378 protein-coding genes, 6 pseudogenes and 1 riboswitch (2 of these 385 running past the window's edge) are annotated in these 461,373 nt (G+C 47.3%); of the genes and pseudogenes, 204 read left to right on the top strand and 180 right to left on the bottom strand.

What is annotated here, in order from left to right; all coding sequences use genetic code 11:
• Window positions 1–148: the end of an RluA family pseudouridine synthase gene (locus F0316_RS17445; protein WP_114813095.1), read on the top strand. It extends 1,532 nt beyond the left edge of the window; 148 of the gene's 1,680 nt are visible here — the last part of the coding sequence; its start codon lies beyond the left edge, outside the window; the stop codon is at window positions 146–148.
• A gap of 41 nt (window positions 149–189) precedes the next feature.
• Here the strand turns inward: F0316_RS17445 and F0316_RS17440 are convergent.
• Window positions 190–1,969 (bottom strand): annotated as a pseudogene (locus tag F0316_RS17440) (SulP family inorganic anion transporter).
• 189 nt (window positions 1,970–2,158) lie between these two features.
• On the opposite strand from F0316_RS17440, the gene F0316_RS17435 reads away from it, so the two are divergent.
• The 3 genes from F0316_RS17435 to F0316_RS17425 all read left to right on the top strand — a co-directional run bounded on the left by F0316_RS17435 (window position 2,159) and on the right by F0316_RS17425 (window position 4,912).
• Window positions 2,159–2,809 carry an HAD family hydrolase gene (locus tag F0316_RS17435; protein ID WP_001010777.1) on the top strand — a complete coding sequence of 217 codons (651 nt, stop codon included), beginning with the start codon at window positions 2,159–2,161 and terminating at the stop codon, window positions 2,807–2,809.
• Window positions 2,810–2,984: 175 nt separating this feature from the next.
• Complete coding sequence (locus F0316_RS17430; protein ID WP_149560763.1) at window positions 2,985–4,541, top strand: EAL domain-containing protein; 1,557 nt, start codon at window positions 2,985–2,987, stop codon at window positions 4,539–4,541.
• 14 nt (window positions 4,542–4,555) lie between these two features.
• Entirely contained in the window at window positions 4,556–4,912 is a 357-nt protein-coding gene (locus tag F0316_RS17425) for a rhodanese-like domain-containing protein (protein WP_001249605.1), read from the top strand.
• Between the two features lie 36 nt (window positions 4,913–4,948).
• Here the strand turns inward: F0316_RS17425 and F0316_RS17420 are convergent, their stop codons facing one another.
• Both F0316_RS17420 and pncB read right to left on the bottom strand, forming a co-directional pair.
• Window positions 4,949–5,989 (bottom strand): oxidoreductase, encoded by a 1,041-nt coding sequence (locus F0316_RS17420; protein ID WP_142740459.1) that lies wholly within the window; start codon window positions 5,987–5,989, stop codon window positions 4,949–4,951.
• A 30-nt stretch (window positions 5,990–6,019) separates the two neighbouring features.
• Complete coding sequence (pncB, locus tag F0316_RS17415) at window positions 6,020–7,327, bottom strand: nicotinate phosphoribosyltransferase (protein ID WP_148524487.1); 1,308 nt, start codon at window positions 7,325–7,327, stop codon at window positions 6,020–6,022.
• Window positions 7,328–7,725: 398 nt separating this feature from the next.
• Between pncB and F0316_RS17405 the strand changes: the two genes are divergently transcribed.
• A complete protein-coding gene (locus tag F0316_RS17405; RefSeq protein WP_000637375.1) occupies window positions 7,726–8,442 on the top strand; it encodes an NUDIX hydrolase in 717 nt (238 codons plus the stop codon).
• 12 nt (window positions 8,443–8,454) lie between these two features.
• On the opposite strand, the gene F0316_RS17400 is transcribed toward F0316_RS17405, so the two are convergent.
• The 3 genes from F0316_RS17400 to F0316_RS17390 all read right to left on the bottom strand — a co-directional run bounded on the left by F0316_RS17400 (window position 8,455) and on the right by F0316_RS17390 (window position 11,065).
• Window positions 8,455–9,699, bottom strand: coding sequence for a zinc-dependent metalloprotease family protein (locus F0316_RS17400; RefSeq protein WP_142740458.1), 1,245 nt, complete (start codon window positions 9,697–9,699; stop codon window positions 8,455–8,457).
• 42 nt (window positions 9,700–9,741) lie between these two features.
• Window positions 9,742–10,431 carry a hypothetical protein gene (locus tag F0316_RS17395; RefSeq protein WP_164366052.1) on the bottom strand — a complete coding sequence of 230 codons (690 nt, stop codon included), beginning with the start codon at window positions 10,429–10,431 and terminating at the stop codon, window positions 9,742–9,744.
• Between the two features lie 277 nt (window positions 10,432–10,708).
• Window positions 10,709–11,065 (bottom strand): winged helix-turn-helix transcriptional regulator, encoded by a 357-nt coding sequence (locus F0316_RS17390; RefSeq protein ID WP_000382999.1) that lies wholly within the window; start codon window positions 11,063–11,065, stop codon window positions 10,709–10,711.
• Window positions 11,066–11,433: 368 nt separating this feature from the next.
• On the opposite strand from F0316_RS17390, the gene F0316_RS17385 reads away from it, so the two are divergent.
• Window positions 11,434–11,748, top strand: a complete 315-nt coding sequence (locus F0316_RS17385) for a hypothetical protein (RefSeq protein ID WP_149560762.1) — start codon at window positions 11,434–11,436, stop codon at window positions 11,746–11,748.
• A gap of 164 nt (window positions 11,749–11,912) precedes the next feature.
• Window positions 11,913–12,542, top strand: a complete 630-nt coding sequence (locus F0316_RS17380; RefSeq protein WP_000706538.1) for an esterase/lipase family protein — start codon at window positions 11,913–11,915, stop codon at window positions 12,540–12,542.
• 170 nt (window positions 12,543–12,712) lie between these two features.
• Here F0316_RS17380 and F0316_RS17375 read toward each other — a convergent pair whose 3' ends face one another.
• Both F0316_RS17375 and F0316_RS17370 read right to left on the bottom strand, forming a co-directional pair.
• Entirely contained in the window at window positions 12,713–13,009 is a 297-nt protein-coding gene (locus F0316_RS17375) for a DUF134 domain-containing protein (RefSeq protein ID WP_001891137.1), read from the bottom strand.
• A gap of 131 nt (window positions 13,010–13,140) precedes the next feature.
• Window positions 13,141–14,232 carry a YdcF family protein gene (locus tag F0316_RS17370; protein WP_149560761.1) on the bottom strand — a complete coding sequence of 364 codons (1,092 nt, stop codon included), beginning with the start codon at window positions 14,230–14,232 and terminating at the stop codon, window positions 13,141–13,143.
• Between the two features lie 297 nt (window positions 14,233–14,529).
• Between F0316_RS17370 and F0316_RS17365 the strand changes: the two genes are divergently transcribed.
• Together F0316_RS17365 and F0316_RS17360 are read left to right on the top strand one after the other, a co-directional pair.
• Window positions 14,530–15,423, top strand: a complete 894-nt coding sequence (locus F0316_RS17365) for a DMT family transporter (RefSeq protein ID WP_000060643.1) — start codon at window positions 14,530–14,532, stop codon at window positions 15,421–15,423.
• Between the two features lie 264 nt (window positions 15,424–15,687).
• Window positions 15,688–16,989 (top strand): dicarboxylate/amino acid:cation symporter, encoded by a 1,302-nt coding sequence (locus tag F0316_RS17360; protein WP_001093087.1) that lies wholly within the window; start codon window positions 15,688–15,690, stop codon window positions 16,987–16,989.
• A gap of 128 nt (window positions 16,990–17,117) precedes the next feature.
• Here the strand turns inward: F0316_RS17360 and F0316_RS20325 are convergent, their stop codons facing one another.
• The 3 genes from F0316_RS20325 to F0316_RS17345 all read right to left on the bottom strand — a co-directional run bounded on the left by F0316_RS20325 (window position 17,118) and on the right by F0316_RS17345 (window position 19,039).
• Complete coding sequence (locus F0316_RS20325; RefSeq protein WP_001058399.1) at window positions 17,118–17,252, bottom strand: hypothetical protein; 135 nt, start codon at window positions 17,250–17,252, stop codon at window positions 17,118–17,120.
• 103 nt (window positions 17,253–17,355) lie between these two features.
• Window positions 17,356–17,706 carry a hypothetical protein gene (locus F0316_RS17350; protein ID WP_001187740.1) on the bottom strand — a complete coding sequence of 117 codons (351 nt, stop codon included), beginning with the start codon at window positions 17,704–17,706 and terminating at the stop codon, window positions 17,356–17,358.
• 130 nt (window positions 17,707–17,836) lie between these two features.
• Window positions 17,837–19,039 (bottom strand): MFS transporter, encoded by a 1,203-nt coding sequence (locus F0316_RS17345; protein WP_000414464.1) that lies wholly within the window; start codon window positions 19,037–19,039, stop codon window positions 17,837–17,839.
• A gap of 178 nt (window positions 19,040–19,217) precedes the next feature.
• On the opposite strand from F0316_RS17345, the gene soxR reads away from it, so the two are divergent.
• Window positions 19,218–19,664, top strand: coding sequence for a redox-sensitive transcriptional activator SoxR (gene soxR, locus F0316_RS17340; protein WP_149560760.1), 447 nt, complete (start codon window positions 19,218–19,220; stop codon window positions 19,662–19,664).
• Window positions 19,665–19,705: 41 nt separating this feature from the next.
• Here soxR and F0316_RS17335 read toward each other — a convergent pair whose 3' ends face one another.
• A complete protein-coding gene (locus F0316_RS17335; RefSeq protein WP_057568084.1) occupies window positions 19,706–20,917 on the bottom strand; it encodes a multidrug effflux MFS transporter in 1,212 nt (403 codons plus the stop codon).
• Window positions 20,918–21,006: 89 nt separating this feature from the next.
• On the opposite strand from F0316_RS17335, the gene F0316_RS17330 reads away from it, so the two are divergent.
• Together F0316_RS17330 and F0316_RS17325 are read left to right on the top strand one after the other, a co-directional pair.
• Window positions 21,007–21,894, top strand: a complete 888-nt coding sequence (locus F0316_RS17330; protein WP_000383982.1) for a LysR family transcriptional regulator — start codon at window positions 21,007–21,009, stop codon at window positions 21,892–21,894.
• Window positions 21,895–22,117: 223 nt separating this feature from the next.
• Window positions 22,118–23,941: a sensor domain-containing phosphodiesterase gene (locus F0316_RS17325; RefSeq protein ID WP_000169386.1), complete on the top strand. Its 1,824-nt coding sequence runs from the start codon at window positions 22,118–22,120 to the stop codon at window positions 23,939–23,941.
• 120 nt (window positions 23,942–24,061) lie between these two features.
• On the opposite strand, the gene shyA is transcribed toward F0316_RS17325, so the two are convergent.
• Window positions 24,062–25,312 (bottom strand): peptidoglycan DD-metalloendopeptidase ShyA, encoded by a 1,251-nt coding sequence (shyA, locus tag F0316_RS17320; RefSeq protein ID WP_001227341.1) that lies wholly within the window; start codon window positions 25,310–25,312, stop codon window positions 24,062–24,064.
• 233 nt (window positions 25,313–25,545) lie between these two features.
• The gene (locus F0316_RS17310) at window positions 25,546–25,845 is read right to left on the bottom strand and encodes an isoamylase early set domain-containing protein (RefSeq protein ID WP_000608713.1); all 300 of its coding nucleotides are present in this window, start codon (window positions 25,843–25,845) and stop codon (window positions 25,546–25,548) included.
• 337 nt (window positions 25,846–26,182) lie between these two features.
• On the opposite strand from F0316_RS17310, the gene F0316_RS17305 reads away from it, so the two are divergent.
• The 4 genes from F0316_RS17305 (at window position 26,183) to F0316_RS17285 (ending at window position 31,511) form a co-directional block, all read left to right on the top strand.
• Window positions 26,183–27,844 carry a SulP family inorganic anion transporter gene (locus tag F0316_RS17305; protein ID WP_094391949.1) on the top strand — a complete coding sequence of 554 codons (1,662 nt, stop codon included), beginning with the start codon at window positions 26,183–26,185 and terminating at the stop codon, window positions 27,842–27,844.
• A 435-nt stretch (window positions 27,845–28,279) separates the two neighbouring features.
• Complete coding sequence (locus F0316_RS17300; protein ID WP_001153651.1) at window positions 28,280–29,656, top strand: YjiH family protein; 1,377 nt, start codon at window positions 28,280–28,282, stop codon at window positions 29,654–29,656.
• Window positions 29,657–29,946: 290 nt separating this feature from the next.
• Window positions 29,947–30,414 (top strand): molybdopterin-dependent oxidoreductase, encoded by a 468-nt coding sequence (locus tag F0316_RS17290; RefSeq protein ID WP_001885151.1) that lies wholly within the window; start codon window positions 29,947–29,949, stop codon window positions 30,412–30,414.
• Window positions 30,411–31,511 carry a GGDEF domain-containing protein gene (locus tag F0316_RS17285; RefSeq protein ID WP_001097201.1) on the top strand — a complete coding sequence of 367 codons (1,101 nt, stop codon included), beginning with the start codon at window positions 30,411–30,413 and terminating at the stop codon, window positions 31,509–31,511. The genes F0316_RS17290 and F0316_RS17285 overlap by 4 nt, the downstream gene beginning before the upstream one ends.
• Before the next feature lie 46 nt (window positions 31,512–31,557).
• Here F0316_RS17285 and pstB read toward each other — a convergent pair whose 3' ends face one another.
• The 4 genes from pstB to F0316_RS17265 form a co-directional block, all read right to left on the bottom strand.
• Window positions 31,558–32,313 (bottom strand): phosphate ABC transporter ATP-binding protein PstB, encoded by a 756-nt coding sequence (gene pstB, locus F0316_RS17280; protein WP_000858875.1) that lies wholly within the window; start codon window positions 32,311–32,313, stop codon window positions 31,558–31,560.
• Between the two features lie 28 nt (window positions 32,314–32,341).
• The gene (gene pstA / locus F0316_RS17275; RefSeq protein ID WP_032472106.1) at window positions 32,342–33,205 is read right to left on the bottom strand and encodes a phosphate ABC transporter permease PstA; all 864 of its coding nucleotides are present in this window, start codon (window positions 33,203–33,205) and stop codon (window positions 32,342–32,344) included.
• 5 nt (window positions 33,206–33,210) lie between these two features.
• Window positions 33,211–34,131 (bottom strand): phosphate ABC transporter permease subunit PstC, encoded by a 921-nt coding sequence (gene pstC / locus F0316_RS17270; RefSeq protein WP_000150748.1) that lies wholly within the window; start codon window positions 34,129–34,131, stop codon window positions 33,211–33,213.
• A gap of 78 nt (window positions 34,132–34,209) precedes the next feature.
• Window positions 34,210–35,031: a phosphate ABC transporter substrate-binding protein gene (locus F0316_RS17265; protein ID WP_000754393.1), complete on the bottom strand. Its 822-nt coding sequence runs from the start codon at window positions 35,029–35,031 to the stop codon at window positions 34,210–34,212.
• Window positions 35,032–35,401: 370 nt separating this feature from the next.
• Between F0316_RS17265 and F0316_RS17260 the strand changes: the two genes are divergently transcribed.
• On the top strand, window positions 35,402–37,045 hold the full coding sequence (locus F0316_RS17260) for a methyl-accepting chemotaxis protein (protein ID WP_001249510.1): 1,644 nt from the start codon (window positions 35,402–35,404) through the stop codon (window positions 37,043–37,045).
• Between the two features lie 133 nt (window positions 37,046–37,178).
• Here the strand turns inward: F0316_RS17260 and F0316_RS17255 are convergent, their stop codons facing one another.
• The 6 genes from F0316_RS17255 to F0316_RS17230 form a co-directional block, all read right to left on the bottom strand.
• On the bottom strand, window positions 37,179–37,739 hold the full coding sequence (locus F0316_RS17255) for an Lcl C-terminal domain-containing protein (protein ID WP_000855103.1): 561 nt from the start codon (window positions 37,737–37,739) through the stop codon (window positions 37,179–37,181).
• On the bottom strand, window positions 37,736–39,178 hold the full coding sequence (locus tag F0316_RS17250; protein ID WP_149560759.1) for an Lcl C-terminal domain-containing protein: 1,443 nt from the start codon (window positions 39,176–39,178) through the stop codon (window positions 37,736–37,738). The genes F0316_RS17255 and F0316_RS17250 overlap by 4 nt, the downstream gene beginning before the upstream one ends.
• Window positions 39,175–41,481 (bottom strand): proprotein convertase P-domain-containing protein, encoded by a 2,307-nt coding sequence (locus tag F0316_RS17245; protein ID WP_149560758.1) that lies wholly within the window; start codon window positions 41,479–41,481, stop codon window positions 39,175–39,177. The genes F0316_RS17250 and F0316_RS17245 overlap by 4 nt, the downstream gene beginning before the upstream one ends.
• A 9-nt stretch (window positions 41,482–41,490) precedes the next feature.
• Window positions 41,491–43,632: a TonB-dependent hemoglobin/transferrin/lactoferrin family receptor gene (locus F0316_RS17240; RefSeq protein ID WP_149560757.1), complete on the bottom strand. Its 2,142-nt coding sequence runs from the start codon at window positions 43,630–43,632 to the stop codon at window positions 41,491–41,493.
• Window positions 43,632–45,629, bottom strand: a complete 1,998-nt coding sequence (locus F0316_RS17235; protein WP_149560756.1) for a prolyl oligopeptidase family serine peptidase — start codon at window positions 45,627–45,629, stop codon at window positions 43,632–43,634. The genes F0316_RS17240 and F0316_RS17235 overlap by 1 nt, the downstream gene beginning before the upstream one ends.
• 214 nt (window positions 45,630–45,843) lie before the next feature.
• Entirely contained in the window at window positions 45,844–47,190 is a 1,347-nt protein-coding gene (locus F0316_RS17230; protein WP_172527505.1) for a DEAD/DEAH box helicase, read from the bottom strand.
• 540 nt (window positions 47,191–47,730) lie between these two features.
• On the opposite strand from F0316_RS17230, the gene F0316_RS17225 reads away from it, so the two are divergent.
• Window positions 47,731–47,979, top strand: coding sequence for an Lpp/OprI family alanine-zipper lipoprotein (locus tag F0316_RS17225; RefSeq protein ID WP_001038496.1), 249 nt, complete (start codon window positions 47,731–47,733; stop codon window positions 47,977–47,979).
• A gap of 85 nt (window positions 47,980–48,064) precedes the next feature.
• Here F0316_RS17225 and F0316_RS17220 read toward each other — a convergent pair whose 3' ends face one another.
• Genes F0316_RS17220 through F0316_RS17205 form a run of 4 tightly spaced genes read right to left on the bottom strand, consistent with a single transcriptional unit; the run spans window position 48,065 to window position 52,153 of the window.
• The gene (locus F0316_RS17220; protein ID WP_000270236.1) at window positions 48,065–48,985 is read right to left on the bottom strand and encodes a L,D-transpeptidase family protein; all 921 of its coding nucleotides are present in this window, start codon (window positions 48,983–48,985) and stop codon (window positions 48,065–48,067) included.
• Between the two features lie 8 nt (window positions 48,986–48,993).
• Window positions 48,994–50,403 carry a deoxyribodipyrimidine photo-lyase gene (gene phrB / locus F0316_RS17215; RefSeq protein ID WP_149560755.1) on the bottom strand — a complete coding sequence of 470 codons (1,410 nt, stop codon included), beginning with the start codon at window positions 50,401–50,403 and terminating at the stop codon, window positions 48,994–48,996.
• A 9-nt stretch (window positions 50,404–50,412) separates the two neighbouring features.
• Window positions 50,413–51,210: a MerR family transcriptional regulator gene (locus F0316_RS17210; RefSeq protein WP_000226968.1), complete on the bottom strand. Its 798-nt coding sequence runs from the start codon at window positions 51,208–51,210 to the stop codon at window positions 50,413–50,415.
• Window positions 51,200–52,153: a YbgA family protein gene (locus F0316_RS17205; RefSeq protein ID WP_001195140.1), complete on the bottom strand. Its 954-nt coding sequence runs from the start codon at window positions 52,151–52,153 to the stop codon at window positions 51,200–51,202. The genes F0316_RS17210 and F0316_RS17205 overlap by 11 nt, the downstream gene beginning before the upstream one ends.
• 321 nt (window positions 52,154–52,474) lie before the next feature.
• Between F0316_RS17205 and deoD the strand changes: the two genes are divergently transcribed.
• The 6 genes from deoD (at window position 52,475) to F0316_RS17170 (ending at window position 59,576) form a co-directional block, all read left to right on the top strand.
• The gene (gene deoD, locus F0316_RS17195) at window positions 52,475–53,185 is read left to right on the top strand and encodes a purine-nucleoside phosphorylase (RefSeq protein ID WP_000224891.1); all 711 of its coding nucleotides are present in this window, start codon (window positions 52,475–52,477) and stop codon (window positions 53,183–53,185) included.
• Between the two features lie 64 nt (window positions 53,186–53,249).
• A complete protein-coding gene (locus F0316_RS17190) occupies window positions 53,250–54,719 on the top strand; it encodes a hypothetical protein (RefSeq protein WP_001132381.1) in 1,470 nt (489 codons plus the stop codon).
• Window positions 54,720–54,873: 154 nt separating this feature from the next.
• Complete coding sequence (locus F0316_RS17185) at window positions 54,874–56,361, top strand: tetratricopeptide repeat protein (RefSeq protein ID WP_032469378.1); 1,488 nt, start codon at window positions 54,874–54,876, stop codon at window positions 56,359–56,361.
• Window positions 56,342–57,922 (top strand): GGDEF domain-containing protein, encoded by a 1,581-nt coding sequence (locus F0316_RS17180; protein WP_032469811.1) that lies wholly within the window; start codon window positions 56,342–56,344, stop codon window positions 57,920–57,922. Before F0316_RS17185 ends, F0316_RS17180 begins: the two co-directional genes overlap by 20 nt.
• A gap of 134 nt (window positions 57,923–58,056) precedes the next feature.
• Window positions 58,057–58,446 (top strand): DUF3302 domain-containing protein, encoded by a 390-nt coding sequence (locus tag F0316_RS17175; protein ID WP_000478181.1) that lies wholly within the window; start codon window positions 58,057–58,059, stop codon window positions 58,444–58,446.
• On the top strand, window positions 58,446–59,576 hold the full coding sequence (locus F0316_RS17170) for an HlyD family secretion protein (protein ID WP_000364997.1): 1,131 nt from the start codon (window positions 58,446–58,448) through the stop codon (window positions 59,574–59,576). The genes F0316_RS17175 and F0316_RS17170 overlap by 1 nt, the downstream gene beginning before the upstream one ends.
• A gap of 186 nt (window positions 59,577–59,762) precedes the next feature.
• Here the strand turns inward: F0316_RS17170 and F0316_RS17165 are convergent, their stop codons facing one another.
• Window positions 59,763–62,882, bottom strand: coding sequence for a S41 family peptidase (locus tag F0316_RS17165; protein WP_235189056.1), 3,120 nt, complete (start codon window positions 62,880–62,882; stop codon window positions 59,763–59,765).
• 367 nt (window positions 62,883–63,249) lie between these two features.
• A complete protein-coding gene (locus tag F0316_RS17160; protein WP_000024344.1) occupies window positions 63,250–63,534 on the bottom strand; it encodes a GNAT family N-acetyltransferase in 285 nt (94 codons plus the stop codon).
• A gap of 131 nt (window positions 63,535–63,665) precedes the next feature.
• Between F0316_RS17160 and F0316_RS17155 the strand changes: the two genes are divergently transcribed.
• Window positions 63,666–64,424: a PilZ domain-containing protein gene (locus F0316_RS17155; RefSeq protein WP_001088586.1), complete on the top strand. Its 759-nt coding sequence runs from the start codon at window positions 63,666–63,668 to the stop codon at window positions 64,422–64,424.
• Between the two features lie 78 nt (window positions 64,425–64,502).
• Here F0316_RS17155 and gltS read toward each other — a convergent pair whose 3' ends face one another.
• A complete protein-coding gene (gene gltS, locus F0316_RS17150; RefSeq protein ID WP_001071807.1) occupies window positions 64,503–65,729 on the bottom strand; it encodes a sodium/glutamate symporter in 1,227 nt (408 codons plus the stop codon).
• A 553-nt stretch (window positions 65,730–66,282) separates the two neighbouring features.
• Between gltS and F0316_RS17145 the strand changes: the two genes are divergently transcribed.
• The 6 genes from F0316_RS17145 (at window position 66,283) to F0316_RS17120 (ending at window position 72,449) form a co-directional block, all read left to right on the top strand.
• Window positions 66,283–67,194: a DUF368 domain-containing protein gene (locus F0316_RS17145; RefSeq protein WP_001108568.1), complete on the top strand. Its 912-nt coding sequence runs from the start codon at window positions 66,283–66,285 to the stop codon at window positions 67,192–67,194.
• A gap of 201 nt (window positions 67,195–67,395) precedes the next feature.
• On the top strand, window positions 67,396–67,815 hold the full coding sequence (locus F0316_RS17140) for a hypothetical protein (protein WP_000992656.1): 420 nt from the start codon (window positions 67,396–67,398) through the stop codon (window positions 67,813–67,815).
• A complete protein-coding gene (locus tag F0316_RS17135; protein ID WP_000042305.1) occupies window positions 67,812–68,393 on the top strand; it encodes an SCO family protein in 582 nt (193 codons plus the stop codon). Before F0316_RS17140 ends, F0316_RS17135 begins: the two co-directional genes overlap by 4 nt.
• 13 nt (window positions 68,394–68,406) lie before the next feature.
• Window positions 68,407–68,859 (top strand): copper chaperone PCu(A)C, encoded by a 453-nt coding sequence (locus F0316_RS17130; protein WP_000774104.1) that lies wholly within the window; start codon window positions 68,407–68,409, stop codon window positions 68,857–68,859.
• Window positions 68,860–69,200: 341 nt separating this feature from the next.
• Complete coding sequence (gene sstT / locus F0316_RS17125; RefSeq protein WP_046126309.1) at window positions 69,201–70,418, top strand: serine/threonine transporter SstT; 1,218 nt, start codon at window positions 69,201–69,203, stop codon at window positions 70,416–70,418.
• 246 nt (window positions 70,419–70,664) lie between these two features.
• A complete protein-coding gene (locus F0316_RS17120) occupies window positions 70,665–72,449 on the top strand; it encodes a M28 family metallopeptidase (protein ID WP_149560754.1) in 1,785 nt (594 codons plus the stop codon).
• A gap of 57 nt (window positions 72,450–72,506) precedes the next feature.
• Here the strand turns inward: F0316_RS17120 and F0316_RS17115 are convergent, their stop codons facing one another.
• Window positions 72,507–73,259, bottom strand: a complete 753-nt coding sequence (locus F0316_RS17115; RefSeq protein WP_000647550.1) for a phosphatase PAP2 family protein — start codon at window positions 73,257–73,259, stop codon at window positions 72,507–72,509.
• A 229-nt stretch (window positions 73,260–73,488) separates the two neighbouring features.
• Between F0316_RS17115 and F0316_RS17110 the strand changes: the two genes are divergently transcribed.
• A complete protein-coding gene (locus F0316_RS17110) occupies window positions 73,489–74,319 on the top strand; it encodes an HDOD domain-containing protein (RefSeq protein WP_000240501.1) in 831 nt (276 codons plus the stop codon).
• Between the two features lie 59 nt (window positions 74,320–74,378).
• Here the strand turns inward: F0316_RS17110 and F0316_RS17105 are convergent, their stop codons facing one another.
• Complete coding sequence (locus tag F0316_RS17105) at window positions 74,379–76,253, bottom strand: PhoX family protein (protein ID WP_000265857.1); 1,875 nt, start codon at window positions 76,251–76,253, stop codon at window positions 74,379–74,381.
• Between the two features lie 408 nt (window positions 76,254–76,661).
• On the opposite strand from F0316_RS17105, the gene F0316_RS17100 reads away from it, so the two are divergent.
• Together F0316_RS17100 and F0316_RS17095 are read left to right on the top strand one after the other, a co-directional pair.
• Window positions 76,662–77,222, top strand: coding sequence for a hypothetical protein (locus F0316_RS17100; protein ID WP_000549603.1), 561 nt, complete (start codon window positions 76,662–76,664; stop codon window positions 77,220–77,222).
• Window positions 77,223–77,319: 97 nt separating this feature from the next.
• Window positions 77,320–78,885, top strand: a complete 1,566-nt coding sequence (locus F0316_RS17095; protein ID WP_000777296.1) for a methyl-accepting chemotaxis protein — start codon at window positions 77,320–77,322, stop codon at window positions 78,883–78,885.
• Between the two features lie 120 nt (window positions 78,886–79,005).
• Here F0316_RS17095 and F0316_RS17090 read toward each other — a convergent pair whose 3' ends face one another.
• The 3 genes from F0316_RS17090 to F0316_RS17075 all read right to left on the bottom strand — a co-directional run bounded on the left by F0316_RS17090 (window position 79,006) and on the right by F0316_RS17075 (window position 83,506).
• The gene (locus F0316_RS17090; protein WP_001915231.1) at window positions 79,006–79,842 is read right to left on the bottom strand and encodes an arginase family protein; all 837 of its coding nucleotides are present in this window, start codon (window positions 79,840–79,842) and stop codon (window positions 79,006–79,008) included.
• Window positions 79,843–79,848: 6 nt separating this feature from the next.
• Window positions 79,849–80,583, bottom strand: coding sequence for an IclR family transcriptional regulator (locus tag F0316_RS17085; protein WP_001006058.1), 735 nt, complete (start codon window positions 80,581–80,583; stop codon window positions 79,849–79,851).
• Window positions 80,584–80,959: 376 nt separating this feature from the next.
• Entirely contained in the window at window positions 80,960–83,506 is a 2,547-nt protein-coding gene (locus F0316_RS17075; RefSeq protein ID WP_001894571.1) for a glycosyl hydrolase family 18 protein, read from the bottom strand.
• Between the two features lie 431 nt (window positions 83,507–83,937).
• On the opposite strand from F0316_RS17075, the gene F0316_RS17070 reads away from it, so the two are divergent.
• The gene (locus F0316_RS17070; protein WP_000803889.1) at window positions 83,938–84,573 is read left to right on the top strand and encodes a DUF2057 domain-containing protein; all 636 of its coding nucleotides are present in this window, start codon (window positions 83,938–83,940) and stop codon (window positions 84,571–84,573) included.
• Between the two features lie 95 nt (window positions 84,574–84,668).
• Here the strand turns inward: F0316_RS17070 and F0316_RS17065 are convergent, their stop codons facing one another.
• On the bottom strand, window positions 84,669–86,057 hold the full coding sequence (locus tag F0316_RS17065) for an SLC13 family permease (RefSeq protein ID WP_001081270.1): 1,389 nt from the start codon (window positions 86,055–86,057) through the stop codon (window positions 84,669–84,671).
• 313 nt (window positions 86,058–86,370) lie between these two features.
• On the opposite strand from F0316_RS17065, the gene F0316_RS17060 reads away from it, so the two are divergent.
• Entirely contained in the window at window positions 86,371–87,327 is a 957-nt protein-coding gene (locus F0316_RS17060) for an AEC family transporter (RefSeq protein WP_172626079.1), read from the top strand.
• A gap of 130 nt (window positions 87,328–87,457) precedes the next feature.
• Window positions 87,458–88,483, top strand: coding sequence for an acyltransferase (locus tag F0316_RS17055; protein ID WP_001132624.1), 1,026 nt, complete (start codon window positions 87,458–87,460; stop codon window positions 88,481–88,483).
• Window positions 88,484–88,655: 172 nt separating this feature from the next.
• Here the strand turns inward: F0316_RS17055 and F0316_RS17050 are convergent, their stop codons facing one another.
• The 9 genes from F0316_RS17050 to F0316_RS17005 form a co-directional block, all read right to left on the bottom strand.
• Window positions 88,656–89,057 carry an MAPEG family protein gene (locus tag F0316_RS17050; RefSeq protein WP_000258882.1) on the bottom strand — a complete coding sequence of 134 codons (402 nt, stop codon included), beginning with the start codon at window positions 89,055–89,057 and terminating at the stop codon, window positions 88,656–88,658.
• Between the two features lie 59 nt (window positions 89,058–89,116).
• Window positions 89,117–90,220, bottom strand: coding sequence for a hypothetical protein (locus F0316_RS17045; protein ID WP_000806146.1), 1,104 nt, complete (start codon window positions 90,218–90,220; stop codon window positions 89,117–89,119).
• Window positions 90,204–93,878 carry a LysM peptidoglycan-binding domain-containing protein gene (locus F0316_RS17040; RefSeq protein WP_002052927.1) on the bottom strand — a complete coding sequence of 1,225 codons (3,675 nt, stop codon included), beginning with the start codon at window positions 93,876–93,878 and terminating at the stop codon, window positions 90,204–90,206. Before F0316_RS17040 ends, F0316_RS17045 begins: the two co-directional genes overlap by 17 nt.
• A gap of 2 nt (window positions 93,879–93,880) precedes the next feature.
• On the bottom strand, window positions 93,881–94,408 hold the full coding sequence (locus tag F0316_RS17035; protein ID WP_000083098.1) for a DUF4123 domain-containing protein: 528 nt from the start codon (window positions 94,406–94,408) through the stop codon (window positions 93,881–93,883).
• Entirely contained in the window at window positions 94,405–96,501 is a 2,097-nt protein-coding gene (locus F0316_RS17030) for a type VI secretion system Vgr family protein (RefSeq protein ID WP_149560752.1), read from the bottom strand. The genes F0316_RS17035 and F0316_RS17030 overlap by 4 nt, the downstream gene beginning before the upstream one ends.
• Before the next feature lie 127 nt (window positions 96,502–96,628).
• Window positions 96,629–97,147 carry a type VI secretion system effector Hcp-2 gene (hcp-2, locus tag F0316_RS17025; RefSeq protein WP_001142930.1) on the bottom strand — a complete coding sequence of 173 codons (519 nt, stop codon included), beginning with the start codon at window positions 97,145–97,147 and terminating at the stop codon, window positions 96,629–96,631.
• 394 nt (window positions 97,148–97,541) lie between these two features.
• A complete protein-coding gene (glgB, locus tag F0316_RS17015; RefSeq protein WP_149560751.1) occupies window positions 97,542–99,731 on the bottom strand; it encodes a 1,4-alpha-glucan branching protein GlgB in 2,190 nt (729 codons plus the stop codon).
• Between the two features lie 205 nt (window positions 99,732–99,936).
• Entirely contained in the window at window positions 99,937–102,117 is a 2,181-nt protein-coding gene (gene malQ, locus F0316_RS17010) for a 4-alpha-glucanotransferase (protein WP_001070801.1), read from the bottom strand.
• Between the two features lie 85 nt (window positions 102,118–102,202).
• Window positions 102,203–104,656 carry a glycogen/starch/alpha-glucan phosphorylase gene (locus F0316_RS17005; protein ID WP_041051620.1) on the bottom strand — a complete coding sequence of 818 codons (2,454 nt, stop codon included), beginning with the start codon at window positions 104,654–104,656 and terminating at the stop codon, window positions 102,203–102,205.
• Between the two features lie 576 nt (window positions 104,657–105,232).
• Here F0316_RS17005 and malT point away from each other — a divergent pair.
• Window positions 105,233–107,941: an HTH-type transcriptional regulator MalT gene (gene malT / locus F0316_RS17000; protein WP_172626078.1), complete on the top strand. Its 2,709-nt coding sequence runs from the start codon at window positions 105,233–105,235 to the stop codon at window positions 107,939–107,941.
• 65 nt (window positions 107,942–108,006) lie between these two features.
• Here the strand turns inward: malT and F0316_RS16995 are convergent, their stop codons facing one another.
• Window positions 108,007–108,363, bottom strand: coding sequence for a YibL family ribosome-associated protein (locus F0316_RS16995; protein WP_001050216.1), 357 nt, complete (start codon window positions 108,361–108,363; stop codon window positions 108,007–108,009).
• A 278-nt stretch (window positions 108,364–108,641) separates the two neighbouring features.
• On the opposite strand from F0316_RS16995, the gene F0316_RS16985 reads away from it, so the two are divergent.
• Complete coding sequence (locus F0316_RS16985; RefSeq protein ID WP_000059787.1) at window positions 108,642–110,303, top strand: methyl-accepting chemotaxis protein; 1,662 nt, start codon at window positions 108,642–108,644, stop codon at window positions 110,301–110,303.
• 103 nt (window positions 110,304–110,406) lie between these two features.
• Here F0316_RS16985 and F0316_RS16980 read toward each other — a convergent pair whose 3' ends face one another.
• From F0316_RS16980 to F0316_RS16965, 4 genes are all read right to left on the bottom strand, one after another.
• Window positions 110,407–111,282 (bottom strand): NAD(P)-dependent oxidoreductase, encoded by an 876-nt coding sequence (locus F0316_RS16980; RefSeq protein WP_001266194.1) that lies wholly within the window; start codon window positions 111,280–111,282, stop codon window positions 110,407–110,409.
• 114 nt (window positions 111,283–111,396) lie between these two features.
• On the bottom strand, window positions 111,397–112,116 hold the full coding sequence (locus F0316_RS16975; RefSeq protein WP_000533705.1) for a YebC/PmpR family DNA-binding transcriptional regulator: 720 nt from the start codon (window positions 112,114–112,116) through the stop codon (window positions 111,397–111,399).
• An 87-nt stretch (window positions 112,117–112,203) separates the two neighbouring features.
• On the bottom strand, window positions 112,204–112,413 hold the full coding sequence (locus tag F0316_RS16970) for a DUF3283 family protein (protein WP_000009502.1): 210 nt from the start codon (window positions 112,411–112,413) through the stop codon (window positions 112,204–112,206).
• A 162-nt stretch (window positions 112,414–112,575) separates the two neighbouring features.
• A complete protein-coding gene (locus F0316_RS16965) occupies window positions 112,576–112,773 on the bottom strand; it encodes a PA3496 family putative envelope integrity protein (protein ID WP_000026548.1) in 198 nt (65 codons plus the stop codon).
• A gap of 362 nt (window positions 112,774–113,135) precedes the next feature.
• Between F0316_RS16965 and F0316_RS16960 the strand changes: the two genes are divergently transcribed.
• Complete coding sequence (locus F0316_RS16960; RefSeq protein WP_172626077.1) at window positions 113,136–113,597, top strand: transcriptional regulator; 462 nt, start codon at window positions 113,136–113,138, stop codon at window positions 113,595–113,597.
• Window positions 113,598–113,816: 219 nt separating this feature from the next.
• Here the strand turns inward: F0316_RS16960 and F0316_RS16955 are convergent, their stop codons facing one another.
• On the bottom strand, window positions 113,817–115,793 hold the full coding sequence (locus F0316_RS16955) for a replication initiator protein RctB domain-containing protein (RefSeq protein WP_000093519.1): 1,977 nt from the start codon (window positions 115,791–115,793) through the stop codon (window positions 113,817–113,819).
• Between the two features lie 1,234 nt (window positions 115,794–117,027).
• On the opposite strand from F0316_RS16955, the gene F0316_RS16945 reads away from it, so the two are divergent.
• Window positions 117,028–118,245 (top strand): AAA family ATPase, encoded by a 1,218-nt coding sequence (locus tag F0316_RS16945; RefSeq protein ID WP_000817997.1) that lies wholly within the window; start codon window positions 117,028–117,030, stop codon window positions 118,243–118,245.
• A 7-nt stretch (window positions 118,246–118,252) separates the two neighbouring features.
• Entirely contained in the window at window positions 118,253–119,224 is a 972-nt protein-coding gene (locus F0316_RS16940) for a ParB/RepB/Spo0J family partition protein (protein ID WP_000985779.1), read from the top strand.
• A 59-nt stretch (window positions 119,225–119,283) separates the two neighbouring features.
• On the opposite strand, the gene F0316_RS16935 is transcribed toward F0316_RS16940, so the two are convergent.
• Entirely contained in the window at window positions 119,284–120,315 is a 1,032-nt protein-coding gene (locus tag F0316_RS16935) for an ABC transporter substrate-binding protein (RefSeq protein WP_000846694.1), read from the bottom strand.
• Window positions 120,316–120,535: 220 nt separating this feature from the next.
• Between F0316_RS16935 and F0316_RS16930 the strand changes: the two genes are divergently transcribed.
• The 8 genes from F0316_RS16930 (at window position 120,536) to F0316_RS16895 (ending at window position 129,153) form a co-directional block, all read left to right on the top strand.
• Window positions 120,536–122,584 carry a GNAT family N-acetyltransferase gene (locus F0316_RS16930; protein WP_162813643.1) on the top strand — a complete coding sequence of 683 codons (2,049 nt, stop codon included), beginning with the start codon at window positions 120,536–120,538 and terminating at the stop codon, window positions 122,582–122,584.
• Between the two features lie 173 nt (window positions 122,585–122,757).
• Complete coding sequence (locus F0316_RS16925) at window positions 122,758–123,360, top strand: thermostable hemolysin (protein WP_000803565.1); 603 nt, start codon at window positions 122,758–122,760, stop codon at window positions 123,358–123,360.
• A gap of 10 nt (window positions 123,361–123,370) precedes the next feature.
• Window positions 123,371–124,894 (top strand): AMP-dependent synthetase/ligase, encoded by a 1,524-nt coding sequence (locus F0316_RS16920; protein ID WP_114808403.1) that lies wholly within the window; start codon window positions 123,371–123,373, stop codon window positions 124,892–124,894.
• A 42-nt stretch (window positions 124,895–124,936) separates the two neighbouring features.
• A complete protein-coding gene (locus tag F0316_RS16915; protein WP_000145530.1) occupies window positions 124,937–125,620 on the top strand; it encodes a TenA family transcriptional regulator in 684 nt (227 codons plus the stop codon).
• A gap of 9 nt (window positions 125,621–125,629) precedes the next feature.
• On the top strand, window positions 125,630–126,427 hold the full coding sequence (locus F0316_RS16910) for an SDR family oxidoreductase (protein WP_000351200.1): 798 nt from the start codon (window positions 125,630–125,632) through the stop codon (window positions 126,425–126,427).
• Between the two features lie 27 nt (window positions 126,428–126,454).
• A complete protein-coding gene (locus F0316_RS16905; protein ID WP_001024366.1) occupies window positions 126,455–127,087 on the top strand; it encodes a tetratricopeptide repeat protein in 633 nt (210 codons plus the stop codon).
• Window positions 127,088–127,091: 4 nt separating this feature from the next.
• On the top strand, window positions 127,092–127,748 hold the full coding sequence (locus F0316_RS16900) for a response regulator (protein ID WP_001238035.1): 657 nt from the start codon (window positions 127,092–127,094) through the stop codon (window positions 127,746–127,748).
• A gap of 61 nt (window positions 127,749–127,809) precedes the next feature.
• Window positions 127,810–129,153 carry a sensor histidine kinase gene (locus F0316_RS16895; RefSeq protein WP_033927842.1) on the top strand — a complete coding sequence of 448 codons (1,344 nt, stop codon included), beginning with the start codon at window positions 127,810–127,812 and terminating at the stop codon, window positions 129,151–129,153.
• Between the two features lie 151 nt (window positions 129,154–129,304).
• Here the strand turns inward: F0316_RS16895 and F0316_RS16890 are convergent, their stop codons facing one another.
• From F0316_RS16890 to F0316_RS16870, 5 genes are all read right to left on the bottom strand, one after another.
• The gene (locus F0316_RS16890) at window positions 129,305–130,948 is read right to left on the bottom strand and encodes a phosphoethanolamine transferase (RefSeq protein WP_033837717.1); all 1,644 of its coding nucleotides are present in this window, start codon (window positions 130,946–130,948) and stop codon (window positions 129,305–129,307) included.
• Between the two features lie 267 nt (window positions 130,949–131,215).
• Complete coding sequence (locus F0316_RS16885) at window positions 131,216–132,598, bottom strand: ABC transporter ATP-binding protein (RefSeq protein WP_172626076.1); 1,383 nt, start codon at window positions 132,596–132,598, stop codon at window positions 131,216–131,218.
• The gene (locus tag F0316_RS16880; protein WP_000766243.1) at window positions 132,595–133,386 is read right to left on the bottom strand and encodes an ABC transporter permease; all 792 of its coding nucleotides are present in this window, start codon (window positions 133,384–133,386) and stop codon (window positions 132,595–132,597) included. Before F0316_RS16880 ends, F0316_RS16885 begins: the two co-directional genes overlap by 4 nt.
• Before the next feature lies 1 nt (window position 133,387).
• Window positions 133,388–134,344 carry an ABC transporter permease gene (locus tag F0316_RS16875; protein WP_000161528.1) on the bottom strand — a complete coding sequence of 319 codons (957 nt, stop codon included), beginning with the start codon at window positions 134,342–134,344 and terminating at the stop codon, window positions 133,388–133,390.
• Window positions 134,337–135,869: an ABC transporter substrate-binding protein gene (locus F0316_RS16870; RefSeq protein ID WP_000746573.1), complete on the bottom strand. Its 1,533-nt coding sequence runs from the start codon at window positions 135,867–135,869 to the stop codon at window positions 134,337–134,339. The genes F0316_RS16875 and F0316_RS16870 overlap by 8 nt, the downstream gene beginning before the upstream one ends.
• Window positions 135,870–136,138: 269 nt before the next feature.
• On the opposite strand from F0316_RS16870, the gene F0316_RS16865 reads away from it, so the two are divergent.
• The 13 genes from F0316_RS16865 (at window position 136,139) to F0316_RS16805 (ending at window position 149,719) form a co-directional block, all read left to right on the top strand.
• A complete protein-coding gene (locus F0316_RS16865; protein ID WP_000906369.1) occupies window positions 136,139–136,408 on the top strand; it encodes an STAS domain-containing protein in 270 nt (89 codons plus the stop codon).
• Window positions 136,409–136,418: 10 nt separating this feature from the next.
• A complete protein-coding gene (locus F0316_RS16860) occupies window positions 136,419–136,778 on the top strand; it encodes a response regulator (protein WP_001151341.1) in 360 nt (119 codons plus the stop codon).
• A gap of 47 nt (window positions 136,779–136,825) precedes the next feature.
• Complete coding sequence (locus F0316_RS16855; protein ID WP_149560747.1) at window positions 136,826–138,988, top strand: chemotaxis protein CheA; 2,163 nt, start codon at window positions 136,826–136,828, stop codon at window positions 138,986–138,988.
• Window positions 138,989–138,996: 8 nt separating this feature from the next.
• Window positions 138,997–139,524 carry a chemotaxis protein CheW gene (locus F0316_RS16850; protein WP_001083360.1) on the top strand — a complete coding sequence of 176 codons (528 nt, stop codon included), beginning with the start codon at window positions 138,997–138,999 and terminating at the stop codon, window positions 139,522–139,524.
• Window positions 139,521–139,982, top strand: a complete 462-nt coding sequence (locus F0316_RS16845) for a chemotaxis protein CheW (protein WP_000983692.1) — start codon at window positions 139,521–139,523, stop codon at window positions 139,980–139,982. Before F0316_RS16850 ends, F0316_RS16845 begins: the two co-directional genes overlap by 4 nt.
• A 13-nt stretch (window positions 139,983–139,995) precedes the next feature.
• A complete protein-coding gene (locus tag F0316_RS16840; RefSeq protein WP_142726575.1) occupies window positions 139,996–142,032 on the top strand; it encodes a methyl-accepting chemotaxis protein in 2,037 nt (678 codons plus the stop codon).
• A 14-nt stretch (window positions 142,033–142,046) separates the two neighbouring features.
• Entirely contained in the window at window positions 142,047–142,877 is an 831-nt protein-coding gene (locus tag F0316_RS16835) for a CheR family methyltransferase (protein WP_000881719.1), read from the top strand.
• Entirely contained in the window at window positions 142,864–143,517 is a 654-nt protein-coding gene (gene cheD / locus F0316_RS16830; protein WP_001284062.1) for a chemoreceptor glutamine deamidase CheD, read from the top strand. The genes F0316_RS16835 and cheD overlap by 14 nt, the downstream gene beginning before the upstream one ends.
• The gene (locus tag F0316_RS16825; protein WP_119788230.1) at window positions 143,514–144,554 is read left to right on the top strand and encodes a protein-glutamate methylesterase/protein-glutamine glutaminase; all 1,041 of its coding nucleotides are present in this window, start codon (window positions 143,514–143,516) and stop codon (window positions 144,552–144,554) included. The genes cheD and F0316_RS16825 overlap by 4 nt, the downstream gene beginning before the upstream one ends.
• Before the next feature lie 42 nt (window positions 144,555–144,596).
• Window positions 144,597–145,751: a methyl-accepting chemotaxis protein gene (locus F0316_RS16820; RefSeq protein WP_001891101.1), complete on the top strand. Its 1,155-nt coding sequence runs from the start codon at window positions 144,597–144,599 to the stop codon at window positions 145,749–145,751.
• Window positions 145,752–145,760: 9 nt separating this feature from the next.
• Window positions 145,761–146,060, top strand: coding sequence for an STAS domain-containing protein (locus F0316_RS16815; protein ID WP_000110728.1), 300 nt, complete (start codon window positions 145,761–145,763; stop codon window positions 146,058–146,060).
• Between the two features lie 32 nt (window positions 146,061–146,092).
• Complete coding sequence (locus tag F0316_RS16810; RefSeq protein ID WP_000634467.1) at window positions 146,093–147,790, top strand: ATP-binding SpoIIE family protein phosphatase; 1,698 nt, start codon at window positions 146,093–146,095, stop codon at window positions 147,788–147,790.
• A 258-nt stretch (window positions 147,791–148,048) separates the two neighbouring features.
• Complete coding sequence (locus tag F0316_RS16805) at window positions 148,049–149,719, top strand: DUF342 domain-containing protein (protein ID WP_149560746.1); 1,671 nt, start codon at window positions 148,049–148,051, stop codon at window positions 149,717–149,719.
• 134 nt (window positions 149,720–149,853) lie between these two features.
• Here F0316_RS16805 and F0316_RS16800 read toward each other — a convergent pair whose 3' ends face one another.
• The 4 genes from F0316_RS16800 to F0316_RS16785 are packed head-to-tail and all read right to left on the bottom strand — an operon-like array spanning window position 149,854 to window position 155,961.
• Window positions 149,854–151,968 (bottom strand): type I secretion system permease/ATPase, encoded by a 2,115-nt coding sequence (locus tag F0316_RS16800; RefSeq protein ID WP_001154355.1) that lies wholly within the window; start codon window positions 151,966–151,968, stop codon window positions 149,854–149,856.
• Window positions 151,969–151,982: 14 nt separating this feature from the next.
• A complete protein-coding gene (locus tag F0316_RS16795; RefSeq protein WP_000177439.1) occupies window positions 151,983–153,893 on the bottom strand; it encodes a bifunctional diguanylate cyclase/phosphodiesterase in 1,911 nt (636 codons plus the stop codon).
• Window positions 153,894–153,898: 5 nt separating this feature from the next.
• Entirely contained in the window at window positions 153,899–154,561 is a 663-nt protein-coding gene (locus F0316_RS16790; RefSeq protein ID WP_000832895.1) for a transglutaminase-like cysteine peptidase, read from the bottom strand.
• An 8-nt stretch (window positions 154,562–154,569) separates the two neighbouring features.
• Complete coding sequence (locus tag F0316_RS16785) at window positions 154,570–155,961, bottom strand: HlyD family type I secretion periplasmic adaptor subunit (protein ID WP_000071265.1); 1,392 nt, start codon at window positions 155,959–155,961, stop codon at window positions 154,570–154,572.
• A gap of 223 nt (window positions 155,962–156,184) precedes the next feature.
• On the opposite strand from F0316_RS16785, the gene pdxH reads away from it, so the two are divergent.
• On the top strand, window positions 156,185–156,820 hold the full coding sequence (pdxH, locus tag F0316_RS16780; protein WP_000365909.1) for a pyridoxamine 5'-phosphate oxidase: 636 nt from the start codon (window positions 156,185–156,187) through the stop codon (window positions 156,818–156,820).
• Between the two features lie 28 nt (window positions 156,821–156,848).
• On the opposite strand, the gene F0316_RS16775 is transcribed toward pdxH, so the two are convergent.
• The 3 genes from F0316_RS16775 to F0316_RS16765 all read right to left on the bottom strand — a co-directional run bounded on the left by F0316_RS16775 (window position 156,849) and on the right by F0316_RS16765 (window position 160,992).
• On the bottom strand, window positions 156,849–157,589 hold the full coding sequence (locus F0316_RS16775; RefSeq protein WP_001132600.1) for a helix-turn-helix transcriptional regulator: 741 nt from the start codon (window positions 157,587–157,589) through the stop codon (window positions 156,849–156,851).
• Window positions 157,590–157,908: 319 nt separating this feature from the next.
• The gene (locus F0316_RS16770; protein ID WP_001882860.1) at window positions 157,909–159,726 is read right to left on the bottom strand and encodes an SUMF1/EgtB/PvdO family nonheme iron enzyme; all 1,818 of its coding nucleotides are present in this window, start codon (window positions 159,724–159,726) and stop codon (window positions 157,909–157,911) included.
• 159 nt (window positions 159,727–159,885) lie between these two features.
• The gene (locus F0316_RS16765) at window positions 159,886–160,992 is read right to left on the bottom strand and encodes a PEGA domain-containing protein (RefSeq protein ID WP_000596058.1); all 1,107 of its coding nucleotides are present in this window, start codon (window positions 160,990–160,992) and stop codon (window positions 159,886–159,888) included.
• 391 nt (window positions 160,993–161,383) lie between these two features.
• On the opposite strand from F0316_RS16765, the gene F0316_RS16760 reads away from it, so the two are divergent.
• The 11 genes from F0316_RS16760 to potE all read left to right on the top strand — a co-directional run bounded on the left by F0316_RS16760 (window position 161,384) and on the right by potE (window position 177,477).
• Window positions 161,384–162,247, top strand: coding sequence for an AraC family transcriptional regulator (locus F0316_RS16760; RefSeq protein WP_149560745.1), 864 nt, complete (start codon window positions 161,384–161,386; stop codon window positions 162,245–162,247).
• Window positions 162,248–162,584: 337 nt separating this feature from the next.
• Window positions 162,585–165,704 carry a bifunctional proline dehydrogenase/L-glutamate gamma-semialdehyde dehydrogenase PutA gene (gene putA, locus F0316_RS16755; RefSeq protein WP_149560744.1) on the top strand — a complete coding sequence of 1,040 codons (3,120 nt, stop codon included), beginning with the start codon at window positions 162,585–162,587 and terminating at the stop codon, window positions 165,702–165,704.
• Window positions 165,705–165,725: 21 nt separating this feature from the next.
• Window positions 165,726–166,424: a 1-pyrroline-5-carboxylate dehydrogenase gene (locus F0316_RS16750; protein ID WP_149560743.1), complete on the top strand. Its 699-nt coding sequence runs from the start codon at window positions 165,726–165,728 to the stop codon at window positions 166,422–166,424.
• Between the two features lie 72 nt (window positions 166,425–166,496).
• On the top strand, window positions 166,497–167,987 hold the full coding sequence (putP, locus tag F0316_RS16745) for a sodium/proline symporter PutP (protein WP_149560742.1): 1,491 nt from the start codon (window positions 166,497–166,499) through the stop codon (window positions 167,985–167,987).
• 183 nt (window positions 167,988–168,170) lie between these two features.
• Window positions 168,171–168,392, top strand: coding sequence for a hypothetical protein (locus F0316_RS16740; protein ID WP_001123610.1), 222 nt, complete (start codon window positions 168,171–168,173; stop codon window positions 168,390–168,392).
• 368 nt (window positions 168,393–168,760) lie between these two features.
• Window positions 168,761–170,650: a methyl-accepting chemotaxis protein gene (locus tag F0316_RS16735; RefSeq protein WP_032474545.1), complete on the top strand. Its 1,890-nt coding sequence runs from the start codon at window positions 168,761–168,763 to the stop codon at window positions 170,648–170,650.
• Window positions 170,651–170,847: 197 nt separating this feature from the next.
• The gene (locus tag F0316_RS16730) at window positions 170,848–171,330 is read left to right on the top strand and encodes an Lrp/AsnC family transcriptional regulator (protein WP_000050915.1); all 483 of its coding nucleotides are present in this window, start codon (window positions 170,848–170,850) and stop codon (window positions 171,328–171,330) included.
• 174 nt (window positions 171,331–171,504) lie between these two features.
• Window positions 171,505–172,947 (top strand): coniferyl aldehyde dehydrogenase, encoded by a 1,443-nt coding sequence (locus tag F0316_RS16725; RefSeq protein ID WP_000250430.1) that lies wholly within the window; start codon window positions 171,505–171,507, stop codon window positions 172,945–172,947.
• 526 nt (window positions 172,948–173,473) lie between these two features.
• Window positions 173,474–173,590, top strand: a complete 117-nt coding sequence (gene speFL / locus F0316_RS16720) for a leader peptide SpeFL (RefSeq protein WP_001893294.1) — start codon at window positions 173,474–173,476, stop codon at window positions 173,588–173,590.
• Window positions 173,591–173,927: 337 nt separating this feature from the next.
• On the top strand, window positions 173,928–176,090 hold the full coding sequence (gene speF / locus F0316_RS16715; protein WP_149560741.1) for an ornithine decarboxylase SpeF: 2,163 nt from the start codon (window positions 173,928–173,930) through the stop codon (window positions 176,088–176,090).
• A gap of 67 nt (window positions 176,091–176,157) precedes the next feature.
• Entirely contained in the window at window positions 176,158–177,477 is a 1,320-nt protein-coding gene (gene potE / locus F0316_RS16710; protein ID WP_000045946.1) for a putrescine-ornithine antiporter, read from the top strand.
• A 5-nt stretch (window positions 177,478–177,482) separates the two neighbouring features.
• Here potE and F0316_RS20385 read toward each other — a convergent pair.
• Window positions 177,483–177,628 (bottom strand): annotated as a pseudogene (locus tag F0316_RS20385) (histidine kinase).
• Window positions 177,629–177,681: 53 nt separating this feature from the next.
• A riboswitch (FMN riboswitch) is annotated at window positions 177,682–177,820 on the top strand.
• Window positions 177,821–177,934: 114 nt separating this feature from the next.
• Here F0316_RS20385 and ribB point away from each other — a divergent pair.
• Entirely contained in the window at window positions 177,935–178,591 is a 657-nt protein-coding gene (gene ribB, locus F0316_RS16705) for a 3,4-dihydroxy-2-butanone-4-phosphate synthase (protein WP_001076651.1), read from the top strand.
• A gap of 64 nt (window positions 178,592–178,655) precedes the next feature.
• On the opposite strand, the gene trmY is transcribed toward ribB, so the two are convergent.
• Window positions 178,656–179,261, bottom strand: a complete 606-nt coding sequence (trmY, locus tag F0316_RS16700; protein WP_172626075.1) for a tRNA (pseudouridine(54)-N(1))-methyltransferase TrmY — start codon at window positions 179,259–179,261, stop codon at window positions 178,656–178,658.
• 335 nt (window positions 179,262–179,596) lie between these two features.
• Here trmY and trpS point away from each other — a divergent pair, with 335 nt between their 5' ends.
• The gene (gene trpS / locus F0316_RS16690) at window positions 179,597–180,619 is read left to right on the top strand and encodes a tryptophan--tRNA ligase (protein WP_033930293.1); all 1,023 of its coding nucleotides are present in this window, start codon (window positions 179,597–179,599) and stop codon (window positions 180,617–180,619) included.
• Window positions 180,620–180,789: 170 nt separating this feature from the next.
• Here the strand turns inward: trpS and F0316_RS16685 are convergent, their stop codons facing one another.
• A complete protein-coding gene (locus F0316_RS16685; RefSeq protein WP_095467236.1) occupies window positions 180,790–181,692 on the bottom strand; it encodes a LysR family transcriptional regulator in 903 nt (300 codons plus the stop codon).
• A gap of 146 nt (window positions 181,693–181,838) precedes the next feature.
• Here F0316_RS16685 and F0316_RS16680 point away from each other — a divergent pair, with 146 nt between their 5' ends.
• Together F0316_RS16680 and F0316_RS16675 are read left to right on the top strand one after the other, a co-directional pair.
• Window positions 181,839–182,558: an SDR family oxidoreductase gene (locus tag F0316_RS16680; protein ID WP_000839400.1), complete on the top strand. Its 720-nt coding sequence runs from the start codon at window positions 181,839–181,841 to the stop codon at window positions 182,556–182,558.
• A gap of 392 nt (window positions 182,559–182,950) precedes the next feature.
• On the top strand, window positions 182,951–185,263 hold the full coding sequence (locus tag F0316_RS16675) for a methyl-accepting chemotaxis protein (protein ID WP_000684937.1): 2,313 nt from the start codon (window positions 182,951–182,953) through the stop codon (window positions 185,261–185,263).
• 42 nt (window positions 185,264–185,305) lie between these two features.
• Here F0316_RS16675 and F0316_RS16670 read toward each other — a convergent pair whose 3' ends face one another.
• Complete coding sequence (locus F0316_RS16670; protein ID WP_000375514.1) at window positions 185,306–186,196, bottom strand: LysR family transcriptional regulator; 891 nt, start codon at window positions 186,194–186,196, stop codon at window positions 185,306–185,308.
• 132 nt (window positions 186,197–186,328) lie between these two features.
• Between F0316_RS16670 and F0316_RS16665 the strand changes: the two genes are divergently transcribed.
• Entirely contained in the window at window positions 186,329–186,967 is a 639-nt protein-coding gene (locus F0316_RS16665) for an NAD(P)-dependent oxidoreductase (protein ID WP_000861284.1), read from the top strand.
• A 74-nt stretch (window positions 186,968–187,041) separates the two neighbouring features.
• Here F0316_RS16665 and F0316_RS16660 read toward each other — a convergent pair whose 3' ends face one another.
• Window positions 187,042–187,983, bottom strand: a complete 942-nt coding sequence (locus F0316_RS16660) for a GlxA family transcriptional regulator (RefSeq protein WP_032474551.1) — start codon at window positions 187,981–187,983, stop codon at window positions 187,042–187,044.
• 101 nt (window positions 187,984–188,084) lie between these two features.
• On the opposite strand from F0316_RS16660, the gene F0316_RS16655 reads away from it, so the two are divergent.
• Entirely contained in the window at window positions 188,085–188,621 is a 537-nt protein-coding gene (locus tag F0316_RS16655) for a cysteine hydrolase family protein (protein ID WP_002045520.1), read from the top strand.
• 47 nt (window positions 188,622–188,668) lie between these two features.
• On the top strand, window positions 188,669–189,064 hold the full coding sequence (locus F0316_RS16650; protein ID WP_095467234.1) for a rhodanese-like domain-containing protein: 396 nt from the start codon (window positions 188,669–188,671) through the stop codon (window positions 189,062–189,064).
• A 72-nt stretch (window positions 189,065–189,136) separates the two neighbouring features.
• Here F0316_RS16650 and F0316_RS16645 read toward each other — a convergent pair whose 3' ends face one another.
• Complete coding sequence (locus tag F0316_RS16645) at window positions 189,137–189,616, bottom strand: MarR family winged helix-turn-helix transcriptional regulator (RefSeq protein ID WP_032469534.1); 480 nt, start codon at window positions 189,614–189,616, stop codon at window positions 189,137–189,139.
• Window positions 189,617–189,764: 148 nt separating this feature from the next.
• Here F0316_RS16645 and F0316_RS16640 point away from each other — a divergent pair, with 148 nt between their 5' ends.
• From F0316_RS16640 to F0316_RS16630, 3 genes are all read left to right on the top strand, one after another.
• Window positions 189,765–190,670, top strand: a complete 906-nt coding sequence (locus F0316_RS16640; RefSeq protein WP_142726583.1) for an EamA family transporter — start codon at window positions 189,765–189,767, stop codon at window positions 190,668–190,670.
• Window positions 190,671–190,837: 167 nt separating this feature from the next.
• Window positions 190,838–191,560 carry a sulfite exporter TauE/SafE family protein gene (locus F0316_RS16635; RefSeq protein ID WP_095456479.1) on the top strand — a complete coding sequence of 241 codons (723 nt, stop codon included), beginning with the start codon at window positions 190,838–190,840 and terminating at the stop codon, window positions 191,558–191,560.
• Window positions 191,561–191,635: 75 nt separating this feature from the next.
• Window positions 191,636–192,067 carry a YccF domain-containing protein gene (locus F0316_RS16630; RefSeq protein ID WP_000946562.1) on the top strand — a complete coding sequence of 144 codons (432 nt, stop codon included), beginning with the start codon at window positions 191,636–191,638 and terminating at the stop codon, window positions 192,065–192,067.
• Here F0316_RS16630 and F0316_RS16625 read toward each other — a convergent pair.
• Window positions 192,064–192,930, bottom strand: a complete 867-nt coding sequence (locus F0316_RS16625) for a glycerol kinase (protein WP_172626074.1) — start codon at window positions 192,928–192,930, stop codon at window positions 192,064–192,066. The two genes, F0316_RS16630 and F0316_RS16625, sit on opposite strands and share 4 nt — an antisense overlap.
• Before the next feature lie 214 nt (window positions 192,931–193,144).
• Between F0316_RS16625 and F0316_RS16620 the strand changes: the two genes are divergently transcribed.
• Entirely contained in the window at window positions 193,145–193,999 is an 855-nt protein-coding gene (locus F0316_RS16620; RefSeq protein WP_162811936.1) for a Vmh family MBL fold metallo-hydrolase, read from the top strand.
• Between the two features lie 101 nt (window positions 194,000–194,100).
• On the opposite strand, the pseudogene F0316_RS16615 reads toward F0316_RS16620, so the two are convergent.
• From F0316_RS16615 to F0316_RS16575, 9 genes and pseudogenes are all read right to left on the bottom strand, one after another.
• Window positions 194,101–195,041: pseudogene (locus F0316_RS16615) on the bottom strand (Gfo/Idh/MocA family protein).
• Window positions 195,042–195,156: 115 nt separating this feature from the next.
• Window positions 195,157–195,687, bottom strand: coding sequence for an MltR family transcriptional regulator (locus F0316_RS16610; protein WP_000818298.1), 531 nt, complete (start codon window positions 195,685–195,687; stop codon window positions 195,157–195,159).
• A gap of 99 nt (window positions 195,688–195,786) precedes the next feature.
• Window positions 195,787–196,941, bottom strand: coding sequence for a mannitol-1-phosphate 5-dehydrogenase (locus F0316_RS16605; RefSeq protein ID WP_000739122.1), 1,155 nt, complete (start codon window positions 196,939–196,941; stop codon window positions 195,787–195,789).
• Window positions 196,942–197,041: 100 nt separating this feature from the next.
• Window positions 197,042–198,991 (bottom strand): PTS mannitol transporter subunit IICBA, encoded by a 1,950-nt coding sequence (locus F0316_RS16600; protein WP_088127436.1) that lies wholly within the window; start codon window positions 198,989–198,991, stop codon window positions 197,042–197,044.
• 547 nt (window positions 198,992–199,538) lie between these two features.
• Window positions 199,539–201,242 carry a phospho-sugar mutase gene (locus F0316_RS16595; protein WP_149560738.1) on the bottom strand — a complete coding sequence of 568 codons (1,704 nt, stop codon included), beginning with the start codon at window positions 201,240–201,242 and terminating at the stop codon, window positions 199,539–199,541.
• Window positions 201,243–201,354: 112 nt separating this feature from the next.
• Window positions 201,355–202,251 (bottom strand): amino acid ABC transporter permease, encoded by an 897-nt coding sequence (locus F0316_RS16590; RefSeq protein WP_149560737.1) that lies wholly within the window; start codon window positions 202,249–202,251, stop codon window positions 201,355–201,357.
• The gene (locus F0316_RS16585; RefSeq protein ID WP_149560736.1) at window positions 202,252–203,088 is read right to left on the bottom strand and encodes a transporter substrate-binding domain-containing protein; all 837 of its coding nucleotides are present in this window, start codon (window positions 203,086–203,088) and stop codon (window positions 202,252–202,254) included.
• 35 nt (window positions 203,089–203,123) lie between these two features.
• Window positions 203,124–203,921 carry an amino acid ABC transporter permease gene (locus F0316_RS16580; RefSeq protein ID WP_172626073.1) on the bottom strand — a complete coding sequence of 266 codons (798 nt, stop codon included), beginning with the start codon at window positions 203,919–203,921 and terminating at the stop codon, window positions 203,124–203,126.
• Complete coding sequence (locus F0316_RS16575; protein ID WP_172626099.1) at window positions 203,921–204,634, bottom strand: amino acid ABC transporter ATP-binding protein; 714 nt, start codon at window positions 204,632–204,634, stop codon at window positions 203,921–203,923. The genes F0316_RS16580 and F0316_RS16575 overlap by 1 nt, the downstream gene beginning before the upstream one ends.
• A 307-nt stretch (window positions 204,635–204,941) precedes the next feature.
• On the opposite strand from F0316_RS16575, the gene aroG reads away from it, so the two are divergent.
• Window positions 204,942–205,994, top strand: coding sequence for a 3-deoxy-7-phosphoheptulonate synthase AroG (gene aroG / locus F0316_RS16570; protein WP_149560733.1), 1,053 nt, complete (start codon window positions 204,942–204,944; stop codon window positions 205,992–205,994).
• Window positions 205,995–206,088: 94 nt separating this feature from the next.
• On the opposite strand, the gene F0316_RS16565 is transcribed toward aroG, so the two are convergent.
• The gene (locus tag F0316_RS16565) at window positions 206,089–206,337 is read right to left on the bottom strand and encodes a DUF3297 family protein (RefSeq protein WP_001000416.1); all 249 of its coding nucleotides are present in this window, start codon (window positions 206,335–206,337) and stop codon (window positions 206,089–206,091) included.
• A 203-nt stretch (window positions 206,338–206,540) separates the two neighbouring features.
• Between F0316_RS16565 and F0316_RS16560 the strand changes: the two genes are divergently transcribed.
• The 3 genes from F0316_RS16560 to F0316_RS16550 all read left to right on the top strand — a co-directional run bounded on the left by F0316_RS16560 (window position 206,541) and on the right by F0316_RS16550 (window position 210,580).
• On the top strand, window positions 206,541–208,520 hold the full coding sequence (locus F0316_RS16560) for a HAMP domain-containing methyl-accepting chemotaxis protein (protein WP_002045498.1): 1,980 nt from the start codon (window positions 206,541–206,543) through the stop codon (window positions 208,518–208,520).
• 8 nt (window positions 208,521–208,528) lie between these two features.
• Window positions 208,529–209,905 carry an ABC transporter substrate-binding protein gene (locus F0316_RS16555; protein WP_149560732.1) on the top strand — a complete coding sequence of 459 codons (1,377 nt, stop codon included), beginning with the start codon at window positions 208,529–208,531 and terminating at the stop codon, window positions 209,903–209,905.
• Window positions 209,906–210,226: 321 nt separating this feature from the next.
• Window positions 210,227–210,580: a hypothetical protein gene (locus F0316_RS16550; protein WP_001893521.1), complete on the top strand. Its 354-nt coding sequence runs from the start codon at window positions 210,227–210,229 to the stop codon at window positions 210,578–210,580.
• Window positions 210,581–210,693: 113 nt separating this feature from the next.
• On the opposite strand, the gene F0316_RS16545 is transcribed toward F0316_RS16550, so the two are convergent.
• From F0316_RS16545 to glgX, 3 genes are all read right to left on the bottom strand, one after another.
• Complete coding sequence (locus tag F0316_RS16545; protein WP_095476956.1) at window positions 210,694–212,325, bottom strand: methyl-accepting chemotaxis protein; 1,632 nt, start codon at window positions 212,323–212,325, stop codon at window positions 210,694–210,696.
• A gap of 460 nt (window positions 212,326–212,785) precedes the next feature.
• Window positions 212,786–213,037, bottom strand: a complete 252-nt coding sequence (locus tag F0316_RS16540; protein ID WP_001068179.1) for a DUF2999 family protein — start codon at window positions 213,035–213,037, stop codon at window positions 212,786–212,788.
• Window positions 213,038–213,171: 134 nt separating this feature from the next.
• Window positions 213,172–215,142, bottom strand: a complete 1,971-nt coding sequence (gene glgX, locus F0316_RS16535) for a glycogen debranching protein GlgX (RefSeq protein ID WP_095476957.1) — start codon at window positions 215,140–215,142, stop codon at window positions 213,172–213,174.
• 431 nt (window positions 215,143–215,573) lie between these two features.
• Between glgX and lamB the strand changes: the two genes are divergently transcribed.
• From lamB to F0316_RS16520, 3 genes are all read left to right on the top strand, one after another.
• Window positions 215,574–216,758 carry a maltoporin LamB gene (gene lamB, locus F0316_RS16530; protein WP_172626072.1) on the top strand — a complete coding sequence of 395 codons (1,185 nt, stop codon included), beginning with the start codon at window positions 215,574–215,576 and terminating at the stop codon, window positions 216,756–216,758.
• A 204-nt stretch (window positions 216,759–216,962) separates the two neighbouring features.
• Window positions 216,963–217,799: a MalM family protein gene (locus tag F0316_RS16525; protein WP_000244230.1), complete on the top strand. Its 837-nt coding sequence runs from the start codon at window positions 216,963–216,965 to the stop codon at window positions 217,797–217,799.
• Window positions 217,800–217,951: 152 nt separating this feature from the next.
• Complete coding sequence (locus F0316_RS16520; RefSeq protein ID WP_149560730.1) at window positions 217,952–219,109, top strand: tetratricopeptide repeat protein; 1,158 nt, start codon at window positions 217,952–217,954, stop codon at window positions 219,107–219,109.
• A gap of 130 nt (window positions 219,110–219,239) precedes the next feature.
• On the opposite strand, the gene nagB is transcribed toward F0316_RS16520, so the two are convergent.
• Entirely contained in the window at window positions 219,240–220,040 is an 801-nt protein-coding gene (gene nagB, locus F0316_RS16515) for a glucosamine-6-phosphate deaminase (RefSeq protein ID WP_001237050.1), read from the bottom strand.
• Between the two features lie 363 nt (window positions 220,041–220,403).
• Here nagB and F0316_RS16510 point away from each other — a divergent pair, with 363 nt between their 5' ends.
• Complete coding sequence (locus F0316_RS16510) at window positions 220,404–220,655, top strand: DUF3081 domain-containing protein (RefSeq protein WP_000787145.1); 252 nt, start codon at window positions 220,404–220,406, stop codon at window positions 220,653–220,655.
• 144 nt (window positions 220,656–220,799) lie between these two features.
• Here the strand turns inward: F0316_RS16510 and F0316_RS16505 are convergent, their stop codons facing one another.
• Both F0316_RS16505 and F0316_RS16500 read right to left on the bottom strand, forming a co-directional pair.
• A complete protein-coding gene (locus F0316_RS16505; RefSeq protein WP_149560729.1) occupies window positions 220,800–222,791 on the bottom strand; it encodes a flavohemoglobin expression-modulating QEGLA motif protein in 1,992 nt (663 codons plus the stop codon).
• 78 nt (window positions 222,792–222,869) lie between these two features.
• Window positions 222,870–223,229: a DUF413 domain-containing protein gene (locus tag F0316_RS16500; protein WP_001882815.1), complete on the bottom strand. Its 360-nt coding sequence runs from the start codon at window positions 223,227–223,229 to the stop codon at window positions 222,870–222,872.
• Window positions 223,230–223,379: 150 nt separating this feature from the next.
• On the opposite strand from F0316_RS16500, the gene F0316_RS16495 reads away from it, so the two are divergent.
• Entirely contained in the window at window positions 223,380–224,264 is an 885-nt protein-coding gene (locus tag F0316_RS16495; protein WP_000382702.1) for a LysR family transcriptional regulator, read from the top strand.
• Between the two features lie 91 nt (window positions 224,265–224,355).
• Here F0316_RS16495 and F0316_RS16490 read toward each other — a convergent pair whose 3' ends face one another.
• The gene (locus tag F0316_RS16490) at window positions 224,356–224,799 is read right to left on the bottom strand and encodes a DoxX family protein (RefSeq protein WP_001094294.1); all 444 of its coding nucleotides are present in this window, start codon (window positions 224,797–224,799) and stop codon (window positions 224,356–224,358) included.
• A 258-nt stretch (window positions 224,800–225,057) separates the two neighbouring features.
• On the opposite strand from F0316_RS16490, the gene F0316_RS16485 reads away from it, so the two are divergent.
• The 3 genes from F0316_RS16485 to F0316_RS16475 are packed head-to-tail and all read left to right on the top strand — an operon-like array spanning window position 225,058 to window position 227,301.
• Entirely contained in the window at window positions 225,058–226,416 is a 1,359-nt protein-coding gene (locus F0316_RS16485; protein ID WP_032474305.1) for a DNA-3-methyladenine glycosylase 2 family protein, read from the top strand.
• Between the two features lie 38 nt (window positions 226,417–226,454).
• Window positions 226,455–226,889, top strand: coding sequence for a methylated-DNA--[protein]-cysteine S-methyltransferase (locus tag F0316_RS16480; protein WP_000174821.1), 435 nt, complete (start codon window positions 226,455–226,457; stop codon window positions 226,887–226,889).
• Window positions 226,890–226,899: 10 nt separating this feature from the next.
• Complete coding sequence (locus tag F0316_RS16475; protein ID WP_001099816.1) at window positions 226,900–227,301, top strand: hypothetical protein; 402 nt, start codon at window positions 226,900–226,902, stop codon at window positions 227,299–227,301.
• A 61-nt stretch (window positions 227,302–227,362) separates the two neighbouring features.
• Here the strand turns inward: F0316_RS16475 and F0316_RS16470 are convergent, their stop codons facing one another.
• The gene (locus F0316_RS16470) at window positions 227,363–228,769 is read right to left on the bottom strand and encodes a DASS family sodium-coupled anion symporter (RefSeq protein WP_000493039.1); all 1,407 of its coding nucleotides are present in this window, start codon (window positions 228,767–228,769) and stop codon (window positions 227,363–227,365) included.
• 270 nt (window positions 228,770–229,039) lie between these two features.
• Here F0316_RS16470 and F0316_RS16465 point away from each other — a divergent pair, with 270 nt between their 5' ends.
• Window positions 229,040–230,602 (top strand): ATP-binding protein, encoded by a 1,563-nt coding sequence (locus F0316_RS16465; protein ID WP_149560728.1) that lies wholly within the window; start codon window positions 229,040–229,042, stop codon window positions 230,600–230,602.
• A gap of 2 nt (window positions 230,603–230,604) precedes the next feature.
• On the top strand, window positions 230,605–231,282 hold the full coding sequence (locus tag F0316_RS16460) for a response regulator (protein WP_149560727.1): 678 nt from the start codon (window positions 230,605–230,607) through the stop codon (window positions 231,280–231,282).
• Here F0316_RS16460 and nhaD read toward each other — a convergent pair.
• A complete protein-coding gene (gene nhaD, locus F0316_RS16455; RefSeq protein ID WP_000147715.1) occupies window positions 231,279–232,712 on the bottom strand; it encodes a sodium:proton antiporter NhaD in 1,434 nt (477 codons plus the stop codon). The genes F0316_RS16460 and nhaD overlap by 4 nt on opposite strands.
• A 392-nt stretch (window positions 232,713–233,104) precedes the next feature.
• Between nhaD and F0316_RS16450 the strand changes: the two genes are divergently transcribed.
• Window positions 233,105–233,836, top strand: a complete 732-nt coding sequence (locus tag F0316_RS16450; RefSeq protein ID WP_000083618.1) for a nucleoside recognition domain-containing protein — start codon at window positions 233,105–233,107, stop codon at window positions 233,834–233,836.
• Window positions 233,833–234,300 carry a YjiG family protein gene (locus tag F0316_RS16445; RefSeq protein ID WP_000073204.1) on the top strand — a complete coding sequence of 156 codons (468 nt, stop codon included), beginning with the start codon at window positions 233,833–233,835 and terminating at the stop codon, window positions 234,298–234,300. Before F0316_RS16450 ends, F0316_RS16445 begins: the two co-directional genes overlap by 4 nt.
• Before the next feature lie 213 nt (window positions 234,301–234,513).
• Here the strand turns inward: F0316_RS16445 and F0316_RS16440 are convergent, their stop codons facing one another.
• The 4 genes from F0316_RS16440 to F0316_RS16425 form a co-directional block, all read right to left on the bottom strand.
• Window positions 234,514–235,131 carry a glutaredoxin domain-containing protein gene (locus tag F0316_RS16440; RefSeq protein WP_000211008.1) on the bottom strand — a complete coding sequence of 206 codons (618 nt, stop codon included), beginning with the start codon at window positions 235,129–235,131 and terminating at the stop codon, window positions 234,514–234,516.
• Window positions 235,132–235,178: 47 nt separating this feature from the next.
• The gene (locus F0316_RS16435) at window positions 235,179–236,036 is read right to left on the bottom strand and encodes a DMT family transporter (protein ID WP_002045483.1); all 858 of its coding nucleotides are present in this window, start codon (window positions 236,034–236,036) and stop codon (window positions 235,179–235,181) included.
• Between the two features lie 199 nt (window positions 236,037–236,235).
• Window positions 236,236–237,231, bottom strand: coding sequence for an anion-selective porin (locus F0316_RS16430; protein ID WP_149560726.1), 996 nt, complete (start codon window positions 237,229–237,231; stop codon window positions 236,236–236,238).
• A gap of 255 nt (window positions 237,232–237,486) precedes the next feature.
• Complete coding sequence (locus tag F0316_RS16425) at window positions 237,487–237,909, bottom strand: organic hydroperoxide resistance protein (RefSeq protein WP_000104644.1); 423 nt, start codon at window positions 237,907–237,909, stop codon at window positions 237,487–237,489.
• 111 nt (window positions 237,910–238,020) lie between these two features.
• Here F0316_RS16425 and F0316_RS16420 point away from each other — a divergent pair, with 111 nt between their 5' ends.
• A complete protein-coding gene (locus tag F0316_RS16420; RefSeq protein ID WP_000098098.1) occupies window positions 238,021–238,479 on the top strand; it encodes a MarR family winged helix-turn-helix transcriptional regulator in 459 nt (152 codons plus the stop codon).
• Window positions 238,480–238,594: 115 nt separating this feature from the next.
• Window positions 238,595–239,209, top strand: coding sequence for a fumarylacetoacetate hydrolase family protein (locus tag F0316_RS16415; protein WP_000018313.1), 615 nt, complete (start codon window positions 238,595–238,597; stop codon window positions 239,207–239,209).
• Between the two features lie 50 nt (window positions 239,210–239,259).
• Here the strand turns inward: F0316_RS16415 and F0316_RS16410 are convergent, their stop codons facing one another.
• From F0316_RS16410 to F0316_RS16400, 3 genes are all read right to left on the bottom strand, one after another.
• Window positions 239,260–239,577, bottom strand: coding sequence for an AzlD domain-containing protein (locus F0316_RS16410; protein WP_000605633.1), 318 nt, complete (start codon window positions 239,575–239,577; stop codon window positions 239,260–239,262).
• Window positions 239,574–240,293 carry an AzlC family ABC transporter permease gene (locus F0316_RS16405; RefSeq protein ID WP_027694673.1) on the bottom strand — a complete coding sequence of 240 codons (720 nt, stop codon included), beginning with the start codon at window positions 240,291–240,293 and terminating at the stop codon, window positions 239,574–239,576. Before F0316_RS16405 ends, F0316_RS16410 begins: the two co-directional genes overlap by 4 nt.
• 151 nt (window positions 240,294–240,444) lie before the next feature.
• The gene (locus F0316_RS16400; RefSeq protein WP_172626071.1) at window positions 240,445–241,275 is read right to left on the bottom strand and encodes an AraC family transcriptional regulator; all 831 of its coding nucleotides are present in this window, start codon (window positions 241,273–241,275) and stop codon (window positions 240,445–240,447) included.
• Between the two features lie 203 nt (window positions 241,276–241,478).
• Here F0316_RS16400 and F0316_RS16395 point away from each other — a divergent pair, with 203 nt between their 5' ends.
• A complete protein-coding gene (locus F0316_RS16395; protein WP_059260712.1) occupies window positions 241,479–242,108 on the top strand; it encodes a LysE family translocator in 630 nt (209 codons plus the stop codon).
• A gap of 71 nt (window positions 242,109–242,179) precedes the next feature.
• On the opposite strand, the gene F0316_RS16390 is transcribed toward F0316_RS16395, so the two are convergent.
• Window positions 242,180–242,755 (bottom strand): TetR/AcrR family transcriptional regulator, encoded by a 576-nt coding sequence (locus F0316_RS16390; protein WP_001261552.1) that lies wholly within the window; start codon window positions 242,753–242,755, stop codon window positions 242,180–242,182.
• Between the two features lie 149 nt (window positions 242,756–242,904).
• On the opposite strand from F0316_RS16390, the gene F0316_RS16385 reads away from it, so the two are divergent.
• Complete coding sequence (locus F0316_RS16385) at window positions 242,905–243,948, top strand: alkene reductase (protein ID WP_000129736.1); 1,044 nt, start codon at window positions 242,905–242,907, stop codon at window positions 243,946–243,948.
• Between the two features lie 87 nt (window positions 243,949–244,035).
• Here the strand turns inward: F0316_RS16385 and F0316_RS16380 are convergent, their stop codons facing one another.
• Both F0316_RS16380 and vcaM read right to left on the bottom strand, forming a co-directional pair.
• Window positions 244,036–244,740, bottom strand: coding sequence for a DUF445 family protein (locus F0316_RS16380; protein WP_019829967.1), 705 nt, complete (start codon window positions 244,738–244,740; stop codon window positions 244,036–244,038).
• A 151-nt stretch (window positions 244,741–244,891) separates the two neighbouring features.
• The gene (gene vcaM / locus F0316_RS16375) at window positions 244,892–246,751 is read right to left on the bottom strand and encodes a multidrug efflux ABC transporter VcaM (RefSeq protein WP_000475358.1); all 1,860 of its coding nucleotides are present in this window, start codon (window positions 246,749–246,751) and stop codon (window positions 244,892–244,894) included.
• Between the two features lie 371 nt (window positions 246,752–247,122).
• On the opposite strand from vcaM, the gene ctlX reads away from it, so the two are divergent.
• Window positions 247,123–248,091 carry a citrulline utilization hydrolase CtlX gene (ctlX, locus tag F0316_RS16370; RefSeq protein WP_162796405.1) on the top strand — a complete coding sequence of 323 codons (969 nt, stop codon included), beginning with the start codon at window positions 247,123–247,125 and terminating at the stop codon, window positions 248,089–248,091.
• An 85-nt stretch (window positions 248,092–248,176) separates the two neighbouring features.
• Here ctlX and F0316_RS20030 read toward each other — a convergent pair.
• Window positions 248,177–248,394: pseudogene (locus tag F0316_RS20030) on the bottom strand (hypothetical protein); the annotation flags it as partial.
• 253 nt (window positions 248,395–248,647) lie between these two features.
• Here F0316_RS20030 and F0316_RS16360 point away from each other — a divergent pair.
• From F0316_RS16360 to F0316_RS16350, 3 genes are all read left to right on the top strand, one after another.
• Entirely contained in the window at window positions 248,648–249,109 is a 462-nt protein-coding gene (locus F0316_RS16360; RefSeq protein ID WP_001207963.1) for a carboxymuconolactone decarboxylase family protein, read from the top strand.
• Between the two features lie 40 nt (window positions 249,110–249,149).
• Entirely contained in the window at window positions 249,150–249,872 is a 723-nt protein-coding gene (locus F0316_RS16355) for an AraC family transcriptional regulator (RefSeq protein WP_000531273.1), read from the top strand.
• Window positions 249,873–250,244: 372 nt separating this feature from the next.
• Window positions 250,245–251,465, top strand: coding sequence for a DEAD/DEAH box helicase (locus F0316_RS16350; RefSeq protein WP_172626070.1), 1,221 nt, complete (start codon window positions 250,245–250,247; stop codon window positions 251,463–251,465).
• Window positions 251,466–251,543: 78 nt separating this feature from the next.
• Here the strand turns inward: F0316_RS16350 and F0316_RS16345 are convergent, their stop codons facing one another.
• The 3 genes from F0316_RS16345 to ppsA all read right to left on the bottom strand — a co-directional run bounded on the left by F0316_RS16345 (window position 251,544) and on the right by ppsA (window position 257,347).
• Window positions 251,544–252,872 (bottom strand): MATE family efflux transporter, encoded by a 1,329-nt coding sequence (locus F0316_RS16345; protein WP_001195076.1) that lies wholly within the window; start codon window positions 252,870–252,872, stop codon window positions 251,544–251,546.
• A 363-nt stretch (window positions 252,873–253,235) separates the two neighbouring features.
• A complete protein-coding gene (locus F0316_RS16340) occupies window positions 253,236–254,792 on the bottom strand; it encodes a methyl-accepting chemotaxis protein (RefSeq protein WP_032474085.1) in 1,557 nt (518 codons plus the stop codon).
• Between the two features lie 182 nt (window positions 254,793–254,974).
• Entirely contained in the window at window positions 254,975–257,347 is a 2,373-nt protein-coding gene (gene ppsA / locus F0316_RS16335; RefSeq protein WP_172626069.1) for a phosphoenolpyruvate synthase, read from the bottom strand.
• Window positions 257,348–257,520: 173 nt separating this feature from the next.
• Here ppsA and ppsR point away from each other — a divergent pair, with 173 nt between their 5' ends.
• Window positions 257,521–258,354, top strand: coding sequence for a posphoenolpyruvate synthetase regulatory kinase/phosphorylase PpsR (gene ppsR, locus F0316_RS16330; RefSeq protein WP_001177872.1), 834 nt, complete (start codon window positions 257,521–257,523; stop codon window positions 258,352–258,354).
• 83 nt (window positions 258,355–258,437) lie between these two features.
• Here the strand turns inward: ppsR and F0316_RS16325 are convergent, their stop codons facing one another.
• From F0316_RS16325 to F0316_RS16315, 3 genes are all read right to left on the bottom strand, one after another.
• The gene (locus F0316_RS16325; RefSeq protein WP_149560722.1) at window positions 258,438–261,314 is read right to left on the bottom strand and encodes an FAD-binding and (Fe-S)-binding domain-containing protein; all 2,877 of its coding nucleotides are present in this window, start codon (window positions 261,312–261,314) and stop codon (window positions 258,438–258,440) included.
• Between the two features lie 97 nt (window positions 261,315–261,411).
• Window positions 261,412–262,548 (bottom strand): FMN-dependent L-lactate dehydrogenase LldD, encoded by a 1,137-nt coding sequence (gene lldD, locus F0316_RS16320; RefSeq protein WP_000587015.1) that lies wholly within the window; start codon window positions 262,546–262,548, stop codon window positions 261,412–261,414.
• 121 nt (window positions 262,549–262,669) lie between these two features.
• Window positions 262,670–264,364, bottom strand: coding sequence for an L-lactate permease (locus tag F0316_RS16315; RefSeq protein ID WP_172626068.1), 1,695 nt, complete (start codon window positions 264,362–264,364; stop codon window positions 262,670–262,672).
• Here F0316_RS16315 and F0316_RS19905 point away from each other — a divergent pair.
• The 5 genes from F0316_RS19905 (at window position 264,324) to F0316_RS16295 (ending at window position 268,795) form a co-directional block, all read left to right on the top strand.
• A complete protein-coding gene (locus tag F0316_RS19905; RefSeq protein ID WP_001897441.1) occupies window positions 264,324–264,470 on the top strand; it encodes a hypothetical protein in 147 nt (48 codons plus the stop codon). The two genes, F0316_RS16315 and F0316_RS19905, sit on opposite strands and share 41 nt — an antisense overlap.
• Window positions 264,471–264,569: 99 nt before the next feature.
• On the top strand, window positions 264,570–265,469 hold the full coding sequence (locus F0316_RS16310) for a LysR family transcriptional regulator (protein ID WP_001200834.1): 900 nt from the start codon (window positions 264,570–264,572) through the stop codon (window positions 265,467–265,469).
• Window positions 265,470–265,622: 153 nt separating this feature from the next.
• Window positions 265,623–266,366 (top strand): substrate-binding periplasmic protein, encoded by a 744-nt coding sequence (locus F0316_RS16305; RefSeq protein ID WP_001215767.1) that lies wholly within the window; start codon window positions 265,623–265,625, stop codon window positions 266,364–266,366.
• Window positions 266,367–266,496: 130 nt separating this feature from the next.
• Window positions 266,497–268,044, top strand: coding sequence for a methyl-accepting chemotaxis protein (locus F0316_RS20345; protein WP_172626067.1), 1,548 nt, complete (start codon window positions 266,497–266,499; stop codon window positions 268,042–268,044).
• Between the two features lie 19 nt (window positions 268,045–268,063).
• Window positions 268,064–268,795, top strand: coding sequence for a transporter substrate-binding domain-containing protein (locus tag F0316_RS16295; protein WP_000978021.1), 732 nt, complete (start codon window positions 268,064–268,066; stop codon window positions 268,793–268,795).
• A 166-nt stretch (window positions 268,796–268,961) separates the two neighbouring features.
• On the opposite strand, the gene F0316_RS16290 is transcribed toward F0316_RS16295, so the two are convergent.
• On the bottom strand, window positions 268,962–270,581 hold the full coding sequence (locus F0316_RS16290) for an ABC transporter ATP-binding protein (RefSeq protein ID WP_149560720.1): 1,620 nt from the start codon (window positions 270,579–270,581) through the stop codon (window positions 268,962–268,964).
• Between the two features lie 28 nt (window positions 270,582–270,609).
• Window positions 270,610–271,104: a hypothetical protein gene (locus F0316_RS16285; protein ID WP_000422922.1), complete on the bottom strand. Its 495-nt coding sequence runs from the start codon at window positions 271,102–271,104 to the stop codon at window positions 270,610–270,612.
• A 203-nt stretch (window positions 271,105–271,307) separates the two neighbouring features.
• On the opposite strand from F0316_RS16285, the gene F0316_RS16280 reads away from it, so the two are divergent.
• From F0316_RS16280 to F0316_RS16265, 3 genes are all read left to right on the top strand, one after another.
• A complete protein-coding gene (locus F0316_RS16280; RefSeq protein ID WP_001007391.1) occupies window positions 271,308–273,668 on the top strand; it encodes a Lon protease family protein in 2,361 nt (786 codons plus the stop codon).
• A 271-nt stretch (window positions 273,669–273,939) separates the two neighbouring features.
• Entirely contained in the window at window positions 273,940–275,568 is a 1,629-nt protein-coding gene (locus F0316_RS16275; RefSeq protein WP_172626066.1) for a methyl-accepting chemotaxis protein, read from the top strand.
• Between the two features lie 289 nt (window positions 275,569–275,857).
• A complete protein-coding gene (locus F0316_RS16265) occupies window positions 275,858–277,135 on the top strand; it encodes an MDR family MFS transporter (RefSeq protein ID WP_000520332.1) in 1,278 nt (425 codons plus the stop codon).
• Between the two features lie 8 nt (window positions 277,136–277,143).
• On the opposite strand, the gene F0316_RS16260 is transcribed toward F0316_RS16265, so the two are convergent.
• Window positions 277,144–277,584 (bottom strand): DUF2850 domain-containing protein, encoded by a 441-nt coding sequence (locus tag F0316_RS16260; protein ID WP_000032253.1) that lies wholly within the window; start codon window positions 277,582–277,584, stop codon window positions 277,144–277,146.
• A gap of 538 nt (window positions 277,585–278,122) precedes the next feature.
• Here F0316_RS16260 and ppnP point away from each other — a divergent pair.
• A complete protein-coding gene (gene ppnP, locus F0316_RS16255; protein WP_000588948.1) occupies window positions 278,123–278,410 on the top strand; it encodes a pyrimidine/purine nucleoside phosphorylase in 288 nt (95 codons plus the stop codon).
• A gap of 137 nt (window positions 278,411–278,547) precedes the next feature.
• Here the strand turns inward: ppnP and F0316_RS16250 are convergent, their stop codons facing one another.
• Entirely contained in the window at window positions 278,548–279,396 is an 849-nt protein-coding gene (locus F0316_RS16250; RefSeq protein WP_000159152.1) for a pirin family protein, read from the bottom strand.
• Between the two features lie 174 nt (window positions 279,397–279,570).
• On the opposite strand from F0316_RS16250, the gene F0316_RS16245 reads away from it, so the two are divergent.
• Window positions 279,571–279,867 carry a hypothetical protein gene (locus tag F0316_RS16245; protein ID WP_000508773.1) on the top strand — a complete coding sequence of 99 codons (297 nt, stop codon included), beginning with the start codon at window positions 279,571–279,573 and terminating at the stop codon, window positions 279,865–279,867.
• A 2-nt stretch (window positions 279,868–279,869) separates the two neighbouring features.
• On the opposite strand, the gene F0316_RS16240 is transcribed toward F0316_RS16245, so the two are convergent.
• Both F0316_RS16240 and F0316_RS16235 read right to left on the bottom strand, forming a co-directional pair.
• Window positions 279,870–281,045: a GGDEF domain-containing protein gene (locus F0316_RS16240; protein WP_000376711.1), complete on the bottom strand. Its 1,176-nt coding sequence runs from the start codon at window positions 281,043–281,045 to the stop codon at window positions 279,870–279,872.
• A gap of 166 nt (window positions 281,046–281,211) precedes the next feature.
• Entirely contained in the window at window positions 281,212–282,117 is a 906-nt protein-coding gene (locus F0316_RS16235) for a LysR substrate-binding domain-containing protein (RefSeq protein WP_149560718.1), read from the bottom strand.
• A 100-nt stretch (window positions 282,118–282,217) separates the two neighbouring features.
• Between F0316_RS16235 and F0316_RS16230 the strand changes: the two genes are divergently transcribed.
• Window positions 282,218–283,141: a DMT family transporter gene (locus F0316_RS16230; protein ID WP_001886666.1), complete on the top strand. Its 924-nt coding sequence runs from the start codon at window positions 282,218–282,220 to the stop codon at window positions 283,139–283,141.
• Window positions 283,142–283,165: 24 nt separating this feature from the next.
• Here F0316_RS16230 and F0316_RS16225 read toward each other — a convergent pair whose 3' ends face one another.
• Window positions 283,166–284,374, bottom strand: a complete 1,209-nt coding sequence (locus tag F0316_RS16225; RefSeq protein WP_114724662.1) for a DUF3541 domain-containing protein — start codon at window positions 284,372–284,374, stop codon at window positions 283,166–283,168.
• A 289-nt stretch (window positions 284,375–284,663) separates the two neighbouring features.
• Window positions 284,664–285,272, bottom strand: a complete 609-nt coding sequence (locus F0316_RS16220) for an alpha-ketoglutarate-dependent dioxygenase AlkB family protein (protein ID WP_149560717.1) — start codon at window positions 285,270–285,272, stop codon at window positions 284,664–284,666.
• 341 nt (window positions 285,273–285,613) lie between these two features.
• On the opposite strand from F0316_RS16220, the gene F0316_RS16215 reads away from it, so the two are divergent.
• Entirely contained in the window at window positions 285,614–286,987 is a 1,374-nt protein-coding gene (locus F0316_RS16215) for a diguanylate cyclase (protein WP_000524738.1), read from the top strand.
• 278 nt (window positions 286,988–287,265) lie between these two features.
• Here F0316_RS16215 and F0316_RS16210 read toward each other — a convergent pair whose 3' ends face one another.
• Window positions 287,266–288,699, bottom strand: coding sequence for a DUF3612 domain-containing protein (locus F0316_RS16210; RefSeq protein WP_000389855.1), 1,434 nt, complete (start codon window positions 288,697–288,699; stop codon window positions 287,266–287,268).
• Between the two features lie 232 nt (window positions 288,700–288,931).
• On the opposite strand from F0316_RS16210, the gene F0316_RS16205 reads away from it, so the two are divergent.
• Window positions 288,932–289,510, top strand: coding sequence for an aldolase/citrate lyase/malate synthase family protein (locus F0316_RS16205; RefSeq protein WP_001056770.1), 579 nt, complete (start codon window positions 288,932–288,934; stop codon window positions 289,508–289,510).
• A 119-nt stretch (window positions 289,511–289,629) separates the two neighbouring features.
• Here the strand turns inward: F0316_RS16205 and vdcA are convergent, their stop codons facing one another.
• Window positions 289,630–290,646 carry a diguanylate cyclase VdcA gene (vdcA, locus tag F0316_RS16200; RefSeq protein ID WP_000206011.1) on the bottom strand — a complete coding sequence of 339 codons (1,017 nt, stop codon included), beginning with the start codon at window positions 290,644–290,646 and terminating at the stop codon, window positions 289,630–289,632.
• A 171-nt stretch (window positions 290,647–290,817) separates the two neighbouring features.
• On the opposite strand from vdcA, the gene F0316_RS16195 reads away from it, so the two are divergent.
• On the top strand, window positions 290,818–291,345 hold the full coding sequence (locus F0316_RS16195) for a MarR family winged helix-turn-helix transcriptional regulator (RefSeq protein ID WP_000378730.1): 528 nt from the start codon (window positions 290,818–290,820) through the stop codon (window positions 291,343–291,345).
• 75 nt (window positions 291,346–291,420) lie between these two features.
• On the opposite strand, the gene F0316_RS16190 is transcribed toward F0316_RS16195, so the two are convergent.
• Window positions 291,421–292,341: a chemotaxis protein gene (locus tag F0316_RS16190; protein WP_001151681.1), complete on the bottom strand. Its 921-nt coding sequence runs from the start codon at window positions 292,339–292,341 to the stop codon at window positions 291,421–291,423.
• A gap of 174 nt (window positions 292,342–292,515) precedes the next feature.
• On the opposite strand from F0316_RS16190, the gene ppiC reads away from it, so the two are divergent.
• Together ppiC and vpsT are read left to right on the top strand one after the other, a co-directional pair.
• Window positions 292,516–292,794 carry a peptidylprolyl isomerase PpiC gene (gene ppiC / locus F0316_RS16185; RefSeq protein ID WP_000124506.1) on the top strand — a complete coding sequence of 93 codons (279 nt, stop codon included), beginning with the start codon at window positions 292,516–292,518 and terminating at the stop codon, window positions 292,792–292,794.
• A 576-nt stretch (window positions 292,795–293,370) separates the two neighbouring features.
• Window positions 293,371–294,045: a LuxR family transcriptional regulator VpsT gene (gene vpsT, locus F0316_RS16180; protein WP_000651013.1), complete on the top strand. Its 675-nt coding sequence runs from the start codon at window positions 293,371–293,373 to the stop codon at window positions 294,043–294,045.
• A gap of 173 nt (window positions 294,046–294,218) precedes the next feature.
• On the opposite strand, the gene F0316_RS16175 is transcribed toward vpsT, so the two are convergent.
• On the bottom strand, window positions 294,219–294,539 hold the full coding sequence (locus F0316_RS16175) for a heavy metal-binding domain-containing protein (RefSeq protein WP_000637491.1): 321 nt from the start codon (window positions 294,537–294,539) through the stop codon (window positions 294,219–294,221).
• Window positions 294,540–294,754: 215 nt separating this feature from the next.
• Between F0316_RS16175 and F0316_RS16170 the strand changes: the two genes are divergently transcribed.
• Window positions 294,755–295,363, top strand: coding sequence for a 2OG-Fe(II) oxygenase (locus tag F0316_RS16170; protein WP_001162322.1), 609 nt, complete (start codon window positions 294,755–294,757; stop codon window positions 295,361–295,363).
• 137 nt (window positions 295,364–295,500) lie between these two features.
• On the opposite strand, the gene F0316_RS16165 is transcribed toward F0316_RS16170, so the two are convergent.
• The 3 genes from F0316_RS16165 to malK form a co-directional block, all read right to left on the bottom strand.
• The gene (locus F0316_RS16165; protein ID WP_000253074.1) at window positions 295,501–295,746 is read right to left on the bottom strand and encodes a Rho-binding antiterminator; all 246 of its coding nucleotides are present in this window, start codon (window positions 295,744–295,746) and stop codon (window positions 295,501–295,503) included.
• 4 nt (window positions 295,747–295,750) lie between these two features.
• On the bottom strand, window positions 295,751–296,272 hold the full coding sequence (gene speG, locus F0316_RS16160) for a spermidine N1-acetyltransferase (RefSeq protein WP_001088091.1): 522 nt from the start codon (window positions 296,270–296,272) through the stop codon (window positions 295,751–295,753).
• Window positions 296,273–296,494: 222 nt separating this feature from the next.
• A complete protein-coding gene (gene malK / locus F0316_RS16155) occupies window positions 296,495–297,616 on the bottom strand; it encodes a maltose/maltodextrin ABC transporter ATP-binding protein MalK (RefSeq protein WP_000179244.1) in 1,122 nt (373 codons plus the stop codon).
• A 672-nt stretch (window positions 297,617–298,288) separates the two neighbouring features.
• On the opposite strand from malK, the gene malE reads away from it, so the two are divergent.
• The 3 genes from malE to malG all read left to right on the top strand — a co-directional run bounded on the left by malE (window position 298,289) and on the right by malG (window position 302,021).
• Window positions 298,289–299,470 carry a maltose/maltodextrin ABC transporter substrate-binding protein MalE gene (gene malE, locus F0316_RS16150; protein ID WP_000786217.1) on the top strand — a complete coding sequence of 394 codons (1,182 nt, stop codon included), beginning with the start codon at window positions 298,289–298,291 and terminating at the stop codon, window positions 299,468–299,470.
• A gap of 74 nt (window positions 299,471–299,544) precedes the next feature.
• Window positions 299,545–301,119 (top strand): maltose ABC transporter permease MalF, encoded by a 1,575-nt coding sequence (gene malF / locus F0316_RS16145; protein WP_001904951.1) that lies wholly within the window; start codon window positions 299,545–299,547, stop codon window positions 301,117–301,119.
• 11 nt (window positions 301,120–301,130) lie between these two features.
• The gene (gene malG / locus F0316_RS16140) at window positions 301,131–302,021 is read left to right on the top strand and encodes a maltose ABC transporter permease MalG (protein ID WP_001252027.1); all 891 of its coding nucleotides are present in this window, start codon (window positions 301,131–301,133) and stop codon (window positions 302,019–302,021) included.
• A 322-nt stretch (window positions 302,022–302,343) separates the two neighbouring features.
• On the opposite strand, the gene F0316_RS16135 is transcribed toward malG, so the two are convergent.
• From F0316_RS16135 to F0316_RS16115, 5 genes are all read right to left on the bottom strand, one after another.
• Window positions 302,344–302,595 carry a hypothetical protein gene (locus tag F0316_RS16135; RefSeq protein WP_001018760.1) on the bottom strand — a complete coding sequence of 84 codons (252 nt, stop codon included), beginning with the start codon at window positions 302,593–302,595 and terminating at the stop codon, window positions 302,344–302,346.
• Window positions 302,596–302,705: 110 nt separating this feature from the next.
• A complete protein-coding gene (locus tag F0316_RS16130) occupies window positions 302,706–303,194 on the bottom strand; it encodes an acyl-CoA thioesterase (RefSeq protein WP_000094384.1) in 489 nt (162 codons plus the stop codon).
• Window positions 303,195–303,357: 163 nt separating this feature from the next.
• The gene (locus tag F0316_RS16125; protein ID WP_000648858.1) at window positions 303,358–304,119 is read right to left on the bottom strand and encodes a DeoR/GlpR family transcriptional regulator; all 762 of its coding nucleotides are present in this window, start codon (window positions 304,117–304,119) and stop codon (window positions 303,358–303,360) included.
• Window positions 304,120–304,270: 151 nt separating this feature from the next.
• Complete coding sequence (locus F0316_RS16120; protein WP_001891050.1) at window positions 304,271–305,236, bottom strand: diguanylate cyclase; 966 nt, start codon at window positions 305,234–305,236, stop codon at window positions 304,271–304,273.
• Between the two features lie 118 nt (window positions 305,237–305,354).
• Window positions 305,355–306,254, bottom strand: a complete 900-nt coding sequence (locus tag F0316_RS16115) for a DMT family transporter (protein ID WP_000639733.1) — start codon at window positions 306,252–306,254, stop codon at window positions 305,355–305,357.
• 99 nt (window positions 306,255–306,353) lie between these two features.
• On the opposite strand from F0316_RS16115, the gene F0316_RS16110 reads away from it, so the two are divergent.
• A complete protein-coding gene (locus F0316_RS16110) occupies window positions 306,354–307,145 on the top strand; it encodes an AraC family transcriptional regulator (RefSeq protein WP_000747481.1) in 792 nt (263 codons plus the stop codon).
• On the opposite strand, the gene F0316_RS16105 is transcribed toward F0316_RS16110, so the two are convergent.
• The 3 genes from F0316_RS16105 to cspE all read right to left on the bottom strand — a co-directional run bounded on the left by F0316_RS16105 (window position 307,134) and on the right by cspE (window position 309,421).
• Window positions 307,134–308,069 carry a M14 family metallopeptidase gene (locus tag F0316_RS16105; RefSeq protein WP_162797566.1) on the bottom strand — a complete coding sequence of 312 codons (936 nt, stop codon included), beginning with the start codon at window positions 308,067–308,069 and terminating at the stop codon, window positions 307,134–307,136. The two genes, F0316_RS16110 and F0316_RS16105, sit on opposite strands and share 12 nt — an antisense overlap.
• A 214-nt stretch (window positions 308,070–308,283) precedes the next feature.
• The gene (locus F0316_RS16100; RefSeq protein ID WP_000024171.1) at window positions 308,284–308,556 is read right to left on the bottom strand and encodes a hypothetical protein; all 273 of its coding nucleotides are present in this window, start codon (window positions 308,554–308,556) and stop codon (window positions 308,284–308,286) included.
• A gap of 652 nt (window positions 308,557–309,208) precedes the next feature.
• The gene (gene cspE / locus F0316_RS16090; RefSeq protein ID WP_000105005.1) at window positions 309,209–309,421 is read right to left on the bottom strand and encodes a transcription antiterminator/RNA stability regulator CspE; all 213 of its coding nucleotides are present in this window, start codon (window positions 309,419–309,421) and stop codon (window positions 309,209–309,211) included.
• A gap of 348 nt (window positions 309,422–309,769) precedes the next feature.
• Here cspE and F0316_RS16085 point away from each other — a divergent pair, with 348 nt between their 5' ends.
• The 3 genes from F0316_RS16085 (at window position 309,770) to rlmC (ending at window position 313,441) form a co-directional block, all read left to right on the top strand.
• The gene (locus tag F0316_RS16085) at window positions 309,770–311,152 is read left to right on the top strand and encodes a 3'3'-cGAMP-specific phosphodiesterase (protein WP_142737466.1); all 1,383 of its coding nucleotides are present in this window, start codon (window positions 309,770–309,772) and stop codon (window positions 311,150–311,152) included.
• 112 nt (window positions 311,153–311,264) lie between these two features.
• Window positions 311,265–312,200: a DUF808 domain-containing protein gene (locus tag F0316_RS16080; protein WP_000896545.1), complete on the top strand. Its 936-nt coding sequence runs from the start codon at window positions 311,265–311,267 to the stop codon at window positions 312,198–312,200.
• A 113-nt stretch (window positions 312,201–312,313) separates the two neighbouring features.
• The gene (gene rlmC / locus F0316_RS16075; RefSeq protein WP_114708297.1) at window positions 312,314–313,441 is read left to right on the top strand and encodes a 23S rRNA (uracil(747)-C(5))-methyltransferase RlmC; all 1,128 of its coding nucleotides are present in this window, start codon (window positions 312,314–312,316) and stop codon (window positions 313,439–313,441) included.
• A gap of 71 nt (window positions 313,442–313,512) precedes the next feature.
• On the opposite strand, the gene F0316_RS16070 is transcribed toward rlmC, so the two are convergent.
• Together F0316_RS16070 and F0316_RS16065 are read right to left on the bottom strand one after the other, a co-directional pair.
• The gene (locus F0316_RS16070) at window positions 313,513–314,022 is read right to left on the bottom strand and encodes a hypothetical protein (RefSeq protein ID WP_101412139.1); all 510 of its coding nucleotides are present in this window, start codon (window positions 314,020–314,022) and stop codon (window positions 313,513–313,515) included.
• The gene (locus F0316_RS16065; RefSeq protein ID WP_000188220.1) at window positions 314,019–314,369 is read right to left on the bottom strand and encodes a DUF805 domain-containing protein; all 351 of its coding nucleotides are present in this window, start codon (window positions 314,367–314,369) and stop codon (window positions 314,019–314,021) included. Before F0316_RS16065 ends, F0316_RS16070 begins: the two co-directional genes overlap by 4 nt.
• Window positions 314,370–314,533: 164 nt before the next feature.
• Here F0316_RS16065 and F0316_RS16060 point away from each other — a divergent pair, with 164 nt between their 5' ends.
• Entirely contained in the window at window positions 314,534–315,577 is a 1,044-nt protein-coding gene (locus F0316_RS16060) for a helix-turn-helix domain-containing protein (protein WP_149560715.1), read from the top strand.
• A gap of 63 nt (window positions 315,578–315,640) precedes the next feature.
• Here F0316_RS16060 and pyrC read toward each other — a convergent pair whose 3' ends face one another.
• Window positions 315,641–316,669 (bottom strand): dihydroorotase, encoded by a 1,029-nt coding sequence (gene pyrC / locus F0316_RS16055; protein WP_046121879.1) that lies wholly within the window; start codon window positions 316,667–316,669, stop codon window positions 315,641–315,643.
• A 562-nt stretch (window positions 316,670–317,231) separates the two neighbouring features.
• Here pyrC and F0316_RS16050 point away from each other — a divergent pair.
• Complete coding sequence (locus tag F0316_RS16050) at window positions 317,232–319,049, top strand: hybrid-cluster NAD(P)-dependent oxidoreductase (RefSeq protein ID WP_114733271.1); 1,818 nt, start codon at window positions 317,232–317,234, stop codon at window positions 319,047–319,049.
• A gap of 62 nt (window positions 319,050–319,111) precedes the next feature.
• Here F0316_RS16050 and mlp37 read toward each other — a convergent pair whose 3' ends face one another.
• A complete protein-coding gene (mlp37, locus tag F0316_RS16045) occupies window positions 319,112–320,986 on the bottom strand; it encodes a methyl-accepting chemotaxis protein Mlp37 (protein WP_000672482.1) in 1,875 nt (624 codons plus the stop codon).
• Window positions 320,987–321,132: 146 nt separating this feature from the next.
• The gene (locus F0316_RS16040; RefSeq protein ID WP_142625901.1) at window positions 321,133–321,741 is read right to left on the bottom strand and encodes an AraC family transcriptional regulator; all 609 of its coding nucleotides are present in this window, start codon (window positions 321,739–321,741) and stop codon (window positions 321,133–321,135) included.
• Between the two features lie 177 nt (window positions 321,742–321,918).
• Here F0316_RS16040 and F0316_RS16035 point away from each other — a divergent pair, with 177 nt between their 5' ends.
• The gene (locus tag F0316_RS16035) at window positions 321,919–323,025 is read left to right on the top strand and encodes a 1-acyl-sn-glycerol-3-phosphate acyltransferase (RefSeq protein ID WP_000204879.1); all 1,107 of its coding nucleotides are present in this window, start codon (window positions 321,919–321,921) and stop codon (window positions 323,023–323,025) included.
• Between the two features lie 60 nt (window positions 323,026–323,085).
• Here F0316_RS16035 and F0316_RS16030 read toward each other — a convergent pair whose 3' ends face one another.
• Both F0316_RS16030 and F0316_RS16025 read right to left on the bottom strand, forming a co-directional pair.
• Window positions 323,086–323,685 carry a leucine-rich repeat domain-containing protein gene (locus F0316_RS16030; RefSeq protein WP_000979558.1) on the bottom strand — a complete coding sequence of 200 codons (600 nt, stop codon included), beginning with the start codon at window positions 323,683–323,685 and terminating at the stop codon, window positions 323,086–323,088.
• Window positions 323,686–324,013: 328 nt separating this feature from the next.
• Window positions 324,014–324,316: a YfcZ/YiiS family protein gene (locus F0316_RS16025; RefSeq protein WP_000070925.1), complete on the bottom strand. Its 303-nt coding sequence runs from the start codon at window positions 324,314–324,316 to the stop codon at window positions 324,014–324,016.
• A gap of 522 nt (window positions 324,317–324,838) precedes the next feature.
• On the opposite strand from F0316_RS16025, the gene F0316_RS16020 reads away from it, so the two are divergent.
• Window positions 324,839–325,300 carry a TetR family transcriptional regulator gene (locus F0316_RS16020; RefSeq protein WP_001126285.1) on the top strand — a complete coding sequence of 154 codons (462 nt, stop codon included), beginning with the start codon at window positions 324,839–324,841 and terminating at the stop codon, window positions 325,298–325,300.
• 133 nt (window positions 325,301–325,433) lie between these two features.
• Here the strand turns inward: F0316_RS16020 and F0316_RS16015 are convergent, their stop codons facing one another.
• Genes F0316_RS16015 through F0316_RS15990 form a run of 6 tightly spaced genes read right to left on the bottom strand, consistent with a single transcriptional unit; the run spans window position 325,434 to window position 329,933 of the window.
• A complete protein-coding gene (locus F0316_RS16015) occupies window positions 325,434–326,213 on the bottom strand; it encodes a heme ABC transporter ATP-binding protein (protein WP_149560714.1) in 780 nt (259 codons plus the stop codon).
• Window positions 326,213–327,244, bottom strand: a complete 1,032-nt coding sequence (locus tag F0316_RS16010) for a FecCD family ABC transporter permease (RefSeq protein ID WP_001891039.1) — start codon at window positions 327,242–327,244, stop codon at window positions 326,213–326,215. The genes F0316_RS16015 and F0316_RS16010 overlap by 1 nt, the downstream gene beginning before the upstream one ends.
• An 11-nt stretch (window positions 327,245–327,255) precedes the next feature.
• Window positions 327,256–328,089, bottom strand: a complete 834-nt coding sequence (locus tag F0316_RS16005) for a heme/hemin ABC transporter substrate-binding protein (protein ID WP_000705466.1) — start codon at window positions 328,087–328,089, stop codon at window positions 327,256–327,258.
• A 10-nt stretch (window positions 328,090–328,099) separates the two neighbouring features.
• Window positions 328,100–328,516 (bottom strand): ExbD/TolR family protein, encoded by a 417-nt coding sequence (locus F0316_RS16000; protein ID WP_000597686.1) that lies wholly within the window; start codon window positions 328,514–328,516, stop codon window positions 328,100–328,102.
• On the bottom strand, window positions 328,513–329,199 hold the full coding sequence (locus F0316_RS15995) for a MotA/TolQ/ExbB proton channel family protein (RefSeq protein ID WP_000445085.1): 687 nt from the start codon (window positions 329,197–329,199) through the stop codon (window positions 328,513–328,515). Before F0316_RS15995 ends, F0316_RS16000 begins: the two co-directional genes overlap by 4 nt.
• Window positions 329,199–329,933 carry an energy transducer TonB gene (locus F0316_RS15990; protein WP_001052686.1) on the bottom strand — a complete coding sequence of 245 codons (735 nt, stop codon included), beginning with the start codon at window positions 329,931–329,933 and terminating at the stop codon, window positions 329,199–329,201. Before F0316_RS15990 ends, F0316_RS15995 begins: the two co-directional genes overlap by 1 nt.
• 277 nt (window positions 329,934–330,210) lie before the next feature.
• Between F0316_RS15990 and hutW the strand changes: the two genes are divergently transcribed.
• The 6 genes from hutW (at window position 330,211) to F0316_RS15960 (ending at window position 337,020) form a co-directional block, all read left to right on the top strand.
• Window positions 330,211–331,572 (top strand): heme anaerobic degradation radical SAM methyltransferase ChuW/HutW, encoded by a 1,362-nt coding sequence (gene hutW / locus F0316_RS15985; RefSeq protein WP_172626065.1) that lies wholly within the window; start codon window positions 330,211–330,213, stop codon window positions 331,570–331,572.
• A gap of 23 nt (window positions 331,573–331,595) precedes the next feature.
• On the top strand, window positions 331,596–332,099 hold the full coding sequence (gene hutX / locus F0316_RS15980; RefSeq protein WP_000445093.1) for a heme utilization cystosolic carrier protein HutX: 504 nt from the start codon (window positions 331,596–331,598) through the stop codon (window positions 332,097–332,099).
• 24 nt (window positions 332,100–332,123) lie between these two features.
• Window positions 332,124–332,654, top strand: coding sequence for a heme utilization protein HutZ (hutZ, locus tag F0316_RS15975; protein WP_000372763.1), 531 nt, complete (start codon window positions 332,124–332,126; stop codon window positions 332,652–332,654).
• 306 nt (window positions 332,655–332,960) lie between these two features.
• A complete protein-coding gene (locus F0316_RS15970) occupies window positions 332,961–334,697 on the top strand; it encodes a methyl-accepting chemotaxis protein (protein ID WP_000700947.1) in 1,737 nt (578 codons plus the stop codon).
• A 217-nt stretch (window positions 334,698–334,914) separates the two neighbouring features.
• Entirely contained in the window at window positions 334,915–336,048 is a 1,134-nt protein-coding gene (locus F0316_RS15965; RefSeq protein WP_149560712.1) for a glycerate kinase, read from the top strand.
• A gap of 135 nt (window positions 336,049–336,183) precedes the next feature.
• On the top strand, window positions 336,184–337,020 hold the full coding sequence (locus F0316_RS15960; RefSeq protein WP_149560711.1) for a DUF6279 family lipoprotein: 837 nt from the start codon (window positions 336,184–336,186) through the stop codon (window positions 337,018–337,020).
• Window positions 337,021–337,053: 33 nt separating this feature from the next.
• Here F0316_RS15960 and F0316_RS15955 read toward each other — a convergent pair whose 3' ends face one another.
• The 7 genes from F0316_RS15955 to F0316_RS15925 form a co-directional block, all read right to left on the bottom strand.
• Window positions 337,054–337,620 (bottom strand): DsbA family protein, encoded by a 567-nt coding sequence (locus F0316_RS15955; RefSeq protein ID WP_002045386.1) that lies wholly within the window; start codon window positions 337,618–337,620, stop codon window positions 337,054–337,056.
• Window positions 337,621–337,676: 56 nt separating this feature from the next.
• Complete coding sequence (locus F0316_RS15950; protein ID WP_144396477.1) at window positions 337,677–338,540, bottom strand: MBL fold metallo-hydrolase; 864 nt, start codon at window positions 338,538–338,540, stop codon at window positions 337,677–337,679.
• Window positions 338,541–338,857: 317 nt separating this feature from the next.
• The gene (locus F0316_RS15945) at window positions 338,858–338,995 is read right to left on the bottom strand and encodes a hypothetical protein (RefSeq protein WP_000154542.1); all 138 of its coding nucleotides are present in this window, start codon (window positions 338,993–338,995) and stop codon (window positions 338,858–338,860) included.
• Window positions 338,996–339,150: 155 nt separating this feature from the next.
• Entirely contained in the window at window positions 339,151–340,599 is a 1,449-nt protein-coding gene (gene gnd / locus F0316_RS15940) for a decarboxylating NADP(+)-dependent phosphogluconate dehydrogenase (protein WP_000675469.1), read from the bottom strand.
• A 13-nt stretch (window positions 340,600–340,612) separates the two neighbouring features.
• Complete coding sequence (gene pgl / locus F0316_RS15935; RefSeq protein ID WP_000607056.1) at window positions 340,613–341,329, bottom strand: 6-phosphogluconolactonase; 717 nt, start codon at window positions 341,327–341,329, stop codon at window positions 340,613–340,615.
• Window positions 341,326–342,828 carry a glucose-6-phosphate dehydrogenase gene (zwf, locus tag F0316_RS15930; protein WP_172626064.1) on the bottom strand — a complete coding sequence of 501 codons (1,503 nt, stop codon included), beginning with the start codon at window positions 342,826–342,828 and terminating at the stop codon, window positions 341,326–341,328. The genes pgl and zwf overlap by 4 nt, the downstream gene beginning before the upstream one ends.
• Window positions 342,829–343,174: 346 nt before the next feature.
• Complete coding sequence (locus tag F0316_RS15925; RefSeq protein ID WP_172626063.1) at window positions 343,175–346,063, bottom strand: HD domain-containing phosphohydrolase; 2,889 nt, start codon at window positions 346,061–346,063, stop codon at window positions 343,175–343,177.
• Window positions 346,064–346,287: 224 nt separating this feature from the next.
• Here F0316_RS15925 and F0316_RS15920 point away from each other — a divergent pair, with 224 nt between their 5' ends.
• From F0316_RS15920 to F0316_RS15905, 4 genes are all read left to right on the top strand, one after another.
• Window positions 346,288–347,034 (top strand): phosphatase, encoded by a 747-nt coding sequence (locus F0316_RS15920; protein WP_149560709.1) that lies wholly within the window; start codon window positions 346,288–346,290, stop codon window positions 347,032–347,034.
• Between the two features lie 76 nt (window positions 347,035–347,110).
• Window positions 347,111–347,494 (top strand): cytochrome b562, encoded by a 384-nt coding sequence (locus F0316_RS15915; RefSeq protein ID WP_000751795.1) that lies wholly within the window; start codon window positions 347,111–347,113, stop codon window positions 347,492–347,494.
• A gap of 156 nt (window positions 347,495–347,650) precedes the next feature.
• On the top strand, window positions 347,651–347,998 hold the full coding sequence (locus F0316_RS15910; RefSeq protein ID WP_001069628.1) for a hypothetical protein: 348 nt from the start codon (window positions 347,651–347,653) through the stop codon (window positions 347,996–347,998).
• 111 nt (window positions 347,999–348,109) lie between these two features.
• Window positions 348,110–349,522, top strand: a complete 1,413-nt coding sequence (locus F0316_RS15905; RefSeq protein WP_149560708.1) for a PepSY-associated TM helix domain-containing protein — start codon at window positions 348,110–348,112, stop codon at window positions 349,520–349,522.
• A 50-nt stretch (window positions 349,523–349,572) separates the two neighbouring features.
• On the opposite strand, the gene gloA2 is transcribed toward F0316_RS15905, so the two are convergent.
• From gloA2 to F0316_RS15890, 3 genes are all read right to left on the bottom strand, one after another.
• On the bottom strand, window positions 349,573–349,956 hold the full coding sequence (gene gloA2 / locus F0316_RS15900) for an SMU1112c/YaeR family gloxylase I-like metalloprotein (protein ID WP_149560707.1): 384 nt from the start codon (window positions 349,954–349,956) through the stop codon (window positions 349,573–349,575).
• On the bottom strand, window positions 349,950–350,888 hold the full coding sequence (locus F0316_RS15895; RefSeq protein WP_149560706.1) for a LysR family transcriptional regulator: 939 nt from the start codon (window positions 350,886–350,888) through the stop codon (window positions 349,950–349,952). Before F0316_RS15895 ends, gloA2 begins: the two co-directional genes overlap by 7 nt.
• A 146-nt stretch (window positions 350,889–351,034) precedes the next feature.
• Window positions 351,035–352,303 carry an O-acetylhomoserine aminocarboxypropyltransferase/cysteine synthase family protein gene (locus tag F0316_RS15890; RefSeq protein WP_032472579.1) on the bottom strand — a complete coding sequence of 423 codons (1,269 nt, stop codon included), beginning with the start codon at window positions 352,301–352,303 and terminating at the stop codon, window positions 351,035–351,037.
• A 439-nt stretch (window positions 352,304–352,742) separates the two neighbouring features.
• On the opposite strand from F0316_RS15890, the gene F0316_RS15885 reads away from it, so the two are divergent.
• The 6 genes from F0316_RS15885 (at window position 352,743) to herA (ending at window position 360,597) form a co-directional block, all read left to right on the top strand.
• Window positions 352,743–353,936, top strand: a complete 1,194-nt coding sequence (locus F0316_RS15885; protein ID WP_000092856.1) for a glycine C-acetyltransferase — start codon at window positions 352,743–352,745, stop codon at window positions 353,934–353,936.
• 2 nt (window positions 353,937–353,938) lie between these two features.
• On the top strand, window positions 353,939–354,970 hold the full coding sequence (gene tdh / locus F0316_RS15880) for an L-threonine 3-dehydrogenase (RefSeq protein ID WP_000692622.1): 1,032 nt from the start codon (window positions 353,939–353,941) through the stop codon (window positions 354,968–354,970).
• Between the two features lie 400 nt (window positions 354,971–355,370).
• Window positions 355,371–356,441: a hypothetical protein gene (locus tag F0316_RS15875; protein ID WP_149560705.1), complete on the top strand. Its 1,071-nt coding sequence runs from the start codon at window positions 355,371–355,373 to the stop codon at window positions 356,439–356,441.
• Window position 356,442: 1 nt separating this feature from the next.
• Window positions 356,443–356,973, top strand: coding sequence for a hypothetical protein (locus F0316_RS15870; RefSeq protein WP_149560704.1), 531 nt, complete (start codon window positions 356,443–356,445; stop codon window positions 356,971–356,973).
• Window positions 356,974–357,499: 526 nt separating this feature from the next.
• Window positions 357,500–358,765, top strand: a complete 1,266-nt coding sequence (locus tag F0316_RS15865; protein WP_149560703.1) for an SIR2 family anti-phage-associated protein — start codon at window positions 357,500–357,502, stop codon at window positions 358,763–358,765.
• Window positions 358,762–360,597 (top strand): anti-phage-associated helicase HerA, encoded by a 1,836-nt coding sequence (gene herA, locus F0316_RS15860; protein ID WP_149560702.1) that lies wholly within the window; start codon window positions 358,762–358,764, stop codon window positions 360,595–360,597. The genes F0316_RS15865 and herA overlap by 4 nt, the downstream gene beginning before the upstream one ends.
• 194 nt (window positions 360,598–360,791) lie before the next feature.
• Here the strand turns inward: herA and F0316_RS15855 are convergent, their stop codons facing one another.
• The 4 genes from F0316_RS15855 to F0316_RS15840 form a co-directional block, all read right to left on the bottom strand.
• Window positions 360,792–362,015 (bottom strand): site-specific integrase, encoded by a 1,224-nt coding sequence (locus tag F0316_RS15855; RefSeq protein WP_113599606.1) that lies wholly within the window; start codon window positions 362,013–362,015, stop codon window positions 360,792–360,794.
• Window positions 361,997–362,179, bottom strand: a complete 183-nt coding sequence (locus F0316_RS15850) for a hypothetical protein (protein ID WP_000083583.1) — start codon at window positions 362,177–362,179, stop codon at window positions 361,997–361,999. Before F0316_RS15850 ends, F0316_RS15855 begins: the two co-directional genes overlap by 19 nt.
• A gap of 5 nt (window positions 362,180–362,184) precedes the next feature.
• A complete protein-coding gene (locus F0316_RS15845) occupies window positions 362,185–362,448 on the bottom strand; it encodes a hypothetical protein (RefSeq protein ID WP_113599605.1) in 264 nt (87 codons plus the stop codon).
• Between the two features lie 251 nt (window positions 362,449–362,699).
• A complete protein-coding gene (locus F0316_RS15840) occupies window positions 362,700–363,413 on the bottom strand; it encodes a S24 family peptidase (RefSeq protein WP_000196481.1) in 714 nt (237 codons plus the stop codon).
• Between the two features lie 75 nt (window positions 363,414–363,488).
• Here F0316_RS15840 and F0316_RS15835 point away from each other — a divergent pair, with 75 nt between their 5' ends.
• The 10 genes from F0316_RS15835 (at window position 363,489) to F0316_RS15790 (ending at window position 375,732) form a co-directional block, all read left to right on the top strand.
• Window positions 363,489–363,683 carry a Cro/CI family transcriptional regulator gene (locus F0316_RS15835; protein WP_000844441.1) on the top strand — a complete coding sequence of 65 codons (195 nt, stop codon included), beginning with the start codon at window positions 363,489–363,491 and terminating at the stop codon, window positions 363,681–363,683.
• Between the two features lie 287 nt (window positions 363,684–363,970).
• Window positions 363,971–364,135: a hypothetical protein gene (locus tag F0316_RS19895; RefSeq protein WP_000532438.1), complete on the top strand. Its 165-nt coding sequence runs from the start codon at window positions 363,971–363,973 to the stop codon at window positions 364,133–364,135.
• A 168-nt stretch (window positions 364,136–364,303) separates the two neighbouring features.
• A complete protein-coding gene (locus F0316_RS15825; RefSeq protein WP_149560701.1) occupies window positions 364,304–365,272 on the top strand; it encodes a helix-turn-helix domain-containing protein in 969 nt (322 codons plus the stop codon).
• 63 nt (window positions 365,273–365,335) lie between these two features.
• A complete protein-coding gene (locus F0316_RS15820; protein WP_149560700.1) occupies window positions 365,336–366,154 on the top strand; it encodes a TIGR02642 family protein in 819 nt (272 codons plus the stop codon).
• A 113-nt stretch (window positions 366,155–366,267) separates the two neighbouring features.
• Window positions 366,268–367,113 carry a hypothetical protein gene (locus F0316_RS15815; protein WP_149560699.1) on the top strand — a complete coding sequence of 282 codons (846 nt, stop codon included), beginning with the start codon at window positions 366,268–366,270 and terminating at the stop codon, window positions 367,111–367,113.
• Window positions 367,106–368,803 carry a terminase gene (locus tag F0316_RS15810; RefSeq protein WP_149560698.1) on the top strand — a complete coding sequence of 566 codons (1,698 nt, stop codon included), beginning with the start codon at window positions 367,106–367,108 and terminating at the stop codon, window positions 368,801–368,803. The genes F0316_RS15815 and F0316_RS15810 overlap by 8 nt, the downstream gene beginning before the upstream one ends.
• Window positions 368,800–370,887, top strand: coding sequence for a portal protein (locus F0316_RS15805; protein ID WP_149560697.1), 2,088 nt, complete (start codon window positions 368,800–368,802; stop codon window positions 370,885–370,887). Before F0316_RS15810 ends, F0316_RS15805 begins: the two co-directional genes overlap by 4 nt.
• Before the next feature lie 160 nt (window positions 370,888–371,047).
• Complete coding sequence (locus F0316_RS15800) at window positions 371,048–371,455, top strand: LexA family protein (RefSeq protein ID WP_000864710.1); 408 nt, start codon at window positions 371,048–371,050, stop codon at window positions 371,453–371,455.
• Window positions 371,455–372,711 carry a Y-family DNA polymerase gene (locus F0316_RS15795; protein WP_149560696.1) on the top strand — a complete coding sequence of 419 codons (1,257 nt, stop codon included), beginning with the start codon at window positions 371,455–371,457 and terminating at the stop codon, window positions 372,709–372,711. The genes F0316_RS15800 and F0316_RS15795 overlap by 1 nt, the downstream gene beginning before the upstream one ends.
• Before the next feature lie 306 nt (window positions 372,712–373,017).
• Window positions 373,018–375,732 (top strand): sigma-54-dependent transcriptional regulator, encoded by a 2,715-nt coding sequence (locus F0316_RS15790; RefSeq protein ID WP_149560695.1) that lies wholly within the window; start codon window positions 373,018–373,020, stop codon window positions 375,730–375,732.
• A 150-nt stretch (window positions 375,733–375,882) separates the two neighbouring features.
• Here the strand turns inward: F0316_RS15790 and F0316_RS15785 are convergent, their stop codons facing one another.
• The 4 genes from F0316_RS15785 to F0316_RS15770 all read right to left on the bottom strand — a co-directional run bounded on the left by F0316_RS15785 (window position 375,883) and on the right by F0316_RS15770 (window position 379,401).
• Complete coding sequence (locus tag F0316_RS15785) at window positions 375,883–377,310, bottom strand: glycoside hydrolase family 1 protein (protein ID WP_149560694.1); 1,428 nt, start codon at window positions 377,308–377,310, stop codon at window positions 375,883–375,885.
• Window positions 377,307–378,611, bottom strand: coding sequence for a PTS sugar transporter subunit IIC (locus F0316_RS15780; protein ID WP_149560693.1), 1,305 nt, complete (start codon window positions 378,609–378,611; stop codon window positions 377,307–377,309). Before F0316_RS15780 ends, F0316_RS15785 begins: the two co-directional genes overlap by 4 nt.
• A gap of 108 nt (window positions 378,612–378,719) precedes the next feature.
• On the bottom strand, window positions 378,720–379,025 hold the full coding sequence (locus F0316_RS15775) for a PTS sugar transporter subunit IIB (RefSeq protein WP_017047834.1): 306 nt from the start codon (window positions 379,023–379,025) through the stop codon (window positions 378,720–378,722).
• A gap of 1 nt (window position 379,026) precedes the next feature.
• Window positions 379,027–379,401 carry a PTS lactose/cellobiose transporter subunit IIA gene (locus tag F0316_RS15770; protein ID WP_026028058.1) on the bottom strand — a complete coding sequence of 125 codons (375 nt, stop codon included), beginning with the start codon at window positions 379,399–379,401 and terminating at the stop codon, window positions 379,027–379,029.
• 595 nt (window positions 379,402–379,996) lie between these two features.
• Here F0316_RS15770 and F0316_RS15765 point away from each other — a divergent pair.
• From F0316_RS15765 to F0316_RS15670, 22 genes are all read left to right on the top strand, one after another.
• Window positions 379,997–380,308, top strand: a complete 312-nt coding sequence (locus F0316_RS15765) for a phage holin family protein (protein WP_001128531.1) — start codon at window positions 379,997–379,999, stop codon at window positions 380,306–380,308.
• Between the two features lie 69 nt (window positions 380,309–380,377).
• Window positions 380,378–380,896 (top strand): glycoside hydrolase family 108 protein, encoded by a 519-nt coding sequence (locus tag F0316_RS15760; protein ID WP_149560692.1) that lies wholly within the window; start codon window positions 380,378–380,380, stop codon window positions 380,894–380,896.
• A 9-nt stretch (window positions 380,897–380,905) separates the two neighbouring features.
• On the top strand, window positions 380,906–381,064 hold the full coding sequence (locus tag F0316_RS19890; RefSeq protein WP_000359320.1) for a hypothetical protein: 159 nt from the start codon (window positions 380,906–380,908) through the stop codon (window positions 381,062–381,064).
• Window positions 381,065–381,068: 4 nt separating this feature from the next.
• The gene (locus tag F0316_RS19885; RefSeq protein WP_001007095.1) at window positions 381,069–381,245 is read left to right on the top strand and encodes a hypothetical protein; all 177 of its coding nucleotides are present in this window, start codon (window positions 381,069–381,071) and stop codon (window positions 381,243–381,245) included.
• Window positions 381,246–381,339: 94 nt separating this feature from the next.
• Entirely contained in the window at window positions 381,340–381,561 is a 222-nt protein-coding gene (locus F0316_RS15755) for a hypothetical protein (RefSeq protein ID WP_001915113.1), read from the top strand.
• A gap of 2 nt (window positions 381,562–381,563) precedes the next feature.
• Entirely contained in the window at window positions 381,564–382,142 is a 579-nt protein-coding gene (locus tag F0316_RS15750; protein ID WP_000228309.1) for a hypothetical protein, read from the top strand.
• 11 nt (window positions 382,143–382,153) lie between these two features.
• Window positions 382,154–382,414, top strand: coding sequence for a hypothetical protein (locus tag F0316_RS15745; RefSeq protein WP_001995215.1), 261 nt, complete (start codon window positions 382,154–382,156; stop codon window positions 382,412–382,414).
• 117 nt (window positions 382,415–382,531) lie between these two features.
• Window positions 382,532–383,536 carry an ATPase gene (locus tag F0316_RS15740; protein ID WP_142577038.1) on the top strand — a complete coding sequence of 335 codons (1,005 nt, stop codon included), beginning with the start codon at window positions 382,532–382,534 and terminating at the stop codon, window positions 383,534–383,536.
• 62 nt (window positions 383,537–383,598) lie between these two features.
• Window positions 383,599–384,804, top strand: coding sequence for a phage capsid family protein (locus F0316_RS15735; RefSeq protein ID WP_000207893.1), 1,206 nt, complete (start codon window positions 383,599–383,601; stop codon window positions 384,802–384,804).
• 14 nt (window positions 384,805–384,818) lie between these two features.
• On the top strand, window positions 384,819–385,199 hold the full coding sequence (locus F0316_RS15730) for a hypothetical protein (protein ID WP_142993510.1): 381 nt from the start codon (window positions 384,819–384,821) through the stop codon (window positions 385,197–385,199).
• 57 nt (window positions 385,200–385,256) lie between these two features.
• A complete protein-coding gene (locus F0316_RS15725) occupies window positions 385,257–385,721 on the top strand; it encodes a hypothetical protein (protein WP_149560691.1) in 465 nt (154 codons plus the stop codon).
• A gap of 2 nt (window positions 385,722–385,723) precedes the next feature.
• Window positions 385,724–386,323 carry a hypothetical protein gene (locus tag F0316_RS15720; protein WP_149560690.1) on the top strand — a complete coding sequence of 200 codons (600 nt, stop codon included), beginning with the start codon at window positions 385,724–385,726 and terminating at the stop codon, window positions 386,321–386,323.
• Window positions 386,323–386,952 carry a phage adaptor protein gene (locus F0316_RS15715; RefSeq protein WP_149560689.1) on the top strand — a complete coding sequence of 210 codons (630 nt, stop codon included), beginning with the start codon at window positions 386,323–386,325 and terminating at the stop codon, window positions 386,950–386,952. Before F0316_RS15720 ends, F0316_RS15715 begins: the two co-directional genes overlap by 1 nt.
• A complete protein-coding gene (locus F0316_RS15710) occupies window positions 386,952–389,471 on the top strand; it encodes a right-handed parallel beta-helix repeat-containing protein (RefSeq protein ID WP_233447435.1) in 2,520 nt (839 codons plus the stop codon). Before F0316_RS15715 ends, F0316_RS15710 begins: the two co-directional genes overlap by 1 nt.
• A 71-nt stretch (window positions 389,472–389,542) precedes the next feature.
• Entirely contained in the window at window positions 389,543–391,150 is a 1,608-nt protein-coding gene (locus F0316_RS15705) for a hypothetical protein (RefSeq protein WP_149560688.1), read from the top strand.
• Window positions 391,150–393,126 carry a phage tail tip fiber protein gene (locus F0316_RS15700; RefSeq protein ID WP_149560687.1) on the top strand — a complete coding sequence of 659 codons (1,977 nt, stop codon included), beginning with the start codon at window positions 391,150–391,152 and terminating at the stop codon, window positions 393,124–393,126. The genes F0316_RS15705 and F0316_RS15700 overlap by 1 nt, the downstream gene beginning before the upstream one ends.
• A gap of 4 nt (window positions 393,127–393,130) precedes the next feature.
• Window positions 393,131–393,493: a hypothetical protein gene (locus F0316_RS15695; protein WP_148517858.1), complete on the top strand. Its 363-nt coding sequence runs from the start codon at window positions 393,131–393,133 to the stop codon at window positions 393,491–393,493.
• Between the two features lie 40 nt (window positions 393,494–393,533).
• Window positions 393,534–393,875 carry a hypothetical protein gene (locus tag F0316_RS15690; protein WP_149560871.1) on the top strand — a complete coding sequence of 114 codons (342 nt, stop codon included), beginning with the start codon at window positions 393,534–393,536 and terminating at the stop codon, window positions 393,873–393,875.
• Window positions 393,875–394,525 (top strand): hypothetical protein, encoded by a 651-nt coding sequence (locus F0316_RS15685; protein ID WP_149560686.1) that lies wholly within the window; start codon window positions 393,875–393,877, stop codon window positions 394,523–394,525. Before F0316_RS15690 ends, F0316_RS15685 begins: the two co-directional genes overlap by 1 nt.
• Window positions 394,526–394,528: 3 nt before the next feature.
• The gene (locus F0316_RS15680; RefSeq protein WP_149560685.1) at window positions 394,529–394,906 is read left to right on the top strand and encodes a hypothetical protein; all 378 of its coding nucleotides are present in this window, start codon (window positions 394,529–394,531) and stop codon (window positions 394,904–394,906) included.
• A gap of 2 nt (window positions 394,907–394,908) precedes the next feature.
• On the top strand, window positions 394,909–395,169 hold the full coding sequence (locus F0316_RS15675; RefSeq protein WP_000331793.1) for a hypothetical protein: 261 nt from the start codon (window positions 394,909–394,911) through the stop codon (window positions 395,167–395,169).
• On the top strand, window positions 395,169–396,569 hold the full coding sequence (locus F0316_RS15670; protein ID WP_149560684.1) for an ATPase: 1,401 nt from the start codon (window positions 395,169–395,171) through the stop codon (window positions 396,567–396,569). Before F0316_RS15675 ends, F0316_RS15670 begins: the two co-directional genes overlap by 1 nt.
• Window positions 396,570–396,890: 321 nt before the next feature.
• Here the strand turns inward: F0316_RS15670 and F0316_RS15665 are convergent, their stop codons facing one another.
• The 6 genes from F0316_RS15665 to F0316_RS15640 all read right to left on the bottom strand — a co-directional run bounded on the left by F0316_RS15665 (window position 396,891) and on the right by F0316_RS15640 (window position 403,560).
• A complete protein-coding gene (locus F0316_RS15665) occupies window positions 396,891–397,538 on the bottom strand; it encodes a pirin family protein (protein WP_172626062.1) in 648 nt (215 codons plus the stop codon).
• Between the two features lie 200 nt (window positions 397,539–397,738).
• Entirely contained in the window at window positions 397,739–397,882 is a 144-nt protein-coding gene (locus F0316_RS20380; RefSeq protein WP_407047562.1) for a hypothetical protein, read from the bottom strand.
• Between the two features lie 620 nt (window positions 397,883–398,502).
• On the bottom strand, window positions 398,503–399,228 hold the full coding sequence (locus F0316_RS15655) for an SDR family NAD(P)-dependent oxidoreductase (protein ID WP_216364827.1): 726 nt from the start codon (window positions 399,226–399,228) through the stop codon (window positions 398,503–398,505).
• 82 nt (window positions 399,229–399,310) lie between these two features.
• Window positions 399,311–400,078, bottom strand: coding sequence for an isochorismatase family protein (locus F0316_RS15650; RefSeq protein ID WP_149560680.1), 768 nt, complete (start codon window positions 400,076–400,078; stop codon window positions 399,311–399,313).
• 724 nt (window positions 400,079–400,802) lie between these two features.
• Window positions 400,803–401,741 carry a LysR substrate-binding domain-containing protein gene (locus tag F0316_RS15645; protein ID WP_149560679.1) on the bottom strand — a complete coding sequence of 313 codons (939 nt, stop codon included), beginning with the start codon at window positions 401,739–401,741 and terminating at the stop codon, window positions 400,803–400,805.
• Between the two features lie 733 nt (window positions 401,742–402,474).
• Window positions 402,475–403,560 (bottom strand): M23 family metallopeptidase, encoded by a 1,086-nt coding sequence (locus tag F0316_RS15640; protein WP_149560678.1) that lies wholly within the window; start codon window positions 403,558–403,560, stop codon window positions 402,475–402,477.
• A gap of 376 nt (window positions 403,561–403,936) precedes the next feature.
• On the opposite strand from F0316_RS15640, the gene F0316_RS15635 reads away from it, so the two are divergent.
• From F0316_RS15635 to F0316_RS15625, 3 genes and pseudogenes are all read left to right on the top strand, one after another.
• Window positions 403,937–416,647, top strand: coding sequence for a PLxRFG domain-containing protein (locus F0316_RS15635; RefSeq protein ID WP_149560677.1), 12,711 nt, complete (start codon window positions 403,937–403,939; stop codon window positions 416,645–416,647).
• A 281-nt stretch (window positions 416,648–416,928) separates the two neighbouring features.
• The gene (locus F0316_RS15630) at window positions 416,929–417,156 is read left to right on the top strand and encodes a hypothetical protein (RefSeq protein ID WP_002022671.1); all 228 of its coding nucleotides are present in this window, start codon (window positions 416,929–416,931) and stop codon (window positions 417,154–417,156) included.
• A 160-nt stretch (window positions 417,157–417,316) separates the two neighbouring features.
• Window positions 417,317–417,478: pseudogene (locus tag F0316_RS15625) on the top strand (L-threonine 3-dehydrogenase); the annotation flags it as partial.
• A 211-nt stretch (window positions 417,479–417,689) separates the two neighbouring features.
• Here F0316_RS15625 and F0316_RS15620 read toward each other — a convergent pair.
• The 3 genes from F0316_RS15620 to dsdC form a co-directional block, all read right to left on the bottom strand.
• A complete protein-coding gene (locus tag F0316_RS15620; RefSeq protein WP_149560676.1) occupies window positions 417,690–419,555 on the bottom strand; it encodes an amidohydrolase in 1,866 nt (621 codons plus the stop codon).
• Window positions 419,556–420,072: 517 nt separating this feature from the next.
• Complete coding sequence (locus tag F0316_RS15615; protein ID WP_123162101.1) at window positions 420,073–421,149, bottom strand: linear amide C-N hydrolase; 1,077 nt, start codon at window positions 421,147–421,149, stop codon at window positions 420,073–420,075.
• A 299-nt stretch (window positions 421,150–421,448) separates the two neighbouring features.
• The gene (gene dsdC / locus F0316_RS15610; RefSeq protein WP_001886719.1) at window positions 421,449–422,393 is read right to left on the bottom strand and encodes a DNA-binding transcriptional regulator DsdC; all 945 of its coding nucleotides are present in this window, start codon (window positions 422,391–422,393) and stop codon (window positions 421,449–421,451) included.
• A 207-nt stretch (window positions 422,394–422,600) separates the two neighbouring features.
• Here dsdC and F0316_RS15605 point away from each other — a divergent pair, with 207 nt between their 5' ends.
• The gene (locus F0316_RS15605; RefSeq protein ID WP_149560675.1) at window positions 422,601–423,926 is read left to right on the top strand and encodes a D-serine ammonia-lyase; all 1,326 of its coding nucleotides are present in this window, start codon (window positions 422,601–422,603) and stop codon (window positions 423,924–423,926) included.
• Window positions 423,927–424,142: 216 nt separating this feature from the next.
• Here the strand turns inward: F0316_RS15605 and F0316_RS15600 are convergent, their stop codons facing one another.
• A complete protein-coding gene (locus F0316_RS15600) occupies window positions 424,143–424,346 on the bottom strand; it encodes a hypothetical protein (RefSeq protein WP_000792246.1) in 204 nt (67 codons plus the stop codon).
• 808 nt (window positions 424,347–425,154) lie between these two features.
• Here F0316_RS15600 and F0316_RS15595 point away from each other — a divergent pair.
• Both F0316_RS15595 and rnr read left to right on the top strand, forming a co-directional pair.
• Window positions 425,155–425,367: a cold-shock protein gene (locus F0316_RS15595; RefSeq protein ID WP_000066811.1), complete on the top strand. Its 213-nt coding sequence runs from the start codon at window positions 425,155–425,157 to the stop codon at window positions 425,365–425,367.
• A gap of 306 nt (window positions 425,368–425,673) precedes the next feature.
• On the top strand, window positions 425,674–427,890 hold the full coding sequence (gene rnr, locus F0316_RS15590) for a ribonuclease R (protein ID WP_001964617.1): 2,217 nt from the start codon (window positions 425,674–425,676) through the stop codon (window positions 427,888–427,890).
• A gap of 96 nt (window positions 427,891–427,986) precedes the next feature.
• Here rnr and pbpG read toward each other — a convergent pair whose 3' ends face one another.
• Together pbpG and F0316_RS15580 are read right to left on the bottom strand one after the other, a co-directional pair.
• Window positions 427,987–428,937, bottom strand: coding sequence for a D-alanyl-D-alanine endopeptidase (pbpG, locus tag F0316_RS15585; RefSeq protein WP_000689270.1), 951 nt, complete (start codon window positions 428,935–428,937; stop codon window positions 427,987–427,989).
• A 475-nt stretch (window positions 428,938–429,412) separates the two neighbouring features.
• Window positions 429,413–429,649 (bottom strand): hypothetical protein, encoded by a 237-nt coding sequence (locus F0316_RS15580; protein WP_000380451.1) that lies wholly within the window; start codon window positions 429,647–429,649, stop codon window positions 429,413–429,415.
• 240 nt (window positions 429,650–429,889) lie between these two features.
• On the opposite strand from F0316_RS15580, the gene ompW reads away from it, so the two are divergent.
• On the top strand, window positions 429,890–430,543 hold the full coding sequence (gene ompW, locus F0316_RS15575) for an outer membrane protein OmpW (protein ID WP_000814593.1): 654 nt from the start codon (window positions 429,890–429,892) through the stop codon (window positions 430,541–430,543).
• A 195-nt stretch (window positions 430,544–430,738) separates the two neighbouring features.
• On the opposite strand, the gene F0316_RS15570 is transcribed toward ompW, so the two are convergent.
• A complete protein-coding gene (locus F0316_RS15570; protein WP_172626061.1) occupies window positions 430,739–430,948 on the bottom strand; it encodes a hypothetical protein in 210 nt (69 codons plus the stop codon).
• Between the two features lie 15 nt (window positions 430,949–430,963).
• On the opposite strand from F0316_RS15570, the gene hapA reads away from it, so the two are divergent.
• Complete coding sequence (gene hapA / locus F0316_RS15565; protein WP_142740896.1) at window positions 430,964–432,793, top strand: hemagglutinin/proteinase HapA; 1,830 nt, start codon at window positions 430,964–430,966, stop codon at window positions 432,791–432,793.
• An 80-nt stretch (window positions 432,794–432,873) separates the two neighbouring features.
• Here the strand turns inward: hapA and F0316_RS15560 are convergent, their stop codons facing one another.
• The 5 genes and pseudogenes from F0316_RS15560 to F0316_RS15540 all read right to left on the bottom strand — a co-directional run bounded on the left by F0316_RS15560 (window position 432,874) and on the right by F0316_RS15540 (window position 440,887).
• A complete protein-coding gene (locus F0316_RS15560) occupies window positions 432,874–434,154 on the bottom strand; it encodes a methyl-accepting chemotaxis protein (RefSeq protein ID WP_000478322.1) in 1,281 nt (426 codons plus the stop codon).
• 478 nt (window positions 434,155–434,632) lie between these two features.
• The gene (locus tag F0316_RS15555) at window positions 434,633–437,026 is read right to left on the bottom strand and encodes a VolA/Pla-1 family phospholipase (RefSeq protein WP_123162107.1); all 2,394 of its coding nucleotides are present in this window, start codon (window positions 437,024–437,026) and stop codon (window positions 434,633–434,635) included.
• A 15-nt stretch (window positions 437,027–437,041) separates the two neighbouring features.
• Window positions 437,042–438,280, bottom strand: coding sequence for an outer membrane protein transport protein (locus tag F0316_RS15550; RefSeq protein WP_000966057.1), 1,239 nt, complete (start codon window positions 438,278–438,280; stop codon window positions 437,042–437,044).
• A 359-nt stretch (window positions 438,281–438,639) separates the two neighbouring features.
• A pseudogene (locus tag F0316_RS15545) lies at window positions 438,640–438,825 on the bottom strand (hypothetical protein).
• The gene (locus tag F0316_RS15540) at window positions 438,815–440,887 is read right to left on the bottom strand and encodes an alpha-amylase (RefSeq protein ID WP_149560673.1); all 2,073 of its coding nucleotides are present in this window, start codon (window positions 440,885–440,887) and stop codon (window positions 438,815–438,817) included. The pseudogene F0316_RS15545 and the gene F0316_RS15540 overlap by 11 nt, the downstream one beginning before the upstream one ends.
• Before the next feature lie 291 nt (window positions 440,888–441,178).
• On the opposite strand from F0316_RS15540, the gene F0316_RS15535 reads away from it, so the two are divergent.
• The 9 genes from F0316_RS15535 to F0316_RS15490 form a co-directional block, all read left to right on the top strand.
• Entirely contained in the window at window positions 441,179–442,102 is a 924-nt protein-coding gene (locus F0316_RS15535) for an aldo/keto reductase (RefSeq protein ID WP_001187215.1), read from the top strand.
• 312 nt (window positions 442,103–442,414) lie between these two features.
• On the top strand, window positions 442,415–443,086 hold the full coding sequence (locus tag F0316_RS15525) for a hypothetical protein (protein WP_142740900.1): 672 nt from the start codon (window positions 442,415–442,417) through the stop codon (window positions 443,084–443,086).
• Window positions 443,087–443,094: 8 nt separating this feature from the next.
• The gene (locus F0316_RS15520; RefSeq protein ID WP_142740901.1) at window positions 443,095–443,778 is read left to right on the top strand and encodes an ABC transporter ATP-binding protein; all 684 of its coding nucleotides are present in this window, start codon (window positions 443,095–443,097) and stop codon (window positions 443,776–443,778) included.
• Window positions 443,766–445,025 (top strand): ABC transporter permease, encoded by a 1,260-nt coding sequence (locus F0316_RS15515; RefSeq protein ID WP_033928074.1) that lies wholly within the window; start codon window positions 443,766–443,768, stop codon window positions 445,023–445,025. The genes F0316_RS15520 and F0316_RS15515 overlap by 13 nt, the downstream gene beginning before the upstream one ends.
• Window positions 445,018–445,761 (top strand): outer membrane lipoprotein-sorting protein, encoded by a 744-nt coding sequence (locus F0316_RS15510; RefSeq protein WP_000475400.1) that lies wholly within the window; start codon window positions 445,018–445,020, stop codon window positions 445,759–445,761. The genes F0316_RS15515 and F0316_RS15510 overlap by 8 nt, the downstream gene beginning before the upstream one ends.
• 4 nt (window positions 445,762–445,765) lie before the next feature.
• Window positions 445,766–447,010, top strand: a complete 1,245-nt coding sequence (locus tag F0316_RS15505; RefSeq protein WP_002052403.1) for a hypothetical protein — start codon at window positions 445,766–445,768, stop codon at window positions 447,008–447,010.
• Complete coding sequence (locus F0316_RS15500) at window positions 447,011–448,090, top strand: sensor histidine kinase (RefSeq protein WP_000970565.1); 1,080 nt, start codon at window positions 447,011–447,013, stop codon at window positions 448,088–448,090.
• A gap of 159 nt (window positions 448,091–448,249) precedes the next feature.
• Window positions 448,250–449,035 carry a LytR/AlgR family response regulator transcription factor gene (locus tag F0316_RS15495; protein WP_000981879.1) on the top strand — a complete coding sequence of 262 codons (786 nt, stop codon included), beginning with the start codon at window positions 448,250–448,252 and terminating at the stop codon, window positions 449,033–449,035.
• Between the two features lie 300 nt (window positions 449,036–449,335).
• Window positions 449,336–461,373, top strand: the 5' portion of a protein-coding gene (locus tag F0316_RS15490) for a retention module-containing protein (RefSeq protein WP_149560870.1). It continues 346 nt past the right edge of the window; only the first 12,038 of its 12,384 coding nucleotides appear in the window; it begins with the start codon at window positions 449,336–449,338; its stop codon lies beyond the right edge, outside the window.

Raw genomic sequence — 461,373 nt, 5'->3', positions numbered from 1 at the left:
CCATCATCTTGGCTTAAATGCGCCGATTGTCGGTGACGATTTGTATGGCCTGCAAGACAAACGTTTGTTTTTGCATGCCGAACAACTGAGTTTTGCTCATCCCTACACTAAGCAGCCCATGACTTTCCAAGTCGATGCGGATTTTTAACCGAAAAAGAAAAGGGGCTCAACTTGAGCCCCTAACCATTCTTAAGCCACTTCGGTCGTGGTTGGTTTTAGCAACACGCTGATATCTGGTTCCTTCTGCACCACAGGGACATGGCCTTCTTCCATCGCACTTAGGTAACAACCACTCAGTTTGATGGCTAAATACATATCGGCACGCAGCACGATTCCCCCTTCAGCGGTATTGATCCCGGTGAGATCACACCAATGGCGTAAACTGCGCTTACGCCCCGCCAGAATGAGACGGATACCGCGTTTTTTTCAGGATGCCATGTAAGTCCGCCAGCATCGCCATCACACTCAGATCTAAGTGGGTAAAACTGGCCACGGCATCAATGATCACACAACCCACTTGGGCGCCTTCACGCTCCGTCTGATCGAGAATACGCCGCTTAAAATAAGGCGCGTTAAAATAGGTCAGCGGTGAATTGAAACGGAAAATCACCATGCCGGGGATCGGTTTTGCTTTCTCTGAACCATCGAGTGTGCGCAGCGTTCCTTCCTCATCCAATCCCATCATTTGATCAGTGGGGCGCATCACCAATTTGAGAAATTGGAATAAACCCAGCAGTACCGCCAAGGTGATCCCTGGGATCACCCCAATCACTAACACTGCGATGAAGGTGATGAGTGCGAGGTAAAACGCATCTTTATCGCGCTTTCTTAAATTCCAAACACCTTTTAAATCGAGCAGAGACAATGAGGCGATGATCAGTACAACGCCCAAAGCCGCGACAGGGATAAATTGCAAAGGCTGATAAGCAAAAACCGCCACCAGCGCAATAAACAAGGCTGCAATGACCGAAACCAGTTGCGATTTACCACCATTGGCGTCATTGACTGCGGTACGAGAATCGGCACCACTGATCGCAAAGCCTTGCGAAAAGGCGGCTGCGACATTCGCGACACCAAGCGCTCGGAACTCTTTATCCGCATCAATATCGTAGCCATTTTTAGCCGCAAAGCTGCGAGCGGTGAGCATCATACTCACAAAGCTCACCATCGCTAAGTTGAGCGCAGGCATAACGAGTTCACGGCTGATCCCTAAATCAAAAGCCGGAGCTTGGAACTCAGGTAAACCGCCTTGGATAACCCCCACCACTTGTACGCCCACACTTTCAAGATTCAGTGCCCACACCAGCAAGGCCGCGACCATGATTGCAAACATCGCCGCAGGCCATCTCGGCTGCCAGCGCTTGATCACTAAGTAAATCGCTAAAGTGAGCGCACTCAAACCCAAGGTTTGCCAATGCAAGGAGTACAGCAGCTCTGGCGCTTCAACAATCCGTTCGAGCAGATAACGTTTTTCATACTTGAGCCCCAATACTTTGGCAAACTGACCAACAATAATCGTCAGCGCCACCCCATTAAGCAGACCTAACAAAATCGGCCTTGAGAGAAAATCGGCGAAAATGCCCAGTTTGAGCCGACTCGCCAATATGCACCAAAAACCGGTCATGGCGGTCATGGTCATCACCAGCTGCCAGTGCTTGGTGGTATCTCCGGCGGCAAGAGGAGTCACCACGGCCGCAATCACCGCGCAAGTGGCGGCATCTGGCCCCACAATCAATTGGCGTGAGGTGCCCATCAGCGCATAGACCAACATAGGCAAAACACACGAATAAAGTCCGACAATAGCAGGCACGCCGGTTAATTGCGCATAAGCGATCGCTACAGGCAGCGCTACAGCCACAACAGAAAAGGCTGCTCGCACATCATCGGTTAACCATCCCCGTTGATAATCTTTAAATTGGTAGAGTCCGGGGAACCACTGCCTTATCCACACTGCTTTCACTTCATTCACCTGCTGACACTAAATTGTCATTGTTTTGCAACATAGTTTAGCGGAAATTGCCGCAACTCTCTCGCTAATTTACTGATCTAAAATACCCTTATCTACTGATCCAACCACTACAGTTCTCAGTTTTGGGTTCTCTTGCATCAGGAAAGTATGGGACAATAGCCGCTCACTTTTTTGTGGTAGGTGGGAACGATGAACTTTCAAGCCGCTATTTTTGATATGGATGGTCTACTACTCGATACCGAACGGGTCTGTATGCGAGTGTTTCAAGAAGCGTGTACCGCTTGTGGATTGCCTTTTCGGCAAGAGGTCTATCTCTCGGTGATTGGCTGTAATGCCAAAACCATTAATGGCATTTTGAGCCAAGCTTACGGTGAAGATTTGCCAAGGTTACATAACGAGTGGCGGCAGCGTTATAACGCCGTGGTCATGCATGAAGCCATACCACATAAAGATGGGGTGATCGCACTTCTTGAGTGGCTGAAAGCCCGTTCAATCCCAGTAGCTGTCGCGACCTCTACCCAAAAAGAAGTGGCACTTATCAAGTTGCAGTTGGCTGGTTTAGATCACTATTTTGCGAACATCACCACGGGCTGTGAAGTGACTCAGGGTAAACCTCATCCAGAGATCTATTTACTCGCGGCAGAGCGCTTAGGTGTCGAACCTCAGCAGTGCCTTGCGTTTGAAGACTCGAATAATGGCATCAAAGCCGCTATGGCAGCGCAAATGCACGCTTTCCAGATCCCTGATTTAGTCAAACCGAGCCCCGAGGTGATCGCTCTTGGTCATCCTATTTGCACTAGCCTAAATGAAGTCATTGATCTGCTATCCCCCAATCACTAGGAGCTACTGTGGCAGGCGGCAAGTGAGTGACCCATTTATCAGGCACACATTTGCACAGCCTTCGGCCTTCAGTGAGAGCCAAGGACGGCTTTCATAAACAAAATCTATCAATGCATTGCTTTGCATTTCATTGTGTTACATAGTTTGGACTTATTTGCCACGCTGACGCTCTACAATGGCTAAGGAAAAGACTGTGATTTCAAAAGCACCGATGAGAATCGCGTTTGCCATTCTACTCTCACCCTTGATTATTTTTTTATTGGCTCAGCCGCTCTGGGCTCCGCTTGTCGCACAACATCTGCTTAATCAGAAATTTGCTGAGATTAATCAGTACCTCGAGCAACGCAGTCTGGCTTTAGACAGTATGATCACGCAACAAGTCCAGTCACTGACGTTTACTTGTAATAGCCATGATCTACAGCTAATCCGTGACCCACAGTTTTACAACCGATTTGTTCGTTTGATCGGCATTGAAAATGCACAAGGTGATGGCTGTTCCACCGTAGGTTATCCGATTGCTCTTGCGGCGGATTCATCGGCCTCTGAGCCGATGGGCTTCACTCTCTCTGCAACACCTAAAACCCAAACAGCTTCACGAGAATTGTTGATCCAATATAGCGAACCAAGAGGCCGCGTCTTTTGGGTAGTCGATGGCAGTTGGGCGCAAGAGCTGCTTCGCGAACCTTGCTCTGATTGTTTTTACTTACAGTTTAAGTTTTTGGATCCTATGCTCAGTGAGTTGGCCATTCAGCGTGGCAACATCGCCATACTAGAGGAATCCAATCCGCTTTCTATTCGCCAGCATTCGGGTAACGCTCCTTTCCATAGTGAACAAACCCTGCTTGCTGGTGAGACTTTACTCACTTTTGCACGACAACAGGTTTTCACTTGGGGGATCCCTCTCGCAGTACTGCTTGGCGTATTTCTCTCAGCAAGCTATTTGATTTTACGTAACTATCGTAATTCTATTGAAGGCTTGATTGAAAAAGGCATCAGAGATGAAGAGTTTATTCCCTATTATCAGCCCATTGTCGATTCAAGAATGCAAGAAGTCGTAGGTTACGAAGTGCTACTACGCTGGCAAAAAGGCCACCAACTTGTACCACCCAGCCTATTCATCTCTGTAGCAGAAGATTCTGGCTTGGTCGTCAAGATCACCAACCAACTTATTCAACAAGTCTATCGCGATCTCGCGCTGATCCCCGCACCACGTTGGGTCAGTATTAACGTGGTCGCCGACCACCTTGAGCAACACCATCTGACCCATTTATTGGAAGAGCTACATTGGCCATACACTGAGCGCCTTAAATTTGAACTTACCGAACGAGTCCCAATCAAGGCCATGACTCAAGCGCAAGAGGAAGTGTTTTACCTCTTGAAGAAAGGGTATCAGTTTAAAATTGATGATTTTGGTACTGGCTACGGTGGCTTTGCTTATCTACAAAACTTACAAATCAGTAGCATCAAAATCGACAAAATGTTCATCGATACCATCAACACCCACGATGTAAAAATCAGTGTATTAGATTCGATCATCGCTTCCGCTCAAGGAGGAAACATTGAAGTCATCGCGGAAGGGGTTGAGCACCAATACCAAGTTGATTACTTAGCAGAACGAAATGTGTTTTGGATTCAAGGCTATTTTTACGCCAAACCGATGCCATTAGAGCAAGTTTTGGCATTTGAAAAACAACCCTCGATACCATTAGACTTTGCCACAAGCAAAACATAATGAAGGAACTCGTTATGCGACAAAATGGATTAAAAGCGTTATTGGCCTTATTGAGTGCTTGGTTTAGCTCTGGAGCTCAAGCTTCCGAGCGCGCAGAGCTCGCATGGCAGATGGTCAATGAAGGTGCGCTCTTGATTGATGTTCGAACCGTCGAAGAATATGCGCAAGGACACCTCGATACGGCGCTAAACTGGCCACTGAGCGAGGTAGAAACCGCGTTTAGCGCCATCGAGAAAGAGCGCCCTATCGTGCTCTACTGCCGCAGTGGCAATCGCTCTGGCATCGCTCAGAAATATTTGATTGAACAGGGCTATACTCGAGTGCATAACGGTGGTGGTTATGAAGAAATGCGCCAAGCAGCGAACAAATAGCTCCGCTGCTTAGCCTAAAGCGTGAGTGCTTTAACGTTAGAGAGTCACCGCTAAGCGTTGGCCTTTGGAGCTACTTTCTAACGCTAACTCAATCAGTTGGATCGATTGCAGCGCCGACTCTGCACTCACGGGATTGGATGCACCGTTTCGGATTGCCTCAACCACTTGTGTGAAATAGTGCTGATACCCCCCAAGCTCAGTGATGACGTCTTCACTCCCCTCTGCGTGATACAAGATGCCATATTGTTCGGGCATTTCCTGCGACCACTGAGGGTGAGTAGGACGCTCTCCGGCTTTCAAACGATCTTCCTGCGGATCTAAGCCATACTTCACGTATTTACCTAGGCTGCCAAGGACTTGATAACGCACATTAGGCTCTGGGCTATACAAGTTCGCGTGCAAGCGCACCACATGCTGTGGGTAATACAATTGCAGATCAAAGTAATCTATGGTGGTGGCCTCTGGTCGCATCATCCGGCAATCTGCGGATAACGACTGCGGAAGACCAAACAACACTAAGGCTTGATCCAGTAAGTGGGGCGCTAAATCAAACAAAATGCCGCCCCCTTCTTGCGCTTGTTCCCGCCAACGCTGGCGAACCACAGGACGATAGCGATCAAAGTGCGATTCGAATACCTTCACGTCACCGAGTTGTCCTTGCTCAATCAGCTTTTTGACTGTCAAAAAATCCCCGTCCCAACGACGATTATGGAAGACACTCAATAACCGCCCTTGCTGCCTCGCGAGTTCAATCAAGGTGCGGCCTTGTTCAATCTGCGTCACAAACGGCTTTTCGACAATCACATGCTTGCCATGCTCTAAAGCGAGTTTCGCCAGAGGAAAATGCACATCATTTGGCGCGGTGATAATCACCAAGTCGACATCACTTTCTGTGATGAGCCGCTGCGCCGAATCAAAGTAGGCGATCTGTGGCCAATCTGCTTGTACCACTGGCTGCTGGCTAGAGCTGATCGCGCTTAAGGTGAGCGATTCTAACGAGTCAATAAACGGCAAATGAAACGTTTTCGCAGAGTATCCATAACCGATAACGCCAACCTTAAGTGGGGTATTGGGCATAGCAAGTCGCCTCCAATGGCTTCGCGGCGATTAGGCCGCTGAAATATAGTGTCGTGGTGAACGCTTTTGATGACGCAGCTCTTGGATAAGCGCATCCACATCCAATTCGATGTTAAAGCGCCGTTTGAGATTAGCCAAAAAGATCGGATCTTCACACATGGCTTTTTCCGGTTGATCGCTGATTTTCGCCACCGGGCGACCTTGACACTCCGCAAGCTTAATCACAATCGAGAGTGGGCGATACTCAACCCCCGCCGCATTACGCCAATTCGCTAAATCATTGGTTAAAAAGGTGCCGATCCCGAAAGAAATCTTCACTCGCCCAGCAAAATATTCACACAGATCCAGTGCCTGCCCGAAATCCAAACCATCCGAGAAAATGAAAAGCTTGGTGGTGGGATCAATCCCCAACTGCTGGTAGTGGGCAATCATTTTATCCCCCCAACGGAATGGGCAGCCCGAATCATGGCGTACACCATCATAAGCGTTTGCCAAATGACGGTTGAAATCATTCAAGAAGGCATCGATGGTTAAAGTATCGGTCGGGGCAATGGCGAGCATGCCATCAAACGCCGTCAACCAGCGCTCTAACGCCACTTGTTGTGAATCGCGCTCATTAACCAAAGCTTGATGCCCCATAAACCATTCATGGGCGATGGTGCCAATCGGCTTTAAATCAAATTCACGAGCGAAATGGTAGTTGCTGGTACCCAGCACCCATTGTGGGATCTCTTGCTTCAGGCAAGCCAACACATCACGCTGTACTTGGCTAGAAAAGCGGCGGCGGGTCCCCATTTCGGTCAAAGAAAAGTTGTTGATCCCACGACGCTCAATCTCCGCTTTTAATTGTTCAAGCTTGGTTTTGAGCACCTTCAGTGGTAAATCAGCAGGTACCTCAGCCCAACGCTGACGACTGCGTACTTCAGATACGATCGCCATGACTAAGGTTTCATACAAAATCGTGTCACGCCAACTGCCACGAATACTGATCCGCAGTTGCTGTTTTCCACCTTGTTTGACAATCCCCATCTCTACTTGCTCTTGAGGCACAAAATGGAAATAACGCAACGATTGCAAGAAGGTCGCCTTGAGATGTGACGCATGCTGAGTCAAATAATGAATATCAGCATCCGAAAAGCGCAATGTGCCAAGATGAGCGATCTCCTGACGGATGGCATCAAGAAGTCCGCTGGCATCCTCTTCACTGCGCACAATCAATTCATAGCGCACCGACACATCCGGATAAAAATGGTGTATCGCTTGCATCATATTGATTTTATAAGCATCAAGGTCGAGCAGGCTACGAATGATGTGGGGAGAAAACAGGCGTGAATTCATGATTGCCGTCCTTCAGTACACTTCGGATGTTAGTAACATTTTGTTGCTAACTTTTTCAGGCACGATAATGGAGCCCTCTATGTTTGTCAACTTTTGTGACAAACCCACAATAAACAGAAGGAATCTTCGGTTAAAGCACAGCCAGCACGCCTTCTATACCCAAACTGCTTGGAGTTGCAGGTAGGCGGCAAATGAGTGAATCCCCATGAGCATAGGTACACTATGTGATTGGGGTGAGTGAATGCTGCCAACACCGCTGCAGCTTCAAGTAGGAAGGGTATATGGTATTCAGTCTGCTATAAACTGCCCAACATTCAGTTAATCACATTTTGTTATTTACATTTGACCCTTACCATTCAGTTACCTAGAATAGCCGCACCCTAATGTAGGAACCTTGTATGATTGTCACCATTGATATGATCTGTTTGCGCCTTGCCCCCAAGGGCATTGAGACCTTGTTGGTCAAACGCAGCAATCCAAACCGCCCTGATTGCGGTCTTTGGGCGATTCCCGGTGGTTGGGTGTTTGATGAGGATCTCAGCGCACAAGGTGGCGAACCCGCTGACAAAGATTTTGATTCTGCGCGTCGGCGCATCTGCCGCCAGAAAATCCATACTTACCCCAACTTCATCAGTGATCCTTTGGTGGACGGTAATCCTAAGCGCGACCCAAGCGGTTGGAGCATCAGTATTTCTCACTATGCCCTGCTCAATCATTCCAACGTCACGCAGATTGAAGAGGCTGGGATGGATAAGAGCCGTGTTAATTGGTTTGCACTAGAGACGATTTTGCAAGGTAAACAAGTGCTGGCGTTTGATCATGTGGCGCAAATTCAGCATGCATGGAAAAAACTGCGCGCAGCGGTTGAGTACACTTCAGTCGTGCTGTTTTCACTTGAGCAGGAGTTTTTGGTGGCGGATATTATTGAGGCTTACGCCAAATTCGGAGTGGACGTCAATCGCATGACGGTAAAACGTCGGCTGATCGATACAGGGGTAATTGTCAGTACTAATAAAATTGCCGCCTCTAGCAAAGGTAAAGGCGGCAAACCTGCGACGGTTTATCGCTTAGCCAGTAACGAAGTCATCTATTTTCAGACTTGCTTGCGTGGCTAAAAAACTAAACACTTACGGGAAGGTGATTTGGAACTGGTTCAAGGTGCCCAATTTGCCACCGAAGTGATCTTGGATCTCAAGACGCCACTCTCCTTCAGCAGCAGACGGATCAACGTCATTTAGCGTGAATTGCACTTTATAACTTTGGCCACGATCATAACGGTTTGCTTGCTTCAATACCCAATAGCTTCCATCTGGAGCATACAGCCTAATGCTCAGATCGCCACGGTATTCATGGGTAATGTCAATCGCAACCTGCGCCGTGCTGGATTGCTGAGCGCTTACCACGATCGGCAAAGTCAGGATCTTCATATCCGGTAGTGCAAGCGGACCTTTTATCGTAACAACGTTATTCGTATTGTCTGTCGGTTCTGTATCCCCGGGATTTCCATCATCAACCGGAGGATTTGTACCCGTGTAAACTTGCGCAATATGTGGAGCCGTGAGGCCTATCGCACGTACTGAGTTAGCATAATCTTTCACACCACAAGGAGCTCCTCCCTCACACAGCAGATCTGGGCTAGAGAACTTATAACTGCGTCCCACGCCAAATAAGTGTGGGTATGCCATGATGGTGGCAAATTGCCCTTTAATCCCATAGCCATAAGCATCGACTTCCGTGCCATCTTTAAGATGTGGAAGATAGAGTGAACCATCTTTATTTTGATACTGCTCATGAGCATGCTGAAGACCAAAGTTATGCCCTAATTCATGGATAAAGGTTTCCGCGCCACACTCATTTAAATAGCTATGGCTATACATGCTTTTCTTTGCATTTTGTGGATATTTCCACGCTGAAGGAGCCACAATCCAAGCCAAACCACAGCTAATTGAGTAACCACCATTCGAGAGACGCTCATAATCGGGCGAGTTATTGATATCAAGGTAGCGAAAAATAGCCACCATATCCGCCCCAACTTGTTGGCGATAAGCTTCAACATCCGCAAAAGCTGGGTCGAGCCGATTAGATGGAGTTGCAGCATAGAGCACTTCACTCTGAGATTTCTTCAATCCCGGTTGTGTGTCGTATTGCACTTCTTTGGTTGCAGCTAAATTAACATTAATGTCCAGACCACTGTCTTTCAGGACTTTGTTCGCTACGTTCACGCTGTGCTGCATTTGAGCGACATGCTCTTGCTTAAACCCTTTCGCAGTATCTGGGGTGTATAAGCCTAATACATCAATTTGGGTCGTAGCCCAAATTGCGGGTGAGCAAAGTCCGACACTTACGGCCAGTGCCAATGACGCCTTTTTCATAATAACTCCTAGTTTTTGTGTAAATGCGCGATAAGCGCGAGGTTAATGAGCGCGATCGTGCGATTGCGTATCGTGCTCGAAACCGTGGCTATCAGGGACTTGGTACACCCATGCTTGGTGTCCGACCCCTTCTATTTTGATAGAACCTTGGGGATGACCAATAAAACCCATGATGGAATGTTGGCCAAAAGTGAATGTCACCGGAAAAGTGCCACCCTGCGTCTCAAAGTTTCCGGCCCATGTTTGTATGCCTTGAGCTTGAGTTTGCGCCTCATCAATCAGAACTCGAATACTCTCTCCATTTGGAAGCTGCAAAGTGGCTGAATCCCCCGCCATTAACACGCGAAACTGATCGATATTTTCAAATTCAATCGCTTGAATTTCAGTGACGGCTTGGCTCTTCGGCTTCAGGTCTGCCAGTTCAGGCGTAGGATTGATGGGCTGCCAGACTTGCTCTACGTTTTGTGGCTCGGTCACGCGAGGATCTTCACCTAGCTCTTGCACCTCTTCCTGCTCATTCACAACCCGATTTTCCGTTGAATCAAGCTCAACAGCAGGGTGTTCATGAATCGATAACTCAATCTCAGGTGTCGGTTTCGGAGCGATGGCGTGCTCCTGCCGCTCATCAGGTAAGTTAGTACGCGGTGTACTTGAATAGGTAAAATAGAGTAAAGAAATACCTAAAAAAAATAGAACAACAAACGATAAAAATAACAACCTTGATAGCTTCATTTGATACACATCCGTGATAAATAAGTGTTGTTGTTATAAATAAAAACGACACAGAAACACAACCTAGATAGTGTGATTTTGTACCAGAAATAAAAATCAACATTATCGAATTAAATAAATCACTGGATGGTGATCAAACTTTATCAATACGTATATTTATCGTAATTTAATTCATGACATAGATTTGAACATTTCATGACATATTTAAAACAGCCTAGATTAGATAAATAAAAAGCCTGCAAATGAGATTGCAGGCTAAAGTGAGTGAATTCGTTACTTAATTACTTTCTAAAAGTGGTTCTCGTTCATTTTCTACGACATGATCTATCCACCGATATAATCCGCTCGCCACGACTCTACCCGATTGGGTCAAGCCGTAATAAACCGTCACGGGTATGGTAGGCTGCTGCTCACGCCATACCCAGCCAATCTCTTCAAGCATCTTCAATCTGTGGCTTAACATTTTTGCTGAAATGCCATTCAATGAATATTGAAGTTCACCAAAACGAGCGGACTCAGAAGAGTCTAAATGCCAAAGTATATGCGTGACCCACTTCGTTGATATTCTCTCTAACTGCTGTAAGGCAACAGTATCATTAATGGGTATTCTTGGTGATTTGATATTTACGTCCACGAATATTCTCTATTTTGCTGTGTTTGATTTGCCATCATATCACTGGAATAGATTTATTAGAATTATTCGCTCATCGATAATTCAGTTACAAATAGTTAGTAGCTTTACTGCTTTTATTTATCATTTCATCTACCAAGAAAATACTTCCCAATAAAAATACAGTTAATTAAATCTATTGTAATAAGCAAGCCCAGAAGTTACAAATTTGCAACAAAAACAGTATTGGCGAGCAGTTTCATTCATTAACTTTGTTCTATTTTTTTGAACAACTAAAACGAATCACTCCCATCGTTTCCTTTGCAACAGCCAATTATGCTAAGTGGCGAATGTGAATTCACAAATCAACAATCATTATGAGGACTTTATTCATGCAAAAACTAACCCCTGTTTTGTTACTCGCTACTGCGGTTTTACTGCCACTTTACGCCAATGCTTCTGAGTTAAAAATGAGCGTATCGACTAGCCAAAATACCGCGCTATTAAGACTCACACAGGATGGTGCACCCGTTGCTAACTATCCTGTAAAAGTCGAAGGTGCGGACAGCGAAGCCTATCAAACCTCAGAAAATGGCACCTTGATCATCAAAAACTACGAGCCTCACTCGCAAGTGGTGAAATTTACCGTGACCGATTCCTCTGGCAATAGCCAGACTGAGCAAAGCTTTTTAGCACGCGATTGGTAAGTTCACCTAAAGGACTCACCATCATGGATTTGATGCACTAACGAGAATGATGTCCTTCCATCATTCTCGTTTTGTTCTATCGTTAATCCGATCTCTCCACTGTTTATTCCTATTCAAGCATGGTTAGATAATAGGCCTTACCCTCGGCAAAGGTTCTGCGACTGATGAAGATTGTAATACTGCACGGTTTGTATATGCATGGTTTGGTGATGCAACCTCTCGCGCAACGTCTCAATAAACTCGGATATCAGACAGAAGTGATCAGCTACAACACTTTAGCCATCGATGATGAAAAAGTATTTCAAGCCATAGACTGCGCACTGGCACAAGATCGCATCAACGTGTTGATAGGACATAGTTTGGGTGGATTGATGATCAAACATTATCTACGTTCTCGTCACCCTTCACCTAATGTGATTTCTCATGTGGTTGCTTTGGCCTCCCCCCTAAAAGGGGCATCAATTGTCGCTAAGATCCAGCAGTTAGGACTAGGAGCCATGTTAGGTAACGCACATCTGTATGGCTTGCAATTGCATCAAGATAGCTGGGAATTGCCACAACGGCTGGGTTGCATCGCTGGAACATTGCGTTTCGGATTTCGCCCAATCTTACTCGGTGGTTCAGGAATGTGTGATGGCACGGTCACGGTTGCCGAGACTCAAATCTCAGGAATGACTGATCATCTTCTCTTACATCAAAGTCATACTGGATTGGTTTACAGTCATCAAACCGCCCAGCAAATTGACTACTTTATTCGCCACAATCAATTTCAGCATAAAAAAATCCCCGAATGAGGTGATAAGCCTCTATTCGGGGGAACCAGGTGAATAATGCGCTTGGCAAAAGAACCACTCTCAACGCATGGATAGAAGGAGAAAGTGGTTGGTCACAGCGGTTCTGTGACAGGCAATGTATCACTCACTCTGGTATTTAGCAGGCTGCTTATCCCAATTGGTTTAATAGCTTAATCCGATGGGTCAATGTCCATGGATTGGATATAAAGCGCCTTTTGATGAAGCAGACAGTCGACAACTTTAAAACGCGCCGCTTTGACCAGATTGGCTAAGGTTTGCCGTGATACCTGCATTTGCAATGCAGCCTGCTGCTGCTGCAAGCCAAGCTGATCAACCAATCTCAATGCTTCCAGTTCATCTGGGGCTAACTCAACACGAGCGAGCTGACTCATAGGAACACCGTTGGGTTTAAAACACGATGCTGGCGGGTGACACTCAATTCGGCGCGGAATTTTAGGACGAGCCACAATAAACATTCCTTTTGCTATTCACCGGGCTATTGAAAAGCAAATGCAGAGGGAATTCAACTGACAAAGCACTAACCACACAAACACAAAGGCCGCAATCACGCGGCCTCAAATCAATATCTTGAATAAACCTAGCGAGATTCTAGTGGATAAGAGCGGTAGCTCCACATACCGTAAGTACGCAGCGCATCACGGTAAATCCCTAGCAGTTCACCACTCGACGCCTTTTCAAGCTCATTCAATGGTTTATCAGGATAAGAAACGGTATCGAAACTAATCCCTTTCGGACCTGTTTGCCAACTCGCAATTTCAAACAAGGTTTGTCCCCGGCGAACATGACTTGCCGAGCTGATGATGGTCGCATGCTTAATACCATGACGAGCTAAGGCGTAGCTACTGTACAAAGCGTTATCGACTGTACTTGTCGCGTAGTTTTCTTCAATAATTCGTACAGCACTCACTCCGCGCTCTATTAACCAATCCGCCATCAATTTCCCTTCCGTTTTATGATTTTGCGGTACTCCTCCAGTCAAAACAATCATGGCTTCTGGGTTAGCTTTTGCCATATCAAGAGTCGTTTCTAAACGCTTAACCAAAATGTCGTGCATTGAACCATCAGGATTAAGTGCGTAGCCCAACGTCACAATCGCACCATCTTTACCAAGCTTTTGGGTCGCTTCTGCTTTCAACGGCGTTGCTACGATTCGGTCAACCGTAGCCAGAATACGTTGCAAATCTGCCGCTCGTCCTGCATTTAAAGATTGCACAGCTTTGACGTGTTTCTGGTAAGCCACATCGTTTCCTTTAAATTTTTGCCACACGGCTAGGTAGGTGTGTAGATCTACGTCATCAGGAGCCACACTGAGTGCTTGGTTAAACAGTTCAATCGCTTGATCAACATTCTTGTTGTAAATCTGCGCATTCGCAGCAGAAATCAGTAGGTCGGTGCGATAAGGTTCCAGTTGATAAGCTTCGAGCAAACGCTGAGTCACCATTTCCATGTTACTCGGCATTTTGGCCGTAAACCCAGCATGAGAGACTCGTGCTGGCGATTTAAACGCGGTTAATGCCTCTTCAAGAAGTTGATCCACCACTTGGCGTTGCGTAACAAATTGACTGTATTCAACGCTTGGCTTGACTGCATTCTCTTTAGCGTTCAGAGAGTAAGGTAGGGTTAGAGCCACAACACCTGTGATGGCAAGCGTCAGAAGTTTTTTATTCATTATGGAATTTCCTTATGTAGAGCAGCAAAAAATGAATTTATGAATTCACCTCCAAACAAACCGTGACTTATTTCGCATAGTAAAAATTCACTACTGATAAACAAGCCTAACACTGGCAGGGATCTCATTTCCTAGTGCTCCTCACTTCAACGGCCGTTTTTGAAACCGTTGTTGGGTTACGTCGCACTGTGCATCAATCGACACACGCTATTTCCGGCAATCTAATCGATTTGCTGATTGCATATTTTCGCTTTGTAGCCGAGAGTGAGTGCTCTTTAGATTGAAGGAGGGAGAAGTATGTCGTTGGTGAACTTGCTACAACTACTCTGTTTGGCTGCGATTTGGGGTGGGTCATTTCTTTTTATGCGTATTGCTGCCCACAGCTTTGGTCCCGCTTACCTGATAGAAGCTCGCGTAGGATTTGCCGCGCTCAGTCTCTTTTTGGTGGCGCAGCTACTCAGGCGATCACTGCCAATACGTCAGCATTGGCCACATTTTTTGATTTTGGGCTTAATCAATACCGCCGTTCCCTTTTTACTGTTTGCTTATGCGGCGTTAACTCTAAATGTTTCAACACTCTCCATACTCAACTCCACAGCGCCCATTTGGGGAGCAGTGATTGGCTTTCTCTGGCATGGTACTCCTCTCTCCCGTAAAGCGGTGGCAGGGCTTCTGTTAGGCGTAAGCGGTGTGGCGGTTATTGTAGGATGGGATATGGTGGCGATAGGACATCACGCTGCGCTACCGATGGTATGCGCCGCGCTCGCAGCAGCCAGTTACGGCTTAGCCACCAACTACACCAAACAAGCACCCCAGGTCTCCGCGTTTGAAAATGCCCATGGCAGTATGTGGGCCGCGTGTTTATGGGTTGCTCCACTGATGTGGTTTGTTCCTCTACGTGAAACGCCTTCCAGCTTAGAATGGGGAGCGGTGATATTGCTTGGGGTCATTTGTACTGGGTTGGCTTACTTAATCTATTTCCGTTTGGTGAAAGCCATTGGTGCGGCATCCACACTCTCCGTCACCTTCCTCATCCCCGTTTTTGGCATCTTGTGGGGCTACTGGATCCTCGATGAACCGATAGGGCTCAACACCCTGTTCGGTACTTTACTAGTCTTGGCAGGCACCATGTTGGTTACCGGTTTTTCTCTACGTAACGCCCGACTTTCACGCCAACCGCAACCGCATTAACCCTCTTCACCCCCGCCATTTTCACCCGTTGAGAATGGCGATTTTTGTTGCATATGCAAACTTATATGTTGCATTTGATAATAAAGACAAGATTTAAAGCTAAAACTTTGTTACCAAATACGACAAAAACCAGCCATTTAAGTGATAAAGATCACAACCAAACAGCGAGATTTGCTTTTTATTTTCGAGTTTTTGATTACGCCTGCTAACCTCCGGCTCGCTTTGCAATGATGTCAGAGCGAAAAACTATAAGGAGTGTTCTGGATGAATACCAAAAAACCGTTATCGCTCACCGCTAAGGTCATCCTTGGTATGGTAGCCGGTATTTTGACTGGATTTGCGATTCGCGCCCTGTTTGCAGGAAATGGATTTGTAGACGCATATATCGTTAATGGACTGTTTGATGTTGGCGGCAAGATTTTTATCGCCAGCTTGAAAATGTTAGTCGTGCCACTGGTGTTTGTTTCACTGGTATGTGGTACGAGCTCACTCAAAGATCTCTCCACATTGGGCAGAATGGGCAGTAAAACCTTAGGTTTTTATCTCGCCACCACCGCGATTGCCATCACTCTTGCACTCACTATGGGCAGCTTATTTCAACCGGGAGCAGGGGCAGATTTAACCGCCGCCAGCAATTTTACCTCGGCGGAAGCCCCGTCTCTGGGTAAAGTGATTGTGGATATGTTCCCAACCAACCCAATCAGTGCAATGGCGCAAGGCAATACCTTGCAGATCATTATCTTTGCCGTTCTGTTTGGTGTGGCAATCAGTGCTGCTGGCAAACCCGGAGAGCGCATTGCTCAGGTGTTCAATGATCTCAATGAAGTGATCATGAAGCTGGTTGCGATGCTGATGCACTTAGCTCCTTACGGCGTATTTTTCTTGATGGCCAAGCTCTTCACCGGACTCGGACTGGGGGCAATTTTGAATTTAGCGGAATACTTTGTGGTGCTGGCGGGGACTTTGTTACTGCATGCCTTCGTCACCTATGGGTTGATGCTGAAAACCTTTGCAGACCTAAACCCAATGGTGTTTTTCCGCAAAATGGAAGATGCGATTATGTTTGCATTTTCGACCGCGTCATCCAATGCCACCATTCCTGTCACCATGGAAACGGTGAAAAACCGTTTGGGCGTCGATAACAAAGTGGCTTCCTTCACCGTACCACTCGGTGCAACGGTGAACATGGATGGCACTGCGATCATGCAAGGTGTCGCGACCGCATTTATTGCGCAAGCCTTTAACATCGACCTTACCATGACCGATTACCTGATGGTGATCCTGACCGCGACACTGGCTTCTGTCGGCACAGCGGGTGTGCCTGGCGTTGGCTTAGTTATGCTCGCTATGGTACTTAACCAAGTGGGTCTGCCACTGGAAGGGATTGCGCTGATTATGGGTGTCGACCGCCTACTGGATATGATCCGCACTGCGGTGAATATCACTGGTGATGCCTGTGTCTCTTGTATTGTGGCGAAATCTGAAAACGCCTTTGATGAAGCACGTTTTGCCGATCCAAAAGCGGGTGAAAAAGAAGAAACGGTTCACTTATCTCAAGCTCAGTAAACTTAGCGACTTCACTGAATGTGACGTAAAAAAATCGCCCCACACATTTGTGGGGCGATATCATTCTTAGCCTAGCGTTTTCCCGCTTTCGGCTGAACATTCAAACGCAAAAGCTTAATCACATAAGCTTATTGGCTAAACTTTTGACGCATTCTCTGTAATAAAGAGCGCTTTTTCGTTTTGCTTTTACCAAACTGAGCTTGATGCATCGCTTGTTTAGCGATCATTTGGCCTAGGTAAACAGAACCGAGTTCATTATTCATAACACATGCCTCTTTGTTGTTGAGTGACATTTTGCGCTCAATATAACAGCGAAAAACAACAAAACAAGAGTATGGTCACGTTTTTTTGTAGTTTTATTACAAATTAATGGCGTTTTGGTTGTTTGTACGTTTTACCTGCCGCTTGGTAAACGTCTTTTTGCTTGATATCGAAGAAGCCATCAAAGAACCAAGCGACAAATTTCACCACGTCGTCACCTTCGTTCATGATGTGTTCGACGTATTCTTGTTCTTCGCCCTGCTCATCCACTTCCGTGGTCACATGGTAAATACGTTGCTCACCTTCGACTTCAGCCAAAGCAAACTGACCGGAAAGCGATTGCGCCGCTTCAGCAATCGCCTCGTCTTCGCTGCTTTTTAGCAGTTCTAGGGCTTGCGGTAACGTCGCTTGCTCACATAAAAGTTTAATTAAGGCTTCAAATTGACTCTGTTGCATGATGTTTCCCCGTAGAAAGCTCTTCCCCATAAAAATGAGCGGCGATTATATACACTTCTCCACCTGAGCGGCAGTGAATCTCGATGGAGAGAGAAACCTTTTCCTAACTACTTTGGCTTGCCCTCTTAGCTTAGGCAAGCACCGCGCTTAGCTTCATACGACCATTAAGTCGCACCATCATAAAAACGGCAGCAACCATCACCATCGCCGCCAACATAAAACCTAACTGAGTTAGCCCAAAATGGCTTAGGAAAGCAATGGCGACATAACTGACACTTTGCACTAAAGTCGAAAACATTTGTAACCCACCATCGGCACGCCCACGCTGATCAATGTTGACGCTATAGTGCATCCAATTCGTGCGGGCAATCCGATTTAAGGCGTTAAAAGTACCAAAGAAAAAAGTACAGAGAATCAGTGACTGCGGCGATGCCGACAAACTCATACCAATCAATGCCATCGTTGCCAATAGCATGGCTCCGATGATGATCTTTGGATGCGTACTGATCCCAAGCAACCGACTCACAAACAGGCCAGTGACTAAAGAGCCCATACCGAAAGCGATGTTATAACCCGCAAACCAATCACCTGAAATATTCATCTCGGCAAACCAGATCGGCACCAACTTGCTCAGAAACGTTAAGATTGGGTAGGTTAACGTCGAGAGCATGAGAAACGCGTAAAACTGTGGGCGTAGAGTAAACACCTCTCGGCTCTCTTTGATTTGTTCGAAAAAAGAGGCCGAGTGAGTTTGTCGTAATTGACGACGATAAGGTGCCAACAAATAACTGCTCATTGCGATCCCAGAAGCTAAAGCCGCAAAGCATGCAAACTCAAACATGCCCCACATTTCAAGCAGTACAACCCCCAATGCGCCAGATCCCAGCGTGGTCGCTTGCATAATCACTTCTTGTTTACCTGAAATGGACGCGTATTCGTGGGGTTGAAAGTGTTCTTGGGTAAACGCATTGTTAGCTGACCATGCCAAGTTACTCGATGTCCAGAATACGAGCTGAGCGGCTGCTAATAATCCCATTGAGTCATAACCCGCGCCATAACACAACGCCACCACTACAGCGGTTCCGGCCTGTAAAGCCTGCACCAACACCAGAAGCTGTTTTCGAGAGCTGCGATCAATTAAGGTTGAGAAAAATGGGGTAAGAAGAAAAGAGAGCACCGTACAAACTAAAGCCACTATCGCCACAAAAGCGCCCTGATTTGGTGTTGAGAGCATCATCCAAGGTAATGCCATCATAAATAGTCCTGACGAAATACCATCAAAAAACAGTCCTGTAAGGTAGTATCCCGCACGCGTTGTATTATTTTTTTCCATGTTAATATTCCAATTGAGGCCAACTGGGTGCTACGGTAATACCTCAAGTTAACTTTAGGTAAAGCGTTTTTTTAATAAAACGGGTGTATCCAAACCACTTAGCGTTGCAACCCGCACGGTTGCAACGCTAAGTGGGCAGGAAATAGAAGGCTCGTTCGGTCGATGGGAGACAAATCATATGGAGATGACAGTAGGCGAAGTGGCGCAAAGAGCGGGGGTGAAGGTCTCAGCGTTGCATTTTTATGAACAGAAAGGATTGATCCATAGTTGGCGTAATCAAGGCAATCAACGGCGTTACGATCGCAGTGTACTGCGCAGGATCGCGGTAATTAAGGCCGCACAAATGGTCGGACTGACCTTAGAAGAGATTGCCGAAGCTCTGGCACATTTACCAAAACATGAAGCGCTCACTCGTCAAGATTGGCAGCAAATGGCTTCTCATTGGCACCATTTTCTCGATCATCGGATCCAACAATTAAACGCATTGAAAGAGGACTTAAGCGGCTGCATTGGCTGCGGATGTTTATCTCTTGAGTCTTGTGCTATCTACAATCCTAAAGATATTCGCGCTATGACTTTCGCGGATAAAACTCGCTTATCGCATCCAGAAGAGTGGAGCCGTTAAACCAGATTTGACATTGTACTTAGACGGTAAACCCAGCTTACTTACATCGGCACTTGCGCAGCGCTAGGCTGCGAGTGCGCTTTTTTCGTTGCGATCAACACACTCAACATCGTGATGCCGACCAGAATATAAAACACGCCCATTGCATTTTGGCTAGTCACCCAATGCTCCACCAAATATCCTCCCAGTAAACCTGCGATCCCCATTTGAATCGAACCAGAAAGTGCTGAAACCGCCCCCGCTTGTGATTTATGAGGTGATAACAAAAGCGTTGTAGCCAATGGAAAAGAAATGCCCTGCGCGATGCTCAGCCAAGTAAAAGCCCAAATCAGGTTAAACACGGAGAATTCGGTCAGCAGCAGCCAAAGGCCCGCAAATACCATCAAGCTAATCGCACACCCTAGCAGTTGACGCACCGAGAAACGAGAAGTCAGCATGTTCACAAGCACGCTGCCCAGTAATAAACCAGAGGAGGGAATAATAAGGGTCGAGCCGTAATCGGCTGCGGTCATACCTAGCTGTTTTTGGAGCAGAAAGGGCAAAATGGATAAGGTGACCAAGCTAGCTAAATAACTTAACCAGTTGTAACTTGCACTACTAGTGACTTGTTGATTAGCAAGCAGTTTAGCGTAGTTAATCACAATGCCACGCCATTGAACTCGCCGTTTTGGGTAAGGCAACGTTTCTGGCAGGATCATCAGCCCGAGCGTAAAAATTGCCCCGATATAGATCAGCACAAAAATAAACACAGATTGCCAACTCAAGTGATAGGCCATCCAGCCCCCGAGCACTGGCGCAATAATCGGCATGATCGACGCAGTAATCGACAAATAAGAGAGCGCTTTGGTGAGATGAAAACCGTCATAGCTGTCGCGTAATACACTACGCCCAAGAACCGAAGCACTGCCCGCCCCTAATCCTTGCAATAAGCGTCCAAATTCAAGAGCTTGAAAATGATCCGACATCATCACGCAGAGCACAGTACCTAGCAAATAGATACCTTGTCCAAGCAAAAACGTCGGGCGTCGGCCTACGGCATCGGACAGTGCGCCATAAAATAGCTGTGAGCCACCAAAACCCAGTAAAAAGAGCGTGACGAGCATCTGCGCACTCGCTTGATCGACCTGTAAATCACGGCTAATCAGAGGCAGTGAGGGCAAATAAATGCTCACACCCACTTGGCCAGTAGCGATGATCATCATCGCAAGTAGCATGGGGGTGCGGCGAAAACGAGTAGAGGTTTGTGCGTTCATGGCAGAGAGTCTATATTGGCAACTCTCATTTGATAATCTCGCAAATTGGAAATAAATTAGTTCCAACCAAGAATAAATAAGGGCACGAGATGGACTGGCTACAGAGCGCAAAAACCTACATCAAAGTCGTTGAAGAAGGCAGTTTCAATGGCGCAGCACGCAAACTCAACACCACCAGTTCGGCGGTCAGTAAGCGTATTCACTGGCTTGAGGAGCGTATTGGAGTTCAACTGCTGAAACGCACGACACGTTCAGTTACGCAGACCGAGGCCGGAGCGCTTTTTTATCAACGAGCCAAAGCACAGTTAGAAAGCTGGCAATCCGTGGTCGATGAAACACGCTCCGTCAACCAAACGCCCGCAGGCTTGCTGCGTATCGGTGCAACCTTAGCGGTCGGCTCTAAATTTTTGATGCAGTACCTCGATGAGTTTTTACAACGCTATCCCGATATCCGCGTTCAGCTCATCACCACCACACCGGGACAATTACCTGAACTGCATCTCGATCTGTTCATCAGCCGTGAAATTGAGCAGCTCAATTCGCTTAGCTTCAAGGCCACTCCCCTATTTGAGTATCAAGCGGCGTTTTATGCCTCTCCGAGCTATTTGGCTAAACATGGCGTTCCACAAACGCTACAGGAGTTAACTGAGCACAATGTGCTGTGCTGGGGGGAGCAAACATTTCGCGAAGTAAAAACAGCGCAAGGCAAACGCCTAACGTTAACGGGCAATTTCGCCACCACCAACCCTGAAGCCTTGTTTTATGCAGGGAAAGCCGGCATGGGGATTATTGTCACTGGGCATATTATGATCAAAGAAGAGCTAAAACAGGGCAATTTGGTTCGCCTATTGCCTGATGTCACTATAGATCAAGCGACCGTATACGCGTATTACCCCAAATTGGAGTACCAACATACCCGTACTCAGTTATTCCTTGATCATTTGAAGCAAAAGCTGACTGTTGCTAAAGCCATATAGATAACTTATTTATCAATTAAATAATAAAGTTCTATGCACATAATCGAATTTTTTTCTCTCAACTAAACGCTTGAATTAAAAATATAAGCATGAACAAGCTGCCATTCTCTCTATCAAACGGCTGGAAAATCTCCTCGACCTCATCAATAGTAACAGTATGCATATAAGGTTATCTCGCGTTGACGAGGTCCATTTTGTCAGTAACGGCTAGAGAGATCAGAATATGACCAAGACTCAACTGATAACAGAAAAACTGAGCCTAGATTCCATACATCACTTCAGTCAGCTGGGGGGGTTGGAGTTGCTCTCACAAATCACTCAGTTTCTCCACCGCACCTTCAATAGCCACAGCTCCATGGTCATTGAGCTAGATAAAATGCGCTACAAAGCTCATAACTTAAGTTGTGCCAGTGTCGAACCCAGCAGTTTAGAGCTGTATTACGAACTACAAGGCACACCTTGTGAGCAAGTCGGATTACAAAGACAACCTTATTGCCTATTTGCAAGCAAAGTCGCGGAACTTTTTCCTAACGATGCTTATTTAGTTGAGAACCATATTGAGGCGTATCTGGGTATCCCGATTTATTTTTCAAATGGCGAAAACTACGGCGTTTTGATCTCGACTTTTACGCGTCAGTTAGACGACTTTGCTAATCTCGTGTTAGTTCACCAGATTTTGGCTCAGATGATCGCTCATGATCTGGAATGTAAACAGATGGAGGTACGCTCTCAGAGCCTAATCAATCAATTACGTCATGAAATATCTCACGACAACTTAACAGGTTTAATGAATCGTAATGATTTAGCCGAGAAACTGACGGCTCTCGTTCAAGAAGATAGACATCATTTCACCCTGGCCTTTCTTGATATTGATGAATTTCGTTCGATAAACGATCTGCATGGGCACTATTTGGGAGATCTTGTGCTGAAATTTGTCGCGGATGCGATAAAACAAGCAGTACCCGAAGAAGGATACGCCTTTCGCATCGCCGCTGATGAATTTGCCTTTTTGACCACAGATCGTGAGCCGATGAAAATCTGCCAAACCATACTCAACAAACTGGCGCAAGATTATATCGATCAAGATCGTCGACTCAAAATCAGTGTCAGTATTGGTATTACCAAATACAGTGGTGAAAAGCTCAATGCCGATCAATTACTGTTCAATGCAAGTCTCGCTTTAAAAGAGTGTAAACGGAACCATAACACACGCATTCGTTTCTACGACAACTTACTCAGCAATCAATACTATCGACGTACACAAATCATCGAAGCTCTGCGTAGTGAATTGAGTAAGCCTATCCATCAAACTGAGCTGTATGTGGTCGTGCAACCGATCGTGAAAAAACATCAAAGAAATTGGGACTATTTTGAGATCTTAACGCGTTGGAATAGCAGTACGCTCGGTGTGGTAACGCCATTGGAATTCATTGAAGCAGCAGAGCAATCTGGCCTGATTGTCGAATTTGGCGAACGTATTCTCGAATTGGCCTGCATCGCGAAACAAGAATTAGAACAAGGTATTGACCAAAAAATTCGCTTAAGCATCAACTGCTCCGCCGATGAGCTGACGCATTCCAATCGTTACCTTGAGCATCTATTAAAAACCATTAAAGCCTATGGTTTTCAAGCCGACGAGTTCACTATTGAGCTGACAGAAACGGTTTTACTCTCTAAGGCCGCAGAAGTATGCAGTATTCTCACCATATTGCGTGAATTGGGTTTTAAAATTGCCTTGGATGATTTTGGGACAGGTTATTCGAGCCTTAACTACATTCACAGTTATCCGATTGATTGCATCAAGATTGATGCTGCATTTGTGCGTAACCTACTTACCAACCAAACCTCTGAGAGTATCGTGTGGTTGATTATTCAGCTTGCTAACCAGCTTAAACTCGATCTCGTCGCTGAGGGGGTAGAGAACCAACAAGCACTGGATAAACTCTATCAAATGGGCTGTGAGCAAATTCAAGGGTATTACTTCAGTCGACCTGATTTACCGAGTGTGATGATTGAACGCTGGAGAAAAGAAACGAATGTAGCCTAAACGGTAAAAGCCCGTATCCTCAACAACGCTTGCCTCAATCAAAAATAAGGCAATACTCAAGAAATCGGTACCACTAAAAACAACAAAGCCCCGTGACGGGGCTTTGTACTCATACTCGATTTATTGCGCTGCTAGCATGCTTTCTTGGCGAGCTAACATCTGGTCAAGCTCTTTGCGCTTGGCAATAAACTGCGCCATCTCCTTCTTCGGCACTGAACTTGCCATCGGGATATTGGCTTTCATGGCGTTGACAGGACGACCACGCACGATTAACTCATAGTGCAGATGAGGACCGGTCACACGGCCGGTATTACCCGATAATCCTATGCGCTGACCACGCGATACTTTCTGCCCTTTCTTGACCAAAATCTTGCTCAAGTGCAGATAGCGCGTCATGTAAGTGTTACCGTGCTGAATCACCACATAGTTGCCCGCATAAGGGTGATTACGTGTCATGACCACAACACCATCACCTGAGGTATACACAGGAGTACCAATTGGCATCGCAAAGTCTGTACCGTTATGCGGCGCTACGCGCTTGGTCACTGGATGCAGACGTCTCGGGTCAAAGTTTGATGAAATACGCCACTTGCTGTCCACCGGATAGCGTTGGAAAGCGCGTTGCAAGCTATCACCATTCTTATCGTAATACTGACCGTCTTGGTGCAGATACGCGGTAATCTCTTTGCCACGGTTGAAGATTTTAATCGCCTGAATTTCAGAATTACCGGTGAGCTTTTCTCCGACGAGCTGACGCGATAGTACGACTTCAAAGCGATCGCCACGACGCAAATCACGGCCAAAATTAATTTTGTCTTTCAGCAGAGTGACAATTTGATCCACATCGGCGGCACCAAGGCCAGCACGATTAGCCGAGAGAGAAAAGCTACCGTCCACTTCACCAATCAGCGGCTCAACCTTCCACGTACCAGGAATTTTGCGCTCTTCAAATTCGTAGCTACCATCGTTCAAACGCGTATAAACGGCGCGGTCAACGAGGCTAAATTCCAGCTCCATTTTGGCCAAGGTGTTATCGCTGCCTTTCCAAAAACGCAGCACGTTCCCCGGCCGTAACGTATCAAGAGCGAGGTAGTTTAAGTCAGTTTCCATGACTTTCATTAGCTCGGTATAAGCAAAACCAAGCTGATTAAAGATAGTACTTAGGTTATCACCCGGCTTGATTTCATATTCATAATCCGGATGGCCCACTTTGACCACTTCTACAGTATGTTCTGCTGAAGAGAACTGTACGAGCGGAGATTCTGGAAGAGACAACTCAATACGTTGTTGCCGCGTGGGACTGTTTAGCGAAGAAGATATCGCGGCCACAGCCAAAAGCGGCAAACCTACTAGTGTCGCTTTCTTTCGCATTGAAAGCTCAGAAAATCGCAAAATAATAGATTTAGATATCACCAGTTTACCTGTGGAAAAAAGTCAAAACTCGGCCAAGAGTAAGGGTTTCAGCGCGGTTTGTCACCTACGCTTTCGTCAATTTAAAGCAAAAAAGGCACATTTGTGCCTTTCAAAAATAGAGGATTTTGTGTGCTGGCAGCAACTTAGTTGTTTGTGATTTTTTGAGCTTTCGTCAAAAAATGCTACCCAAATCACTGATAGGTGGTTAACAAACAGTTTTCTTCGCCAAAACCGTTAGCAATATACTGATCGGCATGGGGATCATTGACCCACTCTTGTTTATCGAGCAAATAACGGAACTGAAATTCACGATCTTTCGGCAAACGAGTTTTAAATTTGAACGTGCTTGATTTGGCCACTTTTTTCATTGGCTCAGGCTGCCAACCTAAAAAATCGGCCACAATCGCTACTTCAGAGGCCGCTTGCGGGGCATCGCATTCAAAAGTGACTTCCACTTCATCTTTTGTTTTAAGGAACTTCTTGTTAATCATGTCAAACTCCATCTTCGAACAAAAAACAACCAACCGAAGGAATCATAGGTAATTTGTTATCTATACTCAACCTACAATCTCTCAATTAAGTGCATATCTTGAAAATCATCGGTGCTCTGTTTTTCCGCATGAAATTCTAATTAATCGCAGTCTTTTCCGTTAATGTTGGGAAAATATGACGTTACATGAGGTTAATTCAATGAAATTAAAAGATTAATTTTTTGACTCTGCCCGCCTAGCGATAGGTCAGTCAACTGAAGCCGCCCTTTACAGCCTATAAAATGAGCGTAGAATCCTCGGCGTTTTCATTTCCCTATTTTTGTTAAGGTGATCAACTATGTTTGCCATCTATGAATCCTATAAAGCCGGTCAGTTGCAACCCAAACAATGGGTCAACAATATTACAGCGGGGTTGATAGTTGGGGTGGTGGCACTGCCGTTAGCCATGGCGTTTGCCATTGCATCGGGAGTAAAACCAGAACAAGGAATTTATACCGCTATCATCGCAGGGATTATTGTTTCCCTGTTTGGTGGTTCACGCGTACAAATCGCCGGCCCAACCGGCGCGTTTATTGTTATTCTTGCAGGCATCGTAGCCGAACACGGCGTGGCTGGATTACAAATTGCCACCATCATGGCGGGCTTTATTCTCGTGGTATTGGGGCTCGCACGATTAGGTAGCATCATTCGCTATATTCCTGACCCGGTTATCGTCGGTTTTACTTCAGGCATTGGGGTGATCATTTGGGTGGGGCAATGGCGTGACTTCTTTGGCCTTCCTGAAATTAAAGGTGAGCACTTTCATCAAAAACTGGTGGCGATTTTTCATGCTTTCCCACAATTCCATCTCACAACAACACTGCTGGCTTTACTGTCTCTGGCTTTAGTGATTTTTGGGCCAAAAATTCCCAAACTCTCAAAAATTCCGGGGCCGCTTTTAGCCCTGGTGGTGGTCACGTCGCTGCAATATGTGGTGGGGTTTGAAGGCGTCAGAACCATTGGGTCAGCGTTTGGCGGTATTCCACAAGGCTTACCTGAGTTTGCGCTACCGGATCTTAGCCTAAGCCAAATGATTCAACTGATTGGTCCTGCCTTTGCAATTGCGATGTTAGGTGCAATTGAATCCTTACTCTCCGCCGTAGTTGCTGATGGCATGGCTGGCACCAAACACAACTCGAACCAAGAGTTGGTTGGACAAGGGATTGCGAATATTGTGGCCCCTCTATTTGGTGGTATTGCTGCAACGGGTGCGATCGCGCGAACCGCGACCAACATTCGTAATGGCGGCAATAGCCCAATCGCTGGAGTCATGCACGCGCTGACGCTGGTCATTATTCTGCTCGTACTCGCACCTTTGGCGGTGAATATTCCTCTCGCGACGTTGAGCGCGATTCTATTTGTGGTGGCTTGGAATATGAGTGAAGCGCCGCACTTTGTACAACTGGCCAAACGCGCACCGCGTGCTGATGTGGCGATTCTACTGCTCACCTTCGGTTTGACCGTGTTTGCCGATCTGGTCGTGGCAGTCAATATCGGTGTGATCATTGCTATGTTGCACTTTGTAAAGCGCATGGCATCGAGCGTTGAAGTGAAGGCCAACGGCTCGCAAGAGATGAGCTATGAACTGGCACAACACGGCAGAAGTACACTGCCTCGTGAACTGGCGGTGTACGCGCTAGAAGGCCCCTTCTTCTTTGCTGCAGCAGAAACGTTTGAACGTGTGATGGGCAGTATTCAAGAAACCCCTCAGATCTTAATCTTGCGTTTAAAATGGGTGCCTTTTATGGATATAACGGGCATTCAAACGCTGGAAGAGATGATTCAAAGCTTCCACAAACGTGGGATTAAGGTTTTGATTTCAGGTGCTAATAGTCGAGTCTCACAAAAATTGGTCAAAGCAGGCATAGTCAAACTGGTTGGCGAGCAGAATGTCTATCCCGTTTTTGAAAGCGCTCTCAGCGCAGCATTAACGGAAATTGAAGCCCAACCCACCGAGTGATTGACGTAAACGGCTTGATATTACCGCATCGAGTCGTAGCGAAAGACCATACTTCAACCTAAGCCTCCGAGAGCAAGGAGGCTTTTTTAATTTTATCCCCTTCTCAATCGAAGCTACAGCAGTGCTGACTGCCACACTCGTGGCTAACAATATGCTTTACACCACACAATGACCAAGCAATCGCTTTGCGATCTTATTCATCAACAATGACACTTTTAACAATAAATATACAAAAAACCATCAAAGATTGAAACATCAGGAAATTAATTTGAATGCATACCCAAAATAAATGAATAGTATTGCGTAGGGTGTCAAAAATAGATATTCTTGCGCCCGCTGATTAAATACGGAAATGCAGTGAATTTTTATGCCAAGGTGTGGCGAATTTCGACTGAACAGTGTGTCTGAATGACGCAGCATGAATAGAGATAAATAATGCAAGATAACGCGCAAACCTTAGAGCCACCAGCGAAGGCTGGCACAGGTAATCTGTGGATGTTCCTGATCCCTTCTCTGATCGGGCTTTTCCTCTTTATGGCTCCCATCAGTTACGATGGATCGTTAACCATTCCAGTGGCGGTGTTGGCCAAGTCCGTTCAAGCGCTGTTTGGGGATTCTCTGGTGACTGTCGTTACGGCAATCATCGCCTTTATGTCGGTTGCCTCTGTTATCTGTAAAGTCTTTAAACCAAGTTGGGTCATGTCTCGTCCTTTCTTAAACAGTTTGTTTAATCCTTCTTGGCTTTGGTTAACCGTGCGTGTGATTGGCGGAGCTGCCGTGATCATGACATTTTTCCAAATCGGTCCAAAAGCGATTTGGGAAGAAAATACGGGTGGACTGGTTTTGCAAGGCCTGCTCCCAACGCTATTTTCCGTGTTTATTTTCGCAGGCTTACTGTTACCTTTGCTGCTTAACTTTGGCTTGTTAGAGCTGTTTGGCAGCTTACTGAGCAAAGTGATGCGCCCTTTATTCAATCTACCGGGTCGCAGCGCAATCGACTGTATGGCTTCATGGCTGGGCGATGGTAGCGTAGGCATCCTGCTCACCAGTAAACAATACGAAGAAAAATTCTACACCCAACGTGAAGCAGCGGTAGTGGGCACAACCTTCTCTGCGGTATCGATCACTTTTAGCTTAGTGGTGATCGCCCAAGTCGAGCTTGAACACCTATTCCTACCTTTCTATGGTGCAGTCTGTTTAGCGGGATTGGTGGCAGCGGTAGTTATCCCTCGCCTTCCTCCTTTGTCATGGAAAAAAGATACTTATATCGATGGCAGCAAACCTCATCCTGATGCCGATGCGATCCCAGAAGGTCACAGCGCGTTTTCTTGGGGCATGGAGCTGGCTTTAACCAAAGCGGCAAAAGTTAAATCCGTCCAATCGGTGATCGGCGAAGGCATACGTAACGCCGTCGATATGGTGTTTGGTGTACTGCCTGTCGTGATGGGGCTTGGCACTATTGCCTTGGTGATTGCTGAATATACTTCGGTATTCTCCCTGCTTGGCCAACCTTTCATTCCGTTTTTAGAGCTGCTGGGCGTACCAGAGGCTGCCGCGGCTTCAAAAACCATTGTGGTTGGCTTTGCGGATATGTTTATTCCGGCCATTTTAGCGGCCTCTATCGATAACGAAATGACACGCTTTGTCATTGCAGCGATGTCTGTGACTCAGCTTATCTATATGTCTGAAGTCGGTGCACTACTGCTCGGTAGCCGCATCCCAGTCAATATTGTCGAGCTGTTTGTCATTTTCATTTTGCGCACCCTGATCACTCTGCCGGTGATTGCCGCAGTCGCACATCTGCTGTTCTAATCTGTCTCCCTATTAAGAAGCGCCATCAACATGGCGCTTTTCTTATACCAAATCTCATTTTTGAGTCTTTTTATCATCAATCTTATTAATATCAGTGATTTTCATATCATCTGACTCCGCCTATAATTCAACCAAATAATGATGATTAGCCGTCAAGTTGTAATCAATAGCCCTGCAACTTTAGGTTGAGAAGTAGAACACAATCGATATCCACACGACTTGGAAACAGACGCAGCCAACACCGCTGCAGCTTCAACGAGGAAGGGGATAACAGTGCGGAATAACCAATAATGAGATGGATATTGCTGATCTTGACCTTGTGGTGCAGCTCTTTCGCTTTGGCATCGAACATCACGATACAAATCGCAGACGCGCCGCCTAAGGTATTTTCATTGCAAGAGCTAGCCACTGAACTGCCTGCAGTTTCTTTTACCACTGAACTGCCATGGATTCATGGTTCACATCGCTTCACGGGTTTTAAAGTGAGCGATTTGCTTGAGTATCTACAGCAAGATCACGTCAAATCGGTGACTTTTATGGCATTGAATGACTACGCTGCTAATATTTCGATAGCGGATATTCAATATTATGAACCGATTGTGGCGTACTACATGGACGGTAATGAGATGAAAATTCGTCACAAAGGCCCTTTTTGGTTGGTGTACAACTTAGATCAAAATCCAAAACTGAAGAACTCCGTTTATTACACCCATATGGTTTGGCAGATAAGTCAAATTTTGATTCATAAGAAGCCATGAATACACAAACTCAGAAAACGCTCCACCCGCTGATCTTACATGCCAAAACACTGCTGATCTTCATGTCGGCGATTCTGATTTTGGCCAATTTGTATTTGATCAACAGTACTCGCGATTTATCTAAGTCTTACTCTTCGCATACTAACCAAGCGATCTGGTTCTTATTCCAGCTCAATAAAGAGTTTACTGAGATGCTGGCACTCTCCCCCTACCTATTGGAGTCGGAGAGCAACCAGCGCGATGTGATGGTGAAATATGAGCTGACTTGGAGCCGTTTTGATCTGATCCTCAATAGCCCAGAAGCCGACGGCATTATAGGCATGCCCAGCACTCGCGAATTCTTCCAAGCCGCGTTTGCGCGCTTTAAACAACTTGAACCGCTACTGCTTGCGGCCAAAAATCCAGAAAGCTTACAAACTTTTATTGTTGCCGCCCAACAAGAGCTGGAGATTTTTATTCAGTTCATAAACCGCACATTTGGAATGCAAAGTCCTTTGTATGTAGAGCAAAAAGAGAAACTGAATTACCTCAGTCGCATCCAGTTTGCGTTAATTTTGTTGACGTTTAGCTGTGTGGGACTGGTGAGTTTTATTTTGCATAAAGAGGCCACGCACCATAGAGTCTTGGCCTTAACGGACCCATTAACAGGGCTGGAAAACCGTACAGCCATGTTCGCCGAATTAGAACGCCACCGCCGCAGCGGTGGATTCTCTCTCTTTTTGCTCGATCTGAATGGTTTTAAACAAATTAATGATACCTACGGCCATCAAATGGGCGATGCGGTACTCAAACAGGTTGCTTATCGCTTAAACAACTCGATTCCTTCATTCGATTATCGTGTGTTTCGGATGGGGGGAGATGAATTTGCCATCATCCTAAGCAGCATCAATTCGACCGAGCAGATGATGATGCAGCGCATGATCAAACAGTGTTTCGACCATGAATTTGAATTAAGTGGCGATTTACGAGCCAAGCTCAACACCAGCGTCGGGGTCAGTACTTATCCACTCGACAGCACCAATTTGAGCCAGTTGATCCATCTGGCAGATAAAAACATGTATGAAATGAAATTCCTACAAAAAAGCCCCTCATCGTGAGGGGCAAAGTTTACCATCGCTTATAGTTATAATTTGCCAGTATTCATTAACCAAAATCACCATTCACATAACCACGGGTACGATCATCGCGTGGGTTACTGAAAATGACTTGAGTGTCATCGTGTTCAACCAACTCACCCATTAAGAAGAATGCAGTACGGTCTGAAATACGGCGCGCTTGCTGCATTGAGTGAGTCACGATAACGATGGTGTAGTTCTTCTTCAGATCTTCCATCAGCTCTTCAATTTTGTGGGTCGCAATCGGGTCAAGTGCCGAAGTCGGCTCATCCATCAAGATCACATCGGGTTCCATGGCGATGGTGCGCGCGATACAAAGACGCTGCTGCTGGCCACCTGATAAACCAAAGGCATGAGATTTAAGACGATCTTTTACCTCATCCCACAGCGCTGCGCCACGCAGTGAACGTTCAACCACTTCATCAAGATGCTTTTTGTCCTTGATACCTTGCGCACGCAGACCATAGGCCACGTTTTCATAAATACTCATTGGGAATGGGTTGGGTTTTTGGAACACCATACCAACGCGGATACGCAGATCAGACACATCGATATTGCCATACACATCTTGGCCATCCATGGTCAGCTTACCGGTAATTGTGACTCCCTCAATGAGATCATTCATACGATTCAGGCAGCGCAACAGGGTTGATTTACCGCAACCAGAGGGGCCAATCAGTGCTGTCACTTGACGCGTAGGAATCGGCAGATTAATCGATTTCAGGGCTTGGTTCTCACCGTAAAACAGGTCGAGGTTTTCAATGTTGAATTTGGTCGTTTTCATTGTGTTATCTCTAAATTCTGTCAATGACTTAATAGGTCGCAGTATTGAATCGTTTGGCGATGATCTTGGTGATCATGTTGATCAGCAAAACCACAACAATCAGCACAGTGGCGGTGCCATAAGCTTGGTTCCATTCTTCAATGGTGAACAGCTCTGTGGTCAGTTTGTACAAGTGAACGGTCAAGGTGCGTCCAGAATCGAGCAGAGAATCTGGAATACGCGCCACCATACCCGCGGTTAAAAATACTGGGGCAGATTCACCAATGACACGGCCAATACTCAAAATGACAGAAGTTAAAATCCCCGGCATAGCACTAGGCAAAATTAGCCGGCGGATGGTGTAAATTTTTGAAGCACCCACGCCATACGAGCCTTCACGGTAGGTTTGTGGTACCGCCATTAAGGCTTCTTCCGTGGTACGGATAATGACTGGCAGGATCAAGATACTGAGAGTTAATGCACCGGAAAGAATCGAGAAACCTAAGCCCAAAATCGCCACGAAGAAGGTCATACCGAACAGACCAAAAATGATCGAAGGGATCCCCGCCAGTGACTCGGTACAAAAGCGGATGATTTTGACCAAACGGCTGCCGACTTTGGCGTATTCCGTCAAGTAAATCGCTGTCATGATACCGATAGGCGCGGCGACCGCGATCGAAGCGACAACCATATACACGGTCGAGACAATCATCGGGAAAATACCGTGTTCATCGCCCGTGTGGGTGTAATTGTCAGTAATGAATTTCCAGTTAACGTGTTGCAGACCGTTGGACAAGATGTACCAGATGATCCAAAACAAGAAGCCGACGGTCAGCGCCGCAGAAATCCAAATAAACGTGCGCAAGATATTGTCTTTGAGCACACGCGCTTGTTTCAGTTTTACGCGATCCATCGTCATTACCTCGCTTTCTCACGGTTTAAATACAGCAACGCACCGTTCAGCATCATGATGAACACCAGCAGTACCACACCTGTGGCGTAGAGTGCGTTAGCATGAATGCCACTGGCGTAAGACATTTCAATCGCAATGTTGGCTGTCAGGGTACGTGCCGAATCAAGTAGGCCTTCTGGCATCGCAGGAGCATTGCCCATCACCATGATGATCGCCATGGTTTCACCCAGAGCGCGACCAATACCCAAGATAACGCCCGTCATGATCCCGGAGCGCGCAGCGGGAACCAGCAGTTTGAAGATGGTGTAGATGCTTGAAGCACCCAGTGCGAGTGAACCTTCTTTGTAAGCACGCGGTACCGCGCGAATCGAAGTTTCAGAGACCGTAATCACGGTGGGAAGGATCATGACGCCCAACACTATGATACCTGCCAGAATCGTGTTACCCGCAGGTACATCAAAGACATCTTGAATCAGCGGAACGATGATCACCAAGCCAAAGAAGCCATAGACCACAGAAGGAATACCGGCGAGCAATTCAACTGCAGGGCGTATCACATCCGCCACCCGTTTGGGAGCCACTTCAGCGATAAAAATAGCCGTGAGAACACCAACCGGAACACCCACAATCACAGCCCCAAAGGTTGAGACGACAGAAGCGACAATCATGGTCGCGACACCGTATAGGGCAGGTGGTAACCAGTCTTGCCCAAGCACTATGCCAGTGACTCCCGCTTCTTGGAAAGCAGGGATACTTTCACGAACAATGAAGTAAGCAATGATGGCTAGAGATAAAATGCCGATCACGGCACTGGTCATAAACAAACCGTGAAAGATACGTTCTTTCCAGTCAACACGTCGTTGCTCACGCAAACTACGCATAGAGGTATTATCCATAAGCTTGTCACTATTTGTTGCGATGGTCATAAAATCACCTATCGAACTAAGGTCGATGTAAACAAAGTACCCGACCCAATTTGGGTCGGGCAAAGGGAGTAAAGCGTGTTAGTTAACTGTGATGTAGCCTTTATCAGCGACAATCTTTTGTGCGTCAGCTGACAGCATCCAATCTAGGAATTTCTTCGCTTCAGCAGATGGCTTATCTTGTTTGTAGAGCACAAGGAATGGACGAGAAACTTTGTAAGTACCGTTTTTCACGTTATCTACGCTCGCTTCAACACCGTTCACAGCCAGTGCGTGAACTGAAGTATCAACAGTACCGAGTGAAATATAACCAATCGCATAAGGGTTAGAAGCGACCATAGTTTTCAGTGCGCCGTTACCATTCGCGACTTGAGCACGTTGAGAAATAGCAGAGACTTCTTTATCCGCCACTTTCTTTTTCAGTTCCATGATGTCTTCGAATGCACCACGAGTACCCGAAGCGGTGTCACGAGTGATAGCAACGATTGGCTTATCTTCACCACCAACTTGTTTCCAGTTGGTGATTTCGCCTTTGTAGATTTCAGAAACTTGTTCTGCTGTCAGACCTTTCACCGCATTGCTTGGGTGAACCACGACTGCGATACCGTCAAGCGCGATCGCTTCTTCAACCAGAGTCGCTTCTTTTTCAGAATCTTTCAGATTGCGCGATGACATACCGATGTCCGCGCTGCCGTTTTTCGCGGCTTTGATACCCGCAGAAGAGCCTGGGCCTTGTACTTCAATGAAAACTTCAGGATTCATTTTGGCGTAAGTTTCAGAAAACACTTCCATCAGCGGAGTAACACTGCTTGAGCCCACTGCTGAGATTGTCTCTTTCGCCATCACTGGAGTTACTGCAAGTGCGCCCATAAGAGCGATAGCACCGATTACTGTCTTTTTCATCACGAATTTCCTATAAGTGGCTGGGTTGCCGTTGTGTTTCACTTGAACGAGGCTCACTTTAGGCGGTGAATATGACAATTATGTTTCACTTAATTGAACCCTCTATGACACCTTTCGCTTATTGTTCATAAAATCCACAGACATAGCGTTTTCACCCAAGCGGTTATCAAGGTTGCAACAAAAAATTCACCCCAAAAGCTAACTATTTCTTCCATCAGCAACATCAGGATAAAAATGTGACCAGAGTCAATATTTAGTCATCAATCTTGGTTTGCAAGCGATTGCAATCTCATCATTGATGCTTATTATCGGAGGGCATTTATTTTAAATAACGATAATTATTCTTAATAACTTTTAGAAGAGGATCACCATGCGCCAGTTACTCAGCGGCTTGTCTATCAAGCTGCAGGTTGTAGTACCGGTATTTTTCACTCTGTTGTTACTGATCATTGGCATTACCTTCAGTACCTCCAGCTTAAAAACCGCCTTCCACCAAGTTACCGTCTCTACTGAACAACTCATCACCGATAAAGATAATCTCACCACTCTGATTGATAACACGTATGCGATGCGCATCAGCGCCATTTATAGTCTGTTCCGTCCCGCTGAAGTGACCGCCCTTCCTAACGTTCTTAAAGAAAAACAAACCGAAAACTTGGCGCTCTTACGCAGCCTTGCGGATAATCCCGAACTGAAAAATGAAGTCGCAGGGCTTACACAAGCTATGCAGCGTTATGTGGATTACTCGATTCAAACCATGATCCCATTACTGAACATCGAACACAGTGACCAAGAGAAAGACGAGCGATTTACCGCCCAGTATGAACAGGCCACCGCAGAATATCGCAAGGTGGGCAATGAGATGATTAAAGCCATCGATGTGCTATCCAATCGCTTAAACCAAGTGGCTATGACGACCATTGATGAGAGTGAGCATGAGCACGATGCGGTCATGTCTCAATCCACGTTTGCTTTAATCGGTATTTTACTGGTCGCTGCGCTAAGCAGTTGGCTACTGGCGGGCATCATTGTCACCCCAATTCGTCAGTTGCAACAAACGGTACGTGAAATCGCAAAAGGTAATTTACTGGTTAAAGCCCAAGAAGAGGGCAATAACGAAATCACCCTTCTAGCCCGTGATGTCAACGCCACGGTGACTCAACTGCGCCAAACGGTAGAGAGCTTAGTGCGCATCAGTACCGATGTCGCTTCTGCCTCGACCGAATTAGCGACGGTGATGACTCAAGCCAGTGTCAACTCCGATCAAGAGAAACAGGAAGTTGAACAAGTGGCTTCAGCCGTCAACCAGCTGCAAAGCACCGCACAAAGTGTGACTGATCATGCACACAGTGCGGATGGCGCAGCACAACAAGCCAACCAACTGGCATCTCAAAGCTTACGGATGTTTGAAGAGAGCCACCGCGCAACCGCGAAAATGGCTGACCAACTCACAGAAGCCGCACAAGTGGTCAATCAACTGAAGGAGCAATCTGAACGCATTGGTAATGTGACGGAAGTGATCCGTAGTATTTCTGAGCAGACTAACCTTCTGGCACTCAATGCCGCGATTGAAGCGGCTCGCGCGGGAGAAAGCGGACGCGGATTTGCTGTAGTAGCCGATGAAGTGCGTATGTTAGCCGCGCGCACACAGACCTCGACTCAAGAGATCCAAGCCATTATTGAAGAGCTGCAAAACCAATCCAATACCGCTAACAGCAGTATGCATTCAAGCTTAAGCCTGCTTGAGCAAAACCAATCTTTAGCAGCCAAAGTCAGTGCATCTCTCACTGAAATCAATCATTCGATCAGTGCCTTGGGTCAGATCAACGCGCAAGTGGCAACCGCTTCCGAAGAACAAAGCCAAGTGACCAAAGACATCAACCGCAACCTCAGCAATATTTATGAACTGGTTAGCCAAAATGTGACTGGCATTACTCAATCAGCAGCAGCAAGCCATGAGCTGTCCGACCTTGCCGAGCAGCAACACCAGCAGCTCCAGTATTTCCGAGTGTAAACGAGTCGACGTTCTTGATGATATAAAAAAGGTCTGGATAAACCAGACCTTTGTCTTTTTCGTGCCACTTATTTTTAGAGCTAACACCACTGCCCTTCAAGCAAGATGGGGACAGCAGAAATAAGCATGCCTATTACTCATCCGCCACAAGGAGCAACCCCATCTCATGAGCGTGAATCGAGTACGCATAAATCTCGCCGTTAATGGCATCCCACGTCCAAGCTTCTTCACGCTCAATACGCGTGGTATTACTCCATAAATAAGCGGCATAGTTGCCCACCTCGGTCACTAAGCCAGAGGCAAACGCCGTCTCATTCGCCGCTGGCGCAAAGCAGGCTTGTTCGGTCAAACTGCTTAGCTCTTTGATGTTTGGCATGCGCCACTGTTTAACACCCGCAAACTGGTGTAAACGGTGACGGCTACCCGGGTGATTGATCGCTTGCACTTCTTGGAGTGCCGCTTGCCAGCGCAGAGGTTGCGCCTGTCCTGTACAACGTCCTTGCTCAGCATTCCAATCCTTACCAAAGGTGCAGCGCATCCACGTTAACCCTGTGTGCAGATCTTTTACTGTTCCTTGGGTGCTGTAAACATAACGTAAGTTGGGTGCGGTACGCACAATATCACTCGCACACTCTTGCGCCATTACCGGTAAGCTCAACGCCAGCAGAGTGGCCATAGTCGAGAGGGTTTTCATTCTTGATTCTCCACTGGGTTGGCAACCATACGCACTGGAAGCAGCAAGGAGCTACCCGAATCCGCTTCTTTATTCTGGTCATAGATTTCGATCACGCTGACTTCACCCTTCGCTAAGCCTAAGTGACTAATAAATCTGTAGGAGTGGGAGCCATTAGCCATTAATAACGAATAATTCATATAACTCACGGCAGAAGTCCAAGTATGGCCAGAGTAATCTTCGTTCTGGCTCTGCTGCGGAAAATAGCTCACGCTCAATGCCTGCGCCTCTTCGCCCGTCTCGCCAAAATCAAACAGGTTGAACAACTCTAGGCTGGTTGGTAATCGCCAATGACGGATCCCACAACGCGCCGTTTGGTTTAGATGTGTAATGTATTGCGCCGTCGTACAGACTTCATCACCCGCACTATGGCAGGTGGCTTCTTCCACATCCTCAGCATAAGGACTAAAACGCCCAGGGATCTCAAGGGCAAACAGGCGTTCTTTGTGATTAAGCGAGGTCGTATCTGCACTTTTCACTTCCCACACCAATCCGGTTACTTCATCGCGTACACAAGACCATTCACTTGCGCTATCGCTCAGTGGTTTGCCCGCTGCATCGAGTTTGCGCATCGTGAAGGCTGACTTGCCCGATAGAGCATCACGACCATACTCGGCATCCTGCTCTGGATAATCACTGTTGGGGATATAACCGACAACACCCCCTTCTTCATAAAAAGTGACCAGCCCAGTATCGTTTAGCGGCACTTGGCGAGGAACGCGTTTCGCCAACTGTGTCACGTACTCCGTAAGCTGCGCCTCACTCAAAGCGTTGTGGACTATGCCAGGATGTTCATCGCCAAAGGTTTGTGCCAAGGCGGCTAGCACTTGCGTGCGCTTTTCTGTGGCGATGAGTGGCAAAATCTCCAGCATATTGGCTTCAAGCTGGGCTAATGAATTTTGCGTAAACAGCGTCTGCAGATCCCGGGGAGCGGAGATGCCACGCTGTTCGAGCTGGGCGAGAAAGAGTTTAATTGCGTCGGCTTCGGTGTAACCAGCCACCATTAACGCCGCAAACAGGGTGCTCACACCGTTGATGAGTCGATCCCCCGCTCGGTTTAACCCCGGAGCGGCAAGCACAATATTGGCTGAATCATTGTCTGCCGAGCGCGCAGCACTGGCACGGCTCACTTCAGCCAAAATAGGCAATGAATAGAGTGATTTATCCAAGCTTCTTAGCGTAAAACGACCATTGCTGTCCGCTTGGGTGGTAAATTCGCCGCTATCACAAGTGAAGTTTTGGTTACGGTCTAAGCAGATTTTGCTGTTCAGTGCGACGTTTTGCGCGCTCAACGAGCCCGATAAAACGTATTCAGGCAGACCCGTCTCCAGCGCAGCATCTTCACCGCCACAACCAGCCATCAGTAGCGCCATACTGATCAAAGAGTAGTGAAATTTCATGATTGAGTCCCCTTGTTAGCCCAACGACGACGAGAGAAAGCGCTCAGTAGAAGCAGCAAGCCTAAAGTGAGAGAACCACTGCCCGCCGCGACGTCTTCTTCACTATTGGTCGTGCTTGTTTGATCTTTGACTTCTTTATCACAGGTGTAGTGGGTCACTTCACCGACTCCCCATAAATGTAAATTACCCACATTGCCCACGACATTATCGAGGATCTCCAAGCGCCAATTGCCATCTAACCGTTCACCGCGTAGCACTTGCAGCGCCTTTTGATGCGCTAATACCCAATAGTCATCCAGCTGCGCAACCGGCGTGGTTTGGTTATTGAGGATCTCAACTCGGGTACCTTGTGGGGAAATCAAGGTGATACGCAAATCCTGCATATTGCTGTGGCTAAGTTTCACGCGCAGCGCAAAATCATCGCCCACGGTGCGTGCGGCGCCTTCCACAAAGAAGTTGTAGCTTTTAAAACCTGAAGCGAGTTTGCCATCACTGCTCAACTGCGCATCACGCAAGGTTGAGTTCAAGGTCGTAAAGGTTTGTGCCATCTTAGGAAGACCAAACACGACAGGTAACTCCGCCAGCCACGTTTGCTGGTCTAAGAAGTGGGCATACTGGTAGTTAAAATCGACCTTAACCGAGGTCGCGACACCACATTGGTAATCGGTTGGTGCAGGCAATCGCCACACCACATTAGCCAGATTGTCTTGGCTAAAAGTATGAGTTTGCCCAGCCATCACCACCGTGGCTTGCGTCGTTGCCGAGCGCTCTGTCGCATTGACGTAAAGGTTTTGAGTTGCGAGCGGGTCAAGGTACTTTTTAGCAAATGCCGCTTGGAACGGTGCTTGCAGTAAACCGTGATGCTGCAAATTGCGCTGTAAGATCTGCTTATAGTCTTTATCTGGATACAGAGCGTTGGCCACATACAGCATGTTTTGTGCAAGGTCGTGCATCAATACCCCACGCCCTACGCCAAACATGGACTCCAACACTACAGTGTTGAACTCATCAAAGGCGCTGACCCCATATTGCTCAACCGCCTGCTTCAAGCTTTGAAACAAAGGGGTCGACCAGAGTTCATCACCTAAATGACCCGCTTCACGCTCATGGGCACGATAATCACCTGCAGAGTAATAACGCGCCGCGAGGTTAGCCAAACTGCGAGTGGAAATTGTGGTTCCAAAATAACCATCCCAGTTGAATAGGGTATCAATTTCAAACGCTTTGCCTTGTTCATACTGGTTACGGAAGCTGTGCGCTCCCGCCCAATAGTCGCCAAACCCTTCGCCTAACGCGCCAGTATGGCCGTAAGCCCAGTCCGGAACCATGTGGTAGTGAATAGCATGACCAAGTTCATGCCAGATGATATCGGCATCCAGCGCATCGTGAGAAACGCCTTCGCCAAATAAAATGACATTAGGGCCCACATAGTATGAGGAGTTATCGGTTGAGAGCGCGGCGGCATCAAACAGTACCGGTTCGATGCCTGAGCCATCGGCTTTATTGAACAGGTCATAACCGAGCGAATTCAAATAGCGTAGCGAATTATCCAGATGCGCAAACGCCATGATCTGTTTAAAACCGTTATCTTCCATTTTTACGGCTTGTAACTCGGCGATCGAACTCCAGCTCATGATGACGCTATCAGCAGGTGCAAGGGCAACACCACTCTTAACATAGGTACTGCTATTTGCTTCTTTTTCTAAGATGGCTTGTGCATCCACCATCTGTACTCTTGTATTAGCAAGATAGTATTTCCCACCCGATGCCAGCAATTCCACATTTGCTTTAACATATTGTGGTGAGTTTGGATAGTGATCCATCGACGTCCAAGGCGTCGCAGGGGCCGCCAAGCCATCCATGGTGCGCAAGTCAGGGTCAAAAATCGAAACGTCAACGTTAATCGGGCTCCCCGTCGTTAATTCAGGCGGTTGAAGAGCGGTTAAACGCTGTGGGGCAACCAATTCAGCGGCGACACTCGGCACGCCGTTAACCAGCACGGTATCATTGAGGCTTTTAAACACTCGAGTGACATTGCCCTGCTTATCGGTAGAGATAACCACCGTTTTTTGTGCCTGCACTTCCCCATTTTGGGTCAAGTCAAAATTGTAATGGGTACCAAGCAGGCTGGTTTTGCGATAACGCAGTGCTGGCTGGCCCACTTGTGGATAGTACTTTTCGACAAACGCCAGAGCCTGCGCCTCATTCAGCACTTTATCGCTGGTGGCAGGATAATCCCATTGCGCCGCTGAGGCTAAGGGGGCCAATAGACTGGCTATGATTAAGGTCAACGTTGATTTCATCTTAAATTCCTAGAACACATACTTAGCGTGCACGGTGAAATAGCGTCCCGGCTCCGTGGAATAGAGGGTGTCACTTGGCGTCACACCAGCGACATCTTGATAGCGCGTGTATTCTCGATCGAGCAGGTTAACCACGTTGAAACTGGCACTCAGTTGTGCATTCCATTGGTAGTTAAGACCAAGGTCCCAACTCACCCAACCTGTGGTCGTGGCACATTCAGTTTCTTTGCCTTGCTCTGTGGTGCAATTCGGCACCCGGCTCATGGCACTCGCCCAGTTCAGGCGGCTGTAAGCGTCCCATCGCTCTCGTTGGTAGTTGAGCTGCACACTCCCTTCTAGTGGGGTTAAGGTGCGCACGTATTGGTTTTCACCATCTTTACCATCGACGTATCCGAGTTTATTTTCGACACTCCAACGATCATCTAGACGATGCATCACCGACATTTCAGCACCGTAGGTTTTGACGCCCGCGATATTTTGGTATTGCTGAATCACCGACCCTGTGGCGTTGTCATAACCGACTTGTTTGACATCAATAAAGTTATCGAAGATGGAATAAAACACGGCCACATAAAGTTGCGTCTGACCATTGTCGTATTTGCTGCCTAACTCGAAACTGTCGCTGGTTTCAGCGCGTAACTTATTGTTGGGCTTGATGATAAATGGCGTTAGCGGGACGAAACTGTGATCGCTTGCGCCATACGCTTTGTCATAACTTGGCGCACGGAAGCCATGGTTGTAGCTCAGGTAAGTATTCCATTCTGGATGCCATTGATAAGAGATTGAGGCACTGGGTGACCACTCACTGCTCCCCATGGTCACCACTTTGTAGCCATGAATACGATCGGTATTTTTAGGGCTCAATTTTTGCGCATCAAAACGCAAACCCGCAGCCAGCGTCCAATCGCCTAAGAGGAGATTGTCTTGTCCGTAGACGCCAAAACGGTACTCACGCGCAGGAGCAAACGGCTCATCGGCTTGTAAATCGTCACCTGAAGATTCCATCCGTCGAATCGATTTCGGTCGCTGGTAATCATGACCATCAACGCTCATACCGTAAGCAAACTGATGCAGCCACTCACCTTGTTGCCACTCTTTTTGCGCATTGAGCGTGGCTCCTAACGCCTCATCATTGAACCCTTCATCACGCAGTTCACGGCGATAGGAGAGGATGCCAGCGCCAGACCGATCATTCGCCATCAAACGGTTCGTCAGTGTGATGTTTTCTGTACTGCGCCAGTAGAGTTTGCCTTCCAGCGTATCCATCCAACTTAGATTAGCCGTGTAATCAGCACCAACGCTGGCCAGACGCGTTTGGCTGCGTTGATACTCGTAAAAGCTGACCAGATCCCACTTGTCATCTTTTTGGATAGAAGAGGTGCCTTCGCGACGCTTGGCATAATCATCAAAATACTCTAAGTGCGTTTTTAAACGCAGCGCATCGTTTAACCAATAATGATGGGTGAACCCAAGGTTGTAACCATCCACTTCGCGGTTATAAAGATCTTGATTAAAGTTACGTGTCTCTTCACCTTGCCAGTAGTCGATCGTGAGCAGCGCCTCGCCATCACCGTGACGCATGGCTAACGCGTGGTTACCTTGGTAGCGGTTGCTGATGCCTGAGTAGGTCAATGCGGCATCCACGTAATAATCACGGTGGTACAGATAATCTTCCGGCGCTTTACTTTCGATGATCACGACGCCACCAATCGCACCAGAACCGTATAGGGTTGAACTCGCGCCCTTCACCACTTGGATCTGTTTCACATTGCTCAGGCTAAATGTGTTACGGCCATACTTGTCGTTAATATCTGCAGCGCCATAACCATCCGCACTTTGAATACCATCACGAACAATCGCTATCCGGTTGCCGGTCATGCCACGAATCGTAATATTTTGTGGGCGTCCCGCTCCGCCAGTCACGCTGACACCCGGTTCTTGATTCAATGCATCGTACAACTCGGTCTTGCCTTGCTTTTCAAAGGTTTCCCCTTCAAGCACTGCCACTGAGCCCGCCACTTCTGACAAAGGCTGCTCAATGCGATTGGCCGTCACCACCACTTCTTCGTAGTGGCTAGGCTCAGTTTCGGCATGAGCGAACCCGGCCGCGAGTACGCTAAGTACCGCAGCTGATACTGGAGAAAGCTTCATTACTGCCCCGCTTTTCTGGTTTTATCTAAGGTGAGAAAGAACGCATATTCACGCGCCTGCTTTTCAAGCGCTTGACGCCGATCACTGGAGTGACCCGCCTGAAAATCGGTTGATAAAAGGTAAGGACCAGCCCCTTGTGAGACGTCACTCAAACGTGCCAAATAGCGAGCCCCTTCCCAATAGGGCACTCGATTGTCCCACCAACCGACATTAACCAACGTCGGAGGGTAAGGAGCAGCACGTAGATTGCTGAGTGGATCATAAGCTTGTATCACTTGACGCTGCTCTGGCTGTTGAGGATTACCCCATTCTTGATACTGCTGCGCCGTCAAGGCTTGACTGGTATCACTCATACTGGCTAACACATCGACAAACGGCACTTGCAGCACCGCTCCAGCAAATAGGTTGGGCTGCTGATTGAGCGCCGCAGCAACCAAGGTGCCGCCGGCACTTCCGCCGATCGTATAAATGGCGCGCTCACCTTGCTGAAAATGGGTGAGATATCGAGCGGCTGCGAGGAAATCATCAATGCCGTTTTGTTTATTGAGTCCAGCGCCAGCTTGATGCCAAGCCTCGCCAAGGTATCCACCACCACGAACATGAGCGATCGCGTAAATCATGCCTCGATCAAGCAAGCTGACTATTTGTGGCATGAAATAGGGCTTCATCGTCACGCCATAAGCGCCATAGCCATACAGCACCACACTGCTGTTGGGAGTCAGCTTGTCAGAGCGGTAAGCCAGTGTCACCGGAACTTGGATGGCACCTTGCGTCACCCATACCGTTTGGGTTTGATACTGTTTCGGGTCAAAGTCTGCGTAGTGATCTTGGCTTAACTGTTGCCATTGTAACTGCGCCACATCCAACTCATGCCAGCTAGCAGGCTCCGTCATTGACATGGTACGTACACGCAGCCGATTACTGACAGCATCACCATTGCGAGAGATCCACGCCACTTGACCTAAATCGCGCAGTTCAAAGTGAGTACGCACTTCGCCTTGGCTATCGAGAACCCAAACTTTCGGTGCCAGAGTTTGGTTCTCCACCAACACAATCCCAGCATCAAACAGATAAAAGTTGCTCAGTGAGCCGATTTCTTTATGTGTAGTGACGCTTTGCCAGTCCTGTTTAGTGTGTAACGGCTGACGATAGAGACGAAATGCCCCCTGATGGTTACTATTGATGTAAAGGGTCTCACCCAGCACATCGGCATAATATTCCAGCCCCGGCTCAGTCGTGCGTAGCCATGGCATCAGCTCACCGGTTTGGGTATCCAGCAAGCGCTGCTGAGTCGAGTTTTCATTATTTTGCTGTACCACGATATAGCGTGGATTGCTTGCAGAATAGAGCGAGAACAGCCACTCTGCCGAGCGCCACTCTGCAAGCCTCGTTGATTGACCCGTTTCTAGCTCAAAACGCTGCAGCTGGGTAGACCCATTGAGATCAGATAAGTAGTAGAGGCTTTTGCCATCGGCCGCCCAAGCAAAGTAAGTGCTCGCTGTTTCTGAAACGATCTGCTCGGTGCGATCGGCTAAACGCACGATCGTCAGCTTAAACTGCTCGTCACCCCGCGTATCTTCTGCCAACGCTACCGATTGGACTGAGCGATCAAGTGACCAAGAAGCCAATTGGTAATAATCAAACGGCTCTGTACGCGCGCTAAGATTCAGCAGAGGCTCAATTTGGCCTTGTGCACCTATCTTGACGATGTGCCGATGACCATTCCATTGGATGTCGTTGTACTGCTGGTTTGCGTAGATAAGCGCAGGCGGAGGCGCTTTATGCTGTGAAGTTTGTTGCCATTCATTGACCAACTCTTGCACCAGTGGCTTTGCAGGTGCAAACCAATGATCGGTTTTTCGGTTATGCTCAGCCAAAAACTGCTTCACCGCAGGTTCCGAACGCGAGTCATCGCGTAACCATTGATAATCCGTCTCTGCGTAAGTATAAAAAACCGACAGAGATGTCGTTAACAGCAATACATTGAGCAGTTTCATCGAAAATGTGACAACTATAACAAATAAAAATCGGTCGCCACTCTAACACAAACGCAAACAAGATCAATTATCATTTGTATTACTAATGGAGTAAATATTCTATTTCTTGAAGTACGCCACGAAACCCCATTTATTGGGCATAAAAAAACCGCCCTTCACAGACGGTTTCTTGATTGAAAATCAGGCAGTTGCACGCTAAGTTGTACAGCATGGCTTAGTCGATGTCGTCTTCCAGATCCACTTCTGGCTTAGGCGCGACTTTCTTTTTCGGGATAAAGACCGAGTCACCCACCGCCACATTTTGGTAGAAGCTCTTGTCACGCGGCGCCGCTTTTTTCGCTTTGCTTGGCGTTTTCGCTTTGTTGACCCGCTGACTTGGCGCGGCTTTAGGCTTCGCTTGACGGGGTTTCAACCCTTTAAACTTACCTTCTAAACCAGCTAAAACCTCGAATTGGATCTCTTGCTGTAAAAAAGCTTCCACTCGCTTAAAACTCTCCCAGTCCTTTGGCCCAACAAGAGACATGGCATCCCCTTTATTTCCGGCACGACCAGTACGGCCAACACGGTGAACATACTCTTCGGTATGCTTTGGCATATCAAAGTTGATCACGTGAGTCACCGCGGGAATATCAAGGCCACGTGAAGCAACATCCGTCGTCACGAGAATCTTAAATACCGCACGCTCAAATTGCCCCATGATGGTGTTACGCTGCGTTTGATTGAGGTTACCACTGAGCGCAACTGCTTTGAGGTTGCTTTGATTGAGCTTCTCAGTCAGGCGATCGGTATCGGCACGCGTTGCTGTAAAAATGATCACTTGACGGTACTCAGCATCGGCCAAAATACGATCGAGCAGCGCTTCCTTGTGATCTAGATGGTCACACAAATAGAAATGCTGAGTAATGTCTTTGTGCTCTTCGCTACCCACCCCGATCGCGATACGTTTCGGTTCATTAAGCAGCTCCATCGCCATATCATTCACATCAGCATGATCTAATGTGGCAGAGAACATCAAGGTTTGGCGACGACGGTGCTTTGCCGCGTTATGGATACGGCGCAGCTCTTTGGCAAAGCCTAAATCCAACATACGATCCGCTTCATCCAGCACTAGCGTTTCTAGGCCTTCCAAAAAGAGTGAACGGTGGTCAAGATGATCGGCTAAACGTCCGGGTGTCGCGACAATAAAGCGAGGTCCACGCGCTAACGCTTTCACTTGGTCATTAAAGTTTTCACCACCCGTGATCAAGGTTGCCGTATAACTTAAACCACCCAACATGGAGCGCAGCTCACCATACACCTGCTTTGCCAACTCACGGGTTGGAACCAAAATCAAGCCACGTGGATCTTTAGCTGAAAAGGCTTTGGTTTTTAAAGATTTATGCAGCATAGGCAGCACGAAGGCCAACGTTTTGCCCGAACCTGTCTTAGATGAGGCCAACAAATCACGTCCCGCAATAGTGAGCGGTATCGCCTGTTGTTGGATCTCAGTCGCTTGTTTGAAATTGTAATGCGCTAGATTTTTCAATAAGCGATTATCTAAGCCTAAATCTTTGAATTGCAAAGTACTCTCCATCTTTGGTTGTGCTTAAAACTGTAAAGCAGATCACGAAAAAGGCCATTATGATAGCGCAAATCGACGCACCATAGATAGCTGACCGACAAAATAATCCCCAAATCCATAAGGCAAGTATGGGTATACCCAAACTACTTGGCGTTGCAGGTAGGTAACAAGTGAGTGACAAATTTGTCTGGAACAAACTTGCACATCCATCGGCTGGCCTTTGCTGAGAGCCAAGGATGGCCTCATCATCCCCCATGAGCATAGACAAACTCTGTGATTGGAGCGAACGAACTTAGTCAATATCGTTGCGACTTCAAGTAGAAAGGGGATATCGGTTTATCGAATAGAAAACGCATTATTCATAATCTAATAATTAAGATGTCGGACAATTAATTGATTCGTTGTCAAAATCTTGGATTTTTTTAGCTTTTGAGGGCTAGTTTTGCGCGAAATTGCGACTACAATAATTCCGTCCATATTTTAATTTTCGATAAGTATAGGACGTCAATAACACCGACTTACCAAGTTAAGGAGTTCTCTATGAACAAGATGTTAATCGCAGCAGCAGCGTCTTCCGTACTTCTACTAGCGGGTTGCGCCTCTGGTCCTGATGAAGCTACCACTGCAAAAATGAACGAAATCAGCACTCAGGTCAGCGAACTGAATTCGCAAGTTGCTGCACTGGCATCAAAAGTGGATCAAGCTGCTGAAGCAGCGAAAGCCGCTCAAGAAGAAGCTGCACGCGCTAACGAACGTATCGACAATATTGCTCAGTCTTACACTAAGTAATCTTTGAGTGATATAAATTGAAAGAGCCAGCATTTGCTGGCTCTTTTTTTCTCTCATACCACGAACAGTAACCAAAATAACGAGGTTACTGGGCGATAGTTTCCCACTGTGGTGGAGCAATTTCGACCGGAACCCCATTCTGTGCTAAAACTGCGGCGCGCGCTTTTGCATCAGAGATTTTATGCTCTTGCAGCCACCAACTCAGCTCTTCTGGTACCACCAAGTTTTTCTTCACGCCATTGCTGCGGGTAAGCGGCTCATGCACTTCAATAAACACACTACGATCAGGTTCAAGCGCAACTTTGATCGGTTCGTTGATAATCCGAACTTTTTCTCCACGCTCAACTTGTTGGTAAAGCCACTCAATGTCTTTCGGATCCATACGAATGCAACCAGCACTCACCCTCATGCCTACGCCAAAATCTTTGTTGGTTCCATGAATCAGATATTCTCCAGAACCATAAGCCAAACGCATCGCGTAATCACCGAGCGGGTTTTCTGGGCCTGCGGGCACGACTGGCGGCAAATCAATCCCTTTGGCTTTATATTCTTTGCGAATCGATGCTGGCGGCGTCCAAGTTGGGTACTTGCGCTTGCTGCTGATTGACGTTTGCATCACAGGCGTATCGCGGCCGATACGCCCAATGCCGACGGGGAAGATATGCACTTTACCTTCATTAGGACGGAAATAGTAAAGGCGTAACTCAGCAAGGTTAATCACAATGCCTTCATAGGCCACTTTCGGCAAAATGATCTTTGCAGGGATAGAGATGACAAAACCTTCTTGGGGTAAGAAAGGGTCGACTCCACGATTGGCAGCCATTAATGCTAGGAAGCCAATATCGTATTTTTTTGCAATGTCGGCTAAAGTCTCGCCTTTCTCAACTTTATGATATTGCGTGTTACCGACTATGCTACTGCCTTCGATAGGTAGATCAAACACGGCGGCATTGATACTCCAACTGACCGCCAATGCACAACCGATTACCCAAACTTTCCACCACATCTTTTTGGTTATCCCTTCGCTGTTTTATACAGACGTAAGGTTACTTCTCTTTCCTGCTTATGATCAACTAGTCGCGCAGGATATAACACGCTATTGACAGCCGGATAAGTCCAAGGTTGGTGAATATAAGCCGAAGAGACTGAACGCAGCTCCGGCACCCAACGGCGGATGAAGTCGCCATTCGGGTCAAATTTCTCCCCCTGACTGACCGGATTAAAAATTCGAAAATAGGGCTGTCCATCACACCCAGTGGATGCACACCACTGCCAACCACCATTGTTGGCCGCATAATCACCATCAATCAGGCGACTCATGAAATAGCGCTCTCCCCAGCGCCAGTCGATGTGTAGATCTTTGGTAAGAAAGCTCGCCACGATCATCCGTAACCGATTGTGCATCCATCCGGTTTGGTTCAGTTGGCGCATTGCCGCATCGACGATCGGATACCCTGTCTTGCCTTCACACCAGAGCTGGAACTTTTCGTTATCATTCCACCACTCCAAACGCGCCCCCCACTCCACAAAGTCACGACTTTTCGAAAGATTAGGCTCAATTGCAACCAAATGCTGGTAAAACTCACGCCAGATGAGTTCGCTCAACCAGACTTGTGCCCCTTCACTGAGTTCGCCCATTGATGACTCGTGATACAAGCGAGCCACGCATTGACGTGCCGATAACACGCCAATCGCCAAGTAGGGTGAGAGCGAACTGGTGCCTTCCCTAGCCGGAAAATCACGCGCTTGATGGTAGTCCTGCACTCGCTCACGGCAAAAATCACGCAATTGAGCGCGCACAGTCTCAAAGTCCGCAGCCCATGGTGTGCTGTCTACTCTGGGATAATCGAATGTTTGTTCTGGATGCCAAACCAATTCGGCCAACGCACTCGGTACGTCCCAAAGCGCTGCAGGACGATTTTTTCCAATCACAGGCGGCTGAAAAAGAGTGAGCCATGCGCGCTTGAAAGGGGTGAACACTTTAAAAAATTCGCCCTGTTTCGTGCGCACCGAACCGGGAGGTAATACGCATTTATCATCAAAAGCAGACCATGTTATCCCTTGTTCGCTCAGTAACTGCTGTGCCGATTGATCACGTTGCTGCTCGTCCAATTCGTAATCACGATTGGCGAGAACTTGTGTGGCATTAAGTGTTTTCGCCAACTGGCTAACCGCCACAGCCGCCGCTTGAAAATCCGCGACTTGCTGATAAAAAAGTGGCACGTTAAGCGCAGCAAGCTCTTGTTGCAACTCTGCCAAACGTCGCCAAATCAAATCGGCTTGAATAGGCGCTAGATGGTGCTGATGCCACTGCTCTGGAGTAGCGATATACATCGCCGCAACCGGATCGCCACTGTTTAACGCGGCGGTGAGCGCTGTATTATCAAAGCTGCGCAGATCACGACGAAACCAAACCAGTCTCATACCAACTCCCTAAGATTGTAGCTGTTGTAGCACATTCGATAGTACACACTGCTCGCCAAACTGCTGTTGGAGGCTCGCTAATGCTGACTGTTGAGCCGCAGGTAGTGCTCGATGGGCGTGCAGAGCCAGAATCTGGTATTGCGCTAATCCCGGATTCTCTAGCAAACCACGAATATCATCGACGGCTTCCAACAGCGTCACTTGGTGACCATTTTCAGCCCACGCCAGAGCCCATAACCAAGCATTCAGCGATCCAGCTTCATCCAAACTAATGCATAAGCATTTGCCTTTCACTGCCGCTTTGTTTTCGGCATCAAGAATAAAAGCTAACTTGCTGAGCATGAGCGTGCGAAACAGGCCAATCTGTAGTGAACGCAAAGGGCCTTTCACTCGCTCAAGGGCTTCTGTGACGGGTTGTACAAACTGTGCTTGCATCACGCTGAGCGGATACTCTTTAAGCACGGTCGCAATAATCTGCTCCGCTTTGGAACGTTGTAGCGCTGCCAGCGCCGTAAGAAGTGTTTCGCACTCTTCGAGCTGACCCACGGGTTGCGGGATAGACTCACTCTCAGACACCCCACTTTGTAGTAACGCGCCCACTTTTCCAATCGCGACCCCTTTCGCCAACCAACTCTGGATCTGACGGATCATCTCAATATCCTGTTCAGTAAACAGGCGATGCCCTTTTTCGGTACGATCGGGTTGCACCAGATTATACCGACGTTGCCACGCACGTAAGGTGACTGGTTTAACCCCAGTGATTTCCGCGACTTCTCTTATCGCGTAACGTTTTTCATCACAAACCATAACGTAGTTTCAACTCCTGAGGATAAGGGTTTAGGTAGCGCTGCTGAGCGAGATAAGCATCAGGAAACAGAGCGAGATAATGTTTGAGTAGCGTGATGGGCGCTAACAGTGGCAGCTCACCCACCCGATAGCTCTCGATCACTTGAGCCAGTTCGGCTTTTTGTAATTTGTTCAGCGAGCGCTTGAAATAACCTTGCAAATGCATCAGCACATTCGTGTTATTTTTGCGGCTAGCGCGGTGAGCCAGAGCTTGCATCAAACCTAAGCGGTACTCTTGGATAAAAGAATCCAATGGATACTGTTTCACATTCGCCACTAAGCGGCCTAACGCGCGATACGCCTGCGGGTTATGTGCCATCAGGGTTAATTTGTAGCGAGAGTGAAATTCGACGATTTTTTTCGCGCTCGGCGCATCGCCCATGCTGGTGTAAAAATCATGCAAACAGAAAACTCGGGTGATGTAATTTTCCCGCAAGACCGGATCATTCAATCGACCATCTTCTTCAATCGGTAGCCACGGCATTTTTTCCATCAAAATTCGGGTATAGACGCCAACGCCCTCTTTTTCGGTGCCATTGTGCTTGTAGACTTTGACACGCTCCATACCACAACTGGGTGATTTTGCGCAGACGATGTAGCCACACAACTCAGCATGTTGTAACTCAGCAACTTTCTGCTGTGAGTAACTCTCTAACGCGGCGGTGTGATCACGCGAGCTGTCTTTGGTTTCCACCAAGGCAATCCGTTCATTTTCCGAGATAAGTCGTAATGTGGGACGCGGAACAGGTAGCCCCATTCCCATTTCTGGACAAACAGAAACAAACTCCGCGTAACGATCGAGCTCATTGGTCACGAAATGGCTAATTTTATGCCCGCCATCGAAGCGTACTTTCGCTCCAAGTAGACAAGCACTGATCCCAATTTTGAGTGGCGTGGTCTGCATACGAGTCTCCAACACTTATCTATACAATGAAAATTTCTGTACAAGATCTATAGCACGTGATTTTGTACTGTACAAATATTTTTTTTGTACAGAATTTTCCAACCCTACCAACCAAACGATTAGCTCAACGTTTGCCTTATCAGTTTCAACAGATTTCGTTATCAATGACCTGTTTCGATTTTAAAAGAGAGTATTTTGTGACACCTCTCTCAAGTAGCCTTGTGGATACTGGCTAGTATTGGCACAACAGATAAGCCTTGAGCCAACAGGATCCGTAATTAGTATCTTTGTCTGTTGGCGAAATTGAATTGGAGAATAACCATGGCAACCCCACACATTAACGCTCAACCTGGTGATTTTGCTGAAACCGTATTGATGCCGGGCGATCCACTACGTGCGAAATACATTGCAGAAACCTTCTTGGAAGACGTCAAGCAAGTGTGCGATGTACGTAGTATGTTTGGCTTTACAGGCACATACAAAGGCAAAAAAGTCTCTGTGATGGGTCATGGCATGGGCATCCCTTCTTGCAGCATTTATGTACATGAATTGATTGCAGAATATGGTGTGAAGAACATCATTCGTATCGGCAGCTGTGGTGCAGTACGTGATGACGTCAAACTGATGGACGTGGTGATCGGTATGGGTGCATCAACTGACTCAAAAGTGAACCGCATCCGCTTCAGCGGCCATGATTTTGCGGCCATCGCCGACTACGACTTGCTGGAAACGGCGGTTAACCAAGCTCGTGCTCAGCAAGTACCAGTAAAAGTGGGTAACGTATTTTCTGCCGATCTGTTCTACACCCCTGAGCCTGAGATTTTCGAAAAGATGAAAAAACTCGGCATTTTAGGTGTGGATATGGAAGCGGCCGGTATCTACGGTGTAGCGGCTGATCTCGGCGCACGCGCTCTGACGATTCTGACGGTATCGGATCACATTCTACGTGGCGAAAAACTCAGCTCAGAAGATCGTCAAAAGTCATTTAATGACATGATGAAAGTTGCGCTTGAAACTGCCATCAACATCTAATCTATCTTGTTATTACCGTCAGGCCACTCAGCCTGACGGCCTCGAGTACCCCGAGGGGGAGATCGTGCCTAACGACCAACTACCACCGGACGCAGAAGGTTTACAACTCAACTTTTGTAAAACATTGGCGTGTGACAACTTTGGATTGAGTGAAGCAAAGCATTATGTTTTGCAACGCGTAAACCCGAAACGGCCAGCGATGGTTTGTCGTGAATGTGGAGCTTTCCCCCCCTTACTTAATAACCGCGATGTGGTGAACGAACTGCACCGCTTACGCCAATTGCACAGTGATGGCCTACCGGCTTGCCATAATCCGGCATGCCCGAACACGGGATTATCCGTCCATACTCACAAACAGCTTTATCACGCCTTTGGTTACAGTGGCGATCGCCAGCGTTATCGTTGCAAAGCCTGCCACTCGACGTTTGTGGATAAATGGTCAGGCGCCAATCATAAGCTCAACTTCCAAGAATCTCTGCTCGGGTTACTGTTTACAGGTTATTCCGTGCGCGAAATTTGCCGCAAGCTGTCAATCAATCCGAAAACCTTTTACGACCATCTCGACCATATCGCCAGCCGTTGTCGTCGCAAATTGGCAATGATTGATGCACGCTGGGTAAACCATGCCAAAGCGTATCAATTTGCCTCGCATTACCAACCCTTGCAGGCACACAGCCATAATGGCGTTTACTGGATTGCTACCGGTGATGCGCAAACGGGTTACATTCTGTGCCAACATCTTAACTACTCTGCCGATGAACAGCCGACGGGCAGCCTAGACCACGATCCTTACCAAACGCCAGCACGTTTTGTGCCGCAAGGTTATGCCGCAGAAGCGCAGGCCACACCCCATAAAGCGTTAACCTTGTTACGGGAACGGATTGATAACCGCTACCAACTGATTTTGGCGCGTGCCAACGTCGAAGATCCGATGGGCAACTTGGCACAGTTTCACTACCCCTCAAAAGGCGCAGTGATCCGGCCGCCTTACACCTCCTACGCCCATTATCTGCATGTGCTGGATATGTGCGACCCAGGCAAACGAGTTTCAATCTTCATGCCGCAAGATCCTCTATTACGTTCTGCGGCGTTAAGCGTCAGTTTGTCCCGAATCCGATGTCAAAATGTTGACCTTATGTACGTAGAGGAAGATCCGGATTGGCAGACACAAAGCCCATTGGAGAAAACCGATATTGTGCACATGGGGTGGTGGCGTGATCGTTGGGCTATCGCTCATTCAGGCACCAAAGCCAAAGGGATTTGTTATTTAGCAGGCAGCAACCCTGACCCACAACACTGGTTACAGCACGCCTCCATAAGACAAATCGAATACTATCAGAATCGATTCCAGCTCTTGTTCGAGTCCTTCATCAATGAGCCACGTCGTAAACTGCGGCCGGGCGGGATCCAGCCTCTGCTGGACATATTCCGTGCATGGCACAATTTATGCTACCAAGATAAACATGGATTTACTGCGGCACAAAACCTAGGTTTATCGCAGCATCCTCTAACATTAAAGGAACTTTTGTCCTAAATTGCTTAGAGGAAGAGTGTGAGATAACACTAATTATTATCGAATGACTTGATAAAAGTGTCCGTTTTTTCACATGAAATCGTGTTTAATGGCGTCTTCTCCCTATAATGGGTAAGCCATGACGAGCATGAAATCGCCTAAGGACGACTGTATTTTGGACAAAAGCCAATATCTTCTTGAACTAGAAATAGAGCAGCTCAGATCACGCATCGAATCTGAGCCTGAGAAGGTATTCGTCCAAGCGGAACTGTGCTTAATCCGAGCTCGGCAAATTCACTTTACCTCAGCGATTATCGAATCTTTGATCATTATGTCCCGCTGCCTCTGGTGCAAAATGGACTATCGCACAGGGTTTAAGTACATCAAAGAGGCTTACCAAAATCAGCTCAATCTTGAGACGGACCATTTCCTGCCTGAGATTCTGCATATCCATGCCTTACATCATTGGGGACAAGCCAAATACTACACCGCCCAACAATTTTGGATTAATGCCTTAGAGCAATCCGCACTCGTGGATGAACCAGAGATTGAGATTGAGTGCCTGATTGGCCTTGGTAACATCTGGCGGATCACGGGCGAATACAAACTCGCATGTTCCACCCACGAACTGGCCGTCAAAGTTGCCAATAACACCCGCATTGATTGGCTGGAAGGCAAAGCGCGAATTTTGTGGGCATGGGATCTGTACCATCTCAATCAGTACGTGGATATGCTGACCGTGCTCGATGGCGCTGAAGAGGTGCTGCAAAACAACAGCAATGTGACATGGCAAGCCGAAGTGTGGGACTTCCGTGGATTGGCTCTGCTTGGCTTAGAGCGGCTTGAAGATGCAGAAGAAGCCACTCGCAAAGCCCATGAACTGGCGGTTGAAAATAATCTCACTTGGATGAAAGCGCACTCGTTTATCAGCCGTGCTCGTCTAGAACTGCTGCGTAAAAATTTCTCGGTGGCTGCCGAGCTGCTCAGCAGTGCGGAAAAAGCGGCCAGTTCATTCGATAACGGCGAGCTTCTTTCGCAGATCTGTTATCAACAATCCCGCGTTGCAGAAGAAAATGGCGACCCTCAGGCGGCCTTAACCGCGTTTAAAAAATACCGTCGCTACACGGTGATGATGCTGCGAGAACAAACTCTGCGCGTGGGTATGGACAAAGCCCGCTCATCGAAACGCCAACTTGAACAGCGAGCGCGCAAACTGATCAACCGAATTCGTGGTCAACACGAGTTTGACCCGGAAAAACATCTCTCCAACGTGGTATCGGAAACCTATTGGTGGGAACAATTGGTACTGTTCAAAACCGAGCTGAAAAAATCCAATCATGCCGTTGTCGTCATCCAGCATCCCAACGCCAAATACATTGATGTGTGCACCGAGGTGATTCACTCACTCTGCGCTCCGCAAGATTTACTGTCACGGATCAGCAGCGACCGCTTGGGGCTATTGCTGGCCGAAAAAGGTGATGCTGCACTCGAAATATTCCAAGTGATGGCCAAAATGATTGAAATTTATCCTTGGCACCGTAAGGGATTAGATGGACCACTCCCCAAAATCATGCTGCAAGATATTCTGTCCTTCCCGTTTACGCTGGAACAGTTGATTGGTAGCCAAGCACAGGAAAAGTCGTATGGAAACCCTGCTCAATAAGATCAAAGAAGCGGGACTGGATGCGGCCGCTGTCGCTGGTGAAGAGGCGATCATTTTCTGGAACCATGTCAGACAGCACGTGGCAACCACCGCCCAAGAGCGTGCACAAAGCTACATCATCAGCGCCGAATACCGCCGCGAAATGAAACAGTGGCAAACCAGTATTGAAGAGCTGCGCGCTGCTCTTTCCCTATTAGAGTTACCCGCGGATCTGGAATTAATGCTCTCGGTCAAACACAGTTTGAGTGAGCGTTTACTCGACCATGGTGAATATGTCGCGGCACTGTCTGAATACGTGGCGATATCCAACATCGCCGTTGAGCATGGCATGATTGATGACTACGTACTTGCGGTGCTCGGAATGGGCAATTTATGTGATGCTTATGGCGATCACAGCCGTGCGTTACGCTACTACCAAAAGATTGACAGCATAGATCATGCGATTTCTAGCCGCTCACTGCGCCTGCGTTACAAACTGTATATGCTGGCTTGCTACATCAGCCTTGGTCGTTATGCAGCGGCCAATGATCTGATAAAAGAGTGTGATGAGTTGAGCATTCTGGTCAGCGATAAACTGCTGACTGGGCAGATCATGCTCTATCAAGCCAAGCTTTATCTGCAACAAGGCAAAGTGCAAAAGGCGATGATGACACTCGCCAATGCACAGTATTCGTCATCGCTGACGCCATCGGATTGGCTATCAAGCATGCTACGCATCGAGTTAGCGCATTGCCTCTCTAAAGCAGGTAAGGCGCATTTTGCCACCATGCTGCTGGGTAGCACTGAAAAGCGCTTACAAAACATTCATTCCCCTTTCCTTGAAAAACGCCTCTATGAAGCGTTCAGCGAAGTGTGTGAACTCGAAGGAATGTACAAAACCGCACTGGTTTACGAAAAGAAAGCATTTCGCATCGAAAGCGATTTGATGAAGCGGATCCCCATCAGTGAATTAGGTCCAATTCAGCTACGCCGCCTATCGCGCTTTGAGCTGCAACTTAAACTGATTTTGTCGGAATTAGAAAATCGTGAGCTAAAAGAAACCACCGAAAGCCAGAAGAATACGGTTTTGCAACTACAGCAAGATGTGTTCACCGATCCACTGACAAAACTGCATAACCGCCGTTGGTTGGACGTGAAGCTGAAAGATCTGCTGCTGCACGAAACCCCGTTTGCTTTCTTAGTCGTTGATATTGACCACTTTAAATCGATCAATGATGAATTGAGTCATTTGGTAGGGGATAAAGCGATTGTCAATGTATCCAGTGAACTGGCGAGTTACTTTAAATTCCGTGGTGCCTCCTGCGTACGTTTCGGTGGCGAGGAATTTCTGGTGATTTTGGAAAACGTCACCAGTGATATGGCACAAATGCATGCCGAAACCTATCGCCAACGTATTTTTGATTTCCCATGGCAAGACGTACTTGGCGAACGGGGACTGACGGTCAGTATCGGTATCACCTTGCATCGCGAGGGGGAAAATACCCAACGTACGTTCTACCGCGCTGACAAAGCTTTGTATCGCGCCAAAGCCAATGGCCGTAACCAAGTGTGTGTTGAGTAGGCTGAGCAGCATTTGTGCGATGTGATCGCGTCTGAATATTATATGACGGGTGATCGAACTTCTATTATGGATTGGTGTCTAGTGGTTTCTGGCCACTTGGCCATTGTGCTTAACTTCCTCTAAAGGACTATTTCATGTTTCTTGATTATTTTGCACTCGGGTTGCTGATCTTCGTCGCCCTAGTGATTTTCTACGGAATTATTGTTATCCACGACATCCCTTACGAAATTGCCAAAGAACGCGAACACCCACACCAAGATGCCATTCATTATGCAGGTTGGGTAAGTTTATTCACTTTGCACGCCCTTTGGCCATTTTTGTGGATTTGGGCAACATTATGGCGCAAAGAACGTGGCTGGGGATTTCAGAAATTGGAAGCCGAGCAACATGACATTCACCATCGGGTCGACGTTTTGATTGATGAAGTAAAACAATTGCGTACCGAACTAGAGACGTTAAAAACTTCTTCTCTCTCAGTACCTCAATCTACCCCTGCGGCATCAACATCAGAGGAGAAGCAATAATGGATTTACTGCTGATCCTGACTTACACCGCCCTGTGTGTTGCAGTTTTTAAGGTTTTCAAAATTCCACTCAATAAGTGGACAGTGCCCACCGCAGTGCTCGGCGGCGTGATACTGATTGGAACCCTGATCTTGCTGATGAACTACAACCACCCTTTTACTCAGTTGGGAAGCCAAGTCTATTCGACCACTCCGATTGTGTCTGGAGTACGAGGACGGGTGGTGGAAGTTCCTGTGAAACCAAACCAGCCACTGAAACAAGGTGATGTTCTGTTCCGTATTGATCCTATCCCCTTCGAGGCTGACGTTGCTCGCTTAAAAGCCAAAGTCAAAGAAGCGAGTCAAGGGGCCTTGGGGTTAGAGTCCACTTTAAAAGAGGCGCAAGCGGCTGTACTCAAAGCCATCGCAGAGCGAGACAAAGCGCAACGTGAATATGATCGTTATCAACGTGGTTATCAACGTGGCGCATTTACTGAACAGCAAATGGATACCACTCGCCAAGCTTACAAAGCCGCGCAAGCCGCCTTGGAGGTTGCACAGTCAAAACAAGAGCAAGCCCAAATCGCTTTAGATTCGGAAGTCGGCGGTGAAAATACCACGGTCGCTCAGCTCTTAGCGGAACTGCGTAAAGCGGAATTCGATTTGGAGCAAACCATCGTGCGTGCCCCAACGGATGGCTATGTTACCCAGTTGGCTTTGCGTCCGGGCATGATGTCTGTCCCTTTGCCTCTAGCTCCTGTCATGACTTTTGTGCATACGGAAGAGAAAATCTACACTGCGGCTTTCCGCCAAAACTCTCTACAACGTCTACAACCGGGATTTGCCGCTGAATTTATGTTCCGCGCACTGCCAGGTAAGGTATTTAAAGGAGAGGTGATTGAAGTGCTACCCGCGATCGGAGAAAGCCAAATCCAAGCCCGTGGTGCTTTACTTGGGACAGACGCGCTCAGAACCTCTGGACGCGTTTTTGTAACGCTGCGCATTACTGATGATTTATCGCAGTACCATCTGCCTATGGGTTCTGCGGTTGAAGTCGCGGTGTACTCTGACAGCTTTGAACATGTTTCTATCATGCGAAAAGTACTTATCCGCATGAAAAGTTGGCAGAACTACCTCTACCTCGATCACTGATCGCCTGTATACCCAAACGACTTGGAGTTGCAGGTAGGCGGTAAGTGAGTTCATCCCCATGAGCATAGATACACACTGAGATTGGGGGGAACGAACGTAGCCAACACCGCTGCAGCTTCAAGTAGGAAGGGGATAGAGTCATCGCCAAAGCCGCTCAATCGAGCGGCTTTTTTGTTGGCTTACTGTTTATTTTGAGGAGATCTCGAGCAGCAGGGCTTCTACGGCGGCAGCCAACTGGCGGTCCTCGCCGGCGACAACCGATTCCGGATCGTTATAAACCAAAATATCTGGGATGATTTCTTGGTTTTCAAACCAACGACCTTGCTCATCCTTGATACCGAGTTGCGGCACTCCGTACATCAATCCGGGCTCTTGTTGCTGCTCCCAAATCACTGCCGTACCAGTACCGGGAACCCTTTCGCCCACTAGCTTTCCTAGCCCTTCTTTTTGATAGAAATACGGTACGATCGAACCGTCTGAATAACTGTCTGCGTTGGCGAGCATAATGCTCGGTTTCGCCCAGCGACGCTCAGGGAAAGAGGAGACCACATAACCATCACGTGTCTGCATGACTGAATGTCGCGTTCCAGACAATATCTCCATCACTTGATCATGCAGCCAACCTCCAGCATTAAAACGCACGTCGACCACTAAGCCGAGTTTGTCTTTTTCAAGGCCAAACATGTCATTTTGCATCTGTTCAAAGCTGGCAGCATCCATCGCGGCAAGATGCACATAGCCAAGGCGTCCATCGGAGAGCGTCTCCACTAAGGCTCGGCGCTGTTCAACCCACTGCTCATAAAGCAGCTCACTTTCCTCTTCAAGAGTGATCGGCACTAACGTAAAGTTTTGCGCTTTCTCCTCCCCCGGTACCAGCACGCTTAAACGAGTTAATTTACCTTGGGTAAAATTCAGGAACGGATAAATATCCTGTTGATCGCTAATTTCTTTCCCGTTTACGGAGTAAATAATCGCTCCTGCCTTGATCGGAGATTGATAAGTATCTGCTGGGCCTCCGGGTAACAGTGATTTCACACGCACGCCCTTACCTCGGTAACGATCATCATAGTAAAGCCCTAAGGATGCGGGCTCCTCCCAACTGGAGTTACCAGCCATAAAGAAGGCTCCTGTATGGGAGACATTCAACTCCCCGACCATTTCACTCAGTAACTCGGCAAAATCGCTGTAGGTACGAATGCTCGGCAGATGTTTACGATACAAATCACCGTACTGTTGCCAATCTACACCATGCATTTGCGGGTCATAAAATTTGGTTTGGGTAAGCCGCCAAACATGATCAAACAAGTAGGCGATTTCTGCACGAAAATCGAAATTAGCCTTGGCTTCATAACGAACAAACTTGCTCTCACCTGTCAAGACATTCAGATTCTCGATACCGTGCTCCCCCATGATCAGAAGGCTCGCATCATCAGAAGCCATCGCAAGTAAAGCCGCATCTTCACTCAAGCGGTTAAACAGCGCCGTCATCTCCCCACTGCGCAGATTGATTTCTGAAATTTGTACTGAGTCTCCCAACTGATAAGCGATGATCAGTGCTTGGTTATCGTGTGTTAAGTGCTTGAAAATAATATTGAGTGAGGTAGGAGTCATACGCATAGTGCGCTGCTTAAGCCCTTTATTTTCCACCACCGTTAACTCTGCTGGTGGGTTTTGGCTAGGCTCAAGGTTTTTCTCTGCAGCGATTTCCTCTTCAAGCCACAACTGCTCTTGGGTTTTATTGAAATTGAATTTGGCTTCGCGATTGAGCGCAACACCGTACACATCATACTGCACCACCATATCATCAATATCGCGCAAACCTTTCGCATCGGTTAGCCAGTAAACCCACTGTCCATCGGCACTAAATTGTGGGGCAAACTCAGAAAAACCACTTTGGCTCAAATTGATAGGCGCTTCACTTCCATCAAATTTAAGTAGCTGAATGTCGCCATTCGACATCGCCCGATCGCGAGTGACGATATACTCACTATCTGGCGACCACTGGTAACTCAGATCTTTGTCGAAATACGAGTAGAGGGCATGAGCATCCAGCAAGGTATAGGTTTTATCTTGTTCGATGTCATACACTTTGAGCGTATTACGATTCTCGCGATAAACAATCCGTTTAAGATTAGGAGAATAGAGTGGCTGAATGACATCTTGCTCCGTCGTCAGCACCGGCTCTTCGATAATATCCAATGAGGAGGAGAAGCTTTTCCCACCATCATTCACATAACTTTGATAAAGATTCCAACTGCCCTCACGCTCAGAAGCGTAGATCAAACGATACCCATCACTGGAAAAGGAAACATCGCGCTCCGCTTCTGGTGTATCGGTGATTCGTTGCGTTAAACCGGAAAGCAAAGAGACCACATACACATCGCCACGTGCCACAATCGCCACTTCAGCGGCATTCGGCGCGACCACCATTTCCGTGGCTTCAAGGTTAAAATTCACATTATGACGGCCATCAGGCATCGCGCTGCGACGAATGGAGACCGGCACTTTTTCTGCTTGCTTAGCTCCGGCTTTCAGTCGCCAAATTTCGCCATCAAAACCGTAGGCCAAATCGCCTTGTAAGCTGGCACTTAAGAAACGAACGGGCAGCTTTTGGTGGTCGGTGATTTGTACGGGTTCTGAACCATCAAATCGCTGCTGCCAGATGTTGAAACTGCCCGCTTGTTCAGACAGATAGTACATAGAGGAGCCATCTGCACTCCAAACAGGGTTGCGGTCTTCGCCACGAAAAGTGGTGATTTGGGTATGTTTGCCCGTGCGCGGGGACCATTGCCAAATGTCACGTGTAGCATCGGATACCGCACCTTTACGCCACGGCTGTTCATCAGAGGGTTGATTGGTATACAGGATGTCACTATGGGAAGGCGATATGGCTAAATCACTGATGGCAATAGGTAAAACGCGTTGCTCACGTCCTCCCGCTGCAGGCACCGAGTAAAGCTGAGCCATAAAGCTGCCCTGTTTAACATTCGCATTGGCTTTATCATCGCCCAGTCGGCGAGAAGAGAAATAGAGCTGCTGACCATCAGCCGAAAACGCATACGGAATATCTTTCGCTCCGTGGTAGGTCAAGCGCCGACTCTCACCACCTTGGATCGAGAGAATAAAAACATCACCAAGACCATATCGATCAGCCGTAAAAGCGATCGATTGGCTGTCAGGTGACCAAATCGGCGTTTCGCTGTACACACCGCTTTCGGTGAGCGCCACGGCATCACCGCCTTGAGCGGGCACCAGCCAAATTTGACCTGCATAAGTAAACGCTATCTTTTGACCATCGGGGGACAACGCAATATCCCTCAACCAAGTCGGCCGAGCCTGCGTGGAATCTTCAGTCTGGTTGGAGCTTGCAAAACCAAGATTCGGTATCGCACACAACGTTAGCGAGAGCACTGAGCTCAGAGCAAAATGCGGCAAATGCATCGCCTTTCCTTATCAATATGTTGAGATTCAACAATAAGCTACCTCAATATGACTAGGACGTCTAAATCATTTAAAGCCAGCGATGCTCTTTATACCCTTCCTACTTGAAGCTGCAGCGGTGTTGGCTACGCTCGTTCAGCCCAATCACATAGTTTGCCTATGCTCATGAGGATTCACTTACTTGCCGCCTACCTGCAACTCCAAGTTGTTTGGGTATAGCATGACCCTTTCACTAGGGACGATGACGCAAATGCTGCCACTCAGGATTACGCTCAAGATAATGTGCGACATAACTACAGACGGGCACAATCGTTAAACCCGCACGTTCAATTTCAGGCAACACACTTTCCATCATCACTTTGCCGTATCCCTTACCTTGCAGCTCATCCGGTACACGGGTTGAGGTAATATGCAGCACCGTTCCCTGCTGCTGATATTTCACTACGGCTTGATATTCCCCTTCCAAAGCCACGCGATAACAGTGGTTATTGGCATCATGTTGCACTGTATTTGCCATGCTTACTCCTTTTCTGATAGATAGATCAAATTAGTTGGTGACTCGCTGAATTGAATCTACACTTATCTCACCATAGAATTCAATGGACTCTACGACCCCATCGACGTCGTATCGCAACACGGAGAAGTTAAATGAATTCACGGCCCGCTGAAAAAATTGATAATAATGATGGCCAAACAGAGACTCCACGCAGTAAAACGGTGTCGACCATCAACAGCACGGATGCGCTGGCCATGGTTGAACACAGTAGTGAGCTGACCTTAAGCATTACGACACCTGTCGGAACAAAATTCGTCTGCCGCACTCCGTTTATTGGTACTCATACGGATAAGTTTTTACTGGTGGAAATGCCCAAAATATCGGCTGATGATCTACAGTATTTCTTCCAAGAAGGGTTTTGGATGAATATTCGCGCGATTTCACCACGCGGTGAAGGAGCGCTGATCCATTTCCGCAGCCAACTGATGCACATCTTACAAGAGCCGGTTCCCATGGCTTTTCTCTCCATTCCCAATACCATGCAAGTCTCTCAATTACGTAAAGAGCCGAGATTTGAGCTAAATTTAGTCGGCAAAGTACTGTTTGATGAGCATCGTGGGGATTGTGAACTGCGCGATTTATCACGCAGTGGTTGCCGTTTCATCACGCCGCCTTTAGGCAAAACGTACCAAGTGGGAGATTTGGTCGCGTTAGAGATTTTTTCAGACTTGCGGGGCACAAAAACCTTCCCGCCTTTGACCGGAAAAATCTGTAACTTGCAGCGATCACTGCACCATGCTCGTTATGGTTTAGAGTTCAATGAAGAGGGTCGAAATAACGCCAAAAACTTGCTCGCACAGCTTAAGTTTAACGGCACCAAACTGACTCTTAATGCCGAGAAAAAGGCGTAACAAATTGGGATTAAAAACCCCGAGCCACGATCATCGCGGCTCGGGGTCTTGTGCGTGAAGTGGAGGGCTAGCTCGGTATTATCCCAAAAATGAAATGTACCCCTGCAAGATGATTAGGTTAACGATGTCGATAAAGAAAGCACCGACGATCGGCACCACCATAAACGCTTGTGGTGAAGGGCCAAAGCGTTTTACGACCGATCCCATATTCATCACCGCGGTAGGCGTTGCCCCCAAACCAAAACCACAATGCCCAGCCGAAATCACCGCTGCATCATAATTAGCCCCCATCACTTTGAAGGTGACGAAGTAGCAAAAGACGCCCAGCACGACCGATTGAATAGCGAGGATCACCAAAAACGGCAGTGCTAAATCGAAGATATTCCACAATTTCAGGCTCATCAGAGCCATAGCGAGAAACAGCGACAAAGAAACCGTGCCTAAAATATCCACCGTCTCCGCATCCACCTTACGCAGCTTAGTGACTTCGAGCAGATTGGTGATAAAGACACCAATAAACAGGGCGTAAACGAAATCTGGGATCATCAACCAACGAATTTCAAAGGTTTTAACCCAAGCTTCTAGGTATTTTGCTCCGGTAACGCATATGAGCAAGATAAACAGGATTTCAATCACCTTTTTGGCGGTGACTTTATCTTCTTCATATTCGTTATAAGTGACCAGTTCAGGAAAACGAGAGTGGGTTTGTGTGCCGCGCCCATACTCAGATTCAATACCATGTTTATCAACCAGTTTCTGCGCGACTGGACTGCCGATAATCCCACCGATGATCAAACCAAAAGTGGCAGATGCCATCGCGATTTCTAACGTATTGGCAAGGCCATAATTTTCGGCAAACGTGTTTGCCCAAGCCGCTCCCGTGCCATGGCCTCCAGAGAGTGTGATGGAGCCTGCGATCAAGCCCAGTAAAGGATCTAAGCCTAAACCTGCTGCAAGCGAAACGCCCACACCGTTTTGAATAATGATGAACACCGAAGCCACGGCTAAAAACAGAAACACCTTCGCGCCACCCTTAATCAGTTGGGTGTAGTTGGCCGCAAGGCCCACCGTACTAAAGAACATCAACATGAAGACATTTTGCAGCGGCAGTGAAAATTCCATATCAATACCGTGAAAGTGCAGCGCAGTAATCACACAGGCGACGATAAGCCCACCCACAATCGGCTCTGGAATATTGAACTTGGTTAAAATGGGCAATTTGGCATTAATAAAGTGACCTAAAAACAGGACACTGATAGCAATAAGAAAAGACTCTAATGCTCCAATTGAAATGATCTGATTCATAGTACCTCTTTATTATTCAGGCTCATCTCTCCTTGATAAGCGGGTGTCTTGACCCGTTAGGTGACACCAGAACACAACATCAGCGATAGTTATCCTCTAATAAACGGCCACAAGGCCACATAAAGCAATGATATTGCACGGACAAATTTCCATTTAATGCTAATTATCAACAAAAAAGCAGTGAAAATAGCGGGCGATCATACCCAAAAGACAAAAAAATAGCCAATCGCAAGAACCGCGATTGGCTTATATATGATGTGAACAATACTATTCACTAACAACGTCAGTTGGCTAGGTGACCCTCGGCTTAACAAGGGTCACCTAAACTAATGCACGAAGCGTGCCAACTAATTAACCCCTGATTTTTGTGATACTTTGTCAGAAAATTCTCACTCATCTCATCATTTGTTGCAATTTGCAAATTGCAATTTGCAACAAACCGCAATATGAATATGAACCTCATTGTTGAGCATGCAGGAGACACATCGCGTCTGGCTGCAAGTTAACAAAGAACAGGTATAATGACGGCCTTATTCAATTGGCAGGAAAAACAATGAACTACTTGAGCACCTATTTAAAAGGTCTGGCTATGGGCGCCGCTGATGTGGTACCGGGTGTATCAGGCGGCACCATCGCCTTTATTACTGGCATTTACGATACTCTGCTTGAAAGCATTCGCCGCATCAATCCTAGCTTACTCAAGGTATGGAAAGCGCAAGGCTTGGCAGGAGTATTTCGTCACATCAACGGCCTTTTTTTGATCACGCTATTCGTTGGCATTTTTACCAGCATCGCCACCTTAGCCAAACTTATCTCTTGGCTATTAGTCACGCATCCTATTCCTATTTGGTCATTCTTCTTCGGCCTGATTTTGGTGTCGGTATGGCATATGCTGCGCCAAGTCGAACAAAAAAAGCTTTCTCGTTTCCTGTGGCTGATTGCCGGAGCCATTTTCGCCTACGGCATTACCGTGCTTAAACCACTACACCTTGAGCCCACTTACATCAATGTGCTGATTTCTGGTGCGATTGCGATTTGTGCCATGATCCTGCCTGGCATTTCCGGCAGCTTTATCTTACTGCTGATCGGTATGTATGCGCCTGTTTTGGGCGCAGTGAAAACCTTCCAACTGGACATTCTGCTGATTTTCTTAACCGGATGTGTGATTGGATTGCTCAGTTTTTCGCATGTTCTGTCATGGCTTTTACGCCGTTACCGCGATGTGACTCTGACCTTCCTAACCGGATTGATGCTCGGCACTCTGCCTAAAATTTGGCCATGGAAAGAAACGCTCTCTTGGCGGGTCAATTCCAGCGGAGAGCAAGTACCACTGCTGCAACGCAACCTATCACCGTTTGAATTTGAAACGCTTACGTCACAGCCATCACAGTGGTTGTTAGCGCTGGTGCTCATGCTAGCCGCGGTCGCTTTAGTTCTCGGTTTAGAAAAATACGCCGAAAAGTAGCCAACCGCTTTGATACTGGCTCACCACCGCACAATGCGGTGGTGAAGTTTCCTCACGAGTACTGCGGTTTCTGCAAGTAGAAAGACAATATCGCCTTGATTTTTCTAAGAGCCACGGCACATTTCCTCAGTATTCAATCTCGAAACGGATAGAGAGCATGCTAACATCTTCCCCACTCACGCAACTTCGGAATACGATGTGATGAACGCACTGAAAGGGATTGCGATCCTGCTGGCTCTTGGGGCTGGCTTTTTTGCCAGCGACCTTGTTGCTTGGTTCCAGTCGCCTCAACCTGATCTTAACGATTACTGTCAACTATCACAGCAAAGCTGTGAGCAAGCGGGTGTCACCATGACCCTAGCTCAAGATAAAGCCCACCCATTAGTTGCCAATCGGCTCACCGTACACTGGTCCAATACGGATGCACAAAATTTGATCCTCACTTTAGAGGGGCTTGAGATGAATATGGGCAGTGCCAAGTTTTCTTTATCCTCGAACGGTGATGGCCTATACAGTGCCGACATTATTCTGCCCGTTTGTACTTCGGATGCGATGACTTGGATTGGTGAGCTTAGCGATGGCAAACAGACGGTTTACCCAGCAATTAGGATGGAACGATGAGTAAGAATTGGTCATTGATATTAGTGGTGGCGTTTACCCTAGGATTTGGTATCAAAGCCTATTTGGATAGCCAACAGAAATTAGCCGCACAGGTGACTACCCCACTGACCTTATCGGGGGACAATCAGCAAGCTGTCGCCATTTTCGATCAAGCCGACCCACGAATTCGAATTGTCTATTTTGGCTTTACACGTTGTCCAGATGTCTGCCCAACCTCTTTAGCTATGCTCTCCGCAGCCTTAAACCAAGTCGATGATAAAACGAAGGCGCAGTTACGCCCGATGTTTATCTCCCTTGATCCGGAGCGAGATGATGCCAAACTCGCCGCACAATACGCCCACTACTTTCATCCAATGATCGAAGGTTTGTCTGGCTCCGTTGCAACCACCAACCAGATTGCGCAAAAGTACGGTGTGATTTTTCGTAAAACCGAATTACCCAATTCGGAGCTGAAATACACCTTAGATCACAGCTCTTATTTCTATTTCTTGCAGCCGGATGGCACCTTGATCAATAAAGTGCCGCATACCCAAGACCCCACACCCATCGTGGATGCCATAAAGAAAGTCATTCAATAAAAAGGATAATTTAATGAAACTGAACACCTTGCTTCTTTCTAGCCTACTGCTTAGCACATCAGCTTTAGCTCAATCAGACATCATGGTTCACCAAGCTTATGCGCGCGCGACTCCTCCTGCCGCAGTCAATAGCGCCTTTTTTGGTGAAGTCATGAACCACAGTGATGTGGAGCGCTACATTGTTTCCGCCAGCAGCGAAGTGGCTGCCAAAGTGGAGCTGCATGACGTCATTAAAGAAGGCGATGTGATGAAAATGCGCCAAGTTCCTGAGTTTGTGATCCCCGCTCAAGGGACTTTAGTGCTCAAACCGGGCAGTTTTCACATCATGTTGCTTGAATTGAAAAAGCCACTGCAAGAGGGTGAGAACATCGAGGTGGAAATCACGTTTAAAAACGGTGAGAAGCAAATGATTACGGCACCGGTGAAAAAAGTGATGTCCGGTATGGCTGAGCACAGCTCACACTAAGCCTCTTGGACGCATATCTCGCTCAACAACAAACCTTAGACCTGATTGCAGTCCAAAGTTTTGTCGCTTCAAGTAGGAAGTGAATATCTCAAAAATTAAGGGTGATGGATTCACCCTTTTTTGTTGCCCTTGTTATACCCAGACGACAAAAACGATAAGGAATCTCTGCATTATCAACGTTAAGCAACAAATTACTTACTTCCTCTCAAAATACACAACTTATCACGGCAAATATCAATTATCGGTAGACACATTATCTTGTGCGGTTAATATTGGAGCCCTTCAGGATTAATGACTGAAGCTACAATAATTCAAATTTTTTATGATTCGCAGGGATAACTATGCAGAACAACTCGTTTCTAGCCCGTTTGGTGCGTGGAAATCTGGTCTTACAAATTTTAGCCGGCATCCTATTAGGTGCAGCGCTGGCTACTTTTTCACCAGAAAACGCTCAAAAAGTGGGATTAATTGGTAATTTATTCGTAGGCGCACTGAAAGCCGTAGCTCCAGTGCTGGTGTTTATTTTGGTGGCATCTTCAATCGCCAACCAGAAGAAAAACCAACACACCTACATGCGTCCAATCGTTGTGTTGTACCTATTTGGCACCTTTTCAGCAGCACTGACCGCAGTTATTTTAAGTTTCCTATTTCCGACCACGCTCGTACTTGCAACCGGCGCTGAAGGCGCAACACCGCCACAAGGCATTGCCGAAGTGCTCAACACCTTGTTGTTCAAGCTGGTCGATAACCCAGTCAGCGCTTTGATGAATGCGAACTACATCGGCATTTTAGCTTGGGGCGTGGGTTTAGGTTTGGCACTGCACCATTCTTCATCGACCACCAAAGCTGTGTTTGAAGACCTTAGCCACGGCATCTCCCAAATCGTGCGTTTTATCATTCGTCTCGCACCCTTCGGTATTTTTGGCTTAGTGGCTTCAACGTTTGCCACTACAGGCTTTGATGCACTTGCTGGTTATGCGCAGTTGCTGGCGGTTCTACTTGGCGCAATGGCCTTTATCGCTCTGGTCGTCAATCCAATGATTGTCTACTACAAAATTCGCCGTAACCCTTTCCCTCTGGTTTTACAATGCCTACGTGAAAGTGGGGTTACTGCATTTTTCACGCGTTCAAGTGCTGCCAATATTCCGGTCAACATGGCACTGTGTGAAAAACTCAAACTCGATGAAGATACTTACTCAGTCTCTATCCCACTGGGAGCGACTATCAACATGGCGGGCGCAGCAATTACTATCACAGTACTGACTCTTGCTGCGGTACACACCATGGGTATTGAAGTGGATCTGATGACAGCATTACTTCTCAGTGTGGTTGCAGCGGTCTCGGCTTGTGGTGCTTCTGGAGTAGCGGGCGGTTCATTGCTCCTTATTCCACTCGCGTGTGGTTTGTTTGGGATTTCCAATGACATCGCGATGCAGGTTGTTGCAGTAGGTTTCATTATCGGCGTGATTCAAGACTCAGCCGAAACAGCCCTGAACAGCTCAACCGACGTACTCTTCACGGCAGCCGTATGCCAAGCAGAGCATGAAAAGCGCGCTTAAACTTTCCGCTTAATGATTGTGAAAAGACGCTCCAATGGGCGTCTTTTTTATTAATAAATCCATTAATAACAATGGGTTAATATCTAATTTCTGTGATCAACTTTCTCACATTAGGCAATCAGTTGCTTTATTTCTCATTAATCTTTGACCTTAATTCATGATGTAGAAAAATACACAAAATTAACATTTAATCAACAATGGTTGTGCGAAACAATGACTCTGTCAACTTGACACAAGGAGTCTATGATGCAAGTACGCACTACAACCAAAACTTTACTCGCCACCTCAATCAGCACCGTATTACTGAGTGGATGTTATTGGGACGACCCTCAATGGGTTGCTAACAAAGTCAGCCAATCCATCAGTCGCAGTGATGTGGTGGCTCACCTGCAAACGCTTGAAGGAATCGCTTCCCCTACTCCAGATGGCACCTCACTTACTCGTGCAGCGGGCTCACAGGGCTATCAAGAGTCCGTTGATTACATTATCGCAACGATGAAAGAGCTCGGTTACGAAGTGACGACTCAAGAATTTGATTTTCGTTCTTGGACAGAGCTTGGCGGTACCAAACTGAATGTCGCCGGTGTTGATCTGATCAGCGCTAAACAAGCGCCGGAAGGAACAGAAGGCGATTTTTCCGTACTCTCTTATGCAGGCAGCTCTAATGGAGAATTAACCGGTGAATTAGTTTTCATCACCCCTGACTTTGACTTTTCTTCTCCCAACTACGATGGCAGTGATGGTTGTGAAGCCTCGGATTTTACTGGGATCGACCTACAAGGGAAAATTGCCGTTATCCAGCGCGGCACTTGTGGCTTTAGCGACAAGGTGGTCAATGCTCAAAAAGCTGGTGCTAAAGCCGTGATCGTATTCAACCAAGGCAACAGTGCAGGCCGTACTGGCTTATTCAGTGGCACCTTAAGCAATACCAGCACAGCAACGATTCCGGCATTCGCTGTGACTTTCCAACTGGGTAAAAACTGGTTCGATGCAGCTCAATCTGCGGCGATACCTGTCACTCTAACGCTCAATGTTGACGATAAGATGATTGTGACACAGAACGTTTTAGCCGAAACTCGCAAAGGAAATCCTGACCAAATCGTCATGCTAGGTGCTCACTTAGACTCAGTCCCTGAAGGCCCGGGGATTAATGACAACGGCTCCGGCACCGCAGGCTTATTAGAATATGCAGAGAAGCTCGCTAAGCTCAAAGTTCCCGTGAAAAACAAAGTCCGCTTTGCTTGGTGGGCTGCGGAAGAAGCTGGGTTGGTTGGTTCAAATCACTACACCAAAACCCTTTTCGAGCCTATTTACCAGCAAGCCCAACAGCAAATCATGGATGAACTCGGTATTAGCGACCCAGCGCAACTGACCGAGGCACAAAAAGATCTTGTTGAAGCTCGTTATACTCAGCTCAACAAAATCAAGCTCTATCTGAACTTCGATATGATTGGCTCACCCAACTACATTTTCGGGGTTATGGATGGCGATCTGTCGGATACCAAAGATAGCCCAGATAACGCCTACACGGGGGACTTCAAGCCACCATTTGGCACTTCAGACATCGAACTTCGCTTCAATCAATTTTTCACCGATAAAGGAGAAGGCACCATTCCTCAAGCGCTTTCTAAACGTTCCGACTATGCGGGGTTTGCCGATTGGGGGGTCGCTTTTGGTGGTCTCTTCACTGGAGCAGAAAAAACCAAAACAGCGGAAGAAGTGGTGAAATTTGGCGGTGAAATTGATGTGGCTTACGACCACTGTTATCACCAAGCTTGTGATGATCTCAACAACATCAGCCAAAAGGCTCTGTATGTAAACACTCAAGCCTTGGCCTATGTCACCACCTACTATGCCATGAGCAAAATCCTATTCCCGGCAGAGGTGAGTGCTCAGCCTAAAACAATGGCAAAACAGAGCTTCCGTATACAGCCAGTAGAAAAACACCGGATTGGTACGACACTGAAAGCTGCACACAGTGAATCGGATCACGGCCACTTCCACGGCGATTTCGATCAAGAGAAATTCTGATCTCTCTCATCGATTGACATGCATTCAAACCAAAAATGGGCATCAAATGCCCATTTTTTATACCAGATGCCAACGTCGTAACCACGGCTTAAAACGTGGGTGTTGCAATGGATATTGCTGCGGAACCAATAAGTACAATACGCCGACCAACAAAGCCGCACCAAGCAGATCCACCGGATGGTGCATACCAAGCCACAATCGACTATACGCCACTCCGCTCACCCAAATCAGCAGCGCACCGAGACTGAGATAGTGCTTTTTTTCCGCTAATAAGCTACCAAAATAGAGCAAACAGACCAGGGCAAACACCGTGTGCCCAGATGGGAAAGAAAAATCCGTTTCCCCTTGCCAGTGCATCACCCGCCAAGGGCTCACTTTCTCTTCCATCGCCAACATTAAGGCTTCTTGCTTGGGTTGCGCTAATTTATAGAAATGGCCAGCATTAGGCAGCAGTAAGGATTGGGTCATCAGTTCAGTGTATGGCCTCGGCTCTTGAGTAACCACTTTCATCCCCACTTTTAGCACCATGGCCAAGCCAAGTAACAGCATTAATTGAATGGATTTATTCAGCCATTGATGACGAGGAATGTGGCAACGCCACCCAACCCAGCACACCAAAAAGAACAATGTGAATAGAAAGCCCTCTTTGCCTGCAGAATGCGTTAAGTACGTCATGGCACGGCCAACTGAATCACTTACAGGTTGCGTAAAATCCAGCTGCAGCGACAACAGGGTTAAAGGAATTAATAGAAGGACAAACGTCAGCAGTAAAACCAAGGCACGTTTGCAGCTCATGATGCGTGCTTTCATAACCATACTCCACCCGAACACAGTATGCGCATTGTAGAAAACCTCTGTCCGGTAATGCCAATATCGTGTCAATTTGCTGGAAAAAAACGTTCATTTTCCTCTTCGGTTTGCCACTAAATTTATTAACCCCCAAATAACAATAATGTAACTAAATTTTTCATTCCTAGGTTGGATAGTAGAAAAAGCTTTGCCTATAGTTTGGATTAGTCACCAGATAAGGAGAATGAACATGGTGAAAAACACAATGCTCAACCGTTTAAATGAGCTACCAAGACTGTCTAAAGTTCTGCAAGAATTGCTGGATATGGCCAATCAGCCTGATGTGGATTTTCATCAGCTCAGCAAAAAAATCACGCTGGATCAAATCCTGACAGCGCGTTTGCTCCGCATGGCTAATTCTGCTTATTTTGGTGGTAACGGACATATCGCTACCGTAAACGATGCGATCATCCGAGTCGGCATTGAGTCGGTTCGTACTCTTGTTGTTGCTTCCGTCCTCTCCAGTACTTTTCCAAAAATTGAAACTCTCGATCTGAATGATTACTGGACCAATACCTTTGAAACAGCGTTAATTGCCAGCAAGATTGCCGAACAAGTCGGTTTGGATAAGTCAGAAACGTTTACCACTGGCGTGCTGCATAACATTGGCGAACTCATGATTCATACTTTGATGCCCACCGAGGCCTCACTGATCCAACAGAAAATCGCCCAAGGCATGGATCCGCTCAGCGCTCAAGAAGAGGTCTTAGGTATTTCAGCGCCTCGCATTGGTGCGATGTTGGCAAAAGAGTGGAAATTCCCTTCGGAAATGGTTGATGCCATTAAACATTTTGATGAACCCCGTGAAGCCGAAATCTCCCCCAAACTGGCGGTGGCGATTCACTTTGCCCGCGATATTAACTTCAGTTGGGATAAGCTCACGGAAAGCAAAGAGAAATCGATCTACCTTGCTGACCATCCTGACTCGCGTTTACTCAGCATTTCTGCTGCCTTTCAATCCACCATTGATCGGGTACGCGGCAATGGAAAGGAGTTGGCCACACAGATGATGGCGGCCTAAAAAAACATCCCAAGAAGAGGCTGGTTCTTCTTGGGATGAAAAGGGCAATTGATAACGCTTTATGCGCCGATGACACCGCCGTCTTCACGAGTGATCATCATGATGGTTGAACGAGGTTTGCTTGTACCACCGTAAGGGAAATGCGATGGAGCAGCCTCTTCACCCGGGTGCTGAACACCAACAAACATGGTTTTGTGATCAGGGCTGAAGGTTAATCCCGTGATCTCACACGCGATAGGGCCAGTTAAGAAGCGTTTCACTTCACCTGTGATTGGGTCACCACACAGCATTTGGTTATTCCCCTGTCCAGCAAAATCACCTTGGTTAGAGTAGTTACCATCGGTTTGGATCCACAAGCGACCTGCAGCGTCAAAACCAATCCCATCAGGGCTGTTAAACATATTGTCAGCCGAAATGTTTTCGCTACCTGCGTACAGGGTGCCTTTGTGAACGGTTGGATTACCTGCAATTAAGTAGAGGTCCCAAGCGAACACATCACTGGTGTGATCACCCTGCGCTGGCATCCAACGAACGATCTGCCCGTAGTTATTCTTCTCGCGTGGGTTAGGGCCACCAACAGGTTGACCTTCTTTGCCACGGTTTTTGTTGTTGGTGAGCGTACAGAACACATGCTTTTTATCAGGATGCACGGCCACCCATTCTGGTCGATCCATGGTCGTTGCGCCCACTTGGGTCGCCGCACGACGAGCAAAAATCAGCACTTCGGCTTGATCTTTAAATCCGTTTTCAGGAGTGAGGCCATTCTTGCCAAAGCTCAGCTCCATCCAGCGTCCGCTGCCTTTCAGTTCGTTTTCATTGATATCGAACTTAGCGACATACAAGGTGCCCTCTTCCAGCAGATTACGGTTTTGCTGATCATTACCGGCTTGGTAGCGATGCTTGGAAACGAATTTATACAGATGTTCGCCGCGTTCATCATCACCAAGATAAACTACCACATGGCCATCATTATTAATCACCAGTGCCGCATTTTCATGTTTAAAACGACCAAGAGCGGTACGTTTCAGTGGTGTAGAGTTCGGATTATGCGGATCAATTTCCACAACCCAACCAAAGCGGTTTGGCTCTTTAGGGTTCTTGGTTATGTCGAAACGCGCATCGTGCTTATGCCATTGGTAATCACTAGGTTCAGCAGCAATTCCGTAACGCTTCTGGTCAGCATCGACACTGCCTTCTTGGTCCGCACCAAAGAAATCATCGAAGTTTTCTTCACAAGTGAGGTAAGTGCCCCAAGGAGTTTCACCATTCGCACAGTTATTGAAAGTACCCAGCACTTTTAATCCGCTAGGATCTTCAGCCGTTTTCAGCAGATCATGGCCTGCAGCAGGACCGGTCATCATCATTGGTGTATAAGCGGTGATCCGACGGTTACGTTCACCTTGACGGTCTACCATCCACTGACCATTTTTACGTACCACTTCAACGATGGTGACACCGACTGCCGCTTGCGCTTTACGTACGTCATCCGCCGTCATCGCTTTACCTTGATGATCAAACAGATACTCGTAATTGGTGTATTCATTGTTGATCGCGAGCACACCGCGATCTTCGCTGATCGGGAAAAAGCTCATGCCATCCGTATTATCGCCAAACTGTTTCTCTTGTGCTTTTGAGTCTTGCTTGCCGCTTTGGTCAAATTCTGGCGCATTCGCAAAAATAGGATCGCCCCAAGACATGAGTGGAGTGGCTTTATAGCCTTTAGGCACAATCACTTTATCTTCTGTTGACACAGGGATTGCTGAGAAATTCAGTAGGTTTGATGTGGCTGGCGCAGCCACCGCACTCGCAACCGGATTTAAGGCTAAAAACGCGCCGGCACTCACTGCCGCACTGCCCGCCAAAAAATGGCGTCTAGACAGTTGCGCTTCAATCATTTCACTAAACTGGGATTCTTGCTCATCACGCTTCCACATTGGGGGCTCCTTGACTTTATGTTTATATCCTGAGAATTCAGGTTAATTAGATGTTGCGCAAGAGTAGCTGCCCAAGATGACTGCTCGGTGAAATTTCTGTTGCTAAAACATGACAATACAAAGAACGAGACTAAAGAGTTATGCAACTTTTTAACTATCTCACTAGGCACACTCTAATAACTTGTACTACTTTTTCTCTAGCTGTCGCTCTTTAATCAACTGGTTGGATACCGAAACGACTTGAGTTTACTGGCCGGTGGTAAGTGAGATCTGGGCTCTGCACGGGATCACTTTAATACGACGAGAAACGTGTATTCCACGGCCGATTCATGTCATGTAGAGGTAGAGAACCTTTTTTAATACCACCACCCTACTTGGCACTATGCATCAAGTAGATAAGGAGTTTTTATGCACAAATCTCTGGCACTCTTCATTCTTGCTAGCCTTCCGGTTATGGCCAACGACTACCAAGCCGAGCTCACTCAATACGTTCAAACTGAATTAAAGCAAATCTCTGCCGATCCGCTGATTATCGAAGCAATAAAACTACAAAATGCGAAAAATGCTAACCTCACACAAAGTGAAATTGACCAATTGGATAAACAGTGGCGTGCTGAGGTGGGTCAAAGTGACACCCCAATGATCCAGTCCGTATTGAATACGCCAGCCTCACAAAAGCTGATGGAGATTCAAAACGCCAGTAACGGCAAGATTACCGAAGTATTTGTGATGGATAATAAAGGCCTGAATGTTGCGCAGAGCGAAGTCACCTCTGACTATTGGCAGGGTGATGAAGCTAAATGGCAAAACACCTACTCAAAAGGCGTTGGAGCATTTGATATCAGTGACATTGAAGAGGATGAATCCACACAGGTATTTCAAGCTCAAGTGAGTTATACCGTGGTAGATCCCAGTTCAGGCGAAGCTATTGGTGCTATCACAGTCGGCATTAATGTTGACGCATTGTAATACTCCACCGAAATCCCAAGCTTGAAGTAGCAGACAATCTCACTGCGACTTCAACTCGATAAGGGATAAGACTCATACACATTGGTTAGGTGAGCTTATGAAGTTAAGCATTAGTCGTATTCTTTTGCTGAGTGTTTCTATTCTTTGCACCCTTGCGCTGTTGTCCCTGACTTATTTGACTTGGACGAAAAGCGTAAAAGAGATGAACACCATCAGTGCTGAAACTTTCGAGAAAACGTCACTTTCTCTGGCTGATAATATTGCGACTGCCGTTCGTTTTAATAAAACCAGCGCAATTTCGGAGCGGGTGGCCATTGAACTCAACGCAAATCCAGTTCAACTCAAAAATGTGTATACCTTCAACGCCAAGGGGCAAGTGCTGTATAACGCCAAAAATACTAGCGATACGGCCACCAGCCTGAATCAATGGGTAACTCAACCACCGTCCGATCAAGCTGTTCGCAAAAATACCGATGGCCATGAAGGGCTCCTAATTATCGTGCCGCTCAAAGCTGGGAAAAATGCAGATTTAGTCGGCTATCTCGTTACAGAATGGGGGTTCGATCAAGTTCAACAAGTCGCATCACAATTACGCAATCAAGCGTTTATGCTCAGTATTGGCTTTCTCTTAGTGACCTTAATAGCCATTTACTGGCTATTACAACGTACATTGATCGCACCTTTAAATGATTTAAAGGTGCTTTGTCATGCTCTGGCAAGCGGTAATTGTGACCTAAGCTCACGAATCAACTTTCGTAAGGACAATGAGCTCGGTCAACTGGCTAATGCCATTGATGATTTTATCGCAAAAGTGGAAAGCACCTTTGCACCTATCAAAGACCGAATCGTGGAAGTCACGGATGTCAGCCACAAAGTTGAGCAACAAATTGGTCGTTTAGAGCACAACATACATAATCAACAGAGTGAAATTTCCAATTCAGTCGCTATCGGTCATCAAAGCCAAGACAGCATCAAAGCGGTGACAGAGAGTATTTATGCCGCCTCCGAGTCTTTAAAACAGGCTGTCACCAGCAGTGAAGACAGCAAAGCTCAGCTCCGCGAGGCGCAAACCCAAAATCAACAACTGGTCGAAAAAGCGGAAATCACCACAAAAACCGCGACAGAATTGAATACACAAGTCGAAAAAGTGACCGATATCTTACAAATGATCCGCAGTATCGCCGAGCAAACCAACCTTTTGGCACTGAATGCCGCCATTGAGGCCGCCAGAGCAGGAGAAAATGGCCGCGGTTTTGCCGTCGTAGCCGATGAGGTGCGCCACTTGGCTGAAAAAACGTCCGCTTCAACCAATCAAGTTGAAACGCTATTAACTCAACTCTCGGGTTACTCAAGAAACCTGATTGGTTACATGGAAGAGAGCTTGGTAGCGGCGAGAAATTGCGTAGCGGCGATTGAAAGCGGTTCAAATTTGGTCGATAAAGCGATTATCGATGTTAATCAAGCCAATAGCACCAACCAAAATGCAGTGCATGATAGCGAGCAGCAGAATCGTTTAGTTGAACAACTGCTCGATCAACTGCGTTTGTTGGACAACCATGCCCGTGAACTATTAACGGATAGCGCAACGATAAGTGAGCACAGTAAAGAGCTACTCCGCTCCGCAAGCCAGACCCGCAGTAACCTCAAGCAACTTTCACATTAAGATGAGTGTTATAAACCAACGACTTGGGGTTACTGGTAGGCGGGAAGTGAGTTCATCCCTACGAACTTAGATACACTCTATGATTCGGTTGAACGCATCAATCACGCCAAGAAGAAAGCGCTATGCTGCATGCACCAAGTGTGGAGCCAAATTTATCAGTTCATCGACAATTTCTTTGGCCTGCTTTGAGTAAATTAGCTTATCTTTTGCGCCGACCAACTGGATGTAACGAACTTTGCCAGACAGTATCATTTGTCGCAGGACACGTAATACCACTTGATTGTCCAGAACCTTATGGGTTTCCAAACCGTTCCCAGGGACTAAAGAAGCAAGGTCAATATTGATCACCAACTGCTCACAGTGTTCGATATAACCACTCAGTTGGGCTTTGAGTTGAGTGCGATTTAAAAAACCGCACTCTTCATGACTGACCCAATCACACCCCAGATCCTCGGCATACTCTAAAGTCTGCGCGTGGGTATGCTCTGTATCAATCCCAATACAAAACAGCTTAGCTTGTGCAAAGCGCGATAAAGCAAAGTGAAAAGCGCTACCCACTTGCAGATCCAGTGTTTGCTTAAGTTCAAAGCCATGTCCGATATGCACCATTCCTACACTGGCGCCGTCTTGCGTTAACGCAGGCAAACTGTGCAAGAGAATTTCATGGCAGTTAGCAAAGGCAACAGGAATAACTCCCAACGCCACGGATTGATTCAAGGCTTGTTGGTATTTAGCCTGAGTTTGGCCATCCAACACATAATGACTGGCATCGGCGTATTTCGGCGTAGATTGCTGCTGATACAACCAATCTGAAGCGACATCCAAGCTTTGCTGCGCAAACTCAAACTCTACCAGCGACATCGGCTTTACGCGCTGACACACGGTCATAAAGCCAAACGTAGACGTTGGATGACTGGATGTACGATGTAAACGGTAGCGTTTGAATAAGCTAAGCATGATCAATTACCTTTCTGGTGGCAACGCCCGTGCGGCTTGCAATACATGTAAAATTATCCGTTGCTTGTTGCTTTCGACTCGGTGGGCTGGAGCCATCACCGAAATTGCACCAATCAACTTACTCCCTTTCATCACCGGAGCACTGATCCCCGAAACACCGGGATCAATTTCAGAGGTACTCACGGCATATCCATGACGACGTATTTTTTCAAACTCGCTCTGCCACTTGTCTAACGTCGGATCTTCGCCAAAATAACGCAGGATCTTTTCACAACGAGCTGCAGGCATGTACGCCAACATTACTTTAGATGAGGCACCTCGAAGCAGTGGTTGACTTTGACCCTGGACGAAGCTGCATCGAAGCGCCTGCATACTTTCTCTTTGGCTAACGCATAGGGCTCGATAACCGACAGGCACCATATACGCGGCCATTTCCCCAGTCTGTTTTTGTAGACGACTTAACACAGCTTCAACCGCATCGAGGTTATGTTGGCTGGTTTCGTAACTTCTCATCAGCAGCAATGCCGCCGGACCGATGATCAAGGTTTTGTCGTGCGGACTCTCTTCAATCAAGTTCCACTCTTTCAGCAGCTTCAAATGTCGATACAGGCTACTGAGCGGTACTTGCAGTTGTTCACTGAGTCCTTTTGCAGAGACAGGTTCTGGGTTTACTGCGACTTGCATCAGCAATTGCAGTGATTTTTCATTAACTTGGTTTGCTGAAATCTTTGTTTCGTTCATGTGTGCTTTTTAGCCTTTAATGGTGGGCACCTCAAATCTTGATTCTTGTATATCGAGAAATAGAGAAGAATTAAAGGATTGCATTCCCAATGAGTGAGAATGAGAGAGAAATTGAGCAAATTAACCAGAAAAATAAGGCTGACTCAGTCCAAAAACAAAGCCTGTTCAACGCAGCGACGCCCCTTTTGCTTTGCCACTGTTTGTATTTTGGGGAAAGGGTCGCATCACGCTATTCCCTTATCCACCAAGAGAATGGCCATTCCCTTTACGACGAATGTATGGCGAGAATACACCAATAGAAAGAGGCTCTGCCTATGCAGAGCCTCTCTTATCTGTTGAGAATCGTTACGTCTGAGGCCAACTCAGATGCTGCCGATTAATGAGTAGAACAACTCGCGGCACCGAGGTCTTTCCACACACCCCACTGGCCTGACTTACTTGGATCTTCTCCGCGGGTCCACCATTTGGCTTCCCACGTCTTACCTGCCCAAGTCACTTGCTGACCACCAGTATAAATGGCATCGGCATTCCACAAGTTAGTACACGCATCACCACCGCCAACTTTTTTCTCAACCAATACTGAAGCAGAAGCTGTGCTGGTCGCTTTACCATCACTGACTGTCACCGTGAAGCTTAAGCTGGTGTCTTGGCTATACTCACCGGCGACAAACGTCACTTTGGCTCCTTGCACGGTGGCGTTAATGCCGACAGGCAGATCCCAAGTAAAACTCAGCGGATCTTGGTCAGCATCACTCGACGCGGAAGCATCGACCACCACTGTTGCTCCGGCTTTGACTGATGCAGGAGCAGAAACTGCCGCAACAGGTGCCGTGTTCACAGGTGTGGTGGACTTCGGATTGACGGTGACCACCACAGTATCGGTTGCCGTAGCACCTTTGTTGTCTGTCACAGTCAGTTTGAAAGTAAACGTCTGCTTCTCAGTCACTTCTGCAGCGTTAAAACTCGCTTTAGCACTGTTTGCCCCAGTCAAGGTCACAGCAGGACCTGCGGTTTGCTCCCACAAGTAACTTGCAATACTTCCATCACTGTCTTTTGAAGCGCTGCCATCCAAAGATACGGCGGCTGGCCCCGTAACCGTGATGTCCGCTCCAGCATTCGCAACCGGTGCTTTGTTTACTGGCGGTGTCGTTGTGCCACCCGCTAAACCTTCATGCATTGCATTCAGGATGTCACCATTGTCTGCATCGATTTCCCATGAGAACAGACCCGCTAAGCCAAGGTTACGTACGTAAGCCCCTTTTGCTTTCACAGAGCGATCATCATCAAAAGTGACGAGCTGACCTGTAGTACGGTTCCAAACCCAAGGTGCTTCCGCTTGCTCATCGTAGCCATATTCAAAACCATTCACGCCAGTTTTATTGGCACCTAGCATGAAGTTTTTAACGCCTTTATAGTCAATGACACCCGCTTCCCAAACACCTTGTGCTGTCGTGCCTTTCAACTTGCCATTACCAACGCCGGTCATTGGGTCGTTAGGATCTTTCAGTGAAGCCGGCGTCACACCTTCCCAACCACGGCCATACATAGCCGCACCCACTACCAGCTTGCTCGGTGGAACACCTTGGGCGAGCAGCAGTTGAATACCGTTATCGGTCGTGTAAGCTGGGCCTTTGTACGGCTCGCCATTTTCATCCACGCCTTTACCGTCACATTGGCCAGGGCGCATAAATGAACCACAGTACAGCGCCGTTTGGTGGCCCAGTACGTTATTCCAGCCGCCGTAGAAGTCATAAGTCATTGCGAAGATATAATCCATGTACTGAACGGCTTGGCCGTAGTTCACATCTTCAATCTTGTCATGACCAACACCGATAGCCGACGTCAGTTCATACTTACGACCCGTTTCCGCTTCAAGCTCATCAAGCATAGCGCGCAGCTCTGCCATCAAAGCTACGTAAGCTGGACCATCTTTTACCGGATCGCCAAGATCAGCCGCTTGGCCGCCGCCGCCCGGGTATTCCCAGTCAATATCCACGCCATCGTAGAATTTCCATGTTTTCAGGAAACGTTTCACAGAAGCGACAAACACATCGCGCTTCGCTTTATCGGTAAAGCTGAAGAAGGGATCAGAGAGTGTCCAGCCACCGATCGATGGGATGATTTTCAGATCAGGATACGTTTTTTTCAGCGCCATCAACATGGCGTAGTTACCTTTGATCGGTGAACTGTACTGATGACCCGCTTGAGGGAAACTCTTTTGATAAGCAGCCCATGGATCGTGAATGACCACTTCAAAATCTGGCACACCTTTACACGCAGTTTGCAGAGCGTTAAAACTGTTACCGCCAACCGATTTCAACGATTCGTTTGGACCACAGATCGGAATAAAACCATACAAAATATGCGTTAGGTTCTGCCCTGGGATGTTATCCACCGTAAACTTACGATCATAAATACTCCACTCAACAAAATAAGTCCCAACCACCGTATTTTGTGGGATGGTGTAAGACTTATTGTTAGGGTCAACGTTCATTTTCAATGGCTTGAGGTGTGAACCATCGGTATCCGCAATAGTGATTTCGCTTGGTGCACTCTTAGTACAACCAGTGGCATCACACGCTTCAATCACCAATTGATAAACACCACCCTTAGGATAAGTAAACTGGGCGGTAGTTTGGCTACCACTGATTGGACCGGTGGCAACTTCAACCCCATCAAAATAGATCTTGTAGGTATTTCCTGTCACGCCACTCCATTGATTAAACTTGAGCGTGATCGGTGCTTCCTCATGGTATTTAACCATTTGGTTGTAACCTGCGGTGGTTTCCATCGCGAGTTCAATTTTCGAAAATTGCAGATTGTTCGACCCATACACGTCAACACTAGGAGCCGAGGGTGCTGCCATCGCGGTACTCGCTAAAGCACAAGCGATACTTGCGGCGCACAAAGTCATTCGATTCATAAGTTTTATCTCTCTTCCTTAGATGTTTCACTTTTTACACAAGCTGCCAATCTACGCATGAAATCCATGACAGCCTCGAACGTCAGTATCAGAGAGACTTTTTTATTTGCGAAAAAAAATTAATCACTTTTCGAGTCACAAGTCGCTAATTTTCCGAAACCCGCGAGGAGTTGCAGAAATTAAGCAATCTTGAGTCAAGAATTCAGAATTTTGACAAAACAAATTGGCATTATGGATTGATTTACGCTATCAGCCTGCTAATTAGCAGCACATTTACCTTATATTGTACGAAATGCATCCAACTCCATTTTTCTGTTAAGTTTCAGTGAATTTGCTTCACTTTGTGAGAGTCAAACCTTGCCTTTTCGCTATCAAAAGCGCACCCTTTGCAGCGCTCGTCACAGAACGAAATACACAAAAAGGATTGAAAAATGAAACCTATGCAGCGTCTGACTTGTTTGCTTGCCCTCTGTTTTGCTGCTTCAGCAAGTGCCAAAGTCACTATGGAGATCCCAGATACGATTGATCTATTGGTCGTAAATGGCAGTAGCCCTAAACTCTCAGGCGGCTTTTTTGACGCCACGAAAAAGCTAGAATTAGAGGATGGTGAACAGCAAATTGTCTTTCGTTACTCGCCTTATTTCAGTCAAGGCAATGATCGCATCATCATCGATAGTGAAGTGGTGATTGCAACTTTTGACGCTGCCAACCAAGAACTCCGTTTTGATATGCCTAAGTATCGAGATGCTCCTCAGGCGACCAAAGCCATCAAAACCATGCAGTGGCAACTACTTGATCAACAAGGTAAAGCTGTAGAATTGCGCCAAGATCGTCTTATCAAAGAAGGCATGCAGATTGGGCGTAACTTTGAGTTTGAAACCGCTGAATATAATAAGAAAGGGGGTGTGGCGGCCTTAACCAGCTCAATGGCGGTTCAGCCTATCGCTCAGCAAGAGATTTCCAATGCGACGGCCATGGCTGCAGCCGAAGAGATGCTGCACTTTTGGTACAACAAAGCGGATGCTGAGACCAAAGCTCGCTTTAAAGCCTTTGTTAATCAACAATAAATACTTTTTTTCTGCTGATTGCTCTACGCAAAGCGGAATACAAAACTAAACGAGGCCTCAAGGGCCTCGTTTTTTATCGCTCCATAAACAATGACTTACTGCCAAAACAGCATCGCAATCGCGGTGAGCAGTCCAATACACGCAATATTGAGATAAAGCCCAACACGCATCATCTCGCTCTGCTTGATATGACCGGAGGCAAACACAATAGCATTCGGCGGGGTTGCCACTGGGAGCATAAAGGCGCAAGAGGCCGCAACCGCAATCAATACCGACAAGAGCACTGGCGACATGCCAAACGCTTCTGCTACGGTGGCAAAAACAGGGATCAGCAGAGCCGCACTAGCGGTGTTACTCGCAAACTCAGTTAAAAACACCACAAAGGTCGCCACGACTAGAATCACCACGAAGATCCCCATATGGGAAACCATATCGCTCAGAGCGTTGGCTAAAAATACACTGGTTCCGGTCTGTTTCAGCACGTTACTCAAACACAGGCCGCCACCAAACAGCAGCAATACACCCCAATCAGCGGTTTTCTGGATCTCTTTCCAATGCACAACACGTGCAAAGCTGAGCATTAAAATCGCTCCTAGCGCCACCAGCGTATCAAAGCTTTTGAAACCACCCAGTGCAGCGTTAATTGGGCTACTGAAAATCCATAAAAATACGGTTAAACCAAAGATGCCAAGGGTAACGACTTTACCTTTGTCCCAATTGACCGGAGCACGGTCCAATTCAAACGTGCCATTGAGAGTCGGCTTTAACAGGAAATAAAGGATTGCAATCGCCATTGGCAACATCATCATCGCCGTCGGTAAACCAAACTTCATCCAGTCAGTAAACGAGAGGCCGACCTCAGCCGCCGCAATCGCATTCGGAGGACTACCAACCAAAGTCGCGATACCGCCAATACTTGCGCTGTAAGCGACGCCCAACAGAACAAACACGTAAGTGCTGCGTTGTTTATCTGCATCGACTTTACTTAATACCCCCAACACGAGAGGCAACATCATGGCGGCTGTGGCGGTATTACTGATCCACATCGAGAGCAGCGCGGTCACACCAAACAGCATAAACACCGCCACACTCATTTTGCCTTGCGCCATTGCGAGGACTTTATCGGCAATCACTTTATCCAGTCCTTGATGGTGCATGGCTGCTGCCAGTGCAAAACCACCTAAAAATAGGAAAATGATCGAGTTGGCAAAGTTATTCAGCGCCGCTTGGGTTTCGAAAATACCGAAAAAAACCGCCATCACGGGGACAAGAATCGCGGTGACCGTCACGTGCAGCGCTTCGGTTAACCAAAGCACCGCAATGAAGGCGAGCATACTGATCCCCAGCACCACATTGTGTTCAAAGGGGAGAAAATGGTAGAGCGCGAGAAAGAGTGCAACATCCGCCAAAACAATCAGGCTGTTACGATGAAGGAACCATTCTCGGGTATTGGTGGGCAAAGGGACACTATCGTTTCTGTTCATTATTATTTTCCTTATGAGGGCCTTTAGGCGACGCCATGATCCCACAGATTTAAACAGAAAAGATAATTATCATTGCAAAATTGTTAAGCTTATCAAAAGCGCGATTACAAATTTAACATATTGAAATGATTTGAAATTCATTGTTGGAACACTTTGCAATCAGGAAAGTTATACAAGCGTTTAAAACTTATTCACCACTTGGATACTAGATGCGCAAAAATCGCTCACAGAGAATTGCCACAAATTCCAATTTGTCTTCACCGCGATCTGTGGAAGAATGCAAAGCTTGCGAGCGTATATCCAAGGGATTGATATGACAGACATCATTGCTCAACTACAGTTTTCCGCCACCATCACAGGCCCCATCTGCCTTATGCTCGGTTTGGGGGTGCTTTTTAAACGGATTAACCTGATCAATGAGAATTTTATTGAAGTCGCGTCGCGGATTGTTTTTCAGGTCACTCTTCCAGCGATGCTTTTTTTGAGCATCGTCAGTTCAAAGCACGATTTTTCCTCAAGCACTTCCTTAGTGGTATACAGCTTAATTGCCAATATGCTGTTTTTTCTCTTCACTCTCTTTAGCACTCGAAAACTGATCGACAGACCTCATGATTGGGGAGTGATCACGCAAGGTGGCTTTCGAGCCAACACCGCGATTATTGGATTGGCTTATGTAGCCAACACTTATGGCAACGCGGGGGTTGCCCTTGCGGCTATCTACGTCGCCTCGACCACGGTTTTGTTCAACATTCAGGCGGTGATTGCTCTCACACCACGCGGAGAAAGTAATGGTTGGCAAGCGGGAAAATTGATGTTTAAAACACTCACCAAAAACCCGTTAATCATCTCGATTGTGCTTGGTTTTCTATGTTATCTCGCCAGTGTACCGATCCCTAAAATTGTCACTGATGCTGGCCACTACTTTGCCAATATGACCTTGCCACTGGCCCTACTTTGTACGGGCGGCTCGCTGAATCTCAACTCGTTGAAAGACGATCGCCATTCTGCCTGGTTTGCAACCGGTTATAAGCTAATTCTCTCACCTTTACTGATTACCGGTGGCGCTTGGCTACTTGGCTTTCGAGGCTTAGATCTCGGCCTACTCTTTTTGATGACCTCCGCGCCCACCGCTGCAGCCAGTTATGTGATGGCAAGAGCCATGGGTGGAAATGCGACACTGGCTGCCAATATTATCGCCCTGACCACCGTGTTTTCATTCTTTACCTGTACGCTTGGTATTTTCCTGCTTTCTAGTTTTGGTGTGATCTAATCACCACAGATGAGCACTGGATCGCAAATTGGCGATCTCCTTTTTTGACAGCAAAAAAAGGCGATGGAAATCAAAAGAATGACCATTTGATTAACGTAATGTCGGCCTTTTCATTTTGCCGAGTGTCGTTATGCCTAATCATCCGAAAATCGCCAGCCTTGAACTTGGGCGAGTGATCGCCATGCTGGCCATTATTACTTTGCATTGCCAACTGTTTACCACTTATTGGTTCCTCGATGATGAACCGTGGGTAGCTTATTTATTTAACCAATCCACCCGCTTTGCCGTGCCACTGTTTTTCCTTATTTCAGGCTATTTAATTCAACCCAAACTCAGCCACAACCCAATGCAAACCTTGCGTAATTACTGCTCGCCATTACTGAGGATATGGGTGATTTGGAGTGTAATTAGCCTATTAATGCCCTTCAATCTCGAAGTGATGGTAAATCAAGGCTACCTTGCCGAACGCTCTGGCTATTGGGGATTTTTGCTGCAACACCCGCTTAACTCATTACTTGAAGGCGGGCTGGTACATCTTTGGTTTTTACCCGCACTGATGATTGCGGTTGCCATCATGGCACTGTTGAGCCGCCAACAAAAAACACACTGGATGCTACCGATTGCCATCGGGTTATACCTCTACGGTGAATTTGCAGGAAGCAGCGCCGTCGTCACTGGCATGAGTGCGCCCATCTATACTCGTAACGGCCCATTTTTCAGCACCTTGTTTGTCGTGATCGGTTATCTGATTCGTGAACGGCACATCCTGTGGCAAGCGCGCTCTGCGCTGTTATTAGCGATGCTGGGAATGGCTTTTCACTTCGTCGAAGCCTATGGCTTACATCAACACGGGCAGGTATTTAACACCAATGATTATCTGTTTGGCACCGCTTTGTGGGCAATTGGGCTGTTTCTTTTCCTACTCGCCAAACCCGATCTAGGCCGAAAGCCTTGGGTATTTTCACTATCACAAAGCATCCTAGGCTTTTACGTCAGTCACTTGTTAGTGGTGATCATGATGATGAACCTTGCCAGATTTTTAGGGCTTACTGGATTAGAAAAAGACACACTGGTTCTATTTGGCACTTTGCTCACCACTTATCTGCTCGTAAAAGGCTTAGAACGTACACCACTCAAGCACCTGTTATTTCGGTAGCAATAAGTCTGAAACCACAAAGGGAGCCATGGCTCCCTTTACTGTTTACCGGAAATAGTACTTATCCCCAAACAACTTGGCGTTGCAGGTAGGCGGCAAATGAGTTCATCCCCATGAGTATAGACAAACTCTGTGATTGAGGTGAACGAGCGAAGCCAACACCGCTGCAGCTTCAAGTAGGAAGGGGATAGAAGAACTTGCTATAAGGCAATACCCATAGGTTTAACACCATCAGCACCGCTAAGCAGCCAAAAGTGAGCTGCATACCACGCACACGATTAGGAATGGTGGCTTTAAACATCGAATCAGCGTGTAACACCCGCCCTACCACAAAGGCCACGCCGAGTGCGTGAATCCACCACACATTAACGCCATTCATTTCAGCTAAACCGAGTAGGATTAGGAAAATGGGAATGTATTCCGTCGCATTACTCTGCGCACTGCGCGCCCTAACTAAGGCATCCACACCACCATCGGCAAACAGCACCTGATGTTTACGCCGCTGACGAATCACCTGTACGGCTAAATAAATCAACCAGCCGCACAGCACGACGGCATATCCTGTTGTGACCATAACCGTTCCTAAACACGAATATCTAGAATAATGAGTATAGCTGAAAGTTTTATAAAAATTTAATCCACCCACTTATCACGGCTAGTAAAACCATCTATGTATACCATGGGTGTCATTTCTTTCATACTTTCCTCTATATTACAGTCTGCAGTTATATTTTCCTCATTTTCTATACCAATAAAAAACTTGTCTGACCCTGTTATAGCCTCATACAAAGTAGCATAGCAATATAATTGCCTATTATTAAATTCGTTTTTAAACTCAAAAAACCTAGTCTTATAAAAATGTGTACCGCCTAGAGTCTTTAGTTTTAAATATAAATCATCATTACTTTTTAGATCAGAGTCCTGTCGAACAAGAAACTCTATTGCTGGTATATAATTATTATTAGCTGCAACAGTTAGCAACTGAATTGCTAATTGATATAATTCTGGAGTTTTAGCTTCATACTTAAATTTATCTTGTGGTCGAGTTAAAATAGTACTTACATAGTCCATCAAGGGTTGGTAATAATGAGCTTGAGAAAAGCGAATTACCTCTTGAATATACTGAGCACGTGTCTCTTTCGATTTCTCTAATTCTTGCTGTTGTAGTAGAAAATATTGAGCCCGTAGATCGCCTTGCGCAGCGAGAGGTTTAAAAAGCTCGATGGCTTTTTTAAAATTATTGTCTGTGCAAAGTCGAGCTGAATTTGGATCACTAATTCCTAAGGATTGAACAACCTGACTATCTAATGAGCCTGACCCTAAATAAGCACAAGCGTGGCTATTTTTTGCGATGGCTAAAGCTGCGTATGGATTACCCGAGGTTAATGACTTAAAGATTAAATTAGTAACTTCGCGTCTCTTGTTGTTATCCAACAACAACATAAGAGCGTACCATAACATAGCATCTGGATTACCCTCATCTATTAAGCTTAATAAGCCACCTTCTGCGACATCCCATTTCCCATGCTGAATATTGACCAATATGTCATACATCTTATCTCCCGGCTTTACGGTGCTCGAGATATAAGGATCATCTGATTTTTTATTAATATTTTCGGTAATAAATGGCTGAAATAGGGCAATATCGTCTTCTGGGTTAGGCTTACAAGCCACCAGCCCAATCATAATACTCAGCAGCATGACAAAACGGGTAATTCGATTAGGATAAGGCTTCATGGATACTCCAATTGATAATAGTTTCGTTCTTTTTCACTAGCTCACTGTGTGACTCTGTTTCTAGCCATATTTGCACTTTTTGACCGACCACTGGATTTTGTACCAGACTAATCGGGTAAGCAAAATACTGGGTTAGCTTTGGAATTCCAGCCAGCAGGCCGCTCTGGAATGACTCGTCATAACGAGTTAACACCATATTTTTACAAAGTATCTTAGAGTATTGATCAAAATAATCCATCAAGTCTTTATTACTAAGACTTTTAACAAACCTTGCCAATCTTAGCCACTGTGCTTGATAGGTTTGCCATTCCACCTGATGGTCTTTTTTGCCTGCGGGAAGTTTCCCCATAGCAATCAGGGTTTCTTTCCACTGTCTTTGGTTGGCTTCTTCACCAACACTCTTATCCGCCGCAAGCCATTGCATAATTTGTACAATGGCTTGGGCTTGCAGTTGATTCGCTTCCTGCTTCGTTCTAGATTGGCTTTGAGCTAAACTGCTTAAAATATTACAGAGCGTTTCTGGTGGTAACGTCACTATCCATTTACGCATAATTTCACTTCGTTTGGTATCTGTTATGCGTTCGGCTAAAAACGGTGCATATTCTTGACTCAATACCTGTTGCTTATAACCCGCTAATGCAGTTACAGGCATCAGTGATACCTGCGCCACACTCAAACCCATACCGAGCACAAGCGTCATTAAGCTATTGAGTTCATTAAAACTATCGTTAATTCCATTGGCATCCGCCTCTCCGAAAATCGCTAAGCGGCGGAAATGACTCTGTTTTAACACGCCAAGTAAACAACCAATAAACTCATCAGCGGCGTTAGCATCAATATTAATCGCCACTTTACCCGTGCAGCCGGGGCCCACAACCAGCCCCGCTGAAGCCACTAAGATGATAACCCCACCCTGAACCAGCAGACGAAACTCGGCGTGATAACCCGCACCAAATGAACCTGATAGCTTGCCATCAATTGAGCCTAACTTTTTCGGTGGCTTAGGAGGCTTACTCTGAGTTACGCACTTCACCTCAGGTGGAGCCCAATACACAGTAGCGCCTAAAGTCCCCCCAGCCTCTACCCCCGCAAATGCATCAACACTAATCGCCGCTTCTCCGGCATAAGCTGCTTGTCCTGCACTCCTTAAACTTCCCCCCCCAAAGGTATAAGCATCGTAAATATTGGGATCCAATAACCCTATAGTACTGCCTTTAATACCAAAGCCTTCACTCGCATCACTCGGCCCTATGGCGAGCTTAGCGCTTAATTGACATGATGCAGCAGCCAATCCGTAAACGGAGCCTGTGATGCAAACCCGCAAATCACCCGCTTCATATTTATGTTCACGACTGTGTTTATCAAGGTAGGTTAAGTTAATGCTATACCCTTTCACTTGCTCCACCTGCTCTGGCTTCATCGCTTTATTTTCAGGGATAAGCGGGAGCCAAAATGCAAAGCTAAGCAGGCCTTGCAAAGCCGTGAACTGAGCAGATATTGAACCAGAACCACCAATATCTCGGCGCTTTTTGATTAAATTTTGGTAAGTGCTGACTGGTGAATTGAGATCAGCTTCAGCCTTAGTCGATAAGCGCAATAACTGAGCACCGGCATCAACCGAATAAGCCGATGTTTCACCATTTGGTCCCTTGCCACCTTGGTAATGGTAGCTATCTTGCCAGAATGCAGTATCGAACTCAGCGCTGGCTTTGATGGGCATTAAATCTAGCGTATTTTCTGGCTTACTCAGCGCGTTCAGGGCGTCAGTCAATGAACCGACTTCGACAATTTTTTTTCCTGATGATTGCGCGGTGCTAAAGGTTATCCTTTCGGTGATAACTCGTACATGCCCGGCCGCTATGGCCGCTTCTCGATCCTCGTTGTTTTCTGGAATAAGCCAATGTGGGCCTCGGATATAGAACACTTCCTTATCTGAAAGTAAACAACACTCCACCGCTTGGAGATCGTTAGCTCCTGCTTTATTAATAAAACCTGACTTCTGCTTTTCTTTAGGCTCATACTTAGTTTCATCCCATAGCAGGGTCAGCGTCGGCGGCATCTCGCTCTCATTACCCAGAGTAAACTCTAAACTACCCGCACCTTGCGCAGCGCGTTTTTGAGCCAGTGATTTTAAGTACTCTAAGCGCGCTACCGCGAGTTTTTTAACCCAAAGTAATTGCCTAAACAGTTCATCAATCGGAGTTGACCTGTCGTTACCCAGCACCTGTGACAGGGCATTTTTATGTTTATTGATTGTCGCATCGATAACCGCTGATAGTGCTGTCGCCGTAAAATAGGACCACGCAGCCGGGCCTTTGACAATTCGGTTGAGATGAACATCCAAAAGATCATTATCAAATTGATCGCCAGCGGTTTCTTCATATAAGTTTTTGATGAGCTGACTGTCATTGATGATATCGAGTGCTTTGCCCGACTCTCGCCAATTATTAATTTTTTTTAACGCTGCAGGGCCGCAAGCTATGCCAGATTCGCCTTCCAACTGATTTAAAGTTAAACACTGTTCTTTAATGACTAAGCCATAATGGTTGAGACTTTTTAAACTTATCGCACATACAAACGCTTTTTGATTAGCAAGAAACTCTTGTTGCTCTTGAATTGAGAGCATCGTCATACGAGAGCCTTGTTCTAAGGCTTGTTGTAACTGTTTTGGCCACGATGCTAAATAAGCTCGAGAACGTTGAGCGCCCATACTGAGTAAATTTTGCTCAGTCTGACCGCGACTGGAATGCATTTGCCGTATCAAAAATGCCAACGTATTTTGGTGAGTACTGGTAAAGTACTTGAGCTGTTTATGGTACACAAATTTACTACCATCATCAGCTACATGGTCTTTTGCGGCATTTTCGGCAGCTTTTTCAAGCCGTTGGATCTCTTCTTTAATTTTGTCGATAACCAAAGCTCGTAACTGGTGATTGATCTGTTTTTCAAACACAGGGCCTTCTGGTGATGGACGATATAAATTACCGAATTTTCCGTAGTATAAGTGCCTGTTTTTGGCCTGCTCGCGATGAGATAGCTTCTTATGCGTTTCTTCTAGTGGCACACCAATCAATAGAGCAACATCAAGCAAAAAGTCATTGGGATTCGTCCCATCAACTCTAAATGCTTCATTTTTAATCACAAGATTAGCCAGTAAGAGTGTTTTATATTTTTCAGCCACTTCTGGTGTCATAAATTGTTCGTGAACTTTTGCCGAAAACTTTGAAATTAAACCTAATTTATTGAGGTTTTTCATCGTGGCTTCGACATCATTCTTAACTATAGCTTGCGCTATATTCGCCCTTTCTATTGCTATTTTTTCTTTGGCTTGCTCGGTTAAGGCATACCAAGCTTGTTTCCCCGTTTTAGGGTGGGCGGGCACATACAATATGTCAGCGTATTTCATTGGGCTTTGGCATGTATCGTTGCCGCCATTTGGCTGAGTCGGTGGCTCAACTAAGTCAATCCGAGAACCATCAAACTCAATGGGCTGAGTTAAATCCTCTGGAAGCTTTAAAACGTCACCTTCATAGATAAGATTAGGATCTTTAATCTGTTGGCTGTTGAGTTTGAGCAATTCATCAACAGACACGTTGAAACGCTTAGCTAATACACTTAAGCAATCGTTCTTCAAAATGGTATAGGTTTTATCGGTCATGTTTACACCCACAGCTTAAAAATCGGCGAGGTCAGGTTAACGGCTTGAGAAGGTTCAGACACTTGAGGTGGATAGTGCAATGTTTGTCTATGATGTGCGGTATCCACCCAATGAATAGCCTGAGCTGGACCTAATAGGGTTGCAATGTCTATATCGTTCAGCTGTGATGCGGTTTGATTCCAAAAAGTATTGGTATAAAACCGTAAAAAACAGGCTTTATTATCAATCTTAACCTGAAGTAGTGACTGTAAATATTCGGTGAATTCAAATCCATCGTGGCGAGAATCTAACTCAAATATCACTGAACTTGAGTCAAAATTGGGAAGGGTTAGCCACTTTTCTAATACTGCACTATGACTACCGATGTTAAGTAGCAATGGGCTTTTGTCCTGCAAATAATCAAAATCGGAACCTGCGAATAAAACTATCGCTTGCTCGACTTTCATCTTATTGGTGATTACCGATATCGCATCAGGGATACGAATCGTATCCACCACTAACCAATAATTAATGGTATTCCGTTGACTCATGAGGCACCTCGTTCACATGGACAATCACCTCGTGGACATGAGCCATCGCTTTGTCTTTGACACATTTTTGCAAGCGGTACGTTTGCCATTGCTAAGGTTGCCATCGTGGGCGCTGAAAGTTGTAGAGGTAATGGATTAGGCGCAGCAGGGGTGGCCTTCATCTGATGTGGCAACTCGGCCATTTTACCGCCATAGCCTGAGCCGCTGCCTGCGCTGCCGCCAGAGTTGAGGTTAATAGCAGAGCCGACGACGTGCACACCGCCAGCATCGACTTTAATAAAACTGCCGCCGGCTTTGATGGTAAGCTCGTTGCCTGCTTCCAAGACCAGTTTGTTACCCGCTTTAAGGTGAACCTCAGTACCCGCATCGTAAATCGCTTTGCTGCCGATTTTTTGCTGCAATGAACCGCCGATTTCGCTGCTGCTGTCGAGTTTGACGAGTGTGCGACTTTCTCCCTCGACCGTCAGGTGTTGGTTGTGCTTAATCTGGCTGAACTGGTCATTTTCAACGGTCAGATGTTGGTCGTGACGAATGACCGTGGTGTGGTCGTTTTCAATCAAACCATCGAAATCTTTCTGCGCATGCAGGTAGATTTGCTCTTTGCCCGCTTGGTCTTCAAAACTGAGCTCGTTAAACCCTTCCCCTTGGTGCGTCTCGGTACGCAGCACGGTTTTGGTTTTGTGCTCTGGCAAGCTGTATGGCGGCGTATTGGTCGCATGATAAGTGCGGCCAGTGATAATGGGTTGGTCTGGGTCGCCATTTAAGAAAGAAACAATCACTTCATGACCGATGCGCGGAATAGCGATAAAGCCATACTGACTGCCCGCCCAACCTTGCGACACCCGTACCCAACAGGAGCTCTGCTCGTTACCGTTCGAGTAGCGGTCCCACGGAAAATGGATTTTCACCCGCCCGTGTTCATCACAGAAGATTTCTTCCCCTTCAGGACCGACGACCGTGGCTATCATTGGACCATCGACTTGCGGTTTAGGTTGTGGCTCAGCGCGCCAGTGAAGATGCCCCGGAATTAAGCTGAACTGATTACTGTAGGTAGTGGCACCACTGCCGCCCTCTTCTTGTAACGCTTGCGGCTGCTCACCTTGGTGGTTAATAGAGACCACCACCCAATCGCGGTTCATCGCGGGGTCAAGGTGCTCTTGCAGGTCAAACTTATAGCCGGCACGCAAAAGCGGCTCGTTGCTCTGCCCTGTGGCGGTATCGGCATGGCGGCGCAGGTAGTCTAAACGGATTTGGCTAAAGGCGGCGCCGTTCACATCGTCTTTGTAGCGCCCCGGCGCATCAAAATGTTGGTAGCGGGTTTGCTGATAATCCAGCTCAGTACCCTGCACGGTTTGTAAAAAGGAGTAGGCTGGCTTTTTGAAGCTGTAGTCTTTGAGCTGAACTTCGCTCACTTCTGCTTGGGTGCGATAGGTTAAGCCGTGGATATACGGCGTATCCATCGTGCCGCCCGCTAAGGCGTTGTACGGGATGGGCTCAGGCAGTTTGCTTAGGCTGTCACTGGCATCACTGAAATAGAGGGTATGCTTGCCCGCTTCGTGGACAAAGCTGTACACCAAACCTTCTTCAGCGGCGAGGCGGTGCAGAAAGTCGATATCACTTTCACGATACTGCACACAAAACTCACGCTGCCCGCAATCACGCTTGAGCGCAAAAGCGTAATCGTTAATGCCCATCTCTTGCAGCAAGATAGAGAGAATTTCTGGAACAGTCTGCTTTTGGAAAATGCGGCTGTTGTGGCGCAGGGATAAGCGCTCTAAGGCTGGCACTAAAGTGAGTTCGTAGAAGGTGTGATGATGGCCGATATCGCCTTGGCTGAAAGCACGCACAATGCCATGCACGCGCTGCACCAACTGTGAATTACGGTAAAGCTTGAGCTCAGCACGCTTATCGACCATCTGCTCAGCAGTCAGATTGGATACCCGACTCGCCAGTTGCACTTGATAGCGAAACCCGTAACAGGCTTGCCCTAAAAAAACACTGTTGGAGAGTGACTCCTGCCCGTGGAAGCCTCTGACCACCAGAGTCTCATCTTCCAGCCCTTCCACCTCAATGCTGTACGCTAATGTCGCCATCCTGCCTTTCCTTCCCCTACATTAAAAATGGCAAAACCTTAAACCCACAATACCGCGCCAAACGATACTCTGGGTTTAAGGTTCACAGCCGCCCACCCGAAGGTGAGCGACATTCTCGCAGCGTAAATTACGCTTCGATTGGCTTACGCCAGTCATCAGAGCCTGAGGTGCCCGCGTTAACGTGGTCCCAAGTGATTTTGCGGTAAGACAGAGACACAGTCACATTCTGAGTAAAGTCAGATTTTGCTGGGTCTTGACAGTGTGGCATTTCACAGTGGATATCGACGATAGACGCGTTTTCCAGCTTAGTGGTGAAGAAGTTTTCTTGTTTACCTTCGATAGAGGTACGGTACCACTTCAGCTCAACCGACTTCAGCTTCTCACCAGAAGAGAGCGCGTTGTACAGCAGAGGAACCGCTTTGTTCAGCGCCACAGTGAATTTGAATGGCTTGTGCACACGTTGGCCTGAAGGCTGACCAGATTGTGGGTCAGTCGGTACGGTCACAACGTGGTCAAACTGCTGAACCAGCATCTCATCTTCGTGGCCTTCAACGAATGAATCGCCGATAGAGTCAGCAGTACATGCGCCTGCAGTGATAAGACCCTGAGTTTGGCCTTCGATAGAGATATAACATGGAGTTGGCATGGCTATTTCCTTTCAATAAATCATTTTTAAGTCAATGAATGAGTTAACGCGCTCTGCGCACCGTCGCGATACAAAGAGCAAGTGGGATGCCAACTTTCACACCATTCAAAATCAATAAGTTATAGAAACAACTCCATCAACAAAGCAAAAAGCTGCCCAAGACTGAGCAAGATCTTGCTTGGCGGGCAAAAAGTCACGAGTTTAGGAAGCAGAGATCTTTGGCAAAGATCCCGTATTCAGAGCGATCAACTCACCAATTAGCGCTGCAGGTAAAAGATCATGAGTAGGGCATCAACAAAAAAACCGCCGCAGCGGTTTTTTTCATAAGGTATAGCCTTCCTACTTGGCGTTGCAGCTCCAAGTAGGAAGGCTATATAACGATAAACGGGAAGAGCTACTTCGCACTCCATTGATAAAATAGCGTCGCGAGCGGCGGCACACTCAATAGCAGCGATTGATCCAAACCTTCACTGCTGATCGCTTCCGTACTCACATCCTGCAATACCGGATAATCACTGCCGTTGTACTGCTTGGCATCGGTATTGAGCAACAAGCGGTACTTCCCTGTTTTAGGAACACCTAAGCGAAATGCCTGCTGTGGAACAGGCGTGAAGTTGGTGATCACTAACACACGATTACCGGCTTCATCCATCCGTTCATGGGCGATCACGCTGAGATCGGCATTATCTTGTAAGCGCCATTCGAAGCCGCGCGGATCGCAATCAAGCTGATGCAACGCCGTTTGGGCTTGGTACAGATGGTTCAAATCGCGCACCAAACGCTGGATCCCGGCATGGCGCTCAAATTGCGTTAAGAACCACTGCAACTGACCATCGTGATCCCACTCAGCAGTCTGTCCTAATTCGGTACCCATAAAGTTGAGTTTTTTGCCTGGCTGACCATACATATAACCCAAGTAGGCGCGTAAGTTGGCGGTTTGCTGCCACTCATCACCCGGCATTTTGTACATAAGTGAGCGCTTACCATACACCACTTCATCGTGTGATAAAGAGAGCACATAGTTTTCACTAAACGCGTAAATCAGCGGGAAAGTCAGGGTATTGTGGTGGTATTTACGATGCACCGGATCCTCTTTGATGTACGACAAGCTATCGTGCATCCAGCCCATGTTCCACTTAAAACCAAACCCGAGACCGCCCATAAAGGTCGGGGCAGAAACGCCAGGAAACGCAGTCGACTCTTCGGCAATCGTCATCGCATTCGGGAAGTGTTTGTACACCTCCTCGTTCATCAATTTGAAGGTAGCAATCGCATCGTAGTTTTCGCGTCCACCGTCAACATTCGGGATCCATTGATCATGGCTACGCGAATAATCGAGATAGAGCATCGATGCGACCGCATCAACGCGAATGCCATCGATATGGAACATCTCAAACCAATACAGCGCATTAGCGACTAAGAAACGGCGCACATGCTCGCGACCAAGATCGTAGATGTAAGAGTTCCAGTCTTGATGCCAACCGCGACGTGGATCCGGATCATGGAATAAGGGCGTGCCATCAAAATTGGCCAGACCGTGAGAATCCGACGGGAAGTGCGCAGGCACCCAATCGAGCACCACACCAATCCCCGCTTGGTGGCACAAATCGACAAAATATTTGAAATCATCCGGCGAGCCGTAACGGCTAGTGGGCGCAAACAGACCAACCGGTTGATAGCCCCAAGAACCATAAAATGGGTGCTCAGCGACAGGCATTAACTCAACATGGGTATAACCCATCTCAACCAGATAAGGCACCAATTGATCGGCCAATTCACGATAATTGAGGAATTCACCGTTTTCGCCTCGCTTCCATGAGCCAACGTGCAGCTCATAAAACGAGAGCGCTTGTTTACGCTTTTCAGTCACAGGGCGCTGCTGCCAAGCCGTATCTTGCCACTGATAACGACGGTGATCATAAGTCACAGAAGCAAAAGAAGGGTATTGCTCAGCATAAAAACCCCACGGATCCGCTTTATGCGGCAGACCTTCTCCATGTGGGCCTTTCAGCTCAAATTTGTATTGCGTGCCTTCCGGCAAGCCGGGGATAAAAATTCCCCAAATACCGTAATCGAGACGCTGCATCGGATGGCGACGACCATCCCAATGGTTAAACGCGCCAATCAAACTGCACGCCGCCGCGTGAGGGGCATACACCAGAAAACGTACGCCAGAGACCATTTTTCCATCACGCTCTAGGGTGACAAACTGCGCCCCCATATGGTGATACATCTGCTTTGGCGTATGCAGATCTTCATATTCAGCGTAGAGGCCGTGATATTGATACGGATCATCGAGTAACTGCTCGGTACCCGCCCAATCGACAGCCAATTGGTAGTGCGTAAAACGCAGATTACGGCCATCTTTCAGCACAAAGCCGCCCTCGCCTTCACGCTCTAACGCCACACGAGCTTGCCCTTCAACCACCAACGCGACGTTGTCAGCCCCCGGCATCCACACTCGCAGCGCACCTTGTTCAGCGGGAATGTAAGGGCCTAGAAATGAAAAGGGATCAGCAAACGCTGCACGCGCCAACTGATCATAAAATTGTTGAACCTTGGATGGTTTTTTTGTGATCTTCAAACCTAACTCCTAACCTAACTAGCGAATATCCCCTTCCGGCTTAAAGATCGGCGTGTTAGCGCCTCTTCAAGGTATTTGGGTATAACAGAAAGCCCGCAAGGCGCGGGCAAAGCGTGTGTCCATCTTACCGGACTTAGCAAGGAGGAAAGAGTGACCAACCCGAAACTTCTTTTGGTCATAGTTAAGAAATTGGTCACTGATTTCCTTATTGGCTGGCTTTGCTGCGCACTTCGGTCAGACGTGCCGCAATGCGGTTCACTTCTTCGCGCGCAAAAATCTCGTCCAGATTCATCGATAACTTACGTCGCCAGTTCGGGTATTCGTTGACCGTTCCCGGAATATTGACCGGCTTATCCATCTCTAGCCAATCTTCCAACTGCACGCTCAGTAACGCGGAAGAGCCTGCCGCCACATGCAGTTGCAGTGCTTCGCTCAAGTAGGAATCCATCGGAACCTGAGTCGCATCACGTCCAACGCCATCCGGCAAATAGCCGTGCCACGCCACTGAATCGAGAATGCCCTGTTTGGATTTCAGGCGATCATCAAACAAACCTTGCAGCTGCTCTTCATCGGGATAGAGGCCTATTTCACGTCCCATTTTAAGATCATCACAGTGCCAGAAACCGCGCAGGGTTGGCATGTCATGGGTACAGAGTGCCGCCATGGATTGCTCCGCGTAATGCGCCGGAGAAACGTAACCGCCATCTTCCTTCGACGTTTCGAAGAAGAACACTTTATACGAATGCACGCCCGCATCGCGCAGCAGCTCGACGATTTCATCCGGTACGGTTCCCAAATCTTCGCCAATTACGCTGCACTGGTGACGGTGAGATTCGAGCGCCAAAATCGCCAACATATCTTTGACTGGGTAGTAAATGTACGCGCCTTTCGTCGCGTTTTCGCCTTTCGGGATCCACCATAAACGCAGCAAACCCAGTACATGGTCGATACGCAAGGCTCCGCAGTGCTTCATGTTGGCACGCAGCAATTTGATGTACGCGTCATACGCCGTGGCTTGAAGCGCCTGTGGGTTGAGTGGCGGTAAGCCCCAGTTTTGCCCCAAAGGCCCCAGTACATCTGGCGGTGCACCAATGCTGACATCTTGCAACAAGTTACCGTGATCGGCCCACGTTTCACTACCAGAATCAGCCACGCCAACGGCGAGATCGCGGTATAAGCCAACTGCCATACCTTTTTCTTCGGCCAGTGATTGCACTTCGTGGATCTGTGTATCGGCAATCCACTGTAAGTACATGTAGATGTGCACCGCATCTTGATGATCTTCAATAAATTTTTGTACCGCACTGTTATCAAAACGGCGATATTTCTCTGGGAAAACAGGCCAGCCCCACACCGACGCATCTTGTGCATGTAACTCGGCATGCAGCGCATCAAACGCCGCTTGATGCAGCAAGCTTTCTCCGCCCTCTTCCACAAACTTTAAGAACGCATGCGCGCGATCGGTCTGCTTATCCAGATGACGTTTTTTAAATTCAGCAAACAGCAGAGGTAAGACGCTCATTTTAAGCTCAGCCACTTCGCTGTAGTTTACCCAATGGGCATCACGCACTTTTTGTAGGCGCTGCTGGAATTCTGGGCTACCCACTTTTTGCTGCGCTTCGGCGCTGAGTGCAAATTCAGGTACTGAGCTCACATCAATGTACAGAATGTTGAGCCAACGGCGAGAGGATGGGCTGTACGGGCTTGCGCCCTCTGGGTTGGCTGGAAACAGCGCATGGATCGGGTTTAAGCCAACAAAATCGCCACCGCGTGATGCAATATCCGCCACGAGCTGTTTCAAATCACCAAAGTCTCCCATGCCCCAGTTGTGCTGGGTACGCAGGGTATAAAGTTGAACGCTCGGTCCCCACAGCTTTTTGCCTTGTGCCAAGGCAGGTTGCTTGTAGCAAGCTTGTGGCGTGACAATCAGGGTCATTTCGTACGGTGCTTTGCGACGCTTACGGGCAATCAATAAGGTGTGATAACCGAGCGGCAGATCGTTAGGCAACGCAAACACCAGTGGGCCGCCTTCGGCACGTTCATCACGTACAATTTGTGATTGCAGATAGCCTTCCAGTACCTCGCCTTGCTCGGTCTGCAAGCGCCAATCAAATTCGCTTTCGCGCGCACTCACGCCAAGGTAGAGCGGGACTTCGATCGCCGAACCTTGGTGTACAACGAGTACCGGATCCACCACATCTTTTTTGTGTTTCTTCTCTGCCGATTGCAGCAAGGCTTCATCGCTACTGGTGTCATAACCAAGAGACGCCAAAAGACGACGGATCGTGTCGTCTTCCACTTGAGCTTCACTGCCCCACGCGCTGACATATCGATCGGCAATTTTTGCCATTGCAGCGACTTGTTTTAATGCATTGTCTTGATTCATCGCTCTCTCCGAAGGGACTGCTTTCCCCTTCCGTGTAGGGTATGTAAAAAAGGTGAGCCAGAGGGATCTGACTCACCAAAGGGGCTTAACGCTGTACAGCGCTCAGTTTCCAAATGTTGTTCACGTAGTCGCGGATACTGCGGTCGGAGCTGAATTTGCCCACTAACGCGGTATTAAGGATGGCTTTTTTCGCCCAGCCCGCTTGGTCACGATACTGTTTGTCGATCGCTTCATGCGCTTTCACGTAAGAGGCGAAATCTGCCAGCACCAGATATGGGTCACCGCCATCGAGCAAGCTGTCATAGGTCGCGCGCAGTTTGCCCGGAGCACCCGGCGTAAACTCTTCACCCACCAGCAGATCCAGCGATGCTTTGAGGAGCGGATCAGCATGATAGAAATCGTATGGGTTATAACCACGCGCTTTTAGTGCTTCTACGCCATCCACTTCAAGACCGAAGATGTAGATGTTGTCATCGCCCACTTCTTCACGAATTTCGACGTTCGCGCCGTCCATCGTACCTATGGTCAGCGCACCGTTGAGCGCCATCTTCATGTTGCCGGTACCGGATGCTTCTTTACCTGCGGTTGAGATTTGCTCAGACACATCCGCCGCTGGAATGATGATTTCGGCCATGCTGACGCGATAGTCAGGGATGAATACCACTTTCAGCTTGTTGCCGACCCGCGGATCGTTATTGACTTTCTGCGCGATCATGTTGATGGCGTAGATGATCTCTTTCGCCAAGTGGTAGCCCGGCGCCGCTTTTGCCGCAAAGAACACCACACGTGGATGCATGTCAAAGCTTGGATCATTGATGAGGCGGTGATAGAGCGACAAAATGTGCAGCATATTGAGATGCTGACGCTTGTACTCATGCAGACGTTTGATCTGCACATCAAAAATCGCATTGGTATCGAGCTCGATGCCCATGTGATCTTTCACCCACTCAGCCAGACGCGCTTTGTTGGCTTTTTTCACTTCCATAAAGCGTTTTTGGAACGCCGCATCTTCGGCGTACTGCGCCACTTTGGTCAGTTGATCCAGCTTCGCAGGCCACTCATGGCCAATCTTCTCTGAAATCAGCGCCGATAAACCTGGGTTACAGAACTTCAGCCAGCGACGTGGCGTGATACCGTTGGTCACGTTCTGGATTTTGCCCGGATAGAGCTCAACAAATTCAGGGAACAGGTCACGCTTCACCAATTCTGAGTGCAGCGCCGCTACACCGTTCACCGCATAAGAGCCGACCACACACAGGTTGGCCATGCGCACCATGCGGTGGAAGCCTTCTTCGATGATCGAGAGCTTTTGCTGTTTCGCCACATCACCCGGCCATTTGGCACGCACTTGTTGCAAGAAACGGTGGTTGATCTCGTAGATGATCTCCATGTGACGTGGCAGCAGGCGTTGGATCAGCGACTCACTCCACGTTTCCAGTGCTTCTGGCAGCAGAGTGTGGTTGGTGTAAGCAAAAGTGTGCGAACAGATCGCCCACGCCGCTTCCCACGACATCAGCTTTTCATCGATTAGAATGCGCATCAGCTCAGGAATCGCGATGGTTGGGTGCGTATCGTTAAGCTGAATGGTTTCGTATTTCGGCAGATCCGTCAACGCGTGCCCTGCCGCCTCGTGGCGACGCAGAATATCGCGCACCGACGCTGCACTGTGGAAATACTGCTGCATCAAACGCAGGGTTTTGCCTTTTTCGTGGTTGTCATTCGGATACAGGACTTTGGTGATGTTGCCTGCATCGATCAGCGCGTGCTGCGCTTCAAAGTAGTTACCGTTATTGAAGCTTTCTAACGAGAAAGGCGCGATTGCGCGACACTCCCACAAACGCAGCGGGTAAACCGTATCACTTTGGTAGCCGACAATCGGCAGATCCCACGGCATCGCTTGCACCAGCATGCCCGGTACCCAACGACGACGCTCTTTGCCATTTTCATTGATGACTTCAACGTGGCCGTAGAAACCGATTTCTTGTTTAAGCTCAGGACGCGCGACTTCCCACGGGTAGCCTTCGACTCCACACCATGCATCCGGCGCTTCTTTTTGACGGCCTTCTTCAAAAGACTGTTTAAACAAACCATATTCGTAATGCAGACCGTAACCCACGGTCGGGTATTCTTGCGCCGCGCAAGAATCCATAAAACAGGCGGCAAGACGGCCTAAACCACCGTTACCTAATGATGGGTCGCGCTCTTCTTCCAGCAAGTCGCTCAGGTTCTGTCCAAGCTCTTCCATCGCTTGTCCTACGGCTTCATACACACCCATGCTGATCAAGTTGTTGCCTGTTAAGCGGCCAATCAAAAACTCCAGCGATAGGTAGTTCAGGCTTTTGCTATTGAGAATGCGTTCATCCTGTTCGGTTTCCAGCAAATCAAACGTCGTAAATTCAGCAAGGGCACGTCCCATCGCCAAATACCAAGCACGCGCCGAAGCGTGCTCTACTGTTGTGGCATAAGTTGCGGTCAAATGACGCTTCACATTTTCTTGGAACAACGTCTTGTCAAACTGTTTCTGTTGAGTAGGTTTCATTGTGAACTCTCACTGTTTGGTTCTAATCCATCTGAGCCCTATCCTGCCTCTACGACTTTTGCAAAACATCCTCCCACTTTTCTCATCAATTGGGAGGAGGAGCCAAGGCGTAGAGGCACAGGAGTCTGGTAGTGAGTGATCTAGCTCCCATCAATGCACCGTTCAGCTAGAGATAGCAGTGATTCGGATCACACCACCTGCCGATTAACCATAGCTAGGCTTTATGAAAAGTCAGAAAACGAGCCATCACTCATTTGTCCACTCTGCTAAATAGATCACAATAATTTCGCAGTTGTTACCCATTTTTCACTAAATGACGTAGAGGCCTGGACAATATCGTCCGTTTTAAAAAGATTGATTAGTGATAATCATCACAAATATAGGGCGTAGTAACGTGCGAAACGTGAAGAAGACAAAAAACTCAGTATGGATCAATAAACGCACAGAATGACTTCAAGTAACATTCGCCCATCTGAGTGTGATACGCCTCGCGTATTCACCTCCCCTTAGGCTTGGAACTTGCGTTTCAAGTTAAAAGAGCATGAGGCTCTGACTGGAATAGACGAGAGAAAGAAGATGTGGATCCCTTCGAAACTGACTCGCCCGGGACGTTTGCATAACGCCATCGTCCGCCCCCGAGTGCTGGATTTATTGCAGCACGCCACCTGTTATAAATTGGTGCTGTTTCGTTCCCCCGCCGGCTATGGCAAAACCACCATGGCCGCGCAGTGGCTTGCCGACAAGCCTAATCTGGGGTGGTACAGTATTGATGATAGCGATAACGATCCGTTCCGCTTTATGAACTACCTGCTGCAAGCGATTAATAAAGCAACCCATAACGCCTGCCCCAATGCGCAAAAATTGGCAGAGAAGCGTCAGTTTTCGTCATTGCATTCGCTGTTTAGTGAAGTGTTTGCCGAGATGGCCGACTACCACGGCGAATGTTATGTGGTGCTGGACGATTACCACCTGATCCATGATGAAACCATTCACGAAGCGATGCGCTTTTTCTTAAAGCACATGCCCGATAACTTAACCTTGGTGGTCACCAGCCGTTCAACTCCACCTTTGGGTACGGCTAACCTGCGCGTGCGTGATTTAATGATTGAGATCGGCAATGAGCTTTTGGCTTTTGATACCGAAGAGACGACCCGCTTTTTCAACCAACGCGTTTCCGATGGGATTGATGCGCTGACGGCGAATCACCTACGCGATTATGTGGAAGGTTGGCCTTCTGCGATGCAGCTCATCGCTCTCCAAGCGCAGCATCAGCACCGCACGCTCGCTCAAACCATCGAATCAGTTTCGCACTTTAACCATGCGCATCTTTGGGATTATCTAGTGGAAGAAGTGTTTGATCTGCTCGACGATGAAACCCGCTATTTCTTGATGCAGTGTTCGGTACTCGATCATTTTGACGATGCATTAGTCAGCAGCTTAACAGGGCGCGATGATGCTCTGGCAATGATTGAGTCACTTAACCGCTTCGGGCTATTTATCTCACCGCTGGAAGGGGAAACTAACTGGTATCGCTTCCACAATCTGTTTGCTGAATTTTTAGCGCACCAACGTCAAGCACGCATTCCGCAGCAAGAGCAAGATTTGCAACGCGCCGCCGCCAAAGCGTGGTTAGAAGCCGCGGCACCTCATCAAGCACTGCGTCATGCTCATTTAGCACAAGACACTGAGCTGCTGGCGAGCATTTTGAGCCAATATGGTTGGAAAATGTTTAACCAAGGCGAACTCGAAGTGTTGGAAGCGGCGATCAATCAACTCTCGCCGACCCAACTGTACCGCGAGCCTAAATTGTGCATGTTGCAAGCTTGGCTGGCGCAGAGCCAGCATAGATACAATGATGTCGGCGCACTGCTTGCCAAAGCGGCGAAAGAGATGAAAGCGCTCAACGTTGAACTCTCCACCAAAGAGCAAGGCGAATTTAACGCGCTGCGTGCCCAAGTCGCGATTAACCAAAACGAGCCAGAAAAAGCGCTGGAACTGGCTGAACTCGCGTTAAGCCAGTTGGATCACACGACCTATCGCAGCCGCATTGTCGCAACCTCTGTCGTTGGTGAAGTGAACCACGTATTAGGTCATCTCAGCCGTGCGCTCTCCATGATGCAGCAGACCGAGAAACTGGCACGCCAATATCAGGTGTATCACCAAGCTTTATGGGCACTACTGCAACAGAGCGAAATTCTACTGGCGCAAGGGTATGTTCAAGCGGCTTACGAAGTTCAGGATAACGCGTTTAAGTTGATTGAAGAGCAGCAACTGCATCAAGTACCGCTGCATGAATTTTTGCTGCGGATTCGCGCGCAAATTTTATGGTGCTGGAACCGCTTAGATGAAGCCGAACAAGCCGCTTATAAGGGGCTGAGCGTGCTAGAAAACCATTCGCAAAGTAAGCACCTGCACTGTTATTCGATGCTGGCTAGAATTGCGATTGGCCGAGGTGAGCTGGATAAAGCCGGACGCTTTATTGAACAGATACAGCATCTACTCAAACAATCGACTTACCATGTGGATTGGACGGCGAATGCTTCGCTCTCTTTGCTGCTGTACTGGCAAGTCAAAGAAAACAGCACCGAGATCCGTCAGTGGCTACAGTCCAGCACTCGACCAGATAAAGCGTGCAACCACTTCTCCCAATTGCAGTGGCGTAATATCGCGCGCGCGCAGATCCAACTCGGTGAACTCAGCGAAGCGCGCCATACCTTGGACTTTATTCAAGAGCAGGCGCAAGAATATCAACTCGTCACCGACACCAATCGCAATTTGATTGTGGAAGCGCTGCTGGCCATTACTGAAGGAGATGATTTGCAAGCCTGCCATAAGCTCAAACAAGCACTGCGCCTCACCAACCAAACGGGCATGATTGGTAATTTCTTAATTGATGGCAGCAAGATTGGTCATCTGCTGGAGAAGCTGGTTCACAAAGGTGAGCTAGGAGATTTGGAACGCCATCGTGCCCATCTGCTGCTCAAGGAGATCTCCACCACTCAGCGCAGCCGATCCATTCATTTTGATGAAGAGTTTGTCGAAAAGCTGGTGAATCACCCGAACATTCCAGAGCTAGTGCGCACTAGTCCACTCACGCAACGTGAATGGCAAGTGCTTGGGCTCATCTACTCCGGTTTCAGTAATGAGCAGATTGCCCATGAGTTGGATGTGGCAGGTACCACCATCAAAACCCACATTCGTAATCTGTATCAGAAACTCAATATCGCCAACCGCAAAGAAGCGGTACAAACGGCCGAGCAACTATTGCAGCTGATGGGCTACTAAATCGACCCGACAAACGCAAAAGAGCCAGCAAACGCTGGCTCTTTTCATCGCTATGCTTTGCCTGATTAAAAAGGCTTAGGCGCAAAACCCGTCATCACTTCGACACGCAATGCTTTACCGATTTTGGTGGTCGGATGCACGATCACTAACCCTTTCACCGATTTTTTCAGCTTACCTAAATCCGCTTGCTCAAGCTTAGTCAGCTCACGAGAGAAAGGCATATCGGCAATGGTTTTACGCATTTTATTGAGATCGTAATCTTGCTTGCTTTTCACGCTATTCAAACGCTTAGTCAAGGCTTCTAATTCATCGGTAAACTTGCTGACCATCTCTGAATCGGCACGACTTTTTGCGGCATCCAACTTACGGCGGCAAGTATCGATGCGATTGTTGAGTTGTTGAATATCGGTTTTAAGGTTCATGATGGTCGCTCTATCGAACTGAAAGGGCGCAGAGTATAGCACGCTCTCTTTGCTTATACTCAAACATCTTCCGCCACTCACTACACAATATCCCTTTTTGAACTAGGCTTATTAATAAAGTTCTCATATCCCCAAACGACTTGGAGTTGCAGATAGGTGCAAGCAAGTTGATCCCCATGAGCATAAGCAGACGATGTGATTGGGGTAAACGGACGTAGCCAATACCGATACCGCTTCAACGAGAAAGGGAATAATAACTAACGAAGTGAGCCACAACTATGAGCCTGACGATTCGACAACGCCTGTACATCCTTTCTTTGGTGCCTTTACTCACCATAGCTTTAAGTATGATGTACTTTACTTTTAGCGAAACCCGCTTACTCAGCCAAGAGCAGATGCGCAATACCCGTGAGGCCATGATGGAAATGAAACAGGCCGAACTGAAATCCTATTTGCAAATCGCGGATACTGCGCTTGCTCCACTCAAAGCCCGCCAAGCCCCTCTCGATGATGCAATCGCGATATTACGTGAAATTCAGTTTGGACAAAGCGGTTATATCTTTGGTTATGATTCAAAAGGTACTCGCCTGTTATTAGGTAAAGCGACGAATGGCTTAGGCGACAACTTTATGAACATGCAAGACACCCAAGGCAACTATCTGATTCAAGATTTGCTGAAAAACGCCAAATTAAACCAATTCACAACCTATTATTTCCCCAAACCCGGCGAACAGACGCCCTTACCTAAACTGAGTTATTCGGTCTATCTCCCACAGTGGGATCTCACTATAGGGACCGGTTTTTACACTGACGATGTCGATGCTGAAATTGCAGAGATGGAAGCGCGCGCAGAAGAGCAGCTCGAACAAGGGCTATATACACTGGCTGGCATTACGCTGCTTATTGTCATTCTGGTTAGCGTGATGGCAATAATGATTAACCGAAGCATCATGCGCCCACTGGAGCTGTTTGATAATTCCATTAGTTCATTTGCCAGTGGCGATGCGGATTTAACCGCACGCATGGAAAAATTCAGTGTTCCTGAATTTCATAAATTGAGCCACAACTTCAACCGTTTTGTAGAGAGCTTGCAAAACATCATTAAACGGGTCAATCAAGTTGGGCAGCAAGTGGTTGAAGAGACCAATGCCATGAGCCAACGGGCGACTCAAGTTGACCATTTAGCGTCGAATCAAAGAGAAGAGACCGAACAAGTGGCTACAGCGATGACCGAGATGACAACGACCGCTCAAGAGATCTCTAACAACGCGAATAATGCCGCGCAGTCAGCCAAAGACGCTGAAGATAATGCGACCGACGTTCATAACATCGTTAACGCTGCGGCTCGCTCAGTCCAAGCTTTGGCCGAAGAAGTGGCCGATGCCAGCAGCGTCATTGCCAAACTTGAAGGCGATGTCAATAACATCACTAGCTCATTGGCCGTGATTCAAGATATTGCCGAACAGACGAACCTCCTCGCCCTCAACGCGGCAATTGAAGCCGCGCGTGCCGGAGAGCAAGGCCGCGGTTTTGCCGTGGTCGCCGATGAAGTCCGCAAGCTTGCTAGCCGCACCCAAGAGAGTACTCAGCAAATTCACACAATGATCCAACAGTTGAAAGCGGGCTCAGATGCAGCCGTAAAAGCCATGGAATCGAGCCAACAGCGCAGTATTACTACCGTGCGTGAAGCCAACGCAGCGGCCGAAGCGCTCCAAAAAATCCAAGCGTCAATTGGCACTATTATGGATATGAACGCCTTAATCGCGACAGCGACTGAAGAGCAGAGCATTGTCGGACAAGAGATCTCACAGCGTATTGTGGTAATTTCTGACCAAAGTAGCGAATCGGCGGATTTAGCGAACCAGAACCGTCAAGGTAGCCAGACATTAAATGGACGAGCTCACGAACTGTATGAGCTGGTGGCGCGCTTTAAAGTGTGAGTTGTTTACAGTGTAAATTGAACCGCTATACCACGAACTGCACCAAGGTCACTGATGACCCAAAGCGCCTCTTACACTGAGGCGCTTTTTGTGGTCAGCATGGCTATTTCTTAGCAGCTTCTTTTACCGCTTGAATCAGTACGGAAGTATCCATACGACCTAACCCCTGCGCAGAAAGGCGCTGGTAAGCGGTCATCGTGTTTTCTGTCATCGGTAATCTCAGGCCTAACTGCGCGGCTTCATCTAGGCAAAAACCCAAATCTTTGATCATCCAATCAATCGCAAAGCCAAAATCAAACTTCTCTTGGCTCATGGTGAGCGCGCGATTTTCCATCTGCCAAGAGCCAGCCGCCCCATTTTTCAAACACGCCACCAGATTCGGGATATCCAAACCGGCTTGCTCTGCCAACATCAGTCCTTCAGACAGACCATTCAGCACACCGGCAATACAGATCTGATTGACCATCTTAGCGCGCTGGCCCTGCCCTGCCGCCCCCATCAAAACCGAAGAGCGCCCGTAAGCGGCAAAGATAGGTTGCATCTTGGCAAAGAGTGCTTCGTCGCCACCACACATAATGGTCAAGACGCCATTTTCAGCGCCAGCCTGACCGCCAGAAACAGGGGCATCCATAAAATGCAAACCCGCTTGCTGCGCCGCTGCCAACAACTCTTCAGCCAACAGTGCTGAGGTCGTGGTGTGATCGATCAATACTGCGCCCGGTTTCATCGCGGGAATAGCGCCAGTAGCTGCCGTGGTCATGCTGCGTACATCATCGTCATTGCCTACGCAAGTGAGCACCACATCGGCGTTCTTGACACATTCTGCTACCGTTTCAGCATACTGTCCGCCAAACTGTTTCGCCCACGCCACCGCTTTCGCCTGAGTACGGTTAAAAACCGTGACTTCAAAACCGGCTTTTTGCAGATGTCCCGCCATGGGATACCCCATCACGCCTAATCCAATAAAGCTGACTCTCATCTTGTTCTCCTTATGATTTTTGTTTTTATACCCAAACGACTTGGCGCTGAAGGTAGGACGCTGATATCCCAAAATGAAAAAGCCGAGCTTTCGCTCGGCTTTTTCAGATAACGATTATTCGATATCCGCGTTGTGGTAAACCTGCTGCACATCGTCGCAGTCATCCAGCATATCGAGGAACTTCTGGAATTTTTCTGCGTCTTCACCGCTTACAACAGTGCGGTTTTGTGGAACGAAAGTGATCTCTTCCACATCCAGAGTCAAATCTGGGAATGCTTCGTTCAGAGCAGTTTTCACTTTGAAGAATTCGGTGTTAGGTGCAAATACAGTGATCACGCCATCTTCATGCTCGATGTCTGTCACTTCCGCGTCAGCCATCATCAGCGCTTCAAGAATCGCTTCTTCATCATCGCCTTGGAATTGGAAAACCGCTTGGTGATCAAACATGTGCGCAACCACACCTGGAGTACCAATTTTCGCGCCCGTTTTCACGAAGCATTGGCGTACGTCTTGGTAGGTACGGTTACCGTTGTCCGTTAGACAGTCAACGATCACACTCGCGCCACCAGGGCCGAAACCTTCGTAACGTGCTGGTTGGTAATCTTCACCTGCTCCACCGCTGGCTTTATCCAGTGCTTTTTCGATAACGTGTGCGGGTACTTGGTCTTTTTTCGCTTTCGTGATCAAATGACGCAGCGATAAGTTCATGTCAGGGTCAGTACCGCCGTTTTTCGCACAAACGTAAATCTCTTTACCGTATTTTGAGTAAACTTTAATCTTTGCGCCTTGAGTTTTCGCCATTGAGGCTTTGCGCACTTCAAAACTTCTTCCCATTGGGATGTTCTCTCTAATTCAATGTGTTGCGACGGATTTTAGCAGAAGGCTTGCTGTTTGCAATTTGCCACCTGCTGAGCATAGACGCTACGCAACGCCCATCACTCTTTTGTACTTCTCTATCGACTGTTGAAACCACTGTTTTTCGCTTTCAGAAGCAATCTTGGCCATCTGCTTAGTGATCTCTTCCGGTCCCGCTTTTGCTTGCTTAAGTCGCCAAACAAGGTAAGAAGCTTGTTTATCAAGTTCTACTCTGTTTTTTTCTGCCGCAGTCAGTAATGCAAGGTTGAAAGACATTAGTAAGCCCACAGTCAATAAAATCGTGGGGCGAAATATAACATAGGAATGCGGAAAATTAAGAGTCAAAATGTTGCTTTGGGTGCTTCAAATCAACTAAAGCAATAAAAATAAGTAAGGGTGACCTAAGTCACCCTTCATCGATATCTCTGATACCAAAGGCTAGTGCAACAAACCCAGCTCTTTAGCTTCCTCGATAGTCAGGCCGCTTTCGCGTATCTCACGTAGCGTTTCAATACGGCGTCGAGCTTCCGCTGACTTCAAGTTCTTTGTTGGTCGCTGGGATTCAATTTCTTCAATTGAATCCCATTTGTTGGCAATGTTCGTCATGTCATCATGGTCAATAGAATTAATGGACATAGATACCTCCGAAAAACCATGCTAGGAACAGCTAATCTGTAGCAAAGGCGCTGTGCTTTGTTAAGTAGATTTAATCCATATTGTGATTATGGCAATACTTCAGAAATCCTATCAATAAAACTATAGATATTCTTTTTGCTAATACCCAAACTCACCGCTAAATTGGCGCGTTATTTCGCAGTACAACGCCTCTCTTCTCGGTCATTTTATTGATCTTCCCCTTTCCCTATCAAGAGTATATGGCAAACATTGCCTTCGTGAACCACACTACAAGAATGAAAGCGTGGCATCAGCCATATGGTTTGCTTCAGATCGTTGATCTTATGGGATCAACTCTTTTTTTGATGATCGAGACTTACGGTATGAATGAACTACAGCACTGGTTACACACCATTCATCACTGGTATCAACATAACGATTGTGCTGCCGTCGCTGAATTACAACCTTTGATTTTTGGCGCACCGCAAGCACTCTGGCAGCCTGAGCTCAATTCCACTCAAAGCAAAGAGATTGCCTGCTGGCTTGATGCCTGTTTGCGTCAATTTGAGTTTTATCGCGAGACGGATACCGAGAAGGCCTTGCAATATCTCAATTTGGCTTACGGTCGATTCCAGCTCTGCGCCGCTCAACCTGAGTGTGACTTGGAGTTGAAATCTTGGTGCTTGCTACAGATGCAACAGCTGATGGTGCTGAGTCTTGAACATCTCAACCATCAAGTGGGGGGAGAATCTCAATCTCACGCATTGATCGATGCGCATGTACGTTTTATGGCGTTTCATGCTTGGAACGATGATCAAGGAACTCGAGATCCGATGCGCGGATAGTCGGGATCGAAAGCACTGAGTCGGGATTTTGCCAAATCGTAGGCAAAAAAAGAGCGAGCTATTTAAACTCGCTTAAAACATATGAGCCAATCTACAATTCATCAGATAGGACAAAAGGTTGTCTATTCGTGAAGCAGTGTATCGGTGGTTATTCGGTTCAATGTCAGACTGTTGTCAGGTTTAAGTCACAAAACCAACGCCCAGCCTAATCCGTTTTGGTTAGGCTCCCGCTGCCATCTCATCTAAGGCTCGATACACCGTCTCGTCAATGTGCCCATCTTGAACCAATTTACAGACTTTACGGCGTACCGCTAAACCTGCGATCAATTTTTCGATCGACAGATGTTTACTCTCATTTTGGCTGTTGTAGAGCTCAAGCAGCTTGCTCAAGGTCGGGTATTGGATCACATCGTTTTCAACACGCAGCCAATCTAGCTTGTCTATGAGCTCTACACACTCTTCTTTGATTGATGAAGGGGCATGTCCAGTCATAGCCGCTAAAGCCGTTATACTGCGTTCTAGCGCTTCTGGAGAGGTATAACGCGATAGAGTAATGGTGATTTCATCAGCATTGATTTCGACCAGATGTTTACGTAGCTTCACGCGTCGACCTAAGCGGCCTCTCGGCGAAGGGGCTTTGCGCTGGATTGGTTCAAATTCACCATCGATGATGCTCGATAACTCAGCCAGTTTCTGCTTGGAAACCAGCTCGTTACGTAAAGGGTTAGGCAAGGTTGGAGCCATATTGCGTTTACCCGCGTTGGTGGTTTTGGCTCGTGAATAGCGCAGTACCTCTTCCACATCACATTTGATATCGACTTGGTAATCCACCACTTTGCCTTTCTCTTCGATACTTTTCACAGTCAAGTGGTAACCCCAGAGATTGACCACAAACAGATCTTCACTCCCCTTCCCTTCGGAGAGACGACGAAGTTCGCGGATCAGATCCATAGAAAACCGTCGCCATTCGATGTTTCTGGCCAATTTTTGGTTGAGTTCACTCAGCATCATTACATCGGTATGACGACGAGACATTCGGCTACGGAAATAGGAGTAGAGCTGAAATACCAAGGTATGTTGTTTCAAGATCTCCGGTGGAAACAGGAAGAAATAATCTCGCGTCAGTAACTCTTCAAAAAACGAAGGCTCCCAAACCAAAATGTACAGATTGGGTTTGATGCGGATCTCGCCATCACTGCCTTCCACAGGTGCCTCTTCGGAAGCGGTGATGGTGCGCGCTAAAAAGCGAAAACGATCGCTTTTAAAGCCTTCAGGCATATTCTCACTGAGCCAACGACCCGTCAGTTCATGCAACTGAAAATCGGTAAATTCAATACGATCAATACTGTCACGGATCGAGTCTCGTGCAGGGCCGCTGTCTTTTTTGCCACGTAAAGAGAGAATGTCGGTGATATACAGCGGCGTTTTGTTTGGTGCTTGTTTAGCATTGAAATGGTAATCATCTTGGTGATGATCATGGTACTGCACTGTTAAAGTGAATAAGGCAAACAAAGTCATCAGATCGTCGACCGTCATGATGTTTTTAGACGATCGTGTTTCAATCACAGCACGAGTACCCGATATCGAAACCATAGACTTTTGGTAGCTCTTGCGGGTTCTGGGTGGCGCTAACGCTTGATCAATGATCCCTGCCCAGTTAGTCGGTGAGACCACAAACTGATCAGCCTCATCTTTCATGGCTGGCGGTGTATTTAAACCATGCTCATGCAGTAAACGTTGATTGACTTGCGTCTGTGCTAATGCCTTTGAGCGCTTTTGCTTTTCATTTTGTTTAACCGATTCAGTGACTAAGCTGGTTGAGCCGAGTACCGAGATCAATTGGTTGGGGTTAATGAAACGATGGAGCATGGTTTTGCCAGCCAACCCCTCTTCAAAACGCACTGGGATTTGTTTGAACAATCCAACAGCTACCGCTGCTCTCAACCGCTGCTGGATGGCTGCACGTGTCAGCTGCCCATCGGTTGCATCAATCAGTTCTGTGGTTGAAACTAAGCCATCTCTACTGCGTAATCCACGCAGTGAGATCAGATTCAAAAGTTCAACAATGCTTTTCGTGACACCTTTAAAGTGTTGATACTGTTCAATCCAGTCAATCGCTGCTTCAGAGACTTCAAAAAGATGACCATCTTTGTGAGTTCTTGGCAATTTGATCAATCGTTTTTCTTCTGAGCTCATGGTTAGATCCGTATCACACTTACCGTAATATCACTATAGTTCCAAGAGAATAAAGAAAAAGAGATCATAAATAAAGAAAAATTTGTTGTTTTTAAATAACTGATCTTTCTGATTTAAATGATTAAATATGATTAGAGTGATCTAATGATCTGTGACGATTTTTAGTTCTAATTTATTGTAATTAAAAGAGATTATTTTTAGCCATTCAGAAGCATGATCATGTATTGATGGAAACCATGATCAATACAAGATCGAAAGCATGATCATTTGTTCCTCTAAGCATGATCATCAGTCAACAGAATCAATGATCAACGTAAGCTTCTAAGCATGATCAAGGTGCTCACACAGTTTATCCACAACCTGAGTGGATGACATCAAAGTAGGTCGTTGTATCTCCTTCCTCTCGTACTCTCATTACCACGGAAAGATGATCAAGAGAAGATGATTTCTTGACCATATAGCAATGAATACTTGTGACTTGTGCTTCCAATTGACATCTTCAGCGCCATATTGCGCTGGCTAAGGTGACTGAGTGAGATTACGAAAGCATGATCATGGCTGTTGTTCTGCTTATCTTGTTTTGATTGAGACTTGTTAGGATAGACGGTTTTTCATCACTGACTAGCCAAAGCCTTACTCTGCCTGACATCGACCGTAAATTGATAATGAATTTACATGCTTCCGCGACGATTTACCTCTTGATCATCGATCCGATTGAAGATCTTCAATTGTTAATTCTCTTGCCTCGACTGATAGCCATGATGAGCTCTTGATCATGTTTCCTTAACCCTCTATTTTTTACGGAAGAATGATCAAGCTGCTGCTCTTGATCATCGTTTCGGTGATACTTATTCGCTGGAGGAAAGATAGGCATTTTCTCATCTTGCTTGAGTCCTGCGCATCATTTCAATCAGAATGGCATTCACCGTAACTTAGTGGCTCGGTTTAATCGTTCCGCTTACGGCTCGCTTTTATTTATTCATCATCACTTCAAAACGTGGCTTTACATTGTAAATAAGTGACACTGTAATATTTAAAATATTTTCTTCTTATCGAAGAATGTGTGGGTTATTTAAACGCGGTTTTTATACCTAACTTTGTTCATTTGGTATCAATTTTCTGTTAATACTCCAATATGTGTGATTTTGATTCATTGTTTTATGTTCACCTTTTTGTTGTTTTAAATAAGCTATGCTGTACAATCTGTTTAAAGCCCTAATAACGGAAATTGGCAATGAAAAGAGAACAAACGATAGAGAATCTCTACCAGCTTGCACAACTTACCCAACAAGTGCAGGCCGATCGAATTGAGATTGTATTAGAGGAGCGCCGTGATGAGCATTTTCCTCCAATGTCTAAAGCCCTTATGGAAACTCGTTCAGGCTTAACACGTCGCAAGCTTGATGAAGCTATCGCTAAGATGGAAGAAGCGGGACATCAATTTACCAAAAATAACGCGAATCACTACTCTATCTCTCTTTCCGAAGCGCATATGTTGATGGATGCCGCTGGCGTGCCTAAATTCCATGAGCGCAAAAAAAATAATGAGAATAAACCGTGGATCATCAACGTGCAGAACCAAAAGGGTGGTACGGGGAAATCAATGACCGCGGTACACCTTGCCGCTTGTTTAGCGCTCAATTTGGATAAGCGTTACCGCATCTGCTTGATTGACTTAGACCCACAAGGTTCATTGCGCCTATTTTTGAATCCACAAATCAGTCTGGCTGAGCATACGAATATCTATTCCGCGGTTGATATCATGCTGGATAATGTGCCAGATGGGGTGCAAGTGGACACTGAGTTTTTGCGCAAAAACGTGATGTTGCCAACTCAATATCCGAATTTGAAAACCATTTCTGCGTTTCCTGAGGATGCGATGTTTAACGCAGAGGCGTGGCAATATCTCTCACAAAATCAATCACTAGATATTGTTCGCTTACTCAAAGAGAAGCTGATCGATAAAATTGCCAGCGATTTTGACATCATCATGATTGATACTGGTCCACACGTTGATCCACTGGTATGGAACGCGATGTATGCCTCGAATGCCTTACTGATCCCTTGTGCGGCTAAGCGACTGGACTGGGCTTCCACGGTCAATTTCTTCCAACATTTGCCCACGGTGTACGAGATGTTCCCTGAAGATTGGAAAGGGCTCGAATTTGTACGCCTGATGCCAACCATGTTTGAGGATGACAACAAGAAGCAGGTGTCGGTACTGACCGAAATGAATTATTTATTGGGCGATCAAGTCATGATGGCCACGATCCCACGCAGCCGTGCGTTTGAAACCTGTGCGGATACTTACAGTACTGTCTTTGATTTGACCGTTAACGATTTCGAGGGCGGTAAAAAAACCTTGGCGACCGCTCAGGATGCGGTACAAAAAAGTGCTTTAGAGCTAGAGCGCGTACTTCATTCACATTGGTCTTCACTGAATCAGGGGTAAGTAACTTATGGCAATTAAAACTTCTGAACTGAACGCAAAGCTGTTTGGAAAGGCGGATAAGCGCCGTGCAACGACGCCTGCAGAAGCGCAATCTGCGGTGAAAGCACAAGCACAGATGATTGAGTTGGCTGTAGCGGGTGAAGAGGTAGTGACCTTTGAACTGATGCGAATTCCGGCTGATGAAGTCGCGGAAAAAACCGTGGTGTTTGCTCAAAATGCCCGTGAACAGGCGTTTTTAACCGAACATGCCTTGGCTGATGTTCTGACCACATTGCGTGAGCGTGGACAGCAATACCCAGCCGTTGGCCGTAAAACCGCAGATGGCAAAATCGAAGTGCTCGATGGTAGCCGTCGTCGCATGTCTTGTATCTTGGCGGGCAAAGAGTTTTTGGTGTATGTGGCTGAAAATATCAATGCTGAGCACGCTAAGTTTTTGTCTGATGTCGCGAATGCGCATAAACCTCTTTCTCTGTATGAGAAAGGTAAAGAGATGCAAGCCAAGCTCGATAGTGGTGAAGCGGAAGACCAAAAAGCGCTCGCCAAAATGTTCCAGTGCAGTGAGGCATTGGTCAGTGGTGCCTTAAAAGCCGCCGCTTTGCCGCTAGAGCTTTTGCAGGCGTATCCGAGTGTTGTCGAGCTGGGCCGCCCTACTATCGTTAAATTACATAAACAGTTTAACGAGTTGAATGAGGCTCAGCGTGAGCAATTATTAGCGAAATGCCATCAAGAAAATGGTTTCGTGTGGCAGCAATCTCAAGCTCAAGGTGTGGCGCGTATTACCAAAGAAGTCACGGAAACTATCGAAAGCTGGATTCAAGATGTGTTACCTCCTAAGCGCACCGAAACACCTAAGGTGGAGCTTATCAAAGGCCGCGCCAGCTATGCTCGTAAAGGCCATAATTTGGTGCTGAATTTGAAGAAAATTGATGATGAGCTGATGCAAGATATTCTTGATTTTGTGCAGCGTAAGCTAAACTGAGTCGACTCAAATAACAAAGCCCGCTGATGCGGGCTTTGTGCGTTTTAGGGGGCTTAGCCTTATTGGTTTCTTAGGCGCTGCCAGTACTTCTCATAAATCGCCAGCGTTTCTGGGCCGACATCGTTGATGAACTCGCCTTTTTTCATATCTTCATCCGATGGGAAGATAGTCGGGTTATCACGCAGTTCTGCTGGTAGCAGTGCTCGACCGCCTTTGGTGGCAGAGGCATAACCTAAGCTTTGTACAATCTCAGCTTGGTTTTCTGGTTGGTACATAAAGTTAATAAACTTGTGCGCCAACGGAATGTTCTTGCTGCCTGAAGGAATGGTGAAGTTATCCATCCACAGTACCGCGCCTTCTTCTGGCATAACGAATTTCAGCTCAGGCATTTCCACTTGGCCTTGGTAAGCGTTGCCGTTCCACTGCATGCCCAGTGTGGCTTCGCCAGAAACGTAAGGCACGTGTGGCGCATCTGAGTTATACAGCAATACGTTTTTCTTCAGTGCCACCAGAGATTCGTACGCTTTCTTGATTTCCTCTTCATTTTTGGTGTTGATGCTAAAGCCGTTAAGCTTTAGAGCCATACCAAACACGTCGCGGATATCGTCAATCAGCATGACTTGCTGTTCGTATTGCTTATCCCACAGATCTGCCCATTTTGTGATGCCGTTAGGCAGGGTAGACGAGTTGTAGTAAAGACCCGTAATCCCCCAAATGTAAGGGAGTGAGAATTTGTTTTGAGGATCGTGCGCCAGTCCTAATACGGTTGGCATTGCATCTTTCATGTTCGGGATTTGGTTATGATCGATTTCTGCCAGTAGCCCTTCACGGCCCATCTTTTCGATAAAATAAGCGGACGCAAACACGACATCGTAACCAGTGCCTTTCAGAAGTTTGAGTTTGGTATACATTGACTCATTATTCTCAAAGGTTGAATAGTTAATAGTAACGCCTTCTTGTTGTTCAAAAGCTTTCAGCGACTTCTCTGGCAGATAGCCACCCCACGCATACACGTTTAGGGTTTGCTCTGCATAAACCTGAGAAGAGGCAACGACTGCAGAAAGTACCAATCCTTTAATGAAAGTTTTCATTGCATTTTGATTCCTTTTTAGCCCAGCCCAATGCCGGGGTTCGAGTGCATAATTAGTGAATTTTTTGCTGTGATAAAGCAAATATAATTTGTCGTTAAGAAAAAATATTTTAGCCTTCTGTTAACAAATGTTTCCTCCTTCTTACGATGCCTTTCAAGGCGTTACAGCGATCGGTTGGGCTTGTGCTAACATGGCGCATCATTTTGGAATATCGCTCGTTATGACTCAGCCAATCACCTATTTATTGCAACTTCAGCAGCTCGCCAAGCAAGGACAGACTCGCTTTGGCTGTTGGCTTCGTGGTGATGCACAGTGGCAGCATCACTTATTGAAAACACTTGTTCCGCACTTTTCCGAACAACCGATATTGATGTTAGGACAAACTGAGCTAGAGGGTGTGACTTGTGTCGACTATCGCCAAGGTCAGCAATGGTTAGGGCGAGAATGCCAACTCCTGATCGTAGATTTAACGCAAGGTTGGGATGCCAATAGCTTTAATGCGGTGCTGGGTACCTTGGTGGGCGGTGGATTACTGTTGGTGGTTGGCGAACCGACTACACTCAACCATTGTGCACGAGTCTGGCTAGAGCGCGCTTGTCATCGCTTGCTTGTGATTACGCCACAAACGGTGCCGGCTTTACCCCATTCGGCTTCGGTTACGCGAACGAATACCGAACAAACTTATACCGAACAAACTTATACCGAACAAAGATTGGCGATCGACAGCATCATTAAAGTCGTGACTGGGCATCGCAAGCGTCCTTTAGTGCTGACTGCCGATCGCGGGCGTGGAAAAACCAGCGCACTGGGATTGGCGGCCGCAGAGCTGATGTCATCGCGCTCTATGCATATTGTGGTGACTGCACCTACTTTGGCTGCCGTGGAGCCGCTGTTTGTGCATGCCCAGCGCACATTACCGCAAGCCCATCGCCAGCGCGGTGAGGTGCAAACGGCACAGTCAAGCTTACGTTTTATGGCTCCGGATGAGCTACTGCGCACTCAACCTGAGTGTGATTTATTGCTGGTCGACGAAGCCGCTGCGCTGCCGTTGCCATTTTTAAAACGTTGGGTGGAGCGCTATCACCGCGCAGTATTTTCTTCGACCATTCATGGCTACGAAGGGTGTGGGCGCGGTTTTTCTCTAAAATTTCAGAGTTGGTTGCAAGTACAACGCCCGCAGATGCGCTCACTGCATCTTGAGCAGCCGATCCGCTGGGCGGCGGGGGATGCGCTGGAACAGTGGCAAAATCAGGTATTTCTTCTACAAAGTGAGCTGCCTGAAGTTGCCCTAGAGCAGGTGAGAGAACCGCTGTCTTTTTCTTTATTCAGTCAGCCTGAGTGTGTGGAGCAACCTGAGCAATTAGCACAAGTGTTTGCACTTTTGGTCAATGCGCATTATCAAACCTCGCCCAACGATCTCTTTGCTTTACTGCAAGATGAAGCGATGACGTTGTTCGTCGCTTATCAAGGAGAGGTGTGCGTCGGTTGCGTTTTGGCGGTCCGTGAAGGGGGGTTAGACGCGCCGACGATTGAGGCGATTCAACTGGGAACGCGGCGTCCGAAAGGGCATTTAACCCCCGTGACTTTGGCGAATCAATTAGGAATTAGCCAAGCGGCGCGCCAATCTTGCTGGCGAATATTACGTATTGCCGTCCATCCCGACTGCCAACGCCAAGGCATGGGTAGCCAATTGTTGACCCATTTTATTGCGCAGCATCACGCGGATTATTACGCCACCAGCTTCGGGGTGAGTGAAGATTTATTGCCATTTTGGCTAGCTAACCACTTCGTACCAATAAAACTCGGTTCGCATCGAGATCAGGCGAGTGGTTGTTACTCTCTCTTGATGGTGCGCGGAGAGCATCTCGATTGGTTGGAGCAAGCCAAACAGCAGTTTAGTGCACATTGGATTTTTGAACTCAGTGATTCTCTGCAAGCGTTGGAGCCACAAATCATCCAACAGCTTTTACCTAGCACTGTCGCCTTGCCTCAACCTCAGATCCCTTTGGATTTGATCGATCGTTACGCGCGAGGTGGAGCAAATTACGAAAGCGTGGCGGTGTGGCTTTATGCTTGGCTACTGGCTACGGCTCCATTACTAGAGAGCCTATCCCCTTTGTTGATCAGTAAAATTCTGCAGCGTAAAAGTTGGGCGGCCTGTGCCGAGCAGTTTCAGTTAAGTGGGAAGCGGCAAGTCGAGCAAGCGGTGCGAACGGAAATCTTGGCTTTGCTTGTGAATTTACAGTGTAAATATACTCTTCCTACTTGAAGCTGCAGCGGTGCTGGCTAGGTGTGTCTGCCTCAAGCATCGAACTTGTCTCTGCTCATCAGAATGAATGTACTGGCTGGCGAGCTGCTAATTTAAGTCGTTTCGGTATATTAAGGGATTCTTAAGTTAGGTGGATTACTTTTGACTTACAGAGTAAGCAAAGGGAAACACCAATGAAACCTCTACCTTGTCTAGCCGATTTGACACTGGAAGTCATTACACCCACGCATCCACGTTGGAATGAGGCGATCAAACTGGTTGATGAGCGCTATCAACAAGCGTTTGATGCCCACCTCACCGCTTATATGCCTGCTTATTTAGCGCTGCTTGATAAACAGGTCATGAAGTCTGTCTGTGGATACCGGATTGCAGAGCAAGAGCCGCTGTTTCTTGAACAATATCTCGATGAGCCTGCCGATCGTCTTCTTGCACAACGTTTTGCATGTCCGATACCTCGTGGCAAGTTGATTGAATTTGGCCATCTTGCTTCTTTTGGTCGCGGGCTTTCAGCGTTTCACTTTCGTTTGATGGCACAGCAGTTGGTCGCCATGGGGTTTGAGTGGTGCATTTTTACTGCAACCGATCCTCTGCATGCCCTGATGCGTCGTTTTGGCCTGCAACCCACCTTGATTGCCCAAGCTTCTCCAGCTCGTATTCCCAATGCTTCTCAAATCTGGGGAACTTACTATCAGCACCGTCCGCGTATTTTGGCGGGCAATTTAGTGCATGGTTGCACCCATCTCAATCAATTACACCTTAATCAAAAGCAAGCGTGAGTAGTCAAAGATGAATCGAATTCTCGCTGCGCTGCAGCAGCATGCCTTGCACCAACCGCAGAAAATGGCTTTTGTTGGCCATAACGCTGAGCAAGAGAGGATAGCTCTCAATTATTCTCAACTGTTAGAGCGAGTCGAGCTGATCGCCAATCAGCTGCAGCGGTTATCCGCAAACTGCATCGCATTACGTGCACAAAACAGTGTCGACTGGGTTGCGCTCGATTTAGCCGCGATGTGGTCACACATCGTTATGGTTCCTGTCCCGACCTTTTTTACATCAGAACAAGTCGCTCATTTACTGAATGAGGCGAATGTTGAACTCTGTCTTGGTGATTGGCCTGAGTTGGGTTCGCCTTCACTGACAGTCGGTGGCTTTGACGCTTGGCACTATCAGGGCAATAAACCGAGGAATAGACTCAATCGCGTTTTGGCGGGTACACAAAAAATAACGTTCACCTCTGGCTCAACAGGCACTCCGAAAGGGGTTTGTTTGAGTGAAGAAAATCTAGAGCGCGTTACGCTGGCCATCGCAGAGCAGATGAGCGCGCAAGTTGAGCAGCATTTGGTGATGTTGCCGCTCGCCACGCTGCTGGAAAATATCACAGGAATTTACGTGCCTTTATTGCTCGGGGTGACTTCAAGCGTACTGTTTGGTGAATCGGTAGGGCTGTCTGGCTCTAGTCAATTTTCTCCCACTCAGTTTGCCAACGCATTGAGCGTTTATCTGCCATCCAGTTTGGTTCTTACCCCAGCGTTATTGATGGCGCTGATTCAGGTGGTGAAACAGGCTCCCGAGTTGGCGAAGTCGCTGCAATGGGTGGCGGTCGGTGGTGCGCGTGTTGCGGCTGAACTTATCCATAGCGCACGAGCCCTTGGCATTCCTGCTTATGAAGGCTATGGACTTTCTGAATGCGCTTCGGTGGTTAGCATGAATACGCCGCAACATGACCAGCCCGGTAGTTGTGGCAAGCCGCTGAGCCATCTACAAATCCAATTGGCTGAAGATGGTGAATTGTGGGTTCGTGGCAATAGTGCGCTGGGTTATATCGGCGAGCCATTGACCGACGAATGGCTTGCCACGGGTGATATGGCGACACTCGATGAGCAGGGATTTCTTTGTATCGTAGGGCGCAAAAAAAATCTCATCATTACTCCCTTTGGGCGCAACATCGCACCGGAATGGATTGAGTCTCACGCGCAAGTTTGGTTACCGCAATGCCGTTTCGTAGTGGTCGGCGATGATGAGGTGGGGTTAGTGGCTGTGATTGATCGCCTAATGCCCGATCTGGAGCAACGTGTGCAACAAATGAATCATCAGTTACCTGACTACGCACAGATCCAACAACTGCTTTTCGTCAATCAGCCGAGCGCATGGCAGGCTTGGTTGACGGCCAATGGCCGACCCAAGCGAGCGTTGATTGAGAACGCGCAGCACACTTTTCGTCGAGTGCGTAATGCGCCCGACCTCAATTGGCAATACCTGTATCCCCTTCCTGCAAGAAGCGGTAGCGGTATTGGCGATATTTCACGGTAAGTCGTTCGAGCCTCTTTGAGGCTCACGATGAGGAGAACTCTCATGACAGGATTTTTTCAACGTTTACAAAAAGAGACGCAAGCGGCTCAGCAACAGATGTTACAAGCTCCAGTATTTGCAGCTTGTGCTCGCGGCGAGATCACGCTTGACATGTACTTAAGCTTTTTGACCCAAGCCTACCATCACGTCAAACATACCGTACCACTGTTAATGGCGTGTGGGGGACGATTGAGTGATCGTTATGAGTGGGTGCGTATTGCCATTGCCGACTATATCGATGAGGAAAAAGGTCACCAAGAATGGATCCTCAATGATATTCGAGTTTGTGGTGGTGATGCTCAAGCGGTGCGAAATAACCAAGGGGTGGGTCAAGTCAGTACACCGATTGAATTGATGGTCGCTTATCTCTACCACCAGATTGATCGCGCCAATCCGCTCGCGTTGTTTGGTATGGTCTGGGTGCTCGAAGGGACGAGTGTGGGCGTGGGCGGCAACATAGCGCGCTTGGTCAAACAGCAGCTCAATTTACCTGCTAAAGCCATGAGCTATCTCACCTCACACAGTGAACTGGATCAAGACCACATTCGCTTCTTCGAATCCTTAATGGACAAAATGACCGCGGAAGAGGATCAGCAAGCGATTATCCACTCGGCGAATCAGGTGTTTTATCTGTATGGGCAGATGTTGCGTGAATTACTGCCCCAGACCCAGCAACAGGCAGCTTAGGAGGCGTTTATGGACATTCATCAACAATATGTGTTGTTAACGGGCGCTTCAGGTGGCATTGGCGAGCCTATCGCTCATACTTTAGCGGCGCGTGGTGCGCGGTTAATCTTGTTAGCGCGTGATGAGCAAAAACTTGAAGCATTGCGTCAATCACTCCCCAAGCCAGAGCAGCATCGGGTTGTGAGCGCAGATTTAACCAGTGAAGCGGGAATGGAGCAACTGCAGGCTTTGGTGGAAGAATTAAACCGCGCCCAGCAGCGCATCGCCGTCGTGATCAATAATGCAGGGACCAATCAGTTCTGTTTGCTGGCGCGTCGTTCGATGGAGTCGGTGCAGCGTGAGTTAGCTCTGAATTTAATGACGCCAATCCAAATCATGCACCACGTTTTGCAATGGAGCCATAAACCGCAGATGGTCATCAATATTGGTTCCAGTCTCGGGGCGATAGGGTATCCGGGCTATGCCAGCTATTGTGCCGCGAAAGCGGGATTGCACCGTTTTAGCGAAGCGATGAACCGAGAGCTCGCGGGGACGGGAATGAAAGTGCTCTATTTAGCGCCACGAGCAACCAATACTTCGCTCAACAGTGAGGCCGTTCAGCAGCTCAATCGAGCACTAGGCAATCGCAGTGATGAGCCTTCCTTGGTTGCTGCGCAGGTGGCCAAAATGATTGAAACGGAGCAAAACGTCATGTGGATCGGTTGGCCGGAGAAACTTCTGGTGCGTCTTAACCAACTACTGCCGAGCTTGGTTTCTCGGGCAATTAGAAAGCAACAACCCGTCTTATTGTCATTTTTAAATCGCTAAAGCGTGATAATTCAAGGAGAAGAGTTTATGAACATTATGCTTAAATGGATGAGTCTTAGCGCACTGTTGCTCGGGTATGCCCACTCAAGTTACGCGATTACGCCTTTAGAACAAGTGCAAACGGATTGGGCAAAATGCCAATACCGTACCGCTTCTGCTAAGGAGCAAGAACGCTGTTTTGAACGCACGATCGCGCGTAATCGACTGGAGTTAACAATTTCGGGCGATAACCCTGAGTTGAAAGTGTGGCTGGCCATCAATCAATCTTCTTTAGCGGGAGTGAGGGGCGGATTGGGGGCTTTATCGCTGGTGAAAGAGGCCAAAAGTTTATTTGAAGAGGTCATCGCGCAAGCGCCAAATACTCTGGAAGGCTCCGCGTTGACCAGTTTGGGCACGCTATACTATAAAGTGCCGGGTTGGCCTGTCGCCTTTGGGGATAAAGAAAAAGCAGAGCAGCTGCTTAAACAAGCCTTGACCGTGAATCCCAATGGCATTGATGCCAACTATTTCTACGGAGATTTTTTGCTGCAAGAAGGCCGTAGCGCAGAGGCAAAGCGCTATTTGTTGCAAGCTCAACATGCACCCGCAAGACCGAAACGAGAAATTGCGGATGCGGGACGTCAGGAAGAGATTGCGCACTTATTGGAGAGCATCAAGTAACCTTATGCGTTTACTATTAGTTGAAGATGACACGTTGCTCGGTGAATCAATGCAAGTAGCGTTAAGCCGACAAGGCTATACGGTTGACTGGCTGGAGCGGGGTGGTGGCGTCGTGACCGCCCTGAAAACCGAGCAATTTACGGCACTGATTTTGGACCTCACCTTGCCAGATATGGATGGTTTGGAAGTCCTGCGCCAAATTCGGCGAGCGGGTTACACATTGCCTGTCATGATACTCACGGCACGGGATGATATCAGTGATCGGGTCAAAGGGTTGGATGGCGGTGCAGATGAGTACATAGGTAAGCCGTTTGCGCTCGAAGAGCTGCTCGCACGTTTACGCTTGATCATTCGTCGTAGCTCAGGGAGCGCAGAGGAGCTCATCTCCGTGGGGGATCTTGACCTTTCGCTCTCTAAACAAGAAATTTACTACGCTCAGCAAGCTCTGAAATTAACGAGGAATGAGTACAAAATCCTCGCCAGTTTAATGACCCAAGCAGGAAGAGTGATGAGTAAAGAGCTTTTGCAGCAAGCATTGCACGGCTGGGATGAAGGCAGCAGTGATAACGCAATCGAAGTACATATTCATAATCTGCGCAAAAAATTGCCGGATAATCTGGTTAAAAACGTACGAGGTGTGGGGTACATGATTGAAAAATAAACCTCTCTTTTCCATTAAACGCCGACTTACCCTGACTTCTGTTTTGCTGAGTACCGGTTTGATGCTGGTCTCGTTTGGGTTCAGTTATTCCAACGCCCAACATGAAGTGGGAGAAGTGTACGATGCCCGTCTTGGGCAGTCCGCCAAATTATTACTGATCGCCACTTCTGTTTCGGCCAATGAATTTGCAGATCGTAATCAGCATGAGCAGTTCAATCTGTGGATGCAGCATATTCAGCGCCTTTCCAAAGCCAACGATGATGTCGCCACACTCTTTGGCCACCCGTATGAACAGTATTTATTATTCCAGTTTTATCGAGATGGCGAGCTTCTCTTTAGCTCTGATACTCACTTGCCTGCGCTGAGCCTTGGCCGTGATGCGAATGGTTTTAGTGATATCACGCTCAACGGCGAAAGCTGGCGTTATTTCCAGTTGAGTCTCCCTGATCAAGAAAAAGGTAAACAGTATGTTTTGGTTGCAGAAAAGCAAAGCATTCGTGATGAAGCGATTAATGAGATCGCCTTATCCACCGCACTTCCGCAATTAATTTTAATTCTGTGCTTGATTGTGGTTTTGGTGGTGCTGATTGAACGTAGCTTTCAGCCAATCCAAGCGCTGAAAGCAGCGATTGCTCTACGCAGCATCCATAAGCTAGATCGAATTTATGTCGAAAAACCCACGGTGGAACTTTTGCCTTTGGTGGAGACGTTGAATCAACTACTCAATGAGCTAGAGCAAGCATGGCAGCGTGAGAAACGTTTTACTCGAATGGCGGCACATGAGTTAAAAACCCCGCTGACCGTTTTAAGATTGAATGCCGAAAATGCCCTGCGTAGCACCAATCCGGAACAGTTAAAGCAAGATTTAGAACGTATTTTCAAAGGTATAGAGCGCACCGATAGATTGATTCATCAGCTCTTAATGCTGGCCAAAGTAGAAAGTACACAAACCTTAGCGAAACAGCCGGTTGAGCTGGCAAACGTCATTAAACAAGTGATAGCGGATTTAGCACCTATCGCTTTTAAGCAGGATCAGCAGCTGAGTTTTCATGGCGAAAGTTCGCGTTTATGGGGAGATGAATTACTCCTGGGCATTTTATTTAAAAATCTGCTGGATAATGCCATTCGTTATTCCGGCCACTCTAGCCAGATAGCGGTAGAGCTTAGCGGCCACGATGGTGAGATTGAAGTGCGTGTGTCGGATACTGGGGCCGCGATTGACGATCTGACTCGTGAAAAAATGTTTGATAACTTCTACCGCGCCAACAGCCAAAAAGGCGATGGCGCAGGGCTTGGCATGTCGATCTGTCGTGATATTGCAGCGCTTCATGGCGGTCAAGTGCTCTTGCTGCCACGTACTGATGAGCGTAATACCTTTGTTGTTCGTTTTCGCAATTGCGAATAACGTCCTAACTTATCATGTGGCTTTATCCCCTTCCTGCTTAACGTTGTCGCGGTGTTGGCTACGTTCGTTTACCCCAAGCCATAGAGCTTGCCTATGCTCTTGGGGATGCACTCATTTGCCCGCTACCTAAGGCTAAGTTGTTTGGGTATGGCTAAGATTGGCTGGTTCTACACTTCGCAAACAGATCCAAATTGGCTTGGTACGCTTTGGTTGATACATCCATCACGCCGAGCAGTGAGTGAAACAGATTCTGGTGCGCATAAGGTAATTCACTGTTGCTGCGCAGGCATTCAACATCAATCCCTTTACTTTGGCTAAACCCAGAGGACATCCAGATAAGGAGAGGGACTCGAGTCTGGTACTCAGGCGCTAGGCTATAGGGCATACCATGCAAAAACAGGCCATTTTCACCTAATGATTCACCATGATCGGAGATATAAATCAGCGCGGTATTATATCGGTCTTGCAGTGAATCGAGCTTAGCGAGGAGCTGCGACATCACATAGTCGCTGTAGCGAATGGTGTTGTCATACGTGTTTACGATCTGCTCGACGCTACAGTTTTCAATATCTGCTCTTGGGCAGTCAGGCTGGTAAACTGCCATCTCTTTTGGGTAGCGTTTAAAGTAAGTGGGGCCGTGGCTACCGATGAAATGCATGAAAATCATTCGGTTGCCCTGCTGCGTGGCGATCTCCTGATCTAAATTCTCTAACATCGCAATGTCGTAACAGGTGTCGCCATCGCAAATCCCTTCTCGGTTATCTCTAGCTAACTCTTTAAGCGGGATATTCTTCGCGACATTTTTATCGCCACCGTCATTTTCCTTCCAGAGCAGACTGATGCCCGCACGCTGCAGAATATCCAGCACATTGTCTTGGTTGTCCGCTCGAGAGCGATCAAAATTTTGGCGATTCATGTTGGAGAACATACAAGGCACAGAAACGGCGGTTGCTGTACCGCAACTCGCCACATCTTTAAAAAATATCGGCTGGAAAGGGGCGGTATAAGCATTGGTATCACGCGGATAACCCAAGTATTGGTAGTTTTGTACTCGCGCGGTTTCACCTAACACAAAAAACACTAAGGTCGGCTTTTGGGTTGCCTGACGAACGGCGCTTGGCTTTTGCTGCGCATCCTGACCGATCTCCTGATACACCATTGGCTCCGTGAAATAACGCTGTTTGACTAACCCAAAACTGCTGTAGAGAAAATGGGTCGGGATGATCATTTTTTTGAGTGAGCTGTTGTTGCGTCCAACGGACGAGTAATTCTGATAATAAAGCCCTGCGATCACGCCAATTACGACAACGGAAACCAGCATGGATAGCCCCTTTTTCATCAAAAAACGCAGGGCACTTTTTTCTGGGCGGATCGGGGTAAAAAGCAGAGCTAGCGCAGGCACGAGGCCAAACCCGAGCAACCAAAGTACAGAGTAGATTGTGAGATAAGATCCCGCTTCGCCGCGGTCGGTTTCCAACACATTCACTAACATATCTTGATCGACAATCACACCGTATTGAAAGCCAGCGAAGCTGATTAAGGCCGACAGCACAAGTAACACAGCAAAAAAGGGCTTGAACAAGTAAGGCCAACTGAAAATCTGGAAGATAAAATTCAGTGCAAACAGGAAAAATAACGGAATAGAGAGAGCGAATCCCCAATCAAGGGACGTAGATTGGTTGAAAATATGCGCTAATTGAGCGTAAACCGGAAGATTGAGTGGCAGCGCAAAATAGGCTGCCAGCAAAAAGACTAATTGGAGATAGGAGAATGGCTTAATGTTGAATGTCTGCATGATGACCACGCTAAATTCTGTGAACGTTAAGCCATTTATAAATGGGGTTTCTTAATACTCGCTTAAGAAAACGGTATGAGATAAACCAAAGGGTTAATCCATGCGGATTATCGGTTTACTATCTACACCACTGACTGTATATCCCCTTCCTATTTGCTGCCTATCAGCCACTTTAAGTTGCTTGGGGTAATCGTATTTACACTGTAAACGAGGGTGAAATAAACGAATTCATGAGGCCATTCGGCCCCATGAATGACAAAGCTCATCTTACAAAGAGAGTACACGATGGCAGGTTTTCTCAAGGGCGAGCTTGTCGTGACTGATCAAGACCAAAGCGCAGCCGATCTCTTGAGTTAACTCGATGATTAACTGCAAGGTATTGGCTGCCGTGATGGGGTCAAGTCGCGAGGTTGGCTCATCGGCGACTAAGAGTGTTGGCCGCGTTAGTAAAGCGCGCAGAATCGCAAAACGTTGTAATTCTCCGCCTGAAACTTGATTGACTTTGCGTGACAGTAAGTTGGGTGACAAAGCGAGGCGTTCCAGTAAACGAGGAATGTGGCTGCGTTCGACTGTATGCTGACGACACACATCTTCCAATAGTGTCTGTAAAGTGACGCTTTTTGCCAAGGCGCTAGGCGGATCTTGATAGAGTTTCAGTGCTTTACCGACCGGGATCGCTTGTGGGCGATGAATACGGCCTTGGCTGGGTTTAAGTAACCCGAGTAATAGATCGGCAAGAGTAGATTTTCCGCAGCCGCTATCACCACTGATGCCAAGAATTTCTCCGGCGCTGAGGGTGAAACTCAGCGAATCAAACAAGCACTTCTCCCCGCGATGCATGGCGATATTGTCCACGGTCAACAGGGGCTCTCCTGTTTTACTCTGCGGTGTGGTTGGCCAATATCTGGGGTCAGCGTTAATCAGCGCCTTGGTGTAATCTGATTGAGGATGGCTCAACACTTGTTGGGCTGGCCCTTGCTCTTGAATAACACCTTTGCGCATCACAATGATGGTTCCACCGAGCTTTTCGGCAACTTCGATATCGTGAGTGATGGTTAACAACGCGCCACGAGTTAATTGTGCTTGCAATAAGGCAATGATTTGATCGCGGCGGCTGGCATCTAAACCTTTGGTTGGTTCATCGGCGATAAGCAAAGGTGCCTGCGTTTGGGTGGCACACAAATAGGCGATGCGCTGCGCCATGCCGCCAGAGAGTTGATGTGGGTACTTGCTCTGATCCTGATGAAGCGCCACTTGCTGAAAAGCGGAATCGGTTAATGCTGCGCTAGCGGCGTGATTGCCCATCACCAAGCGATGCACCTCCGCCACTTGTTCGCCCGCGCGCATGATCGGGTTGAGCGCATGCCAAGGCTCTTGGGGCAAGACGGCAAGTTGTTTTCCCCATAGCGCTTCACGTTCTGCTTGAGTTCGCTGATGTTGATATTGGCCAAATAACGCAATCTTACCTTGGCTGCGCAGCCCAGCGGGCAAATTGCCAATAATCGCATTCGCCAACAAGCTTTTGCCCGAGCCCGTTTCACCTAATATCGTCAGCGCTTGGTGAGCGTGCAGTTCAAAGGACAAGCTTTCGACTAAGGTTTCTTGCGCAGTAGAAATCGCGAGTTGTTGTACAGAGAGGAGCGCGGTCACGATATTTTTCCTTTGGCCAGCAGTTGAAAACTTAACACTAAAATAAACACCACTAAGATGGGTTGGGCGAGTACCCAAGGGGCTTGGTGATAGTAGCGAAAGAGCTCCACCATCATCATGCCTAATTCCGCTTGGGGTGGCTTAAGTCCAACATAAAGAAAGCCGATGGAGGCGAGCGCTAAAATCGCGTTACCCGCACCAAAACAGGCCAGCGTGAAGAGATCTTCCCTTAGCTCAGGCCAAAGATGTCGGCGAAACAGATACCAAGCATTGAAGCCATACAATCGTGAGGCTTCAATTTGTGGCTGTTCAAGTAATGAGAGGGTTTTGCTGCGCACTACGCGGAAAAATTCCACCCATAACATTAAAGCAATGGCGAGATAGAGGATGAAAAAAGAGCCCGGCACCATAGCGCCAAACAGTAACACCAAGATTAAACCGGGCATGGCCAGCAACATGTTGAGTAGCCAAGAAAAGCCTCTATCCCACCAACCGCGTTTCCATGCTGCGACCACGCCAGTGACTAACCCCAGTAACGCGGAACTGCTTACGCAAGCGACGGCCATGGTTAACGAGGTCGCAATTGCAGAGCTTAAACGTGCGAAGTTACTGCGCCCATAGTGATCGGTACCCAGCGGTTCACCCCAACTGGGGGCGGCTAAAGCGCGATTGAGATCTTGTTTGGCCGGATCGCCGCCATACAGCAGATATTCGATCAGCACGAGCATCACGAGCAAAATCAGCAGGCTCACTCCAAGCCATTGTGGTTTCGATAAGTGCAGTTTCATGTTAGGCCTCTGGTTGAACATGTCGGCTTAAACGTAGGCGAGGGTCTAATGCGTATTGGGCTAAGTCGACCAGCGTATTGAGCGCGACAAACAATAATCCCATCACCAGTGCAGAGCCTTGGATCATTGGAATATCGCGTTGGAAAATCGCATGTGACAAGGCATGTCCCACACCGGGCCAAGAGAACAGGGATTCAATCATCACTATCCCTTCTACTAAGCTCACCGCCTGAATACCGACAAACGCCATAACAGGAAGGGCGATATTACGCTGTGCGTGGCGCGTAAAGGCTTGCTCGTGATTCAAACCTTTCAAACGCGCGAAAGCGTAATAGGGGGATTGCAACACTTGAGCAGTGGCGTTACGGATCATGCGACTCGACATTGCTGCCATACCCAGCGCTAAAGCCAGCGCAGGCAGAATAAGGAATTTGGGATGACCAAATCCAGCAACAGGCAACCAATTCAGTTGTAAGGCAAACAGGATGACAAGCCCCAGACCAATCAAAAATACTGGCTGCGCTTTAATCATGATTGAGGTGAGCAGGGCAAGGTTGTCTGCCCACCGATCGGTACGTTTGCCGCAATAGACCCCAATTGGGATCGCGATAAACAGCGAGAGCAGTGTTGCAGCGCCTGCAAGTAAAAGGCTGTGTCCGAGATTATGCATAATCGCATTAATGACGGGTTCACTGCTGACCAGAGAATGGCCTAAATTGAGATGCAGTAAATCCCATAGCCATTGCAAGTAAAGCTCAAAAGCGGAGCGATCCAGCCCTAGCTCAGCACGCACTGCAAGCGCGGCGTCGGCATTGACATAATCATAGCCATAGCGACCTGCTGCAATGCGATAAGCCACATCACCCGGAATAAAGCGCATCAAAATAAATGTCAGTGTGCCGACGGACCAGGCCACAAAGAGGGCCTGGTAAAAACGGTGAACAAGAATCTTAGTCATTGAAACTCATCTGCGCGACGCGGTAGTTAATTTCAAAGGGATCAAACGAAAATCCAGCGACTCGTTTGTTGACCGACACAATCTGGCGGTAATAAGTCACAGGGATGAGCGGCATCTCATCGGCCAGTAATTGAGAGGCTTGGGCGGCCAATTGCTGATAACGCGCATTGTCTGATTCGGTCGAAAGCTCAGCCAGCAGTTGGCTAAACTGAGGTGATGACCAATTGGTTGGGCCCCAATCCGATCCTTGATGCGTTGCAAAATCACTCAAAAGCAGTGGCAGAGGATCGGCAATCGTGCCGAAGTTGCGGGCAATCAAGGCCATTTCTAGGGTGCCATCATGATGTTTGGCGGGGATGGCACTTGAGTTATCAATCGCAATATCCACTTGAATGCCAATCTCTTTGAGCTGGGCTTGTAGCGCGGTGGCAATCAAAGGTAGTTCAGGGCGATCAGCATAAGTCAGCAATTGAACTCGGAACGCTTGGCCTTCTCGCTCCAGTAAACCTTGGTCATTGAGCGTCCAGCCTTGATTGGCTAGCAGGGTTTGTGCGGTCGCTAAATGACGTTGCGGCTGTGTTTTTTCTGCTAAGTGCCAAGCTCCTAGTGCGGGAGAAAAGAGTTGATGCGCTTCTGATCCCGGTAACTTAAGTACCGATTGAGCAATACCTTCACGATTGATTGCCAAACTGATTGCTTGACGAACATCGGCGTGATTAAGCAAAGGGTGTTCGTTATTGAGTTTGATCAGAACCGTACGCGGCATCGACTCAATGTAGAGATCCAGATTGTGGCTCTGTTGCAAACTCGGAATGCTAATAGGGTCAAGGGTGTAGACCAGATCGGCTTGCCCAGTTTGTGCTAACAAAGCGCGGCTTTCTGAGCGGTGGCCTGCCAGATAATTGATGGTCTCGATACTGGCGGGTTTACCCCAATAAGCGTTAAAGCGGATAACACTGGCTTTATGAGGCGCCTGCAACTGTGCGATTTGATAAGGCCCCGTGCCTAAGAGCCGAATCACGTTACCACTGGCATCATAAGAGCTGGGGGAGGCAATCGCGAGCGAGTAGTGAGCAAGCACCGCTGCGAGCGGGCGATAGACAGTGTTAAGTTCAATCACCACTTGATCGTTTTGCGCGGTAATCGCCTTGATCGGTACTTGTTTTATTACTCCCGGCTTACCTAGCGCATGATTAAGAGCCGTCGCCGCCGCTTGTGCCGTCAATTGGCTGCCATCGTGAAATTGTACTTCAGGACGTATTTGGAAACGCCACACTAATCCATCATCACTTACCGTCCAGCTTTTGGCCAGCAAAGGGTATGGTTGTGAGTTCTCATTGATGCCAACCAAGGATTCAACCACTTGTAGACGCGAAAACAGGAATCCGTCCTTGGCTAAATCTTGGCTGTTAAACTCAAAGGGGCCTGAAATCTCCAGCGAACTCGGTGCAGGCTCCGTTTTCGTCAACCAAATCCCTGCGCCTCCTAGCGCTAAAATCAAACCGAACAACAACCTTTTTTTCATCAAAATGCCCTTAATTAAAACGTTATAACATAACAATTAATTAAAGCATGAGAATAAAAATCATGTCTATATGTGTCTGGTTGAAAAAATAAACAATCTTGAAACTCGGGATCCACTGGTATTTGTCGATTACTGCAGGCAGAGCACACGACGACTTTGGTGAGAGATATTCTTGCTACATTTGATAATTGGCTAATCCCTCCTAAACTCAAAAACGGGAAGTAGGAAAATGGTTGACTATTCATTTCATTTTAAAGGTTTGGATTTCCATGTTGATACTGAATGAAGTTCTGGACATTGCGCATGTACAAGAGTGCAAGCAGCAGCTTTTGCCGTGGATGAGCCAAGAAGCACCGATAGTGATTGATGGTAGTGCCGTTGCTCGGGTGGATGCCGCGGGTGTTCAACTATTGGCTTCCTTATTTATCACCGCACAGCACAATGGGCAGCAGATCCATTTTGAACAATTATCTGACGTGTTAGCTGAAGGACTTGCCCTGCTGGGTATGGCAGACCTGATGCAGCTAAAGAGTGAATGAGGGAAACACTATGGCAAAAGTTTTGGCAGTAGATGATTCAATTTCGATTCGACAAATGGTTTCTCATACTTTGCAAGACGCGGGTTATGAGGTTGAAACGGCAGCCGACGGGCGTGAAGCTTTAGCCAAAGCGCAGAAGGCGCGTTTTGACGTCATCATCTCTGATGTCAACATGCCAGTGATGACAGGTTTTGAGTTTGTAAAAGCGGTGCGTATGCAAAGCCAGTATAAGTTTACTCCCATTTTGATGTTAACCACCGAAACCAGCCCAGAAAAAAAACAAGAGGGCAAAGCAGTCGGTGCAACAGGATGGCTAGTCAAACCCTTCAACCCAGAAACCCTGCTAAAAACTTTGCAGCGCGTTTTGTAAAAGCTGAACTCTAAAATAATCAAAACTAGTCAGTGGGCGGGTGAGTTATGGCTTTAGATATGGAACAACTGCGCAAGATTTTTCATGTTGAATGCCGTGAAAATCTTGAGACTTTGGAAGGGGAACTGTTGCAACTGGATCCTTCTCAGGTCGATCTTGAGGTACTCAATACGATTTTTCGTGCGGCTCACTCGATCAAAGGGGGAGCTGGTACCTTCAATTTGCATGAGATCAGCGAATTTACTCATGCGGTCGAAACCTACCTCGATTTAATCCGCAACCAGAAAAAGCAGCTCACCGCACAAGGTGTTGATACTTTGCTCAAAAGCTGCGATGTCATCCGCAATATGCTGGATAGTCGGGAACAAGAGACAGCGATTGACGAAGCCTTGAAACAGCAAGTCGGGGCTGAACTGCAAGCCTTGTTAGCGGATCAGGGAGCCGATAGGGCAATGAGTCCAGCGCAGCCCGTATCATCCAATACGCACGCATCCAATACGTACGCCGATGCCATTGCAACCACAGATGCGACGGCACAAGGCTGGCGCATCCGTTTTGTTCCTCATCAAACACTGTTTTATAGCGGTAATGACCCGCTGCGTATCTTACGTGAGCTGCGTGAGTTAGGTTCTGAATATCAAATAGAGCTAGACCATCAAGCCCTACCAGAGTTAGCCGAAATCGATCCTGAACTCTGTTATCTGAGTTGGACGATCTGGTTAACAGGAGATGTGTCGGAAAACGATGTGCGTGAGCTGTTCGACTGGGTTGAAGATGAGTGTGATTTGCACATTGCCCCAATACTCAGTGACGAAGCTAGCACTCATGTAGAGGATGAGCAGGCTGCTCCTGCAGCAACGCTTCAAAGCAACCCCCAAACTCAGGCCGAGCCTGTTGCCATCGTTGACTTACCTGCGGTAGAACCGCCGGTTGCAACTGTTGCTCCTGTCATCGCTAACCCCAAAGAGTCCGCGACTAACAAGCCTGCGAAAACGGACTCAAGTGTCTCCTCTATCCGCGTCGATATCGAGAAAGTCGATAACCTGATTAATTTGGTCGGTGAGTTAGTGATTACCCAATCCATGCTCACCGAACTCGGTAATGACTTTTCAATGGACAAATTGGACAAGTTAAAAGCCGGTTTAGCGCAGCTGCTGCAAAACAGTAAAGATCTGCAAGAAAACGTACTCAATATTCGCATGCTACCGATGAGTTTTGCGTTTAGTCGTTTTCCCCGTTTAGTTCGGGATTTGTGTGGTCGTTTGGGGAAAAAAGTCGATTTACAAATCCAAGGTGAACAAACGGAGCTGGATAAAACTGTGCTCGAACGGATTGTGGATCCTCTCGTGCATTTGGTGCGCAACGGTATCGATCATGGTGTTGAAATGCCAGATGTCCGCCTTGCCAAAGGTAAGCCTGAAACGGGAGTGATCACGTTAAAAGCCTTTCATCAAGGTGGCTCGATCATTGTCGAAATCAGTGACGATGGGGCAGGGATTGATTGCGAAAAGCTTTGGCGCAAAGCGGTGGAAAAGGGGGTGTTAGAGCCTCAGACCCAACGTAGCGATCTGACCGATAAACAGATCATCAATTTAATTTTTGCGCCCGGGTTTTCTACCGCCGAGCAAGTATCAGACATCTCAGGCCGTGGTGTCGGTATGGATGTGGTGAGACGCAATATTGAAGAGCTCGGTGGACAGATTGAAGTCGATTCCGAATTAGGCCGAGGAAGCCGTTTTACCATCAGTCTGCCTCTGACACTGGCGATTTTGGACGGTCAGTTGGTCAAAGTGGCCGATCAGGTTTATGTCATCCCGCTGCTGACGATCGTCGAATCGATTCAGATCAACACTGCCAGTGTCAAACATGCGGCAGGCGGGATCGAACTCTACCGATTGCGCGAAGAAAATATCCCGATTTTACGTTTGCAAGATGAGCTTGCGATGGGGCGCAGTGGCAGTTTAGAGAAGCGCTTGATCTGTTTTGTCGAATCAGCAGGACATAGGGTAGGTTTGCTGGTGGATGATCTGCTTGATCAGCAGCAAGTGGTGATCAAAAGCCTAGAATCCAATTACGCCAAAGTGGCTGGGATCTCCGGAGCCACGATTTTGGGTGACGGCTCCGTCTCTTTGATCCTCGATATTCCTGGCTTGATCGCCCACTTTATGAAGCGCAGTTCATCTTCCACGACCAAAGGCAAAGCGGCATAGGAGCATGTATGAATTCAGCGAATCTGACCACATCATCCAGTGCCGCTCTTGAGCCAATCTTGTCGATGGATATGGGGCTGACTGGGGGTGCAGATTTTTTAAGTTTTATGCTCGGAACTGAGCTTTACGGGGTGACTTTATCTCATGTCGAAGAGATCCGTGTTTGGGAAAAACCTACGCCGATCCCGAGAGCGCCGCATTTTGTTAAAGGCGTGATCAACTTGCGCGGCATGATTGTGCCCATTATCGATTTACGCCAACGCTTTGGACTCACCCAATACGAGTATTTGCCAACAACGGTTGTCTTGATCTTGAGTGCTCGCGAACAAGAGCAAAAACGCTTGATGGGTTTAGTGGTTGATTCCGTCAGCGATGTGATTGGCCAAGGCGATATGCCGCTGCATCCGGCAATCGGTGAGAGCATGGTGGTGCCTTTTTTAAGTGGCATTTTGAATGTCGGGGATGAGGTGATGTCTTTGCTAGACAGTGATGCATTGCTGGATATGGACCGAATCCTTAATGAGGGGCAAGCATGATGCAGCGTGAATTTCTCAGTTTCGTTTTAGATGATGAAGAGTACGGCATCCCGATCCTGGAAGTGCGTGAAGTGCGTGGATGGAGCCCTGTGCGCATCCTGCCTAATGCGCCACCGTTTGTGATTGGCTTGCTGGATATTCGTGGCGAGTACATTCCGATTGTCGATCTGAAGCGTCGCTTAGGCTTAGTACCGGTTGAAATTAACGCCACCACAGTGGTGGTGGTGATTAATGCGGCGAATCAGCAGCCGTTGGGGCTGATTGTGGATGCGGTCGCTGAGGTGTATGCCTTGTCTGAGCAAGAGATCAAACATGCGCCCAGTATTTCCACTGTGATCGGCAACCAATACGTGAAAGGAATTGCGGCAGTGAAAAGCAAACATCTTGTTCTTATTGATATTGATGCGCTGTTCGACGTTGAGGCGCTGCGCTTAAGCACCACTGCCGAAAGCATATAACGAGGGAAGACACATGGCATTTTGGAATCGTAAACAACAGGTTGTGCCCCAGTTTGTTGAGCCAGCCAAGGAGAGCACCACGAGCGAATTTGACGAGTCGGAGACCCAAAGCGGTTTATCTAACTATCAATTGCTTTCCGCACTCAATGCGGCACAAACAGCACTGATGATGATAGATCGCGACTTTCGGATCACCTACTTCAATAATCAAACGCTCAAGCTGCTAAAACAACACGAAACGTTGTTTCGTAGTGTCTGGCCTGATTTTCGTGCCGAGGCCGATTTTTTACAGGGCTACTGCATTGACCATTTTCATCTTAATCCTCGCCATCAGCGCACCATGCTCGCGGATCCGAGCCATTTACCCTACACCACCGTCATCAACATCAAAGGGGTAAAAATCGAGCTGATTGTAGGTGCGATTATTGATGATCGTGGTTCTTACATTGGCAATACCTTGGAATGGCGTGATGTGACCGAAGAGCTCTTGCGTGATCAGCAAATAGGTCGTTTAGCTTCGGCGGTCGAAGGCATGACGACCAATTTGATGATGGCGGATAAAGAGGGGATTATTCAATATCTTAACCCCGCACTGTTACAACTGTTGACCCACCGTGAACCAGAACTCGCGCAGGCCTTTCCCGGCTTTAAAGCCGCGGAGTTGGTGGGGAAAAATATCGACATTTTCCATAAAAATCCTGCACATCAGCGTTCGATCATTAGTAACCCAGAACGCTTGCCTTTCACCTCCATGATCAAAGTGGGCTCTTTAGAGTTTAACCTGACTTGTATTGCGATGCGCGATACGAAAGGCGAATACATAGGTCCTGCGTTGCAATGGGTAGATATTACCGAGCAGCGCGATGGCCAGCGCCAAGTGGAGTCTTTGATCCAAAAAGCGATTAAAGGTGACCTGCATGACCGGATCAACACCAGTGGTTACAACGGTTTTATGCGTGAGTTGGGGGATGGCATCAATAACTTGCTTAACACGCTGGTGGAACCATTAGGCCAGTGTATTACGGTGATGAGCCGAGTGGCTGAAGGCGATCTCAATACCAGTATGTCTGAAGAGTACCAAGGCGAGTTTGGTCGATTAGCCAGTGCGGTCAACGCTTCGATTGTGAACCTACGCAATATGGTCGACAAAATTACCGTTTCTTCTGCTCGAGTTGCGACCGCTTCTACAGAGATAGCGGATGGCAATAACGATCTCAGCCAGCGTGTGGAAGCTCAGGCTTCTAACTTGGAAGAAACTGCCGCCAGTATGGAAGAGATAACAGCAACCGTGCGTCAAAATGCGGATAACGCGAAAGATGCCAATCTACTTGCGACCGATGCGGCGAAAAAAGCTGCCCGAGGCGGAGAAGTGGTTGGTGAAGCCATCAGCGCGATGGGGGCAATCAATACCGCCAGTAAGAAAATTGCGGACATCATTAGCGTGATTGATGAAATCGCTTTCCAAACCAACTTGTTGGCTCTGAATGCTGCGGTAGAAGCGGCGCGGGCTGGTGAACAAGGTCGCGGCTTTGCCGTGGTTGCCGGAGAAGTGCGTAATCTCGCGCAGCGTAGTGCCGGAGCGGCGAAAGAGATTAAAGGTTTGATTAACGATAGTGTCGATAAGGTGAATGAAGGCTCACGCTTAGTCAATGAATCGGGATCGACACTTAAAGAAATTGTTGAAGCGGTAGTGAGAGTCTCGGATCTGATTGCACAGATCGCCGCTTCCAGTGTGGAGCAATCCACGGGCATTGATGAAATCAACCGAGCGATTGCTGCTATGGATGAAATGACCCAGCAGAACGCTTCGCTGGTGGAAGAAACATCAGCGGCGAGTCAGTCACTCAAAGATGAAGGAAAAGAGCTGCTTAATTTGATGAATTTCTTTGTCACTGAAAACAATGTCACCACTTTTGAGCGCAAACCTCGCCAATCAACGCCACCCAAAACCAAGCCTGTGGTTAGCATGCATAAAGCACCGATACATCAGGCTGTACATAAAATGCCAGCTCGGGCGGCAGAAGAAGGTGACGAATGGGAAGAATTCTAATCTAGGGATAACGTATGTTGGCGGTCAATGAGCAAGAATTTGAACTCACAGATAAAGATTTCAAATTTATTCAATGGTTTATGCATAAAACGGTCGGAATTTATCTCCCGGATTCCAAGCGTACCATGGTGTATGGCCGCTTGAGTCGGCAGATGCGCCGTAAGGGTTTACGCCGTTTTACACAATTTCGTGAGCTGATTGAAAGTGATGAGCAGGAGCGCATTCACTTCATTAATACCTTGACCACCAACAAAACAGAATTTTTCCGTGAGAGCCATCATTTTGAATTTATTGAAAAAGTATTGGTTCCAGAGTGGAGTAAAGAGCGGGTAGGCCAACTGCGTTTTTGGTCAGCGGGATGTTCGACCGGTGAAGAGCCTTACACTTTAGTGTCGGTTTTAGATCATGCGGGAGTCATGAACTTTTGTCCGGATATCAAAATTTGGGCAACCGATCTGGATACGGCAGTGTTAGAGAAAGCGAGTTTGGGGATTTATCCCATTGAATCGCAAAGCTCGATTCCTGAACGGTATTTGCGTCGTTGTTTCGTCCGTGGGGTCAAAGATCAGCAAGGCAATATGAAGATTAAACAGAGTTTGCAACGCTATATCGACTTTCACCAATTGAATCTGATTCAGGAATGGCCGTTTAAACAGAAGCTGGATCTTATCTTGTGCCGTAATGTGATGATCTATTTTGATCGTCCGACCCAAGAACAGTTGATTGAACGTTTTCACCAGCAACTCAAGCCGGGTGGCGTACTGATGCTAGGGCATTCAGAGAGTGTTGGTCGTTGCAGTTCGCTTTTCCATCATCTAGGACATACTGTTTATGTCAGACAGTAAACTTGCCACTAAGCGCAAACTAAAACAGGAAGAAGCGAATGGCCAATATTATCGCTTCAACCACCCTAGTGATCATCGGCATTGGGTCAAAGTGATGCCGGGAGGCGTCTACGCTACGTCCGATCAAGAAATTATTCATACTGGATTGGGTTCTTGTGTGTCTGCTTGTGCTTGGGATATTGAGATGAAAGTGGGAGGTATGAACCACTTTTTGCTGCCTTTTAATAACCAATTTGAAAGCCAACATTGGCATCCACAAGCGTTATTGTCGGACTCTTCTCGCTACGGATGTTATGCAATGGAGGTCTTGATTAATCGGTTATTGTCCATGGGGGCAGAGCGAGAGAGATTGAAGTTTAAACTGTTTGGTGGCGCTCACTTAATGGGGTATCAGTCGCTGGTTGGGGAAAAAAACGTCGAGTTTGTGCTTGAGTATGCCAAACGTGAAAAGCTAAACGTCGTGGCGCAAGATTTGGGAGGCGCTCAACCGCGAAAATTGTTGTTTGATCCACAGACCGGGCAGGCATGGGTAAAACGCATTGGATTTAGTTCGGCGCATGCAATTAAACAGGATGAAGAACTCTATCAACACAGCATAGATAAGCAAATTCCCTCTGACGATGTGGAGTTGTTTCAATGAAAAAAATCAAAGTCTTGATCGTGGATGATTCTCCGGTATTTCGGGCTTTATTAACCCAGTTGATTGATAGCGACCCCGCGTTGCAAGTGGTGGCCAGCGCAGAAGATCCTTACCAAGCGCGTGAACTGATTAAGCACTATCAACCCGATGTGGTGACCTTAGATGTTGAAATGCCCAAAATGAATGGTGTGCAGTTTCTTAAAAATCTGATGCGCCTTCATCCATTACCTGTGGTGATGATCTCCACCTTAACCCAGCACGGTGCGGAAGCAACGTTGGCGGCTCTTGAGTTAGGCGCTGTGGATTATTTCCCCAAACCTTCTTCAGATAACCCGGCTGAAATGCTCAATTATAAAAACTTGGTGAATGACAAAATCAAAATGGCGGCACAAGCCAATGTAGGGTTTGTGCAGAGTGCGACGGTTTCAGCGCCCATTACGGAGCGAGTTTCCACCGATTACCAGTTGATTGCTATCGGCTCTTCTACTGGTGGTACGGAGGCTGTCAAACAAGTCCTCGCAGCATTACCTTCTGGCTTACCTCCTATCGTCATGACTCAGCATATTGGCGCGCAGTTTACGGCCTCCTTAGCGAAACGGTTAAATGACTGCAGCGCTCTCCATGTACAAGAGGTGACACAACCAACGACAGCACTTGAGAGTAGCTGCGCCTATCTCGCTCCAGGCGATAAGCATATCGTGGTCGTGAAACGGGCTGGCAAACTTTATGTTGAGTTAGATGACAGACCTGCGGTGAATCGGCACAAACCCTCGGTGGATGTAATGTTTGATTCAATTGCTCAGCATGTAGGCAGTAAAGCGATGGGGATTTTGTTGACCGGCATGGGACAAGATGGCGCGAAAGGCATGTTGGCGATGCATCAACAAGGAGCGGCGACCGCAGCGCAGGATGAGCAATCAAGCGTGGTTTGGGGCATGCCGCGAGTAGCGATCGAGCTGGGGGCTGCCGATGTCATCAAACCTTTAGGGGCAATGGCGACTTGGATTGTTGAACAACTACAAAAGAAGCACGCATAACATCAGTACGCATAAGAGCAGAAAGACGTCGAGAGGTTTAGGATGATAACGAGAAAACACAAAATAACTGCGATACTGATTGGGCAAATACTCTTGCTGCTGGTGATTTTTCAGTTTGGGCAGATTTGGTGGTTAGGATTGATCGCTATCTGTATTGGATTACTGCCATGGTTGGCGGGGGGGGGCCCACAACCGAGTATCGTAACAGCTCAACCAACGGACGATGTCCGCTTATCTTCAGAGCAACAACAGGCTCTCAGCCTGCTTGAGCAGGTTTTAAAAGAAAACATTCAGCGTGTTGCAGAACCTTTAGAAAAACAGCGCCTTATAATCAATAGTTCAGCGGAGACGCTCAACAACAGTTTCTTTGGTTTGCAAAGAGTGAGTGAAGAGCAATCTTCAGTCTCCACTCAACTAGTGGACAACTTAATGGCCAACCAAGGCAGTGAGTTTGATCTGATGCAGGTGTTACCGAAGACCGAAGCGATCATTCAGCAGTTTGTGCAAATCTTGGTGGATGTGTCAGAAAAAAGTATCTCTGCCGTACACAGCATTCACGATATGTCGCAAAAGCTGGATATGGTTTTTAAACTGCTGAATCAAGTGCGCAGCTTGTCTGAGCAGACCAATTTACTGGCGCTAAACGCCGCCATTGAAGCGGCGCGAGCGGGCGAGGCTGGACGCGGTTTTGCCGTAGTGGCACAAGAAGTCCGTAATCTCTCTATTCAGGCCGCTAATTTGAATACGCAGATTGAAACAGAAATGAAAGTCGCCCAAGACACGGTGGATATCGCAAATCGTACAGTGGGTGAAATGGCCTCATTCGATATGACTCAAGCCATTGAATCTAAGGAAAAAGTGGACTACATGCTGCGTGGTGTCCAGCAACTGAATACCGAGATAGAACAAGAAGTGAATAAACTTCAACGGCTAGGTCAACAGCTCACTCAACAAGTTCGTGAAGGTACTCGAGCATTGCAATTTACGGACATAGTCTATCAACAAGGCGAGTATGCATTGGGCTCAATCACCTTTTTACAAGAAGCGTCCGGCTTACTGAAAGCGGTACAATCTAATTCACGTAATGTACAGCAACTTATTGAAAATATTGAGGCATTACAAGAACGCTCACGTAACCGTGGGGGATTGGCTGCTAATCAGCACAGCATAGATGAAGGCGAAGTTGAGTTATTTTAGGAGATCACCATGAGTGTGCATACGGACATCGATAGTCACAATAAACACATTACCATTTCGATTGAAGGTGCTTTTTGCTTCAACCTTGTCCACGATTTTCGTGCAAGTTATGCCAAACGGCATGATCACCGATTCACCATAGATTTACGCAAAGTCGACTATATCGATAGTGCTGGGCTTGGCATGTTGCTCAATATGCAGAAATACCTTGAGCAAGCGGACGGCGCGATTCGGATTGTCAATGTCTTACCTCAGGTAAGAAAAATCCTCCTGATATCGCGCTTTAATAAGAAATTCGATATCGAATAAATCGCTCATAAGGAGAGATAGCGGTGAGAGTAATGATAGTGGATGACCACGGTACTAACCGTGAATTGTGCCGATTTATCTTGGCGCACATCGCATCACACATAGACACTTTTGAAGATGGGCAGCAAGCGATTGATGCAATGCGTGAAATGGAAATCCTGCCCGATGTGATCCTGCTTGATGTGATGATGCCGATTAAAGACGGATTTGTTACCGCTAAAGAGATCCGCCAAGCGTTTGTGAAGCACCATATCCCGATCATTTTTCTAACGGTATTAGACGATCGCGATTCGTTTGAAAAGTGTTTGGCACTGGGGGATGATTTCATCCTAAAACCGGTTGAGCGTAGCGTGCTCATTGCCAAAGTACAGGCACATTATCGCATTGTGAAGATGCACAATGAGGTTATGGAACAACGTGATGAGCTGCGCCATTTCCGTGAGCAAGTTCAGTATGATTACGCGATTTCAGAATCGATTTTCACTAATTTGATGGAAGAAATGTGCCATCAAGTTGAGCACATTTTCGGGATCCATTACATCTCTACACCATCGACTATTTTTAATGGCGATTTGATTGTGGTCGCGAATCGGCCTCACGGCGGAGTCTATGTGATGATTGCAGATGCCACAGGTCACGGTTTACCTGCGGCGATCTCGACGATTCCCGCAACCCGAACTTTCTTTTCCACTGCACAAAAGGGTTTATCGCTGGGAGAGATGGTGATTGAGCTGAATCACTCTCTAGAGCGTTTTTTGCCCGTTGGAATGATGTTGGCTGCCAGCGTGTTTGAAGTTCGCGCTAATGGCTTTGAAATTTCTTGGTGGGGAGGTGGCTTACCTGAGGCATATTTACTTGATCATCATGGGAATATTGTGAGTCGTTTAATCTCCAACCATATGCCGCTTGGGGTATTGCCTTCCAATGAATTTGAAGCGGATGTGCAGCATTTCAAACTAGAGCCTAACCAAAAGCTGGTCTGCTATACCGATGGCATTATCGAAGCGATGAACGAACAAGGAGAGTACTTTGGCCAAGAGCGTCTTGAACACGTTCTCACAAAGGCCTATTCCGAGGCTTTGATTCCGACGTTGTATGATGCGGTAAAAAAATTTTCTAATCGGGGCAAAGGGGATGATCTCTCTATCTTGACCATGACGTTCCCCATCACCAACAGTAACTCGAGCGATAAAGCCTTACCTAAGGTGGTATTGAGCTGCATCCCCCTACAGACAGAATTGCATTTCCCAGCCGATGTTCTGCGTAAAATTTCCCTGATGAATGAAGTACGCCGTTTTTTAACCGGGATTGTCAGCGGTGGTGAGGATCTCGACTTACTCTGTTCAGTACTTTCAGAACTCTTTGCCAATGCCATAGAGCACGGGCTATTGGAGCTCGATTCCTCGTTGAAAGAAACACCGGACGGTTTTTTTGAATTCTATCAGTTACGTGATAAACGATTGAAAACCTTACCCGAATACCATTGGCTAATCCTCAAAGTCAATTATCAACCTGATAAGCAGCGTATCGAAATCGATTTAGAACACAGTGGTAAAGGGTTTGATTGCCAAGCATTAAAGGACGCAAGCAATCAGAAAAGCTATGGGCGAGGTATTCTTCTTGCGACCCAGTTGTGTGAGTCCTTGGAATACTCGAATCAAGGCCGCCGAGTGACTGCAGTATACTCCTTCGCTCGCAAAGATACGCTGCAGTATTCTCTGCCTAGCTGACGTTATTATTTTGTTGGCATGGCTTACTGACCTTTGCCGTACGGTTTACAGTGTAAACGGCGGCTCGTTGACGATTTCGCGGGCGAAAAAAGGTGCCCGTTTTCTCATCTACACCCTTCCGCTTAGTTTATAAATGACTCTTTTTGGTGATTTACAGAGTGACCTAAGCCTGAATTTGCAGGCTGCGTAGTTTAGCTATCTGTATTCTTCTTATACACTCAATTCATGGATATTCTGTACCGTAAAAGATAAAGCGTTATGTGGAAAGAGATACTCGAACTCACGCCAGATAGACAGAAAGTGATTGCAAAATTAGGTGCACAAGGTGCCGCTAAGGAGCTCAATCGCAGCGAACTGCCTATGGTGTTGGCACAAATTGGAGCGGGTAAACTGTTCATATTGGATGAGGAAGTCACTCGTTTTATCAATTGTGTGAAAGAAAGTAAGCGCGCTGCGTTTGAAGGTATCGTGATTGCTGAAGTGCGTAACTCGACGGTTTCTGTTGTGCTTGGTGAGAAAGAAATGCTAGCCAGCATGGTCGTCACTGGAGCTTATGGCGGACGCGGTCTACGCGGTAATGAACTGGTTCATGCTCTAGCACAAGCCAGCGTGCTGAAAGGAATTAACAAACTGGCATTGAAAAAAGTACTACTGGTGAGTGGCCAATTAAAACCCGGTGAGGTGTTTACTCAGCCTGTCGCTCGTGGCAAGGAGCCCATTCAAGGGCGTGATACTCAATTTGTTCCATTAGTCGAAGACGTCTCGAAGCGCGTGCTGCGCCCTCAGCAGAAAGCGGGTGAAAATAAACTCGATATGCGCAACTTAGGAGAAACCATCACGGTTGGTGAAAATGATCCTGTGATGCGCCGTTTGCCTGCGACCAAAGGCGAGATGGGTTACACCGTTCAGGGCAAACCTATCCCACCTAAGCCTGGTAAAGAATCCGCTTTGGTGGCGGGTAAAGGTACTCATATTTCTCCCAATGATCCTAATTTATTGCTCGCCAGCCAAGCGGGTATGCCCCTTATTAAAAAGAACACCATAGAAGTGGACAGTGCGCTTTGCCTAAATCATGTCAGTGTGGCCACTGGGCATATCCGCTTTAAAGGTAATGTCGTGATTGCTGGGGATATTGAACCGGGCATGATCGTTCGCGCTACAGGGTCGATTACGGTTGGCGGTTTTATTGAATCTGCTAACGTTCAAGCACAAGGCGATATAGACGTCGGTAAAGGCATCATCGGACACATGGTGACGGATGATGAAGAGCGCAGCTGCGTGGTGAAATCTGGCGGCAGTATTCGCGCTAACTACGCGCAGTATGTTGAGTTACAAGCGGCGGATTCTATCCATCTTGGCGTACACAGCATTGGCAATATTATCCGTTGCGGAAATGATTTGACGGTGCTCGACAGTAAAATGACCCAAGGCACACTCAGTGCAGGAAACGCCAAAGTGGGTGGGAAAGTGCTCTGCTTTAATCTCGGTGTGGAGGGCGACACGGCGACTCATGTTGAGGCTTTTGCGCGTTACCAAAGTTATAAAGAGAGAATCAACAAACACAAAGAGCTTTATAAGCAAGCTCAAGACACGACAATGGCGTTGATTCGGCGTGAAATCGAGTTTAAAAAACGTCCGAAAGCAGAACGTAGCGATGAAGAAGCTCAAGAAATAGAAACCGCGAAAGCAGACGCGTCGACCCAGATGGAAAAAATCAAACTTGCTTTGGATATGCTCAATGAAGAGTTTGAGCAGCAGCTATTGGAAAATACGGTGGAAGCGAAAAATAAAGTATTTACCCATGTCACGATTCAGTTTGGTGATGAGAAAGTGCTGACCAAGCGAGAACACGGCGCCTCGATTTTCAAATTTAACCAATACGAAATTAAGCTCTCTTCACTATTGGAAGCGGAAGATATTGGTATTTAAGTCCGCTAACGGAAGCGGAGTCGTGCAATCTGTCTGTGGAGTAATAAATCTGCGGAATAATAAAAAAGGGAACGTTAAGTTCCCTTTTTCATCGCTAAACCGTGTGAGAGGCACGTCTATTGAATGACACCAAACTATTGCACTGCGCGTACATTACCTTGGCGCAGATCATTCAGCACTTCGTGCTTTGGACCATCGGCAATAATGCAGCCTTTCTCCATCACAATAACGCGGTCAACCACATCCAGCATCGAGGTTTTGTGGGTGATAAGGATCAGCGTCTCACTTGGCTTGAGTTGGCTAAGTTGTTGCTTAATGTGCATTTCTGAGCGGTTATCCATCGCGCTGGTGGGTTCATCCATCAGTAAGACGGGAGGGCGGCCAAGGAAAGCGCGCGCAATCGACACAGATTGACGTTGACCACCCGAGAGCAGCATACCCCCTTCCCCCACTTGGCGTTCTAGACCCGCAGGATCTTGTTGAGTAAAGACCGTAACACCCGCTCGGTTGGCCGCATCCATTACCTCACGATCATCGGAAAGTGGGCGACCGAGCGTAATGTTGTCGCGGATCGAGCCATAAAACAGCACACTGTCTTGCGGTACACAGCCAATATTGCGGCGAATATCGATGTGATGCAGCTGTGAGATATCCGTATCATCAATTCGCACATGCCCTTCAGTTGGCTTGTACAGGCCCATGATCAAGCGCTCAAGCGTGGTTTTACCCGAACCAATTCGACCAATAATCGCCACTTTTTCACCCGGATGGATGGTAAGACTTAAATCACGGACGGAGGCGATAGGTGAATTTGGATAATGGAAAGTCACGCGGTCCAGCTCAATCTTGCCTTGAATGATGGGACGATGGATATAGCGTTTGCCTTCCTCCTGTTCATCAGGCATCGACATCACTTGTTCAATGATAGTCATAGAAGATTTGGCTTGGTTGTAACGGGTTGAAAGCAGTGAGAGCTGTACTAAGGGGCCAATCGCACGGCCACTGAGCATCGTTGCGGCAATCAGTCCACCCATGGTCAGGTCACCGTTGGAAATCAGGTAGACCCCGACAATGATCATGCCGATATTGGCTGCTTGCTGCACAAAACCGGCGGTGTTTTGAATACTATCGGTGATACGGCGACTTTTAATGTTCCAATTCGCCATGTGCGCTACGGCTTCTTCCCAGCGGTACTGGAATTGTCCTTGCGCGCCAAACAGCTTCACCGTTTCTAGTCCTGCTAAGCTTTCGATGAGGTTGGCGTACTTTTGTGAGGCGAGTCTTGAGCCTTCTTCAATTGCCCGTTTTAAGCGGCTTTGAATGAGAAATGAGTAAATCACCAAAATCAGGACACCGATCACAGGCACCCACACCAAATGTCCAGCCATTAACCAGATCAACACTAAAAAGAGCAGGGCGAATGGCAGATCAATCAGTGAAGAAATCGTCGCGGATGTAAAAAATTCACGAATCGATTCAAACTCTTGCAAATGGCGAGCAAAAGCACCAACCGAAGGTGGGCGAGCCTCCATGCGGATGCCCATCACTTTACTAAACAGTTTGGAAGAGATCAGAATGTCCGATTTTTTTCCTGCGACATCAATGAAGTAGCTGCGCAGCATTTTAAATACGAAATCGAACAAAAAGATCACTAAGATGCCGCTAGAGAGCACCCACAAGGTTTCAAAAGCCAAATTGGGGACGACTTTGTCGTACACAATCCGTGAAAACATCGGCGCTGCAACGGCAAACAAGTTAATCAGTAGTGACGCGATCAACACATCGCGATAAATATGCTTGGATTTATAGATGGTGCTCCAAAACCAGTGCCCATCTCTGGGTTTCAGGACTTCTGGTGAGCGTTCATCAAAGCGAAACTGCTTTTTGACCATAAAGTAACGGCCAATATACATCGCTTCTAAATCACTGAGCGAGTAAGCGACGGGGACTAACCCCGACTCTGCGGTAACAATTTCAGCCTCTTGCGTTTCCTGATTGATACTATTGAGTACGCAGGCCTCACCGCCTTTGAGCAGCAATACCACAGGAAACACCAGATGAGGAATTTGGTCTAACGGCGCGCGGTTTTCTTTTGCGATCAGCCCAGCTCTTTCCGCCGAGCGAGGAAACAGAAAAGGCGTGAGCTTGCCGTCAGCCAACGGTAAGCCGTTGATCAGTGCTTCAGGAGAATTCGCTAAACCATAATAACGGCTTACGTACACCAGCGAATTGAGTAACGTATCTTGCATGCCTCTGACCTTGGTTACTTATCAACAATGAAGCCTTGGAAGACTTCGATGAAATGTTCTGAAAGAAAATCGAGCTGAGTCTGTGTTTCAACCCGTGATGCGATGGTGGTGATCCCTAAGTTATGCGCGGTGCGCGAGATTGAGGTCAGGGTAAATTTCTGGCGTTCATCATCCAAATGGTGAGTAAACAGATAATCCAGTTTGACGTATTTAGGACGGAACTCGTTGATGTAGTCGAGAGATTGGAAATTACGTCCGTAGTTGTCTACCCCAAAGTCCGCCCCTGCATTGCGTACTGCGTTACAAAATAGCGCAGTGTAATGCGGTTCATTGACGAAACAGCCTTCTGGGATCTCAAAATGCAGTAAGTTGGCCACAGAAAGATGCTTGCTTAAGGTTTGGCTGATCCAACGGATAAAGCTCGGTTGAGAGATACTGCCTTGTGCGATGTTGATCGCGAGTGGATCGGTCAGTTCGCCTTTTTCAAGCTGTTGAATCACTCGTTCAATCACGTACTGATCGAAGATATGGCTAGCATTGAGCTGTTCAAGGGCAAACAAGAATTGGTTTGCCGTGTAACGCACGCCGTCTTTCTCAAACGCAGAAAAGACCTCGCGATGGAATGTTTTTCCCCAACTGCTGTTGGCGGCTTGGTAGCGGAAAGTAAACCAGTCGTTATGGATTGCCTCTTCGACCAGAGTTTTCCACTGCTGTTTGCCCAAGATGATTTTATCAGTATCACTGCTAATAAAGCCGTAGTTCAGCTCAGGATTGGATTTCGCTTTAGCCAACGCATTATCCAGCAGGGACAAGAGCGTTGTGGTGCTGGATTGACGCTTATTGCTTACCACGCCAAGCGATAAATTGGCTTTCGCCATACCAGTAGGATCAGGGTTAATGTCGTCCACACAAGTGATGATGCTCTCTGCCACGATTTTGAGCTCAGTTTCATCCATGTTAGGCATGATGATACCGAACTCGTAAGTGGAGATACGAGCGATAGAGATATCCTTGATGGTGATGGAGTTTTTAAGGCGATCCGCCAGTTCGCGCACCATGCCATCACCGGCTTCATAGCCCTTCTCTTCATAAAGCTCTTTGATGAATTCAGCTTGTAGGATGGCTACACCACCGATGCCGCTTTCAGAGAGCCAGCCACTCAATTGGCTCATGTAGTATGCTCGGTTGCCAAGATGAGAAACAGGGTCAAGATAAGCACGTTCACGCAGTTGCTGCGCCTCTTTGGCTTGGGCTTTAAACGCTTTCTCGACCTGTTCAGACATCTTATTGATGCCATCTACTACATAAATCAGATCTCGAGTGTTGGGGCGCGGTAGAGGCTCACCAAATTGGTTGTTAGCAACCTGCTCCATTTTGTTGACGATGAGTTGTAGTGGTCTTAGAGAGCGCTTCAAAATGAAGGCGACGGCAAACATACCAATCACTAAGATCGCCAAAAACGCGATACTTAAACGAATTAATGCTTTCCAGAGTTGAGCGTAAGCCGCACCAGGATGGCTGACGATTTCTACTTCCGCCAATTGCATCCAACCACTGGTTACAACACGCCGATCATGGATGGGCTCAAACAGATTTAACTGAGTAAACCAAGCCGGCACATTATTGGGTTGGATAGGGTATGAGCGCAGGATTTCCGTGCCGTCATCGAGAAAAATCAGACGTACGATTGAGTAGCTACTGCCATCAAACAGCGCATTGATGACTGACTCTACCGCAATGGTGTCTTTCTTCTCCAGATAAGGCGCTAAAGCCAAACCCACCGTATTGATGGTGTTGTTGACCTCAGAACGTTGTTGTTGTTCAAGACTGTTGCGAGTGGTGTTGAATTCGATAGTAAAAACCGAAATCAACAACAGAATAAACACCGCAATCATCCCTGCGACTAGTTGTTTGTATAGCGTCATAGTGCCTACTCATCATAGCTAACTAGAGGTTTATTTAATTTCAGTGAGCGCTCTCGTGCTCTTAAATCATTCCATAAACTGAGTCTCGAAGAGTCCCCAGCCAATTGACCGTTATTCGATTTCATTAACCACAAATTTTTACCGTTAAAGCTGTAAATCGGCAGTAGATCTTTACGTTTCGACGCAGGTTTAATTTGTGGGTTGATATTATCCAAAATCACTGGCTCGGCACTCGGAGTGGAGTAATACGCCAACACCATATGAAATTGATTTAACTCAATGGCTTTAACATACACGAGACGAAGTTTCTTATCTGATACACCGAGTTCTAACAGCGAGAAATACTTCGCAATTGTGAAATCTTCACAGTCTCCCGCGTTGCTACCGAGAAATTCTAATGGTGTCGCCCAGTAGTCTTTCGAGCCCCATAGGTGAATATCGTTGACAAAGTTGAGCTGATTAAAAAAGGCATTCACTTCTTTTAATTGCTCTTGCTCTGATGCGGGAGCGAGCTCAGCCATTTTGCGACGCCATGTTTCGACGCGTTTGCCTGCTCGCTGGCCATACGTTGCCTTCACCGCATCTACCCACTGTTGCTCTTTGCTTGTGAGCGCTAGCGAGAGTGAGGAGGCACAGATAGCCAGAGACAGCACAATCCAACGTTTCATAGGACGGGCTATTCCCTCAGCGCATTGCTTTGCGCACTTAAAATCGGTTTCAGCAGATAATCTAATACAGTTCTTTTACCGGTAATAATGTCGACAGAAGCGGTCATTCCCGGAATGATCGGCAAATTTTGATCATGCCCGAGAGTGGTTTCTTTAGTGCGTACGCGAACCAAATAGAAACTATTACCTTCCTCATCCTGTGTAGTGTCCGCACTGATGTGTTCGAGCGTGCCTTCTAAGCCACCATAGCGCGTGAAATCATAAGCACTAAATTTCACAATAGCTGGCAGATCTGGGCGCAGAAAGGCGATGTCTTGCGGCGCAATTTGAGCCTCGACCAATAGAGTGTCTTCAGTCGGTACGATTTCGATGATGTTCATTCCCGGTTGAATCACCCCACCTACCGTGTTCACATAAAGGGTTTTTACGGTGCCTGTTACGGGGGAAACCACTACCGTACGGTTCACTTTATCCTCGAGGCCGACCGCCGATTCAGTGAGAGATGAGAGCTTATCTTGCGCTTGGTTGAGTTTATCTTGCTGCTCAGTTCGGAATTTTTGCGCGGCATTAATTCGACTGAGCATCGCTTCACGGACCGCGGATTTGAGTACGGGAATTTTTAGCTCAGTGGAGGTTAACTCTCGGCGAGTATCATTCAACTGGCGCTGTAGTTTCAGCAGTTCAATTCTCGGGACTACGCCTTCGTTGGCGAGAGGCTCAGTGATGTCGAGTTCTTTTTTCGCGTAATCATAACTTTGGCGAAGGTTGATGATTCGCGCTTCGGCTTCAATCAAATCTTGCTGTTTCTGCTTGATTTGTTGAGAGAGAACGGACAATTGGTTGCGCAGGTTATCGAGATCTTGGCGATATTGATCTCGTTGGCGTTCAACCAAATCTGGCTGGCTGTCACTCAATACGGGAGGGAAAGCAAGCTTGCTGTAATCAAGTTGTACGCTATTTGTCCAGTTCTTCTCTTCAAAATTCTCATCGATAATGACGCTTGAAATGGAAGCAGAAAGTTGTAGAACACTGGCGGTTAAGTTTGCAACTTGCTGCTCGCGCTCGCGAAAATCGGAGCGAAAGCGTGTGTCGTCGATCAAAATAAGCTGTTGGCCTTTTTGGACTTGCTCACCTTCACGGACGAGGATCTGCTTGACCAGTCCCCCTTCCAAGTTTTGGATCACTTGCACTTGTGAGGAGGGAACCACTTTACCTTGGCCGACCGTGACTTTATCGATTTCTGCCCATGACGCCCAAGCAATCGCTAGAATAAAAAATGCCACCATGACCCAGAGAATGATTCGTGCGCTGTGCGGCGTATTGAGTAGCAGTGCGGCGGTTTTATCGTCCACATAGTCTAATTCTTCGGCGGTGAGCTTGTTATAACTGCGATTGCTCATGAGTGGTTCCTGTTCACACCATTGGTAGTTGGTTGATTTTATTACGTGGGCCAATAATTGTTAAGGATATGCTATCTGCGGCGAAAGGCCTATTCAGCATTTTAATAAATTACTTAATTTTTAGAATTTGTGATCTTATTTTGTCGGCCTTGGCATCACTTTGCTCGCTTGAGTTATCAGCGGGATAGGCGCACAATCGGGCAAAAATCAGTGAGGAGCAGAAATGGATCTTTCAGATATTCGCCGCGAATACATTCATGGTGGTCTAAGAAGAAAAGATTTGCAGGCCAACCCAATTGACCAGTTCAATCTTTGGTTGCAGCAAGCAATTGACGCCAACTTGTCCGACCCAACCGCAATGACGGTTGCGACGGTAGATGAACACGGGCAACCTTTTCAGCGTATCGTGCTACTGAAAAATGTCGATGATGCCGGTTTTGTGTTTTACACCAACTTGGGAAGCCGCAAAGCGCAGCATATTGCGCACAATAACAAAATTAGCCTCCATTTCCCTTGGCATCCGCTAGAACGTCAAGTGCATATCACAGGTGTGGCGGAAAAACTGACCGCCATGGAAAACATGAAGTATTTCATGTCGCGCCCGAAAGAGAGCCAGATAGCAGCAATCGCTAGCCACCAAAGTAGCCGAATCTCTGCTCGTGGAGTATTGGAAGGCAAGTATCTTGAGCTTAAGCAGAAGTTTGCAAACGGTGAAATTCCTGTGCCTAGCTTCTGGGGCGGTTACCGCATCAAACCGGAAAGTCTGGAATTTTGGCAGGGTGGTGAACATCGTCTGCATGATCGCTTCTTGTATTCGCGGCAAGATGACAATTGGACAGTCGATAGACTGGCGCCATAAGCCCAATCAATCAGCTTGACGTTGTTGCTTACTGGGCGACAACGTCAACTTTTTTTGGGATCGTGTGATCGCTCAGCACAACGGAAAGTTGCTTTCTAAGCAAGGTTTTCGGGATGACTGAGCCGAATCCCCGATCTAAAGCAAGGTCAATCAGTTGGTCTTTGCTCAATGCCCCAAATTTACTGCGTAGTTTGGCCTCATACCCTTCCACCGTTTTAATCGAAATCCCCATTACTCGTGCAATGTGTTGCGGCTTTTTACCATACAAGAGCAAAAATAGGACTTCAGATTCACGTGCGGTCAGTTTCAAGGTATCGCGATCGGCGACCGATTTAAATGTGGTGGAGGTGGATAACCCAGTTGCTCGGCAGACCCAATGACCAACTTCAAGAATCGCAGTGTCGGTTAAATCTTGCCCGAAGAAAATGGTGCCTTGGATCTTGCCTTGGCTATCACGCCACGGTGTCTTGGTAAAAATATGCGCATGCCAGTGGCCATCAGGGTAAGGATGAATATCGAGCACTTTGACGGAATGCCCCGTTTCAATCACATAGCGATCTTGCTGTTGAAATTCGGCAGCACAAGCTGCTGTTGGGCTAGGCATTTCAAAATCGGTGCGCCCGATGCAATCTTCAGCGCGCTTTAAGCCGATCAATTCGCCATAGGCTTGGTTGGCATACACAAAAACCGAGTTTAAGTCCTTGCATCCCCAATAACCGGGTAATTGTTTGAATAAAGAAATCTGCTCTAATGTCAGATGGTTAGGCACGCCATATCCTCCACTGGAAATGCGGCGATATGATACCAAGAGCAGGGTCGATTGTAAGCTTATCTTGCCTATTCGGGGACTGTTTGGATGAAAAAAAGCCAGCCTGAAGACGGGCTGGCATAAATACAAGAAACATATCTTGTCGACGTGTAGAAGAGGTTCCATGAATCCAGCGAGGGTCTGCTGAACACACAGAGGTATCATATTGATACCAAGCATCAGTCATGCAACTCATGCTCTGGTTTGTACTTTACCGAACGCGGTACAAATGAAAAAGGGGGGAAATCCCCCCCTTTATGCATAATTGTTTGAGTCAACATTACAGCTCGCGCAATACTCGGAAACCGACATAATTGGCCGCCGTTGTTGGGCCAACAAAAAGCTCGCTATAGGCTTTTGCCATTTCAGGCGAGAAGCTCCAAGCGCCACCTTTGGCTAAACCGCGTGAATCGCCAGTCCATTCCCAAACATTACCTACCATGTCGTAAAACCCTAAGGCGTTAGGAGCGAAGGCTTTGACTGGGGAGGTACTTTTGTTAGACCAAGAGGTTCCTGCCCATCCCGTGTTGGCTTTACCAGCACCAAATTTATTGCCCCACCAGTAATCGGTTTTGCTGCCTGCACGAGCGGCGATTTCCCACTCTTCTTCCGTGGGTAAACGGTACGTAAAGCCTGTTTCTTTAGAAAGCCAACGAGCATAAGCTTTGGCATCATTCTGGCTGACGCACACAACGGGTGAATCTTTACTCTGTTTGAAACCTGGGTTGCGCCAATCGCTATCGGATACTGGAGCAATTTCCGATTCATTCACCGAAATACAGAGATTTTTGAGTTCCGCATCAGTTTTGTATTTGGTTTGAGTGACGAAGTTTTCAAACTGGCTAACTGTTACGGGCGTTGAGCTGAGTGCGAAAGCATGATCAAGGTTATATTGTTTGGCGGCATTTTCGCCCAACAGATATTGCCCCGGTAGAATGGTGATCACCTCTGGTGCGCTGACTTTACTTTTTCCCGAATCGGCAAATTTTTGTCCGACACGTAAAGGGTTCGCCTTTTCATGCAAGTTAACCCGAATGGTCTGATCGGAGGTGATGTTGACTTCTTGCTCAAAAGTGCGGAAGCCCTCTTTTTCAATTTTTATCTGATGTTTACCAACAGGCAGCAATACTTCAACCGGAGTACTGCCATAATTGACACCACCAATGGTCACCCGATCGCCATGTTGATTGGAGCGGATGGCTAAGTTAATCCAAGCCACTTCTTGTTGTTGCTGCGACATATCACCTTGACCGGGCGCGAAACAGTACTGCGAGTCAATATTCAAGAGCTTACAAGGAGCGTTTTCCGCGGGACGAGCTTCAAGTTGAGCATTCACTATGCTTCTAAACCGCATGCCGTCATAGAAACCAGAATCGACCACTTCATGTTTTAGCAGATGAATATTGAGCGAGACATTACTCAATTGTCCTTTGATCGCGTTGGACTCACTGCTTTCATCGATAAGCCAAAGTTGGAATTGGCTGACCGCTTTCTGCAACGCTAAATCTGTGGTTTGTTTGCTACATTGTGCAAATGTCATGTCCGAACTACACACATTGGTGAAGCTGACTTTTTGTTCACCAGAACGTTGCAACTCCTCGCGCAGTCTATCCACGCGGGCGCGCATTTTGTCTTGTTGGAGTAGGGCAATACTCTGCTCTATGGTCTGCTGTTGCACCTGGTATTGTGCCAATACCGACTGCATCTCTTGCAGTTTTTGTTCAGCATCCAAACGTGCGACTTGGTTCTGTTTGACCTGAGCCCATGCGGCTTGATACGCGTTTTGTGATGGCTGGATGTCGAGATCCGGCTCATCAATCATTTTTTGATAATCACGCTCAAGGTTGGTTTTGGCTGTTTTTAGCGCCGCATCCAAAGCTTTCGCTTGCTGAGTCAAGCGATTCAGCTCGGCCTGTTGGTTATCGACGGCCACTTTTTGAAGTTTGGTTGCATCCGTGGCATTTTGCAGCTCGGTATGTTTGCCAAACAGCGCATCGTCAATGGCAAGAACAGAAGAGGTGACTTCTTCTGCTAGCACTGGTGCTGCCATTAAGCAAGGTGAAAGTGCTAATAATAAAGCGGGAATCCCTTGTCGCATGGTGGTCTACTTCAAGTTAGGAAATTAAGTCTAAGTTATGAGCATTCTAAACGAAAACGCCATTTTGTCAGAAGTCATCTTTCAATAACTTAGTGACAAAATGGCGTTTTATCGACAGGTTTGTGAATTCCGACAAGAAATCGTTGGATTTTTGTGCGGCTAGCTGTCTTTGTTTGGTCTGAGTTTTACCCACACCGTGTCATTGCCATTGACCGTAATCACACGATTGTAGGTTTCATAACCTTCTTTCGATACGGTGACTTGGTGTTTACCCGCTGGTAATACGAGTTCAACGGGAGTACTACCATAGTTGACGCCATTAATGGTCACAGAATCATTGTATTGATCAGAGCGTACTGTCACGTTCGCCCACTGTTTATCTTGTTTCTTAGGAGCCGCTTGTTCTGACTCACCCTTTAAACAGTAACGGGTTTCCACATTCAGCAGTTTACACGCCGCGACAGCTTCTGGTTTGGCTTGTAGCTGAGCTTGCATTTGGGTGAAGTATTCGTTGTTACCTTCAAAACCTGAGCGGATCATTTGGCTTTCTTGAACGTGAATATTGAACTCAACGCCTTTCAAGTTTTGCTTCGCGATCGCGGATTCCGTGACATCATTGATGAGATTTTCACGGAAAGTTTTCACCGCTTTCTGCTTCGTCAGGTATTGGCCCTGATTAGCACATTCACCCAGTGTCATGGTGGTTGAACAGGTCGTCTTGAAGGTAGTTTCTAACACGCTACTTTCACGCAGTTCCGCCGCTAAACGCTTAACGCGAGCCTCAATTTTGGCTTCTTCCAAATTGGTCAGCTCAGTATCCAAACGCGCTTGTCGCTGTTTGATTTGCGACAGACGCATTTCAATTTCAGTCACCGCTTGTTCGTTGTCGAGTTTTTGTGATTGATTCGACTTGAGCGCATTCCACGCCTCTTGGTAGCGTTTTTGAAAGGTGACTAGGTCGGTGTCTGGATCTTCAAGAAGGCGAGTATACTGTTTGTCCAACTCAGACTTAGCACGATTACGCTTAGCATCTAGCTCTTCGCCTTCACGTTTTAATCGACTCTGCTCATTTTTCAGTTGTTGCAGTTTACCGCTTTCCACCTCGTAGTCGGTGAGAATCGCGTTGATTTCATTTTGTTTGTTACTCAATTTCTCATCGATAGCCGCAACGGGGTCAGCCTGAGTGACCTCCTCTGCGTACACCGATGCAGATACCCATAAAGGGGATAGCGCAAGCAATAGCGCTGGGATGCGACGTTTAATCATAGGTCCCTGCAACATATTTATGTTTAGCCACATAAAGTGGGAAAGACAAACTTTTGACAGCTTTGTAGATAGCTGAATTATTAATGCAAATTTTATTCCGCTTAGTCAGAAATCATCACAAATCTGTGGACTAGGTGACTGATTTTTTGAACTTTAGATCTAAGCATTTTCATTTTGAGCAGATTCGAGAAATATGCAAGCTGAGTTTTCCGATCTACTTTAACGTTTTTTAAATTGAGTACACATTGACCGTAATTTATGTGCACTTGATCATTGTTCCGAGATGAGAATTGAACCCAATTGCAGCCAAGATCTTTTATTAATATGTGCGTAATTGGCTATCAAAGCCTCTAAATGGGAGTGATTTCGTTTTGAAGCAATTTGAGATACCATGTCCGCGCAAATCCCACCTGATGAGGTTGAAATGGCTCAATCGCATGCCCCAGAGGCTGGCAAGGCTTCTTCCATTGCCAAAGTTTTGTCGCCTAAACCGGCAGAACTGATCACTTTGCCTTCACATATGGCTTGCCATGATCATAGTTACACGCAAATTGTGATTGGCTTGAAAGGGCAGGCTGAATTTGAAGTGCGTGGTATGGGGAATATTGTCGGGCCCGGGCAGGGGTGTGTGGTGACATCCGGTTCGGATCATGCGTTTGGTGGTGTCGTGGGGCAATCGGATATTCTGGTGCTCAATATGCCAGTGCCGAGTGACGATGATCCGCTACTACTGCGCAAACTCAATGAACTCGCGGTCGGTGACGTTTATTTTCAACTCGATGGTCAGATCCAACGTTTAATTCAAATGCTGGTGCAGGAGATGCAAGCCAGTCCTGACGACTTGCTGCTTGGCCGAGCTTGTAACGATACGGTTGTTGCACTTTTGCAGCGCCACATCAGCGCGCTGGCCAGTGTCCATAAAGAGTCTCGCTTTGATATGGAAGTGGTGGATCGCTATATCGAGCAGCACTTAGCGCACCGAATTTCCGTTGCACAGTTAGCAGGAAGCGTGTTCTTAAGTGAAAGCCAATTTCATGTCTTGTTCAAAGAGCAAATGGGGTTGACCCCACATCAATATGTGTTGAACAAACGCGTCGATATGGCGAAGAAGTTGATTGAGCAAGGTCGACTTAATTTGGGTCAGATTGCAGAGCTGACGGGTTTTTCCAATCAAAGTACGTTCACGCATACTTTTTCTCGTTTGCATGGTATTTCACCTTCGCAATATAAGCGGCGCTTTTCTTCTTCGCTTTAATCTTGAGTGATCCTTGAATTCCTCGTTTATTGAGCTCGCGAAGACTCAATCCTCAATCCTTTTCTCTTGGTGACAAAACCCTAGTGACTACGCATCTGCCTGCTTATTGGTGTAGAGTTGCTCACTTTTTGTCGTTGTTGAGTTGCAACAATTGCAAAATAATTGGCGATGAAACTTGCTTGAATTGGTGTGATCTTGTTTTTGTTTTGTTAAAACTCAGAGTTATTGACAAAATACTAGGACTTTTTGACAAGTTTTCTTCTCACGCTCAAAATACACTGCCAGCCATTGCAGGAAACCTGACTCAATCTGTCAGGTATGAGATGAAGGAAACCACATGTTTACAGCAACCGATGTGTTGAACGCAGCGTTTATCGAGCAGCCGCTGGATAAACTATGGTCGCTGATCTCGCCACTGTATATGGTGGACGAATCCCAATGGCTGACCCAATTATTGCCTCTCGCAACGCCAAGCCATGCTGAAAAAGCAGCAATGGCGGAGAAAACCACGCGCTTAATTGAAGCGATCCGCAGCGATAAAAAAGCGGTGCAGATGATTGATGCACTGCTTTTGGAATACAGCTTGGATACCCAAGAAGGTATTTTGCTGATGTGTTTGGCGGAAGCGTTAATGCGTATTCCTGATGCAGAAACGGCTGACGCGTTTATTAAAGATCGCTTGGGTGTTGCGGATTGGAAATCCCACCTGAAAAATTCAGATTCTGTGTTCGTGAATGCTTCAACTTGGGGCTTGATGCTGACAGGTAAAGTGATTGGCCTAGCAGATGGAGATACCGCAAGCCCAGTGCAAGCGGTGAATCGCTTAGTGAATAAGCTGACTGAACCTGTGATCCGCAAAGCCATGCATCAAGCCATGAAGATCATGGGGCATCAATTTGTGCTTGGTCGCACCATTGAAGAAGCGCAGAAAAATGGTCGCCCAATGCGCGACAAAGGTTATACCTATTCGTTTGATATGTTGGGTGAAGCGGCGCTGACTTCTGCCGATGCGCACAAGTATTTCAAAGATTACTTGATGGCGATTGAAGCGGTAGGCCGCGATAAATATGGTCTGGAGACCAGCCCTGCGCCGTCGGTCTCGATCAAACTTTCGGCTTTGCATCCTCGCTACCAAGTGGCGAATGCCGATCGCGTGATGACCGAGCTGTACAGCACACTTATTCAACTGCTTGAGCGTGCGAAAGAGCTGGATGTGGCCATCACGATTGATGCCGAAGAAGCGGATCGTTTAGAGCTGTCACTGCATCTGTTTGAAAAGCTCTATCGCAGCGACACGCTGCGTGGTTGGGGCAAGTTTGGTTTGGTGGTTCAAGCCTACTCCAAACGTGCGTTGCCAGTACTGGTTTGGCTCACGGCACTCGCAAAAGAGCAGGGCGATCTCATTCCTGTGCGTTTAGTCAAAGGTGCGTATTGGGACAGCGAAATCAAGATGTCGCAGCAACGCGGTTTTACTGGCTATCCGGTTTATACGCGCAAAGAAGCGACCGATGTTTCTTATCTGGCATGTGCACGCTTCCTACTGAGTGAAAGTGTGCGCGGCAATCTGTTCCCACAATTTGCAAGCCATAACGCGCAAACCGTTACCGCGATTGCGGTGATGGCGCAGCACAAAGATTTTGAATTCCAGCGTTTGCATGGCATGGGGGATGCGCTTTATCACCATGCGAAAGCGGCTTATCAGCAGTCGGTACGGATTTATGCCCCCGTGGGCAGCCATAAAGATCTACTGCCCTATCTGGTGCGTCGATTATTAGAGAATGGCGCTAACAGCTCATTTGTCCATCGCTTGGTGGATTCTCGCTGCCCGATTGGTGCGTTGACTCAGCATCCAGTCGATATGCTGCTCGCGTTTGAAACCTTAAATAACCGTAAGATCCCATTGCCAACGGAAATTTTTGCAGAGCGCAAAAACTCATTGGGGATCAACATTGATATTGAGAGTGAAGCGAAGCCGTTTGAAGCTAAGATCCACGCTTGGTTAGATAAGAAGTGGCAAGCTGCACCGATCATTGGCGGACACTCTTATTACGAAAGCATGATCAAGGCTGATCACAATGCAGAGCCCGTCACTGCGCCTTACGATCGCCGTATTCAAGTCGGTCAGGTGTTTCACGCTAACCTTGATCATGTTTCCGCTGCGATCGACTCTGCTCAACAAGCTTTTGCAACTTGGAATGCGCTCGATGCTAAGGAGCGTTCGAGTAAATTGGATGCGCTGGCGGATCTGCTTGAACAGCATATGCCTGAGTTGGTGGCCTTGTGTCACCAAGAAGCGGGCAAAACCATTCACGACAGCATTGATGAAGTACGTGAAGCGGTCGATTTTTGCCGTTACTACGCCAAACAAGTCGATGTGCTGGGCGAGTTCAGTGTCGAAAGCTTTGATGGATCAACACGTCGTGTTAGCCGTCAAGGTCGTGGTGTATTTGTGTGTATCAGCCCGTGGAACTTCCCGCTGGCGATTTTCCTTGGCCAAATCAGTGCTGCCTTGGTGGCCGGAAATACCGTGATTGCCAAACCTGCCGAGCAAACCAGTTTGATCGCGTATCGCGCAGTTGAGCTGATGCAAGAAGCGGGTTTCCCTGCCGGAACTATCCAGCTTCTACCGGGGCGCGGTGCAGATATTGGTAGCGCACTCACTTCTCATCCTGCTATCGCTGGTGTGGCGTTTACTGGCTCGACCGCCACGGCGCAGCGCATTAACCAAACGTTAGCGCAACGTGAAGCGGCTCCGGTGCCATTTATTGCAGAAACTGGCGGTCAAAACGCCATGATTGTCGACAGTACTGCGCTGCCTGAGCAAGTGGTGCGTGATGTGCTGCGTTCCGCTTTTGCCTCTGCTGGCCAACGCTGTTCGGCACTGCGTGTGCTGTTTGTGCAGCAGGATATTGCCGATCGCGTGATCACTTTGATTCAGGGCGCGATGCAAGAGCTGAAAGTCGGTGTGCCACATCTGCATCAAACCGATGTCGGTCCAGTGATTGATGAAAAAGCCAAACAGAAACTGTTGGCGCACATTGAACACATGAGCCAAACCCAGAAGAAAATCGCTCAGCTTACTTTGAGTGAAGCTTGCCAACATGGCGACTTTGTTGCGCCAACCGCCTTTGAAATTGATGACATTGCCGCGCTGAGTGAAGAGCAGTTTGGCCCGATCTTGCACATTGTTCGGTTTAAAGCACGCGAATTGGCGCAGATCGTCGACAAAATCAACCAAACTGGTTTTGGTTTAACCATGGGCATTCATAGCCGTAACGAAACCACGTATCGCTGGATTGAAAAACATGCTCGAGTGGGCAACTGCTACATCAACCGCGATCAAGTCGGGGCTGTGGTGGGGGTACAACCGTTTGGCGGACAAGGTTTGTCAGGCACGGGGCCGAAAGCGGGCGGGCCTCACTATCTTTACCGCTTTACTCAAGTGCAATACCAATAACCCACAGCAAGGAGACGTATCATGGTGCATCAAGTAACCCGTTTTTCAGACGCTTTTTCTGCTTGGGAAAATTGGAATCTGACCGACTTTGACTCGAAATGTGAGTGTTTACTCGCGTTGAAATCTTTATTGGAAAACAGCATGCCCGGTGTGGCAAAAGTGATTTCCTACCATCTTCAACAGGCATCGACCTTGTTGGCGCATACGCACCAACTGATTGGGCCTACCGGAGAAACCAATGAGCTTTATACCGCAGGGCGTGGTGTTGCCCTGATCATCCAAGAGGATAACGGTATTCAAGCGAAACAAGCCGCAGTGGCTCAACTGACTGCTGCACTCGTAGCGGGGAACAGTGTCGTTTTTTGCAGTGACGATAAAGAGTTGAGTTCTGCGTTAGTGGCTGCTTACCAGCAGTCATCCCTTCCGGCAAATTTGTTGCAGTTTGCTTCTTTCGATGCGTATCACCAACTGATCGAATCAGATGTGAGATGCGTTGGATATGTCGGAACCCCGTCGGTTGAGGCCACGATCAACCGTCAGCTCGCGAAACGTACAGGCGCGATTGTCAGTCTCGTTTCAGAAACGGATCTGCTTACCTTGCCGGTGGCACATGATCCACATTTATCACTGCGCTTTATTACCGAGCGCACACGCACAATAAATATAACAGCAGTGGGTGGAAACGCGACGCTCTTGGAGCTAGGTGTGGATACTCATTAGTCCTTTCTGCGTTTGCCCCCTTTGGATAAGAGGGGGCATGAAAGGCGATCTTGAAAAAGAGGACAAAACACAATGGAAAATAGCTTCGCTATTACAACCACCTTTATCGTCTACCTCATTTTGATGTTGGCGATTGGGGTTTACGCTTATCAGCGAACGAAAAACTCAGCCGATTACTTTCTGGGTGGCCGTTCATTAGGGCCATGGCCTGCAGCACTCTCTGCTGGCGCATCCGACATGAGTGGCTGGTTACTGCTCGGTCTGCCGGGCTACGCGTATGCCGCCGGCATTGAATCATTCTGGTTGGCTGGCGGCTTGCTCGTCGGTACTTGGGCTAACTGGTTAGTGAATGCTAAGCGTCTGCGCACCTACAGCATCACCACGGACTCTCTGACTTTACCTGAGTTTTTGTCACGCCGTTTTAACGATAACTCAAAACTCATCCAGACCATTTCTGCGTTCTTTATTCTGCTGTTCTTCCTCTTCTATACCAGTTCGGGTTTGGTGGCAGGCGGTAAACTGTTTGAAACCGTATTCGGCTTGGATTACTCCACCGCGGTGATCATAGGTACGGTTTGTGTGGTGTCGTACACCCTGTTTGGTGGCTTCTTAGCGGTCTCTTGGACGGACTTGGTGCAAGGCTTGCTCATGGCAGCGGCACTGATGATCGTGCCGATTGCTGCAATGAATGGTGGCTTTACTCAGCTTAATCACGATTTGGCGGCGATTAACCCTGAACTGCTGACCTTGTGGAATGACGCGAAAGGCGAATCTCTGTCGGCGATTGCGATTATCTCGCTGGTGGCGTGGGGCTTGGGCTATTTTGGTCAGCCGCACATTCTGGCGCGTTTCAAAGCCTCACGTTCCAATAAAGATCTGACCACGGCGCGCCGTATCGCAGTAGTGTGGACTGGGCTTTCAATGGCTGGCGCGATTCTGGTCGGTTTAACGGGTCTGATTTTCGTTACTCAATCAGGCACGATTGGTCTGGATGATGGCGAAAAAATCTTCATGCTATTAGTGAACTCGCTGTTCCACCCAGTCATCGCCGGTATTTTGCTGGCCGCCATTTTGGCGGCAATCATGAGTACTGCGGATTCGCAGCTGCTGGTCTCTTCATCGGCACTCGCGGAAGATTTCTACAAGCAAGTGTTCAAAACCGATGCCAGCTCCGAAGACATTGTCCGCGTTGGTCGCATCGCGGTGATTTTGATCTCGCTGATTGCCCTGTTTTTGGCGATGACGCCAGATAGCTCAGTGCTGGGTTTGGTGTCCTACGCTTGGGCTGGCTTTGGTGCGGCGTTTGGTCCTGCACTGGTCTTGAGCCTGTACTGGCCGCGTATGAACCGTCATGGTGCGCTATCGGGGATCATTGTCGGTGGTGTGACGATTGTGGTTTGGAAACAACTGTCTGGCGGTTGGTTTGATGTGTACGAAATCGTACCGGGAATTATCCTTTCAACCCTGTCGATTGTTGTGGTCAGCCTGCTCACCGGTGAACCGGATGAGAAGGTAAAAGCGCAACACGCCACCTTCAAAAAGCAGTTGATTGAACTGGAATAAGTGCATTTTACTCTACGGAACAAGCCTCGCTTTGCGAGGCTTTCTTTTTGCTCTGTCTGGGCATTATTGAGTAATTTTCAAATATAGGTCACGAAATTTGCACAACAAATTATGTCTACGGAACCTATCGCTGCAAAATGCGTCAACTGTCAATAGTGACCAATCGGATAGGAGATCTCCGTCATGCCTAAAGCGTATTGTCGTAGTTGTGGTAAACACACCGCACACAAAATGGTGATGAAACGTGTGCAGTCACAACCTGAAGGCTGGCAAGGTTTCCAACAATTTCTCACCATGCTGATGCAAGGCCAACACTATTATCAGATGGAGCAACGCTATTTCTGCCGAGTCTGTAACCAGCAGAATGAGCGAGCGGCGCAGCGTGATTTATTCGCAAGCGCATGATTTCCGGGTCATGATTGGGCTCTCCTAAGACGAGCATGCGGCTGTGCAAATCGGTTTTAGCGTCACCTTTCACTCGCTGGCTGCCTACCGGCCACTTCAAATTGTATCGGCATATGGCATCTCAACCGCGGCATATTCATGATATTGGGAATGCATGGCAACGCTTTGTTTCTATTTTCTTTTAAGTCCAATGCTTACTGATGGGGCCAGCTAGTGGCTTTTGCGCACCATTATGGACAGAAGCTCACACTTTAGTCATTCCTTGTTATCACTCATTACGATTGTGGGAGTTTTCGCAAGGTAATTCCTCGTCATTTCGCTAACTTGCTCCCATATCAGTGCAATTTGATATGAATGGAGTATTGTTCATGAGATTGAGTTTAAAGAGAAAAATGGTTTTCTCTGTGGTCGTGGCGATTGCCGTGACGGCGGCGGCGTTAGTCGCCGCAGGGTATCAGACCTTTGAAAAAGACAGTTGGCGGGCGATTGAAAGTGAAAGTCGTAACACTTTACAAGCGCATGCCAAAGGGATTGGTGACTGGTTTTTAGGCAAGCAGCTCGCGCTTAAAGGACTACGTGAAGAAATTGAACGCAATCCGCAGTTAGAGTTAGTTCCTCATTTAAGACAGACACTGCAGTCTGGCTCTTTTGGATTGAGTTACTACGGTAATGAACAGGGCGAAATGTTCCGTCAAGATCCGTCACTCAATACCGCAGATTATGACCCTCGAGTCCGTGGTTGGTACAAAGAAGCAAAAGCAGCCGGCAAACCGATCACGACCGAACCTTACGTGAGTGTCACCATGCAAACCTTAGTCGTGACCTTGGCAGAGCCTGTTCGCTATCAAGGTCAATTGATTGGGGTGGCCGCCTCCAACCTTGCGTTAGATAAGCTGATTAAAGATGTGTTAGCGATTGAAGTGCCCGGAAAAGGTTACGCGATTCTGGTGAACCAAAAAGGCAAAATCGTTGCTCACCCAACTCAAGATTTGATCCTAAAACCGACAGAAGAGATGTCGGCTCAACTGACTATTTCTAAGCTCAATATCGCTGCCAAAGACCATACACCCTTTCAACTGAACATGGACGGGCGAGATAAGGTCTTGATGGCTGAGGAAGTGGCGAATACCGATTGGTTACTGGTCATGGTGATGGATAAAGGGGTTCTGGAGCAGCCACTGAATGACATGTTGATGGTGCAGATCGGGATTGGACTAGGTATCTTGCTTGTGATGGCACTGCTTACGTCTTGGTTTGTGGCTCGTCAGCTTAATGAGCTTGGTAATATCGCCAATGCTCTGGCAGATATCGCCGAAGGGGATGGCGATTTGACTCGTCGTTTGGATGTTCGTAGCCAAGATGAAGTCGGTTTGCTGGCGGATAAGTTCAACAAGTTCGTCGATCGCTTGCATCAAATGGTGAAAAATGTGCGTGAAGTGTCGGTGGCGCTGACTCAAGGGGCTGACCACGCGGCCGCCTCGGCCACTCAAGCCAGCAAACGCATTCGCACCCAACAAGATGAAATCACTATGGTCGCGACAGCGGTGACGGAAATGGCGTCGGCGACAGCTGAGATCGCCAGCAATGCCGAAAATACGGCGAAGAACGCCACTCAATCGGTGCAATTGGGCGAAGATGGCTTTGCGCAAATGCAACAAAGTAAACAGTCGATTGACCAGCTTGCCCAAGAGTTAACTGGCGCGGTGCGCATCATCAGCGAGCTTGAAGTGCATGCCAATGAAATTTCCACCATCTTGTCGACCATTCGTGGCATCGCTGAACAGACCAATTTGCTGGCATTGAACGCCGCGATTGAAGCGGCGCGTGCCGGAGAGCAAGGACGCGGTTTTGCGGTGGTTGCGGATGAAGTTCGTGTGCTGTCACAGCGCACCCACGCATCGACGGAAGAGATCCAGACTAAGATTGCTGGTTTGCAGAAAGTCACCACCACTGCGGTATCGGTAATGACCGAAAGCCATAAGTTGGTGGAAACCAGTGTCGCGGATGTCAACCAAACCGGAGCAAGCTTGCAAGCGATCAGTGAAGCGATTCAGCAGATCAGCGATATGGCGACGCAAATCGCTTCAGCGGCGGAAGAGCAATCGTTAGTGACGGCGGATATCAATGTGAATACTGAATCCGTACGTGAAGTGAGCGACCAGTTAGCCGAAGAAGCTCAGCAATCCGTGCAGCAGGCGAAATCACTGCATGCGATGGCACAAGAGCTGAACAAGGAGATTTCACGCTTTAAGCTATAAGCTACAGCGGTGCAACATCGCGAGATTTGGCTAAAACTGGGCGGACACGTTAGCCGCTTCAGTCGCAAGGAGAAAACCAAGGGCATCGTAAGATGCCCTTTTGCGTGAGGTACATCACGCCTTGCCGCACACTATTTCTGCCGATTGGGGGTTATCAGTATTGTATTCGGGTCTAAACAGTCAAAGGATGTTGCTGTATGAGTCTGGATCGAGTTGACCGCGATATTTTGCGGATCTTACATGCCAAAGGGCGTTTACCGGTCGTTGAGCTGGCCAAGTTGGTGAATCTCACAACATCGCCCTGTTCAGAGCGGGTAAAGCGTTTAGAAAAAGAGGGATACATTCGCGGTTACCACGCGGATCTCGATCCGGGAAAGTTAGGCTTGGATGTGCAGGTCTTTATCCATATTCGGCTTGATCAAAGCAGCTTCTCAATTTTTGAACGTTTTGCTCATGCTGTTGCGGATATCCCAGAAATCGAAGCCTGTTACTCGCTCTCTGGTGATTTTGACACCATGATTAAAGTACGCGTCAAAGACATGAAAGCGTATCAAGCCTTTATGTCGGGCAAGTTGGGCTCTTTACCCGGCGTGATTCAAACCCGTAGTGAGTTTGTGATTGAAGAGCACAAAACCAGTTTTGGTATCAACCCTGAGCTGATTTACAGCTTGCCAAGTTAAGATACTCTACGCCCGAGGGGGGCTTATGCCCTTCCTACTTGAAGCTGCAACGGTATTGGCTACGTTCGTTTACCTCAATCACATAGTGTATCTATGCTCATGGGGATGAACTCACTTTCCTCCTACCTGCAACTCTAAGTAGTTTAGGTATATTTTATTTCTGCGGAGTTTACTATGGTTCAACTCTCTGTGGTGTCTCGTGCTGAGTCACCAGAAATCTCGTCAGCAATCGAAGCTTTGCAGGCTGAATTTACGCGCCTAAAAAGGCAGTATGCCAATACGCCTTATCCGAGTTTGACCCACCGTTTGCAACGTTTAACCCAGCTCAAACAGGCTTTATTGCGTGAAAACGAAGCCCTGATTGCCGCAGTCAATCAAGATTATGGTTTCCGTAGTCGTTTTGATAGCGGCCTGTGCGATTTACTGCCAACGTTAAATCATCTCAATTACACGGCTAAGCAACTGAAAAAGTGGATGAAGCCGCAGCGGCGACATGCAGGATGGATGCTGCTGCCTTCGCGTGTTGAAGTACAATTTCAGCCCTTGGGTGTGGTGGGGGTAATGGTGCCTTGGAATTTTCCTATTTTGCTTAGCCTTGCACCATTGATCACCGCTGTTGCTGCGGGAAATCAGGTGATGGTGAAATTGAGTGAGTACACACCTGCCACCAATCAGGTGCTAGCGCGTGTGATTGCCGCGTTAGGCGATATCGCGGTTTGCGTGCAAGGTGATGCGAAGGTTGCTGCGGCTTTTAGTGCCTTGCGATTTGACCACTTGCTGTTTACGGGGTCAACCGCCGTAGGCAAGTTAGTGGCGCAAGCGGCCGCGAAAAATTTAACACCTGTGACGTTAGAGCTGGGGGGCAAATCTCCAGTGATCATTGCTGACGATGCGGATCTCGCGCGCAGCGTGGATAACATCATGCTGGGTAAAACCACCAATGCCGGGCAAATATGTGTTGCACCGGATTATGTGCTGCTGCCGCAAGCGAAAGTCGCTACCTTCGTTGAGCTTTATTTGCAGCGTTTTGCGCGCCGTTTTATTCGTCATGGTCGTATGGATGTGACACAAATCATTAACCAAGCGCAGTTTGACCGATTACAGCACTGTTTGGATGATGCACAGCAAAAAGGCGCCAAACTCAATACTGTGGTGGGCAAAACGGTAGAACTCGAAGCAAGGCAGATGCTGCCGCATCTGTTAACCGAAGTCAGTGATGACATGCTGGTGATGCAACAAGAGATCTTTGGCCCGATCCTGCCGGTGATCGGTTATCGCAATATTGAAGAAGCGATTGAGCGAGTCAATCAAGGCCCACGGCCATTGGCACTTTACGTGATGACCAAAGAGAGCCATCTGGCTAATCATATTTTGCAGCGTACCCACAGTGGTGGTGCGTGTGTGAACGATACCTTAATGCATGTTGCGGCGGATGATGCGCCATTTGGCGGCATTGGTGAATCAGGGCAGGGGCATTACCACGGAATCGAAGGCTTTAAGACTTTTTCGCACAGTAAGACGGTGCTGCGTTCAGCCGCGTGGTTGCCACGTAGTGGTTGGCTGCTGACTTATCGTCAATCGATGTTACGCGTCCTCACTCGATTTTTTGGGCGCTAATCTTTCTGATGTCGCTCACTATATCAAGCCAGCCAGCGTCTGGCTTGATGCGATCCCATTCCTACTTGAAGCAGCCGCGGTGTTGGCTACGCTCACGCATCCCAATCATAAGCCTGTGTATGTTGATGGGGATGAACTCACTTGCCACCTACCTGCAACTCCAAGTAGTTTGGGTATAGCAGGATCTCACGTCAAATTGAAAAACAGCAGTGTTATTGAATGTCATTAAATATGTGGCATTTGTTGTTAATGTTGCATTTTATCCGGTTGGATTACGAGTGTTTGATAGTGCGTTGTTCTGTTTATTTTGTTCTCCGCTATATTATTTTCTTATAGTTTTGCTCAATTCCTAGGATATATATGGTAATACCTATTCTTGTTGGTAAATAAATCTAAAATATATATCTATGCGTATTAAGGTGTGATAATGGTCAAATTTTAATTTTTCCGTGGGGTATAGAATGCGCCTGCTTTCTAAGCAAAACGACGTAAACTGGTTTCTTGATTATTTGTAACGGAGTTGTATATGAAAAAGAAATCAAAAATCATGGCACACATTCGCAGGACTCGGCACATCATGATGCCGTCTCACCGTGACTACTTTGACTACTCTTTCTTTACCCAATCGACATCTCATCTGTAACGAGAGCTTTAGGCTGCTTGTCAGCTAAAGGTTCGTCCTATACCAGCTTTCCTCATGTTGAGGTATTAAGGCATATTCATTGATTTTTTACGCCCTTTGGCGTGATGTGAAATCATGTTGGTTTTGCCTGCTCCTACCGAAACTGAGTGAATCTCTAGGTATGCCCAAGAAAAATCATTATTAAGCAAAAGAATATTCACCCGTTCTTAGGCTGGGGCTCTCCATTATTTCTATCTCAGCCTTTGTGACTGCAATATTTATTTTGCTGAGCGATTTCCTGCACGCTAAAAATAATTTGGCTTGGAATTCGTTTATTCAAAAATAAGAAAGGCTAAATATGAATTCATTAAAAATTGCTACGAGTTTATCGGTTCGCTCTTGCTTCACAACCCAACGTGAAGTGGTGGATGTACTGAAAACCGACTTCTGTGACATTGGTGCGGCGGTGGTTTCCGTCGAAGACGTACAAAACGGCATCATAGATAAAATGAATGCGACCGGTTTGAAACTGCCGATCTTTGTTGCTGTGTGCTGCGAAGACCAATTCCCAGATGATTTTTGCGCCGATATCACCGGGGTATTTGAGCTGTGTGATGCCAAAGTCGAGTTCTACGGTAAGCAAGTGGAAACTGCCGTACGTCGCTATCAAGAAAGTTTGTTGCCACCTTTCTTTGGTACATTGAAAAAATACGTAGACATGGGGAACTCCACTTTTGCTTGCCCAGGCCATCAAGGTGGGCAGTTCTTCCGTAAGCATCCGGTTGGTCGCCAGTTCTTTGATTTCTTTGGTGAAACCTTATTCCGCTCGGATATGTGTAACGCGGACGTACGTTTGGGTGACTTGCTGATCCATGAAGGTGCCCCACATGATGCGCAGGCTTATGCTGCGAAAGTGTACAACGCGGATAAAACCTACTTCGTACTCAACGGCACATCGGCCTCCAACAAAGTGGTGTGTAACGCGCTGCTGACACCGGGAGATCTGGTGCTGTTTGACCGCAACAACCATAAATCCAACCACCACGGTGCGTTAATTCAAGCGGGGGCTACTCCGGTTTACTTAGAAACGGCGCGTAACCCATTTGGTTTTATCGGCGGGATTGATGCACACTGCTTTAACGAGTCTTACCTGCGTGATGCGGTACGTAATGTCGACCCAAGCCGCGCGGAAGCGAAACGCCCATTCCGTCTTGCCATCATTCAGCTTGGCACTTACGACGGTACGATTTACAACGCGCGTCAGGTGGTGGATCGCATCGGTCATTTGTGTGACTACATCCTGTTTGACTCAGCATGGGTGGGCTATGAACAGTTCATTCCCATGATGAAAGACTGCTCGCCACTTCTTCTCGATCTAAAGCCTGAAGATCCGGGCATCATCGTCACTCAGTCCGTGCATAAACAGCAGGCAGGTTTCTCGCAAACTTCGCAAATTCACAAGAAAGATCACCACATCAAAGGCCAAGAGCGTTACTGCAACCATAAACGCTTTAACAACGCCTTTATGCTGCACGCCTCAACCAGCCCATTCTACCCGTTGTTTGCGGCGCTCGATGTGAACGCCAAGATGCACGAAGGGGACAGTGGCCGCTACCTATGGCGCGAAGCGGTGAAAACCGGTATCGAAGCCCGTAAGCTTCTGATGAAAAAATGCAAATACATCAAACCGTTCATCCCACCAATGATCGAAGGTAAACCTTGGCAATCTCACCCCACCGAGCAAATTGCCGATGATTTGCGTTTCTTTGAATTTGAACCGGGGCAGAAATGGCATGCGTTTGAAGGTTACGAACATGATCAGTATTTCGTTGACCCTTGTAAGTTCCTGCTCACCACACCGGGGATTGACCCAGAAACCGGCGAATACGAGCACTTTGGTATTCCGGCCACCATACTGGCCAACTTCCTGCGTGAGAACAACATCATCCCAGAGAAGTGCGATTTGAACTCGATCCTCTTTTTGCTCACCCCAGCCGAAGATATGGCGAAGATGCAGCATTTAGTGGCACAAATTGCTCGTTTTGAACGCTTGATTGAAGAAGATGCACCACTGAGCGAAGTATTGCCGAACGTGTACCGTGCAAATCGCGAACGCTACAAAGGCTACACCATCCGTCAGTTGTGTCAGGAAATGCACGATCTGTATGTCAGCCGTGATGTCAAACAGCTGCAAAAAGAGATGTTCCGCGCGCGTTACTTCCCACGCGCGGTGATGAACCCACAAGAAGCAAACTTGGCCTTTGTTCGTGGTCAGGTTGAGCTAGTCCCACTGCGTGAAGTGGAAGGCCGTATCGCCGCTGAAGGCGCACTGCCTTACCCTCCGGGTGTGTTGTGTGTGGTTCCGGGAGAAATATGGGGCGGTTCAGTACAGCGTTACTTCCTCGCTCTAGAAGAAGGCATTAACTTGCTGCCGGGTTTTGCGCCTGAGTTGCAAGGGGTGTATCTGGAGCCGACAGGCGAGGGACGAGTGCAAGCCATGGGCTATGTACTGAAACGTTAATCGGGGCATCGGGGCAGAGGTTTCTGCCCCGATGACAACACGAAAAGACCCATAGAAGGGGAATATCATGAGTAAATCCAATAACAAAATTGGTGTAGTGCAACTCACCATTCTGACTATCGTTAACATGATGGGGTCGGGCATCATTATGCTCCCGACTCAGCTTGCCCAAGTCGGCACCATTTCTATTTTATCTTGGTTAGTCACTGCTGCAGGTTCAACTGCCTTGGCGTTTGCCTTTGCAAAATGCGGTATGTTCAGTAAAAAATCCGGCGGTATGGGCGGTTACGCCGAATACGCGTTTGGCCGCAGCGGCAACTTTATGGCCAACTATACCTACGCGGTTTCCTTGTTGATTGCCAACGTGGCGATTGCCATTTCCGCGGTTGGCTATGCTGATGTGCTGTTTGGTTTTCATCTCACTCCGATTGAAACCTGTATCGCGACTATTTTGGTATTGTGGGTCGCCACCGTGGCCAACTTTGGTGGTGCGCGCATTACTGGCCAAGTCTCGAGTGTTACCGTTTGGGGCATCATTATTCCGGTGATTGGGGTATCCATCATCGGTTGGTACTGGTTTGATTTTGACTTGTATCGCTCGGCATGGAACCCACATGGCTTGCCATTCTTCCAAGCTCTCGGTGGCTCAATTGCGATGACGCTGTGGGCATTCTTAGGGTTGGAATCGGCGTGTGCTAATGCTGATGCGGTGGAAAACCCAGAGAAAAACGTACCGATTGCGGTCATGGGCGGTACCTTGGGGGCTGCGGTAATTTACATCATCTCAACCAACGTGATTGCCGGGATTGTACCAAACGCAGATCTGGCTAACTCGAACGCACCTTTTGGTCTGGCTTTTGCGCAGATGTTTAACCCAACCATGGGCGCGATTGTCATGGCGTGTGCGATTGTGTCTTGTACCGGTTCACTGCTTGGCTGGCAATTTACTATTGCGCAAGTGTTTAAAGCCTCGGCCGATGAAGGTTTCTTCCCTAAATTGTTCTCTAAAGTGACCAAAGCCGATGCCCCTGTGCTAGGTATGCTGACCATCGTCTCGATTCAAAGCGTACTGAGTTTGATGACCATCAGTCCCTCACTCAATAAGCAGTTTGAGGCGTTAGTGAATTTGGCGGTCGTGACCAACATCATTCCGTACATCCTCTCTATGGCTGCGCTGGGTGTGATGCAAAAGCAGCTCAATGTACCGGTGAGTCAAGCGAAAGTGGCCAACGTGATGGCCTTTATTGGTGCGATGTACAGCTTCTACGCGCTGTACAGTTCCGGTGAAACCGCGGTCATGCTCGGTTCGATTGCGACCTTCTTCGGTTGGGTGCTGTACGGTGCGATCTCGCGCTCACAGCAAAATACCCCATTGAAACACGCCTGATCGGGTTAACGCTTAAGGTATAAGATCAACAGCGCGGTGAATCTGCGCTGTTTTTCTATCCGCGCTGTTTTTTATCTGATGTTCTTTTCATCGACTTTTCTTGCTCAAAAGCGGTGATATTCAAAACAAGTTTATCAGTAACTCTTTTCACCGCCCGTTGAACTGACTACACTAGGCGGCGTTTCAGAATCGTCTGAAACACAACAATATTCTCAGGGCGGGGCGAAATTCCCCACCGGTGGTATGCCGCAAGGCGAGCCCACGAGCGCTCGATTCGTCGAGGTCAGCAGATCTGGTGAGAAGCCAGAGCCGACGGTTACAGTCCGGATGAGAGAGAATGACAAACACACTGAATCTCAAGGTGCGGCTTTGCTACATCTTTCGGTTTTCAGTGCTTTTCGTTTTGGATTTTGATCCCTCATAAGCCCTGATTCTGGTCATTTTTTGGAGTATTACCATGAATCAGTCCTCATTACTTGCCGAATTCGGCGACCCCATTACTCGTGTAGAAAACGCACTGCAAGCCTTACGTGAGGGGCGTGGTGTGCTGCTGCTCGATGATGAAGATCGCGAAAACGAAGGCGATATTATCTACGCAGTAGAATCTCTTACTACGGCGCAAATGGCGCTCATGATCCGTGAATGCAGCGGCATTGTTTGTTTGTGCCTAACGGAAACACAAGCTGATCGCTTAGCCCTACCGCCTATGGTGGTCAACAACAACAGCGCTAACCAAACGGCGTTTACGGTTTCCATTGAGGCCAAACATGGCGTAACCACGGGGGTTTCCGCGCAAGATCGCGTCACCACCATCAAAACCGCCGCCAACCCACAAGCAAAGCCAGAAGATTTGGCGCGTCCCGGCCATGTATTCCCATTGCGTGCTCGTGCGGGTGGGGTATTGGCGCGTCGTGGTCATACCGAAGGTACGGTTGATTTGATGCAGATGGCGGGCTTACAGCCAGCTGGTGTGTTGTGCGAACTGACCAACCCAGATGGCAGCATGGCCAAAACGCCAGAAATCATCGCGTTTGGCAAACTGCACAATATGCCCGTATTGACCATTGAAGATATGGTGCAATACCGCATTCAGTTTGATCTGAAACTGGCTTAAGCGAAGAAAAAACAGCCCTGACGAACAGATTCATCAGGGCTGTTTTTATTGATGACGGGAGGGATTACCAACCCGCTTCTTGGTGATCAATCTCGTTATGAATTAGCGTGACACATTGAGAGGCAAACAGCATTTTGGGGCCAAGGCTGATTTTTTCTACCCCAAGACGTTTCATCGAGTTACCACTCTTTTTCGGCATCGGGATATGGTCGGTCAAAATAAAACACGGGTTCGGGCCAATCTTAATATCACGAATGGAATCGCCTTTTTTATCCATCATGTACAGCGAATGATGCTCCGCCAGCTCACCGAGTAGCGCTTCAAAGCTGATGGTGCGCACGGTTAAACCCGGCTGAACCACACGCGTTTGTTCTTTGCCCATGCCAACTGAGGCATCCAGCGCTTTCACCAACAGGGCAATCAAGGCCGCTTCATGGAATCCGCCCACATCACTGATTTCATTCGCTTCGACGGTGATGGTGCGTGAATAATCGCGCGTGCTTTCCAATATCAGATGAATCACCACATCTTCACGATGCGACTGCGCGGTAAACAGGCTGTTCATCATGCAGTGCGCCAAAATTTCGGTATGGCATTTGCCACCAATTTCGTCCAGTAGGCGTTGGCTATCGGTCGGTGCAGAGCGAGCTCGAAGGATAAAACTGCGCATGGTATTTCTCATTCGTTGTCATTCAAAGTGCGGTATTGTCGCTAAGCGCGCCGAACTTGACCAGCACTTTATGGCTATTCGTTTCTGAGGTCAAAGCGGTAGGTTTGAATCAGGTTTTCCTTTCGCAAACGACACTTGAGAAGGTTGAGTTCTCAAACCATTGTTGTTAGATTGCCCAGATGAACGATATTTCACTTTCTACTTCATTCTTCTTCTGGTGGCGCTCTCATTAGAGCGGCACGGAATTCTTACATTCTTAAGCTGCTGGAAGGTAGCTAAGACTGTAATTTCTTTTGTATCTCCAGTAGCACTTATTTTTAACGAGGAGATACACAATGAATACACATCAAGATACTGATAAACCAGAGATTATTTTAACTGGCGATCGAGCCACTGGCCCTTTGCATTTAGGTCACTATGTCGGCTCTCTAAAGCAACGTGTCGCTTTACAGGAAATTCATGAGCAAACGATCCTTGTCGCCGATATGCAAGGTCTTACGGATAACGCTCACAATCCCAAGAAAGTCTCATCCAACATTCTCAATGTCGTGGCCGATTATCTCGCCGTCGGTATTGATCCCACCAAAACAACCATTTGCCTTCAATCACAACTTCCCGCTCTTGCTGAACTGACCATGTATTACAGCAACCTTGTCACCATCAGTAGGCTGGAACGAAATCCAACCGTCAAAAGTGAGACTCAAAACAAAGGGTTTGAACGCTCCATTCCTGCTGGATTTTTAACATACCCCATATCTCAAGCGGCGGACATAACCGGCTTTAACGCCACTCTCGTTCCCGTCGGGGACGATCAATTACCCATGCTTGAACAAGCTAATGAGATAGTGAGGAAAGTGAACTCACTCGCTGGGCGTAATGTTTTGAATGAATGCCGGCCGCTACTGAGTAATGCATCACGGCTACCGAGCACGGATGGGAAAAGTAAGATGTCTAAATCGATGGGCAACGCGATCAATCTTGGGGCTTCACCAAAAGAGATCTCCGCAGCAGTGAAATCCATGTATACCGATCCCCATCATCTAAGAGTCGAAGATCCCGGCCGTATTGAGGGAAATGTGGTGTTTACTTATCTCGATGCATTCCATCCAGATGAGGAATATATCAGCCGACTCAAAGAGCACTATCAAGGTGGTGGTCTTGGTGATGGTATAACGAAAAAAATATTAGAAGAGTGCTTGCAGGAGATGCTCCAACCAATAAGAGAAAGACGATCTGAATTTTTAAAAGATAAAGCTCAACTGATTGATATTTTGAAACAAGGAAGCCAACTTTCTAGAGAAAAAACGGCAAGAGTGCTGTTTGATGTAAAAGCTATTTTTGGACTTAATATTTTCTGAACAACGTGTTTTGTTAGCCAGCTTCGAGGCGTTTACTCGCTGAACTCCTCGAAGCGGTTTGTTCTATTATTTGAGGCCGTATCAATAATGTGTTTTGAACCCAAAATGAGCGCCAGTAATTCGCTATTGCTCAAAAGTATTCCAGAGTGGTTACCTTAAAGCCTTTCGGCTTAAAGCAGACCCTGCTCAAAATAACGCTTACTGAACTCAATAAACCGCTTTAAGCGTACCGGTTGATATTTGTCTTTATGGTAGATAAGGGAAAAATCGACGCTTGGGATATGCCAATCCTGAAACACTTCGACCAACTCGCCGCGGGCGATCTCTTGGTGGCAGTAGAAAGTGGGTACGCGAATGATGCCGTTATGCGCCAATGCCGCTCGAACTAACACTCGGCCGTTTTTACACTGTAAATCTCCATCGACAGGCACATCGAGAGTTTGCTTCGTCTCTTTGTGTTGGTAGCTCCAACGTTTTACCGAACCGGTTAAGCAGCGATGATCGGTGAGTTGCTTGGGATGTTGAGGTTGACCACACTGCGTAAAGTACGTGGGGCTTGCGAGCGTGCTCATACGGATTTCGGTGAGTTTACGCGCTACGAAGCTGGCATCTTCTAATTTTCCCATCCGAAATGCTACGTCAAAGCCTTCTTCAATCAAATCAACACGATGACTACTGAAATCAAGGTGAATACGCACATCGGGGTTTTCCTGCATAAAAGCACTGCAAATGTCGGCAATTAACTCTTCCCCAATATGCCCGCCCACACTATTGATGCGTAGCTCCCCGCGCGCTTCTTGCACATCATCTACAGCGGCTAACACGGCTTGTTCAATACTGCTCAGGGCTTGTTCACATTGACGATAGAAGAGTTCCCCAGCATCCGTGAGCGAAAGGCTGCGTGTAGTGCGGATGACAAGAGTGACGCCCATGCTGTTTTCTAACTGGCTCAGTTGGCGTGAAACATGTGAGCGAGAAACCTCCAGCTCTTCCGCGGCTTTAGTGAAATTGCCGAGTTTGGCAATCAGTACAAAGGCGCGAATGTCGGCCAGATTGAGTTGGTTAAGTTGCATTGAGAGTCCTTTTATTTGTCATTATATGGCAACAGTTTGTGAACCTGTCGACTATATATCAACAATCTGCTTTCGCCTAGACTGCACGCATTGCAACGAACTCCTGTGTTCAGGAGAATTTTTCTAAGAATCAATAAGGTAATCCCATGAAATCATTAGTCGTTATTACAGGTGCAAGTTCTGGTATTGGTGAAGCTATCGCACGCCGTTTCAGTGAAGCGGGTCATCCATTGCTGTTGGTGGCACGCCGTGTGGAGCGTTTAGAGGCACTGAACCTGCCCAACACACTGTGTGAAAAAGTGGATGTGACAGAGGCGGCGACCTTAGTGGCTGCGATTGCGAAAGCCGAAGCGCTGTATGGCCCTGCGGATCTGCTGGTGAACAATGCCGGTGTCATGCTGCTTGGGCAGATTGATACTCAAGAAGCGAATGAATGGAAGCGCATGTTTGATGTGAATGTGCTAGGCCTGCTCAACGGTATGCACGCCGTGTTGGCCGATATGAAAGAGCGCAACCACGGTACGATCGTGAACATCAGTTCTATTGCGGGTAAGAAAACCTTCCCGAATCATGCTGCTTACTGTGGAACTAAGTTTGCGGTACATGCGATTTCTGAAAACGTGCGTGAGGAAGTGGCCGCCAGCAATGTGCGCGTGACCACAATTGCTCCAGGAGCGGTAGAAACAGAGCTGCTTTCACACACCACATCAAGCGAAATTAAAGAGGGCTACGATGCTTGGAAAGTGGACATGGGCGGCGTGTTGGCCGCGGATGATGTGGCGCGTGCGGTACTGTTTGCTTATCAGCAGCCACAAAGCGTGTGCATTCGTGAGATTGCGTTGGCACCGACCAAACAACAGCCCTAGTTCATCAAAAAGGTGCGATTAAGCCCCTATACCCAAACTACTTGGCGTTGCAGGTAGGCGGCAAATGAGTAATCCCCATGAGCATAGATAGATTATGTGAATGGGGGGGGGCGAATGTTGCTAGCACCGCTGCAGCTTCAAGTAGGAAGGGTATATTTGGACAACATAATTGAGCGACCTGAAAGGGTCGCTTTTTTTTGAACTATAATCAACTCGTTGACTATGGGTTGGCCGGATAACGACAATTTCTGCGGTATTTTTTGGTAGATGGAATAGGGGATGACTATGCTTGCAATGAGTCTTTATTCCTATAACAAAGAAGTTTTGGTTTTATGACGTATCGTTGGCGACTCTTTACCTCTATATCTGACTGAGTTTCTCAGGGGAAAAGCATGAAAATTGCCAACAAAATCGTATTGTCTATGACATTGCTGTCCATTTTTTCGGTCGTGATTGCAGGAGTGTGGGTGGGTTGGAGCGCCGCCACTCTGTCTAAACAAGCGATCTATGAGCGAGCCTCGAACCAACTCCTTTCGGTTCGTGAAACCAAAAAAAGTGAGATTGAACGCTATTTAACACGAGTAGCGGGGCAACTTGTGACCTTAGCTAATATGGTCTCCACTGTGGAGGCAATGGAAGGCTTGACTCAAGCCTACCAAGCTTACCCCGTTGAACAGGTGCCAGCTTCTTCGCTCATTGCCCTAAAAGACTATTACACCACTCAATTTGGTCAGAATTATCAGAAGTTAAACGACGGCCAAGATGCGAACCCGTTAGCGCGTTTGAATCTGTTATCCAGATCCGCGGAAGCGTTACAAGCCCGTTATATTGCCAGCAACCCTAACCCGCTTGGCGCTAAGCATGAGTGGGAGAGTGATTCGCTAGGTAACGCGTATGATGCTTTGCATCAAAAGTACCATCCTGGGATTAAGCAGTATTTAGAGCAGTTCGGTTTGTATGATGTGTTTATGGTCGATAATGACGGTCATGTGGTGTACACCGTATTCAAAGAGCTTGATTTTGCGACCAATTTGCTGAGCGGTCCGTACAAAGAGAGCGGACTAGCAAGGGCTTATGTGCAAGCCAAAACCTTAGCCAATAATCAGTATTATCTTGACGATTTTGCACCTTACTATCCCTCTTATGAGGCGGCGGCTTCATTCATTTCGACCCCTATCTTTAACGGTAGTACTCGAGTTGGTGTTCTGATCTTTCAAATGCCAGTGGATGAAATTAATAGCATTATGACGTTCGATTCCCGTTGGAAAGAAAACGGGCTTGGGAATACCGGCCAGAGCTATTTAGTGGGCAGTGATCACCTGATGCGTAGTCAGCCCCGTTTACTGCTGGAAGATGCTTCGGCCTTCATCGGGACATTGAATTCATTAACGGGTGATCGAGCGGCAATCAATCAGATCCGCAGTAAACAATCCGCGATTGGTTTGCTTAAGGTCAGTTCGCAAGCCGTGGATAAGGCTTTGAGAGGCGAGAGTGGATTAATGATGGAGAGTACGCATGCCAGTGTGCAGTTACTATCAGCATACACACCGCTTGATGCATTAGGGTTACGCTGGGCGTTAGTCACTGAAATGCAGGCAGACGAAGCGTTAGCCGATATTGCGAAGCTTTCCGACGAACTGATTATGAAAGTGCTGATCGCCATCGTGATCGGCGCAGTCATTGCGACACTTGCGGCATGGATGGTGGGGAATGGAATTTCTAAACCGATTCGTGATTCGATAAGCCAAATTCAACGGATGAGTCGAGATAATGATTTAACGGTGCGGTTATCTGAGCAAGGCAGTGATGAGATCCGACAGTTGGCGCAAGCGCTCAATCGTATGCTGAGCCATCTGCAAGATACGATTTGTCAGTTCGCTCATACGACTGACAAACTCAACTCTCACACTCAAACCATTACACATAATATGACCGGAACGCGTAATTCGGTATCTGAGCAGCATGAGCGTACGGATTCGGTGGTCACGGCGGTAAATGAAATGAGCGCTTCGATTACCGAAGTGTCTGAATTTGCACAGCGAGCAGCCACTTTTGTGCAGGAAGCCAATCAAAAGGGCCACGGCGGTGTCTCGGTGGGCAATGAGCTTGCGCGCGATATGACATCAATAAACCAACAAATGGCCTCGGCCGTTGAAGCGATTGCACGGTTAAATCATGAAAGCCAATCTATCGCCTCGGTACTCGATGTGATCCAAGCGATTGCCGAGCAGACCAACTTGCTGGCGTTGAATGCCGCCATTGAGGCCGCTCGCGCTGGAGAACAAGGGCGAGGCTTTGCGGTGGTCGCGGATGAGGTGCGTAATCTTGCCGCAAAAACGCAAACTTCGACTGAAGAGATCCGCACCAAAATTGATCGCTTACAAAAAGAAACTCAGTCTGTCGTCAACTGTATCGAAGAGGCGAATAATACGGTGGTTCGCGGTGTGGCTACCTGTCATAGCAATACCGATATGCTCAAACAGATTGTCGATATGCTCAATGAATTAAACGAGATGAATATCCAAATCGCGACTGCAACTGAGCAACAGCGTGGTGTTACTGAAGAAATTAACGCCAATATCACCTCAATTTCGGATGTTTCTGCGTCTGTGACGGTGCAAGTCGGCGAAGTGAACGCCATCGTGAATGAGTTATCCGACGAAGCGATGGAATTGAGCAAGCGAATGGGACAGTTCTGCTATTAATCCTTACAAAGCATCCCCGAGTGTAAAATCGGGGATTCGCTTTTATGGCCAGAGCAAATCTTCTTGCCAACGCTCGGCGAGAAAATCAATAAACTGTCTGACCAAAGGTGTCTGGTAACTGCGCGACAGATACACTGCCCAGATTGAACTGCTTGGCAGATAATAGTCCGGCAGTAACGCTTGCAGTTGTCCAGCTCGCAACAGCGGATTGGCCAAATCACAGGGGAGACGAATGATTCCTTTATGATTTAATGCGGCGCGGCATAAGGTACCCATATCATTGGCGCGAATATTACCATTGACCAAAACGCTAAACTGCTCGTTATTTTTAACGAAATCCCATTTATTGCCACTGATATGCACTAAGCAGTTATGGTGTGCCAAATCTTGTGGCAGTCCGATAGGCGCATGTTGTGCCAAATATTCCTCAGTGGCACACACCACCATGCCGACTTCAAGCAAGCGGCGTGCAATCAAATTTTCATCGGGCTGCTGCGTAAAGCGCAGCGCGATATCGACACGTTCATCGACCAATTGTGAAAAACGATCGGAGGCAAGCACATCAAAATGAACTTGTGGATGCAGGTCGGTAAAGGCCTGTACCGCATCCAGCAGCATGTTTTGCGTGAGACCTATCGGTGCAGAAATTCGAATGCTGCCGCGTAATGCTCCTGACTGCTCCAGTGCGCGCATTTCCAGCTCCATGGTCTGATGGAGAATTTGCTCACAGCGTTGTAGTGCTTCCTCGCCCGCTGCGGTGAGGCTGACTCGGCGTGTCGTGCGATGCAGCAAGCGCTGCTTAAGCCAATCCTCAATTTCCTGAACATGGCGCGATACCTGTAAACGGCTGAGGTTTAGGTTATCCGCTGCTTGGGTAAAACTGGCGGTATTGGCGACTTCAATAAAGCTGCGCATGGCAGTTAGGCGATCCATAAGTGCTCTCATTTGCAAACTAACTAGATACAATGTACATCATTTTTGCGCATTTATCGCTCGCGATGCGACAAACTATACTTATCCTCGTTGAACACACTCATCTAAATAGATTCAAGAGGAAGGTAAAAAATGAAAGTAGCAATTCTAGGTGCATCTGGTTGGATTGGTAGCCATTTAGCGGCTGAAGCGAAAATGCGCGGACATGAAGTGGTTGCTGTCGTTCGTGACCCAGCCAAAGTCACCCTCAAAGGGGTAGCGGTACAGCAACTGGATATCTTAAACCCAGAGAGCTCACTCAAATCTGTGCTGGAAGGCGTGGATGCTGTGATTGCCTCTATCGGCGGCCGTGCCGCAGGCAACCATGAAATGGTCGCGAAAACCGCGCAGCGTCTACTCAATGAGCTGCCACAAGCTGGCGTTGCTCGTTTATTGTGGGTTGGTGGTGCGGGTTCTTTGGAAGTGGCTCCGGGCGTGAAATTAGTTACCGTTCCGGGGTTCCCAGAAGAGTACAAAGGTGAAGCTCTAGCACAAGGTGAAGCGTTGGAAGTTTTCCGCGCAAGCAACAGCGATGTGAACTGGACTTTCGTAAGCCCAGCGGCCGAAATTTTCCCAGGCGACAAGCAAGGCCAATACCGGGTGGGCGGCGATCAACTGCTGACCGACAGCGAAGGCAACAGCCGTATTTCGGTGGCAGATTATGCGGTCGCGCTGATTGATGAGCTTGAATACGCTGAGCATCCTCGCCAACGTATTGGTGTGGCGTACTAATCCACACAAGCGGTTTAATCATTGGATAACTCAGGAAGGTGCGCGCATCTTTCTGAGTTTTGCTATTTCGGCGTTTACATTTGAGAGGGCGAAGTAAAACGCCGTCGGAACTCACTTGGGGTTAACCCCATGATTTTAGAAAACGTTTTTCGACAAGCACCGGCATCGTCATAACCAACTTGGTGAGCAATCCATTCAAAAGAGTGGGTGGAGGATTCCAACCAATCACACACTTTTTGGATGCGTAAACGCTGCAAATACTGGATCGGATTGTAGCCTACGGCTTTTATAAACCGCCGCTGTAAAGTGCGTGGTGTGACATGAGCTTTTGCGGCTAACTCACTGATGCTGTGTGATTGGTGATAGTGATCATGCAACCAATGTTGAAGTTGGAGAACCACATCATCACCGTGCAGCATACCCGGTGAAAATTGCTGGTAATAACGTTGCTCACGAGCTCCGGTATCAATCACCAAAAGCTTACCTACCTGACGCATGATGGCAGGAGAGGTAAATTGTGCGACTAACTCCAGACCCAAATCCATCCAAGACATCATGCCACCTGCGGTAATGATATCGCCTTGGTTAATCAGAATTTCGTCACTCTTTAACGTTACGTCTGGGAAACGTTGTGAAAAAATTTGTGCCAATCCCCAATGTGTGGTCACACTTTTGTGGCGTAGTAATCCTGCGGCAGCCAGTAGAAAAACCCCTGCACATGCCGCGCTAAGTAGGGCTCCTTTTTGATGTTGCCAAGTCAGCCAATCAAGTAGATTTTCCGAGAATGCTATGCTTTCAATCTGCTCGCGGCTTGGCGGTAAAACGATGGCGGCATAAGACTGCTCAAGCAAAGCAGAGTGAGCATTTGGCCACTCCACAATCTGGCTTTCAAACTGAAATGTTTGATTAAGCTCTTGGCTGGCGCGGTTCGCCATCCAGAACATTTCATCCAAGCCATGAACCGCGGAGAGTAAACAACCCGGATAAGCCACAATAGCGATTGATATAGAAGTCATCGATGTTTTGTCGTTTTTGAACCGTAAAGTGTCATTTTAGACTCTGCAGCGTAAGAAGAAAAACCGAGAAAATACGCCATAGATTCACTAAGGAGAACACTATGAACTCATCTGCACTGATTATCATCGATATTCAAAATGACTATTTCCCCAATGGCTTGTACCCACAATGGCAAGCGGAGCAAGTGCTCGATAACACTTTACAAGCGGTCGATATCGCGCAACGCCATCAAATGCCGATTATTCTTGTGCAGCATATTGCTGATCCAAAGCTAGGTAGCGCGCCATTTTTTAATGCTAATACCGAGGGGGCAGAGTTGCATCCTAAATTAGTTGCAGCCGCTCCAGAAGGGATTGTGGTGGTCAAGGCACACGCTGATAGCTTTCTAAATACCGATTTAGCCGAGTATTTGCAGCGCTTTGGCGTGCGCCAACTCTATTTGTGTGGAATGATGACCCAAAACTGTGTCACCCACACGGCTCTCTCTCCACAAGCCGCGCCATATCAAGTTCGTGTGATCCCACAAGCCTGCAGCTCAGTGGATGCGATGGTGCATGGTATTGCTTTACGCGCTTTGTCCGATCGTGTCGCTATGCTGAGTCTTGATGATTTTGCAACGGAAGTGGCGGCACGTTAACTGCTGTGGCACACTGCATGCTCATTAAACCGACAAGGAGAAGTCGAATGTCTAGTGCCGTATCTCGCGTACCTGCGGCGTCCAGTGCGGATGCTCTGGCGCATTTTGAAGCGTTGTTGCAGTTTGAAACCGATTGTTGGGACGTGCACAACGCGATCACCAATGAAAGACAAGATTTTGTGTTACTCGATGTTCGCGGTGAAGCCCTGTATGCCGAAGGACATGTGCCATGCGCCATCAGCTTGCCGCACTCACGCTTGAACGAAAAAACCTTAGCCGATTACCCTATGGACACACTGTTTGTGGTCTATTGCGCGGGGCCTCACTGTAATGGCACTGAAAAAGCGGCGATTCGCTTAGCCAAATTAGGTCGCCCAGTGAAGAAAATGATCGGCGGCGTTACTGGTTGGTTGGACGAAGGTTTTACGTTGGTCACTGAGTAGTTTGCTTCGACACTCCAGCATATGGATGCCACTAAGATAAGCGGTCGCCTTTGCAAGCGATCGCTTGTGTTTTTATTCTGCCAGCAGAATTTTTTTCAAAAGCTGTTCTAGCTGTCTTTGTTCTTGTTCTGTAAGCACTGCCAACATGCGATTCATATTGGTGACATGGGCATTTAAGGCTTGGTCGATTAACGTTATTCCTTGTTCCGTTAATGTCACCTTACAACTGCGTCTGTCTTCTTCACTCGCCACTCGTTGCACCAAACCGCGTTGTACTAATTGCTCAATGCGTGTGCTGATCGCACCGGAAGAGAGCATCAAGGTTTGGTATAGCTCGGTTGGGGTGATCTCTCGGTCATTACGGCGGATAGTCGCTAAAATATCAAATTCAATGCAGCTTAATCCAAACCCATCAAACACTTGATCTAACTTGGTTTTCCAGATCCCATTTGTTTGGCGTAATCGACCCACGACCCCCATCGATGAGCAATCCAGATCCGGCCTGACACTGCGCCATTGCGCAAGAATGGCATCCACTTTGTCATTTGGCATAGTGTTTTCTGATGACATGATATCGCTCCCCTAAAATATCTTTTCAAAAAGATACTTGATCGAAAACCATCCCTCCATTATTTTTTAAAAAGTATCTTTTTCAAGAGATACTTTTGTCGAAGTAAAATTCCACTATATAGGGTAAATAATGAATACAACGTCAGGAATCAAAACGATACTGCTTACTGCCATCGCCCCTATCGTATGGGGCAGTACTTATATCGTAACTACCGAAGTTCTACCTCCACACTCACCACTCATGGCTTCTTTAGTACGAGCTTTACCAGCAGGAATATTGTTAGTCCTGTTTGCTCGAACCTTACCAACCGGAAATTGGTGGTGGCGTTTGCCGATATTGGGCATTTTTAATATTGGTTTCTTCTTTTACTGTTTATTTTTTGCCGCCACTGAATTACCGGGAGGGATGGCAGCATTGGTGATGTCATTCCAACCTATGTTGGTGATGACAATGAGCTGGTTTTTACTGAGCACACGCATTACGCCTTTGCAGTGGATCGCAGGGGGCATTGGAGTCATTGGGATTGGACTACTGGTGCTTAACCAAACCGCAGCCTTGAGCATACAAGGTTTATTGATCGCCTGTTTAGGAACACTCAGTATGGCCTCTGGGGTCGTTCTGACCAAAAAATGGGGACGCCCTCAAGAGATGTCTACACTCGGTTTTACTGGCTGGCAATTATTGTTTGGTGGGATGCTCTTGCTGCCCATCACGCTGTGGATTGAAGGCATTCCTGAGCAAATGACCCCACTTAACTACCTTGGTTACGGATATCTGAGTGTGGTGGGCGCTATGTTGGCTTACTTTCTCTGGTTCCGTGGTATTGAGCAATTGCCAACGGTCACGGTGTCCTTTCTTGGCTTTTTAAGCAGTGTTTCGGCTTGCTTACTGGGTTATGTGATTCTTGATCAAGCGCTAACTTGGGGGCAGCTTTTAGGCGCGAGCGCAATTTTTCTCTCGATCGTGTTGGCTATTCCTCGTTCCTCCTCAGCCACTTATTCAACAACACCTTCTTTCAGTTTAAAAAGGAATTGATATGAAACTTACTCTCGTCTCTGGCAGCCAAAGAGCGCATTCATAAAGCTTGGGGCGCGCCAGTGCACCGTAGCAGGGGCAATTCTGGCGAAACGTTTCTATTGCGAAATATTGCTGAACTGATACCGTCAGTGTCATTCGATACATCGCAGTACAAAGGGAACGAAATGGAGTATTTAGGCACGAGTGCGTGGATTGCCATGCTATTGGTTTTCATGGGTTCCTTTGTGCAGACCGCGATCGGCTTTGGGCTCGCGGTCGTTGCATCGCCGCTGCTGTTTCTTATTTCGCCGGACTATGTGCCATCACCGATCTGCTTAGTCGCGCTGTTTATTTCGGTGCTCAATGCGATGAAACATCGCGAGAGTATTTCGATTGGCGGCTTAAAAATGGCCTTAATTGGGCGCATTCCGGGATCGATTGTGGGTGGTTTGCTGCTGATGTGGATTTCCACGCAGGCGCTGGCGCTGTGGCTTGGCTTGTTGGTGCTGTTTGCGGTGGCAGTAAGTTTGCTGCCACTGCGCATTGAGCCGAACCCAACTCGAATGGGGATTGCGGGCTTTTTCTCCGGCGTATTTGGCACCAGCAGTGGCATCGGCGGTCCTCCTATGGCGCTTCTGCTTCAGCATCAAGAAGCCAATCAATTGCGCGGTAATTTGTCAGCCTTCTTCGTGTTTAGCTCGATCATCTCTTTGATGGTGCAGTGGCCGACGGGTTTTTTAACGTGGCACCATGTGCTACTGACTGTGCCGCTGATCCCTGCGGCTTGGCTCGGCTATGTGTTAGCCCGTAAAACCACTCACTCATTGCCAAAAGAAAAAATTCGCTTTGCGGCGCTGGCGCTCTGTTTGGTGAGTGGTGCGACTGCGGTATGGCATGGATTTTTCTGATCATTCATTTTCTGTTCATGGTCGCCGCATTAGCGTTAGGCGCATGAAACACCTTCAACAACGTGAGGTAAGGTAATGTTAAGAACACTAGGCAACATTATTTGGTTTTTATGTGGCGGTATAGTGATGGGATTGGCTTGGTGGCTAGTCGGAGTACTGGCGTTTATTAGCATCATTGGCATTCCGTGGGGACGCGCTTGTTTTGTGATCGGCAATTTCTCATTCTGGCCGTTTGGTTATGAAGCGATTTCCCGTGATGAATTAACTGACCAAACCGACATTGGTACCAGCGGTTTTGGCGTACTGGGCAATATCATTTGGTTTATCTTGGCCGGTTTTTGGTTGGCGGTGGGGCATATTTTGTCTGCGGTGGCCTGTTTTATCACCATCATCGGCATTCCGTTTGCCCTGCAGCATTTAAAGCTGGCGGTGATTTCATTGGCGCCGATTGGTAAAACCGTGGTGCCAATTGAAGAGGCCGCGCGTGCGCGTTATCGCACTCGTTAATACGCTTTAATACCGAACTCACGCAATTTTGCGGGCAAAATGTCATCCAGTTGCGTGATCTCATGAGATTGGATCTCAATCAGTGCTAACCCGTGTGCTTGATAAAGTGCGCGGGTTTTTTGTTGTTCACTCGGGGCAATGTCACCTTCATCTGTTCCCCAAAATTGCAAATAGACCTTGCCGCTTGGCAGATAAAAATCACTGGTCACTTCTTCTTCAATCGGTAGTGGGCGCTGATAAGCGTGTACCACGCCAGCCAGATACAGCCAGTTATCAATCAGCAATTCACCCGTTGAACGCACATAGTGCCCATCCAAAGTACGGTGTTTGGCAGCAAACTTCTGGCGAAAGCTGGAATAAGATTTATCGGTCGCGTGAGCCTGTGCTTCTTGGCCGAGAAACTCCACCACGGATTGACGTAAGTGGCGGTTACGCAGTATCGCTTCATGCCAAACTGCAAACCCATTGCCTGAGCTTTTTTCTTCACGCTGCTGCGCTCCGGCACGTAGGCCGCTTTCGGTGGCATGCCAACCAGCTTCGCTACGCGCTATCCAGCCTAATTCACTGAATAACTGATTCATTTTCTTCGGGTTTAATTTGAAATATTCCCCGACTTGCGTGGCGGTGAGTGTTTGACCGGAGGTGGAGTGTAAGTCGATCAGCAAATTCTCAGGCCAGACAATAAAACGCCCATACTTAGGGTGCTGGGCATATTCTCCCCCAAATTTGCTACCGAGATCGGTCAATATCCACTGCTCATCATGGCGATGGATATAACCGGCGGTTTTCAAATCCTGAAACAGCTGTTTAGCATCTTGCTGGCGCTTTTTTGCCAAGGCGGAGGTGGAAAGTTTGTCGGCCATACTGAAATTCCTCTGTGTCTGCGCTCCATTCAAACATAAGACGAGGAGGGGGCTCAATGTCAGTCAGCAAGAACGACCAAGAACTGTGAGGCTTTAGGCAATCCTGCGCAATTAGTTAACTGATTTGAATCAGTGATGTTCTTGTTTCGATCTATTTGTTCAGCTTAAAGCACAATAAGCTGTAGCTCTATTGATGCACCACGGAGACCCCAGCATGAAACTTACTCGTACCTTTTTGACTTCAGCCCTGTTATTACCCGCGTTTTCAAGCTTAGCGGCTTTAGAACTGCAAACGTATAACCCGGGTGAACATGGCATTTTCCCCGTCAGCTCAACCCTCATCAGTGACGAGAAACAAGCCATTCTCGTTGATGCTCAATTTGGTGTGAATGATGGTGCTAAGCTGGTCGACATGATCAAGCAATCAGGCAAAGAGCTCACCGCTATTTACATCAGCGCGGGCGATCCGGATTACTATTTTGGCCTACAACCTCTGGTGGAAGCCTTTCCAAACGTTCCGGTTCTAGCCAGTGAAAGTGTGGTCAAACACATTGAAGCGACTAAAGACGCCAAAATCGAGTATTGGGGACCCATCCTCGCTGAAAATGCGCCGCAAAAAGTGATTGTACCTAAAGTCGATAATCGTACTGAGTTGGTGCTCAATGGCGGCAAAATTGAGATCAAACAGCTCAATCATCCGCAAGCCTATCTGTGGTTGCCTGCAGAGAAAACGATTTTGGGTGGTGTCGCAGTAATGAGTGATATGCATGTTTGGACTGCGGATAGCCAAACCAAGCAAGCACGTATGGAATGGGTAGAAACCTTAGATCGTATGCTCGAACTCAAACCAAAACAGGTGATCCCTGGGCATTATGGTCATGAAATCCCACAAGGTACGCAAGCTATCTCTTTCACGAAAGAGTATTTGGTGAAATTTGAACAAGCTTTGGATAGTTCGACGCACTCTTCACAAGTGATTGAGAAAATGCGTGCGCAGTATCCGGTCTTACCGGATGACGGTAGCTTACAGCTTAGCGCTGAAGTGAACATGGGCGAAAAAAGCTGGTAAGTCCCCCGTGATCTCGACATCACAAGCATACTGACGAATGACAAAGCCCCCACCTTAGCGCTTCTCTCTATGGTGGGGGGCAACGTTGGTGGGGACAACGTTTAGCCCTTGGTTACCTGTTGAGTGATCTGCTGGCAAATCGCTTCAGCCAGTTGGTGACTGGCTAAGTTACGTTCAATGATATGAGTGGGTAGTTTGCCTGCTGCTGCAACTTGCAACCAATCTTGCACCATAGCGTCAAAGCCTTTACTGGCGAGCATCGGTGTCCAATCTTTTAAGGCCACTCGACTTTCTTGGTTATCTCGCCACATTTTGCCTTGGGTAAAGGAATCAAACTGATAAGCCACATTGTCATAGCTCGCGGTCACCTGTTCAGTGGTGATGCCAAACTGACGGTTCATCGAAGCGTGCAATAAGGTATCGCCCGTTTGCCATTGAACATCAAGGCGGGCGAGGAGTCCTTCACTCGTGTGATAGGTGAGATGGAGGTCATCTAAATTGCACTGACGCGAAAGGTTGACGCTATCTAGAGGATGAATGAAATCATCGAACACAAAGGTGCGAATATCGCCGGGTAGTGCAGTGCGTGGCGATGTTTTTCCCAACGCAGTGAACGCAGCGCACCACACTCTTGTTGAGCCAGCTCGAACAAATGTTGGTTGTAGAGTGGGATATGACGTCGGTTAAACCCGACATAAAGTGGTTGGTGGTATTTTTCGGCGAGTTCATACAAGTTATCACACTCTTGTGCGCTCGCGGCGAGTGGTTTATCGACAAAGGTTGGGACTCCTAGACGCAGAAAAAACGCCGCAAGTGTGCTGTGTACATCGGTCGCCGCATGGATCATCACTGCATCCACACCATACTGCAACACATCACGGTAGTCGGTGCACGTCGCGCTGACTCGGTAACGCGTCGCTAGAGTCCCCAATACTTTCGGATTTCGGGTGCAGAGCACCAATTCAATATCTGGCCATTGAGCCAATACGGGAAGATAAGCTTTCTGGGCAATATCTCCCAGACCAATCATAGCGACTTTCATGCTTCACTCGTCTGTCATCAGAAATGATTCTCAGGCTAACACGATACACAGACAAGATGAAAAATGGATGTGGAAGTTGAGCGGAGATCACGCGAAATCGGCGTGCACCTAAACGTTAAAACGGGCTGTCTTTGTTGAGTGCATTACAAATTTGAATGATGGCCAGAGAGAGACCAGATTTGATCACTTGTTGTTGGCGTTGCAATTGCAGGTGGTAAAAGCTGAGGTCAATATCGTCGTCTGGCTCCACGACGTTTAAATGCAACATGCCCATTTTTTTGACCAGATTGAGTGCTTTGATTGGCGCGAGAATTTGCGGGTCGGTGAATTGGTACTCGGTGGCATCATGATTGAGCTGATTACGCAGTTTGATCAGGTGTTCAATATCGTGGAAAACCTCATCTGGGATCACGCCCAAACCAAACAAAAGTTTTAGGCGAACCGTTAGGTCACCTAGCGGCCCTGTATCGTGCAAGAGTGGTTCAACTACGGATTTCACCGCGAAATTGTCTTTACGGAAAATACGTTGCATCAGTGCATCAATGGCTTCGGTTAGCACATCAACCGTTGTAATGAAGAATCCTCGTACCGTGTGGGTCTGATTCAAGCGCTCCAGAATGTCGGATTCGTTAATTTTTTCTGCCATAAACTGATCTGTTGTTGGGTTGAGTCGAGAGCGAGTGACAGCTCTCGACATTTTAAGACTACCGATAACCGCATTTTTTCAAACGGTTATCCCGATACTTCAATCCATCTGTTGGTAGAGAGCTTCAATTTGTTGTGCTTCCACACTCTCGGCGGCTAACCCGGTATAGCGGGCAAGTGTAGAGCGAACACCTTCTTTTTCAATACTTTGTTGTAATTCGACGGCTTGGGGATCACTGCTATTGCGATATTTCAGCGCTGCGGCAATCCCTTTCAATAACATGCCGTTTGGTAAGCCGTACTCAATTGTACCGAGTAAAGGTTTGATTAATCTATCATTTGCGCTAAGTTTTCTCAGCGGCTGACGACCAACGCGATCCACTTCATCCACCAGATAAGGATTGGCAAAGCGGCTTAGGATTTTCTCGATGTAGGCGCTGTGCAGGGCGCGATCAAAACCATAGCGGCGGATCAGCACTTCACCGCTCTCTTGCATCGCTTGTTTCACCTGTGCATGAATGCACGGATCTTCAATCGCTTCACGGATGGTGCGGTGACCTTTTAAACAGCCCAGATAAGCCGTCACACAGTGACCCGTGTTCAGAGTAAACAGTTTGCGTTCGACAAACGCCATCAGGTTATCGGTTTTCTCCATTCCCTCAATCTGTGGGATCTCGCCTTTAAACTGCTGCTCATCCACAATCCATTCGCTGAAGCTTTCTACGGTCACTTCCAACGGATCGTCGTTAGCTGCTTGCAACGGTGGCACAATGCGATCGACTGCGGAATCCACAAAGCCCACTAAAGCATCAGCTTGTTGTTGTTCCTCGGTAGTGAGGAATTGATACACCTGCTGCTTAAGGTGAGTCGTACCGCGCACCATATTCTCACAGGCGATGATGTTGAGTGGTTGCGTATTACCTGCGGCAAAGCGAGCGCTCAAACCCTTGGCGATGGTTTTGGCAATGATATCCAGCACTGTTGGCCCAACCGCCGTGGTGACTAAATCGGTTTTGATAATCCGCTCGATCAAGGCTTCACTAGCACTGTTGACGGCGGTGACGTGGCTAACGGTTTCCATTTTGCATTCGCTACCGACCACTTTGACTTTGTATTCTTGTTGATGACTCAGTTGATCCACAAGGGGTTCGTTGACATCGGCGAAGGTGACGGCAATGTCGGCATCCGCCAGAAGTTTGCCAATAAAGCCACGGCCAATGTTGCCAGCACCAAAATGAACTGCATTCTTTTTCATCATTACCTACCTAAATTTTGAATGTTTCTCTCACTGCCTGAGGTGAGGTCAGCCACATAGGGGGCGTCGCTGACCTCGTTTTGCCTCAGGAGCAAAAACGTTATGCCGCTTGGTTAGTAGCCAAAATGCTCAGTACATCACTCACATCAAGGGTTGAGGTGAGCTTGTCGATTGCATTTGGATCATCAAGAGCATTGGTAATGGTGGTAATGACTTGAATATGCTCGTCATTTTTAGCAGCGATACCAATCACGAGTTTGGCAACATCGCCGCTGTCTTCGCTAAAAGCGACGCCTTGTGGGTATTGGCAAATCACGATGCCGGTTTTGATCACGCGATCTTTGGCATCCACAGTACCGTGAGGCACCGCGATGGATTCACCAAGGTAGGTCGAAACCAGCTTTTCACGCTCGAACATGGCATCGACGTACTCTGGGTGAACGTAACCCAGTTCAACTAATTTGTTACCCGCGAAACGAATCGCCTCTTCTTTATTTTTGGCGTTCAGGCCAAGGTGAATGTTCTCTTTTTGCAGTTGGAATACGCTTGGCTGCTGTACTTCATAGCTGTCATCGTTAGCGGCCAAAATCGAAGGCTTGATCAACTGGCTATCGTTGGCCGCTTGGCGCTTTGCGGCGATAAGCTGAGTCACTAACTGGCTGTATAGCGCACTGTCTAGGAAGTTATTGAGTGAAATATGCTCGGCATTCGGCGCGTGTTGACGTGCACGGTCCGTCAAATCTTGGTGGGTGATCACCATATCCACATGAGCAGGGAGTGAGTTGATGGCCATATTCGTTACCGTAACGGGCAAACCGACTTCCTGAATTTTTTTACGTAGCATGCTGGCACCCATGGCACTAGAGCCCATACCCGCATCACAAGCGACAATAATGCTTTGTACATTCGCCATGTCGATTTTTTTGCTTTGGGTCGCCGTCGGTGCCGCTTGACCTTTTGAACCCGCTTTCATCTCTTGCATTTTCGAGGTGGCTTTCACCAACGCGTCTTTATCGCCATCTTGCTCGGTTGAAGTTTGTGCTTTCATCAGTAGCGCTGCGACGGTAAAAGAAACCGCTGCCGCTGCAAAGATGGAACACACAACACCTAAGATTGAGCCCTTATTGGTCATCAGCAGTACCGCGAAAATAGAGCCCGGAGATGCTGGAGATACCAGACCTGCATTAAATACGGTGAGCGTAAACACACCGGTCATACCGCCCGCAATCGCCGCCAAAATCAGGCGTGGATTCATCAGGATGTAAGGGAAATAGATTTCGTGGATACCACCAAAAAAGTGGATGATGGTCGCGCCGCCCGCGGTTTGGCGAGCCGTACCCTTACCAAACACCATGTACGCCAGCAAAATACCAAGGCCAGGACCTGGGTTGGCTTCAATTAAGAAGAAAATAGATTGACCCGTTTCACTGGCTTGCTGAATGCCCAGCGGTGAGAAAATACCGTGGTTAATCGCGTTGTTGAGGAACAAAATTTTGGCTGGCTCAACAAAAATGGACGTCAGAGGGAGTAAGTGAGCGGTCACGAGGAAGTTAACTCCAGCCGCTAATGCGCCTGACAGCACTTTCACAAATGGGCCAATCAGGAAGAAAGCGATGATGGCACACAGCATACCGATAATGCCCGCTGAGAAGTTGTTGACCAACATTTCAAAGCCACTGCGCACTTTACCATCGATTTTTTTATCGAACGCTTTAATTGCCCAGCCACCCATAGGACCGACGATCATTGCGCCCATGAACATGGGAATGTCGGTACCGACAATCACGCCCATAGTGGTAATAGCACCCACCACCGCACCGCGCTCGCCACCTGCCAGTTTACCGCCGGTATAACCGATCAACAGTGGCAATAAGTAGGTAATCATAGGCCCAACCAAAGAGGCTAACGTCTCATTGGGTACCCAGCCTGTTGGAATAAAAAGCGCAGTAATAAAGCCCCACGCAATAAAAGCGCCGATATTCGGCATAACCATGTTTGATAAGAAACGGCCAAAATTTTGTATCTTGACCTTGGCGTCTGATGATATCATCGCGTCCCCCGTTGGATGTTCCGTTTGAATTTAATCGTAGTAACGGTTCGGCAAAAACCGTTGATTGCTTAGTACACAATCACTCTACCACACAAATTTCGAATGGAATCACCAACGGGTTTTTTGTGATCTTTGTGGCTAAAATGTTAGTTATATTCCAACTTTTTAGTGATCACTTTCAAATTTTCGTTATGTAAATTTAATACAAATTCTGCTTATTTGTTTTGTCAATTTACTTTTAATGCTCAATATCTCAATTTTGTTATTTTAAATAAAAATAAAATAGTGACCCTGTTCACAATTGTTAGTTTCCAATAGACGGAAAATAAGTCCGATGATGATTTTTGTCACATTTAATGCCTGTTCTTTGCGTTCGCATCCTATACCTTATTTTAATTATTGTTCGTTTTGTAATTTAGCTACGAAATATACCCTTTAACTTTTAGCCTTGCAGCGTTAAGCCGCTAGGTAATAGCACTGCGTTGTTGTCAAAAAGGAGAGGTTTTGGCCTCTCCTTCGCATTATGGATTATCTTATTTTTTGAGTGTTACAAGCTGGTTTGATGCTCTGCAATCAGCAGCGACATCTGCTCATCGGCACGCTCTTGCGCGCTCATAAAATCTTCCCCAGCCGCAAACGGCGTCACTACCTCGTAGTAGCACTTGAGCTTAGGTTCAGTACCCGATGGGCGCACAATCACGCGAGCGCCACCGTCCAGATGGTAAATGAGCACATCACTGGTTGGCAGGGTAATCGTTTCGGTTTTGCCATCGGCAAAGGTGCGGCGTGCCAGTTTAAAATCTTCCACGATGAGCACTTTACGCCCTGCAATGTCCTTTGGTGGCGTGGCACGCAATTTATCGCCCACCGGAGGCGAATTGGGTGCCAGCGCAATGCTGCGCTGCGCATTCACGTGCAGGCCATGCTGGCGATACAGGGCTTCAAGCTGATCCCATACCGTTTTGCCTTGTGCATTAAGCTCTGCTGCCAGTTGAGCAAAAGCGACCAGAGCAGAAAGGCCATCCTTATCCCACACTGTGCTACCAATGGTGTATCCCAAGGCTTCTTCATAAGCGAACAGGAATTGGTGCTGCTCGGTTTGCTCTTGCATCGCCACGTTGGTCAACCATTTAAAACCAGTGAGGGTTTGGTAATAACGCGCGCCATGAGCTGCGGCGATTTTACTGAGCAAGCTGGAAGAGACGATAGTGTTGCCGACCAGTTGACGATGAGCATCGGTTTGCGAGAGCAGATAGTGACCAAACAGTGAGCCGACTTGATCGCCTGTCAGCATTTGATATTCGCCATCGGCTTTACGCGCGGCAACCGCAAAGCGATCTGCATCTGGGTCATTCGCACAAGCAAGCTGAGCGCCGACTTTTTTGGCCAGTGCCATCACCATATCCATCGCGCCCGCTTCTTCAGGGTTCGGGAAGTTGACGGTTGGGAATGTGCCATCCGGCTCACGCTGTTCCTTCACGCTGCTAACGTGAGTAAAACCGGCATCGGCGAGTAAGGTTTCTGCCATATTGGCACCCACACCATGCATCGCGGTGTAAGCCAAGCTCAGCACTTGCGGCTTAGTGTGATGCTGCAACAGTGGGCTTGCACCAATGGTTTTACGGTAAGTTTGGTAATACTCATCACGTAGCCAATGCAGCAGGCCTTGTTGCTCTGCCTCTTCAAGGGATAGATAAGGGAGCGCTTGTTGCGCCGCTTGGTCAATACAAGCCGCAATACCTGCATCATGCGGCGGAATAATTTGCGCGCCGTTTTCCCAATACACTTTAAATCCGTTGTATTCCGGCGGGTTGTGGCTTGCGGTTACTACAACAGCGGCGGCCGCATTGAAATGACGTACGCCGAAAGCCACGATAGGGGTCGCCGCGACTTGGTAGGTCAAATAGGTTTTGATGCCGAGTGAAGTCAGCACGCTTGCGGTATCGTGAGCAAACTGCTTTGAATCTGGGCGGCCATCGTAACCAATCACTACGCCGCGGTTTTTGGCATCAGGTAATTGAGCAATCAAGTAATGCCCCAGACCAGCCGCCGTTTCTTGGATCACTAAACGGTTCATGCGGTTAGGGCCACAGCCGACTTTGCCACGCAAACCCGCAGTACCAAATTCAAGGCGTGATTGAAAGCGCTCGGCAATCTGCGCGTCTTGCTGAGTATCGATCAACTGTTGCAGTTCTTGACGAGTTTTAGGATCCGGATCTCTGGCCAACCAGTGTGTGACTTGTGAATTCATGGGGTCACCTTTATCTATTGAGGTTTTGATAATTCAGTCTAATTGATATTTATTCTCAAAAATATCGAAGCAATCGCTAAACTGGCTTTACTTCGATACCGTCTTTCATCGTTCAACGGCTTAAATGGCGTAAGCTGCGCTTCTCTACTTGCTTAAACAGCATAGACAGGGATAAGCAAAGCACCAGATAGGCTGCGCCGACAATCAGCCAAATCTCAAAAATTAGTCCAGATGAGTTGGCGATTTCGCTGCCGACAAAGGTCAGTTCTTGAATCGAAATCAGCGAGATGATCGACGTATCTTTGATGAGGGATATCGTCTGTCCTGCCAGCGATGGGGTAATAGCGGTCAGTACTTGTGGGGCAATCACATAGCGGTATTTGACCCACGTTGGCAAGCCAAGCGAATCCGCGGCCTCCCATTGTCCCTGCGGGATGTTGGCGAGTCCCGCCCGCACGATTTCCGCAATGTAAGCAGAAGAGAGCAGCCCGATACACAACACGCCGGACAACAAGTTTTCCCACAAGCGGGCAGGGCCAAACAGCCAAGTGATCAGCGGGTGAACTTCCGCTGTATGGTCGCGCAGTAGCTCATCCAAACCCAGTAGCGGGATGAGTTGATTGGAGATGAAAAAATAGAAGATAAACACAAACACCAGTGGTGGAATATTGCGTACTAGCTGCACAAATGCGTTAGCGGGTAAACGCACAAACCACGCCTTTTGGCTGCGCGCGATGCCGATCAATGACCCTAACACTAAAGCCAGTACCATGCCCCATAAGCTTAAACGTAACGTTGCGCCTAAGCCTTGTACGAAGTAGGGTAAGCTGCCATCGGCACGCGGCGTGAAAATTAGCGTCCACGCTTCACGCCAATGCCAATGGTAGTGAATTCCCACTTCAGATCGGTAATAGAGCCAGCCAATGAGGCTGGCGATTGCGAGCAGTAATCCGCCATCCAGCAAAGTAAAACGATAGCCCGAGGAGGATTTTGCGCCATAGTTATTCATTTACTGACCTGAGGCGATCTGATCCTGCCAATCTAAAGTGGAGAACCAGTATTCGTAACGCGCTTGCAGCCAGCCATCAGCAGTGCGGTCCGCAATCCATTGATCAAAAAAGGCTTTCTTATCTTCTTCCCCTAAACGCACTGCAAACGCTTCATTGCCTTTACTTAAACGCTCACTGAAAGGAAGGAACAGCGAATCACTGTGTTTGATGCTTTCATGCTCGGGTTTTGGGCTTGAAGCAATCACAGCATGCGCGTTGCCGTTGATTACTTCTTGGAAAGCTTGGGCATCGTCATCAAATTGCAGCACGCTGGCTTTCGGGAAAGTTTCACGCGCCACTTGCACGGTGAAAGCGCCACGGCGAGCCGCGATTTTTACGTTGCGCTTGTTAAAGTCTTCCAACTTGAAAAAGCCTTCAGCGAGCTTTTTGCTCGCGGCAAGTTGCACACCAGAGTGCGAATAGGGCGCAGTAAACAGCACACTTTTGGAGCGCTCAGGCGTGACCGACATTCCGCCGATGATCACATCAAATTTTTTGGCCAGCAGAGCGGGAATAATGCCATCCCATGCGGTAGGCACAAATTCCACTTGCCAACCTGAGTCGGCGGCTAAGCGTTTAGCGACATCAATCTCAAAGCCAATCAACTCGCCTTGTTTATCGCGCATTGCCCAAGGCACAAAGGTCGACATACCCACGCGCAGCGTGCCGCGCTCTTTAATCGCATCAAGATTGGGTGTGTCGCTCGCCACTGCTGGCAAAGTGAAAGCCAGACCCAACAAGCCCGTAAGTAAGGTTTTAACGCTGAATCGACCTAAACGTTGTCCGAATGGTTTCATAGAAGTTCCCTTTTTATTTCGCGCATTTTTTCGCGTTATGGTGAGCGCCACTGCGCGCCCAGTTTATGTTCTAGCCAAGCTGATAACGCTGACAGAGTCAGGGTTAACAACAGATAGATCGCCGCGACGCTGAACCAGATCTCAAACGGCATCGCGGTTTCCGAGACGATATTTCGTCCCTGAGTGGTGAGATCAAAAATCGCCATCACACTGACAATAGACGAGTTTTTAATCAGCGACACCATCTCATTGGTCAGTGGAGGTAATGTACGTTGCAGAAGTTGCGGCAGGATCACATCGTAAAAGGTAAAAAAGCGCGATAAGCCGAGCGAGCGTGCCGCTTCATACTGGCCTTGCGCAATGCTGTTTAACCCGCCGCGAAATACCTCTGCGGTATACGCGCCCTGAAACAGCGCGAGGGCTAGCACTGCGGTGGCAAAACGGTCGAGCCCAATCACAGGACCGAACACAAAGTAGAGGAGGTAAATTTGCACCAAAAGCGGCGTGTTGCGCACTACCGCTATGTATCCGGTGCCTAAAGCGCGCCCGACCAGTGAGTGTGACTGACGCAGCAAAGCGGTGGTTAAACCCAGAGCCAAAGTGAAAATCAAACTGATCCCAGTGAGCTGCAATGTGACCAACAGGCCGTGCAGTAAATCACCTGCCCACCATTCGCCGTCTTCAAAAATCAACACATACTCAGGCACGCGGTGCCACTGCCATGTATAGCCCATCGCTTCTGCGCCGGAATCGAGTAGCCAGACCAATCCGGCAAACACTAACATCATTTGCAGGGTGGCGAACAGCAGTGGGCGAAGAAAGCGTTTTATCATCAATGGCTCAGGATCTGATTGAGAAATTGTTGGGTACGTGGATGCGTTGGGTTTTGGAACAACTGTCCGGGTGAACCCACTTCGAGAATTTCCCCTTCATCCATGAACATCACGCGGTGCGCGACTTTACGCGCAAAGCCCATTTCATGAGTCACGCACATCATGGTAATGCCATCTTGCGCGAGGTCGACCATCACTTCGAGTACCTCGTTAATGGTTTCAGGATCAAGCGCGGAAGTGGGTTCATCAAACAGCAAAATCTCCGGTTGCATGCAGAGAGAGCGAGCAATCGCTACCCGTTGTTGCTGGCCGCCAGAGAGTTGAATCGGGTACTTATGTGCTTGATCGGTGATCTTCACCCGTTGCAGAAAATGATAAGCACGCTCCTTGGCTTCTTGCGCAGAGAGCTTGAGCGTGCGGATGGGCGCGAGGGTGAGATTTTCCAATACGGTTAGATGTGGAAACAGGTTGAAATGCTGAAACACCATGCCGATCTTACCGCTGCGTCGCGTGCGTTCATCCAATTCGGGTAAAACGATAATTTCACCGCTATCAATACTTTCTAAGCCATTTACGGTGCGGATTAGGGTTGATTTTCCGGAGCCGGAAGGACCACAAATCACCACAATCTCTCCTTTATTGACCGTAAGAGAAATCGATTTGAGCGCTTGAAATTGACCGTACCATTTGCTGACTTGGTGAAACTCTATCACTTTCATCTTGTTATCTTTGTGATTCTTATTGCCCTACCTTAGCAACATAAAACTCACAATGCATTAATTGATTCGGTTTTACTGAGCCGTTTTTTGAGTGGCTAAGGCTTACTCAATAGGGTGTAATCTATTGTTTACATCTTGTTTCTCCTGTAAAGAAAAGTGGAATCTTGCCTTTATTTAAAAATAGTGCTTGCGATATTTTCTGAGTGCCGATAAGTTACCCGAAGACACGACAGGTGCAGTAACTACCGTAGTGAGAGCCGTTATTCGCTAGGTAAACCAGAAAGTAAAGGAAGAAGTGACAATGTTTCAAACCGATGATGTAAAAATTAAGAAGATTAAAGAGCTACTGCCACCAGTCGCGGTGTTAGAGAAATTTCCGGCTACCGAAACCGCATCTTCGACCACGTTTCAGGCGCGCGAAGCCATTCATAACATGCTGCAAGATAAAGACGATCGCTTGTTGGTGGTGATTGGCCCTTGTTCCATTCATGATCCGAAAGCGGCAATTGAATACGGTCAGCGGTTAAAAGCACTGCGTGATGAGCTCAGTGGTCAGTTAGAAATCGTGATGCGCGTATATTTTGAGAAGCCACGTACCACAGTGGGTTGGAAAGGTCTGATCAACGATCCGTATCTCAATGACACTTATGAGATCAATGATGGCCTACGCATGGGGCGTAAATTGCTGCTGGATCTGACCGACATGGGGATGCCGACCGCCAGTGAGTTTCTCGACATGATCACGCCGCAGTACGTGGCGGATTTGATCAGTTGGGGCGCAATCGGAGCACGAACCACGGAATCACAAGTGCATCGTGAATTGGCTTCGGGGTTGTCTTGTCCTGTAGGTTTCAAAAACGGGACGGATGGCAACATTAAAATCGCGTCTGATGCGATTCGCTCTGCTGGTGCCTCTCACCACTTCTTGTCTGTTACCAAGTTTGGTCATTCGGCGATTGTCGAAACCGCAGGTAACCCAGATTGCCACATTATTCTGCGTGGCGGTAAAGAACCCAACTACAGCGCGGCGCACGTGAGCAATATCAAGCAAGAGCTGGAAGTGGCTGGCTTACCACAGAAAGTGATGATCGATTTCAGCCACGCGAACAGTTCTAAGCAGTTCAAACGTCAAATGGCAGTGGCGGAAGATGTTGCGGCGCAGATTGCGCAAGGCGAGCATGCTATCTTCGGGGTGATGATTGAATCGCATCTCGTTGAGGGACGTCAGGATCTGACCCCAGGTTGTAACCTGACTTACGGTCAATCCATCACGGATGCGTGTATTGGCTGGGAAGACACCGAAACAGTACTTCGCCAGCTGGCTGCTGCGATTGAAGCGCGTCGTCAGCGATAGGCGAACGAAAATAAAAAACCGCCTTTCTATTTTCTAGAGGCGGTTTTTTTACGACTCAAGCAATAAAAATATGCCTTTGTACGAAAGTGAATACTTACACGTAATAAGCTTCAACCGTGCCTTTCAATTGGATCAGCATAGGGTTGCCGTAGCGATCTTTCGCTTTTGGTGATGGAATTTTAATCCAGCCTTCGCTGATGCAGTACTCTTCTACATCGGTACGCTCTTTACCGTTAAAACGGATACCGATTTGGTGCTCAAAGCACTCTTTGATAAAGAATGGGCTGCGTGAATTACCGGATAAACGATCGGGTAGGGTGGGTTTTGCTGTAGTGTCGTTCATTGTATGTGACCTGACTCGATAAAAGTGCGCCATTGTAGACAGAGCGTGCGTAGGGTTCAAGTAGGCCAATATCCCATACCAAGCCTTCCTAATTTAAACAACCGCGAAAAGCGCGTGTCACAAATCGTGATGTCCAACTCGCGGCTTTTATTTAATCTGTCTATGTTTAACGTATCTTTTCATTGAATCATGAGGATAGGTTCATGGGTTTATCTATCGTGCAGCGCATTATCGCTGGCTTCGTATTGATGCTCCTGTTGTTAATCCTATTAGGTGTCATTAGTACTTTGAAAATCCGCGGTATTAACGATGGGTTATCAGAAGTGTCAGATCGAGCCACACCTTTAGTGATGGCAGTTGCGGGTCTTAAGGAAGCGTTACAAGAGAGCAACCGTTGGGTGCTGGAATTTCGCACTAGTGAAGAGGCTGGTGAGCTCCCCCAACTGTCGAACAAGTTCAAAGATCAGCAAGCACGCTTTCGACAATTGAGCCAGCAAATGAACGCATTGACGGATTCAACCGAGAGCCAAAAGCAGTTCCAAGATGTGTTACAGGCCACCAATCAGTTTTATAGCCAAGCGGATCAAGTACTGACTCAACATAGTGAATGGGTGAATGCGCTGGCGCAGCGTCGCAAATTAGAAATTGCCTTTATTCGCTTAGAGGATACCTATCAATGGGCCGCCGATTTGTTATTACAACAGAGCTCGGGTCAACGTTCGATGCGTAACAAAGCTGAGCTGATCACGTCTGGAATTGCCCGCGATTTAAAAAATATTCGCCGAGCGGATGCCAAGACAGATTTAAATGAACTGGAAAAAGTTCTGAGTAAAGACATCGAAATGGCGAGAAAACGACTCGATCGTGTATTGGTTCCTGACGATGTAAAAGCGCGCTACATCGCAAACCTCAACCGCCTACAAGAGCTCGCTTTGGGCCAAAATGGTTTGCTGGCAACCATGCGTAAAGCGCAGCAGTTGGAAAATGCTCTGCTCATTCAAAACCAACAGGTCGATGCCAGCCTTGCCAATAGCTTAGCGAAACTGGATGACATGGCGAAATATGCCGGCTCAATTGCTCAGCAAAGTCGTGTGCTGGCGGATGCTGCGGTGAGCAGTGCGAATTTCTGGATTATGGCGGTCTCGGCGATTTCCGCTGCTGTTGCGTTAGTGATTGGTTACACCACGGCGCGCAGTATTCAAAAGCCGTTGCAAAAAATTAATCACGAGCTGGCTTATATGGCTCGAGGCGATATGACACGGCGCATTAACTACCAAACTCGTTGCGAGTTTGGGGCGCTTTCTCGCTCAATTGACATTCTGGCGGACAAAACCGGTGAGCTACTGTCACAAATCAACGCCGGTTCACGCCATCTGGTGAATGAAGCGAGCCGCTCAGCGGAAATCAGTGAACGCGCTATGGCGCGGGTGCAAGAACAAAAGAGCCAAACCGACCAAGTGGCGGCGGCCATTACAGAGCTTGAAGTCAGTGCCACCGAAGTAGCGCGTTCAACCGATGGTGCGAAAGACGAGGTGGATCGCGCGGATGCAGAAGCAAAACAAGGGCGTCAAAAGGTCGCCACGACACGTCGTATTACCGAGCAGTTAGCGAGTGATATGGAATCGGCCGTGGGCATTACCCATAAACTCGGCGAGTTTAGTAATAACATTGGCAGTATTTTGGATGTGATCCGCGGTATCGCCGAGCAAACCAATTTGTTGGCACTCAATGCGGCGATTGAGGCCGCGCGTGCCGGAGATGCCGGACGCGGTTTTGCGGTGGTGGCGGATGAAGTTCGTGCTTTGGCTACGCGCACTCAAACCTCGACCGAAGAGATCCAACATATGATTGAGAACTTGCAGGAGTCGAGTAAGCAAGTGGTCGAGGTGATGGGGCGCAGCCAAGAGCAGACTCGTGCTTGTGTTGAGCAGACAAGGGAAATGGATTCTGCGCTGCAATCGATCGCTGATCGTATGGGAGCGATTAAAGAGATGGCCGATCAAGTTGCCCATGCGGCGCAAGAGCAAATCGTAGTCAGTCAAAGTGTTGCGCACCATGTAACTGGGATTGCAGAAGTTGCCCATGAAACGGAGCGTGAAGCGCGTGAATCCGCCAACAGCAGTGAAGTGTTGGCCGATCTTGCAGCTAAGCAGCAACAACTCATTGCACACTTTAAGGTCTAGGAGGGCTTATGACGAACAAGTGGATTGGAGCTCTAGGTCTCCTACTATCGGGTCAGTTGATGGCCAGCGAATTGGTGATTGAAAGTTGGCGCGCCGATGATAAGGCGCTGTGGGAGCAAAAAATCATCCCCGCTTTTGAAGCTGCGAATCCTGGCATCAAAGTGAAATTTAACCCAGTGCCGAATGTGAACTATATGCCAACATTGTGGGAAAACTTAAAAGCTGGAAAAGCGGGAGATTTGATCACTTGCCGCCCGTTTGATGATTCTTTGGCACTTTTCAAAGCCGGGCACTTGGCAGAAATCACCGAAATGGCTGGGATGGAAAATTTCCCGAGCTTTGCCCAAGCGCCTTGGCAAACCGATTCTGGGGCACAAACTTTCTGTGTCCCTATGGCTTCAGTGATACATGGTTTTTTCTATAATAAGAAAATTTTCAATGAGTTAGGTTTGAGTGTGCCGCAAACCCGTGAACAGTTTTTTACCGTTCTCGATAAAGTGAAAGCGTATGGACGTTATATCCCCTTATCGATGAGTGGCTCTGAAAGCTGGGTCGCATCTGAATTGGGCTATCAAAATATCGGCCCCAATTATTGGAAAGGGGAAGATGGTCGTTTGGCTTTGATTAATGGCCAAGAGCATTTGGACGATTCACAGTACGTTAAGGTGTTTGAAGAGCTAGCGCGTTGGCGAGCCTACTTAGGTGAGGGCGGTGAGCTGAGGGATTATGGCACCAGTAATGAGCTCTTTACCTCGGGTAAAGCCGCGCTTTATGTGGCGGGTTCGTGGGAAATTGCACCATTTACCGATAAAGTCGATTTTGGCGTTATGCGCCCTCCTGTCGCGAAGCAAGGGGATGGCTGTTTCTTTACTGACCATACCGACATCGGTATGGGGATGAACCCGGCCAGCAAAAATCCGCAAGCAGCGATGGCCTTTTTACAATGGTTAACTACACCAGAGTTTGCTGAGTTGTATACCAATTCGCTACCGGGGTTTTTCTCGTTGTCTAACCACTTCTTTGACGTCACCAATCCTGCGGCGCGCGAAATGATGGAGTGGCGCGATCAATGTGATTCAACCATTCGGGTTGCAACGCAAATTCTTTCGCGTGGTCAACCTAAGTTAGGTGATGAGCTTGCCGAAGTGAGCCAAGCGGTATTGGTTGGCAAAATGACACCAACCGCTGCGGCAGAGCGCCTAGAGCAAGGTTTAAAACGCTGGTACGCTCCCCATCAAACTCGTAAAGCGAAAGAACAAGAGTGTCAATGTGTTGAGCCCATATCTCCGACGACGCGCCTAAATACACTTCCTGTTGTTGATATTGCTCCTGTCGTTGCAAGCGATCCTGCACCCCCAACGGAGGCCACAATATTGTCGGAATAAGTTATCGACTCAATGTGTTCAAACCATATGGCATTGCAGGTAGGTAAAACTACGACAGCTTAAAGTGGAGAGCCTAGTTGGAAATCAAGCGGCAACCGTTATGCCGCTTGATTTATTTCTCGCCCGATATGTTTTGAAACACGACAGGGAAGGGGCGGGAATAGTGGGCAGATGTTTTGTTTAGCTAAACGGCAATTCACTATTTTTTGACAGCGTTCTGGAAGCGTTCGGGTTACTCTCAGCACAAAATAGTGATGGAGAAATGGAATGGTGTGGAGAAAACGCACAGCAGTTTTACTGGGTATGGTGTCATTGAACGTAATGGGAGCACCGATTTGTGAGGTGACAATAAATCAACTGCAGGATGTGGATCGGGGCTACCAAGTCTTTGAACATGACGGCAGTAAGACCATATCACCAAACCCACCATTGCGCTGCGCCGAAATTTCCTTGACGCTATCTCAACATCAGCAAAAAGTGGCCGTTTGGCTCACTAAACGGCTTAAAGCGACATTAATTAATGGGCGAGAAGTTGAAGCAACTCAACTTTCATTTAGAAAAGAGGATCTCAAGGCAGGATACGTTAGCTTTGACGCTCACCAAGCTAAATCCGCCTATGTTTGCTTTGACGAGGATGCGGCAGCGATAAGAACTATTGAATGTGATTGGAACTGAATCTGGATTGATGTGCTGTGAGAGTGGCTTGAATCATAAGTTCGGCATTCCACTTAGAGATAAAAAAGGCGATGAATATCATCGCCCTATCAAATACCTATTCGTTCGAACTATTACAAACGAAAGCGCTGTACCGTATCTTGCAACTGGCTCGCTAGCTGGCTGAGTTCTGCGCAAGATTGAGCAGCGCTAGAGGAGCCCTGTGCGACTTGCTTGGCTGACTCGTTGATTCGCTCAATGTTACGGCTGAGTTCTTCGCTCACCGAATCTTGCTCACCACAGGCGCTGGCAATTTGAATCGTCATATCCGCAATTTGGCTACTTTGGTGACGAATTTGCTCAATCGCTTGCTGTGTTTCTTGGCTTTGCTCTACACAGTGGTTGATCAACTCACGACTGTTGTTGGTGGTTTCGCGTGCTTTTTGTGCGCAGGCTTGCAAGTTTTGAATGATCTCAACGATATCGCCAGTGGACTGCTGGGTTTTACCTGCCAGCGAACGTACTTCGTCGGCGACTACCGCAAAGCCACGGCCTTGTTCGCCAGCGCGCGCGGCTTCAATCGCTGCGTTCAGTGCGAGTAGGTTCGTCTGTTCCGCGATGTTACTGATCACATCAACCACCATGTTGATTTGTTGCGCTTGGCTTTCTAGCTCCAGCACACGCTGTTCTGTGCGGCCGATCTCTTGATTCACATGTTGAATCGAGTCATTGACGGCGCGCATTTGTTGTGAACCCACGTTGGCGTGTTGGCTGCTGTCGCGTGATGCATCTGAAGCGACTTCAGTATTACGAGCGACTTCTGCGACGGTCGATTTCATCTCGGCCATGGCTGTTGCAATTTGCATCACTTCTTCTTGCTGGATCTGCATGCCTTGTGATGTTTGCTCGGACACCGCGCTCACTTCATCCACCGCATGCGCCAGTTGAGTCGCGCTAGTAATGATCTCTTCGACCATCAGGCGCAGGTTATTTTGCATTTTGCTGCAGGCATCTGCCAGTTCACCTAATTCGTCGTGACCTATGGTTTTGCGATCTAAGCGGTGCGCTAAATTACCTTCAGCAATCGCATTCGCTTGAGTGACGACTTGCATCAGTGGACGGCAGATAAGATTGGTGAGCAGCCACGTCACCGCACTCATAAAGGCGAGGAGAGCAATAATGCTTGCGACAGAAAATTCGCTAATGTTATCAATAAGCTCGGTCAGCTCACTGCGGTTATTATCCACATAAGAGAGATTGAGTTTCAGCAGTTCGTCAATCGCTGTTTCCAACTTTTCAAACGTAGGTAGAGAGCGTTGCAGATCTTGCTGCGCTTTGATCATCTCTTTTTGTAGGATGTCGTTGTTAAATGAACCGAGCTGGCGTAAGTACTCGTTCCATAAGTTTTTCACTGGCATGAAGATGCTACGTTCGTGATCGGTCCAAATGCTGCGCTCATAGCGGCTCAGATCTTGGGCGATTTGTTGATAGTGATCGTTCATCCAGCGGATGTCTTCGGCGATTTCTGCTTCATCGGTTGAGGAAAGTAAGCTGATTTGCGCTCTACGCACGGAGGACATGTTGTACTTGATACCGTTCACCAACATCATCGAAGGTAAGGTATCGTCAGTCAGATTGAGTACGTCGCTTTTAATGGTATGAAGGGAGTTATAAAGGTAGCCACCAAAAGCTAAGTTGATTAAGGCAATCACGCCAAACGCGACTGCGATTTTTTTGCCTATCGCTAAATTTTTGAAGAAAGCCATAAAGAGTCTGTGACCTCGTGGTAAAGCGGGTTGGTCACGTCCATATGTTGAATGCGCTGTCCAAGTTGCGGTTCACGAGCGAAGTTGCATAACGCTGGTGAAGAATTGCAGCGGAGTATAACACCGATTGCATTAATAAAACGAAATTATGTGCGATCTATCGCATTTTATGTCGGATTGTGAAGAGGTTTTATGACGATAAGGTGTAAACACGGGTGAACAGACATTGAGCGCTATGAGAATTTGGGGCGTGAGTTGTGGTGAAAAAATGACACTAGGATCAGGCTATGTATGAACCGCTATTCATCATAGCCTTTTGCTATCCCCTTGCTAGTTGAAGCTGCAGCGGTGTTGGTTGCATTCACTGATCCCAATCGCAGAGTGTCTCTATACTTATGAGGATTCACTCATTCACCGTCTATCTGCAACTCCAAGTCGTTTGGGTATAAAAGGTAGTGACCTATTGTTGGAGTTTGGCTTTCGCTGCTTCTACTTTTGCGAAGTCGAGTCCCAGCTCTTCAACGGCTTGTTTGATCAGCGCCGGATTTTGCATTACTTGCGCCAGTACCATTTGCATTTTGTCTTGAGGAAGACCGAGTTGCGCCAGCGTGGCCATGGCGGCAAGCGGGTTTTGGGTCAGAGTTTGAAACAACTCGTTGATCTGCTCGTTACTGATATTGTTTTCTTTCAGCATCGCTAGAATGGGGTTCATTCAATTTCCTCTGTTTTTCTATAGCTCTGTAACGCGAAAGCAACGAGAACGTTGCTTCTGTTGGTGTGAACGGCACGAGACGGTGCCGCTCTAAAGGTTGCCATTGTCGCAGCTTGCTGCTCTCTTCGCTACTTTTAAGCCGATTTTTTCTTCGGTTGATAGTGCAAAATCGACATTGAAACAGGCAGTTGCAACACTTCACCTTCAGCATGACCATGCTGAGCATGGCGCATATTGGTATCGCAAATCAAACGCCAATCCTGCTGCCTATCTTTGGGGAGCACAAAGCGCGCTGGCGCGTTGGTTTGATTAATCAAATACAACATTTCAGGGCCATCACTACCAATGCCGATATGCAAAGCGACCGAGGAGAGGCGATTCCAGTCATCCATTTCCATCGGTTTGCCATCCACCCTACGCCAAGCAATACGGTTATTGTTACGGTTTTCGCCACTAAATGCGCGAATAAAGGGCACCATGTAGGTTTGTCTTGCCGCTACCATTCCGGCAAGCCATTCACGAAAATCTTGTTTGGTTTCGTTGTTTTCCCAGTTTAACCAGCTGATGTCGTTGTCTTGACAGTAAGCGTTATTGTTGCCTTTTTGAGTGTGTGAGAGCACATCGGCGGTGAGAATGTGTGGAATACCGAAAGCAAACAGCAGGCTGGCCATAAAGTTACGTTTTTGCCGCTCACGAGTCGCGCGGATCACGATACTGTCGGTGTCACCTTCAAAACCGTAGTTGTCCGAGCGGTTATCACCATGGCCATCGCGGTTTTGTTCGCCATTCGCTTCGTTGTGTTTGTGTTTATAAGACACTAAATCTTGCAGCGTAAACCCATCGTGATAGGTGATGTAGTTGACGGTCAGTTTGTAAGGCCAGTTAGCCGCGCTGTAGAGGTCGCGTGAACCCATGAGGCGTGTCGCAAACTCCTTCAAAAAGCCTAGGTCGCCACGCCAGAAGCTACGGGTAATATCGCGTAGTTTGTCGTTGGTTTCATTCCAACCAAAAGGAAAGTTACCCACTTGGTAGCCATTGGGGCCAATGTCCCAAGGTTCGGCAATTAGCTTTACTTCGCGCAGCACCGGATCTTGTGCAACGGCTTTGAAAAAGGCCGCTTCTTTGCTGAACTCATCACCACGTCGGCCGAGGGTGGCGGCTAAATCGAAACGAAAACCGTCAATCTGATATTCTTCTACCCAACAGCGAAGCGTGTCCATCACTAAATTCAGTGCCGCTTGGTTGGAGAGATCGACCGTGTTGCCACATCCCGTGTAGTTGGCGTAGTGATCGCCATGGTGCAGATAGTAGTTTGGATCAAGGGCTTTGAGGTTGAACACTGGTCCATTGGTTCCACCTTCTGCAGTGTGGTTATACACCACATCCAAAATGACTTGGATGCCGTTGCGATGCAGCTCACGGATGGTGGTTTTTAGTTCATTGACGGCGTCTTTACTTGCGTAACGTGGATCGGGGGCCATAAATACATAAGGGTTATAACCCCAATAATTGACCTTGCCACTTTCCAAGAGATGGGGCTCATGCATACAAGCTGCAATTGGGAGTAGCTGCAGAGTATTAATATTTTGCTGGCGATAAAAATCCAGCATAGGTTGGCTCACCAACCCTAAATATTTGCCACGTAGGGCTTTTTCTACATCTGGATTTAATTGGGTTAACCCTTTGACATGGGTTTCAAATAACACCATCTCATCTCGAGCGATACGCGGCTTAGCCACGTTTTGCCAATCAAAGTGGGTATCTGTGACTATACATTTGGGCAGATCAAAACTTTTATGGCTGTCAAATGGAGGGGCATAATGCAGCGGCCCTTCTAACGCTCGAGCGTAAGGGTCAGAAATATAATGCAATTCATCATTGAGCTGAATTAAATAACCGTATTTCTGCCCAGCATGAATGCCAGAAATATGCGTATGTTTGACCCCTGCATATTCATGTTCAAGCTGATGTGTTTCATAGCTACCGTCAGCATGAAAGAGAGCCAAGAGAATATCTCTATTGGCTGGAGCATAAATCGCAAAGTTACAACCCTCTGCATCGAGTGTTGCTCCTAATGGGAAAGGCGTTGACAGGTTCATTTTCATTTTTAATCGTTTTTTAGCGCACCACGTTATTAAGTAAAAGGCTTTGCTTGTCTTAGGTCAAGCGCGCGGTCACAAATATTTATCTGTAATTTTATTTCATATTAATGACGAGAATGGGGCTAAATAGTGATCCTCCATACACTTTGTATTGGTTTATTTAGAAAGTGGCTAACCTACTCCCCCCAAATAACGTGATCTAAGTTTTAAAAACAACATACTGTAATTTTTCTCATCCTTTCTCCTCCCCCCCAAATAAAAATGGGGTGGAGGAAGTGCCTTTTATCCTCCTCACGTAATCTCACCACAGTTGAAACAACTGGGGACTCGTTCCCATCTTACCTCTCTTTTTATGCTGCCAACTTTCTGCCTTTGGGGGCTCGACAGAAAAGAGGGTCAAGAATCCAAAATAAAAACCCTAAATGGAGTTAACGATGAAAAAAGTAAGTGTAATTGCTGCCGCAGTGGCCGCGACGCTCGCAGCTGGTTCTGCTTTCGCTGTCGATTTCAATGGCTACTTCCGTGCTGGTACAGGTATCAGCGGTAATGGAGATGCGGATATCTCCTTCCAAAAAAATGGTATTGGTCGTCTTGGTAACGAAAACGACAACTACTATGAGTTTGGTTTTTCAGAAGAGCTGAAAACGGGCGATCAAACGTGGAAGATTGACTCCATGTTGGCAAAAGGTGATGACGAAGGAAAAAATGGTTGGGAAGCTGGTGATATTAACGTTGCTCAATTCAATGTGCAGGCAAAGGGTCTACTGACTTCTGATAAAGAAGCTGTGCTTTGGGCGGGTAAACGCTACTACCAACGTAAAGATATTCACATCACGGACTTCTACTTTCTAAACACATCGGGCACTGGTGGTGGTATTGAAAACCTGTCTGTGGGTAATCAAAAACTCTCTGTTGCTCTGGTTCAAGATGGCGATAATACGAATTCTTCAGGTTACATCTTTGATGCTCGCCTCGCGAATATCGGTCTGTGGGAAAATGCGACTCTTGAATTAGCAGTGGCATACAACTTCGCCACTGAGAAAGATGGTAAAACTGAACTGGCTGATGACGGTGTAATGGGTACAGCGATTCTGCACCAAGGTCTAAGCAATGGTTTTAACCAAACAGTTTTCCAATATGGTACTGCAAGTTACGGCGCGCAAGTGGCTAATTTCTGGGGTTCGGGTACTTACTACGGTCGTGGTAACGCAGATAACAATGATGCGAGCGGTTTCCGTCTGTTGAACTGGGGTGTGGTTAGCCTCGGCGAATCGTGGGAAATGGGTCACCAATTGGCTTACCTATCAGGCTCTGACATCGGCGCAACGAAAGCAGATATCGATCAGTACTCAGTGGTTGTTCGTCCGATGTACAAGTGGAATGACACTATGCGCACTGTGTTTGAAGCAGGTTACAACGGTGGTGAAGATACTTCTGGTGCAGATTTCGAATACAGCAAGTTCACCGTAGCTCAAGCATGGGCAATGGGTAACAGCTTCTGGGCTCGTCCTGAACTGCGTGTTTACGGCTCATACCTGACGGATCATGAAGGTACGACTTTTGGTAGCAAAGGCGATTCAGATTTCGTGATGGGTATCCAAGTTGAAGCTTGGTGGTAATCAACCCACTTGTTCTTAAAATCTATTGTCCATAATTCAAATAGCCGATGCAGATCGGCTATTTTTTTCAAGGCTCATATCATATTCAACATGTGAAGTCATAAGACACCCTAGTTTGGGGGTAACGCACAAATTTGTGCGCTTATGGTTTCTTGCCAACAGGTTTGATGAGAGTCTTTAAAAAAATGATAAAAAGGAGTCGTTATGGTGCTTAGAGCTTTATTACTTGGGGGATGCATTGCATTAGCGGGTTGTCAGAGTACAGCTGTTGTTGAGCAAGTAAAGCCTAATACAGGGCAGGAGGTTCAGCAGATTGGGCAATTGCAAGCGACCAAGGTGAAATTACCTAGCACGACTAAGGTGGCGTTGACCAAGGAAACGCAGTATTTGCGCAATCAGGTGATTGCAAGCCCTGTCGCATTGTTTGAGATCCCCGCGGATCGTGGCCAAATGACATTGACGATCACCAGTGAGATTAGCGATTCGGTATTTTACCCGCATGTGATGATTGTCGATGCGCAAGGTCAAGTCGTGGAATCCTATGAAGAGGTGACCTTTGAGTACCGTAAACCGCGTTTGCATTTAGGTAATCGCTTAGTCGCAGAGTTGGATTTCTATCCACCGCAAGGTTACAAATCGTTGTTTGTTTTGGTTTACACCAAACAGCAAGACTTACAAGGTGTCACGTATGTTGCGCATCCTGCGAGGATTGATGCTGAGGCACGGGGAAACTATCTGCCGGAAGTGAAAGATATTCCAGTACCTCACACCTTAACCGGAACGATTGAGCTGGATGTCTCTGGTCCTTCTTTCTTATCCTTTGTACGCAGTGAAGATCGCCAAACTGCAACATCAACGGATGCTGCGAAAACTCAAATTCAGGTTCAACCAGATACGCAAACTTATTACTTCTCCTCCATAGAGCGAGCTGTGCAAGCGAATGATTTACCTAAGGCGCTGAGTCTATTAGATGAAGCGAAAGCACTGGGAATTGAAGGTGCGCAAGAAGTGTTTGTGAAAGCGGTTAATGCTCGCAAATAATGAAACCGACCGACGAAAATGGGTGGAGGATCTCCACCCATTTTTTATCGCACATAGTTTCTACGTTGGATGTAAAGTACAATTCAACCATCGTTTAGTTTTGCCAGCCTTCAAACTGCGCAGGCAAAGGCAGTGACCCAGTTAGAGAAACTATGAATATTATCGGAATTGCGATTGGCGCTACCGGGCTAACACTTATCCTGATTTTTGTCTGGATGATAGTGCTATCCGTCAGACGTAAGCGGTTAGAGGAAGAACGCAGAGCCAGAGAAGAGACGTATCGCAAAGCGTTAGAGCGTAACCGAGAGCAAGAACGCAAAGAAAGATTGTTTAAAGCCGAATCCGGGCACATTCCAACCATTTTGTTTTTAGCCAAAGAGGCGGAACGCAACAGTTTAAAAGAAGCCTTGTTTTGGTATGAAAAAGCCGCACATCTCGACAATATCCCCGCCATGTACGGTATTGTGCGGGTTTGTCAGCGGATCCGAGAAGATGTGATTGCGAAAGAGAAGGCCAAATTTTGGCAAACCTGTGTGCGTGGTGTTGAAGGCGATCTGGCTGCCAAATTTGAAACTGGCATGGCATGGCTATACGGTCGTGGGGTGGAAGTTAACGTTTCGCGTGGTATTGGGCTAATTCAAGAAGCGGCAGAAGCCAATTTCATTGATGCGATTTTGTTTATGGGCGGATGGTGCGTGTCGAAAGATAACATTGCTCCGACGCCTTCAGATTCGACGTTTTGGTATGAAAAGGCCGCTCGTATGGGCAGTGCCGAAGGCATGATGAGATTAGGGCAAAACTTGCTGCATGGCATTGGTGGCGCCAGTGATTTTCCGATGGCGTGTTATTGGTTAGAGCGTGCCTCAGAAAAAGGGCACCCTGAAGCCATGTATCATGCCGGTGAAGCGTGGATTGACCGTGGTGCTCACGGTAAAGCAATTGCGTATATTTGGTTGTTCCTTTCGGCTTCTATGGGGTATGAGCCTGCGAAAAATCTGCGTGATTTGGTGGGGGGGAAGCTCGGAGTGGAATCGATTGTCGGTTTACAAGCCTTGGCCAAACCGTTGCAACGTAAATTAGCCACCAGTTCGGTGACTAAACATTCGATGATTCGTGCGCTGAATAAACTGTATAAACGCCAGATCCCGATTCCGACGAAAGATGTGGTGGATCCTCTCGCAGAGCAAGAAGCCGAGTCTTTAATTGATTTAATTGAACCTAATGCTCTCAATGACGTGCCTCATGTTACCAGTGAGCGACTGGATTTCTCACAAGGCCCAATCGATAGCCTCCCGTTTGACAAAAGATAATAAGGAAAAGGCTCTACTTCTATCGAGGCTCTTCTTACTTGAAGTCGCAACTCGTAGTCGTTTGAGGAGAGATAGCAATAAAAACGCCCCGAATATCGAGGCGTTTTTATTAGCTTGATTGAGATTTATCTTAGAAGCCTACGATGTTTTTGGCTTCTAACTCAGTGAAATATTTAACGGTTTTCACTTTCAGCTCTTGGGTTGATGGCTCGTCACACACGATCACCGCTTTAGGGTGCAGTTGCAGTGCAGAGACAGTCCATAGGTGGTTTACACTCCCTTCAACCGCTGCTTGCAGTGCCAGTGCCTTGTTGTGGCCAGTGACTAGAATCATGATCTCTTGTGCATCCAGCAGAGTGCCGACACCGATAGTCAGTGCATACTTAGGCACTTGATTGATATCCCCATCAAAGAAACGTGAGTTAGCGATACGAGTATCTTCCGTCAGGGTTTTGATACGAGTGCGTGAAGAGAGAGAAGACGCTGGTTCATTAAAGGCGATGTGGCCATCGTTACCTACACCACCCATGAACAGGTTGATCTTACCGTAAGATTTGATTTTGTCTTCGTAGCGCTTGCATTCTGCTTCGTGATCATCGGTATTACCGTTCAGCAGATTGATATTTTCTTCTTGGATATCAATATGATTGAAGAAGTTGTTGTACATGAATGAGCGGTAAGACTCAGGGTGGTCTGCGGCTAGGCCAACATACTCATCCATGTTGAAAGTGACGACGTGTTTGAAGCTCACTTCACCCGCTTTATGCATTTCAATCAGCGCTTTATAAGTCGCGAGTGGTGTGCCACCAGTAGGGAGTCCCAATACAAAAGGACGTTCAGCTGTTGGTTGAAACTCGTTGATACGCTTAACAATGTGTGCAGCCGCCCATTTACCAACTTGTGCTGCCGCTTTCAGTGGGATAAGTCTCATGTATTGCCCCTAGATTTGAATTTATGATGCCTTGCAATTCCCTTCCTACTGAGTGCCCTAGTGCAAACAAAGCAGAGTGGGTTTATGTTAATTTTCATTATAAAATAAGTAAGATTGAACTGCCATTGTTTTAGGTCAAAAATTATAGTCTTGATAAAAGCGGCCAACCAATAGGCTTGAATCGGGTGGATGTTCGGCAATCTAGAGCCTTGTCCTATCAAGATAAGCTTCGTCCAATATAACGGGTCTCAAAAAATTTATGGCCAAAATTAAGTGTTTTTTTGCGCTGACGCAGATCATAAACTGGCAAGCTGGCGCCTAACTGCCAATACTGATTATGGGCACATGTCGAGGAAAAAGATCATGAAAAATGAACTGGAACCGAGCAAAGTCTTATCGGCGTATGAAACGGTAATGGAAAATGGCTCACCCACTGAATTTGGCAAGATCTATGAAGGGATTGAAGCGTATGCGGATTATGATGGCTACAACATCTTCATGCGTGGTAACGGTGTTGAGCTGAAGATTGGCTTCCACAATACCTACCATTTGGCCTATGAGCAGGAGCACTTACGTGACAGTTTCCTGAAAAAACTGAGCATGTTGGCGAAATAATGCAGGATATTTTTTACCTGATGTTTTAAGTCATTTGGAGATAGTGCTGATTCATCTCCCTAAAAAAGCCCTGAGCAGTGGCCTGCGTCAGGGCTTTGGGAGAAAGATCCTCTTGTATCGAGTGAGCTTATTGTATCGAGTGAGTTAGTGGCGTAGCGACTCAATCAAATATTTGAGGGTGGGCTCTGGCTCGCTGCCTAAATCATCGAAACGGAATCGGGGTTTGATCAGCCAGCCGCGCTCGACCAGCTCATCAATTAAATCAAGGTATTGATAGCTGCATTTCCCGACCAACAGATTATCTAAGCTGCGCTTTTGTGCTTGCTGCAAGGTATTGATAAACCCTTCAAGATAAAGGTGATCTTTGGTGAAACCTCCGCCGCGATACACCCGTGTGGTGGTCACAAAGGCGCTTTCTCGATCGACACCATACTCTTCGGTTAAGTAGCTGAAGGTTTGGTAGAAATTGTGCTCTTTAAGCATGGAATCGACCGCCAACACTCGCGTTGCCAAGGTTTTGAGTCGCTCATGCGACATATAACCCGCTTTGTATTCCGCCAAAATGGCCAACCCTTCTTGTGACTCAGTTGCACCGGGTAAACCAATCGAAAACACGCGCAAAGGTTGCATACGGCCGTTAAAGGTGGTGGCGAGATGAACGCCAATTTCATGCTGAATTAGGCGCTGTATCTCTGCATGTGAGTACATCACCTTGCTATTGAGATATAAGGTTGGAGGCTTTTTGCCACTCACCATCGCCCGCGCTGCCAGTGATGCGGTGGGCGTAATATGGCAATGCATACCCCATTCCTGTGCTTTTTTCAGCATGATTTCAGCGGCTTGATCCGCGTTATACAGCTCGCCTTTCTCTTCCGGTAACGTCTTGGCGTAGAGTAGAAATTTCGCGTTTTCTATCGCGGTACGATTCGGTCGGCCATAAAAACGCGGCGAGTTATACAGGAAGGATTCCTGACCTATGCTGGTGAGCAAGTCGATTTTTTCGCTCAGTTTATCGACCATCGAGCCGTACAACTGTTTCAAATCAGGATCGGAAATGGTCTCGATTGGCAATTGATACAGTTGCTGTTTAAATTCATTGGCATTGATGGGTAACTGTTTGTAGCGAAACTCGGGTTTATAGCGACTCGGTGCCGCTTCAAAACGCTTCTGCTCAATATTGATATTGGTTGGGTTGACGTATTTAAGTGTCTCGACTTTGCGCGTCAGTTTAGACAGCGCATCATCAATACTCAAAATCGCTGGTTCAATCGATGAGCCAAGCATTTTCGCTTTGCTTATTCGGCGACGATTATGACGACGCTGAAAATAGGCACTGGTTTGGCTCAATGCACTTTTAAGGCCGCTACACAGCGCGTTTAACACCAAGGGATAGACAGTGCCAGTATCCTCCTCCATGAAGACTTTTTTTACTTCAGTGGGGAGTACTAACGTTCGGTCAAAATGAGCGTTGGTATGGGCAATTAAATAGCCACGGCCTTCAAATACCGCGTTGATTTCGGTGCTATTTTCGATGTGCGGCAGCTGAATTTTACTCAGTTCAGCACAGAAACGCTTCACCACGGAGCCCCAACGCTGCATGTCGATTTGTGCGGTACCTACGTTAAACACTGGAGTGGGTTTATCACCCAGCTGTTTATAGTTGTAAGCGTACATATCAAACACAATCACCATGCCATGCATCGCTTCAAGTTTGCGGATTAACGCCTCATAGAGTTGATAAAACTCGCTGTGCTTACGATGGCTCTCTGTACGCTGTTTATCGCTCAAAGGGCGATTCCAAGCAGATTTATAGCGGGTACTGAGGGTTTTCGCGCGGTTCAGATCGTACTCGAAGCGAGAATCGAGGCCACACAAAGTGATGGGCTGGGAGGCAATAAATTGATCGGTATAAGGTGCTTCTTCAAGATTACGTTCCGTTTTGCTCAGTTGGCACTGTTTGAGCAAATCTTCGCGTAAACGGCTTCCTGCATGGATAGCAGTACAAACCACGGGCAGATAGTCTTCTATCTTGATGAAACAGCCAGCGGATTCTAGCTCTCCGGCGAAAGGCTGCTCTCGCTGGATCAGCGATAACATCTCTTCAAGAGAATAAACGTTAGAAACTGGGTTGGGCATCTTTCCTCCCAAAGGACGCCAATCGTCGTCCATCCATGTCAGAGGGCTACAAATGATTTATGTAGCCCGAAGGAAAGATTAATCTTCCTCAGTCAAGCTTGGTTCGTCGTCGGTGTAATCTTCAACGCCATCAGGCTTGTTGCGGCCATTCAAGGTATGGAAACGCTTGCGGCCACGAGCCAGACGGGTGTATTTCAACCAAGCTTTCTCTAATTTGTTTTCTGCTAACTCTGGGTTTGCGAGCACTTTTAGAAAATGTTCTTCATCGGCATTTTCGGGCTGTAGCTCACCACTCTCCAAACCGAGCATAGTGTCGCCATACCGAGTTAGGATATCCTCTTCTGCTAGAGTAAAGTCTCCAGATTTAGCAAAGCCTCTTGGGAACTTCTTAGTATCGAAAAAACGTTTTTTTCCTTGACGAAATGCTGTCTCAGACATGTCAACCTCGTGTGAATATGTTCAACCACCTTGTAGCCGTGGGTCACGGCGAAAGTTAGGCGTAATCTTCGGAAAAGAAAAACAAAAATTTTTTATCGTCATAATACTTCTTACTTGTTAATCTTCACGGGTAACATCAGAGGAAACTATATGGACGTAAAAGTCTTTCGCACCTTTCTTGAACTGGCCAAAGTTCGCCATTTTGGTCGTGCTGCTGAAAATCTGTATTTGACGCAAGCGGCGGTGAGTGCGCGCATCAAGCAACTTGAAAATCATTTCGATGCTCAGTTGTTTACCCGTGACCGTAACAACATCAAATTGACTTCAGCAGGCGAGCGTTTGGTGGGGTATGCTGAGGTCATGGTTGCAACGCTGCAGCAGGCGAAATTTGAATTATCACTTGAAAGTGGTAAGGCTTTGCAGCTCACATTAGGCGGTACGCCTAACATTTGGGATGCTTACTTACAGCACTGTTTAAGCCGCATCACCGATACATTTGAAGGCTATGGCTTTTTGGCGGAAGTTATGGGGCGAGAGCAACTCAATCGCGGCTTGCTAGAGCGTACTTTGGATATGGCTTTCGCTCTGGATCCGATCAAAGCCGAAGAATTGCAATGCAAAAAAGTGGCTGATTTGGTTCTCGTGTTGGTATCCACCAAGCCTGACGATGCCGATAGCGTGTTTGAAAATCGCTACGTTTATGTCGATTGGGGCGCGCGTTTTGCTTCAGAGCATGCCGACCGCCACCCTAAAGCGCCAGCACCTTTTTTAAGAACGTCGACGGCAAGAATTGCGTTAGATTTCATTTTGGAGAAAGGGGGCAGCGCTTACTTACCGCAAACCATGGTGCAACCCTTATTGGATGCAGGGCAATTACATCGTGTGTCCGAGGTGAATGATTGGCAGCGCCCACTTTATCTTAGCTATCGCAAAAACAGCTCTTCCATTGAGGCGATAGTGCAGGTGGAGAAGTTGATGAAAACGTTAGACCCTTTCAGTGTGGTGCGTACGGTGGGCAAAGTGGAAGCCGTGTGATTGAGCACTGATTAAGTCGTAGGTACGAGAAAGGGGGAATCGCTTAACACGACTCCCCCTTTCTGCTTGAAGTGACTTATGTTGAAGTGACTTATGCCAAACGCTTTAGTAGCAGATTATCGAGGCTCAGACGACCTGCACCTGAAATCAGCAGTGAAACAGAGCCTGCCAACAGAGCCAAGCCAAACTCGTAACCGCCGTTGCTTAAGAATAAGCCGTGGCTAAAGTGCACGCTAAAAATCGCGACCAGCATGGTGACGGAGAGTACCAGTGCGGCAGGACGTGTCAGCAGACCTAGCAAAATGGCTAATCCGCCAAAAAACTCCCCACTTCCGGCCAGAAATGCCATCGCTACACCAGGCTCTAAGCCAATCGAAGCCATCCATTGACCTGTACCTTCAAGGCCGTAACCGCCGAACCAACCAAACAACTTTTGTGCACCGTGCGCCATAAAAATGATGGCTAGGGGAAGGCGCAGTGCTAGGGGGGCCCATGAATTTGGTGAAGTTAAAGCAGTTTTTAATAAAGTATTCATCAATAAATCCTCTCGGTTGACTCAGGCTATACGGTGATAGACTGGGTTGAAATTTTCGAACGACTCAAATGGTCTGTATATTTGATGAAATGAAGTTTATGGGATGAGCCTTGCGCAGAGAATCCCATTAGGCTGATGCTCTTGTTCAAAATTATTGAAGAAGCTTTTGCAGCTTAGTCTCTGCATTCCGTTCCGAAAATGGCTAGTCTAGACTGCGGAACTGGGTAGACTGAACAAAAAAGCGAGCAGGAGGCTTGGATGACATTGCTTAATGAATTATCCGCAGAGGTGTGCCAACGCGCTCGGATGAGCCGAGATCCACGGTTTGATGGGCGTTTTTTTGTTGCGGTTAAAACCACAGGGATTTTTTGCCGCCCGATTTGCCCAGCCAACCTACCGAAAGAAGAGAATGTTGAGTATTTTTCCTCGCAAGCGTTAGCGGTATCGGCGGGCTACCGACCTTGTTTGCGCTGCCGGCCTGAAAGCGCTCCCCATTCATGGGCGTGGAAAGGAGCCGAAACCACATTTCTACGTGCCTTGACTCTGATTGAGCAGGGAGAGCTGGACGGCAGTTTAGAGACTTTAGCCTCACGCTTAGGTATCAGTGACCGTTATCTGCGCCAGCTTTTTCAGCGTCATTTAGGAATGCCGCCTAAACAATATGCGCAGATCCAGCAGCTCATGTTTGCCAAACAATTACTGCATACGAGCCAAATATCGATTACCGAAGTGGCTTACGCCAGTGGATTTCAGAGCACCCGCCGTTTTAATGATGCATTCCAAAAATTATTTCGGTTGACGCCGACCCAAGTTCGGCGAGAACGAGCCGCTCTTCCTTCTCGAAATCATCTGAGCTTAGCTTTTCGCGGCCCTTTTGACTGGGCGCATATGTTGGATTTTTATCGTCTGCGAGCGATTGAAGGCATGGAACAGGTCGATGAACAGAGTTATCAACGTTATTTTATCCTTGGTGAAGGTCAAGGATGGTTTAAGGCGAGCATGGCACAGTCGCACTTAGACATTGAGTTTGAGATGGAGCGTTTGAGTGATCTTCGCCACTTAGTCGCTCGGCTGCGACGAATGTTTGATCTCGATGCAGACCTGATCAGTATTGAGGCTCATTTAGAACAGTTAGCTCCGGGATTGGTACGGCGCACCGGGATCCGTATCCCCGGGGTATGGAATGCATGGGAAGCGGGAGTGCGCGCAGTGCTCGGTCAACAAGTTTCAGTCAAAGCTGCAATTGGACAATTGAACTTGTTAGTCTCCACGCTGGCGGCGAGCGAAGGGTCAACACGTTATTTCCCAACCCCAGAACAAGTGCAAATGAGCGACTTAAGCTTCTTACGTATGCCGGAAAGGCGTAAGGAAACCTTAAAACGTTTGGCGGACTACGTCCGGTTGCATCCTATGGATTCGCCAATGGCGTGGTTATCGCTAAGCGGGATTGGTCCTTGGACCGTCGACTACGCGCAATTGCGCGGTGAATCACGTAGCCACTGTTTTTTAACCGGAGATTTGATCGTGAAAAAAGTACTGGCGAAATTTCCTCAGTTAACTGCCGAATCGGTCGCCCCTTGGGGCAGTTATGCCACTTTTCATTGCTGGAGTCACTAAATGAGCCATTTTACTGACTACTCATCCCCCTCGGGCCAATGACCTTACAAGCGAGCTCTCAAGGCTTATTAGGCGTATGGTTTGCTACCCAAACGACTCAACCTGAGCATTTGGGCGACTATGTGAAAGAATGTCCTATACTTAACAAAACGATACGCCAACTGGATGAGTATTTTTCAGGTCAGCGCACTCAATTCGAGCTACCGTTGGCCGCCAGCGGCACGGCATTTCAGCAGTCGGTTTGGCACGCACTATGCAAGATCCCTTATGGGGAAATATGGAGCTATCAACAACTGGCAGAAGCAATAGGCAACCCTAAGGCAGTAAGAGCCGTTGGACTCGCAAATGGTAAGAACCCGATTTCGATCATTGTGCCTTGCCATCGAGTCGTTGGAAAAAATGGCCAACTGACCGGATATGCGGGTGGTTTAGAACGTAAAGCCTTCCTGCTGGAGTTGGAGCAACGAAGATAAGGAAAAGATTATGAACGTGGCCAACTTGAAACCCATCATTCTCATCTTGAGCGTATTGCTATTAAGCGGCTGTTTTCAAGAGGAGCTGGAAAACTTTGTGAATCGCGAAACCTTGTCCTTTAATGGTCTGTATGATAATCCGCACAACAAAGATGTGTTGGAGTTTAGGCAGGGCGTCGTGTACATGCATTCAGCGCAGCAAAAATGGGAGCGCCCATTTAGCGTTGATGGCAAAACATTACGGATCCAGATCCGTAATAACTCCAAAGAAAAACGTGATGATTTGGTCATGACCATTCATGGACAAGGCGAAGTCCTCACTTGCAGCGCTTGTGCCATGTTCCATCTCAGTAATAACTGGGTCAAGTTGAACGCAGAACCGCAAAATGCGTCAGCCAGTAATACAAAATAAGCCCGCGTTGCGCGGGCTTAGGGGTGATAGACAAATCCCTACATTCACCTATCTATTTTGCTTACCACAAGCCAATCAGCTTCCACCATGCTCCTCCGATAAAGAAGAAAATCGGAATCACAATTAAGGTGAACACAAAGCCAATTTTCCACCACTGTTTCAAACTATGGAAACCCGTACCAAATAGTATTGGTGCAGGCCCAGAGGAGTAGTGAGTGGTGGACATATACAAATTGCTAAAAATACCAAGCACAATCGCGGCCAACATAGCAGGTGCACCTGCGGCAATCGCGATAGCAAGGAAGGCAGAGTACATTGCGCTGATGTGTGCCATGGCACTGGCCATAAGGTAATGGCTGTAGAAATAAACGAGGAGCAAGATCCCCAAGGTTGCCATCCAACCATAACCTGCGAGCGAATCGCCAATCATGGCACCAAACCATTTGATAAAACCAAGTTTATTCAGTTCACTGGCCATCATCACCAGAACTGCAAACCAAGTGATAGTGTGCCAAGCTTCTTTCTCACCTAAGACGGCATCCCAACTAATGGCTTTGGTTATGAGTAGGAACAGCATGCCCATTAAGGCGGTGACAGTAGCATGAATACCCAATGTGGGTCCCAACACCCATAACGTGACCATCCCGAGGAAGGTGATACACACCATCCATTCATCCCGGCTCATTTGGCCCATCTCTGCGAGATTTTTGCTCGCAATAGCGCGCATTTCTGGAGTCTTTTTGAGCTCAGGAGGAAAGAAGGTATACATCGCCAGAGGGATCACAAATAGGCATACCAATCCAGGGACAATCGCCGCGAGTGCCCAGCCACCCCAAGTGATGGTAACACCTTGTTCTGCAGCAAATTTAGCAGCGAGAGGGTTACCAGCCATTGAAGTTAGGAACATAGCGCATGTGATCGCATTGCACTGGAAAATACACTGCACCAAAAAAGCCCCGATGCGGTTTTGGGTGCCCTTCTCTGGATCGGAATCATAAGCTGCGGCGACAGAACGAAACAGTGGTGCGATGATGCCACCACAGCGAGCTGTGGTACTTGGTGTGGCGGGGGCGAACAGTAAGTCGGTTAAGACTAAACCATAGGCGAGTCCTAACGAGTTATGGCCGAGTTTAGAAATAAACCAGTAACCCACGCGGCGTCCAAAGCCGGTGCTAATGAAGCCGCGAGAAATAAAAAATGCGGCGGCAATCATCCAGATCGTTGGATCAGAAAAGCCCGCCAACGCAGATTTGATAGGCAAAATACCAAGTAATACGGTGGCACATAGCCCCATTAATGCCATTGCCCCCAAAGGCAAAGGGGCGAGGATCAAGCTGACCACGGTAGTGACAAACACGGTCATCATTTGCCACGCTTTGGGCTCAAGGCCTTCAGGGGGGGGAATAAACCACAGTATGCTACCGAAAAAGATCAGAGCGAGTAGCTTTAGATTGTTTGATGAGAACATATAAACCTCCACTGTTTTTTTACTAACTTAACGGTGGCGAGGTTATAAATACTGCTTCAAATCAAGTTTTCTTTGCCTTGCTTAGTGGCATTTCAACCCTTGGGGGTGAGAACAAATCAGTATTGCAAGTCAACTGAGATAAAAGCAGTTAAAGCCATTAAATTCATAAAATTCATCCGTTCGATCTCGATCATATTTTTGTGTTTTGGCGTCTCTGCCTTGAGGACCATTCCCGTATGCTTGGCGTAATTACGCAGAGGATGAAACATAATGCCAAGCCGGATGATCCCGAGAACCTTTACTCAGCAGCTTACTTTGCTGCTCTGTAGTGCCTTTGCCGCTGGGGCTCTAGTTTGGTGGTGGTTTAGTGCTGATAAAATTCAGCGACTGATGAGTCATCAAATTGCGCTAAGAGCGCAAGTTCAGGCGGTGCAATTAGCCCAATATCCTGATTTGATTGAAGCGGTGAACAAGCGTGATGCCAAGCAAGTGAGCCAGTTGGTGCAAGCGCTGCAAAGTGTTACTGACGCCGATTTTATTACCGTCAGTGATCGTCAAGGTATTCGCCTCGCGCACCCGATAACAGCGCGAATCGGTTTGCCTGTAATGGGGGATGATATTCGTCCCGCATTGGATGAAGGCAAAGCCTACCTTTCTTATAGTGTGGGCTCCATGGGGCCATCCTTGCGCTATATCTCGCCGATTCGTGCTGCTAACGGCGATGTGATTGGGATGATCAAAGTCGGTTATTTGCTGGATACAGTAGCGGTTTGGCAAAATGAAAAACGGCAGCCGTTACTGTTGGTGGCTGGTATTACTTTGCTGCTTGCAACACTGATTTCTACCGCTTTTGCAAGGTTAGTCCGCCGGCAAATGCAAGATCGTGAACCTTGGCAATTAGCTCAGTCACTAATGACCTACGAAGGCGTGATCCAAGCTACGCACGAGGGTTTAGTGGCCATCAATCCAAATGGTGACATCTACCTCATCAATGATTCGGCTAAGCGGTTACTCGGTGTAGAGTCTGAGCAGCTCAGCGTGATTGCAACGTGGCTACAAGGGATTAGTGAGCAAGAAAAAAATGAGACGTATATTGACCGTTTGGCTTGTTTGAACGGGCAATCTTTAATCGTAAGTTGTGTGCCACTGTGGGATAAACATGGCGCGGCAGGTGCGGTGTACAGCTTGCGTGCACACAGTGAATTACAAGCGCTGGCGGACAGATTGCAACAAGTCGACCAATATGTGGATAGCGTACGGATGGCGCGCCATGAGTATCGTAACAAGCTGTCAACCTTGGCTGGGTTGCTTCAATTGCAGCACTATGATCAAGCTCTGCACTATGTATTGCAACAGAGTAATCTCAATCAAGTACAGATGGATGCCCTGCGCCATCTACATGCATGGCCACAACTGACGGCGATTTTGATGGGTAAATGGAGTAAAGGCCAAGAGTGGCATATTCCACTGGACTACAGTGCGGTCGAAAGTGTGACGTCACTGGGTATGGCAGAAGAATCATTCTGCACTCTAGTGGGAAATCTTATCGATAACAGTCTCGAAGCGGTACGTGGCACCCCAGCACCATGGGTACGCGTCTCTCTACATCAAAACGGCCGAGAGCTTTGCTTACGAGTCAGTAATAATGGCCCTCAGGTGACCCAAGCCTTAACGGAACTGTGCAAACCCGGCGTAACCAGTAAGCAAGGAGAGGGTGAGCGAGGGATCGGGTTGTATTTAGTTCAGTCTTTGGTTAGCCGTGCTCAGGGGCATTTAGAGCTGGATAGTGACCAACACGAAACAACTTTTAGTCTCTATATTCCTAAGGAGTGAAGATGCTCAATGTGATCATCGTAGAAGATGACCCGCAGATTGGTGGGTTGCATGCTCAATTTGTGCAGCAAGATGAGAGATTCAAAGTCCTTGCGATGGTTTCGACGTTAGCGGATGCGCAAAAAATGGTTGAATGGGCAAAACCCGATTTAGTCATCGTTGATAACTACTTACCAGATGGTTTAGGGATTGAACTGGTCAGGGCGCTGATTGATGTACAGCCAAAGCCCGCTTGTATTTTGGTTACGGCCGCCTGTGATCTGGAAACAGCGCAGCAAGCGTACCGTTTTGGTGCGTTTGATTATGTTGTTAAACCCGTGGACTATCGACGGCTGGCAGAAAGTCTGCAGCGATTTTATCGCTTGCGTCATCCTGAACCATTTTCCAAAGCTGTTCGCCAGCAGGATCTGGATGAACTCTTTCACCCACAGCGTAGTAAACCCCAGACTACCATTGATAATTTTACGTTGGAGCAGATGCTGGAGCATTTTTCACATACCAATGTTGAACATACCGCAGATTCGATGGCGCTGAGGCTTGGGATCAGTAAAAGTACAGCACGACGCTATCTGGATAGTGCCGTTGAAGCCGGCGAAATTACCGCTTACTTGGAACACGGCAAAGTGGGGCGGCCGACTCGTGTCTATCGTCGCCCTCGTTTTGATGAAATCTTCCGCTAAGTGAAAAGATGACTGTTGAGCAGCAAATGCAACACGATACTGACCACATAACCAAGCAGAATGACGGGAGTCCATTTCAAGTGGCTCAAGAACGTGTATTTGCCATGAGCCGCGCCCATGAGCGCCACACCTGCTGCAGATCCAATCGATAGCAAACTGCCGCCGACTCCTGCGGTGAGAGTGACCAGTAGCCAGTTGCCGAGAGACATTTCGGGCTGCATCGACAGTACAGCAAACATCACAGGAATATTATCGACCACCGAAGAAAGCAGCCCAACCAGTACGTTAGCCCAGATGGGGTTCCATTCGGTATAGAGGATTTCCGACACTAAACCTAGATAGCCGAGTAAGCTCAAGCCTCCGACACACATCACGACCCCATAGAAAAACAGTAAAGTGTCCCATTCGGCGTGAGAAATGCTGCGAAAGACATCAAAAGGCACCACGGAACCAATACGCTTAAGTGCGGCTTCATCATTCTTTGCCATGGCAAGTGCCGTTTTCTTAGCCAGTGATCTTGCCAGCGTTTTACGTAGGAAATAGCCAAAAAACTGCAAATAGGCGAGTCCCATCATCATGCCGATCACTGGCGGGAAGTGGAAAAATGCATGGAAACCGATGGCCGAGAGGATGGTAAAGAGAAACAGAACGACGATGCGTTTGGCTCCGCGTTTAAGCTCGACCACTTCTTGGATGCTGGAAGGCGTTTGATGCGGGACAAAGAGCGACATGACCAAGGCAGGCACCAAATAGTTGGCTAAGGATGGGAGAAACAGATCCATAAACTCAAGGAAGCTAACATGCCCAGCCTGCCACACCATAAGAGTGGTGATATCGCCAAAGGGACTGAAGGCTCCTCCCGCGTTGGCAGCAATCACGATATTAATGCAAGCTAAACTGACGAATTTAGGGTTTTCACCACCGACTTTCAGTACCACGGCACACATCAATAACGCCGTGGTGAGGTTATCGGCAATCGGGGAAATGAAAAACGCCAACCAACCCGTTATCCAAAATAGAGTGTGAAAATGAAAGCCTCTGTTGATCATCCACGCTTTGAGTGCATCAAACAGACGCCGCTCTTCCATCGCACTGATGTAGGTCATGGCGACCAATAAAAACAGCAGCAGCTCTGCGTATTCAAGCAAATTGTGTTCTAAGGCCTGACGAGCTACCTCGGTCGAGCCTGTTTGTTGGTAAACATAGCCAATCATGGCCCAAATCAGTCCAGCAGCCAGCAAGACCGGTTTCGATTTACGTAGTTGCAAATACTCTTCCAGCATGACCAAGGTATAAGCGATGGCGAAAATGAGGAGTGCGGCATAGCCGATCGTCGAATGGGTGAAATCTAAAGCTTGTCCATCTGGGGTAGACGCTAAACTGAGTGGTGAAAAAAGCGTAAGAGAAAGTAGTGCGATCCGGCCCGTCATAACAAAACTCCTGTTGATATCCCCTTCTCTTGAAGATCGGCTTCAAGTTTGAAGGTAGTGATGGGAGAAAGTCCTGAGAAAGAGTAGACCTATGCGGAATTTGAAGTTGTGACTTAGCTTAGAAATGGTTGTTTATTCATCATTTTTTAGAAAGGTGCGATTTGTTTAACATTAGAAAAGGGTTGGATACCATAGATGGCGTGAAGCGGTTTGTTGTGGCTTTAGGCTGAAATAAATTAATTCATCATGCTTTTTTGTATTGTTTTAACAAAATAAAATTTTATTTTTCATTGTGAGATGAGTTTCATCGACTCATTGACCTCGATCATTATCTCTAGCACGCAATCCGTGCACCATGATGCTAAATCTGTTCCAACTTCATAGAGGTAATTATGAGTCAATCGACAGCGCAGGAGCGAAAAGTGACTTGGGGATGCTACATTGCGTTAGCCTTCGCCGTAGTCTTTTTTTCTGGCTTGCTGCAATCCAACCAGTGGTATGGAGTATTTGATTTCACCACGTTAAACGGTGCCTTTGGCAAGGTTGCTTACAACGTCAGTGAAACGGCCGACGGCCTGCAAGTGGCAACCACTTCTTTGCGTGGTCAAGGTGGTAGTGGTGCGCGTGATGGTTTTCTTTTCGCACTGACCTTAATTCCAACCGTGATGTTTGCATTAGGCATGATCAATGTGCTGGAACATTACGGTGCGCTCGATGCGGCACGTAAGCTACTGACTCCTCTACTTCGTCCAATCATGGGAATTCCGGGTAATACTGGCTTGGCATTAATTGCTTCACTGCAAAGTACGGATGCGGGTGCGGCGATGACTCGTCAGCTCAAAGATGAAGGGCATATGACTAAGCGTGAAGCGGATGTGTTTACCATGTTCCAATTCTCTGCAGGTGCCACCATAGTTAACTTTTTCTCATCGGGTGCTGTGCTGTTTACGCTCACGTTAGCGGATGGTTCCGCGGCCGTCACTTCTTCTATCGGTCTTGCGGTTGGTGTGATGTTTATTTTCAAAATTGTCGGTGCCAACCTGTTCCGTCTCTATCTAAATCTGACGGAAGGCAAAGAAGAATCATCTAACCCAGAGACTCAACTAGAGGAAGCGACCCGATGAGTAACGTCAATATGAAAAAGCCAATGGTGACGGATATTTTTGTCGAAGGGGCGAAGAAAGGCTGGGTAATTGCGACGACGTCTACTGTACCTAATGTATTGATGGCGTTTGTGATCATCAAAGCGTTGCAAATTACTGGCGCGTTAGAGCTGATGGGGACAGTATTTTCTCCTGTGATGGCGGTCTTTGGATTGCCCGGTGAAGCGGCTGCGGTGTTGATTGGTGCATGGATGTCGATGGGCGGCGCTGTGGGTGTGGTGATCACCTTGTTTGACCAAGGGATTTTGAACGGTACGCACATCGCAATTTTGGCCCCCGCTATCTATTTGATGGGTTCACAAGTGCAATACATCGGCCGTATTCTTGGCCCGATTGGTACTGAAGGGCGCTACATCCCAGTGATGATTGGTATTTCAGTATTGAACGCATTTGGTGCGATGTGGGTAATGAACCTGTTTTTATAATCAGCTATACCCTTCCTACTTGAAGCTGCAGCGGTGTTGGCTACGTTCGTTCACCCCAATCACATAGTGTATCTATGCTCATGGGGATGCACTCACTTGCCGCCTACCTGCAACTCCAAGTAGTTTGGGTATAATCTCCTCGCTAAAATAGAAAAGGCCTCGTACTGTGCGAGGCCTTTTTTGCTGATCTTGGCGATGCTCAAACAATTTGAATTACGGAGCTACACGCGTAGTTTCGATTTCTACCACGTTATCAGGTAGCGAATGCGGGTTATTTTGCAGCCATTTTTCCAACGCATCACAGCCCCCAATATACTGACCATTTAACCAGATCTGCGGTACCGTGACGGGTGTTTTTTCTCCGATGATCGCTTTGACTTCTGGGATCATTCGGTATAGCGCAGCACTCTCTTTCACTACATCGTGGTAGCGATAGTCGATTCCTGCAGTATCAAGCAACTGCTTGGCTTTCACGCAGTAAGGGCAGGTGGCTTTGCCAAACACAATATTGCCTTGTAACGTGTCTTGTTTAGTCCACTCTTTGATGATGGATTGCACCAATACACCGCGGTTTAGGGCTTCTCCTTGGCTGATCACTTTGCCTGCTACGACCACAATCGGCGCATGCCATGCACCAAGCTTTAAAGGTTCCCACCAGTAGCTAAGCCAATCTTTCACCTCTAATTCAATCGGCACGCCAGCCAATTCATTGGCAAAGGTATCGGCCAAAATATCTTTGGTGAGTGTACATTCTCCGCAAGGAATGTTGACTTTAAAAGGGCCAAAATGGCCTGCCCAACGGTAGAGAGTGACTTTGATCGGTGTTGTCATCAAGTGGTTCCTTATACGCATCTTTCTGTTAAAAGATAGGAAAGGTTTTAGGCGATGTTTCTTTCACGCCGTGACTTTTTTGTTTCCCATTGAGTAATGAACGCGACAGATAACACGATAATTGCTGCGCCTAGCCAGAGTCTGCCCGGTGGTACCCAACCAAACACTAACCAGCCAGCCAGCACGTTTAAGGGAAGCTTGGCGTGATCAAACGGCTGGACAAAGGAAGCATCTGCTACCGCATACGCTTTGGCTATCGCCCATTGAGCAAGCGCTGTCATGATCCCTGCACCAATCAGTAGCAGCCATACGGTTTGTCCGTTTGGCATCTGCCAATCGGGTAGCGCCAGCAATACGTTAAACGGGGTGATCAGCAGCAGTAAATAGACCACCATGGTGGACGGCGAGTCGTGAGAGGAGAGTTTTTTCACCATCAAGGAGTAACTCGCCCAGAAAAAGGCTGCACCGACAGGGAGCAGCGAAGCGAGATTAAAATCATCCGCCCAAGGCTCGAGGATGATCATCGCACCGATAAATCCGGTGAGGGTAGCTACCCAGCGCGCCATGCCCACTTTTTCGCGTAGCCATAGGCCAGAGCCAATGGTGGCAAAAAGGGGAGAAGTCATCAGTAGCGCAATACCTTGCCAAATTGGTACCGGATACGCGAGAGCCCACAACCAGAGCTGAATGCCAATCACGGCCAGAAATACGCGCAGGAGATGCCAGCCAAACTGCTGAGTCCGCAGCGACTGACGAATGCCCAAGGTTTTGAGATAAGGCAGGATAACCACAATCGCAATCGCGTACTGCACTAAGGCAACGGTGGTGGAAGGAAGGCCAAATTGAATGCTGGCGTATTGTGCGACGCTATTGACGATGGCGAACGCGAGGCCAGCCGTCAGCATCCAAAGCGCACCTTGCAATGGGTGATGTTTAATGCTCATGAATCAAAGAGGTAGTCAGAAAGTGGGCTGAATCATACGTGGTAATAGTGAGAAAACCAATCGCTGTGGTTGCTCATGACGTTCGAAATTCTGCAACAAAAAAGGCCAAGCAATCGCTTGGCCAAAGAAGGACAATATTCAGGAGTTTAAGGCAGTGTGATTAAAAATCGTAACGTAGACCTAGGCGGATGGTGTCTTCGACTTTGTAGCCTGCGTCTTTGTCATCCAGTCCGTTCGCTTTGTAAGCGAGGTAAGAGCGGAAGTTTTTCGTGAAATCGTAGCGACCAGTTAACTCAAAGAAGTCCGCAGTGTCTTTAGTGACATTCTTGGTCTCTTCTTCTTGGTTTTGGTAAGCCGCGATCAGGCGAAATTCTTTGGTGATTTTGTACTGTGCAGAGACTTCGATACCGGTAAATTCCGTGTCTGCTTTGTCATTTTTATCACCCGTGGTGTAAGTGGCCCCGAAGTAGAGGTCACCCATGGTGTAACCCAAACCCGCAATGATTTGATCCGCTGAACCTTTATCTGTACCCAGATCATTGGCGGCATAACCTAAACCGATATCCAGACCAAATGGCGCTGAGTAGATGCCTGATAGGCCATAGCCATCAGCATTTTTCTCATCATCAGCAATGTAGCTTGCTTTTAGCTTGAAGCTTTCGAAGTCATAACCATACGCGATAGTGTTGTTGATCTGCTCGTTACCTGCACTGACGAAGGCTTTTTGATCGCCAGTAAAGGTACCGATATCAGACATGTCAGAAATTTGCACGCCAGCGGTGTTTTGGCGGCCAAAGGAGAGGCTACCAAAATCGCCTTTCATACCCACGTACATATAACGTTGTTTGAACGTCGTTTCTTGCTCTGTTGACGTTCCTGCGGACGATTTCACGCCTTGCTCTGCTTCCCAGAAGCCAAAGCCTTTCATGCCAGCACCAATGTCGGTTTCACCCGCCACATTCAAGCGCACACGGCTCTTGTTGAACATTGTGCCTTCAATTTCTTCGCCCTTATCGTTGCCATTGAAATCACCACGGAACTCCAGACGCCCCCCTACTTTGAGTGAAGTGCCTTCTGCATCATAAACGGTTGCGGCTAAAGTTGAGCCAGAGACCACTGCGGAAAGAACTGCTACTGCGATTGCTGCCTTTTTCATTTTTCTACCCTATTAGTTTGATTGGGCTTTACTGCCCGACTTGTGATGCCGCTAAGGTACTGATTGAAAATGAATAATGCGTTTCTGTTCGGTGACGTTTTGATTGATTTTTTATGGCGCAGTGGTGACAGAGATAAGGCAAAATGATGACAGGCCTTAATCACACGGCGGAGCACGTACCTCCTGCTGAGCTTTCAAGTATGCTCTTTAGAGTGAAAAAAGCGCTCCGCCGTGTTGAGTGATGGGGAATCGAAATTACAGGGCTAAGCCATTGACACTGACCTGCACATCAATGTTGCCACGAACCGCATTGGAGTAAGGACAGACTTGATGGGCAACGGTCACCAACTGTCTGGCTTGCTCATCTTCTAAAGCGATGTGTGCGGCGAGGGCGACACTTAGCGCAAAGCCGCCTTGACCATTGGGTCCGATACCGACAGTGGCGGTCACAGGCGCTTCTTTTAACGCGACTTTTGCTTCACGAGCGACGTGCAGAATCGCGTTCGAAAAGCAAGCAGCATAGCCGGCTGCAAACAGTTGCTCTGGGTTGGTTGCCGTACCGCTTCCACCCATCTCTTTTGGGTAGCTGAGATTGAGCTCAAGCAGTTTGTCTTCGGTGCTGACTACTCCATTGCGTCCTGCAGAAGCGGTCGCGGAAGTTTGATAAATCGTGCTCATGTTTTTATTCCTCAATTTAAGTTGTGTGCAATTTAATTGCTTGCAATCTTATATCGAGTCTTTTGTTGTTTGCAAGTATATTGTGCGCAATTTATTTTTTGAGGATACATCATGTCTTCTCCACAAGTGAGCTGCCAAACGCCGACTCATGATCCATTACTGCTGGAAAATCAGGTCTGTTTTCCACTCTACAGTGCATCGAATGCGGTAATCCGTGCTTATCGTCCGCTGCTTGAACAACTGGATATCACTTATTCGCAATATCTGGTGCTGCTAGTGCTGTGGCAGCAAAACGGGATAAATGTGAAAGATCTCGGTATTAAGCTGCATTTGGATTCCGGCACGTTGACTCCACTACTGAAAAGATTGGAAGCGAAAGGAATTGTGGAGCGGCGACGCAGCAGCAGTGATGAACGGGTTCGTGAGCTATTTTTGACGCCAGCGGGTTTTGCGTTGCAAGAACAGGCTCGTTCAGTACCGAATGAAATGCTGTGTAAATTTGATCTCAGCTTAGAGGAGCTGATTAGCCTAAAAACTCTGTGCGAGAAAATTCTCCATACTCTCGACTGAGTTTGGCAATCAATGGGCTGAGGTACGCATTTTCCATCATTGTGTGATTGATTTCTGAGTAGTTTATCAGCGGTTAGTTTAGAATCGCGGCTTTGTGTCTGGTCAAGGAAGAGAGATGAGCCATATCCAATTTGCTAACCGAAACCTATCTGTCGGTAAAGTGCTGTGTGTCGGGCGTAACTATGTTGAGCATATTCAGGAACTGCACAATAGCATTCCAGAACAGATGGTGCTGTTTCATAAGCCTTCATCAGCGGTTACATCGCAGCTGCGCGCCTTCCATCAAGAGCCTTTGCATTATGAAGCAGAGATCTGTTTTCTGGTCGAAAAGGGACAATATGTCGCGGTGGGAATTGGCCTAGATTTGACCAAGCGCCAAATGCAGAGTTATCTCAAGTCCAAAGGCTTGCCTTGGGAGCGCGCTAAAGCGTTTGATGGCGCAGCCGTATTGAGCCGATTTGTTGCGCTTGACGGGTTGGATGCCGACGATCTCAATTTGGAACTGCTCATCAACAGTGTGCGGGTGCAAAAAGGCCATGTCAGCCAAATGCTTTACTCGCCTCAAGCGGTATTGCAAGAGCTCAAAAGCTATCTGACTTTGGAAGATGGTGATGTGGTGATGACTGGTACACCACAAGGCGTTGGAGAAGTACATCAAGGCGACCGTTTTGTTGGCCGCCTGAAATGTGGTGAACAGACCTTGATTGAAGTGGAATGGTTGGCTGAATAACCGAGCTTTCACCCTCTCGCCCAACATACACTAAGCCCGTTTTTACGGGCTTAGGCCAATACCACCAGCTTGAGCAGTAAGAAACTCCCCATCCCCACGACGGTCGTCAGCAGGACATTTTTGCTTAACCAAGCCAGCACACCGGAAAGTAGTGCGGCGAGAAGATAGGGGTTGTGCCATTCTAACCACAAGGTTTTTTCTGGCATAAACACAATCGGCGCCCAAATCGCGGTAAGCACCGCAGGCCCCGAGTAGCTAAGTAAGCGTTGCAACGTGGGGCTCAAACGCAGGGGTAGCTTAGGTTCAAGAAACAGATAACGGCTGAGAAATACCAGTGCCGTCATCGCGAATATCGAAAGCATGATCATGGGCGAGCTCCTAATAAACGTTCCGCACCGTAGCCAGCGAACATGGCGCCAATACTGGCGAACATTAGGCTGCCTTCAATCCCCATCACGGTGAGTAATACTGATAACACCAAGGCGGTCAGTACCGAAATCAGCACAGGCCAGCTTTTGATATTCGGGATCACAATCGCGATGAAAGTGGCGGCGACCGCGAATTCCAGTCCCCACTGATTGAGATCGGGCAGATAGCTGCCTGCGACAATGCCGACCAAGCTGGCTAAATTCCAAATCAGATAAAAACTCAGCCCTGCGCCTAACGCATACCAGCGATTAAACTGCTTGTCAGACTGCGCGCCGCAAATCGCAAACAGCTCATCGGTGAGCAAAAAGCCTAGTGTCAGCCGCCAACGCAAGGGTAATGGGCTGATTTTGCTGCGCATCGATACGCTGTACAGAAAATGGCGTGAGGTAATAAAAAAAGTGGCTATCAACAAACTCAGTAATCCCGCCCCTGTTTTAAACATACCAATGGCGACCAGTTGCGCTGCACCAGCATACAGCACGGCGGATAGGGCTTGGCTTTCGACTACCGACAACCCCGCTTCAATCGCAAACGAGCCTGCTAATAAACCCCAAGGTAACACCGCAATGCTCAACGGCAGCATAGCGACTGTGCCCTGCCAAAACAGCCGGGTGGGGGTAGGTGAATCATCAATGGTTAACACTTGGCTATTCATACTCTTTCCAATTTATAGAAGAAAACCTTATACCCTTCTTACCTGAAACTCCAAGTGGTTTGGGTATCGTCTGGGTTATCAGAACACAGGGATAAGCCGATAAGCTTGGATAATCTTGCGCGGTAGCGTTCAGGTGACGAGTGCTAATTATCTAAGGTCTTGCGTACTGTTTTGGGGTGATGCCGAGCGCTTTTTTAAAGTGGCGATGCAGATGGCTTTGATCGTGAAAGCCACACTCTTGCGCGGTTTCCGAGATACTTACGCCTTGCTTTAACAGGGTTTTCGCGAGGCGCAAGCGGGCTTGGATTTGATAAGCGTGGGGTGGCAAACCAAACTGTTTTTGAAAGGTCCGTATCAGATGAAAAGGACTTAATCCCGCCAGTTGTGCCAGCTCTTCGAGTGAAACATCGGCCTGCGGAAAGTCATCCAGAAACTCTTTAACTAGCAATAATGGCCGCAGTGCAGATAGCGGTTGATCGGTTTTTGGCGCAGTGCGGCCGTGGCGCGTCATCAGCTTGACTAAGCTGGCGTAAATTAGGGTTTCACGTAGCAAACGGTTAGTCGATTTTTCAAGGGTTTCAAACACTAAGCGCAGTTGGCTCGCGAGTTCGGGGTCATACACCACCGCTTGTGGAAAATAAGGCGCGCCGGTATTGGCGCCAATCTCTTTGGCAACCGTGGCAAACTGCTCGGGCAGTGGGTACATGGCTTTGTACGCCCAACCACCTTCGACGGCGGAGTGTCCGGTGTGCACTTCATCGGCGTTGACCAAAATAATGCTGTCTTGCGGCGCAATATGAGTGCCGCCGGTGCGGTAGAAAGATTGTGCACCGCGCTCAATCACTCCCACGGTATATCCTTCATGGCTGTGGCGAGAAAAATTCTGCGTTTCGTATTGCGCATCGAGCAGCTCTAGGCCGCCAAACTCTTCGGCAATCTGAAATTTTGCTTGTTCTTTAATTTTGCCTGCTGAGTCGCCCATCACGCTTCCTTGTGCTTTTCCCTAATGAGTCTACTGCAAAGTGCAGGAAAATTTTTGTACAAAATTGCGCTTTTGTATTAATCGAAATTCGCACTATTTTATCTCTGGCCAGAAATGAGTTTATTTGGATTATCTTTCATATGGAAATGGCGGTATGTCTCCTATAAAATCCGCCGCTTTCCAGCTTTAACAAGATTTTCAACATGATTGATGTTTCGGTATTACCAGTTTATCTCACCGCGGTATTGGCGCTGTTGCTGATCCCAGGGCCAGATATGCTGCTGATTGCGAGCTCTAGTATGAGCTACGGACGCCGAGTCGGTTTGTTTGCCAGCTTGGGCAATGCCACATCAGGGATGATTTTAACCTTACTCGCGGCGCTCGGGGTTTCTGCACTGATTGCCATGAACCCGTTGGCGCTCAATGTGCTGCATTTGTTGGGGGGAGCATACCTACTCAAAATGGCGTGGGATTGCCTGCGCGCCGATGCAGCGCAAGCGCCCACCTTGGATGAGGCACAAGCGGTAGCAAAAACCTTTTACCAACGCGCTTTAGTGAGTAATTTGCTGAACCCCAAAGCCTTGGTGTTCTTTGTGCTGTTTTTGCCACAGTTTGTTTCAACCAATATCGCAGCCAGCTCCGCCGAACAGATGTTCGCGCTGGGTATGGTGCTGAATGTGTGCGGCTTGCTGTTTAATCTGCTGCTAGTGGCTTTGATTGGTGTGTTTGGTCGCTCGCTAGTCGACAATCAGCGTTTTCGCACTTACCAGCACAAAGTGATGGGCGCGGTGTTTTTGCTGCTGGCGCTCTGGATGATCAGCGATTTTGTGTGATATCGCCAAAAAAGTGAAAAGCCACAGACCGCATCTGTGGCTTTTTTGTAGGAATTACCAACACTGGCGGATCAGCGAATCGCGTCCAACAGTTTATCGGCGAGCTTTCTGAGTAAGCCCTTTTCCGGCCGAGTGTGGGCAAACGAGCGCAAACCATAAATGCCCATCACCAAATATTCGGTGAGTAGCACGCAGTCACTGTCTGGGTTTATCTCGCCGCGCTGCTGTGCTTCTTGTAATTGCGCAAGCATGCCTTGCTTCCAAGTACCGACAGTTGCGCGGATCAGCGTTTCGACTTCTTCATCCTGACAAGAGAGTTCATTGAGCGCTTTTTGCAGCAAGCAATCTTTGATCTCATCGCGTTCACACTCATCCACCACCATCGCCATGTACTGCTCTAATCCCGCTAAGATGGTGGGATGTGCGGCGAAAATCGCATTAAATTCCGAGACGCGTTGTTTGGTGTATTGCTCAAGGGCAGCAATCAGCAAACCGCGCTTATTTTCAAATGCGCAGTAAATCGAGCCGGGGTGTAAACCGGTCACGCGTTTTAAATCTTGCATGCTGGTTTTGTTGAATCCTTTGGACATAAATTCATCCATCGCGGATCGCAACACCTGCTCTCGGTCAAATTCAGCTACTCGCACAACACACTCTCTTCATCGAACATGGCGCGATTCTAGCGCTAAACCTAGTCGATGACAAAGTATCTTGAACGTTCATTCAAAAAAGTTCTTGAACGATTGTTCAAGAATGATCTAGCATAAGCGCAACAGACAACCACAGGACAACTCAAATGACCGATATTCTTTTTCAGCCATACGCGCTCAATGATGTGATTACTTTAAACAACCGAATTGCGATGGCGCCACTGACGCGCTGCATGGCTGATGATGATTTGGTGCCGACCGATGCCATGGTGGCGTATTACGCACGCCGTGCCGATGCCGGACTGATCATTTCCGAAGCCACCATTATTCGCCCCGATGCTCAAGGCTACCCGAACACTCCGGGGCTGTTTACGCAAGCGCAAATTACCGGTTGGAAAAAAGTAACGGACGCCGTGCATGCCAACGGCGGTAAGATTTTCGCTCAGTTATGGCATACCGGACGCGTGGCTCACCCTGCCTTTTTTGCGGGTGAATACGTTCTAGCGCCTTCAGCTCTCGGTGTCGAAGGCAGCGTGCCACGCCGCCGCGAATTGCAGTACACAGTGCCGAAAGCGGCGAGCCAAGCGGAGATCAAGCAACTGGTGGCCGATTACGCACAAGCGGCGGAAAATGCACGCTTGGCGGGTTTTGATGGCGTCGAGATTCATGGCGCGAACGGCTATCTCATCGACCAGTTCCTGCATTTTGATTCGAACCAACGCAGCGATGAGTACGGCGAAACGCCGGCCAATATGGCGCGTTTTGCTTTGGAAGTGGTGGATGCGGTGATCGCACGTATTGGCGCAGAGCGCACTGCGCTGCGTGTGTCTCCGGGGGCGTATTTCAACATCAAAGCTGACCCGCGTGATCGTGAAGTGTTTGATTATTTACTGCCTGAGTTGGAAAAACGCAATTTGGCCTATCTGCATGAAGGGATGTTTGATGACAGCGTGACCTTTGATTTCTTAGGTGGTCGAGTGTCGACTTACTTGCGTCATCACTACTCAAAAACGCTGATGGGTGTCGGTGGTTTTAGCGCAGAAACGGGTGCGACTGCGATTGAAAATAATGAGTTTGATCTGCTCGCGATTGGTCGTCCATTTATCGCTAACCCAGATTACATCGCCCGTGTTCAAAAGGGTGAAGAGCTAAAAGCGTACCAAGATTCGATGTTAACGGAGCTTTACTAACTCGGTGTTTTTCCTTTATTGATAAAATCAGCCCCATTATTGGGGCTGATTTTTTTTAGGTTTACAGTGCAGATGTTTAAACCAAAGTTAAACCAAAGCCGCGGAAACAAGGCCAATCACGCCACCAAACACGCCGCCCCAAATCACCAGCCAGCCTAGATGCTCTTTGATCATCTTCTGCACGATCTCTTTGACCAGTTGCGGAGTCAGCTCATTTAAGCGCTGATCTATGATGCCTTCGATATTGGCTTTGATTTCATCCAGCATCGCTGGGGATTCCAGTTGCTCCTTTAGGGCTTCACGTACTGACTCGCTTTGGCTCATCTCGACAAGCGCCGTTTGCATCTTCTCCACAAAGGGCTGTTTCAGTGGTTCAAGCGCGGTCGCGCCGCCAAACATCGCCAGCATGCCACCAAAGGAGGATTGGCTTATCACTTCGACGAGCGAATCAAAGGTCGGGTTGAAATCGACTTTGGCGATCACCGGTTGCAAATCAAGGTTCAGCGCGCCATTCATCTCTTTATTGAGGAAACGGTCGATATTGGAATCGGTAAAAAACTGCTCCATCATCAGGTTTTTGATGGCGGCTTTGAAATCTTCAAAACGTGCGGGAATCACGCCGGAGCCATACAGTCCCGGCACTTTTTCAAACAGCATATGGATGGCGAGCCAGTTGGTGATCGCGCCAGAAAAGGCAAACAGCCCCGCATAAAAGGCATAGTGGTTAGGCAGGAAATAGCCGACACCCATCAGGGCCAGCGCCACTACATTGGTAATAAGGCTTTTATTCATAGTGTTCTCTAAGTTACTCAAAGTCATACCTTGGCATAACGGCCAAGCACTTTTCGGTTAATGCATGGAAAAAGTAGCGAAATTCTAAGTCAAAAGCCCTGAAAGAGGAAAGCCCGCGAATGGTCGCGGGCTTATTCAGTGTTGATTGGAATTATGCCAGTATGGCTTCTTCTACTTCGTCTTCATCACAGCCGATAAAGCCACCGGTTTGATGCGCCCACAGGTGAGCATAAATGCCGTTTTGCGCAATCAACTCTTGGTGAGTGCCTTGCTCAACAATTTGGCCTTTATCGAGCACGATCAGGCGATCCATCGCCGCGATGGTCGACAGACGGTGGGCAATCGCAATCACGGTTTTGCCCTGCATCAGCTCATTGAGGCTCTCTTGAATCGCCGCTTCCACTTCAGAATCGAGCGCGGAAGTCGCTTCATCCAGCACCAACAGTGGCGCATCTTTGAGCAAAACGCGAGAGATCGCAATCCGCTGACGTTGCCCGCCGGAGAGTTTGACGCCACGTTCACCGACCTGTGCATCGTAACCGCTGTTGCCATGCGGATCGGTCAAACCGAGGATGAACTCATGGGCGTGGGCTTGCGCCGTTGCTTTCAAAAGCTGCTCTTCGGTGGCGTTCGGATTGCCGTACAAAATGTTGTCGCGAATGGAGCGGTGCAGCAGTGACGTATCTTGTGTCACCATGCCGATTTTGCTGCGCAGCGATTCTTGGGTCACTTCCGAAATCGGCTGACCATCAATCAAAATCCGGCCGCTCTCTACATCATGAAAACGCAGTAACAGGTTCACCAAGGTCGATTTACCGGCTCCAGAGCGCCCCACCAAACCGACTTTTTCACCCGGTTTGATGTTGAGATTGAGATGGTTGATCACGCCTTTGTTTTCACCGTAGTGGAAGCTCACATCATCAAACGTAATGCCACCATGCTTAACCACCAAGGGTTTCGCGTCAGGTTTGTCGGTGACGGTGATGGGTTTGCCCAGCATGGTCATGCCATCGACAACGGTACCGATGTTTTCAAACAGGGCGCTGACTTCCCACATGATCCACTTAGACATGCCGTTGATACGCAAGGATAAACTGACCGCAACCGCAATGGCACCGACGCTGATGGCGCTGGTGGTCCACAGATAAATCGATAGGGCAGCAATGGTAAACACCAATAAGTAGTTGGCCATTTCTACCCAAATATTAAAACCGGTCACCAAACGCATTTGGCGATGGACGGTGCCCAGAAAATCTTGCATGCCTTCTTCGGCGTATTGCGTTTCACGTTGACTGTGCGAAAACAGCTTTACCGTCATAATGTTGGTGTAGCTATCGACGATACGGCCGCTCATCAGTGAGCGGGCATCGGCTTGCTCGGAAGCGACTTTTTTCAGCTTAGGTACGTAATACATCTGCACCGTAACGTAAATCGCCAGCCAAATCAGCATCGGGATCATTAAGCGCCAATCGGCCTGCGCCAAAATCACTACAATCGCGGTGAAATAAACCATCACATACACAAACACATCGAGACTTTTCATCACGGTTTCACGTACCGCGAGCGCCGTTTGCATCACTTTGGTTGAGATGCGCCCTGCAAATTCGTCTTGATAAAACGACACGCTTTGCTTGAGTAGATAGCGGTGCGCCAACCAACGGATCGACATCGGGTAGTTACCGAGCAAAGATTGGTGGATCAGCAGTGAATAGAAAGCGATCAGTAGCGGCATGCCGACCAATACCAATAAGCCTAACCCAATCAAAGTGCTCTGGTTCTCGACTAAAAAGGTGTCTGGCGAGCTAGTGGAAAGCCAGTCCACCAGTTGGCCCATAAAGCCAAACAGAGAGACCTCGATAATCGCGATCGCCGTACTGAGTAACGCCATCACGATCAATGGTTTTTCAAAACCGCGAGTGTAGTGGCGACAAAAAGCCCACAAAGTGTTGGGTGGGCGTTGGGGTTCACCTTTGGGAAAAGGGTCGGTGAAACCTTCAAATAGCTTAAACATGAACAAGATCCTTGCTGTGATAGGGCGGCAGTGAGGGAGAGAGCACGCGTGCGAGCGTCCGCCAAAATGTGATTTTCTGTTAAAACGGAAGCAGTATAACGTTATCCATTGGTGACTTGAAGTTATACCCTTGCGAGTTGAAGCTACCACACCAAGTCGTTTGGTTTCGGTTGTGCGAGCCAATCCGCTTGGCGTGTTATTTCTAAGCGAATCCAGCCGATGTCATCCATAACGCCAGCAAATTTGACTGTGATGAACCTTTTTTTCAGTAAAAAGATAAAATTTATCGATTGAAATTCATCAAAATCAGCAAATCTTTAGTTAACATTCTGTTTACACTTTTGGGGTGAAATCGGTGATGAGTGCCTATTATGAATGTTCATCTACAACCCAATATGTTGATTCCGCGCTCTGCTGCGCAAACGGCTCGCGCTGTCGTTATGGTGCCGCCAAAAGAGTTCGGCTTTAATGCGCAAACTGCGCAAGATAATGCCTTTCAAAACCCGTTGGCACTCAGCGCTGAAACCATTTTGCAGCGCGCTATGGCCGAATTTAACGCCATGGTAAACGGTCTTCGCCAAGCGGACGTTGATGTTGTGATATTTGATTACCCCCTAGGCCAAGGTGCAACGCCGGATGCGGTGTTCCCCAATAACTGGTTTAGTACCACTGAGGCGGGCGAGCTATTTTTGTTCCCAATGGCGTGCGCCAACCGCCGTTTGGAAGTACGCCCTGAAGCTTTGATTGATACCTTACAAAAGCAAGGCTTTGCTGTGAAAAAACAGCACTCTTTGCTGGCGTTTACTGAGCAGCACGCTTTTTTAGAAAGTACTGGAGTGATGGTAATGGATCACCCCAATCGCACCATTTATGCGGGGCTTTCACAGCGCTGCGATCGTGAAGTGTTGGAAGTGTATGCCGAACAGATCGGCTATTCGCGCGTGGTGTCGTTCCAAACTCGATTGCCGTCTGGCTCGCCGATTTATCACACCAATGTGATGATGGCGATAGGTGAGCATTTCTGCGTGATTTGCGATGAAGCGATCCCCGAATATGAGCGCCGATTTGTCGTAAAGTCGCTGGCTAAAGATAAACAGGTAATTTCGATTTCGATTGAGCAGATGAACCACTTCTGCGGCAATATCCTGCAACTCGAAACCGCTGACGGCCAGAAAGTGATCGCGATGTCGCAATCCGCTTATGAAGCCTTTACGCTTACGCAACTCAATCAACTTGCCACTCACGGTAAGTTGCTGCCTTTCGCCGTACCGACTATAGAAACCATCGGCGGTGGCAGTGTGCGCTGTATGTTGGCTGAGTTGTTCTTGCCCAAAGGTTAACTAAGACTCTTACTGCCTGAATACCCACTCCATTTACGAAATGCATGGCGAAAGTTTGCTGAATCTGAAAAACCAACGCGTTCAGATAATGCTGCATGTTGTTTAGTTTACCGTGACGATTGATGAGAGAGCTATGACAGTGAGGGCATTAAGGGTTGTCTATTATTCGTGGTTCTAAATCGCGAATAATCTGAGACCTTGAGTCAGTTTTTCAACGTAAGTTGACTGGTTATCAGTGAGCTCAGAAAGCAGCCCGATTAGATTGCGAAATTCAAAATAGGACCGACATTTAGGTGCTTGCAGCCCCTATTAGGTGAAGTGGCTAAAATTTTATGTATTGAGCATTCGCAATACATTGCTATCTATTCAGGGCAACCGAACGTGTGTGCAACTTTTGATTAATTAGAGCAATTTATCCTTCAACGACTAAAAAACATTGAACAGTAGATGTTTCTATACATTCGTGAGCTGAACTTACGCAATGTCGGAATAATTCAATACTGTTTTTGCTCGAAAAGTTATCGTGTTTCACAACAACCATAAAAGGAGACAAAAGATGGCTTTACGTGCAAATTATATAGGGCTAGCACCCAAAGCAATGCAGATTCTTATGGAACAAGAAAGCTATTTACGAGCGCAATTTCAAAATTCAGAAACGGTGACCGTTTCTGTATGGGAACTGATTAAACTGAGAATCTCACAGATTAATCAGTGTGCTTTCTGTATTGATATGCATAGTAAAGATGCGATTGCTCAAGGCGAAACTTCAGAACGTATTATTGGTTTAAATGCATGGCGTGATATGCCATTGTATTCGGATATAGAGATAGCCTCGTTGGAGTTCGCCGAACATTTAACTAGCGGTAAAGTGGTAGATGAGCGGAGTTATCAAAAAGTACGCGATACATTGGGTGAGCAAGCTCTAGTTGACTTAACGATTGCCATTAACGCGATAAATAGTTGGAATCGAATTGTTAAAACATTTAAACCGGAGGTAGGCAGCTATAAGCCAGAATAGAGAGTCCAATCCAGAATTTGATTTTCAGCTGTCCCGACCTGTGGGGCAGCTTTCTGCGTTGATACAAGGTATATGGTCTGTTTCTGTTCCTGATTTTCGATCTGAACCCATCACAAAATGTCTATATTCTGATGCAGGCAGTGGGCTTCTATTCCATTTGGCTGGTGAAGTAAAAATAGGTGACAAATGGCTCCCTCAAGGCATTGTTATCTTGCCCATCAGTAAAATATCAGAAAAGGTCACCCTTTCACCCGGAGCTCAGCTGGCTGGCTTACGTTTTCTTCCTGCGATTGGTTATGGTCTGGTAGAGCAGCACTTTACTCGTCCAACGTTATTAACCGCTGATATTGGTCATCTTCATGAACTCGATGTCCTTTACGCTACGCTACAACTTGAGACAGGGAATCAAGGTCGAATTGAGATGCTTCATAAATGGGCAAGTAAAAGTTTCCAACTTAGCAACATTATTCCCAACTCCCTCAAACAGGCTCTGGAATGTATCGACCATGATGCGACGTTACAAGGTGTAGATGAACTTGTTGCATTGAGCCAGAGGCAAATTGAACGGCTTTTTAAACATTGGATGAATATTTCGCCAAAGCAGTATCAGCGTATTTTAAGAGTCCAAAGAACCGTCAACTATTTACGCCAAAACAAAGGCGTTAGTCTGGTGGAAGTTTCTCAACAATTTGGCTTTAGCGATCAAGCTCATATGACGAGAGAATTTCGTGCAATTGCCTGTATCACGCCTGGGAAAGTGTAGATTGGAGGACACTTTAGCATATGTGACCACTGATGAGATCTATCTAAGTAATCAGGATTTTATTTAATTCTAAGCAAATAAGTAAGATATCCCCTTCCTACTTGAAGTTGTAGCGGTGTTGGTTACGTTTGTTCACTCCAATCACATTGTCTGTCTATGCTCATGAGGATGAACTCACTTGCCACCTACCTGCAACTCCAAGTAGTTTGGGTATAGCAATTAAAAATTTAGCATTAATTGGGGTTTTCTTTTTAACGCTTGGTCATCCGCTGGAGCTGAAAAGAGTGACATTTCCCAAATCGGCTTGTGATAAAGTCCACGCCTGCGATAATTCGCTCAAATTGTTTTTTTGAATACTCAGGTACCCAACACATGTCATTTTCCTCTCTCGCGTTAAGCGCCGATCTAATCCAAGCTCTGCCTAAAGAGATCACCCAACCCACAGCTATTCAAACTTTGGTGATCCCTGCCATGTTAACGGGCAAAGATGTGTTGGCGTTGGCGAATACGGGAAGTGGTAAAACCTTGGCTTACGGTCTGCCTCTGCTTGAACGTTTAAAAACTAGCCCTGAGCAGCAAGCCTTAGTGTTGGTACCCACGCGTGAATTAGCCATGCAGGTGAGCGAGGTGCTCACTCAGGTTGGTACACCGTTAGGACTGAACACGCTCTGCTTGTGCGGTGGGGTAGATAAGACTGAGCAGCAAAATGCGCTGGCTGAGAACCCGAATATTCTGGTGGCAACCACGGGGCGTTTGTTCGATTTAACCCAAAGTGGATTGAGCTTGAACCGCGTAACGACGTTGGTGTTAGACGAAGCCGATCGTCTGCTCGACATGGGGTTTTGGCCACAAGTACAAGCGTTAGCAAGCCAAACCGCCGATGTGCGCCAAACCGTGATGTGTTCTGCGACCTTCTCTGATGATTTGAAACTTAAAGCGCAGCAATTGATGCGTGCGCCAACCCAAGTCTCTGCTAATCCTGAAAACAGCATCAACCAAGCAGTGCAAGAAACGCTGTATTTGGTGAACAAAGGCAGTAAAACGCAAGCTTTGGTAGCCCTTTTAAAGCAGCACCAATGGCCGCAAGTGCTGGTGTTTATCGGCGCAAAAGAGAATGCCGATAGTTTGACCAAAAAACTCAACAAAGCGGGCATAGTGGCCACTGCGCTGCATGGTGATAAAAGCCAAACGCAGCGTGAAGCGGCACTGGCAGAGTTTAAAAACGGCACAACCCAAGTGTTGATTGCCACCGATCTGCTCGCTCGCGGCATTCATATTGAGCAGCTTCCCGTTGTGATCAACTTTGAATTGCCGATGCATGCGGAAACGTACGTGCACCGTGTAGGCCGCACCGCCAGAGCGGGGCAGCAAGGCATTGCGCTCTCGTTAGTGTGTCACGGAGAAATGGATGCACTGAATGCGATTCGTACCCTAACCCAACGTCAATTACCTGTGCAGAATCTAGATGGTTTCCCGGTTACCGATCAGCCATCGACCGGTGAAAGCAAACGTGCTCCGCGTGATAAGCAAGCTAACCGTCGCACGCAAAATAAAAAGAGCGTTAAGCAGTTTCAGGGAAAGACGCGGACGTAAGTCAATCGAGTAGGCAATATTGGTAGGGAATTGATATTAAAACTGCCTTCTTAGAAGGCAGTTTTTTACACATTAAACCTAAGCGGAGGTGTGATGTGCTCCTTCGAGCTGACGTAAAGCTTTTTGATAAGCGAGCCATGCTGCCCAACCAGCAATAATATTGCCGACTAACGCACCAATAAAAAGCCCCTCGATTCCGTAGAAATGGGCACCGAGCCACAAACAAGGTAAGTAAAAAGCAAATAAGCGCAGCGCTGAAATAGTCAGGGCCACGTAAGACTTCCCAAGCGCGTTAGCGACGGACACCATCAACATACAGATCCCGAGTGCGCCGAGGCTGATCGGGACAATCACTAAGTGTAAATTCAGTATTTGGCTCACTTCGGTTTCGCTGGTCATCAGCTCAGCTAACGGTGTGGCAAAAACATACGTCACCAGAGCGATCAGCAGTTGAAAACCTAACACAAATTGACAGGCGATCCGTACCAATTGCCGAATGTGGGTGATCTCTTTAGCCCCTAACATGCGACCAATCATAGGCGGCAGTGACATGGTCATCGCTAACACGGCCACTAAGGCGAAAAACTCAAAGCGTGAGCCAAGTGCCCATGCGGCGACGGCGGCAGTACCAAAACTTGCCAGTAATTTGGTGGCAAACATGGAAGAGAGCGGAGGTAACAGTTGGCTTAACATCGCCGGTCCCATGATATGGCCAAGTGCAGTGAGGCTTTGCGAGATATTGAGATCTTGCCACTGATAACTCGTCCATTGGCGCTGGGCAACCTTAGGTGCGACGATAGCGATACCGACGCCAAAAGCAATAATGGTCGCGATCGCTGCACCATCAATTCCAAGATCGAAGGTAAAGATAAAAATCGGGTCGAGGATGAGGTTGAGCACACTGGTCACCATCATCAAAGTGCCTGGCAGTAGAGTATTGCCATTGGCGCGGCAGACACTGTAATAGAAGTAGAGCATAGCGCCTGTCCATGCACTGGCAAGCCACCAGAGCCAGTAGTGATCTATGATGGCAAAGACGGTTTCCGGGGCGCCGAGCAGGCCAAGCAAAGGTTGGCGTAATAGGTAAAGCACAAGGGCTATCAGCGCTACGCCAATACCACCGATAACGATCACCAAACCGCCTAACTGTTTAGCGTATTCGGTTTTTCCTGCACCGATGGCTCGAGAAATCACCGCTGTGGTGGCGATACCTAAACCGACTTGAATACCGATGATCACCATCTGAATCGGCATGGTAAAGCCTTGAGCCGCAAGAGGTAGAACCCCGAGCTGGCCGATAAAAGCGCTGTCAACTAACTGAAAGCTCATCAGTGACAGGACGCCAAACAGCATAGGCCAAGTCATCTGAAATAACTGCTTGGCTAAATAAGACGTTGAAGTTTGCATATACACTCGCACTTAATGGGGAGAATCCCCCTTATTTGTGGAGCCGCAGTGGTTACCTGAGTACACCTCAAGCATAGAGTGTTTCTATGCTCATGGGGATGAGCTCACTGACCGTCTACCTGCAACTCCAAGTCGTTTGGGCATAGACCTTATGTTGGGGTGAAATGGCTTTTCACAAGAAGGAAAGTGCAATTGTCACGGAAATGTTACGTTTTCATCAAGAGAGCTCGCGTTTAAAAAACTCGCCCCAAGCGATCTTGGGGCGAGTTTTTCTATCACTTACATACCCTTCTGACTTGAGGCTGTAATACCAAGCCGTTTGAGTCTACCCAGCGAGCGGATTAAACAGCTCTTGCGCTTTGTTTATACTCGGCGGAACTGTGCAACCAAGCTGGTTTGCTGGGCAAGGTTGTGTGCCAGTTGACGACACTCATTTTGGGTGTTTTCGGCTAATCCTAGAGTTTCCGTTGAGACATCACTGATGGATTGCACACTACGGTTCATATCTTCCGTTACATTGGCCATTTCTTCGATGGCGGTCGCGATTTGCTCATTACGCATCGTAATATCTGAAACTTGTGAGAGTAGAGCTGTCAGCTTGTCTCCTGATAAATGTGCGTTGTCTACACAAGATACAGAGAGCTTATTACCTTGCTCAATCGTCTCTACAGCATTGCGGGTACTGGTTTGAATTGAGGTGATGACTTCTTGGATCTCTTTCGTCGATTCGGTGCTGCGCTGAGCGAGTTTACGAACTTCATCGGCAACCACAGCAAAACCGCGTCCTTGATCGCCAGCACGCGCCGCTTCAATGGCCGCATTCAGTGCTAACAAGTTGGTTTGCTCAGCAATACTCTGAATCACTTCCATGACTTGACCAATCATCGCACTTTGTGAAGAGAGCTGCTCAATCACAGAAGACGCAGTTTTCATCTGGCTTGCCATTTCACCTATCGCATCGACGGTTTGCTCGACCGCATGCATACCATCTCGAGCGGCATTTTTTGCATGAACAGTGGCATCTGAGGCGGCTTGTGCATTGTGCGCAATCTCAGTGGCGGTGATATTCATCTGAGTGATCGCGGTGGCTAACTGCTCGGTCTCGCGAGTTTGAGCATCAAGATTATCTGCTGTCGTTGCACTGTTTTGGGACGACATTTTGGCTGCCTCACCAATTTGAATGCTGGAATCTTGAATACGACCTACTACTGCATTGAGTTCGGATTGGCGCATTTTCATCGCGAGTTGGATCTCAGATAAATCATCGACTCGACCGTTGTAAACCAGTTCCATCAGTGGGTTATCGAAGACTTTGCGCGCTTCTTGTGAAAGGGTTTCTAAGCGGCGAGTAAATTGATAGGCCATGAGGATGGTTAACACAAGCATCAATGGTAGACCTGCACCAGCGAAGAATCGATCCGCCGCAAAACTGATACCTGCCACTACGATAAAACCGAGCCCTAAACGCTGCCATAGGCGAGTGCGTGGCATTTTTAACTGCCAAGGTGTTTTGCCTGCTTTGATCTCTTTGTAGAGCTTATCCGCATTATCGACATGCTGCCGACTCGGACATAAACGAACCGACTGGTATTCCACTACCTTGCCATTTTCTTTAATCGGTGAAGCAAAGGCATCCACCCAATAATGGTCGCCATTTTTGCAGCGGTTCTTCACCATTCCCATCCAAGATTTGCCAGCCTTGAGGTGTTCCCACATGTCTTTAAACGCTTCAGGCGGCATATCGGGGTGACGAACCATGTTATGTGGTTGGTTTACGAGCTCATCAAGCGTGTAACCGGCGACATCACAAAACTCTTTACTGGCGTATTTGATATGACTGCTGAGAGTGGTGGTCGAAAGAAGATTGAAGTGAGGTGGATAGGTGACTTCCTTTTGAGTAACAGGTTGGTTATTGCGCATAAAAGAGCTCCATTCAATAGTTCCTGTTACGCCAAATGCTGTGCGTTGTGATTGTGATTATCGTTGTCTTTAACGTATAGGTGGGGTTATGTCGCGAAGCAAGTGAGGAAAGCGAAATTTTATGTGACTAGAGGCAGAGTAAAAACTCTGCCTCTGTTCAAGTAGGTTTGGTATACCTTAGATTAACGTTTAGACACAGCGCCCAGTTTCAGCCAAGTATCAATTACCGTGTCTGGGTTGAGAGAAACAGAGCTGATGCCTTGTTCCATGAGCCACTGTGCAAGGTCATCGTGATCCGATGGTCCCTGACCACAAATACCCACGTATTTTCCAGCGCGCGTTGCCGCATCAATCGCCATTTTCAGCATGATTTTTACCGCAGGATTGCGTTCATCAAACAGATGAGCTACATCGCCAGAATCACGATCCAGTCCTAAAGTGAGCTGAGTCATATCGTTCGATCCGATGGAAAAACCATCAAAGAATTTCAAAAACTCATCGGCGAGAACTGCGTTGGAAGGCAGCTCGCACATCATGATCACTTTCAAACCTTGTTCGCCACGGCGTAAACCAAATTTCGCGAGCAGATCGATCACCGCTTCGGCTTCACCTGTGGTGCGCACAAATGGGATCATCACTTCGACGTTTTTCAACCCCATTTCATGGCGGACACGTTTGATGGCTTGCGTCTCCAGCTCAAAACAGTCTTCAAACACGGGAGAGATGTAACGCGATGCGCCACGGAAACCAAGCATCGGGTTCTCTTCGTGAGGTTCAAATTCACTGCCGCCAAGTAAGTTGCTGTACTCATTCGATTTAAAATCGGACATACGCACAATCACCCGTTTTGGCCAGAAGGCAGCCGCGATGGTGGCGATCCCTTCGGTCAGCTTACTGACGTAGAAATCAATCGGGTCACGATAGCCGCGGATGCGATCTAGGATCTGCGTTTGCAATTCGGCACTTTGCGCATCGAAATTGAGCAGCGCTTTTGGGTGGATACCAATCATCTTATTGATGATGAACTCTAAGCGAGCCAGCCCCACGCCTTCGTTCGGGATCTGCGCGAAATCAAAGGCGCGATCGGGATTACCCACGTTCATCATCACTTTGGTGGGCAGCATCGGCAGCTCATCTACTGAAGAGCGGCGCACCGCGAAATCCAACTGGCCTGCATACACATAACCGGTTTCTCCTTCTGCGCAGGAAACGGTGACTTGTGCGCCATCGCTCAGGCGACGCGTGGCATCACCACAACCGACAATCGCAGGAATTCCCAATTCACGAGCAATGATCGCCGCGTGACAAGTTCGTCCGCCACGGTTAGTAACAATCGCGGCTGCTTTCTTCATCACCGGTTCCCAATCGGGGTCCGTCATATCGGTGACGAGTACATCGCCTTGCTGCACGAGCGACATTTGATCCAGAGAATCGACCAAACGTACGGTACCACTGCCAATGCGCTGACCAATCGCGCGGCCTTCGAGTAGCACAGAGGCCTTATGGCTCAGCTCATAGCGCTCAATCACGTTCTGTTCGCTCTGTGAACAGACGGTTTCTGGGCGAGCTTGAACTATGTAGAGCTTACCGTCGATGCCATCTTTCGCCCACTCAATATCCATCGGACGTTGGTAGTGTTTTTCAATGATCAACGCTTGTTTAGCCAGCTCTTGGATCTCGGCATCGGTCAATGAGAACTGGTTACGCTCGTGTGCGGAGGTATCGACGACTTCCACTTGCTTGCCAATCACTTGGCTGTTGGCGTAGATCATTTTGCTCAGCTTGGAGCCAAACGTTTTTTTGACAATCGCAGGATAGCCCGCTTCGAGCAGCGGCTTGTGCACGTAAAACTCATCTGGGTTAACTGCGCCTTGTACCACCATTTCACCTAAGCCCCAAGCTGCAGTGATAAACACCACTTTGTCGAAGCCAGATTCGGTATCGAGCGTAAACATCACGCCTGAGGCGGCTTTATCCGAACGTACCATGCGCTGAATGCCTGCCGAGAGCGCAATGCCGCGATGGTCGAAACCTTGATGAACACGATAAGAAATAGCGCGATCGTTAAACAACGAAGCGTACACATGCTTGGTTGCTTCCAGTACCGCATCAATGCCTTTGACGTTAAGAAACGTCTCTTGCTGACCTGCAAACGAGGCATCAGGCAAGTCCTCTGCAGTGGCGGATGAGCGCACCGCAACCGACAATTCGCTGTTGCCATCAATCAGTTGGTTGTAATTGGTGCGGATCTCTTGTTCCAGCTCGGCTGGGAAGGGGGCTTGTAAAATCCATTGACGAATCGCGGCACCGGTTTTACGCAGCGCGTCGACATCGTCAACATCCAACTCGTCGAGCAATTGGTGAATACGTTCATCGAGTCCTTCAAAATCGAGGAATTGGTTGAAGGCATACGCGGTGGTGGCAAAGCCATTGGGCACGGAAACGCCAGCGTTGGCAAGGTTAGAAACCATTTCGCCGAGCGAGGCATTTTTCCCGCCGACTTTATCCACATCTTGCATGGATAGGCTATCAAACCAGAGGGTGTTCTTTTGCATGTCTTTCTCCAGAAACATTGCAGCTTGTAGGGTTGGCAATCGTTTGCTTCTCTTGGCAAAAAAATTCGCGAAGGAATTTTCAAAGCTGTGGGAGAGGCGCTGGAATGCCGGGTTTTGTTATGCGTATTATGGTGCTTATCCTAATCAAAAATTTTTGAAAGATTAAATAGAAGATGCAAATGGAATCGCAACGCCGTGATGTGTTCTATGTTTCTGATGGAACGGCCATCACTTGTGAAACGTTGGGGCACGTTGTACTGGGTCAGTTTGCTGTGCAACCCAATGAAAAAACCTTTCCGTTTGTGGAAAGTGACGAAAAATTGAGTGAACTGCTCAAGCAGATCCAACGTTCTTATCAATTGCACGGGGTAAAACCTTTGGTGTTTTTCTCCATGGTGATCCCCGAAATGCGTACCCGTTTGCTGCAAGCGCCCGCGCATTTTTACGATGTGTTGGAGAGCATAGTGCAGCGGGTGAGTCTGGATATTGAGATGGAGCCCGCGCCTAAGTTGCAACGCTCGCGCAGTGTCGGCAAGGACTCGGACACCTATTTTGACCGGATCGCTGCCATTGAATACACCTTGGCACATGATGATGGCGTTTCGCTCAAAGATCTCGACCGGGCTGACATCATTTTGCTTGGTGTGTCGCGCAGCGGAAAAACGCCCACCAGTTTGTACATGGCGATGCAGTTTGGCCTGCGCGTGGTGAACTACCCCTTTATCGCCGAAGATATGCATGCGATGCGCCTGTTGCCTGAGTTTGAGTTTCATCGTCATAAACTGTTTGGTCTTACCATCAATGCGGAGCGTTTGACTGAAATTCGCGAAAACCGTTTGGCAGGCAGCGAATACGCCAGCAACCAGCAGTGTTTGCAGGAATTAGCGACGGTCGAAGCGCTGTTCCGCCGTGAAGCCATCCCATACATCAACACGTCCTCCTTGTCGGTGGAGGAGATCTCTACCCGGATCCTTGAACGCACAGGCTTAAAGCGCCGTTTATTCTAATTTCTATTACGATAAGGGCATTTTGAGAAGGGGCGAAAGAGCCCCTTCTCTTTTCCCAAATTATCGGTTTGGGAAAGTATTTTTTATGCGTACTCGCTTGGCTGCTCTGTACTCTCTTGCGTTGCCAACCTTGGTCTCGCGACTTCATCCACCAGATACAAGATGGATTGATAAGGAATGCCGCTGTGGTGTGATAAGCCGATTTCACACGTGCGGCTATTACTAAACCCACGGCTGCAGTGCGCCGGCACTTGCTCTTTGAGAGAATGGACGGCAGCGGCATTGAGCTCAGGCGTAGTAAAACCTTTGTCTCCCGCCCAGCCACAGCACTGAATGTGCTCAGGCACAATCACCTCACTGGCGCAGGCTTTGGCCAGTTTCAGCATATCGCCTTCTAAGCCAAGGCGGCGCGAGCTACAAGTGATATGCAGCATGATGGTTTCTTGCTTCGGCGCGAGTGTGAGGTGATCCAGTAAGTAACGACTTACCAACCCCGTTGGCTCCAGAATTTCCATCGGTTTGGTGAACTGCTCAATGCTGCGTTTGGCGCACGGGCTGGTGTCCATCAAGATCGGATAACGCCCTTCTTGGCTAGCTTGCCATAAAGCGTGTTCGAGCTGCTGGGCTTTGCTCTGCGCAATCTCAGTCATCCCTTTGCTGTCATAAGGCATACCACAGCACTGGCTGCTGAGCTCTGTAGGCAGGATCACTTCAAAGCCGGCTTTATTGAGCAGGGAGAGGGTGACTTCCGTCAGTGGGCGTTGATCGGTCGCGCTTGCTTGTTGACCCATATTGCGGCTGGCACAAGAGGGCAGGTAAACCACTTTTTTGTCACTGCGCGGCAGATTTTCGACAGCGAGTTCCAGCGAGTGAGTGTTCGCTTGCGGCATTTCCGGCATCCACAAAGGGGTTTTGCCTTTGCTGATCCGGCGCAGACCATTAACCATGGAACCCACCGATTTTTCTCCGAGCACTTTGGTTGCCAGTTGGTTAGCTTTTAATCCTGTGCGAGCGAGCGTGGTGGTCGCGGTAAAGTGCTCTGCTGTCCAACGCGCAATCGGGGTAAATTTTTGGTATTTGGCGGTGCGCAGTTTTTTGACCAAATCGCCGGTATTGATGCCGACGGGGCAACGCTCGGCGCACAATCCAGTTGCGGCGCAGGTATCTAACCCTTGGTACTCAAACACTTGCTCTAGTTCGCTAGAGGCAACGCTTTCACCTGCTGCGCGGCGGCGTTGCAATTCGCGATACAACACAATACGTTGGCGTGGTGATAACGTGAGGGTGCGTGATGGGCAGACCGGTTCACAGAAACCACATTCGATACAGCGATCCACCAAGTTATCGGCCGCAGGCATGGGTTTAAGGTTGCTGATGTGCGAATGCTTATCTTCGTTGATGATAACGCCGGGGTTGAGCAGGCGTTTGGGATCAAAGAGCGCTTTGATTTTTTGCATCAAGGCGTAGCCTTCTTTACCCCATTCCAGTTCAACGTAAGGGGCCATGTTGCGTCCTGTGCCATGTTCGGCTTTCAGTGATCCTTGGTATTTTACGGCCACCAGTTCGGCTACATCGTCCATAAACGCGCCGTAACGTTCGATTTCACTTTGCTTATCAAAGCCTTGAGTAAACACAAAGTGCAGGTTGCCTTCAAGGGCGTGACCAAAGATGATCGCTTCACTGTAGTGGTATTTGTCAAACAGAGCTTGCAGATCGCGCACGCCTGCTGCGAGCTTTTCCACCGGAAAGGCCACATCTTCAATGATGACCGTAGTGCCCACTTCGCGTACAGCCCCCACCGCTGGGAACATGCCTTTACGAATGCCCCATAAGGTCGCCACAGTTTTGCTCTCGGAAGTAAACGGAACCGATTCAATAATTTGGTAGCGTTGTAGCGCGCTCATCACTTGCTCACACTGAGTGTGTAAGGTTTGCGCGTCACTGGCGTGGGATTCAACCAGTAGTGCAGCGGCTTCTAAATCGAGCTTGGCGATAAATTCCGGCATGCCTTTTTTGTCGGCAACCGAGCGTAGCGCGCGTCCATCCATCATTTCTACCGCTGCCACTGGCGTTTTGGAAAGCGTGGTCACCGCTTGGCTGGCTTGTTCAATATCGGCAAACACCAGTAGCGCAGAGGCTTTGTGTGCGTGTTCAATCACGGTGTGATAGGTGATGTCGGCGATAAAGCCGAGTGTGCCTTCTGAGCCAATCATCAAGTGGGTCAGCACTTCGATTGGATCAGAGAAATCAACCAAGGCGTTCAGCGCATAACCTGTGGTGTTTTTTAGGCGGTATTTGTGGCGGATGCGTTCGGTGAGCTCAGAATTGGCTAGAGTCTCTTGGCACAGCGCGTGAATTCCTTCCACCAAGTCGGCACGCTCTTGTTTAAAACGTGCCACGCTGCCTGGGTCACGTGTATCGAGCACATAACCGTCGGCAAACACAATTTGCATACCATCGACGGTGCGATAAGAGTTTTGCGCCGTACCGCAGCACATGCCGCTGGCGTTATTGGCCGCAATGCCACCGATTTTACAAGTGTTGATGGAGGCGGGATCGGGGCCGATTTTGCGCTGAAACGGGGCAAGGTACTTGTTGGCATCGGCGCCAATCACGCCCGGTTGCAGGCGAATTTTCAAGCCTTGGTTTTGCACTTCATGCCCGCGCCAATCGTCGGTTAAGGTGATGAGTACCGAATCGGAAACCGCTTGACCCGATAAGCTGGTGCCTGCCGCGCGAAAGGTAAAATGGATACCCAGTTGGCCACAACTCTGAATAGCAAAAATCACTTCATCGAGTGATTTGAGGCGTAACACGATTTTGGGGATCAACCGATAAAAGCTGGCATCGGTACCGTAGGCGAGCCGTTTCGCTTCTTGAGTAATAATGCGCTGCGGATCAATTCGGCTCGCTAAAATCTGTTCGAGCTGATAGAGACGATCGGCGATCGGTGGGGTCATATTGTGCTTCCTCGTGTGTTCCCTCAATTCACTTTTTACCTGAAGTTGCAGGGGGGGGCTGCAACTTCAAGTCGTTTAAGGTTAGGGGATACTTTTATTATCTTTTGACTAATGAATCGCGTGACAGTTCGGCAATGCTCTTTGCGCCAGTCAAGGTCATGGCAACCCGCATTTCTTTTTCATACAGGTCGAGCAGGTTTTCTACCCCAGCGCGCCCTTGCGCTGCTAGAGCGTAAATAAACGAGCGGCCGAGCATGGTACAATCTGCGCCGAGTGCCAGCATGCGTACCACGTCTAGACCAGTGCGGATACCCGAATCGACCAGAATCTTCAGGTCGCCTTTCACCGCATCGGCAATCGCGGGTAGTGCTTGCACGGTAGAAAGCACGCCATCTAACTGGCGGCCACCGTGGTTAGACACCACAATGCCGTCTGCGCCGAAACGCACTGCGTCTTTTGCATCTTCCGTATCCAAAATGCCTTTGATGATCATTGGGCCGTCCCAGAAATCACGGATCCACTCTAAGTCTTTCCATGAAATGGAAGGGTCAAAGTTTGCGCCCAGCCAGCCGATGTAGTCTTCCAGTTTGGTCGGTGAGCCACGGTATTTGGAGATGTTGCCCAAGTCGTGCGGCTTACCAAGCAAACCCACATCCCATGCCCAGCTTGGGTGTGTCATGGCTTGCAATACGCGGCGCATCGCAGCGTTAGGGCCGCTCATGCCAGAATGCATATCGCGATAACGGGCGCCCGGTACTGGCATATCCACGGTGAACACCAGATTTTTCACGCCAGCGGCTTTGGCACGCTCCAATACGTTTTTCATAAAGCCGCGATCTTTTAAAACGTAAAGCTGGAACCAAATTGGACGATGAATCGAAGGCGCCACTTCTTCAATGGGACAGACCGAAACCGTGGAAAGAGTAAAAGGAATACCTTTCGCTTCCGCTGCTTGCGCGGCTTGCACTTCGCCACGGCGTGCGTACATACCGGTTAAACCCACAGGAGAAAGGGCGATCGGCAGCGCCATTTTTTCGCCAAACAGCTCGGTTTCTAAACTCAGCTCCGACATATCACTCAGTACACGTTGGCGCAGTGCAATGTCGGCCAGATCATCGGTATTGCGTCTGAGTGTGTGTTCTCCATACGAGCCGCCATCGATGTAGTGGAACAAAAAGGGCGGGAGTTTGGCTTTGGCTGCAGCGCGGTAATCGGTCGAAGCGGAAATGATCATAATGCAATCCTATTCTGGGCCTATTCTGTGAATGTTTCTTTTTGCTCAAGCCCATACACGAGGTGCAAGGTGAGTTTGAGCGATGAGAGCGAGACGCTCGCTCTCGGTACTGATTAAAGTTTTAGCGTTTCATTAAAGCATCGGTCATGTTGAAGCCGTAAATCACGGTCATGCCGATGATGCCGGTCAAAACAAGATAGTAGAGGGTTGGCAAAACGGTTTTGCGCAGTGTCGCACCTTCATGACCCAGCAGGCCAACCGTCGCGGATGCCGCGACCACGTTATGGATGGCAATCATGTTACCGGCGGCTGCACCAACGGCTTGCAGAGCGATGATCACCACGCTCGAGATGGTCAGCGTTTGTGCCACTTCAAATTGGAATTGGCTGAACATCATATTGGACACTGTGTTGGAACCGGCAATGAAAGCGCCCAGTGCACCAACGGTTGCACTCAGCATTGGGAAAGCGTCACCCACTAAACCTGCTGCAAAGTTAGCGGTTGTCACGGGCATACTGGCTAAATCTGCGCCGTTAACTCCAGAGTTAATGAAAATCCGCACCATCGGGATGGTAAATACCAGTACAAAGCCTGCGCCAATCAAGGTTTTGGTCGATTCACCAAACGCTTTGCCCATCGGCGCTAAGCTGCGAGCTTGAGTGAGAACCGCAATCAAGGCCACAAACACCAGAATGCCGCCAGGTAGATAAAGCGGCTCAATGGCCGTGCTGATGCCGGTTTCACCTAAAATATTGCTAAAGGAAACCTTGATACCCAGTAGCAACGCTTTGACATCCGCACTCACACGGCTAGCGACGAGAATAACCGCGAGCAGCACATAAGGTGCCCATGCGAGAGCAAGACTCATCGGCTTGGCTTTGACGTCATCCAGATCCATTTTCAGCGAGCCTAACCATTCCGCAGGCCATTCGTTTTCAGGACGAAAATCCCATTGGGTTTTGGGTACCAAGAAGCCTTTTTTCGCCGCCGTCACCACAATCGCAAGACCTACGAGACCGCCCATGAGTGAAGGAAACTCAGGGCCGAGGAACACGCCGGTCAGCGCGTAAGGAACAGTAAAGGCAAGGCCTGAAAAAATCGCGAAAGGTAGAATGTCCAAACCTTCTGTCCAACTGCGGTTTTTACCGAAGAAACGGGTCAACATCATCGCCATCAAAATGGGCATCAGTGTGCCGACTGAGGCGTGGATCAGCGCCACACTGGTGGTGATTTGCTGCAGATACACATCCCAGTTTGAACCGTTAGCCAGCAGCGCTTCCGTGATGTTGTGGGTGTCCAGACCTTTGTTGACGCCAACAATGATTGGCGTACCAACGGCGCCAAATGAAACGGGCGTCGATTGGATCATCATGCCCATTAACACCGCCGCAAGGGCGGGGAAACCAATCGCAACCAGCAGTGGGGCGGCAATCGCCGCAGGCGTTCCGAAGCCTGAAGCGCCCTCAATAAAGGAGCCAAAACACCAAGCGATGATGATGGCCTGCACGCGGCGATCCGGTGAAATGTTGGTAAAGCCGTTACGAATCGTGGTAATCGCACCCGTGTATTTGAGCGTGTTGAGCAGGAAAATCGCACCAAACACAATCCACAACACAGAGACCGTGATGCCCAAACCTTGCAATACGGAGGCGATCACGCGGTTAGCCGACATATTCCAAAATATCAGGGCAATCGCAACGGTAAGGGCGAAAGCCACGGGCATGGCTTTCTTGGCTGGCCAGTTGAGGCCGACCAGTAAAATAGCGGCCACCACTATGGGTGAAAAGGCCACCAGCGCGAGCAGTGTTTCATTCATGGAGTACTTCCTCGTCCTTGAACTCTCCATCAATCGGGATGAGCTAACGCGCACAGAATGTAGGGTACGGCTAACCAGTAAGAGTTCGGTTGTTGATTTTTTATAGTTGTGATGGGGTTGTTAAGTTGGCGTGAATTTACTGCTTTATTTTTTGTGGATATAGGGAAATAATGAAATTCATTATTTCCAAAAATAACAAAATCAGATGCGTGCCGATGACTTAATTTTGTTTTATCAAGTGATTGAATTGGGGAGTTTCAGTAAGGTTGCAGAGCAAAATGGCCTTACAAATTCGGTGGTTAGCAAAAGATTGGCGCGATTGGAAGAAGAACTTGGCGTGCAGCTATTGTATCGAACAACGCGTAAATTGACCTTGACTGAGGCAGGCAAGGCATTGTTGCACGGTGCTAAAAATGTGAAGCAAGCCACTCAAGAAGCACTGGATGCGGTGGTGGGATTTGGCGAAAACGTCAGCGGTCACATCAAAATGTCGGTGCCGACCATCTCGGGTGACTTGATTTTGGCCGATGCGGTCGCTGAGTTTTGTAACCTGCATCCGGGGCTGACGGTGGATATGTCGCTGGATAATCGCTTCGTAGATCTTGTTGAAGGCGGCTATGACTTGGTGATCCGCACCGGTTATTTGGAAGATTCGAGTTTGATTGCGCGGCATATTTTGGACTCGCAGTGGGTAGTGTGCGCGTCTCCCGCTTACATTGCCCGCAACGGTAAGCCACTCAAGCCAGAAGATTTAGCTAGACACAACTGCTTGCAATACGCCTATCAAACCACGGGGGCGACCGATTGGGAATTTAAAGGGGCAAAAGGCAACTACATAGTTAAAGTGTCCGGTACCTTTTCGACCGATAATGCCACCGCACTGCGTAAAGCTGCGCTTGGTGGGCACGGCATTGCTTATGTACCGCGCTGTTTGGTGTATCACGATTTTCGTAATGGCGAATTGGTGGACGTGTTTCCAGAACAGGTCGGCAAAAAACTTGGTATCTACGCAGTTTATCCATTCACGCGCCAACCGCCCAACAAAGTGCGTTTGTTGATTGAGCACATACGTGCCCGTTATTTAGCGATATCACATTATTTTTAAAAGATAAAAGACTCACTCATCAAGGCCGCTTCCTATGAGGATTATCACTTCTTAAGCATTTCCCGTAAAAAAGGCGTGGTAACAAATTGCGCATATTTTCAATCCTAAGTCTATCCTTTTGAATAACGTGTAAACGAATGAAGGATACCTCAAATGCGTCATGGACTAAGCAAATGGCTTTGGATTCCGCTTTTATCATTATCGGCGGCTTTTTCTGTTAAGGCTGACACTTTGATACTGACCTCGCTAGATTGGCCGCCCTACTCAGGTGATGGGTTGGCTGAAAAAGGTGCGTCGATTGCGGTGGTTAAGGCGGCCGTTGAAGCGATGGGCCATGAGTTGGTGGTTGAGTTTTATCCTTGGTCACGAGCAGTGCATCTGGCTAAAGGTGAAGCCAAGTATTCCGGTTATTTTCCGGAGTACTTTTTTGAAGACAACAGCTTATTGTTCTCCGATTCTATCGGCAAAGGCCCATTAGGTTTTGCGGAAAATGTGGCCAATCCTATTCAATGGTCCGTGCTTGAGGATCTCAAGCCGCACACCATTGGTGTCGTTCGTGACTACATCAATACCCCTGAACTTGATTCAATGATCGCCCAAGGGCAATTACTCTCTTCTGCGGTTAACAGCGATGTTCAAAACTTACAGAAAGTGGCCAAAGGCCGCGTGCCTCTCGCGGTCATTGATAGCAACGTATTTAACTACCTTAAGAATAATGATCCCAGCTTGGCGGCAGATAAAGACCAGCTACAGATGAATAAGCAGTTGTTGGTTGAAAAAGATCTGCACATTGCATTTCGCAACGACGCACAGGGTCAGAAATGGCAAGCCATCGTTAATGAAGGTCTGAAAAAGATCGACATCGAAAAAATTATGAATAGCTACCTGTCAAAGTAGCAGAATCACAATGTCAGATTGGGAAAAATAACTTGGGAGAATAGGAACCTACCATGCCACTTTACTTGCCTGTGAAGTGCGTGCTGGTGAAGAGGGTTTCTCTTGAGCCTTCTGGTTTAATGGAGGTCACATGTTTAGAAGTATTAAAGTCGCCTCAATTGTGCAGATTGTGTTTGCGGTGTGTGCGGTTTTGCTGGCATTAACGGTATTTGAGTACAAAAAAGCGCTCAATACTTTTACTAACGATCTTAATTTGACGGTCAGTAACACCTTAACGCGGTTGCAAGTCAATTTGCCTAAACCGCTATGGGATTTTGACTTAGAGACAGTGAAGTCGGCGATCAGCGCGGAGTTGAAAACGCCGGAAATCTCGTCGATCAAAATTACCGATACTGCAGGTAAATCCATTTTGTATCTGACCCTAGCTCAAGAGATAGATGATAAGGGATTACGCAAAACGATCGCAGTAGAAAACGAAGGCGCATTGGCCGAGTTAGCTTCTGTGAGCGGAGAGTTAGAGTTTGTTGAATATGGTAAGAAGAACCCGCTCGGCTCGATTGAAATTCGCTATTCCGATGAGTTTATGCATCAGCAATTGGCTGAGTATGTGTCTTTTAATCTGCTCAAAGTATTGATTTTAGCGATTCTTATCCCTTGTATGCTGTTTATTATCCTGAACTTTTCAGTGTTGAAACCACTGAATGAGTTGGGTGATAAAACCCGTACTCTATCCAGTGGGGATGCAGATCTCACCCATCAGTTACCCGTTCCTAAATACAAAGAATTTCAAGCTGTGACTCAAGGCATTAATCAGTTCACGACCACGCTGCGCACCATAGTCGTGGAAGTGAATGATGCTTCTTCTGAACTGCGCTTACAAGCCCAGCAAAGCCGAGAAAAGGCGGAAGAAAACGTTGCACAAATTGACCAGCAAAAACATCAGTTGGAAACCATCGCTGCAGCCGCCACAGAACTGAACCACTCGGTCGCAACCGTCGCACAAACTGTGAATGAAACGGCTGAACAAGCGCTGAATGCGACAAGGTTAACCGATAATGTTGTCCATGAAATTGGTTCAGCGACGTCTGATATCTCCAACATGTGTAATGAAATGGTACGAGTCAATCAAGAGATGAGCAAACTGCTGATTGAAGGGGAGAAAATCACCACAGTACTGAATGTGATTAATGATATTTCAGAGCAGACGAACTTACTGGCGTTAAACGCGGCGATTGAGGCAGCACGTGCTGGTGAACAAGGGCGCGGATTTGCGGTGGTTGCCGACGAAGTGCGAAATCTAGCCGTGAAGACCAGCCAATCCACAGAGCAAATTAAAGCCAATATCACCAATTTGAACCGTGCAACCAATACGGTGGAAGAAGAGTTAACGCGGATGACCGGACTGCTGGAAAAAACAGCAGAGAAGGTTAGCCATTCGCAGTCATCGATTCGAAATGTGAAATCGTCAGTGGAAATGATTTCTGAACGAAGCGATCAAATCCATCAATCAGCCGCAGAGCAGAGAACCGCAATTGAAGAGATTAGCCTTGCAATTGTTGAAGCCTCAGAGGCGGCCAACAGTGTTTATGACCGCGCTGCTCAAAACGCGGAAGGAACAAAACGAGTCAGCGCAATCAGCGCATTAATTGCCGAACACATGGCGAAGTTTAGAACTTAGGTCAATAACGGGAGTGTTTATGATGAAATCCATTGCTACTTTAATCAGTGTTGTATTGTGTAGTTTTTCCGCTTGGGCTCAAACCATTACTGCAGCGCAAGATCCATGGCCACCTTTTGTGATGGAGAATGCGCAGCAAAAAGGGCTTTCGGTGGATATTGTGACCGCCGCGTTTGCTACTCAAGGCTATACGGTGGAGTTTACTATCATGCCTTGGTCGCGGGCGCTGAATGATGTTAAAGAAGGGAAAATCGATATTCTACCCGCGACATGGTTTACCCAAGAGAGAACTGCCTATCTCACTTACTCCGATAACTATCTGACTAATCAAGTGAAGTTTATTAAGAAAGCCGGAGATAACTTTGAATTTGCTGGACTGGCCAGTTTAAACGGTAAGAAAGTTGGGATTGTTCGTGGTTATGGGTATGGCGATGAGTTTATGAATGATCCCTCGTTTTTCCGTCCAGAATCTACTGACCTCAAACAAAATTTACAGAAACTGCAAGCTGGACGGATTGATCTTGCTGTCGAAGATGAGCTGGTGGCCAAATCGATCATTACCGAAGCTGGTATGAATTTGGCGGATTTTGCCTTCACCAACCAAGCGATTTCGGAAAACCCACTGCATGTGACTTCCGGTAAAGCCAATCCACGTTCAGAAGAGTTGGTGGCTGCGTTTAATAAAGGGTTAGCGGAAATTAAAGCCAATGGCACATTTGATAAACTGTTAGCCGATTACGGTATCAAATAGCACCTTATCTCTGTTTAACTGCAGCAATAAAGAATAAAAAACTCGCTCAATTTGAGCGAGTTTTTGTTGTCGGCGGCCAAACCGAAAAGGCAGCTATGCCATGGTGAAATCCGTATAATCTTCATTCACTAATAAGTGTAGACGTCATTCGTGAAGTTAATATGAATCATGCTGCATTTTCTTCCAGAATGTCGAAAGAGGCAGCGATCAGTTTCTTGGTGTATTCATGTTGTGGATTATGGAAGATGGATTCCGCATTGCCTTGCTCCATCACTTGCCCTTTTTGCATCACCAGCACGCTATCCGATAACGCTTTTACCACGGCAAGATCGTGGCTGATGAACAGATAGCCGATGTTGCGTCGTTTTTGAATCTCTTTTAGCAGTTCAATGACCGTCAGTTGTACGGAGCGATCCAGCGCTGAAGTGGGCTCATCCAATAAAATAAAGGAAGGTTCCAGAATTAGCGCCCGAGCAATTGCAATCCGCTGACGTTGACCGCCGGAGAACTCATGTGGGTAACGATTAATCGAATTCGGATCTAATCGCACTTCTTCGAGCGCTCGTCTCGCCCGTTGCATACGTTCCAACCTGCTGATGTGTGGTTGATGAACCAAAAGCCCTTCAGTGATGATTTCGCCAACGGTCATACGTGGAGAAAGCGAGCCATAAGGGTCTTGAAACACCATCTGAATGTCTTTTTTCAGGGCTAAGCGCTGTTTCTCGCTCAAAGCGCGAAAGTCTTGCCCTTTGAAGGTAATCTGACCCGTGGAAGGCAGTAAACCAATCAAAGCTCGCCCTAAGGTGGATTTTCCGCTGCCTGATTCGCCTACGATACCGAGGGTTTCGCCTTGCTTGAGTTCAAGAGAAATCCCTTTCACTGCTTCAAAGTACTGATTACGACGGCTGATAAAGTGCGGTTTAACCAGAAACTTGACTCGAATATCTTCGGCTTTGAGCAGTGGTGCTGCATCGACAGCAACTGGCTCTTTAATGCCTTTGGGTATCGAGTTAATCAACATGCGTGTGTAATCATGCTCAGGTTGCTGGAAAAGCTGTTCAGTAGAGCCTTGCTCCACCACATCCCCTTTGCACATTACCAGCACGCGGTCGGCAACAAATTTCACCACACCTAAATCGTGGGTGATAAACAAAATCGCCATGCCCATATTGGCTTGGATCTCTTTGATGAGTCGGAGCACTTCGGCTTGAACTGTGACATCAAGCGCCGTGGTCGGTTCATCGGCGATCAAAATATCCGGCTCATTGATCAGTGCCATCGCAATCATAATGCGCTGTAACTGACCGCCGGAAAACTCATGCGGGAATTTTTGGTAAGCGCCTTTGGGGTCGGGCAGATGAACGAGCTGAAACAGCTCCAAGACTCGCTGTTTCGCTTGATTCTGGCTGACACTACGGTGACAACGAATGGCTTCAGCAACTTGAACGCCAACACGCATATAGGGATTGAGTGAGGTCATCGGCTCTTGGAAGATCATGCCAATCCGATCCCCACGGATGCGGCGCATCTGCGTGTCCGTTTTATTGAGCAGCTCTTCACCTTCAAACATGATGCTCGATTCTGGATGGATCCGCGCGTTTTTAGGCAGTAGTTGCATCAAGGCGTTGGTCGAAACCGATTTACCACTACCTGACTCACCAACAATCGCAAGGGTTTCTCCGGGGCGAATGTCAAAGCTGACGTTTTTCACCGCATCGACAACACCATCATTGGTGGTAAAGCTCACGCTTAGATTACGAACTTGCAAAAGTGGATTGGGTGACATTGTATTTCCTTATTCAATTCATCACGATTCAATTCATCACGGGAGATGCGGTGGGTAAAGCCATGCTGCTTCTTAACTGGTTAAAGTAGAAGTGTGCTTTCTCCACTTGTTGATATTCCAACTGCCATTCGGCACTGCGCTGCGCGTAGCAAAAGGCATTGATATGGCGCAGCAGATATTCGCTCACTTGGCATAGGGTGGAATTAAGGCGGCGCATCAAGTCAATTTCTTCAATCGATAGAAATTGCAACAGAGCATAGGCTTGATTGAGGGCATCAAACGCGCGTTGATACTGGCCGATGTTGTTGAAAATTTCAGACTGCGCAATAGCGGCATCACGCAGACCAGTGATCAAACATGCCATCTGGCATGGTTTCGTCTGCTCATCATGTGCGGCACTGTGAATATGTTGCGGCATGTAGTGTAGAACATCTTCTAACAAGTAATGGGCTTGCGACCAGTGTCCTTGCTTGAGTAACTGTTCAGCCTGCAAAAAACTGTTCCAACACTGCTGTAATTCCATGGTCCATTCTCCCCGCCAAGAAAGGGATATTTAAATGCAATTTATTCTCAAATGCAAATAATTACCGTTTTGTGTTTGGTGGATTTTGGCTATTATTTGTCCGCTTGGTCTTGAATTAGGAATAAGTCGCTAAAAAGACAATGATTTATCTCTACACTTGAGCTACATATGAAGTAAAGAATCTCGAAGGAAGGAGTGGAGCCATGGCGATTCAGCATCTGAGTTTTGAGCAGCTCTACCAAGTCGCAAAACTGGAAAAGCTAGAGTGTAAGTCAACCAAAGAACTTGCACCGATCGATGAGATCGTTGGACAAGAGCGAGCGCAGAAGGCGGTCGAGTTTGCGATGTCAATCAAAGAGAAGGGATACAACATCTACGCGATTGGCCGCAATGGGCTAGGCAAGCGTACTATGATTTTGCGTTATCTCAGCCGCCATCAACACGATGTCAATAAACTGTATGACTGGTGTTATGTAGCGAATTTTGAGGATGTGCGCGTACCTAAAGTGCTGAAATTACCCTGTGGGATAGGCATTCAATTTCGTCAAGATATTGAAAAACTGATGACCAAACTGGTCACGGCTATCCCATTGGCATTCGATAATGAAATCTACTTCAGCCGTGCTGAAAAGTTAAAAAACCAGCTTGCACAAAAGCAAGAAAGTGAACTGGAAAGCATCACTCGCACCGCAAAAGAGCGGGGAGTGAGTTTAACCTTGACTCCTCAAGGGGAGTATCAATTTGTCGCTCTAAACGGTGAGGAGATGCACACGGAAGAGACGTTTGATGCGCTCTCTAAACGTGAGCAAGAGCAGTTCAGTAATACGATTGATGAGTTGGAAGTCAGTTTGCGCAATATGGTGCGTCAGTTGACCGAGTGGGAAGAGTCATACAGTGAGAAAATCAAAAAACTGAATGATGAGGTCACTTTAGATGTGATTGCCCACTTTATTAAAAAACTGAAGCTTGATTACAGTAAGTACCCAGAAATCAAGGCGTATTTGACCGAGCTGCAAAAAGATATTGTGGAAAATGTCGAGATTTTTCTTGATGAAGGCGGTGACCAAGGTGAGCTTGCGAATGCGTCTTTGGATAAAAAAATGCCACGCCGTTATAAAGTGAACGTGCTGGTTAGTCGCAATGCTGAAGAGTTTCCCATCGTGGTTGAGGAGAGCCCAAACTACCACTCTCTATTTGGCTACATTGAAACTGCGACCTACAAAGGCACGGTGTTTACCGATTTCTCTCTGATCCGTCCCGGCAGTTTGCACAAAGCCAATGGTGGTGTGCTGCTCATGGATGCGGTAAAAGTACTCGAACAGCCTTATGTGTGGGATGGATTGAAGCGTGCGCTGCGTTCGCGTCAGCTCAGTTTCACTTCATTGGAAAAAGAAGTCACACTCACTGGCACAGTTTCGCTCGATCCCGAGCCCATCCCGCTCGATGTGAAAATTATCCTGTTTGGTGACTACCGCACCTATGAATTGCTGGCGCATTATGATCCCGAATTCAGTGAACTGTTTCGCGTGACAGCAGACTTTGCGGATGAAATGCCGCGTGATGCCGATTCAGAGTTGCACTATGCACGCTTTATTTCCAGTATTGTGCATGATGCCAATATGCTGCACTGTGACCGTAAAGCCATCGCGCGCATTATCGAGCACAGTTCGCGCACCACGGGCGATCAAACCAAACTGTCGTTACACTCGGCCCATATTGCCAATTTGCTGCGTGAATCTAACTATGTGGCGAAACAGGCCAATGCGAATTTGATCCGTCAAAGCCATGTTGAGGAGGCATTGCGTAACCAAGAACTGCGCGTGAACCGCCTACAACAGAGCATGATGGAAACCTTCGTCAATGGCACCACGCTGATTCAAACTGAAGGGGTGGCTATAGGGCAAGTGAATGCGTTGTCGGTGTTGGCAACCAGCGATCACGCGTTTGGTATGCCAAATCGAATCACGGCCACAACGTCATACGGTGAGGGAGAGATCATTGATATTGAACGCAATGTCGATCTTGGTGGCAGTATTCACTCCAAAGGGGTGATGATTTTGTCTGCGTACCTCAGTTCGGTGTTTGGGCGCACCGCACGTATTCCGTTGACCACTACCATAACCTTTGAGCAATCCTATGGTGGGGTGGATGGCGACAGTGCGAGCATGGCGGAATTCTGTGCGATTGTTTCTGCGTTTTCGAAACAGCCGAATCGACAAGATATCGCGATTACCGGATCCATGAACCAGTTTGGCGAATCGCAGCCGATTGGCGGCTTAAATGAGAAGATCGAAGGCTTCTTTGATGTGTGTACCATCAAAGGACGCAAAGATACCCAAGGGGTGATCATTCCACGCTCTAATATGCATAACCTAATGCTGCGCGCTGATGTTGTGAAAGCGGTGGAAAAAGGTGAATTCCATATCTGGGCGATTGATCATGTGACCGAAGCGATCGAGATTTTCACTGGCAAACCGGCTGGCGTCGCAACTGATGATGGCAGCTACCCGGTGGACACCGTATTTGGTCTTGCTCAAGCCAAACTCAACGCATTACGTAAATAAGCCTCCTCTCTCTTTACCCATAGTATGAACACAACAATAAGTTGTGTTCATACTTTTTCATATAAAAATACAAATTGTCATTTATGCAGCGTTTGTCATTATTTTGGCTCATGTTCTGTATTTTTGACGTTGAATTATTCATAAATACCTGAAAAATAACCCTATTTAATGTGGACAAATTTGTGATTAAGATCTAATATTTTGGCGATTTTTTGTGCTGGGAATACTCCCATTTGCATGGATGCGTGCATTGCGTTTAAAGAGGTTAAGCATGCCATTTTCGCTGAAAAACTTGTCCATTCGACTACAAGTCCTACTCCCTGTTTTATTTACTATGATTGCTTTGGTGATTGCTCTGTGGATCACTAAGGTCAACTTAACTCATGAGCAACAAGCGATTGCGGATAACACTCATGCGTTGGTACGTTATAAAGACACCATCGCACAAATCGACGATACGATTTATCCGCTGCGAATTAGCGCTGTGTATGCAATTTATGATGCTGAACGCCGTAATAACTTCATCGCTGAACTGCGAGAGGGTTTGACGGAAGTGCAATCTGCTCTGAGTTCAATAGAGCAAGATGCACAATTTAGCCGTGATGTTCCTGTGGTGAAACAGTCTATTGAAATCTACGTGGCTGAATCACAGAAGATGGTTGCGCTGTTTAATCGTTTAGACCAAGGCTTAGCCACGCGAGAGGAAGCGAACGTTTTCATCCAGAGTTTCCGCGAGACGGGGAATCGTATGATCAGTGCGATCAATGACTTGTCTCAGAAAGTGAACCACTACGCGACTACGTCTATGGAGCAGAGTGCGCAAAGCAATGCGGTTGTGATGCGCAATGCGATGATCACCGTGCTCTCGGTATTGATGCTCTCGGTACTTGCGGCTTGGCTGCTATCGGGGCAAATCGTTGCTCCTATCAATAGCTTGCAATCAGTGATGCGTAAGTTGGCACAAGGTGATCTCTCTGTAAAAGCCGATGCTGACGGTGAAAATGAAATTGCCAAGTTGAGCCAAGATGTGAATACCACCGTCACACAGCTGTACACCACTGTTGAGCAACTGACCCGTATTAGTGAAGAGGTGGCATCGGCTTCGACAGAGCTTGCTGCGGTGATGACTCAAGCGGAATCCAATGCGCAGATGGAACTGATGGAAATTGAGCAAGTGGCTTCCGCGGTGAATGAACTCGCGAGCACGGCAGATAACGTCAGCGATAATGCTTCTTCTGCGGATGCAACAGCGCGTGAAGCCGATGAGCTGGCAAAATCAGGCCTTGCGATTTTCAAAGAGAGCAGCCAAGCCAGTGAACAGATGGCGCTGGCTCTGAATGATGCTGCGCGTGTGGTCCTGCGTTTGAAAGAGCAATCTGAGCAGATCAGCAACGTGATTGAAGTGATCCGTGGTGTGTCGGATCAAACCAACCTGCTGGCATTGAATGCGGCGATTGAAGCCGCTCGTGCAGGTGAATCTGGGCGTGGTTTTGCTGTGGTTGCCGACGAAGTTCGTATGCTGGCTGCGCGCACGCAAGCCTCTACGAAAGAGATCCAAGCGATTATTGAAGAGTTACAGACTCAATCAATAATAGCAAACGACAGCATGCAAACAAGCTTGGATATGTTGACTCAAAATAAAGCGCTGACGGCCAAAGCCAATGACGCCTTAATCGGCATTACAGAATCGGTTTCGGATATTAATGATTCGAATGCCCAAGTCGCCACCGCGGCGGAGCAGCAATCTCACGTGACGCAGGACATCAATCGTAACGTATCGAACATGTCGACTCTCGTACATCAGAACGTGACAGGTATCAGTCAGAGTGCTAGCGCCAGTAATGAGCTTTCGCACCTTGCTGAGAAGCAAAAAGCGCAGCTCTCTTTCTTCAAGCTGTAAAGAAAAACGAAAATTTAGCGATCCACATGCAATCAAGTGTTAAACGCTAAATAAACGATGAAAAAGCCGTAGGATAATACTGTTCCTGCGGCTTTTTTCTTTTTCTTCAGAATTGATAACTGTCTGTTTAGGAAGAGGTTAATTGAGTCATTGTGATATTTTTTTCTGTTCTTATTGCTTTGTAAAATTCCGCTATCTTTGCCCATTTTTTCTCTTTATATTGAAGAAATAACAAACAAAGTGTGATGTCCATCGCCCAACAATGTCAGGACTTAAGGGAAGGGAAAATATGGGGAAAAGTAAGGAAAAAGGCATAGAAAGTAGTGAGAGTTTATTTCAGTGGGAAAGGGTGGGTCGATTCAATTTTCCTGTCTGGACAGTACTTATTGGCACTTTATTTGCGCGCACCAGCTTTTTTATGGCTTGGCCATTTTTAGTCGTGTTTCTGTATCAAGATTATCACGCGACAGCGACAGAAGTGGGGGCCATGTTGGCAACATCGGCACTGGTCGGCTCGTTAACGGGGCTCTATTCAGGGTATCTTTCTGATAAGTTTGGCCGCAAATGGGTGATGGTCAGCGGTACCCTGATCGCGACGTTTGCTTACACTGGCATCGGGCTTTCAAATCAAATCTGGCAATTTTTCATCATGATCGTTTTAACTGGCTTAATGCGCCCCATGATTGAAGCGCCCGGCAAAGCGGTGATTGGGGATAACTTACCCGATGAAAAAGATCGTGAATTGGCGCTCAATGTCCGTTATTTCCTGCTTAACCTTGGGGGAGCCATTGGCCCATTAATAGGAATTACCCTTGCGCTTGCTCATCCGCAAGTGCTGTTTATCGTCACGGGCATAGCGTATTTGCTGTTTGGTTTATGGTTGCTCGCCACTTTGGAGCGTAAAGGACGTTTCCAACAACCTGATCGCTCACTTCTCCCCAATTTTTCTGCCACTTTACGTGTGATCAGTAAAGACAATGTGTTCGTTAAAATGATGCTGGCTAACTTCCTGATGATGTTTGTTTATGGTCAGGTTGAGTCCTCATTGCCGCAAGTGATTGTTCGCTCTGGGATTGCGGATGCGGCTCAGTTGGTGGCCGGGTTAGTATTGGTCAATACCATGACCATTATTTTATTCCAGTTTCCGACATTGAAACTGTTGGAAAGCGTGCCGTTGTTTACACGTACGCGCTTGGGAATGGCTTTGATGGGGCTTGCGCAAGTCGGTTTTATGTTCACCCCTGAAGCTTTTCCATTAGGTTGGTATTTGGCTTGTTTTGTCTTGAGTATGGGGGAGGTGATCGCATTTCCGACGCTAAATGTGCAGATTGACCGTTTAGCCCCCGCTCATTTACGAGGCTCTTATTTTGGTGCGGCAGCGCTTTATTCGTTAGGTTTTGCGATTGCTCCACTGGCTGGAGGTATGATGATCGAATATCTCAACGCACAGTGGTTATACGGGCTCTGTTTTGTTTTGTGCTTAGCCATGATGGGTTTGTACTACTTGGCGCAGCGAGAGCAAGAAATGGGGGAGAAAGAGAGATTATCTCGCGCAACGGAGTGTTAAACGGGAGGCTATTTCTCGTTGAAGTGTTCGGATAACGCCGAGCGTCTAAGCTGCGCGGCGTTATTTCCCTGATCACTGACAGTATGTTCAAACCCTTGGCGAATAAAACGCTGCACAGGGTTGATCGGTTGAGTTCGTTTCAATTGTGGCGAGTTAAAGGTACCTGATAGCTCGTAAACGAAAATGCCATTGCCAGTACGAATGGTGATGGCAGCTCCGTCAAATTCAAAGTTGGTACTGATCAAGCGATCATTGCGATAGACACCTTGTTCATTAAAACGCAGCACTTCGGTTTGGTAATTCGGTGCACCGATTTCAATCCAAGAACCGAAAACGTGTTTAGGATTCACGTAGTCTTGATAACTCACGTAGAGCAGCATAGCAAATGCCACCCCGAGAATAGAGAGTGATGACCAGAATACAGATTTAAAGACCAGCTCTTTTGACATTTTCTCACTTGGTTTATGACAAACAACGGTTTATAGCAAACAAAGAATCACCCAACGCTCAGTGTCGAACTTTATACCCTTCCTACTTGAAGTTGCAGCGGTGTTGGCTACGTTCGTTCACCCCAATCACATAGTTTGCCTATGCTCATGGGGATTCACTTACTTGCCGCCTACCTGCAACTCCAAGTCGTTTGGGTATAGTTCATGGCGTTAAGGGCATCGGATAACCCAAAATGTTGGATTTGGCGACAAGGCATCGTGCCTTGGTTTATGCCGCTGCCTAGCTTGTGCTAAGCGACCTCTAACCGCAAAAAGCATACGGTAAAAGCGTGATTTTATCCTCAAATAAAATGAGTGCTTAGTGAGGGATGTTTCATATCCGATACCGAGTCAATGCTCTCACCCTTGTTATGAGTATATACCTCCTAGCAAAAGGCGTATTGCTGGCACTTGTACAAAGTGAAGTGATGGGTTACAACTCTCGCTTGAATTTTGCAGTCAAACGACTGTAGTGATTGATGACAGACAGGAAGAAAAAATGATCAAGGAAAACGTGTATTTTGATGGCAACGTAAAGTCACTGGGCTTCAGCCAGCAAGATGGAGAGAGTACGGTTGGTGTGATGGCTCCTGGCCAATACACTTTCGGTACTGGCGCACCAGAGCGCATGACGGTAGTCAAAGGTGCGCTGACTATTAAGCGTGTCACCGATGCTGACTGGGTTACCTTTACTGCAGGTGAAGCGTTTGAAGTGGCGGGTAATTCCTCTTTTGATCTGCAAGTGGAAGTCGCGACCGCTTATCTGTGTGAATTTTTGCCTGCTTAAGTTGAAAAAAGCCACACCTTTACAGGTGTGGCCTACTCTCACCAAAGGCCAGTCGATGGCTGTGCATATTGGTTCCAGAGAACTTTGTCACTGACTTACTGCCTACCTGCAACGCCGAGTCGTTTGGGTATGAAACATCAGTAGGTCTCAAAATGCCCTGCATTGTAATCGCGGATCGCTTGCTCAATCTCAGCCATGCTGTTCATCACGAATGGTCCATAATGCACAACGGGTTCATCGATGGGTTGCCCCATTAAAAGCAAGCTGCCGCAAGGTTGCTCTGCACGCAGGGTGAGCTGTTCTCCGGCTGTCAGCATGGCCATGTGTCCTGCTTTGACCGACTGTTTCCCAACGTTCAGGCTCCCACGATAGACGTACAACATGGCATTAAAGTGAGGCGGTGTGTTGATGCTGATGTCTTGACCCGCTTCTGCTCGCCAATCGACAACGGTGGCAGGCACGCCAGTATCGGTTAATGGGCCTGTTATCGTTTGATCCTCAACCTCGACGGAACCGGCAATCACGCGCAGTAAACCTTGTTGTGGATGATGGCGTTCAACAATACTTTCAGGCTGGAAATCTTGATATTTCGCAGGCGACATCTTGTTGCGAGCCGGCTGGTTAATCCAGATTTGGAAACCGTGCAATTGCCCTTCTTGCATAATCGGCATTTCACTGTGGATCACGCCACGTCCTGCTGCCATCCATTGCGCGCCGCCGGATCGTAATTCGCCCACATTTCCCATCTGATCTCGGTGCTGAAAATGACCTTGCAGCATATAAGTCAAGGTTTCAATACCGCGATGCGGATGAGGTGGAAAACCACCGATGTAGTCGGCCTGAGAATCGGCTTTGAGTTCATCGAGCATCAAAAACGGCGAGAAATTGGGGCGTTGAAATCCTGCAATACGCTGAATTTTGACACCATCACCATCTGAGGTGGGTTGTGCGGGAACTGTTTGGCGAATTTCGCGGTCTTTAGTCATAAGACTTCTCCATTGCAGACTGAGCGATGATGAGGGAAATTGTAGATAAGCCAGAGATGAATGAGCAGCAGGGGAAGTTGAGCTTCATATTCGAGAAATTTGAATGATTGGGGAGTGATGGTGCGGGTCAGCCTAAGATTAGCCGTTACACTCAAGACTAAGGACAACGCATGAATGGGAGGGATTGCCATGGCTATTTTGCCCAAACATAACGATCGATATCCGAATTACGATCCAAGCAAAGATCTGACCAAAGAGCAGTTGCAGCGTTTCACGCAGGCGGCGAATTCTGCTCAGCATAAGCGTGAAGAAATACGCGAGGCGGATCCTAGCTTTATGCAATACGCTAAACGGACGGCGTTGAAACAGGTGGTTAAACCTAAGCCTGATAAGCCTAACACCGCTCGCTATGCAGCTTGGATGACCGTCTTTGGCGCAGTATGTTTATGGTTGATGTACATGTTTGGATGAGCTTAGTGCGCTTTTTTCAGTGGTGTTACGTTAGGAGCCTCAACGGGCTGACTGCCTAATACGGTTTCTACAGCCGGAGGGAAAGCGGCATCATGGTAATAGCGGTACTGATTTTTTCCACCGTGTTTGGCGGCATACATGGCTTTATCTGCGCAGCGGGTGAGTTCCGGCAGAGTGATCGCATCTTTGGGATAAATAGCTGCCCCTATACTCACCGTGAGGTTGTTGAGCATATCCGTCTCAGGATAGCGGTCGACGAAGAGATTACAGATACGGTTGAGAATATTATCGAGATCACGCAAATTTCGCACACCATATAACAAGAGCACAAACTCATCACCAGCAAATCGAGCAATGGAATAATCATGTTGATTGGTGGCTCGATCTTTATTACGAATATTATTGCGTAGACGGTGTGCAAAATGTTTTAACACCTGATCGCCAACATCATGGCCGTAACTGTCATTAATGCGTTTGAAATTATCGATATCCAGAAAAACAAGCGCGGTAATGGTATTTGAACTCTGTTGTTCTTTGAGCTTTTCAGTGGCCCAAGTTTCAAAACTCCAACGATTGGCTAAGCCCGTTAACGGATCAAGATAAGCCAACTCTTCAATACCTTCTTGGTATAGGGTATGAATATAATTGATCGCTTTTGAGAAAAAGAAAGAAGCGGTATTACAGATAATCGTCAGCGCAAATAGACTTACTAAAAAATAGGTCTGTGAAATAGGGTACGAGCCCGATTGTGCCGGATTAAAAAGGATAGAGGCGGTCATTGCTAAGCATATCGCTGCACTGTAAACCAAGCCTAACCGAAAAGGGTTAATCATGACTAAAGTGGTGATGAGCGGATATAACCATAATAGATGCGATAATTCATGCTGAGCATTGCTGACTAAGGCCAGCGCATAAGTGAGCAGAATTAATGACAGAATTAAATCGGCTTGAGTGTGTAATTCGCGGTGACGATTCAGCGAAATCATATTCAATAAGGTGACAATACCGCTTAATAACAATAAACCGGATGACAGAGGTTGATGGTTAAAATAGTAGTAAAGGGCAAATACCAGAAAAATAACGGTAGCAACACCAGAGCTGATCAGGACAATATGCTGCTTACGAGCAAAACGCATCTCTGTCATCTCTTTTAATTGGTTGCCAGCAAAGCTATCCATCCAAATTCGATCCATTCGGTAAAGTTAGCTAAAGTTTAGATGATATTGGCTTGTTTGAAGGCGAAAAATAACGAAATAGTGTGATTTTATTCATCTTTTTGATATGCAACTCTACATTCTTCATTGAATATAATGATGCTTGTCCAAATTACATAAAAATAATCTACTACTTTTGTCTGTTTTGATTTTTTTGGAATTCATTACGTAACCAACTTCTTAGTGTCAATACCGCTTCAGAACGCAATGCTTCAGGTCGACAAGCGAAATAGTATCCCTGATCGGGATGAGTCACGGGCTGACCAATTTCTTTTAAAATCCCACTCTCCAATTCTTGTTTAATAAACAGTTTGTGGGTGACAAAGACGCCTAAACCACTCAGTGTGGCTTGCAGCGCTTGCGCTGATGCCGAAAAAGAAAGATTGCGCTGTTGTGGCGGTGGCGTGACTTGATTGGCTTGACACCAAATATTCCAATCGGTTTGCCGCCTTGGATTATTCACAAAAATCGCTGGAAATTGAGCTAATGCTTGCTTGAGAGGCATGTTCGCCGAAATCATGTTTTGGCTGATGACCATTACCAGCTCATCATCGGCTAATTGCTCACAATAGTAGTCTTGCCATTCGCGCCATTGACCGTGGATTAAAGCAACATCGACGCCTTGCTCCTCCAAAGAAAAAGCACCGGTTAAGGTTGAAATGCGTACATCAACATCTGGCGCAAAGGCTTGAAAACTGCTGACGCGTGGAATCCACCAGTGAAGTGCCAACGAGTTGATCATATTCAAGGTGATACGATTGGAGTGCGTGGGTTTGAGTAAAGATTCCGTCGCTTCGACAATTTGCTCAAGAGCGGGCGCTACTTTTTGGTAATAGCGTTTGCCTGCACTATTAAGGACAACTTGACGACCCACTCGATGAAAAAGGGGCTGACCGAGTTGTGATTCCAATGACTTTATCGCTTGGCTGATGGCCGAGTGACTGACGTTGAGTGCCTCTGCTGCAAGCGTCATGCTGCCTGTTTCTGCCACAGCGACAAAAGAGTAGAGGGATTTTAAGGGGGCCAATTTACGCATAAGGTGATCTGTAAGTATCTCTAACAGGTTTGGTCAATATTACTCGTTATTTTTTATCCGGTCATCTGCTTACAATTGGCGGCAATGTAAGGAGAGTTGTATGCCAAACCATGTTTTCCCAGTGTTATTTATGTTGTTATCTACCTTTAGTTTGTCGTTAACCGGTTTACTGACTCAATATTTGTCGCACATTATCCCCATCACCCTATTGGGATTTTTACGTTTTATTATTCCGGCGCTATTTTTACTGGTTGCAATGAAGTTGACCCATTTTCGTTGGCCGCAGAGAAACATGTGGTTTTCTTTGTTGATCCGTGCCGTCTGTATTGCGGGCAGCCAGCTCTGTTTTATCTATGCACTGCAATCCCTTTCGCTGGTGGAAAGCGTCGTGCTATTCAGCACTGGTCCACTCTTCATTCCTTTATTGGAAAAGTGGTTATGGGGTGGTCAATTGGCTTGGCGAACGGTGCTGAGTGTGTGCATTATCTTCGTTGGAGTGGTTATGCTGGCAGGCAATACGGGCTCAATTGAGTGGCGACCAGAATTGCTTGCAGGTCTGAGTGCAGGTTTATTTAATGCGGGTTCGCAGTTAAGTTTGTATCGAGCAGCGCAAAGTGACATGCGCTCGATAGAGATTCATGGCTGGACATTTTTGGTCGCAGCGTTATTACTCAGCCCATTGTTATTGTTGGTGCCTTGGAGTAGCGATGTTGGGGCAAGTTTAGGGATGAGTTGGGATATCTCAGGAGCTGTGACATTCGCGGCTTTATTGCTCAGCGCCATCCTCGTCGTCAATACGCAAGTATTTCGCGCAAAAGCTTATCGCTTAGCGAAATCGGGCTCGCAACTGGCTCCACTGATCTTTACGAATCTGCTGTTCAGCGCCCTATGGCAAGTGCTGTTTTTTGATGTCGACTACACGCTCGCCCAGCAAGTCGGGCTGGCAGTGATCATAGTCACCACTGTGATTAATGGGATTATCCCTCGCTTAACCGAGCGAAAAACCAGATTAAAAGCCGCTTAGTAACATGACTGGTCGAGGATTATTTCATCCTTCGCCTTTTAATGGATTGGGTGCTTTTTTGATTAAGCCATAAGGCAGATCAGCAAAGACTTTGGAGTGCTTACCTGCCAGCGGGGCTCGGTTTACCGAACGCCAATCAAGCAGCATAATCGCCAACACATTACGGTGCTCACCGAGAGATAAATCGAAATCACCGGAAGTGGAAGGGATCAGTCCTCGCTCTTTATCAACGGCCGCTTGAATAAACTGGCGGGTTTTGAGTACCACAGGATCATCTTCTAGCCCTGCGAGTAGGAAGGCAATGCCGACTTCGGCCACAATGTCTGGCTTAGCGCGCAGCAAAATAGTGTCTATGTTGGCGCGGAAATAGTCGTAAATCCACTGATGTTGCTGCTGACTCACCGGATGTTGGTAGTATTCTGAGTCCGCAAAGATAATATGCGTCATACCATACAGTTTATTGCCGTATTGTTGGTCATTCAGCTCACTATCACGCTGATCTGGATAGGTATCACGAAAGGCTTGGATAAAAGGCTCAACCACGTCTTGTTCACCGAGTTGACGTAACCAATACACCTGATTGGCTAATTGTGCTGCCCAAGCTTCAATCATCGCTCTGTCTGTGGCGTAGGGTGTGAAGTCATGCCGACGTAAAACTTGGCGCAGCTTGGCGTCTTCCTTATGTTGCAGCCCATATTCGTTGGCGCGAGCCATTGAGCCGAGCAAATCGATCCCGAGATAGAGATACTCCGGCATCGTTTGCGTCGCGGCGAAACGGCGTTGAGTGCGCTCATCATCACTGTGTTGATAGCGTTTTAGACGCTTCTGAGCGTAACGTTGAATTTGCTCAGGCGTGTTCACTTCGGCGGCAAAGTAGTTCAAACCGCTGGCGACTCGTGATAAATCACTACCAATCGCCGCCGCGTATTTATCATCTAAGGTTTGGCGATACATACGCAGTGCATAGTGACCTTCTTTAAAGCCGGGCAGTGTAAACAGTTGGCTTTCATAAGTTTGCTTAATAAGGTCAGCGGTTGCTTGAAACGAAATGGGGGCGACTACGCTTGGTGATGGCGCTATGTTGTGGCCTAAGTGTTCGAGAGAACTCTGTGCGCGATTTTGAGCTTTGGGCGGTACCTCCAAAGGATGAGTTTGTGCGTAGCTCGTAAAAGTGGGAAGAATCAGTGCCGCGATAAGGCTAGAGACAACCGCTATTTGAGTTTTGTTCATCATGACAGTATCCGATCAAATTTGCGCATTTTTAGACCAAAAAACTCTAGCGCAGCGGAGCAGGGGCGATGTGAGGCTCTGGTTAGTGGTATGTCAATAATCCGAGTTTGTGTCAACACGTCTCATTTATCTACAACGTAAGCGATACGGCATCAACACTTTGAATTACTATCCCCTTTCTACTTGAAGCTGCAGCGGTGTTGGCTAGGTTCGTTCACCCCAATCACCTAGTTTACCTATGCTCATGAGGATGAACTCACTTGCCTACCTGCAACGCCAAGTAGTTTGGGTATTAAAGAATATTACGGAAAGTAAGATTAATCCGTGTTTGCTTGGTTTGACGAGTTTTTGGGATGGCGTGTTGCCAGAAATGTTGAGTGTTCCCTGCCATAATCAGCAAATCCCCATGATTCAATTCGCATTCGACTTGCAACGCATGATCCTTGTGATGGCGCAACAGAAATCGGCGACTCTCTCCTAAAGAGAGGGAGGCTATTACCGGATTAGAGCCTAATTCTGGCTCATTGTCTTGATGCCAGCCCATCGAGTCTTGCCCATCGCGATAAAGATTCGCGAGCACAGAATTAAAGGGGGCTTGTGCGGCCTGTTCGCATTGTGTCTTTAAAGTAAGCAACGGTGGCGGGAAGGGTTGAGCAGATAAAGAGATACCTGAATAACGGTAGCCTTTTTCTCCATACCAAGCGATAAGTCGTGGTTGAAGCACGCTTTTACCAAATAGACGAATACTTTTCTGCTGCCAATCCAAGTGTGTGAGCATTTGCTGAAAAGCTTGGTCGGCTTGAATCGGGGTGAGAAATTGCGGAAACCAGTAGAGTAAACCATCAGTTAACTTTATCTCGCCAGAAGCGGAATGAGTATCCAAAAACAGTTTTTTCATCATGAGTTATATTTACAAATTTATAATCAGTTAGTTTCTTTATTGTACATTTGCGTTAATCTATTAAATAAGCTCGTCGTGATATTTGGATGGCTTATCTTCTTCGCTACTGTAAAGCAGGCCGTGTTTGAGTAGCGATAAGTTGTATGCCCTTCCTACTTGAAGCTGCAGCGGTGTTGACTACGTTCGTTGACCTCAATCACATAGTTTATCTATGCTCAGGGAGATGAACTGACTTTCCGCCTACCTGCAACGCCAAGTTGTTTGGGTATAGTACGCTTGCGAATGGATCTGTGTGGTTCACTCAGTAATCAACAAACAATAATAAAACTGAGGATTGAGGGATGGGGTTAACCTCGCACAAATATAAATATGTCTCAATTTATTTTCTCGCCTTACTCTTTTTGGGCATTGCGGTTATTGAATCCCTTCATATTAGCCATACACGTGATCTACAAGAGGGTTTACGTCAACAAGCTAAAGAAGATCTTTCCATCGTACGTTTTCAATTAGAAGCTGAGATTTTGGGTGATATCTATACCGTAAAAGGTTTAACAACCCTGTTAACCCTAGATCCCGACCTCAATATCTATCAATGGGAGCCGCTTTCAGCGGCGGTGATCAGGAATAGCGATCACTTACGCTCATTAGGTATTGCACCTAATGATGTGGTCGCTTTCAGCTATCCTCTTCCCCAGACTAGTGCGCTACTCGGGTTGGATTATCGCACCGTTCCTCAGCAGTGGCAGTCAATAAAAAAAGCACGTGAAATCAAACAGACGTTTGTCTCTGGACCTGTCGATCTCGTTCAAGGTGGGCGCGCGTTGGTGATTCGGGAACCGATATTCTACGACCCACCGGAGGATATGCGTTATTGGGGAGTACTGAGTGTGGTGATGGATTGGGATTCATTGCTTTCAGCAACCAGTATTTACAGCTTTGGGGAGCATTTTCAGGTTGCGATTCGTGGTTTAGACAGCCGCGGCAGTGAGGGGGAAGTGTTTTTTGGGGAGCCTCGAGTATTTGAGCACGCTTTTGCACAAGAGAATGTGTATTTCCCTTACGGAAGTTGGCGAATTGCGGTCGCTGAAAAGCAAGATTTACTACAGCAGTTATCTTGGTATACCCGAAATGCAGTGCGCTTGTTGGGATACTCGGTGTTATTGGTATTGATGGCAGGCTTTGGCGTTATCATGCGCCTTTATCAAGTCGCGGAGGAGCGTGCGCTACATGACCCTTTAACCCACTTGCCGAATCGGCGCTATTTTATCTATACCATTGAACACTACTTTGAAAATGCTAAGCGCTCTCATAGCGAAGGTAACTTTGCTTTGTTGAACATTGATATTGACCGTTTTAAATCTATCAACGATTCCCATGGACATAGCGCAGGCGATAAAGTGCTGGTGGCTTGTGCGGAAAGAATTAAATCGAGCCTGCGGGTTTCCGATCTGGTGGCGCGGATTGGGGGGGATGAGTTTCTCGTGTTAATTCCACGAATTCATCGTGAACAAGACGTGCTTAAAGTCAGTGACAATATTTTAAAAAGGATTTCTGAAACGCCCATCGTTTATGACGACAAGCTTATCCATGTTCGTGTAAGTATCGGATATGCTTTGTATGACCAGTCGTTTGCCACACCTGATGAAATGTTCAAACTGGCCGATGAACGTATGTATACCGCTAAGCGTAGGCAAAACCCACTCTATCGCTTTTGATCTTTACCAAGCCTACTTTTGCATTTTGCTAATTTTGATTTTGCAATTTGCAACAAGGTTCGCATTTCGTCATTCGTTTATGAGTGTGGTTGTAATGAAACTGTTCGTTTTTTGCCCGATTTTCATGCAAAAGTCGCTAATAAAAAGTTGGCACGTAATCTGCATTTATTAGATTGACCCTTCTAAGCCGAGGGTCACCTAGCCAACTGACGTTGTTAGTGAACACCATTGTTCACACTTATAGACGGCCAATCACACTTCTTGTGGTTGGCCTTTTTTTATTCACCACATTCGCCGTAGCATCTTGGCTTTCGTGGACAAACCGCACCGCGTGAGCAAATTAATCTCGCTTCATTCTCGATACCTCGTTCAACCCAGTTGATGTTGAGAATTTTGGCGATAGTACGCAAATCACGTTTAATCGGCGCTGGAATCGCGGTAGTTCCTCCTTTCTGCACACAACTCATTTTGAGCTCTTGAGCAATGGCGAGAGCGTCCCCACCTTGTGCATTAATCGCAGGATTGAGGTCGATGCCCGCACACAAGACACGGTTGTTGCCGGCAGGATCCACAACATTGAGTGATTCACAACAGTAAATTCGAGGCTCGTCGCCCACAGTTAAAATCGAAATTTGGGCTGAACTGCCTTGCTGTGGTTGTGAAAGACGACGAAAAACGGCCCAATGCTGACAAGGGTCATTCACTTTACGCATATTTCCCCAAGGAAGTGGGATACCATTTCCACGGTATACGGCCTTGAGTTTCCCTTCACCATAGGCATCAAAATAGTGCCAGTGGGGATAGGGCGAAACGACGGTCATCCGCCGCATGGCGACAGAAGGTGAGACTCCCGCTTTCTGATGAACGCTGATTTCATATCCGTTACGATCGAGCAGTTGCCGGAAGGGCACCTTAGGGCACAGCAGTGCCCCAGCAAAAAAGCTGGATTCAAAATCTCGCCAAGCTTGCAAGATATCTTGTGAATTCAGCTCTGAAGAGGGGGAGGTTTCCACCATCTCATCCCACCCTTGAGTGTGGCCGACGGAGAGGACACTTTTTAGGCCATCTTTGTTGTGCAGCACATTATGTCCGATATAAACCGCAAGGTCATATTTCAATCGCGTTGGGTATTCACGCAGGATCTCATTCAGGTAAATGCGTCCAGGCGGTTCAAAAAAAGAGGTAACGAGCTGTTTGGCACTCACCCCAAGTTCGTCTGTTACATCATGCGGCGTACGCTTTACCCAACGCACGTCCAATCCAAGCCCTTTGGCAATGTCCAGCAAATCGGTGACAGATAAATTAAGGCGTTTTAGCCCAACCTCTTCTGCAGCGCGTTCAAGATCCGGGAAATGATTTTGCAGACTTTCTTGATGGGCTCGGATTAAGAGATGAGCAAATTGGCGGCCAGTGATCCCAGTTTGCGAGAGCATCTCGGGAATAGCGATTTGTAAAATATCATTGGAAAACAAAAAACTGGGCTCAAGAGCCATTCCACTAATACCACCTCGATTGCCTTTTTCGGGAGTGATATCAATTTGCTCTGGCTCATCATCTAAAAACCAGATGGGATCTTTTTGAAACACTTCCGCGATAACTTCCAGCATCTCAACGCTCGGTACTCGTTTTCCGCGCTCAATCATAGAGAGATAAGAAACCGATGGTGCGTATTCAGGGCTAACACGAATGCAGCGCGCAGAAAGATCCTCCATGGTTAAGTGGTTCCTTTTCCGAAGGTTTCTGACTTTAGTGCCCAGAAAATGGGACTGTCGAACAAGACTTTTAGACACACTCATTTTGTAAAATTCACATTGTAAAATTTTTGTTGTGAAATTGTAGTAAAAAATCCGCTAGTCTTCCAAGTAAGCGAAGTCACAAATCCGGCGAAAATATCGCCAGTGTCTTTGCAGCAAAATGACATTGAATCTGGACGAGGGAAAGACGATGAACATGCTGACGTTTGATAAAACAGAAATCCAACACCAAAACAAACCCTTTATCGCTGAAGCTGTGTTCGCCGTAGAAACGGTCGCCGCCAATCAACAGCGTGAAAAACAAACCAAAGCCAAACAGTTATTGGATCGCCTGTTTCCGCTTGAAAATGGTACTCACCAAGATGTGACCGCATACGTGATAGATTACAATCACCTGCTCGCTTACTTTCAAGATGGCCGTCATAGTGGCTTGAAATACCCAAAACAGTTTGTGGCGTTTAATGGCAGTAAAGAAAATCCAAGCCATCTTCTGTTTCGTGATGGGCAAGGTAGTCATGTTGAAATGACATTAGGTTGCCAGCGCGGCACGGGTTGCATTGAGTTACGAGAAATTGCAGATATTCAGTTAGAAACGTGCACGGTACTCAATCATTCCAATGACCACGCACAACCAAGCACCACTATTCGCCACTGGGTAAGTTTGATCAAAGGCGATGAACAAGGTCGACCACAAGCTCGTATTGAAGAGAAAGAGTATACGGCTCGAAATGGTGACGAATATTTCCTCGGAGACTGTTTTTCACATTAATCCGCCATCGTATGAAAAAGCCAAGAGTCAGTAATTCTTGGCTTTTTTTGTGGCAATTTGGAGCTGTGTAACTTTTCCCGTGCCGTCGATTTACAACGTGTGGGTACGTATCGCAGAGTTTAGAGCGGCATGACTCGATTGCGGCCCAGATTTTTCGCTTCATACAGCAATCCATCCGCTCGACCGATGAGAGACTCCAAAGAGTCGCCTTCAATCTTTTCTACTACACCAAACGAAGCGGTAATGCTACCGACCGATTGACCGCTACGCCGATCTTTTACGGTGAGCTTTTCTATTGAACGTCGCACCGATTCAGCAAACTGGCGTGCAATACGCAGCGATTTGTGCGGAGCAATCAGGGCAAACTCTTCACCGCCATAACGATAAGCTGTCACGCCGTCACGGCATAGGCTCTGAAGACGTTTGGCGATCGCACGGATAATTTGGTCACCAAACAGGTGGCCATAGTTGTCATTAAGGGCTTTGAAGTGGTCGATGTCGAGCATGATCAGGCTGACTTGCTGACCAGCATGGATCAGCGTGAACATATCGCCATCAAAAGCTCGGCGGTTATAGAGTCCAGATAAACTGTCAAACAGAGCATCTTTCTGAACTTTCGCCAGTTGCTCTTTAAGACGAGAGATTTCTAAAGTTGCCGCGTTCAGTTGATTATTGAGGAAATTGGTTGAGTGTCGAATATCTTTAGAGTCACTCACCAAGCGGCGGACGACAGTCATTACTTCTTCAATCGAGAGATTGTCTTGCTCGACGCGCTCTAAATCCTTAAAGCTTTTATCAATCACATTAGCGAAGGAACTGGTGTCACTGAGCGTATCACTCATTGAACTGCTAATTTCACCAAGAAGTACCTCAACATTCGCACGTAACTGATTAATATTGGTTTCTGCTTTGGTCGCAATGTATTGTTGGTAAAGATGTTCACCAGAAGCGGGTGGGCAAAGCCCAAAATTTTGCAATACAGAGTCCATTTCCGCATTCAATTGCGGAATGGCTTGGTCGACGTAGGTATACCACAAGGCATAGTTCACGGGGGTGGCCGCGACATGATGTTTCATCATTAAAGGTACGACTTTTTTTAAGTTAGCCGTGGATTTTTTGAAATCTTCAGTTGTCATCACTTGTTTCGGATACGCAAGACATTTTCATAACCTTAAGATTAGCGGATTTACTGTAGAAACGCTGCAAATTTGTTCTTGCTAGAGAGGCTGCTCAATGCGAGCCATTTTCCTCATCCTCGTTGAAATGCTAACGTCAAGGAATAAAGGGAACAACACAGGATAAAACGAATGGATTCAGTGCAAAAATCCGTCATGGAATGGGCAAATGAGCTGCCTGAGCTAAATACTCTGCCCATGTCGGTACTTCATCGGCTACAACGGTTGGCAAGACGTATTGAGTTAAAAATGGAGGCCTTCTATCAACAAGCGGGACTGACCGCTGGAGAGTTTGAAGTGTTAATGACCTTGCGTGGTATCGGTTATCCTTATTGTCTCAACCCTTCGGACTTGCAAGTACGGTTATTGCTCAGCTCAGGGGCTATGACTAACCGTTTAACGCGGCTTGAACGCAAAGGACTTGTAGAGAGAAACCTCAGTAGGTATGACAGGCGTAACGTTGAGGTGACACTGACAGAAGCAGGGCGACAACGCATCGAACTCTGGTTACCAGAGTATTGTGATTTACAGTCGAGTTTGCTCGCCAAGTTTTCCGAGGTGGAGCAAGAGGCGTTATCGACACAACTACAAGAGTGGTTGAGTCATCATGAGCAACTATGGTGTATACCTGATTTGCTGAATTCAGATCGGCAGCGCTAGGGCTGCCGAGAATTCATTTTTTATTTGTTACAGCAAATAGTCTTGCGATTGGCTTTGGGTTAAATACTTAACCGATCACGATTTTTGCAAACGCTGCGTCTGAAGCTTTTTGGCTCCACGCAACATGGCTTCGACTAACTCGGTGGCGTTAAATTTCTCCAACGCTTCGTGAGCGCCCACTTGATGGGCACGATCGACACAGATTTCACTGGAGAGCGAAGTGTGCAAAATACAATAAGCATGGTTTAACTGCGGATCGTTTTGCATTTCAAATGCCAGCTCATAACCGTCTAATCCCGGCATTTCAATATCACTCACTAAAATGTCGATGGCGCGGTGATCGCGTGCCATATCACGCATCAAATCCAACGCCTCACTGCCATTTTTACAGATATGATACGGAATGTTGATGCTATCCAGCGCATCAGAGAGCTGTTTACGCGCAATCGAAGAGTCATCGACCAACAAAATATTGAGGGGTTTTAAGCGCTCACGCTCGATATCCGTCAACATAGGGACTTTGGTCGATTCATATTGTGGGTAGATTTTAGAGAGCAGTAACTCCACGTCTAGCAACTGCACAATTTTGTTCTGGAATCGGGTGATCCCTGTGACGAAAACATCATGTCCTGCCGTCTCGGGGGACGATTCGATTTGTCGCCAATCACACTCGATGATTTTCTCTATAGTGCGAACCATGAAAGCCACAACTGTGCGTAAGCAGTCTGTGACGATCAAATAGCACTTATGATACTCGCTCGGTTGGATTGGACGAAAGCCAATCGCTGCGGCCATATCAATCACTGGTACTGTAAGGTTACGAATAGTAACCGTTCCTATCACATGATGATGTGAATAGGGGATTTGGGTCATTGGTTGATAAGTCACAATTTCCCGGACTTTCAGTGTCCCGATAGCGAAAAGTTGCTGCTGGGCACTGAGCGTGAACATCAACATTCCTTGTGATTGGTTCGCTTTACTGACGACTTTAGCCATAATATTTTCTTTAACTGTTCGGACTCTTACTTATACTAAACGAAATTACCGTATCGGCAACGGAATGGCTTGAATTTAGTCGATATTCGACCGATTTGTATTGATCTCAGCCATGCGTTTACATTTATTGTTGATCGAGTACACTACGCGGCTCGACAAAATAGGGGAAACATTATGGCTCGCACTGCAGCAGCTTTGCATATTTTGGTGAAACACAAAGAGCAAGCCGATGATATCTTGGCTCAACTCAAGAAAGGGGCGAAGTTTCACGTACTCGCCAAGAAGTATTCGACTTGTCCATCAGGCAAAAAAGGCGGCGACTTGGGTGAATTTCGTCAAGGCCAAATGGTTCCTGCTTTCGACAAAGCCTGCTTTCAAGGTGAAGTGCTAACCCCACAATTAGTCAAAACCAAATTTGGTTGGCATGTGGTTAAAGTGCTTTATCGCACTTAGCCTTTTTCTGATTCATTGCGCCATCTTTCGTTTACTTGACGCTGTAGTGGTGTTGGCCGCAAATGTGTGCAAACACATATCGAGCTCTTCTATGCGTTGGTGATTCACCTATTTCCGTTTACCAGCAAAGTCAAACCGTTTGAGTTATAGGTTGTATGACGATGCTGATTTTTTCATTGAAATTTCTCAATATCCCGCATAGCAAATATCTAAAATATGAATGCTTTTTGTTAACTCATTGGTTATTTTCATGAGTTATTGTTTTAAGTTTGATACGCTATGAATAAATTGAGTGGTAAGTGTTTCAACTTATTTTATGGCGAATATTAAATGTATAAGAGTCTTTTTGCGTATAAATTGGCTTTTTATTAAGCAACTTGGCTTATATGTGTTAAAAAATATTTTTACAGCTATTGATATTCTTAATATTGAGAAGGTTTCTTAACCTTATGAATTGTACAGATTAAATTTCAGATTCCGCTTGATTAAACGTTTGTCTTATTTTCTGAACATTGACTTCCCTTTTCTTAACGTTAGTTTTAACCATGTTAGCCTTGATGTGTTAGGAGGGGTGAAATGAAAGATGAAAACAAACTAAACGTTAGAATGCTTTCTGATGTTTGCATGCAATCCAGATTGTTGAAAGAGGCGTTAGAATCAAAACTTCCTTTGGCGCTGGAAATTACACCATTTTCTGAGCTCTGGCTTGAAGAGAATAAACCAGAAAGCCGCAGTATTCAGATGCTGGTGATTGATTATTCTAGAATTTCTGATGATGTTTTGACCGATTACAGCTCGTTTAAGCACATCAGTTGTCCTGATGCGAAAGAGGTCATCATAAACTGTCCGCAGGATATTGAGCATAAGCTGCTCTTTAAGTGGAATAATTTGGCTGGAGTATTTTATATTGATGATGATATGGATACCCTGATCAAAGGCATGAGTAAAATTTTGCAAGATGAAATGTGGTTAACGCGTAAACTGGCTCAAGAATACATTCTCCATTATCGTGCCGGTAACTCAGTCGTGACCTCACAAATGTACGCAAAATTAACCAAAAGAGAACAACAGATTATCAAGTTACTTGGTAGTGGTGCTTCTAATATTGAAATTGCAGATAAACTCTTTGTTAGTGAAAATACAGTAAAAACACATCTGCATAATGTCTTTAAGAAAATTAATGCCAAAAATCGCTTGCAGGCACTGATTTGGGCGAAAAATAACATTGGAATTGAAGAAGTCAATTCTTAATTTGTGTTGTAATGTCTCTTCTGTTTCTAATTCAATAGTTTAGGTTTCGCCGGAAATAAGAATAAGGCAGTTCTGCACTGCCTTATTTTAACCCTTCAAATCTCTCTAGATTTATTAAGATGAAATTACCTTCTGAGTACCTGAAACATCAGTCGGTTAGGCATATGGGTTAACTATTCGACGACAACCGCAGTGCCGCTGACCGACACCATGAGCATGCCATTAGCTTTTCCAAACGTTTCATAATCTAAATCAATACCGACTACGGCATTGGCACCCAGTGCCGCAGCGTGTTGTTGTAGTTCTTCCAATGCGATGGCGCGCGCTTTTTCTAGCTCTCGTTCATAAGTACCAGAGCGTCCACCCACAATATCGCGGATCCCAGCAAACAGATCTTTAAAAATGTTAGCACCAAGAATGGCTTCGCCTGCAATCACTCCGCAGTAACGGACGATGCGTTTACCTTCGATATTGGGTGTCGTTGTCACAATCATGGGGTTTCCTCAAGGGATGTTTTTTATGTTCAGATTGGATTACACAATGGCGGCGAAGTTCCCTTATTGTCTCAATCTCTTTGCGTGATAGGCTTGAATCATTTGAGCCACAATCCCTCCATCAGAATTATTGATCTTGGAGATTAATAACTCGAATTGCTGACTGGTGGTAGGCCAGATATAACGCGCTTCTTATTGTTCGTGTAGTGAGAATCATGGCGTTAGATGGATTAATGGATGCAATTGCAGACCGAGGTTGGTATGTGTGGGATGATTTTTTGAACCCACAAGAAGTGCAAGCTCTACGAGAGTGCATTCCTGAACGTTGGAAACGAGCAAAAATTGGTAGAAACGAAGAGACTCAGCGTGCGGCGGATATCCGGAGCGATAAAATCCAATGGCTTGATCTATCAATGGGGCAACCTGTTCAAGACTATTTGGAGCGGATGGAGCAGATCCGGTGTGAAGTGAACCGCCACTTTTTTCTTGGGCTATTTGAATATGAAGCGCACTTTGCAAAATACGAGGCCGGTGATTTCTACCTTAAACATCTCGACTCGTTTCGCGGTAATGAAAACCGCAAATTAACCACGGTATTTTATCTCAATGAAAATTGGACTCCTGCCGATGGCGGCGAATTAAAAATCTACGATTTGCAGAATAACTGGATTGAAACGTTAGCGCCCGTTGCGGGACGTCTGGTGGTATTTCTTTCGGAACGATTCCCTCATGAAGTGCTCGAAGCGCATGCGGACCGCGTCAGTATCGCGGGCTGGTTTCGAACCAATGGCGTGAGCGGTAATAAGCTGGATATCGCAAACTAACGCATTCTCAAAGAGCTCCTTCCCATCTACAACTCCAAGTAGTTTGGGTATAGCATCAAGTGGCGCGTCAGTTGGCTGAAATGTAAAACGCAAGGCCGCTCGTCATTCTAGAGCGGCCTTGTTGTCTTCAGCGTGGTTTATTTGAAATGAATAACAGAGAAATGGGGTTGTTCGCTTAAGGCTTCCATCGAACTCAGTTGATCAGTTTCGAGGAGCCAAGTTTCTTCTTCACCTCTTAGCGCAATGCACTCCTGCTTTTGACTATTACGTTGAGTGTCGGCGGCGACTCCGTAATACACCTCACCACTTTTCATTGTTAATTTGACTGGCAGATGAAACAAACAGGCCAGTTCAATGTAATCGTATTGACTGCAGCTAACCATGTCTTTACTCGCTTCTATTTAAGTACTTACTTTGCAGTATATACATCCTCTTAACATCTTGGTAACGACCGTTGATGAAAAATTCCTCGACTAAGTGGCCTTCCTCTACAAATCCGCACTCTTCGTAGAGATGCACCGCTTTCGGGTTCTCGACGGCAACGTGTAAATAAATCTTATGCAGATTGAGAATAGTGAAGGAGTAATCTAAAGCTCGGTTGATTAAGGTACGCGCAAAGCCTTTGCCTTGGTGCTCTGGAGCGATGATGATTTGAAATTCCGCGCTGCGATGGATGTAGTTAATCTCAATCAGCTCGACGAGGCCAATCAAGTTTTTTTGTGCATCTTCAACCACAAAACGTCGTTCAGCATTATCGTGAATGTGTTTGTTGTAGAGCTCTTCGAGTTCATCAAAGGATTCATAAGGCTCTTCAAACCAGTAGGACATAATGTTGCGGTTGTTATTGAGATTGTGAATAAAGCGTAAGTCGCCGCGTTCTAATGCTCTAAGCGTTAACTGACTGTTCATATTCTTACCTAAAGGATGCTGTGAGTCTCTCGACTCGGTTGGTCTTCTTAGACCATAGAGGAAGAGAGGGCTTATTCACAAGGGGTATAACATCAATTTATTGCAAAATGAGGGGGTTGAACCGATTCGATGAATGTAGAAGCAGAGAACATAAGAAGCATGGATGATGGTTATAAAAAAGCCCTTTCAAGATGAAAGGGCTAAGCAAGCGAAGGCTAGGTATTAAGCCGGAAGGTCAACACCTTTTTCTTGGTGTAGGCGACGGCAGGCACGACCGTCACTGTGGAATAGATGGCAGCGATGCGCTGGAATGCCAATCGTGAGTGTGTCGCCGGTTTCGACATCGAGTGTGTCTGGCTGACGGTAGATCACATCAGAATCGGAACCTTTCAGGTTCATATACACCTGTGTTTCGTTACCCAACTTTTCAACAATCATCACTTTGCCTTCGATTTTGGCATCACCATGTTCGGCTTCAACCAGATGCTCAGGACGAATGCCTAGCGACATGCGTTCTCCACGAGTGACAGTGGTGCCATCGACAGGGATCCAGAAGGTCGTACCGTTAGAAAGCTGGACTTGTACCCGATCTTTTTCTACCCCTTCAATGAAGACGCTCATGAAGTTCATTTTCGGCGAGCCAATAAACCCGGCCACAAAGCGGTTTTGTGGATAATGATACAGCTCGAGTGGTTTGCCGACTTGAGACACGAATCCTGCATCCAACACCACAATTTTGTCCGCCATAGTCATGGCTTCCACTTGGTCATGGGTAACGTAAATCATGGTGCAGCCTAGCTTACGTTGCAGTTTAGTGATTTCAGAGCGCATCTGTACGCGCAAAGCTGCATCTAGGTTCGATAAGGGTTCGTCCAGCAAAAACACATTCGGCTGCGAAACCAGAGTACGACCGATGGCGACACGTTGCCGTTGACCACCAGAGAGCGCCTTGGGTTGGCGATCCAGAAGATGGCTGAGTTGTAGAATTTCTGCCGCATGATCAACGCGCTTTTTGATCTCGCTCTTGTTGGCTTTCGATAGTTTTAAACCAAATGACATGTTGTCATACAGATTGAGGTGCGGATACAGTGCGTAGGATTGGAAAACCATGCCTACACCACGTTTGGAAGGTTCGACATCATTCATTCGCTGTTCGCCGATATACAAGTCGCCAGACGTAATGTCTTCCAAACCCGCAATACAGCGCAGCAGTGTGGATTTGCCACAACCTGAAGGACCGACGAACACCACAAATTCGCCTTCTTGAATCTCTAAGTCGACATTCTTTGAAATCAGCACATCGCCGTACGCTTTACATACATTTTTTAACGTGACACTCGCCATCTAGCTCGTCCTCGATCAAGATTTTTAATCGTTATCGCGGCTCATTATATGAATTATTGTGCACGCAATAACAGTAGGAATTGGATAAGGTGAACCACATCAAGTGGTTTCGTTGGCAGCGCCGCCTTATTGGGTAAGAAAAGAAAGGGTGAACGCTCCGGCTATGAAGCCGTTCACCCGACTGCCGCGAAAAGTAGGTTGTTTCCCCCTACACAAAGCCATGTCTCTCCCGTAACGCTTTCACCACAAACATGACTTTATATCGACAACCTACTTGGCGGTGGAACCAGTTACAACACGTAAACTGGAAAGGCTCTTACCATCCTCTCTGGGATGAGGCTAGTTTCTGTGAAAGAGGTAAATCGTACATCCTCCTCTTCCGCTTTTTTGTAGGGGGAGTAGGTGAGGAGGAGGTGGAGGAGGGGCACTAAGGCGTAGTTAGATCCAGTTCAAATTATTGAGGGTGGATAAGTTGAGTAGGATCACATCAATCCTGTTTTTTGTGATTTGGCTCGCTCACATCAAACGATAGAGATCACGAAAATACGCCATAATATCGAGGGCGTAGGGGTTAGGAGGATGAGTTAAACGCGTTTTTTTCTGATCATAAATGGCGAAATACGGCAAAACCTCTTGGTGAGCCCTACAACACAAAAAGAAAAGGATATGAACATGAAAAATGCCCTAAGCACAGTCGCGCTGAGCACTCTGGTGGCTCTTGGTTCGTTTGGTGCCCATGCTGCTATTGAAGAAGGACAACTCACTATTTGGATCAATGGTGATAAAGGCTATAACGGTTTGGCGGAAGTCGGTAAGAAGTTTGAAGCCGACACCGGAATCAAAGTCACCGTCGCTCATCCTGATGCGCTACAAGATAAATTCCCACAAACCGCAGCAACAGGTGATGGTCCTGACATTGTGTTTTGGGCTCACGACCGTTTTGGCGGTTATGCGGAAGCTGGCCTATTAGTCGAAATCAAACCTTCTGCAAAAATTCAAGAAGGCATCGTAGATTTCGCATGGGATGCAGTGAAATACAACGGCAAAATCATTGGTTATCCAATTGCGGTGGAATCGTTATCACTGATTTATAACAAAGACCTTGTCCCTAACCCACCGAAAAGCTGGGAAGAAGTCGCTGAGCTGGATGCCAAACTGAAGAAAGAAGGCAAATCGGCCATCATGTGGAACCTGAAAGAGCCTTACTTCACTTGGCCTTTGATGGCGGCTGATGGCGGTTACGCATTCAAATACGGTGTTGATGGCTATGATGTGAAAGACGCAGGTATCAACAATAAAGGCGTAAAAGACGCGATGAACTTCGTGAAAGGCCTTGTGGATAAAGGCGTGATCTCTCCAGATATGGATTACTCAGTGTCTGAGTCTGCCTTTAACCAAGGTAATACCGCGATGACCATCAACGGTCCATGGTCTTGGGGCAACATCGAGAAATCAGGCATCAACTACGGTGTGACCACTTTGCCTAAATTTAACGGCCAAGCGTCGAAACCTTTCGTTGGCGTTCTCACCGCAGGTATCAGCACCGCTTCTCCAAATAAAGATCTGGCGGTGGAATTCATCGAAAACTATCTGCTGACTAACGATGGTCTGCGCATGGTAAACAACGATAAACCACTAGGTGCGGTTGCGCTGAACTCTTTCCAACGTGAACTGGATGCGGATGCGCGCATTGCGGCGACCATGGATAACGCCATGAACGGCGAAATTATGCCTAACATTCCACAAATGAACGCGTTTTGGAGCTCTGCGAAAAACGCCATCATCAACATCGTTGATGGTCGTCAAACCGTGGATGCCGCTCTGGCTGATGCTGAAAAGCAGATGACGAAATAATCCATCGTCACACCTTGGAGGGGGTAACTTTCCCCCTCCACATTTCTTGGTAACAACACGCTAGCAGGTTCTTTATGCAGTCAGTTCAAGGTACACAGGCTATGTCCGATCCAACTGCGGTACGTCCAGCCGACAAACGTGCATTTTTAAAATGGGCAGTACTTGGCGCGGTAGGTATCGTGAATGGCTACGCAACCATTCTTATGTATTCTCGTGGGGAGGTGGCGTTTGCATTGCTGACCCTGATCCTTACCACATTAGCGCTGTATATCTTCGGAAGTCGTAAAACGTACGCGCACCGTTACATTTATCCCGGCATTGCAGGGATGATCCTCTTTATTCTGTTTCCACTGGCTTACACCGTTGGTCTTGCTTTTACAAACTACAGCGCGAAAAACCAACTCACTCTTGAACGCGCACAGTCAGTGTTGATGGATCAAACTTTCCAAAGTGGTGAAAGTTATGCCTTCCAACTTTATAAAACCGAGCAAGGCTACCGCTTATTGATTGAGGACGGAGATGAGCGTTTGGCGACCGCGCCTTTTTCGCTCAGTGGTAACGTACCGACCGATCTTAATCTTGAAGTGATTGGCGGCATTGACGGTGAAGTAGAGCCGATTAAAACCATCATCGGGTATCGCACCGAATTGAGTGGTATCGATCTGCATTTCCCTGATGGTGAAGACATTCGAATGAGTGGCCTGCGCAAATTTGCTGCGGTGAAACCACTCTATATCTTGCAGGATGATGGTGAAACACTCACCAACAATCAATCCGGTCAGGTGTTGCGCCCCAATATGGAGATTGGTTTTTATCAACCTATCAATGAGAGCGGCGAATTTGTCGGTGAGCGAGTCTCACCAGGATTTGTGGTGTCGATTGGTACCCATAACTTTGAGCGAGTATGGAAAGACGAAGGCATCAAAGAGCCGTTTATCAATATCTTTATCTGGACGGTCATCTTTTCAGTACTGACGGTGATTTTCACCCTGATGATTGGCCTTGTATTAGCCAGCGTAGTGCAGTGGGAAGCGTTGAAAGGTCGTGCGGTTTATCGTGTACTGCTGATCTTGCCTTATGCCGTTCCTGCCTTTATCTCGATTTTGATTTTCCGTGGCCTGTTCAACCAGAGTTTTGGTGAGATCAACATGGTGCTCAACGGTTTGTTTGGCCTCAGTCCCGCTTGGTTCTCGGATCCGCTGTTGGCGAAAACCATGGTGCTGATCGTCAATACTTGGCTGGGCTTTCCTTACATGATGATTTTATGTATGGGCCTACTGAAAGCGATTCCCGATGATCTGTATGAAGCATCAGCGATCGATGGAGCAAATTTCATTCATAACTTCACCAAAATCACTCTGCCGATGATGATCAAACCGCTGACGCCGTTGCTGATTGCCAGCTTTGCTTTTAACTTCAACAACTTCGTAATGATTCAACTCTTGACGCAAGGTGGGCCAAACCGGATCGGCACTTCTGAGCCTGCGGGTTACACCGACCTCTTGGTGAGTTACACCTACCGCATTGCGTTTGAAGGTACAGGTGGTCAAGACTTTGGTTTGGCGAGTGCGATTGCGACGCTGATCTTCTTGCTGGTGGGCGCGTTAGCGCTGCTCAACCTGCGCTTTACTAAGCTGAGCCAACAATAAGGAGCATTCATATGGCTATGGTACAAGGTAAATCTCTCAAGTATCGCGTGTGGGCAACCCACGCGGCACTGTGGGTGTTCTTAGCGTTGATTATTTTCCCGCTGCTGATGATTGTCGCGATCTCATTTCGTGAAGGTAACTTCGCAACCGGCAGCTTGATCCCGGATCGCCCCTCATTGGAACACTGGAAGCTGGCACTCGGTATTGCGGTACAGAATGCTGATGGTTCAGTCACTCCACCGCCATTCCCGGTGATGACATGGTTGTGGAATTCGGTAAAAGTGGCGGGCATTACATCGGTATTGATTGTGGCGCTTTCTACTACTTCGGCTTACGCCTTTGCACGTATGCGTTTTAAAGGTAAAGAAACCATCTTAAAAGCGATGATGATTTTCCAAATGTTCCCTGCGGTATTGGCCTTGGTCGCATTGTATGCTCTGTTTGATAAGCTTGGGCAGTACATTCCCTTCTTGGGCTTAAACACGCACGGCGGTTTGATTTTCTCTTACCTCGGCGGGATTGCGCTGCACGTTTGGACTATTAAGGGGTACTTTGAAACCATCGATCGCTCACTGGAAGAAGCGGCGGCCTTGGATGGTGCGACACCATGGCAAGCGTTCAGATTAGTGCTACTTCCATTGTCTGTGCCTATACTTGCAGTAGTATTCATTTTGTCATTTATTGGTGTGGTGGGCGAAGTTCCGGTGGCGTCACTGCTGCTTTCTGATGTAAACTCGTACACGCTTGCGGTTGGTATGCAGCAGTATCTTTACCCTCAAAACTATCTGTGGGGTGATTTTGCGGCCGCTGCGGTGCTTTCAGCACTCCCAATCACTATCGTATTTTTACTTGCACAGCGTTGGCTTGTCGGAGGACTTACCGCTGGCGGTGTGAAAGGATAATAACGATAAGGGCGACGTAAAGTCGCCCATTTTGTCTCTTCTTAACATTAATTGGTTTGGCCGCCGACAAGTTAAGAAGCTTCAATTCTGGCGTTACGCATAGCTGGCTGTTAGCTCTATTCCTTACTAGTTCACGACTAACAGTTTTTGTAACCAAAACCTGAGCTTAGCTCGGGTTTTTTTATGCCTGAAGCCGTGACAGATCGTGGTGCGAAAACGGTTGCCAGTATAAGCACAACACATTTTCTCAACAGTGAAACAAGAACAGGATGCGAGTCAGATCGAATATTGATTTGTAACTGGTTTAGAGGGTGCAGAAAAATTAGAACTCACGGCTGGAAGGTGCGCAACTTAAGTATTGCAGCAGTAAATACAAGCTCTCTTCATGCATGGCGACCCGACGGAAAAGGTCTGCAAATGTCTCGTCTCCGCCAAAACAGGTTTGGATGTAATGGTTGATCGCTTCAGGCTGATAACCTTGCACGTACAATGTTCTTACCCATTGATATTCGACCGCTTTGGGGTTAGTTAGGGTCGTCTCGGTGAGGGTGATTTTATCTAGGGTAATCGCCATAACAGAAGCGTGAAATCCATGTGCCAAAGATGGGCATGGATTAAAACAAAGCTTGATGACAATTCGATGACAAGCGCTCCATCCCAGTGGTTGGAGCGCAGAATAGCCCCTTAATTTTTCAAATATTTCACGTGCGCTTCCATCTCTTCACCAATTTCGGTGCGCATGTTCATTAAGCGGATCGCCGAAGCGCGTAATTCCTGATCTTCCTGAGTTTGTGGAATCCATTCGGGCACAGGAGACGGTTTGCCCGCTTCATCCACGGCGACCATAATCACAATGCAATGAGTCGTGAGGTGATTTTTCAGGAACTTAGGATCGCTCGCCTGCACATCAATCGCGATGTGCATGGAGGTTTTTCCGGTATAAATCACCTTGGCATTCACTTCAACCAAGTTACCGACATGAATTGGAGCGACAAAGCGAATGCCACCAGCATAAGCCGTGATGCAATATTTACCACTCCAAGCCGCAGCACAAGCATACGCCGCAAGGTCAATCCATTTCATTACTGCGCCACCATGCACTTTGCCACCAAAATTGACATCTCCCGGCTCGGCCAGAAAACGTAATGTGATCTCTCGTTTGCCACTGCTCATCGGCTTATCCTTCATTTTCGTTTTGAGCGTTTTGCTCAAATAAGTATAGAGTTAATAACAACAAATTTTTTACACACAGGCAATCATTTGTGCATTTTGTGCATGCAACAAAAAAGGCGCGTTAGCGCCTTTTCTTGGTATTGATGAGCGGTTGTCTAGCGAATTACACCACCTGAATCGTGACTTCATTCTCTTTGGCGAACGCTTCAATCTCTTTCGGTGGCGTTTGGTCAGTAATGATCAAATCGACATCGGCCAATGTGCCGAGTTTGACCATCGCGTTGCGGCCAAATTTACTGTGGTCGACCGCGAGGAAGACACTGCGGCTATTTTCGATAATCGCGCGTTTTACGCGCACTTCATGGTAGTCGAAATCAAGCAGAGAGCCGTCATAATCGATGCCACTGATCCCCAAAATGCCAAAATCCAAACGAAATTGGGAAATAAAATCCAATGTGGCTTCGCCTGTTACGCCGCCGTCTTTATTACGGACTTCTCCCCCCGCCAAAATGATGCTGAAATCAGGCTTACTCATTAGCATAGTGGCGACGTTTAAGTTGTTGGTCACCACACGCAGTTGATGATGATTAACCATTAAAGCGCGAGCGATGGCTTCTGGCGTAGTGCCAATATCAATAAACAGTGTGGCACCGTCAGGAATGTGCTGAACCAAGGCCATGGCGACTTTCTCTTTTTCATTTTGGTAAGAAACTTGCCGCGTGTGATAAGAGGAGTTCTCCGAACTGGTTGCAATCGTTGCGCCGCCATGGTTGCGCCGCAATTTATTGGCTTCGGCCAATTCGTTGAGATCTCGCCGTATGGTTTGTGGGCTAACATCAAATCGCTCAACCAGCTCTTCCGTACTCACAAAACCTTGGGCTTGAACCAATTCAATGATTTCTTGATGGCGCTTTACTGCTTTCACCGGGAATATCCTTATGGTTTAAATTGCTTTCAGTGTACGGAGTCAGTGCCTGATTTCAAATCTTGGTTTGCGTTTTCTTACGTTTTCTTTTCGTTTTTAATCATTTTTCACAAAAACGAAAAGAAATAGGATAAGAGAGGCTAGGTGAAGCTTATTCTGTGGATTGGCGATAGATACAGCAACGGTTACGACCATTACGCTTGGCTTTATACAGCGCTTGATCGGAGCGTCGATAAATATCGGCAATGTCATGATCACCATGATGCAAGCTGGAAACCCCCGCACAGAGGTAGATGTGCTCGTTTTGTTCAAAGAACGGATGCTCTGCAAAACGTTGGCGGATCTGTTCAGCCAAATGAAAAGCCGTCTCTACGTGCGTATTTTCCAAAACGATGATGAACTCTTCACCTCCCACACGACCACAAAAATGATGGTCAGAGATGACGCTCTGAAATAGTTTGGCGAGAAAACACAGGACTTCATCACCTTTATCGTGACCAAATTGGTCATTGATCAGTTTGAAATTATCAATATCGATAGAGATGCAACTTAACGGCTGTCTTAAACGTTTTGCGCGAGCGAAGGCGGCGCGAAAATCGGCCCACAATTTACGCCGATTACACAGCTGAGTTAAAGAATCGGTATTGGCGAGCTGATATAGCTGCTCACGTAGTTCCACGATATCGGTGATATCGGTTGAAACTCCAATCAGCCCAATCACTTCGCCTGTCACTCGGTGCAAGATAGGGTGTTTCACTGCGCGATAAATCCGAACCAAACCATTGGATTTGGCGATGGCTCGTTCTTCATGGATAACCGAGAGACGAGTTTCAAACACCTGTTGATCGGCCGCCAAAATATCACTGAGTTGATCATCATGAAAAAAATCGTGATCGGTCTTGCCAAGCAACGATTGTGCATTCGTTTCAAACAACTTTAGAGTCAGAGGGTTAGCATAGAGATACTCGCCGCGGCGATTTTTGACGAAGACATAGACTCCCAGTTCGTTCAACACGAGTTCGTGCAAGGAGAACTGTTGGTTATCAAAAAGCTCTTCAATTCTATTAAGTTCTATCATAGGCTCACCTCTCACTGCCTGACACAGCCAATTTTTCATCGGTTGCTTCGGGCTTGGGGAACCTAGCCAATCGTTATTTTTAAACGCCTAGCGGCGTGTTTTTTCTTCTCTAAAGATAGCGTGAAGAGAACCATTTTGCGCGTGAAAATACTCGCTTTTATACCTGCGTCACTTTTTCGACGCCGTCATCGTTTCGACGTTGAATTTTCAATTGTGACAGCGCGACACCGCTGATGACTAATAGACCACCAATCAAATGGTAGGGATGAACTTTTTCGCCCAATAAAGTGGCGGCCAAAGAAACAGAAAAAACGGGTAGCAGATTCATAAACATGGCGGTGGAGTCTGCGCCAATCGCATCAATGGCTTTTACCCACATCCAAGGTGCTAATAGGGAAGCAGCAATGCCAGCATAAGCGATCAGAGAGAGTGAACCTTCGGTCGGTAATAGCGTATCGCTGGTGAGCCATAAAGGGATCAGCATGAATACGGCGCATACCCCTTGCAGATAGATTAAAGTCCAGTTGCTAAACGGCATTTTCCAGCGTTTCAAAAGCACGCAGTACAAGGCGTACACCAGTGCTGCCATCACCATTAAGGCATCCCCTTCGGTCACGCTTTGATGGAGGAAAAACAGCGGATTTCCTTCTCCGAGCATGTAGGCAAGCCCGCTCAGCGACAGTACGCCACCCACCACGCTAAGGGCTGAGATGGGTTTGTTAAGTAACGGCAAGCTAATGAAAACACTCATTAAAGGAACAAAAGAAGTGATGAGTGACATATTGGTCGCCGTGGTGGTGAGCCCCGCGTAGTAGCCTAGGGATTGGTTAAGCACCATGCCGAGTAAAGCCAAAAATGCGAGTTTACTCAAGTGGCGTTTCACCGTTGACCATTGGCGGATAGCGCTAGGTAGACAGAAAGGAGTGAGGATCGCCATAGCCAATAGCCAGCGATAAAAGCTCATCGCACTAGGTTCGATGGTCGAGGCCGCGAGTTTATTGACAATCGAGTTGCCACCCCAAATCAGCACAGTAAAAAATGGCAGAAGATAGATCATGTGCGCCTCGTCGCAATTTGTTCCTTGGGTTATAGTGTGGCAGGTCTTTATAATTACAACTATCTCTAAAAAGACATTGCGAGCGATAGGAAGACAAGATTGAAAAAACGCACTCGACACTTGCATCCCTCATTATCTATCGAGCATCCACCTTCGGATGTTTTTATGAATTTTGAAGCGTTTCTGTCCAATACAGAAACTCGTGAGCACAGCCACCCTTGGGGGCAAGTACAGCTCATTTCTGGCGGAATTTTGGAGATGGAAGCGGAAGATACGCGCTTTTTGGCTCCGCCTCATTTGGCGATTTGGGTTCCAGCTGGGATTCGCCATCGAAGCTACAACCGCAAGCCCATCGAATACTGTTCACTGAATATTGCTTCGCAACTGACCACGGCATTTCCTGCTAAAACCAGTTTAATTAAGGTGACATCGATTGTTTCGGCGATCATTGATGACTTTCGAGAGCGAAACATCAATGTGGCGCAGAGCTGTGAAGATAAGCGCTTAGTGCAAGTGTTGCTCGATCAATTGGCGACACGTGAAACTCAGCACCATTTTCTTCCTTCAACCAATCATAAATATTTAGCGCCGATTTTGGCTTTTGTGGAAGAGAACCCCACCGATAACACAACCTTGCAGCAGTGGGCGGAAAAAGTGCATACCACGGAGCGAACACTGGCGCGCCATTGTCAGGCTGAACTGGGGATGAGCTTTACCGAATGGCGGCTGCGGGTGCGCTATCTCTATTCGATGGAATTGTTACGTCAAGGGCATGCGGTGAAAGAGGTGGCGTTAACCTTGGGCTATAACCAAGCCAGCCCGTTTATAACCATGTTCAAAAAGTACTCCGGGTTAACCCCGGAGCAGTATAAAAGCCGATTACTCGCCTAGCAGACTCTGCTCATTGGCAAGCACATAATCAAGTGCACCGATGATGGCAGCGACTTGCGCGTCATTGCAGAGTTGTGCGGTGACTTTAGGGCTATCTGGATAGACTTCGGTGGTTGTGCTGTAAGTACAATCAGTCATGCCGCCGCACAAGCCGAGTTCTCTCATCGGATAGAGGATTACACCCTCAGCGACAACAGGTGAACCAATGATTTCATGGTTTTCATCCGCTGGCGCGATATGCGTGACACGGCGTACCGAATCAATCACCGCTTGTTGGAAAGCCAATTGCGGATTTTCCGTATCACCTACCGTGTAAAAGCCATCGGGGATCGAACCTTCGAGATAGGCTTTACCATCGCGCGCCGCCAAGGCAGGACGAAACTCAGATTCATCTGTATCGGTGGTTTCATGCAGATCAATATGCAACAAAATCGGCCCGTGCTCTGCCACCATCGCCATCAATAGAGCCGTTTCTTCTGCAGGACTATCCTGAACGAAAGAGCGGTTAGGATCGATAGCATTTGGGTTCCAGCGATTGATGGTTTCATAGCCCCAAGGGCTGACACAGGGCGCGGCAAGCAGATTAAAGTGAGCCAAATAAGGCTCTGCGGCTGTCGCTAAAAATTGCAGCGCACCGTGTACACCACTGGTTTCGTAACCATGTACCCCGCCTGTGATCAATACGGTCGGCTTGTTAGCATTCCAGTGGCGGCTTTTCACTACATACAGCGGGTAGCGTGTTGGGTCATAAGAGAGCGCGCCATAAGTACTCACGTCGAATAGGCTGTTCAAGGCCAGAATCTTGGGCACTACTTCTTGTTGATATTCGCGTTGAATATGGCGTTGTTCTCGCCAAGCTTGGCGCTCTGAAGCTTGCCAAGGCTGACCGGGAGTGCCAATCGGGTAGGGGGATGAGGCAGACATCATTTCTCTCGATTTAGATTGAAGATGAAAAAAGAGTAAAGGCTCTCACCTGCAGGCGCAATAGGAATGTCATTCGCTTTGAATGGGGTGGCGATGAATGTGTGTGATTACCATGATTGAAAAATCACGACTGAAAAAGACCTCCAATCGGAGGTCTTTCAACATGAAAATGAGTGGACGACAGAAAACAGCCCTGTCCCACAGTGGGTTTGGTTTAATAATCCAAACGCTGAATATGCGTAATGCCGACTTTTCCTTCCAAGTCTTTAAACATGTGAACCATGGCTGGGTAAGGTTGAGAGCCGGGGTAAACCATCTCGGCATTGCAGAAAAAGGCGTAGTTGCAGCCAGCAACCACTTGTGTTGCTACCGCAACAGGCTTATAGCTTACGCCTACAAAGCCTTCGATGCCGCTTGCAAATGCTGCTTTATCTTCATTGGAGAGCTCATGGAACAGTCCCCAGCCACCTAACATTGTATTCGCCATTTTGATTTTCCTTATGGTTTGCTCGGATTGAGCAATATGAGTGTAGTTGAGTATTTGAAAAATGCAGTTTTTAATGCGACACAACGAGACTCTGAGGTATCAACAGGCTTGAGCTAAGGGGGGGAGATGAGCGTAGCCGGGGAAAGAGTAATAGAATAATGGATCAATAGCGTAGGGAACGATTTTGCCCAATCAGAGTACTTAATCAATATTCAGAGAGAGTGGATGTCTAAATGTTTAATAAAAGGAATACACGGGCAACGCGTTAATGAATATTAAAATGGCCCAATTCGATACCCGAATCAGATAATGTTTTTCCTGATTGCTCTATTTCGCAAAAATCAAAATAAATAGGGTAATGATTAGAGTTTATTCGGGGCAGGATATGGCGCTGTAGAATGTCACTATTTAATTGATGAATTTTAGATGACCAGCGGAGATTATTTTTCAGAAGATGGAAGTGGATTTTTATCATGAATTAAAATTTCTTTTTGGTGAGATTTCTCTCGTAATAATTGATACCAGTGTCGCTGGCGAGATGTTCTGCGAGACATGAATTCCTCGATGTAATACAGATAAATGCTAATGAAGGAGTGGTAAATAATGAGCGGGGAGCAAAGCGTGGCGCTGGGAGCACCACGCAGAATTTGGCTTACAGTGCGACTACGTTAGACGCTTGAGGGCCTTTCTTACCTTGTTCAACGATAAAGCTAACACGTTGACCTTCAGCTAAGGTTTTGAAACCTTCTGACTGAATAGAATTAAAGTGAACAAACACATCGTTGCCACCGTTGTCTTGAGTAAGAAAACCGAAACCTTTAGTTTCGTTGAACCATTTTACAGAACCAGTCATTTTAGTAGACATAGAGACCTCTAGAGATAATTTTTACAATAATTTATTAGGGCTTAAAACAAAAGCTATTATATGGATTATAAAGGATAAGCTATCACAGAGGTTGAACGAAGGGTATCGAAAAAAGACTGAGGTAAAACTTTAACTTAATTTTCATTAATAGCTCATTTGCTTGAGCTGCGAGTGAGTATACACGGAAAAAGAGTTCTGACTAGGATTATTTTCAATCTAAGCCAATTATTTTATTTTCTGGGGAATCTTATGCTGCGCAAAAAGCGCATACTCACCATAAAACTCATGGCAGCTTAGGCCGACTCTGTCTACACTCGATACATAGAAAATGGTAAACGAACCCAAATAATGAGTGTTGCACAAAATACCTTCCCTCTTTCAGAACTAATGATTTCGCTAACGACAGCCCTCGACATGACTGAAGGTCAGCCGCCTGAACACTGCATTCGTTGTTGCTGGATCGGTATGCATATTGGTATGCAGCTCGAGCTGAGTGAGCCTGAACTGCACGACCTGTTTTTTACTCTGCTACTGAAAGATGCGGGTTGCAGCAGCAATGCAGCACGAATTTGTGAGCTGTATGCGACCGATGATCTGACTTTCAAACGACGTTACAAAACGGTAGGCACTAGTCTTTCCAGTGTCATTAACTTTATTGTGAAAAACACAGGATCAGAGCAAAGCTGGACGGAGCGCATTTTAACGACCATAGATATTTTGAAAAATGGTAATGACTATGCTCAAGAGCTGATCCAGACGCGTTGTACCCGTGGTGCGGATGTCGCCCGAGAATTGCGTTTTAGTGAAGCTGTCGCACAAGGCATCCATTCACTGGATGAGCATTGGAATGGTCAAGGGCGACCCGAACAGCGAAAAGGTGAAGCGATTCCGCTTTTCTCACGTATTGCGTTGTTAGCTCAGGTATTTGATGTTTTTCAAATGGAGCACAGCATCGAAGAAGCCCTGCAAGAGATTATGGCACGCAGCGGTGTGTGGTTTGATCCCAAACTGGTTGAGGTTGTTGAGCAGCTTGTTGAAAATCCTCGTTTTTTATCCGGACTGAAAGCCACCGATATCAGTCAGCGGGTTATGAATTTACCTCCCGCTCAAGCTCATTTACCTTTGGATGATGCTTACTTGGAATGCATAGTGACGGCTTTTGGTAAAATTGTGGACGCGAAAAGCCCGTATACCGCTGGTCATAGCGAACGTGTTGCTGTGTATACCGATTTGATTGCAAGGCAATTGGTGATCTCTGATGCGGATCGCATTTGGCTGAGGCGTGCGGCACTGCTGCATGATATTGGTAAGCTTGGTGTCAGCAATGCCATTTTGGATAAACCAGGTAAGTTAGACGAAGCAGAATGGCGAGCGGTTCAAGCTCATGCCGCGTATACGGAGCAAATTCTGTACAAGCTATCTCCTTTTAAAACACTGGCGCGCATGGCCGGCGCGCACCATGAAAAATTAGACGGTACTGGTTATCCTCGGGGTGTCAACGGCGATGAAATCAGTTTGATGACTCGCATAATCACAACGGCCGATATTTTCGATGCCCTCAGTGCTGAGCGTCCCTATCGCGCGGCTATGCCTATTCATAAAGCGCTCGCCATTATGGAGGAGAACCTCCATACCGCGATTGATCCAGAATGTTTTGCCGCTTTGAAAAAGGCATTAAATCTGTTACCCGATGAATATACTCAACTACCACACTCTTCAGATAAGACGTAACAAGGCATAGATCTCGTTTGGCGTGGTTATATTCTCATTGCTGAATTTCCTTCAGCCGTTCGTTAATGTTACATTTTGTCACGCTTCTACCAATCAAATAGAGAGAATTTCCATGGCAGGCGCAAGCTTACTGACCTTGCTTGATGATATTGCGACGGTGCTGGATGACGTGGCATTGATGTCCAAAATGGCCGCTAAAAAGACGGCGGGTGTATTGGGGGATGACTTAGCGCTCAATGCGCAGCAAGTCTCTGGTGTCGCGGCAGAGCGTGAAATTCCGGTAGTATGGGCGGTCGCCAAAGGCTCGTTTCGCAATAAGCTCATTTTGGTTCCAGCAGCACTTATTATTAGCTCGATTGCTCCTTGGTTAATCATGCCTCTACTGCTGCTCGGTGGTCTGTTTCTCTGTTTTGAAGGCGCAGAGAAGATCCTCGAAAAATGGTTGCATCCAGAACCCAAGCAGAATGCTGAACAGCGTGCTGCTGCGATAGTCAATGAAGGTTTAGAAACGGAAAGTTTGGCGACAGAAAGCTTAGCCGAGTATGAAAAGCGTAAAATTGGTGGCGCGATCCGCACCGATTTTATTCTGTCGGCAGAAATCATTGTGATCGCTCTTGGTACCGTGCAGGGGCACTCGATGCTCACACAAATTCTGGTGGTTAGCTTGATTGCGGTCATCATGACGATCGGCGTGTACGGCCTAGTGGCAGGCATAGTGAAGTTGGATGACTTAGGTTTTTACCTGCAACGCCAATCCAAAGGCCAAGGACTCAAAGCCAGTTTGGGCGGCGTGCTAGTGCGTTTTGCTCCCAAATTGATGAAAGGGCTGACGGTCGTTGGAACTGCGGCGATGTTTTTAGTCGGCGGTGGGATTGTGGTACATAACGTGCCTGCGGTGCATCATATTCTTGAACCGATGCTTGATGTCGTCCATGCATGGCCAGTTGTCGGGACTCTGATGCCAACCCTGATGAATGGTGTGATTGGCGTGGTGGCTGGCAGCCTCTTAGTAGCGGTAATGGAAGTGTGGCACAAAGTTCGCAGTTAATTCTCTTTCTGACTTGTTGTCTACAACATGAAGTAGGGTATCCGTAAAATTCTCGTTGTTATTTTCGGGAAGGCAAATAAACTAGCGGCTTTTGTTTTTCGGCGGTCGATATTATGCAGTGTGAGTTCTTTATTCAAAAACGGTGTACCTCTTGCCACCTATGTGCGCAGCCGTATTCCGAGCAGGTTACGAATAAAGATCAGCAGTTGCGTGAGTTGATTGCGCCAGCCACGGATGTGCAGTGGTTACCCCCTGTCACCAGTGCTGACATCGCGTTTCGCAATAAAGCCAAAATGGTGGTACTCGGTGCGGCTCACGCGCCGATTTTAGGCATTGAAGATGCGCAAGGTCAGCCTTTGTCGCTAGTGACTTGTCCGCTTTATCCGCAGCCGATGCAAGAGCTGCTCGCTTATCTGGAAAATTGGATCCGCATCGCGGGTATTCCGCCCTATAACAAGCTGAAGAAAAAAGGTGAGCTGAAGTTTATTCTGCTCACCCAAAGTGAAAACAGCGGCCAATTTATGCTGCGTTTTGTGGCGCGCAGCCATGCGGTGCTTGAGCGAATTGAACGCAATTTGCCGATGTTGACCGCAGCTTTCCCGATGATCGAAGTCATTTCGGTCAATATCCAGCCGGTGCATATGGCGCGTCTAGAAGGCGAAGAGGAAATTTTCCTCACCAAAACGCAAAGCCTGCTCGAACAGTTCAACGATGTGCCTATGGTGATCCGTCCGAAAAGCTTTTTCCAAACCAACCCCAAAGTGGCTGAGCAGCTATACGCGACCGCACGTGCTTGGGTACGCGAGATTGCGCCAACACAAATGTGGGATCTGTTTTGTGGCGTTGGTGGCTTTGCGCTGCATTGCGCCGCGCCAAACACTGCTGTGACGGGCATTGAAATTGAACCAGAAGCGATTGCCAGTGCGCAACGTTCGGCGCAAATGATGGGGATTGATAATCTCAGCTTTGCAGCGCTCGATTCGGCCAAGTTTTCACAAAGCCAGATGAGTGCACCAGAGTTAGTGTTGGTCAACCCTCCGCGTCGTGGGTTGGGCAGTGAGCTGACCGCGCAGTTGGAAGTGCTCGCGCCAAAACACATTCTTTATTCCAGCTGTAACCCGCAAACTATGGCCAAAGACATCGCTGAGCTCGCTAGCTACCAAATGATTCGCGTGCAGTGGTTTGATATGTTCCCCCATACGGATCACGCTGAAGTGCTGACCTTGTTGGTCAGAAAATAGGCACTGAATAACGGATTGAAGAATAAGGGGCATTTTGCCCCTTATTGCATTCTTATAGGATTAAGAGCGACTTAGCTGTGATTGGCCACTTCAGCGCTGCAGATCACCCGTGGCTCTGCATCAAGCAGCCAAGAAATCCAACGCCTACGGGAATTGAGGATGAAGCCTTCATCGGCAGCAATGCCACTCACAATGTAGCCATCCACCTTTTTACGCTCTTCTTTTGTGCCAAATACCCAATCATCGCTGTGAATTCTTTGCCCTTCGAGTATCGCTTCACTTAAACGCGGATTAGTAATCGCAATCATCAAACCTTGAGTAGAGTGAATACCAATATCGGCTTGTGAAAAGCTGCCAATCGCGACTGGCACTTCTATTGAACATTCTTGTCCTTGGGCATTTTTGGCTTGATATTTTCCTTCTCCCACTCGCCCTTTTAACCAAAGAAGCTGCCCTTGGGTCATTTTCGTGATGGTTAGTAGGCCAATGGTTTGATCGGGTAAGTGGTCATTGAGTTTAAGAGGATCCGCCGAAGCAAGATTCGTCATTGAAATCAGCAGTAAAACCAATAGAGTTCTCATGATAAAAGTGCCTTATCGGTGAAGTGGGAGGAAGAGGGCTGAACCAGTAAGTAAATTAGCCAGAAAGGGCCAATCACGGGGATCACAAATACCCATGCCCACCATCCGGAGCGTTGGGTATCATGCAAACGCCGAACTAAGAGGGCGAGCATCGGGATAAAGCTGATGAGGCTGTAAAACAGATCTAACCAGCCTGGGTTGTTTGTGGCGATCTCAATACTGACCACCACCAATGTGATCAGTAGATGAGCGAGCATGAACCACCAAAAATCGTCCCTGGTTGTTTGCCCTGAAAAATCAAAGTATTGTTTCCACGCCTGTAAATAGGCGGTCAGTAAAGGTGTCATGTGCGTTTCTCATGTTGGGAATTGGCACTGGAAATGGTGGGGCAATCTGTGGCGAAAAACGTCCTAAAACGGGTTTGAGGACGTACTTGAACGGGTATTAGTCTAAGCTTTGGCGTAATCAGACCGTTCAATGCGGTCTCTCGTTTACTTTTTCAGGGAAAGATATGTTGATGATTCCAGTGCCCTTCGTGGTTTCGCTGATGCTGCTGTTATTGGCGGTGACGCTCTACTTGCGATTGGCTGAGCAGGCGAAAAGTGCTTGTTTGTTTTTAGTGTTGTGTGCGGCAACCACGGCTGTGGTTGGATTACGTTGGACGGTCGATTGGTCTGCACTGCGCATGGCACAACCTATTTTAGCTTCCCTAATTCCTGTTGCTGCGTGGTGTACCTTTACTCGTACCCATGAAAAGGGCCTCTCGCGTTGTTATAAGCACTTATCTGGCCCAATTCTGGTGTTGGTGAGCTTGTTGGCTCAGCCATTTTGGTCGCTACCTCTCGATGAAATTCTGACCGCGATCTATCTGTTTTACGGGATTGCGTTGGTGCGTTATTCCTCACAAGATGCGTTACGCATCTATGTGGCTTTTAACCATTGGGAAAACGTCAAACGGGCTGAAAATATCGCCGGTTGGATGCTGCTGTTTTCTGCATTGATCGATAGCGCGATGTCTCTCGATTTCATCTACAACCAAGGACGTTTTTCGCTGTACATTTTGACTGTCGGGCATGTGGTACTGATCCCTGTTTTGGCCTTCGCCGTGATTGTGGTTGGGGTGAGCACATCCAGCAGTGATGAAGTCGCTAATTCGGAACTGACGACCTCGCATGAAGAGAAAGAAGCGTTAACCGATGAGAGGATGCCAGAAGCAAGGGCACAAGAGATAGTGGCCTTGTTTGACCGACAAATGAGGGAAAAAACGCACTACTTAGATCCTGAACTGACCTTATCTAAGCTGTCGCGCAAACTCGGCATTCCCGCGAAACAGATTTCGGCGGCGGTTAACCAAATCCATCAGAAGAATATTTCCAAGTTGATTAATGAATACCGACTTGATCATGCGTTGCAGGCGCTCACCAAGAGTGAAGATTCCATCACTCAGATTTTTATGAACTCGGGTTTTCAGACCAAATCGAATTTCAACCGCGAATTTTCACGAGTAACAGGGATGACGCCGAGCGATTATCGGAAACAGCATCGGCAGATCTAAAATCGCAGAATAGGGAATGAAAAAGGAGAGGCGAACCTCTCCTTTCGTACATCTGAACTGAGTTTACTTCACTGTCCACTCGATGTTTTCACCAGCACGGATTGGCACCACGATATCGCTGCCAAACGGCATGCTTTCCGCGACTGGCCAGGCTTGCTTGGTGAGCGTGACGGTCTCTTTATTGCGAGGTAGGCCGTAGAAATCAGGGCCATTAAAGCTAGCGAACGCTTCCAGATTTTCTAGCTTACCTTCTTTTTCAAACACTTCGGCATACAACTCAAGAGCTGCATGGGCTGTGTAAGAACCTGCGCAGCCACAAGCGGCTTCTTTGCGGCCTTTGGCGTGCGGGGCAGAGTCCGTACCTAGGAAGAATTTCTTGCTGCCAGAGGTTGCCGCTGCCACTAACGCGTGTTGGTGAGTCGCACGCTTTAGGATTGGCAAACAGTAGAAATGTGGGCGAATACCGCCAACCAGCATGTGGTTACGGTTAAACAGCAAATGGTGCGCAGTAATAGTTGCGGCAACGTTTTCATTGGCTTGGCGAACAAAGTTCACTGCTTCTGCGGTGGTGATGTGTTCCAGCACGATCTTGAGTTGCGGGAAATCGGCCACGATCGGCGCTAATACAGTGTCGAGAAACACTTTTTCGCGGTCAAAAATATCGATCTCATGCGTGGTCACTTCACCATGCACCAGAAGTAGCATACCGACTTCCTGCATCGCCTGTAGTACGGGATAAATCTTTTTCGCTGACGTGACACCAGAATCCGAGTTGGTGGTCGCACCGGCTGGATAAAGCTTAGCTGCAACGACTTTACCTGACGCTTTGGCTTTGCGAATTTCCTCAGGTGAAGTGTTATCGGTGAGGTAAAGTGCCATCAAAGGTTCAAAGTGCGGCTGTGGCTGAGCAGCCATAATGCGCTCACGATAGGCTAAGGCCATCTCAGTGGTGGTTACAGGGGGAACCGTGTTAGGCATGATCAGCGCGCGGCCGTTATAACGGCTGATGTCGCGTACAGTATCGGCCAGTACATCGCCATCGCGAAGGTGAACGTGCCAGTCGTCTGGGCGTGTAATCGTCAGTGTTGTCATTGAGTGCTCCCACCATGAATGCATGAAATGATTGGAGCCTAAAGCGTCGCGCAAACGCTTCCGCTTAGGCGACAGGATGATAGTGGAAAGTGTAATCCATTTCACGTGTTATTTGTCTTGGTCTATTTTGCCCTTGGTATACCCTTCCTACTTGAAGCTGCAGGGGTGTTGGCTACGTTCGTTTACCCCAATCACATAGTCTGTCTATGCTCATGGGGATTATGAGAGCCATCCTTGGCTCTCACCAAAGGCCAGCCGATGGCTGTGCAAATTTGTTCCAGACAAATTTGTCACTCACTTGCCGCCTACCTGCAACTCCAAGTGGTTTGGGTATATCTGAATAGAAACCAGAACCCTGATTTGTAACAACGTGTTAGTCTGAAGTGACAATTTGTTCTATGATGTTGCGCAAATAACTCCGTCGTACTCGAAGCTGCAACAGTTTTGGCTAGATTCTTCCATCCCAATCATAGCGTTTGTCTATGCTCACGAGGATGCGCTCTGTGGCCGCTTAGCGGCAAATCCAAGAAATGTAGGTATGACAACAACCAAAGGAAGCACCATGTCGTCTGGACTCTTATCTCAAATCAATGTCTTTCCAGTGAAATCGTTAGGTGGGCTGGCGCTGTCGTCCGCTTGGGTAGAAAAGCAAGGCTTAACCTTTGATCGTCGTTTTATGCTGGCACTGTCTGACGGAAGTATGGTGACGGCGCGTAAATTTCCGCAAATGGTGCTGATCAAAACCGCGCTGCGCCATGATGGTGTGCTGTTTTCTACACAAGGTCATCCCTCGCTTACCATCCGTTATGCAGATTTCAAGTTGCAACCGGTACCCGCGCAAGTTTGGGCGGATAATTTCACCGCGTACACCACCACCGATGAAGCAGACGATTGGTTTAGTACGGTATTGGGGATTCGTGTTGAGCTCTTATACAGCGGCGAGCAATCCAATCGTGTACGTGAAAAAGTGGGTCACAATGTCAGCTTTGCCGATGGTTATCCGCTGTTGGTGATAAGCCAAGCGTCGTTGGATGAACTCAATCGCCGCAGCCCTGAGTTTCATTCAATGGATCAATTTCGTACCAATTTAGTCGTTTCTGGGACAGAGCCCTTTGCCGAAGACAGTTGGAAGCGTATCCGTATCGGTGAGGTGGAGTTTGAAGCCGTCAAACCTTGTGAGCGCTGTATTTTAACCACGGTTGAAGTGAAGAAAGGGACATTTAGGCCAACCAAAGAGCCGCTGCGTACTCTCTCACAATTTCGTGCTAATGAGCGCGGTGGCGTGTTTTTCGGGCAAAACTTGATTGCCAAGAATGAGGGAATGATTCGAGCGGGCGATCCGATTGAAGTGTTGGAATATAAAGAGAAAGAAGTTTACCCAGACCAAGGTATCAGCCACTTCACACTGACTTGTGTTGAGCGCGAAGAGATCGCCCGTGATTTTGTGACCTTCTGGCTAGAGCCTACCCAAGAAATCGCTACCCAGTATTTTCCGGGGCAATATCTGCCAATTGAAATGGTGATTGAGGGTGAGCCTGTGCAGCGTTACTACACGCTTTCGTCGAGCCCATCGCGTCCGGGACGTTTAGCGATTTCGGTCAAGCGCATTGATGGCGGGCGAGTTTCTAATTGGTTGCAAGAGAATTTGCAGATTGGCACGACCTTGACCGCGCAGCATCCTACTGGGCATTTCCATCTGGATACCACCGCGCCACAGCCTTTGCTGCTGCTTTCGGCAGGCAGTGGTGTCACCCCTATGCTGTCTATGTTGCGTTATCTGGCGGACCATAACCAACTCGATGATGTAGTGTTTTATCATCAATGCCGCAGTGAGCAAGACATCCCTTGCCAAGCGGAGTTGGATGCCTTGGCAAAACAACATGCTGGGCTGACGCTCATCTATGCGTTAACCCAACCTTCGCCGCAGTGGCAAGGGGAGCAAGGTCGCTTATCTCTCTCGCACATTAAACGCATTCCCAACCTTGTTTCCCGCCAAGTGTTTGTGTGTGGTCCAGACGGTTTTATGCAAAAAGCCAAGAATTTACTGCTCAAACAAGGGGTAGCGGAATCGGCTTATCATCAGGAAGCTTTCGGTGCGGTGCACGTAGCGCCGCGAGAGAAAAAGGCTGTGACACTCAGTTTCAATGGTATTCAAGTCTCTGCGGATAATCAGAAAACCTTGCTGGAGCATGCCGAAGACGCTGGTGTGAGAATACCCAATAGCTGCCGTGCGGGCATTTGTGGAGCGTGTAAAGTGAAAGTAAAGTCAGGTTTAGTGGAGCAGCCTAAAGTTCCTGCTTTGATGGATCATGAACGCTCGATGGGCATGGCTTTGGCTTGCTGCTCGGTCGCCGACACGGATCTGGATGTCGAGTTTTAGCCGTTCAGATTTGAAGTGATAAAAAAACCTCCCGTTGGGAGGTTTTTGCATTTTGGTTAAGGTTACACTTTGAATTTATTCAAGATTGCATCCTGCTCGCGGATATTTTCCGTTTGGATCTGCATCGACATGTTCGCTTCATCAGCAGATTCAGCAACTTGATCCGACAGGTCTTTGATCTTGACAGTGTTGTTGTTGATCTCTTCTGCAACTAAGCTTTGTTCTTCCGCAGCGGAGGCGATTTGAATGTTCATATCGCTGATCTGCTGAATCGCAAGGCGGATTTTTTCTAACGCTTCATTCGCGCCTTGCGCTTGGTTGACCGCACTGGCCGCCGTATCTTTACTGTGGCTCATGGCAACCGCAACCGCATTGGCTCCAGATTGCAGCTTCTCAATCATGTTGCGAATTTCTGTCGTGGACTGTTGAGTACGCTGTGCCAGAGTACGAACTTCATCGGCGACCACCGCAAAGCCGCGGCCAGATTCACCGGCTCGCGCCGCTTCAATCGCTGCGTTAAGTGCGAGCAGGTTGGTTTGATCTGCAATGTCGTTAATCACTTTCAGCACGGTTTCAATGTTTGCGGTCGCGCTTTCCAGCACTTTCACATCGTCTACCGCGGCATCAATAGTGGCAGAAAGGGTATCAATGGCTTTCGTGGTTTTGGTAACCACATCCGTACCTGCGGCGGCGGCATCGTCAGCCACTTTTGCAGCCGAAGCGGCACCTTGCGCATTATTGGCGACATCTGAAGACGTCGTCGCCATTTCATGCATGGCGGTCGCCAACTGTTCCAACTCATGAAGCTGAGAACGCATGGCTTCTGCCGACTGTTGTAGCGTCATCGATGTCGATTCTGAACCGCGTAAGATCTCGGCACCAATCGCTTTGGATTGGATCAACTGCTTCTGTAGCGTTTCAGTAAAGGTATTAAAACCAATCGCCAGTTTGGCAAACTCTTCATCAGTATTGGTGCTCAAACGCTGAGTTAAGTCACCTTCACCAGAAGCCACGTTTTGAATCGCGTCGTTAAGAGTATCGAGAGGTTTCATTAGGACACGAACGATAAACAGTAGAACAAACACGCTGATCACTAAGGCGATCACAGTGAAAATGAGCGTACTTCTTCGTAATTCATCTAGCGCGGCGTAAGCAATTTCTTCATCAATCACCACACCGACATACCAATCTTCGCCTTCTACATCGGAGAAGCTGACAGCATAGGGTTTGCCATTGATGATGACTTGATGGGTATCAACATTGATTTTGCTTTCACCCAAAAATTCTGACATGGGTTTGCCATTGAACTCTTTTTTCGGGTGGGCGATGGTGGTGCCATCTTCGGACACAATAAAGACATAACCCGCATCAAACAGTTTTACCTCGTTAACCAGTTCAGCGAGTTCAGCCAAGCTGACATCGTAAAAGATGGAACCGAGGAATTGCCCAGTTGCGCTGTCTTTGACTGGCGTTGCGACGGAAACCAGAATTTCGCCGCTGGCGGAATCGGCGTAAGGTGCGGTAATCACCAACTTACCGGCATTTTTGGCGTCTTTATACCAAGGACGAACACGTGGGTCCCAAGTCGGGCCCGGGTTCCAACTCGGGTCGTTATTGATATTTGAACCGTCTTTCTCTAAACCAAATCCTACTAAAAGGAAGGTGTTTTTGATCAAGGGTTGCGAGATGATCGTGCGCACATTATCGGGTTCAGGATTGCTCTCAATCAAGCTAGTGGCGTATTGCGCGATACTTTTTCTGCCATTGATGACTTCGGCGGTCGTTTTACTTACACCATCGACAATCTCATCAACACTGTCAGAAACCATGCTGCGGATTTCATCTCGGACTTTGAAGTATTGGCTACCCGAAAGCAGCGCAACAGTAGCAAGCAGAAGTACAGACGACGCAGCAACAATTTTATGGCTGAATTTCATCGTGATTCCTTTCCATAACGATAGGGTTATTATTATTAATAAATTTATAGTTATGTTTTGGCACTTCAGCCAGTTAGAGATCACACTTTTATTCGGAGGTTGTGATAATAATTTGATTTATATTGAAATTTTGTGCAACTGCGTGCTTATAGTGTTCGTCCTAAAACTAACGTACAAAGCTGGTGATAATGCTCGGCATTGCCGGAAAACAGTTCCTCGATAATGCTGTGTGTCTGAGCGCCGGATTGGGAGCGTTTGAGCGCTTCACGCACCAGCAGCACCACATGCTGTTCTTTGCTGACACTCGCATGCGCTTGCGGTTGCCATTCCGTGATGGCTTGAGTGAGTGGTGACATCTTCAGTTTTGGGTCACAAGTGGTCAGCTCAAGCATGAGTAATTGGGTGAGATGAGTAAACGTAGGGTGGTGGCGTTCACTGTTTTGTAATCGGTGCAATACGGCCAGCGCAAGCTCAGAACTTTTGATAAATCCTGCATTGTGCGGTAAGCGCACGTTTAAACGCAGTGAAAAATCGACCCGAGTGATGTGTGTGTCCGGAAAAAATGTGAGGCCACACAAGCAGTCGAAAGGAATCCAAAGCGTTTGACCTTTTTCCACGGCATACTCATGCTTTCCGAGTCGAAAGAGTAACAAACCTTGCTCAACGCGGATCAGGCTGTGTTTTAGCGCACGTTTCCGAGCCGATACCTCAAGGTAAGGATAGTGGCGCGTTTCAGACTGAATAGCGTAGTTCATAAGATGCCTCGGGAATTTTAAGGGCGCTAAGATTAACGCTTATCGCAGAAAAAGCCAATTCCCGTGATTGGGGTAAATAAAGGGATACATAATTCTGGTCTGACCTTAGACATCCTTGCTGATAGCAGGGCTAACTATGCGTAGAATAGGCCCGTTTTTTATCTGATGTACAAACCTATGACTTCAACAACTGATCCTTATATTGATATTCGTCCTTACAATGATGACGAGATCCCCGCGGCGCTCTCTCGTCTCATCAACGACCAAGAGTTTATTTCAGCGATTTTGAAACATCGCTTCAAACACCATTCTGCTTGGTTGCGTGCTTTGATGGCACCGCTGGTTAAGTTTTACCTAAAGCGTAAATGGGCGAAGTTGGACAGCGTCGAAGCGATCCAACTTGAGGTAAAAAAATACCTAGACCAAACTTTAGAGCAGACCACGAAAGGGGTGAGCTATAGTGGCTTGGATAAGTTGGATAAAGAACAGGCCTACTTATTTATTTGTAACCACCGTGATATCGCGATGGATCCAGCCTTAGTCAACTACGGACTGCATATGGCAGGTCATCGTACCGTACGGATTGCGATTGGCGATAACCTCTTGAAAAAGCCTTGTGCGACCGAGCTGATGCGTTTGAACAAAAGCTTTATTGTGAAACGCTCGGCAAAAGCTCCAAGAGAAATGATGAAAGCTCTCGGTACGCTGTCGGCTTACATCAAACATTCGCTGGAGACAGGCCACTCCATTTGGATCGCTCAAAAAGAGGGGCGTGCCAAAGATGGTAATGACCAAACCGATCCGGCTATCTTAAAAATGTTCCATGTTGAAGGACGTCGTCAAAAAATGGAATTTGCCGATTATGTTCGTTCACTCAATCTGGTTCCGGTTTCGATTTCCTATGAGAACGATCCTTGTGACATCGCAAAAGCGCGCGAGCTGTATGAGAAAGCGACACAAGGCAGTTATGAAAAAGGTGAATTTGAAGATATCGAAAGCATCATCCAAGGCATTGTGGGTGATAAAGGCCGTGTGCATGTCGCGTTTGGTGATGTCATTACCCAGCCATTTGAGACACCAGAAGCTCTGGCGCAAGAGATTGACCGACAGATCCACCAGAACTATGTGCTGTTCCCAATCAATCGCTTAGCGGCTGGCCAAGACGATAAAGACATTACGCCAGAAGTGCGCGCAGTGTTACAGGCAAAATTGGCGCAGTTGCCTGAGCCAGCTCATCGCTATTTGTTGGATGCTTACGCCAATCCCGTACGTAATCACATCTAATGAATTCCCCCGCTTAAGCAAAAGAGGAGCTCAATCGGCTCCTCTTTTGCTTTTTCTATTTTAGCGAGCGACAGCACCGCCGAGTGTGAGTTTGCTTGGCCATTTACTGATTTGGTTACCCCCTAAGTAAATATTGCCCTTAACCGTCATGGTGTCTGGGAAGCGAGTGATTTGTGAGCCGCCAATGAAGAGATGTCCTTCAATCACTATGCCTTCTGGCAAGTCAGTGAGCGGTGTGCGGATCACACTGAGATCCCCTTTTACCGTCATTCGTGCTGGTAGGGTGGTTAATGGCGTGTCAGTAAAGTTGAGATAACCGCCTACCTTTACACCGGATGGCCACGATTGAATTTTGGTTCCGAGTAAGTTGGCGTAGCCTTTGATGCTCGTGCCCCGTGGTACTTTTTCCAGCGAGCTGTTTGAGGCATCCAAGCTGCCCTCTATGATGGTGCCTTTCGGTAGCGATTTGATCGCAGTTTTAGCGATATTCAAATTCCCTTTGATCGTGAAGTTTTCCGGCAAGGAAGTGTAGGGCTTGCCGCGCAGATCAAGGTTACCGTAATTGTCGAGATGGTTGAGTACCATGTAGAGATCCAAAGCCATCGCATGTGTGCAACCCGCGATAAGCGACAATGAAAGGGCAATAACACGAAGCATCATGGCGAAGCGTTTATCCTGTGTGGCGAGTTTTGTCAGTATAAAGGGTATCGGCGGCAGTGGAGTAGGCTTTATGGCTTTTCCTATTTATTCCCTTCCTACTTGAAGCTGCAGCGGCGTTGGCTACGTTCGTTCACCCCAATCACATAGTTTATCTATGCTCATGGGGATTCACTCTCTTGCCGCCTACCTGCAACTCCAAGTAGTTTGGGTATATCCCCTTCCTACTTGAAGCTGCAGCGTCAAGTCGTTGGGGATATTGGATTGGCGTCGACGAGGGAGTGAGAAAAGAAAAGCGGGCTTGAGCCCGCTCGATGTGATGAGGTGACGATTAGCGTGCAAGCGCCCGTGTTTTCAGTTCGAAAATCAGTTTTTCAGCACTCACTTCAAATTTAAAACGAGCGTGCAGTTCTGTCGCGTTATCTGCAACGGGAGCCACTTCATACTCAACATTCGCACAAACTTGCTTGGCTAAGCTAATGTATTCCGCCAGCTTGCCTTCTAAATGCGCTTTATCCGAACCAAACAGAGAAACTTCTGCGACATCATCACCTTCGCGAATAATAAAACCGATTTCGCCAGCGCAGCCACACGCTTCACATACTTCATTTTCTACACAAGTTTGGTTACTCATATCCTAATCCTCTTACGACTTAATTTACTTACTCATAATGGGGCCATTTTAGTCCTCTCTTTAGGCTTATGCCACAAAAATGGTCTGCTACTTAGGATATAAAATGAAGAAGGAAATACAGGGAAATAAAAGTACAAAGCGCGATCATCTGGTGGGAGAGAGTAGGGACTTCTGTGATCTTCTCCGGTAATTTGGCGTTCCAAGTGTCGGAAAATTGTCAGAATTTCGACCAGTTCATTGTCACACTCAATAGATTGTTGGATTATTTGCTTACCAAAATATGATTTATTGCGGTTACCTAGCCAACAGCGGTTTATACAAGTGACCTTGTTCAAAAAAGTAACAAAGGTTTATGCAAATGTAAGAACTCACCGTTTGGCTGTCTAGTATTGAATAGGTGAGTCAAACCGTAGTAGTGAGTTCACTCCATCGTAGTGTTTGCCCCTGATCATTTTAATGATAATTATCGTGCTGCTGACTTGTTAAGCAGACAAAGATTTGACGTTAGAAAAGAGCCTGACCATGCCTAAGCGTAGTAAAGAAGATACTGAAGTGACGATTCAGACCATTATGGATGCGGTTGTCGACCAGTTGCTTCGACTGGGTTATGACAAAATGTCTTACACCACTCTCAGCCAGCAAACTGGGGTATCCCGAACTGGGATCAGCCACCATTTCCCGAAGAAAACCGATTTCGCCTCTGCGTTAGACGGACGCATATTTAAAATGTTTATGGAATACCTCGATTTTGAACACGACATGGAGGCATTTCGTGACAGTTGGCTAAAAGCCATGGAGAAATCTGAGTTTGTGGCCATTTTGCGTCTGCTGTTTCACCACATTGTGACAGCGGAGCGTGCACATGATTTTGCTCATAAAGGGGTTAATCGCCTCTATAAATTGACGGAAGAGAAATTCGGACAAGAGAGCCAAAAAGAAGTGGAATGGTTGCTGGGGCACTCGTTAGTCAGCATGGTGAATTGATTCTTCACCTTCTGCCTACTTCATCAGTAAAAAGCTCTGCACCTAAGCGCAACGGTTAGGTACAGAGCTTTTGGTCTATGGGAATAGGGGATAGACAAGCCCTAAAGGTGATGAAACCGACTTGAGAGACTCCTCAAGCTGGATAAACCATTGGGAAATCACGAGTAGGATGGGCGGCAACCAGCGCTTGATAGCCGTAAACCTGCTCAATTCTTTCTGCGGTCAGCGCCTGCCAAGGTGTCGCATCACATACAATTTTGCCTTGATGAAGCAGGATCAGGCGATCTGAGTACTGCGCGGCAAGGTTTAAATCATGCAACACAACGACGACGGCACATTGTTCTTCATCGGCTAACTGACGCGCGAGTTGCAGTGTGTTGTGTTGATGAGCGAGATCGAGTGCTGATGTCGGCTCATCCAGCATCAAAATACGCTGTTGACCGGCTTGGTGCAGTTGAGTGAGTACTCGCGCGAGATGTAAGCGCTGCTTTTCACCTCCAGAAAGAGAAGGGTAAAGACTGGCTGCGAGGTGTAATACATCGGTTTTGAGCATGTAATGACGGGCGACACGTTCTACTTCTTTGCGCGGTAGATTGAGTGGGATAGCCCCCAGCTCAACCACTTCTTGCGCGGTAAAAGGAAAAGTCAATGAGCTCTGCTGGGGCAAAATGCCCAAATGGTTAGCCAGTTTTTCGGCAGGCCACTGCGATGCTGGAACACCAAAATAATCGAGTTTGCCTGCTCCGCTCATTTCACCGCAGAGCAGCTTCAGTAAGGTACTTTTCCCGGATCCGTTAGGACCGAGTAACGCCGCGACTTCGCCACAGCGCAAGGTAATATCCACATGATCGAGCACTTGGCGAGAGCCGTAGGTGACACAAAGATCCCTGCCTTGAATTGCAATAGTCTGCATCAGAATATTCGACCTTTTTGTTGGAATAGGAGATACAAGAAGAAGGGGGCACCGACCAGTGCGGTGACAATGCCAATTGGCAATTCAGCGGGCGCAACCGCAACCCGAGCGACCATATCGGCAAGGGTGAGCATCAATGCGCCAAGTAGGGTGGAGACTGGCACTAGGTTACGATGATCGGGACCCACCAACATGCGACCAATATGGGGCACCACAAGCCCCACAAAACCGATCATACCTGCGGCACTTACCGCAACCCCGACGCCTACCGCCGAAAGCAGAATCATCTCTCTTTTGAGTTTTTGTACTGGAACACCAAGATGACGCGCTTCCGCCTCTCCAAGCAATAAGGCATTCAGGGCCATCGAGCGCCAATGGAAATAGGCAAATAGCATGATTAGAGTGACACTGCACAGCAAAATACTGGAGGTCGTCGCGCCTGCCACGGAACCCATGGACCATAGGGTTAAGTCGCGCAGCATTTGATCGCTCGCGAGATAATTAAGATAACCAATACCTGCGCCTGCAAGAGCCGAAATAGCTACCCCAGCCAGCAGCATGATAGTCACCGATGTCCCAAATTTAGAGGTGCCAAGACGATAAACCAATACAGTTGTCAGCGCGCCACCGATGAAAGCCGCGATAGGCAGCACCAGGCTATTCACCCAAGGTAGGCTTGACACTACATCACTGAGCAACACGATGGCGAGTGCCGCACCAAGAGAGGCACCAGAAGAGACGCCAATGATGCCCGGCTCAGCTAACGGGTTGCGAAATAGCCCCTGCATAGCGGTGCCGCATAGCGCGAGAATCGCCCCAACCAACAAACAAAGGATCGTGCGTGGTAAGCGAATGTCATGGATCACGAGATGAATCGCATTCGTGAGTTGCTCGGAGCGAAAAAGCAGGCTTTGAATACTGTCAGAGATGGTGATGTTCATCGGTCCGACAGTGATGGAATACAGCCCTGCAAAGAAGACCGCCAGAGTCAGGCAACTGATGGTCACAGAAAAAGGAAATCGTCTTAACACTGGGAGTGGCCTCAGGGGTACAGCAGAGCTTGAATACGCTGCGCTTCTTGCAGACTTTTCAGACCTAAGCCGCCGACTAAGGCGTGGCCATCAATCGCGACAATATTCTTGTTTTGTCCTGCTGGTGTTGCCGCGAGCATAGGCACGGCATTCAACACAGCATCAGCACCCCCCAGTTTTTCTAGGCTGCGACCACTGACCAGCACCATGTCAGGTTGCATCTCAATCATGGATTCCATGGACAGCGGCTTATACGAAGTAATGGAAGGAGAGGCAGGATTATGAGCACCGATTAAACCAATAATGGTATCGGGGACGGTATCGCTACCCGCTACGTTGGCCGCACGACCTTCATGCAGTAGTAAAAACAGCACTTTCTTAGGTTTTTCCGGACGCTTAGCTTGCAACGCATTGATCTGCTGCAGAACGTTCTCTTTCAGCTTTTGAGCGTGTTGTTCGGTGTGGGTGATTTGGGCAATTTGGTCAATACGTGTTAACAAGCCTTGCGGCGTCGAATCACTGTTGATCACATTGACTTGGATACCGGAACTGCGCAGTTGTTGTAATGCAGTATCGGGTCCCATTTCATCTGAACCAATCAGGTGGGTTGGCTCAAGAGTTAATAAGCCTTCAGCGGCCAAGCGGCGGTGATAGCCGACGGTAGGTAAATTGAGAGAACTCGGCACTTCGCTTGTGACATCGACCGCCACCAATTGCTGCTCAGCACCCAGTGCTAGAATCAGTTCAGTCACTGCACTTCCTGCACTGACGATCCGTTCTTGAGCGAAACTGATGCCTGAGGTGCAGCAGGCCAGTAATAAAGCCAATGATTGAGTGATTTTCATCTTGTTTCCATTAAGAGTGAGAAGGTTCAGTTAATAACTGGGTGGCTTGAATGCCGTTTTCTTGTAAAAAGCTCAACAGTTTGACTAATTGTTGAACCTCAGCCCCTTGATCGGCGGCGATGACTACCGGAAGCTTATCCACTTGTACAGACTCTAAAAGCGCCAACGAGAAGTTATGCCAGTCGAGGTAGGGCTTACCATCAATCGCCCAATAAGGTTCGGTGGCTAAGATATTGACGGTGATAGATTCTTTATTCACTTCATTCACTACGGGTGAATCGGTCGTGGGCAGAGCCACTTCCAACGATTCCAAGCGTACTGACGCGGTCAGCAGCAAGAACACCATCACGATAAAGATGATATCAAGTAGCGGAGTGAGATCCGGAGTCAGGCCGAAGTCGTTGTGTTTGGCTGAGGACTTGATCATAGGTTTTCCGTTGTGGCCTCTTGCGGTGTCACGACTGTCAGTGAAGCGTCGGCGTGCAGTGTCATGCCTTCTAGCCAAAGGTTCACGTAGTTCAGGGTATGTTCCAGTTTAGCCATAGTGCGATCCGCCCACAGGCTGAGCAATTGGGCCCCCGCAACTGCCGGAACGGCAATCAGCAGACCCGCTGCCGTGGTGTACATTGCAACGCCTAAACCATCGGCTAACACATTGGGGGTAATACTTCCGGTCGTGGCGGCCACCCCTTTAAACATTTCAATCAGGCCAAGTACGGTACCCAACAGACCGAGCAAAGGGCTGATCACACCAATCAAAGTCAAGAGACGCAACCCCGAGTTAAACTGGTGACGCTGCTCCTGTAGCCAAATGCCCGCCGCATCTTCGCGCAATGACTTATCAAATTGGTGATGGGCCAAAAGCATCGCCACTCCGCGATACAGCACCGGACGCTTACTCGCGAAATGCTCTGTAAGTTCAGCCAGTTGCTTTGGGTTTTTTGGGGAGGTAGCTTGCAAAGCGTGACGAATCGCTCCTTTGCCTACGGTTAAACTGAGCAGCACTTGAAATAGGCGCTCCGCGAGCAGCATTACCGTTAATGCTGAGCAAATGAAAAGTGGCCAAGCCATCAGGCCTAGCTGTTGTTGGAGTTGTTGTAACGATTCCATTAGCCTTCCAATTTAAAACGAATAGGGATATGAATTCGGTGAGCTACGGGCACACCGTCAAGAATATGTGGAGAAAATTTCCACTGTTTAATGGCTTCGAGCGCCGATTGATCCAAGGCTTCTGTGCCGGATGAAGAGAGCAACTGCTGCTTGATTTGATTACCTTGCGCATCCAGCCAAATTTCATACATCACTGTACCTTCGATCCCGCGCTTACGAGCAATACGTGGATAACGTGGTTGAACTTGTGCGCTCACTAAAGCGGGCTTATCCACCAAAATAGGTTGACTTGTGATGCCTTGGCTAGCCGCCGTGGGCTGGCTCGGTTGCTGATTAGGCGTTGGCGCAGGCTTTTGTGGGGTTTCAGCGGTACGCTCTACCTTCTCCGGTTGCGGCTTCGCTACCGATTTGGATGGGGCTTGCTCAGCCGGTACGGGTTTTTTCACGGTTTGAGGTTTAGGTTTGTGCGGCTCCACCTTCGGCTTAGCAGGCGGAGTTTTTACGACTTCTTGTACTGGTGTCGGCTTGACCGATTCCGGTTTTGATTGTTCTGTTTGGGTTTGCTCTGGTTGAGCGGGTGCGACTTTAGGCATCGAAACCATATTGATCGAAACCGATTGAGTTGGGTTTCCAGCAGGCATGGCAAACACCTGTGCTTCATCTGTCGTGATAAGCAATAGCGCGTGAAAAGCTAGGGAAAGCCCTCCCGCAATGACATATCTGTTCAGATTCACGTCCTTCTCCCTCACGATGATCAACGATATTGCTCCTGTCTCTCTGAAAACTCAGCAAGTGGCAGGCTGATCAAACTGGCTATTTCAATTCATGCAGACTAACGGGGCATGGATAAATCCATACGCGATTAGCCTTAGTGGGCAAATATTATTGCTCAGTATCTTAATAATAGCAATTATCAATTGCATTATCATTAGCGTCAATTTATGATTTTGATCGTATGAGATGAAGAGAAGCGCAGCCCTTGTTGTATGGGGATTGGCTTGAGAAATGAGAATGTTGATTTTAGATAATTTTGATGAATCTATTTTGGGTGCGAATACGCCAGATCCGCTGCGTTTTGCTTTTCAAAATAAGCATTCAGCCCATGCAGGCGGTATTGCGATGCCTGTACCGAGTCATGAGCAGGCGAACGTGTGGCAACACATCACCCAACAAGTCAGCCAACGTCAACAGGTGCGGTGTCTCTACATCCATGTTCCTTTTTGTCGAGTACGTTGTACTTTCTGTAATTTCTTCCAAAACGCGGCGAGTCGCCAGTTGGTGGATGCGTACTTTGCAGCGTTACTTGAAGAAATCAAACAAAAATCGGCACTGCCTTGGACACAAACTGGCGTCTTTCATGCGGTCTATATTGGTGGGGGGACGCCGACTGAGCTCTCTCCCGATCAGATCCGGCAGTTGGGTACTGCAATCCGTGAGTCGTTTCCATTAACGCCAGATTGTGAAATCACCCTAGAAGGTCGAATTCATCGCTTCAGTGATGAGATGTTTGAAAACGCTCTGGAAGGGGGCTTTAACCGTTTCTCTTTTGGTGTGCAGAGTTTTAATACTCAGGTTAGACGCCGAGCCAAACGACTGGATGATCGTGAGGTGGTGATGGAGCGTATCGCTTCGTTGGCCGCGACCCAACAAGCGCCGATTGTGATTGATCTACTCTACGGCTTACCCTACCAAACGGCGCAAGTGTTCGAGCAAGATCTACAAGATTTTATGCAGACTGGGGCACAAGGGATTGATTTATACCAGCTCGTCGTTGGCGGTAGTGCCCCGATGCTCAATCTGGTTGAAAAAGGCAAATTATCCCCACCGGCTACTACGCCAGATAAAGCCACCTTGTACCAAATCGGGGTGGAATTTATGGCGAAGCATCATCTGCGCCCATTGAGCGTAAACCACTGGACTCGCGACAACCGCGAGCGCAGCCTTTATAACAGTTTGGCCAAAACCTACGCCGAAGTGCTCCCGATTGGTTGTGGTGCGGGCGGGAATATGGGCGGTTACTCACTGATGCAACATCGCCAGCTCGATACTTACCTTGACGCGATGAAAAATGGTCAACCGCTTGTCGCCATGATGGCTCGCCAACATGAATATGAACCCCTGTTTGCCGCCTTGAAAGCCGGATTTGACTCGGGCGTCATCGCCAAACAGCGTTTACCTAAATTTTATCACCACCAAACCTTTGACTGGTTAAAGCCACTCTTTTTACGTTGGCAACAAATCGGTTTGGTTGAGGTGGAGCAAGACTATCTCACTCTGACTACCGCCGGACGCTTCTGGTCGGTAAGCCTTGCGCAGGCGTGTATTCAGGTGCTTATTCATTCGTACAAATATCAACAGCAGCGTATCGCATAAGCATAACTAGACTGGAAAAAACAATGGAATCATTACAACAGCAAGTCGCTCAACTTCTTGAGCAGCAACCCACTTTATTACCTGCCGCCATGGCTGAGCAACTCAATGTCACTGAGTTTGACATCGTGCATGCTCTTCCTGAAGAGATGGTCGCGGTGGTGGATGGCTCTCATGCGCAAACCATTTTAGAAAGTCTGCCAGAATGGGGCCCTGTCACCACGATCATGACCATTGCGGGTTCTATTTTTGAAGTCAAAGCACCTTTTCCAAAAGGGAAAGTTGCACGGGGTTACTACAATTTAATGGGTCGTGATGGGGAACTGCATGGCCATTTGAAACTCGAAAATATTAGCCATGTGGCTTTAGTCAGTAAGCCATTTATGGGACGCGAGAGCCACTACTTCGGCTTCTTTACCGCTCAAGGTGAAAACGCGTTCAAAATCTATCTGGGACGTGATGAGAAACGCGAATTGATCCCAGAGCAAGTCGCACGCTTTAAAGCAATGCAGCAACAACACAAACAATAATAAACCATCGTTGAGGAGAAAGAGATGGATCAGCAAGTTAAGCAAGAGCGTTTGCAGGGTCGTTTAGAGCCAGAAATCAAAGAGTTCCGTCAAGAGCGTAAAACGCTGCAACTGGCGACAGTCGATGCGCAAGGTCGTCCGAATGTTAGTTATGCCCCTTTCGTACAAAATCAAGAAGGCTACTTTGTGCTGATTTCGCACATCGCCCGTCATGCCCGTAACCTTGAAGTGAATCCGCAAGTGTCGATCATGATGATTGAAGATGAAACGGAAGCAAAACAACTTTTCGCCCGTAAACGTCTGACCTTTGATGCGGTTGCCAGCATGGTTGAACGTGACAGCGAGTTGTGGTGCCAAGTGATTGCACAAATGGGTGAGCGCTTTGGCGAAATCATTGATGGTCTCAGTCAACTGCAAGACTTCATGTTATTCCGTCTACAGCCAGAGCAGGGTTTATTCGTGAAAGGCTTTGGCCAAGCATACCAAGTTTCTGGCGATGATTTGGTGGACTTTGTTCATCTGGAAGAAGGCCATCGTAAGATTTCTAATGGCTAAGCATGACTCTTGAGTCATAAATCGACCTCTCTATAAATAAGCGGCTGCAAAGCCGCTTTATTTTTATCCTGACCCCATATCAAAGTAATCATGTGATCTACTTCACTTTGATAGGCACAATGATCACAGTGCTTTTAGGCATAAGTGCTAGATACGTATCGTTCAAAGACATCTGAGTCATTACCCATAGAAAAAAAGCAACATTCTCCTACCAGTTCGTTAAACATCTTCTAAGCTGAAAGTAACAATAAAAAAGTCATTATAAATGACCGGATATACGCTTTTTTTTTCCTAGAAGGATTTTCCATGAAAATTAACACCACGATGAAGCTTGTTTTTTCGGCGATAGGCGTAGGCATGGCGATTACTATGGCGACTGTGTTCCAATTGGATAGTCTCGAACAGCAAGTCGATAGATTATCGTTGATCCGTTATCAATCTTACCAAGCTGCGGATGAGCTACGCCAAAGTTCCGATGACTTGACCCGCTTAGGGCGTACCTATGTGGTCACTGGGGATGAAAAATACGAAAAGATGTATATGGATATTCTTGATATCCGTAACGGCAAAAAGCCCCGCCCCGAGAGCTACCACACCATTTATTGGGATCTTGTCCTGCAATACGGCCAAAAACCTAAACCGGATGGGCAAACCATCGCGCTACAGCAAATGATGAAAGACCTCGGTTTTAGTGACAGAGAGTTCGCTTTGCTGAAAGAAGCGCAAAATAACTCCGATGCTTTAGTGAATATGGAAGTGAAAGCCATGAATGCGGTAAAAGGCTTGTTTCCTGATGCGAGTGGCAACTACACGGTAAAAGGCGAGCCGGATGTTAACATGGCGGTTCAACTGCTGCACAGTGAAGAGTACCATCGTGAAAAAGCTAAGATCATGGCCCCGATTGACCGCTTCTTCCAAGAGCTTGAAACACGAACGGCACAGCAGTTTAACCAAGCCGCAGAGCAAGTAAAAAGTACCGTATTGATCGGTAATATCTCATTAGTTGTGGTCGCTATTATTGCCATTATTGGTTACGTCGTCGTCAACCGTAAAATTGTGACTCCAATTGATCGAATGGCGAGTGTCTTACAAAGAGCCGATGACAATTCAGACCTTACCTTAAGGGTTGAAGAAAAAAGCGATGATGAGCTGGCCGTGATTGGACGTACGATTAACAAAGTTCTAGGCAGTTATGGCTCAACCATCAGTAAAATTAATCAGGTTAACCACACCATTTCCTCGATTTCCGACACTATTCGTAGCATCACGGATCAAAATATGAAGATGTCTAGCCAACAAGACCAAGAGTTAGAGATGGCGGCGACCGCGATGGAAGAGATGACTTCTGCGTTATCGAGTGTGTCCCAAAGCACTAATATGGCAGAAGAGTATGCAGGCAGTGCTGAAAAAGAAGCCAATAACAGCAAACAAGTGTTTGAGAAAACGATTCGCGAATTTGCGGATTTAGACGGCGAATTCCAAAAAACCTCAGAGATCATTCAACAACTGGCTACTGAGTCCAATAATGTCGGCAACGTGCTGGATGTGATTAAAGCGATTGCAGAGCAGACCAACTTGCTGGCGTTGAATGCGGCGATTGAAGCGGCTCGCGCGGGTGAGCAAGGGCGAGGTTTTGCGGTGGTCGCTGATGAAGTCCGTTCTTTGGCACAGCGTACGCAAGAATCGACGGGCGAGATTGAAACCATGATCTCTATGCTGCAAGAAAAAGCGGAGATGTCGACCAAAACGATCCGTGTCAGTGCCGATAAAATGCAATCAACCCGTGGCAATATGGGCGTGGCCAACGAGTCGTTGGTGGCTATCCAGGGCTCGGCCAAAGAGATCCATAAACTCAACACGTCAATTGCTGCCGCGACTGAGGAGCAATTAACGGTAAGTGATGAGATTTCAAGTAACCTCAGTACTATCAAAACGCTGTCTGGTGAAATGAACCTAGCGATCAAACAACTGGGTCCTGTTGTGGTGGATTTACAACGCAACGTTGACGATCTTAATAGTGCAATAGCGCATATCCGCACCTAATTAAGACCTCTATTTTATCCCCATCAAAGCTGCCTGCGGGCAGCTTTTCTTTTTATGCACATACCGTGATGGGCGGGTATCCAGAAGTCATCACACTTTTAACTAACTGTTATCGAGATTTATTGAGTATCGGATTTTTGGATGATGATATGAGTACATAAATGGTGAGGCGGAAAAGAGACGGAATAATGGCAACAAATAGGCAGGAGCGCGTGATATGAAAGTGGTTATCGCCCCAGATTCCTTTAAAGAGAGCTTAACGGCAAAGCAAGTGTGTGATGCGATTCAAGCTGGGCTGGCTCGGGTATGGCATGATGCAAAATTTGTCGCTATCCCGGTTGCGGACGGTGGTGAAGGTACGGTGCAATCGTTGGTGGACGCCACACAAGGACGACTTGTTGAAGTCAAAGTGATGGGGCCACAAGGTAAACGAGTCGAGGCCTTCTATGGAATGTTGGGAGATAACCAAACTGCGGTGATCGAAATGGCCGCGGCTAGCGGCTTACATCATGTGCCGCTTGCGCAGCGCGACCCTAAACTCACCACCAGTTTTGGTACGGGAGAGCTGATCCGACACGCTTTAGATCAAGGTGTCACTAAGCTGATTATTGGTCTAGGTGGTAGTGCGACCAATGATGGCGGCGTGGGCATGCTTGCGGCACTTGGCGCGCGCTTTACCAATGCCGATGGCGATCCCATCCAACTGACTGGCGGCGGTTTACGCGAGTTGACCCACATCGATTTACAAGATTTCGACCCAAGGCTACAGAACTGCGATATCTTGGTGGCCTGTGATGTGAACAACCCATTATGTGGCGATAAAGGTGCGTCTGCGGTATTTGGTCCGCAAAAGGGGGCAACGCCAGAAGATGTTCAATTATTGGATGGAGCCTTACGGCAGTTTGGTTTACTCACGGAAAAAGTGACTGGCAAAATGGTTTTAGAGAGTGCCGGTGCGGGGGCGGCTGGGGGGATGGGCGCGGCGCTTTTGGCCTATACTCAAGCAATATTACGGCCGGGTATTGAGATTGTGCTGGAGACGGTTCAACTTGCTCATCAAGTCAGTGATGCAGATTTAGTGATCACTGGCGAAGGGCGCATCGACAGTCAAACCGTACATGGCAAAACCCCAATGGGGGTGGCCAAAGTTGCCAAACGCTTTGACGTTCCTGTGCTGGCGTTGTGCGGCTGTACTGGCGATAACTATCAAGCCGTGTACCAGTGCGGGATCGATGCGGTTTTCGCTGCGGTGCCGCGGGCCATGTCGCTTGAAGATGCGCTTAAAGAGTCCGATTTTAACCTTGCCGATTTGGCCGAGAATGTCGCCAGATTGTGGGTTCTCTCCAAATAAATCCGAAAGCTGGTCTTGACCAGCTTTCTTTCTCTCAAAGCTTCAGCCATTCTTTTTTAAGTTTCTCACTGGGTTGTTGAACGTTCGCTTGAATTACTGCGTAAAACCCAGAGTAATTAAGAAAGGACCTCTCTTATGTTGAAATGGCTTCGTGTACTTCTGCTCTGTACCTTTCTGGTTGGTTGCGCGACTAAGTTGGTCTACCACAATCTTGATTGGTTTGTGATTGATTATGCTGAGGATTTTGTTGACCTGAATACGCAGCAGAAAACCTTGATTGAACAAACGATGCCGAGTTTACAGAGCTGGCATCGTGCCCAAGAATTGCCCGATTATTTGGCAATGATGGATGAACTTTCGGCGCTTTCTTTACCTGACGTAACGGTTGAGCAGGTAGCCCAGTACCAAGAGAAAATGCGATTTTACTATCAGCGTCTGGTTATCAAGCTGCTACCGGATGTCAGCCGGCTGGCCGCCACGCTCAGTGAGGAGCAAACCGAACAGTTTATGCAAGCCTTCATTAAACGACATGACAAATTTGCCAAGAAATTCATTAAGATGGATGAGAGTGAGTTGCGTGATTTTTATCAAGAGCGGATTACAGATCGCTTAGAAGATTGGCTTGGACCCTTAAATAAGTCCCAGCAAGAGTTGGTCAAGGTTTGGAGTAACAATATTCAACCCACCGCCAACGATTGGATAGGATTTCAAACGACGATGCGTGAGCAGGTGCGTACATTATTGCAACAAAGAACACAACCAGAAGCATTTCAGACCCAACTCGAATCTTTACTACTAAACCCTGAGCAGCATTACGGGATGATCTTGAAAGCTAAGCTGAGTTATAACCGCGAATTAGGTCAGCGTTATGTTGTGCAAATTTTGCAAAATAGCTCAGATAAACAGCAACAACATTGGCGAGATGAGCTGGCGGATTGGCGAGGAAGAGTCTCTGATTTATTAATCGAATAAAAAAATGACACCCCATTATGGGGTGTCATTTTTTTATGCTGTCACGCTGAGTGATTCTAACCATGCTTGCCACTCTTGTGGGCGGCGATAGTAGTGGCTAGGACTTAAGGTGTACCACTCGTTATTTTGCTCAATGGCTAACGAAGGAAAACCACCTAAACCCAGCTGTTGCATTAAGCGTTGGGTTTGAGCAATGTCACTGCGTACTTTTGCTGCAGCTTGTGGCATCACGTTTTGCCATGTTTCAGGGGTAATGCCCATCGCTTGCGCTAACTGTTGCATTACATCCGTTTGTGTCACATCCAGACCTTGCTGGTAGTGCGCACGCTGAATGGCTTTCAGCATGTCGAAATCACGTTTGCCAGCAAGACGTGCCGCAATGATGGCTTGGGCTGTGAAGTACGAATCGAGCATGAGTGGTTGACCACTGCGTACACGCTCTAAATACGCCTCGCCAAACTCTGCGCCTGTTTCACGCTGAATGCGTTGGTCGGCTTGCAAAATATGCGCACGAAAATCAGGACTGATCTGTGCTTTATCCATCATGCCACCGGGGTGTAGTACCAGTTCAAGATGGGATTGTTGTGCCAGTTGTTCCATCAGTGAGGTGGCGCCGAAGCACCACCCACACATAGGGTCAAAAATGTAGTGAACCCTTACCATTTCATTTCACCAGTATGAACTTTCGCACCAATTTCAAGCGCCATAGGTAGGCCTGCATCCGGATAGATTTTGCTCATTTTTTCAATCAGCTGTGCACTATTTTTACTAGAGGCTTTCGCTTTAGCAAAATCAGCTAGGTATTTTTGTGAAAACGTAATCGCACTGCTGTCCATGGCGGTTCCCGGTGTCATATGCCCTGGGATGACCACTTTTGGCTTAAGCGCTGCCATCTCATCGAGTTGTTCAGCCCAAGCTTTGCGCTCACTGTCTGTTTGTGCATCGGCCATCCATAGATGAACGTTACCGTACACAGCCACATTCCCCAAGATCGCTGCATTGGCAGGGATCCACAAATAAGGACGATGTTTCAGTTCACCTTCGGTACCACGAATTTCGATAGTTTGGCCATCAATTTCCAGTGTTTTACCTTGGTATGCCGTTGGCAGAACTGGTTTCACTGGCGCGTTGGCGCCCATTTTCGGTGCCCAGAAATCCAGCTTACCTTGCAGTTTCTGTTCGATTTTCGCTTTTACACCCGGGGTTGCAATCACTTCTGCTTGCGGGAACATCTGCTGTAACACTTCTGCGCCAAAGTAGTAGTCTGGATCCGCTTGAGAGATGAAAATGGTTTTTAAGGTTTTACCTGAATCCAGTACTTTCGCGCCGATGCGCAGCGCATCTGCTTTGGTAAAGCCAGTATCCACTACCATCGCTTCGGTTTCACCGTACACCACGGTTGCATTCACATGGAAGCTGTTACCATCGGCGTTGTAGACATCCAAAGTCAGTGGGGTCGCAGCCATGGCTTGAGCAGATAAGGTCATGGTAGCAGCAAGTAGTTTGGTTAATGTGTTCATGTAAGACTCCGTTGTTGGGAAGTTTGTTTTGTTGCGGTGAGTTTAAGCAAAGCACAGAGTTGGATATATAGCGACTTGGCAACATGATTGTTTCGCTAATTGAACTAATCGATAGGAAGTTTCGAGGATTAGTTGATTTTCTATACTGTCTCTACCTGAATGTGCGATGGCGTCAGCTCACTCCAATCACATAGTCTATTTATGAGCATGGGAATGAATCTACTCGTTGCCTAGTGACCACACGCTCTTTGGGTATATCGTGGAAAATGGACATAAAAAAAGCACCCTGAGGTGCTTTTTTATCGGCGTGGTTTGAGTTACAAACCGCCTTGATTTTGTGCTTCTTTCACCATTTGTTGGCGCTGAGCTTCCATGTCAGATGCAACGTCACTGTCCTGATGTGTTGATTGTTCCAAAGCCTGTGGAACCAAAACATAGTACTTGTTGATTGTCATCGTCGATTCTCTTAAAAGCGAAATGTGCAGAAAAAAATAGAGGATGTCGGTAAAACCGACATCCTCCCTGAACGGCGAAATTATAGGCTGATACGAAAGAAGTAGCTAGCCCTAATTTCATCCTTATCAGTATGACGCTTTCCTACTAGGTGTCATTACACGTCGTAAGTAGTAGACGCAGTATTACCGCCTGTACCCGTCCAGTTAGTGTGGAAGAACTCACCACGCGGACGATCGATACGCTCATAAGTGTGCGCACCAAAGTAATCACGCTGTGCTTGCAGCAGGTTCGCTGGCAGGCGAGCCGTAGTGTAACCATCAAGGAAGGTCAGTGCTGAAGTCGTACATGGCATTGGAATGCCGACTTCCAGCGACTTCGCTGCCACTTTACGCCATGCAGCCAGACAGTTGTCCAGAATACCTTTGAAGTACGCATCAGAACCTAAGAACGCCAGTTCTGGGTTCTTTTCAAACGCATCACGGATGTTGCCTAGGAACGCAGAGCGGATGATACAACCACCACGCCACATCAGAGCCACGTTACCGTAGTTCAGGTTCCAACCATTCTCGTTCGATGCTTCACGCATCAGCATAAAGCCTTGTGCGTAAGAGATGATTTTTGAAGCCAGCAGCGCTTGACGCAGCGCATCAACCCAAACTTGTTTGTCACCTTCGACTTGAGTTTTGGTTTTACCAAACAGTTTTTCAGCTTCAACACGTTGATCTTTCAGTGCGGATAGGCAGCGAGAGAACACGGATTCCGTGATCAGCGTCAGTGGAATACCCATGTCCAGCGCGTTGATGCCCGTCCATTTACCTGTGCCTTTTTGGCCAGCAGTATCGAGGATCTTCTCAACCAGCGCTTCACCATCTTCATCTTTGTAGCCAAGGATATCAGCGGTGATCTCAACCAAGTAGCTGTCTAGCTCAGTTTTGTTCCAGTCAGCAAACACGGCTTGCATTTCATCGGCCGACATTCCCAGACCATCTTTCATGAACTGGTAAGCTTCAGTGATAAGCTGCATGTCGCCGTATTCGATACCGTTGTGAACCATTTTCACGAAGTGACCGGCACCATCGTTGCCCACCCAGTCACAGCAAGGCTCACCAGCGTCAGTTTTTGCAGAAATGCCTTGGAAAATCGGTTTTACCGCTTCCCATGCTTCAGGTGCGCCACCCGGCATGATCGAAGGTCCGAAACGTGCACCTTCTTCACCACCAGAAACACCCGTACCGATGAAGTGAATGCCTTTTTCACGCAGCGCTTTGACACGGCGGTTAGTATCAGGGAAGTTGGTGTTACCACCATCAATGATGATGTCACCTTTGTCGAGCAGTGGAACCAACTGCTCGATGAAGTCATCAACCACTTGACCTGCACGAACCATCAGCATCACTTTGCGTGGCGTCGCCAGTTTATCAACCAGCTCTTGCAGCGTGTAAGCGCCAACAATGTTAGTGCCTTTGGCTGGACCTTCTAGGAACTCGTCCACTTTAGCCGCGGTACGGTTGTGTGCCACCACTTTGAAGCCGTGGTCGTTCATGTTGAGGATCAGGTTCTGGCCCATGACTGCAAGGCCGATTACACCGATATCACCTTTCATTTATTGCTCTCCTTCACGCAATCTTTGCTGCGGCGTCTGAATCTAAGTACCACTCGGTCACTCCTGAAGTGGAGTGAATTTTTGCTGCCGGATAAGGCAGTTGTTCGGCTGGAGTGGTGTGAATTTGTTCTACGATCTCGGCTTTACCTGCGCCAAGAACGAGATAACTGATGCGTTTTGCGGCTTGCAGCACTTTCGCGGTTTTTGAAACGCGTAGTTGCCCAGATTCTGGATGGCTTGCCACCACCGAAAGATTGGCGTCTGCATAGTCGGTTTGCCCTGGGAACAGGGATGCGGTATGACCATCCGCACCGACACCCAGTAGGATCCAATCAAACACAGGCGTGCCGTTTTCGGTTGGGATCACATGCGCCATCGCTTGAGCAAAACGTTCTGCTTCAGCTTGTGGCTCGTTTTCACCCAGAATGCGGTGAATGTTCTGTGCAGGCATGTTGATTTTGCTAAACAGCAGCGCATTGGCTTCACCGTAGTTGCTTTCTGCGTCATCCGGTGCCACACAGCGCTCATCCCCCCACCAGAAATGCAGGTTTTGCCACTGAATGTCGTTCGCGTAAGGCTGGCTTGCCAAAAGCTTAAACAGCATTTTTGGTGTGCTGCCGCCAGATAAGGAAATGTGTACTGGCTGACCTTGCTGGCTGTACGCCAACATATCGTCGGCAAGGCTTTTCACTACGGCATCCGCAGTTGGGAAAATTTTATGGTTGATCATAATTCGCAGTAATCCGTGTTAGTGAGGTTTTTACAAGGGAAGCGCCACTCACGGCCGTCACGGCGCAACAGGTCATCCGACTCTTTCGGGCCCCAAGTGCCACAGGCGTAGCCGTACAGCGATTGAGGATCTTGTTTGAAATCGAGGATCGGCTGCACAAACTTCCAACAAGCTTCTACCGCATCAGTACGGGCAAACAGCGTCGCATCACCATTGAGAGCATCGAGCAGCAGACGCTCATAAGCGGTGAGCATTTTGATCTGCTCCAGTGAGGCGTAGTGGAAATTCATCGACACTTCTTTGGCTTTGAAACCTGCGCCTGGCTCTTTCAAGCCGAAGCTCATCAGAATGCCTTCATCAGGCTGAATACGGATGATCAGCTTGTTCTCTGGTGCATTTTGCCCAAAGACAGGATGCGGTGTGCGTTTGAAGTGAATGACCACTTCGGTGACACGCGTTGGTAAACGTTTACCGCTGCGCACATAGAATGGCACACCATTCCAACGCCAGTTATTGATGAACATTTTCAGCGCAACATAAGTTTCGGTGCGTGAATCCGCCGCCACGCCCGGCTCATTACGGTAGCTGGGTAAAAACTGCCCACGCACTTCCGATTCGGTGTATTGACCGAGCACCAGATTATTGCGCAGATCAGATTCAGAAAGCGGTTGTAAGCTTTGCAGTACCTTGTTCACTTCGTTACGAATGGAATCGGCGTTGATCGCCGCAGGCGGCTCCATGCCGACCATCGCCAGCACTTGCAGCAGGTGGTTTTGGAACATATCGCGCACCGCGCCAGAGCCGTCGTAATAACCGCCGCGCTCTTCCACACCTAGGAATTCTGCGCCTGTGATTTCCACGTAATCAATAAAGTTACGGTTCCACAGTGGCTCAAACATGCCGTTGGCAAAGCGGAATACCAGCAAGTTTTGCACGGTTTCTTTACCAAGGTAGTGGTCGATACGGTAAATCTGATGCTCTTTGAAGTGGCGGTGGATTTCCACATCCAGCTCTTGCGCAGATTGCAAATCGTAACCAAAAGGTTTCTCGATGATCAGACGCTTCCAACCTTGAGTCTCATCGTTGAGGCCATGTGCCGCAAGGCAAGATGGGATCACGCCATACAAGCTTGGTGGCGTCGCAAGATAGAACAGCGTATTACGCTGCTCAAACTGATAATCGTTAGCCAGTGTATCAAGGCGGGTCGCTAAGTGCTGATAATCAGCTACTTCTGAGGTGTTCAGCGCTTGATAATGCACATGCTGCATGAAGGCTTCGAGAGCGGCAGGTTCTGTTTTTTCCAGCTCTTGCAGTGAGCGCTTTAGCTTCTCGCGGTAAGACTCGTCACTGTACTCGGTACGGCTCACACCTAAAATCGCAAACGATTTAGGCAGTTGCTGACTGGCATAGAGGTGATACAACGCAGGAATAAGCTTACGGTACGTCAAATCTCCCGAAGCACCGAAAATTACGATGCTGCTGTTTTCAGGTATTACCATCATCTTTCCTTTAGAAACGAGGTACTCCCTTGATTTTGCAGTGAATCAATATCCATATTCACCGGAAAACCTTTGGGTATTGTTAGCATGCGCCAACCCTAGCAGCGCAATACACAAATCAAAAACCGATCTTGCCTATAGGTTTAATAGGAAAAATCAATCGGCGGGGAGGAACTGGTGCTAGCGAAACTCATCCCCGACTCGGGGGCGTATTGTCTACGACTCTTTGACATACATCAACTATTGATAACGCAATCGATTGAATTGTGACACGTTAAAATGTTAACCATCAGTTTTTAAAAGGAAAAATGAGAAAGGCGTCAATGCGCCTTTCTGCCGTGATGTTCTAGTAATCTTCCCGTAAATACGCCAGCACTTTTTGAATATGCTCTTGAGTATCGACAACGCTATTTTGACACTGCTCCGCCGAAAGAAATTGCTCTGCGTAAGTTTGATGAAGGTTGTGCTGCAAAAACAGCAGATAGAGTTTAGGGTCGATGTGCCCGCTGGTGGCCATATCTGTCATGATCGCGATGCACTCTTGCAAGGACTTGGCCTTCTTGTAGGGGCGATCATTAGACGTGAGGGCTTCAAACACATCGGCAATCGCCATGATGCGTGCAGGTACCGACAGCTGTGAGGCTTCGATTCCTCGTGGGTAGCCTTTGCCATCCATGCGCTCATGGTGTCCACCCGCAATTTCGGGCACGCCTTGTAAATGTTTGGGGTAGGGTAAGCGTTGCAGCATCAAGATGGTCTGTATGATGTGATCATTAATCATAAACCGATCTTCTGCGGTTAAGGTGCCCCGTTTGACTTTGAGGTTATGCAGTTCACCACGATTGTATTGCAGAGCTGGAGGCGTGAGACAGAAGGCTTCTTGCCATGTTTCTTGTGGGGTTTTGCCTTGTGGCCAAGGAATTTGGTGGACAGACTTATCGGCCAGCAACGGTTCCCAGACCGGCAATGGAGCTGGGGCTGCGGCGCGGCTTTTCTCAACCCAAGAGATGCCGATTTGGTCATCTAAAGTCCGCTGCCATTGGCGCTGAGCGATCTGCTCCAGTCGTTTGATATCCTCATCACTCATCCCTTCGCTGCCAAGGTTACACTGAGCCACAAAAGCAAACTCGTCGTCCAATTGTTGATGCAGCGCCTTCAACGCCTGCTCTGCCTGTTTTGGATTCCCCCCTTGAGCGCAGCTTTGCCAGTAATCGCGCTCCGCTTGCATTTTTAAGAGTTCAAAGCGCATGCGCACCTCGTGGATCCGGTCGTAAATCGTTTCCAGCTTAGTGGCTTTGTCAACCACGAATTCTGGCGTGGTGACTTTGCCACAGTCATGCAACCAAGCCGCGAGGGTTAACTCTTCCCACTGTTCGGAACTCATTGTGAATTCAGCGAAATAGCGTTTATCTTTGGCCGCGGCTTCGGCTAATAAACGGGTTAATTCAGGAACGCGTTGACAATGGCCTCCGGTATAGGGCGATTTGGTATCAATCGCCGATGCAATCAGTTCGACGAACGCCTTCAGCATCTCTTTTTGTTGCTGAATTTTATCGATGTTGTCTTTGGCAATTTCAGCAAAACTGAGCAGTTCACGCAAAAATGCGTGTTTATCGGCTTGAACGTTTTCTATGGTGCGTTCATAGCCCAAACAGACAATCCCGACTAATTGACGCTCGCGGTTCAGTAGCGGGAAGAAGTATAAGTCTGAGTTGTAAAGCTGATCGAGATACGTGCGCAGAATATTATCTTTACGATTGAGGTGGATGGTTTCCCCTTTGCGCAGCTCGGCTAACAGCCATGCACTGCTGCTGAGTAGCTGATTAATATCGATTTTGAACGGTATGATGGCGTGATTGGCGGCAACAGAGAATTGATTATTTTCTTGATCATACACATACAGCAGTATGGTTTCGGCTTTAGTGATGGCATAACTCTGGTGAGCTATGGTTCTTGCCAGTTGAGCGAAATCTTGATTGTTAGTGGTTTCGCGCAGTAAGCGAAGCAGGTCGTGTAACGCATGTTCCATTAATTGGATGGATTGGCTTAAGTTCGCCGCTTCAGTAATCATGGTTTGTGGGTAGCGCGTTTTTTTGAAGTTAAAACGCGCGATGTTATCAGTTAGTTGGATGAGATTGTGTAATGGACTGGAGAGCCGTTTCGCCACCCAAATGACGACAGGGAAGCAAAACAGAAGCAACACAATCGCACTGGTGATTTGACGATTACGTAAGGTGATAAGATCCGCCAGCAGTTCATCTTTCGGTGTCGCTTGCGCTAAAAACAGATGCAACTGCTGGTTGAGTTTGACTGGCGTGAGGGTAGTGACCCAATCTTGACCTTGACTATGGGGAGTATCGTATTGCGCTTGGCTAGTAATGCGGCTCATGACAGAAGCAAACGGTGTGTCAGTATTTAGGAGTGATTGCTTAATCTGCTCTGGATCGGAGCGAAGATTGAGCCCTGAATTGTGCTCTGCTAGGGGGCGTAGCTGCTGATCCAGCAAGATCAGTTGTGAATGATCGGAGAAGCCAAGTTTACTCAGTTCACTGGAAAGGGCTTTCAACGTTAAATCGGCCCCCACGACCTGTTTGCCACTGAATGAGCGGCGTGACAAGGTTAACCCATAGGTTTGGAGAGTGAAAAATAGGTAGGGCTCGGTAATGCGGATCACCCCATCATTGGCGGCATTCAGATACCAAGGGCGTACTCTCGGATCAAAAAAATGGGCGACCTCTTTATATTGCCCGACTAATTTCATCTCTTGATTGAGAAAATAGATGTCGTTGGTGCCATCGATATGGCTGTAGTTCATCCATAGTACAGCGTCATCTGGTGCCGCAAACATCACTCGATCTGCACGGCTAAGTAAGGGACGGAACATAAAAAACTGCCCTGTCTCATTGGCAAAATAGAGCGAATTTAAGTTCGAAGATTGCTCAAATGCGCGTAATACTGAGGTTAACCAACGTTGATCTTGTAGTGGCGGTTCGGTGTGCTCAATAAAACGGCTAGTGGCAAGAAAATCGAGACTGGTCAGGATAGGAGCCACATTTTGGGTAAACACGGTTTCGAGCTTTTTGCTGTTCTCGTGTGCTAAGGTTCTCGCACTACCCGCCAGAAGCTGTTGAGAGCTGTAATAACTGATCGCAATCAGCACACTGCCGATGAATAAGATCAGAATAAAAAACAGACTGCTGATATGGATAGATAGGGAATAACGACGCTTTTTCATAATGTTACCTAAGCCAAATAACACAGATAAGTATTGTTCATCTTGGCTAGGTTGCAAAAAATCACGCGATTAAATCTGTTTGTTTGGCTTGGTGTCGCAAACTGAGCCTCTCTTTGTGGCGTGTTATGTCTGTTGTGCAAGGCCATGAAGTGCACGATTGAACATAGCAACCCTAAGGGGAGGCTGCTACACTGGCCGGCAATGCGTTTGGAAGGACTGTTGAAATGAAATTAGCTGTAGATACTCACACTCACACTTACGCCAGTGGCCACGCTTACAGCACGCTGATTGAGAATGCGCGTGCGGCCAAGCAAAATGGCTTGACGCTGTTTTGTACCACTGATCATGCCGAGTCTATGCCCGGAGCGCCGCATTACTGGTTTTTCTCTAACCAGCGCATTTTGCCCCGTTTTCTTGAAGGCGTTGGCGTGATCCGCGGTGTTGAGGCTAACATCCTCAATACGCAAGGTGAAATTGATTTGCACCCGAGCGTGGATCACAACTTGGATTGGGTGATGGGTAGTTTCCACGAGCCAGTATTTCATCCCGCCGATAAAGCAGCGCACACCCAAGCCCTGATCGAAACCATCAAAAGCGGCCGAGTGGATGCGCTAGGGCATCTGGGTAATCCGCATTTTGATTTCGATTTTGAACAGGTGATTGCCTGTGCCAAAGCGCACAATGTCGCGATTGAAATCAACAACAGTACCTTAAAAGGCCATAGCCGAGTGGGCAGTATTGATCGTTGTTACGAGATTGCTCGTGTCGCGAAATCGCTTGATGCCTACATCACCACTGGCAGTGATGCCCATTTTTGTCTGGACATAGGCGGTTTATCGCTAGCTAGTCAATTGATTGATGAAGTGGGCATTAACCCGCAACGTGTGATCACTCATACCGCGCGTCAGTTTCTCGACTTTCTTGAGTTACGTGGTCGCCAGCCGATTGAAGAGTTTGCCGGTCTACTTTAATTTTGCAACAAAACTCAGCTCACTTTTGCAGGCAGAATGGCGTACAATTCCACTCCCTTCAAAAGTGAGTAGAAAAATGAAAAAAACACTGATTCTAGTGGCAGCATTGCTCGCCACTCCGGTTCTTGCCGCGGGACAAGATCTTAAATCAATCATGCAGGACATGAAGCTCGCCTTTAAACAGGCCGCAGAAGCGCCAACCGTTGAAGCGATGCAAGCACCGATTTCTACCCTCGAAAGCTTGGTTGAGCAAGCCAAACGAGGTGTTTATCCTGTTGAAAAAGAAGCCACTTACCAAGAAGGCTTCCAAAAGCTCGCGGTGACTTTGGATAAAATAGACGCTCATTTGCAAGCCGGTGAACTCGAGGCAGCAAAAGCTAGCCTAAAAACCGTTGATGATCTGCGAATTGAATACCATGACAAACGCAATCCAAGTATTTGGAAGCGGTTGTTTGGTTAGTCTGCCTTTTCCTTCCTGCTTGAGAGCGACTTAAGTGGGAAGGAACGCTTGTTAGATGTAAACAACCCTCATCTTTTTGTTAAAACTTGGGTGTAACACACTGTTATGGTTATCACTAATGGTTATAGTAGTGAGCAATCCATAAAGAGTGTTGTTATGAACCCGCGACGTACCTTTCACCGCTTGATGCTGAAACTCAGCCTGCTTAGTTGGCTGCTGGTTTCGCTCATGCCTGTGCTCAATGCACACGGCAATGCGGCGGGCGTTTGGGCAACACTTTGTACCATCAATGGTTTTGAACTGGTCAAAATTGAAGATGGCAAACCGCAAACTCAGCACAGTAAGCCGTGTCCGTTTGCCCATTTCTCCAATTTTCATCACACCGAACTTCCAACCACACAACTTCCAATTCGACAAACGACGGCGCAAGTAGATGGTTACACTTTTTTGGCTCTAAGTGTCCGTTTTGAAAGTGCTGTCCCGCGTGCTCCGCCTGTGACTTAACTGAAATCATTACCCAATAACAATAAAACTATTTAGTAAAGTCACACGCTCATATCCCATTTGGTTTCTTCACCGAAGGGATAATTTGCGTTTAAAAAAGGAAGAAATACGTTGAGTACCGTTACTACACCTCAACCGACGGCGGCTGCGCGTCGTAAAACCCTCTATTTTCTCACTTGGCGTTGGCATTTTTATGCGGGCCTGTTTGTGGTGCCTTTTATGTTGATGTTGGCGCTGACGGGCTTAGTCATGTTGTTTGATGATGAAATTGAACAAGCTCGCTATGCCGAGGTATTAAACGTTACACCACAAGCGCAGGTCATGCCTGTTTCTCAGCAGCTTGCGGCAGTACAAAAGGCGTATCCAGAAGCGCAAGTTACCCAGTTTATTCCTGCGCTTCAGCCGGATTTAGCCAACCGTTTTTCTGTACTGTTTAGCGATGGTTCAACCCAATTTGTCACGGTTAATCCGTATAGCGCTGTGGTTCTGGGCACTATTGATCGTAGCGAAAGCTGGTATGAATGGGCGAACAGCATTCACGGCACCTTATTGATTGGCGATTGGGGAGATTATTTGATTGAAGTCGCGGCGAGCTTGGGGATGATTTTACTGGTGAGTGGCATCTACTTATGGTTGCCGCTCGATAACGCGCGTAAAGCGGGGTTTCTCAAAATCCGAGTAGGCAGTGGTGCGCGAATTTTCTGGCGTGACCTGCACGCAAATTTAGGTGGCATGCTGTCCTTAGTGCTGCTGTTTTTCCTGATTTCCGGTCTTTCGTGGGCGGGCATTTGGGGAGGGAAACTAGTGCAGGCATGGAATACCTTCCCGACGTATTACACTTGGGGAGAAAAACCGCAATCGGTACTCACGCATGCGGATTTAAACCATGGCTCAGAAAAAGAGATGCCTTGGAACTTAGAGCAAACGCCAGTACCGCAATCGCATCATCATGGGGGGGAGCATGAGAAAGTCGCGACCAATGCCACTATTGGGATTGACCAAGTGATCGCTCAGGCCAAGGCGCTCGGTTTTACGCAGTACCGCGTTGCTTTTCCGCGAGGGGAAACAGGCGTGTATACCGTTTCTGCTAATACCATGGCAGGCGATATTGTCGATCCACGTGATGATCGCACTGCGCATTTTGACCAATATTCTGGTGCGTTACTCACCGAGGTCACTTGGCAAGATTATTCGCCATTTGCCAAAGCGATGGCGGCGGGGATTTCGCTGCATCAAGGCGATCTGAGTGTATGGAACAAAATAGCCAACGTGCTGTTTTGTCTCGCTTTCATTCTGATCTCTGTCACTGGTGTGGTGATGTGGTGGCTGCGCCGCCCGACTGGTCAAGCTCGGCTAGGTGTTCCGCCACGTTTTGAGCAAGATGGAGTATGGAAAGCAGGCTTAGCCACGTTACTGGTGATTGGTGTGGCATTCCCACTGGCAGGAGTAACGATTGTTGTTGCTCTGCTGCTTGATGGGTTATTGGTGAGCCGTATTGCTAAGCTGAAAGTCGCTTTTAGTTAAGTGATAAGTACGTAAAGAATGTACAGGCCAGTTTCGATTGGCCTGATTTTTTAGGCTTGATACAACTCAAGTGGCAACCCATCCGGATCGGCAAAAAAGGTGTAGGCTTTGCCTGTGTATTCATCAATGCGGATTGGCTCCACACTCACGCCTTGTTGCTCGAGCTGAGCCTTTAATTCAGCTACATCATCCACCACAAACGCCAAATGGCGCAGCCCTTGTGCTTCAGGAAAACTTGGCCGCTCAGGTGCGTTAGGAAAAGAGAACAATTCGATTTGCGAGCCATCAGGCAGGGCTAAATCTAGCTTGTAAGAGTCTCGCGCTGCACGATAGTTTTCTGCTACAACGCGTAAGCCGAGAATTTCTGTATAAAACGCTTTCGAGCGAGGGTAATCCGAACAAATGATCGCAGCATGATGAATGCGTTTTAGCATGTTGACTCCTTACCATTGAGCTTAGGACTGAGGTGCTCGAGCACAAAATCAATAAACACTCGCAAGCGAGCTGGCATGTATTTGGTCTGCGCGTACTGCATAGCAATCGCGCCGTGATAATTGCTCTTAATATTCCACTCTTGCAGCACTTGCACTACCTTGCCCGCAGCCAGCGCATCTTGCACCACAAAATCATGGAAAATGCCGATGCCGAGGTGATTCTTCACCCCAGTTAAACGCAGTTGCGATTGGTTCACCGCATAACGGCCACTCACCGCCACTGTGTGTGTTTCACGGCCTTTGGCAAACGTCCAGATATGATCTTTATCGGTTTCCGCGAGGTAGAGACAATCATGCTCGGCTAGATCGGTGGGGTGAACCGGCGTACCACGCTGCGCCAAATATTCAGGGCTGGCACACAGCACCAAATTGGTTTTGCACAGCTCACGCAGCACTAAGTTTTCATCTGGCTTATCCGTCAGGCGAAAGGCGACATCAATATTGTGTTTAAAGAGATCAATGTCACCATCGGCGGCTCGCAACTTGAGCTGAATATGCGGATATTGAGCGAGGAAGGGCACCACAAACGGCTGCAATACGGAATTTAAAAACGCCTCTGGCGCAGCAACCGTCAGTGCGCCAGCAGGTTCGGCATGTTCCGAACTGGAGATTTCAATGGCTTGCTGCGCCGCATTGACCATCAATAAGCTTTGGTCATACACCTTTTGCCCTGCTTGAGTAATGATGAGTTTGCGCGTCGTACGTTCAAACAGCTTGACCGACAAGGCTTGCTCAAGGCGAGTAATCAGTTTACTGAGCGCAGAAGGTGTTACGCCAAGTTTGCTGGCCGCAGCGGTAAAACTGCCTTCATTGACCACCACAATAAAAGTGGCGAGGTCGGGCAAAAGAGCAATCAATTTGGGAAGTAACATAAGTGTCGATGAGTCGGCCAACCAGTGGCGTCACTGTCGCAGAATCATCGGCTAAATGCAATTTGGTGAAACTAAATTGAGGGGTTGTCGGACAAGAACAATATCCCGCCTAGATCTAGATATAGACGGGATAAGGTAAGCATCGCTTATGCGTTCAGCGCTTGTTCTAAGTCGGCCAGAATGTCATCGATGTGTTCAATGCCGACAGAAAGGCGGATCATCTCCGGTTTCACGCCCGCTTTGATTTGCTCCTCTTCACTCATTTGGCGGTGAGTGGTGGACGCAGGGTGGCAAGCGAGCGATTTTGCATCCCCGATATTGACCAAGCGTTTGAAGATTTGCAGCGCATCGTAAAAACGCACGCCTGCTTCATAACCGTCTTTCAAACCAAAGGACAAAATCGCCGAAGGTTTACCGCCCATGTATTTTTGCGCCAGCGCGTAATACGGAGAGTCTTCCAATCCGGCATAGCTCACCCAACTGACTTTAGGATGCTGCTTGAGATATTGCGCAACTTTAAGCGCGTTTTCGGTGTGGCGTTCCATACGCAGTGGCAGCGTTTCCAAACCTTGCAGGATCATGAAGGCGTTCATGGGTGAGAGGGCAGAGCCAGTATTGCGCAGCGGCACAGTGCGCGCGCGGCCAATAAAGGCGGCATCGCCAAAGGCTTCGGTGTACACCACACCGTGATAAGACGGTTCTGGTTGATTAAATACGGGGAAGCGGTCTTTGTGTTGCGCCCACGGGAACTTACCTGAATCGACAATCACGCCGCCCAACGTGGTGCCGTGTCCGCCACAATATTTGGTCAGCGAATGGACAACAATATCCGCACCAAAGTGAATGGGTTTGCACAATGCAGGGCTGGCGACCGTGTTATCGACCATCACGGGCACACCTTTGGCATGGGCTAAATCCGCGAGGCGTTGTAAATCAATAATGTTGCCTGCTGGGTTGCCAATACTTTCGCAGTACACCGCTTTGGTCTTGTCATCGATAAGCTCAATCAAACTCTCGGGGCGATCGTCCTTGGCGAAGCGCACCTCAATCCCTTGGCTTGGCAACATATGCGCAAATAGGGTGTAGGTGCCGCCATACAGTTGCGGTGTGGAAACAATGTTATCGCCCGCTTGCGCCAACGTCAGAATCGCGTAGTTGATAGCGGCACTGCCCGCACTCACTACCAACGCGCCAATTCCGCCTTCGAGGGCGGCCATGCGCTTTTCCAACACATCGTTGGTCGGGTTCATGATCCGCGTATAAATGTTGCCCGGTACGGCCAAGTTGAACAGGTCTGCGCCGTGTTGTGCGTTATCAAATTCGTAAGCGACCGTTTGGTAAATCGGAGTGGCCACCGATTTGGTGGTCGGGTCTGTGGTGTAACCAAAATGGATAGCCAGTGTTTCGTCTTTCATAGTCCGTCCTTTGACTGGATAGGTGATATCCCCTTCCTACTTGAAGCTGCAGCGGTGTTGGCTACGTTCGTTCACCCCAATCACATAGTCTATCTATGCTCATGGGGATTCACTCACTTGCCGCCTACCTGCAACTCCAAGTAGTTTGGGTATAAGCCATCTTTGAAGTTTCATGTTTAGAAATCAAGCGTCCGGTATTCAACACGAGAAGCATGACACAATGAATCCTCGATAAATTTACAATAGAAAGGGCTTATCTGTGCCTGAGGTTCACGAATGCTTTTCCGTTATCGCAGATAATCGCTTGAGTGACCTTGGATTACACTAAGGGAAAGGTTTTTTACAGTGTAAATATCCCCTTCCGACTTGAAGCGTACCCGCTAAGTTGTTTGGGTATAGATCCTGTTACCCGCAAAACGAAAACAAGAAGGAATACGCAATGTCTTCTGCTTTTTATCAGCAAATCCGTACTCAGCTTGAGGAAGTGAAAGCTGAGGGGCTTTATAAATCCGAACGTGTGATCACCTCGCAGCAACAAGCGGCGGTCGAAATTTCTACTGGCGAACAAGTACTGAACTTCTGTGCCAACAACTATCTTGGCTTGGCCAATCACCCTGCTCTGATTGAAGCGGCGAAACAGGGTATGGACAGCCACGGCTTTGGTATGGCTTCGGTGCGTTTCATCTGTGGTACGCAAGATATCCATAAACAGCTGGAACAGAAGCTCTCTCAATTCTTAGGTAAAGAAGACACCATTCTTTACACCTCATGCTTTGATGCAAATGCGGGTTTGTTTGAAACTCTGCTCGATAAAGAAGATGCGATCATCTCTGACGCACTAAACCACGCTTCAATCATTGATGGTGTGCGTCTGTGTAAAGCGATGCGTTTTCGCTACTCGAACAACAACATGGCCGAGCTGGAAGAGCAACTTATCGCGGCAGATGCTGCTGGCGCTCGCCACAAGTTGATCGTGACGGATGGCGTGTTCTCAATGGATGGTGTAGTGGCTAACTTGCCTGCAATCTGTGACTTGGCAGATAAATACAACGCCTTAGTGATGGTGGATGACTCTCACGCGGTAGGCTTCATGGGCGCGAATGGTCGCGGCACACACGAATACCACGATGTGATTGATCGCATCGACATCATCACCGGCACGCTAGGCAAAGCCATGGGCGGTGCATCCGGCGGCTACACTTCAGGAAAGAAAGAAGTGATTGATTGGCTGCGTCAACGTTCACGTCCATATCTGTTCTCTAACTCGGTTGCACCTTCGATTGTTGCGGCGTCACTGCGTGTGTTGGATCTGCTGCAAGAGAGCGGCGATCTGCGTGAGCGCCTATGGGAAAACGCAGCGCACTTCCGTACTCGTATGGAAGCGGCGGGTTTCACTATGGGTGGTGCCGATCACGCCATCATTCCCATCATGCTAGGTGATGCCAAAGTTGCCGCAGAATTTGCGGAACGCGCACTGGCCAAAGGCATTTACGTTATTGGTTTCTCATTCCCGGTTGTACCAAAGGGACAAGCGCGCATTCGTACGCAAATGTCAGCCGCACACAGCCGTGAACAACTGGACAAAGCCATCGACGCCTTCATTGAAGTGGGTCGTGATATGGGACTTATTTAATTATGAAAATCAAAGCACTTTCAAAACTGAAACCAGAGCAGGGCATCTGGATGAACGAAGTGGACATGCCTGAGCTTGGCCACAACGACCTGCTGATCAAAATTAAGAAAACTGCCATTTGTGGCACTGACGTACACATTTATAACTGGGATGAGTGGTCACAAAAAACCATTCCAGTGCCTATGGTAGTCGGCCATGAATATGTGGGTGAAGTGGTTGGGATTGGCCAAGAAGTGCGTGGTTTCCAAATTGGAGATCGCGTTTCTGGTGAAGGTCACATCACTTGTGGTCACTGCCGTAACTGCCGTGGTGGCCGTACCCACCTGTGCCGCAACACCATTGGTGTGGGCGTAAACCGCACGGGTTGTTTCTCTGAATACTTAGTGATCCCAGCGTTTAACGCATTCAAGATCCCGGATGGTATTTCAGATGATCTGGCGTCTATTTTCGACCCGTTTGGAAACGCTGTACACACTGCGCTTTCATTCGACTTAGTGGGTGAAGATGTTCTGATCACCGGTGCTGGCCCAATCGGCATTATGGCCGCAGCCGTTGCGAAACATGTAGGTGCGCGCCATGTGGTGATCACCGATGTGAACGAATACCGCCTCGATTTAGCCCGTAAAATGGGCGTGACTCGCGCTGTGAACGTTGCTGAGCAAAACCTAGAAGACGTGATGAAAGAACTCGGTATGACCGAAGGTTTTGATGTGGGCTTAGAGATGTCTGGTGTACCGAGTGCGTTTAGCGCCATGCTAAAAACCATGAACCACGGTGGCCGCATTGCTCTGTTAGGTATTCCACCGTCATCGATGGCGATTGATTGGAACCAAGTGATCTTCAAAGGCCTTGTTATTAAAGGGATTTATGGAAGGGAAATGTTTGAAACTTGGTATAAGATGGCGAGCCTCATTCAATCGGGTCTCGATATCAGCCCAATTATCACTCACCACTTCAAAGTGGATGACTTCCAAAAAGGCTTCGACATCATGCGCAGCGGGGCTTCCGGCAAAGTTATCCTCGATTGGCAGTAACCGAAAATCTCTCCACAGAGCGCTCCGAAAGGGGCGCTTTGTTTTTGGCTAACACTGTTTATATAAACAGTAAAGTGGAAAATACGACCCGATTTAGCCCTCGATTTGGTCCCATTTTGGTCCCATCTCACTTTGTAATGGGACCACGTTCAGTTTGTTTTGGTCCCATCATCGCAACACGTAGAGGCGAAGAAGTTCTATGTAATAATTGGACAAAAGAATGTTTTAGACTGGAATATAATAAAACCACATCACATAAGTTTTTGTTTATTATATATAATTATTTTCTATGAACTTATCTAAGCTTTTGCTTTTACCTTAAGCATCGTTATAAGTTTGTTGTTGCTTGCTGGCTATAGCGGTATCATTAAGCAATTAGTGTCACTGCAAGGAAGGTCTCTTGTCTAAAGAAACAAAACGTAGAACTATCAACTACAAACTAGCGCAGTTAGGATATCATCCACTCACTCTTCAGCAAATGCTTGAAGCAACACTTCTTGAACAGAAGTCTCCATACCATAAAGCAGCTTATCGTAGAGAGTCGTTGACAGAAGATGGAAACTCGTTTCGCTTTATCAACCGCTTCAATAACTACGACAATGACATGTTGCTATGCCAAATTGTACAGTTTGAGCAGGGGCGTAGTCAGATGACTATTGTTATCGACGAAGAGGCTGACATGTTTGAAGTTAATCCAATATCTGCCCAAGATATTAAGCAAAATAAAGTAAGTGAAGAAAAAAGTAAGTCTACTGAGTTTCTAGAGTCGATGGCTTACTTCGGGGTTATGGGTAACCACATGGTGGTAATGGGTTCTCAAGCTCTGAAGTCGAAAGAACTAGAACGTCACTTACAGTGGTACTTGAACACCCTGACAAAACAGAACATCGCTTCTGCAATTATACTTAGTGACAGACCAACAGCTAACGCAATGAAACAGTTGGAGAAATCATCAGTTAAAAGCGTATCTATCGGATCAGATATTACTTACAAGCAGGAGATAACCCCCTTCTCTGATGAATCAAAAACTGAATATTATGAGCACGATGTGACAGAAGCAAAAAGTGTACGATGGACTCCATCTGGTCTTGGTGCTGACATCCTTGAGTGTCTTAAAAACAATGGCTATATCGGCAATTTCGATTTCAACGAGACGTTAGATGATGCAAACCTTCAGGTCAGTATCGAGTTCAAATACAGCCGTAAAACAACTAAGTCAGGCCAAAAAGTTATTGATACCTTATCGTCATCGTTGCGTCATCTGGACAAAGAAGATGTTAAAATCAACCTAAAAGGTGGTGGGGAGATTAAGGGAGATGAATTGAAACTGAGCCATCAAATTAATCTTGGATTCTATGATGGAAAAGTCGATGAATCAGATCTTTACTATCAGATGAAGCAATGGCTACAGGCTAAGATTACTACCAAAGAAGTTCTTCCAGATTTACAAGATATAGTATCGGAATTGTAGAGTGAACATTACTAAGCAGAAAGGAAACATTGTTGGTGTTTTACTACCACTTCTAGTGGTAGGAACAGTGTTCGCCTATCTGTTTAGTACATATGCGAATGTTATTCCTGCTGGTGGACCAGTTCCGTATGTGTTCTCATCTTTGTTTATCTTCCCGATAGCCACTATTTGGCCATTACTGAAAGATTTGACAGAGTTACAAGAGATAAACTCGATTACTCCGACTGAGAGACGGCGACTCTCCAATATGGTCATTGAAGTTCAACGTTATTTAAAGGCTAGTGCATTCTTGCTATTAGCATTTGGTGGTATTACTGGTGGAGTATTGTATCTTGTGGTTATTAATGCAGTGACAGCTCAACTTGCGTTGAGTGGTATTGGATTCTTTGTCGGGAGCGCTATCTGTATCTTCGTGTTTCTTTTCAATATGCGTCTCAAAGTTCAGAACTACAAAGCTAAGTTAGTTAGTCGAGCTCAAGAGATGAAGCAGTCCGCAAAACTTCTAGAACGTTTCAAAAACAAAGAGAAATAGAGTACCCAACTTTTCTGAAAGAATGATAGGAAATGGGAATTACTGTCAATCAATACTCTTAAGAATGCATCACCGTACACATAGTGCAGCTTGCACTAATGCTAGTTTCCTACAAAGAGCGGCTAATACCGATAGTCATTGTTCCTGATAGTGATTTGGGAATAATTAATGTCTATCCTTAGCCTTTTCAGGCTTAAGCTTAGACAATTACACAGAAATCAGGACAGTCTCCAGATCCCTTTTACTTTGAATCGCTAACTCACAACTGGGCAAAAGAAAGCATAAAAATATCTAAGGAAGATGCGAATAAATAAGTCCCCGATACATCCATCACCTAACATTAAATCATTATATATCAATGCTTTAATGTTTTTTCGTTTTGTGATGCATGACTTATTCGCTACTTCCCTAAACTATCTACCTTGCAAAACCTACACACTCAGCCCACTTGATAACGTGATTCATTGTTTTTATAAACATAAAGTTGCACAATGCTCTCGGTGTGTTTTTATTTGAGAATAATCAAATGAGTGACTTTATCTATCAAGGTGGCATTGCAATTTCTGAGGATGACTTTAAAAGTCATCTAGGCTCGTTATGCCAACTAGAAAACATCGGTATCCTTCTTGGCGCTGGTGCATCCGTAGGATCTGGCGGTATGACAATGGAAGGAGTATGGCTTGATGCAATAGACTGTTCGCCTAATCTACTTGATGAATTACTTCATTTTAATCTCATAACTCAAGAAAGCATTGATAATAAAGATGTAAATGTGGAGCAACTTTTAGATCAAGTAACTCAATATTTATCGGTATACAAAAAGACAACACCATTAAACATCGAAACAGATTTTGAGTCCCAACCAGTGGGCAGGCTTCAGAAAATCCTTCTTTGCTTATATCAATCAGTAACTAAAGCTGCACTACTGGTAAAACAAGAATCTTTTGGTGATGAAAAATTAGGATCTCACGACAAATTCAAATATCACAGAGAACTGCTTGAAAAGTTAATTTCAAATCGCCAGCCAGGTCAAGCAGCTCCGATGCTTTTCACCACTAACTATGATCTGTCATTAGAGTGGGCAGCCGAAGAAATAGGCATCCAACTTGTCAATGGTTTTTCTGGACTTCATACGAGAACTTTCCAACCCCAAAATTTTGATTTGAGCTTCAGAAACGTTAATGCAAAAGGTGAAGCCAGATTTGGACACTATCATGCTTACTTGCATAAATTACATGGCTCACTGTCATGGATTCAAGAGCATAACAGTGACATTAAAGAAATCCCCTCTGCTCTGGCTAAAAGTCGCTATATTGATCCATTGCTAAATGGAGAGCCTGTTTATGACAAGCAATTCTTAATTTATCCAGGTGCGAATAAGTACCACCATACAATCGGCTTTGTATATGGCGAGATGTTTCGTCGGTTTAGTGAGTTCTTATCAAAGCCTCAAACAGCTATCATCATCAACGGATATGGTTTTGGTGACTACCATATTAATCGGATAATTCTAGGTGCACTACTAAACCCATCTTTACATATTGTTATTTTTTATCCTGAACTTGATAAAATCTCAGTAGATACTGAAGGTTTAAGCGAATCTCAAAAGTGTATTAAAAAGCTCAAATCACTGTCATTGAATCAAATTACAATTGTTGGTGGCGGCTCATCTGCTTACTTCGATTCATTTGTTAAATACATCCCGAAACCAGTCTTATTCCCTCGAGATACGTCAACGCAAGATCTCGTAGCTGCGATCAATGATTTAGTTCAAAGTGGAAATCAGATATGAGCATTGAGACTATTGATTCTATTGGGTATGTTGTTGCTCTTGAGGGAACGAAAATTCGCGTTAACTTACTGGAAGGACATAAAGGTCAATTAGCATCTCACCGACGCGGTATAAGTTCTGTTTCTCAGCCAGGTGATTTAATTGGATTAGATGCAGGTACTAATCTTGTGATTGCCAGAGTTACAGACATGGCATTTGTTGATCCTGATAAAGCCCACTCTTCTAATGTGGGGACGATGAATGTAATTGACACCCCTTTAAGGCAACTCATAGCGTATTCCATCGGCTATGTATGTCAGGATGGTGATAACCGAAAATTTATTTCTGAGAGTTGGAAGCTACCTACGCTAGGCGCGAAAGCTATTCCACTATCGAGCGACTACCTAGAAAGTATCTATGGTGTTAATGAAGATGAAAAAAATTCCACTGTTGAGCTAGGCCGAGATTCTAGAACCAAAACAACGAAAATTAATGTAGGCATCAACTCGCTACTTTCTAGACATCTTGCCGTGCTAGGCAGTACAGGTTATGGAAAATCAAATTTCAATGCTTTGTTGTCACAAAGAATTCGTGGAAAATTCAAAAGTTCTAGAATCGTTATATTCGATATAAATGGCGAATATGCTGATGCTTTTATTGGACAAACACGAGTTAAGGAGACAATCTTAGGAAGTGTTCCACCTCCTCCCGCTAAATTATTCTCGCCTTTAGCAGTACCACCTCCGCCCCCCGAGGTTTTTGACGGTAAACACCCTGTTTATCATCGAATCCCCTATCAAGCATTTGGCTATGCTGGGTTAATCAAGTTACTAAGACCAAGCGATAAAACGCAACTGCCTGCACTACGAAATGCATTGAAATCACTCCATATGGTTTGTGCAGGCTCCAATAGCTCCATATGGACTGGAGAAACCATATCACCGTCAACCACTCAAACTTGGTTCGAACTAGTTGATGATTGTCGGCAAGACGGGCAAGAGCAATTAAGCCTGTGGCTGAAAAAGTTGAGAAGTAACGAAATACCTCCCTTTCAAAAATGGCCTCCATTTAAGTCACTAGCTAACCTCGTCGCGGAGTTCGGCTGCCAAGCATTCACACCTAACGGCGCAAGTAAAAGGGATGCTTTTAGCTATGGTAACGTATTACCATTAGTTAAGATTATTCAACAACTCGCCGATGACCCACGCTTTAATAATGTAGTTAACCTATCAGGTGACCAAGCTATCAACAATCCTGCAAGTATGTGGCAAGAAGAAGTTGAAAAAGAAGTCGATTATATTTTTGGTAAAAAAGCGGGGGAAGCGCAAGATTGGGATGTTCATATCATTAATTTAAAGAACATTGCAGACGACCATGCCCCAATGATCTTAGGTTCACTTTTAGAAATGTACTCGGATGTGTTATTTAAAAGAGGTCAATACAACAATTATCCCACACTGCTTCTTTTGGAAGAAGCCCACCACTACCTTAGAGACCCTTTCGCTGAAGAAGGAACTCAACTTAAAGCATACGAAAGGCTTGCAAAAGAAGGGCGCAAATTTAATTGCTCATTGCTCGTGAGTACACAGAGGCCATCTGAGTTATCTTCAACTGTTCTTGCCATGTGCTCGAACTGGATCTCTCTGCGTTTAACTAACGAGAGGGACATCAATGCATTAAAATATGCAATAGAAAACGGCAATGAACATACACTTAGTGAAATTTCAGGTTTGCCTAGAGGTGATGCTATTGGTTTCGGTTCAGCTTTCAATATCCCAATTCGCTTTTCCATTGATGAAGCTTCACCAAAGCCAAAATCTTCAGATGCTGCATTTGCGTCAATATGGTCATAAGTACCTTGTAATTGCCAGACTTAATAACAAGTCAAAATTGATTAGTCTTTATATGGCACATTAACACTAAAAACTCGTAGTAGTTATATCGCTCTAAAACGTTTGGGGCAAAAGTTTGTTGTCATGTCGACCTAGTTGATTGTAGGAGTTATGGGGATTCCGTTCGGTAGGATCAAAAAACCGCCTTTCGGCGGTTATTGATTCCTCACTTTTTCTAGCTCTTGCCATACCCGTTCGGATTCTTTCTTGTTCGACTCAACCAGCCATTTACCGTAGACCCTTGCGACCATGGTGATATCTGCGTGGCCCATTTGTTGTGCCAAGTAACTTACGTTGACGTTAGCATGGGTGATCATCCAACTGGCGTAGGTATGTCGAAGTTGATACTGATTACGGTAACGGACGCCTCCTTTTTTACACAGTGCCGTCCACATTCGGCCTAGTGCACGTTTGCCGTAATAGTCATAGCCACTGACCTTCTGCTCCCGAACGACCTTGGGATTAAACACAAAACGCAAAGACTCTTTTCTGTAGGCCTGACCGGGTAATTCGACATCGTACTCTTTAGGCTCGAACGAGTAGGTTAAATATTGTTGAGCTTTTAAAGCATCTAAAGCGGGGGGCAGTAAGTCAACAAACCGCTCTTTGTCTGTTTTGGTGGTTTTTAATCCGCGCATATCATAAGTCGAACGGCGGATATGGATCGTTTTATTCTCAAAATCCACATCCTCCCATGCGAGCGCACAAAGCTCGCCACTGCGTATGCCACTATAGACAAGCAAGGTCACGATATTGCGGTGCTGCAGTTGGTGGCAGTGTTTCAAAATGCTGTCGATCTCCGCCATCGAAAAGGGCTGAATATCGACTTCGCTTTCTTTGACTCTTTGCAAAACCTTGGATAAATCGCGACTGATGTATTCCATTTTATAGAGCCAAGCAAGGAAGGCGTTGATTGTCACCAGATTTCGGTTAATGGTGCGACCTGTTTTCCCTTTAACGAGCTCTTGGCGAAACTCCGTCAAAGTGCGCGGTGAAATAGTGTCACTACTTCTTGTTTTTCCATAAATTTCAATAAAATCTCTTAACACCCAATCATATCTTTGCAACGTAGAGCGGCGGATATCATGATCTTTAGAGGCAAGGAACTGCTTAGTAAGTTGTAGCAAGTTCTTTGCTTGCGGTACACCTGATGCATGTTTTGACTCCGGAAAGTGGGCGGCATAATTGAAAGTACCGATCTTGATTTCATATTGAATTGCTTCCCGCTTCTGTTTAGCAAAATTTATGTTCTGTTTTGTTGGAGGTAAGCCTAATGATTCTCTACGACGTTTGCCCATGTAATAAAATGAAATTCTCAGAGAATTGCCGCGGATTTCTACGCCTGATGGGAGATTGTCGGTTACTGCATTCGATGCCATTTGTTCCATTCCTCAATATCAACCATCCAAGTACCGCAAATTTTTTTCACGATTGTTGATGGATAAAATCCTTCGCGTGCTTTATGCCTCAGCGTTTTAGTGCTTAGGCCAATCACTTCTGCAGCTTTTTTAAGAGTGATGATGGAAATTTGTGATTGACTCATATTGCCTACCTCTCGATGCAATCTTGTTCACCAATCTTTTTGGTGGAGTGCATCGCGCCAAGCTTTTTAGCGAGTGGAGCTGCATCATTAGCAAACATGTTGAGAAATGATGGTGTAATCGTGATTTCTGCAGGGCATTCTCGGCTTAGCCCCCAGCTATCGTCAGTGGGATAAAGCGTTAGCGCGATTACTGAACGATGTAATCGTTGGCTAAAGTAAGGTGGTGAAGTGGTTACTGTTCCGTATTGGGTATCAATGGTTGCCGCCATGGATATTTCCTCGCAATAAGTGATTGTGAATCAGTAATCACACGCTATTGGAATAGCTATGATTAGATAACTTATATTTAATGTTAGTTATCTAACCTTGATATTGCAAGTGTTAATGTAAGAAAACTAACTTTAATGTGTTGGGGCAAACATTTATAAGATTTGGCTTATGGAGTAGTAGAAAGGAACGGTGATGAATCACCATTCATTGTTGAGTGTGTAGTATGACGAATTGGGAAAGAAATAAGGAATTACAACAGGACTGAATACCAGAACACCCTGCCTACAATCGAGATTTGTTGTTCAGCAACTTGCTCTTGTGAATACTCTCTCGGAGGGTATTCAATTTCATTAAAACTATAAATTCTTAGCCCACCACCGGGCAGGCGATAGAGCTTTTTGATAAAGAGTTCGCCGTTGTGGTTAATGGCGTAAATCTTCCCATCAATGAGGGTCTTATCCCCACAATCAATACCTACCGTGGAGCCATTTGGCAAAACGGGTTCCATGCTATCACCTGTGATGGCCACACAAACTGCATTTTCAGGGTCAACGTTATATCGGCGTAAGGTGGACTTGGCGAATCTTAATCGAAAGCCATTATCTGATTCACTATCACTGACGAAGCCATTTCCTGCCGATAAACGCACATCAGATAAGAAGGGAACCGCAACCTCGTCATCACCAAGGGGAGTATTGCTATCCCAAACTTGCATGTTACCAAGTAGTTCAGCATTACCCGCGGTTGAGTCTTGAGTTCCCTTGCCTGTTTGCAGCCACAGCGGATCAACTCGCAACTTTTTGCACAGAGCAATTAGGTTCGAGCCTTTAGGCGTAGTTTCATTTCTCTCCCAGAAAACAAGAGATGTGGGTGAGACTCCAATACTGGAGGCCACTTGTTGTTGGGTGAGTTTGAGTTCTTTTCGAACTCGGCGAATACGCTCGCCAATCGTTTCTCTCGTCATGTTAGATATCTTACATTCACTTGCGTTAAGTTTTCTAATGATATTTAATGTTAGAAAACTAATAACGAGTGAAGTATGAAATCCTATTTACCACCCATTAAGACCGCAGATGTCATTAAGTTCTTTGGTTCTAAACAAAAAGTTGCTGAAGCAGTCCAGACCACGCATTCAGCTGTTAGCCAGTGGGGAGAATTTGTACCTGATAGCCGAGTCTTCGAATTTCATTTTTTGATGAAAACCAAAGAGTGGAAGCGAAGCTGTAACAGCTAAATTTCTATCATTCTGATTTATGGTGATTTTATGAGAACAAACTCATTTTGGACCACGGTGGAGCAGCTTGCCTGTATCACGGTGAATTCCTGTCGCGTAGCGTTATCGCAGGGGCAGGAGACATTAACTTTCGAAAGAGATCAAATTCAGCGATTGAAGGATAAGTGTGAGCATTACCTTCGGGTATTGGATGAGGAAAGAGAGTTGGCTTTAAACCGCGGCAACGGTTTAAAGCCGAGTGAAAAGTCTTGCGAGGAAATTTCACATACCACTTCGGAGAAGCAGTGATGGGAAGAATAGCATTAAGAGCTCGGATTGAGAATCTTCAATGGCGTCTGTTCAAGGTTGAGAAAGGCCAGCAAACCGAGATTACCTACGACGAAATGGCTGACCTTTATGAAGCTAAGCGTCTGTATGTCAAAGCTGTCTATGAGGGATTGGTCCGTGGTTAGAAAGAGGATGCCATGTTTTACGTACCGAATGCTCGGTGAGTGGAACTGGTTGGTGGCAAGCTTACTTCATCACTTTCTGATTGCGAGGGAGCGGGCTTTCTATTGGCCATGGGGAGCTATTCGTAGACGGCCAGTGGCCTTAGATAGATTGATCATTGAGGTAATACGATGTCCGTTAAGGTAATGAGCTACGTATGGGATATTTCTCTTTTCAAAGGCTCTGACAAACTCATTATGCTTTGTCTGGCGGATCATGCTGATGATGCTGGCTTGTGCTGGCCTTCGATTGAAACCATCGCCCGTAAAAGTGGTGTCTCTCCAACTACAGTCAAAGCAACCTTGAAGAAGTTGGAAGCGGGGGGCTGGATTGTGAAACGAAACCAGTTCAAGAAAGCCGATTCAGGTCGATTAGTGCGTTCCAATAACCAATATCAACTGCCCGTGAAGCGATTGAAATCTACCGCCGATGAACAGTCGGATTTCGAACAGACGGATTTCGTCCATTCAAAACTCGAACATTCGAAAAACGAACAGACGAATTTACCCGAGGGGGTAGGTCAGATTTCGGCTGGGGGTAGGTCGGATTTCGGCTATAAACCGTCAATAGATCCATTATTAGATCCACCAGAAGGCGATGCGCCGCTTTTCAGTGCTCAAACTGATCCTATTTTGGATCCGGTTGTGTTTGAGATCCCACTCAAAGGTAAAAACGTTTCGTATCCGGTGACCCAATCTCAGTTGGTGGAATGGCGCTCGCTCTATCCTGCCGTTGATATTCGCCAACAGCTTCGCAACATGATCGGTTGGTGTCAGGCAAACCCAACACGCCAGAAAACCGCGCAAGGGATCCAGCGATTTATCCACGCTTGGCTTTGCAAAGAGCAAGACAAGGGGCGAACTGTCGCGGTGTCTCAAGCTGCGGCGAAACCCATTGATGATGCGCAGTTGTTGAAGCGAAAGATCCAGCAAATTGAAATCGATATTAATAACGAGAACGTCGCGCTGATTTCATTTAAACAGCGAAAGTCCGCGGCATCAGAGCAGGCTGCGCAATCGGCTGAGCGCAAAATCAAGGCCATGATGGCTCAACGAGAAAGTTGGCTTCGAGAGCTTTCGGTGCGAGCGAATGAGCCTTAATGTGTTGAGCCCATACCGTTTTGCCATTTTTAGACCATATTCTCAGAGTAAGGAGTCACGACAGTGAGTAAAAAGCTTGAGCTTTTAACACTATTAAGCGCCGCAAGAACCATGAAATGGGAAGAGTCTGTCAGTAAAAATGGACCGACCAAAGAGCAGCTTCTCGGAGCGATGGGCTTAGCGCAGCGCGATAATCCTATCGGTATGGCAATCCTTAATGCCAAATACTTGCATTGTGCTTATTCGTTGGTGGTATTGAGGGATTTTCTTGGATCACTGGAGGTTCATCGCTTAGAGATCAGTTTGGCTTCGAATGAGCTTAAACATTTGCATTATTTGGTCATGGCGGATGTGCTGAATGTTCCGATAGACAGTCAGCAAGCTCGCTTGGCTTCGGTTTGGCGTCGATACAGCGCCTACGCAACGAGGACTCAGAAATCGATTAAAGCACTTAGCAAAGCCATGCGATCGATGGAGCGAGCAATAGAGATCAAAACCAATCCATTTGAGAGCCGTCGTTTGCAGGCAAACATTGCGTCACACCAAATGCGTATTGACGCGCAGAAGCAGCTATTGGCCGATTACGCACAGAAAAAGGCGGCAGAATCAGCAAAATGTCCGCGTTGCAAAGCAACAGGCGTTATTCCCAAAACGCAGCGACCTTGTGAGAGTTGTGATGGCGTAGGTGAGTTTCGAACGACGGAAGCGGATTGGAAAGCCTCATTTTTGGGTGCAGCTTTGCCGGCTCACAAAGAGCTCATCATTCGTCATTGGCCTGCGATTGTTCACCTACTGCAAGAGTGGAGAACGCAATTGTATCGGCATGAAGCCGAGGCACTTTCGACGCTTGAAAAGCGCTTATCTGCTGAGTTTGAAGATTGAGTAAACTCGAGTCGCTCATTGATATGACAAGGTAATTGCGGTAGATTTTCCAACAATAGCGAGGCTGCATCTTTTGATGCGGCCTTTTTTATTGCTCGCAATTCGGAGCCTTAATGATGGCAAAACGAGATTGGAAAGCGCTGCAACAAGAGTACAAACTCGCGTTTGAACAAACAGGCATCACAATCAAAGCGTGGTGCGATCAAAACCAAATCAATTACAACACCGCGCGTCGATATCTGCAGGTGTTGAATTCGCCACTCGAAAACAGCGAAAACTCAGCAAAAAACGTTCAATCCCCACGTGCTATCACTTCTTCGCCCGATGTGGAACGGCTCGCTCAATGTGATCAGTTAGGAGAGAGTAGGGGGGAAAAGGTTTTTAAATCAAAAGGTAAGGATAAAAATGCGCCAGTGATCAGTGAAAGTGATCAGTTCACTGATCACGTGACTGATCAACACTCACCGAAACCGACCCATGCGCAATTTTTACAGCGTGTTTTACATCTAGATACGACTCATCAACGCGATGAAAGTGGGCGGTTTATTCATGGCAACCAGTGTTCAACCAAACACAATGGCTATGCACAGCGCTTAAATGATCCAGATGCCATTTTTGATGCAGCGAACTCGGACATTGACCACGAGATTGTGTTTTGTCGGGCGCGGGTGCTGAAAGCCATGGAAACCTACCAGAAGATAGGAGCCGAGCTTGGCAAGGAGGGCTTGGCGCTGGCTGAACGCGTCAAACTGTATGAGCTCTACGTCAGCACCGACAACATTGTTGATAGAAACATGGCGCGTGTGGAATCTCTACTACGAACCAAAGCTCAGGTGAAGAAAACGGAATTGGAAGCTGAGCGTATTGCACAAGAGTCTGCCGGGCTTGGAACTGCGATTGCCGACATTGTGCAAGAAATTCAAGAGATGGGGTCGGACGGGTTCGTACTGAATGATTAACCTTGGTTCCGTCCCTCAAGAGAAGATAAGCGCGCAGGATCGCGCTTTTCTTTTTTCTCGGCTGAGCAATAAGTGGTGGCGGCTCAATCATCTTTACAAGATAGAGAATGAAGATGGCGAGCTGGTGACGTTCAAGCTTCGCCCTGCCCAAGCATTGCTATTTAAGATGATGGGCCATCGCAACATTATCCTAAAAGCGCGCCAGCTTGGTTTTTCGACCGCCATTGATATCTACCTACTCGATGAAGCGCTATTCAATAAACGGCTTAAGTGCGGCATCGTCGCGCAGGACAAACAAGCTGCGGGGGAGATTTTCAGAACCAAAGTGGAAGTGCCTTATGACAACCTTCCGGCATGGCTCAAGGCGGCGATCCCAACCGAAGAGCGTAAGAGTGGAGCCAACGGTGGGCGCATGGTGTTTAAGAACGGCTCAAGTATTCAGGTTGCCACCTCCTTTCGCTCCGGTACTGTGCAGCGTTTGCATATTTCTGAGCATGGCAAAATTTGTGCGAAGTACCCACACAAAGCCAAAGAGGTGAAAACCGGTACGCTTAACGCGATTCACCAGAATGCGATCTGTTTTATTGAGTCGACGGCAGAAGGTGTCGGGGGCGATTTCTATACCATGTGCATGCGCGCTATTGAGCAAGCCAAAAGTGGGGTAGAGCTGAGCCGCGAGGATTATCAGTTTCATTTTTTCGCATGGTGGCAAGATACGAAATACCGCTCAAAAGTGCCGATGAATGGGCTTGTTGTGCCGAAAGTGATGGCTGAGTACTTTACCGGGGTAGAAAAATCGATGGGCTGCCAACTCGATGATGAGCAAAAGCAGTGGTATCTCGAAAAAGAAGCCATGCAGGGCGAGGAGATGAAACAGGAATTCCCGTCCACGCCGCTGGAGGCGTTTTTAACCTCAGGGCGTCGGGTGTTTAATCCTGTCCATATTATGGCCGCGGAAGCGGATGTTCTTGCCCCCTTCTTGGTGTATGACCTTGAACCTATGACGGGAAACCTAACTCGGGTGCACTCGATAGAGAGTCACGATCCGCTTCGCATGCAGCGCAACGCGATGAACCTTTTGCTGATGTGGGAAATGTTTGATGAGGATGAAGAGTATGCGCTGGGTGTGGATATTGCCGAAGGGCTAGAGCATGGCGACCGCAGTAGTATCGATGTTGTGAAAAAATCCGATGGTGAGCAAGTGGCCCACTGGTTTGGCTATATCGATGCTGAGTTATTGGCTTATCTGGTTAAACATATCGCGATTTTATACGGCAACGCTTATGTGATGCCTGAGCGCAATAACCACGGCCATGCCTTTATTCAAAAGCTTCGAGAAATCTACCCCACACCTTACATCTATTCAGAGCAATACCTAGATCGCGACAACGATGATGAGACGGTCAAGCTCGGCTGGTTAACCACCAAACAATCCAAACCTATCCTCACGGAAGGCATGAAGACGCTCTTTCAAAACGGCGTATCTGGCATTCGTTGGATGGGGACTATTTCGGAATACCATAGCTATGTGTACGACAAAAAGGGGGCGATGAACGCTCAGGAAGGGTGTTTTGATGACCAAGTGATGAGTCATATGCTCGCCCAAGAAGCCCGTGCACGTATGCCAAAGCGTGTGAAGTCAGAAGACCTCAAACGCGATCCTTCTAACAATCATTGGCAGACCAAATGATGCAACACGCAAAACTCGATACTTTTATGCTGCGTATTCTCTCCGATATTGATGGACAACCTGACTGGCGCAGCGCTGCCAAAGTTGCCACCGCGTACTACGATGGCGATCAGCTTGATCCGAGAGTCAAAGATAAGCTTAAACAGCGTGGCCAGCCCACCACAATCCATAACCTGATTGCGCCGACCATTGATGGTGTGCTCGGGATGGAAGCCAAAACGCGCACCGACCTTTTGGTGTGCGCAGATGATCCCGATGAACAAATGGAACTGATGGCGGAAGCCGTGAATGCCGAGTTTGCAGATGCGGCTCGGCTAGGGCGGCTCGATAAAGCACGCTCAGAGGCGTATGGGTCGCAAATCAAAGCGGGCGTGGGTTTTGTTGAGGCATACCGAAATCCGAACCCCTTCGGGCCTAAATACAAAATTAAGCTTATCCCTCGTGATGAAGTGTTTTGGGACTGGTTCTCCACTGAACCCGACTGGAGCGATTGTCGCTGGGTGATGCGTATGCGCTGGATCGATATTGATGAGCTCGCGAGTTTGGTTCCCCATAAAGCGAAGGTACTGGAATACGCGAAAAAGGATTGGCGTGGATTCGTTGATGTTGAAAATCTCGAAGGGCTCGACCCACTGTTGACCAGTGCGCATGAGGCATTTAATCACTGGTCACGGGATCATTCGGAGTATTTATCCCATAACCGTGAGCGTATTCGTTTGCAGATTGTGTATGTGCGTCATATAGAGCGCAAAGCCGTGCTTGAAACCCAAGATGGGCGTGTGATGGAGTTTGACCCGAGCGACCTGACTCATGCGATGGCACTGGCGATGGAGAGAGCCACACTGCGGCAGGCTCAAGTCAGCCGGATTAAAGAAGAGTGGTACGCCGGGATGTATCACTTATTGAGCCGTGACTGTGCCGCGCCTAATGGCCAGTTTCCCATCGTGCCGTTCTGGGGATTTCGCAAAGACGCCAGTGGTGAGCCCTATGGTCTGATTGCTCGAGCCATTCCTGCGCAAGATGAAGTCAACTTTAGGCGCATTAAATTGACGTGGTTACTGCAGGCCAAACGAGTCTTAATGGATGAAGATGCCACCAATATGAGCCAACAACAGATTTTAGAAGAGGTTGAACGACCCGATGGCCTGATTAAGCTCAACCCACAGCGGAAAAACCAAAAATCCATCAGCGAAGTGTTTCAGGTTCAACAAGATTTCAATATCGCCGCGCAGCAATTTAATGTGATGCAGGATTCGATGAAGCTTATCCAAGATACCATAGGCGTTTATGGAGCCTTCTTGGGGCAAGAATCCAACGCGACCAGTGGGATTGCGATTGCCAATCTGGTGGAGCAAGGGGCGACAACGCTTGCCGAAATCAACGATAACTACAACTTTGGATCGCAGCTATTGGGTGAGCTGCTACTGGGGTACATCCTTGAGGATATGCGTGAGCAGCACAATAAAGCGATTGTGATCAACCGCAATGACAAGCGAAAGCGCAAAACCGTGGTAATGAACCATGTCGATGAACAAGGGCTACTGACCAATGATTTGACCCGCTTACGCGCCCATATTGCGCTCGCTCCCATTCAGCAAACCGCTGCTTACAAATCGCAGTTGGCAGAGCGAATGATGATGATCACCGCGCAGTTGCCGCCAGAGGTACAAATCACCGTGATTGATTTAGTGCTTGAGCTTACCGATGTGCCGAATAAGCAAGAGTTTATGGAGCGTGTCCGAGCGGCGCTGAATATTGAAAAAGAGCCGGAGGATATGACAGAGGAAGAGCAGGCCGAGTTAGCCGCGCAAAAGCAGCAGGAGCAACAACTTCAGCAAAAGCAGCTTGAGTTGCAGATGCGGGAAATGGAGGCCAAGGTCCTCAAACTGGAAAGCGAAGCAAAGAACATCATGGCCAAGGCGCAGCGCGAAGAAGGTTTAACCGATAGCCAGCGCTACGACAATGCCAAAACCCAAGCAGAAACCAAGCGGATTTTGCAAGAAATCGAAAACCTCAATCTCGAAATGAGTCAAATGCAAAGCCAGATGCTGCAAACCGTGGAGGCCATGATTGAACAGATGTAGCAGGTTAGATTTGAAAGTGTATTGATTACAGACATTTGGACAAACGCCTCTCAAATACTCGCTGAGAGGATAGGAAATTTGTAACTTAGTATCGTTTTTAAATTGCTTTTTCGCGATTTCAATATAAAAATAATACTGTATATAAATACAGTAAAGTTATATGAAAGTCATACCTATTTACGCAAGTGCGGGCATCACAGGTTTTGAAAGTCCTGCAACTGAATACAAACAACTCTCCATTGATCTTGATGGTTTACTTATCCAGCATCCGAGTGCCACTTTTATTGGTAAAGCGAGCGGCGATTCTATGCAAGGAGTGGGGATATTTGATGGCGATTTGCTGATTGTTGATCGTCATCTTGAAGCGATGAATCACGATGTGATTGTTGCGAATTTTAATGGAGAGTTTGTATGTAAGATCCTCGATATTCGTCGTCGATTATTGCTCTCTGCAAATGAAAAAATGCAGCCTGTCGCTATCCACGATTTTGATACCTTCTCTTTAGAAGGCGTTGTGGTTAGCTCCATTCGTTTCCATCGAAGTAATCAGATATTGAGTGATCAGTGATGTTTGCTTTAGTTGATGCTAACTCGTTTTACTGTAGTGCTGAACAAGTCTTTCGTCCGGATTGGCGAGGAAAGCCCATCATAGTGTTATCAAACAATGATGGTTGTGTTGTGGCTGCGAATCGCCAAGCAAAGGAAGCGGGTGTTGAGAAGTTTAAACCCTACTTTCAGGTTAAAGCGCTTTGTGAGCAAAAAGGCGTTATTGCACTTTCATCAAACTATGAATTGTATGCCGACTTATCGTCAAAGATGATGCAGGTGATCGGGAGATTCGCGCCCGAGCAACACATATACAGTATCGATGAGTCTTTCCTTTCATTTGAGCATAGCTTTCCTGCCATTCGTTCTCTCAAAGAGCATGGTATGAAATTACGACGAGCCGTCTGGCGTGAGTGCCGTCTTCCTGTAAGTGTTGGCTTTGGGAGTACATTAACACTCGCGAAAGTGGCTAACCATGCCGCAAAAAAATTGGATGCTTATCAGGGTGTTTGTGTACTTGATAATGAAAAAGAGCGTCAAATAGTGTTATCTCAATTACGAGCAGTTGATGTGTGGGGCATAGGTCGTAAACTTGGACAGCGCCTACAGCTAATGGGCATTAAAACCGCTTTACAACTGGCTAACTATCCTCCCGCCATCATTAGGAAAGAGTTTAACGTTGAGGTTGAACGTACCGTTCGTGAGCTGAATGGACAAAAATGCAAAGGATGGGATGTAGCTCGAGCCGATAAGAAACAAATTTTTTCTACGCGTAGTACAGGGCAGCGAATCACAGATATTGAGTCGTTGAAGCAAGCCTTGTGTAAACATGCCAATATTGCCTCTTATAAGGCCCGTCAACAAAAATCACTCTGCCGAGTCATGCTCTGTTTTGCAAATAGCTCTCCGTTTGACGAGTATTCGGTTGTACGTAGAGCGATTCATAGATTTGCTTATCCGACATCTGATGTGACGCAATTGACCCAGATTGCCTCTTTATTGGCTGAGCAATTGTTTCAGGAGGATATTCGGTTTTATAAGATTGGCGTGGGTTTGCTTGACCTTGTTGATGGACAACATGAACAAGCAGATTTATTCAATCCTAATCCGAACAACCCTGCGTTGATGCATGTTTACGATACCCTAAATGGTCGGTATGGGAGTGATACCCTTTTTTTGGCGGCGCAGGGTATCACTCAGAAATGGGCAATGCGGCGTGATATGTTGACCCTGCAGTACACAACGCGTTGGCAAGATTTACCCAAAATCAAATGCTGATAATATGAGTTAGGTTCTGCATGCATTGCTGCCTGAGCATCTTTGCCAAGTAATAAGTCAGTCGAGTGGCCCTGAATCATTTTTGCCCCATTCCAAGTTACGTCTAGTTGATTCATTATTTCACTGAGCAATAATTTGACATACTTTAGGTCATACTAGAAGTGGCTACTATACTAGTGGCTATTCACTATCAAGTTGTTAACTTACTAGCTTGAAAAACGCCGATTGTTAGCAGCTATATAGATATTGTTCTACACCGAATTGTTGTATTATTTCCGTAACCTACGGTTAAATGTTAGATCAATAATGAAGCGAATAGATTCTATTTTCCAATACTTAGTCAATAAAAATCACAAACTAGGCATGACAACTCGCGATATAGCAGAAGAGTTGAGTCTTGATCGTGCGAATGTCAGTGGTGATTTAAATAAGCTATGTCAAGAAGGTAAGGTAATAAAATCTGGAATTCGCCCTGTTTATTATCGTGCAGTAACAGAGCTGCGCACAGAGCCTAGTGAAGAGTCTACGGCTTTAGATCAGATCCAAACGATGTGCCCTAGTCTTTATGGTGCAGCAGAGCAAGCAAAAGCGGCCATTCTATACCCGCCCAATGGTATGCATATTATGCTACAAGGAGAAACGGGAACGGGTAAATCGATGTTTGCTAGCTTAGTTCATCAGAGTGCAATGCAGCTCAATTGCCTGTCCAATGATGCACCATTTATAATATTCAACTGTGCAGAATATTCAAATAACCCCCAGTTACTTGTTTCACAGTTATTCGGTTGTAAAAAAGGTGCTTATACAGGTGCTGACAGTGATCGACCAGGGCTAATTGATGTTGCTGATGGTGGGATACTATTTTTAGATGAAGTGCACCGGCTACCTCCAGAGGGACAGGAGATGTTATTCACTTTCATTGATACAGGGCTTTATCGGCGGTTAGGAGAAGCAGATACAAAACGCAAATCTAAAGTTCTGATTCTCTGCGCAACGACCGAAAATCCTGAGTCAGAACTGCTAAACACCTTCGTAAGACGTATACCCATGCGAATCACGCTTCCACCATTACGTGAACGCAGTATTGAAGAAAGATTAAACCTAATTACTAGTTTTATTTCTAAAGAATCAGCACGGTTACAGAGACCGATTAAAGTTTCAATCAATGCCGTTCGATCGTTACTTGGCTATGATTGCCCATCAAATATTGGTCAATTAGAAGGTGATATTCGAATACTTTGTGCCAAATCTTATGCTGACTTTGTCACTGGTCGCCAGTCCGAGTTGCAAATATCCAGCTATAGCTTGCCAGAAAATATAAAATCTGGACTAAATTTATATACGGAACACAGGCAGATATGGACACACTTAAACTGTATTGATCAACGGTATTACCTCTTCACAGAGGATAATCTTTCTAATGTGTCTGATTTTGCTATGGGTAAAACAGAAAGCATCTATGACCTTATCGATAAAAGGGTAAATCAGTTAAAACAAATTGGTAGTACAGAAGAACAGTTAGATAAAATAGTTTCAAGTGATATAAATAATTATCTCGGTCATTGTATCGAGGTTGCTCAGTCTGATCATAGAAATAAAAATCTGGAGAAATTAGCTGGTGAAACAACTATTGCTCTAGTTGAAGATATATCGGCTTTGTGTCAATCACAGTTAGGCAACGTACTACCGGATAGTATTAAATATGCTATGGTACTTCACATCACAAATTTGCTGGTTAGGTTACGTAATAATAAAAAAATAAATAACCCAAAACTTAAAGAAATTAAGGAACAGTATCCAAGTCAATTTAAAGTAGCTAATCAATGCTTATCTATCATTAATTCAACATTTGATGTGCACACTCCTAATGATGAAGCTGGTTTCCTGACTATGTTTATAGCAGCGGGAAATGAAAAGCTAAACTTATCCTCAAATCAAGTGAAAGTGATTGTTGTTCATCATGGTGAGTCTACTGCTACTTCCATTGCAGCTACCTGTAATCAGTTACTTGGTGGAACTTACTGTACTGGGTTCAATATGGCTCTTAGTGATTCACCATCCAGTACTTATACGAAAATCGTTGATTTTTTGAAGAAATCACCAGCCTGTGATGTTCTTTTACTTGTGGATATGGGGTCACTAATGAATTTTGGTGCTGATATTGAAAAAGAGCTGAACATAAAAACAAAAACAATTTCAATGACCAGTGCACCTCATGTATTAGCTGCTTGTGGTAAGGCTATGCTTGGATATCCTCTAGACTTTATCTATGACGAAACCCTTCAAGTGACCATTGATAATATTGCAATGTTGCGAAATACAAAGACTGATGAGGAAGATAATTTGCTGTCTTTTAAAGAATCGCATAACCTTAAACTGACTATCATTACTATTTGTACAACAGGTGAAGGATCTGCAATTTATCTAAAAAAATTCCTAGAACGAAGTCTTGCTGACTATTCTGAAAATATTAATATAATCCCAATTAATTTGGTCGGAGAAGAAAATATTAGTGATAGGTTAAAATTAGTTGAACAAAACGAATTTGTTTTGTGTGTTACTGGTCCTTTTAAAACAAACCTATCAGTGCCCCACTATGATTTGCAAAATATTTTTTCTGGTAAAGGAATAGAAGATATAAAATATCAAATTGAATATGAGCTTGGTATTCTGGAAGGGTTGAATGTAACAAAGTTTGAATTTTCTAAATTTGATAAAGATGAATTGATTTTTGATATTCGTCGTCTTGTTTATCGATTTGAAAAAATAAGCAAGAAAAAAGTTTCCTTAAGTCTACAATATGGAATACTACTACACTTAGCTTGTACAATGGAGTCATTGGCCAATAATGAAGCATTAGTTAAATATCCGTCTACTCTAATATCACCAGAAATAAGTAAAGATATCTATACTTCACTAAATCAAAGTTTAATCTCTTTAGGAAATAAGTACTCGGTTAAATTTTCTAAAGACGAACTATATTATCTATATCACCTATTTAAGGAAGATGATCTAAGTTGAAAATAAAATGACATTTTTATGTCTAAATTTCCTAATTTTAATGCGGCGTTAGAGTATGTAGATGATAAAAAGTTGGCAGCTATTCATATGTATAGCTGCCAGATAATATCAAAAACTCTAGGTTTCTATGTTAGTTCTAATAACTATAAATTAGAGAACTTCACCATTACTATTAATAACACTTTGGTACCAATAAAAGCTTTTCTTCGGAATTCTCTTCAAATCCCTTAAGTCACTATCAGTACGGTTGACGAAAACAAAACCATAGCGTTTCTTAAACCCGCTACTAGTACTTACTAAATCGATGTATGACCACGGACAATAACCAAATAATTTTACACCATCCGAAATCGCTAGTTTGCACTGTTCTATGTGGTCTCGTAAGTAGTGTATTCGATAATCATCATTCACTTCACCCCGAGAGTCGACATCATCTAGCCCTCCAACTCCATTTTCAGTGATCAGTATGGGTAAATGATATCTATCATTTAACTCGTTAAGTAGAGTCCGTAATCCAACAGGGTCAATTTCCCATTCCCAAGGTGTTTTCTTTAAGTATGGGTTGTCTTTTCCTTGATACAGCCCAGGCCTTTTCTCATGTTTAGATTCGCCATCTGTCCCGTCAAAATTAAGAACCTTTTCACTAGCGTCCTCATTCTCGGGGCATGCAGCTACAGCCTTACTACTATAATAATTCAAGCCTATAAAGTCTGATTTGGCACTAGCAATGATTTCCATATCACCATCTTCAATAGTAGGTGCACAATCATTTTCAACCATGTAAGCCCAAACATTTTCTCTATACTTCCCGTGACAATATAGATCCATAAATAGCCAGGTATGGAAATCATTTGCCTCACGAGCAGCAAGAATGTCATCTGGATGGCAACTGTATGGGTAATTGGGTGCAATTCCAATAGCTGGACCGATTTTAGCTTCAGGCAATAATTCTCTACATAAATGAATCGCTTGAGCATGAGCTAGCATCATGTTGTGATTTAACTGATACTTCTGCTGCTCTTTAGTTTTATTGCTATTCGGGTCTAGTTCAACAAGGTATGGCAGCAAGAACATGTTGCTTTGCTCATTAATCGTCAACCAGTATTTAACCCTATCACCAAACTCAGTAAACAATGCATGACAATAACTTTTGAAATCATCGATAATTGATCTGCTACACCAACCAGCATATTTATTTTGAAGTGCTAGTGGCATGTCAAAATGAAAAATCGTTACAATAGGTTCAATGTCATTAGCAAGTAATTCGTCAATCAAATCGTTATAAAACTTAATTCCTTCCGGATTTATATCCCCGGTTCCATCTGGAATAACTCTACTCCACGAAATCGAGAAACGATAAGCTTTCATCCCAAGTTGTTTCATTAAGGCAACATCATCCCGGAAATGATGATAATGGTCAGATGCAATGCTGGTATCGGCATAGTTCGGATTGATGTTGAGGTCAACTGTAGATAATTTTCGCCCATACAGTTCATGAGCGCCTTCTACCTGGTATGCGGCAGTTGAGGCTCCCCAGAGAAAATTCTCTGGGAAGTTTTTAGCATTTTTGTATATCAAGCTGAAACCTCTTCATTAACCATTTTTTTAGTTGCATTGTCTTTCATTTTAGCATTAGCAGCAGCTTCTAACTCCTGCTCTTCTATAAGTTTCGCTTTCTCTGAAACTTTGAAGAATGGATAATAAATACAAACCGAAATCAAAATGGATATTGCTTGCCAAACCACGGCTCTGATATCACCACCAGTAGATAGATAACCACTTAATAGAGGAGGAGTAGTCCAAGGAATGGCAACAACTACTTTTCCAATTAAACCGTAATACATTAAGCCGTAGGTCGCTGCTTGTAGAATTACAGGTGTTAACACGTAAGGTAGAATAACTACAGGGTTTAACATAATTGGGAAGCCAAATACTAACGGTTCATTTATATTAAATACTGTCGGAGGAGTACAGATTTTGCTAAGTGAACGGTATGTTTTACTGCGCGAACGCAACATAAGAATTACTAAACCAACAGTAGCTCCGGTACCACCTAGCCATAAATTAAAATAGAAGAAACCATAAGCTGTTACATGTGGGATTGTTTCTCCAGCAGCAAATGCCGCAGAGTTGTTAGCTAAATATCCCAATAATACAGGATAGACAATACCAGCAAAAATATTATCGCCATTAATGCCACATACCCAAATAAGTGATGTGAAAAATGTTAGGATAAGAATACCTGGAAGGGTATCCAACCCAAATACTAATGGAGATAAAATACGTTCAATTAATAAGTTAACATCGAAGTTTAGAAAAACTCGAACAAACCATAAGAATGTAATAAATACTAGAGCTGGAACAATTACTGTAAAGGAGTCTGATACATAACTAGGAACACCTTTAGGCATTTTTATTGTTATTTTACGTTTATAGAAGAATACAATAGTTTCTGCACATAACAATCCAACAGCAATAGCTGTAAATAAACCAGACGCACCAAAATTTGAAGTCATAACACTGAAGTCTTCGGTATTAACTTGTAATACCAAAAAGCCTACAAGTGCTGTAACGCTAGTACCAATTGGATCTATCTTGTGGACAACTGCCATGTGGTAACCGATGCTGGCAACAGCAATGAGGGATATCATACCGAATGTCATGGTATTACCAACATTAATCATACCAGCATATGGTTCAATCAAATCCGTCCATGCTTCAGATGGAAAGCTAGCTATTACCGTAAAAATACTACCGATAATAATAAACGGTATAATCATCATCATCCCATTACGTACGGCTTGCATATATCGGTTTTCACCAAGTGCAACCATAATAGGAACAAATTTATTTTGAAAGAAAATTGAAAGTTTGTTCATTGTTCAGTCCTTTATAAAAAGATGGTGGGGTACATCACCATCTTTTTTGATAATTAATATCAGTCTCAGGAGATATGGGGGTATAAATATTAATTATAGTTATATTAATTATCCCAATAGGTTTTTTGCGTGCTGTACAATTTCAGCACCATTTTGCATTGCATAATCCATTGGGTTAATTGAATCTACAGGAATATTCAATTCTTTTGTTGCTTTTTCTGCTTCAGGTTTTTTATATCTAATCTGAGGCCCAAGCAAGATAACATCATATTTTTCATAAACTTCATAAAAAGTATCAAAAGATTTTGCTTCAATAACAAAAGTTTCTTTTTCTTCTGGTGTTAAGCTATTAAACATAGCTTCTGCTACTAAACTTGTAGATGCACCAGCGCCACAACATAGAAGTATTTTCATTTTATTCCCCTTTTAATTCAGATAATTGTTTTTTTATTTCAGCTAATTCTTCGTGGACTGCAATAAATTCTTCCGAGACTTCTCGTGCTAACAAGGCTGTCATCAGGTGATCTTGAGCATGAATCAAAGTAATGGAAATATTGACTAGCTCTCCACAAGCTTCTTTACGAATTAGATCTGTTTGTATTTTATGTGCTAATAACGCACTTTCTTTCGAATTAGCTAAACAGTTTTTTGCTTCTTGGAACTTTTTCTCTTTTGCTAAACCAATTGCTTCAAAAGAACAGCTACGAGCTTCACCCGCGTTGACGATGAGTTCCATATATAAATTTTGAATCTCTTCAATATCGGAATTGATTGCTTTTAGTTCGGTCATATCTACCTCTGGGTGATAAAAATATTTATTGTTAGTTATACCTTGAACACCAATTTTCCTGGCATATACACTTACATTGCTTAAAGCGTGCCAACACACAATATATTAAATAAAATCAACAATTTAAAACATCCTTAAAACAAGGATAACACACTGTGTTGTGGGCGACACACTAAGTTCATATGATGTGACACACTAACAACACGCTTATGTGTATTCATAGTTAATTCATTGACTAGCAACTAGGTTTTAATAATTAATTGGAATTAGCTTTAGGCTTCAATAAATGATGGATGAAAACCATAAAGCATTGGCTGGAACGGATTAAAGGGGACGGTTAAAATGAATTAACATACTTAGGCTAATCCAAGGATGGTTGATTTAGTTAAATCGTTAACTCAGAAATGTCCAGAGACGTGCTAAAAATGAGACTTCCTGAGTTACTTCCCTAAATTCATTTCCTCATCTACAACAGTTGAATTTCCAGCCAACTTGCGGTAAATTTTCCAAAAATACCAAAGCTGCCTCCGGGCGGCTTTTTTTGTTTCTGAACCCTGCCATTGGCGGGGTTTTTTATTGGCTGTCGGGAGTTGAGATGCCATTGAAAGAGCCGGAGAGCTGGACCCAACTCCAATCCATAGGCCTTGCGCTGATGGCGATTTGGGGAGGATTGGTGACTTATATCATCGATATTCGCAAAAAGAATCGTCCCTTTCGTTGGGTAGAAGCGCTGATGCAAATCATCGTCTCTGGATTTGCGGGGGCATTGTGTGCTTTGGCCGCGATGTACTTTGAATGGCCGCAAGAATTGGCGGGGTTTGCTTGTGGTATCAGTGGTTACGCTGGCTCGCGGATCCTTGCCATTTTTGAGCGCAAATTTATTAGCTCTATCTCAAATCAGCCTTAAACGCCGAATGCATTTGTAATGCCCTCACATGCTTGGTTGGATGTGGGGGATTTTTATTGGAGAAACGTCATGTTTGATGTGGTGTTCGAACGTCTCATGCCCCACGAAGGTGGCTTTCAATGTGACCCCAAAGATCGTGGCAACTGGACTGGAGGACGTGTCGGCGTTGGTGAGCTTAAGGGCACCAATCGTGGTATTGCCGCGATGACTTACCCACATCTTGATATCGAAAACCTCTCTTATGAGCAGATGAAGGCGATTTACTTCGAGGATTGGTGGCAAGCACTCGGTATGGCGCGTTTTCGTCCGGCGATGCAATACCAACTTTTTGATGCTGCGGTGCAGCATGGTTGGCATCGTGCCGTGAAAATGCTGCAAAGCTCGGTGGGTGAAAAGCCTGACGGCATTATCGGCCCGAAGACGCTGTCGGCGACACAAACGATGGATCTCAATGATTTATTGATGCGCTACATCGCCTATCGCATCACGTTTTACACCAAAGTTTCGACCTTCAACGAATACGGACGAGGGTGGATGCGCCGAGTCGCGCAGTGCTTGCTGTTCGCCGCAATGGACAATGACCTTTAAGGGGAACTTATGGATAAGCTAGGTCTTATTTTGAAAAGCCGCAAAGTGATCCGAGCGTTGGTGGCGTTATTGGCGGCACTGATGCTGTCATTAGGCTACCAGATATCGCCGGAGTTTCAGTCGCTAGTGTCACAGGCGGTGTGTGAAGTGATGGAGTGTATCGAGTAACACCATGAACGAGTGGTTATCCCTTTTGATGAGGCTAGTGAATGCGATTTTGGATTCGATTAATCGGTCGCGGAAACAAGCGGCAACCGATTCTCCTAGTGAGCATATTGCTAATGGTGGTCTCGTGCAGCGCAGTGAGAAAACATTCGCCGATGTGGCCAACCAACCTGACCGTGATTGAGCTCGCTGATGGCGGACTTTGCCTTGACCGAGCTTCGGCAGAAAAGCTTGCCGCTTTTAAAGCGGAATTAGAGTCGTTGTAAGCGGGAGTATTGATGAAAAGTATCGCGCATGAACTTACGGTATTGGTGGATAAATCCAAGCCGTTTCGTTCGTTATTGATAAAAGCTGAGGTGGGAGGCTCCGTCGAACTGCAATATGAGCTTGATGGTGAGCGGATCACCGCACAAACCTTTACTGCGACAGGTCACTATGAGCTGGTGATCTTGCGTAGCGGGTACCTTGTTCCAAACAATGCCCACTTTTCCTTGGTGTAAGCATGGTCGATCAACAGCCACTTTGGGTACGCCGAGTCTTGGTGAGCCGCGAACGCTACGCCCCATATTTTGATGGTTTAACGCAATATGCCGTATTGGATAAACCTATGGTTTTCACTGGTGATTTTGATATTTCTATTGAGGCCGAAGGGTTAAGAAACGACAGTTTTCAAGCGCTCTTTTCTGGAGAGACGGTCGATAATTTCTTTCGATTACTTCAAGGTGGCAGTGGGATCCAGTGCTATATCGGTGGCGCAATTGTCTCTTGGTTGACCAATCAGTTTGATGCGTCTCAGCCTCATCATTACCGGCTGAAACGGGTGGGGTCAGTGGCCTCCATTGGTGTTGATGGCGAATGGAAAGTCAGCCGTGAAGGTATTCAAACGCCGCTCACCGTCACTCGTATGATGCGCTCTTGGACCACCTCACTTTTCACAAGAGGGCAGATCCGCGAGCTCATCATTCAAGGGGCTGTGTATCCCTTGGATCAGAAAGAGAGTGCCATTCAAAGAAGCCAGCCAGATAACGGTAATTCGCTGACCATCATCAACCATACCAAAGCGATGTGGAGACGGGTGTGAGCCTCTATCAGATGTATGCTTTTCTTTCGATGTCCGAGTGGCAAATGTACTTTAAAGCCCGATTTCCTGATGCGGTTGAGGTTCAGAGCTATAAGCTGGCGGTGTTTTTGAATACAGAAAAAGAGGCGTTGATGCGTCAGGCGAGCCAAGTAGTCGAACTGGAAGCGAGCGCCATTATCACCGCACTGGCCACACAAAATCACGCCTGCATGATTTGCGATTACGCTGCCGCCATGCAGGTTTGCCAGCATTTCGAGTCCAGCGAGCAATAATCCCCATGAGTATTCAGTGCCGAGCCTAGTGCTCGGCTTTGTTGTTTTTGTCGCTAAGCGTTTTTTCGAGAGCGCTTAACCGCACAGACAGCGACACGTCTAATCAAAGGAGTCACCATGAATACCCATCAAGACACGATTGCCGTCACTGGTAATGAAACATTGGAAGAGCTGGAAGCGTTGTTGGAATCGATGGAAGCGGAAGAAAGTCGCCCAACAGTCGAGAAGGAACAAGGCGCTGACGGGCACCTTGCTCCCTCTTCACAATCGCAAAGCGTGGAAGGTTTAGACGGCGATACCGATGCAGCCTCGCCAACTGCAGAGCCTAACGCAAAGCCAGACGGTATTCTCGCCAAAGACCAAAAGCACATTATCCCGATGGAGGTGCTCGAGCGAGAGCGGCAAGAAAAAGCTCAGCTTCGCCAAGAGCTTGAAGAGTTAAAAGCGCATTCAGCGCAGCTTGAAAAAGCGCAGCGCATGATTGATGTGCGTAACAAACAACTCGAGGAATTGGGCGTTGCGCCGGCTGACTTACCTGAAGATGTCACCATTGATGAAAAAAAACTTGCTGTGTTACAGGAGGATTACCCCGAGCTCGCCCCTTTCTTTTTGGCTATGAATAACAAAATTGAGGCGTTGGTTTCTAGCGGCACGGTTGCGGCCTCGACCACATCACCGGAGACTGAAAGCGCCGCGCCAGTGGACAACGCTGAGTTGACGACGGCGCTACAAGCAAACGCGGATCTGCAGTCGTGGATGAGTGAAGGTGGGGCGCGTTGGAATGCCGCGCAGCAAATTGATGACCATTTGGCTTCAAGTTCTGAATGGGCGAATCGAAGCTACGCCGAGCGATTTGAAGAGGTCAGTAAGCGGGTACGACTGGCATTTGGTGATGAGCCGAAGTTGTCTGCCCAAGAGGCTCTGAGCGCGGCGCAAGAAGCAAGCCGTAAAGCGAAAAACGCTTTGCCTGCGTCACCGAGTGAGCTTGGCAATACTCATCGCACGGGGGATTCCGATCTGATGAACCGGGTACAGAGTGCTAACCACGAAGAGCTGGGTAAATTGTTTGACTCTCTTAGTGAAGCGCAAATCGAGCAACTGCTTTATAACGCTGGATTCTAAACCCGTTTTTCAAACACTAAGCCTCAGCTGACACGCTGGGGCTTTTTTATTGGAGTGAAAGTATGACAACCATTACTGACGGCGTGAAGTTACAGGAAACCGCGCTGTTCAAAGCGACCCTGCGCAATCGCTCGTTTACCAATATGTTGACCGAAGATGCGCCGCAGAGTGTGACCAGTAATAAAAAAGGCAATGAGCAAACCTCACCTCATGCTCCGATTGTCCGCTGCGCCGACTTAAGTAAATCGGCAGGGGATGAGGTAGAAATGCAGATTGTGCATGGTTTGACGAAAAAGCCGACCATGGGCGATCGCCGAATTGCTGGACGGGGTGAAAGTTTAGAGTTCGCGGACTTCTCACTGAAAATCAACCAAGGCCGCCATCAAGTGGATTCTGGCGGTAAGATGACGCAGCAAAAGACTCGCCATCCACTGCGTAAACTCACTCGAGCTTTGCTGCCGGATTACGTGAATACGCTGCAAGATCAGGTTACGACAGTGCACCTTGCCGGAGCGCGGGGGGATTATGCGACCGATGACATCATTGTGCCTTTAGAAAGTGATACTGAGTTTGCCGAGATCATGGTCAATGATGTCTTGCCGCCAACGTATGATCGCCACTTCTTTGGGGGCGATGCGACCTCCTTTGAAGGGCTCGATGCGGCGGATATTTTCTCGATTGAAACATTGGATAATATCGGTCTCTACCTTGAAGAGATGCCACATCCACTACAGCCAATCCGTTTTAATGACGACAAGATGGCGGGTGATGAGCCCTTCTATTTACTGAGTGTTACCCCACGTCAATGGAGTGACTTCTATACCTCAACCTCAGGTAAAGATTGGCAAAACCTCACTGCGAATGCGATTTCCCGATCGCGTAACTTTAATCATCCGGTGTTTCGTGGCGACTGTCTGATGCGGGGCAATATCTTGGTGCGCAAATACAAAGGTATGCCGATCCGTTTTAATCCTGGTTCTGTTGTCTCGATTTCCAATAACGATAAAGCAGCCAGTGTGCGTCAAGTCAATGCGGCAACCACCATAGATCGCGCCATGTTACTCGGCGGGCAGGCGTTGGCATACGCGTGGGGAAAAACGCAAGGTGGCCAATCCTTCCGTTATCACGAAGAAGATGTGGATGCGGGTAACCGTACCGAAGTCACGGTGTATTGGATGAATGGCTCCAAGAAAATTCGCTTTAAAGACAAAACGGGGCGCGTGAACGATCACGGGGTGATTGCGCTCGATACGGCTGTGAACCTGTAGTGGAGTAAACGTGAATGACTCATCGACAAAGTGAAACCTTTAACAACCGCGTCTACGTTGGGGCGCACGGCAATTTATCGCTTGAAGAAGGAAAACTCAGTGCCAAAAGCACGCCTATCGACACGGTATTCGCTGTCTTGGAGCTGCCGATTGGTTTAAAGCTGACGGGGATACGTCTGGTGACCAATGGGCTTGGAGCCTCGGTCAGCGTCGATATCAAAGTCAACGATTTCGCCCTAGCGCTTGGGGAAGCGGTCGCCAATAAAGTCGCCAAGCAGATCCCGATCAAACCCGTGTACCTCAAAGAAAAGGGCATCCTGAACGTCACCATTAAAGGTGGTGTCGCCACAGGCGAGCTTCTCATCTTGCCGGAGTACGTCAACGTTGGGTATTAAGCCCAGCCACTGTAGAGAGGGAGGCCAAGAGCCTCCTTTGATTTTTGGGAGAGAGTGATGACGCATAAAATTGCTGTGGTCTATATCGGGCCTAAGCCGAAGAAAAAAGACACGGTCGCTGGCTCTAGGCTGGTGTTTCCGCGCCATAAGCCGGTGTTGGTTGAACAAGATTTGGCTTATCAACTACTGGATTTTCCGAGCGTATGGATAACGGAAGAGGAGTTAGAGGATCATCTGAAGCTTCTTGATGAAAAGGCCCAAGCGATCGCTCATCAACGGGCAGCGCAAGAAGCAATGCAGGAGGCAGAAGAAAAAGCGGCTTCCATGGTTGTCATGCTAAATGGTGAGGAGTTGGATCTCGATAAGCTCAACTCAGCCAAGTTAAAGACGCTGATCGCTGCTAATGAGCTAGATATTGCCCCCAAAGGCGCGCAGGAAGAGTTGACAGAGTTTCGCGTACGAGTGCGCGATTATCTGCGTCGCATGAGTGAAGAGAGTGAACTGGCAAACCTCGCGGAGTGATTATGGAAACCATCGCTATCGAACAGTTTGTGCCTACCCTTCGACAATTGGTCAATGTCGCACTTGCGCCATTACTGCACAGTGCTTTGCTGCAAGCAGGGCAAGAGTTTTGCCGAGAAAGTGGTCTTGTGCGTTACACGAGAATACTTGATAGGGTTAGTGCACACCAAGTGGTCGAGATTGTGGGTAGCTCTGAGTTGAATTCACCGAGTGTTGGTCGGTACACCACCGCTGAGTTGATGGCGGTGGTGGATGATAAAGGCTTGGCATTAATCAAAGGTATTGATTATCTGCAAACCAGTCGTGATGAGCTGCGCTTTCTAAGGGAGGGGGAAGATCTTTTCATCCACTGTGCGATAGAGCCGCAACGTGACTCACAGACCTTACCCAAAGTGCTTTGGGATGAGTATGGCCAAGCGATCTGTTATGGCGCAGCCTATTGTCTGATGTTGCAACCCGATAGTGATTGGCACAATCCATCGCTGGGTCGTGAGTATCGAACGTGGTTTGTTGAGGCGATCCGCTGCGCTAAGCGTTTTGGCTTAGAAACGGGTCAACAACAGGCCTTTACCAATCCGGTACGTCAACGGGAGTTCTTCTGATGAGCGTCACCATTAAAGGGCTTATTGATCGCGTTGCGCGCGATCTCATCGATGTTCGACATGTGCGTTGGTCGCGCCCAGAGTTAATGGACTTTGTGAATGATGCCATTTCAGCCATGGTGATTCGCCGGCCTGATTTATCTCGAACAACGGCGATGATCGAATCAAGTTCTTATCAGGTCAGTCTACCGGCGGATGCCTATCAAATTTTGGCGGTCAACCACATCAATCAACAGGCGGCGCAGTTTGTGAATATTCATAAACTCAATCAACTCTATCCAGAGTGGCGTAAAACCGTGGGGGTACCCGTTTGTTGGACGCGTAATGAGCTCGATGAAACCACCCTGTTTTTATACCCGTCGCCTCAAGCGCCAGTCAATGTGGAGCTGGTTTACTCACGGACGTTACAAGTGGCGAGCGAAAGCGATGTCTTTCCACTGCCTGAGATCTATTTAGGGGTAGTGTCGGATTTTGTGATGTACCGAGCCTATAACAAAGATTCGCAAAATCCCGCGGAAGGCCAAAAAGCTCAGTTGCATTTACAAGCCTTTGCCACCGCGTTGGGCGATAAGACGGCCACCGATAATGCTAAGGCGCAGATGATCCAGAGCAGTGAAGGGGCACGTTAATGAGTTCGCCGTCGATGGAAGCACTGGTGAAAACGATTGATGCGCTCGAGAAATCCACCGCAGAGCTGGTGGATCTATACACTCAAGCGCTCTTTGGTGTGGATTCGAGTGCCCATGTGCTCAGTAGTAACGTCAACGCGAAAGCGCTGCAAGTGGCTGAGAATGCTATCACTACGACGGCGAAAGCAAGAGAAGCGGCGCTATCGGCGCACATTGCCACCGAACAAGCCTCTCGCTCTGCACTGCATGCCGACCGCTCTGAAGCGGCGACGCAGATTGCGGTGATTCATGTTTCGCATTTAAAAGCGCTGCCGACCTATGAGCTGACTGACGGGAAACAGTTTTCTGTCGCGGGGTTTTACGCGGGGAGTTATGCCGGTGGCGGCTTCTTTGTGTTCGATAGTGAGCGAGATTTCTCGGATCATAATGGCGCAGAGGTCATAGCCCTGGATGCACTAAAAGCTTGGGATGGCGAAGAGCAGACGGTAAACACATTTTTAAGTTGGTCGGGTGTGGGGCAAGGTTGCTTTGTGCAAATCGGTACGCAAACGCTGTATGCCAGCCAGTTTGTGACAGATCCCAATGATCCTGTCTCGGTCTATCGAGGACTCGATAGGCTCAATAAGCAGGTGACCCACGGCTCAATCATTTATTTGGATAGGCCGATGGTTGCGCCGAGTTCTGCACTCATCATCGACAAAAATCAGGTCAAAGTGATTGGTGGAGCACTGACTCGAACGTCTGGCGCGACCGAATACCCATTTTGGGTTGGTCGCGCGGATACCCAAGTCGACGGAGTCACTTTTATTGGTCTTTCCTTGGCAGGTGAGCGAGAGGACAGCAATCCGCAGTGGGGTAAGCAAGGAGTATATATTCGTCGGGCCACCAATACGGCGTTTATCGGCTGTCAGTTTAAAAAAGTGGGGGATGCCGCAATTCGACTGGCCGCGTCTCTCTCTAGCCATACTGTGGAGGGCGCTTTAGAGTCGCGAACCGACGGGGTTCAGTTGATTGGTTGCGTCTTTGAAGATTGTACGCAGGTAACCACCAATAACACGGGTGCGCAGAGTGTGATTTTCAGTGGCTGTGTGCTGCGGCGCATTGGCTCGGTGAAGTTCACACAAAGAAATTTGGTCAAAGGCAAACCCAGTCTGCTCATTGGCTGCTTATTTGATGATGTATCAAAAATTATCGAGGTACAGGGTGGGGGCAATGTAGAGATAGTCAACTGCTCTGGGACAGCAGAAATGCTGATTGCCGCTTACCCAAACGCTTCCACCTTTGTGACTGGACAACCTATTCCTTACGGCAATATCCAAATTCGCGGGGGCAGCTTTGTATTGAGCTGCCCATCTGGGAACGCCTGTTATCTGGAAACCCTCGACTCTCCCAGTGGGGAAAGAGTGGTTAACTACGGCTCAGTAGCCATTTTAGGTGCGAAGCTCACGTCGTTAAATCCTCAAGCTCGATTGCTGCGTGCACACGCCAATCCTTCGGTCACGGCCTCAATGCATCCCAATATTCGCGTGGATGGATGCCAACTGAATAACTTTCTTGGTGATGGATTGGTCAGTGTGAGTCACAGCGTGGTGGATGAGTGGTCGCTAGAGATAGCGAATAACCAGTGGGATGAGGTGAATCGCGTGTTGGTGGCCGAATTGAGAAGCGGTGGAGCTTGGTCCATCGATCTCTCCAATAACCGCGGCAAAGTTCGTCTAGGGTCCCACAGTATCGCTCGTGCTGCTTTGGGGCGATTACTCAAAGTTCATCGTAATCGCTTGGAATGCAGCTCGAATGAGGGCAACAGTTTTGCCTTCTTTGATATGGCGTTCTTCGCGTTTGCCTTGGAATTGACCGAAAACGAGCTAGATGTTTCCCAGTATTGGCGACCTGTTTGCGCCTCATTTGCTCAGCCCAGCACTTCGGGATGCACCCTGAAAATGGGGGGTAATAAGCTTTATCTGCCTGCCTTGGGGTCAGAAGGTACGCTGCCAAGACCTGTGTATGTCAGTGCTGGAGCGGGGATAGGTTGGCAGGGCGTTTTACAATGTTACCCAAGTTATGTGTTTGGAGAGGGACGCAAACTCAGGGCGGAAACGGCCAGTGGCCTCAGTTTTTCGGTGATTGAATTTGAGTACCTCTGGGTGGGTAAAGAGTCGAGCCGACGATTACTGAAAAGAGTCTTTGCGGAAAACATCGCAGGCGTCAGTGGTGCTTGGCGAGTCGTTGAGGTGTACAGCGATGGCGTGGTGAGAAGCCATGGCCGGCACCAAAACCAAACCTCCAATGATTTTAACCTTTACTTTCCCTTTTCTGGGTCGACTTTACTGGCTGAGCCATTCGCACCGCAGATCATCCCTGAAGAGCCTTGCTTACCTTATTTTGTGCAGCCGATCAGTAATGGGTTGGTCGTCAGATTTATGAATTTAGCGGGTCAAGGCGTTTCGCCATGGTTTCGTTATTCGGTGGAATACAAGGTAAGTCTGAATGAGCTGGCGAACTGGACCGGCGGCAACTAATGCAGAAAGAGAGATTGAGTTATTTTTCGATGCGGTCTGTGGCCGTAGGGTTTGTTTTTTAAGGGGAGCGTATGCGTATTGAGATCTCGACAATGAAAGGTGAAATACCTCGCCTTGAGTCTCATCTATTGCCAAACGAAGCGGCTTCTCTGGCGTTTGATTGCACTTATGAGCGTGGCGTGGTTGCGCCGATGCGCTCAGATCAAGATCATGGCACCTTGGCGACTCTGTCACCAGTCACGCTGTTTTATTATGCACACTCATATTGGTTTACCTTCACTCAACGCGTGAGTGTGATTGCTAATCCGATGGCGCAAGATGCTTATCAACGAGTCTATTGGACAGGGCAAGGTAAACCCAAGGTGACCGCACAAGATATTGCGGTTACACAAGGTCAAATGCCAGCCGCGTGGTATGACTTAGGTGTGCCAAGACCTATGGGTAAGCCCGTTGTGATTAAGGTCGATGTGACGACCGGCAACCATCCCCCTGAGGGCGAGTTACCCGCCTACGATGATGAAGACAGGCTCTACATTCAAACCTACGTGACACGCTTTGGGGAAGAAGGGGCACCGGGTTTGCCGAGTGTCCCCGTATTGATTGAGAAACCCGGCTCGACGGTGACGGTGCAACTCGCGCCAATATCTGTCAACACACACAATATCACTCACACTCGCTTGTATCGTTCGGTATCTGCAAGCGGAGTTGGGGATTATTTACTGGTCGCTGAGCTTCCCATCAGCCAAACCGAGTACTTAGATTCGGCACGCAATGTCAATGGACCACCGCTTGAAACATGGGACTACGATATGCCCGATGCCAATATGCAGGGACTGTGCACAATGGCGAATGGCATTTGCGCCGGCTTTGCAGGTAACGAGGTGATGTTCTCTGAAGCCTATTTGCCCTATGCGTGGAGTAAGAGTCATCGTGGTGTTACGGATGACGATATTGTGGCCATCGCTCCGATTGAAACGTCACTGGTTGTGGTCACTAAAGGCAAACCGTACCTCTTTTCAGGTGTCACACCGAGTATGGTTACCAGCATGCGCCTTAATGTTGAGCAAGCGTGTGTGAGTGCCCCCTCCTTGGTCGTTATAAACGGGATGGCGATGTATGCCTCGCCGGATGGCCTAGTCGCGATTTCGGGAACGAGTGCGACCGTCATCACCGAAGGCATTATGGATAGAGAGAGTTGGCAGAATTTCATGCCAACGACGATCAAAGCGTGGGTTGCCGAAGGCCAATATATCGCTCAATACCAAGGCGGAGCGTTTATTTTTGATCCGAGTACGCACAGCCTGACACGTTTATCGAATACATGGGATAGTGCATTTCACTACTTGCATGACGATACGTTATTCATTGCTAAGGGCAATACGCTTAACGCTTGGCAACGAGGTCATCAATCGGTCGCCATGACATGGCAAACCAAAGCTTTTCTTATTCCTCAGCACGCCTTTTTAACTTGCGCTCGCCTTGAAGCGAAAGCGCCTGAACGTTTAAGGGTAACGGTTATCGTCGATGGTGAGGCGATTTTCAAGCTGGAACAGGGCGAGCTCACTCACGCGCCATTTCGGTTGCCAGCAGTACGCGGCAGCCGATGGCAAATCAAGGTAGAAGGGACCAGTCAGGTCGAGCGGATTATCATGGCAGATAGCCTCTCGGAGTTGTACTGATGGCAAAGCGATCGCCTTTTCGGGCAGGACGTTCACTGGAGGCGTTGTACGAAAACGTCGAGATTTTAACTGGGCAACGTGGCGATGGTCGTTATCGAGCGGTGACCGAAAAAGAGGTGGTTACGCTCAATGCGAAAAACGCGCAATCGAATCTGAATCAAAGCAGCGAATCTTCATCGAGTTTGGTTCAAGTCCCGCATGCACCCCACCACGTGCAAGCCTTTGGTGGGTTTACTGCCATCTTAGTGCAATGGGATACGCCACAATTTAGAGGATTTGCATACGCTGAAGTATGGCGGGCAAATCACAATGACTTTTCTCAAGCGGTAGTCGTGGCGACAACGCCGGCTAATGTGTTTTCTGATGTGGTCAACGCAGGGAGCCGATTCTATTACTGGGTTCGCTTCATCAATACGAAGAATTTTGCGGGACCTTACCATGGCGTAAACGGGATACTGGGTGAAACCTCGCAAAACATTGGTCAAGTGATTGATGAGCTGGCCGAGCAGCTAAAACAATCCGAGCTTATTCAACTCTTGCAACAAGAGATAAGCGCTAAAGCGCCACAGACTTTGCTGGAACAACTGGATAGTGAGCTGACGGCTTCTGGAGATCTGGTCGCGCAAATCCAGCGCCAATTGAAAAGTGCGACAGAAACCTTCGCGGCTCAAGTGACTCAGCTTCATGCATCTTCACTGGCAAGAGATGAGGCGCAAGCCACGTTGAATGAAGCGAAACTTCTTGATGTCTCGACGGTGTTTGCAAATGCAGATCAAGCATTAGCCGAGCGAGTGAATACGGTTGAGGCCACCGCAGGTAACGCCAAGGCCGCCGCGCAAACCAATGCCCAAGCGATAGCGACCATCAATCAAGATGGGAGCGTGGCATTTAAGGCAATGTGGGGGGCGAAAGCGCAAGCGGGCGAGATTAGCGCTGGGATTGGTTTGATTGCTAAGAGCGATGGCACCAGCCAAGTGGCAGTCAGTGCCAGTCAATTCTTTGTCTACGATCCCAATCAGCCCGGAACCTTAGTGCCGACGTTCGCGATTGATAATGGCGCGGTCGTGATCCCCCAAGCGATCATTGAAAAAGCGACTATTCAGATCCTGCAAGCGCAAATCATTGTGGCCGATGAAGTGAAAGCGGGTATCGAAATCACTTCGCCTGTTATTCATACTGGTCAATTGCGAGGTGGTGACGCAGGATTCGGTGCGGGTGGTCCTTATAACGGCTATCACACCTTTATTCACTCAAACGGCCTCTTACAAACCAACAATTTACAGGCTAATAATGGTTATTTTCGTGGCAACATCGAAGGGACCACCATTAATGGTGGTGTGATCAAAGGGGCGACAATTATCGCCAGCACCTTTTATCAATCGGTAGTGCTCTATACCACATTTGGGGATAACGCGACGACCAGCCTCTCTTACCCTTCTGCGTTAGGGGGCGGGTTAGTGGTCACTTCTGAATCGGTACGTGTGACCTTGCCGGAAACCAGCTACTACAGTGATGGCGCGACCGCTCCGGTGGATTTTTTCCCGGCAGGGGATGTGTCCATTAACACTATGAACCGAGCACGTTACCGCACTATTCCTGATGGAGTATTTAACTTTACGGTGAGGCGGCCAAGAGTGGGGGGCTCTGGTTTTTTACAAATCTTTGTACAGGCCATCAATCTCAGTGGTGGAGTCGTTGCCGAGGCAAGGATTGTCGGAACCGATACCGCCAATGCGGTAGGTACAACCGTAAATGTGGCAGGGGTGAGTTTTGCGCTGACTTATTACCGAGGAGGAAGCAGCGGTTATGCTGTCGAAGAGGCGCACATTGCGAGTCGTCGTTCGCTGTTGGGTTCGGGCTGGACTTATTCTGCTTCTCAATCTTTACGCTTTCGGCTGCGTTTAACATCGCTGCACGATGGTGCGGTGATCGTCAACATGTCGGCCTCTATCAATAATAGTATTGACCCAAGGTGATGGCATGATGGTGACAACTGAAAAAGAGCCATATCGCTTTTACTTCCAAGGCGAAGTGACCGACTGGCACACGTTCAAGGCGGCTTATGATACCGGAAACATCTCCGATGAACTTTATTATGAGCGATTGGCACTGCGGCAAACGTGGCTTGACGGTCATGAGGTCAATGAAAGGGCTTGGGCGCGCGCTGAACTTGCGGCTACCGATTTTATGGAGTTGCCAACGGCGACCTATCAAGGAGAGCGGTTAGTGACATCGCCAAAACTTGCTGAAATGTTGGCCTATCGCGAAGCGGTGCGACGCTACGATTTACGTGAAGAGTCTCGCCCATTGAGACCAGCATGGTTTGTCGATGAGTCTTTATAAACTGTCTTACGAATCGTGGCGTTCTCGAGTATTGCCGTTGATGGAACAGACCGAGAAGCGCAACCAGCACTGGTTCGCCAAACAAGTAGATGAAGCCCTACTCGATGGTAGGGCTTCGCTGTTTTTGGTGGAGGAGGGAGTGTTCGTCCTTGAGCCCAGTTTGGACAATGGTGAAATGCAGGTATGGGTACTGTTTGCTTGGAGCAATCAAAAAGGTGCGCTTAAGCGCCATTTACCGACCGTAGAGCAGTTAGCTAAGCGGGTAAAGGCCAAGAGGTTACTGCTGAATACTGCCGTGAAAGCTTTGCAAGTAAGCCTTATTGACGGTGGGTTTTGTCGTATCGAAACCGGTGATGTTGAGACTTGGTGCAAGGAGATCTAATGGGTGGGAAAAAAGATGGCCGCGTTCAGGAAACCGCGGCGGAAATTGCCGCTTCCCAAGTTGCGGCGAAAGAGTGGAACTTATACAACACAGAGCTCAAAGCGTTTGAAGATATCTTCATACGGCGAGTGAACGACCTTAACTCTGAGGCCAATATGGCCGACGTGAAACAGGCGGCAGATTTAAATTATCAAAGCGAGTTCGGCAAAGCGCGAGAGGCGGCCACTGAGAATCTTGTGGCCTCCGGTGTTGATCCGAGCTCCGGAACATTTAAAGCAACGTTAAGCCGTTTGGCGACAGACCAAGCTCTCGCTCAGGGCGATACCGTAAACCGCGCTCAAGTCAATGAGCAGGACAAGTATGTGGTGGGTAAGCAAGATATCGTCGCTCTCGGTGCTGGTCAGAAAGCCGAAGGCTTGGCTGGCATGGAAGAGACCGCTCGGCTCTCTTTGAAAAAAGCCACAAGCGATGCCGCCACAGCGTTTAACCGACGTAGCACGAATGCTCAGGCTGTAGGGACGTTGGCGGGGATTGGAACCAGTATGTACATGAACCGTGCCAAGCCAGATACGAGCTTTGTCAATGTCGATACTAAGACGCTGAAAGGTCAAGCGGGCATGGTTCATAACTATGTACTCAACAGAGGGTAAGTGATGAGCATTAATGTTTCAGGTTCGGCGGCCAATAACTACGCGAATATCACTCATGCTATGTATCAGGACTGGTTAGAGCGATTTTATCCGCAGCAAAAACAGCTTTTAGGACAAACACAAAATGGCGAGTTACTGGCACAGCAACTTGGCCGAGTTGGAGCCAATTTTTCGAGCGCGCAACAGAGTGCGCGGCTTGCGAATGTTAACCAAATGGCACGTTTTGGAGTTGGGGCAGACACCAATTCTAACGATGAAGCTAAGCTCTCTCTGGCACAGGTGACGGCCAAGAACAGTTTGCGTGAGAACGAGCAAGAGCGTGCGATGAGCGTGCTTAGTGGTGGCGCAAAGGGGAAGTTATCACAGCTTAAATTGGGGTAATCATGGCATACAGTTTATTGAATTTAGGCGCAGATACCCGCAAACGTGCATTGGCAGGGATGCAAGAATCGGCGCAACGTGAAGAGCAGCGTAATCAAACCAATCAAAGCCTCAAAGACGCGCAGCGTACCAAGCGTTTATCCAGTGTCACCACGGGGGCTGGCATGGGCATGATGGCGGGCATGCAAGCGGGTAGTGTGGGTGGACCCATGGGCGCGGCGATGGGTGCGGCAGCAGGTTTGATTCTAGGGGAGCTTTTCTAATGCAGTTAGATACACGCAGCGCTATTGATGGTGCAATCCGCGGATTTCAGGTCGCAGAAGGTTACTACCAGCGTAAAGCGGATAATGAACGCCAAGCGAAATTGGATGAGCGCAACGAGGCTCGCTATCAAGATGAACGGTCAAGACTCTCTCAGATTGAAGCCAAGAACGAGCAACGTTATCAAGACGAGAAGGCATTTCGTCAGGCTGAAACGGAAAAAGCCGATAAACGTTATCAAGATAGCTTTAAACGAGAAAATGAGGATCGAATCCAGCGTGATCGACTACTTGATGTACAGGTTGATGCGCAGAAAAGTGCAAAAGCATTGAGCCAATACCAGCTCAATCAGCAAAAGAAAATGGCTTACATGCAGGAGAATTTGCCGCTAATTCAATCTGGCCTCAAACGTTACATGGAAACCGGAGAACTTGATCCCTTGTTTGAGCAGGAACACATTAAGGGCAGTGCTTACGACCCGCGCCGTTATACACCTCGTGTGGTACAGGCGGCCTTTGATATCGAATCGACTATGCCTAAAGTACTTGATGGCTCTATTTCTTACCAAGACTCACAATTCACCAAATCGATGGGCGTGTTGCTTGAGCGTAATGTTAAGCAAGGGATTGGCGATAAAGATCCTGAATCGGGTAAGGTGATTAAGGATAAAGAGTATCTGCGTCATGATTTTGTTGCCGATATTGACCCAAATCGCGAAGGCGATCAGCCGGGCGTGGTGGTCGGTTTGAAAGTCACTTATGAGGATGGCACGACTAAAACCGCGCCAGTAACCGAAAGCCGTTTGGCAGGTAGCCAAGAGGCCGTAAAAGTGATCCCGCTCGATGCGTTAATGAAAGACGTAACAGGCCAAATCCATATGGCTAAGCAGTTTTTTACCAACGAGCACTATGCCAACCTTTTCAATGTGGCAGAGACAAAATCACGCACTGAAATGGATAAGCAGTGGCGAGAGGCGGTGACCGAGCTTGAAAAAGACCGTACTGCAGCGCTGAATGATTTGTTGGAGCCGACACCAGAGCAAATTTCCGTGGTTAATGCTCGATTTGATGAAAGAAAATCGATGATTAATCAAGTGTATGGACGATTAGGTGACAATCAATCCAATCGTGAGGTCGGAAATGCCGCGCAGAAATGGGCAGGCGAAGACCCACAAAAGCGCCAATTCATCAATGAGCTCAGTCAATCCATGAATCTCGCAGAACTGACACCCGAAGCGTTGGAGCATAACTATCAGCGAGTTCTGACAATAAAAGCGAATCACGAAGCCGAATTGAAGAAGCAGCAACAGTTAGAACGATTACGCCAAAGCCAGCAATCTCAAAAAATTTATGAGGATCCAGGGGGGTATGGTGCTGCGAGGAATGTGATCAACGAAAAGTAGATCCCCCCTGTTAATAAACAGGGGGGATATTATTAACGACTTACTTTTGTGAGTTTTGGGTTTATGGAAGAACTTTGTGATTTTGTGAAATAAATACACCCAAACAGAACGAGCAGAGGTAGCAAAGGATCATAAATGGAACCTGATTTTGCAAAGATTTAGTTCAGTAAAGCTAAAGAGGCTTCTTTGTGCAGTGTTATCATTGATCTTTTCATGCATTCATCTAAATATAAAAATATACTTTTGAGTCATTATCTGGTTATGAGTATAAAAATTAGCCGACCATAAAATAGTGGAAGGCTAAGATACAGTATAATATTGTTAAGGAGACGCCACTGCGAGGAATCGACCATTAATCATTCGATCCAAAGTATATCCGGCTCTTTCGTTATCTCTGTCATAAATCCAAAGTTTCCACCCATCAGGAACCGGCGCTTTTATATCGGATTTACTCCAACCTTCAAAAATAAGTATTTCATGAGGTATATTTAGTGGACTGGTGAGGCCGAATGCTGTGCCAACAAGTAGCCTGATCCTGCAACTTGAAGTCTCATAAATAGGTACATCCTTTGCTTGAAGGTGAAAAGTTCTTGCAGGTGCATTTCGTAAAGTTTCTGGTAGGTCTATAAACATTTGGACTGCATGGATTCTCGAGCCATCAGTAGGTGTTTGAGTGTGCTCAACCCCACTGCCTGCAAGAGTCCAATGAACATCTCCGGCACCAAAGTGGTGATTAGTACCAACGCTGTCTGAAGAATACATCTGACCGACAGTGTCCTCAAAAAGAATTGCAACAGCACTAATATGTTTATGACAATGTAAAGGAAAAGTCGGAGCTGTCATTACATAGCTATCACACAATAGCACAGAACCATTATTATAGTTCTCTCGCCATTGCAAACCATGAAATCCAGAGTTTTCGCTACCAATTGAAGCATCTGAATGACGAAGTTGATTGTTATCTTTCATACTAATCTCCTTAAAAACTTTCTTAAAAGTTAAATGGTAAATCATCTAAATTATATATGAGAAATGACATTTAATTAATTTTTGCTATCTAAATTTTCAACATAAAAATATGAGTTAGTCGTAAAATAACTCTATAAATGACTGTTATGAATCTAAATATAGCTCAGATTAATATGATGTTTGTTCGGGTTAATTAATTTTCAATCATTAAAATATCTATCTAATAAAAAGTTTATGAGCTTTGAAAATAATATTGCTGTTGGAAGCGCAATAGCCCATGATACTAGCCAAGAATATGCCCACGAGTAGCACTCATGATCGAGTGTAGAATAATTTCTAATCATTGCTACTGTTGAAAGAGTCATGGACATTAAACCAGACTGTAAAAGATAAAAGAAAAAATTTCTCACTAGATTAGTGTGTGCTTTTCTAAAAGGGCATTGAGTCATTATTACTCCATATTGGATATTAATATCATAACGTTGTATTTATCATTGGTTTGAACATTTTTGGGATTTAATGTATCCATAAAATATCGTTCCAATAAAAATTAATGAATTTTGAAATAATACTTCACTTGGAAGAATAATAGCCAATGATGCAAACAATAAATATTTCAACTATGGGTCATTATAATTAAATATAGTACAATTTCTAAACATTGCTACTTTTTATAGTAGTCATGGGCATTAAGCTGACTGAAATAGATAAAATAAAAATCATTATAATAATTTACCCTAATATATTTTAAATAAATTCAAAATCAATCATTCATGATAAAAATTTGTTTATTGAAGATAGTTTCCTTGTCAATATAAAACAAATAAAAATTATGTTTAGGCATGATTAATGGTCATTTCTTAGATCTTTCATTCTTTAGAAAATTGCAAAATATAAATTTGCCATCATATGGAATTTATCTTTCCAAATAGTTTAGATATTGTGAGTTATAACTTTCGGAATTCTAGGACATTCCACCATCTGCTAGGATAGTTCTTCCTGTTATCCATCGTGCTTCATCTGTTGTTAGAAGCGCGACTAAGTCAGCGACATCTTCGGGTTCACCGATACGTCCAAGTGGGGTAGCACTTCTAACGAGTTCTCGGCGTGAGTTTGATACAGAAGCCGTCATATCAGTTATTATCATTGATGGAGCTACGGCGTTTACAGTGATATTGCGTGTTCCTAGCTCTAATGCAAATGCATGAGTCAAACAACTTACCGCCGCTTTACTAGCGGCATACATACCAGTACTAATTCGAGGCTTATATATAAGATTCGATGAAATATTCACAATACGCCCTCCGGTGATTGGGAAAAGATGCAATGTTGACTGAGTCATATATATAACGCTATAAAAGTTAGTTTTAAGAATTTCATCAATACTTTCAGTATTGATATTAGTTAAATTTTTTTCTAAAAAAATTCCAGCGCAGTTTATTAGTATGTCTATTTGAGAATATTCTCTAACTATTTTGTCTATTACGTTTTTTACCGATAGTTGACTACCTACATCAGCTTGGAAAGCTGCTGAAGATACGCCATAACTTTTTGCTATATTTACTACTTCTAAAGCCTGATTTTTATTGTTTTTATAAATGATGATCACATTTACACCTGTACTTGCCAGTTTTAATGCGATTGCAGCGCCAATGCCTCTAGAACCACCAGTTACGATTGCTGTTTTCATTAATAATCTCATTATTCTAAATGAGGGAGAGTTTTGATAATGCTCCCTCTTTAATATGATTTAAATAAACTAATTTTCAGTGTTAATTGTTTTTTGCAGCGCTAGATGTAACTTGCCAAACAAGTGTTGCGAAAGGCATATCAAGTGCACTATAGACATCATGTGCTTTTGGATCGTTATTATCGCCAAGCATTTCTACCGCAACACTTGCATAATCCATAATTGGAATTCCAGAACCTGCAAGTCTAGCAAGACCTGATACCCTTTTCGCATCTGAAAAAGTTCCCGATGCATCCAATACAACTCTTACATCATAGCCAGCTTTTTTAGCTGCAAGGGCTGGATATGTTGCGCATATTTCCAAAGATACACCAGCAACTACTAACTGTTTTCGATTTGTGCTTTCTATTGCCCTCACTACTCTTTCATCATCCCAGGCATTAATTTTAGATCTTACGATCGGTGTAACATTCGGTAATGCATTAATTAGTTCAGGAATAACTGGACCCCACATACCATCAGTCATTGTCGCTGTAATAATGACTGGAACTCCTAAAATAGCTGCAGCCTTTGCAAGTGAGACTGTATTATGCTTCAGGTCTCCAATCGAAATGTCACGAATTCCGGTATACAAACCAACCTGATGATCCGTAAGAAGTATTACAGTATTATTTCTATCAAGCATTTCTAGAAAGGGGTTATTTAATTCATTTGCCATTTTAGAGTGTCCATTTAAGTTAGGTGATTGGTTGCTCAGGGACTGTGCTGCGAACGATTGGTCCACTGACGCCATTGACACAGCCGCAATAGCACCTGTCAAGGTGCCGCCAATAAATTTGCGTCTATCCATAATATGAATTCCAAACATAAAAAAGGAGTCGTAACTATGATGTATAATCTAAAAAAAATAAAGATAGATTATTGAAACACACTGTTTTATCAAAAGAACAATAACTAATACTTAAGGTTAATGAGGTTTTGGTATCGTTAGGGTTCGTTAATTTGTATTAAAGAATTACACTATAAAATATTATATATTAGATGATTGCCGCTATGTATCGAACTGATTTATATACACAAATTAATTTAGAATTAATCAAATTGATTGAATTTATTTTGCTTTGGAAGGGATTTATTAAAAGTACAATATTTAATGATTCATCTAAAAATATGCTTTATTGATAAAGACAAACAACTAAATTTTTCATGAGTGATTAAGTTTGATATGAAAATATAATGAGTATCGAGGTATGATAATTTCTAGTAACGTTAGAACCTATTAGATCTTTGTTGCGTAAATCGATGAAACTTGGTCTCGATTCTAAGGTCTGAGCAGATACATTCATTTCCACCGTAGTATCATTCTTAGATCTCGTTAAATATCAACTAACTGGAATTACTACAACAGGGCTATCTTGCTATATAAACTTGATTTAGATAGTCGATTTACACAATCATCAAAAGACTTTGAATGAGGGCAGACTAATAGAGGTAAATTATTTTTAGTCTCTAAATTGTTCACTAAAGCTTTCCTTCTAAAAATAAATGAAAAGTTATTACTTATTGAATCTAAATTACTTTTTTTGTAGTAATATAGGTAGCTCAATCTTGAGAAATTCGATTAATGCTCTGGAGCTAGCAGCAAGTCCGACTTTGTTTGGGAACATTACCATGATGTGCCCTAGTTTCGGTCGGAACTCAGATAATACCTTTACTAATTTTCCACTCTCAAAATCGGTTTTGCACATGTACTCAGGAAGCCCGCATACACCAAGATGGTTTAATGTCGAATGATATAAAACTTCAAGATTGTCACTTTGTAAGGTCGGAGTAGTAGTGTGTGATAGCAGATCACCTTGCTTGTTAATAAATGAAAATGAGTTCGTGCTGTTTCCATTTGGCGAGTAAAAAAGAAAACTTGCCCGATCTAAATCAGCCAACGATTCAATTGACCCTGCTTTCTCTAAATATCTTTTGCTACATACAAAACTCCAAGGAGTAGTGCATAAACATGCCTGAACAAGATCTGAAGTATCTATTTGCTTTGCTCCAACTCCTCGAATAACCACATCAATATCATTTTCTATAAGATTTAGTTTCTTGTTTGTTACAATAAGTGTAAGAGTTATATTAGGGTATTTTTCTCTAAACTTAGTTAGAAGATGCTCTGCAAAAATTTTGGCAACACTGACAGGTAAACTGAGACGAACATTACCAGAGGGTTGGTCGTTACGATGTGCTATTTCATTTAATGCTGTTTCAGCTTGATTGAACATATATATACATTGCTGATATAGTATCTTCCCAGCATCAGTTAAATTCATACTTCGGGTATTTCTTTGGATAAGCCTAATGCCAAGTAATTGCTCTAGATGACTTAATCTTCGTGATAGCTTTGATTTAGTAACACCTAAACTATCTGCAGCAGAAGTAAATCCATTCTTTTCGATTATTTTCATAAAATAAAAAAGATCGTTCCATTCTATTTTCGGATTATTTTTCATGTTAGTCATCTCAGATACCTGTCTAATCTTTATAATTTAAGTTGCATTTTTTAGGAAAAAATTCCATGAGATACTCTATTTCCATTACAATAATTTTTTAAGGTGTATACCATTTATTAATTAAGTTTAATCTGCCATTTTTAAATCATCGAGAATAGATTCTTTTCATTCTCAAAGTAATAATATTATCTGTGTACTTACTAGAGGTGGTAACCATAGCCTTTGTTACAGAGACTTGTCAAAATGGATTTTTTACCAAGCCCTTGGCTGCTTTAGACGTATCAATGACATCATCAACCAGCATAGAGGCTGAGTCAATTTTTACTTGGGATACTGCTTTAGAGCCCTGATTTCTAAGGGCTTCATCAAGACCGAAATGAGGGACTTCAATTCGCTTCTTTGTTGTTCAAGTAAGGTCGAGGAAGGCTTCTCTTTCTGCTGAATATCGAGCATAGTGTTAGTGAAATCTCTGACGTTTTTGAATTTTTCTATTATAACCCTAAAAGTTCGCAGGCAAAAATTTGCCCAGAAATGATAGGCTTATCAAAAAAAAGCTAACTTTACGATTTTTTCGCTTAGCAGTTGGTTATCGAAAAGAGTTTAGTGCTCCCTGCGCTAACATCAGTCGATTAATTATGCTGATACAGCCTTATTGTTGTAAAGGTGATAAATACCCAGATGTTCAATTTGCCAGAGATTGAACATCTGGGTTATCTAGTAATGAATGGATTCAAACTTCTTATTACTGTGCAGGGTTATCAACTTGCTGAAACAGACAAATTTTACGTTGATTACGTGTGTCAGTTAACCAACTATAGCGACAGTCATTGTCGTAACTATATCGCCCTGTTTGAATTTGATAAGGGCCAAATCTAATGCCTTGCAGAGATTGAAAACGGCCATTGTAAAGCAATGAAAAATGTAGATGTGGTCCGGTCGATGAACCACCTTCGCAAAGTGCAATCGAACGTTGGCTTGCGTACACACCTAGCTTGGTATCTTTCGTTACCCACTGATTGTTGCCTACTTGAATACCATCCATATGATAATAGTTTGTCGCCCACCCATTTGGATTGGTTACTCTCACCTGACAACGAGACATAACAGTGACATAGCCATCATGAGCGGCAGTAACACTGTAGGTTGGTTGTCCCCATTGCGGCCAATCGTAAGAGACATCTATTGAGGATAGCGGGAATCCAGAACCGCTATGAGCATGTGGTCCGTTTGGTACCCAAGAATAACCCTGTCGCCATGGCCATTGCATTGTAGCTAGGGTTGCTAGAGAGGGCTGGGTAGAATCGATATCAAACTCTGACGCAATAGGCTCAAACCATGCTACATACTGGCGTTGCCAATCGATCCAGTTTGTCAGCTCCGGCAACTGCTGTGCTATCGCTAGTGTTGCAGCAGTGTAACTTTCCTGAATGAACGAAGTACTGGAATCATAATAATAGAAACGTTGTGAGAGTTGGTTAGCGATTGCCTTAACATCCTCAGATGAAGGTAGATCCCTAGGGTGCAGAATCGCCAGCGTCGTTATAAGTACTCTAGGATCAACACCTGTAGCCCCTGCCCAATGTTGTAGCGATTCTTGAAGACTTTTCCACGACGGTTGAGTGTCTGATAAGAATTTTTCAAAATCAAATGGACGAAGATAGGGTTGATAAACAAACTTATTGTCACTGAGCAACACCGTTGGCAGATTACTGTGAGTTAACTTTGTAAGAGGGATTTCATGAATTGTAATCTCGGGATATAGGGAGTGTGCTAGCACGCCACTACTAAAACTGAACCAAGCTAATCCGATAGACATTTTTCTTAACATAAGATAAACCTAATAAGATATTGGTTGAATATCAAATGTAGCCTAATACATCCAAAAAGCACGTTAAACGGGTAATTCGCTGAGCAGTTCATGCCACCGCTTTAAGTAAATAAAACCTCTTTACACAATGAGTTGGCAGTAACACAACGAATATTGAGCATTCTGATGCCTTTTTATTTCTTTACTATGCTTCTGGGATTCAATTAAAAACATTATAAATCAGAAGCATATGTCAATAAGGCGGCTTGCTTTCTGTACGTTCAGTAGCTGTATATCCGAAATTGTGGTAGCGTTTCCCACACTAACACCAGTCTATTAATTAAGCCGCTGCCCTTCGGGGTGGCGGTTTTTTTATGCCTGAAATTTGGAGCCGCACATGCAAGACAAGAAGTTATTGGGCGATGAACTCTCACTAAAATCGACCATTAATGCCTCTACGGATATGAGTCAGTCTGCCTTTTTACCGAAAGGCTTTCAGTTTGAAGCCCCTAAAGCGCCGCAACGTAACTACGATGTGACGTTAGGAGATACCGCTAAAGCCGTCGGTAGTGGCGCTCTGCGTTCACTGGCTGGCCTTGGTGAACTCTCGGAGAACTTCCTTGGTGTAGGTGAGGGCTTTCGAGATTTGATGTCGTCTGGCTCGGATTCTCTGCAAGAGAGTATGACTCAAGATGGCCGTGACGCCCTGAACTCTCGTATCTTTGAAGAAAACGAAAACGGCAATCCGACGTTTGCCGAAGGTGCGGCGGATATCGATGTGTGGGCGATGAAAATCGCTGACGGGCTAGGTTCGCTGGCGGCCAACTTTGCCGGTGGTGGTTTTGCCGGTGCGGGTGCAAAAGTGGCACTGCGCTCAACCATTACTAAATCGATGCTGAAAAAGGGCATGACAGAAAAGGCGGCGCAAGCCGTGGCTGATAAAGCGATCTCTCGAATGGCGGCTACCGGCGCGGGTGCAACGGGTGTAGGGACGTCGCTCGGTGGCGCAAGCATGGATGCGCGTGACGCGGTAATGCAGATGGATAGCTCATGGCTTGCGGATAACTCGAAGTATTTTCAGCAATCCTTGCTCCGCCTTGCGGATGATCCGCAATATCAGGAGATGAGCGCAACGGAGTTATTCGATCTCGCTAAAGAAGAGACGGCCAGTTATGCCAGCTTGCAAATGTCTACCGACCCGACCGCCGTGGCGGCCTCTGTCGCTGGTGCGATGGGTGATAAGTATTTGTTTGACGCTTTACTCGGCAAGATGGGTAAAAAGGGTATGGTTGCCGGTGCAGCGAAAGGCGCGATCACCGAAGGTGGTACGGAGTTTATTGAAGGCTATGGTCAGACTTATGCCCGAAACCAAGTAACCAATGAGGTGACGGGACAAGAGATTGACCCTACGACCGGTGCTTTGGTGGATGGCTTGGAAGGTGCGGTGATCGGTGGTGCGCTCGGTGGTCCTCTTGGCGCTGTCGGCGGGTATCGAGCTAAAGGGCAACCGACTGAGAATACGCCCGCGCAAACGAACCCGCAGAATGTTAGCGATACTCAAGAGCAAGAGATCGCAGAGCAAGCCGCAGATGAAGCGCAAGCGATGCCTAACAATGGTGATGCGCCCGCGCAAACGGCGGCGATGAATGCCGATGAGCCGGTGCTGAACCCACAAGGGCAATACGATGAGTTGCTGCAAGGTGCGCAGCAAAGACAAGCGGATAATGGCAGGGATGCGGCAATCCGCTCTCGCTTTGCGCAAAGTCGCCAAGCACTGACTGAGCGTGGTGTGTTGCCAGAGCGCAACGCTTACCAAGAAACGATTGATATGGCTCGCGCCGTAGACCCCACGCTGGCTGCGGAGATTGAGCAATTCCTGAAAAGTGAAGAGGCTGACCAAAATCCAGAGTTGACCGCACAGCTAGAACGAGAGTACGAGTCTCTTGCGCAAAAAGGGCGTGATCTCGATATCGACCCGACGTTAACCCAAATTGAACACCGCCAAAACCAAAACCGTTTGGATATGGCCAAGCGTGAAAAACCGCACCAGCGTATCGAGCGCAAGCAGAATGAGTACCAGCTCGATGATACGGTAAACTCACGCAAAGCAGCGATTCGCGCAGAAATGGAGCCTCAGTTACTCAAGGAAGACCGCAATAAGCCTGAGCTTCTAGAGCGCATGGTGGAACTGGAATACGCCCGCCGCTACCCACAACCTGAGAAAGCGAAAATAACCGGCGATCAGGATGATGGCTTAGCGCAGTTTAAGTCTGCCCGTTTTGACCGTGATACGGCGCAAGCGGCGATTGAAGCTAAGGCGCAGGAGAGTAAGAACGCCGCGCAATTGGCCGCCGCACAGCGCGAAAGAGACAGCCGCCCCGATTCACCAGAAGAGAACCCTGCATGGTTTGGTGTGCATCCTGAATCGGGTGAGCGCACGACACGCGCTTTTATGCGTGACTTGGCCAACCAGAAAGGACAGGCACAAGCTTCTGAGCGCCAAGCCGATCTCGATGCGCGCCGTGAGCGTTTAGGTCAGCCGGTATCGAGCTTTGTGGAACGCCCGAACTCGATGAAAATGCGCGAACAAGGCAAGAAGCCTATCCGTGATTTTGCGGGGATTGCGGGAAAAACGTCAAGAATGTCGAAGCGTTTACGCAAGCGCTTAAGTCGTGCTAAAGGCTTTGATACCGATGCGGTTTTAGCGGAATTTCAAAACCATGAGAAGCGCCTCGCCGCCTATGAAGAAGCCGCCCGTCGCCGTGCTGACTATGAGGCGAATCTGCCTGAGAATATCGAGCGTCGTAAGAATGCCGAAGCGCTGTTTAAAGAGTTTGTTAGCGACACTGAGGCGCGTACCTTTGCTGAGAACGAAATCACTCAGACAATCAAACGAATTAATGCGTTAGTTGATGCCTCGCCACAAGGTTCGGTATTAGAGCTGGACGGGCAAACCAGCTCATTACCGGTTATTAAAAAGCAGATGGCACACAGTGTGCGTAATTTGGCGAATAAGTTTGTGGGTAAAACTGCCGCGATGATGAACGCCGCCGCACTTAAAAAGGAGGCCAGTACACAGTCCGAAGGAAACTTGGACGAGCCCGATATCATTCGACAAGCAAAAGCGGTGATCCGCGAGGTCATTGATAACAATGGTGGAGCCAAACCCAAGCTTAAAGGCGTACGCGAAGCTTATCGAGATAAAGGTTTTACCGCAAAGGCGCTACAAGAAGCGCTAGGCGATAAGTCCCTTGCGGATTTCGAGCGTGAGCAAAAAGAGAGCTATACCGAAAGGTTATCTGCCTTATCTGAACCTTCAATTCATTCTGGCCAAGAAGTACCACTACAATCAAAAGGAGATATCGACCATGGCAACGAAACCTCAAATACAGCAAGACTTGATGAAAGATCTTCGCCGCAATCCGAAGTACAAGAAAATGAGCAACGAGGAACTGACGCCAATCGCTCAAGCGTTAGCGAAGAAGACGCGAGCGCGGGAAGACGAGCTAATGAGTCTAGGCGTACATTACCTGACAGCACAGAGCGAAGCGTATCGAGAGACGCTATTGAACGCCTAGCGCTCGATGAGGTGGATAACCTCGCCAATGGAACTGCTACACAAAGGATCGCCGCGAATATCGCGGCGATTCGCTTAATGAAGGATCTCACTCAGTCAGGAATGCCCGCGACGCTTGAGCAGAAAAAGGTACTGGCACAGTATGTGGGATGGGGCGGCCTCGCTTCTGTGTTTGATAACACGAACACTTCCAAAGCACAGCAAGCCGCGCACCAAGAGCTAAAAACGCTGCTGACCGAAGAGGAATACAACAACGTTCGGATGAGTACCCGTAACGCCTTCTACACCTCAGAGGCCTTGGTGAAAGGTATGTGGAGTGGCGTGAAAGCGTTGGGACTTGGCAACAGCCCGATGAATGTGGTCGAGCCATCGCTGGGTTCAGGTAACTTTATTGGTTGGCAACCGTCCGACATGCGCGATCAATCGCGCTGGTTTGCCTCTGAACTCGATCCTGTGACCGGCAATATTGCCAAACTTATCTACCCCGAAGCCGATGTTCAGGTTAAAGGATTCCAAGAAACGCCGTTTAAAAACGGCGTTTTTTCTTTGGCGATTGGCAACCCGCCTTTTGGCAGTCAGTCTATCCGTGACAACAAGAACCCTGATATTTCAGGCATGGCGATCCATAACTATTTCATCGCTAAATCAGCCAAGCTTTTGCATGAGAACGGCTTGATGATGATGGTGGTGACAAACCGCTTCCTCGATACGCTGAACAAAAACCACAAACAACTGAGCCAAGAGCTGGATTTTGTCGGCGCGGTGCGCCTGCCGAATACGGCGTTTAAGAGCAATGGCGGTACGGAAGTGACTACGGATATCGTGGTGTTTCGCAAGCTTAAGCAGGGGGAGACGGCCAAGAATACGGTTTGGACGGACGTAGACGGCGAGGTGAACGGTTTTCGTGTTAACCAGTGGTTTGCGCAAAACCCGCAATACATTCTGGGCGAAGTCGCGCAAGGCAAGATGTACCGTGGGGATGAAAGCGAATCGACGGTGAACCCTGTGCCACAACACGCGAACCTTGAGCAGTCAATCAGCAAAGCGCTTGCCTCACTCGCACAAGGGCAAGATTTAGCGTTAACCCCTGAAACCAAAGATGCGATTGCCGGTGAGGTGATGTTGGCGGAATCCGACCTTGCGATAGGCGGCATGATGGTGAACGCCGACGGCAAGGTGATGCGCCGTGGCGACGATCACCCGACGAAGGGTGCTCAGGTGTATGAAGTGACGCCCGATTCGATTTGGAGTGATGATGGCTTGTTGATGAGTCGAGTGCGCCATTTTGTCGAGCAGGGCGATAAAGCGCGCCTACAACAGTTCGCGGACAATGAGTTTCTGAATAAAGGCAAAATCAAAAGTGATTTTACCAGCTCAAAACTCAAAGAGAGCGCGGTCAAGGCGGTGCTGGCTTACCTCACCGGACAGCAATCCCAAAACCAAGCTTTGAACGCGCTTGATGACGCCATTGATAACACGCGCCTTGGTCCTAATAAGTTTCGCAAACTGAAAGCGATGCTGACCATTCGCAATAGCGCACTGGCACTGCTGCGCGCCGAGAAAACCGGTGCGGGGGATATCGAGCGTCTGCGTCAGCGCCTGAACGTGCAATACGATGAATTTGCTCAGGCGTTTGCGACCAAAGGCAAAAACAGTAAGCCCGCGACGCTGACTGAGAGCTTGAATCTTCTCGATGGCGATACAGGGATTGAAGCGGGCTTAGATAACGTCAGTGACAGCGGCGAAGTCACTAAGAGTGATCTCTTCTCAAAACGTTTGCTCTTCCCTTACAAGCGCCCTGAATCAGCCAGTAATGTGTCGGATGCGGTGAACTACTCGATGCGTGAACGCGGTAAGGTCGATATCGAGTACGTGAGCGGTTTGCTCGGTCTTGGCTATGATGAGGTGCTGGCGAAGCTGACCGAAGGTGAAAAGCCGTATTTGTTGATGAACCCTGAAACGCAAAAGTATGAGTTCATCGACGATTACTTATCGGGCAATGTGAAGGCGAAGTACCAAGCGGCGAAGAGTGCAGGGCTAGACACTAACGTGAAGCTTTTGGAAGCCGTGCTTCCCGAAGACAAAACGCCAGAGCAGGTGAAGCCCTCTATCCGTGCAACGTGGATTGACTCTGATGTGTTTGAACGCTTTGCCGAAGCGCTAGGTTATAAGGCGACTGTGAATGTTAACCGTCATATCGGTGCTATTTCAGTGTTGGGCGAGGCGGGCGGCTCACTGAGTGCATTAGGCTCACAGTTTAAGCATGACCGTGCCACACTGGCGGATTTATTGAACTCTGCGGCCAATGGTAAATCGCTGGTGATTTACGACACCAATGGCAAAGAGCGCACCAAAAACGAGAAAGCGACCAAGGAAGTTAACGCGCTGGCCAACAAGCTCGCTTCGACGTTTGTGACGTGGGCGAAAAGTGATGCGCAGATTGCTAAGCAAATCGCCGATAACTTTAACGAGCGGATTAATACTCACGTTAACCGTAAATACAACGGGCGTTTGTACCTGCAAACCGTCGGGATGAACCCTGCGGTCGATATGCGTAAAACCCAGCTCGATGGCGCGCTTCGCATGATCCAGAGTAAAAATACGTTACTCGATCATACCGTGGGGGCGGGTAAAACCTTTACGGCCATTACCGGCATGATGGAGCGTAAGCGTCTTGGCCTAAGCAAAAAGCCGATGGCGGTGGTTCCGAACCATATTCTTGGCTCCTTCCATAAAGATATTTTGAAGCTCTACCCGTCGGCTAAGGTGCTGGTCGCGGATGATAAAGCCTTTACGGCCAAGAAGCGTAAGCAGTTTTTCTCACGCATTGCGACCGGCGATTACGATGTGGTGCTAATGGGGCATAGCCATTTGCGCGCCATGCCCAATGATATTGAGCATTTCCGAACGGTGATTAACGAGAAAATTGACGAGTTGCGCAGCGCACTCGAAGAGGCGAAAGCCGAAGCTAAGCAGTCTGGGCAGCGTGGGGCGACGGTCAAACAGATTGAGGACTCGATTTCCCGTCTAAAAGACAAAATCAAAGAGAAAGAGGAAGCGCTGAGTAAGAACGCTGACCAAATCGGGTTTACCTTTGGGGATTTGGGCGTGGATTACTTGGTGGTCGATGAGGCGCACGAGTTTAAAAACCTGACTTACGCGACACGCACTGACCGTGTGGTGGGGATGAACGATCCGAAAGGCTCTGAAAAGGCGCTCGATTTGCTCATCAAAACCCGCAGCATTCAGGGCTTAGAGAACGGTGGCGTGACCTTTATGACCGGTACGCCGATTTCTAACAGCTTGGTCGAGGTGTACACCATGATGTATTACCTTGGCCACGACACGCTGAAAGAGCTGAAAATGTCTTTCTATGATGCGTTCGCCGGCTCGTTCTTCAATACCGAAATCACCTTGGAATACACGCCAACCGGCACGGTGAAAGAGCGCAGTGTGTTGAAGGGACTCAATAACATGCAGCAACTTTCGACCCTGTATCGTCAGTTTGCCGATGTGATCACCCAAAAAGATATGGTGAACATCTTCCGTCAGGATGTGGAGGCCAAGAACAAGGCGACGGGCGAGAATAAAGCGACCCGATTCCCTATCCCTAATATCAAAGGCGGTAAACGTCAGCTTAACATCGCACCGGCGACCGAAGCGCAGCGCGAGTACAACGACTATCTGATTGCCCGTATGGAGGCGTTTAACCAGCTCAAAACCAAAGAGGAGCGGACAGCTTACGCTAAGATTGATAACCCACTGTGGGTACTGACCGATGCGAAAAAGGCCTCGCTCGATGTGCGCTTGGTGGACCCTACCGCACAGCGTGACCCAACAGGGAAAGTGGCTCGCGCCGCCGAGCGGATCAAATCGATTTACGACCAGTGGCAGGACGATAAAGGTACACAACTGGTGTTCTCCGATATGGGGACGCCCGCGAAGTACGCGATTGCAACGGTGAAATCAGACCTGAAAAGCTTGGCGGAAACGGTCTTAGGTAAGGGCAAAGCGGCAGCGTTTATTTCCAGTCGTTTGGAAATCTACGAGGGGGAAATGCCTTACTCGCAAACGCTAAAAGAGTTGGTTGATAAGGTGAACGCTCAAGCGGAAACCGGCGAGATTGATGCTGACCAGTACGAGAAGCTGGAAGAGCAGATCCGCGAACTGACCGCCTCTACCATGACGGCGGATACTGGCTTTAGTGTGTACGATGACCTGAAAGCCTCGCTGATGGAAAAGGGCATTCCCGACGATGAGATTGCGTTTATCCACGACTACAACACCACGTTGAAAAAAGAGGCGCTGTTTGATCGCGTTCGCCGTGGTGAGGTACGGGTATTGATTGGCTCATCGATGAAGATGGGCGCGGGAACCAACGTGCAAAATCGTTTGGTGGCCTTGCATCATATGGATGCGCCTTGGCGTCCGTCTGATATGGAGCAGCGCGAAGGGCGAATTGTGCGTCAGGGCAATGAGTTTTACCAACGTGCCGCGAACGCGGGTAAACCGGAAGGCTTTGAGGTTGAGTTGATTGCTTATACCACTCAAGGTTCGAGTGACCCAGTGATGTGGCAAATCCTAGAGCGTAAAGCGGGCGCGATTGAGCAGTTCCGTAACGGCGAGTTAGATCAGTTTGTTGAAAACAGCAATTCGGATGCGGATAGCTACGCGGAGTTTAAAGCCGCGTCAACCGGCAACCCTATTTACCGTTTGAAACTGGAATCGGACGCTAAGCTTTTGGATTTAGACAGCTCTTACACGGCGCAAGCCAGCTCGATTGGCGCGGCCAAGCGTTTTGTTGAGCGTTTTGACGATGAGAAAGCCGCGATTGAATTGCGCCTTGAAACGCTGCGTCAGGCTGATATCACTGAGTTTGATGCACAAGCGTTCACAGAGCTGTACCGTGATGCACAAGCCGATTATTTAGCGGCGGATAATGAATACGATGCGGCGATGGCGATTTACTCTGAGCTGGATGCGAAAACCCGCAAAGAGCGTGGCTTGAAGAAACCGCAAAAGCCTAAGCGCCCAATGATCCATGAACTGGATGATGATTATTCTATCGAGCTGAATAAGGCCATTATTCAGCCCGCGATTGCGGCGGTCGAGCAATCTCGGCGTTGGCAAGGGGAAATCAAGCTGGGTAAGCAAGTGGGCTTGGTGATGGACGTGGATTATTTCACCCACGAGGGAACGAAAACGCCTCTGATTGACGTGCGCTTGGTGGATGGCAAGGGTAAGACCATCGACTATATGGCGCGAGGGATGCAAAGCAGTTCGATTGTGCAGTCGCCTAAGCTGATGAATGCGCTGCACCTTAATGCGATTGCCACGGCGTTAAATGGCGAGCAAGAGCGCTTCGAGAGAAAGCTGCAAAGCTTGCAAAGTACGCTCAAGGATTCGCGCCAGATTGCCAAGATGGATATCACCGCGCTTAAACAAGAGCTGGATGAGGCGAAAAGCCGCAACCTGTGGTTGTCGGTAGAAGCCTCGATGGCCGATATCAAAGAAGAGCTACGCCGCAGTGAAACGCCCAACAAGTTTGTTGACCGTGAAACGCTGCGCAAGGTGAAGCGCTCTACCTTTGATCCGAACTCTATCCGCCCTGAAACGGTTGAGCATAACGGCCAGCGTTACCAGACAGTGGGTGTGCGCATTCCTTATCCCGGCTGGCAATACGATTCAGTCATGCCCGCGCTCGATGCTAACGGGGATTATGTGCATCTTCTTCTTTCACACAACTCAAAAGTGGGGGAAGCGCCGGTACTGTCTGAGGTGATACCGCAACCGACTCAAACGCCTAAAGCGGAGTATGCGTTTTTAGCTGAGGCTAAAGCGCGCCATGAAGCGCGCCAAATTGAAGAGGCCAAACGCGAGATAGGCTCGCCGGTGGATGAGCCGTCGGGGGATTCAGCGGCGAGTGATGGCGTCGTCTTGTTTAGTCGTACCAGTACGAATGCAGGGCGTACCGGGGTGAAAACCGGAAAGATAGCCGGTGGTATCACTGTGAAACGGAGCACCATTGATGCGGTGACTCGCACGGCGCTCGGCAAGCTCGGCCTCAAAGACTTCACGCTCCGCTTTGAGACGGTGGATACGGAGGCGGATCTTTCTGATTATGTAAAAACTGCCATAGCCAAGAATGATGCCCAAGGCGAAGTGTTCGGGCTTTATGACACCAAAGAGCACAAAGTCTGGTTGGTCGCTGAAAAACATAATTATGCCTCAGAGGTAGAAGAAACGATTTTCCACGAAGTGGCTGGTCACGTTGGTTTGGCGCGATTGCTCAAAGAAGGCAAGGCGCAACCGGATATGAATACCCTAGCCTTAAGGTTAGGCGGCATCAAGGGGATTCAACGGCTTGCAGAGAAAAATGGTGTGGATTTAGCACCTTACTTAAATTCCGCGCAGACGCTCACTAAGGCGGATGCCGAGGAAATTCTGGTACAGGAGCTGGTGGCGCATCTTGCTGAGCAGCAAAAGTTTGCGACCCCAATTCAACGTTTATTGGCGAAAGTACGCGCTATGCTGCGTTCGTTATTTGGTTTTATTTACTCCCCAGAGTTTAACAATAATGAATTACTCACCTTGGTGTTCAAAGCAAAGGAGCAGCTAAAAGCGCCGCCGCCAAAAGATAAGGTGACAAGACCTGAGAATAATGCGCTGTTTTTCTCTCGCTCAAGATCGCAGGGCGTGCCAGCGTATACGGCCTCTACATCAAACCAGATGAGCGCCGATGAGGCGCTGGGTCAAAAGCAAAACGCTTTGGTGAGTAAAATCAAACAGGCGCTGTATGGTGCGCCAGTGATTGGGCAATCGCTCGATGCGCTTGGCCGCAACAAATACGCGATGTTGACGCTGCGCCAGATGGGGGAAGTCTCCACCGTTATTGATAAGCCTTTGGGCAAGATGATTGACGCCTACCAAGATGAAATTAACTCTATGGTGGTGACACAGAACATGTTGGCCGAAGAGGCGGCCAAGATGGCCGAAGACCTTAGCGATTGGGCTAAGGCGAACCCGAAAGAGGCGGATGAACTCTTTGCTTTTGCGCATGAGGCGACCTTGGCGGATGTGGATCCGTCTGAGGCGTTCCAATCCCGCGAGGAAGAGCTGAAAGAGAGTATTGCTAAGCAAGAGCGGATTTTGAAAGAAGAGGGCGGCTTAAACAGTGAACGTGGCTATAAGGCTTGGAAAACCCTTCAAGAAGAGCGAGTGCTTTTGAAACAAGAGCCAAATCGTCGCAAGCGCCATGTGGAGTTACGCCCCAAATTTGCCCGCCTCAACGCTGAGCAGAAGCGCCGTTATCGCCAGATGCGCGATCACTATCGTGCTCAATCTGAGCGAATGAATAAAGCGTTGGAAGAGAACATTGTACGAGCGGTGTTTGATGCCAAGATCCGCAAAGCGATGCTGGCCGAGTTGCGCCAGCGTCACGAGCGCGCCGCCAAAGGGTTGTACTTCCCACTGTCACGCCACGGTGATTATTGGATTGACTTTGCCGATGAAAACGGCGAACGCCAATTTATTATGTTTGAAACCAAAGGCGAAATGGAACTGGCCGCCGAGAAACTGCGTAAGGCGGGCTTTTCTCTCAATTCTGGTATGAAAGCGCAATTTAATGCGGTGCAGAAGGCGTCGCTGCCGTTTGTAGCCGATGTGTTGCAATTGGTAGAGCAAGCGAACATGCACACACCGGCGAAAGAGTCGCTGAGTGATGAGATTTACCAGATGTATTTGCGCACTTTGCCCGCTCGCTCGATGCGCCGTAACTTCATTCACCGCAAAGGCGTGGCCGGTTTTAGCCAAGATGCGGTGCGAGCACTGGCTGACCAAGGCTTTAGACAATCGCGCCAGCAAGCCAGACTCGACCATATGGATATTCTGGATAACCACCTCGATAGCATTCAGAAGTACGTGCATGAGCTGCCGAACAATGTGGAAGCCGACCGTGTAGTGGAAGAGCTGAACAAGCGCCATGAATGGGTGCGCAATCCTTCCCGCGCTGGTTGGGCGCAAAAGCTGACCAGTTTGGGCTTTGTGTGGATGTTGGGTTTAACGCCTGCCGCAGCGCTAGTGAACTTAACCCAAAACCTTCAAGTCGCCCTGCCTATTTTGGGTTCCCGCTATGGTATGGCGGAGTCTTCCAAAATGATGAGCCAAGCGACGGCGCAATACCTGAAAGCGGCATTTACCCGAAATCGCCCGAAAGGTCAGGGGATATTGGGGAGTGTGCTCACCGGTGGCGAGAAAGAGGCGATGCGCCGTGCGGTTGCGCAGGGCGTGATTGATGTTACGCAAGCGGCAGACTTAGCTGGTTTGGCAGAGAACCCCAACGCGAAGTATTCAGGGACTTGGAACAAAGCGATGAACATCATTGGTTGGGCTTTCCACCATGCCGAAGTGTTTAACCGCGAAGTGACCTATATTGCGGCCTACCGTCTTGCTATGAAGAAACATGGCGACCATGAAAAGGCGATCGCGGATGCGATTAAAGATACGTGGGATAGCCATTTTGACTACTCATCGATTAACCGTGCGCGCTTTATGCAAAGCGATATGGCGGCAGTCGCCCTACAGTTTAAACAGTACAGCCAGAACATGACTTATTACTTGTGGGCGAACCTAGCCAAAGCGCTAAAAGGGGAGACGCCCGAAGTCAAATCGATGGCACGTAAACAGCTTTTAGGAACGTTGGCCTCGACCTTCTTTATTGGTGGTACTGGTGCGTTGCCATTGTGGGCGATCACCACGGCGATTGAAGCGGCGCAAGAGATTGTGGGGGATGACGACGATCCGTTTGATGCGGAAACTGAATTAAAACGTATGCTGGCCGAAGCGTTTGGTAAAGAGAACGCAGCTTTAATCTGGCATGGCGCTTTACCAAGTATTTCTGGCCGTATCTCACTCAATGATTTGTGGGTGCGCAGCATTAACCGTGATGTGGATGCCTCCACCGCGTATGTGGAATACATGAAGCAAGCGTTAGGACCGGTATTAGGGGGTATTGGTGTTTCATGGGCGCAAGGCTTGGCCGATATTTCTAACGACCAATTTGCTCGCGGTATCGAGCGTATCCCGCCGAAAGCGATTAAAGACGTGCTTAAAACCGCTCGATACATCAATGAAGGTGGCGTGACGACGAAGAACGGCGACGAGATTGTAAGTGATCTAACGGCCTTTGAGCTGCTTGGCCAAGCGTCTGGTTTTGCGATTGGCCGTGCGAACCTTCAGTATGATGAGAACAATGCGATTAAGAACTATGAAACCTTTATTGTTAAGCGCCGCCAAAGCTTGATGAACGCCTACTACACGGCGTATCGCCTGAAAGACGGTGAAGCAATGAAAGCGATGATGGTGAAGATCCGCAAGTTTAATCAATCGCAATATGGTAAGCGTAACCCGATCACTACTGAAAGCTTAAGGCTGTCGCTGAAAGTGCGAGCCCGCAAGCGGTCAATTACGCAAAATGGAGTTCAGGTGAACCCCAAAATGAATTCACTCGTTATGCAGTATGATTATTTCTGAGTGCTGGGCTTGTAAGGTAGTATTTAGCCTATGATGATCTAAATGCTCATCTCATGAATAAATACCTTTGGTTCATAAGGTTATCGTAAGATAGGATCCCTTTGAAACTCGGTAGTCTGACAAAATTCCGCGAGTAGGCTAGGGTGTTTAATGTGAAAAATTTTATCAAATGGGTTTTGCTCTTGCTTGTATCTACCAGCTTAGCGCTGGTGATATTGGGAACGTTATTGTTCAAGTTGGAGTCTTCGCATACTCCAGATGACGCTCAGGTTATTGGGTGTATGCTTTGGTTTCCAGAACCCACGGCAAGAGGGCTTAGTATTGTAGAAAGCCGTCACCCTATTTACAGGATTAGGGTCACTTGTGGTTCGCCCGATGAAATTTGTCATGAAGGTCAGTTTGCGTATAAAGGCAACAAACTCAGTGGCATCGAACTGACAGATTTTGCGAGCTACTTAGGGGAAGAGATCGTATTAAAAAATGGCGAAAGTTTAGAACCTGTAGAGTAGAGAAGAGATTGTAACTTACTGATTTAATATACTATCGATGGGATTAATCAGTTTTTAGGCAGTAGAAATACAAGGGTTTAAACTTATAGCCCCATTTTAGCCCCAATGATGGTGGCCTTGCCGTTAATGCATTGATATTAAAAAACAAAAATGAATGGTGCGCAATATGTTTGAAACTTGGTATAAGATGGCGAGCCTGATCCAATCGGGTCTTGATATCAGCCCAATTATCACTCACCACTTCAAAGTGGATGACTTCCAAAAAGGCTTCGACATCATGCGCAGCGGGGCTTCCGGCAAAGTTATCCTCGATTGGCAGTAACCGAAAATCTCTCCACAGAGCGCTCCGAAAGGGGCGCTTTGTTTTATGGGTCTTATTGGTTGCTTATAGTGGTCAACTAAAATTGGAAATACATCAAGAATGGATGGCGACGAGTGTGAATGGAATAGTACAGCGTGCTCACACGGCCTCTCTTGTGAGCAGCTGCAAAATAAATTGAGTAGTCGTACTCAATCTTTTCAAATAGGAATTACTAACCGTGCTGATATCTCAACTTACCTGCAACCCAAGTTTGCAATACGGGAATGTCTCTAATTCGTGTACTTTTACAAGTTATAGGATCTTTCGCTAATATTACGAAGTCTGCGAGTTTGCCTGGCTCCAGACTGCCAATCCATTGGTCTACGTGACACTGCCATGCAGCATCATAAGTAATTGCTCTTAAAGCCTGTTCTCTTGTAATTGTCTCATCTGGATTTAGTACTTCATCATCTGATGATTTCTCCATAACACGAGTAACGGCTTGCTCCATCATTCTGAGTGGCCCCAATGGAGTAACAGATAAGTCGCTATGTAAAGTAATACGCGCACCGAGTTCAAGCATCGTTTTGCAGCGATCTAAGTATCTAGATTTTTCTTTAAAAATAACATTTTTAAAAGCATATCCCCAATAGCCCACATGACCGATCAAAAAACTGGGTGACAGCCCCAAATCTATCATCCGATTTGCATCTTGATCACTGAGTAACGAGCAGTGTTCTATGCGATGGCGCTTATTAAGGCCATTTTGTTTTCCTAAAGCTTTGGCATAAACATCAATTGTATAGTTTACGGCTTGATCACCGTTAGCATGTATTAACAGTGGCCAACCCTTTTCAACTACCGCATTTACGGTTGATTGGAAGCTAGGATTGTTGGGATTTGTATGTAATGCATCGTCATAACTAAAATTGAAAATGCCAAAGTTGTTTGTGGGTTTACATGCGTATTCGTCTGCCTGAAAACCTGTTAATCCTTGGTTAGAGCCATCAGCTACTAATTTTACAGCCGCTTGAAATACCTTATCCAAGCTGGATTCTTGTAAAGGTTGATAAGTATTTAAATCATCATGTACCTGTTCAGCATTCTCAAAGACACTCGCATAACCAACGCGAATATTATGTGGATTATAGAGCCGGTATGTTTCTAGCATTGATGCCATGTCCGATTTCATACCAGCATCAAACATAGTTGTTACACCACGCTGATTGGCTGTAGTAAAAATAGAACGAATGTTATTTTCGAGGTGCATAATAACTTCAAGTTTTTGTAACTCGGGAATGGCATGTATACCCCATCCCATTTGTGTCATTTCTTGCAAGGCGCCTTGTTTTTTTATTTCTTCAATAGCAGCATCTGAAATTTTATTGTTATTCTTAATATTATCGAGAGCTTTACTATTGATATAGGCGGTATGTAATGAAGCTGAAATTAAAAAGATAGCAGTCTCTTCTTTGTCAGTCCCTTTCATTGCCTTATCTAAAATATCAATGTTGAGTTGTGATAATTGAGGCGTACCCTCACTGTCATCAAAAGGCATTAATGCAGGATCAACGCCTATACCTAATAGCCAACCGCCATTTATCGGTTTTTTAGCATTTTTTAACGTTTCGCAAATTGAGCTGATTGAATAATGGGGTTTTAAGCATTGGCCATTAAATGGACTTAAATCCAACCAGCTCATTGTCATTGCGGTAGGAACAATGTGGACATGTGGTTCAATTAGTCCAGGTAATAAGGTTTGATCATGTTCTAAAGTCACTAACTCGTAAACTGAAAAACCGTTTTCTATCGTGTGTTGTTTCACTGCCGCCAGTGTTCCTACAGCAACCACCTTACCTTTGGCAAAACCTACTGCCTCAACTACATCAGACTGCCCTCCAATCATCGGACGAATGCAACCCCCTGTATAAATTGCGGTTGTTGTTGATAGTAAACTCTCAAGATTTCTTGGTCTTGGAAGTGTAGCTTGTAGGTGATTCAAAAAGTGTTTAATACCGCCATGCTTCTCAAAACTTTCCCAATACGGGTTGTGACATGCACACTGTGCACAGCCTTGGCAGTCGTGTTGATGGACCATAAAGTCGCTCCTTTAAAGTTTGATCGTAACCAGAGGTAAGAATACGCGCCCTTTGTTAGTATGCATTTGGTTGCAAAAATAAATTGTATGCCACAACGTGAATACTGCAAGTTTGTTAAATAAACGAGATGTCAGGGGTATGTGATCGAGCAGAGTAATAGACAAGTTTTCTAAGCACTTAGTGCTGGATAGCGAATGACTAGAATCGTTGAATAACTGATTAAGGAGGATGTTCGATTTTATATGGTGGACTCAGTTGGCATCAGCTTGTGGCGTAAATCGAGCGAACTAAACCAATCACTTATAATCTGGCTGTTTACCATCGCTCAATTCTGTAGCCTCATGCTAAAATCACGTTACAAAACAGGTAATTGGCCATGACATTTATTATGACTAAACATAACCCCTGCGTTCAGCGGCGGCTTTTAAGAGCCGTCCGCTGCAGCGATTTGTTCAACGGCTACTTTTGCACCGAGTTAATGAGTTGCATATCGTATTAGTCACCGCAATATCCTGATCATTCTGCCCCGAGCCACTTGAAGGGCTCTGCTGGCTTAAGTGCAGCTGAAAGCTCGCCTGCGAGAGGCTGGCCCCGTTCCACTCTAACGACTTTTGGGGCTGCGCCTTCCGTCAGATCAACCTTACTCATGTCTAGCCAAGAAACGGCGGGGAAAACTGCAGACTCAAAGTAATAAATCTTCGCTGTATGATCTGCAAATGTACGCCACAGTGTCATTGCGAGGTTAGGGCGGTCGGGATCAGTAATGCCGAGAGGGACGCTAACCGCACGAATTTGCGAAAAAACAGATGCAAGTGCAAGGTCGTTGTTTCGGTATTTAGGTGAGGCACTGAGAGCATAAGAGGCGCGGACAAAGCGATCTGCGGCATTGATTGTGCCTGGAAGAAATTTGCTTCCGCCTATCTGCTGCCAATAGGTATTGAGTGCTAGCTGCTGGTCGAACGTCGGTGAGTTGGTCATTACCTTGTACTGCGAACTATGATGAATCACGAGCTTGCCATCAATGTATTCAAAAATCGCAGAGTCGCCGTTCACGTCAGAAATCGATAGGTGTAAGGCTGCTGCGTCTCCGTTTGGCAGTGAAGGCGCAATGATGGTAAATGGAGGATTGGCCATTGCCGTAACGGCCTCTTCTACGGTTGCGTAGTTATCGAGAAAATACTGTGCCCAAGCACCAGCGGTCAGTGTAGGCTTTCCTGCCTTGGTTGCATCTCCCCATTTAGCCTCCTTCAGATACAGCATGTTGGCAACGAGTCCTTTCTCATTCATTCCATCAGCGGTTCCTGCATCATAGAAGGAGACAATAATTGAGCCGTACTTCGCGCTCCACTTGATTGGATTGTCACCAACGGTTCCATCGCGTTTCATCCCTTTGGGAAAGACCCACAGCGCCGTCGCTGCGGAAGGATCCGCCCAATCCATGGACCGTCCGCTGATATAGGATTGATTCCCCGTCTCGTATAAGATGCGGGTGCAAGCTTGTGCGTTGTGCAAAGGCCCGAAAGCGAGCGCGATGGCTAAGGTGCTGAGCACAGTTTTCATCGTCGTGTATGGTTTCATGTGTTTCATCTTCATCTCTGATTCCTCTTTGGTGATGTGATGCAGTCCTTTCCAGACATAAACATTAGTCCCTATAGTCCTAACGTGAGGTTAAGGGGCGGCAACGCATTTACACTTAACTCAAGCACAGCAACTGCAACCACCGCAGTTCATTGAGAATTCAAATACAATATATGTGCAATCTGTTGCATATTTGTTTTATACAGAACTGTATTGAGAGGCGCAAGCCTGTCGTTGATTGTCTAGGATGAATGATAGATTCCAAATTCAAGATACCCATGCATCCATGGAAATAAAGTGATTACAAAATGAATTTACACTGCTTTTTTTACCTGTGATTCCAACCAATCAATGAAAAGTTTTACTTTCTGATTATGCTTATTCGGCAGAGTCGCGACATAGTATCTTTGCTTACAAATCACCTCAGTATTGGGGTAGGGTGTCATCAGCTCACCCGACGATAGTCGCGATTTGACTAAACTGAATCGGCCCATTGCGATGCCTGCATTATTGATAGCCGCTATTACTGCTAAGTCTGATCGGTCGAAGCCGATACGGGATATATTTTCTAAGTTTTCCAACTGATTGGCATTGGCCCATGTTTTCCACTCATCTGCATCTGAATTATAGTCCCATGCCTGATTGTCATGGAGTAATGTGGCGTTATATAGGTTATCCATTGAGCTAGTGAGCGAATATTTTTGGGCATACTCAGGGGTGCAAACTGGAATGATCGTTTCTGAGAATATTTCTTTGCAAGATAGCTTATCTGGCATATGGTCATCAAAATAGATGGCGACATCAATTCCAGAACCTTGGAAACTGATATTTTCATTTCCTGTTAGCAATTTCAGATCAATGGATGGATAGAGCTCTTTAAATGCGTGAATACGAGGAACTAACCAACATTGTGCAAAAGAAGGTCTTGAATAAATAGTCAGTAAGCCTGAGGTTTCACCATTTTTTATATCGATAATTTCTTGATTTAGATTATTCAATGTTTTTTGTAAAGAGTGATATATACGTTGTCCCTCTTCAGTTAATTCTACCTTTCTATGTGTTCGTTCAAATAATTTAATTCCGATTTCTTCCTCAAGTTTATTTATTCTATGCGATATCGCACTCGGTGTGAGTGAGAGTTCATCCGCAGCCAAAGAAAAGGAATTATGCCTAGCGGCTACTTCAAAAGTATGCAACTTTGAAAGCTGAAAACTATTTATTCGGCTGTGTTTGGCAAAGATATTATCCTTAGTGTACATAGTTAGGCTCTGACTGAGGTATCAAGGTTCTGTCATATTAGCCCAATGTTGTGAATAAAATACACCTATTGTCCTGTGTTTCCCCAAGAGTCTATGAATTTCACGATTTTGTTTTAATCTGGTTCATGTGAAAGTGATTATTCTTCACTTGTCAGGATGTCTAATCTTCTATGAAATGCTCAGTGCATAAATAAACACCAAGGTTTTATGATGACGATCAACATAGAGCAACTTACCGAGCAATATCCGCTAGTCAAAGAGCTCATCGAGCTTAAAGAAGTATCTTGGTTTAACCCATCCATTACTCGCCTTGAGGAAGGGTTAAGCTACGTTGGACTTGGTTCTGAGGATATTCAAGATGCCAGTCAACGCTTAAAACGATTCTCTCCTTATCTTGCAAAAGCGTTTCCAGAAACCGCGAAAACAAACGGAATTATTGAGTCAGAGGTCGTTCCCATTTCAGAGATGCAAAGTGTGCTTGAGCGTGAATATGACACCCCAATACAAGGTCGATTACTCCTCAAAAAAGACAGTCACTTACCCATTTCTGGCTCTATAAAAGCGCGAGGCGGGATCTATGAAGTGTTGACTCACGCAGAAAAACTCGCGATAGAAGCCGGATTGCTGACGGAGTCAGATGACTACAGCAAACTCTTAAACGAAGAATTTCGTGATTTCTTTAAACGGTTCAGTATTGCAGTGGGTTCGACCGGAAATCTGGGGATGTCGATTGGGATTATGAGTGCTAAGTTAGGTTTCTCGGTTTCTGTGCATATGTCAGCCGATGCAAGAGCGTGGAAGAAAAACAGACTCCGTGCTCTTGGGGTCAATGTGATTGAGTACGCCCAAGATTATGGTGTTGCAGTCGCTCAGGGGCGCAAAGAAGCTGAAAATGATCCGACGTGCTTTTTCATTGATGATGAAAATTCGCAAACTCTATTTCTGGGGTATTCGGTTGCAGGTGAACGCCTCAAGAAACAGTTCGATAAAAAAGGTATTGTTGTCGACGCGCAGCACCCTTTATTTGTTTACCTACCCTGCGGCGTTGGTGGTGGGCCGGGAGGGGTTGCTTTCGGTCTGAAAATGGCTTTTGGGGACAATGTTCATTGTATTTTTGCTGAGCCGACTCATTCTCCATGCATGATGCTTGGTGTTCATACTGGCTTGCATGACGCAATCAGTGTTCAAGATATCGGGATTGATAACATTACTGCAGCTGATGGTTTAGCGGTGGGGAGAGCTTCTGGTTTTGTCGGTCGAGCAATGGAAAGGCTGCTGGATGGCTATTTAACCATCAGTGATGAGCGTATGTACCGACTGCTTGGGCAATTGAATGAAGCGGAGAATATCCAGCTCGAGCCTTCTGCATTAGCCGGTATGATTGGTCCTATCGTGGTCACAAAGAGTGTTGAATATCGAGCTCGAATGCAGTTTGATGATACCGTGATGGGGAATGCCACGCATCTTGTTTGGGCGACTGGCGGGGGAATGGTTCCAGCAGAAGAGATGGACTTTTACCTAAAAAATCGTTGATTTAACAATAAGAGGTAAGGCGTTTCACCAAAAAGTGAAGCGCCGTTGATGTGTAAGGGTTCATCGGACTTAACATATCCCTTGCGACTTGATGTTGCAGCCGTCTGGGAAATTGCTCTAGAGACAAGTCATTTTTATCAAAGGTGAGTGATGAGAATGATGTGAAGAGGAATAAAACTTACACACCACCATCATTAGGCATATTAATAAATTTGGTTATTGATTCTGCTTAAAAAAGCGCTCAGCATGAGCAAATAGCTTGTCACAGAGAATTTTTTGTTCAGTGTATTCTTCAGAGCCTACGGACATTTCGCCTAAAACCGCTTGGGCGCTATGATACTCTTTTACCATCTCTTCAAATTTTGCTTCATATGCACCTTTTTTATTTTTTTTAGGCAATTTAACTCTTTTGTTCTTCATGATTTACCTTTTGAAAGTCATGTGATGCATATTTATTATTACTTGTGATTTTTACTCAGTTTAATAATAAATACTTATCAATATTTAAACCCAAGCATTTAAGATAATCTTGAATGCTTGACTTGTTATCTTGAGAAGTGGTCATTTAATTAACGGAAAGCGTTAATCAATAGTTTATGCTTCATTGGTTATATGAGGAATATACTGCTTTTTAAAATTCCAATGTGCGATTTTTTATCTTCTAAAGATGGCTCGCGCAATGATATGCATTGAGATTATCTTATGATAATAAAAACATGTCACTAAGTGCTCAGTTTTACTACACACTCAAAATGAAACCTAAAAGAGATTCAGACTAACCAAGGGATGTTTCAAGATAAAAAACGAGGCTCACTATACACGGATAAAATAAAATAGATAGAAGTTTTCTCATCTCTTCAGCTGTCACACTCTATTGTTTCTTGATAGTAAAATGTGAAAACCTAGACAATGTGGTACCGATACACGGCATGACAACTCTTGTAGAGTTTGCGTTGTAAGAGAGAGGCGGATGGTTGTCCGCCTACACTAGCCAATAGAGCCCTAGGAAAAATAAAAAAGAAAAGGCTAGCTATTCTCAATTCTATCGGTATACTGCACATCAGCTCCTAAGAAGAGAGCTATTTAGTTTTAAGATCGACATTTCTCTCAGTTCATCATCGATACCCTCGTTTACGTTCCTGCGACAAAATATTTATCTCTAAATCGTCAAATAGCACTTATTAGCTAAAATTAATCCTAAAAATTCAATATCAATATAGAGGTATCTATGTCTAATAAATCAACTGGTTCAGTAAAATGGTTCAACGAGACTAAAGGCTTTGGTTTTCTTTCTCAAGACAATGGTGGTGATGACGTTTTCGTTCATTTCAATTCTATTGTTTCAACTGGCTTCAAGACGCTAGCGGAAGGCCAAAAAGTGTCTTACCTTGTTGAAAAGGGTAAAAAAGGTTTACAAGCTGCTGAAGTAACAGTCCTGTAATACTGAATGTGACACCACTTTAACGTGGTGTCACAATACCCCTTAGAATATTCTTCAGTTATATACCTAAGCTATTTTAAAAACTTCACTGTTTTGCTATATCAATTACTGTTAATATCAGATTATCACTTTTCGTATTAATATCTTCGGTATATATCTACAATTAGGTAATATTTACCTAAATCTTCTATTCCATCTTCTGGAATCTATATTAATAGGCTCATAATAGAGTCAATTTCGCCTAGTGCTTTATCCATATAAGTTGATTTATATATTGAAAGCGGTTGGCGAATCAATGAGAAATACATGAAATTAAACTTATCCGCATCTGCAATCAATATTACCCATTATGATCACGTTATTCCTAGTCGAGATTGTATTCTTAGTCTATTCGATAAAGTAAAACACTATTTAAGTTACGAGCAAATCTCTCATTCAACGGGATTAAGTGAGAAAAATCAAAAAGAAGCGCTGAAAAAACGGCTCAGAGCAATGGAGCGTGACGGCCAGCTCACCTTTACACACAGAAGAGGCTATCAAAAAGTTGATCAAACCGCGTTAGTTTCGGGCCGAATTAGCCTGCATGCTGATGGTTTTGGTTTTGTCTCGTATGACGATAATCAAAAAGACCTATTTTTACCTAAACATCAGCTTGACCATGTGTTTGACGGCGATATCGTACAGGTTTTAAAAGGGCATGCTCAGCAACAGGGCCGTTCAAATCATCGTTTGATAAAGATTGTTGAGCGAAAGATGACTCACATTGTCGGTTTGCTTAAGAAAAAAGGCGTTAATTTCTATCTATCTCCAGAAAAATCAACGTTTTCACAGCTCATTCATGTCAATCCAAATCAATTTACAGCCAAAAGTGTGGGGAAATTGGTTTACGCCCAAGTGACTCAATATCCTGATCACAAACACTCTACTATGGTTGAGATCACCGAAGTTTTGGGGCGTCCGGGTGACTCTGGGATTGAGGTAAAGCTGGCATTACGTCGTCACGGTATCAATGAAAAGTGGGAGAGTGAGGTATTGAGCGCTGCCCTAGCTTTGGGAACGGATGTAAATGAAAAAGATAAAATGCAGCGTGTGGATTATCGAGATCTGCCTTTTGTCACTATAGATGGTGATGATGCCAAAGACTTTGATGATGCTGTCTATGGCTACCCGATGGATAATGGTCAATGGAAACTGTTCGTAGCTATCGCAGATGTATCTCATTATGTTCAGCCGAATGATCCCTTAGATCTTGAAGCCCAAACTCGCGCAACGTCAGTTTATTTTCCAGGTTATGTCGTCCCTATGTTGCCTGAAGCCTTATCGAATGGTTTGTGTTCTCTCAATCCGAATGTTGACCGCTTGGTCTTAGTGTGTGAAATGACCTTTGATGATGCGGGTATTATGCTGGATGCCGAGTTTTCTGAAGGCCTTATTCACTCCCATGCTCGGTTGACCTATAACCAAGTCAACGAGACGATTCTCAAACCGAATCAATGGAGTCATTCTCGTTCAAACAAGGTTGAGAAACACTTACTCAACCTGCATCGTTTATATCTGAATTTGCTGGGGCAACGTCAAGTGAGAGGAGCGATTGATTTTGATACTCAAGAACTCGCGTTTACTTTAGATAATAAGAAGAAAATTGCCTCGATCGATCCTGTTATTCGTAATGATGCGCACCGAATGATTGAGGAGTTCATGTTGTGTGCGAATGTGGCTACTGCGGCGTTTTTACAAGAGCATAAAATCCCCAGCCTATATCGTGTGCATGCTGGCCCTCAAATGAAAAAGCTTGCTTCACTGCGCATGATGCTGGCCGACAAAGGCTTAGTTCTCGGTGGTGGTGATAAACCGACGTCGCATGATTACAACGCGCTGTTAGAGCAGGTTCATGATTTAGAAGAAGGGGATGTAATTCGTACTTTGTTGTTACGTTCGCAAAGCCAAGCTGAGTATTCACCGAAAAATCAGGGACACTTTGGCTTAGCTTATGGGGCTTATGCGCACTTTACTTCACCCATTCGCCGTTATCCTGATTTGCTGGTGCATCGAGCGATCCGTTCTAAACTACGTGAACAAGCGAAAGGGACGTTTCAGCGTCTACTGAGCAAGCTCAAATCGCTCGGTCAATGCACCAGTGGGTCAACCAATTATCCTTATGATAGCAAGGCGATTGAGCAATTAAGTGTGCATTGTTCTCATCAGTCTCGTCAGGCCGATGAGGTGAGCCGTGAGGTCGAGAATGCGTTGAAGTGTCACTATATGAAGCCCTTTATCGGTCAAAACTTTACTGGTCGAGTCTCTGGCGTAACCCATTTTGGTCTGTTTGTTGAGCTAGAATTAAACCGAATCGAAGGTTTGATTCCCCTCTCTAGCTTCCAAAATGGAGAGTTTGAGTTTGATGGGGTGAGACAAAAAATCGTTAGTCAAACCGCAACTTTTGCGTTGGGTACTCAAGTCGAAATTACGGTGAAAGAAGTTGACGCTAAACAAAGGAGAATCCTGTTTAGTTTTGCTGAGTAGCGAGAGCGATTGTGCTCATTCACTATCTGAACCGTCCGAGTGTATTAGATACACTCGGATTTTTTATGGTATTTAGCTTAGTGTGGGATCGGTCAACTAGCTTTTGTAATCACTGATTTTAGCGATTTGCTCTTGGCTGCGTTGCTTTTTATATTGCTTGGCTTCCGATGAAAGAGGCGTGACCTTGCCGGTTTCTATCCAAGTACGTAGACGATTGGCATCACCGACGGGTGAAAGTTTGCCTTTAGTATCCAGTACGACGAAGGCAACTTGGCGTCTACCCATCTGTGTGCGCATGACAAGACAATGTCCTGCGGCATTGGTGAATCCGGTTTTTGTGAGGTCAATTTTCCAATTGTCGTTGTGCACCAATCGGTTCGTGTTACGGAAATCGAGCGTGTATCGAGGTTTAGAAAAGGTGACGGTTTTCTTGTCGGTGGCGCTCAATTTACCCAACAAAGGGTATTTTTTACTGGCTTTCAGTAATACCACCAAGTCGCGAGCCGTTGAGACATTTTTCGCTGAGAGCCCGGTTGGCTCGACAAAGCGCGTATTTTTCATACCTAATGCTTTCGCTTTGGCGTTCATGGCTTTAATGAACGCTTTATAGCCGCCCGGATAGTGGTGGGCAAGGCTTGCCGCGGCGCGGTTTTCAGATGACATTAATGTCAGCAATAGCATATCTTTTCGACTGATTTCACTGCCGATCTTTACTCGAGAGTGCACGCCTTTCATCTCTTTCGCGTCTTTGATGGTGATGGGCAGTTTGGCATCCATGGGCAGCTTGGCATCTAAAGTCACGATGGCTGTCATTAATTTCGTGACTGAAGCGATGGGTTTTACCGCATCAGGATTATTGGAATAAATAATCTCATTGGTTTTAAGATCGATCACCAATGCACTATTGGCAGAGAGTTCTTGCTTCTTAACGGTTTTTTTTACGCCAGCTTTGGTCGTAGTCGAGGAATCGGCGGAATGCGCTGGTATGGCAATGATTAAACTGCTGCATATCAGAAGAACATGACCAAGGCGAGAGAAGATCTTCATTTTGAATTCACTGAACGGTTAATTAAGTCAAAGGTTTGTCATTTGTACCCAATCTATTCGAAACTACAGCATTAAACCGCGCTTACGAATGCCCATGGCACGATTACACTATGCCGCTGGCGGCTTACTTTGAGTGGTTACCTGCACATCGAGTCGTTTGGGTATCACTGACAAAGTAAGTATAAGAGGCTTAGTTTCGGAGCAATAGAAGCGCCATTGAAAATATATTTATCCTTTTGGGGCACTCAACTACTGGAAAAATCTAGATTTTGGTATACGGTCTGGCGTGCTGAGCTTATGTGAATTTCAATACTTAGAAAAGGTGTCCATCTGAAGCGAGTCGCACCTAATGATAAAGTTTGAGTACGAAAGCACAGTTTGTTGCGCTCATTCATTTCAATCCCTACCATGAGGCATGCCTACAATTGCGATGCCATATGCAACGTATCCATCCTCTACTTAACCACGGTCACCATTAATGGGTGACTTCGCTCACCAACTCTTCAAATTGGGTGATATCCCAATCACTTAAACTGTCCGTGACTTTTCCGACCAGCGGCAGTAAACGCCACGCTTCACTTTCTCGAAACGGGTGATTGGTGATGACGGCGTAACCGGCGACGCAACATCTGCCGCCTTTGGATCGAATGAACTCGGCAATGGTATTAACGGCTTCATCACTGTATGACTCGATTTTGTAGAGTGTGTCCATATCGTCATCCTCGATTGGGGAACAACGAATCTTCTGCATATTTGATGCCATGATGGCACGTCATACTCGCACTAGAAGAATGTTAAGGATGTTTGCAAAAAGTGATGCAAGTTGCAAAAACACATTATTAATGTGCTTAAATGATGCAAATTGATTTCCATCAAGTTTGTGTGGTTTTTGTGTGCTACTGTGCGCGCAACACAAAGATAACAACATAGCCCTACAAAAAAGGAAAACGTCATGAAACAAACCATTTGCGGCCTAGCCGTACTTGCAGCCCTAAGCTCCGCTCCTGTATTTGCTCACCAAGAAGGTGACTTTATTGTGCGCGCGGGTATTGCCTCGGTAGTACCTAATGACAGTAGCGATAAAGTGTTAAACACTCAAAGTGAGTTGGCAGTTAATAGCAATACCCAGTTAGGGTTAACGCTTGGCTATATGTTTACTGACAACATCAGTTTTGAAGTCCTTGCTGCTACGCCATTTTCACATAAGATTTCTACCTCTGGTGGTGAGTTAGGTAGCCTTGGTGATATTGGTGAAACAAAACATTTGCCACCTACCTTTATGGTCCAATACTACTTTGGTGAAGCTAATTCGACTTTCCGTCCATATGTTGGTGCGGGTTTGAATTACACCACTTTCTTTGATGAAAGCTTTAATAGTACGGGTACTAATAATGCATTGAGTGATTTAAAACTGGACGACTCATGGGGACTTGCTGCTAACGTTGGCTTTGATTATATGCTCAATGATAGCTGGTTCCTCAACGCTTCTGTGTGGTATGCCAATATTGAAACAACGGCAACCTACAAAGCAGGTGCAGATGCCAAATCCACGGATGTTGAAATCAATCCTTGGGTATTTATGATCGCGGGTGGTTATAAGTTCTAACGCCCTATTTCGAAAATAAAGCCGCGAAATCGCGGCTTTATTTTTTTGTGGCCTCAATTTCATCATTTTTAGCGGTAGTGATTGTTTTCTAACGTAATCTCCATTCAGAGCCTGAGACGTACGTCAATCCCCTGTTGATACTGATAAATAGGTGTCAAATTTTAAAGGCGCAAACCTATCAGTAAGATTCTATCTTTATGATTTTATTTTCTTTATTTCTGGCTTTCTTATCGAGTATTCCTGCTTACTGAGTAGTTTGTGACACGTAGAGTTCACACTGCTCGTTAACATTCTTTTAACTCGAATTTGGTGTTTTTCATTGACTTGTACCACTTTGATTGAACGCGGTATTTCGCGTGCAATCGGCGTTGATGGGAGCGGTTCAACGCTTAATACATTCAACATCTCTAGGATTGAGAAATGAAAATGATACAACGTCCTCTGAATTGGTTAGTTCTGGCCGGAGCGGCAACTGGCCTCCCTCTCTATGCGGCACAAATGGTCACGATTGATGATGCATCAATGGTTGAACAAGCGTTGGCGCAGCAACAGTACAGTATGATGCCTGCCGCCAGCGGTTTTAAAGCCGTCAATACGGTACAGTTGCCGAATGGTAAGGTGAAAGTGCGTTATCAGCAGATGTACAACGGGGTTCCTGTCTATGGCACCGTTGTGGTGGCAACCGAGTCCAGTAAAGGGATTTCGCAAGTGTATGGTCAAATGGCTCAGCAGTTGGAAGCTGATCTCCCAACCGTGACCCCTGACATTGAAAGCCAGCAGGCCATCGCTTTAGCGGTTAGCCATTTTGGTGAACAACACGCTGGAGAATCGCTCCCGGTGGAAAACGAAAGTGTGCAACTGATGGTACGTTTGGATGATAACCAACAGGCTCAGTTAGTGTACTTGGTCGACTTTTTTGTCGCTTCAGAAACACCTTCGCGTCCGTTCTACTTTATCAGTGCGGAAACGGGAGAAGTGCTAGATCAATGGGATGGCATTAACCACGCACAGGCAACAGGTACCGGCCCCGGCGGTAACCAAAAAACGGGACGTTATGAATACGGCAGTAATGGTTTACCCGGTTTCACGATTGATAAGACCGGAACCACCTGTACGATGAATAACAGTGCGGTAAAAACTGTTAACCTCAATGGCGGCACCTCGGGTAGCACGGCGTTCAGTTATGCTTGTAACAACAGCACTAACTACAACAGCGTGAAAACAGTGAATGGTGCTTACTCACCGCTTAACGACGCGCACTTCTTCGGAAAAGTGGTGTTTGATATGTATCAGCAGTGGTTGAATACTTCGCCGCTGACTTTCCAATTAACTATGCGTGTGCACTATGGCAATAACTATGAAAATGCCTTCTGGGATGGCCGCGCCATGACTTTTGGTGATGGCTATACCCGTTTCTATCCTTTGGTGGATATCAACGTTAGTGCCCATGAGGTCAGCCACGGTTTTACTGAGCAGAATTCAGGCCTCGTTTACCGAGATATGTCCGGTGGTATTAACGAAGCATTCTCGGATATCGCAGGGGAAGCGGCAGAGTACTTTATGCGTGGCAATGTCGACTGGATTGTCGGCGCGGATATTTTTAAATCCTCCGGTGGTCTACGTTATTTCGATCAGCCGTCACGTGATGGCCGCTCGATAGATCATGCTTCACAGTATTACAGCGGTATTGATGTTCACCATTCGAGTGGCGTGTTTAACCGCGCGTTTTACCTACTTGCCAATAAATCGGGTTGGAACGTACGCAAAGGCTTTGAAGTGTTTGCCGTGGCTAACCAGCTGTACTGGACACCGAACAGCACATTTGATCAAGGTGGCTGTGGGGTAGTGAAAGCGGCGCAGGATCTCAACTACAACACCGCAGACGTTGTGGCAGCCTTTAATACCGTGGGTGTCAATGCTTCTTGTGGCACCACGCCACCACCTGTCGGCAAAGTGCTTGAGAAAGGTAAACCGATCACAGGACTGAGCGGCTCACGTGGAGGAGAAGATTTCTATACCTTCACAGTGACCAATTCAGGCAGTGTTGTTGTGTCCATCAGTGGTGGAACGGGCGATGCGGATCTGTATGTCAAAGCGGGCAGCAAACCCACCACTTCTTCTTGGGATTGTCGTCCATACCGTTCAGGCAATGCCGAGCAGTGTTCCATCTCTGCGGTCGTGGGTACGACATACCATGTGATGTTACGCGGTTACAGTAACTATTCTGGTGTGACGTTACGCTTGGACTAACTTCCTTGCCACCTACCTGCAACGCCCTCAGCAAAGTCTGAGGGCGTTGTTTTTGAAGGGCAGTTTTTACAAGGTATCAACTATTTGAGTTGGCTGACTGCCGAAGAAACATTTTCTGCACCTTGGTAGATTTGTTCCATGATGGTTGACACTTCCACAATGCGGCCATTGGTTTCATTGGCAATCTGAGAGACTTGAGAAATAGAGCTGGTTACCGCTTCAGTTAAGGAGAGGTTTTTATTCACCACTTGATTGATCTCTTCTGTGGCTTTTGAGGTGCGAGAAGCCAGTTGACGCACTTCATCGGCAACCACCGCAAAACCGCGTCCTTGCTCACCCGCTCGCGCCGCTTCTATCGCTGCATTTAATGCGAGCAAGTTGGTTTGATCGGCAATCCCACTTATGGTTTTGACAATTTCAGAGACATCTTTCGAGAGAACCACGAGCTGCTCAATCTGTTGTAGGGATTGTTCGATATTGCCCACCATTTTTTCTGCTAAACGAACTGAATCTTGCAGTACATGGTTCCCGCCTTGTGCTACTTGCGAGGTTTCTACTGAGGTGCTATAGGCGATATTGGCAGCGTCTGTCACTTGCTGTTCACGTAATACCTCTGCAGTGATGTCTGAGGCGAACTTGACAATTTTATATACCTTATTGTTTTGATCTTTGACCGGACTGTAGGAGGCTTGGATCCATACCTGACTACCATAACTGTTTTTGCGTAAGAACCGACCAGAATAAGCTTGCCCTGCCGCCAAGCTTTTCCAAAAGGTTGGATGTTGCTGATAGAACTCATCAAAGCAGAACAGGCGATGGTGTTTGCCTTTTATTTGGTCGAGTGAATAGCCCATTGTTTTGAGAAATGCACTGTTTGCAGAAATAATCGTGCCATCAGGTTCAAATTCGATCACTGCAAAATTTTGGTTCAGTGCCGTCAAAAGATCTCGTTGTGATTCAGCATGGAGATATTGTTCCGTCACATCACTGGCAATTTTCATCACACCACTCACTTTCCCATCGGTTTTGATGGGGAAATAGGTCGCTTCTAAGACTAAAAGTGAACCATCTTTTTTGTAGCGCATAAAAGTACCAGAATGCGACTTACCTTGAGCAAGAGAGGTCCAAAATTGCTGATATTGTTGCGATTGACACTCTGCGGGAGAGCAAAAAATACGATGATGTTTCCCGGTAAGCTCCTCTAACCGATAACCAACGGCATTGAGAAAAAGTGGATTAGCAGAGATGACATTACCAGAGGTATCAAATTCAATCGAAGCAATATGCTCGGATAAGGACTGCACAATATTGTCCTGATGGGAAGGTTTGGTCGATGGTTTTTGTTTTTGAAAAAGAAACATAAGTGACCCTTTAATAGTTGATACGCCCTTATTTGCAGCCAACAAATTCGTCACTGGGACCACCCAACGCAGCAATCTTTCATGGCTGAAAGGGCAATTCCCTTTAATGTGAGGCATCGCTGAGATGGTGAGTTCGACTTATTGAGCGTAGTGCCTCTCCATTCAAAACGGCAAAACGATCCCGCCTCTAAGCAACACTTCAACTTACGTCGGTTTAAATGATTAAAGTACAAAACAATCGGAATATCGGTTGTTAGGTAAACCAACGCTAATCAATGAGATAATAACCGTGAATCTTGTCTTATTTATGAATATTTTTATTAATAATAAGCTTAGTTAAGGTTCATGTATTTCAGGAAGGTTTTTACATTTGGATACACTTAATCGATGCGGAAGGTGTTTTTTACACTGGATAAAAAAAGCGCACTCGAGAGTGCGCTTTTCGCTTTATCCTTAAACCTCTAGGAAGGGATGAAAGTTATTTCAAGACAGAGTTGCTATTAGATACAGCACCTAAACTATCATCCAAAAGGAAATCAGCGGTTTCGGTTTGCATCTCCGTATGATGTGCAAGATCCGCATATCCCGCATCTTGCGGTGCAACAAAGGTCGAGTGTTTCGCCGTGCTGTTGAACTGAACAAAGCTTTTGGTTGCGTTTGGCGCTGTTTGTCCTGCATTGACTGTGGTTAAACCAAGCAAGGTAGCCAGTGGCTCTGTGCCTGCAAACTGAGGGCTGAGATAATCCCCCGAGTCAGTTTGATTGCTCACCTTGTTAGGTACCACGCTGTCAGCATCCACTTCTGAGAAGTAAAGTGGCGTGGTCAGCCCACCATTATTAAGCGTTGTGCTCACCACAGAGTAAGGATCAATGGTGTCGAGTAGGGTCTGCGCCGCATACGAGAACATCTGGAAGCCTGAGGTGACTTGAGCACGTTGCTTTTCAGTTGCCGAGGTTTCAAACGACTTATAGCAAGTCGAATCGTCTAGGCTGGCACATTCTGCATCAGCAAACCCTTTGTATTCCGTGCTAGCGCTTAATGCAACGTTATGCTTGATCTGCGGCCCAAAGTATTCAGACCCTAACAGTAAGTTAGAAATTTGGCCTCCCGAGTTTTGAATCGCCGCGCCAGAGAAGCTGTACAGAGCGTTAGCCAGTGTGGAGCCCAATGTTTTATTACTTTCTGCTACGGCAGAAGTGCCAACGATGCCACCCAAGGAGTGACCAAGCATACGTACTTTAGTAGACCCATTACGAATATTGATATTAGAGAGTGGCGTCCCTGTGAACAGCGACTCTGAAATTGCTAACGCAGCTCGCAGTCCCAATACATCGAGAATGCTTTGGCGTAAGTTATCCCGAGCCACAGCCAAGTAGGTGAGGTTGATGTAAGCAAGAGGATCACTATTGGCCGAGCGCGTGCTGTCTAGACTACGTTCACCGTGCAGCGGTAAGTCAATGGCAATAACAGCAAGTCCTGCAGCTGTAAGATTTTTCGCGAAAGCGTAGGCATTTTCTTTGGCAGTGGTGACACCGTGTTGATAAATCACAATATCAGTTGGCGCAGCACCTGCCGGAGTAAACAGTAAAAATGGCACATCTTGCACCGATTTCACTTTGGGTACGGGTGAATAGCGAGTGATGTAGCGTTCAGGGTCCAATGCAGTGCCATCGGACTTGGTCAATGTCAAACCCATCAGCTTGAGCTGTTCACTCGCATCAGTGGCGAGCTTGGTGGTATCAATCCCCGCGGCAAGCAGTTGGCTGCCGATCGTTAATTGCTCTTTACTGTCTGCCAGTGCGGCTTTGATCTTGGCGAGGCTTGGCATCGCCGATTCAAACGGTTGAGTATTCCAGTTACTGCCAGTTTCAAGGTAGTAAGGTAGACGGACTGTGCCTTTGGTTACATCAACGGTATTGGCCGTGTAAGTACCTAAAATAGCGGTTTTTTTGTCTGCACCAATATAGGTACTGAAATTGTCATCCGCTGTCAGAGCGGCAGCGAAGTCAACGGGTGTACCTAATTGCATTGTGTAAGCTGTATCGAGCCCAAGGCCCGTTTGTTTCCACACTGTCTCTAATTGGTTGCTGCCATTGGCAAAAGCGGATGCGGTCGCACCGCGCGTGGCAAACAGAGTATTGCTCACCGATTGGGTGGAAAACCACGTCGAGTAGACGATTTGAGTCTCATCGACGCCGCTGAGTTGGAAGATTTTTTCCACCCCTTGAGTGACTTTTTGTAGCGTCGCAATATCTCCTTCGCTGTAAATCTTGTTTTTGGATTTCAGTGCGGCATAGCTGGCAGAAGTCCCCACCGGATTACCGTTGGCATCCGAGACTTCTGAGGTGACCGCCAAAATGTATTCCGAAGAGGCATTGAGTGCTTTGGTCGGCACGATGAGAATCTTATCGGAAGCAGCACTGGATACGGCGGTGTAATCCACCCCATTGGTTAATAAAGCTTTGATACTCGGTGAACCGGTCATCGAATCGGTTAACTCGTACAGATAAATACCCGATGTGATGATGTTATCGGCTAAACCTGCACCTTTAAAATCGAGGAACAGCGGCATAGTGATAGGCCAACCATCCACTTGCCCCATCGCGACCAATGGGTTAGAGCCAGAAGTATTGCTGCCGGACGGAATTTCTAACGTGCCATCCTTGGCATTCATTAAGGCAAATGAGGGGAGAGGCACATTGGCATCTTTGCCACTTAACGCAAATTTGATCGTGGTATCACGTTGCAAGGCTTGTTGAATATAGGATTCGTATACTACCTCAGTGCTTGCACCTGAACTATTGGTCTCATCACCGCAACCAGCTAACCAGAGTGCTGAGCAGAGTAGGGAGAGTTTAATAACCTGTTTCATGTTCGACTCCAGAAATTAGTGAAAACGGTAGTTAAATTGCAATGCACTGATATAGGCGACCGCTTCAGACTCAAACTGAAGGTTCTGGCCGATTTGGTTTTTTTCAGTAAAAGACCCCTTACGGCTCTGTACTAACGCAAAACCGGCATCCATGGTCAGTTGTGGCGTCAAGGTGTACGTCAACCCCGCCGAGTACCAGAAACGGTCACTGTCGGGAATGCTGAGTGTTGCCTTACCGGCTTGCTCATCGAAAGCCAAACCTGCGCGCAATGTCCAAGTGGTGTTCAGCGTATAGGTTGCGCCGACAGACCAGCGTCCGTTGTCTTGGTATTGTTCGATTTTTTGGAAACAGGTGCCGTTTTTACATTGGCTGGAAGTGGCAGTGAGTTCTTCAAAGCTGCTCCAATCGGTTTGTTGGTAGCTGTAATGCACAGCCCATTGTTCATTCAGTTGGTGGAAGCCGGAGAGTTCCCAAATGGCTGGCAGTTCGATTTTGAGTTGTCCCGGAACCACCGCACTGGTCGCGATGCCTGAGTCATAACTGGAGAACTCGCCATCATCGAAATTCAGCTTAACGCGCGAACGGTAGCCAAAGCCGATCCGGTTTTGCTCATCCAATTCATAAAGCGCGCCGATATTCCAGCCTAAAGCAAGGGTTTCACCCGTCATGCCAATCAGGTTATCGCTAGGATTTCCGCCGCCCATGAAGGGAGCCAATCCACCTTTGTGGCGAGTTAATTTGGCTTTGGCGGCGACCAAATCAAGGCCAAAACCTAAGCTCAGTTCTGGGTTAACACGATACGCGATATTCGGGTTGAGGTTGACTGAGATAAGTGAGGTATCGCCGGCTAAGTCGCCTGCATAAATCTCATTGGGGTAGTCGGTCGCAACGCCATAGGTCGTAAACATGGCTAGCCCCCAAGCCCATTGGTCGTTGATTGGGCGGATATAATACGCGGCGGGCACAATTTGCAGAGGAGCCACATCCTTCATCGACTGATTGTTGGAAAGATCGTCCACATTGACTTCAGGATCGACGATCGACAGTGCACCAGAGAATTGCGCCGTCTCAAAAAGCATCATGGCGGCAGGATTTCGTGCTAACACGCTGGCATTATCGGCTACCGCCGCTTCACCAGAAAATGCACGGCCTAAACCCGATGCTGAGTGTTCGGCAACTTGAAAACCAGCGGCGCTAACTTGCCCCGCAATCAGGGCTGAGATGGCGACAGCAAGGGAAGATTTATACAACATTCTCGACCTCCTAGGTCTTTCCGCACGATTGAAGAACAAAAGCGACACTGGCAGCACGCAGGAGCGCTTGGCTGCTAATCGGTATTCTCAAATCGCTTGGGTGTGTGGTTATTGTTATTGGCTTGATGCGATTTTTTCAGTTGACCCATGACGGATATCCCTTGCTACTGATCTATAACGCCAAGTCGTTTTGTTATGGCGAGCAAGTGGTTGGATGCGTAACGGGTGGGGGTGAGAAGGTACAAGTAAAGGAACCCAACCACTGAAAAGAGCACATGAAGCGCGATGTTAAATTTGTGTTAATACTATGTCAAAGAAAATAACTGAATTATTTTTTAAAAGAGGCGCAAGATAGAGATTTAATTCATCAAGATCAATGAATTAAAGTCATTTTCTGGTTGTACCAGTTTAAGTTTGCAGGCTTTACAGTCAGTTACAACCAAAGGATGATTTTTGAGTGCTTTTGAGGAGGGGACATCGCCACGAATTTAGACAAGTTCAGGAGCATACTGTGTATGCTCCTGATGGAGTGGCTTAGCGGCCAACAAACGCCACGACCACCTTATCTTCACCCAATGTGCGAGTGAAAACATAAGCGTTGGATTGGGCGATTTCGCGATGATCTCCCGCTCCTATCGCAGGGTGACGTTGACGGAATTGACCTAAGGTTTGCCAATGCTTGAGCAGTGCTTGGCGTTCGGCATTCCATTCCCAAGGCATATCAGAGCGAGTGCCTTGATGGAAATCGTCTGCGTACGGTCCCGCTTCGCGGGCGACTTCATCGCCGTAATACACTTGGATAGCACCCGGTGTCAGTAGCAGGGCATTGGCGGCGTTACGCTGCATATCCAGTGATTTAAAGCGTCCGAAAAACAGCTCAGTATCGTGCGAGGAAATATAACTGACGGGGTTAAAGTCGGGATATTTGGCGAGGGTTTGCGCGTAATCGCGATACACCATCGCCATCTGGCTCAAACAGGCTGCACCGTTATCCATACGTTTTTGAATGTCAAAGTTAATCAGTGCATCAAAGCCATCATCAAAGTAAGGGCTGCGATAGGCAGCGTGCCCCCACACTTCGCCCATCATCCAAAACGGCTCACCGCTTTGATTATTGTCTTTACGCCACGCTGCAAGGCTTTCCGTTGCGCGCTGTTTTAAGCGTTGCCACACTTCCCCTTCCACATGTTTGACGGTGTCGATGCGAAAACCGTCGATCCCAAAGCGGCGTACCCAATCGCTTTGCCATTCAATTAAATAGTCAGCGACAGTGTAATTGGGTTTGCTCACCACTCGTGTGCCGGGATTGTTGAGTAGCCACTGCGGCGGGGTAACGGCTTGGGGGGATTCAGTGCGAAAATCCGGTAAACCGGCGAGATTCATCGTGATGTCACTGCTGCCCGGCGCAGGATAGCCCGGTAAGCCTGCGCGTACCCAGTCTGGCCCCCACCACTGTTGCCAATTCTTGCTTTGGTAATCAATGGCTTGATGGAAGCTGTGCCAGTTTTCGTCGGCGCTGGGTTTCCAGTCATTCCAACGTTCAGGCAGCATAGGTGCGTTCACCACTAGTACTGCATCTTGCTGTAAATCGGCGAGTGTCGCGTAACCTGCATGATTGATCACCGCATCCATCAAAATTTTAATGCCGCGACGATGCGCCTCACGCACTAAGGTTTGTAAATCCTCATCTTTCCCAAAGTTGGCATCGATCTTGGTGAAATCGCGGGTCCAATAGCCGTGATAGGCATAAAACGGGAATGATCCTTTCTCGCCACCGCCGACAAACCCATGTACCTGTTCGACAATCGGAGAGAGCCAGATAGCATCCGTGCCTAAGCTTTGGATATGGTCAAGTTTTGCAATCACACCCTTGAGATCGCCGCCATGAAATGTTCCGATCTCCTCTTGGCCATCTTTGTGACGACCATAACTGCCATCATTGCTTGGGTCAGCGTTGTAGAAGCGATCAACCATCACAAAATAAATATTGGCATTTCGATAGGTAAAGGGCTGTTTGGGCTCGGCTTTTGCTGTCTGTTTGGGCTCCAACAACACCAAGCCGCCGCTGTTAGCGGAAGGGGTTAAGCGCACTTTGCCTTGGTCAACAGTCACTACTTGCCCAGTCATAGCATCTTGCAACTCGGTTCCATCGGCAAAGCTGCTCGCCAGATCTAAAGTCACTTCACCGCCTTGATACACTTCGCAACTGACGTTTGGGATCGGACGACGAAACTCAGTTTTGGCTGCCTTAGTGGTTTGACGCACGAAGGTGAGAGTATTGTTTTGCGCTTGCCACTGAAATGCGTAATCCCCGGTAAAACGGATACTCAAAGGTAACTGAGTCGGGACATGGCAATTGAGAGCGATGGGCGTGTTGAATTTGATCTCTTGTTCGGGGACCGGTGGGCAATCACCGCCAATCCCGCTAATGGTCAAGGTGTAGTCGCCCTTAGTGAGCGGGATCACCAGTGGTTCATCGGCTTGCAGTGGAAAATCGCGGCTGTTGGTGGTGGTTGCTACCGTTAAATTCGCAGTGGAAGCTGGCGAGGCCAGCGCTGGCAAAGCTAGAGCTGAGAGCAGCGATAGGGTCAAGGCGTTCAGTTTCATTGTCTATCCTTCTTATTATTGGTTCGGCTTTCCTACCCAAATGGCGCCGATTTTTGTATCGATAAAGGATAAATTGCACCGCGTCACTCAACATCATTCTTAGCGCTACGCCTTGTTAATTTGCACTGCGTCACAACCCAACAGGATAGGGCGTAGAAAGCCATGTTGCCGCCATGCGTTATCGTCTAAAAATCTAATGCAAGTCACAACTTTATGGATCGATATTGATAGTTTTTGCACAGAGACGGCTGGCTGCATAGGATGTGCTGAGTGAAAAACAGGAGAATAACCATGCAACAACAAGCAACCGTACAGAAAGTGACCATGGCGCAACAAGGGCCAGAGCTGTCTGAACTGGTTCAAGGTTACTGGCGACTGGCGGAATGGAACATGACGCCTCAGCAGCGCTTAACCTTTTTGAAGCAGCATATTGAGCTGGGGATCAGTACCGTTGATCACGCGGACATTTACGGCAACTATCAATGTGAAACACTGTTTGGTGAAGCCCTAGCATTGGAACCTTCACTGCGCGAGCAGATCGAGATTGTGACCAAATGCGACATTAAACTGTGTAGCGATCGCTTTCCTGAGCGCAAAATTAATCACTACGACACCAGCGCGGCGCATATCTATCAATCGGTCAATCACTCGCTTGAGCGTTTGGGAGTCAATGAGATCGATGTCTTGCTGATCCACCGCCCAGATGTACTGATGAATGCTGATGAAGTCGCGGAAGCGTTTTCTGAACTGCACAAGGTCGGTAAAGTGAAACACTTTGGTGTTTCAAACTTCAGCCCAGCGCAGTTTGATTTGCTGCAGTCACGCTTAGGTAAGCTATTGGTGACTAACCAAGTCGAAATCAATCCACTCAATTTTGATGTGGCACACGATGGCACCTTGGATCAACTGCAGCGTCTGCGCATTCGCCCAATGGCATGGTCATGCCTCGGTGGCGGCGCAATTTTCTCAGGTCAAACTGAGCAAGCGCAGCGCGTACGAGCTGTGCTGGAAGAGATCCGTGTTGAGCTCGGTGCAGAGTCGATTGAGCAGGTGATTTATGCGTGGGTGCGTCGTTTACCGAGCCAACCACTACCGATTATCGGATCCGGAAAAATCGAGCGAGTTCAAAGTGCAATAGCCGCCTTGTCGTTAGAGCTTTCTCGTGAGCAGTGGTATCGGGTGTGGGTCGCATCCAAAGGTCATGGCGTGCCATAACGGGTTATTACGGCTCAATCTTCTTCCACCCTGCAGCTCCACGTTGTTTGAGGAGATACTCTTGCGCCAGTCTTTGTACTGGCGCAGTTTTTATCAACTCATATCTTATCTCTTCACTTCTTGCCACCCATTCGCTCCCGCTATTGTCCATTCACGCCCCATAAAGACCATTGGTCGCAAAGCCCGATAACGACAGACGAAGTTCAGTAATCTCACTCCATTCTTGATGGCTGCTGCATCGTGGCACAAACACGATGAGCAGTTGAGGACGTTTACGTTCTGACAATTACGTTACTGAAAAGGACCGTTCACATGAAAATTCGAACTTCGTTAAGCTTGACTGCTTATATCGCCGTTTTGTTGTTTAGCTTATCTGCTTGGCCTGTATTTGCGCTGCCAAGCGAAGCCATGATCCAACGTTATAACCAAGCCGCACAAGGTGATGAAAAGTTAGTTGAACCCTTGTACGCCGATTTAGAAAAATTGGTCGCACAAGAAGGGGCGACGGCACTGAGCTTGGTCTATTTGGGCAGTACACGCACCTTGATGGGACGTGATGCTTTTTTACCGTGGAAGAAAATGCGTTATAGCGAAGAGGGGCTTGCCACAATAGAGAAAGGCCTTTCTCTATTAAGTAGTCAGGTGACCCAATCAAGTGAGCACACGGCAAGTTCAGAAGAGATACGCAACGGTTTACCAGTTCAAATGCTTGCTATGGCAGTGGCGGCGGCCACTTATACCGCCATGCCCGACATGTTTAACCATTTTGAGCGCGGATATGATCTCTACCTGAATCTATTGTCCGATCCTCAATTTCAAGCGCAGCCGTTTGCGGCCACCGCGTGGATCTATCGCTTAGCTATTGTTGCTGCCTTGCGCGCCGAAGATGAAGCGCAAGCTCGCCTTTGGCTAGAAGCCATGCAGCAAGCGGATGCGCAACATCCAGATACCCAGCAAGCTCAAGCCTTGCTGAGCCAAGGGTAGGAGGACGCATGCTGCATTTTCAAAGTATAGAAAAACAGTACTCATTGGGAGTTCAAAGCGTGCCAGCGCTACGTGGTGTGAGCGGTGTGGTACAGCAAGGCGAGATATTAGCGCTGTGTGGCCCCTCCGGATCGGGTAAAAGCACTTTGCTCAACATCTTGGGATTACTTGACCCTAATTACCAAGGTGAAGTGGCATTAGAGGGACGCGTATATCCACGTAGGGGTAAGTCTGCCGCCTTACTGCGTCGTACTCAGTTTGGTTTTGTGTTCCAAAAATTCAACTTAGTACCCGTGATGACGGCGCTAGAGAATGTCGCCTATCCCTTGATGCTTAATGGTTTTAGCCGTCGTGATCAGCACAAGTTAGCACATGACATGCTAACCAAGGTTGGATTAGAAGCGGTGATGCAGCAGCGTCCAGATCATCTTTCCGGTGGTCAGCAACAACGTGTAGCGATAGCTCGGGCGTTGGTTCACAACCCGAAATTGGTGGTCGCGGATGAGCCGACCGCGAGTCTGGATAGTCAAACAGCCAACCTCGTGATCAGCTTAATGAAAAGTCTTGGTCATGAGTTAGGCACGACTTTTGTGGTTGCCACTCATGACGGGCGCATGGCAGCTCAGTGCGATCGCACCCTCAATCTGGTGGACGGACAAATTTCATTGGAGGCGATGCAATGGGCAAGTTGATCTCACAAGCATGGCGATTGGCGGCGTTAAACCTGCAGCGTAATCGTCGCCGCAGCCTACTCTCTATTTCGATCATCGCGATTGCAGTATTGGCATTAACATCTGCAGGCGGCTTTGGTCTTTATACCTATGATTCACTACGTGAATCGACAGCGCGGGATGTCGGACATTTAACGCTGAGCCAGCGTGGCTATTTTGCACAAGAGGAAGAGACACCTTTGGCGAATGGATTAGAAGGCAGCGACCACATTCGCCAAGTGTTGCTGGCGAATCCGGCGATTCGTGGCATCCAGCCACGCATTGAGTTAACAGGGCTGGTTTCGAATGGCCAAAAATCAACGATTTTTGTTGGTCTTGGTGTGGATTACAAAGAGTTTGATATGAAAGGCCCGTTTTTGGATCTGCGAGCAGGGCAAACCTTGCAAGATCCTAAGTCTCCGCGCTTTGACCCGGCTCAACCTCAGGTGATGCTTGGCGTAGATCTGGCGCGCAACTTAAGTGTGGGCGTCGGTGATTGGGTGACGCTGCTCGCTACCACGGCGGATGGCGCACTGAACGCACTGGATTTTCAAGTCCGTGGTCTCTATTCGACAGGAGTGCCTGAGTTGGATAAACGGCAGCTCTATTTGCACTTAGCATCGGCTCAAGAGCTGCTCAACTCCAGTAAAGTCAGCACCTTGTCTGTGTATCTGTTTAACACCGAGAATACTCAAACGCTACAAACGTGGGTGGAAAATCAACTGAATCAGTTGTCCTTAGCACAAGAGCTGCAAGTGACACCTTGGCAGCAACTCGCTTTCTTTTACACCCGAGTCAAAGACTTGTATGACCGATTGTTTGGCGTGATGGGAACCGTGATGGCGATGGTGGTGTTTGTTGCGCTCTTTAATACCTTAACCATGTCGGTCAGTGAGCGGACTCGTGAAATCGGAACCTTGTCGGCCCTTGGCGCGTACCCAAGCGACATTTTGGCGGGTTTTGTGCGCGAAGCGACCTTGCTGGCGCTGTGTGGCTCACTCTTGGGTACCTTGCTTACTGGAATAACCATAGTGGCGGTACGCGTAGCGGATATTCAAATGCCACCGCCCCCGGGAAGAACCGAAGGTTATCCGCTCGATCTCTATTTTTCCTTCACTCTGGTTGGGTTTTGCACCCTAGGCACAGTGCTGATTTGTGTACTCGCGGCGTGGTTCTCTGCGCGCAAAGGCGTCAATAAGCCAATTACGGAGGCGTTAGCGTATGTTTAAACTCATTTTTATGGTGGTTTTAGGGCTTGTGGTGATGGGTCGATCTTTCGCGGCCGAGATGGATGTGAGCAGCATGGTGCAGCGAGCCGATGAGTACCGGCTTAAAGAAGCGGCAGCGAAAGTCGTCTCTGTGGTGCAGCTTTATCATGATGGCCAGTTGGAAAAAACCAATCAGTATGATGTCTATGTGCGTGAAAATCGCGAATCGCTAGTGCTGTTTCAATCGGCGACAGAAGCGGGACAAAAAATGTTGATGCTCGGAGATAACTACTGGTTACTGATGCCGAAAAGTCGCCGCCCAATCCGTATTACACCGATGCAAAAACTGCTCGGTGAAGCTTCAGTCGGTGATATTTCAACACTGACTTGGAGTGATGATTATCAAGCGAGTTTGGAGGGAGAAGACTCGGTGCAACGTGAAGATCAGTCCAGCGTTGAAACGTACCGCTTGGCGCTCAAAGCGAAAACCGCAGGGGCTAGCTATCAAGCGATCACCTTGTGGCTTAATCGTGCGGATGCTTCACCAGTCAAAGCCGAACTTTATCTGCATTCCGGTAAACTGGCCAAGGTGGCTTGGTTTACCGTGCAAGGTGATCGGGTGGTTGAGATGACGTTGCTTGATAAAATTCAACCCTTGCGACGAACCGTGATCGAATATCAATCCGTACAGCCGAAACGTTTGGAGGATAAGTTCTACAACCCCGCGTATTTGATTCAAAATACGGCCTTGGAGTAATGCTATGAGGTGTGCTCAGGCGTTAGGAGTTATTGGGCTACTGAGTTGTCCTCCGGCATGGACACAAGAGCCGCTCAAGTTAGACTGGGATTGGATGGTGAGCGCTTCGCATGCTCAACGCAATGACTCCTTGGTGTGGGCTGTTGCTCAAGATGATGAACAGCAGCAAGTGGATATCGGGCTCGATTTACAGTCTCGCTGGCACGGTTGGACGGCGAGTTTGGCGCTCACTAGCCGCGCGCTCTATCGAAGTGATGAGCAGGCAAAAGAAACGAGGCTGACACTCAGTGAATTGTTTTGGCAAGGGGAAAGCACGCTTGCTGGACAAACACTAGATATTACCGCTGGAAAAATTCGCCTCGATTGGGGAGTGGGCTATGGTTATCGGCCGCTGGATCTTTTTTTACCCTATCGGCGCAATCCATTAGGTATTCAAGTGGAAGAGGGGGCTGGTGTGCTCGCGCTCTCCTCCTATCAAGAGTTAGGTGAATGGACTTTGATCGCCACGGATAGTGCTTGGGGGCGTTCGAGCGAAGCGCAGTTAGTGACTCAAAATGAACAACAAGGCATTGGATTACGCCACTATCGCTTAATAGGGGTGAGTGAAATCCAAGGCATCGTTTATTACGACAATGTCCGGCGTGGTTTAGTGGGCGGCTCGTGGGTTTCTGTACTCAATAGCACATGGGGCGTGCACAGTTCTTGGCTATATCAACGAGAATATTGGCAATACCAAAGACAAACTGAGCAGCCGATCGAATTGGTTAAACAAGAAAATGCGGCGCAGTTTTTGTTTGGCATAAACTGGGCAAACCCAGAGGGGCACAACGTGATTGCCGAATACTGGTACGACGGACGCAGTTGGAATGCTGATGAATGGCAGCAAATATTGGCTGATGCGACTTTGCTGCATCAACAGGGCCGGTCACCAATGGCTTTTGCGTATGCACAAGGCTATCAAGCCACTAACATAGTGGCGCACAATTTTATGCTGCATTGGACATGGGATAGCGGTAATGGTCAACGGTTTGGTATGGATAACCTCACGCCAACTCTTGATGTTTTGTGGTCGCCGGAAGAGGGCGGTTGGATGATTACTCAATGGATCAATTGGCAAGCTTACGACACGGGCTCTGCCTCTTTGGAACTGGAACTGGCCGCGCGTTTCTTTGGTGGTGAAACGGATTCGGCGTACGCCAACTTACCCGATAGCGTTAGGGTTTTGTTCAATCTAAAAGGAAAATTCTAGATGATGGAACGCTTTGATATTTCAGCACAAGATTTGAAAAGTTTTGGTTTTACCACACTGTTTTGCATCGTGATCGCCCTCGCGACGATGTCAATTTGGGGTGGGCTATTTGGAGAGCATCTCGCCATCAGCTTTAGTTATGGCTACAGCGCCTTTTTTTCCGCGCAATGGATTGCACGGCGCTGGCCGGAACTATCAAAACGTTTGGTGAATATCTTATCTTTAAGCTGTGCGGTGGTGCTGGGTACCAGCAGCGCCTATCTATGGCTGCGCCATTATCCGGGCTTTGATGAGTTTTCCGCTTATAAGCCCATCATTTTTCTTGGGTTTATTTTTTCCGCGGTCTGCTTTTTGTATTTTTATTCTCACGAACAAAAAATCCTAGCTCAAGGCGCATTGGAAGCGGCTCGCCGCCGCCAGTCGGAGCAAGAAAAAGCGCTGTTATTGAGTCAACTCAAGCAGCTACAAAGTCAGATGGAGCCTCATTTTCTATTCAATACTTTGGCCAATATTAATGCTTTGATTGCGGTAGAGCCCTATAAAGCGCAGTTAATGTTGGAGAAACTCACTGAGTTACTGCGCGGTACTATGCGCTTGCGACGAACCAATACAGGAGACTTGCGTGAAGAGATGCAACTGATTGATGCGTATCTGGGAATTCAAAAAATACGCTTAGGGGAAAGGCTGGAATACACTCTGCCCGAGTTGTCAGAATGGGGTACACTCGGCATGCCGCCTATGTTGATCCAACCTTTGGTCGAAAATGCAGTGTCACATGGTATTGAACCCAAAGCCGAAGGCGGTACCATTCGGGTGAGAATCGAAGTGGCTGATGACTGGTTTGAGCTATCGGTAGAAGATAATGGCATGGGCTTAAGTGATACCCCCAAGGGCAATGGTATTGCTTTGCAGAATGTTCGCGACCGTCTGTCTGGGCTCTTTGGGCATGAAGGTTTACTGACCGTGGCGCAAAATTGCTCTGGCGGCGTTACGGCCACGATTCGCATCCGTTTGCACCATTTGCAGGGATTGCAGCGTTCTTTTTATGATTACTCGCAGGCTCGTTCACCTCAATCGTAGAGTTTGTCTATGCGCATAATAAGAGGAATGAGGGTATCCTTGGCTAAGCAACAAAGGTCGGTCTACGGCGATGCCAATCTGTTCCAGATAAATTTTTCACTCGGCGTTTACCTGCAACGTCAAGTAGCTTGGGTATACAAAAAGTAAGAAGAGGCTCTAATGATGAACCAGACCTACACTGCGGTTCTTGCGGATGATGAACCTTTACTGCGTCATCATCTCAATAAGCTCTTGGCTGAGTTGTGGCCAGCGCTTGAGATCGTGGCCAGTGCGGAAAATGGTCAAATCGCTTTGCAGGCAATTGAACAGCATCAGCCTGATGTGGTTTTTTTAGACATTCGGATGCCTAAAATGGATGGCATCGAAGTGGCTCGGCGTCTACTTCAACAGCCTAAAGTCCCGTTAGTGGTTTTCATCACCGCGTATGATGAGTACGCAGTCAGTGCCTTTGAAACACATGCTATCGACTATTTGCTGAAGCCACTTTCGTCTTCTCGACTAGCGAGTTGCTGCGAAAAATTGCAGCAACAATTGCGGCGTAACGTGGCTCCAAGCAATGATTTGGCACAGTTGATGAGCCAATTTGAGCAACTTACTCGCACTGTTAAACCTCAATACCAGGTCTGGTTAAAAGCCAGTAAAGGTGAGGAGATCCATCTTATTGCCGTAAATGAGTTGCTCTACGTGAAAGCGGAGGATAAGTACCTCTCTTTGTACAAAGTGCATGGCGCGACAACGCATGAGTATTTGTTGCGTTCTTCTTTGAAAGAGCTGCTTGCGCAGCTCGATCCCAACCAGTTTTGGCAAATTCACCGTTCTATCGTGGTCAATGTCGGAAAAATCGATAAAGTTACCCGTGATTTTGGTGGCAAAATGTGGGTGCATATTGATAGACTTCAGCTACCCGTGAGTCGAGCACTGCAGCACCTATTCAAAGTCAGTTAAACCGATAGCACGCCTGCCTATTTTTCTCTCCACTCTCCTACTGTCTAACAATTAATTCGCAAGAGTACTTGCGAGCCATTTCACAATTGAGACTTTCGCTATTTAGCTTTCTTGTTAGTAGTTATTTAGTTATGCATCGCTTATAACTTAAGCAGGAAGTTTAGTTACAAAATCATAATCACGATTCCAAATAAAAATATCCCCTTCTTATTGGTATTGCTGTGAGCAACACGGCTGCAGTTTCAAATTGAAAGGGGGCTAATGTATTACCAATTATTTACCGCGAGAAATGGGGGCAGTATGCAGTCTCAAGTCGTCACTCAACCTGTAACAGTCACAAGTTTGTCTGGCAATGTGGTTGTTGTTAATGCGCAGGGCCAAGCGCGGATTGTGAATGCAGGGGATGTTCTGCAACCAGATGAAATTATCATTACGGTCAATCAATCTGCGATCGAACTGCAAACAACACAAGGTGGTGTGCAGATTGATGAGAACTGCGTGGCGTGTTTGCCAGAGTTCTCAGCAGATGGACAGCCGGAAGTGCAAGCTGCACCCGTTCAAGGTCAAATCAACCTTGATTTAGCGCAATTGGATACGGCGAATTTTGATGAGCAAGCCATCGCGGCGATTCAGCAGGCGATTTTAGACGGTGTCGACCCAACCACCGCATTAGAAGCCGCCGCTGCAGGCGCTGGTGCGGGTGGCTCGGCTAACGGTGGTGCAATTACCATTGACTATAACTTCTTAGAAGTGCTTGCCAGTACCGCCTTTGATACTCAAGGCTACAACCAAACGTTTTCGACAACTCAAACTTTGGTTAACCCACTGCGTTTTGCCGCGGGTGGTGAAAGCCTGAGCACGCAAGTCACCGAAGGGTCGCTGTCACTTGGCACTTATCCGCAAACGTCTACGGTGACCAGCTTAATTACGGCAGGTAGCCTCGCGTTGCTGCCAGCCTCTTTTGTGCCTGAAGCGGCTTTTTTAACCTCGCTGCTTGCCGAGCTCAACCAAGACATTACCTCTTCCGGGCAACCTGTAGTTTTCCGTTATGATGCCGCGACCAATAGCATTATTGGTGAGCAAAACGGTAGCACGGTATTGAGCATCGCGATTAGCGCGGAATCGATAGGCCGAGATGTTAATCTCACCATCACAACCACTCTCAGCCAGCCGATTGACCACTTGCCTTCGGTGGGGGGCGGTTTGGTCTCGATCAGTGGTGATCAAATTTCAATTGCACTCCAACTGACGGGTACCGACAGTAACGGCAACGTGCTCCAAGCTCCCATTGATGTGGTTGTGGCCATCAATGATGGTAGCGCGCCGGTGATGGTCGATGAACCTACCCTAAGTCTGAATGAAAATGATCTACCCGCGGGATCGGATGGCGCGGATCCACTGACTGTGTCTGGCCAGTTTGATACTCAGTTAGGTTCCGATCAGGTGGCGTCTTATCAAATTGATCCCAGCACTGCCAATCCTATCGCTGGGCTGACTTCGCAAGGTGACGCGGTCATATTAGGTGAGCCAACTCTGATTGATGGCAGCCGCGTTTATCAAGCCACCGCGGGCGGCCGTGATATTTTCCAACTGACGCTCAATGCCGACGGCAGTTACCAGTTCGTGTTACAAGGCACTCTGGATCATGCTGCTGGCAGTGATGCATTGACCATTAGCTTGCCAATTGTCGCGATAGATTACGATAACGACAGCTCAGCACCGGGCAATTTGAATATCGAAATTCAAGATGATAAACCGATCATTATCGGAGCCGAGCCGCTTACTGTCGCAGAGCAAACCTTAGATACAGGCTCGATCGGTGGTGGCGCGAGTTTGGTGGCCGATGGCAATTTTACTACCACTCAAGGCTCAGATGGTGTGGTGTCTTATCGTTTAGACAGTCTAACGGACGCCGTAGCAGGTATTACGTCAGGTGGTGTCGCGGTGACATTGAGCGAATCGGTTGATGCTAACGGCAATTACACCTATACCGCGACGGCTGGCGGTGAGCCAGTATTCACTCTGCTGCTCAACCAAGATGGGAGCTACCGCTTCACCTTACAAGGCTCACTCGATCACGCGCTCAACAGCGATGAGTTGTTGGTCAATTTCACCGTAGTCGCAACTGATTTTGATGGTGATACAGCAAGCATAACCTTGCCAGTGACAGTGAAGGACGACAAACCCTATTTCACCAATGTCACCAGTTTGAACGTTCATGAAAACGATCTGCCGCAAGGTTCTGATGTGACGAAAGAACCACTCACCGCGAGTGGTCAGTTTGAATTAGTGCAGGGCTCGGATCGCGTAGCGAGCTTCACGCTCGATAGCAGTGTCAATCCTGTACAAGGGCTGACTTCAAATGGCGTGGCGGTGACGCTGTCAGCGCCTGTCGATGATGGTAATGGAAATCTCACTTACACTGCGATGGCGGGCGCAGTCACCGTCTTTACCTTGACCCTGAATTCTGACGGCACCTACAGCTTTACGCTGGCAGCGCCGGTTGACCATGCGCTCAATAGCAACGATTTAACGCTCAATTTCCAAGTGATTGCCACCGACTTTGATGGTGACAGCGACAGCATAGTGTTGCCCGTCAAAATCAATGACGACAAGCCTTACTTCACCAATGTGCAGGGCTTGTACGTACATGAAAACGATCTGCCACAAGGCTCGGATACGGATAAAGAGCCCGTGACCGTTAATGGTCAATTCCAGTTGGTGCAAGGGGCAGATACGGTCGCGAGTTTTGCGCTCGATAGCAGCGTCAATCCAGTACAAGGGCTGACTTCAAATGGCGTGGCGGTGACGCTGTCAGCGCCTGTCGATGATGGCAATGGCAACCTGACTTACACCGCGATGGCGGGCTCAGTGACTGTCTTTACCTTGACCCTGAATTCTGACGGCACCTACAGCTTTACGCTGGCAGCGCCGGTTGATCATGCGCTCAATAGCAACGATTTAACGCTCAATTTCAAAGTCATTGCCACCGACTTTGATGGTGACAGCGACAGCATAGTGTTGCCCGTCAAAATCAATGACGACAAGCCTTACTTCACCAATGTGCAGGGCTTGTACGTACATGAAAACGATCTGCCACAAGGCTCGGATACGGATAAAGAGCCCGTGACCGTTAATGGTCAATTCCAGTTGGTGCAAGGGGCAGATACGGTCGCGAGTTTTGCGCTCGATAGCAGCGTCAATCCAGTACAAGGGCTGACTTCAAATGGCGTGGCGGTGACGCTGTCAGCGCCTGTCGATGATGGCAATGGCAACCTGACTTACACCGCGATGGCGGGCTCAGTGACTGTCTTTACCTTGACCCTGAATTCTGACGGCACCTACAGTTTCACGCTGGCGGCGCCGGTTGACCATGCGCTCAATAGCAACGATTTAACGCTCAATTTCAAAGTGATTGCCACCGATTTTGATGGTGACAGCGACAGCATCGTGCTGCCGGTGAAAATCAATGACGACAAGCCTTACTTCACCAATGTGCAGGGCTTGTACGTACACGAAAACGATCTGCCGCAAGGCTCGGATACTGATAAAGAGCCCGTGACCGTTAATGGTCAATTCCAGTTGGTGCAAGGGGCAGATACGGTCGCGAGTTTTGCGCTCGATAGCAGCGTCAATCCTGTGCAAGGCCTGACGTCGAATGGCGTGGCGGTGACGCTGTCAGCGCCTGTCGATGATGGTCATGGCAATCTCACTTACACCGCGATGGCGGGCGCAGTCACCGTCTTTACCTTGACCCTGAATACCGATGGCACCTACAGCTTCACGCTGGCAGCGCCGGTTGATCATGCGCTCAATAGCAACGATTTAACGCTCAATTTCAAAGTGATTGCCACCGATTTTGATGGTGATAGCGACAGCATCGTGTTGCCCGTCAAAATCAATGACGACAAGCCTTACTTCACCAATGTACAGGGCTTGTACGTACACGAAAACGATCTGCCACAAGGCTCAGATACTGATAAAGAGCCCGTGACCGTTAATGGTCAATTCCAGTTGGTGCAAGGGGCAGATACGGTCGCGAGTTTCGCGCTCGATAGCAGCGTCAATCCTGTACAAGGCCTGACATCCAATGGTGTGGCGGTGACGCTGTCAGCGCCTGTCGATGATGGTAATGGCAACCTAACTTACACCGCAATGGCGGGCTCAGCTACCGTCTTTACCTTGACCCTGAATTCTGACGGCACCTATAGCTTCACGCTGGCAGCGCCGGTTGACCATGCGCTCAATAGCAACGATTTAACGCTCAACTTCCAAGTGATTGCCACCGACTTTGATGGCGACAGCGACAGCATCGTATTACCCGTTAAAATCAATGACGATAAGCCTTACTTCACCAATGTGCAGGGCTTGTACGTACATGAAAACGATCTGCCGCAAGGCTCAGATACTGATAAAGAGCCAGTGACCGTCAATGGTCAATTCCAGTTGGTGCAAGGGGCAGATACCGTATCGAGTTTTGCGCTCGATAGCAGCGTCAATCCTGTGCAAGGACTGACTTCGAATGGCGTGGCGGTGACGCTGTCAGCGCCTGTCGATGATGGCAATGGCAATCTCACTTACACCGCGATGGCGGGCTCAGTAACGGTCTTTACCTTGACCCTGAATACCGATGGCACCTACAGCTTTACGCTGGCAGCGCCGGTTGACCATGCGCTCAATAGCAACGATTTAACGCTCAATTTCAAAGTGATTGCCACCGACTTTGATGGTGACAGCGACAGCATAGTGTTGCCGGTGAAAATCAATGATGACAAACCCTCGTTTATTCATCACCAGCCTTTGAGCGTCAATGAAGATGACCTGCCACAAGGCTCGGACGGCAGCAAAGAGTCGTTGAGTGCCAGTGGCCAATTTACCGTAGTGCAAGGCGCGGATCAGGTGGTTAGCTATCAGCTCGATAGCAGCGTCAATCCGGTGCAAGGGCTAACTTCAAATGGTGTTGCCGTGGTGCTCTCTGCGCCTGTGGACGATGGCAACGGCAATCTCACTTACACGGCAACAGCGGGCGGTAACCCAATTTTTACCTTAGTGCTGAATACCGATGGTAGTTACACCTTCACTCTGTCTGGGCCAATTGATCACGCCTCAGGCAGCGACAGCAAACAGCTCAACTTTAAAGTGTTGGCCGTGGATTTTGATGGCGACAAAGCCAGCGTGAATCTGCCCGTTACGATTATCGATGACAAACCGACCATTACCGGTGTGCAAGCGCTATCGGTCGATGAGGACGATCTGACTCAAGGCTCGGATACCACGAAAGAATCCTTAACTGCCACCGGACATTTCACCACGACGCAAGGCGCGGATCATGTGGTTTCCTACACGCTGAATCTCACTACCAACCCATTGGCTGGAGTGACTTCTGGCGGTCAAGTGCTAACTCTGTCTGACAGTGTTGATGCCCATGGTAATCATACTTATACCGCGGCTAAACCCGATGGCACGCTGATTTTTACCCTGCAGCTCAATGCAAATGGTAGCTATCAGTTCACCTTATCAGGGCCACTGGATCACGCTGCAAGCAGTGATGAATTGGTGCTGAATTTCAATGTGGTGGCGACGGATTACGATGGCGATACCTCAAGCATTGTGTTGCCGGTAACCGTGGTCGACGACCAACCATTGGTGATCAGTGCGCAAGCCTTGTCGGTCAACGAAGATGATTTAGCCACTGGTACAGATCAGAGCAAAGAATCAACCACCGCCAATGGCCAATTTACGACCACCCAAGGTGCAGATGGCATTGCCCATTATCAGATTGATACCAGAACAAGTAGCGATACTGGGCTCACTTCACAAGGTCAGCCTGTGGTATGGGGCGCGCCTAGCATAACCACAACCAGTAGTGGTCAAGTCTATACCTATCAAGGTATCGCCAATGGTGTGGTGATCTTCACCCTAGTGCTAAGAGCCGATGGCAGTTATAGCTTTACCTTAAACGGCGCGGTGGATCATCCGCTCAATGCCAATGAGCTAACGCTGAATATTCCAGTGCTGGCGCAAGATGCGGACGGCGATACCTCACCGATCACCTTACCTGTCACTATCGTGGATGATGTACCGATCCTGCATGATAAAAATATCGCCTTGCAGGAGGGTGCTTCGGCATCGTCCGTGAATCTATTCTCGCGTGACAATAACTTAAGCCCAGATACACAAGGTGCAGATCGCGGAGTGATTACTCACTTTAGCGCAGTAGATGAAGCGGGGCGTGATATCCAGTTCCGTGAAGGCAATGTGCTGAGCAATGATATTGAGCTCAATGGCGCCGCGAAAACCGTCACTGTGGTGGAAATTGTTAATGGTGTGAGCCGCGATCTTGGTACGTTAACCATTCAACCTAACGGTACGGCCACTTTCACTCCAGTTGCACAGTTGGATCACACTGATGGAAACGACATCAAATTTACGGTGGATGTGACGGCAACCGATTACGATGACGATACCTCGACGGAACAGCTCAACATTACGATTTCCGATCACAAAGCGACCATTACTCAGCAGAAATTTACGGGCTATGAAGACCAAGGACACGATGCGGCGCTGAACTTGGTGCCTGCGGGTGAGCAAAGCAATGCGCAAGATAACTTGGGTGGATTACCGGTTGAAGCACTGAAACTCGCTTTGCAGGTCAACCTTTATGACGTTGACCAAGGGGAAAGTCTAGGTGAAGTCTCGATTTGGAATCCAAACCAGATCCGTGGCGATTTCTATTATTTGGATAGCGCCAACCAGCTAGTGAAACTGGATGTCGATCCGGCAAGCGGACATGTTGTGTTGCCTGCCGCACTGTTGCAACAGTCGATCAATGGCACTATTGCCACGGTCGAAAACCTCTACTTTGTGCCGGATCGTCACTACTCGACAGGCAATGGAGGCATGAATGCCTCAGTGAGTGTGGAAATTCTGCACAATGGTGTGCGTGATCATTTCACCAACGGCAACATGCGCATCGAGATTGAAAGCGTAGCGGATATTGCGACTTGGAAGAGCAGCAGTGAGTTTCACTATGATGCGGTGGAAGATGGCAGTCATGTTAGCCTCAATATCGCAGCGGAGACTCAAGACAACAGTAATCCTGAAGCGATCACCTACCAGATTCGTTTTACTGAAAATGGCGCAAACGCCAACTTGGTGTACAGCGATGGCTCGCCGATCCCAACCAAAACCGATGCTAACGGTACTTATTATGAAGTACCGGCCAACAAGATAGCTCAAGTTCAGGTCGATCCGGCGGATAACTTCGCAGGCCAAATCAAACTGGATGTCACGGCCATCACTAAAGAGTCCACCAATTACGTTGCTGGCAAGCAGACCGCGCAATCAGAAACCAAAGAGATTGTGATTGATGTTGCGCCAGAAGCGGATCGCGGCAGCTTTACCGTTAATCGTATTTCGATTTTTGAAGATAACGCTTCCAATCAAAATGCGGTTGATCCGAGTGTTGAGCACGATCCTCTCCTGCTCAGTGAAGTGATTTCCATGACTGGCTCAAGCGATGCGGATGGCTCAGAAGCGCTATTCGTTCGTCTGTCCGATTTTACGGATACGGGCGCCACTTTGGTGTGGTTAGGCTCTGGCCCAAGTCCGATCACGGTTGGAACCTACCCTAATGGGGAAACTTATTATGAGATACCGCAGAGTGCGCTATCTCAGGTTGAGGTTCTACCAACGAAACACAGCAATGAGAATTTCTCATTCGTTGTCGAAGGGATTGTGAAAGACACGGTTAACCTATCAACCGGTCAAGTGCAGGATATTGAATCGCTAGGCAGCAAAACCGTCAATGTCACCGTGAAAGGGGTTGCCGATCTCCCTACGATTGAGTTTCTCAATGGCAATACGCAGTGGCAAATCTTCAATGATGGTGTGCAAAGTGGCGTGATCACTACGGTGAGTGAAGATAGCCGAGTCGATCTCAACTTCAGCATCATTTCTGGTGAAGTAGCAGACAGCCCGACGGACAGTTCAGAAACCATTTCGGTACTGCTCTCGAACATTCCGGACGGTGTAAAGCTGTTTGACAGTGACGGTACGAGCGTCGATTTGGTGTTTGCTGGTTACGACAGCAACCATAAGCCGATTTATCAAGCCAACTTGACGGTCGCTCAGGTAGTGACAGGTATTCAGGTTCAGCCAGTGGCATCATCGACAGCCAATATTGATATCAAGGCAACGGTGATTGTGACTGAAAATGATGGTCATGTTCGCCAAGTGGAAGAGACGATCCGCATCTTAGTTGAGCCGAAAATTGATGTGACCGAAAACTACCACAATGCTGTGTCTGGCAATGAAGATGGCCGTATTCATGTCACTTGGGTGCCGCAAAATACCCCAGGGAATATTCAAAACCCCGATGCACAAGAGTATTTCAGCCGAGTTGAAATTTCTGGCTTCCCTGATGGTAGTCGAGTCTTTGTCAACAATGTGGAAGTGACCTTAGTCAATGGGGTGCTGGTGCTTGAGCCTACGGCAGGGCAATCGGATCTCGATTTCTCAAATCAAGTATCAGTTGCGGGCTACATTCAGGTCATCCCTCCGCACAACTCCAGTACCGACTTCACTTTGAGTACGGCGATTACCGTGAAAGAGCAAGACCACGAGTACGTGGATGCGGGTAATCCAGGCCAAGGTATTGCCGAGGAAGTGATCCACGGTTCGATTGGAGTGAAAGTGAATCCGATCGCTGAGCCGGATGGACAGCTGTTAGTTGAAAACGCAGGCAGCGTAACTCAAACCGTGCAAGCTGATGCCAGTGGCAAGATTGATTTCACCATCAATGATGCGAGTGGCGGTCAAGCGGGGGCGAATGTCATTCGCTTTGATAACCTTGATAGCAACACCGCAGGCAGTTATCAGTCCGCAGAGTTGGTGGATCAACTGGTGGTCAGCTTTGGCAACGTACCGCCAGAAGTGTTGAACCAACTGCTGATCACCGGCGCCACCAACAACGGTGATGGCACATGGACAATCACCAACGAAGCCGATTTCAGCATCAAAGCGCCTAATGGTCTGGTGTATAGCAGTAATCACGACCCAGATAACAACGGTTTCAACGACATCAAGATCACCATCACTGCTAAAGTCTATGACCAAGGTGAAGACAGCAGCGAAGTGAAAATCACCAAGCAGGTGAGCACAGAGTTAACCTTGAGTTTCCCCGCCGTGGTCAAGGGTAATAACAGCGTTGCCGCGCAGCTCAACTGGGTTGGCGATGCCGATGATTTGGTGACTGGCAAAGAAGATAACGCGGTGGACTTGGGGCAACAGATCCAAGACAAACTCATGGTCAATGCCACTGGCTTTGATGCGGTGGCGGATGAGCTGAGTATTGTGATTAACGCGAGCGATCTGCCTGCTGGTGCCTCGATTGGTGGGCAAGATTTCAACTTTGTTGATGGTCAATATGTATTTAAAGGCACGCTGAATCCTGATGGTTCAATTTCTGGATTGGAAGGACTGGTGCTGATCCCACCGCGCGATTTTGCGGGTGACTTTAAGCTGCCGATCACGTTTGTGACGACAGATACTCAGTCGGGTGATGAGAAAACATTGACGGCGCAAGTGCCTGTCGCGATCTCTCCGGTTGCGGATGTACCCAGCAGCAGTGGCGATCAGCCACTCGATAATCATGTGACCCCAAGCATTACACTCAATGTGCAAGAAACGTTGGGTCTGGATGCGAACCATCAACCGACCGATTTGGCGAACGATACGCCAACGCAAGACGGTATCGCCTATGAAGATGGCATTGTGCATCTCAATCTCGCGATTGGTTTAGCGGATAGCCTCAATGGCAGTACGCAAGGCCAAGAAGTGTTAACCGAAGTGACACTGACTTTGAATGACACCAACTCTGGTGTCTTCGTGGATGCCAACGGCCAAAGTTTGGGAACCAGTATTACGCTCACTCAAGCTGAGTTACCAGCTGCACTCGGCGAAATTTACTTCAAACCAGCGCCGAACTATCCAAGCGGTAACGACATCAATACCGTGGGAATTACTGTGGCCGGAAAAGTCACTGACAGCACCGTATTTGATGAAACCAACGCCAGTTCACAAGGTGTGAGCAGCAGTGATGCCGATAAAACCTTCACCTCACAAGTCAGCTTTGAAGTGAAACCTGTGGTGGACGATATCACGATTGGCTCTGGTAGCCCGATTTCGGTGACGGGGGATGAAGACAGTTGGATTGCCCTTGCCGATCAAGGCAATGCGTTCAACGTTAGCCTGAATGACAATGATGGCTCGGAGCAATTTGTTTCCTTGGTTCTTACTGGACTGCCGACCGATTTCCTCGTCAAGTCACTGTCGAGTGACTATGTGGTGAAAAATAACGGCGGCGGCGAGTGGAGCGTGCAAATCCGCAATCCAAACTTAACCAGCTTGGATCTATCAGCGCTGGCGATTAAACCAGCCAAAGATTTCAGTGGTGAAGTGCAACTGGGGATCAAGGTCTATACCCAAGAGTCACTGCTTAACCAACCCGTGGAACATACTGGTCAATTTACCCTGCATGTAACGCCAATCGGCGACGATGTGGATATCACGCCAGCGCAAGAAGTGGCGGGCAATGAAGGTCAAGCGATTGACATCAGCCTTGGTGCGCAAATTCTCGATAAAGCACCAAGCTTACCGGGTGGGGCGAATTACACCGAAAACAGCCCAGAGACTTTGCGTGTTGAGATCTCCGGTGTGCCGGATGGCGCATCCTTGAGCTTGGCGGATGGCACTTTGGGAACACCTCTTGGTGGCGGCGTTTGGGTATTTGAAATTAATGCGCAGCAGCTTGATAAAGTGGTGTTCAATTCCGGTGATAACAACCAACTGAATTGGAATGGCAATCTGCATTTTAAAGTGCAGTCCGTGGATACCGGATTGGCAGGTGATCAGCACCTTGGCAGTGCGCAAGAGTTTGATGTGCATGTCGATGTGACGGCGGTGAACGATCGTCCTGAATTGATTAACGTGCAGGATCAAGTGACGGAAGAGGATACACCTCTACTGCTCAATAGCTTTACGTTGGCCGATATTGATGCCCAGTTGGATGACCCGAACGCTGACTATACGCTGCAAATCGGAGTGAATAGCGGTGTGCTGATCATCGACTCATCGCTTAGTAGCGGTTTGACCATTCAGGGCGATGGTACGGGGGCGCTTTCCATCACGGGTAACGTGGCCGAGATCAATGCTGCGATTGGCGCAGGCTTAGTGAAATTCGTCCCATCACCGGATTTTTATGGTCAGGTCGCCGTCACGCTTAACGTGAATGATAACGGCAATGCGGGGATCGAAATCGCGGGCGATGCATCAACCGCGCACGATAACAGCGCGCAGTTTGTGATTGATGTTACGGCTGTCAACGACAAACCCGAAGTGGATGGCATCCACTTGACCGCTCAGATTGATGAAGCGTCAGGGCAAAAACTGACAGGCATTACGGTGTCAGATGTGGATTATGCCGGATCACACACGAATGATGTGATGAAAGTGACACTGAGTATCAGCGAAGGCATTTTGAGTGTACAAGCGCCCGCAGGCAGCTCAGTGGCCGTCAGTTATGCCTTAGATGGCAGTGTGATCCTCGAAGGCAGCCCAGAGGCGATTAACGCGCTACTGAACCATAGTGACTCTGCTTACGGCTTATTTGTGGATGCAGCGGCTATCGCAGGGACGCAAATCAATCTCACCGTGACGGCGCAGGATATGGGCGTCTACTTCGAAAATGCCTCAGGTATGGCATTGGAGGAGAGCAAAACCTACCCGATTCAGGTCAATCCGGTGGCTAACGCGCCAAGCTTGAGCATGAATCCTGCCTTCGGTTATGCCCAGCAGATTTATGCTAATCAGAGCGTGAGTGCACAAGGGATTGCTCTTTTAGGCGCGATTGCGGCCTTAACGGATTTACATGAAACCTTGAGTTTGCGTGTCGATCATCTTCCAGCGGGAGCAAGCTTAAGCAGCACGGCAGGCTCAGTGACCGATTTAGGTAATGGTCGCTGGGAAGTCTCTCCTGATGCGTTAGAAAGTCTCAAAGTAGTCGGTTTGGAGGAGGGAGTACACACCTTGTCGCTTACAGCACTGTCTACCGAGAGTGATGGTAGCAGCGCACCTTCCGCAAACAGCATCGATTATCGGATTGAGATTGCGGCAGATGGCTCACTGCTGGATCATCGCAGTGCGACCGATGATAGCTTGCTGGTGGCGGACAATGGTGGCATGACGCTGCTCTCCGGTAGCGGTGATGACTTTGTTCAAGGCGGTGCGGGTGACGATGTCTTGGTCGGTGGTTTAGGTGCTGACATTTTGGTCGGTGG

This window comes from Vibrio cholerae (assembly GCF_008369605.1).
GTDB classification, from domain to species: domain Bacteria; phylum Pseudomonadota; class Gammaproteobacteria; order Enterobacterales; family Vibrionaceae; genus Vibrio; species Vibrio cholerae.
Note: the sequence above shows the minus strand (reverse complement) of the source record. Positions and strands in the feature narration are given on the sequence as shown.

Bases quoted from the DNA above. Each gene is read 5' to 3' on its own strand.
- malG (WP_001252027.1), top strand. From the start codon at position 301,131: ATGGCTATGGTACAAGGTAAATCTCTCAAGTATCGCGTGTGGGCAACC.
- F0316_RS16590 (WP_149560737.1), bottom strand. From the start codon at position 202,251: ATGAATAACTATGGCGCAAAATCCTCCTCGGGCTATCGTTTTACTTTG.
- F0316_RS16170 (WP_001162322.1), top strand. From the start codon at position 294,755: ATGGCGTTAGATGGATTAATGGATGCAATTGCAGACCGAGGTTGGTAT.
- dsdC (WP_001886719.1), bottom strand. From the start codon at position 422,393: ATGTACACTAAGGATAATATCTTTGCCAAACACAGCCGAATAAATAGT.
- F0316_RS16835 (WP_000881719.1), top strand. From the start codon at position 142,047: ATGTTGGCGGTCAATGAGCAAGAATTTGAACTCACAGATAAAGATTTC.
- F0316_RS17070 (WP_000803889.1), top strand. From the start codon at position 83,938: ATGAAACCTATGCAGCGTCTGACTTGTTTGCTTGCCCTCTGTTTTGCT.
- F0316_RS17160 (WP_000024344.1), bottom strand. From the start codon at position 63,534: ATGGCAAATACAGTGCAACATGATGCCAATAACCACTGTTATCGCGTG.
- F0316_RS16860 (WP_001151341.1), top strand. From the start codon at position 136,419: ATGGCAAAAGTTTTGGCAGTAGATGATTCAATTTCGATTCGACAAATG.
- mlp37 (WP_000672482.1), bottom strand. From the start codon at position 320,986: ATGAAATTCAGCCATAAAATTGTTGCTGCGTCGTCTGTACTTCTGCTT.
- F0316_RS15695 (WP_148517858.1), top strand. From the start codon at position 393,131: ATGATGGTGACAACTGAAAAAGAGCCATATCGCTTTTACTTCCAAGGC.
- F0316_RS16040 (WP_142625901.1), bottom strand. From the start codon at position 321,741: ATGAACTACGCTATTCAGTCTGAAACGCGCCACTATCCTTACCTTGAG.
- rnr (WP_001964617.1), top strand. From the start codon at position 425,674: ATGAAATTAAACTTATCCGCATCTGCAATCAATATTACCCATTATGAT.
- F0316_RS17095 (WP_000777296.1), top strand. From the start codon at position 77,320: ATGAAGTTAAGCATTAGTCGTATTCTTTTGCTGAGTGTTTCTATTCTT.
- F0316_RS15715 (WP_149560689.1), top strand. From the start codon at position 386,323: ATGAGCGTCACCATTAAAGGGCTTATTGATCGCGTTGCGCGCGATCTC.
- F0316_RS17065 (WP_001081270.1), bottom strand. From the start codon at position 86,057: ATGAACAGAAACGATAGTGTCCCTTTGCCCACCAATACCCGAGAATGG.
- F0316_RS16295 (WP_000978021.1), top strand. From the start codon at position 268,064: ATGATGAAATCCATTGCTACTTTAATCAGTGTTGTATTGTGTAGTTTT.
- F0316_RS17045 (WP_000806146.1), bottom strand. From the start codon at position 90,220: ATGAAGCCTTATCCTAATCGAATTACCCGTTTTGTCATGCTGCTGAGT.
- F0316_RS15970 (WP_000700947.1), top strand. From the start codon at position 332,961: ATGAAAATTAACACCACGATGAAGCTTGTTTTTTCGGCGATAGGCGTA.
- F0316_RS16810 (WP_000634467.1), top strand. From the start codon at position 146,093: ATGATAGTGGATGACCACGGTACTAACCGTGAATTGTGCCGATTTATC.
- F0316_RS15825 (WP_149560701.1), top strand. From the start codon at position 364,304: ATGTCCGTTAAGGTAATGAGCTACGTATGGGATATTTCTCTTTTCAAA.
- F0316_RS16070 (WP_101412139.1), bottom strand. From the start codon at position 314,022: ATGAGAACTCTATTGGTTTTACTGCTGATTTCAATGACGAATCTTGCT.
- F0316_RS16800 (WP_001154355.1), bottom strand. From the start codon at position 151,968: ATGCAAGATACGTTACTCAATTCGCTGGTGTACGTAAGCCGTTATTAT.
- F0316_RS16450 (WP_000083618.1), top strand. From the start codon at position 233,105: ATGAGTCAATCGACAGCGCAGGAGCGAAAAGTGACTTGGGGATGCTAC.
- F0316_RS16670 (WP_000375514.1), bottom strand. From the start codon at position 186,196: ATGGATCGCCTAACTGCCATGCGCAGCTTTATTGAAGTCGCCAATACC.
- F0316_RS16425 (WP_000104644.1), bottom strand. From the start codon at position 237,909: ATGAGCACGATTTATCAAACTTCCGCGACCGCTTCTGCAGGACGCAAT.
- F0316_RS17345 (WP_000414464.1), bottom strand. From the start codon at position 19,039: ATGGAAAAAAATAATACAACGCGTGCGGGATACTACCTTACAGGACTG.
- F0316_RS17075 (WP_001894571.1), bottom strand. From the start codon at position 83,506: ATGAATCGAATGACTTTGTGCGCCGCAAGTATCGCTTGTGCTTTAGCG.
- F0316_RS16910 (WP_000351200.1), top strand. From the start codon at position 125,630: ATGGACATTCATCAACAATATGTGTTGTTAACGGGCGCTTCAGGTGGC.
- lldD (WP_000587015.1), bottom strand. From the start codon at position 262,548: ATGATCATTTCCGCTTCGACCGATTACCGCGCTGCAGCCAAAGCCAAA.
- F0316_RS15645 (WP_149560679.1), bottom strand. From the start codon at position 401,741: ATGACTAACATGAAAAATAATCCGAAAATAGAATGGAACGATCTTTTT.
- putA (WP_149560744.1), top strand. From the start codon at position 162,585: ATGTTTACAGCAACCGATGTGTTGAACGCAGCGTTTATCGAGCAGCCG.
- F0316_RS15780 (WP_149560693.1), bottom strand. From the start codon at position 378,611: ATGAACAAACTTTCAATTTTCTTTCAAAATAAATTTGTTCCTATTATG.
- F0316_RS15600 (WP_000792246.1), bottom strand. From the start codon at position 424,346: ATGAAGAACAAAAGAGTTAAATTGCCTAAAAAAAATAAAAAAGGTGCA.
- F0316_RS15890 (WP_032472579.1), bottom strand. From the start codon at position 352,303: ATGAAAGACGAAACACTGGCTATCCATTTTGGTTACACCACAGACCCG.
- F0316_RS15770 (WP_026028058.1), bottom strand. From the start codon at position 379,401: ATGACCGAACTAAAAGCAATCAATTCCGATATTGAAGAGATTCAAAAT.
- F0316_RS20345 (WP_172626067.1), top strand. From the start codon at position 266,497: ATGTTTAGAAGTATTAAAGTCGCCTCAATTGTGCAGATTGTGTTTGCG.
- F0316_RS17040 (WP_002052927.1), bottom strand. From the start codon at position 93,878: ATGACCGATAAAACCTATACCATTTTGAAGAACGATTGCTTAAGTGTA.
- gnd (WP_000675469.1), bottom strand. From the start codon at position 340,599: ATGAAAGGTGATATCGGTGTAATCGGCCTTGCAGTCATGGGCCAGAAC.
- F0316_RS17400 (WP_142740458.1), bottom strand. From the start codon at position 9,699: ATGAAAAAGGCGTCATTGGCACTGGCCGTAAGTGTCGGACTTTGCTCA.
- speF (WP_149560741.1), top strand. From the start codon at position 173,928: ATGAATTCATTAAAAATTGCTACGAGTTTATCGGTTCGCTCTTGCTTC.
- F0316_RS16660 (WP_032474551.1), bottom strand. From the start codon at position 187,983: ATGACTTCTATATCAATCGCTATTGTGGCTTATCCGGGTTGTTTACTC.
- ribB (WP_001076651.1), top strand. From the start codon at position 177,935: ATGAATCAGTCCTCATTACTTGCCGAATTCGGCGACCCCATTACTCGT.
- F0316_RS16820 (WP_001891101.1), top strand. From the start codon at position 144,597: ATGATAACGAGAAAACACAAAATAACTGCGATACTGATTGGGCAAATA.
- cspE (WP_000105005.1), bottom strand. From the start codon at position 309,421: ATGTCTACTAAAATGACTGGTTCTGTAAAATGGTTCAACGAAACTAAA.
- F0316_RS16555 (WP_149560732.1), top strand. From the start codon at position 208,529: ATGACGAACAAGTGGATTGGAGCTCTAGGTCTCCTACTATCGGGTCAG.
- F0316_RS16895 (WP_033927842.1), top strand. From the start codon at position 127,810: ATGCTGGTCTCGTTTGGGTTCAGTTATTCCAACGCCCAACATGAAGTG.
- F0316_RS16120 (WP_001891050.1), bottom strand. From the start codon at position 305,236: ATGAAAAATTGGCTGTGTCAGGCAGTGAGAGGTGAGCCTATGATAGAA.
- F0316_RS15495 (WP_000981879.1), top strand. From the start codon at position 448,250: ATGATGAACCAGACCTACACTGCGGTTCTTGCGGATGATGAACCTTTA.
- malE (WP_000786217.1), top strand. From the start codon at position 298,289: ATGAAAAATGCCCTAAGCACAGTCGCGCTGAGCACTCTGGTGGCTCTT.
- ppsR (WP_001177872.1), top strand. From the start codon at position 257,521: ATGCAAATGGAATCGCAACGCCGTGATGTGTTCTATGTTTCTGATGGA.
- F0316_RS16980 (WP_001266194.1), bottom strand. From the start codon at position 111,282: ATGAGAGTCAGCTTTATTGGATTAGGCGTGATGGGGTATCCCATGGCG.
- F0316_RS15515 (WP_033928074.1), top strand. From the start codon at position 443,766: ATGGGCAAGTTGATCTCACAAGCATGGCGATTGGCGGCGTTAAACCTG.
- F0316_RS16100 (WP_000024171.1), bottom strand. From the start codon at position 308,556: ATGGCGAATACAATGTTAGGTGGCTGGGGACTGTTCCATGAGCTCTCC.
- F0316_RS16605 (WP_000739122.1), bottom strand. From the start codon at position 196,941: ATGAAAAAGAATGCAGTTCATTTTGGTGCTGGCAACATTGGCCGTGGC.
- F0316_RS16870 (WP_000746573.1), bottom strand. From the start codon at position 135,869: ATGAAAAAAAGGTTGTTGTTCGGTTTGATTTTAGCGCTAGGAGGCGCA.
- F0316_RS16915 (WP_000145530.1), top strand. From the start codon at position 124,937: ATGACAGGATTTTTTCAACGTTTACAAAAAGAGACGCAAGCGGCTCAG.
- F0316_RS17145 (WP_001108568.1), top strand. From the start codon at position 66,283: ATGAACTACTTGAGCACCTATTTAAAAGGTCTGGCTATGGGCGCCGCT.
- F0316_RS16520 (WP_149560730.1), top strand. From the start codon at position 217,952: ATGAATATTATCGGAATTGCGATTGGCGCTACCGGGCTAACACTTATC.
- F0316_RS16215 (WP_000524738.1), top strand. From the start codon at position 285,614: ATGGGGTTAACCTCGCACAAATATAAATATGTCTCAATTTATTTTCTC.
- hapA (WP_142740896.1), top strand. From the start codon at position 430,964: ATGAAAATGATACAACGTCCTCTGAATTGGTTAGTTCTGGCCGGAGCG.
- F0316_RS16050 (WP_114733271.1), top strand. From the start codon at position 317,232: ATGTCGTCTGGACTCTTATCTCAAATCAATGTCTTTCCAGTGAAATCG.
- F0316_RS15535 (WP_001187215.1), top strand. From the start codon at position 441,179: ATGCAACAACAAGCAACCGTACAGAAAGTGACCATGGCGCAACAAGGG.
- pbpG (WP_000689270.1), bottom strand. From the start codon at position 428,937: ATGAAGATCTTCTCTCGCCTTGGTCATGTTCTTCTGATATGCAGCAGT.
- F0316_RS16925 (WP_000803565.1), top strand. From the start codon at position 122,758: ATGAAACCTCTACCTTGTCTAGCCGATTTGACACTGGAAGTCATTACA.
- F0316_RS16500 (WP_001882815.1), bottom strand. From the start codon at position 223,229: ATGTCTGAGACAGCATTTCGTCAAGGAAAAAAACGTTTTTTCGATACT.
- F0316_RS15665 (WP_172626062.1), bottom strand. From the start codon at position 397,538: ATGAAAGATAACAATCAACTTCGTCATTCAGATGCTTCAATTGGTAGC.
- F0316_RS15775 (WP_017047834.1), bottom strand. From the start codon at position 379,025: ATGAAAATACTTCTATGTTGTGGCGCTGGTGCATCTACAAGTTTAGTA.
- F0316_RS15615 (WP_123162101.1), bottom strand. From the start codon at position 421,149: ATGAAGATGAAACACATGAAACCATACACGACGATGAAAACTGTGCTC.
- F0316_RS17120 (WP_149560754.1), top strand. From the start codon at position 70,665: ATGCAAGTACGCACTACAACCAAAACTTTACTCGCCACCTCAATCAGC.
- F0316_RS17395 (WP_164366052.1), bottom strand. From the start codon at position 10,431: ATGAAGCTATCAAGGTTGTTATTTTTATCGTTTGTTGTTCTATTTTTT.
- hcp-2 (WP_001142930.1), bottom strand. From the start codon at position 97,147: ATGCCAACTCCATGTTATATCTCTATCGAAGGCCAAACTCAGGGTCTT.
- F0316_RS17090 (WP_001915231.1), bottom strand. From the start codon at position 79,842: ATGCTTAGCTTATTCAAACGCTACCGTTTACATCGTACATCCAGTCAT.
- pdxH (WP_000365909.1), top strand. From the start codon at position 156,185: ATGGATCTTTCAGATATTCGCCGCGAATACATTCATGGTGGTCTAAGA.
- F0316_RS17250 (WP_149560759.1), bottom strand. From the start codon at position 39,178: ATGAAATTTCACTACTCTTTGATCAGTATGGCGCTACTGATGGCTGGT.
- F0316_RS16435 (WP_002045483.1), bottom strand. From the start codon at position 236,036: ATGCTGACGGCTGGCCTCGCGTTCGCCATCGTCAATAGCGTCGCACAA.
- F0316_RS16345 (WP_001195076.1), bottom strand. From the start codon at position 252,872: ATGCAAACTTCAACGTCTTATTTAGCCAAGCAGTTATTTCAGATGACT.
- F0316_RS17420 (WP_142740459.1), bottom strand. From the start codon at position 5,989: ATGCCCAATACCCCACTTAAGGTTGGCGTTATCGGTTATGGATACTCT.
- F0316_RS16230 (WP_001886666.1), top strand. From the start codon at position 282,218: ATGCCAAACCATGTTTTCCCAGTGTTATTTATGTTGTTATCTACCTTT.
- F0316_RS16195 (WP_000378730.1), top strand. From the start codon at position 290,818: ATGGATTCAGTGCAAAAATCCGTCATGGAATGGGCAAATGAGCTGCCT.
- F0316_RS16740 (WP_001123610.1), top strand. From the start codon at position 168,171: ATGCCTAAAGCGTATTGTCGTAGTTGTGGTAAACACACCGCACACAAA.
- F0316_RS15520 (WP_142740901.1), top strand. From the start codon at position 443,095: ATGCTGCATTTTCAAAGTATAGAAAAACAGTACTCATTGGGAGTTCAA.
- F0316_RS15735 (WP_000207893.1), top strand. From the start codon at position 383,599: ATGACAACCATTACTGACGGCGTGAAGTTACAGGAAACCGCGCTGTTC.
- F0316_RS15885 (WP_000092856.1), top strand. From the start codon at position 352,743: ATGTCTTCTGCTTTTTATCAGCAAATCCGTACTCAGCTTGAGGAAGTG.
- vcaM (WP_000475358.1), bottom strand. From the start codon at position 246,751: ATGTTTAAGCTATTTGAAGGTTTCACCGACCCTTTTCCCAAAGGTGAA.
- F0316_RS15910 (WP_001069628.1), top strand. From the start codon at position 347,651: ATGAACCCGCGACGTACCTTTCACCGCTTGATGCTGAAACTCAGCCTG.
- F0316_RS16405 (WP_027694673.1), bottom strand. From the start codon at position 240,293: ATGAATAGCCAAGTGTTAACCATTGATGATTCACCTACCCCCACCCGG.
- F0316_RS15760 (WP_149560692.1), top strand. From the start codon at position 380,378: ATGTTTGATGTGGTGTTCGAACGTCTCATGCCCCACGAAGGTGGCTTT.
- F0316_RS15605 (WP_149560675.1), top strand. From the start codon at position 422,601: ATGATGACGATCAACATAGAGCAACTTACCGAGCAATATCCGCTAGTC.
- ompW (WP_000814593.1), top strand. From the start codon at position 429,890: ATGAAACAAACCATTTGCGGCCTAGCCGTACTTGCAGCCCTAAGCTCC.
- F0316_RS16920 (WP_114808403.1), top strand. From the start codon at position 123,371: ATGAATCGAATTCTCGCTGCGCTGCAGCAGCATGCCTTGCACCAACCG.
- F0316_RS17135 (WP_000042305.1), top strand. From the start codon at position 67,812: ATGAGTAAGAATTGGTCATTGATATTAGTGGTGGCGTTTACCCTAGGA.
- F0316_RS16725 (WP_000250430.1), top strand. From the start codon at position 171,505: ATGGTTCAACTCTCTGTGGTGTCTCGTGCTGAGTCACCAGAAATCTCG.
- F0316_RS15810 (WP_149560698.1), top strand. From the start codon at position 367,106: ATGATTAACCTTGGTTCCGTCCCTCAAGAGAAGATAAGCGCGCAGGAT.
- F0316_RS16730 (WP_000050915.1), top strand. From the start codon at position 170,848: ATGAGTCTGGATCGAGTTGACCGCGATATTTTGCGGATCTTACATGCC.
- F0316_RS16265 (WP_000520332.1), top strand. From the start codon at position 275,858: ATGGGGAAAAGTAAGGAAAAAGGCATAGAAAGTAGTGAGAGTTTATTT.
- F0316_RS15790 (WP_149560695.1), top strand. From the start codon at position 373,018: ATGAAGCGAATAGATTCTATTTTCCAATACTTAGTCAATAAAAATCAC.
- F0316_RS17130 (WP_000774104.1), top strand. From the start codon at position 68,407: ATGAAACTGAACACCTTGCTTCTTTCTAGCCTACTGCTTAGCACATCA.
- F0316_RS16630 (WP_000946562.1), top strand. From the start codon at position 191,636: ATGTTAAGAACACTAGGCAACATTATTTGGTTTTTATGTGGCGGTATA.
- cheD (WP_001284062.1), top strand. From the start codon at position 142,864: ATGTCAGACAGTAAACTTGCCACTAAGCGCAAACTAAAACAGGAAGAA.
- F0316_RS17055 (WP_001132624.1), top strand. From the start codon at position 87,458: ATGCCTAATCATCCGAAAATCGCCAGCCTTGAACTTGGGCGAGTGATC.
- F0316_RS15965 (WP_149560712.1), top strand. From the start codon at position 334,915: ATGAAAGTGGTTATCGCCCCAGATTCCTTTAAAGAGAGCTTAACGGCA.
- F0316_RS16880 (WP_000766243.1), bottom strand. From the start codon at position 133,386: ATGAAACTGCACTTATCGAAACCACAATGGCTTGGAGTGAGCCTGCTG.
- F0316_RS15670 (WP_149560684.1), top strand. From the start codon at position 395,169: ATGCAGTTAGATACACGCAGCGCTATTGATGGTGCAATCCGCGGATTT.
- F0316_RS15710 (WP_233447435.1), top strand. From the start codon at position 386,952: ATGAGTTCGCCGTCGATGGAAGCACTGGTGAAAACGATTGATGCGCTC.
- F0316_RS15945 (WP_000154542.1), bottom strand. From the start codon at position 338,995: ATGACAATCAACAAGTACTATGTTTTGGTTCCACAGGCTTTGGAACAA.
- F0316_RS15855 (WP_113599606.1), bottom strand. From the start codon at position 362,015: ATGGCATCGAATGCAGTAACCGACAATCTCCCATCAGGCGTAGAAATC.
- F0316_RS16970 (WP_000009502.1), bottom strand. From the start codon at position 112,413: ATGTCTTTCAACCTTGCATTACTGACTGCGGCAGAAAAAAACAGAGTA.
- F0316_RS16655 (WP_002045520.1), top strand. From the start codon at position 188,085: ATGAACTCATCTGCACTGATTATCATCGATATTCAAAATGACTATTTC.
- F0316_RS17325 (WP_000169386.1), top strand. From the start codon at position 22,118: ATGACCAAGACTCAACTGATAACAGAAAAACTGAGCCTAGATTCCATA.
- F0316_RS16475 (WP_001099816.1), top strand. From the start codon at position 226,900: ATGAACGTGGCCAACTTGAAACCCATCATTCTCATCTTGAGCGTATTG.
- F0316_RS17170 (WP_000364997.1), top strand. From the start codon at position 58,446: ATGGATTTACTGCTGATCCTGACTTACACCGCCCTGTGTGTTGCAGTT.
- putP (WP_149560742.1), top strand. From the start codon at position 166,497: ATGGAAAATAGCTTCGCTATTACAACCACCTTTATCGTCTACCTCATT.
- F0316_RS15620 (WP_149560676.1), bottom strand. From the start codon at position 419,555: ATGGTCCATCAACACGACTGCCAAGGCTGTGCACAGTGTGCATGTCAC.
- F0316_RS16565 (WP_001000416.1), bottom strand. From the start codon at position 206,337: ATGAACGACACTACAGCAAAACCCACCCTACCCGATCGTTTATCCGGT.
- F0316_RS17115 (WP_000647550.1), bottom strand. From the start codon at position 73,259: ATGAAAGCACGCATCATGAGCTGCAAACGTGCCTTGGTTTTACTGCTG.
- F0316_RS15850 (WP_000083583.1), bottom strand. From the start codon at position 362,179: ATGAGTCAATCACAAATTTCCATCATCACTCTTAAAAAAGCTGCAGAA.
- F0316_RS16750 (WP_149560743.1), top strand. From the start codon at position 165,726: ATGGTGCATCAAGTAACCCGTTTTTCAGACGCTTTTTCTGCTTGGGAA.
- F0316_RS17300 (WP_001153651.1), top strand. From the start codon at position 28,280: ATGCAAGATAACGCGCAAACCTTAGAGCCACCAGCGAAGGCTGGCACA.
- F0316_RS16560 (WP_002045498.1), top strand. From the start codon at position 206,541: ATGGGTTTATCTATCGTGCAGCGCATTATCGCTGGCTTCGTATTGATG.
- vpsT (WP_000651013.1), top strand. From the start codon at position 293,371: ATGAAAGATGAAAACAAACTAAACGTTAGAATGCTTTCTGATGTTTGC.
- F0316_RS16360 (WP_001207963.1), top strand. From the start codon at position 248,648: ATGGCTTTACGTGCAAATTATATAGGGCTAGCACCCAAAGCAATGCAG.
- soxR (WP_149560760.1), top strand. From the start codon at position 19,218: ATGGAGATGACAGTAGGCGAAGTGGCGCAAAGAGCGGGGGTGAAGGTC.
- F0316_RS15755 (WP_001915113.1), top strand. From the start codon at position 381,340: ATGAAAAGTATCGCGCATGAACTTACGGTATTGGTGGATAAATCCAAG.
- F0316_RS15595 (WP_000066811.1), top strand. From the start codon at position 425,155: ATGTCTAATAAATCAACTGGTTCAGTAAAATGGTTCAACGAGACTAAA.
- glgX (WP_095476957.1), bottom strand. From the start codon at position 215,142: ATGAAAATGAACCTGTCAACGCCTTTCCCATTAGGAGCAACACTCGAT.
- F0316_RS16410 (WP_000605633.1), bottom strand. From the start codon at position 239,577: ATGATCATGCTTTCGATATTCGCGATGACGGCACTGGTATTTCTCAGC.
- F0316_RS16350 (WP_172626070.1), top strand. From the start codon at position 250,245: ATGTCATTTTCCTCTCTCGCGTTAAGCGCCGATCTAATCCAAGCTCTG.
- F0316_RS16510 (WP_000787145.1), top strand. From the start codon at position 220,404: ATGAAAAATGAACTGGAACCGAGCAAAGTCTTATCGGCGTATGAAACG.
- F0316_RS19895 (WP_000532438.1), top strand. From the start codon at position 363,971: ATGGGAAGAATAGCATTAAGAGCTCGGATTGAGAATCTTCAATGGCGT.
- F0316_RS15630 (WP_002022671.1), top strand. From the start codon at position 416,929: ATGCTTTGGTTTCCAGAACCCACGGCAAGAGGGCTTAGTATTGTAGAA.
- F0316_RS15720 (WP_149560690.1), top strand. From the start codon at position 385,724: ATGGAAACCATCGCTATCGAACAGTTTGTGCCTACCCTTCGACAATTG.
- ppsA (WP_172626069.1), bottom strand. From the start codon at position 257,347: ATGCAAAAGAACACCCTCTGGTTTGATAGCCTATCCATGCAAGATGTG.
- F0316_RS16805 (WP_149560746.1), top strand. From the start codon at position 148,049: ATGTGGAAAGAGATACTCGAACTCACGCCAGATAGACAGAAAGTGATT.
- F0316_RS16275 (WP_172626066.1), top strand. From the start codon at position 273,940: ATGCCATTTTCGCTGAAAAACTTGTCCATTCGACTACAAGTCCTACTC.
- F0316_RS16385 (WP_000129736.1), top strand. From the start codon at position 242,905: ATGACCGATATTCTTTTTCAGCCATACGCGCTCAATGATGTGATTACT.
- hutZ (WP_000372763.1), top strand. From the start codon at position 332,124: ATGGATCAGCAAGTTAAGCAAGAGCGTTTGCAGGGTCGTTTAGAGCCA.
- F0316_RS15640 (WP_149560678.1), bottom strand. From the start codon at position 403,560: ATGTTAAGAAAAATGTCTATCGGATTAGCTTGGTTCAGTTTTAGTAGT.
- F0316_RS16445 (WP_000073204.1), top strand. From the start codon at position 233,833: ATGAGTAACGTCAATATGAAAAAGCCAATGGTGACGGATATTTTTGTC.
- F0316_RS16465 (WP_149560728.1), top strand. From the start codon at position 229,040: ATGCCAAGCCGGATGATCCCGAGAACCTTTACTCAGCAGCTTACTTTG.
- F0316_RS17100 (WP_000549603.1), top strand. From the start codon at position 76,662: ATGCACAAATCTCTGGCACTCTTCATTCTTGCTAGCCTTCCGGTTATG.
- F0316_RS17180 (WP_032469811.1), top strand. From the start codon at position 56,342: ATGGAAACCCTGCTCAATAAGATCAAAGAAGCGGGACTGGATGCGGCC.
- F0316_RS16310 (WP_001200834.1), top strand. From the start codon at position 264,570: ATGCGTGCCGATGACTTAATTTTGTTTTATCAAGTGATTGAATTGGGG.
- F0316_RS17060 (WP_172626079.1), top strand. From the start codon at position 86,371: ATGACAGACATCATTGCTCAACTACAGTTTTCCGCCACCATCACAGGC.
- F0316_RS16955 (WP_000093519.1), bottom strand. From the start codon at position 115,793: ATGAGCTCAGAAGAAAAACGATTGATCAAATTGCCAAGAACTCACAAA.
- F0316_RS16795 (WP_000177439.1), bottom strand. From the start codon at position 153,893: ATGACGCTATACAAACAACTAGTCGCAGGGATGATTGCGGTGTTTATT.
- F0316_RS17235 (WP_149560756.1), bottom strand. From the start codon at position 45,629: ATGAAACTGCTCAATGTATTGCTGTTAACGACATCTCTGTCGGTTTTT.
- F0316_RS16470 (WP_000493039.1), bottom strand. From the start codon at position 228,769: ATGTTCTCATCAAACAATCTAAAGCTACTCGCTCTGATCTTTTTCGGT.
- F0316_RS16420 (WP_000098098.1), top strand. From the start codon at position 238,021: ATGTCTTCTCCACAAGTGAGCTGCCAAACGCCGACTCATGATCCATTA.
- F0316_RS16240 (WP_000376711.1), bottom strand. From the start codon at position 281,045: ATGGATAGCTTTGCTGGCAACCAATTAAAAGAGATGACAGAGATGCGT.
- F0316_RS17205 (WP_001195140.1), bottom strand. From the start codon at position 52,153: ATGCAGACCACGCCACTCAAAATTGGGATCAGTGCTTGTCTACTTGGA.
- F0316_RS16595 (WP_149560738.1), bottom strand. From the start codon at position 201,242: ATGAATTCACAAGTCACACACTGGTTGGCCAGAGATCCGGATCCTAAA.
- F0316_RS17405 (WP_000637375.1), top strand. From the start codon at position 7,726: ATGATTGTCACCATTGATATGATCTGTTTGCGCCTTGCCCCCAAGGGC.
- F0316_RS16975 (WP_000533705.1), bottom strand. From the start codon at position 112,116: ATGGGAAGAAGTTTTGAAGTGCGCAAAGCCTCAATGGCGAAAACTCAA.
- F0316_RS16495 (WP_000382702.1), top strand. From the start codon at position 223,380: ATGGACGTAAAAGTCTTTCGCACCTTTCTTGAACTGGCCAAAGTTCGC.
- F0316_RS17225 (WP_001038496.1), top strand. From the start codon at position 47,731: ATGAACAAGATGTTAATCGCAGCAGCAGCGTCTTCCGTACTTCTACTA.
- F0316_RS16785 (WP_000071265.1), bottom strand. From the start codon at position 155,961: ATGAGCAATCGCAGTTATAACAAGCTCACCGCCGAAGAATTAGACTAT.
- trpS (WP_033930293.1), top strand. From the start codon at position 179,597: ATGAATACACATCAAGATACTGATAAACCAGAGATTATTTTAACTGGC.
- gltS (WP_001071807.1), bottom strand. From the start codon at position 65,729: ATGAATCAGATCATTTCAATTGGAGCATTAGAGTCTTTTCTTATTGCT.
- F0316_RS16260 (WP_000032253.1), bottom strand. From the start codon at position 277,584: ATGTCAAAAGAGCTGGTCTTTAAATCTGTATTCTGGTCATCACTCTCT.
- F0316_RS15550 (WP_000966057.1), bottom strand. From the start codon at position 438,280: ATGTTGTATAAATCTTCCCTTGCTGTCGCCATCTCAGCCCTGATTGCG.
- F0316_RS16210 (WP_000389855.1), bottom strand. From the start codon at position 288,699: ATGGAGGATCTTTCTGCGCGCTGCATTCGTGTTAGCCCTGAATACGCA.
- F0316_RS17385 (WP_149560762.1), top strand. From the start codon at position 11,434: ATGCAAAAACTAACCCCTGTTTTGTTACTCGCTACTGCGGTTTTACTG.
- F0316_RS16935 (WP_000846694.1), bottom strand. From the start codon at position 120,315: ATGAAAACTTTCATTAAAGGATTGGTACTTTCTGCAGTCGTTGCCTCT.
- F0316_RS16430 (WP_149560726.1), bottom strand. From the start codon at position 237,231: ATGAAAAAGGCAGCAATCGCAGTAGCAGTTCTTTCCGCAGTGGTCTCT.
- speFL (WP_001893294.1), top strand. From the start codon at position 173,474: ATGAAAAAGAAATCAAAAATCATGGCACACATTCGCAGGACTCGGCAC.
- F0316_RS17245 (WP_149560758.1), bottom strand. From the start codon at position 41,481: ATGAAATCAACGTTGACCTTAATCATAGCCAGTCTATTGGCCCCCTTA.
- F0316_RS15895 (WP_149560706.1), bottom strand. From the start codon at position 350,888: ATGTTACTTCCCAAATTGATTGCTCTTTTGCCCGACCTCGCCACTTTT.
- F0316_RS15950 (WP_144396477.1), bottom strand. From the start codon at position 338,540: ATGAACACATTAACCAAACTACTTGCTGCTACCATGACCTTATCTGCT.
- F0316_RS17265 (WP_000754393.1), bottom strand. From the start codon at position 35,031: ATGAAAAAGACAGTAATCGGTGCTATCGCTCTTATGGGCGCACTTGCA.
- F0316_RS17430 (WP_149560763.1), top strand. From the start codon at position 2,985: ATGGCTAAGGAAAAGACTGTGATTTCAAAAGCACCGATGAGAATCGCG.
- F0316_RS15815 (WP_149560699.1), top strand. From the start codon at position 366,268: ATGATGGCAAAACGAGATTGGAAAGCGCTGCAACAAGAGTACAAACTC.
- phrB (WP_149560755.1), bottom strand. From the start codon at position 50,403: ATGAGACTGGTTTGGTTTCGTCGTGATCTGCGCAGCTTTGATAATACA.
- malQ (WP_001070801.1), bottom strand. From the start codon at position 102,117: ATGAATCAAGACAATGCATTAAAACAAGTCGCTGCAATGGCAAAAATT.
- gloA2 (WP_149560707.1), bottom strand. From the start codon at position 349,956: ATGCTAAAACGCATTCATCATGCTGCGATCATTTGTTCGGATTACCCT.
- F0316_RS16845 (WP_000983692.1), top strand. From the start codon at position 139,521: ATGATGCAGCGTGAATTTCTCAGTTTCGTTTTAGATGATGAAGAGTAC.
- F0316_RS16995 (WP_001050216.1), bottom strand. From the start codon at position 108,363: ATGAACCTTAAAACCGATATTCAACAACTCAACAATCGCATCGATACT.
- malK (WP_000179244.1), bottom strand. From the start codon at position 297,616: ATGGCGAGTGTCACGTTAAAAAATGTATGTAAAGCGTACGGCGATGTG.
- F0316_RS16085 (WP_142737466.1), top strand. From the start codon at position 309,770: ATGAGTGTTGCACAAAATACCTTCCCTCTTTCAGAACTAATGATTTCG.
- F0316_RS15675 (WP_000331793.1), top strand. From the start codon at position 394,909: ATGGCATACAGTTTATTGAATTTAGGCGCAGATACCCGCAAACGTGCA.
- ppnP (WP_000588948.1), top strand. From the start codon at position 278,123: ATGATCAAGGAAAACGTGTATTTTGATGGCAACGTAAAGTCACTGGGC.
- F0316_RS16735 (WP_032474545.1), top strand. From the start codon at position 168,761: ATGAGATTGAGTTTAAAGAGAAAAATGGTTTTCTCTGTGGTCGTGGCG.
- F0316_RS16685 (WP_095467236.1), bottom strand. From the start codon at position 181,692: ATGCAACTTAACCAACTCAATCTGGCCGACATTCGCGCCTTTGTACTG.
- F0316_RS16175 (WP_000637491.1), bottom strand. From the start codon at position 294,539: ATGATTGTGACAACGACACCCAATATCGAAGGTAAACGCATCGTCCGT.
- F0316_RS16505 (WP_149560729.1), bottom strand. From the start codon at position 222,791: ATGCCCAACCCAGTTTCTAACGTTTATTCTCTTGAAGAGATGTTATCG.
- F0316_RS15745 (WP_001995215.1), top strand. From the start codon at position 382,154: ATGTATGCTTTTCTTTCGATGTCCGAGTGGCAAATGTACTTTAAAGCC.
- vdcA (WP_000206011.1), bottom strand. From the start codon at position 290,646: ATGACAACTGAAGATTTCAAAAAATCCACGGCTAACTTAAAAAAAGTC.
- F0316_RS16105 (WP_162797566.1), bottom strand. From the start codon at position 308,069: ATGTCTGCCTCATCCCCCTACCCGATTGGCACTCCCGGTCAGCCTTGG.
- F0316_RS20380 (WP_407047562.1), bottom strand. From the start codon at position 397,882: ATGATTAGAAATTATTCTACACTCGATCATGAGTGCTACTCGTGGGCA.
- F0316_RS16825 (WP_119788230.1), top strand. From the start codon at position 143,514: ATGAAAAAAATCAAAGTCTTGATCGTGGATGATTCTCCGGTATTTCGG.
- F0316_RS17335 (WP_057568084.1), bottom strand. From the start codon at position 20,917: ATGAACGCACAAACCTCTACTCGTTTTCGCCGCACCCCCATGCTACTT.
- F0316_RS16875 (WP_000161528.1), bottom strand. From the start codon at position 134,344: ATGACTAAGATTCTTGTTCACCGTTTTTACCAGGCCCTCTTTGTGGCC.
- F0316_RS16115 (WP_000639733.1), bottom strand. From the start codon at position 306,254: ATGATCTATCTTCTGCCATTTTTTACTGTGCTGATTTGGGGTGGCAAC.
- F0316_RS16460 (WP_149560727.1), top strand. From the start codon at position 230,605: ATGCTCAATGTGATCATCGTAGAAGATGACCCGCAGATTGGTGGGTTG.
- F0316_RS17220 (WP_000270236.1), bottom strand. From the start codon at position 48,985: ATGTGGTGGAAAGTTTGGGTAATCGGTTGTGCATTGGCGGTCAGTTGG.
- F0316_RS15740 (WP_142577038.1), top strand. From the start codon at position 382,532: ATGAATACCCATCAAGACACGATTGCCGTCACTGGTAATGAAACATTG.
- F0316_RS15960 (WP_149560711.1), top strand. From the start codon at position 336,184: ATGTTGAAATGGCTTCGTGTACTTCTGCTCTGTACCTTTCTGGTTGGT.
- F0316_RS16965 (WP_000026548.1), bottom strand. From the start codon at position 112,773: ATGTCCATTAATTCTATTGACCATGATGACATGACGAACATTGCCAAC.
- F0316_RS20325 (WP_001058399.1), bottom strand. From the start codon at position 17,252: ATGAATAATGAACTCGGTTCTGTTTACCTAGGCCAAATGATCGCTAAA.
- deoD (WP_000224891.1), top strand. From the start codon at position 52,475: ATGGCAACCCCACACATTAACGCTCAACCTGGTGATTTTGCTGAAACC.
- F0316_RS16480 (WP_000174821.1), top strand. From the start codon at position 226,455: ATGACCTTACAAGCGAGCTCTCAAGGCTTATTAGGCGTATGGTTTGCT.
- F0316_RS16005 (WP_000705466.1), bottom strand. From the start codon at position 328,089: ATGAAAATCACTCAATCATTGGCTTTATTACTGGCCTGCTGCACCTCA.
- F0316_RS15995 (WP_000445085.1), bottom strand. From the start codon at position 329,199: ATGGAATCGTTACAACAACTCCAACAACAGCTAGGCCTGATGGCTTGG.
- potE (WP_000045946.1), top strand. From the start codon at position 176,158: ATGAGTAAATCCAATAACAAAATTGGTGTAGTGCAACTCACCATTCTG.
- F0316_RS16225 (WP_114724662.1), bottom strand. From the start codon at position 284,374: ATGATGAACAAAACTCAAATAGCGGTTGTCTCTAGCCTTATCGCGGCA.
- F0316_RS15635 (WP_149560677.1), top strand. From the start codon at position 403,937: ATGCAAGACAAGAAGTTATTGGGCGATGAACTCTCACTAAAATCGACC.
- F0316_RS16650 (WP_095467234.1), top strand. From the start codon at position 188,669: ATGTCTAGTGCCGTATCTCGCGTACCTGCGGCGTCCAGTGCGGATGCT.
- F0316_RS16945 (WP_000817997.1), top strand. From the start codon at position 117,028: ATGAAAAGAGAACAAACGATAGAGAATCTCTACCAGCTTGCACAACTT.
- F0316_RS15915 (WP_000751795.1), top strand. From the start codon at position 347,111: ATGAAAAAAACACTGATTCTAGTGGCAGCATTGCTCGCCACTCCGGTT.
- F0316_RS16930 (WP_162813643.1), top strand. From the start codon at position 120,536: ATGACTCAGCCAATCACCTATTTATTGCAACTTCAGCAGCTCGCCAAG.
- F0316_RS16680 (WP_000839400.1), top strand. From the start codon at position 181,839: ATGAAATCATTAGTCGTTATTACAGGTGCAAGTTCTGGTATTGGTGAA.
- F0316_RS19890 (WP_000359320.1), top strand. From the start codon at position 380,906: ATGGATAAGCTAGGTCTTATTTTGAAAAGCCGCAAAGTGATCCGAGCG.
- F0316_RS15655 (WP_216364827.1), bottom strand. From the start codon at position 399,228: ATGAAAACAGCAATCGTAACTGGTGGTTCTAGAGGCATTGGCGCTGCA.
- F0316_RS16440 (WP_000211008.1), bottom strand. From the start codon at position 235,131: ATGACAACACCGATCAAAGTCACTCTCTACCGTTGGGCAGGCCATTTT.
- F0316_RS16960 (WP_172626077.1), top strand. From the start codon at position 113,136: ATGAATGAACTACAGCACTGGTTACACACCATTCATCACTGGTATCAA.
- F0316_RS17030 (WP_149560752.1), bottom strand. From the start codon at position 96,501: ATGGCGACATTAGCGTACAGCATTGAGGTGGAAGGGCTGGAAGATGAG.
- F0316_RS17110 (WP_000240501.1), top strand. From the start codon at position 73,489: ATGGTGAAAAACACAATGCTCAACCGTTTAAATGAGCTACCAAGACTG.
- F0316_RS16760 (WP_149560745.1), top strand. From the start codon at position 161,384: ATGTCCGCGCAAATCCCACCTGATGAGGTTGAAATGGCTCAATCGCAT.
- F0316_RS15835 (WP_000844441.1), top strand. From the start codon at position 363,489: ATGAAATCCTATTTACCACCCATTAAGACCGCAGATGTCATTAAGTTC.
- speG (WP_001088091.1), bottom strand. From the start codon at position 296,272: ATGAACAGTCAGTTAACGCTTAGAGCATTAGAACGCGGCGACTTACGC.
- aroG (WP_149560733.1), top strand. From the start codon at position 204,942: ATGTTTCAAACCGATGATGTAAAAATTAAGAAGATTAAAGAGCTACTG.
- F0316_RS16035 (WP_000204879.1), top strand. From the start codon at position 321,919: ATGACTTCAACAACTGATCCTTATATTGATATTCGTCCTTACAATGAT.
- F0316_RS17105 (WP_000265857.1), bottom strand. From the start codon at position 76,253: ATGTGGAAGCGTGATGAGCAAGAATCCCAGTTTAGTGAAATGATTGAA.
- F0316_RS16585 (WP_149560736.1), bottom strand. From the start codon at position 203,088: ATGAAACCATTCGGACAACGTTTAGGTCGATTCAGCGTTAAAACCTTA.
- F0316_RS17085 (WP_001006058.1), bottom strand. From the start codon at position 80,583: ATGAACGAAACAAAGATTTCAGCAAACCAAGTTAATGAAAAATCACTG.
- F0316_RS16840 (WP_142726575.1), top strand. From the start codon at position 139,996: ATGGCATTTTGGAATCGTAAACAACAGGTTGTGCCCCAGTTTGTTGAG.
- F0316_RS16610 (WP_000818298.1), bottom strand. From the start codon at position 195,687: ATGGCAGAAAAAATTAACGAATCCGACATTCTGGAGCGCTTGAATCAG.
- F0316_RS16665 (WP_000861284.1), top strand. From the start codon at position 186,329: ATGAAAGTAGCAATTCTAGGTGCATCTGGTTGGATTGGTAGCCATTTA.
- F0316_RS16620 (WP_162811936.1), top strand. From the start codon at position 193,145: ATGAAACTTACTCGTACCTTTTTGACTTCAGCCCTGTTATTACCCGCG.
- trmY (WP_172626075.1), bottom strand. From the start codon at position 179,261: ATGCGCAGTTTTATCCTTCGAGCTCGCTCTGCACCGACCGATAGCCAA.
- F0316_RS17360 (WP_001093087.1), top strand. From the start codon at position 15,688: ATGAATACCAAAAAACCGTTATCGCTCACCGCTAAGGTCATCCTTGGT.
- F0316_RS16135 (WP_001018760.1), bottom strand. From the start codon at position 302,595: ATGGCGATTACCCTAGATAAAATCACCCTCACCGAGACGACCCTAACT.
- F0316_RS17260 (WP_001249510.1), top strand. From the start codon at position 35,402: ATGCGCCAGTTACTCAGCGGCTTGTCTATCAAGCTGCAGGTTGTAGTA.
- F0316_RS16165 (WP_000253074.1), bottom strand. From the start codon at position 295,746: ATGGTTAGCTGCAGTCAATACGATTACATTGAACTGGCCTGTTTGTTT.
- F0316_RS15555 (WP_123162107.1), bottom strand. From the start codon at position 437,026: ATGAAACAGGTTATTAAACTCTCCCTACTCTGCTCAGCACTCTGGTTA.
- rlmC (WP_114708297.1), top strand. From the start codon at position 312,314: ATGCAGTGTGAGTTCTTTATTCAAAAACGGTGTACCTCTTGCCACCTA.
- zwf (WP_172626064.1), bottom strand. From the start codon at position 342,828: ATGGTAATACCTGAAAACAGCAGCATCGTAATTTTCGGTGCTTCGGGA.
- F0316_RS16250 (WP_000159152.1), bottom strand. From the start codon at position 279,396: ATGACTAAAGACCGCGAAATTCGCCAAACAGTTCCCGCACAACCCACC.
- F0316_RS15840 (WP_000196481.1), bottom strand. From the start codon at position 363,413: ATGACGAGAGAAACGATTGGCGAGCGTATTCGCCGAGTTCGAAAAGAA.
- F0316_RS16890 (WP_033837717.1), bottom strand. From the start codon at position 130,948: ATGCAGACATTCAACATTAAGCCATTCTCCTATCTCCAATTAGTCTTT.
- F0316_RS16540 (WP_001068179.1), bottom strand. From the start codon at position 213,037: ATGAACCCCATTCTAGCGATGCTGAAAGAAAACAATATCAGTAACGAG.
- F0316_RS16305 (WP_001215767.1), top strand. From the start codon at position 265,623: ATGCGTCATGGACTAAGCAAATGGCTTTGGATTCCGCTTTTATCATTA.
- F0316_RS15510 (WP_000475400.1), top strand. From the start codon at position 445,018: ATGTTTAAACTCATTTTTATGGTGGTTTTAGGGCTTGTGGTGATGGGT.
- F0316_RS16205 (WP_001056770.1), top strand. From the start codon at position 288,932: ATGAACATGCTGACGTTTGATAAAACAGAAATCCAACACCAAAACAAA.
- F0316_RS15925 (WP_172626063.1), bottom strand. From the start codon at position 346,063: ATGAAAAAGCGTCGTTATTCCCTATCTATCCATATCAGCAGTCTGTTT.
- F0316_RS15800 (WP_000864710.1), top strand. From the start codon at position 371,048: ATGAAAGTCATACCTATTTACGCAAGTGCGGGCATCACAGGTTTTGAA.
- F0316_RS16065 (WP_000188220.1), bottom strand. From the start codon at position 314,369: ATGACACCTTTACTGACCGCCTATTTACAGGCGTGGAAACAATACTTT.
- F0316_RS16940 (WP_000985779.1), top strand. From the start codon at position 118,253: ATGGCAATTAAAACTTCTGAACTGAACGCAAAGCTGTTTGGAAAGGCG.
- F0316_RS16635 (WP_095456479.1), top strand. From the start codon at position 190,838: ATGGAGTATTTAGGCACGAGTGCGTGGATTGCCATGCTATTGGTTTTC.
- F0316_RS17435 (WP_001010777.1), top strand. From the start codon at position 2,159: ATGAACTTTCAAGCCGCTATTTTTGATATGGATGGTCTACTACTCGAT.
- F0316_RS16545 (WP_095476956.1), bottom strand. From the start codon at position 212,325: ATGGCTTTCTTCAAAAATTTAGCGATAGGCAAAAAAATCGCAGTCGCG.
- F0316_RS15680 (WP_149560685.1), top strand. From the start codon at position 394,529: ATGAGCATTAATGTTTCAGGTTCGGCGGCCAATAACTACGCGAATATC.
- F0316_RS15570 (WP_172626061.1), bottom strand. From the start codon at position 430,948: ATGTTGAATGTATTAAGCGTTGAACCGCTCCCATCAACGCCGATTGCA.
- F0316_RS16245 (WP_000508773.1), top strand. From the start codon at position 279,571: ATGGGAGGGATTGCCATGGCTATTTTGCCCAAACATAACGATCGATAT.
- F0316_RS15650 (WP_149560680.1), bottom strand. From the start codon at position 400,078: ATGGATAGACGCAAATTTATTGGCGGCACCTTGACAGGTGCTATTGCG.
- F0316_RS17050 (WP_000258882.1), bottom strand. From the start codon at position 89,057: ATGGTCACAACAGGATATGCCGTCGTGCTGTGCGGCTGGTTGATTTAT.
- F0316_RS16280 (WP_001007391.1), top strand. From the start codon at position 271,308: ATGGCGATTCAGCATCTGAGTTTTGAGCAGCTCTACCAAGTCGCAAAA.
- F0316_RS16640 (WP_142726583.1), top strand. From the start codon at position 189,765: ATGAATACAACGTCAGGAATCAAAACGATACTGCTTACTGCCATCGCC.
- F0316_RS15505 (WP_002052403.1), top strand. From the start codon at position 445,766: ATGAGGTGTGCTCAGGCGTTAGGAGTTATTGGGCTACTGAGTTGTCCT.
- F0316_RS16490 (WP_001094294.1), bottom strand. From the start codon at position 224,799: ATGAATACTTTATTAAAAACTGCTTTAACTTCACCAAATTCATGGGCC.
- F0316_RS16315 (WP_172626068.1), bottom strand. From the start codon at position 264,364: ATGAATGAAACACTGCTCGCGCTGGTGGCCTTTTCACCCATAGTGGTG.
- F0316_RS15580 (WP_000380451.1), bottom strand. From the start codon at position 429,649: ATGGACACACTCTACAAAATCGAGTCATACAGTGATGAAGCCGTTAAT.
- F0316_RS15725 (WP_149560691.1), top strand. From the start codon at position 385,257: ATGACGCATAAAATTGCTGTGGTCTATATCGGGCCTAAGCCGAAGAAA.
- F0316_RS17310 (WP_000608713.1), bottom strand. From the start codon at position 25,845: ATGATTAACAAGAAGTTCCTTAAAACAAAAGATGAAGTGGAAGTCACT.
- F0316_RS16130 (WP_000094384.1), bottom strand. From the start codon at position 303,194: ATGAGCAGTGGCAAACGAGAGATCACATTACGTTTTCTGGCCGAGCCG.
- lamB (WP_172626072.1), top strand. From the start codon at position 215,574: ATGAAAAAAGTAAGTGTAATTGCTGCCGCAGTGGCCGCGACGCTCGCA.
- pyrC (WP_046121879.1), bottom strand. From the start codon at position 316,669: ATGACAACACTGACGATTACACGCCCAGACGACTGGCACGTTCACCTT.
- F0316_RS16600 (WP_088127436.1), bottom strand. From the start codon at position 198,991: ATGATATCATCAGACGCCAAGGTCAAGATACAAAATTTTGGCCGTTTC.
- F0316_RS16015 (WP_149560714.1), bottom strand. From the start codon at position 326,213: ATGCAGACTATTGCAATTCAAGGCAGGGATCTTTGTGTCACCTACGGC.
- F0316_RS17380 (WP_000706538.1), top strand. From the start codon at position 11,913: ATGAAGATTGTAATACTGCACGGTTTGTATATGCATGGTTTGGTGATG.
- pncB (WP_148524487.1), bottom strand. From the start codon at position 7,327: ATGAATTCACGCCTGTTTTCTCCCCACATCATTCGTAGCCTGCTCGAC.
- pstC (WP_000150748.1), bottom strand. From the start codon at position 34,131: ATGACCATCGCAACAAATAGTGACAAGCTTATGGATAATACCTCTATG.
- F0316_RS16000 (WP_000597686.1), bottom strand. From the start codon at position 328,516: ATGATCAAGTCCTCAGCCAAACACAACGACTTCGGCCTGACTCCGGAT.
- F0316_RS16235 (WP_149560718.1), bottom strand. From the start codon at position 282,117: ATGCGTAAATTGGCCCCCTTAAAATCCCTCTACTCTTTTGTCGCTGTG.
- F0316_RS15525 (WP_142740900.1), top strand. From the start codon at position 442,415: ATGAAAATTCGAACTTCGTTAAGCTTGACTGCTTATATCGCCGTTTTG.
- F0316_RS16525 (WP_000244230.1), top strand. From the start codon at position 216,963: ATGGTGCTTAGAGCTTTATTACTTGGGGGATGCATTGCATTAGCGGGT.
- F0316_RS19905 (WP_001897441.1), top strand. From the start codon at position 264,324: ATGGGTGAAAAGGCCACCAGCGCGAGCAGTGTTTCATTCATGGAGTAC.
- F0316_RS16340 (WP_032474085.1), bottom strand. From the start codon at position 254,792: ATGCGCAATAACCAACCTGTTACTCAAAAGGAAGTCACCTATCCACCT.
- herA (WP_149560702.1), top strand. From the start codon at position 358,762: ATGAGCATTGAGACTATTGATTCTATTGGGTATGTTGTTGCTCTTGAG.
- F0316_RS16770 (WP_001882860.1), bottom strand. From the start codon at position 159,726: ATGCGACAAGGGATTCCCGCTTTATTATTAGCACTTTCACCTTGCTTA.
- F0316_RS16395 (WP_059260712.1), top strand. From the start codon at position 241,479: ATGATTGATGTTTCGGTATTACCAGTTTATCTCACCGCGGTATTGGCG.
- ppiC (WP_000124506.1), top strand. From the start codon at position 292,516: ATGGCTCGCACTGCAGCAGCTTTGCATATTTTGGTGAAACACAAAGAG.
- F0316_RS16865 (WP_000906369.1), top strand. From the start codon at position 136,139: ATGTTGATACTGAATGAAGTTCTGGACATTGCGCATGTACAAGAGTGC.
- F0316_RS15730 (WP_142993510.1), top strand. From the start codon at position 384,819: ATGACTCATCGACAAAGTGAAACCTTTAACAACCGCGTCTACGTTGGG.
- malF (WP_001904951.1), top strand. From the start codon at position 299,545: ATGCAGTCAGTTCAAGGTACACAGGCTATGTCCGATCCAACTGCGGTA.
- F0316_RS17255 (WP_000855103.1), bottom strand. From the start codon at position 37,739: ATGAAAACCCTCTCGACTATGGCCACTCTGCTGGCGTTGAGCTTACCG.
- F0316_RS16675 (WP_000684937.1), top strand. From the start codon at position 182,951: ATGAAAATTGCCAACAAAATCGTATTGTCTATGACATTGCTGTCCATT.
- F0316_RS16325 (WP_149560722.1), bottom strand. From the start codon at position 261,314: ATGACCCCACCGATCGCCGATCGTCTCTATCAGCTCGAACAGATTTTA.
- F0316_RS15540 (WP_149560673.1), bottom strand. From the start codon at position 440,887: ATGAAACTGAACGCCTTGACCCTATCGCTGCTCTCAGCTCTAGCTTTG.
- F0316_RS17240 (WP_149560757.1), bottom strand. From the start codon at position 43,632: ATGAAGCTTTCTCCAGTATCAGCTGCGGTACTTAGCGTACTCGCGGCC.
- F0316_RS17210 (WP_000226968.1), bottom strand. From the start codon at position 51,210: ATGGTTTGTGATGAAAAACGTTACGCGATAAGAGAAGTCGCGGAAATC.
- pstB (WP_000858875.1), bottom strand. From the start codon at position 32,313: ATGAAAACGACCAAATTCAACATTGAAAACCTCGACCTGTTTTACGGT.
- F0316_RS17290 (WP_001885151.1), top strand. From the start codon at position 29,947: ATGAGATGGATATTGCTGATCTTGACCTTGTGGTGCAGCTCTTTCGCT.
- F0316_RS16290 (WP_149560720.1), bottom strand. From the start codon at position 270,581: ATGTCACCCAATCCACTTTTGCAAGTTCGTAATCTAAGCGTGAGCTTT.
- pgl (WP_000607056.1), bottom strand. From the start codon at position 341,329: ATGATCAACCATAAAATTTTCCCAACTGCGGATGCCGTAGTGAAAAGC.
- F0316_RS17035 (WP_000083098.1), bottom strand. From the start codon at position 94,408: ATGAGTCAACGGAATACCATTAATTATTGGTTAGTGGTGGATACGATT.
- nagB (WP_001237050.1), bottom strand. From the start codon at position 220,040: ATGAGACTTATCCCACTGAAAGCGGCAGCACAAGTTGGTAAATGGGCG.
- F0316_RS16220 (WP_149560717.1), bottom strand. From the start codon at position 285,272: ATGATGAAAAAACTGTTTTTGGATACTCATTCCGCTTCTGGCGAGATA.
- F0316_RS17005 (WP_041051620.1), bottom strand. From the start codon at position 104,656: ATGAAACCTACTCAACAGAAACAGTTTGACAAGACGTTGTTCCAAGAA.
- F0316_RS15805 (WP_149560697.1), top strand. From the start codon at position 368,800: ATGATGCAACACGCAAAACTCGATACTTTTATGCTGCGTATTCTCTCC.
- malT (WP_172626078.1), top strand. From the start codon at position 105,233: ATGTGGATCCCTTCGAAACTGACTCGCCCGGGACGTTTGCATAACGCC.
- F0316_RS16850 (WP_001083360.1), top strand. From the start codon at position 138,997: ATGAATTCAGCGAATCTGACCACATCATCCAGTGCCGCTCTTGAGCCA.
- hutW (WP_172626065.1), top strand. From the start codon at position 330,211: ATGTTGATTTTAGATAATTTTGATGAATCTATTTTGGGTGCGAATACG.
- F0316_RS15795 (WP_149560696.1), top strand. From the start codon at position 371,455: ATGTTTGCTTTAGTTGATGCTAACTCGTTTTACTGTAGTGCTGAACAA.
- F0316_RS16285 (WP_000422922.1), bottom strand. From the start codon at position 271,104: ATGGAATTACAGCAGTGTTGGAACAGTTTTTTGCAGGCTGAACAGTTA.
- F0316_RS15700 (WP_149560687.1), top strand. From the start codon at position 391,150: ATGGCAAAGCGATCGCCTTTTCGGGCAGGACGTTCACTGGAGGCGTTG.
- pstA (WP_032472106.1), bottom strand. From the start codon at position 33,205: ATGGATCGCGTAAAACTGAAACAAGCGCGTGTGCTCAAAGACAATATC.
- F0316_RS15690 (WP_149560871.1), top strand. From the start codon at position 393,534: ATGGAACAGACCGAGAAGCGCAACCAGCACTGGTTCGCCAAACAAGTA.
- F0316_RS16580 (WP_172626073.1), bottom strand. From the start codon at position 203,921: ATGATAAAACGCTTTCTTCGCCCACTGCTGTTCGCCACCCTGCAAATG.
- F0316_RS17425 (WP_001249605.1), top strand. From the start codon at position 4,556: ATGCGACAAAATGGATTAAAAGCGTTATTGGCCTTATTGAGTGCTTGG.
- F0316_RS15500 (WP_000970565.1), top strand. From the start codon at position 447,011: ATGATGGAACGCTTTGATATTTCAGCACAAGATTTGAAAAGTTTTGGT.
- F0316_RS16190 (WP_001151681.1), bottom strand. From the start codon at position 292,341: ATGGCTAAAGTCGTCAGTAAAGCGAACCAATCACAAGGAATGTTGATG.
- sstT (WP_046126309.1), top strand. From the start codon at position 69,201: ATGCAGAACAACTCGTTTCTAGCCCGTTTGGTGCGTGGAAATCTGGTC.
- F0316_RS15955 (WP_002045386.1), bottom strand. From the start codon at position 337,620: ATGGAACAACTGGCACAACAATCCCATCTTGAACTGGTACTACACCCC.
- F0316_RS19885 (WP_001007095.1), top strand. From the start codon at position 381,069: ATGAACGAGTGGTTATCCCTTTTGATGAGGCTAGTGAATGCGATTTTG.
- hutX (WP_000445093.1), top strand. From the start codon at position 331,596: ATGGAATCATTACAACAGCAAGTCGCTCAACTTCTTGAGCAGCAACCC.
- F0316_RS16900 (WP_001238035.1), top strand. From the start codon at position 127,092: ATGCGTTTACTATTAGTTGAAGATGACACGTTGCTCGGTGAATCAATG.
- F0316_RS16400 (WP_172626071.1), bottom strand. From the start codon at position 241,275: ATGGGCGACTCAGCAGGCAAAATTAAAGAACAAGCAAAATTTCAGATT.
- F0316_RS16060 (WP_149560715.1), top strand. From the start codon at position 314,534: ATGTTGATGATTCCAGTGCCCTTCGTGGTTTCGCTGATGCTGCTGTTA.
- F0316_RS16020 (WP_001126285.1), top strand. From the start codon at position 324,839: ATGCCTAAGCGTAGTAAAGAAGATACTGAAGTGACGATTCAGACCATT.
- F0316_RS16025 (WP_000070925.1), bottom strand. From the start codon at position 324,316: ATGAGTAACCAAACTTGTGTAGAAAATGAAGTATGTGAAGCGTGTGGC.
- F0316_RS16765 (WP_000596058.1), bottom strand. From the start codon at position 160,992: ATGATTAAACGTCGCATCCCAGCGCTATTGCTTGCGCTATCCCCTTTA.
- F0316_RS17330 (WP_000383982.1), top strand. From the start codon at position 21,007: ATGGACTGGCTACAGAGCGCAAAAACCTACATCAAAGTCGTTGAAGAA.
- F0316_RS15865 (WP_149560703.1), top strand. From the start codon at position 357,500: ATGAGTGACTTTATCTATCAAGGTGGCATTGCAATTTCTGAGGATGAC.
- F0316_RS17285 (WP_001097201.1), top strand. From the start codon at position 30,411: ATGAATACACAAACTCAGAAAACGCTCCACCCGCTGATCTTACATGCC.
- F0316_RS16855 (WP_149560747.1), top strand. From the start codon at position 136,826: ATGGCTTTAGATATGGAACAACTGCGCAAGATTTTTCATGTTGAATGC.
- F0316_RS16905 (WP_001024366.1), top strand. From the start codon at position 126,455: ATGAACATTATGCTTAAATGGATGAGTCTTAGCGCACTGTTGCTCGGG.
- F0316_RS16485 (WP_032474305.1), top strand. From the start codon at position 225,058: ATGACATTGCTTAATGAATTATCCGCAGAGGTGTGCCAACGCGCTCGG.
- F0316_RS15560 (WP_000478322.1), bottom strand. From the start codon at position 434,154: ATGTTTCTTTTTCAAAAACAAAAACCATCGACCAAACCTTCCCATCAG.
- F0316_RS15705 (WP_149560688.1), top strand. From the start codon at position 389,543: ATGCGTATTGAGATCTCGACAATGAAAGGTGAAATACCTCGCCTTGAG.
- F0316_RS16985 (WP_000059787.1), top strand. From the start codon at position 108,642: ATGAGCCTGACGATTCGACAACGCCTGTACATCCTTTCTTTGGTGCCT.
- F0316_RS17370 (WP_149560761.1), bottom strand. From the start codon at position 14,232: ATGAATAAAAAACTTCTGACGCTTGCCATCACAGGTGTTGTGGCTCTA.
- nhaD (WP_000147715.1), bottom strand. From the start codon at position 232,712: ATGACGGGCCGGATCGCACTACTTTCTCTTACGCTTTTTTCACCACTC.
- F0316_RS15685 (WP_149560686.1), top strand. From the start codon at position 393,875: ATGGGTGGGAAAAAAGATGGCCGCGTTCAGGAAACCGCGGCGGAAATT.
- F0316_RS16550 (WP_001893521.1), top strand. From the start codon at position 210,227: ATGGGAGCACCGATTTGTGAGGTGACAATAAATCAACTGCAGGATGTG.
- F0316_RS17140 (WP_000992656.1), top strand. From the start codon at position 67,396: ATGAACGCACTGAAAGGGATTGCGATCCTGCTGGCTCTTGGGGCTGGC.
- F0316_RS16380 (WP_019829967.1), bottom strand. From the start codon at position 244,740: ATGAATAAAAGCCTTATTACCAATGTAGTGGCGCTGGCCCTGATGGGT.
- F0316_RS15920 (WP_149560709.1), top strand. From the start codon at position 346,288: ATGAAATTAGCTGTAGATACTCACACTCACACTTACGCCAGTGGCCAC.
- F0316_RS16415 (WP_000018313.1), top strand. From the start codon at position 238,595: ATGAGCCATATCCAATTTGCTAACCGAAACCTATCTGTCGGTAAAGTG.
- F0316_RS16645 (WP_032469534.1), bottom strand. From the start codon at position 189,616: ATGCCAAATGACAAAGTGGATGCCATTCTTGCGCAATGGCGCAGTGTC.
- F0316_RS17175 (WP_000478181.1), top strand. From the start codon at position 58,057: ATGTTTCTTGATTATTTTGCACTCGGGTTGCTGATCTTCGTCGCCCTA.
- F0316_RS16815 (WP_000110728.1), top strand. From the start codon at position 145,761: ATGAGTGTGCATACGGACATCGATAGTCACAATAAACACATTACCATT.
- F0316_RS15765 (WP_001128531.1), top strand. From the start codon at position 379,997: ATGCCATTGAAAGAGCCGGAGAGCTGGACCCAACTCCAATCCATAGGC.
- F0316_RS16080 (WP_000896545.1), top strand. From the start codon at position 311,265: ATGGCAGGCGCAAGCTTACTGACCTTGCTTGATGATATTGCGACGGTG.
- F0316_RS17350 (WP_001187740.1), bottom strand. From the start codon at position 17,706: ATGCAACAGAGTCAATTTGAAGCCTTAATTAAACTTTTATGTGAGCAA.
- F0316_RS17305 (WP_094391949.1), top strand. From the start codon at position 26,183: ATGTTTGCCATCTATGAATCCTATAAAGCCGGTCAGTTGCAACCCAAA.
- F0316_RS15750 (WP_000228309.1), top strand. From the start codon at position 381,564: ATGGTCGATCAACAGCCACTTTGGGTACGCCGAGTCTTGGTGAGCCGC.
- F0316_RS17365 (WP_000060643.1), top strand. From the start codon at position 14,530: ATGTCGTTGGTGAACTTGCTACAACTACTCTGTTTGGCTGCGATTTGG.
- ctlX (WP_162796405.1), top strand. From the start codon at position 247,123: ATGAATGTTCATCTACAACCCAATATGTTGATTCCGCGCTCTGCTGCG.
- F0316_RS16030 (WP_000979558.1), bottom strand. From the start codon at position 323,685: ATGATGCTTCGTGTTATTGCCCTTTCATTGTCGCTTATCGCGGGTTGC.
- F0316_RS16790 (WP_000832895.1), bottom strand. From the start codon at position 154,561: ATGAAACGTTGGATTGTGCTGTCTCTGGCTATCTGTGCCTCCTCACTC.
- tdh (WP_000692622.1), top strand. From the start codon at position 353,939: ATGAAAATCAAAGCACTTTCAAAACTGAAACCAGAGCAGGGCATCTGG.
- F0316_RS15845 (WP_113599605.1), bottom strand. From the start codon at position 362,448: ATGGCGGCAACCATTGATACCCAATACGGAACAGTAACCACTTCACCA.
- F0316_RS16625 (WP_172626074.1), bottom strand. From the start codon at position 192,930: ATGGCCGACAAACTTTCCACCTCCGCCTTGGCAAAAAAGCGCCAGCAA.
- F0316_RS17155 (WP_001088586.1), top strand. From the start codon at position 63,666: ATGAATTCACGGCCCGCTGAAAAAATTGATAATAATGATGGCCAAACA.
- shyA (WP_001227341.1), bottom strand. From the start codon at position 25,312: ATGCGAAAGAAAGCGACACTAGTAGGTTTGCCGCTTTTGGCTGTGGCC.